The organism is Pseudomonas sp. LBUM1663 (assembly GCF_059695905.1).
Window position 1 is genome coordinate 1,086,944 of record NZ_CP166792.1, and the last position, 453,181, is coordinate 1,540,124.

Sequence of the window (453,181 nt, forward strand, 5' to 3'; positions counted from 1 at the left end):
ACATCGCGATGATCGCGTATCAGCGCGGGCTCACCGATTACCTCAACGTGCTCAATGCGCAGACCTTGCTGTTCAAACAGCAGCAGGTTCAGCAGCAGGTTCAGGCAGCGCGGCTAAGTGCCCATGCTGAACTGGTGACGGCTTTGGGCGGTGGACTCGGCGCGGGTGACGATGTGCCGGAAGACAGCCGGACAGCTGCACCGAAAACCCCGACGCTTCTCAAGTGAACACAAACCCTGTGGGAGCCAGCCTGCTGGCGATTGCGATGTGTCAGGTGACCTCAGCATTGACTGACACACCGCTATCGCCAGCAGGCTGGCTCCCACAGGTTCTCCACCTGACTGAATTAAAGTGAGCAGGATTCCATGACTCCCTTGCCCGCACCTCTGCGCTGGCTGTATTCCCTTGAGTGGCGCCGGGGGTTCTTCGACTGGGCACGCAGCGACGGCGTGACCTGGGTCTACATTTTCAAAGTGCTGTTCGCCGCGTTCCTGACCCTGTGGCTGGCAATGCGTCTGGAGTTGCCGCAACCGCGCACGGCGATGATCACGGTGTTCATCGTCATGCAACCGCAAAGCGGCCAGGTGTTCGCCAAGAGTTTTTACCGCTTCTTGGGCACGCTGACCGGGTCGGCGGTGATGGTGGCACTGATTGCCCTGTTCGCCCAAAACACCGAACTGTTCCTCGGCTCGCTGGCGATCTGGGTGGGCATTTGCTCGGCCGGTGCGGCGCGTTATCGCAACTTTCGCGCCTACGGTTTCGTGCTGGCAGGGTACACCGCCGCGATGGTCGGTTTGCCCGCGTTGGCCCACCCGGACGGCGCGTTCATGGCGGCGGTCTGGCGCGTATTGGAGATCTCCCTGGGGATTCTCTGCGCCACCGTGGTCAGCGCCGCGATCCTGCCGCAAACTGCCAGCGCGGCGATGCGCAACGCCTTGTATCAGCGCTTCGGCGTGTTCGCCTTGTTCGTCACTGATGGCTTGCGCGGTCGCAGCAAACGGGACGCTTTCGAAGCCAGTAACGTGCGCTTTATCGCCGAGGCCGTTGGGTTGGAAGGGCTGCGCAGCGTCACTGTGTTCGAAGACCCGCACATGCGCCGGCGCAACGGACGACTGAGTCGCTTGAACAGCGAATTCATGGGCATCACCACACGGTTCAACGCCTTACACCAATTGCTCGAACGCTTGCGCAGCAGCGGCGCTGACCACGTGGTGGCGGCAATAAAACCGGGGTTGCAGGACCTGGCGGAATTGCTCGACGGCTTCAGCGGTCGCGCCTTGACCAGCCCCGACGCCGCGTGCCTGGCCAGCGCATTGGCGACCTACAAGGAAAACCTGCCGGCGCGGGTTCGCAGCCTGCGGACGACCTTTCAGGAGAGTGATCCGAGCGACGCCGAGCAGCTCGATTTCCACACCGCCTACGAACTGCTCTATCGCTTCGTCGACGAGTTGCACAGTTATGCACAGACCCACGCTTCACTGGCCGATCACAGTCATGCGCGCGAGCAATGGGACGAGCCGTTCACCCCGCAAACCAACTGGATGGCCTCGGCGGCATCGGGGATTCGGGCGGCGTTCATTCTGCTGGTGCTGGGCAGTTATTGGGTGGCGACGGCGTGGCCGAGCGGGGCGACCATGACCTTGATCGCGGCGGCTACCGTCGGCCTTTCCGCCGCGACGCCGAACCCTAAGCGCATGGCCTTTCAGATGGCGTGCGGGACGTTCCTCGGGGCGCTGATCGGCTTCGTCGAGATGTTTTTCATCTTCCCGTGGATCGACGGTTTTCCGTTGCTGTGCGTGATGCTCGCACCGGTGATCGTCCTCGGTTCGTTCCTCACATCGCGGCCGCAATACGCCGGTGTCGGCCTCGGGCTGCTGATCTTTTTCAGCACCGGTTCGGTGCCGGACAACCTCACCGTCTACAACCCTTACGCCTTCATCAACGACTACATCGCCATGGTGCTCGGCATGCTGGTGTGCGCGGCGGCCGGGGCGATTATTCTGCCGCCGAACAGCCGCTGGTTGTGGCGCCGGCTCGAGCAGGATTTGCGCGGGCAAGTGGTGTACGCGATCAGCGGCAAGCTCAAGGGCCTGGCGTCGAGTTTCGAAAGCCGGACCCGGGACTTGCTGCATCAGGCTTACGGCCTCGCGGTGGGTCAGCCGCAGGTGCAACGGGACCTGCTGCGCTGGATGTTCGTGGTGCTGGAAGTTGGCCACGCGATCATCGAGTTGCGCAAGGAACAGGCGATTCTGCCGGTGCATCCGGCTTACGCCGAATCCCAGCCGTGGCGCCAGGCAATCCGCGTGATGGGCCGCTCGCTGGTGCGGCTGTTTCTGCAACCGAGCCCGAGCAATCTGGAGCGCGGCTTGATCGCGGTCGACCATGCGATCAGCCGCGTGCAGGCCACCGACGAACCGTTCGCGCCGCACTTCGACACCTCGGCTTTGCGCCGGGTGAAGAGCTACTTGCACTTCATCCGCACCTCGTTGCTCGACCCGCAATCACCGCTCAGCGCCTACGCAACAACCCTTCCGCAAGGACTTGAACATGCCTCGTGAAATCGCCTTCCACGGCGTGTACATGCCGACCATGACGCTGATGTTTTTCATCGCCGCGGCGCTGGCCTGGGCGCTGGACCGGTTTCTGTCCGGGTTCGACCTGTACCGCTTCTTCTGGCACCCGGCGCTGCTGCGCCTGAGTCTGTTTACCTGTCTGTTCGGCGCCCTGGCGTTGACTGTCTACCGTTGAGAACGCTCCTCATGAAAAAGCTTTTCAGCCTGCTCGCCACCCTGCTGGTGCTGGCCCTCGCGATATGGATCGGCCGGACCCTTTGGGTGCATTACATGGACACGCCGTGGACCCGCGACGGCCGGGTGCGCGCCGACATCATCAACGTCGCCGCCGACGTCACCGGCGAAGTGGTGGATGTGCCGGTGCGTGACAACCAACAAGTCAAGAAGGGCGATCTGCTGATGCGCATCGACCCCGAGCACTACCGCATCGCGGTCAAACAGGCGCAGGCCCTGGTGGCCTCGCGCAAGTCAACGTGGGAGATGCGCAAGGTCAACGCCCATCGCCGCGCCGACATGGATGCGTTGGTGATCTCCAAAGAAAACCGCGACGACGCCAGCAACATTGCCGACTCGGCCCTGGCCGATTACCAGCATGCCCAGGCGCAACTGGAAGCGGCCGAACTGAACCTCAAACGCACCGAGGTCCGCGCTGCGGTGGACGGCTACGTCACCAACCTGAATGTGCATCGCGGCGACTACGCGCGCATCGGCGAAGCGAAAATGGCCGTGGTCGATATGAACTCGTTCTGGGTCTATGGCTTCTTCGAGGAAACCAAACTGCCGCACGTGCGGGTGGGCGACAAGGCCGACATGCAGTTGATGAGCGGCGAGGTATTGAAGGGGCATGTGGAAAGCATTTCTCGCGGCATCTACGACCGGGACAACCCGGAAAGTCGCGAGTTGATCGCAGACGTGAACCCGACGTTCAACTGGGTGCGCCTGGCGCAGCGAGTGCCGGTGCGGATTCACATTGATGAAGTGCCGGAGGGGGTGCTGTTGGCGGCGGGGATTACCTGTACCGTCGTCGTTAAATTGGCTGGCGAGTAACCCTGTGGCGAGGGAGCTTGCTCCCGTTTGGGGGCCGCTTCGCTACCCAGCGTGAGCAAGCTCCCTCGCGACAAAGGCGACCGTTTCAGCCCTTGCAAAACGTCTCATGCAAATGCCGCCAGACCACCTTGCCACCGGTCTGTTTCTCAAACACCACCGTCGACCGGCGATCGGAGTGCAGGCCCGTCGCATCCGTCTGCTGCTCGCGATAACTCACCACCGCGCCACCGTCGTACAGCGCGATTCCCCGTAAATCGCTGAGCTCAATCCTGAAGCCGAGTTTCCTTCCGCCCGCCAGCAGGAACAACTCGTTTAACGCGGCGAAATCCAGCACCCGGCCCAACGGCGAGATCATGGAAAACTGTGGCGAAAAGCGTGTCAGCAGGCGTTCAAGTGCGGACTCGTCCTGATCCTCTGCCAGCCATTGCTCGATGGCGACATGGGCCTGGATCACTTCGTCGAAGTATTCGGTGTAGTCGGTCATGGTTGTTCCTGAAATTCTGCAGAGATAGTTCAGACGTCATCGCGGGTAGGCCCGCTCCCACATTTGGAAGGCATTTCCCTGTGGGAGCGAGCCTGCTCGCGATGGCGTCGACTCGGTCTTAGAGCTGCCCCTTCAACCCGAACCGCTTCATCAACCCCGCCTCCAGCAACCCTTTCGGCAACAACCCCGCCAACAACGGCAACGCCCGGCTGCCGTTGCCCAGGCGAATCAAACGCGGTGGTGTGCCCTGCTGCACAGCCTTGAGCAAACCAACGGCAAACTCTTTGGCCGGCGTCGGTTTGTCCTGTGAGGCCTTGGCCCGTGCACGAATGCCTTCGCGCAGTGGAAACCATGGCGATTGTTCAGTGATCAACTGCTCCGCCTCATGCCCGGCATTCTTGGCGAAGCTGGACTCGATCGCGCCTGGCTGCACTTCCATCACACGGATACCGAACGGCGCCAGCTCCATGCGCAACGCATCGCTCAACGCATGGACAGCGGCTTTCGAAGCGCAATACGCGCCGGCAAACGGCGTGACCAATACCCCGGAAACGCTGCCGATATTCACCACGATTCCTTTGGCCCGACGCAGCACCGGAAACAGTGCACGGGTCACACCGACAATCGCAAACACATTGGTTTCGAACTGCCGCTGCATCGCCGGCACACCGCCGTCCAGCAGCGGCCCCATGGCGCCGTAACCGGCGTTGTTGATCAGCACATCAAGGCCGCCATGTTGCTGGTTGATGCGCTCGCTCAACTGTTCAAGCGCCGCGCCGTCGTTGACGTCCAGCTGCACGGCCGTGAAACCGGCGGTGGCTAATGCGGCCACATCTTCAACCTTGCGGGCGCTGGCCCAGACTTCGTAGCCGGCGCCTTTGAACACATCGGCGAGGGCGCGGCCAATGCCGCTGGAGCAACCGGTAATCAACGCAACGGGCATGGCGCGGTCCTTGTGCAAAAAATAGAAGGGGGATCAGTCGGAGAAACTACCCTGCAAACGCTCGGCGCGAAACTCTAGGGTTTGCGGGCGATAGCCAGGGCGCAGCGGTGGCAGGGGCAAGCAGTCTTCCCAATTGGCGCCGGCTTGCAGTTCACCGGGGCCGCGATAACGCGGGGCGGCGTATTGATTGTCGGCCAGATTGACCGTATCGCCCGGCGCATACGCGGCGACACGCCAACGCAACTCGGTCAGCGGCACATCGTTGCCGTTGTTCATGGTCAGTTTCAACGGCCGGTCTGCCGGGCAGTGTTCCGGCGAGTAGGTGATGCGCAATTCCAGGCGCGCCAGTTGCTTGACCTCGCGGTTGTCCATCCAGATCACCCACGTGGCCACCAAACCCAGCCCGATGGCGGCCGCCACAGAGACGGGCAATGCCTTGGCCGGGTAGCGCAGCAATAGAATCAGCCAAGTGATGACCAGCAAGACGCCGATGAACATGACGCACAACCTCGGGAGGGGAGAAGGTCATCCTACCTAAGCGCAGGTGCGATTGGCGATGGGCTTTCGTTTCGCGGCGTCTGTTGGGGCCTCTTCTTGAGCAGGCTCGCTCCCACCGTGGGTCTGTGGCGTGCTCCAAAACCCTGTGGGAGCGGGCTTGCTCGCGAAGGGGCCAGCCGAGGCAGCAATCATTTCAGGCAAAAAAAGCCCCCGACCCACCCGCTGCGGATAGGGAAAACGCAGCGGACTGGACGGGGGCTTTTTGTTTTACTTAACGCTTACTGCGCGATGGTTTTCACCGACACGCCGCGTTCGATTGGGGTGGAGCGACCGTAGATATCTTCGAACCGCTCGATATCGTCTTCACCCAGGTAGCTGCCCGATTGCACTTCGATGATCTCGAGTGGAATCTTGCCCGGGTTGCGCAGACGGTGAACCGAAGCGATCGGGATGTAGGTCGACTGGTTTTCGCAGAGCAGGAACACGTTTTCGTCGCAGGTCACTTCGGCCGTGCCGCTGACCACGATCCAGTGTTCGGCACGGTGGTGGTGCATTTGCAGGGACAGGCACGCGCCCGGTTTGACCGAGATGTGCTTGACCTGGAAGCGGCCGCCCATGTCCACCGAGTCGTAGGAACCCCACGGACGATAGACTTCGCAGTGGTTCTGGGTTTCGCTGCGGCCCTGTTCGTTGAGGGTGTTGACCATCTGTTTCACGCCTTGGACCGAGTCCTTGTGGGCGATCATCATGGCGTCCTTGGTTTCGACGACCACGATGTTTTCCAGGCCGATCACCGACACCAGTTTGCCGTTGCCGTGGATCATGCAGTTTTTGCTGTCCTGGATGACCACGTCGCCTTTGGTGACGTTGCCGTTGAGGTCTTTTTCATTCACTTCCCACAGCGACGCCCAGCAACCGACATCACTCCAGCCGGCAGTCAGCGGTACGACGCAGGCGCGCTGGGTTTTTTCCATCACCGCGTAGTCGATGGAGTTGTCCGGGCAGCAGGCGAAGGTGGCTTCGTCGAAGGTGATGGTGTCGGCATCTTGCTCGCTGCGCTCAAGGGTCAGCAGGCAGGTGTCGTAGATGTCCGGATCGTGTTTTTTCAGCTCTTCCAGGAAGCGGCTGGCACGGAACAGGAACATGCCGCTGTTCCAGAAGTAACCGCCGGACTGGACGAACTCGGTGGCGCGTTTCACGTCCGGTTTTTCAACGAAGTGCGAGACACGGCTGACGCCTTCTGGCAGAAGCGAGTCGGCGGTCGATTTGATGTAGCCGTAACCGGTTTCCGGTTTGGTGGCCGGTACGCCGAACAACACCATTTCGCCGTTTTCCGCAGCGACGGTGGCCAGTGCCAGTGCGCGTTGCAAGGCTTTCTGGTCATCCAGCACGTGGTCGGCCGGCAGCACCAGCATCAATTCGTCACGACCTTCGTTGACCAGCATCATCGCGGTCAGGGCCACGGCCGGCGCCGTGTTGCGGCCGAACGGTTCCATCAGGATGCGCTGGGTTTCCAGTTTACGGTTGCTCAACTGCTCGTTGACGATGAAGCGGTGGTCCTTGTTGCAGACCACGATCGGGGTGTCCATGCCTTCAAACACCAGGCGTTCCAGGGTTTGCTGGAACAGCGTGTGTTCGCCGGTCAGGGCGAGGAACTGTTTAGGGAATTGCTTACGCGAAAGCGGCCAAAGACGTGAGCCACTACCACCTGACAAGATCACCGGAATCATGTTGTTACTCCTTGAAAATCGTATGGGTCAGAGCTACTGCGTTCTGTCGTTTCACTCTTGTTCTTATTCCGTAGCCAGGCCGTTTCACCGATCTGTGTAGCAGCTGCCGAGCCTGCGAGGCTGCGTTCGAGCGCGAAGCGGTCGTTACCCTGGCAACCCGGTCTCTCTGAAAGACCGAATGTGCCGGGTTTACGACTGCTGCGCAGCCGGACGCAGGTTTCGCCAGCTGCTACAGAGGGATCACCGTCCTGACAAAATTATTTAGCGCGTCGAAACCGGGCGTTTTACCCAGACTGGCGACAGGCTGCTGCCTTTACCGGTGACGTACAGCACGGCGGCTTCACCGCGTTCCAGGGCAACCGGTTTCACGTCGCCGACTTTGGTCGCGCCGTCGTACAGGGCCAGGCTGACTTTGACCGGGTTGATTTCACGTTCGCCACGGCCCTTGGCCGCCACGGACGGGACCACTTCGGTCTTGCCGTCAGCGGTTTTCAGGGTCAGCGCTTTGTCGCTGAGGTTCTGTACGCGAACCAGAGATTTCTGCTTGTTCTTGAACGGCGGCTCTTCGATCAGTTGCGGCGCGCCGCTGGCGTTGTTGACCAGGGTGTAATAGTGGTCGCCGGCCAGTTTCACCGGCAGGGTCTGGCTGCCGACCTTGGCGCTGTAGTCGCCGCCCGGCATGAAGCTGAAGTCGGTGCTGGACAGCGGCGCGACTTCGGCCAGGTTGGTGCTGCCGACGGTGGCGCTGACTTCAGCGTTACCGGCGTTATAGATACGCACGAAGCTCGAACCTTTTGGTGCAGTCGGGCCATAGAGTGCGGCGTCGCCAGCGAAGGCGGACATCGACAACACGCTCATGCCTGCAACGAGTGCGAAGGTCTTGGCGAGACGGCGAGGAGTAGTAGTGAAAGTCATGGTGTACCTCTCTTTCAGTTTTGCGCCCGGTCGGGCGTCTCGGATTTAGTGTTTGCGGCTACGTTTTGTTGGCGGGCGCCGGCTTCTTTGAGCTCTGCGACCCACTGCGGGTCGGCGTCGCCGATTTCGTTGTTCACAGGCAGATAACGTTCAGGAAACTCCCAGATCAGCACCTGTGGCGGGCTGTTCTTGAAAGCATCACTTTTCAGGTAGCTGAGCATCGGCAGAATCGGGCCGTGGCCGTCTTCGGCGTAATTGACCACGTCGCTTTGCAGCGCTTGTTTCAGCGCCCCGACGAAGTTCCAGTTAGGGTTGGCGCTGTAGCTGGTGCCGATCAGGGCCACCGGCACTTCGGTGTTGGCGAATAGCGCGTCATCACCGGCAGGCTGGTCTTGCGCCACCACGGTGTTGCGCTTTTGCAAAGGTTCAGTTTTCGGCATCAGGTTTTCGAACAGCGGGTCCAGCGGCAGGAACAACCGCAAGTCGCCCTTGTGCGTGACCTTCTCCGCAGGTTCGGTGACGAAGCGTTGCGGCTCGCCGCTGAGCGGAGTTTTCTCGGCAATGGTTTTGGCCAGGGTCTCGGCGGCGATTTGCGCGCCTTCCGGGGTCCAGTGGGTGTCGGTGCGCAGGAACACTTGCTGACCGTCCAGCTTGGCTTTCAGCATCGGACCGAACAGGTCGGGCGCGATGATCTTGTTGGCCGCCACACGAGCGTGGAAGTCTTCATAGAGGTTGGCGTGAATGCTCGAAGGCTTCACTTCGCCCAGGTGTTCCGGGTACAGGCGAGTCTTGGCTGGCACGATCGCCATTACCAGTTTCACGCCTTTGGCTTTGAGTTCCTGGCGCACGCCTTCTACGAGCGCGTAGTTGCCTTGCAGGTTCAACTCTTCGTTGACGATCGGGTTGAATTCTTCATCGCTGTACAACCATTGATCGCGACCGAGCACCACGCCCGGACGACCTTCGTTGAACAGTTTGAAATCCAGCGCGGCCCAAAGGTTGGTGCCCAGTCGCTTGATCGGGAACTCTTCGTCGTAATGGGTTTCCACGGCTTTGGCCCAGCGGCCATTGAGCACCGTCGCATCGGCGTTGGTGCTGAAGCCGAAGAAGCTGCGCGTCGACCACAGGCCCAGCACCAGCAGGGTCACCATGAACAGGGCGATGTAGAAGATACGTAATGAGCGGGTCATGGTCAGATCCCTCAGAACTGGAAGTAAAGGAACGGCGAGAAGCTTTGCGCCGAGAGTTTGAAAATCGAGGCGATGAACAGCACCAGTACTAGCGTGCGCATCACGTAACGCGACCAGTCCGCCGTCCAGTAAGCCGGTTGCACAGTCGCTTCAACGCCGACGGTGTAGCCAGGCTCGTGGATGCTGCCCGGGTTGTCGCCCGGTACGGCTTTGATCATTCCAGGTGTGGCAGCGGCCGGGCCATCGGCCTCGACGTTCACAACAGGCTTGGTCTTCTCAGGCGGCAGGTTGCTGTAGAAATCACGGATGCCGAAGAACGCCAGGGTCATGTAAGCCACCACCAGGGTTGCCACTTGCAGACCGGTGAGGCTGGCCGCGTTGAGTTCCGACAGTGACCATTCGCCGAAGCTGAACATCGCGCCGTACATGCGACCGGCGACGTGCAGGTTTTCCGAGCGGAAGATCACCCAGCCCATGACCACGAGCAGGAAAGTCAGGGCCCAGCGGATCGGGTTGATGCTGCGTGGCGAGGTGTTCAGGCCCAGGGCCTTTTCGATCGCCAGCCACATGCCGTGCCACGCACCCCAGATGATGTAGGTGATGTTCGCGCCGTGCCACAGACCACCGAGCAGCATGGTCAGGAACAGGTTGCGATACGTCATCAGCGTGCCTTTACGGTTGCCGCCGAGGGTGATGTACAAGTAGTCACGCAGCCAGGTCGACAGGCTGATGTGCCAGCGACGCCAGAACTCGGTGATCGACTGGCTGATGTACGGCTGCTTGAAGTTTTCCATGAAGCGGAAACCCATCATCAAGCCCAGGCCGATGGCCATGTCGCTGTAGCCGGAGAAGTCGAAATACAACTGCGCGGTGTAGGCGAGGGCGCCCAGCCAGGCATCGCCCGTGGTCGGGTTCTGCAAGGCGAAGCAATGGTCGGCCACCACCGCGAGGGTGTCGGCGATAAAGACCTTTTTGATGAAACCCTGCATGAACCGCGTGGCACCTTCGGAGAACTTGTCGAGGGTGTGGGTGCGGTTGTTGAACTGGTCGGCAAGGTCGCGAAAACGCAACACCGGGCCGGCGATCAAGTGCGGGAAGATCGCCACGAATGCGGCAAAGTCGATCAGGTTGCGCGTGGCCGGGGTGTCTCCCCGGTAGACGTCGATGATGTAGCTGATGGACTCGAAGATGTAGAACGAGATCCCGATCGGCAACAGCACGTGGGTCAGGATGAACGGCGACAGACCGACCGACGTCATCATCGCGTTGATGCTGTCGACGCCGAAGTTGGCGTACTTGAAGTAGCCGAGGATGCACAGGTCGACAGCCACGCCCAGGAGCAACCAGCGTTGTGCCGGTTTGGTCCGAACGCCTGCGGCTCCGACTTTGAGGCCGATCCAGTAGTTCCACAACGTGACGGCTGCGAACAGCGCTAGGAAGTCCACACGCCACCAGGCATAGAACACGTAGCTGGCGAGCAGCAGCAGCAGGTTGCGATAGCGTATTCCGCTCAAGTAGTACATGCCGAGAAAGATCGGCAGGAACAAAAACAGGAACACGTTGGATGAAAATACCATCCCGGTCTCTCCATGTTTAACCACAGTCAAGGGCCGCAGCCCCCCCAAACCCCCCACCGAAAACCGGGGGGCTAACTCACAAAACTCAAACTCGACACTGACCCTGGGGGAGCGGGCTTGCCCGCGATAGCGGTGGGGCAGTCGACATCATGTTGAATGTCAGATTGCAATCGCGGGCAAGCCCGCTCCCACAGGGTTTTGTATTGTTCCTAGGAGCCTTTTTTGCCTTTCTCGTTGGCCGGGTCGTAGACCTTGGTCAGGTCACCCCCGAGGCGGAAGGTCTTGAACGGCTGCATCTCGTGTTTTTTCTCGAGCACATCCGGCGAGCAGGTGTAGAGCGTGCAGAACGGTTCGAGCCAGGCGAATTTCGAGTCGACCTTGAGGTCGGTCATGTCCTGTTCCTTACCGTTCTTCTTCTCGAACTCGTCCGGGTCTTTGACGCCCGCGAGCACTCGATCACCCAGGCGTTTCAGCGCGCCGTTGTTTTCCTGACGCAAGTCCACACCGTTGACCTGAGCGAAACTGGCGATCATCGCCAGTGGCGGCAGGGCATAGTTGTGGTAGGCGAGGGCGCGTTGCTGGCGCTTCAGTTCGTTAGGCAGGAAACCCTGGGCGTCAATCTGATTGGCGCCGACTTTGAATTCCTTCACCGACCAGTCGAACAGATCACGGCGGTTGGTGGCGATGGACGTTGCCATCACCGACCAGGCAGACCAGTACGAGTGGTTGTTGGTTTTTTCCAGCGGCAGGTTGTCCCAATCGCTGACCACCTGATCCGCCATTTTGCTGAACCAGGCTTCGATCAATTGCGACTCTTGCTGATGGTTCGCCAACGGATGGGAGTCGGAGAACTTCAGGCGAATGTAGGACGAGGCCATGCTGCCCAACGCCCATTTGCGCATGGACTTGCCGGTGTGGTTGAAGTCCTTGGACATCAACGCATCGGCCTTGGCCCAGGCGGTCAACCAGCTCAACGTACATTCAAGCTGTTCCGGACGACCGTCACGCATGTACTGCATCACGCGCTTGCTGGTGCCGCGCTCAATCTTGGTGATGTCGGCGGTGGTGTCGCGGAAAGCTTTTTCCGAGGCTTCGTTCAGGGTCGAACGGGCCTTGTCGGAACCTTCGTATTTGCTGCGAAATTGCAGCGAGCCGGTGTATGGCGTCGGGACCGCGTCACAGCCTTCGCTCTTGTCGCCGGTTTTGACTTTTTCAATCGGCGCGAAGTAGCCCTGTGGCGGACGCAGTGGCGCGGCAGCCTGGGTGGCGCCGGCGAACATCGCCAACGTCAGCAGGGAGGGCGCGATTAACTTTTTCAAAGTTCGGGTTTGCATGCATGTCATAAGAGATTGCCTCACTGCCCGGCTTGAGCGGTACGTTGCCCAGCGCCAGGGAATACATTGCGTTTGCAGATCTTCGCTTCAACTTTCTGTGGCGTGGCACCCGCTTCAGGGCCCTGGATTTCGACGGCCAGCAGATTCTGCGAGGCCCAGTCTTCGTCCGTGCGCAACTCAAAGGCGAAACGCCCGTCGGTGTCGGAAGTTTCCGGTTTATCGATTTTGATGTCCTCGTGGCGACCGTTCATGTACCAGAGGGTGGCTTGCAGAGTTTTCACCGACGGATCGGCGAAGCGGATGTCGACCTGGTGACTGCTGTTTTGCAGGTTCAGGTTCTTGCTGTTGACCATCAATTCGTTCTTGCCCGGTTTCAACGTGGTGCTGCCGGTCATCTGTGCATCCTTTCCTTCGCAACCGTTGTCCAGCAGCGCCATCATCTGGCGGTAGATGGTTTCCTGGTCGAGGCGATAGAGCGGCGAGAATTCCCAGATCAGAATCTTCGGCGGCTTGGTCTGGAACTCTTCGCTGCCCAGGTACTGCAGCATCGAACCTTCCAGGCCACCGCCGGGGAACGCCACGTTGAGGATGTCGGCGCCGATGGCCTCTTCGAGGAAACCGGCGAAGTTGTAGTTCTTGCCACTGTGGCTGGTGCCGACCAGGGTGATCTCGGGATTGCCGGAGTCACTGAACAGGTCGCCGTCGGCCGCTTCGCCCTTTGGCTCGGTGGTGAACTGATCCATGTACTGGATCGCGTAGCTGGTGCCACAGAGTTGACCGGCCATGTTGTGTAATGTTCCGGTCTTGCCCATGCGGCCCGACTTATGGCTCTCGAATTCGCGCTTGGGAATGTCAGCGAACTCAGGCAATTGCTTGATTTTCTCGCCGACGATTTTCGCCGTGCGCTGGGCGCCATACGGCGTCCAGTGTTGGTCGCCGCGGAAGTAGAAATCGTGGGCCGGCAAGGTGTCGGGCAGCGATTCGTTGGTCAGCGGCGACAGGTCCGGAACTACGTAGCCCATGGCGGCGAAACGGCCAAGCATGGTCTTGTAGTTCTTCAGCGCCTTGTCGAAATCAAACTTGGCTTTGTCTTCCGGATTGAGCTTGCTGCGGTTCACCAGGCCACGGGTCGGCTGGTAAACGACGACCAGTTCTATGCCTTTGCTCTTGAACGCATCGTGCAGCTCTTTCATGCGTTTGTAGCCGGCGGGCGTGGTGTCGAATTCGGTGCGCAAGTCTTCCTGGGTACGGAACAACCAATCGCCCTGAGCCTGCACCAGCGTGGTGAAGTTCTGCTGATAGCGCGTGGTGTAGTTCTTCGCGTCATGGGCTTCGGGGCACAGGTTGCAGCACGGCTCGGCGCTGAAGCTCGGGGCTTTGACTTCATCGGCACGGACGCCGGCGCTGGCCGCGAGAATGCCGGCGGTCAGGGCCGACAGGCTGAGTAATTTGATCAAGTGTGGGTGCATAAAATTATCCTCAGTCCTGCATTTCGGTCTGGCGTTCGACAGGGTCGATCAGCACGGCTTTCTGCTGGCGCACCAGCAGGTCGAGAATTTCATCCTGGCGCTCGCCAAGAATCCCGCTGAAGCTGATGCCGCTGGATTTGGTCGGGGCGAGCATGGACACGCGGTACAACTCGACGCTCAGCGGCGAGTCGATGGACAGCGGTCCGCTGCCGTTGCCGGCCAGTTCGCCACCGACGATGATCAGTGAGACCTGGGCGTCGAACGGGTCGAGCTTGATGTCCCGGTCGGTGTCGCTCAGGTCCTTGATGTGGCCGTAGACGCCCGTCAGGCCGTTGGCCATGGCGAGGTTTTCGTAGAGGCGAATGTTCACGCTGTTACGAATACGGATGCCGTGGCGACGGTTGCTGATCACCTTGTTTCCGTAAATCAGATTGTCGCCACTCTCGTAGAGGGTGATGCCGTCGGTGTGGTTCTTGTAGATCTCGTTGTAGGCGATCAGGTTGTTCACGCTGTTACGGTCGATCACCAGGCCCGACAACTTGTTGTCGTAGCTGCGGTTGTTGAAGATGAAACTGTCGTTGACCTCACGGGAAATAATGATCCCGTGCTTCTTCTTGGTCCCGTACACCGTGTTGTCGGCAATGATCAGACCGTGGGAACGGTCATGCGGGTCAATGCCGTAGACGATGTTGTCTTTGTAGGTGTTGCCCTTGACCACGAAGTCGCGGGTTTCGTAGCAGTAGAAGCCGTACCACATGTCCGAGAACTCGGAGCCGACGATCCAGCCGGTCGGTTCAGGGCGCTTGAGCACCTTGGCCATGTTCGGCGTGTACTGGGAAATACTCACGCCGTAGGACTTACTGTTGGCGTAGCCGAAACTGGCGATCTTGCTGTTGGCGATGTAGGTCTCGGTGCCGCCCCAGGACAGCAGGAACGGACGGAATTCCTTGGCCGACTTGAAGGCCGCCGGGCCGTTTGCCTTCTCGCTCCAGCCAGTGATTTTGGTATCACGCACAAACAATTGGCCGTCGTTGACCAGGAACGAACCGGACTCTTGGGACAGGCGCAATTCCTGGGTCTGCTTGTCGATTTCCAGGATGCCTTTCTCACCCACCACGATCGGCAACTTCGCCAGGAACACGCCCGGCGAGGTTTCGCTGAAGTACTGCTTGGGTACTTTCTTGGCCAGGTCCTTGAGGTTCATGTAGCCGTCGTCGACGAAGATCGCCTGCGGGATGCCGTGCTGACGCACCACCCATTCAGCCATTTTGTTGTCGCCGCCGATGAAGTCCTTGAGGGCGTTTTCCTGCATCATCCGGCGCACGCTGATCTTGCCGGGCTTGGTGCGCACGACTTTCGCGGCGATGGCTTCGGCGGTGTAGCCGGAGGTGTCCGGCAGTTTCGGTTTTTCCAGTTCCAGCGGTGCGGTCGGTGCGCTGCTGACGGTGTAGGTCTTGGCCTGTTGCAACCCTTTGGCAATGGTCGCCGGTTGCCCTTTTTGAACGGGCGATGCCGGCTCAACTGTGGCGAAGGCTGCCGCGCTGGCCAGCAGCATCGCGCCGGCCAGTAAGGTTATCGAGCCTCTCTTCGGACTGTTCATGTCAGGAACTCCCTTAGCGGTTCGCATCAGAAGCGCCAGATCACGTCGATAAACGCGCGGTGCATGTACGAGTCAACGCCTTTGCCATACGCATCGCCTGGCTTGAACACACCGCCACGCAAACGCACGAGGGCCGAAGGCTCATCGATCGACTGACTGAGGGAGGCTGGCAGCAGGCCTTGCTTGAAGTACTTGGTGACGACTACGTCCATTTCCTGGCCGAGGTCCTTGCTACCGTCTTCCAGCGGCAGGGATGTGCTGGAAAGAATCGCTCCGGTGCCGTCGTCGGTATTGTTCTCGACGGCGTTGATGCCGTTGCTGCCGACCGGCTTGTTACCGTCGACACGCCAGAATTTGTGGTAGATCACGCTGGCGTCGTATTCGTCGTTGAGCATCCACGAACCGAACAACGTAGCGGTCTGCATGTTTTGCATTTCGCCACGGAAGGCTTCGCCGAAACGGTGAACCCGCGAGCGCGTACCGGTGTAGTTCGAGCGGTTACTTTCCAGGCCGTTCTGTTCGTAATCGGCGCTGGCGCGGGCATACGCTGCACCGACTTGCCATTGCGGATCGAGGCGCAGACGCACACCCAGGTCAGTGGCCCAGCCATCGACGTTGCCGCTGGTTTTGGCTTGTGCCGGCGCGGTGCCGTCGGCGTTCAGCGGGTTCACCTCGTCGCGGTCGCCACTCATGCCGGTGACGCTGCCCCAGTAGTTGACGGTGTTGGTGTTGCGCCAGTTGTAGGCATCGCTGTCGGCGGTCAGGCCGATCCAGCTGATATCGCCGTTCTGTTTCTTGTCCAGAGAATCGGCAGGAACACCCGGCTGCGCGTAGTCGAGTTTGCCGTCATCGTGGGTGTGATGACCGCGAATGCCGACCCAGTTGCCCGGCGTCCACTGATACGCCGCATCGGCGTAAGCGTGCAGGCGATCCTTGTCTTTCGGCGCCAGCTCGGTGAGGTCGGTGCGGTACTCGCTGAAGCGTTCGGCAACACCGGCGTTGGCGCGCAAAAGCGTGGTGTCGAAGGTCCAGTTCAAGGCTTCGATGTTGGTGTCGCGCCATTGGCCATCGTCATTGTGCAGGCGTTGGCGACCGAGCTTGAGCATCTCGCCGGGGTAGGGTGTGAGGCCGCGGTAACCGACCCAGAACTCACGCATCGCCAGGTAGTTTTTCTTGGTTTTGCGATCACCGTTATCGGTGGCCTGGGTGCCGTCGCTGTCGGACTGTTGCAGGGTGTCCGTCTCGATGATGTCGGTGGACGTCACGGCCTGACCCATGGCATAGGCGCTCCACGCGCCGCTCTCGCCATAGACCCATGGACGCAAGTCGAGGCCGACGCCGTTGACGTCGCCGCCGCTCGCGGTACCCAGGTCGGTATCGTCTTCGGACTGAGCGGTGATTTTCACGTCCAGGCCGTAGTTCTGGTTTTCAGTCAGGGCCGCCAGGGTCGGGCACGACCACAAGAGGGCGAATGAGAGGCCGATACCGGCCTTCACGAATGGATTCAACTTCATAGGGATTCCTCGCCGTCTTCTTCTTGCAGGGCATGCAGTTCCAGCGTGTTCTGGCTCAAGGCACCACGAACGTCCTGTTCTTGTTTCAACAGGCGTTTGGCCTCGGCGAGCTGGGCAGGCGGCAGTTGGGCTTCGAGTGTTTGCGCAAGCTCGGTGGCTTGCGGGGTGTTCTGCGCCTTGGCCAATTGGCTGAAGACGTAAGCGTTAAGCGGGTCGGGCCTGGTGCCCTTGCCTTGGGAAAACAGTTGGGCAATGGCGAAGTCGGCGCTGTTCTGGCCGTTGCGCGCAGCCTTGAGCAGGTGGTCCAGCGCTTTCTGCGAATAGACCTGGCCCAGGTAACCGCGACGGTAGATCTGGCCGAGGTAGTAATCGGCGGCCACCTCTCGGTCGACGGCTTTCTTGAAGTGTTCTTCGGCGGCCTTCGCGTCGGCGGGCACCATTTTGCCTTCGTAGTAGAGCTTGCCAAGCAACAGTTCGGCACGTGGCTGGTCGGCGGCGCGGCCGTTGTCCAGGTACTTCATCATCGTGTCGACATCACCCAGTTCCGGGAAGTCGTAGAGCAATTGCGCGAGGCTGACCCAGGAAGCGGGGTAGCCCGGAGCGATGCCTTCGAGCAGCGACTGAGCGGTTTTCTCGTCGGTCTTGCCCAGGCTCGCATCACCCAACACGCGAGCCACACTGTCCACACGTTGCGCCGTCACCGTGCCGCGAGCGTGAGCGGCTTGCATCTGCTTGATCAGTTCGGCCTGTTGCTCAGGCTTGGCCTGTTTCTGATAGACCGTGGCCAGTTCGACGTAGCAGATGTCGGTGGTGTTCAACGCGGCTTTGCAGATGGTTTCCACTTCGTCCAGGTGCTGGTCGTAAGTGCCCTGGGTGCGATAGAGCAGCACTTGAGCCAGGCCCGCTTCCGGTTTGCCCTCGGCGCGCCATTGGCTGATCTGCTGCTGGGCGTTGACGTTCGGGAAACTGTGCGGGTATTGCAGGTACAGCATCGCCAGCGGGATCAGGGTGTTGCCTTCACCAGCGGCCGAGGCTTTTTTCAACAGGCCTTCGGCTTCGTGCTGTTCGGCTTCGGTGGAACCCGGCTTGGCCACCAGCAGGCGACCGAGGCGAGCCTGGGCCCGCGGCGAAACGCTGGCCGCGGCGCGGTAAGTCGCCTCGGCCTGTTTGATTTGTGCCGGGTCACGGCTGTCGACCTGGATATCGGCCAGGCCAACCTGGGCTTCGCTGTAGCCCAGGTCTGCCAGTTGCTGATAGTTCTGCGCCGCCAGCGCGGTGTCGCCGCGCTTGAGGGCTTCGTTGGCCAGACGCTGGTCGGGCAGGCCGACGCACCCGGCCAGGCTCACGGCCAGGGCCAAAGCACACACCGTACCCATGTGGGAGCCAGCCTGCTGGCGATTCAAGCGGCTCGGTACATCAGACAAACCGCGGCGATCCCATCGCGAGCAGGCTCGCTCCCACAGGGACTGCGGCGTATTCGAGATTTTTGTGATGGTCACGGGCATGTCCTCTGCTTAAAGACCGGAAGCCATGGCTTTGTCGATCAGCCAGTTCAGGTTCGGACCACGGGTGGCGTTGACTTCAACCGGGCGACCGGCGAACTTGCTGTCCAGCGGCTCGTCCGGCTGGATCAGCACGCGGATGTCGGAGGAAAGGTCGGCGCTTTTCAGGCTGGTGCTGCTGACGATCTTGCCGCTGCGGGTGGTGTCTTCACCGGCGATCTGGAAGCTGACTGCGCTGCCTGGCAGCACATCACCGAACTGGCGATAGGTGAAGCGTGCTTCAACGTTGGCTTCGCTGTTACGCGGCACCAGTTGGAAGATCACGTCGCCCTTGCTGGCGTATTGACCGTTGGCGACCAGTTGCTGGGCCACGGTGCAATCGCATGGCGACGTCAGGGTGCCGGTCATTTGCTTGCCGAACAGCTCTTCAACCTTGGCCGGTTGCAGTTGATTGTCGTCAAGGTGGCCCTTGAGTACATCGAGCATGCTGGTGCTGAAGGTCGCAAGCGGAGCGCCTTTGGCGGCAACGCCGTCAGCCTTGATCAGGCTCTGCACGGTGCCGTCGCGCGGCATGGTGATGTTCATCCCCGGCACGCTGACCAGGCCAGCCTGGGCGTGGCTGACGAAGTACATGCCGTACACCGACTTGAAGATGAAACCGAACGCCGCCAGACCGACGAGGAAAATCGCCAGGCTGAAGGTCACTGCACGCAGACGACCGAACGCGGTCATGCCGTGGCCGCCGTCCTTCATCTTGCGCGCCTTGGTGAAGTTGTCGCGCTGCAGGGTCGCCAGCACTTCACCCATGCTGACGATGTCGCCGGCCAGGTGCGAGGTGATCAGGTGGCGCAGGGTCGAAATGTCTTGTGGTTCCAGGTTCTGGAACTGGCAACCGACACGACCGGTCGGGCGGTCGAAGGAGCGCACTTGCAGCTCCACGTCCATGGCCAGGCCGAGGTTATCGATGACAAATTGCAGGCGAGCCTTGTACACGTCGCCGATTTTCAGCGGCAGTTGACCGGCGTTGAAGGCCAGACCGCCAGCGGAGAGGTCGATCACTCGAGCTTCCATCGGGGTCCGGTCGGGACCGAAGAAGCGCAGCTTGGCCGGGATTTTTACTCGGGCGTGCTGGCGCTGGGCTTCTGACTCATGCACTACGTTGGCGTTGACGGCGGTATTCATATGGGCGATTTCCTAGTTAATTCAGGCGAGTTCGGTCAGACCATCATCAGCAGCACGGCAACAAAAATGCTGCCGGCGGAGAAGGTCATGGTCCGAGACGACCAAGTGTTGAACCAACCTTGAAAGCTGGCGAGATCACGGGTCAGGGAAGTGGGCTGGCGACTCCAGGACTGTCGGTCGAGGCGGAAGAACACGTAGATCTTCACCATCGCGCCGACGATCTGGTTGTAATAGAGAATCGCCGGGTAGGCCGGGCCGATCCGGTGACCGGACAACGACAGCAACACGGTCAGGATCAGGCGGGTAATGCCGATCCACAGCAGGTACACGAGGATGAACGCGGTGCCGTACTTGAAGCTGGCGATCAGCGCGACCGTCAAGCCCAGCAACGAGGTCCACATCGACACGCGCTGATCGAACAGCACCACCGAGGTGAACAGGCCGAGGCGTTTAACCCCCAGGCCCAGGGCGCGGGCGTTCTGGCGCAGGTTGTTGCCGTACCAGCGGAACATCAGTTTGCGACTGGCCTTGATGAAACTTTTTTCCGGCGGATGCTCCACGGTGTGGATCGCGGCGTCGGGCACGTAGAACGTGTCGTAGCCCAGTCGCATCAGGCTGAACCAGCTCGACTTGTCGTCACCGGTCAGGAACTTGAAGCGGCCCAGGCGCCAGTGTTGCAGCGAGTCGCTTTCCACGTCGGCGATGAAGTCCGGGTTGGTGACCACGGTGGCGCGGAACACCGACATCCGGCCGGTCATGGTCAGCACGCGCTTGGACAGGGCCATCGAGCACATGTTGATGTGGCGCTGGGCGAATCGCAGTTTGTGCCACTCGCTCATGATGTAACCGCCGCGCACTTCGCAGAACTCGTTGGTGGTCAGGCCGCCGACATTGCCGAACAGCTGGAACCACGGCACGGTCTTGAGCACGGTGCCCTCGGCGAGCACGGTGTCGCCATCGATCACTGCAACCACTGCGCGGTCGTCCGGCAGGTGGCGGGAGATGGCGCGGAAACCGTAGGCCAGGCCATCACGCTTGCCGGTGCCAGGAATGCGCACGAAGTCGAGCTTGACCCGATCCGGCGGATTCATCTTCGTCCAAAGGCTTTTCACCAGCTTCTCATCGGACATTTCCACGATGGAGCACACCATGGTGGTTGGCAGGCCGCAGTCGATGGCTTCGCGAATGACGGAGGCGTAGACCTGTGCGGTGGTCAGGGCATCGATACGGAAGCTGGTGACCATCAGAAATACGTGGGAGGGGTTTGCCGCTTCACCCAGCTTGCGCACTTTGCGCCGCAGGTGCGGGTAGACCACGTACAGGAACAGCATGCCGCGCAGAAAGTGCGTGGCACCCATCGAGTAGCGCCAGATCCCGATAAAACCAATCAGGAAAATGAAGTCCTTCGACTCGGAGTCGAACGTGGACGCAGGCAACGCCATGGCGATGCCCATCAAAATACTTAAGTAAAACAGCCAACCGGCGGCCTGAAGTAGGCCGTGCTTTAGCCTGTGCATAATCTGCATCCGTCTCTATCTCGGGCGAGCCTGTGGGGTGGCCCGATGGGGTTAAGGCAGGCGAAAAAGCCGGGAGGGTTGCGCGCTTTGTGAGCGCCGCAAACCCTCCCGATACCGCTTGTTACCAGCAGATGCCTTCGGTACGACCGCTGACGCTGGTGGCTTTGGACATGAAGCCAACCAGGTCGACGACTTGCTTGCCGTGTGGAGCGTTCTGCGCCAGGGCGCGGAATTTCTCGTCACGGTTGCCGAGGATGATCACGTCGGAGTTGGCGATCACGTCGTCAAAGTCGGCGTTGAGCAAGGATGAGACGTGAGGGATCTTCGACTCGATGTAATCCTTGTTCGCGCCGTGGACACGTGCGTATTCGACGTTGCTGTCGTAGATGCTCAGGTCGTAACCCTTGCCGATCAGCATTTCCGCCAGATCCACCAGCGGGCTTTCGCGCAGGTCATCGGTGCCGGCCTTGAAGCTCAGGCCCAGCAGGGCGACTTTGCGTTTGTCGTGGCTGGAAACGATGTCGAAGGCGTTCTGCACCTGAGACTCGTTACTGCGCATCAGCGAGTTCAGCAAAGGCGATTCCACGTCCAGGGCACCGGCGCGGTAGGTCAGGGCGCGCACGTCTTTCGGCAGGCAAGAGCCGCCGAACGCGAAGCCTGGGCGCATGTAGTACTGGGACAGGTTCAGTGTCTTGTCCTGGCAGACCACTTCCATCACTTCGCGACCATCGACGCCGCACGCCTTGGCAATGTTGCCGATCTCGTTGGCGAAGGTCACTTTGGTGGCGTGCCACACGTTGCAGGTGTACTTGATCATCTCGGCGACAGCGATGTCCTTGCGGATGATCGGTGCGTCGAGCTCTTCGTACAGCGATTGCAGAACGTCACCCGAGGCCTTGTCGAACTCGCCAATGACAGTCATTGGCGGCAGGTCGTAATCGGCGATCGCGGTGCTTTCACGCAGGAACTCAGGGTTCACTGCAACGCCGAAATCAACACCGGCTTTCTTGCCGGAGCAGTCTTCGAGGATCGGGATGACAACGTTTGCGACAGTGCCCGGCAAAACGGTGCTGCGAACCACGATGGTGTGGCGGGTGGTCTTGTCACGCAGGACAAAACCGATCTCGCGGCACACGGCTTCGATGTAGTTCAGTTCCAGGTCGCCGTTCTTCTTGCTCGGCGTACCGACGCAGATCATCGACAGGTCGGTGTCGCGAATCGCTTCGGCGAAGTTGGTCGTGCCGCGCAATTTGCCCGTCTCGATACCCTTCTTCAGAAGTTCGCCCAGACCCGGTTCAACGATCGGCGAACGGCCGGCGTTGATCATATCGATTTTGTCTTTGGCAACATCGACGCCAACGACGTCATGGCCCCGTGCAGACAGGCAACCGGCACATACTGCGCCGACGTAACCCAAACCAAATATGCTGATGCGCATCGCAATTACCTCTGTGTTTTATCAAGCCATTACATGGCCGGAGTTAATGGTGTTCAGCGGTATAGTGCACTCGCAAGTGCGGCCTTACAGGCGCCGCAGTGCCGCGTGCAGGCATACAAAGTTCCGAGTGTCTAAATAAGTGCACTCAAGATGTGCGCAACTAGGCCTTATTATTCTGATGTGCCCTGTTATGCAGCCGATCTTCTGATCAGAGGACCGTGTGCAAAGGTCTTGCGCGCTCAATGCCAGGCCAGAAGCCCGTAAATCAAGCGGTTGGGTGCTCAGATGAGCACGTTTATAGGGGCGCAGCCTTGGCCTTGAAGGGGATATTGATAAGCGTATCTCCTGTCCTTTATGTGTTGCCCAAATTAGAGGCCCAGTCTGCAGAAGTTAATATGACAACTTCGCTACGTGACACTCTTCTCTGCGTAAGTTATCTCGTACATGCATTGAGAAAATCGTTACCGGTGGTATGAGCTACGCATTTGGACATAGTTCCTGTCCGCCCATCGCGAATTCTGAAATTTCTTGAAATATTGAGAAAGATGGCACTGCTCTCATACTGATAGCACTTACCGTTTGGCCCTTTATATATAGGCTTATTATCGGCTCCGATAGTTTTGTGCCACTACCGATAAAAATTTTCAGTGCCACTACTGAAAAAAATCATCAAAGTCGAGTGAAACTAAAGTTAGAATATCGGGCGATGGATTTCTGGCGCCAATAAATCGGCGAATAAGGCGGGAAATTGTTGGACGATCAGACGGCGGCGCACGACGATTTTTTTACCGTCGTGCACCGATCCGGATCTTACTCGGGCGCGTGATCGCGCAGGAACACCAAATGGTCCGGTTTAGACTGCTCGGCGCTGTAGCGATAGCCTTGAACGTCAAATTTTTTGAGCTCTGCCGGGTCGTTGACGCGCTCTTCAATGACAAAACGACTCATCATTCCGCGCGCTTTTTTCGCGTAGAAGCTGATGATCTTGTATTGGCCGTTCTTCAGGTCCTTGAAGTCGGTATTAATGATGCGCGCGTTCAGGGCATTGCGTTTGACCGCCGAGAAGTACTCGTTGGAGGCCAGGTTCAGCAACACGTCGTCGCCCTGATCGGCCAAGGCTTCATTCAGCCATTCGCTGATCCGGGTGCCCCAGAACGCATACAGATCCTTGCCACGTGCATTTGCCAGTTTGGTGCCCATCTCCAGACGATACGGTTGCATCAAGTCCAGAGGGCGCAGCAGGCCGTACAGGCCTGAGAGCATGCGCAAGTGCTGTTGCGCGTAATCGAAATCGGCTTCGCTGAAAGTTTGTGCGTTGAGGCCGGTGTACACGTCACCCTTGAAGGCGAGCAACGCCTGCTTGGCGTTTTCCGGAGTGAACGCTGGCGTCCAGCTGCCGAAACGCGCGGCGTTGAGGCCGCCGATCTTGTCGGAGACGTGCATCAACTCACTGATCTGCGCGGGCGTCAGGTCGCGCAGCTGCATGATCAGCTCTTGGGAATGGTCGAGGTATTGCGGCTGGGTGAAGCGCTGGGTCGCCGGCGGTGTTTCGTAGTCGAGGGTCTTGGCGGGGGAAATCACCATCAGCATGAAGTCGTCTCCTTTAATCGTGGGGGCGATTCTAGGGGGTTGGGCCGGTTGACTCCAGCTATCAAGTCCATAGGTGATGATCGGTGGTGAACCAGATTCTCCTGGCAAATGGAGATCCCTGTGGCGAGGGGGCTTGCCCCCGTTCGAGCGCGAAGCGGTCGCAAGATTGCTGCGCAGGTTTCACCAGAAGGAATCAGATCGCAGGTTTGGGGCTGCTTCGCAGCCCAGCGGGAGCAAGCTCCCTCGCCACAATGGGTTCGGTGCTGCTGCGGGAATGTGGGCCGGATCAGCTATAGTGCCGCGCGGGTTTTGTTATGGAGACATCCCTTTGCGTATCGTTTTTCTATTATCGGCGTGGCTCTTGAGCTTCGGTGCCATGGCGGCGCCGGGCGATGTGGCGACGCTGGATCGCAGCACCTGGCCGGAACAGCTCAGCAGCCCGACGCTGTTCGACGTCGCATCACGCGCCGAAATCCTCATGTTCGCGCGGGTGTTGCTGGCCAGCGAATCGCTGGATGAGCCGGCCCTGGCCCAACGCCTGGGCCTGCGGAAAATCAATCTGGAGGCCGTCAACAACCTGCGCCAACGCCTGTGGCAGCGCCTGCTCACCAACTACAACTTCGCCCAGCAGAGCTGCGATCAGGATGCTTCTTTCTGTTTCCTCGTCGAGGACATGGACACCCTGCGCCAGCAAGCGGCCAAGTTTCAGGTCAGCGACGACAGCTACTACATCAAGTGGTCGGAGCCGAGTCGGTTGTTCCACGCCCAATATCTGGACGAGCAACTGCGCAAGGCGGCACTGTCCCCCCAGAGCAGCAGCGAAGTCGATCGTTTTGGCGACTATGAGCGCAACGGCGACGAGATGCATGACCGGCTGTTTTTGCTCACCTTCGACAGCGCCGCCAATGTCATGCCGGACAACACCGGCTGGGTCACGGAGTACCTGCGCAAGTCGAACATGAGCGGTACGTTCTTCGTGCTGGGCAAAGACATCCAGGCGCGCCTGGCCGAGCGCTCGGTGTCCAGTCTGCAAGCGACGTATTCAACGCAATGCATTGGTGTGCAAGGCTGGGAGTTTCGCTCCCACAGCCACTGGCAGGACTGGCAGGATTCGGTGCGCCGTAGCGTCGACCTGGTCAAAAGCAAACTGCCGGAGAATTACGTGCCGCTGTTCCGCCCGCCCGATGGTCAGCGTCGTTCGGATGCCGAAGGCTTCTTCAAGGCTCAGGGTTTGCAAGTAGCCTTGTGGGACATCGATGCCCAGGATGGCGCCGGCAAGCTCAAGGGCAACCCGAGCGCCCAGCGCGTGTTGACGCTGATGCTGTTATGGCGACATGGGGTGATCAACTTCAACGTGAAGCAGGATGCAGTCAAAACGGCGATGCCCTGGCTCATTACGCAAACGGCGCAAAGCGGGATCGGTTGGGAGGACTGTCAGGACGCATTTCGCTGAAACCGTAAAAAGCCCGGAATCATTGGGGAGGAGGGTACGTCGGGGTGATTTTCGAGCAGATTTCGATGCAGGCGGACTTCCGACTTTAACGGGGTGATGGCCATCCGCCTAGTGCTATTGGTCACTCTGAAAAATAAACTTCAAAAAAACGTCAAAGTACTTTTTTCTGTCATGGGTTTTGGAGTATTACGAAGACAGACCGCCGAAACCTGCAACACAGGTGGCGTCTCCCAAGACCCCGCTATGGATGCAGTTCACTTGAGTCCCCGCAGGTGAATTCGGTAGTCACTTCGAGGCGCAGCACCGCCAAGGTATTGCGTCGAATGGCTCCCACAAAGGTGACCGAGTATGGATGATCACGGACGTAGTTCTTCCTCCAACCAGCCAATCCTTTATGTACTCGATACCAACGTATTGATTCACGATCCAAACGCCCTGCTTAACTTCGAAGAACACCACGTTGCCATCCCGATGACCGTGCTTGAGGAGCTGGACAAGCTCAAGAGCGGGCATCACAGCGTGGCTGCGGAATGCCGTCAGGCGATTCGCCTGATCGACAAGACCCTGGGCGATGCCAGCCCCGAAGATGTCGAGCTTGGTGTACCGATCCAGCGTGGCAAAAGTGGGCCCAAGGGTTTGCTGTCAATTCTGATGAGCAAGCGTGCCGAGCCGAACATCATTCTTCCCGAACACCTGAACGACAACATCATCATCAACCAGTTGATCGACTTGCACGCGCGCGAACCCAAGCTGCCCGTGGTGCTGGTCACCAAAGACATCAACATGCGCCTCAAGGCCCGGGCGTGCGGGATCGCGGCCGAGGACTACAGCACCGACCAATTGGTCGATGACGTATCGCTGCTGCCCAACGGTTACCACAACATGACCGGCTCCTTCTGGGACCTCGTGAGCAAGGTCGAAACCCGTCAGGACCATGGCCGCACCTGGCACCAGGTGAAGCTGATCGATAACCTGCCGGCCGTGCACATCAACGAGTTCATCATCGACGAACAGGGCTTTGTCGGCTGGATCAAGGAGATCGAGGAAGACCGGCTGCTGATCCTTGACCTGCACCAGGAACCGCTGCTGCACCAGGAAGCCTGGGGCCTGAAACCGCGTGACATCTATCAGAGCCTGGCGCTGTACGCCTTACTTGACCCGGATATCCACCTGGTCAACCTGACCGGTGCTGCCGGTTCCGGTAAAACCATCCTGGCCTTGGCCGCAGCGATTGAGCAGACCATGGTCAGCAAGCGCTACCGGCGGATCATTGCGACGCGCAGCGTGCAGGGGCTGGACCAGGAAATCGGTTTCCTGCCCGGCACCGAAGCGGAAAAAATGGAGCCTTGGCTGGGCGCCATCACCGACAACCTCGAAGCCTTGCACATGGATGATGAAAACACCCATGGCAGCGTCGATTACATCCTCAGCAAAGTGCCGTTGCAGTTCAAATCCCTCAACTACATTCGAGGCCGCAGCTTCCAGCAGAGTCTGATCCTGATCGATGAATGCCAGAACCTGACACCGCACCAGATGAAAACCATCATCACCCGTGCCGGTGCCGGTTCCAAAGTGGTGTGCCTGGGCAACCTGGCGCAGATCGATACCCCTTACCTGTCCGCGACCAGCTCCGGATTGACGTACCTGACTGAGCGCTTCAAGGATTTCCCCAACGGTGTACACATCACCCTGCAAGGGGTGCCGCGTTCGATTCTGGCCGAATACGCCGAAACGCATTTGTAACTCCATCACCGGAACCGGAACCGGAACCGGGCGGCCCCAAAGGCCGCCCGTTTTTTTTATACCCAACACAAATCCCCTTGTGGGAGCGAGGCTTGCCCGCGAAGACGGCGGCACATTCAACATCAATCTGTCTGACACGCCGCCTTCGAGGGCAAGCCTCGCTCCTACAAGGGCTATCCATCAAATAATCAAACGTGCGGAAAATTGACCCGCAGGTTTACAATCGACGCTCCTGATCAGGAGTAAACCTGTGCTGACTCATCTCGATTCCCAAGGTCGCGCCAACATGGTCGACGTCACCGAAAAAGCCGTGACGTTCCGTGAAGCGACCGCTCAAGCGCTGGTGCGCATGCTCCCCGAAACCCTGCAGATGATCGTCAGTGGCGGTCACCCCAAGGGGGATGTGTTCGCCGTGGCGCGCATCGCCGGCATTCAGGCAGCGAAGAAAACCAGCGACCTGATTCCCCTGTGCCATCCGCTGATGCTCACCGGCGTCAAGGTCGAGCTGAGTGCCGAAGGCGATGACACCGTGCGCATTGTCGCGCGCTGCAAGTTGTCCGGGCAGACCGGCGTCGAGATGGAAGCGCTGACCGCTGCCAGTGTCGCCGCGCTGACGATCTACGACATGTGCAAGGCCGTGGACCGTGGCATGACCATCGAAAGCGTGCGGCTGCTGGAAAAACTCGGCGGCAAGAGCGGCCATTTCCAGGCAGATCAGCCATGAACGTCACCGTGAAGTTTTTTGCCCGCTACCGCGAAGCGCTCGGCGTGGACTCGATCAAGGTTGAAGGCGATTTCGCCACGGTCGACGATGTGCGTGCGCTGCTGGCTCAGCGTGACGGTGCCGAGGTGCTGAGTGAGCAGAACCTGATGTGCGCTCGCAACGAGGACCTCTGCCAGCTCGACGAACCGGTGACTGACGGTGACGAAGTGGCGTTCTTTCCGACCGTGACCGGGGGCTGACATGGCGATTCGCGTGCAGTCCACGGCGTTCGATCCGGGGGCGGAAGTCAATGCCATGCACGCCGCCAATGTCGGCGTTGGGGCGGTGGTGAGTTTTGTCGGCTACGTGCGCGACTTCAATGACGGGCTCGATGTGGCCGGGATGTTTCTCGAGCACTATCCGGGCATGACCGAAAAAGCCCTCGGCAAAATCGCCCTGGAAGCTGAACAGCGCTGGCCGCTGCTCAAGCTTGAAGTGCTGCACCGGATCGGCGCCCTGGAACCGGGTGAACCGATCGTCTTCGTCGGCGCCGCCAGCGCCCACCGCCAAGCGGCGTTCGACGCCTGCGCCTTTGTCATGGACTACCTGAAAACCCGTGCGCCGTTCTGGAAGAAGGAAAACACCAGCGACGGGCCGCGCTGGGTGGAAGGGCGTGACAGCGATCATGCGGCGGCGGATCGCTGGAAACAATAATTCCTGCGGTGTCTGCAAGTACGCCTTCGCGGGCAAGCCCGCTCCCACAGGTTTTGTGTCGTGCATAGATTATGTGAACAACGTAAAACCTGTGGGAGCGAGGCTTGCCAGCGAAGAGGCCATCAGCAACACCAAAAATCCCAATGACCCACCGCCCGACCACCGGCCGGCACATCTTCATTTTCCCCAATTGACGGTCTATACATAAAAGTCCAGTATGGAATTATAAGTACAAAAAAGGCGTTCCCCCGTTTCAGCTCTTTCTTCTGTCTTGCCAAACCAACAACAACCCGCGAGAGAACGAACATGAAGAAGCTCCCCCTCATCACCGGTCTGGCGCTGAGCCTGTTGGCGTGCAGCACGCTGTTCGCCGCCGACAAAACCCTGCGCATCGGCATCGAAGCCGCTTATCCACCCTTCGCGTCGAAAACCGACAAGGGCGAGATCGTTGGTTTCGACTACGACATCGGCAATGCCCTGTGCGCGCAGATGAAGGTCAAGTGCGTGTGGGTCGAAGGCGAATTCGACGGTCTGATTCCTTCCTTGAAAGTGAAGAAAATCGACATGGCGCTGTCGTCCATGACCATCAACGAAGACCGCAAGAAATCGGTGGATTTCTCCCACAAGTACTACTTCACTTCATCGCGTCTGGTGATGAAGGAAGGCGCGGCCGTGGATGACCAGTACGCCAGCCTCAAGGGCAAGACGGTCGGTGTGCAGCGCGCCACCACCACCGACCGTTACGCCACCGAGGTGTTTGAACCGAAGGGCATCAACGTCAAGCGCTACGGCAACAACGAAGAAATCTATATGGACCTGGCAGCCGGTCGTCTCGACGCCATTTTTGCCGACACCATCCCACTGAGTGACTTCCTGGCGATGCCGCGTGGCAAGGGCTATGCCTTTGTCGGGCCGGAGTTGAAGGATCCGAAATACGTGGGCGAGGGTGCCGGGATTGCGGTGCGCAAGGGTAATAGCGAGTTGGTTGCCGAGTTGAACACGGCCATTGATGGCATTCGTGCGAGTGGCGAGTATCAGAAGATTTCCGAGAAGTATTTCAAGTCCGACATCTACGGCGACTGATACATTGCCTTCGCGGGCAAGACTCGCTCCTACAGGGTTTCGCGTCGTTCATCCGTCGAATGAACAACACTGAAACTGTAGGAGCGAGGCTTGCCAGCGAAGAGGCCCGATCAAACAACACACCTCTCAGGCTCTAGCCTTTCAGTTCCTTCAAATGCTTGTAAACAGTCGCCCGCCCCATGTTCAGCACATTGGCCACATAGTTCGAAGCGCTTTTGCCCTTGAAGGCCCCTTCGGCGTGCAGCGCCAACACCAGTTCGCGTTTGTGGTCGCGCGTCAGCAGGTTCAGGCTCAACTGACGTTCGCGCAACCAGGCGTGCAGGAAAGTATTGATGCGCTCCTGCCAGTCATCGCGAAACAGAGAGTCCGGCTGCGGAATCAACTTGCTTGGCGACAGGAACAGGTCCAGCGCGGCCTTGGCATTTTCGAACAGCGAGATGTTCAGGTTGATGCACAGCACCGCCAGCGGGTGGCCGTCGCTGTCGCGCAAGACACTGCTCAGGCTACGAATCTTCTGGCCATCCCAATTGAGCTTTTCGTATGGCCCGATGTTCCGTTCGCTGACATCGTCGCTGAGCATGTCCTCCAGTGCCGCGTCATCGCCCACTTCGCGCTTGGACAGGTTATTGGCGATGTAATCGATTTTTTGCGTGCGCAGATCGTGCAGCACCACCTCGGCATGAGGGAAGAACAACGTAGCGATCGCATCGGCGATTGCCCGGTAGTTGTCCAAGGCCGGGTCTTTTTCAGGTGCGTTCATACAGTGGAGCTCCAGGCAGCTTAGCGCCCTGCAAAAAGGGCGCTGGAAGTGTGCCGCAATCGTGTCGACACGTCACCTGAGGACGAAAATCAGCCCAGGCGGGCAGGGGAAAGCATCTCGGCGTCCAGACCGAAACGGCTGAGCTGTTCGGGCAAGGCTTCACCGCGTACCAGCGCTGCGCTGGCCTGGCCCATGGCGGGTGATGTCTGGATGCCGTAGCCGCCTTGCGCCGCGACCCAGAACAGCCCTGGTACGTGCTGGTCGAAGCCGCAGATCAGATCTCCGTCCGTTACGAAGCTGCGCAGGCCGGCCCAGGTGCGGGTCGGACGGCGGATGGTCAGGGTGGTGGCTTCTTCGATCTGGTAGATGCCCATCGCGATGTCCAGCTCTTCGGGCTGCACATCGTGCGGCTCCACCGGGTCGGCGTTGGCGGGCGAGCCGAGGAACATTCCGGCGTCGGGTTTCATGTAGAACGATTCGTCGAGGCTGACCAGCATCGGCCAATGGTGGATGTCCACGCCCTCGGGGCCGGCGAAGATGAACGCCGCGCGCCGCTTCGGTTGCAGGCCCAACGGCTTGGCGCCGGCGAGCTCGCCGAGTTTGTCGGCCCACGCGCCTGCCGCGTTGATGATGATCGGTGCGCTGAAGGTCTGACCGTTGGTTTGGACCTGCCACAGGCCTTCGGTGTTTCGGGTCAGGCTCAGCACTTCGCTGTCGGTGTGGACTTCGCCTTTGTTGCGACGGATACCGCGCAGGTAACCCTGGTGCAGGGCATCGGTGTCGATGTCGCTGGCGCTGGGGTCGTAGATCGCGCCATGGACTTTTTCACGGCGCAGGATCGGCAGGCGCGCGCAGGCTTCGTCGGCAGTGAGCAGTTGCATCTCCGCCACCGTGGCCTTGGCGCTCAGGTATTGATTGTTCAGCTCGGTGGGGTCGCCAGTGAAATCCACGGTCATCTCGCCGCGCGGGGTCAGCAGCGGGTGTTCGCAGAAACCGGCTGGCGGTGCGTCGAAGAATTCGCGGCTGGCCTGGGTCAGCGCCCGAACCTGCGGTGTGCCATAGGCGGCGGTATACAGCGCGGCGGATCGTCCGGTGGAGTGATAAGCCGGGTGGGATTCGCGTTCGAGCACAATCACTCGGGCGTGCTGCGACAGCCAGAAACCGGTGGAAGCGCCAGCAATCCCGCCGCCGATGATGATGAAATCTGCCTGGCTCATGAACGTCTCCTGTCGAGCGCAAATGCCATGGTTATAGATAGCCCTGTGGGATCGTGGTGTTTATTGCTGTAGGCGGTAGATGGCGTTGGCCAGTGCGATGTCTTCAAGGCCCAGGCCGATCGAACGAAAGAACACATGACGGTCGTAGTCGGGACGCGGGACTTTTCCGCTGAGCAAATCGGGCAGGTCGCCGACAATCAAGCGCTTGTCCCAGCCATGTTGTTCTCCCGCAATCAGCATTTCACCCGCCGACCCGGGTGTGGTCAGGCGATAGTCGCAGAACACCAGCATGTCATTGAGGCTCTGTGGCGGGACTTCATGGGCACGCGGGGCGTTGGTGCTGATGGAGGTGATCAGCGCCGGTTTACTCAAGTTGGATGGATCGATCACCGGGCCGGCGGACGAGGTGCAGAGCATGATCACGTCGGCGTCCTGAATCGCCGCTTCGCGACTGTCGGCGATGGTCAGGCGTGGATCGAGGCGTTTGAGCTGTGCCAGCGTTTCAGGGTTTTTATCGCTCAGGCTCGGGGAATAGAGGCTGATGCTTTGCCAGTTACGCAGATCTTTAACGTAATGCAGATGTGCCTGAGCCACCTTGCCGCTGCCGATAATCGCCAGGCGCTGCGCCTTCAACGGAGCGAGGGCATCGACGGCGACGGCAGTGGTCGCGGCCGTGCGTGCGGTGGTCAATTCGCCGGCATCGCACAGCAGTAACGGTTGGCCGGTCTGCATCGACATCAACAATGTCCAGGCCGTCACCAGCGGACCTTGTTCGCGCACGATGTAAGGCGAAGTCTTGACCCCGTAGACGCCGTCTTCGGCCAGCACGCCCAAGTAGTTGATGAAGTCGCCGGCACCCTGAGGGAACTCCACCAGCTGTTGCGCCGGTTGCACCGCTTGCCCGGCCGCCAAGTCACGGAACAGTTTGCGCAGGATCTGCGGCACGTCGACCTGCACCAGCAGCTCACGGGCCTTGGGTTGGGTGATCACATAAGGCGTACTGGACATGGTCGGCTCCGGGCGCTGGAATTAAACTAATTTGTCCATTATGGACTTTTAGTTTTCTCGAGCAACATCGGGACGAAAAAAAAGCGCAGTCCGTTTCCGGCTGCGCCTCTTTCAGTAAGGGCCAGGGTTACGGGCGCTTACGCTCAACCGCCCGCAGTAGATGCGTCGGCGGCGTTTCACAGCTGATTTTCCGACCCAGCAACGCCTCGATGGACGGTAGCTGGTAGGAGTCATCTTCACCGGCGAAGCTGATCGACACGCCTTCTGCGCCAGCACGACCGGTACGGCCGATGCGGTGCACGTAATCGTCCGGGACTTCCGGCAGGGTGAAGTTGATCACGTGGCTGATGCCGTCGATGTGGATGCCGCGACCGGCCACATCGGTGGCGACCAGCACGCGGATCTTGCCTTCGCGGAAACCTTCCAGGGTCTTGATGCGCTTGTGCTGCGGCACGTCGCCGGACAGTTGCGCGGCGTTGACGCCGTCACGCACCAGGCGCTCTTCGATGCGCCGCACTTCATCCTTGCGGTTGGCAAACACCATCACCCGCTCCCAGCCGTTGTCGTTGACCAGGTTGTAGAGCAGTTTGTATTTGTCGGCACCGGCGACGGCGTAGATGTGTTGCTCGACGTTTTCGCTGGCCACGTTCTGCGATTCGATCTCGACGATCGACGGGTCGGTGGTCCATTGCTTGGCGAGGTTCATCACGTCTTCGGTGAAGGTCGCGGAGAACAGCAGGGTCTGACGTTCGTTCTTCGGCGGCGTCTGGCGAATGATCTGGCGCACTTGCGGGATGAAACCCATGTCGAGCATGCGGTCGGCTTCGTCCAGCACCATGACTTCGACCATGTCCAGATGCACGTCGCCGCGCTGGTTGAAGTCGAGCAGGCGGCCCGGGGTGGCCACGAGGATGTCGCAATGACGGGCTTCGAGGTGCTTGAGCTGCTTGTCGAAGTCCATGCCGCCGACAAACGTCATGACGTTGAGGCCGGTGTACTTGGTCAGGTCGGCGGCGTCTTTGGCGATCTGCACCACCAGTTCGCGGGTCGGTGCGATGATCAGCGCCCGCGGTTCACCCATGTAGCGTTCCTTGGGTGGCGGGGTTTCCAGCAGTTGCGTGATGATCGAAATCAGGAACGCAGCGGTTTTGCCGGTGCCGGTCTGGGCGCGGCCGATGGCGTCTTTGCCCGCGAGGGTGAAGCCCAGCACTTGCGCCTGGATTGGCGTGCAATACGGGAAGCCCAGGTCCTGGATGGCGTGCATCAGTTCCGGGGCGAGTTTGAAGTCGTGGAAACGGGTTTTGCCTTCCTGGGGTTCAACGGCGAAGTCTTCGAGTTTCCAGGGAATGACCGGCGCTTTCGGTTTCGGTTCGCGACGCGGTTTTGCCGGTTTCGGCGTTTCGCTGCGCGGTGGCTCGGCGGCGACAATCTCGACAGGTGGGGCGGCCGGTGTGGTCACAGGCTCGTGTTTCGGTGCCGCTACGGTTGCGGTCCGGCCAGGCTGATTACCGTCGGTGCGGTGGCTGGGGATATGAGACGGAGCGCTGTGAACTGGCGCGAGCTGCTCAGTCTCGCTTTTACCGAACATTTTTTTGAGTGCTTTGAGCACGGTCATCTCATCAATTGGTTAAGGAATATACGCCGGCCAGTGTAATGCAAGAATCGGGCGCGGCGTAGTGGGATGGATCAATGGGTAGCTTTTAGCGTAAACGCTCGGCCAGCCAGACGCCGATGTCGCGAATTTCTTCGGGTAACACTTCGTGCCCCATTGGGTATTCCTGCCATGTCACGGTGACACCATGCTGCTTTAAATACTCGTGAGCGGTGCGGCCCATGGCGTTTTGAACGACGTCATCGTACTGGCCATGCAACGACAGTACGGGAATGCGTTGCTGACTGGCCGAAAGCTCCATTTGATCGCTGAAGGTCGGTGCGTAAGTCGAGAGGGCAAGTACGCCACCCAGCGCCCCCTGCCACTTCAGGAAAGCGGTGTGTAACACCACGGCGCCGCCCTGGGAAAAACCTGCCAGAAAGATGCGCGAGGCGTCTATTCCGATGGCTCGCTGCACTTCGATCAAATTAACCACTCGCTGCGCCGACTCTTCCAGCTGCTCACGGTTGATCGCGCGCGCGGGGCTCATGGCCAATATGTCGTACCAGCTGGGCATCTCGTAGCCACCGTTGATGGTCACGGCGCAGGTCGGTGCCTGGGGGAGAACGAAGCGCGTAGTCAGCAGGGTTTCCTGCAACGCCTCGGCCACCGGCAGGAAGTCGTAGCGGTCGGCGCCCAGGCCGTGCAGCCATATAACGCAGGCGTCTGCGGGCTTTACGGGTTGAAGAATCAGGGGCTCGGTCATGGCTGCTCCAATTTTGTGCGTGCGCTCTCATTAAGTGCGTGACGAGAGTGCGCGTCAGGTTGATCCGTTAAGAAGATGTCGCAAGGCTACAACTTTTGCTATTGACCTGTCCCTTAACCGCATCGGCAAGCGGTCTGGTACGGGCTTTGCTATGTGAAAGCGGTGCAACCCATCTCGCGCCTTGCGGTAACACTATCAGTGTACTGCTGGCAGCGGGATAGCAAAGAATCCGGTGATGGATGTTCGCCAGTGGCCGCTACGGGCTTCGCGAACGTGAAAGGGCTACAGCCCGTTCGGCCGATTGGTGAGAAGTGAGTTGTCCATGATGTGGATTTTCTCTTACTAGACTCATAGCTAAGGTCTTTACGTCGGTTGACCCCAAAAAAAGCCAACACGGGTCGACTACGCCTCATAAGGGTGCGACTGGACTCACGCTCCGACACAACAAGAGCAAAACTGGAGGTTTGAATGAAGATGTTGAAATCCACCCTGGCCATCGTGACTGCAGCTGCAGTGCTCGGTGTCAGCGGGTTCGCTCAGGCGGGTGCAACCCTGGATGCAGTGCAGAAGAAAGGTTTCGTACAGTGCGGCGTCAGCGACGGCCTGCCGGGCTTCTCGGTTCCGGATTCCACCGGCAAGATCGTGGGTATCGATGCTGATTACTGCCGCGCTGTGGCGGCTGCCGTGTTCGGCGACGCGACCAAAGTCAAATTCAGCCAGCTGAACGCCAAAGAGCGCTTCACCGCGCTGCAGTCTGGCGAAATTGACATTCTGTCGCGCAACACCACCATGACCAGCTCCCGTGACGCGGGCATGGGCCTGAAGTTTCCAGGCTTCATCACCTACTACGACGGTATTGGCTTCCTGGTAAACAACAAGCTGGGCGTCAAGAGTGCCAAAGAGCTCGACGGTGCGACCATCTGCATCCAGGCCGGTACCACCACCGAGCTGAACGTTTCCGACTACTTCCGCGGCAACGGTCTGAAATACACCCCAATCACCTTCGACACCTCCGATGAAAGCGCCAAGTCGCTGGAATCCGGTCGTTGCGACGTGCTGACCTCCGACAAGTCCCAACTGTTCGCTCAGCGCAGCAAGCTGGCTTCGCCAAAAGACTACGTGGTTCTGCCGGAAACCATTTCCAAAGAACCACTGGGCCCGGTCGTGCGTAACGGCGACGACGAGTGGCTGGCCATTGTTCGTTGGGTAGGCTACGCCATGCTCAACGCTGAAGAGGCAGGCGTCTCGTCGAAGAACGTCGAAGCCGAAGCCAAGTCCACCAAGAACCCGGACGTTGCACGTCTGCTGGGTACTGACGGTGAATACGGCAAAGACCTGAAAGTGAAGAAGGACTGGGTCGTCCAGATCGTCAAGCAGGTTGGTAACTATGGCGAAGTGTTCGAGAAAAACCTCGGCAAAGGCACTCCGCTGGAAATCGACCGCGGGCTGAACGCCTTGTGGAACGCTGGCGGCATTCAATACGCACCACCAGTGCGCTGATGGTTCAATCACCCGGTGGGCCAACCACCGGGTGATGTTCTGTTCCATTACATCCGGGGCACTTCATGCAAAATTCAATCGGCGCACCAAAGCAGAGGCTCAGCCTCAGCGATCCTAAAGTGCGTGCGTGGCTATTTCAGATCATCACCATTGTGGCGGTGGTCTCCATGGGCTGGTATCTGTTCGATAACACCCAGACCAACTTGCAACACCGGGGCATTACCTCCGGCTTCAGCTTTCTGGAGCGCAGTGCCGGTTTCGGCATCGCTCAAACCCTGATCGACTACACCGAATCGGACAGCTATGCCCGGGTGTTTGTCATCGGCCTGCTCAACACGCTGCTGGTGACCGTTATCGGTGTCATCCTGGCGACCCTCCTTGGTTTCATCGTCGGCGTTTCACGGCTGTCGAAGAACTGGATCATTGCCAAGCTGGCGACTGTTTATGTGGAAGTCTTCCGCAACATTCCGCCGCTGCTGCAAATCCTGTTCTGGTACTTCGCGGTGTTCCTGACCATGCCGGGGCCACGCAACAGTCATAACTTCGGTGACACCTTCTTCGTCAGCAGCCGCGGCCTGAACATGCCGGCCGCGTTGGTGGCGGACGGTTTCTGGCCGTTCGTGGCGAGCGTCGTCGTGGCCATTGTCGCCATCGTGGTGATGAGCCGCTGGGCCAACAAGCGTTTCGAAGCGACCGGTGTGCCGTTCCACAAATTCTGGGTCGGCCTGGCGCTGTTCCTGGTGATCCCGGCGCTGTGCGCACTGATCTTCGGCGCGCCGGTGCACTGGGAAATGCCCAAGTTGCAAGGCTTCAACTTCGTCGGTGGCTGGGTGCTGATCCCGGAACTGCTGGCGCTGACCCTGGCCCTGACCGTGTACACCGCGGCGTTTATCGCCGAGATCGTGCGTTCGGGTATCAAGTCGGTCAGCCACGGCCAGACCGAAGCGGCGCACTCGTTGGGCCTGCGCAACGGTCCGACCCTGCGCAAGGTGATCATCCCGCAAGCCCTGCGCGTGATCATTCCACCGCTGACCAGCCAATACCTGAACCTGGCGAAGAACTCCTCGCTGGCGGCCGGTATCGGTTATCCGGAAATGGTGTCGTTGTTTGCCGGTACGGTGCTGAACCAGACCGGGCAGGCGATCGAGGTGATTGCCATCACCATGAGCGTGTACCTGGCGATCAGTATCAGCATTTCCCTGCTGATGAACTGGTACAACAAGCGCATTGCGCTGATCGAGCGGTAAGGAAAAGCGCATGAGTACTCATACTTTCAAACCCGACATGCCACCACCGAGCAAAGTCTTCGGGCCGGTGGCGTGGATGCGCGCGAACATGTTCTCCAGCTGGCTGAACACCGCGCTGACCCTGTTCGCGTTCTACCTGATTTACCTGGTGGTGCCGCCGATCCTGCATTGGGCGATCCTGGACGCCAACTGGGTCGGCACCACGCGCGCCGACTGCACCAAGGAGGGCGCCTGCTGGGTGTTCATCCAGCAGCGCTTCGGCCAGTTCATGTACGGCTACTACCCGCCGGAAATGCGCTGGCGCGTAGACCTGACCGTGTGGCTGGCGGTCATCGGCGTCGCTCCGTTGTTCATCTCGCGCTTTCACCGTAAAGCGGTGTATGGCCTTAGCTTTCTGGTGCTGTACCCGATCATTGCCTACTTCCTGCTGCATGGCGGCCTCTTCGGCCTGACCACCGTGGCGACCAGTCAATGGGGCGGCTTGATGCTGACCCTGGTGATCGCCACCGTCGGTATTGCCGGTGCGTTGCCGTTGGGTATTGTCCTGGCGCTGGGCCGTCGTTCGAACATGCCGGCGATTCGAGTGGTCTGCGTGACCTTCATCGAATTCTGGCGTGGCGTGCCGTTGATCACGGTGCTGTTCATGTCGTCGGTGATGCTGCCGTTGTTCCTGCCTGAAGGCATGAACTTCGACAAGCTGCTGCGGGCGCTGATTGGCGTGATCCTGTTCCAGTCGGCCTACGTCGCCGAAGTGGTGCGTGGCGGTCTGCAAGCGATTCCCAAAGGTCAGTACGAAGCGGCTGCAGCGATGGGCCTCGGTTACTGGCGCAGCATGGGCCTGGTGATTCTGCCGCAAGCCCTGAAGCTGGTGATCCCTGGCATCGTCAACACCTTCATTGCGCTGTTCAAGGACACCAGCCTGGTGATCATCATCGGCCTGTTCGACCTGCTCAACAGCGTCAAACAAGCCGCCGCCGACCCGAAATGGTTGGGCATGGCCACCGAAGGCTATGTGTTCGCGGCCCTGGTGTTCTGGATTTTCTGTTTCGGTATGTCGCGCTATTCCATGCATCTGGAACGCAAGCTCGACACTGGCCACAAGCGTTAGGAGTTCTGTAATGAGCGAAGCAATCAAAAAGCCTGTGAGCCCTGAAGGCATTATTCAGATGCAGGGCGTCAACAAGTGGTACGGCCAGTTCCACGTGCTGAAAGACATCAACCTGAACGTCAAGCAGGGCGAGCGAATCGTCCTGTGCGGTCCGTCGGGTTCCGGTAAGTCGACCACCATCCGCTGCCTCAACCGTCTGGAAGAACACCAGCAGGGCCGCATCGTGGTCGATGGCGTGGAATTGACCAACGACCTCAAGCAGATCGAAACGGTCCGCCGTGAAGTCGGCATGGTGTTTCAGCACTTCAACCTGTTCCCGCACCTGACCATCCTGCAGAACTGCACGCTGGCGCCGATGTGGGTGCGCAAGATGCCCAAGCGCCAGGCCGAAGAAATCGCCATGCATTACCTGGAGCGCGTCCGCATTCCGGAGCAGGCGCATAAATTCCCGGGGCAACTGTCCGGTGGTCAGCAACAGCGTGTGGCGATTGCCCGTGCCTTGTGCATGAAACCGAAAATCATGCTGTTCGACGAACCGACTTCGGCACTCGACCCGGAAATGGTGAAAGAGGTTCTGGACACCATGATCGGCCTGGCCGAAGACGGCATGACCATGCTCTGCGTGACCCACGAAATGGGCTTCGCCCGCACCGTGGCCAACCGCGTGATCTTCATGGACAAGGGTGAAATCGTCGAGCAGGCTGCGCCGAACGACTTCTTCGATAACCCACAGAATGAGCGGACGAAGATGTTCTTGAGCCAGATTCTGCATTGATCGACGCCAGGCAGTGAAATAAACCCGGACAGTGTTCCGGGTTTATTTTTGCCTGGGGTTTGGGGGTCAGGACGCAAGCGCGGATTGGCGCGACTGATCGAGGTTCTCCAGTAGTCGGCGCAAATCTGCACCTTCGCAAAGTGCTTGTACGTCACGCAGCAACTCTGGATGCCGATCAAGCAGTCGCATCAGCATAAACAGTGGCTGAGGTGGTGCCAGTTCCGCGCGCTCGTAACGGGAAAAAGCGTTGTGACCACCCCCCGAGAGCATTTTTACCGCTTCCTTCTGCGAAAGTTTCAACTTGCGACGGATTCGTTTCATCTCGTTGGCCATAATCTGGCGGCAATCGAGCAGCAATTGATCGCTCGCCTGGGAGTAACGCTCGGCGCTACCGTCATCGAATTCGATTTCACCACAGACTCGGCACTCGTAGCCCGAGATGTCGCTTATTTCGCGTGTCATCTTTTTGAAGTCGATGGTGAAGCTGCGAGCATCAAAAGGATGCAACCCATCATGAGTACCACAGCTGAAACATTGCTTTACTTTCATACGTCTTTCTCCTTGAAGGAGATTACCGGAGGCCCACCACCAGGGCGGTAGGTCACTTTGATGTAAATCTCCAGACCGTGAGTCTTCATGTAGTAAACGTCCTGCCAGATTCGGTGGTCGACAAAAGTTGTCATCGATTTCTGCAGCATCCTGTTTTCCAGCGAACAGACGATCTGCAACATCTGGGGAAGGCTGAAATCGAGCCTTCGTCCACCTTCCCGCGCGGTTCCGGTAAATGCCTTTGCCCCTAATCTGATGACCTCTGACTTGACCAAGGTCAGGTCGTAATGAGGTGTGTTCTTTTCCATAAGACATTTCAACCTTGAGATAAATTACCCTCAAAGGGTAGTTTTGACAATCGATAGTCCAACTTCCTGTCTCGCCCTTTAACCCTAGGCGGTTGTTCTCTCGGACGAAGCTGACTAACATGTCAGAAAATTCATCCTATGATTGGATGAAAGGGCTAATCCTATGTCAGACATTTCTCCACTCGTTAAACGATCCCTGGTCGATCAGGCCCTGGATCAACTGCGCCTACGCATCAATGCTGGCACTTGGCAGGTCGGCCAGCGTTTGCCCACCGAGCCAGAGCTGTGCGCCGAGTTGGGCATCAGTCGCAACACCGTGCGTGAAGCCATGCGCGTATTGGCGTTTTCCGGTTTGATCGAAATCCGTCAGGGCGACGGCAGTTACTTGCGGGCGGTGATCGATCCGCTCGACACCCTGAAAGCCTTGTCGCGCTGCTCCCACGAACAGGCCCGCGAGACCCGGCACATCCTTGAAGTCGAAGCCATCGGCCTCGCTGCCTTGCGCAGAACTGATGAGGACCTGGTGGCCTTGCGCGAAGCATTGGGCGTCAGCGGCAGCCACTACCACGGCGATCTCGACAGCTACATCGCCTGCGATCTGGTGTTCCACCGCCGTCTGGTGGACGCCGCGCACAACCCGACCCTCAGCGAGTTGTATCGCTACTTCTCCAGCATTGTCGGCGCGCAATTGCGCCAGACCCTGAACATCTCCCCCCGACGCCAAGAGGTGTTCGACCTTCATATCGAACTGCTTGATGCCGTCGAGCAACGCGACCCGGAACGGGCAAAAGCCCTGTCGAGGCAGTTGATCAATGAACCTTGAAACCGAGAATTCCATGTCGAGCAGCAACAGCCACATCACTCAACCCAAGCGCACAGCAGAACTCGAAGAGCTGCTGATCGACGCTGAGGCCGATGACGAAGAGGTCCAGCAGCGTCCTCCAATCCTGCGTCGTCCGTGGCTGTTGCTGCTGGGTTTGATTCTGGTCGCGCTGAACCTGCGGCCGGCGTTGTCGAGCATGGCGCCGATGCTCAGCGAAGTCTCGAAGACCCTCGGCTTGTCGGCGGCCCAGGCCGGGTTGCTGACGACGTTGCCGGTACTCTGTCTCGGCTTGTTCGCTCCGCTGGCGCCCTTGCTGGCGCGACGTTTTGGCGCCGAGCGGGTGGTGCTGGGCATTCTGCTGATGCTGGCCGGCGGGATCATCCTGCGCAGTTCGTTCGGTGAAATCGGCCTGTTTGCCGGCAGTGTGCTGGCCGGTGCGAGCATCGGTGTGATCGGCGTTTTGTTGCCGGGCATCGTCAAGCGCGATTTCCCGAAACAGGCCGGGACCATGACGGGCGTATACACCATGGCCCTGTGTCTGGGTGCGGCGATGGCAGCCGGCGCGACGGTGCCATTGAGCGAGCATTTCGACAAGAGTTGGGCCCTGGGCCTCGGTTTCTGGGTAGTGCCCGCACTGGTCGCGGCGGTTTTCTGGTTGCCGCAAGTCGGGCAGAAACACGGTGCACACAACGTCGCCTATCGGGTTCGCGGCCTGTTGCGTGATCCGCTGGCCTGGCAAGTCACGTTGTACATGGGCCTGCAATCATCCCTGGCGTACATCGTCTTTGGCTGGTTGCCATCGATCCTGATTGGTCGCGGCCTGACCCCGACCCAGGCCGGTCTGGTGCTGTCGGGTTCGGTGATCGTGCAGTTGGCCAGTTCTCTGGCGGCGCCCTGGCTGGCGACGCGCGGCAAGGATCAGCGACTGGCGATTGTGGTGGTCATGCTGCTGACCCTCGGCGGACTGTTCGGCTGTCTCTATGCACCGATCGAAGGCCTGTGGGGCTGGGCGATTCTGCTCGGCCTGGGACAAGGCGGTGCATTCAGTCTCGCGTTGACCCTGATCGTGCTGCGCTCGCGCGATTCCCATGTGGCGGCCAACCTGTCGAGCATGGCCCAGGGCTTCGGTTATACCCTGGCGTCGATGGGGCCGTTCGCGGTCGGTATCGTTCACGACTGGACGGGCGGCTGGACCGCGCTGGGCTGGATCTTCGGCGTGATCGGCCTCGGCGCCATCATTGCCGGCCTTGGTGCCGGACGTTCGTTGTACGTGCAGGTGGTCAGCGACAAGCTCTGATCTACAGGTAAACAACGTCCAGGGTCGCCGAGCCGTCGAGTTGCACCTCGGTGCTCAGGTCCAGCTCGGAGGTGGGCGCGATGACCGTTTCGACCGTCACCCGGCTGGTCAAAGTGCGAATGGCAATCGGGCCGGCGCTGCTGCCGGCGCTGTCGGTAAAGCCGAGATAGCTTCGGGAGCCGATCGGAATAGCCCGGCTGTTCGACGGGCTCCAGGCTTTGCCGCCCGTGGTCGAGTCGGTTCGATAGACCTGCGTCAGGTCGTCCACCACCGTGCTGGCCGGATCGAAATTCAGCGAATACAAGCCGATTTTATTGTGGCTGTGGTCGTGGTTCAGTCCGTAGTAAATCTCGCTGTTGACGATGGCCGAGCCGTCGCGGTTGTCGCGCATCAGCAGGGCAAAACGCGTGGGCGCATTGCACTGAATGCCGAGGTCGAGTGTCTGGTCGCGCAGTCGCGTGCGTTTGTCGACGCTGAGGTCCTGCCGGGAGATTTTTCCGTAGTCGACGAGGCCGCTGTTGGACAGCATTGGGGTGCAGGCGAGTGGGGTGATAAGGCCTGTGACCGTCAGGTCCGTCGACGAGGCGGCGAACGTGAGCGGCGACGTCAGGGCGATGAACGCCATCGCCACAGCCTGTGGAATTTTTTTCATGGGACAGGTTTCGCTGTGTGTGGTGAGCGGAATCAGTCCTTGCCCGAAGCAGGACCTCGGGCAAGGTGCACGGCTTACAGGTACTTCATTTCAAATGTGGCTGAACCGTCGATAGCAACATCGTCGGTTAAGGTGAGGCTGTCGGCGCGGGCAATGAGGGTTTGAATCGTCAGTTCCACCGTGAGGTCCTTCACGGCGATTGGAATGAGAGTGCCGACAGCGCTTGTCGATGTGAGGCTATTCTTAAGAATCTGAGCGATGCGGATCCAACTCGCACCGTTATCAATTGATTTGATCGATTGTGCAGGCTGTCCGTCCGCAAGAGCGCTTTTGATCAATGGCGTGAAGTAACCTATTTTTTCATTATTGCTGGTCAGGCCCAATCCGAAATAAGAGTCGGACGATGATGTCCCGGCTTTGTTATCTATAGCATTTATTGCAAATGGAGTTGGCGCATCACACGCTACCGTCAATTGCATCGGTTGTTCGCCGACTATTGTGTACCGTGTTGGATTGAGGTCTTTTACCTCCACCTTGCCGACGTCGACCAGTCCTCCGCCGGACAGAGAAGGTGTACAAGCTTTCGGCGTGATGACACCTGTGACAGTCAAATCGGTGCTCGAAGCCGCCAATGCATAAGGCGCAGCGCCAATCAGTGCGATGGCGGAGAGTGCTGCAAAGTATTTTTTAATCATTATTTACTCACTTCTAGGGTTGTGCCCTGACTGCCCCGAGACGCTCAAGTGCGTCCCGGATCCAGCAGGATCGGGTTGGGTGTTACAGGTAAATAATCTCGATCGTCCCCGCGCCATCGAGGTCGATGGCGCTGCTCAGGTCGAGGTTGTTGGTGGGGGCGATGACGGCGTCGACGGTCACCGTGGTGCTGAGGTTCTGGATCAGCACCGGGCCGGCGCCGCTGCCGGCGTTGTCGGTGAACGCCAGGTAACGGCTTTTGCCGATGGCGATCGGGCTGGCGCTGCCGGTGCTCCAGGCCGTGCCGGCGGTGCTGGAGTCGGTTCGATAGAGGCGGGCGAAGCCTTCGGCGTTGGCGTCGGCCGGGTCTACGCGCAGTGAAAAACGACCGATCCTGTTGCCGCGGCTGTCCTTGCCCAGGCCGTAGTCGATCTCGCTGTCGAGCGTCGCCGAGCCTGAGCGGTTGTCATGCATGATCAAGGCGAAGGACGCCGGCGCGTCGCAGCCGACCATCAGCGTCAACGACTTGGGCGGCAGGCGTGTGTCCTGGTCTGCGTGCAGGTCTTTTTTCGACAGGGTGCCGAAGTCGACCACACCGCCGTTGGACAGTACCGGTTCGCAGGCCGCCGGGGCGAAGCGGGCGCGCAAGGTCGCCTCGTGGGTGCGTCCGGCGGCGACGGCGTCGAACACCCCGAAGGCTTCCCAGGTCACCGCGTCACGCACCTGCATGCCTTGCTCTTGAACCCAGGCCGTCAGCTCAAGTTGCGCCGAGAAACGACGCCCCTGCACCGGGACGCCGGCCTGCACCGGGACGACCCCGTGCTCCGGCCGCCAGATCAGGCTCGACGCTGTTTCTGCAGGCGGCTGCCCGACCCCGGCAATCAACCCGATATCGACCGATTGGCCATCGAGCACGGCATCGCGAATACGCATCTGATAGCTGCCGCGTTCGGCGAAGTGAAAGCGTTCGGCGGTCGCGGCCATGGCCCTGTAGAACAGGCTCATGTCGATGGACTGCGCACAGCTCAAGGTCAGGCTGAGCTGACGTTCACCAAGGTTGCGCTCCGCTGCGGCATCAGGCCGTATTGCCCGGTTCATCAGCCCGTAATCGAGCACGGGCTGGCTCAGGTTGAACTGGCAGTCGGCCGTGGATGCCGAGGCCAGTGGCGTGAATCCGCTCAGTGCCAGGGGCGCCAAGGTCAGCAGCAGATAGCGTGACAGGTTCATGAAGTCATCCTCAGAGGGCTCGGCACTTGGCGGGGGCGGTTTCGTAGTACGCGTTGGCGTCGGCGTCGGTGGGCAGTTCGAAGCGCAGTTCGCAGCGCTCCAGCCCCGGCGCGCTGATCCACAACGCGCGGCGGTCGAGGACGTTGGGCAAAAACACCAGGCCGCCGTCCTGCACCAGGGTCACGAACTCGCCATCCGCGGTGTTCACGGAGGCACCGCGCGGCAGGGGCGCGCCGTTGGCGGTGGTGGCCTTGAGCAAGGCCCGACGGGTCATCGTGATGCCGAATTCGACGTTGTCGACGGCGCCGCGACCGGCCGAAATCACCGCCAGCCCGTTGTGAATGTCGGCGTTGCGCGGCAGGGTTTTGGTGTCGACTTCCACCGGGCTTTTGCCGTAAGCCGTCACTTGCGGGATCACCGCCTGACCTTGCCAGTCGGTCCACACCGGACCGCTGGGCGTCGACACTTTGATGGACCCCAGGTCACCGACCGACAGCAACCCAAAGGTGTCGCTCACCGGGTACGGCGACAGCGTCACGCCACCGTCGTGCAGCACGGCGCCACCGCGAGCGCTGGCCTGGTAGCTGGAGCGCTCGGTATCGGCGCGGGTGTAATTGAGATCGAGCTGGGTGTAGCGCGGCAGCAGCGAAACGCCGGCCGTGGATTGCACCTGTTTATCGCGCGTGTCGTGTTCGACGCCAACCCGGTAACCCAGTTGATCATTGACCCGTTCACTCAAGCCCACACCGCTGCGGTATTCGGCGGCGGAACGGCGTACCCAGCTGCGTGCCCGGCGGTTCTCGCCCAGCGGAATGCTGAGGTTCAGGTAGACGCTGTCATCGTTGCCGTTCGAACCGCTGAGCTGCCATTCGGCGGTCGCCGAGACGGATACGCCAGCGATGCTGGTGCCCCAGGACGCGAGCGCGCGGCTGCTGCTTTGGCCATCGAACGAACTGGACCGGCTGAAGCCGCTGCTAAAGGCGCCGAGCCATGGATGCGACCATGACAGGGCCGCGCTTTGCTGATCGCGGTAACGGGACTGGCTGTTGTCGGACGTGTTGGCGAACACCGCATCTTCCAGTTCCCGGTAGCCCGGGGTTCGGTAAGAACTGCCGGCATTGAGCGCCCACTGCTCGTTCAACCGATGCGAGACGCTCAGGTCAGCTTGAAGCCCCTGACTGGCTTGTCTGCCGCCGGCGTCCGCGCCGGTCAGCGTGGCTTGCAGCTGAGTGACAGGCGAAGGCAACAGGCCGACGCTGGCACCCGCCGCGCGATAGTCGGCGGCGCCGGTGAGGCCGGCGCTGAGCAACACTTGCGGGGTGAGCGCACCGCTCCAGCCGCCGCTGATGACCCAGGGATCGCCACCCTGCGCGCCACCGACATTGCGTACCTGACCGGCGCCCAGCGAATAACCGGGCGCTGGCAAGCCGACCCCCAACATCGCGGCCGGCACGGTAAATCGGCGCTCGCTGCCATCGGTCTCCCTGATCGTGACTTCCACGTCGGAGCGCGTGTTGAGCCGACGCACGTTGGTGAGTGCGAACGGCCCGGCCGGCACCACCGTGGAATGGATCAGCGAACCGTTCTGGCGGACCTCAACCTGGGCCTGACTGTTGGCGATCCCTTCAATGACCGCGCTTTGCCCTTCGACTTGCAGCGCTTGTTCATTCAGCACTTGCACGCCGGTGATCTGCGCACCGGCGAGCACCGGGTTGTAGAGGTTGATCTGACCCGCCTGCAGCACCGCTTCCTGGCTGGCGAAAGTACGCTGGGCGTAGGCCGCGATATGAGTCGTTGTGGACACGTCGTCCTGCCAGGTCTGCACCTGACGGCTGCGCACGATCCAGTCACCGGCATTGAAGCCGAGTTCGGTGTTGGCCGAGGCGTAGCGGCTGGTGCTGTCGCCGGAACGGCTGTGCAAACCGGTGACGTCGTAGTTGATCAAACCGGCGATACCACCGGTTTGATAGCCGGAAAAATCCCGGGCGGTGGGGCGTATCGCGTCGGTGGGCACGATCAACGACAGGGCAAGGCTGGCGGGGTCCGGTTCGATGACGGTCTGCGGCGCGCTGCCAAGAAAATCGTGGCATGGGCCATCGTCCAGCAAACGAGCGGGCACCGTCAGGTTCGCCGCATCGAGCAGCACGGGATCAAAGCACAACGCCCCTTCGCGATTGAACGTGACGTCGACCCGGCCATGACGCTGGCCGTTGACGGTGAGTGTCACCGGGTGACGGCCGGCCGTGAACTGCGGCGCCTGCATCAGCAGCGTCGCCAGCGCCGGATCGATACCGCGTTGCAGCAACGTGTCTTTGTCGAACGACGCTGGCATCGACACCTCACCGTAGGCGTCGAGCATCATCAGCGCGTTACTTAGCAGCAACGCCAATGTGGTTCGCTGCCATGGATGAGGGCGAGCGCCGTCCCGAAAAACGGGCACGGCTTCGCCATCACGGTAGTTCGATACTGTGTTCATCAGGATCACTTGGGTTATTGCGGCGTGCGGTCACAGGCCCGCCTGTGGCAACGGCCCTGTGGCCGTCGCCTTGAAACTTGGGCGCTCATCCTTCCTTGATGACGCCGTCAGGGTGGTTCAGGACTGGATGGGCGCCTCGTAATGCGGCACTGCAAAACCATAGACCGTCGCCGGTTGAAAACGCACCTGCGTGGCGGTGCCCTCGGCGACCTTGATGCTGATGTGCTCACCGGGTAGCACATAGGTTTTCGGCAGCATCGCGCTGCCCGCCGCCGGCAACAATTGCACTTCCTGGCCCAGGCGCACCACATAAGGCGTGTCGTTGCGCACGGTCAGTTGACCGTCCTTCAGCGACCATTGCAGGTCGGTCCACGGCGTGCGATTGGGCGCCAGGCCTTTGGGGTGCAGGATCACCGGCAAGTTCTGGCGCACCGTCACGCCGACACGGGCCTGACCTGCCTCAGCAGGCGCTTTGCCCTGGGGGATGCCTTCGAAGATCACCCGCTTCAAACGCTGAGTGAGCAGGGGCTTTTCCGATTGCAGAATGAACCGCACCAATTGAGTTTTACCCGCTTCGACACGCGCCAGGGGGGGCGTCACGAACACCAGAGACTCACGGTCTTCGGCAATGTCTTCGAGGGTGACGTGCATCAACGCCAGGTTGGCGTCGGTGTTGGTCACGGACACGGACGCTTCGCCGTCGGCCTCGTTGACGATGACCACCGAAGTGTTCGGCACCATGCCGTCGGCCTGGGCGTGTGCGGTCAGCAGCAGGGCGAATGCGCCGATGCCCGAATGGAACAGATGACGGGTGACACTGGAAAACATCGTCATGACGTGTCTCGTTGAATGTTCGAAAAAAATGGAGCCGGGAACACCGGTCGATCAGTAGTTCAGTTGCACGGTGACGTGCCCGTCGATGGGGATTTCGTCGGTCAGCGTCAGGTCGTTCGCGCGAACGATGGTGGTGAACGCCGTGAGCCGTGCGCGCAAATCCTTGATGGCGATCGGTGTGCCGAGGTCGTTCAACGCCGCGAACGCGGTCCGGCCGGCGTGCCCCAGGTAGGAGGACACTCGCCAGGAGGCACCGTCGTTGAGGGAAATGATGGTCTTCACCGCAACCCCATCGGCCACCGTATCGAACAGGCCCAGCGCAACACTGCCCAGGTTCTGGTCGTCGTTGACGACGCCCAGCCCGTGACTATTGGGGTGGAAGGCGGAAGAGCCTTCGCGATTGTCGATCGTCGTCAGGGTAAAGGGCGTGGCGGCATCGCAATTCACCTCCAGATACAGCGTGCCGTTTTCCAGGGCCGTGGGCTGGTCCGGTCTCAGGTCTTTCACCGTGACTTTGCCATGATCGACGATGCCGCCGCCGGACAGGCTGGGTGTGCAGGCGCTCGGGGTGATCAGGCCGGTGACGCTCAAGTCTGTACTGCTGGAGGCGAAGGCCATGGGGGCGCAGGCGATCAACAGTGGGGCCAATAGAGCGAAGGAGCATCGTTCCATGATGGGTCGTCCTTTGAGTGAGCGGGCAACGCTGTGTGCCGGGTGTTGCCCGATGATGACGTAGGGTTACAGGTACTTGATCTGGAGGGTTGCGGAGCCGTCGAGTGTGACTTCATCGGTCAGGGTCAGGCTGTTGGTGGGGGCGATACCGGTACGCACATAGAGATCAAGGCTCAAATCCTTCATCGCGATGGGAGCAATGTCGGCACCCAGAGCACCGACACTCCAGATGTTGTTGACCCCCCAGAATGCTGTCGACCCTTCCTTGAGCCAGGTCTCGCCGCCATCAGTGGAGAGAATGGCTTGAGCGTGGGTGGCGTCCGCCATCACATTGCGCGGAACAACGCGAAAGTTGCCCAGCTTTTCGTTGGTATTGATCAGCCCCAGACCAAAGTAATTGCCCGCAGTGCCTGTGCCTGCACGGTTATCAATCGGGTTTATGGCAAACGACGTCGCCGCATCGCAGCTCACTGTCATTTGCATGATTATTTCAGGCAAGTAAGTGTGTTTGTCGGGGTTGAGGTCTTGTACGGAAAACTTGCCGTGATCCGCGATGCCGCCACCAGCCAGTACGGGGGTGCATGCATTCGGAGTAATCAGACCTTTCACAGTCAGGTCCGTGCTGGAGGCGGCAAAAGCGGATGAGGCACCGGTCAGCAGCAAAGCAGCGGTCAGTAGGGATAAACGTTTGTTCATGTGCAGGCTCTTCCTTGATGAAAGATTGTTGGGGATTTGCCCTGTACGGACAGGGCGCAATCTATCGGTCGAGGTCGCCATGCGGAATGCAACTAATACGAAAACGGAGGTACTGGTGTAAGAAAGCGCGTTGCTGACTACAAATCGCTCTCCTGCGTCGCGTTGTCTGTAGTCCTTCTGTGCGGCCGATGTAGCTTGTAAATGTAGGGCGGTTCTTTTTGTTGCATAGGAGAAAGACCAAGCCCCCGATTACATTGGGTGAGGTGGTTTTAAGCTCGGGAAAGGGCGTTGTCGTAGGCCCCGGACAGCGCTATTTTTCGCGCATTCCGGTCACCAAACAGGATAAATCCGACAATGCGCGTAATCATTGCTGACGACCATCCGGTCGTTCGTATCGGCATGCGAATGCTCGTCGATCTGAACCGGACATGTGTGGTGGTAGGGGAGGCGGATGGTCCCGACAGTCTGTTGAGTCTGCTGTGCACGACGCCTTGTGATTTGTTGATCAGCGACTTTTGCATGCCGGGCAACTTGCAGGCCGATGGGCTGAAGATGCTGAGCCGGGTGCGACGTGGCTACCCGACGATACCGATCATTCTGGTCACGATGTTTGCCAGCGTCACCACGCTGAAGGCGGCGTTCGCGCTAGGCGTGGTGGCGATCATCGACAAAGGCGCGTCGGCAAAGGAACTGCCCCTGGCGATCAAATCGGTGGGTGAAGGGCGCCGTTATGTCTGCGAGTCGTTGCGCACCGCGCTGCTTCAGGCAGACGCGCGGGGTCAGTCGAACTCCGCCGTGCTTTCCGCAAAAGAGCACGAAGTGGTCAGAATGCTGGCCAGTGGCATGACCGTCAGTGAGATCGCTGGTCATTTCAAACGCAGCGTTTCGACCATCAGCAAACAGAAATGCATGGCGATGCAGCGTCTGGGCATTTCCACGGATGTCGACCTTTTTGCCTATGCCCGTGAGAGTGGGATGGTGCATTAAGTTCTCAATGCGCTCGGGCAGTCCCGATATTCCCGCCACGAATGCCCATGGTCTTCCCCGTGTTTGCAGACTATCGTGCAGGCAATCTTTTGAACGTCCGGAGCTTGTCCATGAGTGATGCCCATAACGCCTTGATCACCCGGTTCTACCAGGCCTTCCAGCGACTGGATGCCGAAGCCATGAGCGCCTGCTACACCGATGACGTGGTGTTCAGTGATCCGGCCTTCGGCGAACTGCGAGGCCGTGATGCCGGCGACATGTGGCGCATGCTCACGACTCGGGCGAAGGATTTTTCCCTGACGTTCGACAACGTTCGGGCCGACGAGCGCACCGGTGGCGCTCACTGGGTCGCGACGTATCTGTTCAGCCAGACCGGCAACACGGTGGTCAATGATATTCAGGCGCAGTTCGTGTTTCGTGACGGCAAGATTTGCGAGCACCATGACAGCTTCGATCTGTGGGCCTGGTCGCGCCAGGCGCTGGGTTTCAAGGGGCTGCTGCTGGGCTGGTCGCCAGCCGTGAGAAATGCCGTTCGCGCTCAAGCCTTGAAGGGGCTGAAGGCATTCCAGGCCAGTCGCTGATAAGATCGCGACTTGTTTCCTTTCAAGCCTTGATCGATACGTGACTACCCCCAGCGAGATCCCTGTCGACGCCGACACACCGGTGAGCAAACCCTGGTTCGTCTACCTCGTTCGCGCGGCCAACGGTTCGCTGTACTGCGGGATCAGCGACGATCCCGTGCGCCGCTTCGCTACCCACCAACGTGGCAAGGGCGCACGCTTCTTCCTCTCCAGCCCGGCCGTGGCCCTGGTCTACACGGAAGTCTGCCGCGACAAAAGCGAAGCACTGCGCCAGGAACGCTTGATCAAAAAACTCAGGAAAAGCGCCAAGGAATGCCTGGTCGCCAGCGCTGCCGCAGGCTTATCAACCTGACTGATAAGCGTCCATCAGGCAGATCTGTAGGCTGCCCCTGGATTGCGCGCTAAGCTGCGGGTTCCTTATCCGTGCGGCGGAGCCGAGCATGTCCGAGTTGATTCTTCATCATTACCCGACGTCCCCTTTCGCCGAAAAGGCCCGCTTGCTGCTGGGTTTCAAGGGGCTGTCCTGGCGCTCGGTTAAGATCGCGCCGATCATGCCAAAACCTGATCTGACCGCCCTGACCGGTGGCTATCGCAAGACGCCGGTATTGCAGATTGGCGCGGATATTTATTGCGACACGTCGCTGATTGCCCGTCGTCTGGAGCAGGAGAAAGCCTTGCCGGCGTTCTTCCCGGAAGGTCAGGAAATGATCGCCGCGACCTTCGCCGCCTGGGCCGATTCGGTGGTGTTCCAGCATGCCGTGAGCCTGGTATTTCAACCGGAATCGATCGCGGTGCGTTTCGCCAGCCTACCGCCGGAAGCGATCAAGGCGTTTCTGGCTGATCGCACCGGACTCTTCAGCGGGGGCAGCGCGACAAAGTTATCCACTGAGCAAGCCCGTCACCAATGGCCGACCCTCATGGCGCGCCTGGAGCAACAGCTTCAGCGCGAGCAGGGAGACTTTCTGTTCGGCGAGCCGTCGATTGCCGACTTTGCGCTGGCCCATCCGATGTGGTTCCTCAAGGCCACACCCGTGACGTCACCCTTGGTGGATGCTTATCCGGCGGTGTCGGCGTGGTTTGGACGGGTGATGGGATTCGGGCATGGCGCGTTCAGTGAGATGACGTCCGAGCAAGCGCTGGACGTTGCGCGACATGCCATACCGGCCGCGTTACCGGATGAGCAGTTCGATGAGCCGAACGGGTTTGAGGCTGGCCAGCAAGTGGTCATCGCGGCAACGGACTACGGCGTTGATCCGGTGGCGGGTGAGTTGCTGTTTGCGGGGCGAGAGGAATTGATTCTGCGTCGGGAAGACGAGCGGGGCGGTGTGGTGCATGTGCATTTTCCACGGTTTGGGTTCCGCATCGAAGCAAAGTAGCCTGCTTCACGAATGGTTGGACTGGCTTGAACCTGTGGCGAGGGAGCTTGCTCCCGTTGGGCTGCGTAGCAGACCCAAACTCTTCGCGATGCCTGTTTTGTGAGTGCTGAGCACTGAAGCGGGAGCAAGCTCCCTCGTCACAGGGGTAGAGAGAGGCAATGGGTTATTTCAGTGCAGCCAGAATGCTGTCGGGGTCGTAGCCACGAATCAACGTCCCGTTCACATCGATAATCGGAATCCCGCCGCCACCCAACGCCTCATAGGCCTTGCGCGCCTCGGCGTCTTTCTCGATATCGAATTCCTTGTACGGAATGCCTTTTTGATCGAGAAAGCGCCGGGTCAGTTTGCAGTAGCCACACCAATCGGTTGCGTAGAGCACGACGCTGGCCTTGGCCTGGGTCTGCTCGGACACCACTTGGCTCGGATTGAACACCCGCTCGATCTTGCCCCAGTTCTGGTAAACCACAACCACCAGCAGGATCAGCAGGAATTTCTTCAGAATGCCGTTCAGCATCAGTTGCGTCGCTTGAGCTGATCGGTCAGCTGCGTCGGCAGGCCCTTGATAATCAGTGTGCCGGCCTCTTCGTCGTATTCGATCTTCGAGCCCAGCAGGTGCGCTTCGAAGCTGATCGACAAGCCTTCGGCGCGGCCGGTGAAGCGGCGGAACTGGTTCAAGGTGCGCTTATCCGCCGGGATCTCCGGAGACAGGCCGTAATCCTTGTTGCGGATGTGATCGTAGAAGGCTTTCGGGCGTTCTTCGTCGATCAGTTCGGAGAGTTCTTCCAGGCCCATCGGTTCGCCGAGCTTGGCCTGGCTGCTGGCGTAGTCCACCAAGGTCTTGGTTTTCTCGCGGGCGGATTCTTCCGGCAAATCTTCGCTTTCAACGAAATCACTGAAGGCCTTGAGCAAGGTACGGGTTTCGCCCGGGCCGTCGACGCCTTCCTGGCAACCGATAAAGTCGCGGAAATACTCCGACACCTTTTTCCCGTTCTTGCCTTTGATGAATGAAATGTACTGCCTGGACTGCTTGTTGTTCTGCCACTCGGACACGTTGATCCGCGCGGCCAGGTGCAATTGGCCCAGATCGAGGTGTCGGGACGGGGTCACGTCCAGCTGATCGGTCACTGCAACGCCTTCACTGTGGTGCAGCAGCGCGATCGCCAGGTAATCGGTCATGCCCTGCTGGTAATGTGCGAACAGCACGTGGCCGCCCACTGAGAGGTTCGACTCTTCCATCAGTTTTTGCAGGTGTTCCACCGCCACCCGGCTGAACGCCGTGAAATCCTTGCCGCCCTCGAGGTATTCCTTCAGCCAGCCGCTGAATGGATGCGCCCCGGACTCGGCATGGAAGAAACCCCAGGCCTTGCCTTGTTTGGCGTTGTAGCTCTCGTTGAGGTCGGCAAGCATGTTCTCGATGGCGCTCGACTCGGCCAGTTCCGAGTCGCGGGCGTGGAGAACTGCGGGTGTGCCGTCGGGTTTTTTGTCGATCAGGTGGACGATGCAATGACGGATCGGCATGGGCTTCTCGGCTGTTTGAAGCGGGTGGTTGGAGAGAGCAGGGCAGGCTCCCGAAAAAGTGCCAAGTGTACCGCAACCACTGGTTTTGGCGCGGTTCGAAGGGTAATTCGCAGCCGTGCGACGGCCCTTATGCAGTTTTTTCCCGTTTTAGAGCAATAAAGCTGACCAAATGGGTAGCTAGAGGCGGATATTTCCCCGTCTCTGTGCTAGTTTTGCCCCGTCTTACGCGAAGTCACTGCGTTAAGCGTGCATTCAGCATTTGTCAGGTCGAACCAAACCCTGATTTCGGTATCTATAACCCCGATCCCGTGGTTATTGGCCGAGGGTGCCAGATCCAGAAGATCGGGCTCGATGGCTGACACTGCACTCTGCAATCCATATGAATTTGATAGGGAAGGAACACTACATGGCTCTTACTAAAGACCAACTGATCGCCGACATCGCTGAAGCTATCGACGCGCCAAAAACCACCGCGCGTAACGCTCTGGACCAACTGGGCCAAATCGTTGCCGATCAGCTGGAAAACGGCGGCGAAATCACTCTGCCAGGTATCGGCAAACTGAAAGTGACTGAGCGTCCAGCCCGTACCGGCCGTAACCCTTCGACTGGCGCTGCCATCGAAATCGCTGCCAAGAAAGTTATCAAGCTGGTTGTGGCCAAAGGCCTGACCGACGCTGTTAACAAGTAAGACGCAGTAAGAAAAGCCGTGCTCCGGAGCAATCCGGGCACGGCTTTTTTGTGTCTGTGATTTAGTGACTGACCTGAAAACACCGCTAAACCCATGTGGGAGCGAGCCTGCTCGCGATGGCTGCGTGCCAGTTAACAATGATGTCGACTGATGCACCGCCATCGCGAGCAGTTGATCTGCGGTGGTCAGTGACTCAGCTCTTGCGCACCCAGCGCTCGCGCCAGACCTGCTGCTCGGACTTGGTCTGGAAGGTCCACGCGACGAAGCGGCTTTGCTTCTGGCCCTGGGACATTTCCACGACCTGGCTTTCCAGAACACCGGCCTTTTTCAGCGCCGTCTGGATCGAAGGCAGGTTCGAAGCCTTCGACACCAGCGTGCTGAACCACAAGACCTTGTGCTGGAAGTGCGCACTCTCGGCGATCAACTGCGTCACAAAGCGTGCTTCGCCACCTTCACACCACAGTTCGGCCGATTGTCCGCCAAAGTTCAGCACCGGCAGTTTGCGTTTTGGATCGGCACGGCCCAAGGCGCGCCATTTGCGCTCACTGCCTTTGGTCGCTTCGTCCATCGAGGCATGGAACGGCGGGTTGCACATGGTCAGGTCAAAGCGTTCGCCGGGTTCGAGCAGGCCCAGCAGAATGTGCTTGGGATTGCTTTGCTGACGCAACTGGATGGCTTTGTTCAGCCCGTTGGATTGCACGATGGCTTTGGCCGCGGCCACCGCCGTCGGGTCGATTTCCGAACCGAGGAAGTGCCAGCGGTAGTCGCTGTAGCCGATCAACGGATAGACGCAGTTAGCGCCCATGCCGATATCGAGCACTTTGACCGGCGCGCCGCGCGGGATTTCTCCATCGTTGACGCTGGCCAGCAGGTCGGCCAGAAAGTGCACGTAATCGGCACGGCCCGGAACTGGTGGACAGAGGTAATCGGCCGGGATGTCCCAATGGGCGATGCCATAGAACGATTTGAGCAACGCCCGGTTGAACACCCGCACCGCATCCGGGCTGGCGAAGTCGATACTTTCCTTGCCATACGGGTTGATGATCACGAACTTCGCCAGTTCCGGCGTGGTTTTGATCAGCGCCGGGAAGTCGTAGCGACCCTGGTGGCGGTTGCGCGGGTGCAGGCTGGCCTTTTCACGCGGTTCAACGGCTTTGGCCGGGGTCGCGGATTCAGGCTTTTTGCGCGCAGGTCTTGGTGTGCGGGGGGCGTTCATGGGTGTGGTCGATTCGGGTATGGCTAAAAGTGGCGGGTATTGTCCCACATCCCGGCCTTGTGAACCCAATACCTGTGGGAGCGGGCTTGCTCGCGAATGCGGTGTGTCAGGCAGTATTGAAGTTGACTGACACTCCGCATTCGCGAGCAAGCCCGCTCCCACAGGGGTTTAGTGGTGTTTGAGAAAATGTGGCGGGCATAAAAAAGGGAGGCCGCTTGGCCTCCCTCTTTTATTGCGATTTGCCGTTACAAACTGGCAATCCGCGCATGCTGCTCCGCCAACTTGCCCAAAGCCTGTTCAGCTTCAGCCAGTTTGGCGCGTTCTTTCTCGATGACTTCGGCCGGAGCCTTGTCGACGAAACCGGCATTGGACAGCTTGCCGCCCACCCGCTGAACTTCGCCCTGCAGACGCAGGATTTCTTTGTCCAGGCGTGCCAGTTCGGCGTCCTTGTCGATCAGGCCAGCCATCGGCACCAGCACTTCCATCTCGCCCACCAGTGCGGTGGCGGACAGCGGTGCTTCTTCGCCGGCAGCCAACACCGTGATCGATTCGAGACGCGCCAGCTTCTTCAGCAGCGCTTCGTTCTCGGTGAGACGACGCTGATCTTCGGCGCTGACGTTCTTCAGGAACAGGTTCAGCGGCTTGCCCGGGCCAATGTTCATCTCGGCGCGAATGTTGCGCGTGCCGAGCATCAGCGTCTTCAGCCACTCAATGTCATCTTCGGCGCCCTGATCGATGCGCTCTTCGTTGGCCACTGGCCAAGGTTGCAGCATGATCGTCTTGCCTTCGATACCGGCCAGCGGCGCGACGCGCTGCCAGATTTCTTCGGTGATGAACGGCATGAACGGATGCGCCAGGCGCAGCGCGACTTCCAATACCCGAACCAGGGTGCGGCGGGTGCCACGCTGACGTTCAACCGGGGCGTTTTCGTCCCACAGCACAGGCTTGGACAGTTCCAGGTACCAGTCGCAATACTGGTTCCAGATGAACTCGTACAAGGCTTGTGCGGCCAGATCGAAGCGGAACTGATCGAGTTGACGGGTCACTTCGGCTTCGGTGCGTTGCAGCTGCGAGATGATCCAGCGATCCGCCAGGGACAACTCGTAAGCCTCGCCGTTCTGGCCGCAGTCTTCGCCCTTGTCCAGCACGTAGCGCGCGGCGTTCCAGATCTTGTTGCAGAAGTTGCGATAGCCTTCGACGCGGCCCATGTCGAACTTGATGTCGCGGCCGGTGGACGCCAGCGAGCAGAAAGTGAAGCGCAGGGCGTCGGTGCCGTAGCTGGCGATGCCGTCGGCGAACTCGTCGCGGGTCTGCTTCTCGATCTTCTTCGCCAGTTTCGGCTGCATCATGCCGGAGGTGCGTTTCTGCACCAGCTCTTCGAGCTCGATACCGTCGATGATGTCCAGCGGGTCCAGGACGTTGCCCTTGGACTTGGACATCTTCTGGCCCTGGCCGTCGCGGACCAGGCCGTGAACATAAACGGTCTTGAACGGAACCTGCGGCGTGCCGTCTTCGTTTTTCACCAGGTGCATGGTGAGCATGATCATCCGGGCAACCCAGAAGAAAATGATGTCGAAGCCAGTCACCAGCACGTCGGTGGAATGGAATTTCTTCAGGAATTCGGTCTGCTCAGGCCAGCCGAGTGTGGAGAACGTCCACAGGCCCGAACTGAACCAGGTGTCGAGAACGTCGTTGTCCTGTTGCAGCGCAACGTCCGGGCCGAGGTTGTTCTTGGCACGTACTTCGGCTTCGTCGCGGCCGACATAGACTTTGCCCGACTCGTCGTACCAGGCCGGAATCCGGTGGCCCCACCACAGCTGACGGCTGATGCACCAGTCCTGTATGTCGCGCATCCACGAGAAGTACATGTTTTCGTATTGTTTCGGCACGAAGGCGATGCGGCCGTCTTCAACGGCAGCGATGGCCGGCTCGGCCAACGGCTTGGTCGACACATACCACTGGTCGGTCAGCCACGGCTCGATAACGGTCCCGGAACGGTCGCCTTTCGGCACTTTCAGGTTGTGATCGTCAATGCTGACCAGCAAGCCGGCGGTATCGAAGGCCGCCACAATCTGCTTGCGCGCTTCGAAACGATCCAGGCCGGCGTATTCGGCCGGAAGCGTGCCGTCGATGCTTTCGTTAAGCGTGCCGTCGAGGTTGAACACCTGACAGGCTGGCAGTACGGCGGCGTTCTTGTCGAAGATGTTCAGCAGTGGCAGGTTGTGGCGCTTGCCGACTTCGTAGTCGTTGAAATCGTGGGCCGGGGTAATTTTCACGCAACCGGTGCCGAATTCAGGATCGCAGTAATCGTCGGCGATGATCGGGATGCGGCGGCCGACCAGCGGGAGCTCGACAAATTTGCCGATCAGGGCTTTGTAGCGTTCGTCGTTCGGGTTAACCGCGACGGCGGCGTCGCCGAGCATGGTTTCCGGGCGAGTGGTCGCGACGATCAGGTAATCGTTGCCGTCAGCGGTCTTGGCGCCGTCGGCCAGCGGGTACTTCAGGTTCCACAGGAAACCTTTCTCGTCGTGGTTCTCCACTTCGAGGTCGGAAATCGCCGTGTGCAGCTTGGTGTCCCAGTTGACCAGGCGCTTGCCGCGATAGATCAGGCCGTCTTCGTGCAAACGAACGAAGGCTTCTTTAACCGCTTCCGAGAGACCGTCGTCCATGGTGAAGCGCTCGCGGCTCCAGTCGACGGACGAGCCGAGGCGGCGGATCTGACGGCTGATGTTGCCGCCGGACTGATCCTTCCACTCCCAGACTTTCTCGAGGAATTTTTCCCGGCCCAGATCGTGACGATTCTGGCCCTGGGCTTCGAGTTGGCGCTCCACCAGCATTTGCGTGGCGATACCGGCGTGGTCGGTGCCCGGCTGCCACAGGGTGTTGCGACCCTGCATGCGGCGGAAACGGATCAGGGCGTCCATGATCGCGTTGTTGAAGCCGTGACCCATGTGCAGGCTGCCGGTGACGTTCGGCGGCGGGATCATGATGGTGTAGGACTCGCCCGCGCCTTGCGGGGCGAAGTAATTTTCTGACTCCCAGGTGTTGTACCAGGAAGTTTCAATGGCGTGCGGCTGGTAGGTCTTATCCATGCGCGGCGGGACCCTATTGGCATTTATTCAGGAAAAGCCGGCAAGTATAGCGGGGCATGGGGCAGAGGGCGAGCAGGGGCGGACCGGGCGCAGATCAAATGTGGAATGATCCTGTGGCGAGGGAGCTTGCTCCCGCTGGGGCGCGAAGCGGCCCCGACAACAGCAAGTCAGGTGTGTCAGGTACACCGTGTGTTCAGGTTTTGCGGTTGCTTCGCAACCGAGCGGGAGCAAGCTCCCTCGCCACAGAAGCCCGCTCGACTCAGTGCTATTCGTACTGGCTGAGCAGCCGTTCCATCCGCGCATCCAGCCGGCGCTTGATCTCGGTTTCGATATGCGGTGCGAAGTCGTCGATCACGTCTTGCATGATCAACTGCGCGGCAGCACGCAGTTCGCTGTCCAGATGCAGCAAGGCGTCGGGGCCTTTGCTGGCCGCGGTTGCCGGTTGCGCGGCAGGGGCGGTCGGTGTCGGTTCGACGGTCTGCGGCGCAGCGCTGACGGAGTCGAACAGCATGGGAATCTGTTCCTGGTCACCTTCAATGACCGTGTCGGTCAGCAAGGGCGGTTGCAGGTTGTCATCGCCGAGCAGTTGGCGGATCGACTCGAGGTCGTCCAGCAGATGCGCGGACTTTTGTTGCGGTTTTGGAGTGTCCATCGGAATGCTCAGAGTCGCTGTAAACGGTGATCTTGCAGAGGATAGCCCTGTTCGCGGTAGAAACGGAAACTCTCCCGCGCCGCTGCACGAATCGTCGGATCTTCCACCACCACTTCCGCTACGCGGGCGAACTTGTTGGCAAAGGCCGGGACTTTCAGGTCAAGGTTGACCAGCAGATCCTGATGCTGACCGCAGTCATCGCCAAGACCCAGGACAATCAAGCTATCCGGCTCACTTTCCGCAGGACCGTGAGGCACGAAGCTTTCGCCCTTGAAGGCCCACAAACGCGCGTCGAGATCCTCACGTTGGGCAGCATCGCTGCAATGCAGGTAAATGCGGTGGCCCATGCGCCAGGCTTTTTCGGTGAGCTTGCAGGCGAAATCCAGTCGTGCCGACGGATCGGCGCTGGGCAGGATATAGAAGTCGACTTTGGTCATTGCGGTTCCTGAGCCCGGGGCTGCGTCACTCGAAAGCAACGCAGCCCGAGGTCATCGGTTTCAGGCTTTGGCGCGGTCCAGCAGGTATTGGGTCAGCAACGGAACCGGACGGCCAGTGGCGCCCTTGTCCTTGCCGCCGCTGGTCCATGCGGTGCCGGCGATGTCCAGGTGCGCCCAGTTCAGGTTCTTGGTGAAGCGCGACAGGAAGCAGGCGGCGGTGATGGTGCCGGCTTTCGGGCCGCCAATGTTGGCGATGTCGGCGAACGGGCTGTCCAGCTGCTCTTGGTACTCATCGAACAGCGGCAGTTGCCAGGCGCGGTCGTCGGCAGCCTTGCCGGCGCTCAGCAGTTGGCCGATCAGCTCGTCGTTGTTGCCCAGCAGGCCGGAGGTGTGCGCGCCCAGTGCAACGACGCAAGCGCCGGTCAGGGTCGCGATGTCGATCACCGCTTGCGGCTTGAAACGCTCGGAGTAGGTCAGGGCATCGCACAGCACCAGACGGCCTTCGGCGTCGGTGTTGAGGATTTCCACGGTCTGGCCGCTCATGGTGGTGACGATGTCGCCCGGGCGCGAAGCATTGCCGCTCGGCATGTTCTCGGCGCACGCCAGGATGCACACCAGGTTGATCGGCAGTTTCAGCTCGAGCACGGCGCGCAGGGTGCCGAACACGCTGGCTGCGCCGCCCATGTCGTACTTCATTTCATCCATGCCGGCGCCCGGCTTCAGGCTGATGCCGCCGGTGTCGAAGGTGATGCCTTTGCCGACCAGTGCGTACGGTTTCTCGGATTTCTTGCCGCCGTTGTATTGCATGACGATCAGGCGCGGTGGCTGGGCGCTGCCCTGGCCCACGGCATAGAACGAGCCCATGCCCAGGTCCTTGATCTTCTTCTCATCAAGGACTTCGACTTTCAGGCTCTTGAATTCCTTGCCCAGGTTCTTGGCTTGTTCACCAAGGAAGGTCGGGTGGCAGATGTTCGGCGGCAAGTTGCCCAGGTTGCGGGTGAACGCCATGCCGTTGGCGATCGCAGTGGCGTGGGCCACGGCGCGCTCGACTTCGGCCTGTGCAGCCTTGATGGTCACCAGGGTGATTTTCTTCAGGGCGCGAGGTTCGGCTTTCTGGCTCTTGAACTGGTCGAAGGTGTATTCGCCATCCACCAGGGTTTCGGCCAGCAGACGAGTCTTGCCGTAGCTGTCACGGCCTTTGACCACGATTTCGTCCAGCGCCAGCACGGCGTCGGTGCCGCCCAGGCCTTTAAGGGTGCTGAGGACGCCGGCGATGATTTTGCGGAACGGGCGGTCGCCCAGCTCTTCGTCCTTGCCGACGCCGACCAGCAGAACGCGTTCGGCCTTGAGGTTCGGCAGGCTGTGCAGCAACAGGCTCTGGCCGACTTTGCCGGCCAGGTCGCCGCGCTTGAGTACAGCGCTGAGGGCGCCGCCGCTCAGTTCGTCGAGTTGTTTGGCAGCGGCGCCGAGCTTGCGGCCTTCGCCGACGGCGACCACCAGAGTGGCGGTCTTCAACGTTTCTGGGCTAACGCTTTTTACAACCAGTTCCATGTCCGGGTCCCTGAATGAATGGTCAACGTGCGCGGGCAAAACGGCGGCGCACAGACGCTTGCTTATAGATAGAAAGACGCAGGTCACGGCCCGCGACAAAGGCCGCAGTTTGAACCTCGCTCCCTGCGCCTGACAACCCTCGGTTGTACGATCTTCAACGCATTACCCGCCTGCTTGAGCATGCGCAGTGACAGGCGCACCCAATCACAGGATAATGCGCCAACTTTTTCGGCGGCTCTGCCCTGCGGGCTGTCTGATACGTTTGCTTGTTTGGCCGCCTTAGCCTGACAACCCTGGAGTGTCTGGTTTGATTGTCTTCCGTTATCTGTCCCGCGAAGTCCTGTTGACCTTGAGCGCCGTCAGCGCCGTGCTGCTGGTCATCATCATGAGCGGGCGCTTCATCAAATACCTTGCCCAGGCGGCCTCGGGCCTGCTGGATCCGGGCTCCCTGTTCCTGATCATGGGCTTTCGTCTGCCGGGTTTCCTGCAACTGATCCTGCCGTTGGGCCTGTTTCTCGGGATCCTGCTGGCCTACGGTCGCCTGTACCTTGAAAGCGAAATGACTGTGTTGTCGGCCACCGGCATGAGTCAGCAACGTCTTTTTGCCATTACGCTGTTTCCGGCCACGCTGGTTGCGCTGGTGGTGGCCTGGCTGAGTCTGAGCCTGGCGCCACAAGGTGCCAACCAGTTCCAGCTGCTGCTGAACAAGCAGGATGCGCTGACCGAGTTCGATACCCTGGAGCCGGGTCGCTTCCAGGCCCTGCGCGATGGCACCCGGGTGACCTACACCGAGCAGTTGTCGGATGACCGCATCAATCTGGGCGGTGTGTTCATTTCGCAAAAGAACATCAGTTCCGACAAGAAAGATCGCGGGATTTCCGTGCTGGTGGCCGAAAAGGGCCGTCAGGAAATCCGCCCTGACGGCAATCGTTACCTGATTCTCGACAACGGCTATCGCTACGACGGTAACCCGGGGCAGGCCGACTATCGGGCGATCAAGTACGAGGAATACGGCGTATTGCTGCCCAAGCCGGACGTCAGCGACGAAGTCACCGACCGCGATGCAATGACCACCCGTTCCTTGATCGGCAGCGATGACATTCGTTCGCGCACCGAACTGCAATGGCGCCTGTCCCTGCCGTTGCTGGTGTTCATCGTGACTTTGATGGCGGTGCCGCTGTCGCGGGTCAATCCACGCCAGGGACGTTTCCTCAAACTGCTGCCGGCGATTCTTCTTTATATGGCTTACCTGAGCATCCTGATTGCCGCGCGCGGCGCCCTCGAAAAAGGCAAGATCCCGCCGGCGCTGGGGTTGTGGTGGGTTCACGGGATTTTCCTGGCCATTGGCCTGGGCTTGCTCTATTGGGAGCCGTTGCGCTTGAAGATGGCGAGTCGCCGCAGTGCGCTGGAGGTGGCCCGTGGTTAAGCTCGATCGCTACATTGGTAGCAGCGTGTTCGTGGCCATCCTGGCGGTACTGGGGATTATCCTCGGCCTGGCGACCCTGTTTGCCTTCATCGATGAGATGAGTGAGGTCAGCGACACCTACACCTTGATGGACGTCTTGAGCTACGTCTTGCTGACCGCGCCCCGTCGTTTGTACGACATGTTGCCGATGGCGGCACTGATTGGTTGCCTGATCGGCCTTGGCAGCCTGGCCAGCCACAGCGAACTGACGATCATGCGCGCCGCTGGTGTGTCGGTCGGCCGGATCGTCTGGGCAGTCATGAAGCCGATGCTGGTATTGATGGTGGTGGGGGTGCTGATCGGCGAATACGTCGCGCCGGCCACCGAAGTCACCGCTCAGGCCAACCGTTCTCTGGCTCAGGGTGGCGGCGATGCACAGAGCGCCAAGCATGGTTTGTGGCATCGCCAGGGTGACGAATTCATTCACGTCAACTCTGTGCAACCGAACGGTCTGCTGTACGGCGTCACCCGTTATCGTTTCGACAATGAGCGTCATATGCTGTCGTCCAGCTTCGCCAAGCGGGCGAAGTTCGATCAGGATCACTGGCAGTTGAGCGACGTGACTACCACGCTGTTCCATGAAAAGAGCACCGAAGTGGTCACTACCCCGGTCGAGCGCTGGGATGTCGCCTTGAGTCCGCAACTGCTGAGCACGGTGGTGATGTCGCCTGACACGCTGTCGATCAGCGGTCTGTGGGGCTACATCCACTACCTGGCTGACCAGGGCCTGAGCAACGGCCGTTACTGGCTGGCATTTTGGGTCAAGGTGTTGCAGCCGCTGGTGACCGCCGCGCTGGTACTGATGGCGATTTCCTTCATCTTCGGGCCGTTGCGCTCGGTGACCCTTGGTCAGCGGGTCTTCACTGGCGTGCTGGTCGGCTTCACCTTCCGCATCGTCCAGGATTTGCTGGGGCCTTCGAGCCTGGTGTTCGGTTTCTCGCCGCTGTTTGCGGTGCTGGTTCCGGCGGGTGTCTGTGCCCTGGCCGGTGTCTGGCTGTTGCGCCGAGCCGGCTGATCAGGGGGTTTCCCGACCTCTGCGGTGATGAAAAACGCCCCTGTCGCAAGACCGGGGCGTTTTTGTAGGTGCCGTCTGACCTGCGAACGTGACGCTTGCGCCGTGGATCAGGTACAATTCCCGGCTATTTTTCGGCGGGCTATGCCTGCAGCCTTTTTGAGTGTTGATCCGTGAGTGATTTGAGTCATATCCGCAATTTCTCCATCATCGCCCACATTGACCATGGCAAGTCGACGCTGGCCGATCGCTTCATCCAGATGTGCGGCGGCCTTGCCGAGCGCGAAATGGAAGCCCAGGTGCTGGACTCCATGGACCTGGAACGTGAACGCGGGATCACCATCAAGGCCCACAGCGTCACCCTGTATTACACCGCTCGCGATGGCATCAAGTACCAGCTGAACTTCATTGACACCCCGGGCCACGTTGACTTCACCTACGAAGTCAGCCGGTCGCTGGCGGCCTGTGAAGGTGCGTTGCTGGTGGTCGATGCCGGTCAGGGCGTTGAAGCGCAGTCTGTTGCCAACTGCTACACGGCGATCGAGCAGGGCCTGGAAGTCATGCCGGTCCTGAACAAGATCGACCTGCCGCAGGCCGATCCGGACCGCGTCAAAGAAGAAATCGAAAAAATCATCGGCATCGATGCCACCGATGCGGTCGAGTGCAGTGCCAAGACCGGCCTGGGCGTCGACGAAGTACTCGAACGTCTGGTTCACACCATTCCTGCGCCGACCGGCAACTACGAAGATCCGCTGCAAGCGTTGATCATCGACTCCTGGTTCGACAACTACCTGGGTGTCGTTTCCCTGGTACGCGTGCGCCATGGTCGTGTGAGGAAGGGCGACAAGATCCTGGTCAAATCCACCGGCAAGATCCACCTGGTGGACAGCGTCGGTGTCTTCAACCCGAAGCACACCGCCACCGTTGACCTGAAAGCCGGCGAAGTGGGCTTTATCATTGCCGGCATCAAGGACATTCACGGTGCACCGGTCGGTGACACCCTGACCTTGAGCTCCACGCCAGACGTTGACGTGCTGCCGGGTTTCAAACGTATTCAGCCGCAGGTCTACGCCGGTCTGTTTCCGGTCAGCTCCGACGACTTCGAAGATTTCCGTGAAGCCCTGCAAAAGCTCACGCTCAACGACTCGTCCCTGCAGTACACCCCGGAAAGCTCCGACGCCCTGGGCTTCGGCTTCCGTTGCGGGTTCCTCGGCATGCTGCACATGGAAATCATCCAGGAGCGCCTGGAGCGCGAGTACGACCTGGACCTGATCACCACGGCGCCGACAGTAATTTTCGAGTTGTTGCTGAAAACCGGTGAAACGATTTACGTCGATAACCCGTCGAAGCTTCCAGACCTGTCCTCGATCGAAGACATGCGCGAACCGATCGTGCGGGCCAATATTCTTGTGCCGCAAGAGCACCTGGGCAACGTCATTACCCTGTGCATCGAAAAGCGTGGCGTGCAGCACGACATGCTGTTCCTCGGTACGCAGGTCCAGGTGACCTACGATTTGCCGATGAACGAAGTGGTCCTCGACTTCTTCGACCGTCTGAAATCCACCAGCCGCGGCTATGCTTCGCTGGATTACCATTTCGATCGTTATCAGTCGGCTAATCTGGTGAAACTGGATGTGCTGATCAACGGTGACAAGGTCGACGCCCTGGCGCTGATCGTGCACAAGGATAACGCGCACTACAAAGGTCGCCAGTTGACCGAGAAGATGAAAGAACTGATTCCGCGCCAGATGTTCGACGTCGCGATCCAGGCCGCCATTGGTGGGCAGATCATTGCGCGGACCTCCGTCAAGGCACTCAGAAAGAACGTATTGGCCAAATGCTACGGCGGTGACGTTAGCCGTAAGAAAAAACTGCTTGAAAAGCAAAAGGCCGGTAAAAAACGCATGAAGCAAGTCGGCAACGTGGAAATTCCACAAGAAGCCTTCCTTGCGGTGCTCAGGTTGGATAGTTAGGTCCTATGTCACTAAATTTCCCGCTGTTGCTGGTCATCGCCGTGTTCGTCTGCGGCCTGTTGGCGTTGCTCGATCTGCTGTTCCTGGCGCCTCGGCGCCGGGCTGCCATCAACTCCTATCAGGGGAGCGTCAGCCAGGCTGACATGGTAGTCGTCGAGAAACTGAACAAAGAGCCGCTGCTGGTCGAATACGGCAAGTCGTTCTTCCCGGTGTTGTTCATCGTGCTGGTGCTGCGTTCGTTCCTGGTGGAACCGTTCCAGATTCCTTCCGGCTCGATGAAACCGACCCTGGACGTCGGCGACTTCATTCTGGTGAGCAAGTTTTCTTACGGGATCCGCTTGCCGGTGATCGACAAGAAAGTCATCGAAGTCGGTGATCCGCAGCGCGGCGATGTGATGGTGTTCCGCTACCCGAGCGATCCGAACGTCAACTACATCAAGCGTGTGGTGGGCCTGCCGGGTGACCAGATTCGCTACACCGCCGACAAGCGTCTGTTCGTCAACGGCGAATCGATTGCCGAACAACTGGTCGGCTCCGAGCCGGGCACGCTGGGCAGTGCCGAGCTCTACAAGGAAAAACTCGGTGTCGCCGAGCACCTGATCCGCAAGGAAATGAGCCGCTATCGCGCATCGCCGGACCGTTCGTGGACCGTGCCGGCCGGGCACTACTTCATGATGGGCGACAACCGCGACAACTCCAACGACAGTCGCTACTGGGACGATCCGAGCATTCCCAAGGATCTGCTGGGCATGGTTCCCGACAAGAATATCGTCGGCAAGGCCTTCGCAGTCTGGATGAGCTGGCCGGAACCCAAACTCAGTCACCTGCCGAATTTCTCGCGGGTTGGCCTGATCAAGTAATCACACACGGCGCTGTTGAACACAGCGCCGAATGCATTTCTGGAGTCGACACAATCGGCGCCGAAAGCATGAAAACAATGATATTCAGGACGTAATTTTTGAACACAGCGTTAATTGTCCCAAGCCTGCGCCGCATCACGGCCATGGCGGTGGAATCCAGCCACGAACTCAGCGTGGGTAAACCGTGAGCGTCTCCTTAAGCCGTCTAGAGCGTCAGCTCGGCTACACCTTCAAGGATCAGGAACTGATGGTCCTGGCCCTGACTCACCGCAGCTTTGCCGGGCGCAACAACGAACGCCTGGAATTCCTCGGTGATGCCATCCTCAACTTCGTCGCTGGCGAGGCGCTGTTCGATCGCTTCCCGCTGGCTCGCGAAGGCCAGTTGTCGCGTTTGCGCGCACGTCTGGTGAAAGGTGAGACGCTGGCCGTACTGGCCCGCGGTTTCGATCTGGGCGAATACCTGCGACTGGGCTCCGGTGAGTTGAAAAGCGGCGGGTTCCGTCGCGAGTCGATTCTGGCCGATGCCCTCGAAGCGCTGATTGGTGCGATCTACCTGGACGCCGGCATGGACATGGCGCGCGAGCGCGTGCTGGCCTGGCTGGCCGGTGAGTTCGAAGGCCTGACGCTGGTCGACACCAACAAAGATCCAAAAACCCGTCTGCAGGAATTCCTGCAATCGCGTGGTTGCGAGCTGCCGCGTTACGAAGTGGTGGATATCCAGGGTGAGCCGCATTGCCGGACGTTCTTCGTCGAATGTGAAATCACCTTACTGAATGAAAAAAGCCGAGGTCAGGGTGTGAGTCGTCGTATTGCCGAACAGGTAGCGGCCGCCGCAGCACTGATTGCCCTGGGTGTGGAGAATGGCAATGACTGATTCAACTGCAACTCGCTGTGGCTATGTTGCCATCGTCGGCCGTCCCAACGTGGGCAAGTCCACGCTGCTGAACCACATCCTGGGTCAGAAACTGGCGATCACCTCGCGCAAGCCGCAAACCACCCGCCACAACATGCTGGGCATCAAGACCGAAGGCGCGATCCAGGCTGTCTACGTCGACACCCCGGGCATGCACAAGGGCGGCGAAAAGGCCCTGAACCGTTACATGAACAAGACCGCTTCGGCGGCGTTGAAAGACGTCGACGTGGTGATCTTCGTGGTGGATCGCACCAAGTGGACCGACGAAGACCAGATGGTCCTCGAGCGCGTCCAGTACGTGACCGGCCCGCTGATCGTGGCACTGAACAAGACCGACCGCATCGAAGACAAAGCCGAACTGATGCCGCACCTGAGCTGGCTGCAGGAGCAACTGCCGAACGCGCAGATCATGCCGATCTCGGCCCAGCACGGGCACAACCTTGAGGCGCTGGAACGGGTGATTGCCGGTTACCTGCCGGAAAACGATCACTTCTTCCCGGAAGACCAGATCACCGACCGCAGCAGCCGCTTCCTCGCCGCAGAACTGGTGCGCGAGAAAATCATGCGCCAGATGGGCGCCGAGCTGCCATACCAGATCACCGTCGAAATCGAAGAGTTCAAGCAGCAGGGTAAAACCCTGCACATCCATGCCTTGATCCTCGTCGAGCGTGACGGCCAGAAGAAAATCATCATTGGCGACAAGGGCGAGCGCATCAAGCGTATCGGCACCGAGGCGCGCAAGGATATGGAATTGCTGTTCGACTCCAAGATCATGCTTAACCTGTGGGTGAAAGTGAAAGGCGGCTGGTCCGACGACGAGCGCGCTCTGCGTTCGCTGGGTTACGGCGACCTGTAACACCGGATCCAGATACACCGAAGAACCCCTGTGGGAGCGAGCCTGCTCGCGATGAGGACCTGAAATTCAACATCACTGTTGACTGGCAGACCGCAATCGCGAGCAGGCTCGCTCCCACATTGGTTTCTGGTTGTTTATAAGATCGCGTTTCTTCATTGAGAACTCCATGTCCCAGCCCATTGGCCAACCCGCCTACGTCCTTCACTCCCGCGCCTACCGCGAAAGCAGCGCATTGGTGGACTTCCTCACGCCGCAAGGTCGGCTGCGGGCGGTTTTGCGCAGTGCGCGGGGCAAGGCGGGGACATTGGCGCGGCCATTCGTGCCGCTGGAAGTAGAGTTTCGGGGGCGGGGTGAGCTGAAGAACGTTGGGCGAATGGAAGCGGGCGGTGTTTCAACCTGGCTCAACGGTGAGGCCTTGTTCAGCGGCCTCTACCTCAACGAACTGCTGATCCGCCTGTTGCCCGCCGAAGACCCGCATCCTGGCGTGTTTGATCACTACGCCGCGACGTTGCTCGCGCTGGCCGAAGGTCGTCCGCTGGAGCCTTTGCTGCGCTCTTTCGAATGGCGCCTGCTCGACGACCTCGGTTACGGTTTCGCCCTGACCAGCGACATCCACGGCGAGCCCATCGCCCCGGACGGTCTGTACCGTTTGCAAGTGGATGCTGGCCTGGAGCAGGTCTATCTGCTGCAACCCGGTCTGTTCAACGGCACCGAGCTGTTGGCCATGTCTGAGGCTGACTGGACCGCGCCGGGTGCGTTGTCCGCCGCCAAGCGTCTGATGCGTCAGGCATTGGCTGTGCACCTGGGCGGTCGTCCGCTGGTCAGTCGCGAGCTGTTTCGCAAGCCGTAGTCTCCCCGTATGCTGTGCGCCGAATCTTTAAATTCAGGAGCGCTTCCGTGACCACCAGCAATCGCATTCTTCTTGGCGTAAACATCGACCACGTGGCCACCCTGCGCCAGGCCAGGGGCACTCGTTACCCGGATCCGGTCAAGGCAGCACTGGACGCGGAAGAGGCGGGCGCTGACGGCATCACTGTGCATTTGCGCGAAGACCGCCGGCACATCCAGGAACGCGACGTGCTGTTGCTCAAGGACGTGCTGCAAACCCGCATGAATTTCGAAATGGGCGTCACTGAAGAAATGATGGTGTTCGCCGAGCGCATCCGCCCGGCGCACATTTGCCTGGTCCCGGAAACCCGTCAGGAACTGACCACCGAAGGTGGTTTGGACGTTGCAGGGCAAGAAGCGCGGATCAAAGCCGCCGTGGATCGCTTGTCGAAGATCGGCTGCGAAGTGTCGCTGTTCATCGACGCTGATGAGCGGCAGATTGAAGCGTCCCGTCGCGTTGGCGCGCCGGCTATCGAACTGCACACCGGGCGTTACGCCGATGCAGAGACGCCGACTGACGTGGCTGAAGAACTCCAGCGCGTGGCCGATGGTGTTGCGTTTGGCCTGGCTCAGGGGCTGATCGTCAATGCCGGCCACGGTCTGCATTATCACAACGTTGAAGCGGTGGCCGCGATCAAGGGCATCAACGAACTGAACATCGGCCATGCGCTGGTAGCGCATGCGTTGTTTGTCGGGTTCAAGTCGGCGGTATCGGAGATGAAAGCATTGATCCTGGCCGCGGCGTTGAAGGGCTAAGACCGAGGCGCTGCCTTCGCAGGCAAGCCACGCTCCCACAGGACCGCGCCGAACACAAAGTTGTGGCTCAACTCGTACCTGTGGGAGCGTGGCTTGCCCGCGAAGGCGTCTTTGAAGGTAGCGAAGATTTAAAGCTGCGGGGTTTCCTGATTCGGCTTGGTCTTGTCGACCCCCGGCACATGCAGGTTGCCTTCCGCCACTTGATTGCCTTCAAGCTGCGGCTGCGTGACCCAGGTCAGAATGTCGTAGTAACGACGGATGTTCGCCACGAAGTGCACCGGCTCGCCGCCCCGGGCGTAGCCATAACGCGTCTTGCTGTACCACTTCTTCTCTGACAGGCGCGGCAGGATCTTCTTCACGTCCAGCCACTTGTCCGGGTTCAGGCCTTCTTTCGCCGCCAGTTTGCGCGCGTCGTCCAGGTGGCCGCTGCCGACGTTATAGGCCGCCAATGCAAACCAGGTGCGATCCGGCTCTTGGATCGACTCGTCCAGCTGATCTTTCATGTAGGCCAGGTATTTGGCGCCGCCCATGATGCTTTGCTTGGGGTCGAGGCGATTGGATACGCCCATGGCCTGCGCGGTGTTCTGGGTCAGCATCATCAGCCCGCGAACGCCGGTCTTGGACGTGACCGCCGCTTGCCATAACGACTCCTGATAACCGACGGCCGCCAGCAGGCGCCAATCGACTTTCTCTTTCTTGGCGTAGGCCTTGAAGTGTTGCTCGTACTTGGGCAGGCGTTGCTGCAAGTGTTGGGCGAAGGTGGTGGCGCCCATGTAACCCAGTACGTCGACGTGCCCGTAATAGCGGTCTTTGAGACGTTGCAAGGTGCCGTTTTTCTTCACCTTGTCGAGGTAGGCATTGATCTCGTTGAGCAGGCTGTTGTCGTCGCCAGCGGCCACCGCCCAACTCTGGTTGCTGGCATCACCGAGGTCGAAGGCCACTTGTATGTTGGGGAAGTAGACCTGGTTCATCGCGACTTCATTTGAATCGACCAGGGTCAGGTCGATCTGACCTTCATCGACCATCCGCAGCAAGTCGACGACTTCAACCGCGTCGGACTCTTCGTATTCAATGCCGGGATATTTCTTTTTCAGTTCCGCCAACTGTTCGGCGTGTGTGCTGCCCTTGAGCACCATGATCTTTTTGCCAACCAGGTCGCCCGCGTCGGTCGGCCGCGATTTGCCGTTGCGGTAGATGATCTGTGGCGTGACTTCGAGATAGGAGTGGGAAAACCGCACCTGCTGTTTGCGTTTCTCGCTGCTGACCAGACCGGCAGCAGCCAGCACCGGGCCGTTAGGCTTGCCCACCTGATTGAACAGGTCGTCGAGGTTGTCGGCGGTCTCGATCTTGAGTTCCACCCCCAGATCGTCGGCGAAGCGCTTCACCAGCTCGTATTCGAAGCCGGTTTCACCGTTGCGATCCTGAAAGTAGGTGGCGGGGCTGTTTCGGGTAACCACCCGCAGCACACCATCCTCCTTTACGCGCTCCAGCGTGTTGGGTTTATCAACACAGCCACTGAGCATCAGGAAGAGTCCGGTTGCGATCAGCCATTTGGCGTATCGCGGACGCAAAGCCGTTGGGGAAAACATCTGCGCAGTATACGCAAAGGACCACGACCGCCATATCTCGACAGCGAAGGGCTTGTCTGCTAGGGAGCGAAAAACCCGCTTGGAGCCCGCAGGAATGGGCCAAAACGGTAATTTGTGACATAAAAAATAACCCTCGGCGAGCCGCGGTATGAGGTCCAAATACCCGGCCCGACGTTCGGGTGCGGCCGCGCGCACCGTTTCGGGTGATGTCGCGGGCGGTTTAGGCTAGAATGCACGGCCTCAAAGCACACCCCTTCCCGAGGCTGTCCCGAAGATGTTGATCCTGCGCGGCGCTCCTGCCCTTTCTGCCTTTCGCCACAGCAAACTCCTTGAGCAACTGAGCCAGAAAGTCCCGGCTGTCAGCGGCTTGTATGCTGAATTCGCTCACTTCGCCGAAGTTACCGGCGTCCTGACCGGCGACGAACAGCAGGTGCTCGCGCGCCTTCTGAAGTACGGTCCTAGTGTTCCGGTACAAGAACCGACCGGTCGTCTGTTCCTGGTGTTGCCGCGTTTCGGCACCATCTCGCCGTGGTCCAGCAAGGCCAGCGACATCGCTCGCAACTGCGGCCTGAGCAAGATCCAGCGCCTGGAGCGCGGCATCGCGTTCTACGTCGCCGGCCAATTCAGCGACGCTGACGCGCAGCTGATCTCGGACGCCTTGCACGATCGCATGACCCAGATCGTCCTCGGCAACCTCGAACAAGCTGCCGGTCTGTTCAGCCACGCCGAGCCGAAACCGCTGACCGCGATTGACGTGCTGGGTGGCGGCCGCGCCGCGCTGGAAAAAGCCAACACCGAGCTGGGCCTGGCCCTGGCCGAAGACGAGATCGACTACCTGGTCAACGCCTTCGTCGGCTTGAAGCGCAACCCGCACGACATCGAACTGATGATGTTCGCCCAGGCGAACTCCGAGCACTGCCGTCACAAGATCTTCAACGCCAGTTGGGACATCGACGGTCAGAGCCAGGAAAAAAGCCTGTTCGGCATGATCAAGAACACCTACGTGATGCACAGCGAAGGCGTTCTGTCGGCTTATAAGGACAACGCTTCGGTGATCGTCGGCAACGTCGCCGGCCGTTTCTTCCCGGACCCTGAAACCCGCCAGTACGGCGCGGTGCAGGAACCGGTGCACATTCTGATGAAAGTCGAGACTCACAACCACCCAACCGCGATTGCCCCGTTCCCCGGCGCATCCACCGGTTCCGGTGGCGAGATCCGCGACGAAGGCGCTACCGGCCGTGGTGCCAAGCCAAAGGCTGGCCTGACCGGTTTCACCGTGTCCAACCTGCAGATCCCGGGCTTCGAACAGCCGTGGGAAGTGCCGTATGGCAAGCCTGAGCGCATCGTTACTGCTCTGGACATCATGATCGAAGGCCCACTGGGTGGCGCCGCGTTCAACAACGAATTCGGTCGTCCAGCCCTGACCGGTTATTTCCGTACCTTCGAACAATCGATCACCACCCCGCGTGGCGACGAAGTTCGCGGTTACCACAAGCCGATCATGCTGGCCGGCGGTATGGGTAACATCCGTGCCGAACACGTACAGAAAGGCGAGATCACCGTCGGCTCCAAGCTGATCGTGCTGGGCGGCCCGGCGATGTTGATCGGCCTGGGCGGCGGCGCCGCTTCCTCCATGGCCACCGGCACCAGCTCGGCAGACCTGGATTTTGCCTCCGTACAGCGCGAAAACCCGGAAATGGAACGTCGCTGCCAGGAAGTCATCGATCGTTGCTGGCAACTGGGCGACAAAAACCCGATCAGCTTCATCCACGACGTCGGCGCGGGCGGTCTGTCCAACGCCTTCCCGGAACTGGTCAACGACGGCAACCGTGGCGGTCGCTTCGAGCTGCGCAACATTCCAAACGACGAGCCGGGCATGGCCCCGCACGAAATCTGGAGTAACGAATCCCAGGAACGCTACGTTCTGGCTGTGGGACCTGCAGACTTCGAACGCTTCCAGGCGATCTGCGAGCGCGAGCGTTGCCCATTCGCCGTCGTCGGTGAAGCCACTGCTGAACCACAACTGACCGTTACCGACAGCCACTTCGGCAACAGCCCGGTGGACATGCCGCTCGAAGTGCTGCTGGGCAAAGCCCCGCGCATGCACCGTTCGGCCGTTCGTGAAAACGAAATGGGCGACGATTTCGATCCATCGACTCTGGAGATTGCAGACTGCGTCGAACGCGTTCTGCATCACCCTGCCGTGGCGAGCAAAAGCTTCCTGATCACCATCGGCGACCGCACCATCACCGGCCTCGTGGCCCGTGACCAAATGGTCGGCCCGTGGCAGGTTCCGGTAGCCGACGTTGCCGTCACCGCCACCAGTTTCGACGTGTACACCGGTGAAGCCATGGCCATGGGCGAGCGTACTCCGCTGGCTCTGCTGGATGCTCCGGCGTCGGGCCGCATGGCCATCGGCGAAACCCTGACCAACATCGCCGCTTCGCGCATCAACAAGATCTCCGACATCAAACTGTCGGCGAACTGGATGTCCGCCGCCGGTCACCCCGGCGAAGACGCGCGTCTGTACGACACCGTGAAAGCGGTCGGCATGGAACTGTGCCCGGAGCTGGGCATTACCATTCCGGTGGGCAAGGACTCTATGTCCATGGCCACGCGTTGGAACGACGAAGGCGTCGACAAGACCGTGACGTCGCCGATGTCCCTGATCGTGACCGGTTTCGCGCCAGTGGCTGACATCCGTCAGACCCTGACCCCGGAACTGCGCATGGACAAGGGCACCACCGACCTGATCCTGATCGATCTGGGCCGTGGCCAGAACCGCATGGGCGCCTCGATCCTGGCCCAGGTTCACGGCAAGCTCGGCTCGCAAGCGCCGGACGTCGACGATGCCGAAGACCTCAAAGCCTTCTTCGCCGTGATCCAGGGCCTCAACGCCGACGGTCACTTGCTGGCGTATCACGACCGTTCCGACGGTGGTCTGCTGACCAGCACCGTGGAAATGGCCTTCGCCGGCCACTGCGGTTTGAGCCTGAACCTCGACGGTCTGGCAGAAACCTCCGCCGACATCGCCGCGATCCTGTTCAACGAAGAACTGGGTGCTGTGATCCAGGTTCGCCAAGACGCCACGCCGGACATCCTCGCGCAGTTCAGTGCTGCCGGTCTGGGCGAGTGCGTGTCGGTGATCGGTCAGCCGATGAACAACGGCCAGATCAACATCACCTTCAACGGCGAAACCGTGTTCGAAGGTCAGCGTCGTCTGCTGCAACGTCAGTGGGCTGAAACCAGCTACCAGATCCAGCGTCTGCGTGACAACGCCGACTGCGCCGAACAAGAGTTCGACGTGCTGCTGGAAGAAGACAACCCGGGCCTGAGCGTCAAACTGAGCTACGACGTCAACCAGGACGTCGCCGCGGCTTACATCAAGAAAGGCATCCGCCCACAGGTTGCCGTGCTGCGTGAGCAGGGCGTCAACGGTCAGGTGGAAATGGCGGCTGCGTTCGACCGCGCCGGTTTCAACGCGATCGACGTGCACATGAGCGACATTCTGGCCGGTCGTGTCGACCTGAACGACTTCAAGGGCATGGTGGCTTGCGGCGGTTTCTCCTACGGCGACGTACTGGGTGCCGGTGAAGGCTGGGCCAAGTCCGCGCTGTTCAACAGCCGTGCTCGCGATGCGTTCCAGGGCTTCTTCGAGCGTACCGACAGCTTCACCCTCGGCGTGTGCAACGGTTGCCAGATGATGTCCAACCTGCACGAACTGATCCCGGGCAGCGAGTTCTGGCCGCACTTTGTGCGCAACCGTTCCGAGCAGTTCGAAGCGCGGGTGGCGATGGTTCAGGTTCAGGAATCGAACTCGATCTTCCTGCAGGGCATGGCTGGTTCGCGCATGCCGATCGCCATCGCTCACGGTGAAGGTCATGCCGAGTTCGCCAGCGAAGAAGCGTTGCTGGAAGCCGATCTGTCCGGTTGCGTGGCGATGCGTTTCGTCGACAACCACGGCAAGGTCACCGAAAACTACCCGGCCAACCCGAACGGCTCGCCGCGCGGGATCACCGGTTTGACCAGCCGCGACGGTCGCGTAACGATCATGATGCCGCACCCGGAACGCGTGTTCCGCGCCGTGCAGAACTCGTGGCGTTCGGAAGACTGGAACGAAGACGCGCCTTGGATGCGCATGTTCCGTAACGCGCGCGTCTGGGTGAACTAAGGGCTGTGTACAAGCTCAGCTTTTTTGTTCCGGCCAGTCATGTGGAACAGGTCAAAAGCGCCGTATTCGCCGCCGGTGGCGGGCGGATAGGTGCTTACGACCATTGCGCGTGGCAAGTACTCGGCCTCGGCCAGTTTCGCCCGTTGGACGGCAGTCAGCCGTTTATTGGTGAAGCGGGGCAGGTCGAGCAGGTCGAGGAATGGAAGGTTGAGCTGGTGGTGGCGGATGAGTTGATCGTGGCCGTGGTGGCCGCGCTGAAACTCAGCCATCCCTATGAGACACCGGCTTATGAAGTGTGGCGGTTGGAGGATTTCTGATCTTCCGGTCCGGAAATGAGAAACCCGCTGATGAAGATCAGCGGGTTTTTTGTTGTCCGGGATTTGTGGTGTTTGGGCGGGCCTCTTCGCGGGCAAGCCTCGCTCCTACAGGATCGCGTCTTGCCGAGATGACGTGAACGACGCAAAACCTGCAGGAGCGAGGCCTCGCTCCCACAATGGATCTAAATACACCGAACCATTGTGGCGAGGGAGCTTGCTCCCGTTGGGCTGCGAAGCGGCCCTGAATCAGCCACCTCGTTCTCTCAGGTAAACCTCATCAAGCCGGTTGGCGACTGCTTTTCAGTCGAGCGGGAGCAAGCTCCCTCGCCACAGGATTGTGTGAGTTTCAAACCTTGGCTCTCACCTCACTGCGATTAACCAACACCTCCAGCGCTCCACTTAAACTCGGCGCCTTGTCGCCAATCAGCAGGTGCCAGACACCGCCTTCAAGCTGACTGACCCCCTGGCAACCCAGCGCCTTCAAATCACCCTCCGACAACGCCTTGCCATCCGCCAGTTGCAACCGAATCCGCGTCATGGCCACGCAATCCATCTGCAACACGTTGTCTCCACCACCCAATGCCTTCAGCCATTGCTGCGCCTCCGATTTTGCTACAGCTGCCGGTACAGGCGCATCGACAACGGCAGGAGGGGAAGAAACAAGCGCACGCCCCAGTGCCGGCATCGCCAAGCGAATCTCATCGGCAATGCTGTCCGCCATCGGCCCAACCACCACTTGCAGGCTACCGCCCTTGCCAGGACGCACGACCGCCATCGCCCCCAGTGCTTTCAACTCGGCATCGTTGGCCTTGTTGCGATCCACCATGTCCAGCCGCAACCGCGTCGTACACGCGCCCACGGTAATCAGATTCTGCGCCCCACCCAGCGCCTTGATGTACGCCCCGGCGCGTTCATTCTCGGTGACCACAACCTTCTCACCCGTCGGCACGTCTTCACGCCCTGGCGTCTTGAGGTTGAAGCGGCGGATGCAGAAATCAAACACCGCGTAGTAGATCACCGCATACGCCAACCCCACCGGCACCACCCGCCAGCCGTTGGTGGATTCGCCCCAGCCGAGCACCATGTCGATGAAACCGCCGGAAAAGGTGAAACCCAGGTGGATGTTCAGCGCATTGGTGATCGCCATCGACAGACCCGTCAGCAGCGCATGGAGCAAAAACAGAAACGGTGCGAGGAACATGAACGCAAATTCGATGGGCTCGGTGACGCCGGTCAGGAAGGAAGTCAGCGCCATCGACAGGAAGATCCCGCCCATGACCTTACGGCGTTCCGGCAGGGCGTTGCGGTACATCGCCAGGCAGGCGGCGGGCAAGCCGAAGATCATCACCGGGAACATGCCGGTCATGAACTGGCCGCCCTTCGGGTCACCGGCGAAGTAGCGCGACAGGTCGCCGGTGACCATGGCACCCGTGGTCGGGTCGGTGAAGTTGCCGAAGACGAACCACGCCATGTTGTTGAGGATGTGGTGCAGGCCGGTGACGATCAGCAGGCGGTTGAACACGCCGAAGACGAAGGCGCCGACGCTGCCGCTTTCCATCATCAATGTGCCGAAGCCGTTGATGCCGTGCTGGATCGGTGGCCATATCAAACCGAAGATCACGCCAAGACCGACGGCGGCGAACCCGGTAACGATCGGCACGAAGCGCCGGCCACCGAAGAACGCCAGGTACTCCGGCAACTTGATGTCCTTGAAGCGGTTGTACAGCGCGCCGGCCATCAAGCCGCTGACGATCCCGGCGAGCATGCCCATGTTGATGCTCGCATCTAGCACCTTGAGCGTGGAGATCATCACCAAGTAGCCAATCACCCCGGCGAGGCCAGCGGTGCCGTTGTTATCCTTGGCGAAGCCGACCGCGATGCCGATGGCGAAGATCATTGCCAGGTTGGCGAAGATCACCTGGCCGGCGTCGTGGATGATCGCGATGTTCAGCAGGTCGGTGTCACCCAGACGCAGCAACAGGCCGGCAATCGGCAGGATCGCGATCGGCAGCATCAACGCGCGGCCGAGGCGTTGCAGGCCCTCGATGAAATATTGGTACATGGCGGTTCTCCCTGTGCTCTTTTTGTTTGAGAGTTGTAGTTGTTGTTCAGCTCAGAGGCCATTGCTGGTGACAGGCGTGACGCACCGCCCCGGCGCTGCTCAGCTTGAGCAGGTCGTGGCTGGTGCGTCGGCATTGCGCGGCGTCGAGGTGGCGCACGCGATCCTTGATTTCACCGATCTGCACCGGGCTGACCGACAGTTCGCTGACGCCCAGGCCGATCAGGACCGGCGTGGCCAGTGGGTCGGAGGCGAGTGCGCCGCAGACGCCGACCCAACGGTTATGCACTGCCGCACCGGCGCAGGTCTGGGCTATCAGCCGCAGCAGAGCCGGGTGCATGGCGTCGACGCGCGAGGCGAGGCCGGCGTGGTCGCGGTCCATCGCCAAGGTGTATTGCGACAAATCGTTGGTGCCGATGGACAGGAAGTCCGCATGCTCTGCAAGTTGCTCGGCCAGCAGCGCGGCGGCCGGGACTTCGATCATCACCCCCAGCTCCGGGCGTTCATTTACCCCGAGCTCAAGGCACAACGCATCGAGGCGCTGGCGAATGTGCAGCAACTCATCGACCTCAGTCACCATCGGCAACAGGATCCGGCAGCGTGACAGCGGGTTGACGTGCAACAACGCGCGCAGTTGCTGGTCGAGCAATTCCGGCCGCACCTGGGCCAGGCGAATGCCGCGCAAGCCGAGCACCGGATTGGCTTCGACCGGCAATGGCAGGTAGTCGAGTTGCTTGTCGCCGCCAACGTCGATGGTGCGGATGATCACCGACTTGTCGCCCATGGCGTCGAGCACGGCTTGATAGGCGAGGCGTTGCTCCTGTTCGTCCGGCGCGGTGTTGCGGTCGACAAACAGAAACTCGGTGCGCAGCAGGCCCACGCCATCGGCGCCATTGGCCAGCGCGTCTGCGGCTTCTGCGCTGGAGGCGACATTGGCGGCGACGTCGATGTAAACGCCATCGAGTGTCAGTGCCGGGGTATGAGCCTGCGATTGTTGAAGCGCACGGCGTTGCTGATGATCACGTTGTGCCTGTTGCACGTCGGCCAGGCGTTCGGCCGTCGGCGCCCATTCGAGACGACCGCCGTCGGCATCCAATACCACCGCCTGGCCTTGCGCCTGGTCCAGCAGCGCCGAACCCAACGCAACCAGGCAAGGCAAGCCTTTACCCCGCGCCAGAATCGCGACGTGGGACGTCGCGCCGCCCTCGGCCATGCACAACCCGGCGACCCCTTGCTCGCTCAGTTGCAGCAAGTCCGACGGCGTCAGTTCATGGGCGGCGACGATGGCGCCGGCCGGTACGTCGTAATGCCAGGCTTCGCCGAGCAAGGCGCGCAGCACCCGTTGCTTGAGGTCGCGCAGATCGTTGGCGCGTTCGGCCAGCAACGCGCTGCCGAGTTGTTGAAGGACGTCGCACTGCACGTCGATCGATTGGCTCCAGGCGTGCGTCGCGGCCATGCCTTGAACGATGCAGGCGTTGGCCGCGTCCAGCAGCGCCGGGTCTTCGAGCAAGGCGAGGTGCGCGGTGAAGATCGCTTCTTCGTCAGTGTTTTTGTGTTTCCTCGCCTGGGCCAGAGTGTGTTCGATTTCGCTGCGCACGACGGTCAGTGCGGTATCGAGGGCTTGCAACTGTTGCTCGGGATTGTGGCCGCCGTCATCTACCGGCAGGCTGATGGCATTCAAGCGAAACAACGGCCCACCGACCAGACCGGGCGCTGCGCAAACACCGTGCAGTACGCCGGCTTCGGTAGTCCGAGTGCGTCGGGTGATCGGCGCAGGCGCAGCGGCATGGCTTTCTTCGGCCAACGCGGTGGACAAAGCGATCAGCAATGCTTGCAACGCCGCTTCGGCATCCGGGCCCTGGCAGCTGACCTGAACTTCATCCTGCTCGCCGACGGCCAGGCTCATCAGCCCGATCAAGCTGTCACAGGTCGCCGATTTGCCGGCGAAATGCAGCTGAGATTTACTCTTGAACCCTTGCGCGGTCTGACGAATCAGTGCGGCCGGGCGAGCGTGCAAACCGCCACGATGAGCGATGCGCACGTGGCCGAAATGCGCTTCACCCGAAAGGTCCACCTCTGCCTGGGCGCCCGGCGCCGCCCGGCGAATGATGTGCAGCAGCGGGTCGCCGACCTTCACCGATTTCAGCGTGATGGGCCGCGCCTGAAACGCCTGGCTGTTGGTCAGGATCATCAGGCTGACCAGGCTTTTGCACTGCTGCGCGACCTTGTCCAGGTCGTAGCGCAACAGCGGTTGGCCATTGCTGACGCGGGCGCCTTCCTTGACCAGCATCGAGAAGCCTTCGCCCTGCAACTCGACGGTGTCGAGGCCCAGGTGCAGGAGCAATTCGGCACCGTTGTCGGCACGCAAGGTGACGGCGTGACCGCTGCGGGCCACGTGCACCACGACGCCGGCGCAGGGGGCGTGAAGGGTGTCGTTGAGTGGATCGATGGCGATCCCGTCGCCCATCGCGCCGCTGGCGAACACTGGGTCCGGGACTTTGGCGAGCGTGAGCACCGGACCGCTGAGCGGGGCGTTGAGGGTCAGCTCTTTATTGTTGTTATGCATGGCTCGGTCTCATCAGGAAAAAAACTACGGTCGGATCAACTCGCCTGTAGCAGCTGTCGAGTGAAACGAGGCTGCGATCTTTTGATTCTGCGTTGAAAAGATCGCAGCCTCGTTTCACTCGACAGCTGCTACAGGGTTCCTATTCAGCTCAGTGGGTTCGTGTGACTTTGCTGAGGTGCCGGGGCTGGTCCGGGTCCATGCCACGGGCCACGGCCAAACCGGCGGCCATGACGTAGAAACTCTGGATCGCCAGAATCGGATCAAGGGCCGGGTGTTCGGCGCGGGTCAGCGTGAGGTCGCGCTCGGCAACGTCATCCGGTGCTGCGAGCAATACGCGAGCACCGCGCTGGCGCATGTCGGCAGCAAGGCTCAGCAAACCGGCCTGCTCGGCACCCCGTGGCGCGAAGATCAGCAAGGGATAATTCTCGTCGATCAATGCCATCGGGCCATGACGGACTTCGGCGCTGCTGAAAGCTTCGGCCTGGATCGCCGAGGTTTCCTTGAACTTGAGGGCTGCTTCCTGAGCGATGGCGAACCCGGCGCCCCGACCGATCACCATCAAGCGTTGGCAATCGCGCAGGGCGTCGATGGCCAGGCTCCAATCCTGGTGCGCTGCCTCGCGCAGACCTTCCGGCAAGGCGTTTCCGGCTTCGAGCAATTCCACGTCTTCTTTCCAGTGGGCGATCAGACGGGCGCTGGCGCTGAGGGTGGCGATGAAACTCTTGGTGGCGGCGACGCTGGTTTCTGTACCCGCGCACAGGGGCAGGCTGAATTCGCACGCGGCTTCCAGCGGCGAACTTTCGGCGTTGACCATGGCAATGCTCAGGGCACCGCGTTTGCGCAATAGACGCAGGCTGTTCACCAGATCCGGACTTTGCCCCGACTGCGAGAACGCAAACGCCACTTGGCCGCTGACCTTCAACGGTGCTTGCAGCATGGTCACCACCGACATCGGCAGCGACGCCACCGGGAAGCCCAGTTGCTGCATGGTCAGGTAGGCGAAGTAACTGGCGGCGTGGTCTGAACTGCCGCGAGCGACGGTCATCACGACTTGCGGCGGCTGACGGCGCAGGCGCCCGGCGATCTCGATCATCTGCGGGTCGAGTTGCTGCAGTTGGGCTTGTACGGCCTCGAACGAGGACAGCGCCTCTTCAAGCATTTTTGAAGTCAATGTCTTCTCCTTCGACCATGACGGCGGTGAGTGTGAGTGATCGATCCAGCCGCACGCAGTCGGCCCAGCTGCCAGGTTGCAGGCGGCCGCGCTCGGTGAGGCCGAGGTAGTCGGCGGGAAATTGCGAAAGACGTTGCGACGCCTCGGCGATCGGCAAACCGATCTTCACCAGATTGCGCAGCGCCTGATCCATGGTCAGCGTGCTGCCGGCCAGGGTGCCGTCGGGCAAGCGCACGCCGCCCAGGCACTTGGTGACCGTGTGGCTGCCGAGCTTGTATTCACCGTCCGGCATGCCGGCAGCGGCGGTGGAATCGGTGACGCAATACAGGCACGGGATCGCGCGCAGGGCCACGCGCATGGCGCCGGGATGCACGTGCAGCAAGTCCGGGATCAGCTCGGCGTATTTGGCGTGGGCCAGCGCCGCACCGACGATGCCCGGCTCACGATGATGCAACGGGCTCATGGCGTTGTAGAGGTGAGTGAAACTGCTGGCACCGGCCGCCAGCGCAGCGACGCCTTCCTCATAGCTGCCTAGGGTGTGGCCGATCTGCATGCGGATGCCGCGCGAACTGAGGGTGCGGATCAAGGCATCGTGGCCGGCGATTTCCGGGGCGATGGTGATCACGCGGATCGGTGCCAGCGCCAGATAGTCCTCAACTTCGGCCATCAGCGCGGTGTGGGCGAAGTTCGGCTGGGCGCCGAGTTTGCCGGGGTTGATGTACGGGCCTTCCAGGTGCACGCCGAGCACCCGGGCGCAGCCTTTTGGCCGCTGCTCGCAGAACTCGCCGACGGCTTTGAGCACGCTGGAAATCTCCTCCGGCGGCGCTGTCATGGTGGTCGCCAACAGCGACGTGGTGCCGAAGCGCACGTGGGTCTTGCTGATGGTTTCGAAGGCGGTTGCGCCTTCCATGATGTCTTTGCCACCGCCGCCATGGACGTGCAGGTCGATGAAGCCAGGCAGCAGATAGGGCAAGTCGTTGTCCGCCGGGTTGCACGGCACGCCTTCGATGGACACGACCTTGCCGTGTTCGTGAATCAGCCGGCCGCGAACCCAGCCGTGGGCGGTGAGGATGTTGTCTTCGGACATGATCGGTTCTCGGTTTTAGCGGCGAAGCGGGTTATCGACGAAGCTCTGCAACAAAGTCGTAGTAGTCGTTGCGGCAGTAGGTGTCGGTGACTTCGATCGGTGTGTTGTCTTCCAGGTAGCCGACCCGGGTCATCAGCAGCATGGCGGTGCCGGGGGCGATGCCGACGAGGGCGGCGAATTCGTCCGAGGCGTTGATCGCCTGGATGTGTTGCAGCGCGCGGACGATCGGTTTGCCGATGCCGTCGAGGTATTCGTAGAGGGAGTCGCCCACCGCCTGCGGCTTGGGGATGATCGAGGCGGGCAGGGTGCTCATCTCGATCGCCATCACCGTGTCGTCGGCTTTGCGCAGGCGTTTGAGCCGAGCGACCTTGTCGTTGGGTGAGAGGCCGAGGCGGATCAGTTCTTCGTGGGTCGGCGGTGTGATCTCGCGTTCCAGCCATTGCGAGCCGGGAACGAAGCCCTTGAGGCGCAACATCTCGCTGAAACCCGAGAGGCGCGACAGCGGTTGTTCCAGGCGCGGCGTGATGAACGTACCGGAGCCTTGGTTGCGGCGGATCAGACCTTGTTCAAACAAGACTTCCAACGCCTTGCGGGCGGTGACGCGGGAGATGCCCAGCAGCTCGCTGAGGTTGCGCTCCGAGGGCATGGCCTGCTCGGCTTTCCATTGCCCGGCATGGATCGCCGTTTCCAGATTGCGCGCCAGTTGCAAGTACAGGGGCGTGGGCTGGGTGTCGTCAGGACGTAGGGCCTGGAGGTCATTCATGTCAGGGATGTCCGATGCGGATATTGGAGTGTTGTGTTCCGCGAATGGCTGAAAATTAATACCACTTGAATACCATGTCAATGCCAGTACTTTGCTGTTGGCGTCGTAAAGCCTGCCCTGTTGGAAGGTGGGATTGGGGTTTGGTTTTAAGTGGTATTAGAGGTAGGTGTTTTGAACGCAAAGATCGCAGCCTGCGGTAACGCTTGCCGGGAGGATTGGTATCTTCCCGGCAGGCGTTACCGCAGGCTGCGATCTTTTGAATTTATTTTTCGAGGAGCGACCGAAGGTAGCGCTAAGAAGAAGGAATCGGTGCTTTTGTGGCGAGGGAGCTTGCTCCCGTTGGGCTGCGAAGCAGCCCTGAAATCAGCGAATGCGGTGTCAGGTCATTTTTTGGGGCCGCTTCGCGCCCCAGCGGGAGCAAGCTCCCTCGCCACAGGTAACGGGGTTACGGGCGGATTTCAATCATCGTGCCATCCGGCACCAGGCCCCACACTTCGCGCATGTCCATGTTGCGCATGGCGATGCAGCCGTCGGTCCAGTCCAGGGTGTGGAACAGGTCTTCCGGGTTTTCTTCGGTGTCCGGGGTGCCGTGGATCATGATCATGCCGCCAGGCTCGACGCCTTCACGCCGGGCGCGGGCAGCGTCGCTGATGTTCGGGTAGGAGATGTGCATCGACAAATTGAATTTATCGCTGACCTTGCGCCAGTCCAGCCAATAGAAACCTTCAGGCGTGCGCTTGTCGCCTTCCATCAGTTTTTGGCCTTTCGGGTTTCTGCCCAGGGAAATGCGATAGGTCTTGAGCGGCTTGCCGTCATTGATCAATTGCAATTGGTGGGCGGATTTGAGCACCAGAACTTTTTCGATGACTTTGCCGTTCAGGGTTTCCGCAACGGAAGCCTGTGACAGGGTGACGAACGACAAGCAAAACACGGCAAGCAACCAGCGCATTGAAACGATATCCCTGAGAGGTGTCGCGACTATTTAGTTTATAGGTGATTCTGGAGCCAGGACTTTAGGTGATGGCAGGCTGAGCAAGCGGCGGGATCGACTCGGACCGCACGGGGTAGACCTCGGTCCGCCGGTCAGCGAAGAAGCATTCTAAGGTACGGCCCACCGTGCGGAAAGCCAACTCTGACCACGGGATGTCGGCTTCGTCGAAAAGCTGCACTTCCAGGCTCTCGGGGCCGGCGGAAAAATCCAGGTCTACCAGCTCCGCGCGAAAGAACACATGCACCTGACTGATGTGCGGAACGTCGATCAGCGTATAGATGCTCAGGTTGCGCACCTGCGCGCAGGCTTCTTCGGCAGTCTCGCGAATGGCCGCCTGCTCGATGGTTTCACCGTTTTCCATGAACCCGGCGGGCAGGGTCCAGTAACCCAGCCGAGGCTCGATGGCGCGACGGCACAGCAACACTTTTGAGCCCCAGGTCGCCACGCAGCCGGCGACGATGTTGGGGTTCTGGTAGTGAATCGCCTGACAGCTGTCACAGACGAAACGCAGGCGCGAATCGCCTTCGGGGATGCGTTGGGTGACCGGGTTGCCGCACTGGCTGCAAAATTTCATGCTGGGGTTCCTGAATGCTGCGCCTATCTTGGCGTGCGGCGGTGCCTGTCGGCAAGTTGTCGTTTAGCGACATGCAGTGGTTATGGGGTTGGGCGGCCGGTGTGATTGGTGCATGATGCAAGGTAGCGAATAAATCGAGAAGACTCATGCTGGACGAGCTACTTCACCGGGTAAGCAACCACACGCCGCGCACCCTGGAATCCGATCGACGTTTCCCCGAAGCCGCGGTGCTGGTGCCCATCACCCGCAGTGACGAACCGGAACTGGTTCTGACCCTGCGTGCCAGCGGGCTCTCGACCCATGGCGGCGAAGTCGCCTTCCCCGGCGGACGGCGTGACCCCGAAGACCCTGACCTGATTTTCACCGCGCTACGGGAGGCCGAAGAAGAAATCGGCTTGCCACCGGGGCTGGTCGAAGTGATCGGCCCGCTGAGCCCGCTGATTTCCCTGCACGGCATCAAGGTCACGCCTTATGTCGGGGTGATTCCGGATTTTGTCGAATACCTGGCCAACGATGCCGAGATCGCCGCGGTGTTCAGCGTGCCTCTGGAATTCTTCCGCGAGGATCCTCGGGAACACACCCACCGCATTGATTACCAGGGGCGCAGTTGGTACGTGCCGAGTTATCGTTACGGCGAGTACAAAATCTGGGGCCTGACAGCGATCATGATCGTCGAGTTGATCAATCTGCTCTATGACGCCGACATCAGCCTGCACCACCCGCCCAAAAGCTTTATCAATACTTGAAGCCATCGTTCGTATGGCGTGAAACGCGGCTGCCTGAGCCTTGAGGACAACAAGATGAAATATCGCCTGGGCGATGCCCGCGTCGACACCCATCCGCAGAGCTGGGTCGCACCCAATGCCGTGCTGGTGGGCAAGGTCAAACTGGAAGAGGGCGCCAACGTCTGGTTCAACGCCGTGTTGCGTGGCGACAACGAATTGATCCTGATCGGCAAGAACAGCAACGTCCAGGACGGCACGGTGATGCACACCGACATGGGCTACCCGCTGACCATCGGCACCGGCGTGACCATCGGCCACAACGCCATGCTTCACGGCTGCACCGTGGGCGATTACAGCCTGATCGGTATTAATGCCGTGATCCTCAACGGCGCGAAAATCGGCAAGAACTGCATCATCGGCGCCAACTCGCTGATTGGTGAGGGTAAGGAGATTCCCGACGGTTCGCTGGTCATGGGCTCGCCGGGCAAGGTGGTGCGTGAGCTGACCGAGCCGCAAAAGAAGATGCTGGAGGCCAGTGCTGCGCACTATGTGCACAACTCGCAGCGTTATGCCCGTGATCTGGTCGAGCAGGAAGAATGAACGCCACCGAACGACCGGTTTCATCGCCGTGCGTGAGCATTTGTGCGCTGGACGAGGATGATATCTGCACCGGGTGTCAGCGCACCGTGGAGGAGATAACGCGCTGGAGCCGCATGGACAACGAAGAACGCCGCAGGGTGTTGGGGTTGTGTCATGAGCGGGCGAAGTCGAGTGGGTTGATCTGGATGCTGCCTTCCAGATCCGATTCCTGAGTTTTGTGAGCTTTTGTGGCTAATGAGGTTTTTTGTGGCGAGGGAGCTTGCTCCCGCTGGTTTGCGAAGCAGCCCATAGCTGACAAACACATTCAACCTGACACACCGCGCCCCCTGATTTCAGGGCCGCTTCGCGCCCCAGCGGGAGCAAGCTCCCTCGCCACAGGGTTAATTGTGAGCCCGAGATAAAGTAATCTGTGCGCCAAATTGACAGGTATCCCGCCACCTCATGTTCTTCCTGATCGCCTACATCAGCAGCGTCGTGCTGATCAACTACGCCTTTTCCACCGCCCCGCACCTGGACGTCATCTGGTCAGCCTGGGGCGGGTTGGTGTTTGTCTTGCGCGATATGGTGCAAACCCGCTTCGGCCACGGCGCGATCGCGGCGATGCTTGCAGCGCTGGTCCTGTCGTATGTCACTTCCGATCCGTCCATCGCACTGGCCAGCGCCACAGCCTTCGCGGTGTCCGAATGCATCGACTGGCTGGTGTTCAGCATCACCAAACGCCCGTTGCATGATCGCCTGTGGATAAGTTCGGCCCTGAGCATTCCCCTCGACACCTTCATCTTCTTCGGCATGATCGATGCCTTCACCCCGGCGGTGATCCTTACCGCCATGGGCTCCAAGTTCGCCGGCGTGACGGTCGTGTGGCTGATCATGGCCTGGCGCTTGCGCAAACAGGCCGTCGCCAGCTGAAGCCAAACCCTGCGGTTCATGTAAAATGCCGCGCTTTCTCCCCATGGGAAGCGCGCCAGGCGCCGCGACCCTCGATGATCCGCTTCTTGAGGACCTGAGATGACCCGTATCGGAACTCCATTGTCGCCAACCGCGACCCGCGTATTGCTGTGTGGCTGTGGTGAGTTGGGCAAGGAAGTGGTGATCGAGCTGCAACGCCTGGGCGTTGAAGTGATTGCCGTCGACCGTTACGCCAACGCACCGGCCATGCAAGTCGCGCATCGCAGCCACGTGATCAACATGCTCGACGGCGCCGCCCTGCGTGCCGTGATCGAAGCCGAGAAGCCGCACTTCATCGTGCCGGAAATCGAAGCCATCGCCACCGCGACCCTCGTGGAGCTGGAAGCCGAAGGCTTCACCGTGATCCCGACCGCGCGCGCCGCGCAGCTGACCATGAACCGAGAAGGCATCCGTCGCCTGGCCGCCGAAGAGCTGGACCTGCCGACCTCGCCGTACCACTTCGCCGACACCTTCGAGGACTACAGCAAGGCCGTACAGGATCTGGGCTTCCCGTGCGTGGTCAAGCCAGTGATGAGTTCATCGGGCAAAGGCCAGAGCCTGCTGCGCAGCGCCGAAGACGTGAAAACCGCTTGGGATTACGCTCAGGAAGGCGGCCGTGCCGGTAAAGGTCGCGTGATCATCGAAGGCTTTATCGACTTCGACTACGAAATCACTCTGTTGACCGTGCGTCACGTCGGCGGCACGACCTTCTGCGCGCCAGTCGGCCACCGTCAGGAGAAGGGCGACTATCAGGAATCCTGGCAGCCACAAGCCATGAGCCCGATTGCCCTGGCCGAATCCGAGCGCGTTGCCAAAGCCGTGACCGAAGCCTTGGGCGGTCGTGGTCTGTTTGGCGTCGAATTGTTCATCAAAGGTGATCAGGTGTGGTTCAGCGAAGTGTCGCCGCGCCCGCATGACACCGGTCTGGTGACCCTGATTTCCCAGGACCTGTCGCAGTTTGCGCTGCACGCACGGGCGATCTTGGGCCTGCCGATTCCGTTGATCCGTCAGTTCGGGCCATCGGCTTCGGCGGTGATTCTGGTAGAAGGGCAGTCGACCCAGACCGCGTTCGCCAACCTCGGTGCTGCGTTGAGCGAACCGGATACGGCGCTGCGTCTGTTTGGCAAGCCAGAGGTCAATGGCCAGCGCCGGATGGGCGTGGCGTTGGCGCGGGATGAGTCGATTGAAGCGGCTCGTGCAAAAGCGACCCGCGCTTCCCAGGCTGTCGTAGTCGAGCTGTAACCGAGGCGCGGCAATCGCTAGCAGGCTAGCTCCCACAGGATTATTGGTTGGTCACAGATTTTGTGTACGCCCAATTCCCATGTGGGAGCCAGCCTGCTGGCGATGCTTCTGCTTCAGGTCACCCGATTCAAATCGTTGTTACGCGTCTCCTTCAGGCACAGCACCGCAATCAAACTCAGCACCGCCGCCCCCGACACATACCCGCCGACATAACTCAAACCGCCCATCGCCACCAGTTTCTGCGCGAAGAACGGCGCCGCCGAGGCCCCGACGATCCCGCCCAGGTTGTAGGCAGCCGACGCGCCGGTATAACGCACATGCGTTGGAAACAGCTCCGGCAGCAGCGCACCCATCGGTGCAAACGTCACGCCCATCAGAAACAGCTCGATGCACAGGAACAGCGCCACGCCCCAGGTCGAGCCGTGGGTCAGCAGCGGTTCCATCAAGAATCCCGACAGGATTGCCAGCACGCCCCCGATGATCAGCACCGGTTTACGCCCGTAATGGTCGCTGGCCCAGGCCGATAACGGCGTGGCAGCGGCCATGAACAGGACGGCGAAACACAGCAGCCCGAGGAAGGTTTCGCGGCTGTAGCCGAGAGTCGACACGCCGTAACTCAGCGAAAACACCGTCGAGATGTAGAACAGCGCATAGCACACCACCATCGACCCGGCGCCCAATAACATCGGCGCCCAGTACTGGCTGAAGAGCTCGACCAGCGGGATCTTCACTTGCTCCTGACGCGCCATGGCATTGGCAAACACCGGGGTTTCGTGGAGTTTGAGGCGCACATACAGACCCACCATCACCAGTACGGCGCTGAGCAGGAACGGAATCCGCCAGCCCCATGAGCGGAACTGCTCGTCGTTCAGGGTCATTGCCAGCGTCAGGAACAGGCCGTTAGCGGCCAGAAAGCCAATCGAGGGGCCGAGCTGCGGGAACATGCCGAACCAGGCGCGCTTGCCCTTGGGCGCATTCTCCGTCGCCAGCAGCGCCGCACCGCCCCATTCGCCACCCAGCCCAAGGCCCTGGCCGAACCGCAGCACGCAGAGCAGGATCGGCGCCCAGGCCCCGATGCTGTCATAACCCGGCAATACGCCGATCAGCGTGGTGCACACGCCCATCAATAGCAGCGAAGCGACCAATGTCGATTTGCGCCCGATGCGGTCACCGAAGTGCCCAAACAGCGCCGATCCCAAGGGGCGAGCCAGGAAGGCGATGCCGAAAGTAAGGAACGCCGATAACATCTGGGCGGTGCCGGAGGTCTGCGGAAAGAACACCGGACCGATCACCAGCGCGGCAGCGGTGGCATAGACGTAGAAGTCGTAAAACTCGATGGCGGTGCCGATAAAACTCGCCGTGGCCACGCGGGTCGCGGAGTTCGTCGGTTGGGTAGGCGCGTCGCTATAAGTCGTGCTGGTCGTCATGCGGTTATCCCTGACAGTCATGTGCCCCAGTGGAGCGAATTATTATGGTCGAACACCCAGGGATGTGGGAGTGAGGCGCGGCCGCTGCTCAAGGTAGGAACAGTCGTCGGTGTGGTGCGGATAATGCCGATGGTCTGGCCGGAACCTGCTGCGTGCGGGGTAAGCACGTGGTTCGGCGGGGGCTTGGGTAAGCGGATTCGATTATAGGAAGGTGGCTAACGATCAAACAAGTGGCTTGGGCTGAGTGATGGTTTTTGTGGCGAGGGGATTTATCCCCGTTGGGCTGCGAAGCGGCCCTGCACTTCAAAGTCATACCGCATGCGATTGGTTGACGACTGCTTCGCAGCCGAACGGGGATAAATCCCCTCGCCACAGATAAACCCCGCACCCCAGGGCAGGTGTCAGGGTTTAGACAACGGCTGGAACCGAGCTGGTATGCCAGATCAGCACGCGCGTAACGCGGTTGTCTTCCGTCTCCAGAATTTCCAGGCGATAACGCCCGATCTTCAGGCACACCGCACTGTCCGGAATGGTCTCCAGTGCCTCGGTCACCAAGCCGTTCAGGGTTTTCGGGCCGTCGCTGGGCAGGTGCCAGCCCAGGCTCTTGTTCAGTTCGCGAATCGACGCCGCACCTTCGATCATCAGTCGCCCATCGGCCTGCGGATGGATATGCGGGTTGTCCAGGCTGTGCTGACTTTCGAATTCGCCGACGATTTCTTCAAGAATGTCTTCCAGGGTCACGATGCCGAGCACTTCGCCGTACTCGTCGACCACCATGCCCAGGCGCCGCTGCTGTTTGTGGAAATTCAGCAGTTGCAACTGCAGTGGGGTGCTTTCCGGCACGAAGTACGGTTCGTGGCTGGCGGCCAGCAGCGCTTCGAGGGTTAGGCTGGCATCAGGTAGCAAGTGGCGGATCTGCCGAGTATTGAGCACCGCTTCGACCTGGTTGATGTCGCTGTGAAACACCGGCAGGCGTGTGCGCTTGTTGTTGCGCAGTTGCTCGATGATCTCTGCAAGGGAGTCGTCGAGGTTGATCCCGTCGACATCGCTGCGTGGCACCAGAATGTCGTTGACCGTGATGTTGTCGAGCGCGTGGATGCCCGCCAACGGGTGCGGGCGGCAGACGGCTTGATCGTGATCGTCCTTGCGCTCGCTGGGGCTCTCGTCTTCGCTCTGTTGCACCACTTTGACCTTGCGGGCAAACGGTCGCATCAGCAGCCGGGTGAAGCCATTGAGCAGCCAGGCGGCCGGGTAGATGATTTTCAGCGGCGCGCCGAGCAGCGTGTTGCCCAGGGCCAGGACTGCGTCGGGATAGCGCACGGCGAGGGAGCGCGGCAGGTAGTCGGCGAACACCAGAAGCGAGACTCCGGCACCCAGGCAGGCAATCCATGGACCGTTTTCCGCCCAGATGAAGATCGCCAGCAAGGTGCTGATGACCACTGCCAGTGCGCGGCACAAGGTATTGCAGAAAATCAGGCTGTTGAGCGGGAAGCTCAGTTTCGCGACCGGTTTGTCGCTGGAACGCGAGGCGGTGCGCTGGGCCAGCAAGTACTGTTGCGCTGTTTCGATGGCGGTAAACAGCCCCGACCATAAAATCAGCAGGGCCAATACCGCGAGCATCGGCCCTATGGGCAAGTCGTCCATTAATGCCGCCCGTCAGATGTGCAGGATGTATTCACGGACCAGCTTACTGCCGAAGTACGCCAGCATCAGCAGGCAGAAACCGGCGAGGGTCCAGCGAATGGCCTTGTGTCCGCGCCAGCCGAGGCGGTTACGGCCCCATAGCAGCACGCTGAAGACGATCCAGGCCAGGCAAGCCAGCAAGGTTTTGTGCACCAGGTGCTGGGCAAACAGGTTGTCGACGAACAGCCAGCCAGACAGCAGCGACAGCGACAGCAAGGTCCAGCCGGCCCAGAGGAAGCCGAACAACAGGCTTTCCATGGTTTGCAGCGGCGGGAAGTTCTTGATCAGGCCCGACGGGTGTTTGTGCTTGAGCTGATGGTCTTGCACCAGCAGCAGCAAGGCCTGAAACATCGCGATGGTGAACATGCCGTAAGCAAGGATCGACAGCAGGATGTGCGCGAGAATGCCCGGCTCTTCGTCGATGACCTGCACCGTGCCGGCGGGGGCGAACTGCGCCAGCAGCACCGTGGCAACGCCGAGCGGGAACAGCAATATAAGCAGGTTCTCCACCGGTATCCGCGAACAGGCCAGCAGGGTCAGGGCGATGACCGCCGCGGCAATCAGGCTGGCGGCGCTGAAAAAGTCCAGGCCCAGGCCGATCGGGGTCAGCAGGTGGGCGAGCAGGCTGGCGCTGTGAGCCAACACGGCGAGCACGCCGAGCGTGACCAGCAGGCGTTTGTTCGCCTTGGCGCCAGTGGCCAGACGAGTGCCTTGATAGATAGTCGCAGCGGCGTATAAGCAGGCGGCGGCGAGGGTAGTCAGCAAACTGGGTGACAAGGGGAGCATAAATCCTGTTAGGCAAGCCCGAAAGGCGCTGAGTTTGGCATAGAACCCCCGCAGCACGAAAGACCATGCAACCTGACGACGAGGTGTCCGCCAGACGCAGTCTTCGCTATAATCCGCGACCTGCCCACGCCGCAGGCTCGCCGAGCACATGTTTATTCCGGTCTGGGCCGCCATTATCCCGGTCTACACAGGGCCTGAAAGGATCGCGCAATGTTTGAAAACTTAACCGACCGTCTCTCGCAGACGCTGCGCCATGTCACCGGCAAGGCCAAGCTGACCGAGGACAACATCAAAGACACCCTGCGCGAAGTGCGCATGGCGTTGCTCGAAGCCGACGTCGCCTTGCCGGTGGTGAAAGACTTCGTCAATTCGGTCAAGGAGCGCGCCGTCGGTGCCGAGGTGTCTCGCAGCCTGACGCCGGGCCAGGCCTTCGTGAAGATCGTCCAGGCCGAACTCGAAAGCCTGATGGGCGCCGCCAACGAAGATCTGAACCTGAGCGCCGTTCCACCGGCCGTGGTCCTGATGGCCGGTTTGCAGGGTGCGGGTAAAACCACCACCGCCGGCAAACTCGCGCGCTTCCTTAAAGAGCGCAAGAAAAAGTCGGTCATGGTCGTGTCCGCGGACGTTTACCGTCCGGCGGCGATCAAGCAGCTGGAAATGCTCGCCGGTGAAGTCGGCGTCACCTTCTTCCCGTCCGACCTGAGCCAGAAGCCGGTCGACATCGCGCAAGCGGCTATTAAAGAAGCGAAACTGAAATTCATCGACGTGGTCATCGTCGATACCGCCGGTCGTCTGCACATCGACGAAGAGATGATGGGCGAGATCAAGGCATTGCACGCCGCGATCAACCCGGTCGAGACCCTGTTCGTGGTCGACGCCATGACCGGCCAGGACGCCGCCAACACGGCCAAGGCCTTCGGCGATGCATTGCCGCTGACCGGTGTGATCCTGACCAAGGTCGACGGCGACGCCCGTGGCGGTGCCGCGCTGTCGGTCCGCGCCATCACCGGCAAGCCGATCAAGTTCATCGGTATGGGCGAGAAGAGCGATGCGCTCGAACCGTTCCACCCTGAGCGTATTGCTTCGCGCATCCTCGGCATGGGCGATGTGCTCAGTCTGATCGAGCAGGCGGAAGCGACCCTCGACAAGGACAAGGCCGACAAACTGGCCAAGAAGCTGAAAAAGGGCAAGGGCTTCGACCTCGAAGACTTCCGCGATCAGCTGCAACAGATGAAGAACATGGGCGGCCTCGGCGGCCTCATGGACAAACTGCCGAACATTGGCGGCGTCAATCTGGCGCAAATGGGCAATGCCCAGGGCGCGGCAGAGAAACAGTTCAAGCAGATGGAAGCCATCATCAATTCCATGACCCCGGCCGAGCGCCGCGACCCTGAGCTGATCAGCGGTTCGCGCAAACGCCGGATCGCCATGGGTTCCGGCACCCAGGTGCAGGACATCGGTCGCTTGATCAAGCAGCACAAGCAGATGCAGAAAATGATGAAGAAATTCTCCGCGAAAGGCGGAATGGCCAAAATGATGCGCGGCATGGGCGGTATGTTGCCCGGCGGCGGCATGCCGAAAATGTAAAGAATCCGCGCCGGCAGTCATGTCGGCGCAGTACCACAGCAATGTGGGAACTCCAGCAAACCCGCACTTGGCGGGAGCTGACTGGCCGTTTTCAACGACGGCTCTATAGCAAATCTTGATGGCGACCGGAAGGCCGCCGGAAAAAGTCATTTGCAAAAGTCCGGATATTCCTTAGAATATGCGGCCTTTCGGGCACCTATGCCCGCTGTGCCTTTAGATTTGCAGCACCGACTACAGGAACGATGTTCACATGCTAACAATCCGTCTTGCCCTTGGCGGCTCCAAAAAGCGCCCGTTTTACCACTTGACCGTAACCGACAGCCGCAACCCGCGCGACGGTTCGCACAAGGAACAGGTTGGTTTCTTCAACCCTGTTGCTCGTGGTCAAGAAGTCCGCCTGTCCGTGAACCAAGAGCGCGTAGCCTACTGGCTGAGCGTTGGTGCACAACCTTCTGAGCGTGTTGCTCAGTTGTTGAAGGATGCATCTAAGGCTGCGGCCTGAGCAATATGAACGCGACGCCTGCCATTGCTGATGATTTGATCGTTATCGGCAAGATTTATTCTGTTCATGGCGTTCGCGGCGAAGTGAAGGTTTATTCCTTTACTGATCCGACTGAAAACCTGTTGCAGTACAAAACCTGGACGCTCAAGCGCGAAGGCAATGTGAAACAGGTCGAGCTGGTCAGCGGACGTGGGAACGACAAGTTCCTGGTCGCAAAGCTCAAGGGTCTTGATGATCGTGAAGAAGCTCGTCTTCTGGCCGGTTATGAGATCTGCGTGCCGCGCAACCTGTTCCCTGAATTGACCGACGGCGAGTACTACTGGTACCAGCTGGAAGGTCTGAAGGTTATTGATCAACTCGGGCAATTGCTCGGGAAAATCGATCATCTTCTGGAAACCGGCGCCAATGATGTAATGGTGGTCAAGCCTTGCGCTGGCAGCCTGGATGATCGCGAACGCCTGTTGCCCTATACGGAGCAATGCGTGTTGGCAGTCGACCTTGCCGCAGGCGAGATGAAGGTGGAATGGGATGCGGACTTCTAAGCGTGGCTAACTTGCGCGTAGAAGTGATCAGTTTGTTTCCCGAGATGTTTTCCGCCATCAGCGAGTACGGCATCACCAGTCGTGCGGTGAAACAGGGGCTGTTGCAGCTCACCTGTTGGAATCCGCGAGACTACACGACGGATCGACATCACACTGTGGACGATCGCCCATTTGGCGGTGGTCCGGGCATGGTGATGAAGATCAAGCCCCTGGAAGATGCTCTGGTTCAGGCCAAGGCAGCAGCCGGGGAGGCGGCGAAGGTGATTTACCTGTCCCCCCAAGGCCGTCAACTGACTCAGTCGGCGGTGCGCGAGTTGGCGAATCTGGATGCATTGATCCTGATTGCCGGCCGCTATGAAGGCATTGACGAGCGTTTTATTGAGGCTCATGTCGATGAAGAGTGGTCGATTGGCGACTATGTACTGTCTGGCGGCGAGCTGCCGGCGATGGTCCTGATCGATGCGGTTACACGACTGCTGCCTGGAGCTTTAGGGCATGCGGACTCCGCCGAGGAAGATTCCTTTACGGATGGTTTGCTGGATTGCCCGCACTACACCCGACCGGAGGTGTATGCGGATCAGCGTGTTCCCGACGTGTTGCTAAGTGGCAATCACGCGCATATCCGGCGTTGGCGTTTACAGCAGTCCCTTGGTAGGACCTTTGAACGACGCGCCGATCTTCTGGAAAGCCGCTCGCTTTCTGGAGAAGAGAAGAAGCTGCTCGAGGAATACATCCGCGAGCGGGACGATAGTTAACAACGTATCGATGGTAGATCCGACGATTTACCTTAGGAGCACAGCATGACTAACAAAATCATCCTTGCACTCGAAGCAGAGCAGATGACCAAAGAGATCCCTACCTTTGCCCCGGGCGACACCATTGTCGTTCAGGTGAAAGTGAAGGAAGGCGACCGTTCGCGTCTGCAAGCGTTCGAAGGTGTTGTTATCGCCAAGCGTAACCGCGGCGTAAACAGTGCTTTCACCGTTCGTAAAATCTCCAACGGTGTTGGCGTAGAGCGTACTTTCCAGACCTACAGCCCGCAAATCGACAGCATGGCCGTTAAACGTCGCGGTGACGTACGTAAAGCCAAGCTGTACTACCTGCGTGACCTGTCCGGTAAAGCAGCTCGCATCAAGGAAAAACTGGCTTAAGTCCAGCTTCCGATGCAGAAAAAAGCAGCCTACGGGCTGCTTTTTTGTTGCCTGCGATTTACCTGTGGGAGCGTGGCTTGCCCGCGAATCGATCTATCACACACCGCGTTTACATCAGGCTCTATAAAGCCTCAGCAGGCTATGAAAGACTTGCCGTCAGTTTTCCAGTGACCTGAGCCACTATGCCCGCCATCGATCATCCCCTGATAGACCAATTCCTCGACGCGCTCTGGCTGGAGAAAGGCCTGTCCGACAATACTCGCGATGCCTATCGCAGCGACCTGGCCCTGTTCAACGGCTGGCTGCAGGAAAAAGGGTTGGAGTTGATCAACGCCGGCCGCGAGTTGATCCTCGATCACCTGGCCTGGCGCCTGGAACAAAACTACAAACCCCGGTCCACCGCGCGATTTCTCTCCGGTGTGCGTGGCTTTTATCGTTATTTGCTGCGGGAAAAGCTGATTGCCGTCGATCCGACCTTGCGCGTCGATATGCCCCAACTGGGCAGGCCGCTGCCCAAGTCTCTGTCGGAAGCAGACGTGGAAGCGCTGCTGAAGGCGCCAGACTTGAGCGAAGCCATCGGTCAGCGTGACCGCGCCATGCTTGAAGTGCTTTACGCGTGCGGCTTGCGGGTGACGGAGCTGATCAGCCTGACACTGGAACAGGTCAACCTGCGTCAAGGCGTGCTGCGAGTGATGGGCAAGGGCAGCAAGGAGCGGCTGGTGCCAATGGGTGAGGAGGCGATTGTCTGGGTCGAGCGTTACATGCGTGATGGTCGCCAAGAATTGCTTGGCGGACGTCCCAGCGATGTCATGTTCCCCAGCCAGCGCGGCGAGCAGATGACCCGTCAGACCTTCTGGCACCGCATCAAGCATCAGGCCAAGGTTGCCGGGATCGGCAAGTCGCTGTCGCCGCACACCTTGCGTCACGCTTTCGCCACGCACCTGCTCAACCACGGCGCCGACTTGCGTGTGGTGCAAATGCTGCTCGGCCACAGCGACCTGTCGACCACCCAGATCTACACCCACGTCGCCCGCGCCCGACTGCAAGACCTGCACGCCAAACACCACCCGCGCGGCTGACAAAACCCGAGATGGATGGCAGTGGCCCATTGTGGCGAGGGAGCTTGCTCCCGCTGGGGCGCGCAGCGACCCCAAAACCATGGGCCACGGTTAATCAGGAAAATCGAAGTGCCTGTTTTACGACTGCTGCGCAGTCGAGCGGGAGCAAGCTCCCTCGCCACAATAAGTGTTATCAAATGCGCACCATTATGTGTGTTGCGTCAGCCGGAGTCGGCCACAGGGGCCTTATGTGGTAGGCTTTGCCGGTTTGCACGATGGGCGGTTATGACCCGGTGTTTCGGCACGGGCGTTCTGATCGTCCCATTTGTCCGCCTTCAGGAGTTCTCATGCGTCTGATCCAGATTTTCGCCGCCGCAGCCATTGCGTTGGTCAGTACCTTTGCCGTCGCCGATGACGCGGCCGACAAAGCCATTCGTAAAAGCCTGGAAAACCTCCAGCTGGAAGTACCGGTAGAAAGCATCTCCGCCAGTCCGTTGCCGGGCCTGTACGAAGTCAAACTGCAAGGCAGCCGCGTGCTCTACGCCAGCGCCGACGGCCAATACGTGGTGCAGGGCTACTTGTTCCAGCTCAAGGACGGCAAGCCGGTCAACCTGACCGAGAAGACCGAACGCCTGGGCGTGTCCAAACTGGTCAACGCCATCCCGGTTGCAGAAACCGTGGTCTACCCGGCGATCGGCGAAACCAAATCGCACATCACCGTGTTCACCGACACCACCTGCCCGTACTGCCACAAACTGCACGCCGAAGTGCCGGAGCTGAACAAGCGCGGCATCGAAGTGCGTTACGTCGCGTTCCCGCGCCAGGGCCTGGGCTCGCCGGGTGACGAACAGCTGCAAGCGGTCTGGTGCTCGAAAGACAAGAAAGCCGCCATGGACAAAATGGTCGACGGCAAGGAAATCAAGGCCGCCAAGTGCGATAACCCGGTTTCCAAGCAGTTTGCCCTGGGTCAGTCGATCGGTGTGAACGGCACACCGGCCATCGTTTTGGCTGACGGTCAGGTCATTCCGGGCTACCAGCCTGCGCCACAAGTCGCCAAACTGGCGCTGGGCGCGAAATAATTCGCATCGTTACGGCCAGCCTTTGACGATCATGGTCCGGCGGCACCATTTGCCGGGTCATTAATAGAGAGCCGCGAGTATGCGGCTGTTTTCACGGCCGGCCTTGAGTCGGCCGTTTTATGGGGAGTTCACAGTGAAACCGGTCAAAGTAGGCATCTGTGGGTTAGGGACCGTCGGTGGCGGTACCTTCAACGTACTTCAGCGCAACGCCGAGGAAATTGCTCGTCGTGCCGGGCGTGGAATCGAAGTGGCACAAATTGCCATGCGCACGCCAAAGCCTCAGTTCCAAACGACCGGTATTGCGATTACCACCGATGTCTTCGAAGTGGCCACGAACCCTGAGATCGACATCGTCATAGAGCTGATGGGCGGCTACACCGTTGCCCGCGAGCTGGTACTCAAGGCCATCGAGAATGGCAAGCATGTGGTCACCGCGAACAAGGCACTGATCGCCGTTCACGGTAATGAGATTTTCGCCAAGGCACGCGAGAAAGGCGTGATCGTGGCGTTCGAAGCGGCTGTGGCCGGTGGCATTCCGGTGATCAAGGCGATCCGCGAAGGCCTGTCCGCCAACCGCATCAACTGGGTTGCCGGGATCATCAACGGCACCGGCAACTTCATCCTTACCGAAATGCGCGAGAAGGGTCGCACCTTCGAAGACGTACTCGCCGAGGCGCAAGCCCTGGGTTACGCCGAAGCCGATCCGACCTTTGACGTTGAAGGCATCGACGCGGCCCACAAGCTGACGATCCTGGCCTCCATCGCCTTCGGCATCCCGCTGCAATTCGACAAGGCTTACACCGAAGGCATCACCAAGCTGACAACCGCTGACGTGAACTACGCCGAAGCGCTGGGCTATCGCATCAAGCACCTTGGCGTCGCTCGCAGCACCGCGTCCGGCATCGAGTTGCGCGTGCACCCGACGCTGATCCCGGCCGATCGCCTGATCGCCAACGTCAATGGCGTGATGAACGCGGTGATGGTCAACGGTGATGCGGCCGGTTCGACCCTGTTCTACGGCGCTGGCGCTGGCATGGAGCCGACCGCTTCGTCGGTGATCGCTGACCTGGTGGACGTGGTTCGCGCCATGACCTCCGACCCGGAGAACCGTGTGCCGCACCTGGCCTTCCAGCCGGATTCACTGTCGGCGCACCCGATCCTGCCAATCGAAGCGTGCGAAAGTGCCTACTACCTGCGCATTCAGGCGAAAGACCATCCGGGCGTACTGGCCCAGGTCGCGAGCATCCTGTCGGAGCGTGGCATCAACATCGAATCGATCATGCAGAAAGAAGTCGAAGAGCATGACGGCCTGGTGCCAATGATCCTGTTGACCCACCGTGTGCTGGAACAGCACATGAACGACGCGATCGCCGCGCTGGAGGCCTTGGCAGGCGTAGTCGGTCCGGTCGTTCGGATCCGCGTCGAGCACCTGAACTAAGCCGTTATCGTTCACCGGGCCTGCGTGCGGGCCCGGGTTTGCGAACACTGTCTATTGGAGCCAGTCATGCGTTATATCAGTACCCGCGGCCAGGCACCGGCCCTGAATTTCGAAGATGTCCTGCTGGCCGGTCTTGCCACCGACGGCGGTCTGTACGTCCCGGAAAACCTGCCACGTTTCACCCAGGAAGAAATCGCTTCCTGGGCCGGCCTGCCGTATCACGAGCTGGCCTTCCGGGTGATGCGCCCGTTCGTCACCGGCAGCATCCCTGATGCCGATTTCAAAAAGATCCTTGAAGAAACCTACGGTGTGTTCTCGCACAGCGCCGTGGCACCGTTGCGTCAGCTGAATGGCAATGAATGGGTGCTCGAGCTGTTCCACGGCCCGACCCTGGCGTTCAAGGACTTCGCCCTGCAACTGCTCGGTCGTCTGCTCGACTACGTGCTGGAAAAACGCGGCGAGCGCGTGGTCATCGTCGGCGCCACTTCCGGCGACACCGGTTCGGCCGCCATCGAAGGCTGCAAGCACTGCGAAAACGTCGACATCTTCATCCTGCACCCGCACAACCGCGTGTCCGAAGTGCAGCGTCGGCAGATGACCACCCTTTTCGGCGAGAACATCCACAACATCGCCATCGAAGGCAACTTCGATGACTGCCAGGAAATGGTCAAGGCGAGCTTCGCCGACCAGAGCTTCCTCAAGGGCACGCGTCTGGTGGCGGTGAACTCGATCAACTGGGCGCGGATCATGGCCCAGATCGTTTACTACTTCCACGCAGCCCTGCAGTTGGGCGGCCCGGCGCGCTCGGTGTCGTTCTCGGTGCCGACCGGCAACTTCGGCGACATCTTCGCCGGTTACCTGGCACGCAACATGGGCCTGCCGATCAACCAGTTGATCGTCGCCACCAACCGCAACGACATCCTGCACCGCTTCATGAGCGGCAATCAGTACGTCAAGGAAACCCTGCACGCCACGTTGTCGCCGTCGATGGACATCATGGTGTCGTCGAACTTCGAGCGTCTGCTGTTCGACCTGCACGGTCGCAACGGCGCAGCGATTGCCGGTTTGATGGACAGCTTCAAGCAGGGCGGCGGTTTCAGCGTCGAACAGGAACGCTGGACCGAAGCCCGCAAACTGTTCGATTCTCTGGCCGTGGATGACGCGCAAACCTGCGAAACCATCGCCGAAGTCTACGAGCAAACCGGCGAGCTGTTGGATCCGCACACCGCCATCGGCGTGAAGGCTGCGCGCGAATGCCGTCGTAGCCTGGATATTCCAATGGTGATCCTCGGCACGGCCCATCCGGTCAAATTCCCGGATGCAGTGGAGAAAGCCGGCGTAGGAAAAGCGCTTGAACTACCTGCACATCTTTCTGATTTGTTTGAGCGAGATGAGCGTTGCACCGTGTTGCCGAACGATTTGAAAGCCGTGCAGGCCTTTGTCAGTCAGCATGGCAACCGCGGCAAGCCTCTGTAACCGGTAAAAGCTGTCACATTTTGAAGCCCGTCTCCTGACGGGCTTTCTCATTTCTGCATGCCACACTTGTCGTGTTTTCGCCCCAGAAAGGATGGGCGAGTTGATTGCGAAGGAAGTGGTAATGCTGTTTTTCAGAGGGTTAAAGCCAGCCGTGTGCTGGATGTTTTTGATCGGCGTCCTGGGCTTGGCTCAAGCAGGGGCGGCCGCACAATTGGCGACGCCCGAGTCCAGGGGGGCGGGCGTCGGCGCAACCATCGAACTGGATGCTCAGGAATTGAGGTGGATTGCCGAGCACCCGCAAGTCATCGTCTCGTCAGTGCAATACCCGCTTTATCTGTTCAAGGATGAACACGGTCAGTGGAGCGGTCTGAACAACGATCTGCTCAATCGCATCAGTGCCATGACGGGCTTGCAGTTTGTTCACGAAGAGTCGTTTTCCACCGATCAACTGCTCGGGCGTCTGGAAAGTGGCGAGGCGGACATGAGCACAACGCTGGCAATGAATGACGAGCGTAAGGCGTTCCTGGATTTCAGTCATGCATTCGGTGGCGCTGGATGGGTGTTTGTCGGACGGGCAGGCGCACCGGTCGTGCACGATCTGGCGCAGTTGGCGAAAAGAGTACTGGTGTTGCCGGCCCGGCATGCACTCGAAGGCACAATTCGCCGCGACTACCCAGCGATCGAGTTGCGCACGGTCAAGACTTACGCTGAAGCCAGGGCGCTGGTTGAAAGTGGTGAAGCCTTTGCCACCATCGAAAATGAAATCGGAGCGCAGCTCTATCCGTTGGGGCAACTCAAGGTCGGGCGCGGCGTGGAGGGTAAATGGGAGGCTGATCACCTCGCGGTACGCAAAGGTCAGTCGCCGTTGCTGAGCATACTCAACAAGGCGCTTGAGGCCTTTCCTGCGGCCGACTTGCGCGCCATTCGCTTGAAATGGCTCAACGGTATCGCTCCCGTCGAGTCTCCTTCTCGCTGGCGGCAGATGACTCACTGGGTTTGCTGGGGCATGTTTATCGTCAGCCTGTTCGGACTGCTTTCCTTGCTCTGGAACCGCAGGCTCGCGGCGCTGATCAAGCAGCGCGTAGACGCTGAGAAGGGGCTCGGCGATCAGCTTGCTTTCCAGCATGCGTTGATCGACGCCATGCCCGATCCGATGTTTGTTCGTGATCTGCAAGGGCGTTTGATCATGTGCAACAAAAGTTATGAGGAGAGCCTCGGCACCCGTTTTGACCAGGTTCAGGGGCGACGGCTGGTTGAGCTCGATGTGCTGCCGGCGGAAACCGCAGCGCTGCTGCATGCTGAATTCATGGCGCAGATGGAGACCCGAAAGTCACGCTTCAGTGAACGTCAATTGCTGTTCAACAACGGTGTCCGGGACATCTACCAATGGACGGTGCCGTTCTACAGCGCCGACGGCCAATTGCGAGGGTTGCTGGGGGGATGGACTGATATCGGTCACCGGACAAGGCACCTGTGAACAGGCTGTTTTTTCCCTGTCATCTTTGCCGTGCATGCTCTATCGACCAGGGACGCCGACGCGTCTGCACCTGGAATCCAGAACTTTCTTCTCGGGCCGGTGGTCATTTACTGTGAACACGCCCCAGGCACTTTGTTTTCGGACTATTGAGTGGTGATCGAGATGGAAAGTATCAGTCTATTGCTCGGTGAGGCTCTGAGCCCGTATCAGGTCAAGCTGACCCCGTCGGGCGCCCATGGCGAATGCCTGGTGACACTGAAGAATGCGACCGGCGCAATCGTGGTCGAACGGGCGTTCAATCAAGCTCAGTTAACCGATTACCGTCTGCTGACGGATGTCGTCGACGGTTTGCACCGTGACGTGCTGATTGCCGAAGGACGGCTGGAACCCTGCGTCATCGCGGCGCTGCGCAATGCGGCCCAGGATAAGGTCCTGGCCAATCGAAATTGAATTGTTCTTTTGTGGGAACCTTCCTGCGCTCAGGTCGTCAGACCATGTAACAGCAGGATCAAGCATTGTGCTCCGGTGCTTGTAGCTTGCTGCCACTGGTCTTTATGTAGACCACGTTTAACCCCGAGTCGTCTCCCCACTTCTCGGGGTTTCTTTTGCCTGCGATTTGTCACGGCTGCGCCTGATGCTCGAAGAACACTCGGGATTCTTCGAGGTAAGCGTTGCGACTTTCCGGGTCGAGCCACGCGGCGTAGGCCTCGCTCAACTGGGCGCGGGGCAGTTTGCGCAGCAGCTGATTGATCTCGACGATCGCTTGCCGGCCTATGGGCGTGTCGGTACAGCCGATATAACCGGACAAGAATTTTTCCGCGCCACGAATCGGGTAAAACTGCAGCTCATCCTCCGCGATTCCCTGCTGCTGGGCCTGGTAACGGATTTCCGGGCGATAGCCCAGTAGCAGACGCAATCGTCCCAAACGTTGCATTTGCAGAAGGCTGCCCAAGGCATCGTTGCCGTAGTGCAGCGTCAGCGCGTCGGGTGGCGCTTGCTTGAGCAGTGCATCGAGGTACTCGCCATAGTTGCGCTCGGCGATGATGCCCAGTTTCTCGCGGCCACTGGCGAGCAGGGCGGCCAAGTCCAGTTCACCGTCCTGAATAAAGGGTGCCAGCACCTCACGATCCACGCGTCGAACCGCCACACCATTACTCATGGCCCGAAAAACCGGAATGGAAAACGCAATCCAGCGCTCGCGCTCCTTGCTTTTGTTCAGCGCCGCGTCGCACGTGAGGGAGGGGTCGTGGAGCATTTGCAAGCCGCGTGCGCGATTGACCCGCATCAGCGTGTGTTCGTATTGCGGCATGCCGGCAATCAACAGCGGCAACAGTTGATCGATAACGCCCTGGCCTTTTTTCGGTCCTTCGAAGATCGTCAATGGCGGCAAATCACGCATCAGCCAGATCAGCGTTTCTTTGGGTTGCGCCATCGCGGATGGGGCCAGCCCGGCGAGCAGGAGCGTAACCAGCAACGCGCGCACCACCCGCCCGCCATGCGTCAGGCAGAATCTGATGGACTGCGCTAGCCGGCGCCTCAGCTTAGATGGCTCCGTCTTTGCGCAGTTGTGCAATCTGCGACGCGTCATAGCCAAGTTCTTGGAGTACCTGTGCGTTGTGCTCACCCAGTTGTGGCCCGACCCATTCGCAATCGCCGGGTGTCTCAGAGAGTTTCGGCACAATCCCCGGCATCTTGAAGTCTTTACCGTCCGGCAGCTTGGCCTGCAGGAACATTTCCCGGGCCAGGTACTGCGGATCGCTGAACATGTCTTCGGCGCTGAAGATTCGGCTGACGGGCACGTCGGCCTGATTCAGCTGCGTGAGCACGGTGTCCAGCGGCTGCGAATTGACCCAGCGATCAATCACCCCGTAAATCTCGTCACGGCGGCTGTCGCGTCCATCGTTGCTGGCCAGCACCGGGTCGTTGGCCAGGTCTTCGCGACCGATGACCAGCATGAAGCGTTTGAAGATCGCATCGCCGTTGGCGCCGATCTGCACATGCTTGCCGTCGGCGCTGGTGTGGATCGAGGAAGGCGTGATGCCCGGCATGATGTTGCCGGTGCGCTCACGGATGAAACCGAACACGTCGAACTCCGGCACCATGCTTTCCATCATGGCGAAGATTGCTTCATACAGCGCCACGTCCACCACCTGGCCCTTGCCACCGTTGACCTCGCGGTGACGCAACGCCATCAGTGCGCCAATCACACCCCAGAGCGCGGCAATCGAGTCGCCGATGGAAATCCCGGTGCGCACCGGTGGCCGGTCTTCGAAGCCGGTGATGTAGCGCAGGCCGCCCATGGATTCACCGACGGCGCCAAAACCGGGTTGATCCTTCATCGGCCCGGTCTGGCCGAAGCCCGACAGCCGTACCATCACCAGTTTCGGGTTGAGGGCGTGCAAGACATCCCAGCCCAGGCCAAGTTTTTCCAACACGCCAGGGCGAAAATTCTCGATCAGGATGTCCGCTTCGCTCAGCAGTTTTTTCAGAATGGCCAGGCCGTCCGGGTGTTTCAGGTTCAGGGTCAGGGACTTTTTATTGCGGGCCTGGACGAACCACCACAGCGAGGTGCCTTCGTAGAGTTTTCGCCATTTGCGCAGCGGATCACCGCCGTCGGGGGATTCGATCTTGATCACTTCGGCGCCGAACTCAGCGCAAATGCGCGAGGCAAACGGCCCGGCGATCAAGGTGCCCAACTCGATGACTTTCAGACCTGAGAGCGGTTTGGCGGTGAACGGCATGCTGGATCCTGTAGGACAAAGGCTGAGCGGATATAGCCTTTTAACATAGCCCAACGTCAGACGACCAAGCTTCATCGCCTTCTATTCGTTGATTGCCTACTGCATCGGTTAGACTTGCCGCCTTTCCTCGTATCAAGAAGCCCGTTCATGGCCCAGCCGTCCACGACCTACAAGTTTGAACTGAACCTCACCGACCTCGACCGCAGCGTTTACGAGAGCGTGAAGCAGACCATCGCCCGTCACCCTTCGGAAACCGAAGAGCGCATGACCGTGCGGCTGCTGGCCTACGCCTTCTGGTACAACGAGCAACTGTCGTTCGGTCGCGGTCTGTCAGACGTGGATGAACCCGCCCTGTGGGAAAAGAGCCTGGACGACCGTGTCCTGCACTGGATCGAAGTCGGTCAGCCGGACGCCGATCGCTTGACCTGGTGCTCGCGCCGTACCGAGCGTACCAGCCTGTTGGCTTACGGCAGCCTGCGCGTCTGGGAAACCAAGGTTATCCCGGCGATCAAAAACCTGAAAAACGTGCACATCGCGGCCGTGCCTCAGGACATCCTGGAAACCCTGGCCAAAGATATGCCCCGCGTTATCAAGTGGGACGTGATGATCAGCGAAGGGACGATTTTCGTCACCGACGACCGGGGTCAGCATGAAGTCCAGTTGCAGTGGCTGAGTGGCGAACGCGGCTGATTTTTCGCCGTTCGTCCGCGTTATCCGGTTTTATCCTACGTATTCAAGAGAAGCACCTGTCACCCCATGCGCATCGAACCTCGCCTGTTGCCCGACACCCTGCCATTCCTCGGCGACCTGCCGCCGCTGCTGACGCGTCTTTACGCGGCGCGGGGCGTGCAATCGGAGGCGGAACTGGACAAGAGCCTGGCGCGGCTGATTCCGTTCCAGCAGCTCAAAGGTATCGATGCGGCGGTGGATTTGCTGGTCACGGCGCTCGAACAACGCCAGCGGATTCTGATTGTTGGTGACTTCGACGCCGATGGCGCGACCGCCAGTACCGTGGGCGTGCTGGGGTTGCGGCTGCTGGGCGCGGCCCATGTTGATTATCTGGTGCCGAACCGATTCGAGTATGGCTACGGCCTGACCCCGGAAATCGTTGAAGTGGCGCTGACGCGCACGCCTCAGTTGCTGATTACGGTGGACAACGGCATCTCCAGCGTCGAAGGCGTGGCGGCGGCGAAAAAGGCTGGCCTCAACGTGCTGGTCACCGACCACCACTTGCCCGGCGACGAACTGCCGTTGGCCGATGCCATCGTCAATCCGAACCAGCCCGGTTGCGAATTTCCGAGCAAGGCACTGGCCGGCGTCGGGGTAATTTTCTATGTGTTGATGGCCCTGCGCGCGCGGTTGCGCAGCCTCGGCTGGTACGCGAACACGCCGCAGCCGAACATCGGCGAATTGTTGGACCTGGTGGCACTAGGCAGTGTCGCCGACGTCGTGCCGCTGGATGCCAACAACCGGATTCTGGTGCACCAGGGCCTGGAGCGGATTCGCGCCGGCCGCGCCCGTCCGGGCATCAAGGCGATTCTCGAAGTCGCCAAGCGTGAACCGGCACGCATCACCTCGACCGACCTGGGCTTCATCGTCGGCCCGCGCCTGAATGCGGCGGGGCGCCTGGATGACATGAGTCTGGGCATCGAATGCCTGATCACCGATGACGCGGGGTTGGCGCGGGAAATGGCCGTGCAGCTCGACGGCATGAACCAGGACCGCAAGTCCATCGAGCAGGGCATGCAGCGTGAAGCGCTGGCTCAGCTCAAGGATTTGCCGGTCGAATCGATGCCGTTTGGCCTGTGCCTGTTTGATCCCGAGTGGCACCAAGGTGTCATCGGCATCCTCGCTTCGCGTATGAAAGAGCGCTATTTCCGTCCGACCATTGCCTTTGCCGATGCTGGCGATGGTTTGCTCAAGGGCTCGGGGCGTTCGGTTCAGGGCTTTCATATTCGTGACGCCTTGAGTGTGGTGGCCGCGCAGCATCCGAACCTGATCAGCAAGTACGGTGGCCACGCCATGGCGGCCGGTTTGACCTTGCCGGAAGCGAATTTTCCGCTGTTCGCCGAGGCCTTTGACGCAGAAGTGCGCCGGCAATTGCGCGAAGAAGACCTGACCGGGCGTCTGCTGTCGGACGGGGTTTTGGCCGTCGAAGAATTCCATCTTGAACTTGCTCGTGCCCTGCGCCATGCCGGACCTTGGGGGCAGCACTTCCCGGAGCCGTTGTTTCATGGCGTGTTTCAGTTGGTTGAACAGCGCGTCGTCGGCGAGCGGCACCTCAAAGTGGTGCTCAAAAGTGAATGTGGCTCGGTGAAGCTTGATGGCATCGCCTTCGGTATCGACCGCGACATCTGGCCGAATCCGACCATCAAATGGGTGGAACTGGCCTACAAACTCGACCTCAACGAGTTTCGCGGGAACGAGACCGTACAGCTGATGATTGCCCACATCGAACCGCGATAGTGGCTACCTGCTTTTGTGGCGAGGGGGCTTGCCCCCGTTGGGCTGCGCAGCAGCCCTGAAATCCGCGATTCATTTACGCCAGATCCACCGTATCGCATGATTTACGACTGCTACGCAGCCGAACGGGGACAAGCCCCCTCGCCACAGATACTGCTTTGATCTCTCATTTGGGGTGTTTCAATTCTTGAACCCTCCCTCATCCCCCGATGTCGACTAGGCTCTAAGCACTGCTTGATTATCCTTGTGACGTCTTGTCCAATTTTTGCCCGCGGGGGCGGGTGCTGCGCCTTTTTCCTGTCACTCGTCGACTATTCAAACAGAACCCTGGAGCCTGCCCACTGATTCGAGAGGTGCCCCATGAGTCTGCTGCTTGAACCCTATACCCTTCGTCAATTGACCCTGCTCAACCGCATTGCCGTGTCACCGATGTGCCAGTACTCCAGCGTCGATGGACTGGCCAATGACTGGCACCTGGTCCACCTCGGCAGCCGCGCCGTCGGTGGAGCCGGCCTGATTTTTACCGAAGCCACGGCGGTCACGGCCGACGGGCGCATCACCGCCGAGGATCTCGGCTTGTGGAATGACGAACAGATCGAACCCCTGCAACGCATCACGCGCTTCATCGCCGCCCAGGGCGCGGTGGCCGGCATTCAACTGGCCCACGCCGGGCGTAAGGCCAGCACCCATCGGCCGTGGATCGGCAAGCATGGCAGTGTCAAACCCGAAGATGGCGGCTGGGTGCCGGTGGGGCCGTCGCCGATTGCTTTCGACCCGCAGCACACCCATCCGAAGCCGCTGGATGAAAGCGAGATTGCAGCGGTGATTCAGGCCTTTGTCGCCTCAGCCAAGCGAGCGCTGACTGCCGGTTTCAAAGTGGTCGAAGTCCATGCCGCTCACGGTTACCTGCTGCATCAGTTTCTTTCGCCACTGAGCAATCAGCGACGCGATCAATATGGCGGCTCGTTCGAAAACCGCATTCGGCTGGTGCTGCAAGTCACCGAAGCTGTACGTGCGGTTTGGCCAGAGGAGCTGCCGGTATTTGTGCGAGTGTCGGCCACCGATTGGGTGGAAGACGGCTGGAACCCCGATGAAACAGTGGAATTGGCGCGGCGCCTGAAAGACCTGGGCGTGGACCTGATTGACGTCTCGTCGGGCGGTACCGCGGCCAACGCCGAAATTCCTACTGGTCCGGGCTACCAGACCCGCTTTGCCGAACGGGTGCGCAAGGAGTCAGACATCGCCACCGGCACGGTAGGAATGATTACCGAACCGGCCCAGGCCGAGCACATATTGCGCACCTGCCAGGCGGACATCATCTTCCTTGCGCGGGAGCTGTTGCGCGATCCGTACTGGCCACTGCATGCCGATGATGATCTGGGCGGACGCAAGGCGATCTGGCCGGCGCAGTATCAGCGGGCGACCCATCGGGATCAGCCGATTCATGAGTCTGATTTGCGGGACTGAATGCGGCTGTAAAAGCAAAAAGCCCCGATCGATGTGATCGGGGCTTTTGCGATTCTGGGCGGAAACATTTGTCGTCTGTCAGGCCGTCTTCGCGAGCATGCTCGCTCCCACATTGAGTCTTCATGAAATACAAATGTTGTATCCAACGAAGATCCCCTGTGGGAGCGAGCCTGCTCGCGAAGGGGCCGGCCCAGACAGCCTTTTACTATCAGGTGTACTTGCGCTTATCCGGTGCCGGCGGGAAATACTGGTACAACCAGGTCTCACTCAGCGTCCGGTCATTGGTGCGAATGAACAACCGCAGCTCAACCGGCGCCACGCTGTCATTGGTCGGGTACCAATCGAAGGTAATCCGATAGCCCTTGATGTCATCCAGCACCAGCACGTTGAAATCCTTCACCTCGCCGTTCGAGCAGGTCACCACGGGCTCGATCCCCGCACCTTCCGGCAAACGGTCCAGGCCGCCACCGGTGAAGTCCACGGCAAAGCGTCGTGCCCAGACTTCCGGGTAATGCTCGCCCGGTGCCCAGCCTTCGATAAAGCCGCCCATGCCCGAGCGGGTCGCATTGACCCGCGCCAGCGGCGTGCTCACCGGTGGCAGGGCGCTCCAGTAGAGCTTGTAGCCGTAGTTCAGGGAATCACCGGCCGCGACCGGTTTCTTAGGGGTCCAGAACGCAACGATGTTATCGAGGGTTTCGCCGGTTGTAGGAATTTCCAACAGGTCGATAGAGCCTTCGCCCCACGCGGTCGTAGGTTCTACCCACAGGCTTGGACGCTTGCTGTACCAGTCGACGGTGTCCTGATAATTGGCGAACTCGTGATCGGTCTGCACCAGGCCGAAACCTTTCGGGTCGGTGTCGGCGAAGGCGTTGAACTGCAGGGTCGCCGGGTTGTTCAGCGGGCGGCAGATCCACTCGCCGTTACCGCGCCACATGGCCAGTCGGTCGGAGTCGTGGATTTGCGGGTGAATGGTGTCGCACATGCGGCGCTCGTGCGTGCCGCAGCTGAACATGCTGGTCATCGGTGCGATGCCCAGTTGCTCAATGGCGGTGCGCGCGTTGATGTGAGCGTCAATCTCCATCACCACGCGTTCGGCCTGGCAATCGATGTCAAAGCGATAGGCGCCAGTGGCGCTCGGCGAATCCAGCAGCGCGTAGACCACAAAGCGGGTGCTGTCCTTGCCCGGGGTCTCGAACCAGAACTTGGTGAAGTCCGGGAACTCCTCACGCTTCTTCGCGTAGGTATCGACCGCCAGCCCGCGTGCCGACAGACCGTACTGGCCAGTGGCGTCTACTGCACGGAAATAACTGGCGCCGAGGAAGGACAACACGTCATGCCTGTCCAGTTCCGGCGCCTTGAACAGCTTGAACCCGGAAAACCCCAGGTCGCCGGTAAGCTGCTTGGTGTCGACCGTGGTTTTTTCATAGTTGAACAGGGAAGGGCGGAAATGCACTTCACGGGCCTGGCGGGTCTTGGGATCAACGCTGTACATGCGCACCGGCTGCTTGAACCCCATGCCGACGTGGAAAAACTGCACATCCAGCTGACCGTTCAAGTCTTTCCACAGCGAGTGGTTGCCGTCGTAGCGGATCGCGTTGAAATTCTGCGGCGTCATGGTCGCCAGGGTCGGCGGCAGCACCTGCTTGGTGTCCTGATAGCGATTGCCGGCGAGTTGCTTGGCTTGAATCTTCAGCGCCTCGAAATCGAACGCCTGCGCCTCGCCATCCGCGGTGCCGGTGCCCGCCCAGGCACGGGCGGCCAGCAGGCCAGTGGCCGACAAACCGGTGTAGGCAGCGATGGCCATGGACGCTTTGAGCAAATTCCTGCGATGCATAAGTACAACCTGTCGTGAACAATCCCGCGCCGTTCCTGGCACGTGCTGGATCAAAAATATCGGTTCGGACATGCCTTGGCCAAACGCAACGGACTAGGGGGGCGTTCTCAATTAGTTTCCCCTCCGCGCCGGGTCTGCTGTTGTGCAGGGCAAGGCGCGAGAAGCGAGGTTTGGTCATTCCAAATAAGCTTCGAGCAACGCAGCCCTGCACAACAGCAGGCCCGGCCCTTCGGGTTGTGCCTTAAAACGGGTCAGGCTGCGTTGCAGGCCTTGGAAAGGGAACAACCATTCCCAGAGGCCTGCGCCTTGCCTGGCCCGTTTTAAGGCGACAACGCGGAGGGGAAACTAATTGAGAACGCCCCCTACACAGATGCCAAATAGCTTAAACCGTTCGGTTGCAGAGAAAAAATGATTGGTAGCACTTTGATGATGCGGCAATGAAACAAGAAATGTCGGTTAAGTTTTCCGACAGCACTTTCTGATTTATAGGGCATTTCTGCTTTTTTTGACTAATTACTCTAAAAACCGCTTTTCAGCGCCGCGAATGTTCCTATTCTGTGTTCATGACCGGCTCTGTCCTTCAGGCTGGCGGCTAATGAAAAGGATAGGGCGATGCGGTTTTTGAAGTTTTCTCGGGCTTATAGAAGGACATCGTCCATGACGAAAGTACAAGGCATCACTGAAATGCTGGGAATCTTCCCTTGCCTGGCGACCGGGCGACGAAGGCATCGCCTCAGTTCGGACGAAATGAAGTTGCTGGAGCGGTATCGCGAGCTGTCGGAAAACGACCGGATTGCGATGCGGTATCTGGTGGATGCGATGCGGAGTGTTTCGCGGTTTTAAGGAGGTACGACGTTCAGCCGCGATAGTGTTGCGGCTGAATGTCGCCGATTACCAGTTCTGCGATCGCTCTGCCCGCTGGTGCAGAACACGCAGCACCTGTATCTGGCCATGCATCAATCGATAGGGTGCGATAAATGGATAACGACCGAATACCAGCTCTCGTACATCGGGTACTACTGAAGGCCTTCCTGATCCTGGAAATTGCTCCAGTTGACGGAAGGATTGCAGAAAAATCGCTATGACCTCCAATGCGGCATCAGCACCAAGGACGCCTTGGTAATACTCATGAATAGAATCGAGGTCACTTTCAGCTTTTTCAGTCAGTACTACGCTCGGCACGTTTTGCCCACTTAGCCTTCACGGCATCCAGATCGGTGAGTTTTCCTGCGTCGGCGTCTTTTATGCCGTCGCTTATGGCTTGTAGATGCCATGACTCGGCTTCTACATATCGAACCAATGCACGCTTGAGATGATACTGACGGTCTCGATCGGTAGCCGCTGCCAGATTATCCAGCTGTTGGGCCAGCGTTTCTTCAACTCGAAAAGACAAAACGGGCGAGGCCATGGTGGCTCTCCTAAAATGTATACGCTGTAAACGACGTAAACACCCTAGGTCTTACTGGCTTGTTCGTCAACCGATCGCCTTGCATTGGTTTGAAGAAACCTTAGCGGGCGAAAGAAGAACGGGAGGAAGGGATGTATTTCGAAATGCAATGAGTGCCCCGCTCCCGATGATGGTAGCGGGGCAAACTCGTTCACCGACTAACCTTCCAAACATCCCCGCAGGCTCACGCCTACACTGGGCTGCTTCCCCCAGCCTTCATCTACAGGTGCCCACGATCGTGAACGGCCGTTGCGCCTGCATCAGGTCAGGCATGTCCCGCCACTTGATCCATGCCTGATTCTGCCAATGCAACAGCGGCACCGAGATGCCTGCCCACTGCAATGAACTCAGGCTTGGAATGTTATCCACAGCCGCTTTCGACTCACGCAGCGTCGGGATGACTTCGTTGCTTAGCCACTGACGCAGGTTTCGGTTTTCCGGGATGAAATGATGGACCAGCAAGGCATACATTCCCGATTCGCTGACCATCAGCGATTCGACGATTTTGCCGTCCTTCAGCAACCAGACATATCGGCGTTGATCGGGATCGAGTTTCAGGGTGAGGCGTTGGTCCAGCGGACGGCCCATCAAGCGACCGAGGTCCTGGACGCAGAACCAGGCTTGGTTGTCCTGAATGAAGGCGTGGAGGAAGCGGTTGTGGCGGGTGAAGACAGCAGGGATGAAATGAGGATGGGTTTCAGACGGATTTAGCGTGTGCTTAAGCATTTTTTCGACTCCATGTTGAAAAAAGGAGCCGCCACTAATCCTTCGACAGATTTGGGTGGCGGACCGTGCGGCGTTCGAAGTCGGGACATTCTCGATCAACATGCAAGCCAAGAGGCCCGCGCCACACGGCCCACCATAAAGCGAAACTGAAGGCAAAAATTGCCCCAGTTCATATGGGGGCGCGGATGCGCCATGTTGATGATTTACCGGCTTCGACCCCGGGTCGCTGATTTGGCAGCGACGAGGTCAAGCCTATCGTTCAGGCGCTCGCGGCGCCAAGTCTACTCTGGCGCCGCGTGTTGTAGGAATTGGAGCTTCTAACGGAAGGCTCGGTCTGTAGGAATTTCCTGTTTTTGCATGAGAGTCAGCGCCACGCGGCGTTCGACTGGAATCTCTGTTTTTCATTGCCTATGGTCAAAAAGCGCCAAGGAAATTTCGGTGCTTAACGGACAGGCTGACAAATGGAGAATGCCTTGAAAGTATCCCTCAAACAGATAAATGGTCCTTGGGACCTGGGATGGGTGCTGGACAAGCACATGATAAGTAGTACCTTCCTAGGGGAAGATGAGCACGGAAACCCACGCTTCGATAACCACCGGACCGAGGTAGGACAGGCAACCTACCAGCTCAAATACCAGAAGGATTGGTCTCAGGTGGGCCCTCTTGCTCAAGCGGTCGCTGCGAATGTTTTACCTAAGCTTGCTCAAGTAGGGTTCGTCGTTCCTATGCCGGCTTCGAATGTACGTCCCCGACAACCCGTTACCGAGGTAGCCGTGGAGTTAGGACGAATAATAGGAAAGCCTGTATTCTCGGATTTACTCCGAAAGGCCGCTACGGGGCAATCGCTTAAGGATTTGCATTCCAAGGCTGAAAAGGTTGCTGCTATTGGAGCTAGTTTCAGCGTGAATGATCAAATCACCAGTTCAGGCTGTTGGAATGTGTTGGTCGTTGATGATTTGTTTGACAGTGGGGCGTCAATGGATGCTGCCTGTGCTGCTTTGCGTAAGTATCCAAAAGTAGGGAAGATTTACGTCGCGGCATTAACTTGGAAATGAACTAGATGACAACTGTATTTATTGCGGGCTCTATTAATATCAAACACCTTGATCCTAAGGTTAAAGAGCGTATCAATAATATCGTTGATTCAGAGTTCGATGTTGTGGTTGGCGACGCAGGCGGAGCCGACACATCTATCCAAGAGTATTTGTTGAGCCTGGCCAGATCAAAAACTACTATTTATTGCAGTGGCGTCGTCCCGAGAAACAATCTTGGAGAGTGGCCAGCTAGAACAGTGGAAACCCATCACTCCAAAGGGTCACGAGCTTTTTTTACGGCGAAAGATGTTGTCATGGCCGAAGCTGCGGATTACGGCTTGATGATTTGGGATGCAAAAAGTACTGGAACACTGAGTAATGTAATTGAGCTGTTGTCTCGAAAGAAGAAGTCGCTCGTTTTCGTTAATAAAGAAAAAATCTTTAAGGTGGTAGGGGATGTGAATCAGCTAGAGGAACTCGTTGCCTTTATGTCGGATTACGCTAAACAAAAGGCAGATGAAAAAATCAAGCTTTTCGATCGCATCTCTTTGCTGAAGCACGACCAGGCAGAACTGCTGCTTTAATGGTTTTATCTTAAGTCAATGGCTGTCATTAACTCCCCTTTCTCCAGCCGTGCGAGAAAGGGGATATTTCAGCGTCGGCACCAATAACGGTGCCGTGAGAGCCAAAAACTTACCGACTAACCCTCCACGCATCCCCCGCCGGCGCAGTCCCGTGGTCATACGGCTTGGCTAACCACATGTACAACAACCCCAGCCCAATAACGATCGCCGTACTCAACACCATCGCATAGTTGATGTACCACGCCGCATCCGGTGTACGCGGCCAGGCCATGTTGATGATCGCGCTGACACCGTAAACCAGCGCACCGATATTCACCGTCCAACCCCATCCGCCGAGGGTGAATTTGCCGCTCGGTTTCCAGCCTTTCAGGCGTGCGTAAAGCGCGGCGAGGACGATCATCTGGAACGCCAGGTAGATGCCGATCGCGGCGAAGCTGACGATGGTTGCGACGGCATCTTGCAGGAAGAAGCCGAGGATGATGATCAGCGCCGGCAGGACGCCGGACACGAACAGCGCGGCCACCGGCACTTGTGTCGTAGGAGAGATCTTCTTCAGCAGTGAGCTGCCGATGACCATTTCATCTCGGGCGTAGGAGTACAGCAGACGACTCGCCGCCGCTTGCAGGCTGATGACGCAGGAGATGAAGGAGATCATGACCACGCCCATCACCACTTTCGAACCGACCGGGCCGAAGGCGTTGTTGAGGATGGTGGTGACCGGGTCTTTGTCGGTCCCGTTGATCACGGCTTGCATGTCCGGCACGGCGAGGATCAGCGCCAGGCAGGCGAACATCGCCGCGATGCCGCCTATGTAGATGGTCATGCGCATGGCCACCGGGATTTGCTTGCTCGGGTTCGGGGTTTCTTCGGCGACATCGCCGCAGGCCTCGAAGCCGTAGTACAGAAACATCCCCGCCAGCGAGGCGGTGAGGAAGGCCGGCAGGTACGAGCCGTCGATGCTGATATCGAAGGTGTTGAACAACACGCTGATCGACTGGTGACGCTCGAAGATCAGCAGGTAGACGCCAACGATCACTGCGCCGACCAGCTCGCAGAGAAAACCGAACATGGCGATCCGCGCCAGCACCTTGGTGCCGCTGAGGTTGACCAAGGTAGCGAACAGCGTCAGGAACAGGGCGATGACGATGTTGGTGTTATTGCTCGGTTCAAAGCCCATCATCGCGGCCAGGTAAGGGCCGGCACCCACCGCAACAGCAGCGATGGTCACGCACAGGGCAATGGAGTAGATCCAGCCGACCATCCACGCCCAGCGTTTGCCCACCAAGCGGCGAGCCCACGGGTACACGCCGCCGGAAATCGGGAACTGCGAGACCACTTCACCGAAGATCAGGCACACCAGCAACTGGCCGCAACCGACCAGCAAATAGGCCCAGAACATCGGTGGCCCACCGGCGGCCAGGCACAGGCCGAAGAGGGTATACACCCCGACGACCGGGGAGAGGTAAGTGAAGCCCAGGGCGAAGTTTTCCCACAGGCTCATGCTGCGATTGAAGTTCGAGGTGTAACCCAGCTTGCGTAGCTGCTCGGCATCACTGTCGACAACGGATGGGGATAGTTCGGGTGTACTCATGGTGTGTCAGCTCCGGAAAATCGGCAGATTTCGGATGTCCGAAACCGTGGCGGGGCCGTAATGGCGCTGCCCGGATCGGTCGTTATTGTTTTGGTTTTCTGGCGTTGAACCCTGGTGGTGCGTGGTGCTGTTTCTCCTTGAAACCGAGGTGATGCCTTCGCGGGCAAGCCTCGCTCCTACAGGTACTGCGGTGAACCTGTAGGAGCGAGGCTTGCCCGCGAAGCTTTTAATGCTTGAACATCACATGCCGAACGACGGTGTAGTCCTCCAGCCCGTACATGGACATGTCCTTCCCGTAACCGGACAGTTTCTGACCGCCATGGGGCATTTCGCTGACCAGCATGAAGTGCGTATTCACCCAGGTGCAGCCGTACTGCAAGCGGGCAGACAAGCGATGTGCACGACCGACGTCCGAGGTCCAGACCGACGACGCCAGGCCGTAGTCCGAATCGTTGGCCCACCCCAGCACCTGGGCTTCATCGATGAACTTGGTCACTGACACCACAGGCCCGAACACTTCGCGGCGCACGATTTCGTCATCCTGCTGGGCATCCGCCAACACTGTCGGTTCGAAGAAGAACCCATTGCCTTCCACAGACTTGCCACCGGTGACCAGGCGAATATGCGGTTGCGCCACGGCACGCTCGACAAACCCGGCCACACGGTCACGGTGCTGCGCAGTGATCAACGGACCCAGTTCGGTCGACGGATCATCCTGCAACCCATACTTGATACTGCTGACCGCCTCGCCAAGTTTCTCGACGAATTTTTCGTAGATGCCGGCCTGCGCATAGATGCGGCAAGCGGCGGTGCAATCCTGCCCGGCGTTGTAGAAACCGAAGGTGCGAATGCCTTCCACGGCGGCGTCAATATCGGCGTCGTCGAAGATGATCACCGGGGCCTTGCCACCCAGTTCCATGTGCATGCGTTTGACGCTGTCGGCGGTGCTGGAAATGATGTTCGAACCGGTGGCGATCGAGCCGGTCAACGAGACCATGCGCACTTTCGGGTGCGTGACCAATGGGCTGCCAACGGTAGGACCACGGCCGAAGACGAGGTTGAGCACACCGGCCGGGAAGATTTCCGACGCCAGTTCAGCCAGACGCAACGCGGTCAGCGGGGTTTGTTCCGACGGTTTGAGCACCACGGTATTACCGGCGGCGAGGGCCGGGGCGATTTTCCAGGCGACCATCATCAGCGGGTAGTTCCACGGGGCGATGGAGGCGATCACGCCGACCGGGTCGCGGCGGATCATCGAGGTGTGGCCGGGCAAATATTCGCCGCCCGCCGAACCGCTCATGCAACGGCTGGCGCCGGCGAAGAAACGGAACACATCGGCAATCGCCGGGATCTCATCGTTCAGCGCGGCGCTGTAGGGTTTGCCGCAGTTGTCCGATTCCAGTTTGGCCAGCTCTTCGCCGTGGGCTTCGATGACGTCGGCGAGTTTGAGCAGCAGCAGCGAGCGTTCCTTCGGCGTGGTTTGCGACCAGCTTTCGAAGGCGCTGTCGGCGGCACGCACGGCAGCATCGACCTGGGCTTCGCTGGCTTCGTTGATTTCCACTAGCACACGACCGAGGGCCGGGTTGAACACCGGTTGGGCGGGGCCGTCTCCGTCGATCAGTTGGCCGTTGATCAAGAGTTTGGTTTGCATGGCATTGTCCTCTTCGAATCTATTTTTTTCTCTGGAGAAACCGGATCCTGTAGGAGCTGGCTGGCTGGCTTGCTAGCGATCACGGTGTGTCAGCCCACATCTATGTTGAACGTCAGTCAGTAATCGCTAGCAAGCCAGCTCCTACAGGATTGGGTTCGCACACTGGGATCTGTGTTGTTCGTTATTTCCCGCCGCTACCGGCCACGCTCTCACCGCCCCGGGTCAGGTAATAAGCACCGAGAATCGGCAGCATGGTCACCATCATCACCAGCATCGCGACGACGTTGGTCACCGGCACGTCCCGCGGGCGGCTGAGCTGGTTGAGGAGCCACAGCGGCAAGGTGCGTTCATGGCCGGCGGTGAAGGTGGTGACGATGATTTCGTCGAACGACAGCGCGAAGGCGAGCATGCCGCCGGCCAGCAGCGCCGAGCCGAGGTTCGGCAGGACGATGTAGCGGAAGGTCTGCCAGCCGTCGGCGCCGAGGTCCATCGACGCTTCAATCAAACTGTGCGAAGTGCGGCGCAACCGGGCGATCACGTTGTTGTAGACGATCACCACACAGAAGGTCGCGTGGCCGACGATGATGGTGAACATCCCCGGCTCGATCCCCAGCGTCTTGAACGTCGCCAGCAACGCGATCCCGGTGATGATCCCCGGCAAGGCAATTGGCAGGATCAGCATCAGCGAGATGCCTTGCTTGCCGAAGAAGTCCCGCCGGTACAACGCCGCCGACGCGAGGGTGCCGAGGACCATCGCGATCAGTGTCGCGATGGCGGCGATTTCGGCCGACAGCTTGATCGCTTCCAGTACATCGGGCCGCGAAAACGCCACGCTGAACCAATGCAGGGTGAAGCCCTTGGGTGGAAAGCTGAACGCGGCTTCTTCGGTGTTGAAGGCGTAAAGGAAGATGATCAGGATCGGGAAGTGCAAGAACACCAACCCGCCCCAGGCGGCGATTTTTAATCCGATAGAAGCCTGCCCCTGTGATGAAGAGTCAGAGTGCATCGAAGGCCCCCAGTCGTTTGACGATAGTCAGGTAAATGGCGATCAACACAATCGGTACCAACGTGAAGGCCGCCGCCATCGGCATGTTGCCGATGGCCCCCTGCTGCGCATACACCATGCTGCCGACGAAGTAGCCCGGCGGGCCCACCAGTTGCGGCACGATGAAGTCACCCAGGGTCAGCGAAAAAGTGAAGATCGAACCGGCGGCGATGCCTGGAATCGACAGCGGCAGAATCACCTGCATGAAGGTCTGGCGCGGCTTGGCGCCGAGGTCGGCCGAGGCTTGCAGCAGTGACGGCGGCAGGCGTTCCAGCGAGGCCTGGATCGGCAGGATCATGAACGGCAGCCAGATGTAGACGAACACCATGAAACGGCCCAGGTGCGAGGTCGATAAAGTGCTGCCGCCTACGCCGGGAATGCCCAGCACGAATTGCAAAACCGGCTCCAGCCCCAGGTGTTGAACGAACCACTGCGCGACGCCGCCCTTGGCCAGCAGCAAGGTCCAGGCATACGCCTTGACGATGTAACTGGCCCACATCGGCATCATCACCGCGATGTAGAAAAACGCCTTGGTTTTTCCGGTGGTGTAGCGCGCCATGTAGTAGGCAATCGGGAACGCGACGATAGCGCTGGCTAGCGATACGACGACGGCCATGCTCAGCGTGCGCAGGATGATGTCGAAGTTCGACGGCTGGAACAGCGCTGCAAAGTTCGCCAGGGTCAGGTCGGGGGTGACCGCCATGGTGAAATCATCGAACGTGTAGAAGCCTTGCCACAACAGCACCAGTAGCGAGCCGAGATAAATTGCACCGAACCACAGCAGCGGCGGCACCAGCAGCAGCGACAGGTAAAAATTCGGTCGGCGATACAGCAGGTTGGAAAACCTGCGCAGCGGCGAACCGCCGGCCGGGGTTTGAGGGATAGCCACGCTAGTCATCTCACACCCCGCCGACAACGTTGTCGTGCAGCGGGATCATCGCCTCGCGCGCCCAGCGTGCGCTGATGCGTTGTCCGGTCTGGTGCTGGGCGCTGACGTCCAGCCATTGCACGTTGGCCTGGCTGATGTTGAGGGTCTGGCCGTTTTCCAGTTTCAGTTCATAGCGCGTGGCGCTGCCCTGGTACTGAATGTCGTGGAGCAAGCCGCTGACTTCAATCTCATGGCTGGCCAGAGGGCCTTCAGCGAAACGCACGTGTTCCGGGCGAATTGAAAACGGCTGTGGATTGCCGCTCAACTGCTTCGCCAGATCACCGCGAATCACGTTGGAGGTGCCGACGAATTCAGCGACGAATGTGGTGGCCGGTTTCATGTAGAGGTTGCGCGGAGTGTCGACCTGCTCGATGCGTCCTTTGTTGAACACCGCCACGCGGTCGGACATCGACAGCGCTTCGGTCTGGTCGTGGGTGACGAAAATGAAGGTGATGCCGAGTTGGCGTTGCAGCTTCTTCAATTCGCTCTGCATTTGTTCGCGCAGCTTCAGATCGAGGGCGCCCAACGGCTCGTCGAGCAGCAGCACGCGAGGGCGATTGACCAGGGCGCGGGCCAGGGCCACACGCTGGCGCTGGCCGCCGGACAGTTGCACCGGTTTGCGCTCGCCGTAGCCGCCGAGGGCGACCATGTCGAGGGCTTCTTCGGCGCGTTTCTGCCGTTCGGCTTTACCGACGCCTTTGACTTTCAAGCCATAGGCAACGTTGTCGAGCACGTTCATGTGCGGGAACAGCGCGTAATCCTGAAACACCGTGTTGACGTCACGCTCATACGGCGGCAGCCCGGCGGCTTCTTCGCCATGAATTCGGATAGAGCCTGCGCTCGGTTGTTCGAAACCGGCGATCAGGCGCAAACAGGTGGTCTTACCCGAGCCGGAAGGGCCCAGCATGGAAAAGAACTCGCCGTCCTGGATATCGATGGAAACCCGGTCAACGGCCTTCACTTCGCCGAACTGACGGGAAACGTTGGTGAACTGGACTGCAAGCGTCATGGTGCGGTGCTCCAAAAAGGCGAGGGCCGTCACAGCGGCCCTGCCTGGACTTCTGAAAAATCTGGATCAACTTTCTGGCTGGAAAACTTATTGTGGCGAGGGAGCTTGCTCCCGCTGGAGTGCGCAGCACTCCCAAAAGGACTGATGCGGTCTCTCTGATTGACCGCATTGACTGGTTTTGGGGCGGCTTCGCCACCCAGCGGGAGCAAGCTCCCTCGCCACAGGGGACGGTGTGTTATCTGCCGCCCATGATCGCGATGTAGTCCTGGGTCCAGCGGCTATAAGGCACGAACTTGCCGCCTTCAGCCTGCGGGGTTTTCCAGAAGGCGATTTTCTCGAACTGGTCGAAACCGTTGGTCTTGCAACCTTCGGCGCCCAGCAATTCACTGCCGGTACAGGCCGCCGGAACCGCAGGCAGCGAACCAAACCACGCCGCCACATCACCCTGGACTTTCGGTTGCAACGACCAGTCCATCCATTTGTAGGCACAGTTCGGGTGCTTGGCTTCGGCGTGCAACATCGTGGTGTCGGCCCAACCGGTGGCGCCTTCTTTCGGGATGGTCGAGGCGATCGGTTGTTTCTCGTTGATCAGGCCGTTGACCTGATAGGGCCAGGCGCTGGACGCGACCACGCCTTCGTTTTTGAAGTCACTCATTTGCACGGTGGTGTCGTGCCAGTAGCGGTGGATCAACGGCTGCTGGGCGCGCAACAGATCGAGTACCGCCTTGTACTGCGCTTCGGTGAGTTGGTACGGGTCTTTGATGCCCAGTTCCGGCTTGGTGGTCTTCAGGTACAGCGCCGCGTCGGCGATGTAGATCGGGCCGTCGTAGGCCTGCACGCGGCCCTTGTTCGGTTTGCCGTCCGGCAGGTTTTCCGCATCGAACACCACGCCCCAGCTGGTCGGCGCGGTCTTGAATACATTGGTGTTGTACATCAACACGTTCGGGCCCCACTGATACGGGGTGCCGTAGGTCTGTTTGTTAACCACGTACCACGGCGCATCTTTCAGGCGAGGGTCGAGGCTTTTCCAGTTCGGGATCAACGCGGTGTTGATCGGTTGCACACGCTTGCCAACGATCAACCGCAGGGAAGCATCGCCCGACGCGGTCACCAGGTCATAACCACCCTTGGCCATCAGGCTAACCATCTCATCGGAAGTCGCTGCGGTTTTGACGTTCACCTTGCAGCCGGTTTCCTTCTCGAAACCAGTCACCCAGTCGTAGGCCTTGTCGCTTTCGCCACGTTCGATGTAGCCGGGCCACGCCACGATATCCAGCTGACCTTCGCCGGCACCGACCGCTTTCAGCGGTTCGGCGGCCTGGAGACTGGCGCTGGCCAGCAGCGCCGTGGTGATTGCACTGAGCAGTGCGGTCTTGTGCACGAACATGGGGATTCCCTCTTCTTTAATTATGGTCGGGGCAGTTGTGAACGTGGTGAAGCATGCCGTTAGCGGCTTGTTATTAGCGTAGTCAGAGATGCTGTCCGTGGCGCGCCATGATGTGCCGCACCACGCTGTAGTCCTGAAGCGAATCGCTGGATAAGTCTTTGCCATACCCGGACCGTTTAAGGCCGCCGTGGGGCATTTCGCTGACCAGCATGAAATGGCTGTTGATCCAGGTGCAGCCGTACTGCAAGCGCGCCGCAACCTGCATCGCCTTGTCGAGGTTCTGCGTCCAGACCGAGGAGGCGAGGCCGTATTCCGAATCGTTGGCCCAGTCCACGGCTTGTTCGAGCTGATCGAAGCGGGTCACGGTGACCACCGGCCCGAATACTTCGCGCTGGACGATCTCATCGCTCTGTTTGCAACCGGCCAGCAGCGTCGGCTGGTAATAGAAGCCGGCACCGGAATGCACCGCCGCGCCGGTCACCCGTTCGATGTGCGGCTGACCCAGGGCGCGTTCGACAAAACTGGCCACGCGGTCGCGCTGGCGGGTGCTGATCAGTGGGCCGATTTCGTTGTCGGCGTCGCGTTTGCCGGCAAAGCGCAGGCTGCTGACCGCTGCGCCGAGTTCAGCCACCAGGCGGTCGTGAATTCCGGCCTGTGCGTAAATTCGGCAAGCCGCGGTGCAATCCTGCCCAGCGTTGTAATAACCGTAAGTGCGCACGCCTTCGACCACGGCTTGAATGTCGGCATCGTTGCAGACGATCACCGGCGCTTTGCCGCCGAGTTCAAGGTGCGTGCGTTTCAGGGTTTTTGCTGCCGCTTGCAGGATTTTCTGCCCGGTGACGATATCGCCGGTCAGCGACACCATGCGCACTTTGGGATGGCTGACCAAGTGGCTGCCGACGCCTTCACCGCTGCCGCAGACGATGTTGATCACGCCGCGTGGAAGGATCTCGGCCAGCGCAGGCGCCAGGGCCAGAATCGACAGCGGCGTGTGTTCGGACGGTTTGAACACCAGCGTGTTGCCGGCGGCGAGGGCCGGGGCGATTTTCCACGCAGCCATCATGATCGGGTAGTTCCACGGCGCAATCGAGGCGACCACACCAATCGGATCGCGCCGGACCATGCTGGTGTAGCCCGGCAGGTATTCGCCGCTGAGCTGGCCGGTTTGGCAACGCACAGCGCCGGCGAAGAAGCGGAACACATCGACCGTCGCGCTCAAGTCGTCCTGACGGGCCAGGTGCAACGGTTTGCCGCAGTTCAGGGATTCGAGACGGGCGAGGAGGTCAGCCTGTTTTTCGATGGCGTTGGCGATGTCCAGCAACAGGTTCGAGCGTTGCTGCGGTGTGGTCCGCGACCAGCCGGCGAACGCTCGGTGGGCAGCGAGGATGGCGGCTTCGACTTGCTCGGTGCTGGCTTCGGCGATGTGGGTCAGCACTTCCCCGGTGGCCGGGTTGAGGATCGGTTCGACAAAACCCTGGCCCGCGACCAATTCGCCATCGATCAACAACGCGGTGAACAACGGGGTCTGCGCGCCAGCCATTTTTCGGGTTCTCTTTTCTTGTGTGGCCATGGTGCTCCCAGTGACTGGGTCCGGCCGTCTTATTGATAGAGCAAGACTAGTGCGCGGGCCCGAGGTCGACAAATTCTAAATACTGAAGGTGGCGTTCGATTAAATAGATGGCTTGCGCCCGCCGTGGGGTTGTTCGCGGGCAACGGTTAAAAACGGATCCACCAACGCCGGACGCGCGGTGCCACGACGCCAGGCCAGGCCGACGTCGAGGGTTTGGCTCAAGTCGGCAATTGGCCGCGCTTCGATGATGTCGCCCTCCAAGGACCAGGGCCGGTAGGTCATGTCGGGCTGGATCGATACGCCCAGACCTGCGGCCACCAGGCTTCGAACGGCTTCCGTCGACGCGGTTTTCAGGGTGATGCGCGGTTGCAGGCCGGCCCCGCACCACATGCGGTGGGCGTTGCGGTCCATTTCGTCGACGTTGAGCTGAATCAGCGGCTCGCGGGCCACATCGGCGAGGTTGATGCTGTCGTGTTCCAGCAACGGATGCTGGGCCGGCAACCACAACCGATGAGGCGAGTGGGTCAGCACTTCGGTCTGCAAGGCATGGCGGTCTTCGAGGTTGGACAGGATCAATACGCCGACATCGATCTCACCGCTGACCAGCAAATGCTCGATGTATGGGCGTTCGTCCTCCATCACTCGGATCTCGACATTAGGGTAGGCGCGCTGGAAACGGGTGAGCAAATCCGCGAGGTAGTAACCGGCCACCAGGCTGGTCACACCGATGATCAACTGGCCGGCGACCTGGTCGGTGCTGTGTTGCAGGCTGCGTTTGGCGTTGTCCACGGTCGCCAGAATCAGGTGCGCCTGGCGCAGGAATTGATGGCCCTGGTGGGTCAGGCTCATGCCCTTGGCGTGTCGGTTGAACAGGCCGACGCCAATCTCTTCTTCGAGTTGCTGGATCGCCAGGGTCAAGGTCGATTGGGAAATGAACGCGGTTTGCGCGGCGGCGGAGATCGATCCGGTCTCGGCCACGGCGATGAAGTGGCGAATCTGACGCAAGGTCATCATGGTGGATTACCCGGTGGGCGGTTTTTATAGATTCGCCTGAGTGTATATCGCTTTTATCGATGACCCTGTTTTTCCAGGCAACATCCAGAAGCACTCTCGTCCCCGGTTGCCGGGCACTTTCGTTCTAGGCTGGTGGCCTTATGTGTCCGGTTAACCCCTTTCGTGGAGGCGGCAAAATGAATACGCGTGGATTGCTCGATCAACTACTCAAGTCCGGTCAGGACCTGATGCAGAACAAGGCCGGCGGCGCTCAAAACAAAGTGTCCAGCGGTGGATTGGGCGGATTGCTCGGTGGCGGCGGTGGTTCGGGCGGCCTCGGCGGTTTGCTTTCCGGCGCAGGCGGTGGTGCCTTGGCGGCCGGCGCCATGGGTCTGTTGCTCGGCAGCAAAAAGGCCCGCAATGTCGGCGGCAAAGTCGCCATCTACGGTGGCCTCGCGGCACTCGGTGTCATTGCCTACAAGGCTTACGGCAACTGGCAGGCCCAGCAGGGCACGGCGCCGAAGACCGAGCCACAAACACTCGACCGCCTGCCGCCCGCGCAAGCCGAACTGCACAGCCAGGCGATCCTCAAAGCGTTGGTTGCAGCGGCCAAAGCCGATGGCCACGTTGATGAACGCGAGCGTGCATTGATCGAAGGCGAGTTCACCAAGCTCGACAACGATCAGGAGTTGCAGCAGTGGCTGCATGCCGAACTCAGCAAGCCGCTCGACCCGACAGAAGTCGCCCGCGCGGCGAGCACGCCGGAAATGGCTGCCGAGATGTACATCGCCAGTGTGATGCTGGTGGATGAGGAGAGCTTCATGGAGAAGTCCTACCTGGATGAACTGGCACGGCAGTTGAAGCTGGAGCCGGGGTTGAAGGCTGAGCTGGAGAAACAGGTGCGGCAGGCGTCCCTGTAAGGTTCAAGATCGCCTTCGCGGGCACGTCAGATCGCGAAGGCGTCTCAAGCCTCACCACCTCCCGAGGCCAATCTACGGCTCATTTCTTCCAACACGCCCCTGCGACCCGCCACCCGATCCACCGCAAAGCCCTGGCCCAGAGGCCTCCTGCCGTTTTCGCGCACAAGGCCGAGAACTGCCAAACCTTCGTCTTATAGATGAAACACCCTCAGCTATACTTCGCAGCATTTGAACCGCCCCGAGGACTGACTGTGAAGAACTGGACGTTGCGCCAACGCATCTTGGCGAGCTTTGCGGTGATTATTACCATCATGTTGCTGATGGTCGTCGTCTCGTATTCGCGGTTGTTGAAGATTGAAACCAGTGAAGCCAGTGTGCGAGACGACGCACTTCCCGGGGTCTATTACAGCTCGACGATTCGCGGCGCCTGGGTCGACAGCTTTCTCCAGATTCAGGAAATGCTGGGCCTGAAGGAAGGGCAGGGCATCAGTGCCGAAGACGCCGCTGACTTCAAAAGCTACGAAGCGCGTGTGCAGGAAGCGATGAGTAACTATCGCGCCACCGTTAAGACGGATGAAGACAAGGTCGAATTCGCGACCTTCGAAAAACTCCATGAGGAATACGGCAAACTTCTGGCCGCGGTGCTCGACCTGCACAAGCGCAATCAAGAGGCCGATGCCATCAAGTTGTTCAACGAACAACTGACCCCGGCCTGGACTGCGGGACGCACCAAGCTCAATGACATCCTCCGCGAAAACAAAGCGGTGGCCGATCAGGAAATCGCGAACATCGACGATGCCGTGATTACCGCGAAAGTCATCATGGGCATTTCCCTGTTGGTCGCGGTATTGGCTGCCGGCCTCTGCGGTTTGTTGTTGATGCGCGCGATCATGGCGCCGATGAACCGGATTGTGCAGATCCTCGAAATCATGCGTACCGGCGACCTCAGCGGCCGTCTGAATCTGGAACGCAAAGACGAATTCGGTGCCGTGGAAACGGGCTTCAACGACATGATGACCGAACTCACCTCGCTCGTGTCCCAGGCCCAACGCTCTTCCGTCCAGGTCACCACGTCGGTGACCGAGATCGCGGCCACCTCCAAGCAACAACAAGCCACCGCCACCGAAACCGCCGCCACCACCACCGAAATCGGCGCGACGTCCCGCGAAATCGCGGCCACCTCCCGTGATCTGGTGCGCACCATGACCGAAGTCTCCACCGCCGCCGATCAGGCTTCGGTAGCGGCCGGGTCCGGGCAGCAAGGCCTGGCGCGGATGGAGGAGACCATGCACTCGGTAATGGGCGCGGCCGATCTGGTCAACGCCAAACTGGCGATCCTCAACGAGAAGGCCGGCAACATCAATCAGGTGGTGGTGACCATCGTCAAAGTGGCCGACCAGACCAACCTGTTGTCGCTGAACGCGGCTATCGAAGCCGAAAAGGCTGGCGAATACGGTCGCGGGTTTGCCGTGGTCGCCACCGAAGTGCGGCGTCTGGCGGACCAGACTGCCGTCGCCACCTACGACATCGAGCAGATGGTCCGTGAGATCCAGTCGGCGGTATCGGCCGGGGTCATGGGCATGGACAAGTTCTCCGAAGAAGTGCGCCGCGGCATGTCCGAAGTGCAGCAGGTCGGCGAGCAGCTGTCGCAGATCATCCACCAGGTTCAGGCGCTGGCGCCGCGGGTGTTGATGGTCAACGAAGGCATGCAGGCGCAGGCCACCGGCGCCGAACAGATCAACCACGCGCTGGTGCAGTTGGGTGATGCCAGCAGCCAGACCGTCGAGTCCTTGCGCCAGGCCAGTTTTGCCATTGACGAGCTGAGCCAGGTGGCCGTAGGGCTGCGGGGCGGCGTCTCGCGATTCAAAGTCTGATGAGCGAGCTCGCGGCCAAACGCAGCGCGGTGATGCCGGTAAAGCAGGCGTTGTTTCTGCTGTTTCGCATCGGCAACGAGCGTTATGCCTTGCAGGCGCGCGAAGTGGCCGAGGTGCTGCCGCGTCTGCCATTGAAGCCGATTGCCAAGGCGCCGGACTGGGTCGCCGGGGTGTTTGCCTATCGCGGCGCGGTGGTGCCGGTGATTGACCTCAGCGCGCTGACCTTTGGTGAACCGGCGCAATCGCGCACCAGCACCCGGCTGGTGCTGGTGCACTATTGGCCGGATGAGCAGACGCCTTCACAGTTACTCGGGCTGATTCTGGAACAGGCCACCGACACCTTGCGCTGCAATCCGGCGGATTTTAAACCCTATGGCCTGGACAATCGCCAGGCGCCCTACCTGGGGCCGGTTCGTGAAGATGCCCAAGGTTTGCTGCAATGGGTGAGGGTGGCCGATCTGCTCGATGAGCAGGTGCGCGCGCTGCTGTTTCCTTCGCCACCGCTGGACCCTGCATCGCTTGAGGACCGGCCATGAGCAGCGATCAGCGGTTTTTCGATTTCCTCAAGGAACGCATCGGCCTCGACGTAACGTCGGTGGGGCCGGCGATCATCGAGCGTGCGGTGCGCCAGCGCAGCACGGCCTCCAGGGCGCTGACGGCCGATGAGTATTGGCACACGTTGCAAGGTTCGCGGGACGAACAGCAGGCGTTGATCGAAGCGGTGATCGTTCCCGAGACCTGGTTTTTCCGCTACCCGGAGTCCTTCGCCGCCTTGGCGAAACTGGCCAGTAAACGACTGGCTGAGATTAACAACATGCGCGCACTGCGGATCCTCAGCCTGCCGTGTTCGACGGGCGAGGAACCTTACTCTATTGCCATGGCCTTGCTCGATGCCGGACTCAAGCCGCATCAGTTCAAGGTCGAAGGCATGGACGTCAGCCCGCTGTCGGTGGAAAAAGCCAAGCGCGCGCTGTACGGCAAGAATTCGTTTCGTGGCCAGGACATCGAATTTCGCGAGCGGCATTTCACGGCCGAAGAAGACGGCTACCGCCTCAACGAGCGAGTGCTTGAACAGGTGCGTTTGCAGGTCGGCAATCTTCTGGATCCGGCGCTGCTGGCCAGCGAGCCACCTTATGATTTTGTGTTTTGCCGCAACCTGCTGATCTATTTCGATCTGCCCACCCAGCAGCAAGTCTTCGAAGTGCTCAAACGCCTGACCCATGTCGACGGCGTGCTGTTTATCGGCCCGGCCGAAGGCAGCTTGCTCGGTCGTTTCGGCATGCGCTCGATTGGCATCCCGCAATCTTTTGCCTTCAGTCGTCAGAGCGTGCCCGAACCTCTGCCAGTCTTTGTTCCGACACCGCTGCCGGTGCGCCAGCCGGTGCGCAGCGTGACGCCGCCGCCCGTGCGCAATCGTCCGTTCGCAACCCCCACGCCGCCGGCCGTCACGCCAAAAGCTTCGGACGCTGCCGCCTTGCTGGCCAACATCGCGGCCCTCGCCAACGAAGGCAAAAGTGCCGAAGCCCGCGCCGCCTGCGAAGGTTATTTGCGCAATCACGAACCGGTGGCCCAGGTGTTTTATTGGCTGGGTCTGCTCAGCGATGTCGCCGGCCGAGTCCTCGAAGCCCAGGGTTTTTATCGCAAGGCGTTGTACCTCGAGCCGCAACACCCCGACGCGTTGATGCACCTGGCCGCCTTGCTGCAATCCCAGGGCGACACGGCGGGTGCGAAAAGATTGCAGGACCGCGCCGCCCGCAGTGAGCGCACCGCCGACAGTGAGCGTAAACGATGAACGCCTCCGACACCTTGAGCCTCACCCATAAAGATGCCCAGGCCATCGACGACTGCTGGAACCGTATCGGGATCCACGGCGACAAGTCCTGCCCGCTGCTGATCGAGCACATTCATTGCCGTAATTGCGCGGTGTACTCCGCCGCGGCCACGCGCTTGCTCGACCGCTACGCCTTGCAACAGGACGATCGCGAGCAAGTCTCGGTAGCGGTCGAAGTCGACGTGAAAACCCGCTCGCTGCTGATGTTTCGGCTTGGCGAAGAATGGCTGGGCCTGGCCACTCGCAGCTTGGTCGAAGTGGCGCCGCTGCAAGCGATTCATTCATTGCCGCACCAGCGCTCCCGGGCCCTGCTCGGTGTGGCGAATGTGCGCGGTGCTTTAGTGGCGTGCCTGTCTTTGGTGGAACTGCTAGGTCTCGATGGCACCGCCAGCGTGGCGTCAGGCGCGCGCGTGATGCCGAGGATGCTGATCATTGCCGCCCACGGCGGGCCAGTGGTGGTGCCGGTGGACGAAGTGGACGGGATTCACGCCATCGACGAGCGCATTCTCGATGCCGCGTCGCAGTCCGGCACCCAGGCCAGCGCCAGATACACCCGGGGCGTGTTGCAATTCAAGGGTCGCAGCCTGCGTTGGCTGGATGAAGAACAGCTATTGTCCGCCGTGACCCGGAGCCTCACATGACCCCCGAGCAAATGCGCGACGCCTCGTTGCTGGAGCTGTTCAGCCTCGAAGCCGAAGCCCAGACCCAGGTGCTGAGCGCAGGGCTTCTGGCGCTTGAGCGCGATCCGACCCAGGCCGATCACCTCGAATCGTGCATGCGCGCGGCTCACTCGCTCAAAGGCGCGGCGCGGATAGTCGGGGTCGATGCCGGCGTCAGCGTCGCCCATGTGATGGAAGATTGCCTGGTCAGCGCGCAGGAAGGGCGCCTGTACCTGCGGCCCGAGCACATTGACGCGTTGCTGCAAGGCACTGATTTGCTGATGCGCATTGCGACGCCGAGTAACAATCCCGGAGCGGCGGATATCGAGGCCTATGTGGCGGTGATGGCGCGGTTGCTGGATCCGCTGGCGTTGGCCGCACCGATCAGCACGCCGATCGCACCGTTCATCACCGAGGCCGAGCCAGCGCCCGAAGCGCTCGCGCCAACGGTCGAAGCCCTGATTCCGCTCGCCGAACTGCCACCCGCAGAACCCGCGAAAAGGACCCGGCGCACCACCGATACTGGCGAACGGGTGCTGCGTGTCACAGCCGAACGCTTGAACAGCCTGCTCGACCTGTCGAGCAAATCCCTGGTCGAAACCCAGCGACTCAAGCCGCACCTGGCCAAGATGCAACGCCTCAAACGCATGCAGAACAATGGCCTGCGGGCGCTGGAAAACCTCAACGTGCATCTCAAGGAACATGCCTTGAGCCTGGAAGCTCAGGAAGCCCTGAACGATGCCCGGCGGCTGTTGGCGGAATCCCAGCAATTGCTGGTGGAAAAAAACGCTGAGCTGGATGAGTTTGCCTGGCAGGCCAGTCAACGGGCGCAGGTGTTGTACGACACCGCGCTGGCCTGTCGCATGCGGCCGTTTGCCGACGTGTTGAGCGGGCAAGTGCGCATGGTCCGCGACCTCGGTCGCAGCCTCGGTAAACAGGTGCGGCTGGAGATTGAGGGCGAGAAAACCCAGGTCGATCGCGACGTCCTGGAAAAGCTCGAAGCGCCGCTGACGCACTTGTTGCGCAACGCCGTCGATCACGGCATCGAGTCCCCCGAGCAACGCTTGCTGGCCGGCAAGCCTGAAGAAGGGCTGATTCGCCTGCGCGCCTCTCATCAAGCCGGTCTGCTAGTGCTGGAGTTGAGCGATGACGGTCACGGCGTCGATCTGGAAAAGGTCCGCCGCAGCATCATCGCGCGGCAGCTATCCCCCGCTGAAACCGCTGCCCGGTTGAGCGAAGAGGAGTTGCTGACCTTCTTGTTCCTGCCGGGTTTTAGCCTGCGCGACACGGTTACCGAAGTGTCCGGGCGCGGCGTCGGCCTGGACGCGGTTCAGCACATGGTCCGTCAGTTGCGCGGCGCGGTGGTGCTGGAGCAGACGGCAGGCGAGGGCAGCCGCTTTCACCTCGAAGTGCCGCTGACACTGTCGGTGGTGCGCAGTCTGGTGGTGGAAGTCGGAGACGAGGCGTATGCGTTTCCGCTGGCGCACATCGAGCGCATGTGCGATCTGGAGCCGGCGGACATCGTCCAGATCGAAGGGCGTCAGCACTTCTGGCACGAAGGTCGGCATGTCGGGCTGGTCGCCGCCAGTCAGCTGTTGCAGCGTCCGGCGAGTGCGAGCAGTCAGCAAACCCTGAAAGTCGTGGTGATCCGCGAGCGCGAGGCGATTTACGGCGTGGCGGTCGAGCGCTTTATCGGCGAGCGGACGCTGGTCGTTTTGCCGCTGGACGAGCGCCTGGGCAAGGTGCAGGACATTTCCGCCGGGGCCTTGCTCGATGACGGGTCGGTGGTGCTGATCGTCGACGTCGAAGACATGCTGCGCTCGGTGGACAAACTGCTCAATACCGGGCGTCTGGAGCGGATTGCCCGTCAGGGCAGCCAGGCGGTTGAAGCGACCCGTAAACGGATTCTGGTGGTCGACGATTCGTTGACCGTTCGCGAGTTGCAACGCAAGTTGCTGCTCAATCGCGGCTACGACGTGGCCGTGGCGGTCGATGGTATGGATGGCTGGAACGCCCTGCGTTCGGAGGATTTCGATCTGCTGATCACCGACATTGATATGCCGCGCATGGACGGCATCGAACTGGTGTCTTTACTGCGCCAGGACAATCGCCTGCAATCGCTGCCGGTTATGGTGGTTTCCTATAAAGATCGCGAAGAAGACCGTCGTCGTGGACTGGACGCCGGAGCCGACTATTATCTAGCCAAAGCCAGTTTTCATGACGACGCCCTGCTTGATGCAGTGGTTGAGCTCATCGGAGGAGCGCGGGCATGAAAATAGCGATCGTCAACGACATGCCGATGGCGGTGGAGGCCCTGCGCCGCGCCTTGGCATTCGAACCGGCGCATGAAGTGGTCTGGGTCGCCGCCAATGGCGCCGAGGCGGTGCAACGTTGCGCCGAACTCACCCCGGATCTGATCCTGATGGACCTGATCATGCCGGTGATGGACGGCGTCGAGGCCACCCGTCGGATCATGGCCGAGACCCCGTGCGCCATCGTCATCGTCACGGTCGACCGTCAGCAGAACGTGCACCGGGTGTTCGAGGCCATGGGCCACGGCGCGCTGGACGTGGTCGATACCCCGGCCATCGGTGCCGGCAATGCCCAGGAGGCCGCGGCGCCGTTGTTGCGCAAGATCATGAACATTGGCTGGCTGATTGGTGACAAGGGCAATAGCGAGCGATCGGCCCCCAGCCCGCTGCGCAGTTCGGCCTCGCGCCAGCGGTTGATTGCGATTGGCTCGTCGGCCGGCGGGCCGGCAGCGCTGGAAGTCCTGCTGAAAGGGCTGCCACGGGATTTTTCGGCCGCGATCGTGCTGGTGCAGCATGTTGACCAGGTGTTCGCCGCCGGCATGGCCGAGTGGCTCAGCAGCGCCAGCGGCCTGAAGGTGCGTCTGGCTCAGGAAGGCGAGCCTCCTTTGGCAGGCACAGTGTTGCTGGCGGGCACCAACCACCACATACGCCTGTTGAAAAACGGCACGCTGGCCTACACCGCCGAACCGGTCAACGAGATCTATCGGCCCTCGATCGATGTATTTTTCGAGAGCGTGGCCAGTTACTGGAACGGTGATGCGGTGGGGGTTCTGCTCACCGGCATGGGGCGCGACGGCGCGCAGGGGCTTAAACTCATGCGCCAACAGGGCTACCTGACCATCGCTCAGGACCAACAAAGCAGTGCTGTTTACGGAATGCCGAAAGCGGCAGCGGCCATCGACGCCGCCGTGGAAGTTCGCCCACTGGACAAGATAGCGCCACGATTGCTGGAGATTTTCCCAAAATGAAGACTTTTCACAGCAATCCTGGCCCAGGCAGCATTCAGGTGACCGCACATGACTGACTTACAGCTCGACGACTTCAAGACCGACGAAAACGCCGCCATGGTGTTGTTGGTGGACGATCAGGCGATGATCGGCGAGGCGGTACGCCGCGGGTTGTCGAACGAAGACAATATTGACTTCCACTTCTGCGCCGACCCACACCAGGCCATTGCGCAGGCGATCCGCATCAAGCCGACGGTGATCCTGCAGGACCTGGTGATGCCCGGGCTGGACGGCCTGAGCCTGGTGCGTGAATACCGCAACCATCCGGCGACCAAGAACATCCCGATCATTGTCCTCTCGACCAAGGAAGACCCGCTGATCAAGAGCGCGGCGTTCGCGGCCGGGGCTAATGATTACCTGGTCAAGCTGCCGGACAACATCGAACTGGTGGCGCGCATTCGCTATCACTCGCGGTCCTACATGACGATGTTGCAGCGCGATGCGGCCTACCGTGCGTTGCGGGTCAGCCAGCAGCAGTTGCTCGACACCAACCTGGTGTTGCAGCGGTTGATGAACTCCGACGGCTTGACCGGGCTGTCGAACCGCCGGCACTTCGACGAATACCTGGAGCTGGAATGGCGCCGTTCCCTGCGTGATCAGAGCCAGCTGTCGCTGCTGATGATCGATGTCGACTACTTCAAGTCCTACAACGACAGCTTTGGCCACCTCGAAGGCGATGAAGCCCTGCGCAAAGTCGCGACCGCGATCCGCGATGCCAGCGCCCGACCGTCGGACCTGCCCGCCCGTTACGGGGGGGAAGAGTTTGTCCTGGTGCTACCCAACACCACGCCGGGCGGCGCGCGGCTGGTGGCGGAAAAACTCCGTCTCACCGTGGAAGCGCTGAAGATTCCGCACATTTTCCCCAGCGAAGGCTCTAGCCTGACCATCAGCATCGGCCTGTCGACCATGATTCCGCAGCCGGGCAGTGACTGCCGGCAATTGATCTTGGCGGCGGACAAGGGGCTGTACCTGGCGAAGAACAATGGGCGCAATCAGGTGGGGATCGAATAACGTCATTCGGCGCCCTGTAGCAGCTGCCGAGCAGCGCGAGGCTGCGTTCGAGGACGGAGTCCTCGCCAATCCTGCCTACACGGTTTGCCTGAATGACCGCGTTGTCCGTGTTTACGACGGCTTCGCCGCCGAACGCAGCCTCGCGCTGCTCGACAGCTGCTACAAGTGTCTGCCAGCTCAGGTCCAAAACCATTCGCCCCTAAAGCCGCCGGGCGGGCTGCCGTGACAGCTTGATTACGTTATACTCGCCGGCTTTCAAAAGTTCGCCAACGAGTGCTGCCCGCCATGGAAATCAACCCGATCCTTAACAGTATCAAGGACCTGTCCGAGCGCTCCGAAACTATTCGGGGGTATCTTTGACTACGATCAAAAGCATGAGCGTCTGACTGAAGTCAATCGCGAGCTTGAAGATCCGTCTGTCTGGAACAACCCGTCTTACGCTCAGGAACTGGGCCGCGAGCGGTCGCTGCTGGCTCAGATCGTCGAAACCCTCGACGAAATGCACAGCGGTCTGGCCGACGCCAAAGATTTGCTGCTGATGTCCGCCGAAGAAGAAGACCAGGCCGCCGTCGATGACGTCGCTGCCGAAGTCGAGCGCCTGCGCGAGTCGCTGGAAAAACTCGAATTCCGTCGCATGTTCAGCGGTGAGATGGACGCCAACAACGCCTACCTGGACATCCAGGCCGGCTCCGGTGGCACCGAGGCCCAGGACTGGGCCAACATCCTGCTGCGCATGTACCTGCGCTGGGCTGACAAACGCGGTTTCGACGCGACCATCATGGAACTGTCGGCCGGTGAAGTCGCCGGGATCAAGGGCGCCACGGTCCACATCAAGGGCGAATACGCCTTTGGCTGGTTGCGTACCGAAATCGGCGTGCACCGTCTGGTGCGCAAGAGCCCGTTCGACTCCGGCAACCGTCGCCACACCTCGTTCTCGGCCGTGTTCGTGTCGCCGGAAATCGATGACAACATCGAAATTGACATCAACCCGTCGGACCTGCGCATCGACACCTACCGCTCCTCGGGTGCCGGTGGTCAGCACGTAAACACCACTGACTCGGCCGTGCGTATTACCCACGTACCGACCAACACCGTGGTCAGCTGCCAGAACGAACGCTCCCAGCACGCCAACAAAGACACCGCGATGAAAATGTTGCGGGCGCGCTTGTACGAGCAGGAAGTGCAGAAACGCAACGCCGCCTCCCAGGCCCTGGAAGACACCAAGTCGGACATTGGCTGGGGTCACCAGATTCGCTCTTACGTGCTCGACGCGTCGCGAATCAAGGATTTGCGCACTAACATCGAACGCAGTGACTGCGACAAGGTGCTCGACGGCGATATCGACGAATACCTGGTGGCAAGCCTGAAACAAGGGCTGTAAACCGTCAGTCAAGACCTTAAGTCCCCTGCCTTCGGTGGGGGCAACGAACCTGTGATGGAATTTTTAAAGACATGAGCGACCTACAACTCGACCAGGCCCTGCAACAGGAAGAAAACTCCCTGATCGCCCTGCGCAAGGAAAAGCTTGCTGCCGAGCGCGCCAAGGGCAATGCCTTCCCCAACGACTTCCGCCGCGACAACTACTGCGAAGACTTGCAGAAACAGTACGCGGACAAGACCAAGGAAGAGCTGGCAGAGGCTGCGATCCCGGTCAAGGTTGCCGGTCGCATCATGCTCAACCGTGGCTCGTTCATGGTGATCCAGGACATGACCGGGCGCATCCAGGTCTACGTCAACCGTAAGACCCTGTCCGAAGACACCCTGGCCGCGGTGAAAACCTGGGACATGGGCGACATCATTGCAGCCGTTGGCACCCTGGCCCGTTCCGGCAAGGGCGACCTGTACGTTGAAATGACCGAAGTGCGCCTACTGACCAAGTCGCTGCGCCCGCTGCCGGACAAGCACCACGGCCTGACCGACACCGAACAGCGCTACCGTCAGCGTTACGTTGACCTGATCGTCAACGAAGAGGTACGCCAGACTTTCCGCGTGCGTTCGCAAGTGATTGCGCACATCCGCAGCTTCCTGATGAAGCGCGACTTCCTCGAAGTCGAAACGCCGATGCTGCAAACCATCCCGGGCGGCGCGGCGGCCAAGCCATTCGAGACGCACCACAACGCGCTGGACATGGAAATGTTCCTGCGTATCGCGCCTGAGCTGTACTTGAAGCGCCTGGTGGTTGGCGGCTTCGAGAAAGTGTTCGAGATCAACCGCAACTTCCGTAACGAAGGGGTTTCGACTCGTCACAACCCTGAATTCACCATGTTGGAGTTCTACCAGGCGTACGCCGACTACGAAGACAACATGGACCTGACCGAAGAACTGTTCCGCGAACTGGCGCAGCTGGTTCTGGGCAGCACCGACGTGCCCTACGGCGACAAGGTGTTCCACTTTGGCGAACCGTTCGTGCGTCTGTCGGTGTTCGACTCGATCCTCAAGTACAACCCTGAGCTGACCGCTGACGATCTGACCGACATCGAGAAGGCTCGCGCCATCGCCAAGAAGGCCGGCGCGAAGGTGCTGGGCTTCGAAGGTCTGGGCAAGTTGCAGGTGATGATTTTCGAAGAGCTGGTCGAGCACAAGCTGGAACAGCCGCACTTCATTACCCAGTACCCGTTCGAAGTGTCGCCGCTGGCCCGTCGCAATGATGACAACCCGAACGTCACCGACCGTTTCGAACTGTTCATCGGTGGCCGCGAAATCGCCAACGCCTATTCCGAGTTGAACGACGCGGAAGACCAGGCCGAGCGCTTCATGGCTCAGGTGGCTGACAAGGACGCGGGCGACGACGAAGCCATGCACTACGACGCCGACTTCGTTCGCGCGCTGGAGTACGGCATGCCGCCAACAGCCGGTGAAGGCATCGGTATCGACCGTCTGGTGATGTTGTTGACCAACTCACCGTCGATCCGCGACGTGATCCTGTTCCCGCACATGCGGCCGCAAGCGTAAGTGTTTCAATTAAAAAGCCGCCTATAACAGGCGGCTTTTTATTGCCTGTCTGGTACAAACGTATCAAATGGTTACTTTTGAAATAAGAGAGGAAGACCTGTCGTGAACCGTGCAATGGCTCAAGAAGGTGCAGCGGGCGTCGCCACTGCGGTCGCTGAAAGCGTTCAGTACCAGGGCCGCAAGGCCAGCCGACAGGGCAGCGAGCAGCGTCGACAGGACATTCTCGATGCAGCGATGCGCATTGTCGTGCGCGATGGCGTGCGGGCCGTGCGTCACCGAGCGGTAGCGGCCGAGGCCGGTGTGCCGCTGTCGGCCACCACGTACTACTTCAAGGATATCGATGACTTGCTCACCGATACCTTCGCCCAATACGTGGAACGCAGCGCCGCCTTCATGGCCAAGTTGTGGGTCAATAACGAGGGCCTGCTGCGCGAGATGGTGGTCAGCGGCGACGGCAGCCCCGAGTCGCGCTCGCAACTGGCGGACGACATTGCGCGGTTGATGTCGGACTACGTTCACCGGCAACTGATCAACCGCCGCGAGCACTTGATGGCCGAACAGGCGTTCCGCCAGGAAGCGCTGCTGAACCCGCGTTTGGCGCTGTTGGTACGCTCACATCAGCAAATTCTGCTTCAGGGCACGTGCCAGCTTTTCCAGGTATTGGGTTCGCGCGAACCGCAACAAGATGCCAAAGTGTTGACGGCGATTATCGGACGGATGGAATATCAGGGCCTGCTCAACGACGCCGAGCCTGTCGCCGAAGCCGAAATGCTCGGCATCCTGACCCGCTACATGCATTTGGTATTGGCGTCGGTGTAACCAGAACACTCAACCCTGTGGGAGCGAGCCTGCTCGCGATTACGGTTTAACATTCGACATCCATGTCGTCTGACACACCGCTATCGCGAGCAGGCTCGCTCCCACAGGGGGCCGGTGGTCACTTGAGGTCTGCTTGTGTTCATAGGGAGTGTTGAATGAAAGCCTGGCGTGTCGTTGTGATCGCCTTGTCGTTCCTGCTGCTCAGTGGCTGTCTGGTGACCTTCAGGGATCCACTGCCCGCCAGCGACCCCGCGCCCAAAGGTCTGCTCGGCAAATGGACCAGCACCAACGCCTGGGGCGAGCCGATGAATCTGGAGCTGACCCGTCTGAGCGACAATCGCTACCAGGCGGTCAGCTACTTCAAGGCCAAACCCAAAGAGCGCGAGGCCTACCCCTTTACGGTGTCACGCCATGGCAGCCGCTGGTACCTGTCGGCGAAAGTGCCGGCGCAGTTCGGCGGGCATTTCATCATTGCCGGGTTTGAACTCACCGATAAGCACGAGTTGGTGGTCTACAACCTCGATCTTGAGCAGATCAATCAAGCCCTCGGACAAGAAGCCCTGAGCGGTGAAGGCTTCCAGACCGATGATGGCGACGGCGTCTTGATCAACAACAGCATGGACCAAGTCTTTGCTTACCTCGATGATCCGGCCAATTCCGATGTCTTCGTTGAGGCGGTGCGCTATCAGCGCCTGGCCAAAGCTAAAGTTAAATAAAGCCAGCACCTAACGGTTTTTCTACAGGAGTTTCGGGTGGACGATTACCAGCAGACGATACGCATTTTGTCCGATCGCATTGTGCTGGCGCAGACGCCGATTCGCGTCCTCGATGCGGTCAAGTGGGACGACAGCATCCGCAAGGGTTTCCTCAAGGCCAAGGGCAAGGAAATGCCGGCCGTGGACCGCGACTATTACCTCAATCGGCCGCTGTCGTTCGATTCCAGCAAAGTGAAGCTGGAATTCCAGAACATCGAGCGTGACATCACCCGTCAGCTCGGTCAGTTCAACCCGGTCGGTCAGATCATGCGGCGCATGTGCAAGGAATACCGGATGGTCGTGCGCATGCTCGAAGCGCGCGGCACCGAAGATTTCGGGCTGATTTCCCAGGAGTTGTACGGCGCTGCGTCCGACGCGTTCCATGCCGGTGACCCGACCCTGTCCGACCTGGGCCTGATGCTCTCCGATTACCTGAATAACATTGATGGCCGGGGTGACCTGAAGGACGAGCCGAAAATCCTCACCGCCAAGGATGCCGTGCATTTACTGCAAACCCGGCTGAGCAAAGTATTTGGCGAGGCTGAAGAAACCATTCGCGTGTTCGAGTCCGACGGCATTGTCGCCGATGCGGCGGCCGGCGCTGACTACATCAAGATTCGCACCGACGCGATGTTCAACGAACGTGACGTGCGCGCCCTCGAAGTTCATGAAGGGCTGGTCCACGTTGGCACCACGCTCAACGGGCTGAACCAGCCGATCTGCACCTTCCTGTCTAAAGGCCCGCCGTCGTCGACCGTGACTCAGGAAGGGCTGGCGATCCTGATGGAAATCATCACCTTCGCGTCCTACCCGAGCCGCTTGCGCAAACTGACCAACCGCACCCGGGCCATTCACATGGTGGAGGAGGGCGCGGACTTCTTGCAGGTCTTCGAGTTCTTCCGCGAGCAAGGTTTTGAAATGGCTGAAAGCTACGGCAACGCCAGTCGGGTGTTCCGTGGTTCGATACCGACCGGTCTGCCATTTACCAAAGACTTGTCCTACCTCAAGGGCTTTATCATGGTTTACAACTACATTCAGTTGGCCGTGCGTAAAGGCAAGCTAGAGCAGATTCCGCTGCTGTTTTGCGGCAAGACCACGCTGGAAGACATGCGCACCTTGCGTCAGTTGGTGGACGAAGGGCTGGTGGTGCCGCCGAAGTATTTGCCGGATCAGTTCCGCGACCTTAACGCATTGTCGGCATGGATGTGCTTCTCCAACTTCCTCAACCACCTGAGCCTGGACCGGATTGAAGCGGATTACTCCAACATCTTATAAGGCAGGCAAGGTCCCTGTGGGAGCGGGCTTGCCCGCGATTGCGGTTTAACATTCAACATTGATGTCGCCTGACACACCGCTATCGCGGGCAAGCCCGCTCCCACAGGTTTATTGTTTCTCCACCAGACCCTGTTCCAACCCATTTTCGCGAGGTTTCACCGGATGAGAATCCTCGGCATCCTTTGCCTTCTCCTGACCTTGAACGGTTGCAGCTCCCTGCTGTTCTACCCCGAACCCGGCCAGCTGTTCACTCCGGAAAAAGCCAAACTCGAATACCGCGAAGTGACCCTGACCACCGCCGATGGCCTCAGGCTGAACGCCTGGTGGCTGCCGGCGAAAAAAGGTGTCGAGGTCAAAGGCACCGTCCTGCATCTGCACGGCAACGGCGGCAATCTGCCGATGCATCTGGGCGGCAGTTGGTGGTTGCCAGAAGAAGGTTATCAAGTGCTGCTGATCGACTATCGCGGTTACGGGTTGTCCGAAGGCGAACCGAGTTTGCCGGCGATCTATCAGGACATCGACGCCGCGTTCAAGTGGCTCGATCAGGCGCCGGAAGTCAAAGGTAAACCGCTGATCCTGCTCGGCCAGAGCCTTGGCGGTTCAATGGCCGTGCATTACCTGGTCCAACATCCCGAACGGCAGAAACAACTCAAGGCTTTTGTCCTCGACGGCGTGCCCGCCAGTTATCGCAGCATCGGACAGTTTGCCCTGAGCAATTCCTGGCTGACCTGGGCGTTCCAAGTGCCGCTTTCGTGGTTGGTGCCGGACGGCGACAGCGCGATCAACTCAATGGCGCAGCTCAACGGCGTGCCGAAACTGATCTACCACAGCATCGACGATCCGATCGTGCCCCTTTCCAACGGCATCCGTCTGTATCAAGCTGCGCCGCCGCCGCGAGTGCTGCAATTGACCCGTGGTGGGCATGTGCAGACGTTCGCCGACCCGGTCTGGCGCAAGGTCATGCTGCGTTATCTCGATGACCCGCAGCATTTCAACGGCCTGCGTCGGTTGGGTGAAATCCCCAATTACCCGGCACCCCCGAATTCAGAAGATGAACCCTCAGAGAGTCCGCAATGAGTGAAGAACGTAACGCCATCCCGCTGATCATCACCGGTATCTGCAGCATCCTCGGCACAGTGGGTGCCCTGTGGTACTACGGCTACCTGCACTTCGCCAAACCCGAAGATGCGCTGCTGCTCAGCGACTTCACCATGATCAAGACCGTGCCGGGAGAGGACTACAAAGTTTCCCTGGAGCCTGCCTCGCAAGTGGCCCAGTGCATCGATGGCGTGCTGGTGATGTTCGACACCGAACAGAAAGGCCTGACGGGCGTCTTGGTCAACAACAAGAAAAAAGCCGTGCGCTGCATGGGCGAAGAGACTCCGCAGAAGCTGGAGCAGTAACAAACCCGGAATTCACCAACAATCCCCTGTGGGAGCGAGCCTGCTCGCGATAGCGGTGTGTCAGACAATAGAAGTGTTGAATGCTGAACCGCTATCGCGAGCAGGCTCGCTCCCACAGGGTTGAGTGATCGCTGAAAAACAAAAGCCCCGCCTGATCGACTCAGGCGGGGCTTTTGTGTTTCAGCGAGTGAAGCTTAGTTCGAGCTGATCGCCGAACGCGGAATCACCGGCTGGTTGTCGTTGGAAATGGTCACTTCCACACGACGGTTCATCGCACGACCCGAGTTGCTGGTGTTTTCAGCAACCGGGTATTCCTTGCCATAACCCTGCGAAACGATGCGTGCTGGATCAACGCCCATCTTCACCAGCGCCATGCGCACGGAACCGGCACGACGCTCGGACAGCGACTGGTTATGCGAAGCCGTACCGGTGCTGTCGGTGTAGCCTTCGACGATCACCTTGCGGTCCGGGTTTTCCTGAAGGAACTGCGCCAGTTTGTTGATGTTCACCAGACCGCTGGATTTCAGGTCAGCACGGTCGGTGGCGAACAGCACGTCACCGAAGGTCACCAGCGTACCGCGATCGGTCTGCTTGGCGTTGAGGCTGTCCTGCAACTGCTTGATCTGCTGATCGCGAGCATCGAGGCGCGCCTGGGCACGTTGCGCGGCAGCGTTTTTCAGATTGGCTTCAGCGGTGCGCAGGGCGATGGTCTGCTTCGCTACTTCAACACGCTGATTGGTCAGATAGGCCAGTTGATCGACCTCGTTCTGATCTTTCTTGTCCAGATAAGCCTTGTCGGCCTTGTCCAGGTAATCGCTGGCGTCTTTAGTTTCAAGTGCCGCCACTTTGCTGGCTTGCGGGTTGGCTTGCAGGCCGCTGTAGTTGGTGCGGGCCTGTTCCAGGTTCGCGTTAGGCGGGGTGGAGCAGGCAGCCAGTGCAACGCTTGCGGCCAGGAGAGCGGGGATCATCAATTGTTTACGCATAATAATTCGTCCTTTCTATCGATAAGAGCTTCAGAGGTCTGGATGCGCGCTTACTGCACGGTGCGCTGGCTTTCCTGACGCAGTTCCTGAACCCCTTTCTGAGAGTCCTTCACAGCTTGTTCGGCTTTCATCGCCTGGGCTTTGCGTTCGGCTACGCGAGCGTCCCACTCAGCCTGCTCGGCCAGCACTTTGGCCTCGGCATACTTTTTGTCGTGCATGGCGATTTCGGCTTGTTTGAGTTTGTCCTGTGCGGACTTCATTTCCACGGCGGCGAACTCGGTGCCGCCGGCGCTGACGGCGCCATTCACGGCCGATTGGGTCACCGCGAATTGCTCGGTTGGCGGATTGCCGGCACAACCGGCCAGTACGAAGCTGCTGCCGATTGCCAGGGCAGCCAGTTTCAAACCGCGCAGGTGATTGAACGAGGTCTTGGCAGTGCTGATCTTCATGGTCTTCAACTCCATTGGTATAACTCCTGAAAAACTTAAAATCCATGCTGGGCAAGGAGCCGTAACCGTCAATTTGCGGGGTGTTTTGAAACGGCCGTCCCAGGCGTGGTTAATGGCTGTGACCCGAGGGCTTTTTCAAAAGTTCAGAGAAGATGGCCTATCGCCCGAAAATACTTTGACCGAACGGACAAGGCTCTAAATCGGGAACTTTGGCGATGTGCAGCGGTATGCCCGACCTTTTCAAGGCTCGGGAACACGCCACTATCGAAGGGGTGCGCAGGCTAAATGTGGGAGCGAGCCTGCTCGCGATAGCGGTGTATCAGCTAACAGAAATGTTGAATGTTCAACCGCATTCGCGAGCAGGCTCGCTCCCACAGGGTTCGGCGGGGGAATCAGTGTTTCTGCTTATCGTCACCCGATGACAAATCGTGCAAGTGACGACGGGACAATGCGAGAAAACGCGGGGTCGGGCCGACGTCTTCGTACAGCGGATCACCTTCTTCATCGGTGGCGACCACGGTCGATCCTTTCACGTAGGGGAAGCTCTTTTCGAGCTCTTCCAGCGCCGCGCCGATCAGTTCGCCAAGCAGCTCTTCGGGTTGGCGTTTGGGGTACATCTCGGTAATCGCCGCTAGTCGTGCGGCCGCTTCCATGTCCAGATGAATCCTGTAACCGGTGTCGGTCAGGCGACCCTTGGCGTTTTCTTCCCAATGCAGGGCAAGTTCGCGGATTTTCATAAAAACCTCATTTCGCTCCTGCTCGTGGCAGGCGTGTGAGTGTCCGCCAGTGGCCGGCGGCAAGCCGTTGTACGGCTTACTCTTCAGACTAGCTCGAACCCATAAGGTTTACCGTCCCTTCGTCGTCTGCTTGTAAGAAGCGCTTTAGAGCGGCACTCTCTGTGGTCAGAGCATGGCATTCATAGACACCCGGATTTTCGCTGGAGAACTGCTGATGACCGATATTGATGCACGCTTGCGCGAGGACGTTCACCTATTGGGTGAGCTGTTGGGCAATACCATTCGTGAACAGTACGGGGACGGTTTTCTCGACAAGATCGAGCAGATCCGCAAGGGCGCCAAGGCTGACCGTCGCGGTTCGATGGATGCCGAGCTGAGCGCCAGCCTCAACCAATTGAGCGAAGAAGAGTTGCTGCCGGTGGCGCGGGCGTTCAACCAGTTTCTCAACCTGGCCAATATCGCCGAGCAGTATCAGTTGATTCACCGCCGCGAAGAGTCGCAACCGGCGCCGTTCGAAGCACGGGTGCTGCCGGAACTGCTCGCGCGCCTGCGTGCTGAAGGCCACAGCGCCGAATCCCTGGCCCGGCAACTGGGACGGCTGGAGATCGAACTGGTCCTCACCGCGCACCCGACCGAAGTGGCGCGCCGCACGCTGATCCAGAAATACGACGCCATCGCCGCGCAACTGGCCGCCCAGGACCATCGCGACCTGACCACAGCCGAACGCGAGCAGATCCAGGCGAAGTTGCAGCGTCTGATCGCCGAAGCCTGGCACACCGAAGAAATTCGCCGCACCCGGCCGACGCCCGTCGACGAAGCCAAATGGGGCTTTGCGGTGATCGAGCATTCGCTGTGGCAGGCGATTCCGAATTACATGCGCAAGGCCGATAAAGCCCTGCACGCCGCCACCGGCTTGCATTTACCGCTGGAAGGCGCGCCGATTCGCTTTGCCTCGTGGATGGGCGGCGACCGTGACGGCAACCCGAATGTGACGGCTGCCGTGACCCGTGAAGTGTTGCTGCTGGCGCGATGGATGGCCGCTGATTTGTACGTGCGCGACGTCGATCACCTCGCCGCTGAACTGTCGATGCAACAGGCCAGCGATGCGTTGAAAGCCAAGGCCGGGGACAGCGCCGAACCTTATCGCGCGGTGCTTAAACAGTTGCGTGAACGTCTGCGTGCAACGCGTAACTGGGCACATGCCTCTTTGACGGCCACCACCCCGGCAACCGCCGACGTGTTGCACAACAACCGCGACCTGCTGGATCCGCTGGAGTTGTGTTACCACTCCTTGCACGAGTGCGGCATGGGCGTGATCGCGGACGGTCCGTTGCTCGATTGCCTGCGCAGGGCGGTGACGTTCGGGCTGTTCCTGGTACGGCTCGATGTGCGTCAGGACTCGTCGCGGCATACCGCGGCCATGACTGAAATCACCGATTACCTGGGGCTGGGTCGCTACGAAGACTGGAGTGAGGAAGAGCGCATCGCCTTCCTGGTCCGTGAACAGAACAACCGCCGGCCGTTGCTGCCGGCGTACTTCAAACCGTCGGCCGACACCGCCGAAGTGCTGGCGACGTGCCGGGAAATTGCCGCCGCCCCGGGGGCTTCGCTCGGCTCGTATGTAATCTCCATGGCCGGCGCCGCTTCCGACGTGCTCGCCGTGCAACTGCTGCTCAAAGAGTCCGGCGTGTTGCGGCCAATGCGCGTGGTGCCGCTGTTCGAAACCCTCGCCGACCTCGACAACGCCGGCCCGGTGATAGAAAAGCTGTTGCTGCTGCCGGGCTATCGCTCGCGCCTGCAGGGGCCGCAGGAAGTGATGATCGGCTATTCCGACTCGGCCAAGGACGCTGGCACCACCGCCGCGGCTTGGGCTCAATACCGGGCGCAGGAGCGCTTGGTCGATATCTGCCGCGAGCAGCAAGTCGAGCTGCTGTTGTTCCACGGTCGCGGCGGCACCGTGGGGCGCGGCGGCGGTCCGGCACACGCGGCGATTCTGTCGCAGCCACCGGGTTCGGTGGCAGGGCGTTTCCGCACCACCGAGCAGGGGGAAATGATTCGTTTCAAATTCGGCCTACCAGACATCGCCGAGCAAAACCTCAATCTGTACCTGGCGGCCGTGCTGGAAGCGACCTTGCTGCCGCCGCCGCCACCGGAACCGGCCTGGCGCCACCTGATGGACGAATTGGCTGCCGATGGGGTCAAGGCTTACCGCGCTGTGGTGCGGGAAAATCCGCAGTTCGTCGAGTATTTCCGCCAATCCACCCCGGAGCAGGAGTTGGGCCGTTTGCCGTTGGGCAGCCGCCCGGCCAAGCGCCGCGCCGGCGGGATCGAAAGCCTGCGCGCCATTCCATGGATCTTCGGCTGGACCCAGACGCGCCTGATGTTGCCAGCCTGGCTCGGCTGGGAAGCGGCGCTGAGCAAGGCGCTGGAGCGTGGTGAAGGCGAGCTGTTGGGGCAGATGCGCGAACAGTGGCCGTTCTTCCGCACGCGCATCGATATGCTGGAAATGGTCCTGGCCAAAGCCGATGCTGACATCGCCCGATCCTACGATGAGCGCTTGGTCGAGCCGGATTTGCTCCCTTTGGGTGCGCATTTACGCGACCTATTGTCGCAGGCCTGCGCCGTGGTCCTTGGGCTGACCGGTCAGTCTCAGCTCCTGGCACATAGCCCAGACACCCTCGAATTCATCCGCTTGCGCAACACCTATCTCGACCCGCTTCATCTATTGCAGGCCGAACTGTTAGCCCGTTCGCGGCAACAGGAAGTGGCGCAGGGCAGCCCGGTAGAACAGGCGCTGCTGGTGTCTGTGGCGGGGATTGCTGCCGGTTTGCGAAATACCGGCTAAGGTTTTCGTCGTGGGGGATGGCGCCCGGCGCGAGCTTCGGGTGCCGGTGGGCGAGAGGCTGAAAAGGTCTGCCAGGCGACAGTTAATGATGGGGTTGCGACTTGGGGTACCCCATCGCAAGGTCACGCAAGGCGCGGGTTTCTCCGACTTTTGGCGGCTTGTGTGGTCCGGGCCTGCTGTGTATCTTGAGCAGCCTTTGGCCGTTTGGGCGGCCACGACCCTGTTTTTGAGATTGGCCCCACGAGGCGAATCCGTTGTTATCTATATAAAAATTGAGGAGCACATCGATGCGCGTCATTCTGCTGGGAGCTCCCGGGGCCGGTAAAGGTACTCAGGCTAAGTTCATCACCGAAAAGTTCGGCATCCCGCAAATCTCCACTGGCGACATGCTGCGTGCCGCGGTCAAGGCCGGCACCGAGCTGGGCCTGATCGCCAAGAGCGTCATGGACAGCGGTGGCCTGGTTTCCGATGACCTGATCATCAATCTGGTCAAGGAACGCATCAGCCAGGCGGATTGCGCCAACGGTTTCCTGTTCGACGGTTTCCCGCGCACCATTCCCCAGGCTGAAGCCCTGGTGAAAGCCGGCGTCGAGCTGGATCACGTGGTCGAGATCGACGTCAAGGACGAAGACATCGTCCAGCGTATTGCCGGTCGTCGCGTGCATGAGGCTTCAGGCCGCGTGTACCACATCGTCTACAACCCGCCGAAAATTGCCGGTAAAGACGACATCACCGGTGAAGAGCTGGTGCAGCGCAAAGACGATACCGAAGAAACCGTGCGTCATCGTCTCTCCGTCTACCACGCTCAGACCGAGCCTCTGGTGAAGTTTTACCAGGAGCTGTCCGTCGCTCAGGGCAAACCGAAGTACAGCCACATCGAAGGTGTTGGCTCGGTTGAAGCGATCACCGGCAAGGTGCTTGAAGCGCTGAACTGAAAAGTCTGAACTGCTTCATCTTCTACGGCCCGCTTGCGGGCCGTAGTTGTTTATACTGGCGCACTTTTTCTGACCTCTCTTACGGAAACATCGATGAGCACCTTGCTGGCCCTGGACACCGCGACTGAAGCTTGCTCCGTTGCCTTGCTGCATGACGGCAAGGTCTCGAGCCATTACGAGGTGATCCCGCGCCTGCATGCGCAGAAACTATTGCCGATGATCCAGCAATTGCTCGCCGACGCCGGGACCACCCTGCAAGCGGTCGATGCCATCGCCTTCGGTCGTGGACCGGGCGCATTCACTGGCGTGCGGATCGCCATCGGTGTGGTGCAAGGCCTTGCGTTTGCGCTGGATCGCCCGGTGTTGCCGGTCTCCAACCTGGCGGTACTGGCGCAACGGGCGTATCGCGAACACGGCGTCAGCCAGGTCGCGGCCGCTATCGATGCGCGGATGGATGAAGTGTATTGGGGTTGCTATCGCGAAACGGCGGGAGAGATGCGCCTGGTCGGCAATGAAGCGGTGCTGGCGCCGGAAGTGGCCGCATTGCCCGCTGATGCCTGCGGTGAATGGTTCGGCGCCGGCACGGGCTGGGGGTATGCCGAGCGCATCGCCGTCAATCTGAGCGGGCAGGACGCAGGCATGCTGCCGCACGCCGAAGACCTGCTGACGCTGGCGCGGTTTGCCTGGGCGCGCGGTGAGGCGATTGTGGCGGATGAGGCTCAGCCGGTGTATCTGCGCGACAAAGTGGCGACGCCGAAAGCGCGTTGATCCATGCGGTTTCTGTGGCGAGGGGACTTGTCCCCGTTCGGCTGCGCAGCAGTCGTAAAACCAGCCAGCACGGTGTGTCAGCCATATCAGGGTGCTGGAATTGGGGCCGCTTCGCAGCCCAACGGGGACAAGTCCCCTCGCCACAAAATAGTGTCAGCTTCAGCCAATCGTCAGTTTCTAACCGCCGTTTTTAAACCTTTTCGTATTTCTGTGTTCTAGTTATCACTCGGCGGTTTGCGAAGTGGAATAGGTGCCACTAAACTGCCATTACTGATACCGGACATGTACTCATGCGTATAGACGGCGTTTCCTCCCAGTCCTACCCCATCAAGCGCAAGCCTCGCAAAGGCCCTGTGGCGGATGACGACTACGTCGATATCGACGGCGAGCTGGAAATTCCGTCCGAAGAGCAAATGGCGGCCCGCGCCGCCAAAGCTTCCGCGCAACGCCTGAGCAATCTCCCGGCCCGTCAGCAAGACATGATCTACCACCGCGCCATGAGCAAAAGCGTCGCCACGGCACTCGCCAGCTACCTGAGCACCGCCGGTTTTGTCGATTGGGATACGGATGTAATGGGCCTCGACCTGTACATCTGATGCGGCTGCCTTACTACCTCGGCTGCCCGTCCTGGAGTGAAAACGCCTGGCGCGATTATCTGTATCCGCCGGACGCCAAACCCGCTGACTTCCTGAATCTCTATTCCCAAGTATTCAACGCCGTAGAAGGCAATACGACCTTCTACGCGAGCCCCGCTGCCAGCATCGTGCAGCGCTGGGCCGAAACCATGCCCGAACACTTTCGCTTCACCGCCAAGTTTCCCGGCGACATCAGCCACGGCGGTGACCTGCGCGAACAACTGACCGCCGCCGACACGTTCCTGCAATTGCTCAGCCCGCTCGGTGAACGGGTTTCGCCCCTGTGGCTGCAACTGTCGAAAAGCTTCACGCCGCACCGGTTGCCCGAATTGGCCGGCTTCATCGATGCGCTTGAACGCCCGCTGGCCGTTGAAGTGCGGCATGACGAGTTCTTCGCCAAAGGCGATAGCGAGCGCAGGCTCAATCGGCTGCTGCTGGATCGGGGCGTAGAACGCATCTGCCTTGATCCGCGAGCGCTGTTCAGCTGCACGTCGACCGATCCTTCGGTACTCCACGCCCAATCGAAAAAGCCCAGGGTGCCGCCGCGTCCGGCAGCGTTTACCCGGTTTCCGCAGGTGCGTTTCATCGGCCATGCACAGCTTGAGGCGAATGATCCGTTCCTGGAGCCGTGGGTCGAGAAAATCGCCGTGTGGATCGAAGAGGGTCGTACGCCCTACATCTTCCTGCACACCGCCGATAACCTGCTGGCCGCCAGACTGGCGCAACGTTTTCACGCAAAACTGATGCTGCGTTTGCCTGGCTTGCCGCCGTTGCCTGAGCTATACAGAGAGCCCGCCGCCGAGCAACTTGGCCTGCTCTGAGGCGGACTCGTCCCCTTTCAGGAGCCTGCCAATGGATGCGCAAACCCTTCGAGCCCAGGCGTTCAAAGCACTGCACGAACGCGAGGGCGCTTTTGTCATTCCCAATCCGTGGGACGCCGGCTCGGCGAAGATGCTCGCCAGCCTGGGTTTCGAGGCGCTGGCGACCACCAGCGCCGGTTATGCCTTTTCCAATGCGCGCCCCGATGGCGGGTTGACGCTGGACGATACGCTGGCGAACGTGCGGGCGATTGTCGCGGCAACCGAGCTGCCGGTGGCGGTGGACCTGGAAAACGGTTTCGCGGACGACCCGGCTGAATGTGCACAGAGTATTTTGCAGGCCGCAGCGGCCGGTGCGGTAGGGGGCTCGATCGAAGATGCCACCGGTCGAGAAGACGCGCCGATCTACTGTTTCGAACATGCCGTGGCGCGCATTGAGGCCGCCGTCGCAGCGGCTCGCAGCCTGCCTTTCCCTTTTATGCTGACCGCCCGTGCCGAGAATTTTCTGCACGGCAATCCTGACCTGGCCGATACCATTCGCCGTTTGCAGGCTTTCGCCGAAGCGGGCGCCGACGTGTTGTACGCGCCGGGTCTGCGTAGCGCTGAAGACGTGTTGGCGGTGGTCCGCGCCGTGGCGCCCAAACCGGTCAACGTGTTGATGTCCGGCGGGCTCAAACTGACGGTCGAGCAATTGAGCGAGATGGGCGTCAAACGCATCAGCGTCGGTTCGGCCCTGGCCTTGGCGGCCTACGGCGAGTTTTTCCGCGCGGCCGAAGAGATCAAGACGTCGGGCACCTTCGGGTTCACGTCACGGTCCATGCCATACGCCAAGGCCAATCAATTGTTCAAAGGCTGACGATGCGGTTTCGGTGGTGGCTGTTGTTGATGTTGTTGATGATCGGTGCTGCGGGCGTGAGCGTCTGGCGCGGCTGGATTTCGCTGCCACCCCAGTGGAACCCTTGGGCGCCGCTGGACGTGAAGGCCGAGCCGAACTTTCTGACGCGCTACAAACTGATGCGCCTGCGCGATGATCCGCAATTGTGTGATCAGGCCTTGAGCAGCTCCGGTTTACGCGTTGCGCATCAGGCCGACAGCCCCGGCGCGACGTGCCCATTGATCAACACCTTGCGAGTCCAAGGCGGCGATGTCGCGCTGAGTAGCAGCTTTCTCGCCAGTTGCCGTTTGGCGGTGTCGTTTGCCCTGTTCGAACACCACGCCCTGCAACCCGCCGCGCAAGCGGTGTATGGGCAGCCTGTTAGTCGTGTCGATCATCTCGGCAGCTTCGCCTGCCGCAATGTCTACGGTCGCGAAAACGGCAGGCGAAGCCAGCACGCCAGCGCCGATGCGCTGGACATCGCCGGTTTTCGCCTGGCGGATGGTCGCTCCATCAGCGTGCTCAAGGACTGGTCCAAGGATAATCAGGACGCACGGTTTCTACGTCAGGTCCGCGATGGCGCCTGTGGCTTGTTCAGTGTGGTGTTGAGCCCGGACTACAACGCCGCCCATCGCAATCACTTTCATGTCGATGTCGGGCCGTGGTGGGTGTGTCGCTGAGGTTTTTTTGTTGAAGGTCAGGCGGCGATGCGCAGGTTTTGCAGGACGATCGGGCGAGCCCAGCCGGTATCGAAATCGAAGTGTTTTTGTTGCTCGACCATTTCTTCAGGGGAGAACGGCGGGAACGGTTTGTCCAGCAGGTCCATTTCGAATTCGGCGATCGGCAAGTGCAGTGGACGCGGTTGTGGCGCCGGGCCGGCTTCTGGCACAGGCTGGCCGGCGGTGAGCACGATCGGCCGCACCCAGCCACTTTCGAAGTCTTGTTGCTTCTGCTGGGCGACGATTTCTTCAGCCGGGAAAGGCGGGAAAGGTTTGTCGGCCAAGTCCATTTCGAACTCGGCAATCGGCAGGAACAGCGGCTCGGGTGGTTTGACTTCGGTTTCTTTCACATCGCATTCGCGCTGGCTGACGATGTGCGCCAGCAGTTCGCTGCCGACGGTCGGCTCCACCGGGCTTTCGAGATCAACCGGAGGAAACGTGCCACACGCCGGCACCACATCGGTCGACTGTTCGGCCAGGGCCTGGGCAAAAAAATCCTGCCACAGGTGACTGACGCCGCTCAGTGCCTGGGAATTTCGCAGGCCATAATCGCCATGACGCGATATGTAGCCTACGGATGTGGATTGAATGCCTGACATTTTTCTCGGTCGACGCTCAGCTCTGGCAAAATGCTCGTTAGTTTTGTTATCGGCCGATTTTGCCGATCATTAATTTTTTGAGCGTGTTTTCCCATGATTGAGCAACCTGCGGCCTGCCGCATCCATGTCGAGGCCTCGGCCCCGGCGTTTCAGCCACAAGCCGAGCAGTGGGCCGAGCGCCTGGGCTTGCCTTTGCACGTGGATGACGGCGAGTTTGCCTTGCAGGTGGGCGAACAGGGTTTGCAGCTGCAACAGCTCGGGCCTGACGCACCGGGGCCGGTGCGGGTGGACTTTGTTGAAGGTGGCGCGGCGCATCGGCGGTTGTTCGGCGGTGGTACGGGGCAGATGATCGCCAAGGCGGTTGGCATCGCCCAAGGCGTGCGTCCGCGTGTGCTGGATGCCACGGCGGGGCTGGGCAAGGATGCGTTCGTGCTGGCGAGCCTGGGCTGCGAGATGAGCCTGATCGAGCGTCAGCCGCTGATTGGCGCGTTGCTCGAGGATGGACTGGCCCGTGGCGCAGAGGATTTCGATGTGGCACCGATTGTGGCGCGGATGAAGTTGCTCAAGGGCAACTCAATCGAGGTCATGCGCAACTGGGAAGGCGAGCCGCCACAAGTGATCTACCTCGACCCGATGTTTCCGCACCGTGAGAAAACGGCGTTGGTGAAGAAGGAAATGCGTCTGTTCCGGCCGTTGGTCGGCGATGATCCCGATGCGCCGGCACTGCTCGAAGCCGCATTGGCACTGGCCAGCCATCGGGTGGTGGTCAAGCGCCCGCGCAAGGCACCGTGTATTGCGGGGCCCAAGCCGAGTCATGCGCTGGACGGCAAATCCAGTCGGTATGACATTTATCCGAAGAAAGCGCTCAAGCCCTGAGACCGCGTCGCCTCCATCGCGGGCAAGCCCGCGATAGCGTCAGTTCAGCCACCCAGCATTCATCAGGCTGTCTCAGGCCTATAGGCCCGCATAAACAACTCCACCACTTCCCGTACATGTTCCTCGGCCGCATCGCCCGTTACCGGTTCGCCGCAGCCATACAGCAAACGGAAATTCCCCGCGCCCTTGAGCAGGCAGAAGAAATGCTCGGCGGCATTACGCGGTTTATCGATGCTCAACGCGCCGCTCTGATCAACCCTGGTCAGCAACCGCTCCATGCCATGCAACATGCGCTGCGGCCCGGCCTCGAAGAAGATCAGTGAGAGTTTCGGGTCCTGGCTGCCCAGGGCCATCATCAGCCGATGCAGGTTCACCGATTCGTCGCTGTTGATCAGTTGGTGAAAGCCGCGTGCGATGTTCAGCAGCACCGTTTGCACCGAAATGCCGTCCGGCAACTCGAAAAACAGCGTGGGCAACTGCTCTTCGCACTTGGCCATCACGGCAGCGGAGAACAGCGTCTCCTTGTCGTTGAAATGGCTGTAGACCGTCAGCTTCGACACGCCGGCTTCAGCCGCCACTGCATCCATGCTGGTGCTGGCGTAACCATTACTCAGAAACAGAATTTTCGCCGCATCGAGGATGGCCTGGCGCTTGGCCAGATCCTTGGGACGGCCCGGACCGTTGGGTGCTGAAAGATTGTTCGACATTCTTCGCTTTAATACTGGACTGGTGAGTTTGCTATTAATAACATACTCGCCAGTATAATTATTCAAAGCACCATTAGCGAAAGGTCCTTCACCATGTTCCGCTATGCCTTGCCCCTCGCGTTGCCAGTCAGTCTGGCGTTTTTATTGTCTGCGTGTGGCCACGAAGAGGCGCCGAAAGCCACTGTCCGTCCGGCCATGGTGGTGCAGCCAGAGCCTTCGGCACAGGCAATGGAAAGCTATCCGGGTGAAGTGCGGGCTCGTTATGAGCCGGACTTGGCGTTTCGCATCGGCGGCAAGGTCAGCCGACGACTGGTGGAAGAGGGGCAGCGGGTCAAGGCCGACCAACCACTGGCCGAACTCGATCCTCAGGACGTACGCCTGCAACTGGAAGCCACCCGCGCCCAGGTCGCCGCCGCCGAGGCCAATCTGAGCCTGGTGCGCGCCGAGCGTGATCGCTACAAGACCCTGATGGACCGTCAGATGGTCAGCCGTTCGCAGTACGACAATGCCGAAAACCTTTACCGATCCGGTGAAGCGCGCCTCAAGCAAATCAAAGCCGAATTCAACGTCTCGACCAATCAGGCCAGCTACGCGGTGCTGCGAGCGCCCCAGGATGGCGTGGTGGCCAAGCGCGCGGTGGAAGTCGGGCAAGTGGTGGCGGCCGGGCAAACCGTGTTTACCCTCGCCACCGATGGCGAGCGTGAGGTGTTGATCAGCCTGCCGGAGCAGAGTTTCGGCCGCTTCAAGGTCGGTCAGCCAGTCTCGGTCGAACTCTGGACCCAACCCGATCAGCGGTTCGCCGGGCGCATCCGTGAGCTGTCGCCCGCTGCCGATCCTAAGTCCCGCACCTTCGCTGCCCGAATTTCATTCACTGGCGGCAAGGTCCCCGCCGAACTCGGCCAGAGCGCCCGGGTGTTCGTCCAGACCGCTGACGTGATACCGCTGTCTGTGCCGCTGTCGGCACTGACGGCGGAAAACGGCGCCACCTACGTCTGGGTCGTCAGTGCCAACAACACCTTGAAGAAAACCCCGGTCCGGGTCGGTGCCTTCGGCGAAAAAACCGTTCCGGTACTCGAAGGCCTGAATGCCAGCGACTGGGTGGTGGCCGCTGGCGTCCATGTTTTGCTTGAAGGGCAGCAAGTGCGCCCGGTGGATCGCTCCAACCGCGTGGTCAATCTGGCGGACAAGGAGTAATCCCCGATGGGTTTCAATCTTTCCGAATGGGCGCTGCGCAATCGCCAGATCGTACTGTTCCTGATGCTCTTGCTGGCCGTCGTCGGCGCGCTTTCCTACACCAAGCTCGGCCAAAGCGAAGACCCGCCGTTCACCTTCAAGGCCATGGTGATCCGCACCAACTGGCCGGGCGCCACGGCGCAGGAAGTCTCGCGCCAGGTCACCGAACGCATTGAAAAGAAACTGATGGAAACCGGCGAATACGAACGCATCGTGTCGTTCTCGCGCCCCGGCGAATCCCAGGTGACGTTCATTGCCCGGGACTCCCTGCATTCGGTGCAAATACCGGACCTCTGGTACCAGGTTCGCAAAAAGGTCAGTGACATTCGGCACACCTTGCCTCCGGGTATCCAGGGGCCGTTTTTCAACGATGAATTCGGCACCACATTCGGCAACATCTACGCGCTCACCGGCGACGGTTTTGATTACGCGGTGCTCAAGGATTACGCCGACCGCATTCAGATCCAGCTGCAACGGGTGAAGGATGTGGGCAAGGTCGATCTGCTCGGGTTGCAAGACGAGAAGATCTGGATCGAACTCTCCAACGTCAAACTCGCCACGCTCGGTTTGCCCTTGGCCGCCGTGCAGCAAGCCCTTGAAGAGCAGAACGCAGTGTCCACGGCCGGGTTCTTCGAAACCACCAGCGAGCGATTGCAACTACGGGTTTCGGGGAATTTTCAGACAGTCGATGAGATCAAGAACTTCCCGATTCGCGTCGGTGATCGCACCTTCCGTATTTCCGATGTGGCGGACGTGCGTCGCGGCTTCAACGATCCGCCGGCGCCGCGCATGCGCTTCATGGCGGAAAACGCCATCGGTCTGGCCGTGGCGATGAAGGACGGCGGCGATATTCTGGTCTTGGGCAAGGCGCTGGAAGTCGAGTTTGACCGCATCCAGAAAAACCTCCCCGCGGGCATGCAACTGCGCAAGGTTTCCGATCAGCCCGCAGCGGTGAAAACCGGTGTCGGCGAGTTTGTCCAGGTGCTGGTCGAAGCCCTGGCGATTGTGTTGCTGGTGAGCTTTTTCTCCCTCGGCGTGCGCACTGGCATGGTGGTGGCGCTGGCGATCCCGCTGGTGTTGGCGATGACCTTCGCCTGCATGTATTACCTCGGCATCGGCCTGCACAAGATTTCCCTCGGCGCGTTGGTATTGGCCTTGGGCTTGTTGGTGGACGACGCGATCATCGCCGTGGAAATGATGGCGATCAAAATGGAGCAGGGCTTCGACCGCATCAAGGCCGCCAGTTATGCCTGGACCAGCACGGCGTTCCCGATGCTCACTGGCACCCTGATTACCGCCGCGGGTTTCCTGCCGATCGCCACTGCGCAATCGGGCACCGGCGAATACACCCGTTCGATCTTCCAGGTGGTGACCATCGCGTTGCTGGCTTCATGGATTGCGGCGGTGGTGTTTGTGCCGTACCTGGGGGAAAAACTCCTGCCGGACCTGGCGAAAATTCATGCCGCCAAACATGGCACGGGTCAGCCCGATCCTTATGGCACGCCGTTCTATCAGCGGGTCAGACGCTTGGTGGAGTGGTGCGTGCGCTGGCGTAAAACCGTCATCGTGCTGACCGTGGTGTTGTTCATCGGCTCGATCGTGCTGTTCCGCTTTGTGCCGCAACAATTCTTCCCGGCCTCGGGTCGACTCGAGTTGATGGTCGATCTGAAACTCGCGGAAGGCGCCTCCCTGAGCAACACTGCCGATGAGGTTAAACGTCTTGAAGCCTTGCTGAAGGATCACGCTGGTATCGACAACTACGTGGCCTACGTCGGTACCGGTTCGCCACGTTTCTACCTGCCGTTGGATCAGCAACTGCCGGCGGCGAGCTTTGCTCAATTTGTCGTCCTGGCCAAGACCATCGAGGAGCGTGAAATCCTGCGCACCTGGCTGATCGAAACCCTCAACGAACAATTCCCGGCCCTGCGCTCGCGGGTCACACGCCTTGAAAACGGGCCGCCAGTTGGATATCCGGTGCAGTTCCGGGTGACCGGTGAGCACATCGAGGAAGTCCGCGCATTGGCTCGGAAAGTGGCCGCCAAGGTTCGCGAGAACCCGCACGTGGTGAACGTCCACCTGGACTGGGAAGAACCGAGCAAAGTGGTTTACCTGAACGTCGATCAGGACCGCGCCCGGGCGCTGGGCGTGAGCACGGCGAACCTGTCGAAGTTCCTGCAAAGCTCGTTAACCGGGTCCAGTGTCAGCCAGTACCGCGAAGACAACGAGTTGATCGAGATCCTGCTGCGCGGCACGTTGCATGAGCGCACCGAACTGTCGTTGCTGCCGAGTCTGGCGGTGCCGACCGACAACGGCCGCAGTGTGGCGCTGTCGCAGATCGCGACGCTGGAATATGGCTTCGAGGAAGGCATCATCTGGCACCGTAATCGCCTGCCGAACGTGACGATCCGCGCTGACATCTACGGCAAGGAACAACCGGCGACGCTGGTGCAGCAAATCATGCCGACCCTCGACCCGATTCGCGCCGAACTGCCAGACGGCTACTTGCTGGACGTCGGCGGCACCGTTGAAGACTCGGCCCGTGGCCAGAACTCGGTGAAGGCCGGCGTGCCGCTGTTCATTGTGGTGGTGCTGACCTTGCTGATGCTGCAACTGCGCAGTTTCTCCCGCACGGTGATGGTGTTCCTGACCGCACCGCTGGGCTTGATTGGCGTGACGCTGTTCTTGATGGTGTTTCGTCAGCCGTTCGGTTTTGTCGCGATGCTCGGGACCATCGCGCTGTCCGGGATGATCATGCGTAACTCGGTGATTCTGGTGGACCAGATCGAGCAGGACATCGCCGCCGGGCTTAAACCGTGGCAAGCGATCATCGAAGCCACGGTGCGACGCTTCCGACCGATTGTGCTGACCGCACTCGCGGCGGTGCTGGCGATGATTCCGTTGTCGCGCAGCGTGTTCTTCGGGCCGATGGCCGTGGCGATCATGGGTGGGTTGATCGTGGCGACGGCGCTGACATTGCTGTTTTTGCCGGCGTTGTATGCGGCGTGGTTCAGGATCAAGAACGAGTCGGTGTAATCTCGGCGGCCTTCGGGCCGCCGCTCTCTCGCTGCCGATCACCGCTTAAAAACTGTAGGAGCGAGCCTGCTCGCGATGGCGTGGTGTCAGACGATACATTTTTCGCCTGGACGGCCGCTATCGCGAGCAGGCTCGCTCCCACAGTTGATCTTCATGTACTCAAACACCGTGTCCGACACAGAACCCTGTGGGAGCGGGCTTGCCCCGGGCGGCGTTCCGACGATGGCTATTTGGCAGGCGACTTTGTTTAAAGAGCCGTCAAACATCAGAACCTTCCCACGAGATTTTCAGGTTGTCTGTCGGAAGCGCGATCTCTAGGCTTTCGAGTGTCGCTGCAAAAAGCAGCGACCGGGTTTCGCAGCCCGGTTAAACTTCAGACGCACAGCGTCCACCATCCGAAAGCGGGCGCTTTTTTATGCCTGTGTTATGGCGGCTGTGCGCGGGAGATCTTCGGGTCTGCCGGGTTCCTGAAGTCCCGGTCTGCGAACCTGCGTACAGCTGCCACCTTATGTTCGTTTCGCAGCGAACGGTGACAGCTCCACTACTTCAGGAGCTACACGATGATTAAAGACAGCCCAAATCCTCCAGACACGGAAGTAAAACTGGAAGTAGAAACCGACCCGGTTTCCCCTTACGCCTTTCTCGATTCCAAAAAACTCCACGACGCGGCAATTCGCGCTCTTGATCACTATTTGGCGCCGCCACCCGAAAAAAAGGCTAAAGCCGAGCGTCGTCCTAGCTCGGTTTTCGTCATCGCCCCCAACGTCGATTCCGAAACCCTTTTGGCTCACGCCTGCGAAACCCTCGCTTCGGCAAATGTGATGGCCAGTGAGTTAGCCTTCGGTCTGAGCGGACCGACATGCAATCTTATGTTGGCGGTTCAACAGATGATTTCGCTGGCGGAGTTATCGGTAAATCGCGTTCTGGATCAGGTTGATCCGCACCAGTAGCGCAAACGGAAAAAGCCCACTGACCTGTAAAGACCAGTGGGCTTTTTTGCGAGTTTCAGTTGCCTGGAATTAAAGCGTACCGAAGACTTTCTTCGCCAGACTCGTCGCCGCCGCCGCAGGGTTCTTGCGAATGGTTTCTTCCTGTTTGCCAATCATCTCGAACAAACCGTTCAGCGCCTGCTCGGTCACGTAGCTTTCGATGTTGGCGTTCTTGGTATCCAGCACGCCCATGGTCGCTGCCTGGCCCGCGAAGGTGTTGTATTGCTTGGCCAGGCCGACCTGGTCGGTGGCTTGCTTGACGATCGGCAGGAACTTCAGGCGAATCTGTTCACGGCTGGTTTTGCTCAGGTACTGGGTTGCCGAGTCGTTACCGCCGCTGAGAATCCCTTTGGCATCTTCGACGCTCATCTTCTTCACGGCATCGACCAGGATCGGCTGGGCTTGGGTCACGGCGGTTTCGGCCGCTTTGTTCATGCTGGTTTCCAGCTCGGTGACCTGATCGCCCATGCCGAACTGTTTCATTTTGCTGGCAACTTTAGCCAGTTTGCCCGGTAGTTCGATTTTTACGTCCGGGTTGTTGCTGAAGCCGCCCGGCGTGCCGAGTTGTTTGACGGCCAGCTGCGCGCCTTGGGTCAGGGCATCCTTGAGGCCACCGGTGGCGTCTTTTTGCGACAGGTCATTGAGCGACAGCGCCAGTGCGCTGGCGGAGATCATCAAGCCTGCGCAGAGGCCGGCGAAACGAAGGGTAGGGCGGAACATGGCGGCTTCCTTGTACGAAAGAGGAGTTTAGCGAACGGCGTCGACGCGGATTTTCAGTGGCTGCGGATCGCTGCCATCAAGTTGTACGGCGTGGTGTTCGGTGGTGATGAACATCAGCTTGCCGTCGACCTCGATGCGCGCGCTGACGGAATAGCGATGGCCGGGTTTGACCTGGGCCGGATCGTAACTCAGATGAAACGGCAGCGGCACCTGGCCTTTGACCGGGCCTTTCTGTTCGTCGAGGATAACGGCGGGCGCATCCGCGAGGGAAACGTCCTGCAGGCTGACGCTCAAGGTGGCGCTCGGCGGCAGGGCGATGCGTTGCAGGTAGAAGACTTCGCCATCTAGGCTGGTTTTCGCGGCAGGTTGCAGGGTTTGGCAGGCACTGAGCAAAGCAGCCAGTCCCAGAAGCGAACGTTTTTTCATGAATTGAATCCGTGTCCTTGGCGCCCGAAGAAGACCGGCGCCAACGACAATTTAACGGATTTTTCTAGCGCAGGGCTTAGAAGGTACTGTCTGGTTCTGTTCGAACGTTGCGGACAATAACATCCTCGGGGCGCAGGTGGTCGACACCCAACTGCACGGCGTGATCTTCAGTGGTCGCGAAGATCACTTGTTCGGTGGTTTCGATCCGTGCCCGGATTGCATAGCGATGGTCAGGCAGGACATCGGCCATCTTGTACAGCAAGGTAAAGTCCAAACCCGTTGTTTCTGCGCAAGGAATAACTTGCTGGGCGAGTGCTTTGGCGGGGGGCTCTGCTGAGGTGACATCCAACAAACTCACGTGAAGTGTGGAGTCGGGTGGTAACTCGGTTCTCAGCAGATAGTGCACGATGCCGCTAATGCTTTTTTCGTATTCGTTGCTCACTTTGATGTCCTTATCAAATGCATCGTCGGAAATGACGAGTTGTCAGCATATCGTCGAGAACAACAAACGCTATGTAGGATGTTTCCTGACTTGTAGAGCGAATAGGCAGCGAGATAACGAAACGATGAAGATAAACAGGTTGAACGCCTCTCAGGCCTTGTTAAAGGGTTTCAATACAACCGATCCCGGATAGACCGCTATTGAATTTCGGTATTCGTTTTCAGTGGCGGTCAGGGTATAGCGCTTGCCGGGAACGACAGTGGCTGGATCGTATTCCAGATAAAACGCCTCCGCCATTTTTTCGCTGACATGGATTTGGGTGACGAGGGCGTGAGTGTCGTCATGCTCGTGGGCCGCAACGGTGACGGCATGTTCGGGTTCGACCGCTCGGGGTTTTTGCGTCTGGACGTAGAGACGGCCAACGGGGCTCAGATGCAGGGTCTGTCGGTGCGGCGCTCGATGGACAATCACGACGTAGTCCAAATCAATCAGCAAAGGAACTCCGTTTTGGGTCATGTTGATCGTCACGAGGTATTTGACGCTGACATCGGAATAGTTGTGTGCAAACGAAAAGTTCCAGCGTCCGCTGCGCAGCATCGGTTCTCGGAGTTGCGCTACGTTGAGGGGGGCAGAAGTGTTGGCAGTTTGAACGCTTATATAAGTTTCACCTTCGCCATCGCTGGGGGGCAGGAAGTCTTCAGGCAAACTAAACGTCAGGGTGATGTAGGAGGTGGTGTTATCTGATTGGCTCATCGCGATATCCGTATCGGGATTAAATGGGCCTCTATTTATCCATAATTGACAGATTATAAGAACATCCTTGTTCCTATAGTCATTGTCAGGAAGTTACCGCCGACTCCAACTAAGCCTGGTCCGCTGCATCTTCACTTCGATGCAACGCCACCTGACGGATCGACAAACGAATCTCCGCCGGCAACACCCGTTTGGCCGCGCCTTCTGCCAGTTCGCCCAGCAGTTCGTGATAACTCAGCTTGCCGGCTTCGTCGCGCTTGAGTACGTCGAGATCCAGCAGGGTCTGGATGAAGTGGCGGAACAGGCTCTTGTCGAAGAACTCCGGGGCATTCAGCCCGTGCAGGATCGACAGGCGCTGGGCCATGACAGTGCACAGGTCTTCAAGCTCTTCGGCGCTGATGCTGTTCTGGCCGCTGTTGAGCAGCAGGGACACGGTCATGTAGAAGCGTTGCAGTGTCTGGGCGATGCTCTTCGACAACAACGTCAGCAACACAAAGTGCCGCGAACTTGGGGCCGGGCGCAGGTAGACGTCGTTCTCGAATCGCAGCAGACCTTGTTCGACGAACGCTTCGAGCCATTGATCAATCACGCCATCCAGTTCGTCGAGCGTCCAGCGAATGAACAGTTCCGATTGCAGGTATGGATACAGCGCGCGGGTGTAGCGCAGGATCTGTTCGCGGCTCATGCGCGAGGCACTCTGGAAGAAACTCGCGAGCAGCGCCGGGAGGGCGAAGATGTGCAGCACGTTGTTGCGGTAGTAGGTCATCAGGACCGCGTTCTGCTCGTCCAGATACAGAATCTTGCCCAGTGCATCGCTCTGTTCGGACAGCAGGTCCATGTCCTTCACGTGCTCGATCAACACCCGGCCGTCACCGTCCGGCAACGTGGTGTGCGGCGAGTACGGAACCTTGCGCAGCAGCGCCAGATACAAATCAAGCACCCGCGCCATGGCGCGGTCGTCCAAAGCCAGTCGGGTGGTGGACAGTAGCGCCAAGGCTACCAGGTTGACCGGGTTGATCGCCGCCGCTTCGTTCAGGTGCTGCGCGACTTTCTCGCCGAGACGGTGGGTGGTTTCGTTGAGCCAGGCCGGTTTGAACTGCGGGCCGAGTTCCTGTTTGCGCCAGTCTGGCTGTTCGTTGTCGAGGAATTCCGCGAGTTTGATCGGTTCGCCGAAGTTCACCGCCACCTGGCCGAAACGCTGTTTGAGCGCGCCGATGACTTTGAAGATGTCGAAGATTGATTCTTTCTTCTTGCTCGCGCCACGCAGTTCGCCGAGGTAGGTGCGGCCTTCCAGCACGCGCTCGTAACCGATGTACACCGGAATGAACACGATGGGCATGCGCGATGAACGCAGGAAGCTGCGCAGGGTAATTGCCAGCATCCCGGTTTTCGGTTGCAGCATGCGCCCGGTGCGCGAGCGGCCGCCCTCGACGAAGTACTCGACCGGGAAACCTTTGGTGAACAGGGTGTGCAGGTATTCGTTGAACACCGAGGTGTACAGCGGATTGCCCTTGAACGTGCGGCGCATGAAGAACGCGCCGCCACGACGCAGCAAGCTACCGATCACCGGCATGTTGAGGTTGATCCCGGCGGCGATGTGCGGCGGGGTCAGGCCGTTACGGAACAGCAAGTAGGACAGCAGCAGGTAGTCGATGTGGCTGCGGTGGCACGGCACGTAAATCACCTCGTGGCCCTGGGCGACCTTCTGCACGCCTTCGATGTGGCTGACCTTGATCCCGTCGTAGATCTTGTTCCAGAACCAGCTCAGCACCACTTCCAGAAAACGGATCGCCGTGTAGGTGTAGTCCGAGGCGATCTCGTTGCCATAGCGCAGGGCCTGGGCCTTGGCTTTCTCCGGGGAGATGTTTTCACGTTCGGCTTCGTCGAGGATCGCTTGCTTGACCAGCGGCTGGTTGAGCAGGCCCTTGACCAGGTTGCGGCGGTGGGAGATGTCCGGGCCGATCACTGCGGCTTTCAGGTTGCGGAAGTGCACCCGCAGGATCCGCTGGGCCATGCGCACCGTACGCTCGTGGCCTTTGTTGTGGTCGATCAGCTCGCGCAAATGAATCGGCGCCGAGAACTGCACGCGGGTTTTGCGCCCCAGCACAATGATGCTCAGCAATCGACGCAGGCGTCCGGTCACTGCCCAACTGTCGGCGAAGAGCAATTTCCACGGGCTCGATTCGCTATCGGGCGATTGGCCCCAGAACACGCTGACCGGAATGATCTGCGCGTCTTCGGCGGCGTTCTGGCTCAGGGCGCTGACCAGGCGGGTCAGGGCGGGCGGCGCACCACGTTTGTCCTGACGGCCGAGCCAGTCGGGCTCCGGCGTCAGGTAGAAAAACGCAGCGGGCTCCACCAGATTACCCACCGACACAGGCAGCACAGGACGGGGCAGGCCAGCCTTGCTGCATTCGGTGTCGACCACGGCAAGGTCAGTCAGCGAAGGGTTTTGCAGGACGTAGAACACCGGACGACTGCGGTCGAGGTTGAGGGTGAACGACGACTGGTTAATCGTCTCCGAGCGAACCCAGAGATAGAGCAGTCGGCGCAGGGTGCCAAACACAAGACGGCGGAACGGGGAACGGGTCATACGGCTTCTGCGTGAGTGAGTAAAACCAAGCAATTGCTCGGGCGGCCGATAGTGTGCCGTATTCGTCGAAAATCGGCAAAAAAGCGCGTAAGTAAACTCCAGTTGAGAGTTTTAGCGCCTGACATATACTCGGCGTGCCCGCACTGGCCAGACAGTGGCACCTCTCAGTGCAAAGCAATGTTCCCGAGGCTTTCCTGCGAAGAGCCCGATCAATAATAAGAAAGGAGTATGAACAGATGGCAACACGTGAAACCGGCAATGTGAAGTGGTTCAACGACGCCAAGGGCTACGGCTTTATTCAGCGCGAGGACGGGGTGGACGTGTTCGTGCATTACCGCGCGATTCGCGGCGAGGGGCATCGTTCGCTGGCTGAAGGTCAGCAGGTTGAATACGGCGTGGTGACGGGGGAGAAAGGATTGCAGGCTGAGGATGTGGTGGGCCTGTAAACCCACCCATCAGTTCACCTAAAACCACTGTGGGAGCGAGCTTGCTCGCGATGACGGACTGACATTCAACATCGATGTTGGCTGACAGGGTCTCTTCGCGAGCAAGCTCGCTCCCACAGGTTTGGTGTTCTGGTTATTAAGCGGTTTTCCAGGTGATTTCTTCTTCACCGTCGGCACTGATGCGCATCCAGCGATCCGCTGTTTCTTCACCTTCTTCCTCGACCCATGTACCCGGTGCGCAACGCACTTCAACGTTCAGCGCGGCAAACGCGGCGCGGGCGCAGGCGATGTCGTCTTCCCACGGGGTCTGGTCGCTGTCCAGGAACAGGCTGTTCCATTTGCCGACCGCTTTTGGCAGCCAGGTGACAGGTACGTTGCCGGCCTTGCACTTGTAAGTCTGGCCCTTCTTGACCCATTCACTGCACTGGCCCAACGCCTCGCTAAGCCAGTCTGCGACGGCTTTGTAGTCGACGTCAGCGTCTTTAAGGTAAATCTCGATATCGGGTTGGCGCATGGATGTCCTCACTGCGGGTCTGAAAAATCCATTCGCGGATTTAGCCGGCCTCAAGCTGTTGCTCGAAACCAAAAATTATTGAAGTACGAAATAATCGTAGCGCATCGACACGGTGACCTCGAACGGCTCGGCCTGCTCGATGACCGCCGCTCGGCGTTCGGCACTGGCACGCCAGCCGTGTGGCGTCATGGCAAGCAGGTTGGCGCGATCCTGACCCTTTGAAAGCGTCAGTCTGAATTCCAGGGTTTCGCTGTGTTGCAGCGCCATGCCTTCCGGCACCAGTGCCAGATGCTTGTCGTCGGTGTACTCACGCACTTCGTCGTACAGCCGCTCGCGCAATTCCATCAGATGGCCGCTGGTCGGACCGACTTTCATCAAACCGCCACCAGGGCTGAGCAGGCGCTTGGCCTCTTCCCAATCCAGCGGACTGAAGACGCTGGCGAGAAACTGGCAGCTCCCCGAGGCCAACGGCACCCGGGCCATGCTGGCGATCAACCAGGTCAGCTGCGGGTTGCGCTTGCAGGCGCGTTTGACTGCTTCCCGGGAGATGTCCAGCGCGTAACCGTCAGCGTTCGGCAGGGCTTCGGCGATTTGCGCGGTGTAGTAACCCTCGCCACACCCGATGTCCAGCCAGCGCTGCGGTGCATATTCAGCAGCCAGTTCCGCCAGGCGCTTGGCCACCGGCGCGTAATGGCCGGCGTTCAGAAAGTCGCGACGGGCTTCGACCATGGCGAGGTTATCCCCAGGGTCGCGGCTGTTTTTGTGCTGCACTGGCAGCAGGTTCAGGTAACCCTGCCGCGCACGGTCGAAACGATGCCCGGCGGGGCAGGCCACGCCGTTGTCCACCGCGTTCAGCGGTTCGCTGCAGATCGGGCAGGCGAGCATCAGGCGAGCAACTTGATCAGGGTCTGGTAGTAGATTTCGGTCAGCACGTCGAGGTCGGCAGCCAGTACACGCTCGTTGACCTGGTGAATTGTCGCGTTGACCGGGCCCAGTTCAACCACTTGTGTGCCCATGGTCGCGATGAAGCGTCCGTCGGAGGTGCCGCCGCTGGTGGAGGCTTTGGTTTCGCGACCTGTGATGTCCTTGATGCTCGACGCCACGGCATCCAGCAATGCACCTGGTTCGGTGAGGAACGGCAAGCCGGACAGCGCCCAGTCGATGTGCCAGTCCAGGCCATGTTTGTCGAGTATGTCGGCGACGCGCTTTTGCAGGCCTTCAACGGTGGATTCGGTGGAGAAGCGGAAGTTGAACACCGCCACCAGATCGCCCGGAATCACGTTGGTCGCGCCGGTGCCGGAGTTGACGTTGGAGATCTGGAAGCTGGTCGGTGGGAAGAAATCGTTGCCGTGGTCCCAATGCTCGGCGGTCAGTTCGGCCAGGGCCGGGGCGGCGAGGTGGATCGGGTTTTTCGCAAGATGCGGATACGCCACGTGACCTTGCACACCGCGTACGGTCAGCTTGGCGCCAAGGGAGCCGCGACGGCCGTTCTTCACAACGTCGCCGACCAGCGTGGTGCTCGACGGTTCGCCGACGATGCACCAGTCCAGACGTTCCTTACGGGCGGCGAGGCGTTCAACCACAGCCTTGGTGCCGTGGTGCGCCGGGCCTTCTTCGTCGCTGGTGATCAGGAAAGCGACCTTGCCCTTGTGGTCCGGGTAGTCGGCGACAAAGCGCTCGGCGGCCACGGTCATGGAGGCGAGGCTGCCTTTCATGTCCGCCGCGCCGCGACCGCAGAGCATGCCGTGTTCGTCGATCAGCGCGTTGAACGGGTCGATCTGCCAGGCGGTCACCGGGCCGGTCGGCACCACGTCGGTGTGACCGGCGAAGCACAGCACCGGGCCGTCGTGTTTACCGTGGGTCGCCCAGAAGTTATCCACATCTTCGATGCGCATCGGTTCCAGGGTAAAACCGGCATCGCCCAGGCGCTGCATCATCTGCTTCTGGCAATCGGCGTCGACCGGCGTCACGGACGGACGGCGGATCAGGTCGATGGCGAGTTGAAGGGTCGGCGAAAGGTCGGCGTGGGCCGTCATGGAAAACTCCGGAGATCATGAATGTGGGCGCGGACTAAATGTGGGAGCCAGCCTGCTGGCGATGACGGTGTGTCAGTCAACTTAAACTGTGATTGTTACACCGCTATCGCGAGCAGGCTCGCTGCCACAGGGATTAGGAAGCGCCCCGCAAAATGGCGGTTATCTTAAAGCAAAACGGCGACCATTGGCCGCCGTTTAGTGCATCTGCGCAGATTTAGACTGCCGGTACCGTCTCGGCCTCAGGTGCCGGTTTCGGCAGCGAAGACAGGAACGCCATGATCAGCGCCGCCAGGTATGGCAGCGACTGCACCAGCAACATGGTCACCCAGAAGCGCATGTCGTTGCTCGGCATGCCGTTCACCAGGTAAATCCCCAGTGCCGCGCCCCATAACAACAGCATGATGAACACTTCTTCGCGCGCTTCCGAAATCGCCACCCAGAAGCCGTGGTTATCGGCGTTCTTCGGTGTGCGGAAAAACGGAATGCTGCTGGTGAAGAAGCCGTACAGCACCGCTTTGGCGATGGTGTGCGACAACGCCAGCCCGGCCAGCGCCGCGCAGAACGCATCCTTGAGGTTGACCCCCACCGCACGACGGTAGAGGAAGATGATCTTGCCCACCTTGAACACGAACAGCGCCAGCGGCGGGATCGCGAAAATCAACAACGGCGGATCGACCCGCTGCGGCACGATGATCATCGCCGCCGACCACAACAAGGCGCCCACGGTAAAGAAGATGTTCATGCCGTCCGCCACCCACGGCAACCAGCCCGCGATGAAGTGATAACGCTGGCCGCGGGTGAGTTCGGTGCCCTTGCCGCGCAACAGGCTGGTAGTGTGACGCTTGATGATCTGAATCGCGCCATAGGCCCAGCGGAACCGCTGTTTCTTGAAGTCGATAAAGGTATCGGGCATCAGGCCTTTGCCGTAGCTGGTGTGGTAATACGCCGCCGACAGGCCTTTTTCGAACACACGCAGACCCAACTCGGCGTCTTCACAGATGCACCAGTCGGCCCAGCCCAGTTCCTCGAGCACCGAACGCCGGGTCATGGTCATGGTGCCGTGCTGGATGATCGCGTCACGGTCGTTGCGGGTGACCATGCCGATGTGGAAGAAGCCTTTGTATTCCGCGTAGCAGAGCTTCTTGAAGGTGCTTTCGTTCTGGTCGCGATAATCCTGCGGTGACTGCACCACGGCGATTTTCGGGTCGGCGAAGTGCGGCACCATGTGCTTGAGCCAGTTCGGGTCGACGCAGTAGTCCGAGTCGATCACCGCAATCACTTCGGCATCCTTGGCGGTGTGCGGAATCAGGTAATTCAGCGCGCCGCCCTTGAAGCCGGCCAGCGGCGCGACGTGGAAGAACTTGAAGCGCGGGCCGAGGGTTTCGCAATAATCGCGCACCGGTTCCCAGACCGCCGGGTCCTTGGTGTTGTTGTCGATGATCAGGACTTCAAAGTCCGGATAGTCGAGGTTGGCCAGGGCGTTGAGGGTCTGTTTGACCATCTCCGGCGGCTCGTTGTAGCAAGGGACATGAATTGACACTTTTGGTCGGTAGTCCGATTCGCCGACCACCGGCAGGAATTCACGCCGACGCTTGTGGGTCCAGACCGCTTCGGCCAGTTCATGGGCCTCGGTCAGCAACACAATAAAGACCCCGAGTGCGCCAAGGGCAAGTAGGCCTCCGACCGTCAGGCTGAACCAGGTGCTGTATTGCAGGCTGTAGTCGTAACCGATCCACACCAGCACCGATCCGCAGAGGAAAGCGATAAAGGTCAGGAAAGTACGGCCGCGTTGACGCAGGGCCGAGCCGTCGATCATCAGCAGGGTCAGCGACAGCAGCGCCAGAACCACCGAGCCGACCGCCAGCACGCGCCATTGCGGGATCGCGACGACCGGGCCTTCGAAATTGAATTTCTGCTGGCGCGCGGCGTTGAAAACACCCCAGTAAGCGCCCACCGAACCTTCGTCGCTGGCCTTCCACGGTTGGTCAAACGCTTCGATCACGAAGTAGTTGAAACCCTGGCGGTTGAGCTTGTTGACCAGCGTGCGCAGGTAAATCGCCTGGTCTGCCGGCGACGCATCGGCGCCACCGCGCATACGGCCGTTGCTCGGCCAGCCGACTTCCGACAGTAACAGCGGCTTTTTCGGGAACATCTTTTTCAGATCGCGGGCGCGATCGAGTACGAACTGGCCGGCCTGCTCCATCGGCACATGTTCCCAGTACGGCAGGACGTGGGCAGCGATCAGGTCGACGTGCTTGGCCAGGCTCGGGTTTTCTTCCCAGACGTGCCATTGCTCGGACGTGGTCACCGGCACTTTCACCGCGGCGCGAACGCGATCCAGAATGATGCTGAGTTCCGCGGCGGTAATTTCCTTACGGAAGATCGCCTCGTTGCCTACCACCACACGAACCACACTGCGGGAGGTGTTGGCGAGTTCGATGGCGCGCAGGATCTCACGCTCGTTGCGTTCCTCGTCCGGGCTGATCCAGATACCGAGGGTGACCCGCAGACCGAATTCTTCCGCCAGCTTCGGAATGTCTTCCAGGGAGCCATCGACCGAGTAAGTGCGGATGTTGTCCGTCAGCTTGCTCATGATCTCCAGGTCGCGACGCATTTCATCGTCGGTCGGGTACTGCTCTTTTTGTGGGTACTGGCCTTGCTGGAACGGCGAGTACGAAAAGCCGGAGATCTGTTCGGGCCAGTTGGGAGCGGTAACCGGGCGATTGATCAGCGCCCAGAAGCCGGTAAACAAGGCAGCGATGGCAAGCACCACAACCAGGTTGAGTCCAAATTTACGCGATGACATAGCTATTTCAGGTTCCAAAGGCTGTGGAACGAAGGACCGGTCGGCGTGTGCCAAGGGGCGCGCATCCTACACCGGGCATTCCTAGAGCGTATAGCTGACAGGGAAATGCCTTACGTTTGGCAATCCCGTTTCGCATAAGTTCTTACACTTGTCGCGGGAACTTAGATCTTGTTGCTGTCTAGCCCTATAATGCGCGCCGGTTTTTGGGGTTAATGGTCATGAGTACAGAAGATCCGCGGTTTGCAGGCATCGCCCGTTTATATGGCATCGACGGCCTGGAGCGTCTGCGCGCAGCCCATGTGGCCATCGTCGGCGTCGGTGGCGTTGGTTCCTGGGCGGCGGAAGCCATCGCACGGTGTGGCGTGGGCGAGATTTCGCTGTTTGACCTGGATGACGTTTGCGTCAGCAACGCCAACCGTCAGCTGCACGCGCTAGACAGCACCGTCGGCAAGCCCAAGGTCGAGGTGATGGCCGAGCGTTTACGCGGGATCAACCCGGACTGCACGGTGCACGCGGTGGCGGATTTCGTGACGCGCGAGACCATGGCCGAGTACATCACGCCAAACATCGACTGCGTGATCGATTGCATCGACAGCGTGAATGCGAAAGCGGCGCTGATCGCCTGGTGCAAGCGCCGCAAGATCCAGATCATCACCACCGGCGGGGCGGGTGGGCAGATCGACCCGACGCTGATTCAGGTCTGCGACTTGAACCGGACCTTCAATGATCCGCTGGCGTCAAAAGTGCGCTCGACGCTGCGCCGGGATTATGGCTTTTCACGCACCGTGACCCGTCATTACAGCGTGCCATGCGTGTTTTCCACCGAACAACTGCGCTACCCGAAACCGGATGGCAGCATCTGTTTGCAGAAGAGTTTTGTCGGCGATGGCGTGAAGCTCGACTGCGCCGGCGGGTTCGGTGCGGTGATGATGGTGACGGCGACGTTTGGCATGGTCGCGGCGACCAAGGCTGTGGATAAGATTGTGGCGGGTGTTCGGCGGCCGGCGGATCGCATCAAGCCTGAGGTTTGAGTGGTGTGGCTGATGGCCTCATCGCGAGCAGGCTCGCTCCCACAGGAGAACGCATTCCAAGGTGGGAGCGAGCCTGCTCGCGATGGCGATTAACCAGCCAACTCATTCATCCGCTGAAGCACGGCATTGAGGCCATTGCTGCGCGACGGGGATAACTGTCTGCTAAGTCCCAACTGATTGAACCACTCAGGCAAATCCACCTGCCGTAACTCATCCGCCGACAACCCATTGACCCGCGCCAGCAGCAACGCTACCAACCCACGAATCAACCGCGCATCACTGCTCGCTGCAAACTGCCAATGGCCGTCATTCAACGAACCCACCAGCCACACCTGGCTTTCACAGCCATGCACGCGGTTGGCGTCGACTTTATCCACATCACTCAACGCCGGCAGTCGATCGCCCCATTGCATCAGCAACCGCGCCCGCTGTTCCCAGCCCGCAGCATTTTGAAAGGTTTCAAGTGCGATAACGGCGTCGGCCGGCAAGCTCATCGCAACAACTCCAGCGCCTGATCCAGCGCTTCAAAGAACCGCTCCAGGTCTTCGGAATCGTTGTACAGCGCCACCGACACCCTGATGGCCCCGGCCAGTTCGAAGCTTTTTAGCAACGGCATCGCACAGTGATGACCGGCGCGCACGGCGATGCCCTGTTCGGTCAGCAAGTGCGCCAGATCAGAGTTATGCACACCTTCGACGACAAAACTGGCCAAGGCCAGTTTCGGCTTGCCCAGCAGCCGAATGCCATTGCGCGCTTCAAGACCCTTCAACAAATAGTCATGCAGCGCCGCTTCATGGGCCGAGACCGCGTCCTGATCGAGGCCCGCGAGGTAATCCAGCGTCGCCCCAAGACCGATCACGCTGGAAATCGGCGGCGTTCCGGCCTCAAACCCCAGTGGCGCGGGGCGAAAGCGTGCGCTGTGGTAATCGGCATCCAGGACCATTTCGCCGCCGAACTGCCAATGGCGCAGCTGCGTGAGCGCTTCATGGCGTCCGAACAGCACGCCCAGACCGTCGGGGCCATAGAGCTTGTGGCTGGAAAATATGTAGAAATCACAACCCAGCGCCTGCACGTCATGGCGACCATGAACCACGCCTTGCGCGCCATCAACCACGGTTAACGCGTCGTGCGCCTGGGCCATCGCCAGCAAGGCGGGCAACGGCTGCCAGGCACCGAGCACGTTGGACAGCTGACTGACCGCCAGCAAACGGGTTCGTGGACCGATCAATTGCGCGGCAGCGTCGAGGTCGATCAAACCGTCAGCGTCCAGCGGCAGGATCACCAGTTTCAAGTCGCGACGTTGCGCCAGTTGCTGCCACGGCAGCAGGTTGGCGTGATGCTCCAGGGCGCTGATGACAATCTCATCGCCCGCAGTGAATAAATGCTCAAGGCCATAGGCCAAGAGGTTCAGCGCGGAGGTCGCGCCGTGGGTAAAGATGATCTGCCCGCATACGCCGGCATTCAGCCATTGCGCGACTTTGCTGCGGCTGGCCTCGAATGCCTGGGTGGCATGGGCGCCGGGCAAGTGTTGCGCCCGATGCACGTTGGCCGCGCCGTTGGCGTAGTAATGCGTCAAAGCATCCAGCAGGGCTTGAGGTTTTTGCGTGGTGGCGGCGTTGTCCAGATAGGTCTGGTCTTGCCGTTGCAGCGCGGCGATGGCCGGGAAGTCGGCGCGCCAGGGAGAGGGAATCATCATGCTATCGGGCCCTGGTCAACATGGGCGGGTGTACGCCTGACCTGATGGTCGGGTCTACGCCGAACCTGTAGGAGCGAAGCTTTCGGCGGCCTCAAGGGCCCCTTCGCGAGCAAGCTTCGCTCCTACAGGTGATCGTGTGACGCTGCTTAGTTGTGAGCGTGCAGCGCTTCGTTCAGTTCGATCGCCGATTTGTGGGTTTTGCATTCCACGGCACCGGTTTCCGAATTGCGGCGGAACAACAGGTCAGGCTGACCGGCCAGTTCACGGGCCTTCACGACTTTGACCAGCTGATTTTTTTCGTCCAGCAGCGCGACTTTGGTACCGGCGGTCACGTACAGGCCCGACTCGACGGTGTTGCGATCGCCCAATGGAATGCCGATACCGGCGTTTGCGCCGATCAGGCAGCCTTCGCCGACCTTGATCACGATGTTGCCGCCGCCCGACAGGGTGCCCATGGTCGAGCAACCGCCACCCAGGTCCGAACCCTTGCCGACGAAGACGCCAGCCGACACACGACCTTCGATCATGCCCGGGCCTTCGGTGCCGGCGTTGAAGTTGACGAAACCTTCGTGCATTACGGTGGTGCCTTCGCCGACGTAGGCGCCCAGACGAATACGTGCCGCGTCAGCGATACGCACACCGGCCGGCACCACGTAGTCGGTCATTTTCGGGAACTTGTCTACCGAGAACACTTCCAGCAACTCGCCGCGCAGACGGGCTTCCAGTTGGTGCTCGGCCAGTTCGGCCAGGTCGATGGCGCCCTGGCTGGTCCAGGCCACGTTCGGCAGCAGCGGGAACACGCCCGCCAGATTCAGGCCGTGCGGCTTGACCAGGCGATGGGACAGCAGGTGCAGTTTGAGGTAAGCCTCAGGCGTGGAAGTCAGTTGAGCGTCTTCGGCCAGGATGGTCGCGACCAGCGGCTTGTGGCTCTCGGCCAGACGGGTCAACAGTGCGGCTTGTGCAGCGTCGACGCCTTTCAGCGCTTCAGCCAGTTGCGAGGCCTGAGCGGTACTGAATGCGATGGCCTGATTGCCTTCGGTGTAGCCCAGAATCGGCGCGATGGCTGCGACCAGTTCGGCCGACGGGTTAAGCAGTGGCTGTGCGTAAAACACCTCCAGCCATGCGCCTTGACGGTTTTGAGTGCCGACACCAAAGGCCAGGCTGAACAGGGTAGTGGACATGTAAATACCTCTAACAAAATTGAACGGGCAGGCTTACTTGAGCGCCGCCGCGTAGATATCTGGCTTGAAGCCAATCAGGGTTCGGTCACCGAGATCGAGCACCGGGCGCTTGATCATCGAGGGTTGTGCGAGCATCAGTTCGATTGCTTTCGCTTGGTCGAGATCGGCTTTGCGTTCGTCATCGAGCTTGCGAAAGGTCGTGCCTGCACGGTTCAACACCACTTGCCAGCCGTGCTCGTCGCACCATTGGGTCAAGTGTTCACGGTCGATTCCGGCCGCCTTGTAATCATGGAAGTCATAGCTGACAGCGTGTTCATCGAGCCAGGTGCGTGCCTTTTTCATGGTGTCGCAGGCTTTGATGCCGAAAAGGTGCAACGTTTTGCTTGAAACGGTCAAGGAATTGCCCCCTTTGCAGGTGCTGGAAATAAAAGGTGAAGGATTATGCCATGACCGGACGGTTTCGCGTCGGCCACGGTCGTTAAGTCATCGCAACCCCTGTGTGAGCCAGTTCGCTCCCACAGGCGTTGTCAGGCAGTTCGCGATTGCATGCGACATTGGTGCAACGGTCAGCCCGCAGTCTAAGCGGCTAATATGGCACTTCAATGCTGTCGATTGCCTGGGAACCGCGCTTTATGCAAACCGCCTACACCGTCCTGATCCTGCTGATGCTGGTCGGCGTTTCACGCCTGATCGGACGGGTGATCCCGCTGCCGTTGCCATTGGTACAAATTGCCGCGGGTGCGGTGCTGGCCTGGCCGACCCTGGGGCTGCATGTGGCGCTGGATCCCGAATTGTTCCTCTTTCTGTTCCTGCCGCCGCTGCTGTTCTCCGACGGCTGGCGTATGCCAAAACGAGAACTGTGGCGCCTGCGCGGGCCGATCCTGACCCTGGCGGTGGGGCTGGTGTTGTTTACGGTGGTCGGCGCCGGCTATTTCATTCATTGGTTGTTGCCGAGCATTCCTCTGCCGGTGGCCTTTGCGCTGGCGGCCGTGCTGTCGCCGACGGATGCCGTAGCGGTCTCGGCGATTTCTCAGAACCGCTTGCCGACGCCGCTGATGCACATGCTGCAAGGCGAGGCGCTGATGAACGATGCCTCGGGCCTGGTGACGTTCAAGTTTGCGTTGGCCGCAGCGGTAACCGGCGTGTTTTCACTGGCCAACGCCAGTGTGACGTTCGTGTTGGTGGCGGTTGGCGGCCTGGCCGTGGGCGTGGCGCTGAGCTGGCTGGTCGGGCGTTTGAGGTCGTGGATGATCGCTCGTGGCTGGGATGATCCGGCGACCCACGTCGTTTTCATGTTGCTGCTGCCGTTTGCCGCCTACGTGCTGGCCGAGCGCCTTGGCGCCTCGGGCATTCTGTCGGCGGTAGCAGCGGGGATGATGCAGAGTTGGCTCGATCTGCTGCCGCGCCAGACGAGTACCCGGCTGCTCAACCGCAGTGTCTGGTCGTTGCTGGAGTTCGCGTTCAACGGCTTGATCTTCCTCCTGCTGGGCTTGCAGTTGCCGGACATCATCAAGGCGGTGGCCAGCCACGAGACCTCGCTGTGGCCGACCTTGCTTTACCGCTGCCTCGACGTGGTGGTGATTTTTCTGGTGCTGCTGGTGTTGCGCTTTGTCTGGGTGCAGAGCATCTGGCGTTTGTCGGTTCTGCTGCGGCGATTGCGCGGCAAAGGCGAAATGACTCAAGTGCCGACCGCGCGCTCCTGCTGGTTGCTGACGGTCGGCGGCGTGCGCGGAGCGGTGACACTGGCGGGCGTGCTCTCGGTGCCGCTGCTGATGGGGGGTGATGCGTTTCCCGAGCGGGATCTGCTGATCTTCATCGCCGCCGGGGTGATTCTGCTGTCCCTGATAGCCGCCTGCATCGCTTTGCCGCTGTTGCTGCGCGGCATCGAAAAAAGCCCTGACGACAAGCGGCGCAATGAAGTGCGTGAAGCCTGGCGAAAAACCGCAGAAGCGGCGATTCATGCGCTCGAAGCCGAAGAGGCCACTCCCCAGGACGCCGCTCAGTCCGCGTTGGCCGCCGAACTGAAGGCGCGGATCATGTCCGAGTATCGCCATCAACTGGACGTGTTCAATGATTCGGCGGAAGCCCAGGCACTGGCATTTCAGATGGACTTGCTGGAGCGGCGTTTGCGGTTGAAGGCGCTGCGAGCGCAGCGCCTGGAGTTGTACAAGCTCAGCCGTCATCACCAGATTGGCGATGACGTGTTGCGAGAAGTGTTGGGGGAGCTGGATTTGAGTGAGGCCAACCTGGGTCAAGTGAAGTCCTGAGCGAATGGGCGACCTGACGGTTTTCAGCGTGGGTAAACCGAGCTGATGAACTTGATGTCTTGCTCGGACAGTTGGTTGTTTTGAGGGACTTCGACCTTGTCCCACATGACACTCGCGGGAAAGGCGTAATGCATGATTGATTTCGGGTCATAAGGTGTTTGACGGATCTGGCGGTCATCAAATTTTTTCAGGACGTTCCGGTAAATCTCTTCTTCGGTCCAGCCGTGTTTTTTGAATTCGCGATAGAGGGCAGGTAGATTCCAGTCCAGCGGCGCATCGGGATGTTGATGCTCATGTTCAACCCCAAGGGCATGACCAAACTCATGCATAACGGCTACCGTGAAAAAAGGAGACAGGTAGTCGGTGCCCAGCACCATTGTGGGCAGATGCGGGAGAATGTTTTGTGCGTCTGTCCCAATGACAGAGCTGTCTGCACCATCGCTCAGGTGAGACAGTAATATTCGTATGTCGCCGTTATACAACTCGTCGTTATCGTCCAGTTCGATGAATTCAAAGTTCAGGTTTACGTGGGGCGCCCATTGGTTGATGGCGGCGACGACAGTCTGAAACATGGCTTCGTCATAGCGAGTGATAGCAATGCGCAGCGTTTGTCCGCTGGTCCAGAATTTGGTAGGCGCCGCGACGCTTCGTGCTGAGTGGGATAGGTAGTTGCCACTCGCCTCGTTATCGGGGGCTTCGGAAGCGTTAATAGTAGAGCCAGCATCGTTGAGGTCGTACATGCGACAGCAGGGTTTTGGAATATTCATTTGTTATCGCTACTTGTGGGTGTTAAATAGTTTTGATTTTTTAAGATGCAGGAACACTGCTCGCGTGGCAGTTTGAAGTGTTCCGCATCGGGTAGGTTGTAATCGATATAAAGTTAAGTGGCGAATGTTGTGGTGTTTCAGGATGTTTGTGGTATTGGCTCTTTCGCATTGCGTTGCACGTTGTGAATATTAAAAGTTCTCTATTTGGTTATATGTTTAAGAATGATTGGAGGTGGCTGTGTGGCTTCTTTATTGTGGGCGTGCGAAGGCGCTACTAAAGAGTTGGAAGGGCTCTCAAGTACTTTGGGTGTTTGCAGTGGGTTAAGTTCGGCTTTATAACAAAGTCCCGCGCCATGGGGTATGGCGCGGGTGGGGAGTGTTATTTATTGCGCGTAATAAAAGCGCGAATGCGTTCTGCGGCTTCTATGCATTCTGCCAGTGGCGCAACTAGCGCCAAGCGTATGCGACCTGCACCCGGGTTGAAGCCATCAACCGCACGGGACAAATATGAGCCCGGCACCACGGTCACGTGTTCTTCCACAAACAGATCACGGCAAAACGCCTCGTCGTCGCCTTCAACATTTGGCCACAAGTAAAAACCACCATCCGGACGCTGCACGTCCATCACCGGGCTGAGGATTGCCAGCACCGCATCGTACTTCTCGCGGTACAGCGCACGGTTGGCGCGGACATGCACTTCGTCATTCCACGCGGCGACGCTGGCCAATTGGGTTTGAACCGGCATGGCGCAGCCGTGGTAGGTGCGATAGAGCAGGAAGCCCTTGAGGATGTCGGCATCGCCGGCGACAAAACCTGAGCGCAGGCCCGGCAGGTTGGAGCGTTTAGACAGGCTGTGGAACACCACGCAGCGCTTGAAGTCCTTGCGGCCCAGCTCCACGCAAGCACTGAGCAGACCGGCCGGCGGGGTTTGTTCGTCGAAATACAGCTCGCTGTAGCATTCGTCCGCAGCGATCACGAAGTCGTATTCGTCAGCCAGTGCGATGAGTTTTTTCAGGGTGTCGACCGGAATCAGCGCGCCGGTCGGGTTGCCTGGCGAGCACAGGAACAGGATCTGGCAGCGTTTCCAGATGTCCGGCGAAACAGCGTCGAAATCCGGGTTGAAGCCGTTTTCGTCCAGGCATGGCAGATAGTGTGGCTTGGCCCCGGCGAGGAACGCCGCGCCTTCGTAGATCTGATAGAACGGGTTCGGGCTGACAACCAGTGCGTCTTCGCCACGGTTGACCACGGTCTGGGTGAAGGCAAACAGTGCCTCACGAGTGCCGTTGACTGGCAATACGTTGCGCGCGGGGTCGAGCCAGCCGTTCGGGACACTGAAGCGGCGTTCGCACCAGGCGGCGATGGCTTCGCGCAGGGCGGGGATGCCGAGGGTGGTCGGGTACACGGCCATCTGATCCAGATTGCTTGCCAGGGCTTCAGCGACAAAGCTTGGCGAGCGGTGCTTCGGCTCGCCGATGGACAGCGCGATGGCGCGCTTGTCCGGGTTTGGCGTGACGCTGCCGAGCAGGGCGCGGAGCTTCTCGAACGGGTAGGGCTGCAACTGGTTCAGAGCGTTGTTCATGGGGGCCTCTTTAAATCTGGGAAGAGAGGTTTTGTGGCGAGGGGGCTTGCCCCCGTTCTGCTGCGCAGCAGTCGTAAAACCATGATGTGCGGATTATCTGATACACCGCGCTTGCTGGTTTTGGGGCCGCTACGCAACCCAGCGGAGGCAAGCCCTCTCGCCACAGGAAATCTGCTCCCACAGGGGAAGATTTATTGATTCAGATGCTAATGCGCGACAGTTTGATATCCGGTTCATGGCTGACGCTCAGCTGTTCAACGATCGCATCCTGCAACCGGGTGCACAGCAGCGGGTCCGACAGCGGATGGTTGTTTGCGTCGGTGATAAAGAACACGTCTTCCACGCGTTCGCCGAGGGTCGCAATCTTGGCGTTCTGCAGCGACAAGTCGAACTCGAGGAAGATCGTGCCGATCCGTGCCAGCAGGCCCGGGCGATCCGGAGCGCTGAGCTCAAGCACCGTCACCGGACGCTGAGCGTCGTTGTGGATCGTCACCTGTGGCGCAAACGCGAAATGCTTGAGCTGGCGCGGCACGCGGCGCTGGATGATGGTCGGGTAGTCGTCCGGGTTGCGCAGGGCTTCGGTCAGACCGTCGCGGATCTGTTTGACCCGAGCCGGGTTATCGCCGATCGAGTCGCCGTCAGTGTCGAGCACGATGTAGGTGTCGAGGGTGAACTGGCTGCTGGACGTGATGACCCGGGCGTCGTGAATGTTCAGGTTGAGCTGGTCCATCGCGGCCACGGTCACGGCGAAGAAGTCATGTTGGTCAGGTGCGTAGATGAAGATCTGCGTGCCGCCCTCGAATTCGCGCTGGGTGGTTTCCTTGATCAGCACCAGCGGCCCGCCATCGGCCGGTTGCTGGAGGATCGCGTCACTGTGCCAGGCCACGTCGCCAGCGGTGTGACGCAGGAAGTAGTCATCGCCTAATTGCGACCACAGTTGTTCGACATCGTCTGGATCGGTGCCGCCGCGCACCAGGATGTCCAGGGCTGCGCTCTGGGTCTGGCGGATCTGCATTTCGCGGTCCACCGGATTCTCCAGGCCGCGGCGCAAGGCGCGCTTGGTCTCGGTGTAGAGCTGGCGCAAGAGGCTGGCACGCCAGGAGTTCCACAGGGTCGGGTTGGTGGCGTTGATATCGGCCACGGTCAGCACGTACAGATAGTCGAGACGGGTTTCGTCGGCCACGGCCTGGGCGAAATCGTGGATCACCTGCGGGTCGGACAAGTCCTTGCGCTGGGCGGTGGTCGACATCACCAGGTGGTTCTGCACCAGCCAGACGATCAGGCGGCTGTCCCACATCGGGAGTTGGTGGCGCTGGCAGAAGGCTTCGGCATCCACCGCGCCGATTTCCGAGTGGTCGCCATGCCGGCCCTTGCCGATGTCGTGGTACAAGCCAGCCAGGTAAATCAACTCGGGTTTGGGCAACTTGGCCATGAGCTTGCTGGCCAGCGGGAATTTTTCCGACACTTGGGTGTACTGCAACTTACGCAAGTGCTTGATCAGATTCAGGGTGTGGGCATCGACCGTATAAATATGAAACAGGTCGTGCTGCATCTGCCCGACAATGAAGCCGAACTCCGGCAGATAACGCCCGAGGATGCCGTAACGGTTCATGCGGCGCAGGTTGCGGTGGATGCCGATCTTGCACTTGAACAGCTCGATGAACAGGCTGGTATTGCGAATGTCGTTGCGGAAATCGTCGTCGATCAGGTGGCGGTGCTCGCGCAGCAGACGAATGGTATCGGCACGCACGCCTTTGATTTCCGGTTGCTGGGCCATCAGCACGAAGATCTCGAGCATTGCGAACGGCGTGCGACGGAACACATTGTCGTTGCGCGCTTCGATATAGCCATCGTGCAGCTGGAACCGCGAGTTGATCGGCTGCGGCGGCGCTTCGTCTTCCGGGGCGAGGATGACTTCTTCGAAGTGCTGAATGATCAGGTCGCTGAGCTGGGCAATGCTCATGACCACCCGGTAATACTGCTGCATGAAGTTTTCGATGGCTTGCTTGGCGTCATCGCCCTCGAAACCCAGCAGCCCGGCAATCGAGCGCTGGTGGTCGAACAGCAAGCGATCTTCGGAGCGACCGGCGAGCATGTGCAGCGCGTACCGGACCTTCCACAAAAACTCCTGGGACGAGGCGAGCAGGGCGTTTTCGCTTTCGACCAGGAAACCTTCGCCGGCCAGAGCTCGCAGGTTCAGAGTGCCGTATTCGCGACGGGCCACCCACAGAATCGTCTGAATGTCCCGCAGGCCGCCGGGCGAACCTTTGACGTTGGGTTCCAGGTTGTATTCGGTGTCGTTGTATTTGTGGTGACGGGCCTTTTGCTCGGCGCGCTTGGCCAGGAAGAAGTCCTTGCTCGGCCACATGTGCGCGGTGCTGGTGACGTCGAGCATGCGCTGGCGCAAGCGCTCGGGGCCGCAGATCGTGCGGCTTTCCATCAGGTTCGTGACAACCGTCAGGTCGGCGCGGGCTTCAATGGCGCATTCGTCCACCGAGCGAACGCTCTGGCCGACTTCCAGGCCGATGTCCCACAACAGCGTCAGAAAACGCTCGATGGAATCGCGGAAAACTTCGTGATCGGCGCTGTCCAGCAGGATCAGCAGGTCGATGTCGGAATAAGGGTGCAACTCGCCGCGACCGTAGCCGCCTACCGCGACCAGCGCGATGTCGGCGTCTTCGCTCCAGTTGAATTGCTCCCAGGCCTTTTGCAGGATGTTATCGACGAACCAGGCGCGATCCTCGATCAGCCGGCGAATGTCCCGGCCGCTGCGAAAGCGCTCGTCGAGCACCTCGCGGGCCTGGCGGATCGCCTTCTTGAAGGCCGCGATCGGGCTTGCCTTCAGGGCCAGTTCAGCCTGGAACTGGCCGCGATCGAAGAGTTCGGGATCCACCTGCGGCATCGATTGGCTTTCCTATCTATCTATAAGGCTGGGAGCTGCCTGGGGTCGGATCAGGCCGAAACGCGCGGGATGGTGTCATCGGCGCGCAAGGTGAAGATCTCGTAACCGGTCTCGGTCACCAGCAGGGTGTGCTCCCACTGGGCCGACAACTTGCGGTCCTTGGTGATTGCGGTCCAGCCGTCGCCCAAGACCTTGGTGTCGGCCTTGCCTTGGTTGATCATCGGCTCGATGGTGAACGTCATGCCCGCTTTCAGCTCCATGCCGGTACCGGCGCGGCCGTAATGCAGGATTTGCGGCTCTTCGTGAAACACCTTGCCGATGCCATGACCGCAGAACTCGCGAACCACCGAGAAACCGTTCTTTTCAGCGTGTTTCTGGATGATTTCACCGATGTCGCCCAGGCGGCAGCCGGGTTTGACGATTTCGATGGCCTTGTACATGCATTCCTGAGTCACCTGCGACAGGCGCTCGGCCCAGACCGGCACGCTGCCGACGTGGAACATGCGGCTGGTGTCGCCGTGGAAACCGTCCTTGATGACGGTGACGTCGATGTTCAAGGTGTCGCCATCCTTCAGCGGCTTCTCGTTCGGGATGCCGTGGCAGACCACGTGGTTGATCGAGGTGCAGATCGACTTCGGGTAGCCTTTATAGTTGAGCGGGGCAGGGATGGCTTTCTGCTCGTTGACGATGTAGTCGTGGCAGATGCGGTCCAGTTCTTCGGTGGTGATCCCCGGCTTGACATGTTCGGCAATCATTTCCAGCACATCGGCGGCCAGTTTGCCGGCGACGCGCATTTTTGCGATGTCCTCGGGGGTTTTGAGGGTGACGGTCATACAGGCTCTCTCTGCGCTCGATGGCGCTTGCTAAAACGAAATAGGCATTGCGCGATCGATCTTCGCGGCCCTGAAAAACGCGATTCTAACAGACGATCAGCGCAAATCTGAGCCTCTGTGCATCGCTTCTCTCTATAGATTGGCGCATTCTCGGGAGATTCCAAGTGCGCGGTTGAAGTCGCGCATCAGGAATTGAGAATCCGGGTTCCGTTTTTTGCAGCCCTGTGATATAAAATGCGCCGCTTTCCGGGGATACCCCGAAAGGCTTAAATCCACACACGTGTCGACACGATGACCTGGGTGCCTTCAGCTGATGCTGCTGGTTGGTCATTGGGATACGTGGAGGCCAAACCCGACTTATTAAGGAACTATCATGTCCCAAGTCAACATGCGCGATATGCTGAAGGCCGGTGTGCACTTCGGTCACCAGACCCGTTACTGGAACCCGAAAATGGGTAAGTACATTTTCGGCGCGCGTAACAAGATCCACATTATCAACCTTGAAAAAACCCTGCCAATGTTCAACGAAGCTCTGACTTTCGTAGAGCGTCTGGCCCAGGGCAAAAACAAGATTCTGTTCGTCGGCACCAAGCGTTCCGCTGGCAAGATCGTTGCTGAAGAAGCAGCACGTTGCGGTTCGCCGTACGTCGATCACCGCTGGTTGGGCGGCATGCTGACCAACTTCAAAACCATCCGTGCTTCCATCAAGCGTCTGCGTGACCTTGAAGTGCAAGCCGAAGACGGTACTTTCGCCAAGCTGACCAAGAAAGAAGCGCTGATGCGCACTCGCGATCTTGAGAAGCTTGATCGTTCCCTGGGTGGTATCAAGGACATGGGCGGTCTGCCAGACGCTCTGTTCGTTATCGACGTTGATCACGAGCGCATCGCGATCACCGAAGCCAACAAACTGGGCATCCCGGTTATCGGCGTAGTCGATACCAACAGCAGCCCGGAAGGCGTTGACTACATCATCCCAGGCAACGATGACGCAATCCGCGCTATCCAGTTGTACATGGGTTCGATGGCTGACGCAGTTATCCGCGGTCGCAACCACGTTGCTGGCGGCACCGAGCAGTTCGTTGAAGAAGCTCCGGCAGCTGCAGCTGAGTAATTGACGCCCTGGCGTTGACTCAGTAAGCAAAAAGGGGGCTTGGCCCCCTTTTTGCCACCTCGAAAACCGTTTGTGAGCAGCGCAGCTACAACCTTTGTAACGTGCAGCCGCTAACAAGTGGGGTCGGGAAGAATTGATCGCCCGTTCGATCGGGTGGAATGGTTGAAAACCTATCCAAGAGGAATTTTGAAATGGCAGAGATTACTGCAGCGTTGGTTAAAGAACTGCGTGAGCGTACTGGCGAAGGCATGATGGACTGCAAAAAGGCCTTGACCAAGGCCGGCGGCGACATCGAAAAAGCCATTGATGACATGCGTGCTTCCGGCGCCATCAAGGCTGCCAAGAAAGCAGGCAACGTAGCTGCTGAAGGCGCGATCGCTCTTAAAGAAGACGGTAAAACCGCCGTTCTGCTGGAAGTGAACTCGCAGACCGACTTCCTGGCCCTGCAAGACGACTTCAAGGCATTTGTTGCTTCCAGCGTTGAAAAAGCGTTCGCTGACAAGCTGACTGATGTTGCTCCGCTGATCGAAGCTCAAGAAGCTGATCGCCTGGTTCTGGTCGGCAAGGTTGGCGAAAACGTCAACATTCGTCGCCTGGCTCGCGTTGAAGGTGATGTTGTCGGTGGTTACCTGCACGGCAACAAGATCGGTGTTGCAGTTGTCCTCAAGGGCGGCAGCGTTGAGCTGGCCAAAGACATCGCTATGCACGTAGCGGCGACCAACCCTGAATTCCTGCTGCCATCGGAAGTTTCCGCTGAAGCGGTCGAGCGCGAAAAAGGCGTGTTCCTGACCCTCAACGCTGACAAGATCGCTGGCAAGCCAGAAAACATCGTTGAAAACATGGTTAAAGGCCGTATCAGCAAGTTCCTGGCTGAAGCAAGCCTGGTTGAGCAGGCGTTCGTCAAGAACCCTGAAATCAAGGTCGGCGAACTGGCCAAGAAAGCCGGTGCAGAAATCGTTTCTTTCACCTACTTCAAAGTAGGCGAAGGCATCGAGAAGCCGGTCGACAACTTCGCTGAAGAAGTTGCTGCCCAGCTGGCTGCCGCCAAGCAATAAGACAGTTTTTAACTGTCGCCCTGAAGAGGCTGCCCGCTCACGCGCGCAGCCTCTTTTCAGATGGGGTACCAATTTTTAATTGGTTTCCTTTTGGAACTGGCTTACAAAGCCATGTTCCGATGGCGCTGAAGCAGCGCCAAGCTAGAGTGAACGCCAGCTGTAAACAGCTCGCAAAGAATTTTTAAAATACGCCGCAGGAGAGATTCGCAATGGCTCAGCAGGGCAGTGGTTATCAGGCTCGCTATAAACGCATTCTACTCAAGCTTAGCGGCGAGGCCCTGATGGGCTCGGAAGAGTTCGGGATCGATCCGAAAGTTCTGGATCGCATGGCGCTTGAAGTCGGCCAACTGGTCGGCATCGGTGTTCAGGTCGGTCTGGTGATCGGCGGTGGCAACCTGTTCCGTGGTGCAGCGCTGAGCGCGGCCGGCATGGATCGGGTAACTGGCGACCACATGGGCATGCTGGCCACTGTGATGAACGCCCTGGCCATGCGCGATGCGCTGGAACGTGCCAATATCTCGGCCATCGTGATGTCGGCCATTTCCATGGTTGGCGTGACCGATCACTACGATCGTCGCAAAGCCATGCGTCACCTGAACGCCAAGGAAGTGGTGATCTTCGCGGCTGGTACCGGTAATCCGTTCTTCACCACGGATTCGGCAGCGTGCTTGCGCGCAATCGAAATCGATGCCGATGTCGTGCTCAAGGCAACCAAGGTCGATGGCGTCTACACCGCTGACCCATTCAAAGACCCGCATGCCGAGAAGTTCGATCATCTGACTTACGATGAAGTGCTGGATCGCAAGCTGGGCGTGATGGATCTGACGGCTATTTGCCTGTGCCGCGACCACAAGATGCCATTGCGTGTCTTTAACATGAACAAGCCCGGCGCCCTGCTGAATATCGTACATGGCGGCGCTGAAGGGACCCTGATCGAGGAAGGCCAACAATGATCAATGAAATCAAGAAAGACGCTCAAGAGCGCATGAAGAAATCCGTGGAATCGCTGGCGCACAACTTCGGCCGTATCCGTACCGGCCAGGCGCACCCAAGCATTCTTGAAGGCGTGATGGTGCCGTATTACGGTTCCGACACGCCGATCAAGCAGGTGGCGAACATCACGGTCAAAGACGCCCGTACCCTGCAAGTCGTTGCCTTCGAGCGCAACATGCTCGGTGCCGTCGACAAGGCCATTGGCAGTGCAGGTCTGAACCTCAACCCAACCAACCTGGGTGAGTTGCTGCTGATCTCCATGCCGGCCCTGACCGAAGAAACCCGCAAGGGCTTCACCAAGCAGGCTCGTGACGTCGCTGAAGATGCCCGTGTTGCCGTGCGCAACATCCGTCGCGATGCCAACAGCTCGCTGAAGGATCTGGTCAAGGAAAAAGAAATCAGCGAAGACGAAGAGCGTCGCGCCACTGGCGAGATCGACGATTTGACCAAGAAGTATGTGGCTGAAATCGACGCGAATCTGGCGCAGAAAGAAAAAGACCTGATGGCCGTATAAGGGTCGCGTTTTCATGGAAAAGACTAAGCAGACTGCGCCGTCCGCGGTGCCGCGCCATGTCGCGATCATCATGGATGGTAATAATCGCTGGGCGAAGAAGCGCTTTATGCCGGGTGTCGCCGGGCATAAAGCGGGCGTCGATGCGGTTCGCGCAGTGATTGAGGTGTGTGCCGAGTCCGGGGTCGAGGTATTGACCCTGTTCGCCTTCTCCAGTGAGAACTGGCAGCGTCCGGCCGATGAAGTCAGTGCCTTGATGGATCTGTTCTTCAAGGCGTTGCGTCGTGAGGCCAAGCGCCTCAATGACAACAACATCAGTCTGCGCATCATCGGTGATCGTTCGCGCTTTCATCCCGAGCTTCAGGCGGCCATGCGTGAAGCCGAGGCAATGACCGCCGGTGCCAACCGCTTTGTCTTGCAGATCGCCGCCAACTACGGCGGCCAGTGGGACATCGCGCAAGCCGCGCAGCGTCTGGCGCGCGAGGTTCAGGCCGGGCACCTGCGTCCGGAGGACATTACCCCGGAGCTGTTGCAGACCTGTCTGGCGACTGGCGATCTGCCGTTGCCGGACTTGTGCATCCGCACCGGTGGCGAACACCGCATCAGCAACTTCCTGCTCTGGCAACTGGCTTATGCCGAGTTGTACTTCTCCGACCTGTTCTGGCCGGACTTCAAACACGACGCCATGCGTAACGCGCTGGCCGATTTCGCTTCTCGCCAGCGCCGCTTCGGTAAAACGAGCGAGCAGGTCGAGTCTGGAGCCCGGGTTTAATGCTTAAACAACGAATCATCACCGCGCTGATCCTGCTGCCGATCGCCTTGTGCGGGTTTTTCCTGCTCGAAGGCACAGGCTTTGCGCTGTTCATTGGGCTGGTTGTGACCCTCGGTGCGTGGGAGTGGGCTCGCCTGGCAGGCTTCAATGCCCAGTCGATGCGCGTGGCCTACGCGGTTGTGGTCGCATTGATGCTGTTTGTCATGCACATCCTGCCGGGGCTCGCGCCCTGGGTATTGGGCGCTTCGGTGCTCTGGTGGGGCGTGGCGACGTATCTGGTGCTGACATACCCGCGTTCCAGCGAGCACTGGTCCAGCGCCGCCTGCAAGCTGGTGATCGGTTTACTGATCCTGCTGCCGGCCTGGCAGGGTCTGGTCCAGATCAAGCAGCAACCCTTGGGTAACTGGTTGATCATGGCGGTGATGGTGCTGGTCTGGGGGGCCGATATCGGCGCGTATTTTTCCGGCCGGGCCTTTGGCAAGCGCAAGCTGGCGCCGCAGGTCAGTCCTGGCAAGAGCTGGGAAGGCGTGTATGGCGGCTTGCTGCTGAGCCTGGTGATTACGGCGGTCGTCGGTATTGTGCGCGACTGGAGCTTCGTGCAGATGCTGATGGGCCTGATCGGTGCGGCAGTGATCGTCTTCATCTCAGTCGTGGGCGACCTCACCGAAAGCATGTTCAAGCGTCAATCGGGGATCAAGGACAGCAGTAATTTGCTGCCAGGGCATGGCGGTGTGCTGGATCGCATCGACAGCCTGACGGCCGCGATCCCGGTATTCGCCGTGTTGTTGTGGATGGCTGCACCGTGAGCCGCCCACAACAGATTACCGTTCTGGGGGCGACCGGCTCGATCGGTCTGAGCACCCTGGACGTGATCGCTCGCCATCCCGAGCGTTATCAAGTGTTCGCCTTGAGCGGTTTCACTCGCCTGAGTGAGTTGCTGGCCTTGTGCGTGCGCCACACGCCGAAGTTTGCCGTCGTGCCGGAAGCGGGCGCTGCCCGAACCTTGCAGGACGACTTGCGCGCCGCAGGCCTGTCGACCCGTGTGCTGGTTGGGGAAGAGGGGCTGTGTCAGGTGGCTTCCGACCCTGAGGTCGATGCGGTCATGGCGGCCATCGTTGGTGCGGCGGGCTTGCGTCCGACCCTGGCGGCGGTCGAGGCGGGCAAGAAGATTCTGCTGGCCAACAAAGAAGCGCTGGTCATGTCGGGTGCGCTGTTCATGCAGGCCGTGCGCAAAAGCGGGTCGGTGCTGCTGCCGATCGACAGCGAGCACAACGCGATTTTTCAGTGCATGCCACAGGATTTCGCTCGTGGGCTTGGTGCGGTGGGCGTGCGGCGGATTCTGCTGACAGCTTCTGGTGGTCCGTTCCGACAGACACCGATGGCCGAACTGGCGCACGTTTCCCCTGAGCAAGCGTGCGCTCATCCGAACTGGTCCATGGGTCGCAAGATTTCGGTCGATTCGGCCAGCATGATGAACAAAGGGCTCGAGTTGATCGAAGCCTGCTGGCTGTTCGACGCCAAGCCATCCCAGGTCGAAGTGGTGATTCACCCGCAGAGCGTGATTCATTCGCTGGTCGACTATATCGATGGTTCGGTGCTGGCGCAGTTAGGCAATCCTGACATGCGCACGCCGATCGCCAACGCCCTGGCCTGGCCAGAGCGTATCGATTCGGGGGTGGCGCCGCTGGATCTGTTTGCCATCGCGCGACTGGACTTCCAGGCGCCTGATGAAGAGCGTTTTCCTTGCCTGCGCCTTGCGCGTCAGGCCGCCGAAGCCGGCAATAGTGCGCCGGCCATGCTCAATGCGGCGAATGAAGTGGCTGTCGCGGCGTTTCTCGACGGGCGGGTTCGCTACCCGGAAATCGCGAGTATCATCGAGGAAGTGTTAAGCCTCGAGCCGGTCGTTGCGGTGGATGATCTCGAGGCGGTGTTTACGGCCGACGCGAAAGCGCGAGTACTCGCCGAACAATGGTTGAGCCGTCACGGGCGGTAAGTGCTGCAATACGTTGACCCATGCGGCACTGGACAGGATTGCGGAGAAAGTAGATGAGCGCGCTCTATATGATTGTCGGCACCCTGGTTGCACTGGGCGTGCTGGTCACCTTCCACGAGTTCGGCCATTTCTGGGTCGCACGTCGCTGTGGGGTCAAGGTACTGCGTTTCTCCGTGGGCTTCGGTATGCCGCTGCTGCGCTGGCACGACAAGAAAGGCACTGAGTTCGTCGTCGCCGCTATCCCGCTGGGCGGTTACGTGAAGATGCTCGACGAGCGCGAGGGCGAAGTGCCGGCCGATCAGGTCGATCAATCCTTCAATCGCAAATCGGTCCGTCAGCGCATTGCCATCGTGGCGGCCGGGCCGATTGCCAACTTTCTATTGGCAATGGTGTTTTTCTGGGTGTTGGCCATGCTCGGCAGCGAGCAGGTGCGGCCGGTCATCGGCGCGGTCGAGTCCGGCAGCATTGCCGCCAAGGCCGGTCTTGGCGCTGGTCAGGAAATTATTGCCATCGATGGCGAGCCAACGTCCGGCTGGGCCGTGGTGAATCTGCAACTGGTCCGTCGTCTTGGCGAGAGCGGTTCTCTTCAGTTGTTGGTGCGTGAGCAGGGCTCCACGGCGGATTCGCCCCGTGAGCTGATGCTGGATAAATGGCTCAAGGGTGCTGACGAACCGGATCCGATTCGTTCGCTGGGTATTCGCCCTTGGCGTCCGGCTTTGCCGCCTGTGTTGGCTGAACTTGATTCGAAAGGCCCGGCTCAGGCTGCCGGCCTGAAGACCGGTGACCGACTGTTGGCCCTGGATGGCAAGTCACTTGAAGACTGGCAGCAGGTGGTCGACACCGTTCGTATGCATCCAGATACCAAAATCATGCTGCGCGTTGAGCGTGATGGTGCTCAAATCGACGTCCCTGTGACCTTGGCCGCTCGCGGCGAGAGCAAGGCGCCCACCGGTTATCTGGGGGCAGGGGTGAAGGCGGTCGATTGGCCACCAGAGATGATTCGTGAGGTCAGTTATGGCCCGGTGGCCGCAATTGGCGAGGGTGCTCGACGCACCTGGACCATGAGCGTACTGACCCTCGATTCGCTCAAGAAAATGTTGTTCGGCGAGCTCTCGGTAAAAAACTTGAGTGGACCGATAACCATTGCTAAAGTGGCGGGCGCTTCTGCCCAGTCGGGTGTCGCTGATTTCCTGAATTTCCTTGCTTATCTGAGTATTAGCTTGGGGGTTCTGAATTTGTTGCCCATTCCTGTACTGGATGGGGGGCATTTGTTGTTTTATCTGATCGAGTGGGCGCGTGGTCGTCCCTTGTCAGATCGGGTGCAGGGTTGGGGGATACAGATCGGTATCAGTTTGGTGGTCGGGGTGATGTTGCTTGCTCTGGTCAATGATTTGGGCCGTCTGTAACACTTCGCTGAATTGCGAATCTGCCGCATTTTGCGGCAGTTTGTTTATTGCCAGTTGGAATAAGAAAGGACTTCATGAAACGTCTGCTGCTAACTGCGGTTCTCACCGTATTGATGATCGCCGAAGTTCACGCCGAGTCCTTCACTATCTCTGATATTCGCGTCAATGGCCTCCAGCGGGTCTCCGCGGGTAGCGTCTTTGGTGCTTTGCCGTTAAACGTCGGTGAACAGGCGGATGATCGTCGCCTGGTGGAATCCACTCGTGCGCTGTTCAAAACCGGGTTCTTTCAAGATATCCAGCTGGGCCGCGATGGCAACGTCCTGGTCATCACGGTAGTCGAGCGCCCGTCGGTCGCCAGTATCGAGATCGAAGGTAACAAGGCGATCTCTACTGAAGACCTGATGAAGGGCCTGAAACAATCCGGTCTGGCCGAAGGCGAGATCTTCCAGCGCGCCACCCTCGAAGGTGTGCGTAACGAACTGCAGCGCCAATATGTCGCCCAGGGTCGCTACTCGGCCACCGTCGACACCGAAGTGGTGCCGCAGCCGCGTAACCGCGTTGGCCTGAAGGTCAACATCAATGAAGGCACCGTTGCGGCTATCCAGCACATCAACGTGGTGGGTAACACGGTCTTCCCTGACGAAGACCTGATCGACCTGTTTGAATTGAAGACCACCAACTGGCTGTCGTTCTTCAAGAACGATGACAAGTACGCCCGTGAAAAACTGTCCGGTGACCTGGAGCGTCTGCGCTCCTACTACCTGGACCGTGGCTATATCAACATGGATATCGCTTCGACCCAGGTGTCCATTACCCCGGACAAGAAACACGTCTACATCACCGTCAACGTCAACGAAGGCGAGAAGTACACCGTTCGTGACGTCAAACTGAGCGGCGACCTGAAAGTCCCTGAAGACCAGGTCAAGTCCCTGCTGCTGGTTCAGAAAGGCCAGGTATTCTCGCGCAAGCTGATGACCACCACGTCCGAGCTGATCACCCGTCGCCTGGGTAACGAGGGTTACACCTTCGCCAACGTCAACGGCGTGCCTCAGCCGCACGATGAAGACCACACGGTGGACATCACTTTCGCTGTCGATCCGGGCAAGCGTGCTTACGTCAACCGCATCAACTTCCGTGGCAACACCAAGTCTGAAGACGAAGTGCTGCGTCGTGAAATGCGTCAGATGGAAGGCGGCTGGGCTTCGACCTACCTGATCGACCAATCCAAGACCCGTCTTGAACGTCTGGGTTTCTTCAAGGAAGTCAACGTCGAAACCCCGGCTGTACCGGGTGTCGATGACCAGGTTGACGTGAACTACAGCGTTGAAGAACAGGCTTCCGGTTCGATCACCGCCAGCGTCGGTTTCGCTCAGAGCGCCGGTCTGATCCTCGGTGGTTCGATCACCCAGAACAACTTCCTGGGTACGGGTAACAAGGTCAGCATCGGTTTGACCCGCAGTGAATACCAGAGCCGTTATAACTTCGGTTATGTCGACCCGTACTGGACTGCAGATGGCGTGAGCCTGGGTTACAACGCCTTCTATCGCACCACTGACTACAAAGACCTCGATGTCGACGTAGCCAGCTATGCCGTAGACAGCCTGGGTGCTGGTGTCAGCGTCGGTTACCCGATCAGCGAGACTTCGCGTCTGACCTTCGGCCTGACTGCACAACAGGACAAGATCAAGACCGGTCAATACACCGTTGACGAGATTTTCGATTTCGTGAACAAGGAAGGCGACAACTACCTGAACTTCAAGGCGTCGGCCGGCTGGTCCGAGTCCACCCTGAACAAAGGCGTGTTGGCGACCCGTGGTCATTCCCAGAGCCTGACACTGGAAACGACCACGCCAGGCAGCGACCTGTCGTTCTTCAAACTTGATTACCGTGGCCAGTTGTTCCAGCCATTGTCTGATAACTACACCGTGCGTCTGCACACCGAACTGGGTTATGGCGACGGCTACGGTTCAACCGATGGCTTGCCGTTCTATGAAAACTACTATGCTGGTGGTTTCAACTCGGTTCGTGGTTTCAAGGACAGCACCCTGGGCCCGCGTAGTACGCCTAGCCGTGGCACGAACCCGGGGACCGCGTTCGACCCGGACCAGGATCCACTGCCATTTGGTGGCAACGTCCTGATCCAGGGTGGTGCAGAGCTTCTGTTCCCTCTGCCGTTCGTCAAGGATCAACGCTCCCTGCGTACCTCGGTATTCTGGGATGTGGGTAACGTTTTTGACTCGCAGTGCAAAGACACCACCAATGCAAACGGTTCGGCGTCCAATACAAAGTGCAACGACATCAGCTTGAGCAACATGGCCAGCTCTGTCGGTGTGGGCGTGACCTGGGTTACCGCACTGGGTCCTCTGAGCTTCGCGTTGGCCATGCCGATCAAGAAACCGGATGACGCTGAGACTCAAGTGTTCCAATTCTCTCTCGGCCAGACGTTCTAAGCGTCTGCCCCAAAATAACGACAATGGATTTTGTAGGAGTGCATCGTGCGTAAGTTGACTCAATTGGTTCTCCTGGCGACCGTACTGGTAGCAGGTCCGGCTTTTGCCGACATGAAAATCGCCGTTCTGAACTATCAGATGGCCCTGCTGGAATCCGATGCAGCCAAGAAATACGCTGTGGATGCCGAGAAGAAGTTTGGCCCGCAACTGTCCAAGCTCAAGACTCTGGAAAGCAGCGCCAAGGGCATTCAGGACCGTCTGATGGCTGGCGGTGACAAGATGCAGCAAGGCGAGCGTGAACGCCTTGAGCTCGAATTCAAGCAAAAGGCCCGCGACTTCCAGTTCCAGTCCAAGGAATTGAACGAAGCCAAAGCCGTTGCCGACCGTGAAATGCTGAAGCAGCTCAAGCCGAAACTGGACAGCGCTGTGGAAGAAGTCATCAAGAAAGGTGCTTTTGACCTGGTCTTCGAGCGTGGCGCAGTGATTGATGTCAAACCTCAGTACGACATCACTCGCCAGGTGATCGAGCGCATGAATCAGCTGAAGTAATCCATGACAGCGACTATAAAACTCGGCCAGTTGGCCGAGTTCCTCGGCGCCACGCTACGTGGCGACCCGGAGAAAGAAATTACTGGGCTAGCCACTTTACAAGAGGCTGGCCCAGCTCAGTTGAGCTTTCTCGCAAACCCCCAATACCGTAAATACCTGGTGGACTGCCGGGCCGCAGCCCTGTTGCTGAAGGCCGCAGACGCTGAAGGTTTTGCCGGCGATGCCTTGGTGGTGCCTGATCCGTATCTGGCCTACGCGCGTATTTCCCATCTGTTCGATCCCAAGCCCAAGGCGCAGGCCGGTATTCACCCGACAGCGGTAGTGGCCGCGGACGCAGTGGTTGATCCGGCGGCGAGCATCGGTGCCTTTGCGGTGATCGAAAGCGGCGCGCGTATTGCTGCCGGTGTGACCGTGGGGGCGCATTGCTTCATCGGTGCCCGTAGCGAAATCGGCGAAGGCGGCTGGCTGGCCCCGCGGGTCACGCTTTACCACGACGTGCGCATCGGCAAGCGGGTAGTGATTCAGTCCGGTGCCGTGCTGGGTGGCGAAGGCTTCGGCTTTGCCAACGAGAAAGGTGTCTGGCAGAAAATCGCCCAGATCGGCGGTGTATTGGTCGGTGATGATGTGGAGATTGGCGTGAATACCGCTATCGATCGCGGTGCGCTGGCCGATACCGTACTGGGTAACGGTGTGAAGCTCGACAATCAGATTCAGATCGCCCACAACGTGCAGATCGGTGATCACACCGCCATGGCCGCGTGCGTGGGGATCTCCGGCAGCACCAAAATCGGGAAGCATTGCATGCTCGCTGGTGGCGTAGGGCTGGTGGGGCATATCGAAATCTGCGACAACGTATTTATCACCGGGATGACCATGGTGACCCACTCGATTACCGAAAAGGGTTCCTATTCTTCCGGTACGGCGATGCAACCAGCCGCCGAATGGCGCAAAAGCGCGGCCCGTATCCGTCAGCTCGATGACATCGCGCGACGTCTGCGACAGCTGGAAAAGCGTGTAGGGGACGTGACCCCTGACGGTAATGCTTCATCAGATGGCTGATACCATTTCCATATCAAGTGTGCACAGCCGCTAGACTGCCTCCTTGATTTGCTAGAGGGGCGCGCGTCAGTCGCGCGCTCCCAATCTTTACATAGGCTTCCCCCCGAAATGATGGACATCAACGAGATTCGCGAATACCTGCCTCACCGTTACCCGTTCCTGCTGGTGGACCGGGTCGTGGATCTGGATGTGGAAGGCAAGCGCATTCGCGCCTACAAGAATGTCAGCATCAACGAACCGTTCTTCAATGGTCACTTCCCTGCGCATCCAATCATGCCGGGCGTCCTGATCATCGAAGCGATGGCTCAGGCTGCCGGCATCCTTGGTTTCAAGATGCTGGACGTGAAACCGGCCGACGGCACCCTTTACTACTTCGTCGGCTCCGACAAGCTGCGCTTCCGCCAGCCCGTCACTCCAGGCGATCAATTGATCCTCGAAGCCCGTTTCATCAGCTGCAAGCGTCAGATCTGGAAGTTCGAGTGCCAGGCTTCGGTCGATGGCAAGCCAGTCTGCTCCGCTGAAATCATCTGCGCGGAACGCAAACTATGAGTTTGATTGACCCTCGCGCAATCATCGATCCGACGGCCGTTCTGGCCGAAGGTGTCGAGGTCGGCCCTTGGTCGATCGTCGGCGCAGGTGTGGAAATCGGCGAGGGGACAGTGATCGGGCCGCATGTGATTCTCAAAGGCCCGACCCGAATCGGAAAGCACAACCGCATCTACCAGTTTTCTTCGGTAGGCGAGGACACGCCCGATCTGAAATACAAAGGCGAAGAAACACGTCTGGTTATAGGTGACCACAACGTCATCCGTGAAGGCGTGACAATTCACCGTGGGACCGTTCAGGATCGTTCGGAAACGACCCTGGGCGATCACAACCTGATCATGGCCTATGCGCACATCGGCCACGACAGCGTAATCGGCAACCACTGCATTCTGGTCAACAACACCGCATTGGCTGGCCATGTGCACGTTGAAGACTGGGCGATTCTGTCCGGTTTTACCCTGGTTCACCAGTATTGCCACATCGGCGCCCACAGCTTTTCCGGCATGGGTACCGCCATTGGCAAGGACGTTCCAGCTTACGTCACGGTGTTCGGCAACCCTGCCGAAGCCCGTAGCATGAACTTTGAAGGCATGCGTCGCCGTGGTTTCAGCGAAGACGCGATCCACGCCCTGCGTCGTGCCTACAAGGTGGTTTACCGCCAGGGCCTGACGGTTGAGCAGGCACTCGCCGAGTTGGCCGAACCTTCGGACCAGTTCCCGGAAGTCGCGGTGTTCCGTGATTCCATCCAGTCTTCGACCCGCGGCATCACACGTTAATCATGGCTAATCTGCGTATTGCGCTGGTGGCGGGTGAGGCTTCCGGTGACATTCTGGGCGCGGGCCTCATGCGCGCCCTCAAGGCTCAGCATCCGGCAGTGGAATTCATCGGTGTCGGTGGTCCGCTGATGCAGGCCGAGGGCCTGACTTCGTATTTCCCGATGGAACGCCTTTCGGTCATGGGCCTGGTGGAAGTGCTGGGTCGATTGCGCGAGTTGATGGCGCGTCGCAAAAAGCTGATCGCCGACCTCATCGCCGAAAAGCCGGACGCGTTTATCGGCATCGATGCCCCGGATTTCAATCTCAATATTGAACTCAAGCTGCGTCAGGCCGGGATCAAGACTGTGCATTACGTCAGCCCGTCGGTGTGGGCGTGGCGCCAGAAGCGGGTGCTGAAGATTCGCGAAGGCTGCGATCTGATGCTGACGCTGTTCCCGTTCGAAGCGAAATTCTATGAAGAGAAGGGCGTGCCGGTGCGGTTTGTCGGGCATTCCTTGGCCGATGCGATCCCGCTGGAGGCCGATCGTGCCGCGGCGCGGGCTGAACTCGGCTTGCCCGACGGGCCGCTGGTTGCCCTGATGCCAGGCAGCCGTGGCGGCGAAGTCGGCCGTCTCGGTGCGTTGTTCCTCGATACCGCCCAACGCCTGCGGGCCTTGCGCCCCGGCGTACGGTTCGTCATGCCTTGCGCCAGCCCTGAACGCCGTGCGCAGCTTGAAGAGTTGCTGGCCGTCCGCGATCTGCCGCTGACCCTGCTCGATGGCAAATCCCATCTAGCCCTTGCCGCCTGCGACGCCGTGTTGATTGCCTCCGGCACGGCGACCCTTGAGGCGCTGCTGTACAAGCGGCCGATGGTGGTCGCTTATCGCCTGGCGCCGCTGACGTTCTGGATTCTCAAGCGCATGGTGAAAAGCCCCTACATCTCGTTGCCGAACCTGCTGGCCCAGCGTCTTTTGGTGCCTGAGTTGCTGCAGGACGACGCGACGGTCGAAGCCCTGGCCCAGACCTTGTCGCCGTTGATCGAGGGTGGCGAAGAACAGACCCGCGGCTTCGACGAAATCCACCGGACCTTGCGTCTGGATGCCTCCAACCAGGCGGCGGATGCCGTGCTGAAACTGATTGGCCCAGTACAATGAGTAAAACAAGCATGCAAATGGGGCTGGATTTCACCTTGGTCGCTGAAGTGGAAGATCTGGTTGCCGGTGTCGACGAAGTCGGTCGCGGCCCGCTCTGCGGCGCCGTGGTCACGGCTGCGGTGATTCTTGATCCCAATCGGCCGATCCTCGGCCTCAACGATTCGAAGAAGCTCACCGAAGCCCGCCGCGAAAAGCTCTACGACGAAATCTGCGAAAAAGCCTTGAGCTGGTGCATCGCCCGGGCCGAAGTCGAAGAAATCGACGAGCTGAATATTCTGCATGCCACCATGCTGGCCATGCAGCGCGCGATCGAAGGGCTGCACATCCAGCCGAAACTGGCGATGATCGACGGCAACCGCTGCCCGAAACTGTCCATGCGCGCCGAAGCGGTGGTACAGGGTGACGGCAAGGTGCCGGCCATCGCTGCGGCATCGATTCTGGCCAAGGTCAGCCGTGACCGTGAAATGGCCGCTTTCGAATTGATTTACCCGGGTTACGGCATTGGCGGCCACAAAGGCTACCCGACACCCGTTCATCTGGAAGCCCTGGCCCGATTGGGGCCAACGCCGATTCACCGTCGTTCTTTCGCCCCGGTGCGCCTGGCTTATGAGGCTCGCGAAAACCTGATCGAGAGTTAGTCGCGAGGCTGATGTTTTACTCAAGGCCCGGTACAATCCGGGCCTTGTTGTCTTCACGTTTCTAGACAGGATCACTATGCCGGCTTCATTCGTTCATCTACGCCTGCACACTGAATATTCCCTGGTCGACGGTCTGGTGCGGATCAAACCGCTGGTCAAGACCCTGGTCGGCATGAACATGCCTGCCGTCGCGGTCACCGACCAGAACAACATGTGTTCCCTGGTCAAATTCTATAAAGCCGCCATGGGCGCAGGCATCAAGCCGATCTGCGGCGCCGACCTGTGGTTGTCGAACAAGGACCCGGACAACGCCCTGAGCCGGATCAGCCTGCTGGCGATGAACGCTGTCGGCTATCGCAACCTCACCGAACTGATTTCCCGCGGCTTCATCGACGGCCAGCGCAATGGCTCGGTCATCATCGAGCGCGAGTGGGTGGCTGAAGCCAGTGAAGGCTTGATCATGCTGTCGGCGGCCAAAGAGGGCGAGATTGGCCTGGCCATGCTCAGTGGCAATCCGGCAGAAGCGGAAAACCTCGCGCGCGAATGGATGGCCGTGTTCCCGGATCGTTTCTACCTGGAGATCCAGCGCACCAACCGCCCCAACGACGAAGAGCAGTTGCACGGCGCCGTGGCCCTGGCCGAGAAAATCGGTGCGCCGCTGGTCGCCACCAACGACGTGCGTTTCATCAAGCAGGAAGACTTTGCCGCTCACGAAACCCGCGTCTGCATCGGTGAAGGCCGCGCCCTCGACGATCCGCGGCGTTCGAAGAACTACAGCGATCAGCAATACCTCAAAAGCGCCGAGGAAATGGCCGAGCTGTTCAGCGACATCCCCGAGGCGCTGGCCAACACCGTCGAGATCGCCAAGCGCTGCAACATCGAAGTGAAGCTGGGCACTCACTTCCTGCCCAACTTCCCGATCCCTGATGGCATGACCATCGACGAGTATTTCCGTAAGGTCTCGTTCGACGGTCTGGAAGAGCGCCTCAGCGTTCTGCTGCCCCGGGACACCACCGAAGATTACGAAACCAAGCGACAGGTCTACGTCGACCGGTTGAATTTCGAGCTGGATATCATCATCCAGATGGGCTTCCCCGGTTACTTCCTGATCGTGATGGACTTTATCCAGTGGGCCAAGAGCAACGGCGTGCCGGTGGGGCCTGGCCGGGGCTCGGGTGCCGGGTCGCTGGTGGCCTATGTGCAGAAGATCACCGACCTCGATCCGTTGGAATATGACCTGCTGTTTGAACGTTTCCTTAACCCGGAACGGGTCTCCATGCCCGACTTCGACGTCGACTTCTGCATGGACGGTCGTGACCGCGTGATCGACTACGTGGCCGAGAAATACGGCCGCAACGCGGTGAGCCAGATCATCACCTTCGGTTCCATGGCGGCCAAGGCTGTGGTCCGAGACGTGGCGCGGGTGCAGGGCAAGTCCTATGGTCTGGCGGATCGTCTGTCGAAGATGATTCCGTTCGAAGTCGGCATGACCCTGGAAAAAGCCTACGAGCAGGAAGAAATCCTCCGCGACTTCATCAAGGTCGATGAAGAAGCCGCGGAAATCTGGGAAATGGCGCGAAAGCTTGAGGGCGTGGTGCGTAACGTCGGCAAGCACGCCGGTGGTGTGGTGATCGCGCCGACCAAACTGACTGACTTCTCGCCGATTTATTGCGATGAGGCCGGTGACGGTCTGGTCACCCAGTTCGACAAGGACGACGTCGAGGCCGCCGGCCTGGTGAAGTTCGACTTCCTCGGTCTGCGGACCCTGACGGTCATCGACTGGGCACTGAAAACCATCAACCGCGACCGCGCCAAGGTCGATCAACCGCCGCTGGACATCGCGTTCATCCCGCTGGATGACAAGCCGACCTACCAGCTGCTGCAAAAAGCTGAAACCACCGCGGTGTTCCAGCTTGAGTCGCGCGGCATGAAAGAGCTGATCAAAAAGCTCAAGCCCGACTGCCTGGAAGACTTGATCGCCCTGGTGGCCCTGTTCCGTCCGGGCCCTTTGCAATCGGGCATGGTGGACGACTTTATCAACCGTAAGCACGGTCGCGCCGAACTCGCGTACCCGCACTCGGACTACCAGTACGAAGGCCTCAAGCCCGTATTGGCACCGACTTACGGCATCATCCTGTATCAGGAACAGGTGATGCAGATTGCCCAGGTCATGGCCGGTTACACCCTCGGCGGTGCGGACATGCTGCGTCGGGCCATGGGTAAGAAAAAACCTGAAGAAATGGCCAAGCAGCGCGGCGGTTTCATTGACGGTTGCAAGACCAACAATATCGACGCCGACCTGGCCGGTAACATTTTCGACCTGGTAGAAAAATTCGCCGGTTACGGCTTCAACAAATCCCACTCCGCCGCCTACGGCCTGGTGTCGTACCAGACCGCGTGGTTGAAGACGCACTACCCGGCGCCATTCATGGCCGCGGTACTGTCGGCGGATATGCACAACACCGACAAGGTCGTGACCTTGATCGAAGAAATTCGCACCATGAAGCTGCGTCTCGACGCGCCGGATGTGAATACTTCCGAGTTCAAGTTCACGGTGAATGATGAGGGCCGGATTATTTACGGCCTCGGTGCGATCAAGGGGGTGGGCGAAGGTCCGGTGGAAGCGATCACCGAGGCGCGTCGGGACGGTCCGTTCAAGGACCTGTTCGATTTCTGCGCCAGGGTCGACCTCAAGCGAATCAACAAGCGCACGCTGGACGGTCTGATCCGCAGCGGTGCACTGGATCGTCTGGGCCCTTGTTTTCATGACGAACCGAAAGCCTATCAAGCGAGCATCGACCAGAACCGCGCGATCTTGTTGACCGCGATGGAAGGGGCGATCAAGGCCGCCGAACAAACCGCCCGCACCCACGACAGCGGCCACGCCGACTTGTTTGGCGGGCTGTTCGTCGAGGCAGACGCCGACGTCTACGCCAATCACCGCAAGGCCAAGGAGCTGACCCTCAAGGAACGCCTGAAAGGGGAGAAAGACACCCTGGGCCTGTACCTGACCGGTCACCCGATCGACGAATACGAAGGTGAGATCCGCCGTTTCGCCCGTCAGCGTATCATCGACTTGAAACCGGCCCGCGATACGCAGACCGTCGCGGGCATGATCATCGCCCTGCGGGTGATGAAGAACAAAAAGGGCGACAAGATGGGTTTCATCACCCTCGACGATCGCTCCGGGCGGATCGAAGCCTCGCTGTTTGCCGAAGCGTTCCATTCGGCACAATCGCTGTTGCAGACTGACGCGATGGTGGTGGTCGAAGGCGAAGTCAGCAACGACGACTTCTCCGGTGGCTTGCGCCTACGGGTCAAGCGGGTGATGAGCATGGAAGATGCTCGCACCAACCTCGCCGAAAGCTTGCGCCTGAAGCTGCAGACCAAGGATTTGAAGGGCGATCAGCTGCGCTGGCTGGGTGAGTTGTTCAAGCGTCACCGCGGCGCGTGCCCGATCACCATGGAGTACACGAGCCCCGATGCTAAGGCCTTGCTACAGTTTGGCGAGACCTGGCGGATCGACCCGGCGGATGCGTTGATTCAAGCCTTGCGTGACCAGTTCGGGCGAGACAACGTCTTCCTCCAATACCGTTGACGGTCAGGGTCTGTTGTTGTGGCCCGATCTCGACCAGCATTTTTAATCTCGACCTGAACGCGCCTGTCCCTTAAGGTAGGGCGCGAATAGACAACCGGCCGGCCCAAGCTCTCTTGGATGTCGACCCAAGACGGACGCCTATGAACCCGAATTTTCTAGATTTCGAACAGCCGATCGCCGACCTGCAAGCCAAGATCGAAGAGTTGCGCTTGGTCGGTAACGACAATTCGCTGAATATCGGCGATGAGATCTCCCGCCTGCAGGACAAAAGCAGCACGCTGACCGAAGACATCTTCGGCAAGCTGACCAGCTGGCAGATCGCACGTCTCGCGCGTCACCCGAAACGTCCGTATACCCTGGACTACATCGAACACATCTTCACCGAGTTCGACGAACTGCACGGCGACCGTCACTTCTCCGATGACGCCGCGATCGTGGGCGGTATTGCCCGTCTGGACGATCAGCCGGTGATGATCATCGGTCACCAGAAAGGCCGTGAAGTGCGCGAGAAAGTTCGCCGCAACTTCGGCATGCCGCGCCCGGAAGGCTACCGCAAGGCGTGCCGCCTGATGGAAATGGCTGAACGTTTCAAAATGCCGATCCTGACCTTCATCGACACCCCGGGCGCCTACCCTGGCATCGACGCTGAAGAGCGCAACCAGAGCGAAGCGATTGCCTGGAACCTGCGCGTCATGGCCCGCCTGAAAACCCCAATCATCGCCACCGTGATCGGTGAAGGTGGTTCCGGTGGCGCTCTGGCGATCGGCGTTTGCGATCAGCTGAACATGCTGCAGTACTCGACCTACGCGGTGATCTCGCCGGAAGGTTGTGCCTCGATTCTGTGGAAAACCGCCGAGAAAGCCCCGGACGCTGCTGAAGCCATGGGTATCACCGCCGAGCGCCTTAAAGGCCTGGGCATCGTCGATAAAGTGATCGGCGAGCCATTGGGCGGCGCGCACCGCGATCCAGCGGCAGCGGCGGCTTCGATCCGTGCCGAGCTGAGCTCGCAACTGGCGATGCTGAAGAAGTTCGACAACGAGGCGCTGCTGGCCCGTCGTTACGAGCGTCTGATGAGCTACGGTCTCTAAGCCGAGCGCGCAATACCCATGTGGGAGCGAGCCTGCTCGCGATGAGGGTTTAACATTCAACGAATCAGTTGGCCGTTAAACCGCAATCGCGAGCAGGCTCGCTCCCACATTTGATTTGTGCAAAGGGATAGATATGGATCAGCCCTCCAATGATTTGCCTTCCCGGCTTCTGCTGAATCTAACCCCTTGGCGCACCGCCACAACCTGGCGCATCGCCTTCTCCGGCGGGCTCGATTCCACCGTCCTGCTGCACCTGCTCGCCCACCTCGCAAAAAACCAATCCCTGCCAGCGCTCAGCGCCCTCCATGTCCACCATGGTCTTCAGGCTGCGGCCGATGCGTGGCCGGCACATTGCCAATCCGTCTGTGATGCCTTGGGCGTGCCGCTACAGGTGGTTCACGTTCAGGTTCAGCCCGGCGCCAGCCTTGAGCGCGCCGCCCGGGATGCGCGCTATGGCGCGTTCATTGAGGTCACTCAAGCCAATGAACTGCTGCTGACCGCGCAGCACCGTGACGATCAGGTGGAAACCCTGCTGTTTCGGCTGTTGCGCGGGGCAGGGGTGAGGGGCTTGTCAGGCATGCCTCGCGAACGCGTCCTGGGTCGCGGGCATCTTCTGCGTCCGTTGCTCGATGTCACGCGCGCCGAGCTTGAGGCGTATGCGGCCGAGCATCAGTTGAGCTGGATCGAGGACCCGTCGAACCAGGACCGCCAATTCTCGCGCAATTACCTGCGCCATCAAGTGTTCCCGTTATTGACCGAGCGCTGGCCGCAAGCGATGGCGACCATGGCCCGCAGCGCCGCGCATCTGAGCGAAGCGCAGGGGTTGCTCGATGACCTGGCGCAAATCGATCTGGTCAGCGCCAGTACCGCCAATGAATTCGATTGGCTGGGTTTGCCGTCCCTGGAGCTGGCGCCGCTGGCAAAACTCTCCACCGCGCGCCAGCGCAACGCCGTGAGTCACTGGCTCACAGCGCTGACACGGCTGCCGGATAGCGACCATTGGTCGGGTTGGGATGATTTGCGCGATGCCACGGGTGATGCCCGCCCGATCTGGCGATTGGCGGAGGGCGAATTGCATCGGGCGAGAGGACGTATCTGGTGGCTGTCGGGCTGCTGGCTGCGCATTCCGCCCCCCGCCGGCGTCTGGGCCGATCCCACGACAGCGCTGGCGTTGCCGGGAAATGGTGTGCTGACACTCACCGGGCAAATCCCCGCTGGGCCGCTGCATATCCGCTATCGTGAAGGAGGCGAGGTCATGAATCTGCCTGATCGCGGCCACAGGGATCTCAAGCGTTTGCTCAACGAACGCGGTGTTCCAGGCTTCGTCCGTGGCAGATTGCCGCTGGTCTATCGCGCTGGACAATTGCTGGCGGTGGCCAGCGTGCGGGGCTTGAGTGGCAGTGAACAGCGTGGCTGGAATTTACACTGGCAGCCACCGGGCGAAGATCAAGGTTTGAGCTGAATGGGGCTTTCCGGTAGACTACGCTCCCTTCTTGATACAACTTCTGTGGATTCGCCTGAATTGCAGGAGTTGCCGATTACCAAGCAGTCTTTGCTGGGCGATTCCAAAAAATGTGTAGCGAGCAACGTACCGGTGTTCCATCTGCCGGTCTGTCCCAACGCGGCGGTTTTTTTGAAAGGTGCACTGTGATTAATGCAGGTGATCGGGGGCTTCGGCCTTCCTTCGCTTTCCCCGGCGGCTCGGACCGCTTTAACGCAGACTTCTAGGGTTTTTCATGACGCGCTACATATTCGTCACGGGCGGTGTTGTTTCTTCATTGGGGAAAGGCATCGCATCGGCTTCATTGGCGGCCATCCTGGAGGCGCGGGGACTTAAGGTCACCATGCTGAAGCTGGACCCGTACATCAACGTTGACCCGGGCACCATGAGCCCGTTCCAGCACGGTGAAGTGTTCGTCACCCACGACGGCGCCGAGACCGACCTGGACCTGGGCCACTACGAGCGGTTCATCCGCACGACCATGACCCAGAACAACAACTTCACCACCGGCCGTGTCTACGAACACGTCCTGCGCAAAGAGCGCCGTGGTGACTACCTGGGTGCAACCATCCAGGTGATCCCGCACATCACCGACGAAATCAAGCGCCGCATCATCAAGGGCGCCGGCGATGCCGACGTGGCCATGGTCGAGATCGGTGGCACCGTGGGTGACATCGAGTCGCAACCGTTCCTCGAAGCGATCCGCCAATTGCGTTTCGAAGTCGGCGCCAAGCGCGCGATGCTGATGCACCTGACACTGGTGCCGTACATCGCCACTGCCGGCGAAACCAAAACCAAGCCAACCCAGCACTCGGTCAAGGAACTGCGTTCCATCGGTCTGCAGCCAGATGTGCTGGTGTGCCGTTCCGATCACCCGATCGACATCTCGTCGCGTCGCAAGATCGCGCAGTTCACCAACGTTGAAGAGCGTGCGGTGATCGCGCTGGAAGACGCCGACACCATCTACAAGATCCCGGGCATCCTGCACTCCCAGGGCCTGGACGATTTCGTCGTCGAGCGTTTCGGCCTGCAATGCGGCAGCGCCGATCTGTCCGAGTGGGAAGCCGTGGTTGACGCCAAGCTGAACCCGGAACACGAAGTCACCATCGCGATGGTCGGCAAGTACATGGAACTGCTGGACGCCTACAAGTCGCTGATCGAAGCGATGAGTCACGCCGGCATCAGCAACCGCACCAAGGTCAACCTGCGCTACATCGATTCCGAAGACATCGAAAACCAGGGCACCGCGCTGCTGGAAGGTGTCGACGCGATCCTCGTACCGGGCGGCTTCGGTCTGCGCGGCGTGGAAGGCAAGATCACCGCCGTTCAATACGCTCGTGAAAACAAGGTTCCCTACCTCGGCATCTGCCTGGGCATGCAAGTGGCCGTGATCGAGTTCGCTCGTAACGTGCTGGGCTGGAAAGATGCCAACTCCACCGAGTTCGATCGTGCAAGCGGTCACCCGGTCGTGGGTCTGATCACCGAGTGGGAAGACGCTACTGGCGCGGTCGAAACCCGTACTGAATCGTCCGACCTGGGCGGCACCATGCGCCTCGGCGCTCAGGATTGCCTGCTGGAACCGGGTTCGCTGGTGCACGATTGCTATGCCAAGGACGTGATTGTCGAGCGTCACCGTCATCGCTACGAAGTGAACAACAACCTGCTGCCGCAAATCATGGAGGCAGGCCTGAAAATTTCCGGTCGTTCCGGTGATGGCGCGCTGGTCGAAGTGGTTGAAGCCCCGGATCATCCATGGTTCGTCGCTTGCCAGTTCCACCCTGAGTTCACCTCGACACCACGCGACGGTCACCCGTTGTTCAGCGGTTTCGTTAAAGCAGCTTTGGTTCAACACCAGAAGAAGGCGTAAATCCGATGGCGCAGAAGATCATCCGTGTAGGCGATATCGAGATTGCCAACGACAAGCCAATGGTGCTTTTCGGTGGCATGAACGTGCTGGAAAGCCGCGACATGGCGATGCAGGTCTGCGAAGAATACGTAAAGGTCACCGAGAAACTCGGTATCCCTTACGTGTTCAAGGCCAGCTTCGACAAGGCCAATCGTTCCTCCGTGACCTCTTACCGTGGCCCCGGCCTGGAAGAGGGCATGCGGATTTTCCAGGACATCAAGCAAGCCTTCGGCGTGCCGATCATCACCGACGTCCACGAGCCTGACCAGGCCGCGGTCGTCGCTGAAGTCTGCGACATCATCCAGCTGCCGGCCTTCCTGTCGCGCCAGACCGACCTCGTGGTCGCGATGGCCAAGACCGGCGCGGTGATCAACATCAAGAAAGCCCAGTTCCTCGCCCCGCATGAGATGAAACACATCCTGAGCAAGTGCGTGGAAGCGGGTAACGATCAGTTGATCCTCTGCGAACGCGGTTCGAGCTTTGGCTACAACAACCTGGTCGTCGACATGCTCGGCTTCGGCATCATGAAGCAGTTCGAATACCCGGTGTTCTTCGACGTGACCCACGCGCTGCAAATGCCCGGTGGTCGCTCCGATTCCGCCGGCGGTCGTCGCGCTCAGGTCACTGACCTGGCCAAGGCGGGCATGAGTCAGTCGCTGGCCGGTCTGTTCCTCGAAGCCCACCCGGACCCGGATAACGCCAAGTGCGACGGCCCTTGCGCCTTGCGCCTGGACAAACTGGAGCCATTCCTGGCCCAGCTCAAAGCCCTGGACGAACTGGTGAAGAGTTTTCCGACGGTAGAGACCGCGTAAACCTCATTTCTCCGGTAAAGTACCGCACGATTTGTTGCTCAGGCCCTCGGGCCTGAGCCTTATCGTCCGCAAGTCTGCCCGCTGCACACCACTTGCCGACGGTAAAAGATTTCCTCTAGCTGCGTCGTTTTCGTCAACTTTGGAGTGTTTACAACAATGGCAAAAATCGTCGACATCAAAGGTCGTGAAGTTCTCGACTCCCGTGGCAATCCCACCGTGGAAGCGGACGTGCTTCTCGATAACGGCATCATCGGCAGCGCTTGCGCGCCGTCCGGTGCTTCCACTGGCTCGCGTGAAGCGCTCGAGCTGCGTGATGGCGACAAGAGCCGTTACCTGGGCAAAGGCGTGCTCAAAGCCGTCGCCAACATCAACGGTCCGATCCGCGACCTGTTGAAAGGTACAGACCCAAGCGACCAGAAAGCGCTGGATCACGCGATGATCAAGCTCGACGGTACTGAAAACAAAGGTTCCCTGGGCGCCAACGCGATCCTCGCCGTTTCCCTGGCCGCGGCCAAGGCAGCAGCACAGGACCAGGACCTGCCGCTGTACGCTCACATCGCCAACCTGAACGGCACCCCGGGTGTTTACTCGATGCCGGTTCCGATGATGAACATCATCAACGGCGGCGAGCACGCCGATAATAACGTCGACATCCAGGAATTCATGGTTCAGCCGGTTGGCGCCAAGTCTTTCTCGGAAGGTTTGCGCATGGGCACCGAGATTTTCCATCACCTCAAAGCTGTGCTGAAGGCCCGTGGCCTGAGCACTGCCGTGGGTGACGAAGGTGGTTTCGCACCGAACCTGGCTTCCAACGAAGACGCGTTGAAAGTGATCTCCGAAGCCGTGGCCAACGCAGGTTACAAGCTGGGCACCGATGTGACGCTGGCACTGGACTGCGCGGCCAGCGAATTCTACGAAGACGGCAAATACAACCTGTCCGGCGAAGGCCAGGTCTTCACCGCCGAAGGTTTCGCCGACTACCTCAAAGGCCTGACCGAGCGTTATCCGATCATCTCGATCGAAGACGGTCTGGACGAGTCCGACTGGGCTGGCTGGAAAATCCTCACCGACAAGATCGGCGAGAAAGTCCAACTGGTAGGCGACGACCTGTTCGTGACCAATACCAAGATCCTGAAAGAAGGCATCGATAAAAAGATCGCCAACTCGATCCTGATCAAGTTCAACCAGATCGGTACCCTGACCGAAACCCTGGAAGCCATCCAGATGGCCAAGGCCGCTGGTTACACCGCCGTGATCTCGCACCGCTCCGGCGAAACCGAAGATTCGACCATTGCCGATCTGGCGGTGGGCACCTCGGCTGGCCAGATCAAGACCGGCTCCCTGTGCCGTTCGGACCGCGTGTCCAAGTACAACCAACTGCTGCGTATCGAAGAGCAGTTGAACGGCAAAGCCAAGTACAACGGTCGCAGCGAATTCCGCGGTTAATCGTTAACTGGTAAAAAGACACCGGATTGTGTCGGAAAAATCGCTACAGCGATGGATTTGCCACTAATCTGATGCCTTATAAGCACAAGCCTGGGTCTTCCAGGCTTCGTGCTATCAGAAGCTTCAAAGTTTTGGCATGGCTGTCTTTTTTCACTGGATACCTGATATTCGATGCGCAGTCCCAATTGGTTGTTCCTCGTCTTGCTCTTGCTGCTGGCTGGCCTGCAATACCGCCTGTGGGTGGGTAATGGCAGTCTGGCGCAAGTGGCCGAGTTGACTCAGCAGATCGCAGATCAACACGCTGAGAACGAAGGGTTGCTGGAACGCAATCGGGTCATGGACGCTGAAGTCAGTGAGTTGAAAAAAGGTATGGAGACCGTTGAAGAGCGGGCTCGCCATGAGTTGGGCATGGTCAAGGACGGTGAAACCCTTTACCAGTTGGCTCAATGAGTAACCCGTTACCGGCCTTCTGGGCCGTGATTCCTGCCGCGGGCGTCGGTGCCCGTATGGCTGCGGACCGTCCCAAGCAATACTTGCAACTGGGCGGGCGCACTATTCTCGAACACAGCCTTTGCTGTTTCCTTGATCATCCTGCCCTGAAGGGGTTGGTGGTCAGTCTTGCTGTGGATGATCCTTATTGGCCAAACCTGGCGTGTGCTGCCGATCCGCGTATTCAGCGGGTTGACGGTGGCGACGAGCGTTCCGGTTCGGTGCTCAATGCCTTGCTGCATTTGCATGCGCAGGGTGCTGACGATGAAGACTGGGTACTGGTTCACGACGCCGCACGACCGAATCTGAGTCGCGACGATCTGGACAAGTTGCTGACTGAACTGGCTGACGATCCGGTGGGTGGGCTGCTGGCAGTGCCGGCACGCGATACCCTGAAGCGGGTCGACAAGCACGGTCGGGTGGTTGAAACCGTGGATCGCAGCGTGATCTGGCAAGCCTATACGCCGCAGATGTTTCGCCTTGGCGCGTTGCATCGGGCCTTGGCGGACAGTCTGGTGGCGGATGCGTTGGTGACGGATGAAGCTTCGGCCATGGAGTGGGCCGGGTTGGCGCCGCGTCTGATTGAAGGGCGGTCCGATAATCTCAAGGTTACTCGCCCTGAAGACCTCGAATGGTTGCGTCAGCGCTGGGCTAACCGCTGCTGAGTTGTTCGTTGACTCTTCGATCGCTATCGCGAGCAAGCTCGCTCCCACAGTTTTTGCGTTGCTCACCTTTTCAGCGTTCACCAGAGATCCAATGTAGGTGCGAGCCTGCTCGCGATAGCGGTGATTCAGACAACAAATACGGCACTGATATACATCAGCTCCGGTACTCCGGCCTTTGCGCCAACCCTTCCTTCAAATAATCCACCAACTTGCGCACCTTCGGCGACAGATGCCGCTGCTGTGGATAAAGCGCCCAAACCGCCGTATTCGGTGGTTGGTGCGCCTCCAGCAGTGAAATCAATTCGCCGTTTTTCAGATGCTCCAGCACGTAATAGTCCGGCAGCTGACACAAACCCACCCCCTGTAGCGCCGCATCCAGAACCGCTTGCCCACTGTTGCAGCGCCAGTTTCCCTGCACTCGCTGGGAAAATTCCCGCCCATTCTGTTCCAGTTGCCACATGTCCGAACTGCCAATGAGGCAATTGTGGCGGCTGAGTTCCGACAAGCTGTGCGGGCGACCATACCGTTCCACGTAGGAAGGCGACGCGCACAAATACATGCGCCGTGGTGCCAGGCGTGTGGCGACCAATCGTGAATCCTGAAGACGTCCGAGGCGGATCGCCAGGTCCAGTCCTTCGTGCACCAGGTCGAGAGGGCGGTTGCTCAGTTCAATGTCGACGCGCAATTGTGGATAAAGGCCCATGAAACGGGTCACCAGCGGCACAATGAAGCGTTCGCCATACGCCACGGCGCAGGTCATGCGCAGCATGCCCTTGGGTTCGCTGGTCAGGTCGCCGACTGCGCGCAAGGCTTCTTCGCGACCGTCCTGCAAGCGCTGGCAATGTTGCAAAAAGGTTTGCCCGGCTTCGGTCAGCGTAACCCGGCGAGTGCTGCGGTAAAGCAGTCGCGTCTGAAGACGCTCTTCGAGGCGTGCGATTTGTCGACTGATGTGAGAGGAAGAAACCCCAAGGCGTTCCGCCGCCGCCGTGAATTGGCTGCACTCGGCTACGGCGACGAACTCGTCGATCCCTTCCCAGCGGTTTTCAGACATCAAGGATTATCCCTGTATGGCAATAATGTTTTGCTTTTGCCTGGATTATTCCTCGTAAGGCGCTGTATTACACTCCCTGTCTCGTTTTTATTCATTGGAGAACCCACATGATCAAGTCGCGCGCTGCCGTTGCCTTCGAGGCCAAGAAACCTCTCGAGATTGTCGAAGTCGATGTCGCCATGCCCAAGGCCGGTGAAGTTCTGTTGCGTGTGGTGGCCTCCGGCGTCTGTCATACCGATGCCTACACCCTGTCGGGCGCTGACCCGGAAGGCATCTTCCCGTCGATCCTCGGTCACGAAGGTGGCGCGGTGGTTGAAGCGATCGGCGAGGGCGTGACCTCCGTCGCGGTCGGCGACCACGTGATCCCGCTGTACACCCCGGAATGCCGCCAGTGCAAATTCTGCCTGTCGGGCAAAACCAACCTGTGCCAGGCGATTCGTGCGACTCAGGGCAAGGGTCTGATGCCGGATGGCACCTCGCGTTTTTCCTACAAGGGCCAGCCGATTTTCCACTACATGGGCACCTCGACCTTCTCCGAATACACCGTGCTGCCGGAAATCTCCGTCGCCAAGATTGCGAAAGAAGCCCCCCTGGAAAAAGTCTGCCTGCTGGGTTGCGGTGTCACCACCGGCATCGGCGCGGTGCTCAATACCGCGAAGGTAAAACCGGGTGACACCGTGGCCATTTTCGGTCTGGGCGGCATCGGTCTGTCGGCTGTGATCGGTGCGGTAAAAGCCAAGGCGGCGCGGATCATTGCCATCGACATCAACCCGGCCAAATTCGAAATTGCCAAGCAGTTGGGTGCAACCGATTGCGTGAACCCGAAAGATTTCGACCGTCCGATCCAGGAAGTCATCGTCGACATGACTGACGGCGGCGTCGACTTTTCCTTCGAGTGCATCGGCAATGTGCAATTGATGCGTGCGGCCCTTGAGTGCTGCCACAAGGGCTGGGGCGAGTCGGTGATTATCGGCGTGGCCGGTGCCGGCCAGGAAATCTCCACCCGTCCATTCCAACTGGTGACCGGGCGCGTCTGGCGTGGTTCGGCATTCGGCGGCGTGCGCGGTCGCACCGAGTTGCCAAGCTATGTCGAAATGGCCGAAACCGGCGAAATCCCGCTGGATACGTTCATCACCCACACCATGGGCCTGGAAGATATCAACAAGGCTTTCGACCTGATGCACGAAGGCAAAAGCATCCGTAGCGTCATCCATTTCTGAGGTCGGTCATGAGCCTGGAAAATATCTCCTGCCAGAAAAGCTTCGGCGGCTGGCACAAACGCTACAAGCACCGCTCCGATGTGCTCGGCTGCGACATGGTGTTCGCCGTGTACCTGCCGCCGCAAGCGGAGCAGGGCGGCAAGTTGCCGGTGCTGTATTGGTTGTCCGGCCTGACCTGCACCGACGAGAACTTCATGCACAAGGCCGGCGCGATGCGTATGGCCGCGGAGCTGGGAGTGATCATCGTCGCACCGGACACCAGCCCTCGCGGTCCCGATGTGCCGGGTGATCCGGACGGTGCGTGGGACTTCGGCCTCGGCGCCGGGTTTTATCTGAATGCCACGCAGGAACCGTGGTCGCGGCACTATCGGATGCATGACTATGTCGTGCAGGAATTGCCGGCATTGGTTGAGGCTCATTTCCCGGCGTCGGACAAGCGCGGTATCAGCGGTCACTCCATGGGCGGCCACGGTGCGTTGGTCTGTGCCTTGCGCAATCCGGGGCGATATCAGTCGGTGTCGGCGTTCTCGCCGATCAACAATCCAATGGATTGCCCGTGGGGCCAGAAAGCCTTTTCCCGTTACCTGGGCGAAGACCGTTCGAAGTGGCGCGAGTGGGATGCCTGCGCGTTGATCGCCGAAGCCGACGAGAAGCTGCCGCTGCTGGTCGACCAAGGGGATCGCGATGATTTCCTGGCCACTCAGCTCAAGCCAGAAGCCTTGCAACAGGCGGCCAAACTGGCCGGTCATCCGCTGACGTTGCGCCTGCAACCGGGTTACGACCACAGCTATTTCTTCATCGCCAGCTTCATCGACGACCACTTGCAACATCACGCGCGTGCTCTAAGCGCCTAATGTCCGACAAAGCAGGTAGAATCACGCCCTGACAAAAATCGGGGCGTTTTTTTATGCGTATTGGCCACGGCTATGATGTGCACCGTTTCGCTGAAGGCGATTTCATTACTCTGGGCGGTGTGCGGATTGCACACGGCTTCGGGCTGCTCGCTCACTCCGACGGTGACGTCCTGCTGCACGCCTTGAGCGACGCCTTGCTCGGCGCCTCCGCGCTGGGTGATATCGGCAAGCACTTCCCGGACACCGACCCGACATTCAAGGGCGCCGACAGCCGCGTGCTGTTGCGTCACGTCGTCGCACTGATCCACGCCAAAGGCTGGAAAGTCGGCAACGTCGATAACACCATCGTCGCCCAGGCGCCGAAAATGGCCCCGCATATCGAATCGATGCGCGCGCTGATTGCCGCGGATCTTCAAGTTGAGTTGGATCAAGTGAACGTGAAAGCTACCACCACCGAAAAGCTTGGCTTTGTCGGTCGCGAAGAAGGCATTGCCGTGCATTCCGTTGCCTTGTTGCTGCGCGCATGAACGAAGCGCAATTGCTCGGCCCGCGGGCCTATGGTGACGCCCTCGGTACGGCGGTTTTAAAAGCCACGGCGGAAGATTTTCAGGTCGATGAAGTGCTCGATATCCCCCTCAGTGGTGATGGCGAACACCTGTGGATCTGGGTGGAAAAGCGCGGCCTGAATACCGAAGAAGCGGCACGGCGCATTGCCAAGGCGGCGGGTGTGCCATTGCGCACCGTCAGTTATGCAGGCCTCAAGGATCGTCAGGCGCTGACTCGCCAGTGGTTCAGCGTGCAGCTGCCGGGCAAGGCTGATCCTGATTTGTCGGCGGCCGAAAACGACACGCTGAAAATCCTCAAGACCGGTCGACACAAGCGCAAGCTGCAACGCGGTGCCCATTCGGCGAATGGCTTCACCTTGCGCCTGACGCAATTCGCTGGCGACAAGGCAGCAATCGAAGCGCGGCTGCAGCTGATCGCCAAGCAAGGTATTCCGAATTATTTTGGTGCCCAGCGTTTCGGCTTTGATGGCGGTAACGTGGTCGATGCCCGTGCCTGGGCCGCGCGCAAGGCGTTGCCGGAGCAACGCAATGTCCGTTCGCGCCTGCTCTCCACCGCCCGCAGTTTTCTGTTTAATCAAGTGCTGGCGGCGCGTGTGGCGGATGGCACCTGGCAGAAAGCGCAGGTCGGCGATCTGCTGGCCTTCACTGACAGCCGCAGTTTTTTTCCGGCAGGTGAAGCCGAGTGCAGCGACCCGCGCCTGGCGATTCTCGACCTGCACCCGACCGGTCCCCAGTGGGGCGAAGGTGACTCGCCGGCGACCGGCGCTGTCCATGTACTGGAGCAGGCAATCGCCGCTCGCGAAGCGGATCTGCGCGATTGGTTGATTAACGCCGGAATGAGCCACGAACGTCGCATCCTGCGGCTGCCCATTGGTGGGTTGACGTGGCATTATCCCGAGCCTGACATTCTGCAACTGGAATTCGTCCTCCCGGCCGGATGCTTTGCCACCGTATTGGTGCGCGAGCTTGTTGATCTGGTGCCGGTGGGGCAGACGGACAGCCCATGCGTATTCTGATTTCTAACGACGATGGGGTAACCGCACCCGGTCTTGCCGCGCTTTATGCTGCGCTGGCGGATTACACCGAGTGCGTGGTTATCGCCCCGGACCAGGACAAAAGCGGCGCCAGCAGTTCGCTGACGCTCGACCGTCCGTTGCACCCGCAAACCCTGGCTAACGGCTTTATCAGCCTGAACGGCACACCCACCGATTGCGTGCACTTGGGCCTTAACGGCTTGCTGGAGCGCGAACCGGATATGGTGGTTTCCGGCATCAACCTGGGCGCCAACCTGGGCGACGACGTGCTGTATTCCGGCACCGTTGCGGCGGCACTCGAGGGGCGTTTCCTTGAGCGTCCTTCGTTCGCCTTTTCGTTGGTCTCACGTCAAGTGGAGAACCTTCCCACGGCCGCTTACTTTGCGCGCAAACTGGTCGAGGCCCACGCCGACCTCGACTTGCCACCACGCACGGTATTGAACGTGAACATTCCCAATTTGCCGCTGGACCACATTCGCGGCATTCAGCTGACCCGCCTCGGGCACCGCGCACGTGCTGCGGCACCGATGAAAGTGGTCGACCCGCGCGGCAAGTCCGGTTACTGGATCGCCGCCGCCGGGGATGCCGAAGATGGTGGCCCGGGGACCGATTTCCACGCGGTGATGCAGGGCTATGTGTCGATTACCCCGCTGCAACTGGATCGCACCTTCAATGATGCCTTCAGAAGTCTCGATGGCTGGTTGGAGGGGTTGCGCTAATGGCTCGTGAACAAGACGATATTCTGCGTCGCGGCATCGGGATGACCTCGCAACGAACCCGCGAGCGTCTGATTCAACGCCTGTATGAGGAAGGGGTTTCCAACGCCAAGGTGCTGGAAGTCATCCGTCGTACACCGCGTCACTTGTTCGTCGACGAAGCGCTGGCTCATCGTGCCTACGAAGACACGGCGCTGCCGATCGGACACAACCAGACCATCTCCCAGCCTTATATGGTGGCGCGCATGAGCGAGCTGCTGCTGGAAGCGGGTCCCTTGGACAAGGTGATGGAAATCGGCACCGGCTCGGGCTACCAGACGGCGGTACTGTCGCAGTTGGTTGAACGGGTGTTCTCCGTGGAGCGCATCAAGGTTTTGCAGGACCGGGCCAAGGAACGCCTGGTAGAGCTGAACCTGCGCAACGTGGTGTTTCGCTGGGGCGATGGCTGGGAAGGCTGGCCGGCACTGGCCCCGTACAACGGCATTATCGTCACTGCAGTGGCCACCGATGTCCCTCAAGCGCTGCTCGATCAGTTGGCGCCAGGTGGGCGACTGGTGATTCCTGTCGGCTCCGGTGAGGTGCAGCAACTGATGCTGATCATCCGCGAAGAACACGGCTTTTCACGTCGTGTTCTGGGGTCGGTTCGTTTCGTGCCACTACTCAACGGGCCGCTGGCCTGAGCATTTGTTCAGGCACGCTGAATTCTCCTCGATTGTCCGGGTCTTACAGCGGCATCGATGTGTTAAACGGGATTCATCGGCAGGCAGCAAACGTGTGCGCGAGGCGATTTCGCTTCATTAAAGGTAAAGCCTGTTCGGCCCGTTATACTTGCGACATTTCGTGCCGAAACACGGCAATCCACTATTTCAGCCACCACAAAGGGAGCGGCGGGTGAGTCTCACAGTCATTGCGCAGCGTATGGGTACAAAGAGCTTTCAGCGCCTGGTGACTGGCCTCGTCTTGAGCACCTTGCTGGTCGGTTGCTCCAGTTCCAAAACGAGTGACGTGCGTGTCGTCGATCGCAACAAAACCGTCGCCCAGCGCCCGGCGGTGACCACGGGTCAATACGTCGTTCGACCAAAAGATACGTTGTTCTCGATCGCTTTTCGCTACGGCTGGGACTACAAAGCCCTCGCCGCACGGAACAATATTCCTACGCCGTATACGATCCATCCGGGTCAGACAATTCGCTTCGACGGTCGCACCGGATCAACGTCGGCGCCGGTGGCCAGTGCTACCGATTCAACGCCTTCGTCGTCGCTGAAAACCACGGTAATCCGGCGTCAGCCGAATGGCGCAACGACCAGCACAGCGGTGGTTGCACCGTCCGTCGCCAGCAAGCCGACCCCCGCTCCGATGCCTCCTCCGGGCCCGGCCCCGACCGGCTGGGGATGGCCATCTAATGGCATTCTGATTGGAAAGTTCTCCTCAAACGGTAGTTTGAATAAAGGAATTGATATCGCCGGGGATTTGGGACAGCCTGTTTTAGCTGCGTCTGATGGGACGGTGGTATACGCCGGGAGTGGCTTAAGGGGCTACGGCGAATTAGTCATCATCAAACACAGCGACACCTACGTCAGTGCCTACGGACATAACCGCAGGCTGTTGGTTCGGGAGGGGCAGCAGGTCAAAGTCGGACAGACAATTGCCGAAATGGGGTCAACGGGTACAGACCGGGTGAAACTGCATTTTGAGATTCGCCGACAAGGTAAACCTGTAGATCCGCTGCAGTTCCTGCCACGTCGTTGATTTGTTACCAGCCTGTTCCGTCACGTAGAGGGGACAGGCTCCAGCGTTGCCAAGGATAAAGGCGCCGCTTGAGCTTGGGGTCGAACTCACCAAAGGACTATAACAATGGCTCTCAGTAAAGAAGTGCCGGAGTTTGACATCGACGATGAGGTTCTCCTTATGGAGACCGGCATCGCTACGGATTCGATGTCGAATGATGAAGGGGCTGCTCCACCTTCCGTTCGTGCCAAATCCAAACACTCCGCTTCGCTAAAGCAACACAAGTACATCGACTACACGCGGGCACTTGATGCCACGCAGCTTTACCTCAACGAAATCGGCTTTTCCCCGCTGCTCTCCCCGGAAGAAGAAGTTCATTTTGCGCGTCTGTCGCAAAGTGGCGATCCGGCCGGGCGTAAACGCATGATTGAAAGCAACCTGCGGCTGGTGGTGAAAATCGCCCGGCGTTACGTCAATCGTGGGCTGTCGCTGCTGGACCTGATCGAAGAGGGCAACCTCGGACTGATCCGGGCAGTGGAGAAATTCGATCCTGAGCGCGGCTTCCGCTTTTCGACTTACGCTACCTGGTGGATTCGTCAGACCATCGAGCGCGCAATCATGAATCAGACCCGGACCATCCGGTTGCCGATTCATGTGGTCAAAGAGCTTAACGTGTACCTGCGGGCTGCACGGGAGCTGACCCAAAAACTCGATCACGAACCCTCACCCGAAGAAATCGCCAACCTGCTGGAAAAACCAGTGGCAGAGGTCAAGCGCATGCTCGGCTTGAACGAGCGGGTTTCTTCGGTCGACGTCTCGCTGGGTCCGGATTCGGATAAAACCCTGCTGGACACCCTTACGGATGACCGACCAACCGATCCATGCGAACTGTTGCAGGACGACGACCTGTCCCAGAGCATCGATCAATGGCTTTCGGAACTGACCGACAAGCAACGTGAAGTGGTGGTACGCCGCTTCGGCCTGCGCGGCCACGAGAGCAGCACGCTTGAAGATGTGGGCCTGGAAATCGGCCTGACCCGGGAACGGGTCAGACAGATTCAGGTGGAAGGCCTGAAACGTCTTCGGGAGATTCTCGAGAAGAACGGCCTGTCGAGCGAGTCACTGTTTCAGTAAATAACGCGCTTGAGTGGCATTGGAAAACCCCGACTGGTTCGGGGTTTTTTAATGCCTGGGAGATGGCTGGCAAGCGCCTCAGGTTTGTAGTCTCGCGCTGTAAGTCTTTGCTTACTCTTTCGTAAGTGTTCGTTATTTTTACAGTGTGGCAGTCGCCCATCCGTTACATCTGTTCGAGTTATCTAATTGATTTATATGGTTATTAATAAATATTAAAAGCATATGACAGGCAGTTTTGCGGATTGGGGGCGATTGCTCTCGGTGAGGAACTCTCTAGTATCTGAACGGTGTCGACGGACAGACACACCCTTCAAGGATGAGGGGAATGGACATCGCAGGAAGCGATTCATCAGGACGATGAAAAGGAACACAGGGAATAGGGAAAAAATGTGGGCGGGTCAAACCGCCCCTTTTTTTGCCTGCAGAAAAGCAAAAAGGCCCGCTAGGGGCCTTTGGGGAACGCGGGGGAAATCAGCGTTCGAGGTCTTTGAGCTTGCTACCTACAGATTTGTTGATGACACGATCAAACTCTTCAGCATCGGGCATCGATTCTTTCTTCTCGGTGATGTTGGGCCAGATTTCGGCCAACTCAACGTTCAGCTGAATGAACTGCTGCATGTCTTCCGGGACTTCATCTTCAGAGAAGATGGCCACGGCAGGGCATTCTGGTTCGCACAGTGCGCAGTCGATGCACTCATCCGGGTGAATCACCAGGAAGTTCGGGCCTTCGTAAAAGCAGTCCACCGGACAGACTTCTACGCAGTCGGTGTACTTGCACTTGATGCAGTTGTCGGTGACGACGAAGGTCATTTCTAATTTTCTCCTCAGGCGGCGGCAGCGGAGCCCCTTCACGTTGGGGTCGCCAGGTTCGGGAGCGATAGTCTGCAGGCCAGGCTATTAGCCTGCAGCATCCCAAACCGCGCGAGATTCTAACAGCTTGCAGGCAAGTGCGTTAGATCCGTGTCTTTAGTGTATAGAGCATTTCTAGCGCGCGACGCGGTGTCATGTCGTCCAGATCAAGTTTGGCCAGTTCATCCAGCACAGGATGCGGCAGGCTGGCAAACATATCGCTCTGCTGCGGCGCGGCCGGTTTGCCTTTGGCGGGTTTGGGAACTTCATGGGGCAGGGCAGTCGCTTCCAGTCGGCCGAGGTGCTCGCGAGCACGCACGATCACTTCGCTCGGCACACCGGCCAACTGCGCAACCGCCAGACCGTAGCTCTGGCTGGCAGGCCCGGGCAGCACATGGTGCAGGAACACGATGCGTTCGTTGTGCTCGGTGGCGTTGAGGTGAACGTTGGCCACCAGCGGCTGGGCTTCCGGCAGCACGGTCAGCTCAAAGTAGTGGGTGGCAAACAGCGTGTATGCCCGCAGATGCGCCAGGCGTTCGGCGGCGGCCCAGGCCAGGGACAGACCATCGAAGGTGCTGGTGCCGCGACCGACTTCGTCCATCAGCACCAGGCTGCGTTCGGTAGCGTTGTGCAGAATGTTCGCGGTTTCGCTCATTTCCACCATGAAGGTCGAGCGCCCGCCAGCCAGGTCGTCGCTGGAACCGATTCGGGTGAAGATCCGGTCCACCAGCGACAATTCGCAACTGGCTGCCGGCACGAAACTGCCGATGTGCGCGAGCAGCACGATCAACGCGGTCTGACGCATGTAGGTGGATTTACCGCCCATGTTCGGACCGGTGATGACCAGCATGCGCGTATTGTCGTCGAGGCTCAGGTCGTTGGCCACGAACGGCGTGGTCAGCACTTGCTCGACCACCGGGTGGCGACCCTGTGTGATGCGCATGCACGGCTCGTCAACGAAACGCGGGCAGTTCAGGTCGAGGTTCAGTGCGCGTTCGGCCAGGTTGCTCAGCACGTCCAGTTCGGCCAGTGCGGCGGCGGTGTCTTGCAGCGGCGGCAATTGGGCGATCAAGTCTTCGAGCAGCGCTTCGTACAGCATCTTCTCGCGGGCGAGGGCGCGGCTCTTGGCCGACAGCGCCTTGTCCTCGAACGCTTTCAGTTCCGGCGTGATGAAGCGCTCGGCACCTTTGAGCGTCTGGCGGCGGATGTAGTCGGCCGGTGCCGATTCAGCCTGCTTGCTCGGCAACTCGATGAAGTAACCGTGAATGCGGTTGTAGCCGACCTTCAGGTGCGACAGGCCGGTGCGAGCCTTTTCGCGTGCTTCCAGATCGATCAGGAATTGCCCGGCGTTTTCGCTCAGTGACTGCAGGTCGTCGAGTTCGCTGTCGTAACCGGTCTTCAACACGCCACCGTCACGAATCACCGCCGGCGGGTTGTCGATGATGGCTTTTTCCAGCAGCGCCGCAAGTTCCGGGTAGGTGCTGGTGGTCTTCGCCAGTTGAATGATGTGCGGTGCTTCCAACTCCGTCATCGCCACTTGCAACTCAGGCAGTGCACCGAGCGCATCGCGCAGGCGAGCCAGGTCGCGAGGACGGGCATTGCGCAGGCCGATCCGCGCCAGAATCCGCTCGATATCACCGATTTCCTTGAGCTGCGGTTGCAGTTTTTCAAAACGGTAACCGTCGAGCAGGCAAGTGATCGAAGTCTGGCGCGCCAGCAATACGCTGAGATCGCGCAGCGGACGGTTCAGCCAGCGAGTCAACAGACGACTGCCCATGGCCGTCTGGCAGCGATCGACCACCGATTGCAACGTGTTGTCGCGTCCGCCCGCCAGGTTGGTGTCGAGTTCCAGGTTGCGACGGCTCGCGCCGTCCAGCACCACGGTGTCGTCCAGGCGTTCATGGCGCAGGCTGCGCAAGTGCGGCAGGGCAGTGCGCTGGGTTTCCTTGGCGTAACTGAGCAGGCAACCGGCGGCGCCGATGGCCAGGGTCAGGTTCTCGCAGCCGAAGCCTTTCAGGTCCTGGGTGGAGAATTGCTGGCAAAGACTTTTCAGCGCCGAGTCGCGCTCGAAATCCCACGGCGCACGGCGTCGAACCCCACGTCGTTTTTCCGCCGGCAGGTCCTTTGGCCAGTCATCTGGAATCATCAGCTCCACCGGATTGACCCGCTCCAGCTCCGCCAGCAGGTTTTCCCAGCCTTTGATCTCCAGCACGGTGAAGTTGCCGCTGGTGATGTCCAGTACCGCCAGACCGAACAGACGTTCGTCACCCAGCACCGCCGCGATCAGGTTGTCCCGACGCTCATCCAGCAGCGCTTCATCACTGACCGTACCCGGCGTGATGATCCGCACCACTTGCCGATCCACCGGCCCCTTGCTGGTCGCCGGATCGCCGACCTGTTCACAGATCACCACCGATTCGCCGAGCTTGACCAGTTTCGCCAGGTAACCTTCGGCGGCGTGGTAAGGAATCCCACACATCGGAATCGCCTGACCAGCCGACTGGCCACGGGCCGTCAGGGTGATGTCCAGCAACTTGGCGGCTTTCTTCGCGTCTTCGTAGAAGATCTCGTAGAAGTCACCCATGCGGTAGAACATCAGCTGGTCGGGGTGCTGGTTCTTCAGGCGCCAGTATTGCTGCATCATTGGCGTGTGAGAGGACAGATCGGAGAGTGCTTTATTCATCGGATATCAGGCAAATTCGTTGAAAGGTGTAGGGCAAAGGAGGGACATCGGCCCGGCTTTTCCGCGATGGGCGCAAGGTTAACATGAGCCGTCTGCCGGACGCAGGCATGAAAGCCCTGCTGCACATTTCTGTTGTTTATGCATGATCTATGCGAATCAGCATTTGTCTTCCGAAAAAAGTTCAAGCACTATGCCCGTTATGCAAAAACGCAATGTTTCTACCGTCTTAAGAGCGCTGCTCGATCAGCACGGGATCTCCCCCACGGAGCTTCACCGTCGCACCGGCGTGCCTCAATCCACTCTCTCGCGGATCCTCAGCGGGAAGATCGTCGATCCTTCGGATAAACACATTTCGAAGATCGCCGAGTACTTCGCCGTGAGCACCGATCAGTTGCGCGGACGCGTGGATGTCGCTGCCACCGCCGCCAATGCCGGGCGCGATAAATTGCATTCCGAACTCAAGGACATAAGTCTGTGGGACGACGACACACCCGTCGATGATGACGAGGTGTCGGTCCCCTTTCTTCGCGAGGTTGAATTGGCTGCTGGATCAGGAAGATTCGTCATCGAAGAAAGCGAGCGCTCTAGCCTGCGCTTCGGCAAGCGCAGCTTGCGTCACAACGGTGTGCAGTTCGATCAGGCCAAATGCGTGACGGTGCGCGGCAACAGCATGTTGCCGGTGTTGCGCGATGGCGCCACCGTTGGCGTGAATGCGGGCAAGTGCGGGATTGGCGACATCATTGATGGCGACCTGTACGCCATCAATCACAACGGCCAGTTGCGGGTGAAACAGCTTTATCGTTTGCCAACCGGTATTCGCCTGCGCAGCTTCAATCGCGATGAACACCCGGACGAGGACTACACCTTCCAGGAAGTCCAGGAAGAGCAAATTGTCATCCTTGGTCACGTCTTCTGGTGGGGCATGTACGCCCGTTAACCTCACCACGCTGCATTAGAACCCGCCCCTGCGGGTTTTTTTTCGCCTGCCCAAAACCGTCAGCGCCTTTGTTTGCGAGGCCTTAATGCGTCAATGCATTCAATACGCATAAATAAATGCATTTACGCATTGACTGTGTATGCATCCATGCATATTCTTTGTCTCAAGCCGCTCAACACAGCAGCTCGAAATGAAGCTCTTTAGTTCCACCACAAAAGGCAGCGATGAACCGGCCTCAACGGTTCAGAGGGTTGGCAACTGACCCGGGTGTGCAGCGTAAAGCACCAGAAGCAGTTATCCGGCGGGCAGGGACCGCGGTCGGAAAAACAATCTGAATGGATCCGTACCGCGCCAGTAGCGCCGAAAGATCAACGCGAAGGACCGCATTACTGAAAAGCCCGGCAAGCGCCGGGCTTTTTGGAATGCCTACCTACCGTCAGGCACCTCAAGAGACACCGTTTGAAAGAAACACACATCACTCATCAATCACCCCGGGAGGCGTGACATGACAAACGAGCAACAAGCGTTGCTGGACATGCCGATCTGGCTTGTCATCGTCCTCGCCCTGGTGGGCGGGGTGTCTGGCGAAATGTGGCGCGCCGACAAGGACGGCGCCCGCGGCTGGTCACTGTTGCGGCGACTGGCCTTGCGTTCCGGGGCCTGCGTGATCTGCGGGGTCTCGGCCATCATGCTGCTGTACGCCGCCGGCGTGTCCATATGGGCCGCTTGCGCATTTGGCTGCCTGACGGCGATGGCCGGGGCGGACGTGGCCATCGGTCTTTACGAGCGCTGGGCGGCCAAGCGGATTGGCGTTTGCGAAGTGCCGCCGCGCGACTCTCGCCCTGATCAACAGTGAGGCGATGCCGCCGACCCTCACATTGAAATCTGACAGGAGACACTTAATGCCGGTCGTCATCGAAAAACCTTCACAGCTGTTTACCGCGATTGCCGAGGCATTGCGCGGCGCCTTTCCCGGTTTGAATGTCGGGAGTCATCAAGATTTCGACAGTACAGGCAATCAGGCCTGGGTTCTGATTGCACTCGAACACGATGCGTCGGGAAGCCGCGCCCATGACGGGCGTATCGCTCATGTCATGACGGTTTCGTTGCAGGTCGTGTCGCCCATATCCGCGCTGACGGCCTGCGATCTGGGCAGCCAACTGAAAAACCTGATCACTGACAACCGCTGGAAACTGCCCGGCGATCAATGCGATTTACCGATGAACATCGATGGCATTGCATCCACATTCATCAGCGGTGCCCGGGAGTACGCCACCTGGACCGTTTCCTTCACCCAGACCTTGTACCTCGGCGCATTACTGCTGGACGACCCGTTGGGCACTCCGAAATTCGCCCGTACCTGGGAGGTGTCGGACATCGACGATCCAGGCCAGTACCAGCCACTCCAGGAGTAATCCATGTTCGACGCACTGTTCAACCAGCAACTGGGCCCGATCATCGAGCGTCTGGCCGAAATGGAAACCGAGATTGAAGACCTGAATCGACGTACCGACAGTCTCTGCCGCGTTGGCGTGTGCGAGGTAGTCGATGCGGCCAGCAACACGTGCAGGGTCCGCCACGGGGAGTTGTTGAGCCCTGCCATCAGGTTTTTCAACCCGAGTGCGGGGGCACAAAGCGAGTCGCGCATTCCCTCAGTCGGTGAACAGTGCGTGTTGCTGAACCACGGCGGCGGCGACAGCGGCGGTCAGTCCGTCGCGTTGTTCGGCCTCAATGGTGGCCAGTTTCCGCCGGTCTCAACGCAGGCTTCGCTGACGCGTCGCCGCTATCAGGACGGCACCGAAAGTGGCTACGACGACGCCAGTCACACCCTGCGCTGGCAAAACGGTCCTGCCACGTTCACCGGCACTCGCGAATCGCTCGAGCTGAGCATCGGCCCGGCCCGGTTGGTCATGACGCCTGAGTCGATCCAACTGCAACTGGGCGCGAGCGGCTTACTGCTCGACGCATCCGGTGTGCACCTGAGCGGCCCCTTGGTGGATCACCAGGGGCGAGTCATTAGCACTGCATAAAGAGTTTTCCATGATCGGAATCGATAGAAACACCGGCGTAACGGTCGACGACTGGCCGCAGTTTGTACAACGCGCGACCCGGGCGCTGACCACGCCATTGGGCACTCGTCAGAAGCGTCCCTTATATGGCTCGTTGATCCCGAATCTCTTGGGACAAAACCTCGGTGACGACCTGCTGATGCTTGCCCAGAGCCACGCGGCACAGGCGTTTTACAACGAGCAGAACGGCATTGGTGATTTCCAGCCTCAGGTGATTGTTGCCAGTCGACATGGGGCAGGGCTGCTGCTGCGTTTCGCGGGCCTCTGGAAAAACCGTAGTCAGACATTCGAGGTGGTGACATGAGCATGTTGATACCCGGCCAGAACCAGTTGGCCGAACCTTCGATCGTCACCGTCGAAGCGTTCGAGGACCTGCTCGCGGAGTTCAAGACGTTTGTCGTCGAGTACGTCGGCGCCCGTTCTCCCGAGCGCGCGGAAAAACTTAAGGTCAGCCTCGACAACGAAAGCGAGTTGCTGACCCTGGCCCTTGAAGCCTTTTGTGTGCGCTTGCAAATCCACGAACGCAAATACAACGCCCGCATCAAGCAGATGCTGGCTTGGTGGGCCACGGGCAGCAATCTTGATGCGCGACTGGCGGACATGGGCCTGGAAAGGCAGTTGCTGGACCCCGGCGACCTGGCTGCATTCCCACCAGTGGCCCCGGTTTATGAAAGTGACGATGACGCCCGGTTGCGTTACTACCTGGCGCCCCATGCACCGGCGGCCGGGTCGCGCATGCAATACCGCCGTGAGGTGTTCACCCTCGGTGAGCGACCCTCCGTGAAGGTGGAAACCACCGCCGCAGGCGTGGTGACGGTCACCTACACGTTCGACCCGGACGGTTACGCCGCTCAGGTCAAGGACGGCAACGGACGCCGCACTGCTCCCGGCGAGGTGATGGTCACCGTACTGGCCCGCGAGGGCGATGGCACGCCCTCCGAAGCGTTGCTTGATGGTGTTCGCCAGCATTTCGCCCGACCTGATGTGCGCCCCGAAACCGACCTTGTCACGGTGCAGGGGGCGCACATCAAGAACTACAAAATCCGGGTCGTGGCGAAGATCAACGCCGGGCCTGATTCCGGGTTGACCAAGGTGGCTGCGCAACAGCAGTTGCAGGCGTATGCCGACAGCTGCCATCGACTGGAAGGGCGGGTCGACCCGAGCTGGATCGACTACACGTTGCACAGTGCTGGCGCGGTTCAGTTGCAGATTCTCGAACCGCTGGCGCCAATCGTGACGACGGCGTTCCAGGCCCCGTATTGCACGGGTGTCGAGGTCGAGGTGGACACGTTATGAGTGACGACACGCCTCGTCCGAGCTTGCTGCCGGCCAACAGTTCGCCGCTGGAAAGGGCGCTTGATCTGGGGTTTGGTCGGTTGCTTGATCGGATTGCGCCGCCATTTCCGGAGTTGATGAATCCTGCTGAAACACCGCTGGCATTCCTGCCGTACCTCGGCGCGGATCGTGGTGTCAGCGAATGGAGCTCCACGGCTGGCGAAACCGAAAAGCGTTTGACGGTAGAACTCGCCTGGCCCACCGCTCGCCAGGCCGGGACACGCATGGCCTTGGAAAACGCTGCCAAGGGTTTGCAATTGCGACCCGACGTGCGCGCCTGGTACGAGCAAACACCGCCAGGTCCGCCTTACAGCTTTTCCGTCAGGGCCTTTATCGAACAGCCCTACAGCGAAGAAATCGATGCCCGTCTTGATCGACGTCTTGCGGATGCCAAAAGCGAACGCGACACCTTGACGGTCTCCGTCGGCTTGAGCGCCTTCGGCAACCACGTCATCGGCGCGACCACCGTGTGCGGCGAACTGACCACGGTGTATCCGATTGTCATCGAGGGGCTTGAAGCCTCGGGCAAGGCCTTTATCGCCGCCGGGCTCTACACCGTCGAAACCTCCACTATTTATCCTCAGGGGTCCTAAATGGCCGACTATTACACCCTGCTTACCAATGCGGGGATTGCCTACGAAACTGCCTGCAAGGCGGCGGGCTTGCCAATCAAACTGTCACAGATTTCCGTCGGCGACGGCGGTGGCGCCGTTTACAACCCGGCGGCAACCGACACCGCGCTCAAGCGCGAAGTCTGGCGCGGGCCGCTCAATGCGCTGTTCCAGGATGAGAAAAATCCGAGCTGGTTGCTGGCTGAAGTGACCATCCCGCCGGATGTTGGTGGTTGGTATGTTCGTGAGGCCGGGATCTGGACTGATACCGGCATTCTGTATGCCATCGTCAAATACCCGGAGTCGTTCAAACCGGTGCTGGCGACTTCGGGGTCGGGCAAAGAGTTTTACATTCGCTCGATTTTCGAAACCAGCAATGCGGCGTTGGTGACGTTGTTGATTGACGACACGGTGGTTAAAGCGACCCGTGCGTGGGTGACGTCCTATGTCGCTGACGAACTCGCCAAACTCGACAGCAAGCAATCGGTGCGCATAGCGACTACCGCCAACATCGCGCTGGCCGGGCCTCAAGTAATCGATGGCGTGGCCGTTGTCGCTGGCGATCGCGTCCTGGTTAAAAACCAGACGGCCGCGAAAGACAACGGCCTCTATATTGCCGCGGTTGCTGACTGGGTTCGGGCGAAAGACGCGGACGTCAGCACAGAGGTGACGTCGGGCTTGATCGTCTCCGTAGAACAGGGGGCGACGCTGGCCGATACTCGTTGGCAATTGGTCACTGACGGGGCGATTGTCCTGGGCTCCACGGCGCTGACGTTCCAGAACTTGACGCAAGGCTTTGCGCCGCTCAATTCGCCGGCGCTGATCAGCCCAACAGCAACTACGCCTGTGCTGTTCGACGACTCTAAAGCAATCGCCACGACGGAGTTTACCCGGCGCAGCCAAGGCAACTATCGCGGTGTGACCAGCGTGACCGGTGCCACCACGTTAACGACGACAGCAGCCGGCACCCTCGTGAGCATGATTGGAACGTTCTCGGTCATCTTACCGACTGCCGGCAGTCTGCCGTCTGGAGGGGCGATCAATTTCCGCAATATTGGCAGTGGCAACATTACAGTTGTTTGTGCTGGGGCTGACACGATCAACGCCGGCGCCGGCCAAACGTCGGCTACCAGTCTGGTAATGGTGCCAGGGGCTACTTTGGAGTTGGCCAGTGCTGGTGGCTCCGGCTGGTGGGCTTCGGGTTCCGCTCAGTTGCAATATGCTGCGGTACTCGGCAACACACCTCCCCGATTTGATAACACCAAAAAGCTTGCAACGACTGAATGGATCAAGGCCAGAGGGTTCGAACTGGGTGGTTTTTACTCGTTTGTTGCCCCGTTGACCGGTATCGCGGCGCACGTGGGCAGTATGGTTCACTGTTACGGTAGCGGGCCCGTTTCCTACAGTATTCCTGACTCGGTGGCTAATGGCATTCAGGCAGGCGCCACCATTCGATTGCAGAACTGGTCAATTGCAACCCTGATTCTGTCCACTCAGGGTGCGGACAAAATGCAGGAAAGTCTCTCTATTCCGCCTTCCGCTGCGAGCAGGTCGGTTCCACCAGATACCTATCTGGATATGATTTGCGTTGGCGACGGGGCCTGGGTTTTGCTGGGTACCGGTGCCGTTGGCAAGACTGCACCGTTTGGTGCACTTATGTCGGCGAACGGCTATCAGAAACTCCCTTCCGGTTTGATCATTCAGTGGATGACGGCGCTGTTTTCAAGCGCGGCGCTGAGCACTCCATTTAATTTGCCAATTGCTTTTCCGAGCAAGAACTTTGGCTGCAACGTTTCAATGACAGACAGCACTATTTACAGCTCCACCGGTTCCCCGTTTGTGGCGGGGATGGCCAACGGCTTGGGCCAGGTCGTTGTGCAGTCCAACTACACCGCCAGCCAATCGGCAGTCCGCGTACTTGCTTTCGGGATGTAAAGGGGAAATCAGATGATTTACAGCAGTAAGACAACCGGTCTTTTTCACGATTCAGATTTGGGTGGAGAGCTTCCAACGGACGCTGTCGAAATATCGCTCGAACTGCACGCCGAGCTTTTGAACGGTCAGTCGCAGTTGATCAAGATCAACTTTGATACGGATCCACCCTCTTTGATTGAGCGTCCGCCGATGCCTCCTGAGCAATTGGCTGACCTCGAGCGCACCTGGCGTGATGGGCTGTTGGCGAAAACCGATGGCATCGTGGCGCGTCAGCGCGACGAACTGGATGGTGGCGGCGCAACGACCCTTACAACCGAGCAATACGCTGAGCTGCAAGTCTACCGGCGCGAGTTACGCGACTGGCCACTTGGGGCGGAGTTTCCCCAGGCAGATCACCGCCCGGTTGTACCCACCTGGCTGTCTGGCCAGCTCAAATAAGCGCCCCGCACCGTCGGGGCGTTTTCTTATCCGCTAATCAACACCCAACAGCCCCTTCCTCAAACAAAGGGGCTTTTTCGCATCTGGAGAAACCCAAATGGCAGAACGCCAAACCTACACCGTCCTCGTCCCGTTCCCCGTTGGGCGCGGTCACTGGTCCACCGCCGGCCAGGAACTCGACCTGCTCGACGTCGAAGCCAACGCCCTGCTCAGCGCTGGTCGCCTGGAGCTGAAATCCACATTCACCAAGGCCGTGAAGGCCGCTGCCAAGAAGGCTGAATAACCATGGCTGAGGTTCTGAACTTCGAGCACAACGGCATTACCGTTAATGCGACCGAATCCCCCGAGGCCATGGGTGGCCTCGGTGACAACGTCATCGGTCTGATCGGCACTGCGCCGAAGGCCGATCCGCTGATTCCGCGCAATGCGCCGTTTCGCATCAACAGCTTCACCACCCAGGCGCTGCTCGATCCGACCGGCACTGAGTCGGGCACATTGTTCCACGCGGTGTTCCAGATCCTGAAAGTGGTCAAGGTGCCGGTCTACGTGGTCATCGTCGAAGAGGGCGCGACCCCGGCGGACACGGTGAATAACGTGATCGGCGGCGTTGAGCCTCTGACCGGCCGCAAGCTGGGCCTGGCCGCGTTGAGCGGCGTGCCGGAAGACCTGACCATCATCGGTGCACCAGGCTTCACCGGCACCAAAGCCGTGGCTAGCGAGTTCGCCTCGCTTGGCAAGCGCATCAAGGCGCGTGTGGTACTCGACGGCAAGGACGCCGCGGTGGCCGATCAAGTGACCTACAGCCAGGAACTGGGCGGCGCGGACCTCGGTTTCGACCGTTGCCTGGTCGTGCACAACATGCCGGCCGTTTACTCCAAAGCGGCGAAGAAGAACGTGTTCCTGTCGCCATCGAGCCTCGCCATCGCGGCCTTGGCCAAGGTCAAGCAATGGGAGAGCCCGGGCAACCAGGTGACCTATGCCGAGGACGTGTCGCGGGTTGTGGAATACAACATCCTCGACAAATCCACCGAAGGCGATCTGCTCAACCGCTACGGCATCAGTTATTACGCCCGGACCATCCTCGGCGGCTTCTCGCTGCTGGGTAACCGCTCCATCACCGGCAAGTTCATCAGCTACGTCGGACTCGAAGATGCGATCAGCCGCAAGCTGGTCAAGGCCGGCCAGAAAGCCATGGCCAAGAACCTGACCAAGTCGTTCATGGACCAGGAGGTCAAGCGCATCAACGACTGGCTGCAAACCCTGGTCGCCGACGAAACCATCCCGGGCGGCAGCGTGTACCTGCACCCGGAATTGAACAGCGTCGAGAAATACAAGAACGGCACCTGGTTCATCGTCATCGACTACGGCCGCTATGCACCGAACGAACACATGGTTTATCAACTCAATGCCCGCGATGAAATCATCGAGCAGTTCCTGGAGGATGTTCTCTAATGTTTACCAACCGCGTAAGACAGGCCATCGCGGCCACCCTGCAAGGCTTGCCGTTGTCGGCGACCGTCGAAAGTTTTACTCCGCCGAAGATTGAGTTCGGGATGGAAACCATGACGGGTGGGCGCTTTATCGGCGAGGAAATGATCAAGAACGGCACGGTGCTGACGGCTAATCTGGTCCTGCAAGGAATGGGGCCGGAAGTGATGCTGGCCTTGGGTGTGACGCTGGGGGATGACATTTTGCTGAACGTTCGCGAGGCTGGTCAGGATCAGGATGGCAACACTTGGTTTACCTACCACACCGTCGGCGGCAAGCTGAAGTCCTTGGTCGAAACAGCAATCAAAATGGGTGACAAACCGACCACCACGCTGGAGCTTTCCTGCCGCACCTACAACCGTCTCGAAAACGGCATCCCGGTGATCGACATCGACGTGCGCACGCAAAAGTTCGTGCTCAACGGCGTGGACATTCTCGGTGATGCCCGTCGCGCTGTTTTGATTCCGTAACTGCTCGCACTACCCCAATGCAACTCCGTTAAACGCAGTCCCTGTGGGATCGAGCCGGCTCCGGGCGGCGTTCCGATGAAAGCGGTGTGCCTGACACATTGATGTCGGGTTTGCCGCCGCCATCGCGAGCAGGCTCACTCCCACAGGTTGCACACCCAAGGAATTCACTTCATGTCCTGGACACCGCCTGTTCACGTTCTGTTGTCGCCGATCACCGCCGACGATCAATCGACACTCCAGCAGATTCAGCTCAAACCGTTGTTTTACGCCGCACAGAAAGAAGCCCTGGCCCGTGCCGGTGATGATGAAGACGATCAGTTCTTCGAGCTGGCGAAATTGGCTACCGGTCTGTCGGTCAAGGAACTCGACCAACTCAAACGCCCGGACTACGTGAGCATCGCGCAGTACGTGCATGAGATGTCGACCCGTCCGGCGTCGTATTTTTTGCAGCGCGACACCGAAGCGGACGCCGCATTGGACGATCCCGACCAAGTGCAACTGCTGCAACCGCTCAGCGCAGCGGGCCGCAGCCTGACCTCGCTCACCTTGGAAATGCCGGTACTGCGCGCCACCAAGGCGATGAAAAAACTGAAAACGGCCAAGGAGCGCGCCGAGTTCATCACCGCCCATTGCACCGGTTTAATGCTTCCCGATCTGGACCTGTTGACCGTGCCCGACTGGACACAACTTCAGGTACGCATCGACGATTTTTTAAACAAACCGGCGGACTTCTTTCGGAACGCGACATCGAAGTAATCCTCGATGTGGTGCCGCTCATTTACTCGGTAAGTGAGGCGGACATTCTGGAATGGGACGCCGGCAAGGCATTGCGCCGCTACGACATCGCGATCACTCGCCTTGGCGTGAAACAGGAGTAGAGCGGGATGGCGGACGATAGATATTCACTCAAATACGCAGCCATCGATAACGGTGGGTTGGCATTCGCAAATACCAGCCTGATTAACGCAGCCACAAGCGTTATGTCCGCACAAGGTACGGGCCCCTCCGCCAGGGATCAAATGCGTGGCCTCGGTCTGGCGCTGGAAAATGTCGGCATCAAGCTCGGTCTGCTGACGACGGCTATTGAGTCGTTGACCTTGAAACTTTCGTCGCAACGTATGTTGCCGCTGGCAACGGGAGCCGGTGAAACGTGTGCTTCGGCCTGCGAGCAGAAGAGTGCGGACAAGTGGGGTAGCAGTATCGAACCGCCGGACTTGCTTAAACCCGCGATAGCGATGGATTTGGCCAGGGCCGATCTGAAGCAGGCAGGCCAGTTTACCCCGCGCCAGAGCGAAGATATGGCGCAGTCAACCCAGCACATTGCCAGCGCTCCGCTGGTGGCGGCCGGAGGGACCAAAGCGGTTGATTTGGTGAGGATTGCAAGTCTTGCCGCCAAGGCAGGAATCGCGGGTGATTTGCCCAATGCTTCGGATCGACAGTTTGAGCTGCTGCGTTTCGCCAGTGACGCTGGCGTCGCCGCGTCGGCGTTCAAGATGCCGGCCATGGATGTCGCAGAGCTGATGCTCGGCTGGCGCACGTCCATGAAGCTCAATGGTGCTCAAGCCTTTGACCTGGCGGATGCAGTCAATCATCTGGGCAAGATACCCGGTGGTGCGAAAGCGGCTGACATCGGCGCCGTTTTGCAGCGTGATGGTAGTGCTGCTACAGCAGCAGGCCTGGCACCCGCGCAAGCCGCCGCGTTAACGACGGCATTGTTGAATACCGGTACGCAGAAGGCTGACGCCGGCGTAGCGCTGAAAGACATGGCCACTGCCATGGGCAAGGGGGATCAGGCCTCCAAAACCGAGCAAGCGGCCTGGAAGCAGCTGGGTCTGGAGCCGAAAGCGGTGGCGAGTGGCTTGCGTGACAAGGACGCGGCGCCCGGTACGGTGATGTCGGTACTTGCGGCCTTGAATGCGCAACCTGCCGAGAAGCGCTCGACGCTGGCCTCTACCCTATTTGGCGATGGCGATAAGGCGGCGATGCGCATGGCGCAAAACCTTGGTGATGTGAATCAAGCCTTCTGGCAGGTGAAAGATACAAGTCAGTACGCCACATCGGAGTTGGGGAACAAGGGCTCGGTGAGGCAAGACGCACTCGCGCAGTCGAAAACCCGGCAAGGCCAGTTAAACGTTATGAGTGCAAGGACTGATCGCTTGTTGGTGGCCACGGGCAACGCGCTGGCACTTGCGACGGATAGCTCGCTTAACTCGCTTGGTTCCGTGGTTGATAGCTTGAGCGAATCTGCTGAAGCCTCACCGAAAGCCACTGCTGCAATCGTGCTGGTTGCAGCAGCGATCAAACCGCTGGTGGAGGCGCTGTTCAAAGCCGTGATGGATGAGATGACCAGTCAGGCGGCCAAGCGGGTATTGGGCGGCGACGCTCCCCGTCTCCCCGGCAATGCTCTGAAAGGCATGAGTGCTTCAATGGGCGTATTCAAGCGTTTTTTACCTGGAGCATTTGCGTTAAAGGCCGCCCCCGATGTGATTGAAGGCACGATGAGCGGCGACCTCAAGATGCTCGGCACTGGCCTGGGTGCCGCGGGCGGCGGCTGGGCGGGGGCTTCGGCGGGTGCTTCCATGGGCGCTGCTGTGGGTACCTTGTTCGGTCCGCTCCTGGGCACCGCCATTGGCGGAACGGTAGGCGCGGTCGTCGGCGGGCTGGCAGGGAGCTGGATAGGTGGAGAGTCGGGCAGCTGGCTGGGCGAAAAACTCGCCGCACCGGCCGACCAACTCGCCGCTCCGGACCAAGTCAGCAAAGACCTGACCAGCGCCCAGACGAGCAATCAGCAAAACTCCATGACGGCGAACATCTACATCAATGGCCAGGATCAGGCCAGCGCCAGCCAGTTGGCGAACCTGGTTGTTCAACAGATTACCGGCCAATTCGGACTTATGACCCAGCCCAACTCACTCGCCATGCGCAGTGACGCGGCACTGACCGACGGAGGTACCTGATGCGTCAGCAAATGGTGTTGGGCAATTTCATTTTCGGCCTGTCCAGAGGCTTCGCTTACCACATCTTGTTGCGCGGAGCAGATGGTGGCTGGCAGAGCATCGACGTTGTCACCGGTAAACCCATCGCCAGTCAGACCGGCCAAGGTCTGCAAACGCTGAAGATAACGGGAAAATCGATGTACGCGACAGCCATGGACCGGCTTGATGAGTTGCGTGCCTTGCAGGCGCTGCGCGTCCCTGTGCCGTTGGTTGACGGCATCGGCCGCAATTGGGGTCTATGGCAGATCATCACGGTGTCGGAAACCCAGGGCTGCGTGCTAGATGACGGCACCGCGATGGTGGTCGAGTGGGTCATCGATTTATTGGAGTTCGCCAATGCGTAACGTTCGAAGTATTGCCGGCGATTCGGTGAATCTGCTGCTGTACCGGGCGCTTGAGCGTTGTGACGATGTCGCCGAGGAGGCGCTTTGGCGTCTCAATCCGGGGCTCGCCGAATATGGACCGGTATTGCCGGCAGGCGTGCGGGTGCTCCTGCCCGAGCTGGGTTCAAAACCGATTGCACCCAAGCCGGCTTCGGCTTGGGATTAAGGAGGCAACATGTCACTTGGTTTTACACCCTCGGTGGAAATTTACGGCGCGAACGCTGCACTGCTCAACGAGCGATTGATTTCGTGGCAGCACATCGATGCGGCCGGGATAGAGTCCGATCAACTGACGCTTGTCATTAATCTGGAAGGGCTTGAAGGATTGCCGAGTCTGGGCGGAAAAATCGGTTTGCGAGTGGGCTATGTGGAGTCGGGCCTGGTTGACAAGGGCGAATTCGTCGTTACACGGCGCACGCCGACGCTGTTTCCCCTGCGCATGACGCTGGTGGCCACGGCGGCGCCGTTCAGTGCCGCCGATGAGACCGGCTTCAAGCAACGCCGATCCGTCAGCCACGGTCCGACAACCGTGGGGGCGCTGTTCCGCCAGTTGACATCCAGGCATGGATTTTCACCGCGTGTGGCCCCGGATCTGGCGCAAATCAAGATTGAGCATATCGACCAGTCCAACGAGACGGACATGGGGTTTCTGACACGGCTTGCCTGTCTCCATGACGGGGTCGCCAAGCCGATCAACGATCTGTATGTGCTGGCACGACGTGGTCAGGCGAAGTCACTGTCGGGCAACGTGATGCCGGACATAAAACTCTCTGTGACGACCAACAATCGTCCGGGCGAACAGTCTTTTATCGCTGCAACACTCGAAGAAACCGCGCGGGCGAAGTACCAGGGCTGCAAGACCAGTTGGTGGGATGCAGCCGCCGGCAAGGTGCGGGTCGAGGAAAGCGGCATCGCGCCGTTTAAGACCCTTCGGCAACGCTATCAAAGCGCAGGCGATGCGCGGGCCGCCGGTGAGGGCGAGGTACGTCGGATGATGCGTGAAGCATTGAAGGTGAAGATCGAGTGCCCCGGCAATCCAGGATTGTCCGCCGAAGGCCTGGTGCTGCTGGACAGTACGTGGCCCGATTTCATGCGAGGACGTTGGTCAATCGACAAGGTTACGGCCAGCGGCAGTCGTCAAAACAGCTATCGCTGTTCGATCGAGGCGACCTGTCTGGATGCCCGGTCCTGAAGGACATATTTTGATTTCTGCCGGTAGCGGTCGAGTCACTTTTCCATCCTGTCTATGGGTATAACCATGACTGTTACGCAACAACTGCTGGAAACCATCATGCCCAACGCCCGCCTACAAGCGGGCGTTTTCATTTCCGCTCTCAACACCGCCATGCTTCGTTTCAGCATCAACACCCCGAAACGCGCCGCAGCGTTCCTGGCGCAAGTTGGCCATGAATCTGGACAACTACATTACGTGCGTGAACTCGGCAGCGATCAGTACTTGAGCAAGTACGACACCGGCACGTTGGCGGCCCGTTTGGGTAATACACCAGCGCTCGACGGCGACGGCCAAAAGTACCGGGGCCGGGGCCTGATCCAGATCACCGGTCGCGACAACTACCGTCAATGCAGCCTCGGCCTGTTCGGCGATGATCGCTTGGTGTTTATTCCGCAGCTGCTGGAAAAGCCTCAATGGGCTGCCGAATCAGCCGCCTGGTTCTGGCAACAGAACGGCCTCAACGAACTGGCCGATGGCGATCAGTTCAACAGCATCACCCGCCGCATCAACGGTGGGCTTAACGGCCTGCAGGATCGTCTGCAGCTGTGGGCGCGGGCGAGGGCGGTGTTATGCCAGTCTTCGGCCTGATGCCGATTTCTTACCGGGTGATCGGCCTTGTTGTGTTACTGGCGGTGTTGGCCGTCGGCGCTGCGGCGCTGGCCTGGCACTTTCAGGATTGGCGTTATGGCCGGCAAATGGCGGAACAGGCCAGGTTGCATGCCGAGGCACTGAATCAGCTGACGCTGGCCGCCGCAAGGCAGCAACAGGCCGAACAGGACAAGCGTCTGGCGCTGGAGCAGCGTCTGTCGGCCAGTGAGCAAACCCATTACCGAGCGCTTAGCGATGCCCAACGTGATCAAGGTCGCCTGCGCGATCGTCTTGCCACTGCTGATCTGCGCTTGTCAGTCCTCCTCGATGCTGCCTCAAGCCATTCAGTGCCAGCCTCCGCCAGCACCCGCAGCCTGGATAATGACGCCCCGCGAGCCCGACTTGACCCGGCGCATGCTCAACGAATTATCGCCATCACCGATGCCGGCGACAGCGGACTGATTGCCTTGCGGGCCTGCCAGGCCTATGTCAGAGCCGTCGCTCGCTAACATTTTGATCGATCCTGTGCCTTGCAAGCGCAATTCGCTCGTGTACGGTAGTGCTCATTCCGCTCGCTCAGGAGATGACCGTGAAAGAAATCACTCAACTGGCCGCTGAACTTGGCAGGCGCTTGCAGGTTCTCAATGCCCACGTCACCGCGGCCGAGTCCTGTACCGGCGGAGGGATCTCGGAAGCGATCACTCGCATTCCGGGGAGTTCGGCGTGGTTCGAGGCCGGTTATGTGACGTATTCCAACCGGCAGAAAACCGAGCAGTTGAATGTTTCTCCCGAACTGTTTCCTGCGGTAGGCGCGGTCAGTCGCGAGGTGGTCGAGGCGATGGTTCGCGGCGCGCAGGAAAAAAGCCAGGCGCATTTTGCCGTGGCGGTCAGCGGTGTGGCCGGCCCGGATGGCGGTTCGCCGAACAAACCGGTCGGCACGGTCTGGCTGGCCTGGGGTGTCGGTGAGCAGCTGTTCAGCGAGGTGCAACACTTCGCCGGTAACCGCGATGAGGTCCGCCGACAAACGGTTAAGGCCGCGCTAGAGGGGCTGCTGCGCCATGCCGCTGGAGAAATCTCAAATCAGGGGTAGGCGATCCTGAAACGCTGTGGAATAATACTGGCTACTTATACAGGTGTTGGCCGTCAGGCCTTATTGATTACGTGAGGACTTTAATGGACGACAACAAGAAGAAAGCCTTGGCTGCGGCCCTGGGTCAGATCGAACGTCAATTCGGCAAGGGTGCCGTAATGCGTATGGGCGATCAGGACCGTCAGGCGATCCCGGCTATCTCCACTGGCTCTCTGGGTCTGGACATCGCGCTCGGCATTGGCGGTCTGCCAAAAGGCCGTATCGTTGAAATCTACGGTCCTGAATCCTCCGGTAAAACCACGCTGACATTGTCCGTGATCGCTCAGGCTCAAAAAGCCGGCGCGACCTGCGCATTCGTCGACGCCGAACACGCCCTCGACCCTGAATACGCCGGCAAACTGGGCGTCAACGTCGACGACCTGCTGGTTTCCCAGCCGGACACCGGCGAGCAAGCCCTGGAAATCACCGACATGCTGGTGCGTTCCAACGCGGTTGACGTGATCATCGTCGACTCCGTGGCAGCGCTGGTTCCGAAGGCTGAAATCGAAGGCGAAATGGGTGACATGCACGTGGGCCTGCAAGCCCGTCTGATGTCCCAGGCGCTGCGTAAAATCACCGGTAACATCAAGAACGCCAACTGCCTGGTGATCTTCATCAACCAGATCCGTATGAAAATCGGCGTGATGTTCGGCAGCCCGGAAACCACCACCGGTGGTAACGCGTTGAAGTTCTACGCTTCGGTTCGTCTGGACATCCGTCGTACTGGCGCGGTGAAAGAAGGTGATGAAGTCGTCGGTAGCGAAACCCGCGTCAAAGTCGTTAAGAACAAGGTGGCTTCGCCGTTCCGTCAGGCCGAGTTCCAGATTCTTTACGGCAAGGGCATCTACCTCAACGGTGAGATGATCGACCTGGGCGTGCTGCACGGTTTTGTTGAGAAGTCCGGCGCCTGGTATGCCTATGAAGGCACCAAGATCGGTCAGGGCAAGGCCAACTCGGCCAAGTTCCTGGCAGACAATCCGGAAATCGCCGCCAAGCTCGAGAAGCAACTGCGTGACAAGTTGCTGACCCCGGCGCCGGACGTCAAAGCATCGCCAGTCAAAGAGACGGCTGATGACCTGGCTGACGCAGATATCTGATTGATCCGATGACCGCCGTACTCGATACACTCGTCGCGGTGCGGCGAACCGCAATGGACCTGCTCGCACGACGCGAGCACGGTCGAGTCGAGCTGACGCGTAAACTGCGTCAGCGCGGCGCTCTTCCTGAAATGATCGACACAGCACTCGACCGTTTGACGGAAGAGGGCCTGTTGTCCGAATCCCGCTACCTCGAAAGCTTCGTTTCCTACCGTGCTCGCTCCGGCTACGGCCCTTTGCGTATTCGCGAAGAACTGAGCCAGCGCGGCCTGCAACGTAACGACATCGAACTCGCCTTGCGCGAGAGCGGTATCAATTGGCAGGAGCAACTGGAAGAGACCTGGCGACGCAAATTTGCCGGGCATCTGCCGATAGACGTCCGGGAACGCGCCAAGCAAGGACGCTTCCTGAGTTATCGGGGATACTCCATGGAAATGATCGGCCGCTTGTTCAACGGTCGGGGAATGGATGATTGAATAAAAACGGCCCGCTATTTCGATAGCGGGCCGTTTTTTTTTGCCTCGATTTTGCCTCACGTCACCTTGGACGGCTCTCGCGTGCGCTGTTGCGCCTGGGGTTTGGAATGGGCCCAGTTTTCCGGCAGGTTGATGTAGTCCACCAACTCCCGCAGACGGCCATGATCCCTGGCGTTGAAGTTGAAGGCCAGTCGCGCCAGATGACTGAACTGCACGTCATCGTGTTCCTCGCCGCTATAGGCGTGTTGATGAAAGTGATCGCTCAGGCACAGGTCGGCGAACGCTTCCTGCATGTCTTCGAGCGCTTGGTCGCTGAGCTTGTGGTTCATGCGGATTACGAACTGATGCTTGAGCCAGCGACTGGAGTGGAAGTTGCCGTAGAACTGATTGATCTGCTCTACGGCTTCTTCGGCGCTGTAGACCAGGCTCACGAGCTTCATGTCGGTGGGCAGGATGTAGCGATTTTCCTCCAGTTGATGGTGAATGAAGTCCAGCGCGCCCTGCCAGAACTTGCCGCCCGGTGCGTCCAGCAGCACCACCGGCACAAGCGGGCTTTTGCCGGTCTGAATCAAGGTCAACACTTCGAGCGCTTCATCCAGGGTACCGAAACCGCCTGGGCACAGGACCAGCGCATCGGCTTCTTTGACGAAGAACAACTTGCGGGTAAAGAAGAAATGGAAGGGCAGCAGGTTGCCTGTGCCCTGGACGGTGGGATTGGCATGCTGCTCGAAGGGCAGGGTGATATTGAACCCCAGACTGTGTTCCAGGCCGGCACCTTCATGAGCCGCCGCCATGATGCCGCCACCGGCACCGGTGATGACCATCAGGTCCGAGCGCGCCAGCGCGGCGCCGAGTTCCCGGGCCAGGCCATACAGCGGGTGTTCGATCGGCGTGCGCGCCGAGCCGAAAACCGTGACCTTGCGTCGTCCCCTGAACTTCTCGAGCACGCGGAAGGCTTGCTCAAGTTCACGCAGGGCTTGAAGGGTGATCTTGGCGTTCCAGCGGTTGTGATCTTCCTGGGCCATGCGCAGCACGGTCAGGATCATGTCGCGGTAAATCGGGATGTTCGGGCTGTTGGGTGAAACCAGGTTGAGTTGCTCTTCGACCTTGCTGATGAGGTCGTGGCCGCTTTCTTCGAAATGACGGCTCAGGAGGTCATTCGGTTGGTAAGGCATTCAACTTCTCCTTCTGCACAGAACCCTTGGCACCGACAAAGCAGTCGTCAGCGCCGCGACACTTCATGTGTCGCTGTCTGCCCAAGCCCATGCCTGGGCGATCCACCCGACTCGGTTCGAGTCGTCCATACAGGCTCTGTTTTTCCCTTGGATGAAAGAAACGTTCTCACAACAAGACACGCGACGGGCAGCCCCTTTCCTGCCGTGAAAAGTGATCGTGAACACTCTGAATCTAGACCCTTGCAGAGATTCTCGCTGACTTGATCATTGCGCCGCAAAGTCTTTCCTGGCAACCGCTTATTGACGATTTGCAAGGTGAATTCACCGTTCGTCCGAACGCAAGCCGCAGGCCCGGCGCTCTGATTTACTAAGTTACAGGCGTGACACGACAACTTTGCGTCAAAGGCAGGACGCACAGTCCAAGCGGTTCAAGGATTTTTCGCTCAAACAGGGCGAGGTGCAGGGAGGCTGTAAACCATGGCCAGAGTCATTCTGGAAATCGATACGCAACTGTATCGATTGCTGAAGTCATCCGCCGAGACCAATCATTTGAGTCTTGAGGAGGAGTGTTGCCGGCGTCTGGAAGGCGCCGAGCGGCGTTCGCGTTATTTGCAGGCGTTGGTGGCAGAACTGCGCGCCGAGGATGAACAGCGGCGCGCCAATTCCCGATGATTACTTCTTCTTGGCCGGGGCCGCTTTCGGGCAATCCGATTCCTGATAGCTGGCGGAGCCGACAGAACGGTTGGTCTTCACTTCCGTAAAGTCGTAACGCATCACCGCGCCCTTGGCCATCAGTTTGCGGAACGATGGGTTGTTACACACAGAGGCGCCCAGCTGGAAATACACGGCTTTGGGGTCGGCGCGCATCTTGTTGGCGTGGCTGCTTTGTACGCTCAGGTGGTTGATCAGCGTATTGCCTTCGACGGTGTAGCCCTGATCAAGAATGTCTTCGTTGATCGCCCGTGGAGTACCGACACTGCTTTGTGTGGCGACGTTTTGCAGTTCTCTGTTGAGATTCTGCTCACTCAAGGACGCAGCCTGAGCGCTGAAGGACGACGCCAGCAAAATGGCAGCGGTGGGAACGATAAGGCGCAGCATGAAACTCTCCTGGTTCAGTGACTGGTGGTTCGACCCGTCACATGACTGTGCGTTCAGTGGCGGCGAATTATAGGGGACGGGGCCTGGACGGTACAGGCTTGCGCCGGCCGCTCTGATAAACTGCCGCCACTTTCTGACTTGCCGAGTGTTATTCGTGTCGATTTTCTTTCCCCTCCGGTGCTGCCTGCGATGAGCCCTGTAACCCCAGCCTTTGCAAACGCCGTCGCCCGCTTGCGCGACGAACGAGAGGAGGAGGGCATCAAGCCGATTCAGGCCCGTGGCTGGAGGGCGCCGCGTTGCCGTGCCTGCCGCGTGATCGAGAGTCATTGCCTATGCGCCTGGCGTCCGCAGGTCGAGGCCCGCTCCGGCGTGTGCCTGATCATGACCAACAAGGAAGTGTTCAAGCCGAGCAACACCGGTTGGCTGATCGCCGACGTGGTGCGTGACAACCATGCCTTTATCTGGTCACGCACGGAAACGGATCCGCAGTTGCTGGCGTTGCTGGCCGACCCGCAATGGCAACCGTATCTGGTCTTTCCGGGTGAGTACGTCGAGCCTGAGCGAGTGACGAATATCGTTGAAGCCGATAGCACCAAGCGGCCATTGTTTATTCTGCTCGATGCGACTTGGACCGAAGCCCGGAAGATTTTCCGCAAAAGCCCCTACTTTGATCGTCTTCCGATCCTGAGCCTGTTGCCCGAGAAGCTGTCGCGGTACCGGTTGCGCCGTTCGACCCGCAGCGAGCATTTGTGCACCGCCGAAGTGGCAGCACTGTGCCTGGACCTGGCGGGTGATACCGAGGCGGCCTCGGCGCTGGACGCTTATTTCGACGTGTTCAGCCAGCATTACCTTGATGCGAAACATCAGCTGGACATGAACGTGGCAACGCCGGCCCACACCGAGCTGATGCCTTTCGTGCAGAACGCGGCTCCGGTCATCTGCTGATTGTCGCCCATACTGCAAAGAACTGTACCGGCCATGCACCTTGACCACCCCGGTTTCGCTGGGCATGCTTGGCGCCGATTAGGGCGCGGCCAAAGTTTGATACGCCGTATTCTTTGCGTGATAGCCACGTAATTGGCGTTGAACGTGCCCTGCTGGTGCCGCTGTGTGGCTGTGCCTTGAGTTGTTTGAAAAACAGGATCATTAGAAAAATGGCCACATACGAAATCCTGATTGCCGATGACCACCCTCTTTTTCGTAGCGCCCTGCATCAAGCGTTGACCCTGGGCCTGGGTCCGGATGTCCGTCTGGTGGAAGTGGCAAGCATTGCCGAGCTGGAAACCCGACTGGACGAAAAGTCTGACTGGGACCTGGTGCTGCTCGACCTCAACATGCCGGGGGCCTACGGTTTCTCCGGGCTGGTGCTGCTGCGCGGTCAGTACCCGCAAATTCCGGTGGTCATGGTGTCGGCCCAGGAAGAGGCCTCGATCATGGTGAAATCCCGTGAATTTGGCGCCAGCGGCTTCATTCCCAAGTCCAGTGACCTGAGCGTCATCCAGAAAGCTGTGCGTGCGGTGCTCGATGGCGATGTGTTCTGGCCGCCTCAGGCGTTCGAAGCCGTGAGTGTTTCCGTTGAAGCCAAGGCCGCCAGTGAAGGCCTTGCCAGCCTGACACCTCAGCAGTTCCGGGTGCTGACCATGGTCTGTGAGGGTTTACTGAACAAACAGATCGCTTACGAGCTGAGCGTTTCCGAAGCGACGATTAAGGCGCACGTTACGGCTATATTTCGTAAGCTGAATGTGCGGACTCGCACCCAGGCTGCGTTGCTCTTGCAACAACTTGAGTCAATTTCGAGCCACTAAGAGTTGGCCTGTTCACGCTTTTTTGACTTTGGTTGATCTAGCTTTCCCACTCCTTTTTGGTCAGTTGCCTACTCTATGTCTCCTTTCAAAGGCCAAACCGGCCTCAAACGCATCCTTAACGCTTCCGGTTACTCGCTGGACGGCCTGCGCGCAGCCTTCACCGGCGAAGCGGCTTTTCGGCAGCTGGTGCTGCTCAACGTCATCCTGATCCCGCTTTCGTTCTTTCTGAACGTCAGCCGTGTCGAGCAGGCATTGCTGATCGCGGTCTGCCTGTTGGCATTGATCGTCGAGCTGCTGAATTCGGCAGTGGAAGCGGCCATCGACCGCATTTCCCTTGAGTTGCACCCGCTGTCCAAGAACGCCAAGGACATGGGCAGCGCCGCTCAATTCGTGGCGTTGAGCATGATCGCGCTGGTGTGGGCGGTAATTCTGTTTTAAGCGATGCTGGGCAACACGATCTCGTCGCTGCGCTGAACTCCGGCGGTGAATGCGCGGCACAGGTCTAGGAATTCGCGCATCGCCGACGTCTGATATTTCTGTTTGTGCCAAATGAAATAGAACTGCCGCGCCAGGTCCAGATCCGGTGTCTCCACCGGCACCAGACTGCCGCGGCGAAATGCATCGCGCAGCGCCAGGCGCGAAATGCAGCCAATCCCCAGGCCTGATTCCACCGCGCGCTTGATCGCTTCGGTGTGTTCCAGTTCCAGTCGGATATTCAGTGCGCTGCGATGATGACGCATAGCCTGGTCAAAGGTCAGTCGCGTGCCAGAGCCTTGTTCCCGCAGAATCCACGCTTCGTGACTCAGCTCTTCCATGGTCGCTATGCCACGCTTGGCCAGCGGATGCTGCGGCGCGCAGAACACCACCAGCTCATCCTCGACCCAGCTCTGCACCTCGATGTCTGGATGGCTGCAATCGCCTTCGATTAGACCCAGATCAATTTCATAGTGCGCAACTTGCTGCACGATGTTGGCAGTGTTCTGCACGTGCAGCTTCACCTGACTTTCGGGATGGCGCTGCATGAAGCTGCCGATCAGCAAGGTGGCCAGGTAATTGCCGATGGTCAGGGTCGCGCCGACCGCCAGGGAGCCGAAGCCGGACTTGCCGTTGAGCAGGTCTTCGATTTCCTTGGCCTGGTCGAGCAGCGCCACCGCTTGCGGCAATAATTGCTTGCCGAGGGCGTTGAGGCTCAGCCGTTTGCCGGCGCGGTCGAACAGCTGGCAGCTGCACTGACGCTCTAGCTCGGTGATCGAGGTGCTCGCCGCCGATTGCGAGAGGTTGAGCGTCAGGGCAGCACGGGATACGCTTTCCTGCTGGGCGACGGCGACGAATACTTGAAGTTGACGGAGAGTAAATCGCATATCTATATAACCGATAACCCTTATCTTAATAATCCATTTAACAGATATTGTCGCTGCCATTAGAATGCGATGCAATTGCGCACATCAGCGGCGCAGGCAAAATCTCCAGGAGTCCCACGTACATGAGCAACATGAACCACGAGCGTGTCCTCAGTGTTCATCACTGGAACGACACTCTGTTCAGCTTCAAGTGCACCCGTGATCCGGGCCTGCGCTTCGAGAACGGTCAGTTCGTGATGATCGGCCTGCAACAGCCCAACGGCCGGCCGCTCATGCGCGCGTACTCGATTGCCAGCCCGAACTGGGAAGAGCATCTCGAGTTCTTCAGCATCAAGGTGCCTGATGGCCCGCTGACTTCCCAGTTGCAGCATCTGAAGGAAGGCGACGAGATCATCATCAGCAAGAAGCCTACCGGCACCCTGGTGCTGGATGACTTGAAGCCTGGCAAACATTTGTACCTGCTCAGCACCGGTACCGGCCTGGCGCCGTTCATGAGCGTCATCCAGGACCCGGAAACCTACGAGCGTTTCGAAAAAGTGATCCTGTGCCACGGCGTGCGTTACGTCAACGAAGTCGCTTACCGCGAGTTCATCACCGAACACCTGCCGCAGAACGAGTTCTTCGGCGAGGCATTGCGTGACAAGTTGATTTACTACCCGACCGTGACCCGCGAGCCGTTCGAGAACGAAGGTCGTCTGACCGACCTGATGCGCAGCGGCAAGCTGTTCAGCGACATCGGCCTGCCACCGATCAACCCGCAGGACGACCGCGCCATGCTGTGCGGCAGCCCGAGTATGCTCGACGAGACCAGCGAAGTGTTGAACAGCTTCGGCCTGAAAGTTTCGCCGCGCATGCGCGAGCCGGGTGACTACCTGATCGAGCGTGCGTTCGTCGAGAAGTAAGCACAACGCCTGACGGCTTTGCTTTCCCTGTGGGAGCGAGCCTGCTCGCGATAGCGGTGTATCAGTCAGCATTATTGCCAACTGCCACACCGCTATCGCGAGCAGGCTCGCTCCCACAGTGGTTTCTGGCGTTCAGGTTTTTGCGGGAATGACTTCCAGGACGCGGATGACGCCCGCCTCGGGATAATGCCAGCGCACATCCAGATCCCAGAACTGCGCTCCATATTCCCGCTCAGGCGCAGGCGTCTGATACGCCGGACGTGGATCTTGTGCCAGGCATTGCTCGATCAGCTCGACCAAGGGCTCTTCAAGCCGCTGAGCATGGCCGTGAGCCTGTTGCAGCGCTGAATCCGTCCACTGCACGGGAATCAAATGCGGCGCGGCGCTGGCGATGCTGTTGGAGGCCGTGTTGACGATGTCCGCGTAAGGCACGTAGGGTTTGATGTCGAGAACCGGCGTGCCGTCGAGCAGGTCGATGCCCGATATCCACAGCCGATCAGCCTCGACCTTGTCCAGCTTCACCACGGATTGCCCGATGCCATTGGGCCTATGCGTGGCGCGGGTGGCGAACACGCCCATGGATTTGTTACCGCCCAGGCGAGGCGGGCGGACTTTCAGGCGTGGCTTTTCTTCCAGGGCGTGATGAAACAGGAACAGCAGCCAGACATGGCTGACCTGTTCCAGCCCTTGCACCGCATCCCCCTGATCGAACGGCGCCACCAGTTCCAGCACACCGCGAGCGGCCGGGGCCAGTTGCGGCTGGCGCGGGATGGCGAACTTTTCCTTGAAGCAGGAACGCACGAAGCCGATAGGGGAAACGCTGTAGGTCATGGTGTGGGGTCGAGGCGGGATGGGGGCGGGCATGATAACCCATGCGCACTTTGTGGCGAGGGAGCTTGCTCCCGCCGGGGTGCGAAGCGCCCCCAAACACCCTCACCGAGGTTTTCCAGTGGAAACTCGCTGGTGTAGGCGGTTGCTTCGCAACCGAGCGGGAGCAAGCTCCCTCGCCACAAAGCGGGTATCAGAGACTGAACCCGCCATCCAAAGGAATAATATTCCCAGTCATATACGCCCCAGCCGTACTCGCCAGGCTGATCGCCAACGCCGCCATCTCTTCCTCCCGCCCCCAGCGTTTCATCGGAATCAACGCCGTATCCTCCGCCAGCGCCTGCTCATCGTTACCAATGTGCTGCGTCATCTTGCTCGGGAAACGCCCCGGCGCGATCACGTTGACATTGATGTGCTGGCTCACCAACTCCCGCGCCAGAATCCGCGACAGCTGGTGCAAGGCCGCCTTGCTTGGCCCGTAGGCATACGCCTGTTCGCCAAAGGAAGAAATTCCCGCCACCGAACCGATGTTGATGATCCGCGCCGGACTTGCTTCTGAACCGGCCTTGCGCAGTAGTGGCAAAAACTGCTGGATGCAGTTGAACACCGAGGTCACGTTGAGCTGCATGACCTTCTCCCAGCCCTTGACCGGATAGCTTTCCAGCGGCGCGCCCCATGTGGTGCCGGCGTTATTCACCAGAATATCCAGATGAGTGATCTGTTCGCCCAGCCGTGTGGCGAGTTGCAGCACACCTTCTTCATTGGCCAGGTTGGCCGCCACACCATGGCACGTCCCGAAGGCACTCAATTCATCCGCCGTTTGCTGACACGCTTCGGCATCCCGGGCGCAGACGTACACGGTGGCGCCGGCCTCGACATAGGCCTTGGCGATCATTTTGCCGATACCACGGGTGCCACCGGTCACCAGAGCGGTGCGGCCTTGCAGGGAAAAGTACGGGTGCATGGCGAATCCTGAGAGCTGAGGGTCAATACACCCTAGTCGTCAGCCGCCGGAAGCGGAGCCACTATTTTTGCGAGGAATGAACATCTATACAGATTGGCCTGTGGCTGCCCTCTGTAGGAGCCGGCTTGCTGGCGATGGCGTTTCGAAGATCGCCTTCGCCAGCAAGCCGGCTCCTACAGGGCGTGCGGCGGGCTTACTGCGGGCGAATGCGCAGGGTCAGGCCCTTGAGGAAGTTGCGCAGTAACTGGTCGCCGCAGGTGCGGTAGTTGGTGTGGCCGAACTTGCGAAACAGTGCGCTCAGCTCAGGCTTGGACACCGGGAACTCGGACGCCTTGAGGATCGCGTGCATGTCGTCTTCTTTCAGTTCGAAGGCCACGCGCAGTTTCTTCAGGATGATGTTGTTGGTGACCGGCACTTCGATCGGCTGCGGCGGACGGCTTTCGTCCTTGCCGCGCTTGAAGATCACCAGGCCGTCGAGGAAGTGCGCCATGACTTCGTCAGGGCAGCGCACGAAGCCTTCCTCGTCTTCCTCTTTCTTGTCGAGGTAGGTCAGCAGGTCTTCCAGGGACACGTCCATGCCACCGATCTTGATGATCTCGATGACTTTCTTGTCGCTGATGTCGAGCATGTAGCGCACGCTGCGCAGTACGTCGTTATGAATCATGGTGTGCAATCCTGATATTCAGCAGTGGGCGCCGCGTAAACAGCGGCGCCAAAATGTGTGGCGGCGTGAAAAGTCTTAGAACTTCTCTTTGCCGGACAGGTAACGCCATTGCCCCAACGGCACTTTGCCGATGGAGACGCCGCCGATGCGGATGCGGCGGATGGCGACGACCTTCAGGCCAACGGCCTGGCAAAACAGGGCGATCACGCCCGGTTGCGGGTTCTTCATCGCAAAACGCAGGCGGTTTTCGTTCTGCCAGCTGGCCTTGACCGGTGGCAGTTCCTTACCTTTGTAGGTCAGGCCGTGGTTCAGGCGGTTGAGGCCGTGAGCCACCATGTCGCCTTCTACCTCGACGACATATTCTTGTTCGATCTTGGCGGAGTCGGCGGTGAGCTTGCGCAGGATCTTCCAGTCCTGGGTGAACACCAGAAGGCCGCTGGCATTGGCCTGCAAGTCGGTGCTGGCGGTCAGGCGCAGGAAGTGGCCCTTGAGCGGACGCTTGCTGAAGCGGTGTTCTTCGCTCAGGGTCTCGGCGCTGATGGTCGCCATCGCGGTTTCCGCGTCCATGCCCACGGGCACGTTCAGCAGGATGGTCACCGGCTCCGGTGCAGTGGCCTTGGCCTCTGGGTCGAGCTCGACTTTCTGGGTGTCGACCTTGAATTGCGGCTCGTCGATGACTTCGCCGTCCACGGTGACCCAGCCGCCCTCGATGAACAGCTCAGCCTCCCGACGGGAACAGCCGACGAGTTCGATGAGGCGTTTGGAGAGACGAATCGGGTCAGTCATGACAGGGCCGTAACAAAAAAGGGGTGGGCATTGTACCTGCTGGGCGCCGGTTAATCCCGGCTCCATTTGCTTTTGTAGGGGCCGGCTTGCTGGCGATGGCATCACTTCGGTGCAAATGACACACCGCGGTGATGCCATCGCCAGCAAGCCGGCTCCTACAGGTCAGCCATTGCGTGTCTTTTGTTGTGCTTGGCGCAAGCGCATGTGCAGCAGCGGATACGGCTGCCCCATGCCATCGACCTCCGAACGGCCAATCACCTCAAAACCCTGCTTGAAGTAAAACCCCAGCGCTTGCGGGTTCTGCTCGTTGACGTCCAGTTCATCCGCGTTCAAGTGTTCCATGGCATAACGCAGCAACTGTTTGCCCAGGCCCTGGCCGCGATGAGCCGGGTCGATGAAGAGCATTTCGATCTTGCCCGCCGCCACACCGGCAAACCCGGTGATGCGCTGGCGCGAGTTCTTGGTGCAGATCAGCATTACCGCGTCGAGGTAGCGGGTCAGCACCAGGTTCTTCAGCAACTCAATGTAGCTGTCCGGCAGAAAGTCATGGGTGGCACGCACTGAAGCTTCCCAGACGTGGGTGAGTTCTTCGTAGTCGCTCTGTTTCGGCGTGTGGATGACCGAATGTTGGCGCATGGCCGGATGCCCCTTTTTACCGTGGAGTGTGCGAGTCCTTTCTTCCACAAAACGATAGACCTAAAAAAGCCCCGCATCTCGTCAAGAGGGCGGGGCTTTGCGTATTTTTTGCGTTTAGATCTGTTCAGCCCACAGGTCGTATTCGTCGGCGTCGGTCACTTTGCACCAGACTTTGTCGCCCGGCTTCAGGTTGCTGCCGTTGTCGATGAACACGTTGCCGTCGATTTCCGGGGCGTCGAAGAAGCAGCGGCCAACGGCGCCTTGCTCGTCGACTTCGTCCACCAGCACTTCGATTTCACGGCCGACGCGCATTTGCAGGCGCGCCGAGCTGATGGCCTGCTGGTGCGCCATGAAGCGATCCCAACGGTCTTGCTTGACGTCGTCCGGCACGATGGCCGCGTCCAGCAGGTTGGCCGGTGCGCCTTCGACTGGCGAGTACTGGAAGCAGCCGACGCGGTCGAGTTGCGCTTCGGTCAGCCAGTTCAGCAGGTACTGGAAGTCTTCTTCGGTTTCGCCGGGGAAGCCAACGATGAAGGTCGAACGGATGATCAGGTCCGGGCAGATCTCGCGCCAGTTCTTGATGCGCGCCAGGGTCTTGTCTTCGAAGGCCGGGCGTTTCATGGCTTTCAGGACTTTCGGGCTGGCGTGCTGGAACGGGATGTCCAGGTACGGCAGGATTTTCCCGGCGGCCATCAGCGGGATCAGCTCGTCGACGTGCGGGTACGGGTAAACGTAGTGCAAGCGGACCCAGACGCCGAGGGTGCTCAGGGCTTCGCAGAGTTCGGTCATGCGGGTTTTCACCGGCGCGCCGTTCCAGAAACCGGTGCGGTATTTCACGTCGACACCGTAGGCGCTGGTGTCCTGGGAGATCACCAGCAGCTCCTTGACGCCGGCCTTGACCAGGCGCTGGGCTTCGTCGAGCACGTCACCGACCGGACGGCTGACCAGCTTGCCGCGCATCGACGGGATGATGCAGAAGCTGCAGCTGTGGTTGCAGCCTTCGGAAATCTTCAGGTACGCGTAGTGGCGCGGGGTCAGTTTGATGCCTTGCGGCGGCACCAGGTCGATCAGCGGGTTGTGATCCTGGCGCGGTGGCACGGCGTCGTGCACGGCGTTGACCACTTGCTCGTACTGCTGCGGACCGGTCACGGCCAGCACGCTCGGGTGCACCTTGCGGATGTTGCCTTCTTCGACACCCATGCAGCCGGTCACGATGACCTTGCCGTTTTCCTTGATGGCTTCGCCGATCACTTCCAAAGATTCAGCCTTGGCCGAGTCGATGAAACCGCAGGTGTTGACCACCACGACATCGGCGTCCTCGTAAGTGGACACGACGTCATAGCCTTCCATGCGCAGCTGGGTGAGGATGCGCTCGGAGTCGACCAGTGCTTTGGGGCAACCCAGGGATACGAAGCCAACCTTTGGATTGGCCGGCGCAGGAGTGGTGGACATGTCTAACCTCGGTATTTGGGACGCCTCCAGCCGAAGACGGCAAGGCGACAGACGGGCGCTATGTTGCGCCTCTGGTCAAAAAGTGCGCAATTCTAGCGATGAGACGCGCACTTGACCAGCTTTATGCAGGGAAATACGACGAGTGCTGCGCTATGCTTCGCGCCGTTACGCTTTACCGATTTTTTACAGTCAACAAAACGTCAGTAACGTCATGTAAAACAGCGCATGCTGCACGGCAAAGCATAGTGCTTCTTATAAGAAGTCCGGGTCTGAGTAGTAGGAGTTTTGGATGGGTCAGGCAAGTAGTCAGGCAGCGAGCGCCGGGCATTCGGTGGCGAAGCCGATCGGCATGCTGGTTGCGGCAGTCGGGGTGGTTTATGGCGATATCGGCACGAGCCCGCTGTACACCCTTAAAGAGGTGTTCTCCGGCCACTATGGGGTACCGGTCAATCATGACGGGGTCTTCGGGATTCTGGCGCTGATCTTTTGGTCGCTGATTTGGGTCGTTTCGATCAAGTACGTGCTCTTTATTTTGCGCGCGGATAACCAGGGCGAAGGCGGGATCATGGCGCTGACGGCCCTGGCTCGTCGTGCCTCTTCGCCTTATCCGAAGTTGCGTGCGGTGCTGGTGATTCTGGGGCTGATCGGCGCCGCGCTGTTCTATGGCGACAGTATGATCACCCCGGCAATTTCCGTACTGTCGGCAGTGGAAGGCCTGGAACTGGCGTTCGAGGGGCTGGAGCGCTGGGTCGTGCCACTGTCGCTGATCGTGCTGGTGGCGTTGTTCCTGATCCAGAAACACGGCACAGACCGCATCGGCAAACTGTTCGGTCCAGTGATGGTGTTGTGGTTTGTGGTGCTGGGTGTACTCGGCATCAACGGGATCATCAAGCATCCAGAAGTGCTCAATGCACTCAACCCGGTGTGGGGTGTGCGTTTCTTCATTGTGCACCCGGGCATGGGGGTGGCGATTCTCGGCGCGGTCGTGCTGGCATTGACGGGTGCCGAAGCCCTGTACGCGGACATGGGCCACTTCGGCCGTAAGCCGATCGCTCGTGCCTGGTTCGCGCTGGTGCTGCCGGCGTTGGTGCTGAACTACTTCGGTCAGGGCGCTTTGCTGCTGGAAAACCCGGAAGCTGCACGTAACCCGTTCTACCTGTTGGCGCCGAGCTGGGCGTTGATTCCGTTGGTGATTCTATCGACGCTGGCCACCGTAATCGCCTCGCAAGCGGTGATCTCTGGTGCGTTCTCGTTGACCCGCCAGGCGATTCAGTTGGGCTACATCCCGCGCATGCACATTCAGCACACCTCCAGTGCCGAACAGGGTCAGATTTACATTGGTGCGGTGAATTGGGCGCTGATGGTCGGTGTGATTCTGCTGGTGATCGGTTTCGAATCCTCTGGTGCGTTGGCCTCGGCCTACGGTGTGGCCGTGACCGGGACCATGTTGATTACCAGCATTCTGGTGTCGGCGGTGATGTTACTGCTGTGGAAATGGCCGCCCGTGCTGGCGGTGCCGATTTTGATCGGTTTTCTGCTGGTGGACGGGCTGTTCTTTGCGGCCAACGTGCCGAAAATCATTCAGGGCGGTGCCTTCCCGGTATTGGCGGGGATTGTGCTGTTTGTCCTGATGACCACCTGGAAGCGCGGTAAAGAGCTGCTCGTGGATCGCCTGGACGAGGGCGGGCTGCCGCTGCCGATCTTCATCAGCAGTATTCGCGTACAACCGCCGCATCGCGTCCAGGGCACTGCGGTGTTTCTCACTGCACGCCCGGACGCCGTGCCCCACGCGCTGTTGCACAACCTGCTGCATAACCAGGTGCTGCACGAGCAAGTGGTGCTGCTGACGGTGGTGTACGAAGACATCCCGCGGGTACCGCCCACACGGCGCTTTGAGGTCGATTCCTACGGAGAAGGTTTCTTCCGGGTGATCCTGCACTTTGGTTTCATTGACGAGCCGGACGTACCGCAAGCGTTGAAGTTGTGTCATCTCGATGACCTGGACTTCAGCCCGATGCGTACCACCTACTTCCTCAGCCGTGAGACGGTGATCGCCTCCAAACTCGAAGGCATGGCCCGTTGGCGCGAGGCGCTGTTCGCCTTCATGTTGAAGAATGCCAATGGCAATTTGCGCTTCTTCAACTTGCCGCTGAACCGCGTGATTGAGTTGGGTACGCAGGTCGAGATGTAAGCCCCAGCAAAAAGCCCCCGTTGCCGTGAAGGTAGCGGGGGCTTTTTTGTGCCCGCTGATCCGAGTTCACTGACAATCCCTGTGGGAGCTAGCCTGCTGGCGATAGCGGTCTGTCAGTCGACAACAAAGGTGGATATCAGTCCGCCATCGCGAGCAGGCTCGCTCCCACAGGTGATCTGCGGTGTTATTCGTTCTTGGGCAGTTCTTCTTCTGATTCGGTCTTTGTTCGAGCCGGTCGCGGCGTCAGCACCTTCACCACATCATCAATCACGGCCTTACCCATCGCCGTCAGATAGTGAGCGGCCCAGGCGTAGCGGTCGGTGTCTCTTGCGTAGGCGGCATCCTCGGCGAATGATTTGCCGAGGAACAGCAGATCGGAGGCTTGTGACAAGGCATCAACGATGGGGACGCCGGCGCGGACGTTGAACAGCGCCTGATCCGAGCAGTAGATGAGTGGGGTGTAGCCAATGGTTTTTAATTCTGAAATCGCGGAAGCATCTGTTTTGGTCATGGTCTTTCTCCAGGGTTCGAGGAGTCGCCACGTTCGTTTCCAATCGAATAGGTGGCGACTGTACGCAGGTTGGAAAACCGGGAACCAAGGAACCGGCACGCCCGAGGGCGTCCCACGCACAGCCGCCATAACTGAGGATCGCAGTCGTAAAACTACTGCGGCCACGATGGGCGCTGGTGCGCTTTGGTTCGACGGGTTTCCAAGCCCGATCGCTGAATGGTCAGCGACGTCCGGAGACTATCCCGTCGAAGAAACGCGCAACAAGGCGGCAAAGTGCCCAAACACGAGATTCGGAGTTTGCCTACAAGGTATGCGGGCGTCATCCGATATTGCGACACGTTAAGTTAAACGAAACTAAACGCGGTGAGGGATTCAAAAAGTCGCTGGAGTTTTCGCGTTGCTGCAAATATCGAAAGGTCTTGACGGCTCAATATTTCCAATGAGACAAGTGTCCACGTTTTATGGAATGTGGACACTTGGAGTTTCTAGCTTCATGAAGAGTCAAGACATTTTACTTTTGTTCAAAATGGTCAGCCTGCACGCCCAGGAAGAAAATCTCTTTGGGAAGATGGAGTCTGAGTCGAATTCGAACACGGTTGAGGAATTGTTGAAGCCTCAGCAGATAAATCGAATGAAGGCGGACGGGCAGCCGGGGCAGTCACTAGTCACCTACTCCGCTGATGGTGAAGAAACTGTATTCCACCGCCAGGAGTTCAACTCATCCTTGGGTGATGAGGACGGCTGGGAAGGGTGGTCGGAGTCTGTACCTTCTTCGTCGCTGGCAAGTTGGAGTGAAGGCTACTCGTTACGTGCGTTGTCTGCGTCTCTTGGGTTGAGCAAAAGCGAGGTTTCAAACGCTATAGCCAGATGTCGTGAGTCCGGATTGCTCACCAATGACTACGACACCGGGCTCCCGAAAGTTAGTCGGCGAGAGCTGCTGAAAATCACTGAGCACGCTCTGAAATACTTTTTCCCCGTGAAGCCGGGCGCGATGGTTCGCGGTATTCCAACAGGCTTCGCTGCCCCCGCGCTGTCCAAAAGCATCAAGAGCGCTGGTGGGTTGATTCCGGTTTGGCCTGATGCACTCGGAACTGAGCGTGGTCAGGCGATAGAGCCGCTCTACAAGACGGTGCCGGAAGCGGTAAAGAGGGACAGAACCCTTTATCACTATCTTGCGCTGGCTGATGCGATCCGTCTTGGTGGGCCGCGAGAGTGTGGTGTAGCAATTAACATTCTAAAAGCAGGAATGGGGCTGACATAACATGTCATCAAACGCTGATCACAACTACGAGCTCATAGAATTTGTTGCCGATGGCTTAGGGGAGGCGTTTCTCGCTGAGGTTGCGTTTGTCGGCGGTTGCACCACTGCCATGCTGGTCACTGATGCTTCTGTGCTGGACGACATTCGTTTCACCGATGACGTTGACTTGGTGATCGAGCTGGCAGGCATTAGCGCCTGGCAACACCTCACAGAGCGGCTGGCGGCCAAGAACTTCAAAATCACCGGTGAGGATGAAGTCAACTGTCGTTTCCGCTTCAACGACGTCGTCGTTGACGTGATGCCATCTGACCCCGCTGTACTCGGATATGCCAACCGTTGGTTCGTGGAGGGGCTGGCGAGGGCTGATAAATTTACGTTGCCTAGCGGTACCGCAATTCAGATATTTAAACCGACCTACTTTCTTGCGACGAAACTAGAGGCCTTTAGCGGTCGCGGTGAGGGCGATCCTTACCACAAAGATGTTGAAGACATCATCATCTTGATTGATGGTCGTACAGAGTTGTTGGAGGAGGTTCGCCAAGCCGAGTCCGAGCTCAAGGAATTCATTACGGCTGGAATTCGAGGACTCACGGCGCTCAGTGGGATCGAGTACGTGATTGAAAGCTCGGGCTCGGTGCAGGCTAATCCGGGTAGAGGGCGAATTATTCACAGGCGTATGAAGGATCTGGGCAACGCATGAGATTCGTTACCAGATCAGTAATGGGACGGACCAGGAAAGCCAATCATGACTGTGCTGGAGTTTTCTGCGAAGGCGACAGAGGGTTGTTCGTCATTACGGACGGTATGTCGAAGCCCGGCAGTGGCCAACTGGCTGAGAGCTTCGTAAAAGGTGTTTTGGCGGCCTACCCGAATCACATGGATCAGGGGGGCGATATCACCGAGTATGGTGCGGTTGAGTTGATGCTTGGTTCAGTGCTGGCCGAGCTTTACACCACTTTGTTTGCGGACCAGACAGGGACCACGTGTTACCTGATCGGTTTCGCTACTCGTGGGAAGCTCACGCTTGCGTATGAGGGTGACTGTTCGTGCGGTGTCGTGACACCGGCAGGTACGATCGAGTGGATTACGCCGCCCCACTGCAAGGCCAATTGGAGGCGCGACCGTTCGCACCGTGAACTGGCGCAAGATCCGGCTCGACACTGGGTAACCCGATGCCTGAAGGCTAATCGTGCCCCGGACCCTGACTTCGTTTTTCACCCATTGGCCGTTGGTGCGCGGCTGGTGTTCGTAACCGATGGCTTCTGGGCGGAGTTAACGGAGTCGCAGCAAAGCAGCTTGCTCGCAGCACCGGATAGCGACTTTATCGCTGTTGAAGATGACGTAACGTGGATAGATGTTCAGCTTTAGTCCGGGATGCCAGCACATCGACATAGAGTCCGGCCGCTGGTAGCGCTTCATGTTTGCAAATGTGAAAAAGCCCCCGTTACTGTGAGGTAACGGGGGCTTTTTCGTGGGCGGGCCTCAGATCACTCCTGAGCCGTCTCACCCTTGGCCTGGCGCTTCTCGATGATGTCCACCAAGCGCTTTGCCAGCGCCGGGTAGTTCTCGTCGAAGTGATGGCCGCCAGGCAGTTTCATCGCTTCGCCCACGGCGGTCTTGTCGGTGCAGCCGCTTTCGTCGACTTCTTCTTCACCGTAGATGCACACCACTTTCTCCGGTGGCAGCTTGGCCATTTCCGGGCCGGTGGCGGCTTCTTTGCCGGCGTTGCCGAGCCAGCCTTCGACTTCGATTTCGAAGCTGCCGGTGCGGGCGAAGGCGAGCAGGATGATGGCGTCGACGCGTTGCTGTTCGGCGGGTTCCAGGCGGTTGTAGATCGCCGGCAAGACGTCGGCGCCGAACGAGTAGCCGGTCAGGATGAAGCGCTTGGTGCCCCATTTCTGCCGGTAGTGCTGCATCAGTTCGGCCAGGTCCAGGGCGCTTTGCTCCGGGCTCTTGTGCTGCCAGTAGTAGCGCAGGGTGTCGATGCCGACCACCGGGTAGCCGATCTTGGCCATCTCACCCGCGACGTCGCGGTCCAGGTCACGCCAGCCGCCGTCGCCGGACAGGAACAGGGTCACGGTGTCCTTGGCTTGCCCGGCCGGGACTTCGACCACGGGGATTTGCAGGCCGCCAGCCGCTTTGTCGCCGCCGACCAGGATTTTGCGCAGTTCGTTGTTCAGCACTTGCGGCAGGTTGATGTCGTAGTCGCTGATGCTGGTTTCGGCGTTGGGTTGATCGCGCACGAAGCCGGCGCTGGTGTCGTCCGGGTTGTCGTTCCAGGCCACCAGCCAGTGGCCGTGAGCGGCACTTTTCGGCAGCAAGTGGGTGCAGCCGGGTTTTTCCAGGGCCAGGTCGACGGAGACGGCCTGGGCCTTGTCGCCCTTCTGCTCGGACAACCAGCGCCAGGCCAGCACCGCGCCGGGGCCGATACCGCTGACCAAGGTCGCCGGGCCTTTGAGTTCTCGCAGGCCCGATTGCAGGGCACGACTTTGCAGCAGGCAGTCTGTCGGCAGAATGACCTGAACGATCTGTGCCGAAGCGGTGCGGCTCAGGGTCATCAATTGTTTGTCACTGAGTTTCTGGTCTTCGTTGACCGCCACCAGCACCTGGGCGCGTGGCGTGTTGCCGGGAATGACGCGCGTCATCGCCGTGCCATCGGCCGGCTTCAGCTGTTCGAGGGTCGGTTCGGGGGCCGGGCGTTTCAGGTACCAGTAACCGCCACCGATAATCAGGGCCAACACGACCAGTGTGCCCAGTACGTACCGCAAGGAGCGTTGAATCATCAGCGTTTCACCAATCCAGTCAAGCCGCCTGCAATCAGGGCAGCAGTATCGGCCAGGGCAACCAGCGGATCGAGTCCGGCGGGCACGGCCATATAACGGGGTTCCCAGTCGGGCTGGAATTTGTCTTTGAAGCGGCGCAAGCCTTGGAAGTTGTAGAGCTGCTCACCACGGCGGAAAACCATCGAGCCCAGACGCTGGGTCAGCGGTGCGCCACGCCGGGGTTGCAACCCCGACAGCGGCACCATGCCCAGGCTGAAGCGCGCGTATCCATGATTTTTATAATGTTGAATCAGGCCGACCATCATGAACTCCATGGTCAGCTTGGGTGCTTCCGGGTGTGCACGCATCAGGTCGAGGCTGGCCAGGTCATGGCCGTAGGTCTCGAGCAGGTTGGCGAACGCCACCGGGCGTCCTTCGAAGCGGATCACCGCCACGCGGAAATGCTTGATGTAATCGTCGCTGAAACGCCCGAGCGAGAAGCCTTTCTCGCGCACGTTCTTGCCGGTCAGCCAGGCATCGGAAATCACCTTGAGCTCATCCATCGGCGCATGGCCCGGTTCAAAGATCTCCAGCGACAGGCCATCGCGGGTGCCGCGGTTCCATGTGTAGCGCAGGTCTTTCATCTCTTTGCCCTTGGCTTCGAGATCAAAGCGTTGCAGATCGACCCGGGCTTCTTCGCCGAGCTTGATCGCGGTCAGGCCGATGTCCATGTAATACGGCAGGTTCTCGGCGCGCACTTGATAGAACACGGGCCGGGCGTGGTGGATGTCGCAGAGGTCGCGGAACTGCCAGATCATTTCCGCCCGTTGCTGGGTCGGGCCGATCGGGTCATACAAGGCCACCAGGCTGCGGCCACGGCGGGCGTACATCAGGAACGCCTCGTCGTTGGGGTGAAACAGCAGCGCCTTGTCACCGGTCAGGGCGAGGCCACCGTCCGGTTGCGCGGAGGCCATCAGGATCTTTACCGCGCGATCCAGCTCGTCAGGCGTCGGCAGGTGAATCACCGGACGCGCGGTGCGCAGCAGCCAGGTCAGCGACACGACCACCAGCAGGACGGCGGCGCCCAGCAATGAGCGCAAGCCGCGCGGGGCGTCGGCGTCGAGGGTGAACTGCCACCAGAGTTGATGGCTGTAGGGAACGTCCTGGTACGCAAACAGCAGCAACCAGATCGAGGCGCCGAGTACGCACAGGCTGGAAACCAGATAGAGCGGTGAGAACGGCAGTTCGGTGAGGCGGCTCGGACGATAGAACGAGCGCCGGAAAACCCCCAGCAGGCTCGCCGTCAGGGTCATCAAGCAGGCTTCTTCCCAGTCAAAGCCCTTGAGCAAAGAGAGCAGGGCGCCGACCAGCAATAGAACGGTGGTCAGCATCCACGCGGCGGACAGCCGCCGACGCAGACCTTGAGCCAGCAGCAGGCACAGCACGCCGATCAGGCTGGCACCGAAGTGCGAGGCGTCGACCAGACGGTGCGGAATCAGAAAGCCGATGTGTTCCAGGCGGGTGTCGATTTCCGGGGTTACGCCAGAGAACAGCAGCACCACGCCGGACAGGAACACCAGCACTGCCAGAATCGGCGCCGCCAGACCGGAAGCGGCCCGCAGGGACTGGCGCGACTGAAACAGGCGCTGTCCTTCGTTGATCAGCAGGAACACACACGCCACCAGCAGCGGCAGCACGACGTAGATCAGGCGATAGAGCAGCAGCGCAGCGGCCAGTGGTGCGGCGCCGAGGGTGTCGGCGAAGGCGGCCAACAGAATGGCCTCAAATACGCCGACACCGCCGGGCACATGGCTGAGTACACCGGCGGCCAGGGCCAGCAGGTACACCAGCAGGAACGCACCGAAGGGCGGCGCTTCCGGCAGCAACAAATAGAGCACGGTCGCGGCGGCAGCCACGTCCAGGGCGGTGATGATCAGTTGCAGGAAGGTCAGGCGGCGGCCGGGGAGGCGCAAGGTACGGCGTCCGACCTTGACCAGCAAGTTGTGCGGGGAAGGTTGTTCCGGCAGGCGACGGCGGTAGATGCCGATGGCCAATACGCTGAACAGCAGCAAAACGGCCGCGGCAACGCCCCCCAGTAAACCTTCGGACAATCCCAGGGCCGCCGAGGCGGCAGGCAGGTTGCTGAGGGTCGCCAGGGCGGCCAGTGGTGGCAGGGCGCAGCCGAGCGAGAGACTGGCGAACAACGTCATGTGAGCGACTTCAGCAGCGCCCAGGCCGTGACGTGCATATAAACGGTAGCGGACCGAGCCCCCCGAGAGCATCGAAAGACCGATGGCGTTGCCGATGGCAAATGCCGTGAACCCGCCCAGCGCCAGGATGCGCGGCGCCAGTGTCACGCCCGCGTAGCGGCTGGCGGACCATTCGTACCCGAGCAGAATGATGAAACCGACCACGGTCGCAGCCAATGCGCCCAGCAATGCCGGTTTCGGTACCTCCAGGATCGAGTCATGCAAAGCGTACAGATCGAGTTCGCTCAGCAGATGACGACAGGCAATCAGCGCGATAGCGAACAACAGCAACGTCACCGCCAGGCCGATCGGCTGACGATATTTGCTGACCAGATCCAGCAAGCGCAAACGCTCGGCCTTGATCGGTTGTGTCGCTGTGACGGTGTCTTGTGGATCAGACGAGTTGGCGCGCATCAATCACCTCTTGGATTGTGCGCGACAGGATGGGGGTATCCAGCCAAGTTACCAATCCCTGTAGAAAAAAATAATCACAAATATTAACGCCTCTCACCGGGTAACGGCGATGGCATGTCATGGGTCGTAGAGGGTTCTGTCTGCGATTCAGCATAGTCTGAACTCACAGCCTGGGTGATCCCGAACGCTTCACTACACAGTGACAGGTCATTGTTGCGAAAGGACTTTTTCAACAGATACAAAAAAGGCCACTCTTTCGAGTAGCCTTTTTTGATGTTTGGTTGCGGGAGCCGGATTTGAACCGACGACCTTCGGGTTATGAGCCCGACGAGCTACCAGACTGCTCCATCCCGCGTCTGTGTGGCGGCATTCTATAGAGATACGCCTGTGTGTCAACCGTTAATCTGGAACCGGGTCAAATAAGCGTGAATAAGCGGCGAACGGTCGCAGGGCAGACTTAAGTTTCGGAATCAGAACGATTTCTCACTTCTGGTAAAAAGAGCGGTAAAAAACAGGCGCGCACAAAAAAGGCCACTCTTTCGAGTAGCCTTTTTTGATGTTTGGTTGCGGGAGCCGGATTTGAACCGACGACCTTCGGGTTATGAGCCCGACGAGCTACCAGACTGCTCCATCCCGCGTCTGTGTGTCGGCATTCTACAGAGGATCGCCGGGCTGTCAACCTTCAATCCGGATAAAACCTGTTCTGGTTCAATCGCTTAGCGGGAAAGTGGGGCAGGGTGATCGGCTGCGAGGCAGGTGTGGCAAGGCTTTCAGCTCTATTAGGCGACGCTTTTCGATTGAGAAAATAAATTCACCAGTTACTTTTCCTACCGGTGGGTAAGAAGATTCAGACTACTGGTGCTATATACAGGTGTCAGTGAGATACTGCCGATCCGGCACGCCAAGACTCCATTTCTTCACCATGAACACCGCTTCTATATGAGCCAGCGAAAAATCATCCACGTCGATTGCGACTGCTTCTACGCTGCCATCGAGATGCGTGACGACCCGCGCTTGGCAGGTAAACCTCTGGCGGTGGGTGGTTCGGCGGATCGGCGTGGGGTAATTGCCACCTGTAATTATGAGGCGCGTGCCTATGGCGTGCGTTCGGCGATGTCTTCCGGGCATGCGTTGAAGCTGTGCCCGGACCTGACCATCGTCAAGCCGCGCATGGACGCGTATAGAGAAGCATCGAAGGAAATTCATACGATCTTTCGCGATTACACCGACCTGATCGAGCCGCTTTCCCTCGACGAGGCTTACCTCGACGTGTCGGACTGTGCGCATTTCGGTGGCAGCGCCACGCGCATCGCCCAGGACATTCGCCGTCGAGTCTCCAATCAGTTGCACATCACGGTCTCGGCCGGCGTGGCGCCGAACAAGTTTCTGGCCAAGATTGCCAGTGACTGGAAGAAACCCAACGGCTTGTTTGTGATCACGCCGGATCAGGTCGAGGACTTTGTCAGTGGCTTGCCGGTGAGCAAGCTGCACGGCGTGGGCAAAGTAACCGCCGACAAACTGGGCAAGCTCGGCATTGTCGATTGCTCGCATTTACGCGAGTGGGACAAGTTGGCGCTGGTGCGTGAATTCGGCAGCTTCGGCGAGCGACTCTGGAGCCTGGCCCGTGGGATCGATGACAGGCTGGTGCACAACGACAGCCGTCGGCAGTCGATCAGTGTCGAAAACACCTACGATGTGGACCTGCCGGATCTGGTCAGTTGCCTGGATAAATTACCCGAGCTATTGGAAACCCTGGCGGGCCGCATGGCGCGGATCGACAGCAGCTATCGGCCGGGCAAGCCGTTCGTCAAAGTAAAATTCCACGACTTTACCCAAACAACGCTGGAACAGGCCGGGGCAGGGCGGGATTTGGGCAGTTATCAGTTGCTGCTGACCCAGGCGTTCAATCGCGGCGGGAAACCGGTGCGGTTGTTGGGGATTGGCGTGCGGCTGGAGGATTTGCGGGGCGGGTTTGAGCAGATGGAGTTGTTTGAGCGGTAGTGGCGGGGTTTTGATGCGGCGGTGAATGTCAGGCCGTCATCGCTAGCAGGCTAGCTCCCACATTGGATTTCCTGTGGACACATAAGGTGTGACCGCCTCAAATCCCCTGTGGGAGCTAGCCTGCTAGCGATGCTTTTCCAGCCTTAATTCGGGTTTGGATCCGCCACCAATCGCCCGGCATCCTTGGTCAACGACTTGAGGAATTCGGTCTGCAACTCAGGGTCATTGCGGGTCAGTTCGATCAGGCTCTGTTCCAGTTCGCTGGCTTCTTCTTCAAGACCCAGTTCCGACAGGCGTTTGACCCGGTGAACCCACTGGCTCACTTCGTCGTCTTCGAGGTCGTCATAAATCAGGCCGTGCGCTTCGAGCAGCTTGCCGCGCAAGCCACTGCTGACCGCCAGGGACGAATCGCTGTGCACATCGTCCTGACCGTCTTCGACGCTGATCAGCAGTCGGCTCAGATGATTGATGTCGTGTTCGGCGAACGGGCTGTCCAGCAGGTTCAGGCGCAGAACACCGTTTTTGTCGGTGCTCAGATCAAACGTTTCCTTACCGGCTTTCACCACTACCGGGCGCTCGCTCCAGGGCAGGCTCGAGTATTCGGTGCGCTTGTCGAGCTGGACCTCATCGATCCCGGCCAGGTTTTGTTGCGCCCGACCGTTGGACTGCACGTTCATGAGCGGGTTGAGCCCGGCAAAACCGTAGCTCAGCCAATCCTTGGTCACGCTGTCCGGCAGACTGCCGAGGGTGAATACGTTGACCACGTTCGCACCGACACCGCCCACCACCGCTACCGCGCCCAGCGGGATTTCGTAGACCTCCCGCCAGGGTTGGTAGGGCGTGTAGCGATCATAGTGACGCGTGACTTCGAATTCGGTGACCTCGAACGTTTTCTGCTCGTGGATTTTCACCCGACGTTGCGGGAGCTCAAGCACCTTGGGCTCGCCGACATCGATCTGCAGGCTGTGATCGAGCAATTTGCGCTCGACACGTTCCTCGTGCTCGCTGCGTTGCGACATGTGATTGGCACAGCCGCTGACCAGCAGGGTGCCGCACAGGGCAGCACCACCGAGGCCTAAGGTGTTTCGCTTGAACATGACTTCTCTATCTGGTGTCAGCGGCGGATACGGGCCTGGAGGAAAGACAGCACGTCAGCAACCGGCAGCGCTTGCGCTTCAGGTTCGGTACGGCTCTTGTATTCCAGATTGCCTTCGGCGAGGCCGCGGTCACTGACCACGATCCGGTGAGGAATGCCGATCAGCTCCATGTCCGCGAACTTGATGCCCGGGCTGGTTTTCTTGTCGCGATCGTCCAGCAGCACTTCGAAGCCGGCTGCAGTCAGTTCTGCATACAGTTTGTCGGTGGCTTCACGAACCTGTTCGGTTTCGTAGCGCAATGGCACCAAAGCGACCTGGAATGGAGCCAGTGTGTCGCTCCAGATGATCCCGTTGGCGTCGTTGTTCTGCTCGATGGCCGCAGCCACCACGCGAGAAACGCCGATGCCGTAGCAACCCATTTCCAGAGTGACCGGCTTGCCGTTCTCGCCCAGCACTTCGCACTTCATCGCCTTGCTGTACTTGTTGCCCAGCTGGAAGATGTGCCCGACTTCGATGCCGCGCTTGATTTCCAGGGTGCCCTTGCCATCCGGGCTTGGGTCGCCGGCGACAACGTTACGCAGGTCGGCAACGGTCGGAACCGGCAGATCACGCTCCCAGTTCACGCCGAAGTAGTGCTTGTCGTCGATGTTGGCGCCGATGCCGAAGTCGCTCATCAGCTCGACGGAACGGTCGATGATGATCGGCAGTGGCAGGTTCAACGGGCCGAGGGAACCGGCGCCGGCGCCAATGGCGTCGCGCAGTTCGCTTTCGGAAGCCATGACCAGCGGGCTGGCAACGCCTGGCTGGTTGCCGGCCTTGATTTCGTTCAGCTCATGGTCGCCACGGATGATCAGGGCAATCAGCTTGCCTGGCTCTTCAGCGTGAACCACGAGGGTCTTGATGGTTTTCTCGATCGGCAGGTTGAAGCCTTCGACCAGTTGCGCAATGGTCTTGGCGTTCGGTGTGTCGACCAGGCGCAGTTCTTCAGTCGGTGCGGCGCGGGAGGTTTCACGCGGCACGGCTTCGGCTTTCTCGATGTTCGCGGCGTAGTCGGACCCGTTGCTGAAGACGATATCGTCTTCGCCGGACTCGGCCAGTACATGGAACTCGTGGGAGCCGGCGCCGCCGATGGAGCCGTTGTCGGCTTCTACAGGACGGAACTTCAGGCCCAGACGGGTAAACACGTTGCAGTACGCCTGGTGCATACGGTCGTAGGTGATCTGCAGCGAAGGCTGATCAGCGTGGAACGAATAGGCGTCCTTCATGATGAACTCGCGGCCGCGCATCAAACCGAAGCGTGGGCGGATTTCGTCACGGAATTTGGTCTGGATCTGATACAGGTTGATCGGCAGCTGTTTGTAGCTGCTCAACTCGTTGCGCATCAGGTCGGTGATCACTTCTTCGTGGGTCGGGCCGGCGCAGAAGTCGCGACCGTGGCGATCCTTGAAGCGCAGCAATTCAGGGCCGTATTCTTCCCAGCGACCGGATTCCTGCCACAGCTCAGCCGGTTGGGTGCTCGGCATCAACACTTCGAGAGAGCCCGCGGCATTCATTTCTTCACGAACGACGGCTTCGACCTTGCGCATCACTCGCAAGCCCATCGGCAGCCAAGTGTAGAGGCCCGAGGCGAGTTTGCGGATCATGCCGGCGCGCAGCATCAGCTGATGGCTGATGACGACCGCGTCGGAAGGCGTTTCTTTCTGTGTGGCGAGCAAAAATTGACTGGTGCGCATGGTTGGCCGTTGTCGGTTGCTGATGACGAGAAATGACGGAGCATTGTACGGGCGAGATCCGCTGGCGTACAGGCGTGCGGTCGGCGGTGTGGCACGAGGGCGGGAATCGTCGCGCCCTCTGCGAAATGTCCTACGATTCTTCCGCGACCTGGGTCGGCACCGGTTCGGGTGTCGGCGTCGGGCCTGCGCGGCGGCTTTCCTGGAACCAGTGCAGGGCGATCAACAGCAGGGTCGGAACGCCCAGCAGCGCCGTGATCAGGAAGAAGTTGTGGTAACCGAATTTCTCCACCATGACCCCTGAATAGCCGCCGATCAGGCGCGGCAGCAGGAGCATGATCGAACTGAGCAAGGCGTACTGGGTGGCCGAGAATTTGAGGTTGGTCAGGCTCGACAGGTAAGCGACGAACGCCGACGTCGCCAGCCCTGAGCTGAAGTTGTCCAGGGAAATGGTCAGGATCAGCATGTTCAGGTTGGCGCCCATGTCGGCGAGCATCAGGAACAGCAGGTTGGTGCCGGCCGACGCAATGCCGCCGATCAGCAGAATCGGCAGGATGCCGAAACGCACGATCAGCAGGCCGCCCATGCCGGCGCCGACCAGGGTCATGATCAGGCCGAAGATTTTGCTGACACTGGCGATCTGGTCCTTGGTGAAGCCCTGGTCGATGTAGAACACGTTGGCCATCACGCCCATGACCGTATCGGACATACGGTAGGTGGCGATCAGCCCGAGCAGCAGGAACGCTTGCCAGCGGTAACGCAGAATGAAGTCGTTGATTGGCGTCAGCACCGGCGCCAAGCCACGGCGGCCCATGGCCGACAGGCACATAAACGTAAGCGTGGTGTAGAGGATGGCCCGCAGGAAGGCGCGGTCTTCGAGCAGCAGGTCGAGCAGGCTCACGCCTTCGAACAGCACGCTGGCGAAGTCGGTGTTGTAGAGTTGGGTGAACATGGCCGGCACGGACACCAGCAGCACGATCAGCACAAATACCGACACCAGTTGATGCATAAAGCTGTAGCGACCAGCCTGAAGTTGAGTGCGCAGGGGCACTGGCGGTTCGCGCATGAACAGGGTGGTCAGCAGCGCCGGGATCATTAGGGCGCCAAACAGCACGTAGGTGCCGGCCCAGGCCGAATGCTTGTAGTTGAAACCGGTGGAGCCGAAGCCTTCGGCGAAGAACAGCGCGCCGGCCGTCGCCAGCAATGCGGCGATCCGATAGCCAGACATATAGCTGGCGGCAAGCGCGGCCTGGCGAGTGTCGTCGGCGATTTCCAGGCGATAGGCGTCAACCGCAATGTCTTGCGTCGCCGAGGCAAAGGCGACGACCACGGCGATGGCGATCAGCCAGGACAAATGCTTTTGCGGGTCGCAGAAACCCATCCCGATCAGGCCGAGGATCACCAGTGCCTGGGATAGCACCAGCCAGGAGCGTCGACGACCGAGCTTGCCGAGGAATGGCAGGCGCCATTGGTCTAGCAGCGGGGACCAGACCCATTTAAAGGCATAGGCCAAGCCGATCAGGCTTGCATAACCGATGGTTTCGCGGGCCACACCGGCCTCACGCAGCCAGACGGAAAGCGTCGAAAACACCAGCATGTAGGGCAGGCCGGCGGCGAAACCAAGCAACAACAACACAAGCGTCGAGGGGCTGGCATAGGCGGCGAGCGCGGCGCGCCAGGTTTTACGGGGCATGGGCTGGAGTCTGCCTCAAGAAATACGGAAACAAAGCGCGCACTCTAACCGCTGTGCTCTACCGGGCGCCAGCCATGGCGCTGAATATCAACACGATTGTTCAGGATACTGACGCCTTCGGAGCGCAATCGCGCCCGCTGTTCATCCCCTGAAGGACTGCCCACGGGCAGGCTGATCCGACCGCCGGCACCCAGTACGCGGTGCCACGGCAGTTTGGTGTCTCCGGGCAGTTGGCTGAGAGTGCGTCCGACCCAGCGGGCGGCGCGCCCCAGTCCGGCCAGTTCGGCGAGTTGACCATAGCTCACCACTTTGCCCTCGGGCACCTGTGCGAGGGTCAAGTAGAGCGCCGTGCGTCGGATTTGCGCTGCACTTTCGGTTTCAGTGGTTGGGTCGGTCACGTCCGTGGTTCCTGAAAAAGTTCGCCTTACCGTCCGTAGAGTAAGTCCTGGATGCGCAATTGAGAAATGAACTCAATAGAAATAGTCGGGTCAGTCCTTGCTAGGGTCTTATTCTCAGGGATAATGCCGACTTTTTTTCGCAAACTTGAGCCTGTATCTGCTTATGGTGTCCAGAACCCTGCTGTGCCTTGCTGTCATGAGTGCCTCCACGCCGTTGCTCGCTGATACCGTCTGGTTGAAGAACGGTGACAAACTGAGCGGCAAGATCACGCTGTTCGATGGCGGTAAATTGCTGATCCAGACCGAATACGCTGGTGCGGTCCCGATCGACTGGAAACAGGTCAAGACCCTGGAAAGTGATCAGGAGTTGCTGGTCAAGCAGGATGCCTACACCGGCGAGAAGGCCAAGTCGCTGCATGCAGCAGACGACGGCAAGGTGACGCTGGAGAACGGCGAAGCGCCGAAGACGGTCGAGCTGGCGAGTATCCAGCAGATTCTCAAGCCCAAGCCGGTGGTTGAAGATCTGGTGTGGAAAGGCAATATCGACGCGGCGCTGGATTACCAGCGGGCGGAAAAAGACACCGATGACTACGACATCGACTTCAAGACCACGGCGCGCCATGGCAAATGGCGGCACACGGCGGAAGGCGAGTACAACCGCGAATTCCAGGATGACGTGGTTACTACGGACAACTGGCGGGGCGAATACTCGCTCGACCGCTTCCTGACCGAGAAGTGGTTCTGGCAAGGGCGCGCGGTCTATAAACGCGACAAGGTAGAAGACCTCTCCCGTCAACGCACTGTCGGTACCGGTCCGGGTTACCAGTTCTGGGATAACGAGCTCGGCGCATTCTCCCTGGGCTCGCTGGTCAACCGCACGGACTATCAGTTCTCCGACGGCAGCAAGGAAAACTTCTATTCCCTGGCGATGAAGTGGGACTACAACCGTTACCTGATCGGCAAGAAAGTGGAGTTCTTCACCAATGGCGAGGTGGGTAAGCCGTTGTCGGGCGTAGCGGATTACGCGCTCGATGCCGAAATGGGCTTGCGCTACAAGGTCACCGAGTGGGCGTCGCTTAACCTCAAGGCCGAGCGAGACATCATCAGCGGTACCGACGATGCTGATCTAGACAAGACGCGTTACACCGCAGGGTTTGGCGTAGCCTGGTAAGACGCAAAAAATCGCAGCCATGGGCTGCGATTTTTTTTGCCTGCAAAACACACAGGCACAAAAAAGCCCCGCTTTTGAGGGCGGGGCTTTTTACTAAAGCAAGTACAAGTTAGATAACTTGAACTTCTTCAGCTTGCATGCCTTTCTGACCGCGGGTAGCGATGAAAGAAACCTGTTGGCCTTCTTTCAGGCTTTTGAAGCCGTCGGATTGGATAGCTTTGAAGTGAACGAACAGGTCGTCACCGGATTGTGGAGTGATGAAGCCGAAGCCTTTTTCATCGTTGAACCACTTAACGGTACCAGTTTGGCGATTAGACATGGTGTAACTCCTTGAACAAAGATAACTGCGACGCAGGAAGAACCCTGGCCGAGACTGAGTGCAAAGAGCAGGAAAAATTCTTGTAGATGGTTGGATCGAAATTCAACATATCGTGTAGAGATTCTCAGTGACACAAGCAGCACAGTGGCGCCACCTTAACCCTTTTTCAGTAATGTGCCAATGCTTCCTGCGAAGGTTTCTCTGTTTTCATGACTGACGGTCTGATGGATTAAGGCGAAGGCCCAGCTATCACAGGGGATCGGCGAGAATTGTGCCCCGGACTTTGAACCCGGGGCGCGCGCCCGGTAAGATGCCGGACAGAATTTTTCCACCTCGCTATTCAGGACACCCGCCATGAGCATCAAATCGGACAAGTGGATTCGCCGCATGGCGCAAGAGCACGGCATGATCGAGCCGTTCGTCGAGCGCCAGGTGCGCGGTGAAGGCGCCGAGCGCGTGATTTCCTACGGTGTTTCGAGCTATGGCTACGACGTGCGCTGCGCCGATGAATTCAAGGTGTTCACCAACATCAATTCGGCGACCGTCGATCCGAAGAACTTCGACGAGAAGAGCTTTGTCGACGTCAAAAGTGATGTCTGCATCATCCCGCCCAACTCCTTCGCCCTGGCGCGCACCGTGGAATTCTTCCGCATTCCGCGCAACGTGCTGACCATCTGCCTGGGTAAAAGCACCTACGCCCGTTGCGGCATTATCGTCAACGTGACGCCGCTTGAGCCCGAGTGGGAAGGCCACGTGACCCTGGAGTTCTCCAACACCACCACCTTGCCGGCGAAGATCTACGCCAACGAAGGCGTGGCACAGATGCTGTTCTTCGAATCCGACGAAGAGTGCGAAGTCTCCTACAAGGACCGTGGCGGCAAGTACCAGGGCCAGCTCGGCGTCACCCTGCCGCGCACCTGAGCCATTCATCTGGCAGGTCGTGGGAATTCTTGAGCGGGTAGACACTCTATTGGGTGTACTGCCCGGTTCGCGTACAGCGGACGGGGCCATCGCTCAGGAGTGCTTTATGAAGATCGATCCGCGAATAAGTGCCGAACTGGCAAGGCTTGAGCCCAATCAGATTGGCGTCTTGGCCTGGTCCTTGTTGGCACATCCAGCCATCAGCATGGCAGGGGGCATCCCCGGCCAGCCTGATCCTGATACCCCAAACGAACAGCCTACCGAGCCCGGTGAACCCACCCTGCCGGATGAGCCGCCTCCCGCGCCTGTAGCCTGATCAGCGCAAAGATCTGTAGGAGCGAAGCTTGCTCGCGAAGGCGGTGTGTCAGCCAACATCATCCTTACCTGACACACCGCCTTCGCGAGCAAGCTTCGCTCCTACAGGCTGACGGGCCATATTTCGTTGTCGCCGATAACAAAGATCCTACAGCTGTCGTCCCGTTCGACCTGATAACCGCCGGTAAACGCGCCGAAGGCCGGTAGCAGACTGATGTCCTCTCCCAATCTGAAACACGCCAGGCGCAAACGTTGCCGACCTTTGCCGTTCAGCCGATAAACCGGATGCACATGCCCGGCGAGCACATGCCGGTGCGGATGTGGGTCGGGCTCATGCTGCAAGGCGAACGGCCCGAGCAACAACGGCTCGGGCACCACGCGTATGTTTAGCGCAGCCGGCGGGTCCCCGGCGCGTTTGTCGTGGTTGCCGCGGATCAGCGTCATCGGCAGATCCGGGTGCCTCGCTCGCCACTCAGCCAGGGCGCTTAACGTGCCGCAAGCATGGGAGCCAGGCCCGTGTAGAAAGTCCCCGAGGAAAATCAGCTGGCGACAGGGCAGGGCGGCCAACAACGTGTCCAGCACCGCGACATTGCTGGCGGTGGTGCCATGGGGCACCGGCTGGCCAAGGCTGCGATACGCTGCCGCTTTGCCAAAATGCACGTCGGCGATCAACAGGGCCTGTTGCGCTGGCCAGAAAATGGCTTTTTCCGGCAGCAGCCACAGCTCTTCACCGGCCAGTCGCACGGGATAGGGCGTACTCATCAGGTTTTCCCGGTTTCGGCGGTTTTCTCGAGGTCAGTGACCATGCGTCGGATACGGTCCGCGAGTTTTTCCGAGCTCATGCTTTCCCGCATGCGCTCAACCAACAGGGGAAACCCCAGCGGTGTAGGACGTTTGATCTGATGCAGGTCCAGTTTCAGTCGATTGATACGCGCCAACGTCTGTTCCAGCCGATGAATATCCAGTTCTTCCCGTAGGACTTCTTCCCCGGCCTGTGCCAGCAAAAGATTCCCCGCGTCGTACTGCTTGAATACCTCGAAGAACAGTCCGCTGGAGGCTTGGACCTGTCGTGTGCTTTTCGGTGCGCCGGGGTAGCCGGCGAACACCAGTCCGGCAATTCGTGCGATTTCCCGAAAGCGGCGGAGCGCGAGTTCGCCGGCATTCAAGCTGGCGAGGACATCGTTCAACAAGTGCTCGGGGCTCAACAGGCCAGGGTTCAACACCTGCGACCAATCCACAGAGGTGGCGCTGAGCAACTCAAGCCCGTAATCGTTGACCGCGATGGAAAACGTCACCGCCTGCTGCTGGCTGACCCGCCACGCCAGCAAACTCGCCAGGCCCAGATGCACCTGTCGCCCGGCAAAGGGGTAAAGGAACAGGTGCCAGCCTTCGCGGGATTTCAATGCTTCGGCCAGCAACGAATTCGAGGTCGGCAACCCGGACCAGCGTCGCTGCACTTCCAGCAGCGGCCGCAGAGCCCGCATCTCCGGGCCAATGAACTCGCCCTGCTCCGCCGCACTGAAACGCGCGACCACCGCCTGCGCCAGTTCGTTGGAAAGGGGCATCCGCCCGCCATTCCAGCGCGGCACAGCGGCTTTTTTTGCGGTGCTGCGTTTAACATAAGCGGTCATGTTTTCCACTCGTACCAACTCCAGCACGCGCCCCGCGAACAGGAAACCGTCGCCTGGTTTGAGTCGCGCAATAAAACCTTCCTCGACACTGCCCAACTGCTTGCCGCCGCCGCCCTTGCTCCAGAACTTCAGCTGAATGCTCGCATCGCTGACGATAGTGCCGATGCTCATGCGATGTCTTCGGGCCAGTCGCGCATCCGGTACGCGCCAGACGCCCTGCTCGTCAGGCTCGACCCGGCGATAATCCGGATAGGCTGTCAGGGAAAGTCCGCCATGGCGTACAAACGCCAGCGCCCAGGTCCAATCCGCCGCCGTAAGGTCTCGATAAGCCCAGGCGCCACGGACTTCTTCATACAACTCATCGGGCAGAAACCCACCACCCAGCGCCATGCTGACCAAGTGTTGAACCAGCACATCCAGCGGTTTGTGCGGCGACTCCCGGGGTTCGATGCGGTGTTGCGCCACGGCATCTTGAGCCGCCGCCGCTTCGATCAGCTCCAGGCTGTGGGTCGGCACCAGTGTCACCCGTGACACCCGCCCCGGCGCATGACCGGAGCGCCCGGCCCGCTGCATCAGGCGCGCCACGCCTTTGGCCGAACCGATTTGCAGTACCCGTTCCACCGGCAGGAAATCCACCCCAAGGTCTAGGCTTGAGGTGCAGACCACGGCTTTGAGTTGACCTTCTTTCAACGCTCGCTCGACCCAGTCGCGGGTGTCTCGCGACAGTGAGCTGTGATGCAAGGCGATCAACCCGGCCCAATCGGGGCGCGCCTCCAGCAAGGCCTGATACCAGATCTCGGATTGCGCGCGAGTATTGGTGAACACCAGGCTGCTGGGGCTGGAGTCTATTTCGGCGATGACTTGCGGCAACATCTTCAAGCCGATGTGCCCGGCCCAGGGAAATCGCTCGATGGCGGGCGGCAGCAGCGTGTCGACCCGCAGTTCCTTGGAGGTCTGGCCTTGAACGCTGATGCCGCCACCTTGCGGGATCAATACCTGTTCGGCGTGGGCCTGATTACCCAGCGTCGCGGAAACGCCCCACACGATCAGGTCCGGATTCCACCGGCGCAAACGGACGAGGGCCAGTTGCAATTGCACGCCACGCTTGTTGCCGAGCAGCTCGTGCCATTCATCGACCACCACCATGCGCAAGGTCGATAGCGCGGTTTGCGCATCGGCACGGGCGAGCATCAGGGTCAGGCTTTCGGGGGTGGTGATCAGCGTGGTGGGCAGGCGTCGGCTCTGCCGCGCACGTTCGCTGCTGCTCGTGTCGCCGGTGCGCAGGCCGACACTCCAGGGGATCTGCAGGTCGTGCAGCGGTGCTTCAAGGGCGCGAGCGGTGTCAGCGGCCAAGGCGCGCATGGGGGTTATCCACAGCACTGTCAGCGGCTCGGCCGGCGGTTTTCGTTTGCGAGGGTTTTCAACAGGGGCGGTGGACGTTGCGTAGCGATTGAGCGCAGCAAACCAGACTGCATAGGTTTTACCGGCACCCGTGCTGGCGTGCAGTAATCCAGACTCACCGCGCTTGACGGCCGTCCACACTTGCTTCTGAAAGGCGAACGGCTTCCAGTCGCGGGCGCTGAACCAGTGTTTTGCGTAGTCGGGGGAGGATCCCATGCCGGCGGTGTGCGCTCTGAAAGTGTTCTTTCAGTGACCGCGGCGCAAGGGCAAAGGTTTAATGAAGAAACGCGATCCTTTAGGCGCCGGCTTGCTGGCGATCGTGTGTCAGACACATTGTTGTCGACTGACACACCATCGCCAGCTAGCCGGCTCCTACAAAGGGGGCCGTGTTACTTGAGGTTGCCGCTCAGGAACTGCTTCAGCCGCTCGCTCTTCGGATTGCCCAGCACGTCTTCCGGCGCGCCTTCTTCCTCGACCAGGCCCTGATGCAGAAACAACACCTGGCTCGACACTTTTCGGGCAAAGCTCATTTCGTGAGTCACCATGATCATGGTCCGGCCTTCTTCAGCCAGGCCTTGAATCACTCGCAGCACCTCACCCACCAGCTCCGGGTCGAGTGCCGAGGTCGGTTCGTCGAACAGCATGACTTCCGGTTCCATGGCCAATGCCCGCGCAATCGCCACGCGTTGTTGCTGACCACCGGAAAGAAACGCCGGGTATTGATCCGCCACGCGCGCCGCCAGCCCGACCTTGTCGAGGTAACGTCGCGCGCGGTCTTCGGCTTCCTCTTTGCTGCAACCCAACACCCGGCGCGGGGCCATGGTGATGTTTTCCAGCACGGTCATGTGGCTCCACAGGTTGAAGTGCTGGAACACCATGGCCAGGCGCGTGCGGATTTTTTGCAGTTCATCGGGGTCGGCCACGTGCATGCCGTGGCGATCCTTGACCATGCGGATGTTCTGGCCGTCCAGGCTCATGGCGCCGTCGTTGGGTTGTTCGAGAAAGTTGATGCAGCGCAGAAAGGTACTTTTGCCCGAACCGCTGGCGCCGATCAGGCTGATGACGTCGCCGGTGTTGGCCTTGAGTGAAACGCCTTTGAGCACATGATGATCGCCATAGCTTTTATGCAGGCCTTCGATGGTCAGTTTGTACATGGGGCATGCATCCTCAAGGCGAAAGTAGGTAGCCGCTGCGATAGGCTTCGGTGCCCGCGACGTGCGCGATCACCATGCCGGCAGTGGCCATGCGCCGCAGCGAGCGGGCGTACATCAGGCCGGCGGCGGTGCAATGAACAGGGGTGACGCGATCGTTGATCGGGTCAATGATTTCGGCGATCAGTTGCCCGGCTTCGAGGTATTCCCCCGGCAGCGCGGTGAACACCAGCAGGCCGCCCACCGGTGTCGACACCGGCTCGACGCCGGCCAACGGGGTGGCGGGGTAGGGCAGTTCGGGCAATGGCGCCGGTTCGCCGGCAATGGCGCCGAAGTGAATCAGGTAATCGATCAGCGCCTGGCAGTCGAGGCTGGCCAACGGGTGATTGACGTCGCCCTGGCCGCGCAATTCGACGGTGACCGAGAGGCTGCCGAGCGGAATGTTGAACTGTTCGCCGAAGCGTTCTTTCAACTGCCACCACAGCAGGGTGAAGCATTCATCGAACGACTGACCGCCAGAATCGGTCGCCAGCAGGCTCGCTTCAGCGCCGATGTAGCGCGCCAACGGCTCGACCTGTGGCCAGGCTTCGGGCGTGGTGTAAAGGTGGGCGACTGCCTCGAAATCGCAATGCAGGTCCAGCACCACATCCGCATCGCAGGCCAGTCGTTGCAGGGTCAGGCGCTGGGATTGCAGTTGCGTGCTTGCGGTCTGCCTGGCGAGGGCGTTGCGCAGGCTTTCGCGGATCAGCGTGAGGTTGCGCTGCGGATCGTCGCCAAGCTGGCCTTCGATCTCGTTGCCGACCGCTTCGCTCAAGTCGACGAACCAGCGATTGAAGTTCTGCCCGCTTTCCAGCTCGTAGCGGCCCAGCGGCACGTCCATCAGCACCTGTTCCAGGCCGACCGGGTTGGCCACCGGCACCAGCACGATTTCGCTGCGCAGGCGGCCGGCGGCTTCAAGTTCCGCCAGGCGCTGCTTGAGGTGCCAGGCCACCAGCATGCCGGGCATTTCATCGGCGTGCAGGGACGACTGGATGTAAATCTTGCCTTTGGCCGACGTCGGGCCGAAGTGGAAGCTGTGAATCTGTCGAGCGGTCCCCGGCAGCGGGGCCAGCAAGTCATGTATCTGGTGGCGCATGTTCGTCTCTTTATTCCTGAAAGCGGGTCCTAGTGGGTCGGCCCGAGGAACGCCAGCCATCGGCGTTCGGCGAGGCGGAACAGGCCGACCAGCGCGAAGGTAACGGTCAGGTAGATCAGCGCAGCGATGCCGAACGACTGGAAGGTCAGGAAGGTCGCCGAGTTGGCGTCCCGCGCGACTTTCAGGATGTCCGGGATGGTCGCGGTGAACGCCACGGTGGTCGAATGCAGCATCAGGATCACTTCGTTGCTGTAATAAGGCAACGAGCGACGCAGGGCTGACGGCATGATCACGTAGGCATACAGCTTCCAGCCTGTCAGACCATAGGCTTTCGCCGCTTCGACTTCACCGTGGTTCATGCTGCGGATCGCCCCGGCGAAAATCTCCGTGGTGTAGGCGCAGGTGTTCAGGGCGAACGCCAGGATCGTGCAGTTCATCGCATCGCGAAAGAACGCATCCAGCACCGGTTGGGCACGTATGGCGGCCAGGCTGTAAATACCGGTGTAGCAAATCAGCAGCTGGATATACAACGGCGTGCCGCGGAACAGGTAGGTGTAGAACTGCACCGGCCAGCGGATATAGAAATGCGGCGACACTCGGGCGATGGACAGCGGGATCGACACCAGGAAACCGATGAAAATCGAGGCGCTGAGCAGCCACAGGGTCATGGCCAGGCCGGTGATGTTGTTGCCGTCGGTATAAAGGAAGGGTTTCCAGTATTCCTGCAAGAGTTCGATCATCGTACGGCCTCCCGGGAGCCGGCGGCGTAGCGGCGTTCGAGCCAGCGCAGGACGAAGTTGGAAGCGCTGGTGATGACCAGGTAGATCAGCGCGGCAAGCACCAGGAAATAAAACAGTTGATAGGTGCTTTTACCAGCGTCCTGCGCGGCTTTGACCAAATCGGCGAGGCCGATGATCGACACCAGCGCGGTGGCCTTGAGCATCACCATCCAGTTGTTACCGATACCCGGCAGGGCGAAACGCATCATTTGCGGGAACACCACGATTCGAAAACGCTGGCCGCGTTTAAGGCCATAAGCGGTAGCGGCTTCGACCTGGCCCCGAGGCACGGCGAGAATCGCCCCGCGGAAGGTTTCGGTGAAGTACGCGCCATAAATGAAGCCCAGGGTGATGACCCCGGCGCTGAACGGGTTGATCTCGATGTATTCCCATTCCATGAAATCGGTGAACGACGTCAACCAGGTTTGCAGGCTGTAGAAAATCAGCAGCATCAGCACCAGGTCCGGCACGCCGCGAATCAGCGTGGTGTAGATCTGGGCCGGAACCCGCACCATTTTGACTTTTGACAGCTTGGCGGTGGCGCCGAGCAGGCCGAGCAATACGGCCACCAGCAGCGACAACGCCGATAATTTGATGGTCATCCAGGTGCCTTCCATCAGCAACGGACCGAAGCCCTTGAGGCTGAAGGCTGAGAGCCCCAGGTTTTGTAATAGGTTTTCGAACATAAATCAGCAACCTGATCGGATGAAAAAAGCGCCCATCGCGAGATGGGCGCCGGGCATTATTTGCCGCTGTACAGATTCAGATCGCCAAAGTGTTTCTTTTGAATCTCGGCGTATTTGCCATCATCGTGTAACGCTTTGATACCTTTATCCAAAAGCGCTTTCAGCTCGGTGTTACCTTTCTTAATACCGACAGCCGTTTTGGCCGGCAGCAAAGCGTTGTCGACTGGCTTGCTGACATCGTAATCGGCACCCTGTGGCGACTTCAGGAAGCCCAGTTCGGCTTGCAGCATGTCCTGAATACCTGCGTCGAGACGACCGGAAGTCAAGTCGGCATAGACCTGATCCTGGTTGGCGTAGGCCTGGGTTTTAACGCCGGCCTTGTCCAGAACGGCTTTTGCATAGGCTTCCTGGATGGTGCCTTGTTCGTAGCCGACGGTCTTGCCCTTGAGCGAAGCGACGTCTGCGGTGACGCCAGAACCTTTCTTGAACACGTAGGCGGTCGGGCCGGAGAACAGCTCGCTGGAGAAGTCGATGACTTTTTCGCGGGCCTCGGTGACGGTCATCGAAGAGATAACACCGTCGAATTTATTGGCCTTGAGGCCCGGAATCATGCCGTCGAAATCGCTTTCGACCCATTTGCACTTGACCTTCAGCTCGGCGCAGATCGCGTTCCCCAGATCGATGTCAAAGCCCACCAGGCTGCCGTCAGCCGCTTTCGACTCGAATGGAGCATAGGAAGGGTCAACGCCAAAACGCAGTTCTTTGTATTCCTTTGCCATGGCGGAACCAGCAGCCATGCACAATGCCAGTGCAGAAAGGGTCAGCAATGCTTTTTTCATTATTCAATCCCTAAGAACCAATATGAGCGCTTGTGGCGCAGAATTATTGTTACTGGAAAGCGTAAGACCTAATGAAAGTAGCAATTTCCGAACCAGAGTCCCGAACAAGCGTTTTAAAAGGTGATTCAAGAAGTGGCAGCAGGGGATTTGTGCACGAAATCGGGCGTCGGAAAATAGCTGCACTAAAATAGGTCGAGCGGACGCAATCCTGTGGCGGGGGAGCTTGCTCCCGCTGGAGCGCGTAGCGGTCCCGCTGTAGAAAATCTGCGACTGCTTCGCAGCCGAACGGGAGCAAGCTCCCTCGCCACAAAGTTTTCTTTCAGCCCAATAAATCCTGCAGCGTTGCGAGGTTGTCTGCTTCTTCCACCGATTTGTCCTGCCGCCACCTCAACATCCGCGGAAACCGCACGGCAATACCGCTCTTGTGGCGTTTCGACAGGGCAATGCCCTCGAACCCCAGTTCGAACACTAGGCTCGGCCTGACACTGCTCACCGGGCCGAATTTCTCCACCGTGGTCTTGCGCACGATGCTGTCGACCTGGCGCATTTCTTCGTCGGTCAGCCCTGAATAAGCTTTGGCGAACGGCACCAGGTTCCGTTCGCTGGCGTCCGGCGGGCCGTCCCAGACCGCGAAGGTGTAATCACTGTAGAGACTCGCGCGGCGACCATGGCCGCGTTGCGCATAAATCAGCACCGCATCGACGCTGAAGGGGTCGACTTTCCATTTCCACCACACGCCCATGTCCTTGGTCCGGCCGACGCCATAAAGCGCATCCCGGGCCTTGAGCATCATGCCTTCGACGCCGAGGCTGCGGGACGCTTCGCGTTGCCGGGCGAGGTCGAACCAGTCTTCGCCGGTCAGCACCGGCGAGGCGAGTAACACCGGGTTGTTGCAGCTGCTGATGAGCTGATCCAATTGAGCGCGGCGCCTGGCCTGAGGTTGGCTGCGCCAGTCCTCGCCCTGCCATTCCAGCAAATCGTATGCGAGGACCACCACCGGCACTTCTTCGAGAATTTTCTTGTCCAGGGTTTTGCGGCCGATTCGCTGCTGCAACAGCGCGAACGGCAGCACCGCTGGAGCGGACGGCGATTGCGGGTTGAAAGCATCGTCAGTGGTGGGTCGAGTGGTCTTCCAGGCGACGATTTCACCATCGATCACCGTACCGTCAGGCAGTCCGTGCAGCAGGCTGTCGAGTTCGGGAAAACGCTCGGTCACCAGTTCTTCACCGCGCGACCAGATCCACAGTCGCCCTTCACGCTTGACCACTTGGGCGCGGATGCCGTCCCACTTCCATTCCACTTGCCATTGGCTCGCCGGGCCGAGCACGGCTTCGAATTGTTCGACCGGTTGTGACAGGGCATGGGCCAGGAAAAACGGGTAGGGCTGGCCTCCACGCTGGGCATGTTCGTCGGACGATTCGGCGGCGATCAATTTCAGGTAACTGGCGGCGTTCGGGCGATTGGACAGGTCGGTGTACCCGACCAGCCGCTGGGCCACGCGTTTGCTGTCGAGTCCGGCCATCGCCGCCAAGGCTCTCGTCACCAGCAGTTTGGAGACGCCGACGCGGAAACTGCCGGTAATCAGTTTGATGCAGAGCATCAGGCTTGAGCGGTCCAATTGTGCCCAGAGCGCGGGCAGTCGCTCTGCGAGAACTTCCGGGGACTCACCGCGCAGTGGCAACAGTTTGTCTTCAATCCACACCGCCATTCCGTCGCTGGAGCTGTGCAGGGTTTCAGGCAGGACCAGCGAAATGGTTTCCGCCAGATCGCCGACCGCCTGGTAACTTTCTTCGAACAGCCAGGGCTCAAGGCCGGAAAGCTCGACGGCCAGCTCACGTAGCATGCGCACTGGCACCAGTTGCCGAGGTCGCCCACCGGACAAAAAGTACACCGCCCACGCCGCATCTTCGGGCGCAGCCTGGGCGAAGTAGGTCTGCATCGCGGCCAGTTTGGCATTGCTTGACGTGGTGGCGTCGAGTTCGGCATACAGCTCGGCGAAGGCCTTCATGTCGCCACCTCGGCGTGCTCGGTTTCGACGGCCGCGTTGTCTTCCTCATCGTCGCCGTATTCGGTGCTGAAACCCATGGCATCAAGGCCCTGTTCGCGCAGATGCCGCACCAGCACCGCCACCGAACCGTGGGTGACCATCACCCGTTCAGCGCCGGTCTGTTCGATGGCCCAGAGCAGGCCGGGCCAGTCCGCGTGGTCGGACAATACAAAACCACGGTCGACACCGCGTCTGCGCCGCGTGCCGCGTAATCGCATCCAGCCGCTGGCGAAGCCGTCGCTGTAGTCGCCAAACCGGCGCATCCAGGTGCTGGCGCCAGCCGATGGCGGGGCGATGACCAGCGCCTTGCGCATCATCGGATCGCTCTTTTGCACGTCACCGGCATAGATCGTCGGCGGTATATAAACGCCGCTCTGGCGATACACCCGGTTCAACGGTTCCACAGCGCCATGCACCAGAATGGGGCCGAGGCTGGCGTCGATGCCATGGAGAATCCGCTGGGCCTTGCCGAAGGAATAGCAAAACAGCACGCTGGTTTTGTCGGCTTCGGCATTGGCCTGCCACCACTGATTGATCTCGTCAAAGACCTGCTTTTGGGGTTGCCAGCGATAAATCGGCAGGCCGAAGGTCGACTCAGTGATGAAGGTATGGCACTGCACTGGTTCGAATGGCGCACAGGTGCCGTCGGGCTCGATCTTGTAATCCCCCGAGGCCACCCAGACTTCGCCGCCGTATTCCAGGCGCACCTGCGCGGAGCCGAGGACATGGCCGGCGGGGTGAAAACTCAGGGTAACGCCGTGGTGCCGCAAACGCTCGCCGTAGGGCAGGGTTTGCAGGTTGATGTCCTGGCCCAATCGCGCACGCAAAATCCCTTCGCCTGGCGCGGCTGCCAGGTAATGCTGGTTGCCGGTGCGGGCATGGTCGCCGTGGGCGTGCGTGATGACCGAACGCTCGACCGGCCGCCAAGGGTCGATATAGAAATCGCCGGCGGTGCAGTACAAACCTTCGGGGCGCGCGATAACAAGATCCATGTTGTTACCAAAATGGGGGACTTGTTAGCTATGAGGTTTGCGCGAAGCCAGAAGTTCTATCAAATGTTCATCGCAGAGTGATATTCCCCTGTGGGAGCGAGCCTGCTCGCGATAACGGTGTGTCAGTCACTAAAAGCGGTGGCTGACATGGCCTAATCGCGAGCAGGCTCGCTCCCACATTGGTTAACCCACATTGGGTCGGTGTGACCTTACTTGCCAGGTGTCAGAGTCAATCTCGTCTTGCCGTATGCATTGTCAAAGTTCTGCGGTTGCATCGGCAGGCTCATGTATTGCCCCTTCAGCCATGGATCAATGCTGTCGAGGTAGTGCGGGCTGGCCGGGTTGCCGGACTGACCGGTGCTGTTCTGCCCCATCAGCGGTTCTGCCTGGCTGAAGTCCACGATAAAGCGCATGGCGGGCGCCAGCGTCGTATTGAAGTCCTGACCCCAAGTGAAGGCCGCCGTGTTCAGCGTCGTGTGATCGCCGCCGGCCGCGAGCGGACCGCGCACGGTCTGGCCGCTGGCATTCTTCCACTCATAGCGGTGCAATTTGCCCCACTGCCATGCTTTGTGATCGCCGCCCAATTGACTGTCACCGGCGCTGATCGCCGCCGCCAGGCTGCGAGCGAGGATCGCCGGCTTGTCTTCTTTTTGCGGCGTGCGTGCGTCATCCCAGAACGGACTGTCTTCACGGCCCAGCAAGTGATCGGCCTGCGCCGCGTAGGACAACTTGCCGTTGGCGATAAAGGCTTTCCATGCCGGGCTGCTTTCCGGGCCCAGTTCGTCGAGGAAGATCTGTTTGGTACTTTCCTGCAGGAACAGCTCGTAGATTGCCGCGTCCGCGGAGGTCGGGCTGAGTTTGCCGTCGAAGGCCATCAAGCGAGTGTAGGCCTCGCGAGCCTTGCCGCGATCGGCAACCGGCAGGGCTTCGATGGCTTGTTTGAGCGGCTGGGACATGCCCGGTGCTTCAAACATTTTCTTCAGTTTGGCGGCGAACGTCGTGGTCTGGTCGTATTGCATCGCGATCACGCTGCGCGTGTCGTGTTTGCCGACACTCGCCATTTCGGCCAAGCGTTCGCCACGCTCTGGAGCCGACCAGGAATTGGACAGCTGCATGCCATAACCATGGGGAATGACCCGCTGGTTGGCAGTGCCGAGCCAGCCTTGGGCCGGGTCCTGGTCATACGGATGGAGCATCGGGTCGGCGTAACCGTCCCAGTCGTAGCGACCTTCCCAGCCCGGCGACGGCAGCAGGCCTTCGCCTTCGCGACGGTTCGGGTAACGCCCGGTGACTTGCCAGCCGATGTTGCTGGCGTCGGCGAATACCAGGTTCAAGGCGATGGCGCGGATTTCACGGCTGGCGTCCGAGGCTTTCTCGACGGTCTGCGCCCGGGACAGGTCGAAAAACGCGTCCAGGGTTTTGTCGTCCGTGAAGTTCGGCGTCTGCAAGGCCAGGCCGTAACCATTGGCCAGCGTCGTACCTTGTGCACTATTGAGCAGCGAACCGTGGCGGGTTTCGTACACCACTTCGCGAATCGGCCGCTGGCCTTTGACGAAGTAGGTCTCGTTGCGCACGATCACCGGCTGCCATTTACCGCCGACGTCATACGTGAGGCCGTTGCCCTGGCGTTTGATTTTTTCCAGGAACAGGTCCTGGTTGTCGCCCATGACCGAGGTCATGCTCCACGCCACTTTGCCGTTGAAACCGCCAAGCACCATGGGCAAGCCGGCAATCGTCACGCCAGAGGCCTGGTACTTCGGTGCGCGAATCTGCACGTAGCTGAACAACGACGGCACACCCAAAGGCCCATGGCTGTCGCTGGCCAGCAGGCTTTTGCCACTGCGGCTGCGTTGCGGGCCGATGGCCCAGTTGTTCGACGAGGTGGCGCCCAGCAGATTCAGGTCGGACAGTTGTCCGGTGGCTTTGCTGATTTCAGTCAGGCCCGGGATGGCGCCATTGAGCTTGATGCCTTGAAGTTTTTCCGCTTCACCCAGCGGCAGTTTTTCGTCGGGGGCGGACGGCGTCAGCCAACCGAGTTTGTCCGTGGTGACGGTCTGGGCCAGCATCAGTGCGTTGATTTCTTCCGGCAGGTTGGCCGACTGACTGAAGTTCAGCAGGCAGAAAATCAGCGCCGAATCTTCCGGTTGCCAGTATTCAGGTTTGTAACCGCTGGCCGCGAGGTCGGCCGGCAGCTTGTCGCGGAAACGGAACAGGTAGGCGTTGACGCCGCGCGCATAGACTTCGAAGAAGCGTTTGAGGCGCGGCGATGAAGCCTTGTACAACTCGCCCGCGCTTTTCTTCAGGTTGACGGCACGCATGTATCGGTCGGCGTCCAGTAGGTCCGCCCCAGACATCTCCGACAAACGGCCCTGGGCCAGCAGGCGCAGAGTGACCATTTGCGTGATGCGGTCGCTGGCGTGGACGTAGCCGAGGGCGAACAGGGCGTCGTGGAAGCTGTTGCTTTCGATCAGCGGCATGCCCATGGCATTGCGGCGCACCGAAACGTTCTGCGCCAGACCCTTGAGTGGCTGTACGCCGGTGGTCGGCGGGAGGGTGTCCTGGGTGTTCCAGGTCTGACAACCGGTCAGGCTCAAAACACCGGCCACTGCTGCGGCAACGCCGAACCGGGGAAGAAAATGTGTAAGGGCTGGCGAGGCCATGGCAAAGCTCCTGCGGGGGGTAGCGTCATTAAAGGCGCTACGTTAGTGAGCAGGAGGAGGGCGCGCAAGCGGGGTGTCAGGTTATTTCAGGATTTGTCCGATAAACACAATCTCCCGGGCGATGCATTACCTGTGGCGAGGGGGCTTGCCCCCGTTAGGTCGCGAAGCGGCCCCGGCATTCTTTCAGACCAACCCCATTGTCAGGTTTTACGACTGCTTCGCAGCCGAACGGGGTGATGCGGCATTCCGACAAGTCCCCTCGCCACATTTAGTAAATCACCACAGGGGCTGCGTCGGGGTCAGGGTTTGGGTGGGTTGACCTTGGCCGCCAGCGCATAGGCCTTCACCGTCGCCGGGCGGTTCTGGATGTGGTTGAACCAGCGCAGCACGTTAGGGAAGTCTTCCAGGTTCTGGCTCTGCCACTTGTGGGAAACGATCCACGGGTAGATCGCCATGTCGGCAATGCTGTACTCGTTGCCAGCGACAAACTCATTGTTGGCCAGTTGCTTGTCCAATACCCCGTACAGGCGGGCGGTTTCATCAATGTAGCGCTTGATCGCGTAAGGAATTTTCTCCGGTGCAAACTGGCTGAAGTGATGATTTTGCCCGGCCATCGGCCCCAAGCCGCCCATCTGCCAGAACAACCACTGCAGCGCTTGTTGGCGACCGCGCAGGTCCTTGGGCAGGAACTGGCCGGTTTTTTCCGCCAGGTACAACAAAATCGCCCCGGACTCGAACACCGACAACGGTTCTCCACCATCGACGGGATCGTGATCGACGATGGCCGGGATTCTGTTGTTCGGGGAGATTTTCAGGAAGTGCGGCTGGAACTGCTCGTTCTGGCTGATGTTGATCGGGTGCACGTTGTAAGGCAGGCCGGTTTCTTCCAGGAAAATCGAGATTTTGTGGCCGTTGGGGGTGGTCCAGTAATACAGATCGATCATGCAGTACTCCACATCAAGAGACGTCTTAGGGTCGGACGGCGACCGCGGGCATCAGGTCGTCCTGTTTGCATTCGATGGCTTGCCTGTAAGAGGAGGTGATGCTGAAGTGCGTGAAATTCAATGACCTCGTGTGAGAAAAGTCGGCATGGAGCTCAAGACCAACGCAGCACTGATCATCATCGACCAGCAAAAAGGCATCCTGCACCCCAAGCTAGGTCGTCGAAATAATCCTCAGGCCGAGGAACGGATTCTCGATCTGCTGGCGTATTGGCGGCGAACCGGGCGCCCGGTGATCCATGTGCAGCACCTGTCCCGTTCACCGGAATCGGTGTTCTGGCCGCAGCAATCAGGCGTGGAATTTCAGGACCGCTTCATGCCACAGGCCAACGAGCAACTGATTCAGAAACAGGTACCGGATGCGTTCTGTGCAACGGGGCTGGAGGCGAGTTTGCGCGCCGCAGAGATCGGCCAGTTGATCATCGTTGGCGTTGCGACCCACAACTCGGTGGAGTCCACGGCGCGAACGGCCGGGAACCTGGGGTTTGACGCGTGGGTGGCGGAGGATGCGTGCTTTACGTTCGACAAGGCCGACTATTTTGGCAATGCGCACTCAGCCGAGGAAGTACACGCGATGTCGCTGGGGAATTTGCACGGGGAATATGCGACGGTCGTCAGTTCTGCACAGATTTTGAAGGCTGACTGAAACCCTGTAGGAGCGAGGCTTGCCCGCGAAAGCGGTCTTCGCGGGCAAGCCTCGCTCCTACAAGGTTTATGTCGTACACAGAACCCATGTGGGAGCGAGCCTGCTCGCGAAGGCGATTCAACTGGCGAAAAAACTATCCGCCCGAAGCATCAAGCGCCGTGGCACTTCTTGAATTTCTTGCCGTTGCCGCATGGGCAAGGGTCGTTGCGGCCGACGTCTTTCAGGGCGTTGCGCACCGGTTCCTGGTGGGCGTGGCCGCAGTTCGGGCCGTGGACATGGCCATGGTCGTGATCATGGTGGTCGTGATGGTCATGATCGTGGTTGCAGTCAGGGCCATGGACATGGGGTTGCTGGGTCATCGGTTTTGCTCCGGAATTAAATCGGCGGGGATTATCACGCCATTGCGCGCCAGGTGCACGTAGTGCGCGATGAATAAACCGGTTTCCATTTCACCTTCCAGACGATAGGGGATGGGCTGATCGGGTTTTTTCAGCATTTTCACCACGTCCCGTACCTTGGGCCACAGGTTGGTACGGATCGGCACCTTGAAATAGGCACTGCGTTTGGGGCCGACGGTGAACCAGTGTTCATGCTCGCCTTCGGCCAGCAGCAGGTCGCCCAGGTGAATGCGGTATTCGAGGCCGCGCACCGTCAGGTCGCTGTCATTGGGGTTGTCGACGCGAAAGTGCAGGATGAATTTCTGCTCCAACAACTTGGCCCGGACCACTTCCACCTTCACCAGATGCACTTGCGGATCCGGCAGATCGTCTCCGAACCAGGATGCGCAGCCGCCGAGCCCGAGAAACATCAGCAGGGTAAGCATCTGTAACACGCGCCGCTGGGTGGTCATGGTGACGTCTCCTTGTTGGAGCGAGGCTTGCCCGCGAAGAAGGCCCCCGATCCTTCCGGGACATCGCGTAATCGTTCTTCGCGGGCAAGCCTCGCTCCTACAGGTCGGGTAGGCTTCGCCAGCGGCTACAGGGTTTTCCTCAACTGCCGAAATACCCCGCGCAACACTTCTTGAATTTCTGCCCGCTGGCGCACGGGCAGGCATCGTTGCGTCCGGCCTTGAGTGGCACGGTGGGGTCGATGAAGTACCAGTGCCCGGCGTTCTGCACGAACGAGGAGCGCTCGCGGTGGCTGTGTTCACCACCACCGTCATGCCAGCGTGCGGTGAACGTGACGAATGCGTGTTCCGGTTGACCGCCCAATACCTCGGAGCTTTCCACCTCCAGACCCAGCCAGGTGCTTTGCGCGCTCCAGTCGCTGATGGACTGACGATCCACGCCGGCCTGTTGCGCGGGCAGGGTGGTCGCCACCAGATAGTCGATCAGCCCCAGCACATAGGCGCTGTAGCGCGAGCGCATCAAGGCTTCGGCACACGGCGCCGGATGCCCGGCATGGTAATGGCCGCAGCAGGCGTCGAGCAGGGTGCCGCTGCCGCAAGGGCAAATGGATGTACTCATTGCGTTACCACCAATATTTCCCGAAGTTTTCCGGATTGGCCCAGAACCGCGAGTTGAGCCAGTCGGGTACCTGTTTGTAGTCAAGCAGATCGTAGGTGAACAGCGTCAGCACTTGATCGTCGCGCTGGAAACGTTCACTGGCTTGCAAGGCCAGGGAAAAGAAATCAGTCTCCTGCCAGCCGCTGGCCGGCAAATCCGCCAGCACCGCAATGCGACTGGCGTTCAGATTACGGATCCCGCCTAACAGATTCAGACCGTCACGCTTTGGCAGGTGTTCAAGACAATCGACCACCAGCGCCAGATCAAAGCGGCGAGCCGCCAGTTCGGCCGGCAACGCACCCGGTGCCGCATGCGCTACGCAGCTGTCCGGGTGCGCAAGCTTGAACGCCTCAAGTGCGGGGAATTCGCTGGCGCCGATCAACAACAGGCGCGCGGGGGCGTATCGATCAAGCAAAGCGGCCAACGCCTGCTGGGGCGTGCGCGAAGAAATACCTGCAATCATCAGAGTTCCTCAAGAAGAGCACCAAGACTAGCCTGCCCAAACGTCCGGGCCTAGAGCGGGTTTGCGCCAAAATCGGCGAACGGCAGTGAACACGGGGCAAAACAGCAATGGCCTATTGCTGGCGGAGATTAAAACTCCGGTCTTTACTCCCTGAATCGGTTTCAAGCCGATCCCTCAGGAGAAAACTAGATGAGCATAGTTCGGACAGCATTACCCTTGGTTCTGCTAACCAGTGTGTTGACTGGTTGCGCAGGTTTGCAGAAAACCGACTGGCCGACCTGTGCGGCGGTCGGTGGTGTTGTGGGTGCAGGTCTCGGTGCGACCGAGAGCTCGGCGTGGGCGGGGTATGGCGCGCTGCTCGTTGGCGGCACGGCAGCGGCTTATTGCTGGGTTCACGGCGATGGCGACGAAGACGGCGATGGTGTGCCGGACAGTCGTGACAAGTGCCCGGGTACGCCTCGAGGCGTGAAGGTCGATGCCGACGGTTGCCCTCCACCAGTGCCTGCGCCAGTGGTCGAAGAGGTTGTGGTGGTCAAGGAAGAAGTCATTGTCATCCGTGATGTTCACTTCCAATTCGACAAGGCCACACTTACCCCTTCTGACAAAGAAGTACTCAACACAGTCGCTACTCGCCTGAAGCAGGAATCCAGCACCGCCCAGTTGACCGTGACCGGTCATACCGACAGCGTAGGCAGCGATGCCTATAACAAGAAACTGTCGGATCGTCGCGCCCACTCGGTGGTTGAATACCTCATCCAGCAAGGCGTACCTCGCAGCGAATTCGTGTCTGTGACCGGTGCCGGTGAAAGCCAGCCCGTTGCTGATAACAAAACCGCTGACGGCCGTGCATTGAACCGTCGCACGGAAATCAAAATTAACCGTTAAGTCCCTTCCGCTCCGCGGCTTGTGCAGTCGCGGATGCGGGTCTTTACTCCTGTGTAACCGGTATGGGCCGGTAACACAGGAGCTTTCACAATGAGCGTTCTCACAAGGACCGTCTTGCCGGTTCTGCTGCTTGGCAGCCTGTTGACCGGTTGCGCCACTCACAGCGATGGTACCGCCCCTCTCAATCAGCGTACCTGGCCGATCTGTAGCCTCATTGGCGGACTGGTCGGCGGAGGCCTGGGCGCGATTGAAAGTGCCGGCTGGGCAGGCGGTGGAGCAGCGCTCGGGATCTTGACGGGTGGCTTGATCTGTTACGCCCAGGATGGCGATGAGGACGAAGACGGCGTTTTCGACCGGCGTGATCGTTGCCCCGATACCCCGGCCAATACACCTGTCGAGCATCACGGTTGTCCGTTGCCGCAGTATCCGGCCAGCGTGAAACCTGCCGAACCTGTGCATTTGGAAGTCATTACCCTCAGTGATGCCGGTGACGTGCTGTTCGCGTTCAACAAATCCGACTTGACGCCCGCCGCGCGCAGTCAGCTGGATGCGCTGATGAGCAAACTGCAAAGTGCCGACGTGGTGAGCGTCAAGGTGATTGGTCATACCGACAGCGTGGGTTCGGATGCTTACAACCAGGCCCTGTCGGAACGCCGCGCCAGCAGCGTGGCGGCCTACCTGTTGAGCCAGGGCTTGGCGCCGAACAAACTCACCAGTGAAGGCAAGGGTGAGAGCCAGCCGGTGGCCGACAACGAAACGGATGAAGGACGCGCGAAAAACCGTCGGGTGGAGTTACACGTTAATCGCTAAGCCCCGAAATAGAGCCGTCGGACAACAATTGCTGTTGATTCGACGGCCATTCGGCGGCCTTCATGAAGAATTTTCTGTTGCCCTCTGGCTTATCCCTCGCGGATGCCGTTACTGTGCGCGCAAAGAATAATTCTCAACGGGGGGCGTATGAAGGTGTTTTGGGGGCTGGGGAAGTTGTTGACCCTGATGTTCTGGCTGGTGGTGCTGGTCAATCTGCTGATGCCGTTTGTCAATCCGCTGCACCTGCTGGTCAATCTGGCTGGCGGCGTGTTGGCGTCTCTTCATCTGCTTGAGGCGGTGTTCTGTTTTCGCAGCCTCCGGGGTCGCGCCCACCCTTGGCGTGATCGCTTGAAGATCCTGTTTTTCGGCGTATTCCACCTGCAAACCCTACCGGCTCCGACCGCATCGAAGGCTTCCCATGCGTAAACTCTGTCTGCTCGCCGCACTCATCAGCCCATTGGCCTGCGCTCAGGTGGTCAGTGTCGAAACCAATTCGTTGATGCGCCTGCCCAACACCGCCAGCACCTTGCAGCTTGAACGCCTGGAAGTCGCCGATTACGGCACCTTGTTGATTCCTTCGAACGTGACCGAAGTCACCGTCGGCGAATTGCATCTGGGGCGTGAGGCGCGGATCGCCATCGTGCCAAGTGAACAGGCACTGGAATTAAAAGTCAGCCGTGCCGAGTTGTCCGAAGGCAGCCAGATCACGGCTCGCGGGGCGCCGGGGACTTACCTCAAGGCCGCTCGCTCTGGACGCAACCTGAATGTACAGATCAAGTCACTGCATGCACCGCAGTTGTCGGTAGACGCTCGCGGTGGCGCGGGCGCGCCAGGTTTTGTCGGCCTCGACGGGGCCAACGGTCAGGCACCGGGTTGCACCTGGGGCCAAGCGGGTCGTGGTGCCGATGGCAGCAATGGCAGTGATGGTCTGCCGGGTGCGCCGGGTGCGCTGGTCAGGCTGGAAGTGCCGCGTGATTATCCGGTGGACCGGATCAAGGTTCAGGTGGCGGGCGGTGCCGGTGGCCTCGCAGGCCCCGGCGGTAAACCGGGCGTCGGCGGCAAGGCCAAGGGCTGCTTCGTGTACGAGGCCGATGGCGGCAAAAGCGGCCGCCCTGGCGTTGATGGCCAGCCGGGGCCTGCGGGCGCGGCGGGTTCTGTGACCGTTCAAAGGTTGTAAGAACGACCGAGATCCTGTGGCGAGGGAGCTTGCTCCCGCTGGACTGCGCAGCAGTCCTATTTTGGGGCCGCTTCGCAACCCAGCGGGAGCAAGCGCCCTCGCCACAGTTGTACTGTTTGCTTTAGAACATCGGTCTGGCCGCAGCAATCGCCACCAGCACCAGCCCGACGATCAAATTGATCCCCACCAATTTTCGAATCTTCCCCAGCGTCGCAGCCCCCGTCGGCCAATCCTGCGCTTCCACCGCTGTACGCAACTCCGGCAGCAGCAACGCCTGAATCCGGATAAACAGCGCGGTCATCACCACGTACAAGCCCATCATCACTTGCACATACCGCGGCGCGGCCTCAAACCCGGCGTATTGCAGATGAATCATGCCCACTCCGCTGATTGGCAAAAGCACCACCGCCACCCAGACCCAGCGGAAAAAACCTTGAAACACTTCCACCCACAGCTTCAACCGGGCAGGCCCCTCCAGCGCCTTCATCGCCGCGGGCCGCAAGACCATCCAGGCGAAAAACATGCCGCCCACCCACACTAGGGCGGACAGGACATGCAGGGTGTAAACGATGCCAAAAGGTGTCATTGAGGTACTCCGTTCTGCGCGGGATTAATTAGCGCGGTATGATAGCCGCCGAACCGAACCACTGAAAATTTATCCAGCGTTTTTTGCGCCCGACAATCATGATCAGCACTGAACTCAAAACCACGATCCAGGGCGCCTACTCGCGTTTTCTTGAAGCCAAGAGCCTCAAGCCGCGCTACGGCCAACGCCTGATGATCGCCGAAATTGCCAAAGTCCTCGGTGACATCGACACCGACGACGAAGGCCGGCGCAGTGGCGACCCCGCGATTGTCGCGGTGGAAGCCGGCACCGGTACCGGTAAAACCGTGGCCTACAGCCTGGCGGCGATTCCCACCGCCAAGGCCGCCGGCAAACGCTTGGTGATTGCCACGGCCACCGTGGCCCTGCAAGAGCAGATCGTCTACAAGGATTTGCCTGACCTGATGCGCAACAGCGGGCTGAATTTCAGCTTCGCCCTGGCCAAGGGCCGTGGGCGCTACATGTGCCTGTCCAAGCTCGACATGTTGCTCCAGGAAGGTCACGCGCAAACCGCCACGGCTCAGCTGTTCGAAGAAGAAGGTTTCAAGATCGAGGTCGATGAGGCCAGTCAGAAGCTGTTCACCAGCATGATCGAGAAACTCGCCGGCAATAAATGGGACGGTGACCGGGACAGTTGGTCCACCGCCCTCGAAGACGCCGATTGGGCGCGCCTGACCACCGATCACAGCCAGTGCACCAACCGTCATTGCCCGAACTTCGGCCAGTGCGCCTTCTACAAGGCCCGCGAAGGCATGGGCAAGGTTGACGTGATCGTCACCAACCATGACATGGTCCTGGCCGATCTGGCACTGGGGGGCGGGGCGGTGCTACCGGACCCGCGCGACACCATCTACGTGTTCGACGAAGGCCATCACTTGCCGGACAAGGCCATCGGCCATTTCGCCCACTACACGCGCCTGCGTTCCACCGCCGACTGGCTGGAAACCACCGCCAAGAACCTCACCAAACTGCTGGCCCAGCATCCGCTGCCGGGTGACCTGGGCAAGTTGATCGAGCAGGTGCCGGAACTGGCGCGCGAGATCAAGACCCAGCAGCAGTTCATGTTCACCGCGTGCGAGCAGGTCGCCGATTTCAAACCCGGCGAAGACGTCGAAGGCCGCGAGCGGCCGCGTCACCGTTTCGTCGGCGGGGTGATTCCCGAGCACATGCGCGAAATGGGCATCGAGTTGAAGAAGGGCTTCGCCCGGCTCACCGACCTGTTCACCAGACTCACCGAACTGCTCAAGGAAGGCATGGACGGCGAGGTCAACATCGGCATCGCCAGCAACCAGGCCGAAGAGTGGTATCCGCTGTTCGGCAGCCTGTTGTCCCGTTCTTCGGGCAACTGGGAATTGTGGGTCGCGTTCACCGCAGAAGACCCGGAAGACAACCCGCCCATGGCCCGTTGGCTGACCCTGGCCGAAAGCGGTTCGCTGTTCGACATCGAGGTCAACGCCAGCCCGATCCTGGCGGCGGAAATGCTTCGTCGCAATCTGTGGAACGTGGCTTACGGCGCTCTGGTGACCTCCGCAACCTTGACCGCGCTCGGGACCTTCGACCGTTTCCGTATGCGCGCCGGCCTGCCGAAAAAAGCCGTGACCGCCGTGGTCCCGAGCCCGTTCCATCACGCCGACGCTGGTGTGCTGCGGGTGCCGGACCTGAAAGCCGACCCGCGTGATGCACCGGCCCACACCGCAGCGATCATCCGTGATCTGCCGCAGCTGGTGGAAGGTTCGCGTGGCACGCTGGTGCTGTTCTCCTCGCGAAAACAAATGCAGGACGTATTCGACGGTCTGGACCGCGACTGGCGCAAGCAAGTGTTCATTCAAGGCAACCTGTCGAAACAGGAAACCCTGAACAAGCACAAGGCGCGGGTCGATGGCGGAGACTCCAGCGTGCTGTTCGGCCTGGCGAGTTTTGCCGAAGGGGTCGACTTGCCCGGTGCGTATTGCGAACACGTGGTGATCGCGAAGATTCCGTTCTCGGTGCCCGACGATCCGGTCGAAGCAGCCCTGGCTGAATGGATCGAAGCCCGTGGCGGCAATCCGTTCATGGAAATCTCCGTGCCCGACGCCTCGCTGAAACTGGTCCAAGCCTGCGGTCGCTTGCTGCGTACCGAAGAAGACCGCGGCACCATCACCCTGCTGGATCGACGTCTGGTCACCCAGCGTTATGGCAAAGCGATCCTCAACGCATTGCCGCCATTCCGTCGCGAAATTTCCTGAAACACGGGTGGGCAAATTTGCCCACCGCGTTGTCTATCTCTCTGCCATCGCTTTTCCACTGGCCCATTGAAGGTCGTTAGGGAGAATTTCGTTCTCATGATTCGCCGCTCGTTGCCTGCTGTTTTCGCCTTGATCTTCTCAGCCCCTTTGCTGGCAGCCCCTGCCAGCCAACAGACGCTGTTCAACTTTGTGCGCCCCGCCGATGTGGTCCAGGTGGCGACACAGGATGCCAGCCTGCCGCAATCCAATGCGGAGCAAACGGCCGAAGGCGAAGTGTTGCGACGGGTGACGTTCAACCCAGTGGCGCAACCGACCTTGCGTCTGACCCCGCAAACCGGGGCCTGGGACTGGTCGCAGTCGGGTGTCATGAGCTTGCGCATCCAGAGCGCGATGGACTGGGCCGTGACCCTGTACGTGAAAATCCAGAGCAACGATGGCAAGACGTTGATCAGTCGCGTCGACCTGCCGGCCGGGCCGGCGCAGACCCTGCTGGTGCCGCTGCAACCGAGTTCGCCGCTGAGCCAGGGCATGAAGGCCGGGCCGCCGATGCCGATGACGTTCGACGGTCAACGGGTATTGCTGGCCAGCAGCGCCGGTGAGCTGGATCGCAGCCAGGTGGTGTCGGTCACGTTGTCGATGGATCAGCCGAGAGTGGCCCAAAGTATCCTGCTTGAGCGCTTCGGCGTGCAGGATGGTGAAGCGGTGACGAAGGCGGCTTATGGCGGCCTGGTGGACGCTTACGGTCAATCGACCCGGGCCAAATGGCCGGAGAAAGTCGGTAGCGATGAGCAACTGAAAAGCGCCGCCGCCAAGGAACAGCAACAAACCAACACCTGGCTCGCCGAGCGCCAGAAGTTGTCCCTGGACAAGTACGGCGGCTGGAACAAAGGCCCCGCGTTCAAGGCCAGCGGCTTTTTCCGCACGGAAAAGCGCGACGGTCGCTGGTACCTGGTGACCCCGGAAGGGCATCCTTTCTATTCGCTGGGGGTCAACACCGTGACCCCGGACGTCAACCAGACCTACATCGCCGGTCGCGAGTGGATGTTTGAATCCCTGCCAAAACCGGAAGAACCCTTGGCCAGCCATTATGGCGAAGGTGACAACCGTGGCGGTAACGGCGCTGATCAGGGTCGTGGCTATAACGCCGGTCGTTGGTACGATTTTTATGGCGCCAATTTGCAGCGCCTTTACGGCGAACCGTGCGCGCTGGGCAGCGACACCAAGGCCGGCGTCGCCGAAGCGGCCAAGGCCGATGCGGTCGAGGCCACGGCGGACAAGGCCGCCGAGCAACCAGCCGCGCCTACGACTGCCGAATCCGGCGTTGCCGAAGCCGCCAGGACCGGCGCAGAGGAAGCGTCCGTCGCCAAAGCCGTTGAGCAAAAACCTGCCGAGCCCTGCAAAGCAGTGGTTGATGAAAAACGCTGGGCCAGCCATACCCTGGATCGCCTACAAGCCTGGGGTTTCAACACGGTTGGCAACTGGAGCGCTCCGGGTTTGGCCAATGCTGACCGTGTGCCGTACACCTTGCCGCTGTCGATCGTTGGCGATTACGCCAGCATCAGCACCGGCACCGATTGGTGGGGCGGCATGCCCGACCCGTTCGACCCACGCTTCGCCATGGCCACCGAACGCGCTGTGGCCATCGCCGCCCGTGACCATCGCGACGATCCCTGGCTGATCGGTTACTTCGCCGACAACGAACTGGCCTGGGCCGGCCCCGGCGATGATCCGAAAGCCCGTTACGCACTGGCCTACGGCACCTTGAAAATGACCACCGACGTACCGGCCAAACGTGCGTTCCTTAAGCAATTGCGCGACAAGTATCGCAATCAGGCCGGCCTTTCCAAGGCCTGGGGCATCGACTTGCCCGCCTGGGAGTTGATGGAAGACCCGGGATTCGTGCCGCCGCTGCCGAGCGACGAACACCCGGAAATCGAGGCCGATTTCAAATACTTCCAGAAGGTCTTCGCCGATACCTACTTCAAGACCCTTTCCGATTCGCTCAAGTGGCACGCGCCGAACCAATTGCTGCTGGGCGGTCGTTTTGCCCTCAGCACCCCGGAAGCCGTTGAGTCCTGCGCGCAGTATTGCGACGTGCTGAGCTTCAACCTGTACACCTTGAAACCGCAAGACGGCTACGACTTCGCCAAGTTGCGCAGCCTGGACAAACCGGTGCTGATCACCGAGTTCAACTTCGGCTCCGCCGATCGCGGTCCGTTCTGGGGCGGCGTGACGCAGTTGGCCAAGGAAGAAGACCGTGGCCCGGCTTATGCCAACTTCCTCAAACAGGCGCTGAGTGAACCGTCGATTGTCGGCGTGCACTGGTTCCAGTACCTCGATCAACCGGTGACCGGACGTCTGCTGGATGGCGAGAACGGTCACTTTGGCCTGGTGGGCATTACCGATCTGCCGTTCCAGGGCTTCGTCGACAGCGTGCGCAAGAGCAACCTGGCGACCGTCGATCAGTTGGGCAAGGAGGCCGAGAAGGCCAAGGCTGAAGCGGACAAAGCCAGCCATGAAGGCGAGGGTGGTAAAAAAGGTGATGCCGGCAAAGGCGCAGGGCAGGTAGCCGGCCATGCGGGTGGGCATTCGGCCAATGGTCATTAAAGCTTGAGACCCTGTGGCGAGGGGGCTTGCCTCCGTTGGGTCGCGGAGCGGCCCTGTAATCAGCAACCCCATTCCTACAGACACACCGCGCATGCAGGTTTTACGACTGCTGCGCAGCCGAACGGGGGCAAGCCCCCTCGCCACAAATGATCAATGTGAACCTACGGGCAACTGACCGCCCAGCCCGCACCTGTTCCCAAATCCCCCAAGGGCTGGAACAATGCGGACCACTTTGTAGATTTCGGGGAGTTGCGGGTGCAGATTCAGGGTCATTACGAGCTTAAGTTCGAAGCAGTACGCGAAGCGTTCGCGGCGCTGTTCGACGATCCTCAGGAACGTGGCGCGGCATTGTGCATCCGGGTCGGTGGCGAAACCGTCCTCGACCTCTGGGCCGGTACCGCCGACAAGGATGGCCTTGAAGCCTGGCACAGCGACACCATCGCCAATCTGTTCTCTTGCACCAAGACCTTCACCGCCGTCACCGCCCTGCAATTGGTGGCCGAAGGCAAGCTGCAACTGGATGCCCCGGTGGCGCGCTACTGGCCCGAATTTGCCGCCGCCGGCAAAGAATCCGTCACCTTGCGCCAGTTGCTCTGCCATCAGGCCGGTCTGCCGGCGCTGCGCGAGTTGCTGGCGCCCGAAGCGCTCTACGACTGGTACACCATGGTCGATGCCCTCGCGGCCGAAACGCCGTGGTGGACACCGGGCGAAGGCCACGGTTACGCGGCAATCACCTATGGCTGGCTGGTGGGCGAGTTGCTGCGGCGTGTCGATGGTCGTGGGCCGGGCTCATCGATTGTGGCGCGGGTCGCCAAGCCGTTGGGGCTGGATTTCCATGTGGGCCTGGCGGACGAAGAGTTTCACCGCGTGGCGCACATCGCCCGCGGCAAGGGCAACGTTGGCGATGCGGCGGCCCAGCGCTTGCTGCAAGTAACCATGCGCGAGCCGACCGCCATGACCACCCGGGCCTTCACCAACCCGCCGTCGATCATGACCAGCACCAACAAACCCGAATGGCGCCGGATGCAACAACCCGCCGCCAATGGCCACGGCAACGCCCGTAGCCTCGCTGGTTTCTACGCCGGCCTGCTTGATGGAAGCCTGCTGGAAAGCGAAATGCTCGAAGAACTGACCCGCCAACACAGCCTTGGCGAAGACAAGACTTTATTGACCCAGACCCGTTTTGGCCTGGGTTGCATGCTCGATCAACCGGACGTTCCCAATGCGACCTATGGCCTCGGCCCACGGGCATTCGGCCACCCGGGCGCTGGCGGCTCCATCGGTTTTGCTGACCCGGAACATGATGTGGCCTTCGGTTTTGTGACAAATACACTGGGGCCTTACGTCTTGATGGATCCGCGCGCGCAAAAGCTTGCGCGGGTACTGGCCACTTGTCTGTAAAACGCACTCTCGGGCTCCAGGGCCGGAACCCGAAGGCCTTTATGGTTTCCAAGCGTCTGTTTATCCGGTCACGCCGGCCTGATTTTTTATGATTTCATTTTTGTGGATATCCAATGTCATTCAATAAAACCACCCTTGCCTTGGCCCTTTGTGTCGCGATCACCGGTTGTGCACAGACCCCACAAAATGATTCGGATGGCAGCAGTTGGTGGCCATTCGGCTCCTCCGACAAAGTCGCGGCGAAAGAGCCGGCTCCGGCCCCGACTCCAGCCCCAGCCCCAGCTCCTTTGAAAACTGCTGCCGCTGCTCCAGTGACCAAAGCTGAAAGCTCCAACCCTTGGTACTGGCCGTTCGGCTCCGATGAAGTGCTCGACAAAAAGCCGGACGTAAAACCCGAAGCCAAGCCTGTCGAAGTCGCCAAGGCTGAAGCCGATGCCGGTGGCAAATGGTGGTGGCCGTTCGGTGGTAAGGATCAACCCACCGCCAAAGCCGTGCCGATGCCGGACCCTAAAATCACTCAAGCCTGGCTCGACGACTACGAGCCGCGCCTGCGCGAGGCCATCAAGGACAGCAACCTGCAACTCGAACGCCGTGAAAACGTGCTGGTGGTGACCGCTCCGGTAGAAGGCTCATTCAACCCGGACCGCCCGGCCATGTTGCTGCCGGTGACCCTCGGCCCGTTCACTCGCGTTGCGAAAATCCTTGAAGTCGATCCAAAGACCGCCGTTTTGGTCTTGGGTCACAGCGATACCTCGGGCGCCGCACCGGCCAACGTGAAACTGAGCCAGGAACGCGCACAGGCCGTGGCCGCGATCTTCCGTCTGAGTGGTTTGCAGCGTGATCGTCTGATGCTGCGCGGTATGGGCGGTGAAGCTCCGCGTGCTGCCAACGATAGCAACGAAGGTCGTGCCTTGAACCGTCGCGTGGAATTGCTGGTGACTCCGCAAAACACCATGGTCGCGCTGCTGAGCAAGTACAACATGCCGGCCCCGGCGCCAGTGCGCCTGGTCGCTGCCCAGGACGTCAAGCCAGTGGCCAAGCCGGCTACCCCTGCGCCAGCCGCGAAGAAAGCAGATGTACCTGCCGCGAAAAAAGCTCCGGCCAAGAAAGCCGCCAAGGCTCCAGCCAAGAAGACACCGGCTAAAACCGCAACCCCGGCGAAAAAGACAGCGCCAGCCAAAGCCGCTGCAGCTGACAAGAAAGTCGCAACCGCCGATGCGGTCAAAAAGTAATTCGTTAACCAAAAGGAATGCGCCATGACCCAGGGCCTGGCTGATATGCGTCGCGACTACACCCGTGATGGCCTGACCGAGGCGCAAGCCCCGGCCGAGCCGTTCGGACTGTTCCATCAGTGGTTTGCGGAGGCGGTGAAAACCGAGCAACCGCCGGTGGAGGCCAATGCCATGACCCTGGCCACCGTCGATCGGGACGGTCGGCCGCATTGTCGCATTCTGCTGCTCAAGGGCCTGGACGAAGAGGGCTTTACCTTCTTCACCAACTACGACAGCGCCAAAGGCCAGCATCTGGCGGCGAACCCGTTCGCTGCCATGACGTTTTTCTGGCCGACCCTGGAGCGCCAGGTGCGCATCGAAGGACGGGTGGTGAAGGTCACGGCTGAAGAGTCCGACGCCTATTTTCAGGTCCGCCCGCTGGGCAGTCGTCTTGGTGCCTGGGCTTCGCCCCAGAGCCGGGTGATTGCCGATCGCGCTGAACTGGAAGCGCTGCTCAAGAACACCGAGCAACGTTTCAGCGACACCCAACCACACTGCCCGGAACACTGGGGCGGTTATCGCTTGCTCCCCGAGCGCATCGAGTTCTGGCAAGGCCGTCCGAGCCGCCTGCACGATCGCCTTAACTACCGTCTGCAAGGCGCCGACTGGATTCTTGAACGTCTGGCACCTTAAGCAGTCTACCGATCGGGATAGCCCGCCGCAGCGGCTTCAAGCCACTGGGGCAGGTCCCGGCGCTTGATCTTCTGCGCCTGAGCGCTTGCCAGTTGCTCGAGCATGAAGGCTTTTTTCTGCTCGTCATTACCCGCCAGTGCCAACGCCAGATCGCGGTCCATCCAGCGCTTGATCCGCACGTACAGCCACCAGTGGAAGTACAAACCGGCGACCGTGGTGACGACAATGATGAAGTAATCCATGAAAATCCTTGGGTCAGTGGCGCAGATTTTTCAATTAGCCGCTACTGTGTGGTGAGTTCCGAGGCGCCTGTACCGGGCCTGAATGAAACCAATTTTATCCGGGCGATGCCGTGACAGGCGTCAAGCTGCGGAGTTTAATGAATACCTGTCCTTTGGAGTTGATGCTATGCGTAAGTCTGTTCTGCTGGTTGCTTCCTTTTCCACGATGGCGATGTTGCTCACCGGCTGCCAATCGAGCCTGACCGGTGACTCCTATTCCCGTGACGAAGCGCGTCGTGTGCAGACCGTTCGCATGGGCACCATCGAATCCTTGCGTCCGGTGAAAATCGAAGGCACCAAGACCCCGATCGGCGGCGCCGCTGGCGCAGTCGTTGGCGGCGTCGGCGGTAGCGCCATCGGCGGCGGTAAAGGCAGCATCGTCGCTGCGGTCATCGGCGCCGTCGCCGGCGGCCTGCTCGGTTCAGCCACAGAAGAAGGCCTGACCCGCACCCAGGGCGTGGAAATCACCGTTCGCGAAGACGACGGCAGCATGCGTGCCTATGTGCAGCAGGTTCAGGAGAATGAAGTGTTCCGCGTGGGCGAGCGGGTGCGGATTGCTACTGTTGATGGGACGAGCCGCGTTTCGCACTAAGTGAAAGCGAGCGGTAAAAGAAAACCCCGACCGGGTGACTGGTCGGGGTTTTTTGTGTCTGGGGCGAATCAATCGTTGTTACAAAGTCCCATGTAGTAGACCAAGTCTTCCCTAATGGGAGCACCCACTAAGCCCATGATTTCTCTGGATTGGTCGGGAGAAAGTTGGTGCTCACCCATGGGGACATCCCACAAAGTAGACCAGCCCATCACATTAAGCACTGCTGTCTCTAACGCTTGTGGCACATCCTTTTCGTATTGCAATGAATTGACGGGATTCGGTTCGGGGAAAAAACCAGTGAGTAAAATAAATATCATTTTTGTTCCTCATCATTACTTCGTGTAAGTTCGCCTTTCAGGTTTCGCATCATCGGTCTGTTCGCCCGTTTCGGCATTAAACTCTCCCAAGTGATCTCCCGCCCAGTTGTAGATTTCGACGGCGCCATGTTGGTAATCCCACTCATAAATCCGCTTTTTGCTTTCCCAGCGTTTTCGATTTCCTTTGGTCCGAACGGGAATGGCATCGGGGAATGCCGGCAAAGTTTTAGGCGGTGTGTGATAACGATGGTCAACGTTGAAAGGCTTTGCGACCACTATGTATAACGGTCTGATGCCAGAATTCGCCGGAAACACAAGAATGAAATCCTTGTACTCCGGCGGATACACCGGATTCACAATAATCCCGTCCGCCGCTTTCGTCGGCGGGTACACCCAGATATGCGGCGCTTGCGGAGCAGCCTCCAACGCTGGAATCCCAAGGATGTCCTTCCCATCAACAGCCGGCGTCCAGATCAGCTCAACCCCATCTCCCAGATCCGCCACCTGCTGGTTGCCACGCAACGTGAACTGCACAACATCAACCATTTCCCAATCACGGTTCTTACCGGTGTAGAACCCGTATCCTTTGAGACTGCCATCCGCCTGTTGCTCGACTTGCAGGCGAACGCGGGTTCTGGCCTGCTTCAAGGCGCGCAGTTGATCTTCGGTATAGAGCGCGCTATCGCCCAGGCTTGGTGTCCAGAACAGCGCGACCACTGTGGCTAATGCGGTGGCCCCGGCAGCGCCGATTGCCGCGACCGGAGCAGCGAGCGACGGAGCACTGAGTGCAAGTCGGCCAATGCCAAGCGAGACGGTATTGCCGCTGATGGTTTCAAGATTCAGCAGACCGGCATCGTCTGCTTCACGGGCACCTAGCCAGGCGACTTCCCCGTAATCCTTGAGGCTGTCGGTGGGCACCATGCCCGAAGGATTCGAGTAATCGATGATGGCGTCCGGCAGTTTGCAGGACTTGGCGAAGACGCATCCGGCACGAACGGATTGGTCCTTTTTGGCGACGACTTCACGACTGCGCTCGAAAGCGTCTTGCCGCGCGAGCATGGCGTCGTAGGCGTTTTGCCGGGCGTCCCGCTCGGCCAGTTCGGTGGCCGTCATGAAGCGGTGAGTGACGTGATGTCCATCGCCGGACGGTGGGTTTTTAACCCTGGGGATATCCTTGTTTCCAGCCATTGATCTTCCTTGCGTTCGCACATCGACAGCCCCGGACAAGGGGCTGTGCGACGTTAACGAACGAGGTCAAACGTGGCTGTAGGACGAATCCTGATTGTCGCTAAGAGGGTTCTCTTTCGCTCAGGATGGCAGCGCGGTGCGCTTGCGGCTCGCTGCCGCTGTCACCGCGTAACCGATCAATGCCGCCAGAATCGAACCGGTCAAAATACCCATCCGGTCCATCCCCGCGTATTCACTGACGCCTGGCTCGAAGGCCAGGGAGCCGACAAACAGGCTCATGGTAAAGCCAATCCCGCAGAGGATCGCGACACCCAGCACCTGGCCCCAGTTGGCGCCTTGGGGCAGGGCGGCGATGCCGATTTTCACGGCCAGCCAGGTCAGGCCGAACACACCGACGGTTTTGCCCAGCAGCAGGCCCACCGCAATGCCCATCGGCACGTGGTGCGTGAAGCTTTCCATGGTCACGCCGCTGAGCGACAGGCCGGCGTTGGCGAAGGCGAACAGCGGCAGAATGCCGTAGGCCACCCAGGGATGCAGGGCGTGTTCGAGGGTCAGCAGCGGTGACGGTTCGGCGTTTTTTGTGCGCAATGGAATGCAGAACGCCAGGGTCACACCGGCCAGTGTCGCGTGGACACCGCTCTTGAGCACGCAGACCCAAAGGATCAATCCGATGATCATGTACGGCCCGAGCTTGACCACACCGAGCCGGTTCATCGCGATCAAGGCGACGATGCACGACGCGGCCAATGCCAGCGAAAGCGTCGACAGCGTGCCAGAGTAGAAGATCGCAATGACGATAATGGCGCCGAGGTCGTCGATGATCGCGAGGGTCATCAGAAACAGTTTCAGCGACACCGGCACGCGTTTGCCCAGCAGGGCGAGGACGCCGAGGGCGAAGGCGATGTCGGTGGCCATCGGGATGGCCCAGCCACTCAGGGCGGCCGGGTTGTCACGATTGAGGAACCAATAGAACAGTGCCGGAACCACCATGCCGCCAATCGCTGCCGCGCCGGGCAGGACGATCTGTGAGGGTTTCGACAGCTGACCGTCGAGGACCTCGCGCTTAACTTCCAGGCCGATCAGCAGGAAGAACAAGGCCATCAGGCCATCGTTGATCCACAGCAGCGCCGGTTTGGCGATTTGCAGCGCACCGACCTGCGCCACCACCGGCGTCTCCAGGAAACTGCTGTACAGCCACGACAACGGGGAGTTGTTGATGATCAAAGCCAGGGCTGCCGCAGCGATCAATAACAGACCGCTGGCAGCTTCCAACTGAAAGAAACGCGTGAAAGTGCTACGCAGAGGCAAGGTCGCTCTCCATCGAATAATCAAAAAGGTGGCACACCCTAACCCGTACCGTTAGTTGTTAAAACAAAAGTTATATTCTTTTTTGTTATATGCCGTTACAGCGCGAAGGGTCGGCACGGATCTGAGCCTAGCAGTTGCCAGACGTATTGGGCCTCAGCTGTATCTGTGCGTAGCGTGGGATTTTTCCTAAGCTTGTTGGCTGAGCCTTGCGACAAGGCCGACTCTTGTCCGATTCAACGAGAAAACCATCATGAGCGACAACCGACAGTGGGCCCGCGAAGCCATCCGGATCATCGAAGCCGACTTCCAGCGCAGCGCCGACACCCACCTGATCCCTTTGCCGCTCCCGGGTTTTCCGGGCATCGAGCTGTACTTCAAGGATGAGTCCAGCCACCCCACCGGCAGCCTCAAGCACCGCTTGGCGCGCTCGTTGTTCCTCTACGCCTTGTGTAACGGCTGGCTCAAGCCCGGCGCGCCGGTGATTGAAGCGTCCAGCGGTTCGACGGCGATTTCCGAGGCTTACTTCGCCAGATTGCTGGGATTGCCGTTCATTGCGGTGATGCCGGCGACCACCTCCAAAGAGAAGATCGCGCAGATCGCGTTCTACGGCGGCAAGAGCCATCTGGTCGACGATCCGACGCAGATCTACGCCGAGTCCGAGCGCCTGGCTCGCGAACACGACGGGCATTTCATCGACCAGTTCACCTACGCCGAACGCGCCACCGACTGGCGGGCGAACAACAACATCGCCGAGTCGATCTTCCAGCAAATGCGATTCGAGCAGCACCCGGAACCGAGCTGGCTGATTTCCAGCCCTGGCACCGGTGGCACCACCGCGACGTTGGGCCGATACGTGCGTTATCGCCAGCATTGCACCCGCGTGTTGTGCGCCGATGCCGAACGTTCGGTGTTCTTCGATTACTACAAGACCGGTGATGCCAGCCTGCGACTGGACCACGGTTCGCGGATTGAAGGGATTGGCCGGCCACGGGTAGAAGCGTCGTTCCTGCCCAAGGTGATCGATGCGATGGTCAAGGTGCCGGACGCCTTGTCGCTGGCGGCCATGCATTACCTGGCGCAGCATTTGGGACGACGTGTCGGCGGCTCGAGCGGGACCAACCTGATCGGCGCCTTGATGGCGGCCGGGCAGATGGCGGCGGCGGGGGAGTCGGGATCGATCGTGGCGATTCTATGTGACGGCGGCGAGCGGTATGAGACCAGCTATTACGATCAGGACTGGCTCAAGGCCCAGGGGTATGAGTTGAGTGGGTTGATGGAGGTTGTCGCGGCGAGTGCCGAGCGCGGCGAGCCGCTTCCCGCCACCGTGCTGCGCGCCAATATCTGACACACCAAAAACCAATGTGGGAGCGAGCCTGCTCGCGATATCGGTAGATCAATCAACATCTCTGTTGAATGTTATTCCGTCATCGCGAGCAGGCTCGCTCCCACAGGGGATATGTATCAGGCTTCGAGGCCAAGGATGTCGCGGGCAACCGCTTCAGCAATCCGAATCCCGTCAACACCCGCCGAGAGAATCCCGCCCGCATAACCCGCGCCTTCGCCCGCCGGGAACAGGCCTTTCACGTTCAGGCTCTGCATCGACTCGTTACGGGTAATCCGCAGCGGCGACGAGGTGCGCGTCTCGATCCCGGTCAACACCGCGTCATGCAGCGAGTAACCGCGAATCTGCTTTTCGAACGCCGGCAAGGCTTCACGAATGGCTTCGATGGCAAACGCGGGCAGGGCCAGCGCCAGATCACCCAAGGCAACGCCCGGCTTGTAGGACGGCTCAACGCTGCCCAATTCGGTGGACGGCTTGCCCGCAATGAAATCGCCCACCAGTTGTGCCGGCGCTTCGTAGTTGCTGCCGCCCAGCACAAAGGCGTGGGATTCCAGGCGTTCCTGCAACTCGATGCCCGCCAGCGGGCCGCCTGGATAATCGACTTCCGGGGTGATCCCGACGACGATCCCGGAGTTGGCATTGCGCTCGTTACGCGAGTACTGGCTCATGCCATTGGTGACCACGCGACCCGGCTCGGACGTTGCCGCCACCACGGTGCCGCCCGGGCACATGCAGAAGCTGTAGACCGAACGACCGTTCTTGGCGTGGTGCACCAGTTTGTAGTCGGCCGCCCCGAGTTTCGGGTGGCCGGCGTATTTGCCCAGGCGTGCGCGGTCGATCAGCGACTGCGGGTGTTCTATGCGGAAACCCACCGAGAATGGCTTGGCTTCCATGAACACGCCACGACCGTGAAGCATGCGGAAGGTGTCCCGGGCGCTGTGGCCCAAGGCAATAATCACGTGTTTGGAGTGAATCTGCTCGCCGCCATTGAGCTCGACGCCGACCAGTTGGCCGTCCTCGATCAGCACGTCGGTAACCCGCTGCTGGAAGCGCACTTCGCCGCCCATTGCGCGAATCTGCTCGCGCATGTTCTCCACCACGCCGGTCAGGCGGAACGTGCCGATGTGCGGTTTGCTGACGTAGAGGATTTCTTCCGGCGCGCCTGCCTTGACGAACTCGTGCAGGACTTTGCGACCGATGAATTTCGGGTCCTTGATCTGGCTATAGAGCTTGCCGTCGGAGAACGTCCCCGCGCCGCCTTCACCAAACTGCACGTTGGATTCAGGGTTGAGCACGCTTTTTCGCCACAGGCCCCAGGTGTCTTTGGTGCGCTGGCGCACTTCGGTGCCACGCTCGAGGATGATCGGCTTGAAGCCCATTTGCGCGAGCAGCAGCCCGGCGAAAATCCCGCACGGACCAAAACCCACGACGACAGGACGTTGCTCAAGATCAGCCGGCGCCTGGCCGACCACTTTGTAGCTGACATCCGGCGCCACGTTGACGTTACGGTCATCGGCGAACGTGTGCAGCACCGCGGCCTCATCGCGAACGTTGAGGTCGATGGTGTAGATGAAGCACAGTTCAGAGGACTTTTTGCGCGCATCGTAGCTGCGCTTGAACAAGGTGAAATCGAGCAGGTCATCGCTGGCGATGCCCAGGCGCTGCACGATGGCAGGGCGCAGGTCTTCTTCGGGATGGTCGATCGGCAGCTTGAGTTCGGTGATTCGTAACATGACGGGATCCGGTTCGCGGGGCGCACAACTGCGCCAAGGCGTTTGAAGGCGGCGATTATAAGCCCCAAATGCCGGTCCCGTGAGGCAAAAACGATCAGTCGTTACGCGAGCCGCCGAAATACCCGCAGCCGCGTTGCACCTGGCCATCGATGCGCAGCTCGGCGCTCATGTGCTGGACGCTGCCGGTGGTGCTGTCGACGCAACGTTGCGGCGCGACCCACAGTTCGATGTGCTGGTTATTGGCTTCGGTGCTGAGATTGAAACGGCCATCGCCCAGCTGTTCTTCAACGTAGGGCACGGCCAGGGGCTGCTGGCCGGCGCGGTCGATGACCATGCCTTTGCCGCTGACCTTGACGTTCCACTCCGGCGAGTGACCGGCGGCGCGCAGGATCAACAGTTTGAAATTGGGATCGTCGCAGGCGGTACCCGAGCGTTCGACGCGGTACAGCTGTTCAAGATCAAGGCGGCTGTCGACGATTCGCCCACGCACGTCGGCGAACAGCTTGCCCTGGTCATCGGCGAGGGTCGCGGCCTCTTGCAGGACGCTGGTGCCGCCGCTGTCATTGACCACATAGCTGCGTTGTTCATTGCACGGCTGGAACAGCAACTTGCCGTCCGCCGCCGTCAGCTGGCCCTGCAGGCGGGTCTGGCCCACGTGGGAGGCATTTTCACGCGGGCCATCCAGCAAACTGCAGGCAGCGAACAACGGAAGCAGGGCAACAAGGACTAAGGAACGGGCAACACGCATCTTTGGCTCTCCAGACAAGTGCCGCCACGTTACGCAGCCTGACCGTTCATCACAAGGGCTTAGCCCACGTGAAAGGTCTGGCCTGTTTGCAAGCCTTCCACACTTTTGGCGTAGGCCAATGCCACATCCGCTGCGAGAACCGGCTTGTAGCCCCGGAAGTACGGCGCGTAACTGCCCATGGCTTCGAGCAGAACGGTCGGGCTGATCGAGTTCACTCGCAAGCCGCGGGGCAGTTCGATGGCTGCGGCACGAACGAAGCTGTCCAGCGCACCGTTGACCAATGCCGCCGAGGCGCCGCTGCGAATCGGGTCGTGGCTGAGCACGCCGGTGGTAAAGGTGAACGAGCCGCCGTCATTGGCGAATTCACGGCCGATCAGCAGCAGGTTGACCTGGCCCATCAGTTTGTCTTTCAGTCCCAGGGCAAAGCTTTCTTCGCTCATTTCATCCAGCGGTGCAAAGGTCACGTTCCCGGCAGCGCAGACCAGCGCATCGAATTTACCGGTTTGCTCGAAGAGTTTGCGGATCGAGGCGCTGTCGCTGATATCCACGTTGAAATCGCCGCTGTTACGACCGATGCGGATGATGTCGTGGCGCTGGGACAGTTCCTTGTCGACTGCTGAACCGATGGTGCCGCCTGCGCCTATCAAAAGAATTTTCATCGTGCTGCTCCTCGAAGTGGTTGAACGAGGTTGCAGTCTAGAGTGGTTTTTTTCGTTGATAAGCGCGCTAATAGGCAACCTTTGGTTTTCAAATGGAAACAATCCATGAGCGAGATGGATGATCTGGCGGCGTTTGCGGTGTTGATCGAAGCGGGCAGTTTCACCTTGGCGGCGCAGCAATTGGGCTGCAGCAAGGGGCAGTTGTCCAAGCGCATCAGCTTGCTGGAAAGTCGGTTCTCGGTGGTCCTGTTGCAACGCACCACCCGCCGTTTGAGTTTGACAGCGGCCGGCGCGGCGCTGTTGCCACAAGCTCAGGCGCTGGTCGTGCAAGTCGAGAAGGCGCGTCAGGCGTTGGCGCGGTTGAAGGACGACATGGCCGGGCCGGTGCGTATGACGGTGCCGGTGTCGCTGGGGGAAACCTTTTTCGATGGCTTGTTGCTGGAGTTTTCCGGCAAGTACCCCGAAGTGCAGATCGAGCTGGACCTGAGCAACAGCTACCGTGATCTGTCCCGCGACGGTTTTGATCTGGCGGTTCGCGCGGATGTCAGTAATGACGAACGCCTGGTTGCCCGACCGCTGCTGGCCTGGCACGAAATGACCTGCGCTAGCCCGGTCTATCTCGAACAGTACGGTGAGCCGCAGACGCCCCAGGCGTTGGCCGAGCATCGCTGTCTGCTCAACAGCCATTACAGCGGTCGCGAAGAATGGCTGTATCACCAACAGCACGAATTGCTGCGGGTGCGGGTTTCGGGCCCGTTTGCCAGCAATCACTACAGCCTGCTGAAAAAAGCAGCGCTGGCGGGTGCCGGGATTGCGCGGTTGCCTTCTTACCTGCTGCAAACGGAATTGGCTGACGGGCGATTGCGCTGGCTCCTGCGCGATTATCAGACGCGGAGCATGCCGATGTACCTGGTGCATCCGTATCAGGGCGGGCTGCCGAAACGCACGCAGGTGTTGGCGGACTATCTCATCGACTGGTTCAAACGCAGCGGCGAGGCGTTGGCGCGCCTCCAGCAATAGCCGCCCACCCCAACCTCTTGTAGGAGTGAGCCTGCTCGCGAAAGCGGAGTATCAGTCAACATCAATGCTGGATGTCACACCGCTATCGCGAGCAGGCTCACTCCTACAAAGGACGTCAACGTCTGGCGTTTTGGCGGGCGTAATGCCTGGCGATCAGGTGATCGATCGACAACTTGCCCGGCCCGGTCGCCATCAGGTACAGCAGCACCGCCGCCCAGGTGCCATGGGTCGGGTAGGCGTCGGGGTACACGAACAGTTGAATGGTCAGGGTCATGCCCAGCAAGGCCAGCGCCGAAAACCGTGTGGCGAAGCCGATCAGGATCAGCATCGGGAAGACATGCTCGGCGAAGGCAGCCAGGTGCGCCGCCAGTTCCGGGGACAGCAACGGCACGTGGTACTCGCTCTGGAACAGCGGGATGGTCGAGTCCGCCAGATGCGGCACGCCAAGCTGGAAGGAACCGTCAACCAGGTCGATGGCCAGGCCTTCGACCTTGGTTTGCCCGGACTTCCAGAACACCGCCGCAATCGAGAAGCGCGCGATAATCGCAATCAGACTGTGGGGGATCATCTCCAGTAACGCGATGGCGCGAACGATGGGGTTCTGTGATTCGGTCCGGATGTTCATGGCGATACCTTGTTGTCATGCAAGTGAGTGATGGCGTTGCGGCTGATTAGCAGCGCCAGGGTTTGGCTGAGGTCGAAGGCAGGGACTGCCTCCAGCGCCTGCATCAGTGACTGGCCGTTTTGCAGGTTCTGGATGAGCGCACTGGCACCTTGATCGATGGCGAACACTTCAACGTCCAGGCCATTGCGCAACACCATCGCGTGTTGTCCCTGGTTCAGGTCAATCCCCGCCAGCGTTGTTTCCTGTTGATGCGCCGCCCAGATCGCGACCACGGCGAAGGCAGAACTCAACAGGTTGAGGGAGGGATGAAGTTCGACGGTGAGCTCGCTGAGGGCTTGCGGGTCGGCAAGCGCTGCAGCGATCTGCTCGTGCCCCAGAGGTTGCGTATCGGCCGCGTGATAGGCAACAACTCGCAGTCGCTCCAATCGGGCGACATCGGCCAGATAGGGCACGCTGGCGGCGGGCGCAAAGCCTTCGATGAAGTCTGCGAAATCATCGCCATAGGCATTCATCAACGGGCTGCGGGGTGGGGCACCTTGCACATGAGTACCGGCCATGGCCCCGAAGAATTCGTCGCCGACCAATTGCACAACCACGGGGTAACTGTCCGCTAGCGCGTTGATCAGCGAGGCCTGCACATTGTTGCGATACACCGCAAAACGGCTGGCCGGATCGGCACCATTGACGCTGAATAATCCATCAGGGCAGGGTCGCTCCGGATCAAGCAGGGCAGCAGCGAAATCGGCGTGATTGCTCATGACCGGACCTCGGCGCACCGCAACAACTCATCGGCTTGACGCGCTTCGGCGTGTAACACGCTGAAGGCGGGCACCTGATTGTCGCGTTCGATCAGCGTTGCTATTGGCCCGATGCGCTCCAGCACTTGCACGTACAACGCCCAGACGGCGTTGTCGATGGGCGCGCCGTGATCGTCAATCAGCAGGCGGTCACCGAGGCTATCGGTGTCTTCGGCAAATCCGGCCAGATGAATCTCGCCGACGGCATGAAGGGGCAGGGCATCGATGTAGGCCAAAGGATCGCGTTGATGATTGATGCTCGACACGTAAACGTTGTTCACGTCCAGCAACAGCCCGCAGCCTGTGCGGCGAATGACGTCGCTGATGAAGTCGGCTTCATCGATCGTCGAGCGCTTGAACGCCAGGTACGTCGCCGGGTTCTCCAGCAGCATTGGGCGTTTGAGCGTGGTTTGCACCTGGTCGATGTGTTCGCAGACGCGGTTCAACGTTGCGTTGTCGTAGGCCAGTGGCAGCAGGTCATTGAGGAACACCGGGCCATGACTGGACCAGGCCAGGTGTTCGGAAAAGGAGTGGGGTTGGTAGCGTTCGATCAGCTCGGCAAGGCGTTGCAGGTGTTGAATGTCCAGCGGACCTTCGGCACCGATGGACAGGCCAACGCCATGCAGCGACAGCGGATACTGCTCGCGGATCAACCCCAGATAGTGATGAAAAGGGCCGCCGGCCACCATGTAGTTTTCGGCGTGGACTTCGAAGAAACCGATGTCCGGTTGTGAACCGAGCACTTCACGCAAGTGCCCGGTCTTGAGCCCCAGCCCGGCGCGGGGCGGAAGCCCGAACGGTGAATTGTTCATGGTCGACACTCAGGCTGGGAGGCGGATCAGGCTTTGGCTTTGAAGGCTTCCATCTGACCGAAACCGGTCGGCGAGGTTTTGCTTTCGGTGGTGGCGCAAGTGCCTTTCGGAACGAGTCTCCAGGCGTTTGCCTGGTGGTCCATCTTGGCGGTACCGGCGCAGGTGGTGCCTGCACCTGCGGCGCAATCGTTATGACCTTTCATGGCTACGCCGAAGCATTTTTCCATGTTGCTGTTGTCGGCGGCCTGGACGGTGGAGACAGCGGCCATGCTCAGCGCAGAACCAAGGGCCAGAACGAGGGCGGTGGCGGACAGGGTGCGGGTGGTAGCAGTCATGATGTTTCTCCGTTGTTTGAGTTTGGGTAAGCCGCGTTTGTGCTGGCTTACCCCTCTAGAGAGAGGTCATCGTGATGCGTTACAGCCCAGTGCAAAACTTTTTAAAAAAAACTCGAAACACCACCGATCCCTTGTGGGGGTGAGCCGGCTCGCGATAGCTGTTTCCCATTCAACAGTCTTGTTGACTGACACACCGCTATCGCGAGCAAGCTCGCTCCCACAGAGGATCTCCCACAGGGGATCTTTATGGTCGTGAGGGTTTATGTCGGGCACAAAAAAACGGCCCGAAGGCCGTTTTCTGTTTACCGCAAAGACTCAACCCCCCAGATACGCCTCGCGCACTTTCGGATCAGTCAGCAGTGCTTCCCCAGTGCCGGTCATCACCACCCGGCCGTTCTCCAGAACGTAGGCACGGTCGGCAATTTTCAACGCCTGGTTGGCGTTCTGCTCTACCAGGAACACGGTCACGCCATCCTTGCGCAGCTGTTCGATGATGTCGAAGATCTGCTGGATGATGATCGGTGCCAGGCCCAGCGACGGCTCGTCGAGCAGCAGCAGCTTGGGTTTGCTCATCAGCGCACGGCCGATGGCGAGCATTTGCTGTTCGCCGCCGGACATGGTGCCGCCGCGTTGGGCAAAGCGTTCTTTCAGGCGTGGGAAAAGTCCGAGAACCTTGTCCATCTGTTCCTGATAGTCGCCCTTGTTGGTAAAGAATCCGCCCATGGACAGGTTCTCTTCCACGGTCAGGCGGGCAAACACCCGACGACCTTCCGGCACGACCGCGATGCTTTTACGCATGATCTGCGACGAGTCCTGGCCGACGAGCTCTTCACCCATGTAGCGGATGCTGCCGCTGTGGGCTTGCGGCGAACCGCAGAGGGTCATCAGCAGGGTCGACTTGCCGGCACCGTTGGCGCCGATCAGGGTCACGATCTCGCCCTGGCGGACTTCGACGTTGACGCTGTGCAGCGCCTGGATCTTGCCGTAGAAGGTGGAAACGTTTTCGAATTGCAGCATTTACGCTTCCCCCAGGTAGGCTTTGATCACTTCAGGATTGTCGCGGATCTGTTCCGGCGTACCGTCGGCCAGAGGCGTGCCCTGGTTGATCACGACGATGTGGTCGGAAATGCTCATGACCAGTTTCATGTCGTGTTCGATCAGCAGCACGGTGACGTTGTGCTCTTCACGCAGCATGCTGATCAGCGCCTTCAGGTCCTCGGTTTCCTTCGGGTTCAGGCCGGCGGCCGGTTCGTCGAGCATGAGGATCCGCGGACGGGTCATCATGCAGCGAGCGATTTCCAGTCGACGTTGCTGACCGTAGGCGAGAGTGCCGGCGGGGCGGTTGGCGAACTGCGTGAGGTTGACCTTGTCCAGCCAGAACTCGGCGAATTCCATGGCCTCGCGTTCGCTTTTGCGGAACCCCGGGGTCTTGAACAGGCCGGACAGGAAGTTGGTGTTCAGGTGACGGTGCTGCGCGATCAAGAGGTTCTCGACCGCGGTCATGTCCTTGAACAACCGCACGTTCTGGAAGGTGCGCACCACACCTTTGAGGGCGATCTTGTGGCCCGGCAGGCCTTCGATCGCCTCGCCGTCCAGCAGGATGCTGCCACCACTCGGCTTATAGAAACCGGTCAGGCAGTTGAACACCGTGGTTTTACCGGCGCCGTTAGGGCCGATCAGTGCAACCACCTGTTTTTCTTTCACGGTCAGGGCCACGCCGTTGACCGCCAGCAAGCCGCCGAAGCGCATGCTCAGATTTTCGACTTTAAGGATCTCGCGGCTCATTTGCGCAGCTCCATGTGAGGACGTTGCATGGGCAGCAGGCCTTGAGGACGCCAGATCATCATCAGCACCATCAAGGCGCCGAACATCAACATGCGGTACTCACTGAACTCACGCATCATTTCCGGCAGCAGGATCATCACCACGGCCGCGAGGATCACGCCCAGCTGCGAGCCCATGCCACCCAATACGACGATGGCAAGAATGATCGCCGATTCGATGAAGGTGAACGACTCCGGTGTCACCAGGCCCTGACGGGCAGCGAAGAAGCTGCCGGCAAAACCGGCGAAGCTGGCGCCCAGGGTGAAGGCCGACAGCTTGATGACCGTCGGATTGAGACCCAGCGCACGGCAGGCGATTTCGTCTTCACGCAACGCTTCCCAGGCACGACCCAGCGGCATGCGCAGCAAACGGTTGATCACGAACAACGCACCGAGAGCCAGCAACAGCGCAACCAGGTACAGGAAAATCACCTTGTTGATCGAGTTGTATTCCAGGCCGAAGTACTCGTGGAACGTCTGCATGCCTTCGGCCGCTTTACGTTCGAAGGTCAGGCCGAAGAACGTTGGCTTCTCGATGTTGCTGATGCCGTTCGGGCCACCGGTGAGACCGGTCAGGTTACGCAGGAACAGACGGATGATTTCACCGAAGCCCAGGGTCACGATCGCCAGGTAGTCACCGCGCAGTCGCAATACCGGGAAGCCGAGCAAGAAGCCGAACGTGGCCGCCATCAGGCCGGCAATCGGCAGGCAGATCCAGAAGCTCAAACCGTAGTAATGCGACAGCAACGCATAACTATAGGCACCGACGGCGTAGAAACCGACGTAACCCAGGTCGAGCAGACCGGCCAGACCGACCACGATGTTCAGGCCCAGGCCCAACATCACGTAGATCAACACCAGGGTGGCGATATCCACCGCACCGCGAGAGCCGAAGAACGGCCAGACCAGGGCACCGGCGATCAACGCAATGATGATCCAGCGTTGGGTGGTCGGCAGGGTCAGGAAGTTACTGGCCTTGGCCGGAATCAGCGGCATGTTGGGCGAGGAACGCCAGGCCGAGCTGATCTGCTGATCGAACAGCACACGCAAGAACATCAGGACCGAGCAGACGGCGATGGTGATCAGCGTTGCAGTGCTGGTGCCATGGACTTCGAGGTTGATGCCGACGATGGTCAGCTTCAGACCCAGTACCGGGTAGGCAACCGCCCACACCAGCAAGGCGCTGAACAACGCCTGTTTAAGATTCCTAGTCATACTTTTTCAACCTCCGGACGGCCCAGCAGGCCGGTTGGCCGGAACAACAACACCAGAACCAATAAGCCGAACGCCACAACGTCCTTGTATTGGTCGCCGAAGATATCGGCACCGAACGCTTCCGCGACACCGAGCACCAGCCCGCCGAGCATGGCGCCGGGGATGCTGCCGATTCCGCCCAGTACCGCAGCGGTGAAGGCCTTGAGGCCGACGAGGAAACCGGCGTTCGGGTTGATCACGCCGTATTGCATGCTCAACAGCACGGCCGCGATGGCCGCCAGGGCGGCACCGATGACGAAGGTCAGGGCGATGATGTTGTTGGTGTTGATACCCAGCAGGTTGGCCATCTTGATGTCTTCGGCACAGGCGCGGCAGGCGCGACCCAGGCGAGAGCGAGAGATGAACAGCGTCAGGCCGAGCATGGCGAGCAACGTCACCACGAACACCACGATTTGCATGTAGGAAATCAGCACTTCATGTGCGCCACCTGGCCCGAAAGCAATGTTGCCCGGAATCAGGTTGGGGATGGATTTGTCCTTGGAGTCTTGCGCCAGCAGAACCGTGTTCTGCAGGAAGATCGACATGCCGATGGCGGAGATCAGCGGGATCAGACGGTTGCTGCCGCGCAGGGGGCGGTAGGCGATCCGTTCGATGCTGTAACCGTAGGCACTGGTCACGACGATGGTCGCGAGGAAAGCGGCGGTCATCAACAGCGGAACACTGTCGAGTCCCATCATGGTCAGCCCGGCGATGGCGATGAACGCCACGTAGGAACCGATCATGTACACCTCGCCGTGGGCGAAGTTGATCATTCCAATGATGCCGTAAACCATCGTATAGCCGATGGCGATCAGGGCATACGTACTGCCAATGGTCAGACCATTAACCAGCTGTTGGAAGAAGTGATAGATGTCAGGCATTACAGCGCTCCTAAAAACCTGATACGCATTTCACTGGTGGAGTCATTTTCCCGCTCGAGCCCCGTGGATCTGCATCCACTTCGAACGCGAGGTTTGCCAGCGAACCGCTGATGACGGTTTTGAGATTTTCAGGTGGGGAGACTGGCGGATCACGCCAGCGCGGCCCAATACATTCGTAAAACAAAGCCCACGGCACGCCGTGGGCTTTATTGGCAGTCAGTCAGGCAACGCCTTACTGAGGCTTGGCTTCAGTTTTTGGTTTGCCGAAGTGCCACTCGTAAACCACAAATTTGAAGTCTTTCAGGTCGCCCTTGGCGTCGAAGCTCAGGTCGCCAGTCGGGGTTTTGAAAGTGCCTGCGTGGATGGCTTCAGCCACTTTGGCAGCGTCTTCGGACTTGGCAGCCTTGATGCCGTCGGCAATCACAGTCACCGCCGAGTAGGCCGGGAACACGAACGGACCGCTCGGGTCTTCTTTCTTCGCTTTGAACGCGTCAGCCAGGGCGATGTTGGCCGGATCCTGGTCGAAGGATTTCGGCAGGGTTACCAGCAGACCTTCGGAAGCGTCTTTGGCGATCTGCGAAATGGAGTCGTTACCCACGCCTTCCGGACCCATGAACTTGGCTTTCAGGCCTTTTTCCTGTGCTTGACGCAGGATCAGACCCAGCTCTGGGTGGTAGCCGCCGTAGTAGACGAAGTCGACGTTGGCTTGCTTGAGCTTGGAGATCATCGAAGAGAAGTCTTTGTCGCCGGCGTTGATGCCTTCGAACACGGCAACCTTGACGCCTTTGCCTTCCAGGGTTTTCTTCACGGCGGTGGCGATGCCTTCACCGTATTGCTGTTTGTCGTGCAGGACAGCAACGATTTTCGGTTTTACGAAGTCGGCAATGTAGTTACCGGCGGCAGGGCCTTGGGCGCTGTCGAGACCGATGGTGCGGAACACCATTTTGTAACCACGGGCGGTGATGTCCGGGCTGGTGGCAGCCGGGGTGATCATGATCACGCCTTCGTCTTCGTAAATGTCCGAAGCCGGTTGAGTGGAGCTGGAGCACAGGTGACCGACCACGAACTTGACGCCGTCGTTGACGACTTTGTTCGCGACCGCTACCGCTTGTTTTGGATCACAGGCGTCATCGTATTCAACGGCGACCAGTTGCTTGCCGTCTACGCCGCCTTTGGCGTTGATCTGTTCGATGGCCATTTTGGCGCCACTGAACTGCATGTCGCCGTATTGGGCTACAGGGCCGGTTTTAGGGCCGGCGATGCCGATCTTGATGGTGTCAGCTGCGAACGAATGGCTGGCAACCCCGGCCAGAACCATAGCGGCAAACAGTTTGGAAATCTGCTTAGTAGCCTTAGTCATAGTGCTCCACTCTTACTGTTGTAGTTTTTATAGTCCTGGCGCCGTAGCAGCAGAACCGGGTCAGATATCTTCGATATCCTCCGGAAAATGCCCCCGGCAACTGTACCGGTACAGTGTAGAGCGCCAATTGTTAGCCTGGGAAGCTAGCGCCGGGGGGCAAAACCTGAGGGTGTCGCTTTATTGAAAGAAAAAGACAGAATGGCGGCGGGATGTTAGCTGGCTAATTGCTTGATTCAGCAGCATTCCCTGGCTTTCCTGCTCTTTTCATTCGGTGACTCAATTGCATCCGGGTTTTTCTGCCAGACCACCGACGTTATCATTCGCGTCGATTTCTTTTCCGGACAGCGCCCATGAATCAAGAACCTAGCACCCTCTATGCCAAGCTGCTTGGTGAAACCGCATCTATTACGTGGAAAGAGTTGGAGCCCTTCTTTGCCAGGGGTGCCCTATTGTGGGTCGACCCCGGCCTGGATTTGATCGCCGCGGCCGAAGCCGTTGCAACGGATGACGGCGAGAAAGTGGCTGCCTGGCTGGCTGCCGACAAGGTCGCCAAGCTCTCTGAAACGCGGGCGCTGGATCTTTTTGAACGCGACCCGCAGCTGTGGGCTGTGGTGGTTTCGCCGTGGATTCTGATCCAGGAAAGGGCGACGAGCTGACTGTTCGCACTTTATTGGTGCGCCTGGCAGGCGACTAAAAGTGTGTAGGTGAGTAGCGTGATGGCATGTTGCCGTAGAGAAAGGCCACAGAAGGGTCTTGGCGAGGGTGACGTAAACGTAACGGGAACAGTTTATTGAGCGGCCTTCGGGCTGCTTAATTGTTTCTGGATATTGGGATTTACAGTGAATGTGACGCCGCCATCGCGGGCAAGCCCGCTCCCACAGTGTCCGTGTCGTGCACAAAATTCATGAACGCCACTGAACCTGTGGGAGCGGGCTTGCCCGCGATGGGGTCGACGCAGATCAGAAGGTCTTGCCGGTATGGTTATTCAGCGAAATAACCTTGGTCTTGCCAATCCGGTGACGGTAGATCTCGCGCAGGTACTTGATCGCCTTCTTCACGCAATCACGCGACAGGCGAATGTCGTTGATCGAGACGAATTTGTCCTTGTCGTTGATCAGCTCGCGGTACTTCTTCTCGTACATCGGTTTGATCGCGTACCAGTTGGTATCGAGGATCTTCGCCGGGTTCTCGAACTCGTTCAGCAAGTCGTCGATCAGGTCTTCGTCGAAGTCTTCATTGATGATGAAGTCGAGAATCGAGTTATCCAGCGTGTCGTCGAAGCGGTACGGGTTCTTCGCGAAGCAGCGCTTGATGAAGGCCACGATCAGCGTCAGGAAATCGTCCGAGAGGCACGGGCTCTTGGCGATCAGGGTGGTCAGCGACAAGTTGGCCGAAGCACCGATCACCAGCGCATAACGCTTGAGCGTGGTGTTCGGGAACAAGCTGTTGAGGTGGGTTTTCAACCGGTTCAGGTCCATGTAGGACAGCTTGTAGTCTTTCGGCAGGGAGACAATCGACACCACCGATGAGCAGTTCTTGAAGAAGTGCAGGTCGTGCAACGCGGCCGCGTCGTAACCGGAATTCTTGTACTGCTCCAGCGAGGCACGATAGCGCTTGGACTCGATCGGCAACAGGCTGATGCCTTCGATCGCCTGGGTCACTTTGTTGAAGTGCGGCAGGTCGATCGAACGGAAGAACAGGTCGTCGATGTTCAGACGCTGTGGCTCTTTCTCGAACACCTTGAATTTGTCGCTGCTCGGCGGCGGGGTTTCCGGCACCACGGACTCGGCGTAGGCAATCGCGACCGGGCCGGCCAGGCTCATGAACAGGTCATTGGCGTCGAGGCGAATGGTTTCGCCGATGTCGATGCCGGCGCGACGGAAATAGTTCTGGTCGTAGTCAGTCGTGACCGCCTGCGCCGTCAGAATGTTGAAGATCTGCTGCGAGATATATTGGTTGGCGTGCTTTTCCATCGCGTTGACGTCGATGTTCTGAATGTTGCCGTCATCGCTTTCTTCGGCATACCGCATGATGTCATTGGAGATCAGCATCATGGCGTTCCATGGGCGGATACGGCCCATGACGCTGGCTTCGCTGCTGTCTTCGTTGGCGAAGTTGTAGGAGAAGTCCCACTCTTCCGACAGGTATTTACACAGCAGGCGACCGGCGTTGATGTGCAGCGCCTCGGACATTTCACTGCGGTGATCGGAAATGTTCGGCAGCACGCAGATGCCGCTGGTGAAGATCGGCTCGAAAACGAAGGAATGACCGCTTTTGCCGTCATGCTCGTCCATCGGCTTGGTGTCGAACGTTTTGTTCATGTACGAGTGCTGCTGGGCCAGGCCGAATTCCGAGGCCATGCCCGAACCGGTACCGCCACCGGCACTGAAGATCGAGAAGTACAGGCGCGACTGGTTGGCCTTGATCCCGCAGCTGTCGATCAGGTACGAGTGAATCATTTTCCAGTCAGGGCTGGAGAAACGCTGGGTGTCCTTGTTCAGGATGATCTTGGCCAGGTACTGACCGAGGATCGGCGCGTTACCGGCGCCACCGGCGTGGACTTCCGACAAGTCCATGATTTTCATTTTGCTGTAGTCGCGCAGGAAGCCGCTTTTTTCGCCCTTGCGCGAGAAACGGATGCGACCGGCGATGTCTTTGTCCAGGTCGCCGAGCATCACCAGCGGCTCGACCAGGAACACCGGTTTGGTGGCCTTGTTCGGCCCCAGGCGCAGGTTGTTGCGGATCCACTGCGCCGGGCTGTAACCCTTCTCGGCGTAGCGTTTGTCCGGCGACAGGCGGTCTTCGTTGTTGAATTCGTTGAGGTAGAACTTGCGGGCGTTGTACACCAGCTCCGCGACGTCGAGCGCGATGTTGGAACCGCAACGTCCCAGGCCGATCAGGCATACGGAGGGGAATTCCTGATCGTTGTGCTGTTCGTTGTCGCCTTCCAGGTGCGGTGGGCGCGGGAACACCATATCGCGCAGACCATCGAGGTTATCGAGGATGCGGTCGGTATTGGTTTCAGTGAAATACAGGTATTGCTGACTGGCCAGCGGACGTGACGGGATCAATGGCTTCGACGATGAGGGGCTGTTCGCCGCTGGGCTCAGTGTCAGGTCGGAAACCGTAGTGGCCGGATTATTTTTAGAAGTCATTGGGCGCCATGTACCTGGGCTGGTTAGCTCGGCGACACGGTGTCGTCGAACCTTCACGGAATAGGAACTCGCGACTTTTTTTAGCGCGTATTTTGCCCAAGCGTCAGGGACAAAGCCTGAGCGTCGCTCGGGGGAATCCTTTCCTTAGTCATGATGAATCGGCCAATATTCGGCGATCTTTAATCAAAAGGAGGCTAAATGATGTCAACCCTACCTTCGTTGAGTTTTGCCGGAATCGGCCTGATGGGCTTGCCCATGTGCCGCCGTCTGTTGGCGGCGGGGTATCCGCTGACGGTGTGGAATCGCAATCCGGCCAAATGCGCAGCGTTGGTCGAGGCCGGCGCCCGGCAGGTGGCAACGGCGGCTGAACTGGGTCAGCACGCCGATGTGGTGATGCTGTGCCTGGCGGACACGGCGGTGGTGCGCGAGGTGGTTTTCGGTCCGGCAGGGATTGCCGAGGGGGCGAAAAGTGGTCAGTTGCTGGTGGATTTTTCCAGTCTGGAACCGACGGCGACGCGGGACATGGCATTGGCGCTTGTCGGCCAATACGGCATGCGTTGGCTGGACGCGCCGGTGTCCGGTGGGGTCGTCGGCGCCGAAGCCGGCAGCCTGGCGATTATGGTCGGCGGCGAAGCGGCAGACCTTGAGCGAGTCAGGCCGGTGCTGCTGAACCTCGGTCAACGGGTGACTCACATGGGCGGTGTCGGCGCCGGGCAGGTGACCAAGGCCTGCAATCAGATGATCGTTGCCTGCAATGCACTAGTGATTGCTGAAGTGGTGGCACTGGCCGAGCGCTCGGGGGTCGACGCCAGCCTGATCGCCGAGGCGCTGGCGGGAGGGTTCGCCGATTCAAAGCCATTGCAGATCCTCGCCCCGCAAATGGCCGAAAGTCGTTTCGAGCCCGTGAAGTGGCACGTGCGCACGCTGCTCAAAGACCTCGACACAGCGGTGAAATTCTCCCGCGAACAGGGCTCGGCCACGCCGATCAGCGGATTGGCCGCACAACTGATGCGCCTGCATGGGGGCCAGGGCTTTTTGGAAAAGGATCCGTCGACGTTAGTGCAGTTGTACCGCAAGCCAGGCTCAGCGGACTGACACTGCGTGAATGTTTGCGCTGATTGATTTCAGCCAGCACCGCAGGCAGTTCGGCCAGCGGCACCGGACGGCTGAGTAGGTGGCCTTGAACCAGGTCGCAGCCCTGGCGTTCGAGAAAGTCATATTGTTCGAGCGTTTCGACGCCCTCGCTGACGACCTGTAAATGCAGGGTGTGGGCCATGATGATAATGGCGTGGACGATTTCCATGTCCTGGGTAGCCTTGGGGATGTCCTGAATGAACGAGCGGTCGATTTTCAGTGTGTTCAGCGGCAGGCGCTTGAGGTAGGCCAGGGATGAATAGCCGGTGCCGAAGTCGTCGATCGACAGCGAGACTCCGAGAGAGCGGATCTGCTTCAGCAACGCCAGGGTGTTGGCAAGGTTGCCCATCAGCGCGTTTTCGGTGACTTCGAGTTCCAGCCTTTGTGGTGACACCCCGGCGATGCGCAGGGCGTTTTCGATTTCATCGGCCAACTCTTCGCGGGCGAGGTTCAGCGGCGAGCAGTTCACGGCAATCTTGAGTTCTTCGCGCCCCTGGCGGGACAGCTCGCCAAGGTCCTCGCAGGCCTTGTGCAACACCCAGTTGTCCAGTTCATTGATCAGGCCGTTGGCTTCGGCAATGGCAATGAACCGATCCGGTGCCAGCAACCCGTGAACCGGGTGTTGCCAGCGAATCAGCGCTTCGAGTTTGGTGACCTGGCCGCTTTTCAGGTCGTAGATCGGTTGGTAATAAAGGATCAAACCGGCGTCGTTGCGCAGGGCGTACCGCAGTTCTTCTTCGAGTTGCAGCTCCAGCGTGGCACGGGTTTTCATGTGTGGGCTGAAAAAATGCAGCCCGTTGCGCCCGCTGCCCTTGGACTGGTACAGCGCAAGGTCAGCGTTTTTCAGCAGCTCTTCGCAGGTCGTCCCATCTTGCGGAAAAACGCTGATGCCGATGCTGGTGGTCATGACCATGCTGCGCCCGGCCAGCTCGATCGGGTCTTTCATTTTCAGCATGATGCGCTGGGCCATGTTCCGGGCTTCTTCAAGGTCATGCAGGCCGATAAGGATGCAGAACTCGTCTCCCCCAAAGCGCGCCACCACATCGTCGTGGCTGCGTACCGAATCCTTGATGTGGCTGGCCAGGACTTTGAGCAATTCGTCGCCGGCGTCATGGCCCAGGCTGTCGTTGATCCGTTTGAAGTGGTCGATGTCGAGGAACATCACCGCCAGCATCCCATCTTCGTTGGCAGTATCGAGCAGTTTTTCGGCGAAAATCTGGTTGAAACCACGGCGGTTGATCAGGTTGGTCAGCGCGTCGTAGTGCGCCACCTGTTGCAGCGACAGGCGCGCCTGATCCAGTTGGCCGAGCAGGGTGTTGACCCGCTGTAGATCGCATTCCTTGTGTTGCAGCTTCTTGTCGGCCAGTGCCGCGCTGATGCTACTGCCGATGATCAGCAACGTCATCATCGCCACCGTCAATCCCAGTTGCAGGTGGTTGTTGTCGCCGGGCAGCTGCTGGACGCTGTCGATGGGAAGCACCAGGTTGAGCGCCGCCATGCCGGTGAAATGCATGCTGACGATGCCGGCCCCGAGCACCAGGCTGGCGGTGTACTTGAGCAGTTGATGAGCCACGCCGCTGCCTTCGCGCAGGTGACGGGAAATCAACAGGGCGGCCAGGCTGGCGCCAATTGCGATCACGATGGAGAGGGCGAACAGGCCCGGATTGTAATAGGCCGTCGCATTCGAACGCATGGCGGCCATGCCCACGTAGTGCATGGTCGCGATGCCCAGGCCGATCCACACCGCGGCCCGCAGGGTTAGCCTGAAACTCGGATGAGGATGGCTGAGGGTGTGCATCGCCAGCCACGAGGCCGTCAACGCGAACAACAGTGAAATCAGGGTGATGGGCAACTGGTAGTGGATTTCGATCGGCGCCTGGAACGCCAGCATGCTGATGAAATGCATGGCCCAGATACCGCCCGCCAGACACCCGGCACCAACCCAGCGCCAGAGGCGTTGGGACGCGGCCTTTTCGGCATGGCCGACCCGTTCGGTGATGTCCAGTGTGGCGAAGCCGGTCGCACAGGCGACCACATAAGCCAGCAATACCAGGAAGGGGTTATGGGCGCAATTGAGTATGACCTGGCCGGTCTCTGGCAGTTGGGTCGTGAAATATAAAGCAGGCCACTCCATCGGACGCCCCGTATTTATCCAGCCGACACCATGAACCCTGGCGAATGTGTTGGAGTATAGAGGTCATCCAAAGAGTGCAAACGGTAGTGGCATATTGCTGTCGAACATTTTGCAATTACTGCCGCCAGTCATCAGGCGATCTGCTCATAAGGGAACTCGAATTCCGGTTGCAGGGCCGGCAATCCGAACGCTGCCCGTGCCGCATCGCAATCCACATTTGCCTCGCCGTTGGCCCAGGAGGCGTCGAACTCCCGGCAGGTGCTGGAACGCTGGTCGTAAATCGAGCATTGCACGGTGCTGCCGACTTCGCCGACCAGCCCGACGCAGCGAGTGGGTTTGCAGTCAGTGCCCAGCATGGCCACCCGGCTGGGGCTGATGGGCGCAACAAGCTCGTCAGGCACCGTTCCCCCGGCCGAGGTGCATTCACCCCAGAAAAAAGACACGCGAAAATGAGAACAGCAGGCACCGCAATTCAGACACGGACTGGCTTCGGACATGGGCGATAATCAAAGGAGGGATGGGGGACACGGTGGGGTGGACAAGGCCGCTATTCTAGGCTTCGCGTTGAACTTGGGAAGGGGGCGCAAAAGTATTTTTTCATGTGACCAATGGCGAGAAATACCTGCCTTGCAAAATCCCTTGTGGGAGCGAGCCTGCTCGCGAAAGCGGCGGATCAGTCACCCTCTGTATTGAATGTGCTGGCCTCTTCGCTAGCAGGCTAGCTCCCACAGGTTTGGGTTTGGTGTCATGGGCTGATATCAGCATTACGAATAATTACAGACAGCTCCGGCGGGCCTGTCTAGATTGGAGGTTCCGGGGACAGCGAAGCCCCAATAACAATAAAAGAGACGGACCCCATGCAGAACTCGACCCAAGCGGCGAATGCCTGGCGCATTCTGTTCCTGCTGTTCCTGGCCAATCTGTTCAACTTCTTCGATCGCACCATTCCAGCCATCATCATCGAACCGATCCGCATGGAATGGCACCTCAGCGACTTTCAGCTGGGGATCATCGGGACTGCATTCACCATCGTTTACGCCATTGCCGGCCTTCCCTTGGGGCGCATGGCCGATACCGGTTCGCGCAGCAAACTGATGGGTTGGGGCCTGGCGGCGTGGAGCGGCCTGACGGCGGTTAATGGGCTGGTAGGCAATTTCTGGGCGTTCCTGATCGTGCGCATGGGCGTCGGCATCGGCGAAGCCAGTTATGCGCCGGCCGCCAACTCGCTGATCGGCGACCTGTTCCCCGCTCACCGTCGCGCGCGGGCCATGGGCATTTTCATGCTTGGCCTGCCACTGGGCCTGCTGCTGGCCTTCTTCACCATTGGCGCAATGGTCAAAGCGTTCGATAGCTGGCGTGCTCCGTTCTTCATCGCCGCGGTGCCTGGGCTGATCCTCGCGATCTTCATGTTCTTCATCAAAGAGCCGAAGCGCGGCGCGGCGGAAACCGTGCAGGTCTCGCAAGAGAAAGTCGACAAGCCGATCCGGCGAATACTGGCGGTACCGACCTTTCTTTGGCTGGTCATGGCCGGGTTGTGCTTCAACTTCGCTACTTATGCCTGCAACTCGTTTCTAGTGCCGATGTTGCAGCGTTACTTCCTGATGCCGTTGCAGGAAGCGGCGGTGGCGACCGGGGTGATCGTCGGTGTGACCGGATTGTTCGGGTTGACGCTCGGTGGCTGGGTCGCCGACAAGATCCACCAGCGAGTGGCCAATGGGCGGCTGCTGTTTGCTGCGTTCAGCCTGATCATCTCGACGGTGTGTACCGCGTGGGCGCTGCATGCCGGGCGGATCGAGATCGGGGTGTTCGTGGCGGTGTTCAGTGTGGGTTGGCTGTTCGCTTACAACTTCTATACCTGCGTTTACACGGCGATTCAGGACGTGGTCGAACCGCGCTTGCGGGCCACGGCGATGGCGCTGTTCTTCGCCGGGTTGTACTTGCTGGGCGGTGGTTTGGGGCCGGTAGTGGTGGGCGGGTTGTCCGACCACTTCGCGCACACGGCGATGGCCGCGGCAGGCGCCGAGCAGATGACCGAGGCGTTCAAGGCGGTCGGCTTGCATGACGCGATGTACCTGATCCCGGTGGCGCTGTTTTTCACCATGGTGTTTTTGTTTCTGGCTTCGCGGTGTTTTGTTCGGGATGCAAAGCGGATGAAGGAAGGGTTGGTGGCAGTGGGTGAACCTTATGTTGCAGTGGCGACTGCATAATCGCTATCGCCAGCAGGCTGGCTCCCACATTGGATCTACAGCGTTAACAAATCCCCTGTGGGAGGTAGCCTGCTAGCGATGCGGCCATCAGCATCACTGCATCAAATTTCAGGTAATAAAAAAGGTCCGCATCGCTGCGGGCCTTTTTTAAGCAGTGCGGAGCGGGGGAATTAACCCGCCACCAACACCCGAATCGCTTCCAGCCGCAACGCAGCCTTGTCGAGCATGGCCAAACCTTGCTCGCGCTGTTTGCGCAGGGCAACCAGTTCGCTGTCGCGCACGGTCGGGTTGACCGCTTGCAGTGCGGTCAGGCGCGCCAGTTCTTCGTCGGTGTCGGCCGCCAGACGACGTTGCGCTTCGGCAACCCGTTCGGCGTGACGCGGGAAGATCTTCTCCTCGCCGGCGTTGATCCGTGGCGTCAGCTGATCGCGCTGAGCCTGGATGAACTTGTTGGCGCTGGCGCGGGGCACGCTTTCCAATTGATCGTTCAGAGTTTCGAACGACACCCGTGCCGACAGGTCGTTGCCATTGGCATCGAGCAGGCAGCGCAGGGCGGCCGGCGGCAGGTAACGGCCCAATTGCAGCGAGCGCGGGGCAACTACTTCGCTGACGTAGAGCAGTTCGAGCAACACGGTGCCCGGTTTCAGCGCCTTGTTCTTGATCAGCGCCACGGCGGTGTTGCCCATGGAACCGGACAAGACCAGGTCCATGCCGCCCTGAACCATCGGGTGCTCCCAGGTAATGAACTGCATGTCTTCGCGAGACAGCGCCTGGTTACGGTCGTAAGTGATGGTCACGCCTTCGTCGTCGCCCAGCGGGAAGCTGGCGTCGAGCATTTTTTCGCTCGGCTTGAGGATCAGGGCGTTTTCCGAATGGTCTTCGCTGTCGATGCCAAAGGCGTCGAACAGAGTTTCCATGTAGATCGGCAGGGCGAACTGGTCGTCTTGCTCAAGGATGTCCTCGACCAGCGCATCACCTTCGCCCGCGCCGCCGGAATTGAGCTCCAGCAAGCGGTCACGGCCGGTGTGCAGCTCGGCTTCCAGGCGCTCGCGCTCGGCGCGGGCTTCGTCGATCAGCGCTTGCCACTCGCCGTCGTCGGCATTTTCCAGCAGCGGCAGCAGGCGCGGGCCGAACTGATGCTGTAGGGCGTTGCCGGTCGGGCAGGTGTTGAGGAACGCGTTCAGCGCTTCGTTGTACCACTGGAACAGACGTTCTTGCGGGCTGGTTTCCAGGTATGGCACGTGCAGTTCGATGATGTGCTTCTGGCCGATCCGGTCCAGACGACCGATACGCTGCTCCAGCAGGTCCGGGTGCGACGGCAGATCGAACAGCACCAAGTGGTGCGAGAACTGGAAGTTGCGACCTTCACTGCCGATTTCCGAGCAGATCAGCACTTGCGCGCCAAATTCTTCGTCGGCGAAGTAGGCAGCGGCGCGGTCACGCTCAAGGATGTTCATGCCCTCGTGGAAGACCGTGGCCGGAATACCGGAACGCACGCGCAGGGCGTCTTCCAGGTCCATGGCGGTTTCGGCGTGGGCGCAGATCACCAGCACTTTGGTGCGTTTGAGCATCTTCAGCTGATCGATCAGCCATTCGACGCGCGGGTCGAATTTCCACCAGCGTTCTTCTTCGTTGGCGTCCGGTTGGGCCTGAAAGCTGACTTCCGGGTACAGCTCGGCGTGATCGCCCAGCGGCAGTTCGAGGTATTCGTCCGGGCATGGCAGCGGGTACGGATGCAGTTTGCGCTCCGGGAAACCCTGTACGGCGGCGCGGGTGTTGCGGAACAGCACGCGGCCGGTGCCGTGGCGGTCGAGCAGTTCGCGGACCAGGCGGGCGCTGGCTTCGATGTCGCCATCATTGACGGCAGCCAGCAGCGCTTCGCCTTCGTTGCCGAGGAAACCGTGAATGGTCTTGTGTGCTTCCGGCGACAGGCGCCCTTTGTCCAGCAGCTCCTGAACGGCTTCGGCCACCGGGCGATAGTTTTCGCTCTCGGCGCGGAAGGCGTGCAGGTCATGGAAACGGTTCGGGTCGAGCAGGCGCAGACGCGCAAAGTGGCTGTCCTGGCCGAGTTGTTCCGGGGTCGCAGTCAGCAGCAAAACGCCGGGAATGACTTCGGCCAGTTGCTCAACCAGCGAGTATTCCGGGCTGGCCTTGTCTTCGTGCCACACCAGGTGGTGCGCTTCGTCGACGACCATCATGTCCCAGCCGGCCGCAAACAGCGCGTCCTGGGCTTTCTCGTCTTCCACCAGCCACTCGAGTGCAACCAGCGCGAGCTGGGTGTCTTCGAACGGGTTGGCGGCATCGCTTTCGATGAAGCGTTCTTCGTCGAACAGCGCGACTTGCAGGTTGAAGCGGCGGCGCATCTCGACCAGCCACTGGTGCTGCAGGTTCTCCGGCACCAGGATCAGCACGCGGTTGGCGCGGCCCGAGAGCAGTTGGCGATGGATGATCAGGCCGGCTTCGATGGTTTTACCCAGGCCCACTTCGTCTGCCAGCAGAACCCGCGGCGCAATGCGGTCGGCGACTTCACGGGCGATGTGCAACTGGTGCGCGATCGGTTGCGCACGCACGCCACCGAGGCCCCAAAGCGCGGACTGCAACTGGCGGCTGGTGTGTTCCAGGGTGTTGTAGCGCAGGGAGAACCAGGCCAGCGGGTCGATCTGCCCGGCGAACAAACGGTCGCTGGCCAGACGGAACTGAATGAAGTTCGACAGCTGGGTTTCCGGCAGGGTGACCACTTCGTTCTGCGCGTTGAGGCCGTGGTAGACCAGCAGGCCATCGACGTCGTCGACTTCCTGGACGGTCAGTTTCCAGCCTTCGAAGTGAGTGATGGAGTCGCCCGGCGAAAATCGCACGCGGGTGAGGGGCGCATTCCGTAGCGCGTACTGGCGAGTCTCGCCAGTGGCCGGATAGAGCACGGTCAACAAGCGGCCGTCCTGTGCCAGAACGGTGCCTAAACCCAGCTCGGCTTCGCTGTCACTGATCCAGCGTTGCCCCGGTTGATACTGCTGCGCCATGCTGCCTGACTCCCACCTTGAAAAAGCGGGCTATCTTAACGGAATGAGGGCTTCAGGGCCAAAGGACTCTCATAAAAACTCGCACTCTTACGTTAGCCCAGGGACGCGATGCTTGCAGGTCGGGGCACCAATTGGTGCCAAACTGGTCACAGTTTGCGACCGATGGCTCAAGTCGCCATCCCCGCAGCCGACAGCCTGCTGACAGGAGACTAAATAATTATGCTGCCACCGATGCTCCCCTTGAGTGCCGTGCCGATCACGTCACAGCAGGACCCGATCCGCCAGCGCCCGGATATTCCGCCTGTTGTGCCGGTGCAGGAAAGCTCCAACGAAAGCACCATCGACCTGCAGCAGCGCGATCCCGAAGAAGCGGCTTTTCAGCTGCGCGAGGAACAGCGGCGCAAGCAGGAGCGGGAACGGCGTCGACGCGAGGCCGATGAGGATCCGGAGGAACATCTGGCGATTCCCGGTGATGAGCTCAATGCCGACAATACCGTGCCGGTGGCGCCGTTGATGGAAGATCAGCCGCGCCAGGGGTTGTGGGTCGATATCCAGATTTGAGGTTGTGGCTGGTCAGCGCTGCCGTGAGACCGCATTATTGTGACAACCCTGCCAAGTGATGTACCGAACACCATGAGCCAAGACGACAAGCTGATTGATCTCAACTCCGAACGCGCCAAGCGGGTTCATGACCTTAATGAAAAGCGTCTGAATGAAGTGCGGCAGGCGTTCGAGCAGGCGATGCCGCTGGGTAAAGCCAAGAAGAAGCCGAAGAACAAACCGAAAAAGCGTTGAAACACCCTGCATCGGTTGATGCAGGTCAGTTATTTCCCCTCCTTTACGCCCTGTCTTGGGCGACATTGATCCCGGTCAATTTTCTCTTCTGCCTGATTGGTTAACTTAGCCCTATCGCAACAGGGCAAGTGCAGGAGAGCCGTCATGTTTTTCGACAACGTGGTGATCGCCGGGGTGCTGACAGTCGGCCTCATGGTTCTGTTTTTCGCAGGGTTCGGATTTTTTATCTGGAAGGATTCGCATAAGCGTAAACCGTAGTTCTTTCTGGATGTAATGAGCACGCAAGGCATTTTGGGCAACTTCGGTTGCCCTTTTTTTTGCCCACGAAAATCTGACTGACAATAAGGAACCCTGTGGGAGTGGGCTTGCTCGCGAAGGCGGCCTGATAGCCGACCTATCTTTCTCTGGTGTACATATCCATTCCCGCGGTAACGGCCGCTTATGGTTTCGCCCTTACGGCGACTCACTATTTTTTTCAAACGCCAAAAAAAAGTAAGCAAAAAAAGGCTCGCCCCGAACGTCCGGCCCCTCGCCTGGGCTCGGCGTTCCTTCGCTCCGGCATTCATCTGGGGGCATCGCCTCCGGTCGGCTTCGCTTCGACCTCCTCTCGATGTGTGCGGCTTCGCCGCACGGCGCTACGCGCCCACCCCCCAGATGAATGCCTCCACTCAGCCTCCCGAAGGGGCGGGCAGATCAAGATCAAGAGCTGCAGGCGAGCTAACGCTCGGCCTGTTGAGTGGTGAGAAGCGAACGGTGCACGCCGATCCCCTGTGGGGGCGAGCCTGCTCGTGATGGCGGCCTGACAGCCGACCAGTTTCTTGCAGATGTGCCCAGTTCCCCTGTGGGAGCGGGCTTGCCCGCGAAGGCTTCCTCATGGGCAACCAACTCTTTTGACAACTACGAAGGCCGAATTTCAGGCAATAAAAAGGCGCGAACCTCACGGAACGCGCCTCTTTTGTCGCAGCGATGTATCAGCTGCCCAGTGCCTTCGACGCCAGCCAGAACAGGCCGGCCGACAGGGCCACTGTCGCGGGCAGGGTCAGGACCCAGGCCAGCAGGATGGTTCTCACTGTGCCGCCTTGCAGGCCACTTTTGTTGGCGACCATGGTGCCGGCAACGCCTGAGGACAGGACGTGGGTGGTGGAGACCGGCAGGCTGAAGATGTTGGCCATGCCGATCAAGCTCGCGGTAGTGATCTGTGCCGACATGCCTTGGGAGTAAGTCATGCCCTGCTTGCCGATCTTCTCGCCGATGGTCAGCACCACGCGTTTCCAGCCGACCATGGTACCCAGGCCGAGGGCCAGGGCGACCGCCAGAATCACCCAGAACGGGGCGTATTCGGTGGTGGTGGTCAGGTCTTTGCGCAGTTTGTCCAGGTCAGCCTTTTCACGGGCAGCGAGGCCAGGCAGCTTGCCGACTTTCTTCGCCGTGTCATCCAGGCAGAGCAGATAACGACGCACTTCGATACGGCTTTCCGGCGACAGCGAGTGGTAATCCGCCACACCTTTAAGGGTGCCGAGGAGGGCGGTGATGGTCGGTTCGGTCTGTTGCGGGTTGCAACGGAATTTCTCTGGCAGATCGCCTTCTACGCTTTTGCCCAGGGCCAGGTACTCGCCCAGGGTGTCGGCGTTGCGCTTGTAGAACTGGCTCAGGTGCAAGGTCGCATCGCGGGTCCGTTCGATCTGGTAGGTCGTGCTGCCCAGGTCGAGAACGAACTGCGCCGGCACGATACCGATCAGCACCAGCATGATCAGGCCGATACCTTTCTGACCATCGTTGGAACCGTGCACGAAGCTCACGGCCATGGCCGAGATCACCAGCACCAGGCGGTTCCAGAACGGCGGGTGTTTCTTGTCGTCGATCTTACGGCGCTGTTCCGGTGTCTTGTGCATCTTCGACAGGGGACGCCACCATTTAAGGCCGATCAATATGAGAGCTGCGACCAGGAAACCCGCCATCGGCGAGAACACCAGGGACGCACCGATATCGATCGCTTTCTGCCAGTTCACGCCATCGGCCAACGGAATGTCGTTGATCAACGCGTTGGCCAGGCCGACACCGAGGATCGAACCGATCAGCGTGTGGGAACTGGAGGCCGGGATACCGAAGTACCAGGTGCCCAGGTTCCAGGTGATGGCGGCGGCGAGCAGCGAGAACACCATGGCCAGCCCGTGACCGGTGTTCACATTGATCAGCAGCTCCACCGGCAGCAGGTGGACGATGGCATACGCCACACCGACACCGCCCAGCAGTACGCCGAGAAAGTTGAACACACCGGAAAAGAACACCGCCAGATGAGGCGGCATGGCTTTGGTGTAGATAACGGTGGCCACCGCGTTAGCGGTGTCATGAAAGCCGTTGATGAACTCGAAGGCGAGGACAAAGGCCAGGGCGAGCAAGAGGCTCACAAGCACCCAAGCATCCAGTCCGCTGAATAAATCGATCATGAAGGTTTTCTGACCCGGTCATAAGGGGGCGCGATTATGCCAGAAAAGACTGCTAATCGATGCACTAGGTGCTCATCGGTAACATTCTTCAACGAATTAGTTTGTGACGATAGCCTATCCCCGAGGTTTTTACCGGGTTTTGCAAGTCATTGAATTCAGATGAAAAGGCCGCAGCCACAAGGGTTTCTCTCGTGAGGCCGAGAGGCTTGAACACTTGTGTGAAATATCTGAGAGGAGGGTCAGGCAAGTGCCATTTGCCTCATCCGCAAGGTGAGGTGGCCGCTGCCCGCTTGTAGCGGGCGCGAAAGGCATCATCAGAACACCCCGCTTTTAACGGGTGCCGATGCAGACCCTGAAAGGATTCAGGCCGAGGTAATCAGGGTTCTTCGGCTTTGAGTTCCTTTTCCATCTTCTGCAATTCCTGGGTGAATGCCTGATCTTGAACGGTGGCGCGTTTACGCCAGGGTTTGCGTTCGGGTTCGGGCTGAGCGGCGTAGGTGGTGACTTCCCCGCCGTAAACTTCCTTGTAACGTTGTTCCTGGCGCTCAAGTTCCGCGCGCAGTTCGTCTTTCGTCACAGTGCTACCTGTATGAGTTGAGATAAATTCTGGTGAAACGCGCTGCATCGAATCTATTGACCACACTCGTCGAAAGGCCAATGCCCGATAAAGGCATCGTTTTTTTACGGCGTGCGAACAATACTTCCATGTTGCAGGCGGCCACGGCACCAGATAAAAACAGCTGACGTAGCATCAGTTACCTGTTTCAGCGAGCGCGTTGGCGGAACATATGAAATGAGCGTCAAGCGCTTGCCGTAGGCAGCGACGATAGAAAACCGGGCTGCCGGGTAGCGGAACCGGCACGTAAAAACCGCTTCGCCACTGAGGTGCATTATAGCGGTCGATCCGAAGAACACTATCTCTTGAGAGTTAAAAGTAGTTCTACCTGTGTGATTGTTTTGTTACTCACAACTTTCAGCGGTAACTAGGGTGTGGATGATGTCACATTGCGACGATGTCTTTCTGACGCCATAAAGTCGAACAAGTTAACCCCACTACATCAGCCCTTAATCAGCGAAGAATAAAAGCATGTAGCGGACACTGCGCAACTCAGCGCGGGGAAGGTGGCCATCGCCTGTAAGGCCGATTGCGATTATCGGTCGATGGTTCGATAATCGCCCAATCTTGCGGCCTGTGGCTTGTGTGCAGGACCCGAAGCCGCATGTAATAGCCGCTGATCCGTGTAGGAAAAGGACCTGATATGAACGATCAAATGCGCAATTCCTTTGCTTCAGTGGCGCCGCCGATCGTGGCCTCACCCGCCAAACGAATCCAGGCCCTGACCGGCGACCCGGATTTCATGACGTCGCTGGCCCGGGGATTGGCGGTGGTTCAAGCATTCCAGGAGCGCAAACGGCACCTGACCATTGCCCAGATCAGCCACCGCACGGAAATTCCCCGTGCCGCTGTGCGACGTTGCCTGCACACCCTGATCAAGCTCGGCTACGCCACCACCGACGGTCGCACCTATTCGCTGCTGCCCAAAGTGCTGACACTCGGCCATGCCTACTTGTCCTCGACGCCTTTGGCGGTGTCCGCCCAGCCGTATCTGGACCGCATGAGCGAGCAACTTCACGAGGCCTGCAACATGGCCACGCTGGAGGGCGACGACATTTTGTACATCGCTCGCTCGGCGACCACACAACGCCTGATTTCCGTCGACCTGTCGGTGGGTGGGCGGTTGCCGGCGTATTGCACGTCCATGGGCCGGATTCTTCTTGCGGCACTGGACGACACGTCGCTGCGCGAATACCTCGACCATGCGGAGTTCCAGGCCAAGACCAGCCGAACCTTGCACACCCCCGAGGCGTTGTTCGAATGCCTGCAGGAAGTGCGGCAACAAGGCTGGTGCATCGTCGATCAGGAACTGGAACAGGGTCTGCGTTCAATTGCCGTTCCGGTGTACGACGCTTCGGGCCAGGTAGTGGCCGCGCTCAACGTCAGTACCCACGCCGGGCGGGTCAGCCGCAACGAGCTGGAGCAGCGTTTCTTACCAGGCTTGTTAAGTGCCAGTCGTGACCTCAGCGCCCAGTTGTTTGCCTAAGCTGTTCGATAAACGCACAGAGTCGCGTTTATCGAATTGACGCTGTTTCCCCAAGATCACTAATGTCGCGGCAGCGCCAGCCTTGGCTGGCACCTGTCCGACTGCGTTCTTGCGTGGAATAAAAATAATGAACCAGCCTCAGTCTGCTGTAGGGAACTGCCTCGATGTGCAGTCCTTCATCAATGCTCAACCCATTTCGCGCTACCAGTGGCGAGTGGTGATCCTGTGTTTCCTGATTGTCTTCCTTGATGGCCTCGACACTGCGGCCATGGGCTTTATCGCGCCGGCCCTGTCCCAGGACTGGGGCATTGATCGCGCCAGCCTCGGCCCGGTAATGAGTGCCGCGTTGATCGGCATGGTCTTCGGCGCACTGGGCTCCGGTCCCTTGGCTGACCGCTTTGGGCGAAAAGTCGTACTGGTTGGCGCGGTATTGTTGTTCGGCGCTTTCAGCCTGGCCTCGGCGTACAGCACCAACGTCGATCAACTGCTGGTGCTGCGCTTCCTCACCGGCCTGGGCCTTGGCGCCGGGATGCCGAACGCCACCACGCTGTTGTCGGAATACACCCCGGAGCGCAAAAAATCCCTGCTGGTGACCAGCATGTTCTGCGGCTTCAACCTCGGCATGGCCGGTGGCGGGTTTATCTCGGCCAAGCTGATTCCGGCCTTCGGCTGGCACAGTCTGCTGCTGATCGGCGGGATTCTGCCGTTGATCCTCGCCGTCGTCTTGCTGTTCTGGCTGCCGGAATCGGCGCGTTATCTGGTCGTGCGCAACCGTGGCACCGACAAAGTGCGCAAGGCCCTCGCACCGATCGATCCGACCGTCGTCGCTCAGGCGTCGAGTTTCAGCGTGCCGGAACAGAAAACCGTCAAGGCGCGCAACGTGTTCGCGGTGATCTTCTCTGGCACCTACAGCACCGGCACCTTGCTGCTGTGGCTGACCTACTTCATGGGGCTGGTGATTGTTTACCTGCTGACCAGTTGGCTGCCGACGCTGATGCGTGACAGTGGCGCGAGCATGGAACAAGCCGCGTTCATTGGCGCGCTGTTCCAGTTTGGCGGGGTGCTGAGCGCCGTGGGCGTGGGCTGGGCGATGGACCGGTTCAATCCGCACAAGGTCATCGGCGTTTTCTACCTGCTGGCCGGGGTGTTTGCCTACGCGGTAGGGCAGAGCCTGGGCAATATCACGATTCTGGCGACATTGGTGCTGGTGGCCGGGATGTGCGTCAACGGTGCGCAATCGGCGATGCCGTCGCTGGCGGCGCGTTTTTATCCGACCCAAGGGCGCGCGACCGGGGTGTCGTGGATGCTGGGGATTGGCCGTTTCGGCGCGATTCTCGGGGCGTGGATGGGCGCTACGTTGCTGGGGTTGGGCTGGAATTTTGAACAGGTGCTGACGGCGCTGGTGATTCCGGCGGCGGTGGCGACCCTGGCGGTGGTGATCAAGGGCATGGTCAGTCATGCGGATGCGACCTGACAGCCTGATCCAGATACTTTGGCGCGTTTGAGGGCCTCTTCGTCGGATTGCCGCCCAGACCAAGCCCGCTCCCACAAGGATTGCGCATCAACCTGTGGGAGCGGGCTTGCCCGCGATGCTTTTGGGATCGGTAGCGAGACAACAATCTGTTCGATAAACGAACACTCAGTCGATTATCGGATTGTTTGGCGTTTTGCACAGGCTTAACCTGCAGTCATTCCGGCGCTGCGCATCGCGCCTTTTTCTACCACTGTCGGTTCATAACAAACGGGAGCCTGCCCCATGGCTGAAATCCTTTCGCTGCACGACGCGGTGAAGCAATTCGTCAACGACGGCGATACCGTCGCGCTCGAAGGCTTCACCCACCTGATCCCTACGGCGGCGGGTCACGAAATCATTCGCCAGGGCAAGAAGGATCTGACGCTGGTGCGGATGACGCCTGACCTGATCTACGACCAGTTGATCGGCGCCGGTTGTGCTCGCAAGCTGATTTTCTCCTGGGGCGGCAACCCGGGTGTCGGTTCGCTGCACCGTCTGCGTGACGCGGTCGAGAAGCAGTGGCCGCACGCGCTGGAAATCGAAGAACACAGCCACGCCGACCTGGCCAATGCCTACGTCGCCGGCGCCTCCGGCCTACCGTTCGCGGTACTGCGTGCCTACGCCGGTTCCGACTTGCCGAAGGTCAACCCGCTGATCAAAACCGTCACCTGTCCGTTCACCAGCGAAGTATTGGCCGCCGTGCCTTCGGTACGCCCGGACATCACCGTGATTCACGCGCAGAAAGCCGACCGAAAAGGCAACGTGCTGCTGTGGGGCATTCTCGGCGTGCAGAAAGAAGCCGCGCTGGCCGCCAAGCGTTGCATCGTCACCGTCGAGGAAATCGTCGACGACCTCAATGCTCCAATGAATTCCTGCGTGCTGCCGACCTGGGCCTTGAGTGCGGTTTGCCACGTCCCTGGCGGCGCGCATCCGTCCTACGCCCACGGTTACAACGAGCGCGACAACCGCTTCTACCAGGCTTGGGACCCAATTGCCCGCGACCGTGAAACCTTCACCGCGTGGATCAACGAATACATCCACGGCTGCGCTGATTTCAGCGAGTTCCAGGCCAAGCTGGCCGCTGCTTCGGAGGCCAAGTAATGACTTACACCACCAATGAAATGATGACCGTCGCCGCTGCCCGCCGCCTGAAGAATGGTTCGGTATGCTTCGTCGGCATCGGCCTGCCGTCGAAAGCCGCCAACCTGGCGCGTCTGACGTCTTCGCCGGATGTGGTCCTGATCTACGAATCAGGTCCGATCGGTGCCAAGCCAAGCGTACTGCCGCTGTCGATCGGTGACGGCGAACTGGCGGAAACCGCCGACACCGTCGTCCCGACCGGTGAGATCTTTCGCTACTGGTTGCAGGGCGGACGTATCGACGTCGGTTTTCTCGGCGCCGCGCAGGTCGACCGCTTCGGCAATATCAACACCACCGTGGTGGGCGACTATCACCAGCCGAAAGTGCGCCTGCCGGGTGCCGGTGGCGCGCCGGAGATTGCCGGTTCGGCCAAAAGCGTGCTGATCATCCTCAAGCAGTCGGCGCGTTCGTTTGTCGACAAACTCGACTTCATCACCTCGGTCGGCCACGGCGAGGGCGGTGATTCGCGCAAGCGTCTCGGCCTGCCGGGTGCCGGTCCGGTCGGCATCATCACCGACCTGTGCATCATGGAACCGGAAGCGGACACCCATGAATTCGTGGTCACCGCGCTGCATCCGGGCGTAACTCGCGAGCAAGTGATTGCCGCCACCGGTTGGGCGATTCGCTTTGCCGAGACGGTTGAACACACCGCCGAGCCCACCGACGTCGAGCTGAAGGCGCTCAGGGACCTGGAAGCCCGCACCGCCGCCGCCCACGGCCAGGCACCGGGAGAAGCGTGATGCGCGACGTTTATATCTGCGACGCGATTCGCACCCCCATCGGCCGTTTCGGCGGTGGTTTGTCAGCCGTTCGCGCCGACGACCTCGCCGCCGTGCCGATCAAGGCGCTGATGGAGCGCAACCCGTCGGTGGACTGGAACGCAGTGGACGAGGTGTTTCTCGGCTGCGCCAACCAGGCCGGCGAAGACAACCGCAACGTCGCCCGTATGGCGCTGTTGCTGGCGGGCCTGCCGGAAAGCATTCCCGGCGTTACCCTCAATCGCCTCTGCGCGTCGGGCATGGACGCCATCGGCACCGCGTTCCGCGCTATCGCGAGCGGTGAAATGGAGCTGACGATTGCCGGCGGTGTCGAGTCGATGTCCCGCGCGCCGTTCGTGATGGGTAAGGCCGATGCGGCGTTCTCGCGCAACATGAAACTGGAAGACACCACCATCGGCTGGCGTTTCATCAACCCGTTGATGAAAGCGCAATACGGCGTCGATGCGATGCCGCAGACCGCCGACAACGTCGCCGACGATTACGCTGTGTCCCGCGAGGATCAGGACGCTTTCGCCCTACGCAGCCAGCAGCGGACAGCCGCCGCGCAGGCTGCAGGATTTTTCGCTGAAGAAATCGTTGAAGTGCGGATTGCCCACAAGAAAGGGGAAACCGTCGTCAGCCAGGATGAGCATCCACGTGCCGACACCACGCTGGAAACCCTGGCGAAACTGAAGCCGGTCAACGGTCCCGATAAAACGGTCACTGCCGGTAACGCATCGGGTGTGAACGATGGTGCCGCGGCGTTGATCCTGGCCTCGGCCGAAGCAGTGAAGAGACACGGTCTGACTGCCCGCGCCAAAGTGCTGGGCATGGCAAGTGCCGGTGTAGCGCCTCGGGTCATGGGCATTGGCCCGGTCCCGGCGGTGCGCAAACTGACCGAACGCCTCGGTCTGGCCGTCAGCGATTTCGACGTGATCGAACTCAACGAAGCGTTCGCCAGCCAAGGCCTGGCGGTGCTGCGTGAATTGGGGCTGGCGGATGACGCGGCGCAGGTCAACCCGAACGGTGGCGCCATTGCCTTGGGCCATCCGTTGGGCATGAGCGGCGCGCGCCTGGTCCTGACCGCGTTGCATCAGCTTGAAAAAACGGGTGGCAAGAAAGGCCTGGCGACCATGTGCGTCGGCGTCGGCCAGGGCTTGGCCTTGGCCATCGAACGCGTCTGACGCCCGGCAGACTAATAAGAACAGAGGAAAGCGAAATGACTGACAAGCCTGGTTACCGTCGCCCGCAGGAAGGCACCCAGCCGGACTATCTGCACCCGACTTATCAATCCACCAACCGTCGCGCGCCGTCCAAGCCGTTGGTGTTTTTGCCGCATTCGTTGTCGGAAATTACCGGCCCGACCATCGGCGCCTCGCGTGTTAGCGAGAAGGACAACGACCTGACCGCTCAGCATCAGGGTGAACCGTTGGGCGAGCGCATCATCATCCACGGCCGCGTGCTGGATGAAGACGGCTTGCCGGTGCCGGGGATTCTGGTGGAGATCTGGCAGGCCAACGCCGCCGGTCGCTACAACCATGCCCGCGACCTGCACGACGCGCCGCTTGACCCGAACTTCACCGGCACCGGCCGCACCGTAACCGACGCCGATGGCTGGTATCAGTTCCAGACCATCAAGCCCGGCGCCTATCCGTGGGGCAACCACCACAATGCGTGGCGCCCGGCGCACATTCATTTCTCGCTGTTCGGGCCGAGCATCCTGACGCGGCTGGTCACGCAGATGTATTTCCCGGGCGATCCGTTGCTGGCGTATGACCCGATCTACAACTGCGTACCGGATACCCGCGCCAAGGAGCGTTTGATCGCCACGTTTGATCTGGAAAAAACCATCCCTTCCTATGCCCTCGGTTATCGCTGGGACATCGTCTTGCGCGGCCGCGAAGCCACGCCGATGGAGAAATAAGATGACGCTGAACGCGACCACGTCCCACACCGTCGGGCCGTATTACCACATCGGCCTGACCTGGCTGAACCGCGAAGACTTGACCGTCGAACACACCCTCGGCGAGCGCGTGGTGATCACCGGGCAAGTCGTCGATGGCAACGGCGATTTCGTTAACGACGCGATGCTGGAAGTCTGGCAGGCCAATGCCGCCGGCAAGTACGACCACCCCGAAGACGAACAGAACAAACCACTGGACCCGAACTTCGAAGGCTTCGGCCGGGTGCCGGTGGATGCGGAAGGGCGCTTTCGTTTCACCACGATCAAACCCGGAACGGTGGAAGGCCTGAAGGGCTCGACCCAGGCGCCACACCTGGTGGTGCTGGTGTTTGCTCGCGGGTTGGTGAAGCACTTGCTGACGCGGATTTACTTTGAGGGTGATGCGGCCAATGTGTCGGATCCGTTGCTGGAGTGTGTACCGGCCGAGCGTCGCAGTACGTTGCTGGCGAAGCAGGATGCGTCCGGCGTTTACCAGTGGAATGTGATCCTGCAAGGCACTGATGCCGAGACGGTGTTCTTCGACTACTGATCGAACACTGTCCCCCTGTGGGAGCGAGCCTGCTCGCGAAGAGGGCATTACATTCAACATCAATGTTGACTGTTACTCCGCTTTCGCGAGCAGGCTCGCTCCCACAAGGGGATTTATGTGACTGATCTATCTGGGGAACAGGACTGTTGCGAAGTGTGTCTAGACTCTCACTGTCCCCATTGAGTGAAAAACAATGACAACGACCAGCGCTTCAACAGAACACTACACCGGCGAAGAGCGCAGCAAGCGCATCTTCGCCATTGTCGGCGCCTCGTCCGGCAACCTCGTCGAATGGTTCGACTTCTACGTCTATGCCTTTTGTGCGATCTACTTCGCACCGGCCTTTTTCCCATCCGATAACCCCACCGTGCAGCTGGTCAACACCGCGGGCGTGTTCGCGGCCGGGTTCCTGATGCGACCGATTGGCGGCTGGATTTTTGGTCGAGTCGCGGACAAGCACGGGCGCAAGAATTCGATGCTGATTTCGATTCTGATGATGTGCTTCGGTTCGTTGCTCATCGCCTGCCTGCCGACCTACAAGGACATCGGCGTCTGGGCGCCGATCATGCTGCTGTTCGCCCGCTTGCTGCAGGGCCTGTCGGTGGGTGGGGAGTACGGCACTACCGCAACCTACATGAGCGAAGTCGCCCTCAAGGGCCAGCGCGGTTTCTTCGCCTCGTTCCAGTACGTGACGCTGATTGGTGGGCAATTGCTGGCGGTGTCGCTGGTGGTGATCCTGCAACAATTCCTCACTGAAGATGACCTGCGTGCCTACGGCTGGAGGATCCCGTTTGTGGTCGGCGCAGTGGCTGCATTGATCTCGCTGTTCCTGCGTCGTTCGCTAAAGGAAACCACCAGCAAGGAAATGCGCGAGAACAAGGACGCCGGCAGCATCCGCGCCTTGTTCCGCGACCATAAAGCGGCGTTCATTACCGTGCTCGGTTACACCGCCGGTGGCTCGCTGATTTTCTACACCTTCACCACGTACATGCAGAAATACCTGGTGAACACCGCCGGCATGCATGCCAAGACCGCCAGCTACATCATGACCGGCGCGCTGTTCCTTTATATGTGCATGCAGCCGCTGTTCGGCATGCTCGCGGACAAGATCGGCCGACGTAACTCGATGCTGTGGTTCGGTGCATTGGGTACGCTGTGCACCGTGCCGATCCTGCTGAGCCTGAAAAGTGTCAGCAGTCCGTTCCTGGCCTTCGTGCTGATTACCGTGGCGCTGGCCATCGTCAGTTTCTACACCTCAATCAGTGGTCTGGTAAAAGCCGAAATGTTCCCGCCGGAAGTGCGCGCACTGGGTGTCGGACTGGCGTATGCGGTGGCCAACGCAATCTTCGGTGGCTCGGCGGAATACGTGGCCCTTAGTCTCAAAGCCCAGGGCATGGAAAACTCCTTCTACTGGTACGTGACGGTGATGATGGCGGTGGCGTTCCTGTTCAGCCTGCGCCTGCCGAAACAGGCCAAGTATTTGCACCACGACCTTTGATCCATCCGCGTGGGCCCGACCGGCCCACGCCTTCAGGGACTGTTTATGAACCAGCGACCGGGCAATCAATTGTTCGATGCCTATTTCACTGCCCGCGACATGCGTGAGGTGTTCTGCGATCAGGGTCGGGTGCAGGCCATGCTCGATTTCGAAGCGGCATTGGCCCGGGCCGAGGCGCGGACGGGCTTGATTCCGCAGACGGCTGTCGCATCGATCGAAGCGGCATGTCGGGCCGAACATTACGACTTTTCCGCCCTCGGCGAGGCGATTGCCACGGCGGGCAATTCGGCGATTCCGCTGGTCAAGGCGCTGGGTAAACAGATCGCCGCCAACGATGCCGAAGCCGAGCGCTATGTACATCTGGGCGCGACCAGTCAGGACGTGATGGACACCGGTCTGGTGCTGCAACTGCGCCGCGCACTGGAGCTGATCGAAGGCGATCTGGCGCAACTGGGCGAAACGCTGGCGACCCAGGCGCTGCGCTTCGTCGCCACACCGCTGGCCGGTCGCACCTGGTTGCAGCACGCAACGCCGGTCACCCTTGGCATGAAAATCGCTGGTTGGATGGGCGCCATCACCCGCAGCCGACAACGTCTGCAAGAACTCAAGCCGCGCCTGCTGGTGCTGCAATTCGGCGGCGCCTCCGGGACCCTCGCGGCCCTCGGCGACCGGGCGATGCCGATTGCCCAAGCCTTGGCCAGTGAACTGCAACTGACGTTGCCGGATCAACCCTGGCACACCCAGCGTGATCGCTTGGTGGAGTTCGGTGCGGTACTTGGATTGATCGCCGGCAGCCTCGGCAAACTCGGCCGCGACATCAGCCTGTTGATGCAGACCGAAGCCGGCGAAGTGTTCGAGCCGTCGGCACCGGGCAAGGGCGGTTCCTCGACCATGCCGCACAAGCGCAACCCTGTGGGCGCCGCCGTGCTGATCGGTGCGGCGACTCGGGTTCCCGGTTTGCTCTCGACCCTGTTCAGCGCCATGCCTCAAGAACACGAGCGCAGCCTCGGCTTGTGGCATGCCGAGTGGGAAACCCTGCCGGAGATTTGCTGCTTGGTGTCCGGCAGCCTCAAGCAAGCGTTGCTGGTGGCGGACGGACTGGAAGTGGATGCCGAGCGCATGGCCCGCAACCTCGACCTGACCCAAGGCCTGGTGCTCGCCGAGGCGGTGAGCATCGTCCTCGCACAACGGGTCGGCCGCGACACCGCGCACCATCTGCTGGAGCAATGCTGCAAACATGCGGTGGCCGAACAGCGTCATCTGCGAGCGGTACTCGGCGACGAGCCGCAGGTGACCGCCGAGCTGTCTGCCCTTGAACTCGATCGTCTGCTGGACCCCGCCCATTACCTCGGCCAGGCCCGTACCTGGGTCGAGCGGGCGGTGGCTGAACATTCTGCGTTGACTGCCTGAAGGAGATTGCTGTGGCTTTCGTACAACTCGCCGAGGGCGAACTGCATTACCAATGTGATGGGCCGGACGATGCGCCGGTGCTGGTGCTGTCCAACTCGCTGGGCACCGACCTGCACATGTGGGACGCGCAAATCGCGGCGTTCTCCGAGCATTTCCGGGTGCTGCGTTTTGACACCCGTGGTCACGGCAAATCGCTGGTCACGCCGGGTCCGTACAGCATCGAGCAACTGGGCCACGACGTGTTGGCGCTGCTGGATGCGCTGCACATCGAGCGCGCTCATTTTTGCGGTCTGTCCATGGGCGGTTTGATCGGCCAGTGGTTGGGCATCAATGCCGGTGATCGATTGAACAAACTGGTGGTGTGCAACACCGCTGCGAAAATCGGTGATCCGTCGGTGTGGAACCCACGGATCGAAACTGTGCTGCGCGACGGTTCAGCCGCGATGGTCGCCTTGCGCGATGCGTCGATTGCGCGCTGGTTTACCCCTGACTTTGCCGAGGCCAACCCGGCTGCCGCGAAGCGGATTACCGACATGCTCGCGGCCACTTCGCCTGAGGGTTATGCCGCCAATTGCGCCGCCGTGCGCGATGCCGACTTCCGTGATCAGCTGTCCGCGATCAAGGTGCCGCTGCTGGTCGTCGCCGGTACCGAAGATGCGGTGACGCCGCCGTCCGGTGGGCACTTTATTCAAGAACACGTGCAGGGCGCCGAGTACGCCGAGTTCTACGCCGCGCACCTGTCCAACGTCCAGGCCGGCACCGCGTTCAGCGAGCGCGTGCTTGCGTTTCTGCTGGGTCATTGAGGAGATTTCCGTGGACGAAAAACAACGTTACGACGAAGGCCTGGAAGTCCGTCGCGCGGTGCTCGGTGACGCCCATGTCGACCGCAGCCTGAATGCCCTGACCGAGTTCAACTCGGAGTTCCAGGAAATGATCACCCGCCACGCGTGGGGTGACATCTGGACCCGTCCGGGCCTGCCGCGTCATACCCGCAGTCTGATTACCATCGCCATGCTGATCGGCATGAACCGCAACGAAGAACTCAAACTGCACCTGCGCGCCGCCGCCAACAACGGCGTGACCCGCGGCGAGATCAAGGAAGTGATCATGCAGAGCGCGATCTACTGCGGCATCCCGGCGGCCAATGCGACGTTTCATTTGGCGGAGTCGGTGTGGGATGAGTTGGGGGTTGAATCCCGGGAGTGATCTTCGGGTTTTGCTGACGCCATCGCGAGCAGGCTCGCTCCCACAGGGGATGTCCGGTGAATACATGATTTGTGTTCACACAGGACCATTGTGGGAGCGAGCCTGCTCGCGATAGCGGTGGGTCAGCTTGCATCGATGGTGAATGACACACCGCCATCGCGGGCAGGTCACTCGACCACAGGGTCAAACGGTGGCGACAATGAAAATCCGCTTGAACGGAAACAGCGTGCGTCCATCGCTCTCATGGGGGTAATGCGCATGCACCCGCATCATGAAGTGATAAATGAACCGCGCCTGTTCCTCATCCTTCAACCCTTGCATCACCGCCCGCAAGGCCGAAACCTTGATCCAGTCATAAATCGGCGACTTGCCGTCCACGACCTGCAACTGCTCGGTCTCCCAGATATCCAGCGTCCGGGTGATCGGTGCAAGCAACCGGTGGTAATTTTCCAGCGACAATAACGACCGCGCCGCCATCGTCTCGCGCAGTTGTGGGGAGCCGAGCGGTTTGCCGTTGGAGCCGCCATCGTTGAGCGTATCGAGCATCAGTCCATACCAGACCGAATCCCGCCAGTCAGGCATGTGCGCCGCCAGGCAACCGCCCGGATTGAGATAACCGAGCAAACGCGGCAGCAACTGTTCGTGACCGTCGATGAAGTGCAGCACGGCAGCGGCAAAGAGTAGGTCGGCGGGTTGCTCCGGTTGCCAGTTTTGCAGATCGCACTGCTTCCACTGCGCGTTGATCGGCAAACATCGGGCCTCCCGAAGCATCTGCTCCGAACTGTCGATGCCCATCAGGTGTGCGCGGGGCCAGCGTTTGGCCAAAACTTGCGTCGCGATGCCGGTGCCACATCCCAGGTCGTAGAGACGCTTTAGGTTTTTAATGTCGATACGGTCGAGTAGCTCGTTCACCGGTCGTTGTCGAAGCCGGGAGAATTGCTGGTAGGCCGTGGCGTCCCAGTCGTGGTTGACGGGAGCCGATTTGAGCGGAGTGATCATGAGGAGGTCCTCTGGTGATCAAGTGGAGTCTTCCGATGACAGCCTGGCTCAAGTCTTGCGGACCAACATCAACAGATAACGGAAGCGGGAAGGGTTGGGTTTCACCTGAGTCCGGTCAGGTTTTTTCACTGTAATGGACCGTTGGCAAACCGCCAGGCTAGCTGACAGGCGGCCGGCTAGATACCGCGAAGGCGTCCTTGAGACTTACAACAAACTGATCGGATAGCTGACGATCAACCGATTCTCATCGAACTCGTTATTGCTGAAGTCCCGGCGAATGGTCGAGTTGCGCCATTTGACATTGAGGTCCTTGAGCGCGCCGCTTTGCACGGTGTAGCCCAGTTCGCTTTCGCGGCCCCATTCCTTACCGTTGGTGATGGCGCCGGTGTGCACGTTGTCGCCGCTGATGTAGCGGTTCATCAGGGTCAGGCCGGGGATACCGAGGGCGACGAAGTTGTAGTCGTGGCGCAGTTGCCAGGATTTTTCCCGGGCGTTGTCATAACTGGCGTTGTAGCTGTCGTTGGCCAGGGTGCCGCCGCTGGTGCCGTTGACCCGCATCCAGGCGTTGTCGCCGGTGAGTTTTTGCAGGCCGACGTAAAAGGTATGGCCGCCGTATTTGGCCGAGAACAGGCCCGACCAGGTCTTGTTGTCCAGATCGCCAGCCCGGGCGCTGCCATCCTCCTGGCCATAGAAGAAACCGAGGTTGGCGCCCAGGGTCCAGTCGCCGATGGGCTGGCTGTGAATCAGATTCACGTACTGCTGGCTGTAGATGTCCTTGAGTTCGGCGTTCCACAGGCCGATCTGGGTACGCTTGTCGTTGAAGGCGTATTCGCCGCCCTGGAAGTTGAAGCGGTCGGAAGTGAAGGTCGGTTTTCCGGTCATCGACATATCGCTCATGCTGCTGTCGTCGCGCGGGCTGTTGGCGCGGAACTGGCCGCCATAGAGCGTCAGGCCGGCGATTTCTTTCGAGGTGATCTGGCCGCCACGGAAGGTTTGCGGCAGGGAGCGACCGTCGTCCGAGCGCAGGATCGGCAGCACCGGCATCCATTCGCCCATCTTGATTTCGGTCTGCGACAACCTGGCCTTGAACGCCACATTGGTGCGCCCGAAGTTGTCCGTCGGGCGACCGTCGTGATCCAGCGGCAGCAACTGCGTTCCGCCCGTGCCTTTCCCGCCGTCGAGCTTCACCGAGTACAGCCCCAGCACGTCCATTCCGAACCCCACGGTGCCCTGAGTGAAGCCGGACTTGGCGTCGAGAATGAAACTTTGCGTCCACTCTTCAGCCTTGCCCTGAGCCTTGGTCGGGTTGGTGAAGTTGCGGTTGATGTAGAAGTTGCGCAGGTTCAGGTTGACCTTGGCGCCTTCGACAAAACCCGACTCCTCTGCCATGGCGGGCAGGGCCGTGCAGGCCAGGGCGATGGCTATCAGGGTTGGGAAGTGGTACGGCGTGGTGGAAGGCTTCATGGGCTCGGGTCTCTCTAATTGTTAGGGATGAAACGGGGCGCTGCCGCAACGTCGGGGTTGCAGACAAGGGATTCAGTTTTGTGAAAAAACGGGGCGGGATCAGCCGGACAGGGCAGGGCGCGGGAGCATGGTGTCGAACCTGATGTTATTGGTCTTGTGCGACGAATGGTGCGGGGGATGGACGGGATGGTTCAATCGGCGAAAGCGGGTTTTGGGCGGTTATCGAACGTAAGATTGGCCGAGAGTTTTGTGGTGTCTGTGCCGGCTTTATCGCGGGCAAGCCCGCTCCCACAGTGTTCGTGTCGAACACAAGCTTTGTGAGCCTCGCTGAACCTGTGGGAGCGGGCTTGCCCGCGAAGAGGCCAGCCCTGACACCACTCCTTTTCCCGCAGCCAACAAAAAGCCCACCAAAAAGGTGGGCTTCAAGTTTTCACAGCGCTATCAGAACAACTTCATCTTCGGCGCTTCTTCTTTCAGCGGTTCGACTTTCGCCGTCTGCTCGTTCCAGCCGCCGCCCAGTGCCTTGTACAGATTGACCGCGCTGATCAGCTGCGCCAGACGATCAGTGATCAGCACCTGTTGGGCGCTGAACAGCTGACGCTGGGCGTCGAGGAAGGTCAGGTTGCTGTCGACACCAATGCGGTAGCGACGCTCGGCCAGACGGTAGTAGTCCTGGTTGGCGGTGACGAAATCACGCTGCGCCTGCAACTGATCGGTGTAGGTCTGGCGGGCAGCCAGGCCGTCGGCGACTTCCTGGAAGGCCGTTTGAATGGACTTCTCGTAGTTCGCCACGCCGATGTCTTTCTGGATTTTCGAGTAATCCAGGCTGGCGCGCAGGCTGCCGGCATTGAAGATCGGCAGGTTGATCTGCGGCGAGAACAACCAGGTGCCCGAACCGCCCTTGAACAGACCGGACAAGTCTGGGCTCAAGGTCCCGGCATTGGCCGTCAGGCTGATGCTCGGGAAGAACGCCGCCCGTGCCGCGCCGATGTTGGCATTGGCGGCTTTCAGGTTGTATTCGGCCTGGAGAATGTCCGGACGACGTTGCAGCAAGTCCGATGGCAGACCGGCCGGCACGTCGCTCAGCAGGTCGTCGGCCAACGGCTTGGCGGCTTGCAGATTGGCCGGGATGCCGGTGCCGAGCAGCAGCACCAGGCTGTTTTCATCCTGCGCGACCTGGCGGGTGTACTTGGCCAGTTGCGCCCGGGCGTTTTCTACCGAGGTACGCGACTGGGCCAGGTCCAGGGCCGAGGCCACACCGACTTCGTTGCTGCGCGCGGTGAGCTTGTAGCTCTCCTCGAACGCGCCGAGGGTGTCCTGGGTCAGTTTCAGCAGTTCCTTGTCGGCCTGCCAGGTCAGGTAGGCATTGGCCACGCTGGCCACCAGACTGATCTGCGTGCTGCGGCGGCCTTCTTCAGTGGCGAAGTACTTCTGCAGGGCTTCTTCGCTGAGGCTGCGAACCCGACCGAACAGGTCGAGTTCATAAGCGCTGATGCCAACGGTGGCCGAGTAGGAACTGGTGATGCCCGCTTCGCCAGTCTGCGACGCACGTGCCGGAAGGCGCTGACGGCTGCCGGTGCCATTGGCCGAAACAGCCGGGAACAGATCGGCACGCTGGATGCGGTATTGGGCCGCAAAGGCGTCGATGTTCAGGGCCGCGACACGCAGGTCACGGTTGTTTTCCAGCGACACCTGGATCAGCTGTTGCAGGGCTGGGTCATGGAAAAACTGCTTCCAGCCCTGTTCCGCAGCCGCCTGATTCGGCGCCTGGGCCGGCGAATACGCCGGACCTTGCGGGTATTGGCCCGCCACCGGTGCCTCAGGTTGCTGATAGTCGGGAATCAGCGAGCAGCCGCTCAGCACGAAGGCGGCAACTGCGATGGAGAGTAGCGACTTGCTCATTGGCCAGCCTCTTTAGAAGGTTCAATAGCGTCGTCCTGGTCGGCTTTTTTGCGCTGGCCAATGGACGACACGGTGACGAAGAACAGTGGGACCCAGAAGATCGCCAATACGGTGGCGGTGATCATACCGCCAATAACGCCCGTGCCGATTGCATGTTGGCTACCTGAACCGGCGCCCGTGGAAATCGCCAGCGGTACCACACCGAGCACGAAGGCCAGCGAGGTCATGATGATCGGTCGCAAACGCATCCGGCACGCTTCGATTGCCGCATCGCGCAGGCTACGCCCTTGCTCATGCAGTTCCTTGGCGAACTCGACGATCAGAATGGCGTTTTTCGCTGCCAGACCGATGGTTGTCAACAGACCCACCTGGAAGTAAACGTCGTTGGAGAGCCCCCGCAGACTGGTGGCCAACAATGCCCCGATGATCCCCAAAGGCACCACCAGCATCACCGCGATCGGAATCGACCAGCTTTCGTACAGCGCCGCCAGGCACAGGAACACCATCAGCAGCGACAACGCGTACAGCGCGGGCGCTTGTGAGCCGGACAGCCGTTCTTCGTACGACAGACCGGTCCAGGAAATACCGACACCGGCCGGCAGTTTCTTCGCCAGGGCTTCGACTTCCGCCATGGCTTCACCGGTGGAGTAGCCCGGCGCCGGGGCACCGAGGATTTCCATGGCTTCTACGCCGTTGTAACGCGAAAGCTTCGGCGCACCGTAGATCCACTTGCCCTTGGCGAAGGCGGAGAAGGGCACCATGGTGCCTGCGGCGTTACGCACATACCATTTCTTGATGTCTTCCGGGCTCATCCGCGAATTGGGTTGACCTTGCACGTAGACTTTCTTCACCCGACCACGGTCGATGAAGTCGTTGACGTAGCTACTGCCCAAGGCAATCGACAGGGTGCTGTTGATGTCGGTGAGGGTCAGGCCCAGCGCGCTGGCTTTCTCGTCATCGATTTCCAACTGGTATTGCGGCTCGTCGTTCAGGCCGTTCGGACGCACCTGATAAAGCACCTTGCTCTGTGCCGCCATGCCGAGGAACTGGTTGCGAGCTTCCATCAACTTGTCGTGACCGATACCGGCGCGGTCTTGCAGGAACACGTCGAAACCGGTGGCGTTACCCAACTCCAGTACCGCGGGTGGCGCGAAGGCGAACACCATCGCATCGCGGAAGGTGAAGAAGTGCTGCTGGGCGCGGGCGGCGAGTTTGAACACGCTGTTTTCCGCATCCCGCTGATCCCACGGCTTGAGCATGATGAACGCCAGGCCCGAGCTTTGGCCGCGACCGGCGAAGTTGAAGCCGTTGACGGTAAACACCGAAGCCACCGCGCTCGATTCCTTATCCAGCAGGTAGGAGCGCATCTCATCGATCACCACCTGCGTGCGCTCGGCGCTGGAGCCGGCCGGGGTCTGCACCTGGGCAAACAGAACGCCCTGGTCTTCTTCCGGCAGGAACGCCGTTGGAATGCGGGTGAACAGCCAGATCATGCCGACGACAATGATCAAGTAGGCCAGCAGGTACGGCGCCTTGTGCGTCAGCATGTTGCCCACGCCACGCTCGTAGCTTTTGACGCCACGGTCAAAGCTGCGGTTGAACCAGCCGAAGAAGCCGCGTTTGGGCGTGCCGTGCTCGCCTTTCGGAATTGCCTTGAGCATGGTGGCGCAGAGTGCCGGGGTGAAGATCAGCGCAACCAGTACCGACAGGGCCATGGCCGAGACGATGGTGATAGAGAACTGCTTGTAGATCACGCCCGTGGAGCCGCTGAAGAATGCCATCGGCAGCAGTACCGCCGACAGCACCAGGGCGATACCGACCAGTGCACCCTGGATCTGCCCCATGGATTTCTTGGTGGCTTCCTTGGGTGACAGGCCTTCTTCGCTCATGACCCGTTCGACGTTTTCCACCACGACAATGGCATCGTCCACCAGCAAGCCGATGGCCAGCACCATGCCGAACATGGTCAGGGTGTTGATGCTGAAACCGAACGCCGCGAGGATCCCGAATGTACCCAGCAATACCACCGGCACGGTCATCGTGGTGATGACGGTGGCGCGGAAGTTTTGCAGGAACAGGAACATCACCAGGAACACCAGCACGATCGCTTCGACCAGGGTTTCAACCACACCCTTGATCGACTCGGTCACCACCGGGGTGGTGTCGTACGGGAACACCACTTCCATGCCTTGCGGGAAGAACGGCTTGAGCGTGTTGATGGTGTTGCGCAACGCTTTCGCGGTGTCGAGGGCGTTGGCACCGTTGGCCAGTTTCACCGCCAGACCGGAAGCCGGTGCGCCGTTGAACTGAGCGTTGATGCTGTAGTTTTCACCGCCCAGGCCCACGTCGGCGACATCGGACAGGCGTACTTGCGAGCCGTCCTTGTTGACCTTGAGCAGGATCTTGTTGAACTGCTCGGCGGTCTGCAGACGGGTCTTGCCGATGATGGTGGCGTTCAACTGTTGGCCAGGCGCAGCAGGCAGGCCACCCAGTTGCCCGGAGGACACCTGGATGTTCTGCGCCGCGATGGCCGCTTTCACGTCCACTGGCGTCAGGTTGAAGTTGTTCAGCTTGGCCGGGTCGAGCCAGACACGCATCGCGTACTGGGAACCGAAGACCTGGAAGTCACCGACACCGGCGGTCCGCGAGATCGGGTCCTGCATGTTCGACACGATGTAGTTGGACAGGTCGTCCTTGGTCATGCTGCCGTCACGCGACACCACGCCGATCACCAAGAGGAAGTTCTTCACTGCCTTGGTCACGCGGATACCCTGTTGCTGCACTTCTTGCGGCAGCAGCGGGGTGGCCAGGTTCAGTTTGTTCTGGACCTGAACCTGCGCGGTATCGGAGTTGGTGCCCTGCTCGAAGGTCGCGGTAATGGTCATGCTGCCGTCGGAGTTACTTTCCGAGGAAACATAACGCAGGTTGTCGATACCGTTGAGCTGTTGTTCGATGACCTGCACCACGGTGTCCTGCACGGTTTGTGCGGACGCGCCTGGATAGGTCACCTGGATCGCAATGGCCGGAGGCGCAATGCTCGGGTATTGGTTGATCGGAAGTTTGAGAATCGATAGTGCCCCGACCAGCATGATCACCAGGGCAATTACCCAGGCGAAAATCGGACGGTCGATAAAAAATTTCGACATGGTTTACTCCCCTTTGCCGCTGGAAGCCTTGTCAGCTGCCTGTGCGGGGGCCGGGTTCTTTGCGCCAACGTTAGTCGCTTCACTGGCTTTGACTTCGATACCAGGTTTGACGAATTGCAGTCCTTCGGTGATCAGGCGATCGCCGGCTTTCAGGCCGTCTTCGATCAGCCATTGGCTGCCGACAGTGCGGCTGGCCTTGAGCTGACGCAGTTCAACCTTGTTGTCCGGACCGACGACCAGTGCGGTCGGCGTGCCTTTGAGGTCGCGGGTCACGCCTTGCTGTGGCGCCAGGATCGCTGCGCTGTTCACACCGGCCTGCAACTGGGCGTGAACGAACATGCCCGGCAGAAGTGTGTGATCAGGGTTCGGGAACACGGCACGCAGGGTCACGGAACCGGTGGTCTGGTCAACCGAGACTTCGGAGAACTCGAGCTTGCCTTCCTGTTTGTACTGGCTGCCGTCTTCCAGGGTCAGCTTGACCGCCGCTGCCGTGTCGCCAGCTTTTTGCAGGCGACCGCTTTCCAGTTCGCGGCGCAACTCAAGCAGCTCTACCGACGACTGAGTCACGTCTACATAGATCGGATCGAGTTGCTGGATCACCGCCATGGCATCGGCTTGGCCGCTGGTTACCAGTGCGCCTTCGGTCACGTTCGAACGGCCGATGCGGCCGGAAATCGGCGCGTAGACCTTGGTGTAGCGCACATTGATCTGAGCAGTTTGCAGCGCGGCTTCCGATTGCATGCGGTTGGCCACGGCCGTGTCGTATTCCTGACGGCTGACGGCCTGTTCGTTGACCAACTGCTTGTAGCGATCCGAGATCGACTTCGTCTGTTGCAGGTTGGCTTCGGCGCTTTTCAGCGTAGCTTCATAGACCGACGGATCGATCTGATACAGCTGCTGGCCGGCCTTGACGTCGCCGCCTTCCTTGAACAGACGTTTGAGAATGATGCCATTGACCTGTGGGCGAACTTCGGCGATGCGGAACGCACTGGTGCGCCCCGGCAGCTCGGACGTCAGGGTAAAGGCTTGAGGTTGCAGGGTGACCACGCCGACCTGAGGAGGCGGTGCGGCAGGTGCCGCTTCTTCCTTTTTGCATCCGCTGAGCAGTGATGCCAGGGCGACGGCGGCGACCAGAGCGGTAACAGCTGGCTTGAATTGCATGAAAATCCTCGGGTCAGGCGCGTAAGAAACGCACAAGAAATGTGGAAGGGTAAAAAATGAGTGCCGGGTGGATAAGTAGCTTGCTAAGGAATATACTTACGTTCATGGTTGTTTGTAAACACCTTGACTGCGTATCCACACCGTTACCAACGCCCGTCAAAGGTTCGAATTGTAAGCCGGGGACGAGACCCAAGAGCGCTCGCCCCACTTTTGTTCAGCGGCTGTTCAGGCATCGCTGAAGCATCCTGATTGAGGTTTTACTGCCATGGTCCGTCGTACCAAAGAGGAAGCTCAAGAAACCCGCAGCCAGATACTGGAAGCGGCAGAGAAAGCCTTTTATGAAAGGGGCGTGGCGCGCACTACGCTGGCGGACATCGCGACTCTGGCCGGCGTGACTCGCGGCGCCATCTACTGGCATTTCAGCAACAAGGCGGATCTGGTGCAGGCCATGCTCGATAGCTTGAAAGAGCCGCTGGATGAAATGGCCAGGGCCAGTGAAAGCGAAGATGAACTCGATCCGCTGGGCTGCATGCGCAAACTGCTGATTCATTTGTTTCATCAAGTTGCCCTGGACCCGAAGACCCGACGCATCAATGAGATTTTGTTTCATAAGTGCGAATTCACCGATGAAATGTGCGATCTGCGTCAGCAGCGTCGTGAAGTCAGTCTCGATTGCAATGTGCGAATCGCCCTGGCCCTGAGTAATGCGGTGAATCGGGGGCAAATGCCCGAGGACCTCGACACGGCCCGCGCGGCCATCAGCCTGCACGCCTACATCGATGGCATGCTGTACCAGTGGCTATTGGCCCCCGACAGTTTTCAACTGCACACCGAAGCCGAGCGTTGGGTCAATACAGGATTGGACATGCTGCGCCTGAGCCCCAGCCTGCGCAAATAAAACAAAATGCGTAATTGGATCCGGTTATGTCAACCATTAAAGCGAGCATTGATCCCTTCAATGTTCGCCTTGCTGCAATGGGATGCTTTTATATACGCACGCTCATCAGGTTGAAAGGTAGCGAACTACGTATTTTGTAGGGATTTTGTGTCGCGCGTGTGAATCCGTGTGAAGCCCTGTGATTAACCATGGCGCAATAAAAAGCCCCGGCTCTTTCGAGTCGGGGCTTTTGCATTTCAAGGGGGACGCTTACATCACGGGATAGTCGATGTAACCCACCGGGCCCTTGGCGTAGAACAGCTCGGGACGCGCTTCGTTAAGCGGCGCATCCGCCTTCAAGCGTGCCGGCAGATCCGGGTTGGCAATGAACGGCACGCCGAAGGCAACCGCATCCGCCTTGCCGCTGGCCAGCCAGGCGTTGGCGCTGTCCTTGGTGAAACGTTCGTTGACGATGTACGGGCCGCCGAACGCTTCTTTCAATTGTGGACCCAGGCTGTCGCCATCTTCTTTCTCACGGGAGCAGATGAAGGCGATGCCACGCTTGCCCAGTTCGCGAGCGACGTAGGTAAACGTTTCGGCCAGGTTGTCGTCGCCCATGTCATGGGAGTCGGCACGTGGAGACAAGTGCACACCGACGCGGCCAGCGCCCCAGACTTCGATCGCGGCGTCGGTCACTTCCAGCAACAGGCGTGCACGGTTTTCCAGGGAACCACCGTAGTGATCGGTGCGCTGGTTGGTGCTGCTTTGCAGGAACTGATCGAGCAGGTAACCGTTGGCGCCATGGATTTCCACGCCGTCAAAACCGGCAGCCTTGGCGTTCTCGGCACCGGTGCGGTAGGCGTCGACGATGTCGGCGATTTCAGCGGTTTCCAGTGCGCGTGGGGTTGGGTAGTCGGCCAATGGGCGAACCAGGCTGACGTGACCCTTCGGCTGGATGGCGCTCGGTGCGACTGGCGCTTCACCGTTCAGGTACGACTCGTGGGAAACCCGGCCGACGTGCCACAGTTGCAGGAAAATCTTGCCGCCAGCACCGTGGATCGCTTTGGTCACGTTAGCCCAACCACGCACCTGATCGTTGGACCAGATACCCGGGGTGTCCGGGTAGCCGACGCCCATTGGCGTGACCGACGTGGCCTCGCTGAGGATAAGGCCGGCCGAGGCGCGCTGTACGTAGTATTCGGCCATCAGCGCATTCGGCACGCGGCCTTCGTCGGCGCGGCAGCGAGTCAGTGGCGCCATGATGATGCGGTTGGCCAGCTCGATGTCGCCCAGTTTGATCGGATCGAAAATAGTCGTCATTTAAGTACAACCCTCGTGAGGTATCAGTTGGTAGCAGGGGCCAGTTCGGGATTACCGCGCTGACGGAAAGTAATCAGGGTCACCAGCAGGGCGAGTACCGCCAGTGCTGCTGCCGCGAGAGGCACGCTGGTCAGGCCGAAACCATGGGCGATGACGCTGCCGCCGACCCAGGCGCCCAAGGCGTTGCCGATGTTGAAAGCGCCGATGTTCAGGGTCGACACCAGGTTCGGCGCGGCCTTGCCGTAGGTCACCACGTTCACTTGCAGGGCGGGGACGGCGGCGAAGCACGCGGTGGCCCAGAGGAACAGGGTGATTTCGGCAGGGATCAGCGCGACGCTGGTCCAGGTGAGTACGGTCGAGATCACGGCCATCGAGATGAAGACGCCGATCAGCGTCGCGGCCATGCCTTTGTCAGCCAGCTTACCGCCGATGATGTTGCCGACCGTCAGGCCCAGGCCGATGAGCATCAGGGTCCAGGTCACGCCTTTGGGCGAGACGCCGGTGACATCACCGAGCAGCGGGGCGACATAGGTGAATAGGGTGAATACCGAAGCTGCGAACAACGCGGTCATGCTCAACGACAGCCAGATCCCGGCGCCTTTAAGGGCGCGCAGTTCGGCGCGCATGTCGAGTTTCTCTTCATCGCGTTTGGCCGGCAGGAAGCGGATCAGGCCGATCAAGGCGATCACACCAATCACGGTCACTGCCCAGAAGGTCGAGCGCCAGCCGGCTTCCTGGCCGAGCGCGGTGCCCAGCGGGACGCCGAGCACGTTGGCGAGGGTCAGGCCCGTGAACATCAAGGCCACGGCCGATGCACGCTTGTTCGCCGGAACGAGACCTGCCGCCACCACCGAACCGATACCGAAGAATGCACCGTGGCAGAGGGCCGTGACCACACGGGCAAACATCAGCACGTTGTAATCGGTCGCCATGGCACAGAGCAGGTTGCCGATGATGAAAATGCCCATCAACGCTACCAGTGCAGCCTTGCGCGGTAATCTGGAGGTGGCCAGTGCCATGAACGGCGCACCGATGGCCACGCCCAAGGCGTAACCGGTCACCAGCCAGCCAGCGCCCGGGATCGATACACCGAGATCAGCCGCCACGTCGGGCAGCAAGCCCATGATGACGAACTCGGTGGTGCCGATGGCGAAGGCGCTCAAGGCCAGAATGAGGAGCGAGAGAGGCATTGTTGATTCCTTATCGGCGTACTGACGTAAAGGGTCAGAGCTCTTTGCTGAAGGTCTTGAGGAATTCCTGAATGGTTTCCTCATTGCGTTTGAAAAAGTGCCACTGCCCGACTTTGCGGCTGCTGATCAGGCCGGCGCGTTGCAGGGTTGCCAGGTGTGCAGACACCGTGGACTGCGACAAACCGCAACGCTGATCGATCTGCCCGGCGCAGACGCCGTGCTCGTTGCTGTGGGACTGGTCGGGGAATTCGACGGTCGGGTCTTTGAGCCAGTGCAGGATGTCTCGCCGTACTGGGTGTGCCAGGGCTTTTATTATTTCGTCGAGATTAATAGTCATGGTATGGGCTCGTGATGAGTAAAACGCTATATCGCGATGTGGCGAACTTTAAATCGTTAGATCGCGATATACAAATATGTTTTTGCTCTGACGACCGCACAAATCGCTATATCGGGTTATAACGATACTTGGAGTGTCAACATTCGAAGGCGCAATGCTAAGCTGCGCCCATGAACTATCTCGCCCATCTTCACCTCGGTGGCCAGCGCCCCGGTCAATTGCTCGGCAGTCTGTATGGCGATTTCGTCAAGGGACGGCTGAAAGGGCAGTTCGACCCGGAGATCGAAGCGGCCATCCAGCTGCATCGCAGCATCGACGTGTTTACCGACCGCCATCCGTTGGTGGATGCCTCGCTGTCACGGTTTTCCATCACACGCCGGCGTTACGCCGGGATCGTGCTCGACGTGTTTTTCGACCACTGCCTGGCGCGGGACTGGACCCTCTACTCGGACCAGCCGCTGGAACGGTTCACCTCGGATGTGTATCGGGTGCTGTCGACGGAGCCACAATTGCCCGAGCGGTTGGCGAGGATTGCGCCGCACATGGTGGCGAATGACTGGTTGGGGTCTTATCAGGAGTTTGATGTGCTGGACCAAGTGCTGCGGGGGATTTCGCGGCGGTTGACCCGACCTGAGGAACTGGCGGGGGCGATGCAGGAATTGCGTCGGCTGTACGAACCGCTCAGTGAGGATTTTCGGTTGTTCTATCCGCAGTTGCAGAAGTTCGCTGCAACACCGCGAGTCTAATGTGGGAGCGGGCTTGCTCGCGAAAGCGGTGTGTCAGCCACCATCGATGTTGACTGACACACTGCTTTCGCGAGCAAGCCCGCTCCCACAATGGATCAATGTTTCTTCAGAAAATGCGTGTCAGGCCGCGATGGCGGGGCGCAGCGGTTCCGGTTGCGCCTGAGGGATCGCCCCAAACAACGCTTTCTGCACCGCCTGCTGTGCCTCGAACGCCAGCGCCGCACGCTCCCGGCCTTCGCAAGCGATCGGCTTGAGCACTTTGATTTCCACTTCCCCGCGATCATTGGCGAACAACCGCATCAAGTGCGACAGCAAATCATCATCGCCAATGAACGGCGCCAGCGAATCAAGTTCACCGTCACGCAGATAACGAATCGCCACCGGCTGCAGCTTCACTTCAGAATCAATCGCCGCTGACAGCAAGCGGCCATGAAAGGTACGCAACGAACGTCCATTGGTGGTGGTGCCTTCCGGGAACATCAGCAGCGGATGTGCCTGCGCCAGGTGGCGCGTCATCTGTTTGCGGATCAGTTGGCTGTCACCCGAGCCGCGACGGATAAACAGGCTGCCGGCCTTGGCCGCCAACCAACCGGCCACCGGCCAGGTGCGCACTTCGGCCTTGGACAGAAACGACATCGGCGTGAGCATGCCCAGCAACGGAATGTCGGTCCACGACACGTGATTGCTGACCCACAGCATCGGCTCTTTCGGCAGTTCACCGTGAACCGTCACGCGAAAGGGCAGGGCGTTGCTCAACCGCGCCATGAAAAATCGCGACCAGCGTTGGCGGCGGACCATCGAATGGGCGATCCCCAGGCGCTCGAACAGCCCGAACACGCTGGCCATGCTCAACCCCAGCGCGACCACCACCAGCACTCGCGCAATCCGCGCGTACACCCGTAACCGGCTCATCAGACCGCCGCCTTGAAATGCTTGGCATAACGCGGGCAGAGCTCGTCGCGCTTGAGCAAGATGAACACGTCGGCGACTTGGAAGTCTTCGTCCCAGCACGGCTCGCCGCAGATCTTCGCGCCCAGACGCATATAGGCCTTGAGCAGCGGTGGCATTTCGGCAATTACGTTGGACGGGAGGTCCAAAACCGGCAGCGGATTTTTCGGTTCGGCCCGCAGGTGTTCAGTGCACAGATAACGTTCCCGCAGACGCTGCATGATCGCGTGAGCCTGAATCCCGCCGTCCTGCATCGGAATGCTCGCGCACCCCATCAAATAGCTGTAGCCGCCCTGATTCAGCACTTCGGCCAGTTCACCCCAGAGCACCGCGATGGTGCCGCCGTTGCGATAAGCCGGATCGACACAGGTACGACCGATTTCCAGGATCGGGCCCTTCAAGTGGACCAGGCCGTGCAGGCTGAATTCCTCTTCGCTGTAGAACTTGCCCAAGCTGCTGGCGGCCGTGTGATCGAGCAAACGGGTGGTCGCCACCAGGCGCCCGGTGTTCAAGTCACGTACGCCGATGTGGGCGCAGTGAACATCATAGTCGTCCATGTCCAGACCCAGCTCCGCGCCTTTGAGCTTGGCGTTGAACTCGCCGCTGAAGACGTTGAAACGCAGGGCCTGGGCTTCCTGCAATGCCTCGGCGCCCACCAGGCGTTCGGCTTGCAGGCGGCGTTCATTGCCGGTGTCGCTGATGCGGGCGATCTGAGTCATTGGGAATCTCCGTGCGGGCTGGTCAACCCGTCTTGGGTTAGAGCCGATCGACTTTCTTTATGCAGCCGTGTTGTGCAAAGTCAGGCTATGTAGCCCCGGTGTCATCGCCATGAAGCTTTGGTGATGCTTATATGACAGCCCTCAAGGAGCCTCTTATGCCCTGGCAAAACCTGTTGAAACGCCGCGATCGCCTGCCCGCCAACCCGGACCTGGCGGAGGGTTTCGCGACCTTGTTGCAGACGTTGGGTACGGTCACGCCATTCGAGCTGGCGGTGGTCGGCGGGCGGTTGATGTCGACGCCGGGGCTGGCGTTTTTGGTGGGCTATCAGGCGGCGTTGCGCATGCTCTGGCCGAGCGCGCCGCTGAGCCTCGGTGCGTTGTGTGCCACCGAACAGCGCAGCCTGCGGGTGGCGGACATGCAGGCTCGCCTGAGCGATTTACGCGTGAGTGGGCGCAAGGATTTCGTCACCGCTGGCGATGCGGCCGACTGGCTGCTGATCGCCGCGCGCAGTGAGGAGACAGGCGAAGCCCCGCGCTTGAGTCTGGCAGTGGTCTATCCCGATGAACCGGGCGTGCGCCTGGAAAAACTCCCGGCTATCGCGCTGATGCCGGACATTAGCCACGGTCGGTTGTTTCTGGACAACGCTCAGTGCGAATTGCTCGCGGGGGATGGTTGGGATGCCTACGTCAAACCGTTCCGCACGCTGGAAGACATTTATGTACTGAGCGCGATGACGGCATGGCTGTACGGCGTCGGTCAGGACAGCGACTGGCCGCAGAATGTGCAACTGCGCTTGCTGGCGCTGCTGGCCGGGTGCGCGGAAGTCAGCCGGCAAGCGCCGAACAATCTGGCCGGGCATGTGGTGCTGGGGGGATTGTTTGCGCAGTTCGAGGGGCTCAAGGCTGAGGTCAATCAGGCACTGGCTGATGGCCCGCAGCACTGGGCGGCGATGTGGCAGCGTGATCAGAGCGTGATGGATTTGGCGGCGGGCGCGCGGGGGAAGCGGTTGGCTAAGGCACTCGCGGCATCTTCATTGAGTTGACTGGCCTCATCGCGTGCAAGCCCGCTCCCACAGGGGGCTGTGGTGTGACACCGATGGTGAGCAACACACAATCCCTGTGGGAGCGAGCCTGCTCGCGATGGCGGCATCACGGGCAACACAAATCCAAAACTGTCATCAAGATCAACTAGGCTCAGCAAGCCCACCCCGCCGAGCCCCCGCCATGTTCAAAGGCTTGCCCCTGATTTTCATGCTGCTGCTCAGCGTCACCGCCCACGCTGAAACCTGGCCCGCCGAGCAATGGTCCACAGGCCCGGAAGTCACCGGGTCAGCACTTCAAGCCTTGGAGACTTACGCCTTCCCACCTCGCGACGACACCACGCGAAAAGGCATCCGCACCGACGCCTTGCTGGTGATCCATGACGGCCAATTGATCTACGAACGCTACGCCGGCCCGACCACGGCCGACACCGTGCACCTGACCTGGTCCATCAGTAAAAGCCTGATGGCCACGGTCCTCGGTGTGGCCTATGGCGAGGGGCTTTTCAAACTTGAGGACCCGGCGGTACGGTTTTACCCGCCGCTGGCAAAACACCCGGCAATGACCCTGGCCGACCTGCTGCACTGGGCTTCTGGCCTGGACTGGCAGGAAGACTACGAATACGCCCCGTTGAAATCCTCGGTGGTGGCCATGCTCTACACCCGGGGTCATCACGACATGGCGGCGTTCACCGCCGACCACGACGGATACGCCAAACCAGGCCAGGCCTTTCTGTACTCCAGTGGCGACAGCAACCTGCTGGCCGCCGCGCTGAAAACCATCGTCGGTCCGGCCCGATACCCAGACTATCCATGGACAGCATTGTTCGAGCCGTTAGGGATTCGCCACGCCGTCTGGGAAACCGATGCCACGGGCACTTTCGTCGCGTCCTCCTATGCCTACCTCACCGCCCGGGACCTGGCGCGAGTCGGTCTGCTGATGGCGCGTGACGGTCGTTGGGGGGATCGGCAACTGCTGCCCAAAGACTGGGTCACTTTCAACCGCGAACCTTTCGCCCGCTATCAAGCCAATCAGGACGATGCAGTTCCTGGCGGTCATTGGTGGCTCAATCGCACGGTGGAGGGCGCTGCCCGACCCTGGCCGGATGCTCCGGCCGATACCTTTGCCGCTCTGGGCCATTGGGGCCAGGCGATGTACGTGATTCCCAGCGAAAACCTGGTGATCGTGCGCTACGGCGATGACCGCGACGACCTCTACCAGCACAACGAATTGCTCAAGCTCGCGCTCAAGGCCTTTGCCGGGAAGGTGCAGCCATGAACAACTTTATTCGTCGCCGACCGTTCAGCACGTTGTGGCTGGTATTGCTGGTCGCCTTGCTCGGCTGGATCTGGCAAGAGCGGGTGGCGTTGTGGGCGTTCCCCGACATCATCAGCGCCTACACCGCCAAGGAATATTGCTCGTGCCGGTACGTGATGAACCACCAGGCCGAGTACTGCCACACCTATGTCAAACAGTGGCTGCCCACCCGCGGTTTCACCGATGACCCCGCCAGCAAACGCGTGACCGTCAGCGGCATGGGCCGCAGCAACAGCGCGCAATGGATCGGCGAACGCCAGGGCTGCCGCCTGCAACTTTGACCGCGCCGAAACCCTGTGTGGCTGTAGCTTTTTTTGTGGCGAGGGAGCTTGCTCCCGCTGGAGTGCGAAGCGCTCCCAAAATCGGGCGATGGTTATCCAGGTAGATCATCTACGCACAATTTACGACTGCTGCGCAGCCGAGCGGGAGCAAGCTCCCTCGCCACAATGGCCCGGTGTCAGTGATGGACAGTTTGCATCTGGCTCTAGGGCGGTTAAGGTTCGTGCAGGTTTATTTGCCCCACGAGTCTCTATGTTCAAGCGGTCCCTTTCCAAAACCCTCGCCTTCCTGCTGATGGCCGGCACCACCCTGTCGGCCCAGGCCAATTGGTACCTCGACGGCGAGTCCTCGCGGCTGTCGTTCATCAGTACCAAAAACGCCAACATCTCCGAAGTGCAGCGCTTTCTGGTGCTGCACGGCAAGGTCAGTCCAAAAGGCCTGGCCGAGGTGGAAGTGGAGATGGAGTCGGTGAACAGCGGCATCCCCCTGCGTGACGAACGCATGCGCAAGGAACTGTTCGAGATCCAGACCTTCCCCGAAGCGCTGATCACCGCGCAGATCGATCTGCGCCCGATCAACGATCTCGCGCCCGGTGCCCAACTGGAGCTGCGCTTGCCGTTGACCGTCAACCTGCACGGTAAAACCCACGAATACAACGCCGAACTGCTGGCGACCCGTCTCGATGACCGGCGCTTCCAGGTGGTGACGCTCGAGCCGCTGATCATCAATGCCGAAGACTTCGATCTGGCTCCGGGGCTGGAAAGTTTGCGCAAGGTCGCTGGATTGTCGGCCATCAGTCTGTCGGTGCCGGTGGGTGCGGTACTGATTTTCACGGCGCGCTGACATGGCCGGTGCAATCTTTCCCTGGCGCGCAGGCAACCACTTCGAACTGCTGATCGACGGCCCGCAGTTCTTTCCGCGCATGTTGGTCGCGATAGCCCGCGCCGAAGAACAGGTCGAGTTGGAGCTGTACCTGGTCGAGGCGGGGGCCTGTGCCGAAGCGATGGTGCAGGCGTTGGTCCACGCCGCCGAACGCGGTGTGCGCGTGCGCTGCCTGTTCGATGACTACGGCAGCCTCGCGTTCACCCTGACCTTGCGTCAGCGCCTGATGGCGGCGGGTGTGGAGCTGCGTTTTTACAATCGCCTGAGCTGGCGGCGTTGGGTCGGTAACTTCTACCGCGATCACCGCAAGTTGTTATTGGTGGATCAAAGCCTGGCCGTGGTCGGCGGCACAGGCGTTACGGATGAGTTCTGGACGCCGGGCGAGGACACCAGCGAATGGCATGAGGTGATGGTGGAAATTTCCGGACCTCTGGTCATCGACTGGCAATTGCTGTTCGACCGGCAATGGATCGCCAACCGTCACCGCCGCGCCTGGAAACCCGCATCGCACTTCGGCCTGCCGCGTTTGCCCCGGGTGCCGCCCATGGGCGAGGGCATGGGTCGGGTGGCCTATGCCGACGCCCGCCAGCACCGCGACATCCTGCAATCGCTGATTCGTGCGCTGAACAGCGGCCAGCGACGGATCTGGCTGGCCACGCCGTATTTTTTGCCCACCTGGAAAGTCCGCCGCTCATTGCGCAGGGCCGCCAGCCGGGGCGTCGACGTGCGTCTGCTGCTGACCGGGCCGCGCACCGATCACCCGTCGGTGCGCTACGCCGGGCACCGCTATTACCCGCGACTGCTCAAGGCAGGGGTGAAAATCTTCGAATACCAGCCGTGTTTCCTACACCTGAAAATGGTGCTGATCGATGACTGGGTGAGCATCGGCTCGTGCAATTTCGATCACTGGAACCTGCGCTTTAATCTGGAAGCCAACCTTGAAGCGCTGGACCCGGGACTGACAGGTGCAGTGGTCGCGAGTTTCGAGAAGGACTTTGCGCAGAGCCAGGAGGTCAGCCTGGAGGAATGGCAACGCCGACCGCTGTGGCGGCGGGTCAAGCAAAGGGTGTGGGGATGGGTGGATCGGTTGGTGGTGAATCTGCTGGATCGCCGCGGTTAGTTGTCACACCAAAAACCAATGTGGGAGCGCGAAGGGGCCATGTCAGTCAACGATGATGTTGACTGACAGTCCGCTTTCGCGAGCAAGCCCGCTCCCACAGGTTTTTGCGGTGTTTGAATAATTACAGCAATTCAAAGCTCTGCTGCGTCACGTCCTGGGAATCCAGGCCGATCTGCACGTTGAACTTGCCGGGTTCCGCTGCGTACTTGAGCTGGGCGTTATAGAACTTCAAGTCGTCCTCGGTGATGGTGAAGTGCACGACTTTCTGTTCGCCGGCCTTCAGCGTGATTTTCTGGAAGTTCTTCAGTTCCTTGACGGGGCGGATCATCGAGCCGGTCACGTCCTGGATGTACAGCTGCACCACGGTTTCGCCGTCGCGCTTGCCGGTGTTTTTCACCATCACGCTGGCGTCGAGTCTGCCGGTCTTGTTCAGCGTGGTCGACGACAAGGCCATGTCGCTCAGGCTGAAATCGGTGTAGCTCAGGCCGAAACCGAACGGGAACAGCGGGCCGGTGGTGTCGTCGAAATACTGCGAGGTGTAATTGCCCGGTTTGCCCGGCGTGAACGGCCGGCCAATGCTCAGGTGGTTGTAGTAGGTCGGAATCTGGCCTACCGAGCGCGGGAAGGTGATCGGCAATTTGCCCGACGGGTTGTAGTCGCCGAACAGCACGTCGGCGATGGCGTTGCCGCCTTCGGTACCGCTGAACCAGGTTTCCAGAATCGCGTCAGCCTGTTCCTTCTCTTCAAGAATCGACAGCGGACGGCCGTTCATCAACACCAGCACCAGCGGTTTGCCGGTGGCTTTCAGGGCCTTGATCAGGTCGCGCTGGTTGGACGGAATGTTCAGGTCGGTACGGCTGGACGATTCGTGGGACATGCCACGGGATTCGCCGACCGCGGCAACGACAACATCCGCATCCTTGGCGGCCTTCACCGCTTCGTCGATCAGCACTTGGGCCGAACGCGGATCATCCACCACTTCCGGAGCATCGAAGTTGAGGAAGTTCAGGTAGTCGAGGACCTTCTTGTCGCTGGTGATGTTGGCGCCACGGGCGTAGATCAGCGTCGATTTGTCTGCCACGGCGGCGTTCATGCCGTCGAACAGCGTGACCGATTGCGCAGGTTTGCCGGCGGCTGCCCAGCTGCCCATCATGTCGATCGGCGCCTTGGCCAGCGGACCGACCAAGGCAATTTTTGCGGTTTTCTTCAGCGGCAGGGTTTCGCCCTGGTTCTTCAGCAACACCAGGCTGCGGCGCGCGACGTCACGGGCCTCGGCGCGGTGCAGACGGCTTTCGGCGTAGGTGTCGGCCGGATCATCTTCAGCCTTGCCGATGCGCAGGTACGGGTCCTTGAACAGGCCCATGTCGTACTTGGCGGCGAGCACTTCGCGCACGGCGTTATCGATGTCTTTCTGTTCGATCTCGCCGGCCTTCAACAGCCCCGGCAACTCTTTGCCGTACAGGGTGTCGTTCATGCTCATGTCGATGCCGGCCTTGATCGCCAGCTTCGCCGCTTCGCGACCGTCAGCGGCAACGCCGTGCTTGATCAGCTCGAAAATCGCCCCGTGGTCGCTGACCGCCAGACCCTTGAAGCCCCATTCCTTGCGCAACAGGTCATTCATCAGCCAGGTGTTGGCCGTGGCCGGCACGCCGTTGATCGAGTTCAGCGCGACCATCACACCCCCCGCGCCGGCGTCGATGGCGGCGCGGTACGGTGGCAGGTAGTCCTGGTACATTTTGACCGGGCTCATGTCGACGACGTTGTAGTCGCGACCGCCCTCGACCGCGCCGTACAAGGCAAAGTGCTTGACGCTGGCCATGATGCTGTCGGCCGCGTTCGCGCCGGTGCCCTGGAACGCCCGGACCATGACGCCGGCAATGCGCGACACCAGGTAAGTGTCTTCGCCGAAGCCTTCGGAGGTGCGGCCCCAACGCGGGTCACGGGAAATGTCGACCATCGGCGCGAAGGTGATGTCGAGGCTGTCCGCCGCGGCTTCCTTGGCGGCAATGCGCCCGGACAGGCCGATGGCGTCCATGTCCCAGCTCGAGGCCAGCGCAATCGGGATCGGGAAAATCGTGCGGTGACCGTGGATGACGTCATAGGCGAAGAACATCGGGATCTTCAACCGGCTGCGCATGGCCGCGTCCTGCATCGGACGGTTTTCCGGGCGGGTGATCGAGTTGAACGTGCCGCCGATGTTGCCGGCGGCGATTTCCTTGCGGATCAGCTCGCGAGGCATTTCCGGGCCGATGCTGATCAGGCGCAACTGGCCGATCTTTTCATCTAGGGTCATTTGCTTCATCAGGTTGCTGATGAACGCGTCCTTGTTTTCCAGAGGTGCGGGGGTCGTGGCGGCCAATACGGTATGACTGGCCAGGCTGACGAACAGTCCCAGCAAACACAGCTTCTTCATGAATAGTTTTCTCAAAAGCCTAAACGGCAGTGAATACGCGCCGGTCAGCCAAAATTTAGGGAGCGACTATTGTTGTTCAAGTAAATGCATGCACACTTGCGCAATGTTTTAGCGCAGGGGCATCTTTTAGCCCATTGGCCCGATGCAATCCAGTGGCGGCGGCAGATTATGCCCCAAGAGACCGGACAGAAGGCTGCGGGTTGTTTTTCAAACGGAATGTGCAAGGGAGCGTCAACCAGATGAATGTACGACACCACTATCGATCGAGCCTGCAGGTTGCGGCCTTGATGTTGCTCACCACGCTGCTGGCCGGCTGCGGCATCAACAACATTCCGACCCTCGACGAACAGGCCAAGGCCGCCTGGGGTCAGGTGCAGAACCAGTACCAGCGCCGCGCCGACCTGATCCCCAATCTGGTGGAAACCGTCAAGGGCTATGCCAAACACGAAGAAGAAACCCTGACCGCGGTGATCGAAGCCCGGGCCAAGGCGACCTCGATCCAGGTGGATGCCAGCACACTGGACAACCCGGAAAAACTCAAGCAGTTCCAGCAGGCGCAGGATCAGCTGACCGGTGCCTTGAGCCGTTTGATGGTGGTGTCCGAACGTTACCCGGACCTCAAGGCCAACCAGAATTTCCTTGCGTTGCAATCGCAGCTCGAAGGCACCGAGAACCGCATCGCCGTGGCGCGTCGCGACTTTATCCTCGCGGTGCAGAAGTACAACACCGAAATCCGCACCTTCCCGGGTCGCCTCTGGCACACGGTGATGTACAGCGATTTACCGATCCGCGAAACCTTCGAGGCCACCAGCCCCGGCGCCGAAAAAGCGCCTGAAGTGAAGTTCTGATCGGCTTGACGCATCACCACGGATGAGGTTGCCAATGCGCGTGTTGAAAGTGGGCCTGGTGCTGGTGCTGTGGGTGTTTGCCCTGACGGCCAAGGCCGAATTGACGTTTCCGCAGCTGACCGGCCGGGTGGTCGATAACGCCCAGATGATCGAGCCGTCGGTGCGCGAGCAGCTGACGCAACAACTCCAGGCCCATGAAAAAGCCACTGGCGAGCAATTGGTCGTGGTGACATTGCCGGACTTGCAGGGCACCGACATTGCCGATTTCGGCTATCAGCTAGGGCGCTACTGGGGCATTGGCCAGAAAGACAAGAACAACGGCGCGCTGCTGATCGTTGCGCGCGATGATCGTAAATTGCGCATCGAAGTCGGTTACGGCCTGGAAGATCGCCTGACCGATGCGCAGAGTTCGGTGATCATCAATCAGGTAATTACGCCAGCGTTCAAGGCCGGCAACTTCAGCAAAGGCATCAGCGACGGGGTCGCCGCGATGCTGGTGGTGCTGGGTGGCAGTCCGCTGGATGAGCCGTCGACGGTTTATCAGCCGCGCGGGGATGAGGGCGACGATTTCGTTTCGCGTCATCCGGGCGTGTTCGTGTTTCTGGTGATGCTGTTCATCCTGACGATTTTCGTCTGCCAGATGCTCGGAATCCTGCCCAGCGGTGGTGGCGGTGGCCGAGGCAGTTCGGGCGGCGGTTTCGGCGGTGGAGGTTTTGGCGGCGGCGGTGGAGGCGGGGGCTTCAGCGGGGGTGGCGGCAGTTTCGGGGGCGGCGGTTCGTCGGGCGGCTGGTGAGAATAATAATGAGCAGGCACTTTTAAACATGGCATTACTGACTGAACACGAACAACGCAAAGTCGCCGAGGCGATTGCCCGGGTCGAGCGCGACACCGACGCCGAACTGGTGACGGTGCTCGCGGCCCGCGCCGACGACTATGCGTACATCCCGCTGCTCTGGGCCAGCCTGCTGGCGCTGGTGGTGCCGGGTGTCGTGCATTACCTGACGGGCTGGCTGACCATGCACAGTTTGCTGCTGGTGCAATGGATCACGTTCATCGTGTTGTGCCTGGTGTTCCGGATTCCGAAAGTCACCACCCACCTGATCCCGCGGTCGGTACGGCATTGGCGCGCCTCGAACCTGGCGCGCCGACAGTTTCTGGAGCAGAACCTGCACCATACGGTGGGCAGCACCGGGATGCTGATTTTCGTCTGCGAGGCTGAGCGTTATGTAGAGATTCTGGTGGATGAAGGGATTTCCAAGCGGCTGGACAACAAGAACTGGGATGCGATCGTTGCGGCGTTTACTCAGCAGGTGAAGCAGGGCCAGACGTTGCAGGGGTTTGTAACGTGCGTCGAGGCGTGCGGCGAGTTGCTCAAGGTGCATGTGCCGGTGACGCATGTGCGCAATGAATTGCCGAATCGGTTGGTGGTGTTGGGCTGATGTCCTTTTCAGTCTGGAGACGGATGCGCTTCTGCAGCGAGGGAGCTTTTGTGGCGAGGGGACTTGTCGGAATGCCGCATCACCCCGTTCGGCTGCGAAGCAGTCGTAAAACCTGAGAACGCGGTCTGACTGGTGATCGAAGGGGGCCGCTTCGCGACCCAACGGGGACAAGTCCCCTCGCCACAGGGAACTCGACTTGCCTCACGATTCGCACCGTTCGGTAAATAACTGCGTGTCCCGGACGGCCATCCCCCCTAAAATACCCGCCATTCCCCGATCCGCTCCGCCCGAGGCCGTTTTTTCCATGTCTGTCACCGCCACTCCCGCCAGCCTCGCGCCGGATCACCACGCCCAGTTCATCGACCTGCTGCAAACCAGCCTCGACCAGAATGCCTTCATCAAACTGGTCCTGGCCAAGTACGTCGGCACCGAAGCCGATTTGCAGCGGCTGATCGTCAAGCAGCTGACGGTCAAGGATCAGCCCTGCCTGTCCTTCGTCTACCGCTACAAGACCCGCGACATCACCAAGAATCTGCCAATTGCCGAGGGCGTGGCGACCCTCGCCGCGCTGTTGCCAGCCTCGTTCAAAAATGCGCATTTACTGTCGCTGACAGACGAAGCCCAGCTCGAATACAGCAAAAAGGGCAAGTCTTCGCTGTTCAAGAGCAAACCTCAGCAATTGCGCGAAGTCCCGTCCGCCGAGCACAACCGCGAGAAGAACCGTTTCCTCGACCTGAGCCGGCCGTTCCTCGCCGACCTGGGCGTGACAAACAGCAAACACGAGCTGATCCCTGCGATGTCGCGCAAGTGGAAGCAGATCAACAAGTTCATCGAAGTCTTCAGCCATGCGCTGACCACCTCGCCCCTGGCGCTGGACAAACCGGTGCAGGTCGCGGATTTCGGCTCGGGCAAGGGTTACCTGACGTTTGCGATCCACGACTATCTGCGCAACACCTTGAAAGCCGAAGGCGTGGTGACGGGCGTCGAGTTACGCGAGGAGATGGTCAACCTGTGCAATGCCGCCGCCGCCAAGCTCGAGCATCCGGGGCTGGTGTTCAAGTGCGGTGACGTGCGCAGCGTGGCGCCGAGCGAGCTGGACGTGATGATCGCGCTGCACGCCTGCGACATCGCCACCGACTACGCAATCCACACCGGCATCCGCTCTGGCGCCTCGATCATCATGTGCTCGCCGTGCTGCCACAAGCAGATCCGCCTGCAAATCCAAAGCCCGGCGCTGCTCAAGCCGATGCTGCAATACGGTCTGCACCTGGGTCAGCAAGCGGAAATGGTCACCGACAGCTTGCGTGCGCTGTTCCTGGAAGCCTGTGGTTATGAAACCAAGGTGTTCGAGTTCATCTCACTGGACCACACCAACAAGAACAAGATGATTCTGGCGGTCAAACGCGCCGAGCCGGTGGACCCGGCGCAGCTGTTGGTGAAGATCCAGGAACTGAAGGATTTCTACCACATCACCGAACACTGCCTCGAAACCCTGCTACGGGCTGACGGCTACCTCTAAACCCCTGCGATTCCCTGTGGGAGCTAGCCTGCTAGCGATGGCGGCTCTACATTCAGCATAAATGTTGAATGTTACGGCCCCTTCGCCAGCAGGCTAGCTCCCACATGAGATTTGACTGCCGTTTTGCGTCCGAGCATCACCGTCACGATCACCCCGGCCGCAAACAGCCAGGTGATCGGCTCGATGTGTTCACCGAAGAACAACGCGGAAAACGCAATGGTGAAAAAGATCTGCAACAGCTGGATCTGACTGACCCGGGCAATGCCGCCCATCGCCAACCCGGCGTACCAGGCAAAGAACCCGATGAACTGCGAGAACAGCGAAACATAACCAAACGCCCACCAGGTCTTGGCGGAAATTTCCCCCTGGTGTTGAAGCGCCAAATAGACCACCGGTCCGATCAGCAGCGGCGTCGACAACACCAGCGCCCAGCAGATCACCTGCCAGCCGCCCATCTCCTTGGCCAACCGGCCGCCCTCGGCATAACCCAGGCCGCCCACGGCAATCGCCCCGAGCATCAGCAAATCACCGGCCTGAATACTGCCAGCCCCGCTGATTAATGCATAACCGAGCACCAGCGCACTGCCCAGCGCGGCGCAGGCCCAGAAGGCTTTCGACGGTCGTTCGTGAGACAACCACGCGGCGTACAGCGCGACGCACAGCGGTTGCAAACCGTTGACCAGCGCGCCGTGGGAGGCCGGCAAGGTTTGCATCGCCCAGGCCGACAACACCGGGAAGCCAAGGATCACGCCTGCGATCACCAGCGTCAGGCCTTTGACCTGTTTCCAGGTCGGCCATTTCTCCCGGCGCCACAGCAATAGCATCGCCGCCGGAACCGCCGCAAACAGCGCCCGGCCCAAGCCGTTGAGCAGCGGATGAAGTTCCTGCACGACGATCCGTGTGAAGGGCAGGGTGAGGCTGAAAATGACGACGCCGAGCAGGCCGAGGGCCATGCCGGTGTTTTCGCGCGAGGACATGATGGGGGACCAGAATCTAGAGTGATTGGATTCATCTAGCCATAAATCAATGGTTTTGGCGCTTACAGCTGGGAACAGAAATATCCGTACAGTTGAGCGCGATTCTTGTGGCGAGGGAGCTTGCTCCCGTTCGGCTGCGCAGCAGTCGTAAAACCTGGAGACCTGATTCTCCGGGAAGAATGCAGGGGGGCCGCTTCGCAGCCCAGCGGGAGCAAGCTCCCTCGCCACAAAGGCCGAACTCAAACCTACATTGTCAGTAGTAGGTGGTTATTACCCGACCTCGCGGATAAGGACTACCTTGAATACTCCTACGTATTTCCCAGAGGAGTCCTCCCCATGGCTGCCAAGAAAATTCTGATGCTGGTCGGCGATTACGTCGAAGACTACGAAGTGATGGTGCCTTTCCAGGCGCTGCTGATGGTCGGCCACACGGTGCACGCCGTTTGCCCGGACAAATCCGCCGGCCAGACCGTGCGCACGGCGATTCACGACTTCGAAGGCGACCAGACCTACAGCGAAAAACCCGGCCACCTGTTCGCCCTGAACTTCGATTTCGGCAAAGTCGCTGAAACCGACTACGACGCGCTGCTGATCCCGGGCGGTCGTGCGCCGGAATACCTGCGCCTGAACGAAAAAGTCCTGGAGCTGGTGCGCGCATTCGACAAGGCCGGCAAACCGATCGCCGCCGTGTGCCACGGAGCGCAACTGCTGGCGGCAGCGGGAGTTCTCGAAGGTCGCGAGTGCAGCGCTTATCCTGCCTGCGCGCCGGAAGTGCGTCTGGCGGGCGGTACGTTCATCGATATCCCGGTGACGGAAGGTCACGTACAAGGCAATCTGGCCACTGCGCCCGCCTGGCCGGCGCACCCGAGCTGGCTCGCCGGTTTCCTCGGGTTGCTGGGCACCAAAATCACGCTGTAACGAGGGACTTTTCCATGTGCGAGCTCTACGTCAAAGCCGATCCGATTCTCTACGAATCGCGCTCCCGCTCGCTGCGCATCTGCGGGGTGGTCACCACCCTGCGGCTGGAGAATCAGTTCTGGGACATCCTCAGCGAAATCGCCGGGGTCGACGGCATGACCACCAACCAGTTGATCGCCAAGCTGTATGAAGAGGTGATGGACTACCGTGGCGAGGTGGTGAATTTCGCCTCGTTCCTGCGAGTGAGTTGTACGCGGTATTTGAGTCAGCGGCGGTTGCAGGCGCCGGAGTTGTCGGTGGTGCGGGCGGGGGTGAAATAAGCAGTTTGTATCGACACAGCCAGCCCATCGCGGGCAGGCGACAGATAGGCCAGGCTGGTCTTTACTCTGAAGCGCGAAACCTCTCAATCGCCAAGGAGAAAGAGCATGTCTGGATGGTACGAAGTAAGCAAAAGCAGCAACGGTCAGTTCAAGTTTGTACTGAAGGCCGCCAACGCTGAAACCATTCTGACCAGCGAGCTGTACACCACTCGCGGTGCTGCCGATAACGGCATTGCTTCGGTGCAGAAGAACAGCCCGCTGGATGAACGCTACGAAAAGAAAACTACCAAGGATGGCCATCCTTACTTCAACCTAAAGGCGGGCAACCACGAGATCATCGGGAGTAGCGAGACTTACTCTTCCACTGGCGCGATGGATAAAGGCATCGCCAGCGTCAAGGCCAATGGACCGACTACCGTGATCAAGGACAAGACCTTGCCGGTGCTTTGAACACACCCTTCAAATCCAATACAAATCCCCTGTGGGAGCTAGCCTGCTAGCGATGGCTGCTTAACATTCGACGAAGATGTTGAATGTCAGGCCGCTATCGCTATCAGGCTAGCTCCCACATTTTGTTTTTTGTGTGGCTTGAGATCAGCGTAAGGCTTCCAACAAGTCTTGCAACTGGCTGATCCCGGCCTCACCGAGTGGAAACACCGGCAACCGCGGATCGCCCACTTCCAGCCCGGTTGCACGCAGCCCCGCCTTGATCGTCGCCGGCAAGCCACCCTTGAGGATGAAGTCCAGCACCGGCAACTGGCGATAGAACAGTTCACGCGCCTTGCCCAGGTCATTGGCCAATACCGCTTCATACAAATCCAGATTGAGCTGCGCAATCAGGTTCGGCGCCGCTGTACACCAACCTTTCGCACCCGCCGCAAACGCTTCCAGCGCCAACGGGTTGCAGCCGTTGTAGAACGGCACACGGCCTTCGCCGAGCAGTTGCAGCTTGTGCATGCGCTGGATGTCGCCGGTGCTCTCCTTGACCATGGTCACGTTCTCCACGGCATTGACGATCCGCAGGATCAGGTCCACCGACATGTCGGTGCCGCTGGTGGCCGGGTTGTTGTAGAGCATGATCGGCACGCCGATGCTGTCGCCGATGGCGCGGTAGTGGGCGAGGATTTCCGCTTCGCTGAGTTTCCAGTAGGACGTCGGCAGCACCATCACTACATCGGCGCCATGGGCTTCGGCGAAACGTGCGCGGCGCACGGCTTTGGCGGTGGTCAGGTCGGACACGCTGACGATGGTCGGCACGCGTTTGGCCACATGCTTGATGCTGAATTCGCTGACCTGATCCCACTCCGCGTCGCTCAGGTAAGCGCCTTCGCCGGTGCTGCCCAGTGGTGCGATAGCGTGGACGCCGCCGTCGATCAAACGGTCGATGGAACGCCCGAGCGCGTCGAGATCGACGCCTTCGCCATTGGCGGTGAACGGGGTGATGGTGTAGCCGATGATGCCGTGAATGGTGGGGGTCGACATGCTGTGTCTCCTTCAGAAAAAGATCGGGTTCAGTTCAGGCAATCGGCGTGTTGACGCAGGTTCTGCCGGGCGTAGTAGTTGAACGCAGCGCCGTGGCGCTTGGGTTTCGAAATCCAGTCATGGGCTTCGCGGCCCAGTTCCGGCAGGATCGGCTTGATCGTTCCGGCACTCATCGCCAGCAGTTGCAGCTTCGCCGCACGCTCGATCAGCTGAGCGATGACACAGGCTTCTTCGATGGTCGTGCCGGTGGACAACTGGCCGTGGTGCGACAGCAGGATGGCCCGTTTGTCGCCCAGTGCGCCGGCGATCAAATCACCTTCTTCGTTGCCCACCGGCACACCCGGCCAGCCTTCGAGAAACGCGCAATCGTCGTAGAGCGGGCAGAGGTCCATGTGGGAAATCTGCAGCGGCACTTCGAGCATCGACAGCGCCGCGACGTGGGTCGGGTGCGTGTGAATGATGCAGTTCACGTCGGGCCGGGCGCGGTACACCCAACTGTGGAACCGGTTGGCCGGGTTGGGCATGCCGTGGCCTTCGAGTACTTCCAGGTCTTCGTTGACCAGCAGCAAGTTGCTCGCGGTGATCTCGTCGAAACCCAGGCCCAGTTGTTGAGTGTAATAGGTGCCAGGCTGAGGGCCACGGGCGGTGATTTGCCCGGCCAGACCGGAGTCGTGACCATTCTCGAACAGAATCCGGCAGGTCAGGGCCAGCTTTTGCCGGTCGGTCCACGTATTATCCGCCAGGGTGTTTTGCATCTGGGTCAACGCTTGCTTGACCAGCTGCTCTTTGGGTAATGCTAAGGTCTTGGCCATATCGGTGTCCTTGGGTGGTTCATGCAAATGACACAGAAGAGGCTATATGACACTTTGTGTCATTAGCAAGGGCACATCGTCGCCTCCTTGATGGATTAATCGTTCTTCATGTCTATCCGTTTGAAATTACTGAGAAAAAAACTTGGCGTGACGCTGGAGGCCTTGGCCGAAAAATCCGGCATGACCAAGAGCTACCTGTCGAAAGTCGAGCGCGGGCTGAATACGCCGTCGATCGCGGCTGCCCTGAAGCTGGCCAAGGCGCTGAACGTGAAGGTTGAGGAGTTGTTCTCCGAAGACAACATCAGCCTCGACAGCTACAGCCTGGTGCGCAGCGACGAACGCCAGTCCCTGGCGGCCAACGATGAAAGCCCCGGCTACGCGGTGCTGGCCCACCAGGTCAGCGAGCGCAGCCTGCTGCCCTTCATGATTTATCCACCGACAGAATTCGCGGATAAAACCTTCAAGGAACACTTGGGGGAAGAGTTTCTGTTTGTCCACGAAGGGCAGGTGGAAGTGGACTTCATGAACGAGCGGGTGCTGCTCAATCGCGGGGATGCGCTGCACTTCAATGCGCAGAAACCGCACCGGATACGGTCAGTGGGGGAGGTTCAGGCACAGTTGCTGGTGGTGGTGCATAGCGCTGAGGAATGAAGTTGCGGTGCTGTTGTGGCGAGGGAGCTTGCTCCCGCTCGGCTGCGAAGCAGTCGTAAAACCTGACAATGCGTTTTCTCTGAAAGAATGCAGGGGGCCGCTTCGCAGCCCAGCGGGAGCAAGCGCCCTCGCCACAGGTTCGGTGTTCGCTTCAGACCTCGACGGGAACTGTGAGCTTCGGGCTGCCAAGTGCATGCGTCTTGGAATCAAAAAACCGCAGCTCAGACCCCGTCCCTTCAAACACCTTCGCGTAATGCCGCTTCTGATGCTGGATAAACGCCTTGCTGCGCGGGTAAATCGAGATCGCCACCACCTTCGGTTTCGCTTGGCGCAACGCATGGATGATGTGGCTGTCCTGCTCGCCCAGGGCATGCCCGAACAGGCACAACCCCTCGCCATGGCTCAGTAACTGGTCGTAGCAAAACGACAGATAATCCGAGCTGCGAATGGTCTTGAGCTTGTCCTGCGCCGGCCCTTCGTTGACGAACAGCGGCACATCGTCCAGCGTCTTGATGGTGTTGTTGATCGCAAAACTGCCCAGCAACGTGCCCTCGGTCGACATCAGTTTGCGCGCCGTGCCGTCCTGATTGCGCACCAGGTGCAGGCCACCGTGCAGGTACAGCAAACGGGTTTTATCGGTCGCCGTAGCGCTCAGGTCAAAACCCGGTTCGGCGCCTTGGAATAGATCGGTGATGGCATCCGGCTGATGCTGGATCGCCCAGTAGTTGAGCAAGTCGTAATTGGTGGTGAACACCGTTCGATAGCGGCCCAGTTCCTGACTGATAGCGGCCAGGGTCGACGGCACCACCAGGCGCCAAGGGATGTGCACCGCGTGAACCGTGTTGATCAGCGCTTCCTTGATCGCGTAATAACGATTACGCGGCGCGGCGGAGCTGACGGCCAGGGCCTTGTTGACGCGGCTGGTGGTTTTCAGCGCGCTCAGCACCTGCTCGAAGCTGCGGGTCTGCATGGCGTCGAACACGCTCAGCTCGGACTGGCTCAAGGGTTTTTCTTCGACGGTGCGTGCGTTTTCGAACAGCGAGTCGTAGCCGAAGTCGTCCCACACCGCCCGGCTGGCGCCGTTGCCCACCAGCAAGCCGCTGAACGAGGCGGTGGCGCGCAAGGCGTTCCAGTCTTCAAGTTGGGCATCAACATCCTGGAAATCGGTCATTGCGGTTCAAAGTCTCAAAGCAAGTGGTCTGATGGGCGGCGACTTTATCACGACGGAGACTTGAGCCAGATCAAGTTACTGCGTAACCGATAGGTCGATCCTGTGGGTACCCGCTGGATCGGCGCTGCCGATTCGGCCCAGCCAGGAGAGTCGTCCATGAGCAGCACGTTTTTCATCCCTTCCGTAAACATTATGGGCAACGGATGCCTCGACGAAGCCATGGCCGCCATTGGCAAATACGGCTTTCGCAAGGCGCTGATTGTCACCGACGCCGGGCTGGCCAAGGCCGGTGTGGCGAAGATGATTGCTGAAAAACTGGCGATGCAGGACATCGACTCGGTGATTTTCGACGGCGCCAAACCGAACCCGAGCATGGCCAACGTCGTGCACGGCCTGGGCCTGCTCAAAGAAAGTCGCTGTGATTTTGTGGTGTCGCTCGGCGGTGGCTCGCCCCATGACTGCGCCAAGGGCATCGCGTTGTGTGCGACCAACGGCGGGGAGATCCGCGACTACGAAGGCGTCGACCGATCGACCCAGCCGCAATTGCCGCTGATTGCGATCAACACCACCGCCGGCACCGCCAGCGAAATGACCCGTTTTTGCATCATCACCGACGAATCGCGTCACGTGAAAATGGCCATCGTCGACCGCAACGTCACGCCGCTGCTGTCGGTCAACGACCCGGCGCTGATGGTCGCCATGCCCAAGGGCCTGACCGCCGCCACGGGCATGGACGCGCTGACTCACGCCATCGAAGCCTATGTGTCCACCGCAGCCAATCCGATCACCGATGCCTGCGCACTGAAAGCCATCACCTTGATCAGCAGCAACCTGCGCCTGGCCGTGCGCGACGGCAGCGACATGGCCGCCCGGGAGAACATGGCCTACGCGCAGTTCCTCGCCGGCATGGCGTTCAATAACGCATCCCTGGGTTATGTCCATGCGATGGCTCACCAGTTGGGCGGTTTCTACGACTTGCCGCATGGCGTATGCAACGCGGTGTTGCTGCCCCACGTACAGAGTTTCAATGCGCTGGTGTGCGCCGCGCGCCTGATGGATGTGGCCCATGCGATGGGCGCCGATACCCGCGGCTTAAGTCCGGAAGAAGGCGCTCAAGCGGCGATCATGGCGATCCGCAGTCTGTCCCGCGACGTCGAGATTCCCGCCGGTTTGCGTGAGCTCGGGGCTAAGCTCAACGACATCCCGACGCTCGCCACCAATGCACTGAAAGACGCCTGCGGCCTGACCAATCCACGGGTGGCGGATCAGCGCCAGATCGAGGAGATTTTCCGCAACGCGTTCTAATCGGTTTGACGACCCCGCGCGAGCATCACGCAGAGCATCGCGCCCAAGGCCAGCAAGGTGCAAAACAGGGACAGTGGCCATGCTTGCTGGCTCGCGATCAGGCTGGCAATCGCGCCGATGATGGCGGCCATCAGTTGGTGAATGAAACCGCTCAACGCCATCGCATAAGCCCCACCGACCGGCGAGCCGTCGTTGGCCAGGGCCAGGCTGATCGGGTAGCTCAAAGACTGTCCGAACACCGCAAAGCAGTACGGCAACCAGAACAGCAGCGCGACGGAGGTGCCCGCGATGCTCCCCAGCAACATCACCGCGCTGCCGCCTAGTACCAGGCTCACGCCTGCAGTCATCAGCCTGCGTTGACCGGTGCGAAGCACGAAGGCATTGACCCCCAACGCCCCCAGAAAATACGCCGCGCTGATCGGCCAGCCCAACAGCCCGTATTCCACGGCCGACCAGTTGAAGGGGCCTTGCAGAATCAACGGCGCTGCGGTGTTGAACGCAATGATCACCCCATAACCGAGGCCACCGGCAAGGGCCGGCAGCAGGAAGGCTCGATCACGCAGAATGCGCCCGTAGCTCGGCCAGGCAGACGACTGAACAGGCTCCTCGTTCAGCGCCGTGAATGTGACCCGCGCCACCACCATCGCCATCAACAGACTCACGCCACCCAACAGATAAAAAATCGCCGGCCAGCCCAGCGCCACCTGAATGATCGACCCCAGGTACTGGCCGATCCCCAGCGCCACTACAAACGAAATCGAGATCCAGGACAGCGCCTTGGCCAGCAGGTCACCGCGGAAACTGTCGCGGATCAGTACCCGCGCCATGACCGAAATCCCGCTGGCACCAATCCCCTGAAGCAAGCGTAAAAACAGGAACGACTCAAGTGTCTGGCCCAACGGCAAGGCCAGGTTGCCCACGCCGTAAATGCCGAGTGCCGCGAGCAACACCGGTTTTCGGCCAATGCGCTGACCCAGGCTGCCCCAGAACAACATCGGCAATGCCATGCCGATCAGGTACACCGCCAAGCCCCAGGACACTTGCGAGGCATCGGCGGACAGATCCCGGGCAATGTCCGGCAGCGCCGGCAGGTAAATGCTCATGCCCAGTTGAGCGAGAAATACCGTGCTGCAGGTGACGAGGAGGGTGGTGCTGCTCTTCATTGAGTCTTCCTTGTGTTTCAGAAACCGACGTCCCCGACGTGGGTGCGTAAAGCTACATCAAGTGGCGCGACTTTTTCAGTAGGGCGATGCCATGTGATGGAGTGGGCCAAAACCGGGCTATCCTGCCGACTCAGCCGAACTGAAGTCACCGAGCCCTCCATGCTGCAAAAAAGCCTGATCCGCCGCCTCGACCTGATCACCCTCCAGCTGTTTGTCGCCGTCCACGAAGAAGGCACCCTGACCCGTGCCGCGAGCCGCGAAGCCATCGCGGTGTCGGCCGCCAGCAAACGGCTGATGGAGTTGGAGGAAGCGCTGGGCATCAGTCTGTTTGTGCGCCAGGCCAAAGGCATGACCCTGACGCCGGCTGGTGAAACCCTGTTGCACCATGCCCGGCAGATGTTGTTCAACGTCGAGAAAATGGGCCTCGAACTGGGCGAGCACAGCCACGGGGTGCGGGGCTATGTGCGGATGCTCGCCAACTTGTCGGCGATCATTCAGTTTTTGCCCGAAGACCTGCGGGACTTTTCCGAGCGTCATCCCCAGGTCAAGACCGACCTCGAAGAACGTCCCAGCAGCGGGGTGATTCAGGGCGTGCTAGATGGCGTGGCCGACCTTGGAATCTGCTCCAGTGACAGCGACGTCAAAGGCCTGCACAGCGTGTTTTATCACCAGGACAAACTGGTGGTTCTGATGCTGCCCGATCACCCGTTGGCGAGTCGTTCCAGCCTGGCCTTCGCCGATACGCTGGAGAGCGATTACGTCGGACTGCATTCCGCCAGTTCGATCAACATGCGCACCCACGCGGCCGCGCGCAAGGCTGGCAAGGTGCTGAGGTTGCGGATTCATGTGCCGGGGTTCGACGCGATGTGCCGGATGGTTCAGGCCAACATGGGCATCGGCATCCTGCCGCAGAAGGCCTATGAATTGTTTGGCCGGGCGTTGGGATTGCATGCGGTGCCGTTGACGGATGACTGGTCGGACCGGGCGCTCATTCTGGTGGTGCGTGATGAAGCGGCGCTGTCGCCGGTGAGCCGGATGTTGTTTGAGCAGTTGCGTGGGCAGGTCTGAAATTTTCGTTGATAGGGCCGGCCTCATCGCGGGCAAGCCCGCTCCCACAGTGTTCTGCGGCGTTCACAAATCCCCTGTGGGAGCGGGCTTGCCCGCGATGGCGGCCTCAAGGTCGCGGAAATTTCAGGGCGTTCGCGTTTCGCGAACGAACGTTGCCAACTGAAGGTTGGATTCATCGCCCCCAGGTCCTCTAGCCTTGGCTCATATTCCAAGAACAACATAGAGGTACCCCGCGATGACTGCCCCCTTGAGTGCAATCAAAGTGATTGAGATCGGCACGCTGATCGCCGCGCCGTTCGCCGCGCGCATGCTCGCCGAGTTCGGCGCCGAAGTGATCAAGATCGAAGCCATGGGCCAGGGCGACCCACTGCGCAAATGGCGCAAGCTGCATGAAGGCACCTCGCTCTGGTGGTACCTGCAATCGCGCAACAAGAAGTCCCTGGCGCTCAATCTGAAATCCGCCGAAGGCATCGAGCTGGTCAAGCAACTGGCGACCAGCGCCGACGTGCTGATCGAGAACCTGCGCCCCGGCGCCCTGGAAAAACTCGGCCTGGGCTGGGACGTGCTGCACGCCCTCAACCCCAACCTGACGCTGGTGCGCATTTCCGGTTACGGCCAGACCGGTCCGTACCGCGATCGTCCGGGTTTCGGCGCCATCGGCGAGGCCATGGGCGGGATCCGCTACACCACCGGCAATCCCGATTCGCCACCGGCCCGGGTCGGTGTCAGCCTCGGCGATTCGCTCGCATCGCTGCACGCGGTGATCGGTGCCTTGATGTCGTTGCTGCGGGTCAAGACCGGGCAGGGCGGCGGGCAAGTGGTCGATGTATCCCTGGCCGAAAGCGTGTTCAACGTCATGGAAAGCCTGGTGCCGGAATACGACATGCTTGGCCATGTGCGTGAGCGCAGCGGCGGCGCCTTGCCGGGCATCGCGCCGTCCAACACGTACCTGACGGCCGACGGCGCCTACGTGGTGATCGCCGGCAACAGTGACCCGATCTACAAGCGCCTGATGGAAGTGGTTGGTCGTCGCGATCTGGCCGACGCGCCGGAGTTTGCTCATAACGATGGTCGTGCATTGAAAAGTAACGTGCTCGATGCGGCGATCACTCACTGGACCAGCAGCTTGCCGATCGATGAAGTGTTGTCGGCGCTGGAAGCCGCTGAAGTGCCAGCCGGGCGCATCTATTCCGTCGCCGACATCGTCGCCGATCCGCACTATCAGGCGCGGGACATGCTGCTCAGCGCCGACCTGCCGGGCGGTGCCACGGTGAAGATGCCCGGCATCGTGCCGAAAATGTCCGAAACCCCCGGCGGCGTGAACTGGTCCGGGCCGAGTCTGGGCCAGCACACCGACGGCATTCTCGCGGGCCTGGGCCTGACGGCGCTGGACATCGAACGGCTGAAAGCTGAAGGGGTCGTGCAATGATCACTGATTTTTCCGAGACCCTGATTGTTCAGGAAGTCTCCCCTCGCGACGGCTTGCAGATCGAGCCGACCTGGGTCGAAACCGTCGACAAGATTGCCTTGATCGATCAACTCTCGCTGGCCGGTTTCAGCCGCATCGAAGCCGGCTCGCTCGTGTCGCCCAAGGCCATTCCGGCGCTGCGCGATGGTGAACTGGTGTTAAAGGGCATCGCCCGGCAACCGGGGGTAATCTACGTTGCGTTGATCCCCAATCTAAAGGGTGCGCAACGGGCGCTGGCTTGTAGCGCTGATGAACTGAACCTGGTGATGTCCGCCAGCCAGACCCACAACCTGGCCAACATGCGCATGCGTTGCGAAGCCTCGTTGGCGGCGTTCGGCGAGATTGTGCAATTCGTCGGTGGCGCGCAGGTGCGGCTGAACGGCAGCATCGCCACCACTTTCGGCTGCCCGTTCGAAGGCAGGATCGATGAAGATCGCGTGCTGCAAATCGTCGAGGCCTATCAGGAGCTCGGCATTCAGGGCATCACCCTGGCCGACACCACCGGCATGGCCAATCCGCGGCAGGTTGATCGGTTGGTGCGGCGGGTATTGCAAAGGGTTTCGCCGGCTGATCTGACCCTGCATTTCCACAACACCCGCGGCCTCGGTTTGTGCAATGTGCTGGCCGCTTACGAGGCCGGCGCCCGACGCTTCGACGCGGCCCTCGGCGGACTCGGTGGCTGCCCGTTCGCACCGGGTGCCTCGGGCAATATCTGCACCGAAGACCTGGTCAACCTGTGCGATGAAATCGGCATTCACACCGGCATCGATCTGCCGCTGTTGCTGCAATTGTCCCGAGGGTTGCCGGCGTTGCTGGGCCACGAAGTGCCCGGTCAACTGGCCAAGGCCGGTCGCAATTGTGATTTGCACCCCGTGCCTTCCTGACTCACCAAATAACCACTGTAGGAGCGAGGCTTGCCCGCGAAGGCGATCTGCCATTCAGCAGCGGTGAGAACTGACACACCGCCTTCGCGGGCAAGCCTCGCTCCTACAGAAAAAAGCATCTCAACCAGACAACAAAAACAATCGGACACCCAAGGGAAGTCCGCCTGGAGAAAGCACCATGAGCCTCAATGTACTGGAGGCGGGCGCGAGCCCGTCCGTTAACCACGACGAAGAAAAAGCCCTGGTCAGCAAGGTCGCCTGGCGCTTGATGCCGCTGATCATGGTCTGCTACCTGTTCGCCTTTTTCGACCGCATCAACATCAGCTTCGCCAAGTTCCAGCTGCAGACCGACCTGAGCCTGAGCGACACCGCTTACGGCCTCGGCGCGGGTTTGTTCGTGGTCGGTTACGTGATCTTCGAAGTACCGAGCAACATGATGCTGTACAAGGTCGGCGCGCGGCGCTGGATCGCCCGAATCATGATGTCCTGGGGCCTCGCCACCGCGGCCATGGTCTTCGTCAACAGCGAATGGCAGTTCTATGCGCTGCGCTTCGTGATCGGCGCGATGGAAGCCGGTTTTGCGCCGGGCGTGCTGTATTACCTGACGCTGTGGTTCCCGCAGCACTATCGCGGGCGCATCACTTCGATGCTGTTCCTGTCGTCGGCGTTTGCCGTGCTGGTCGGTGCACCGTTCTCCGGGCTGGTCTTGCAACACCTCGACGGCTTTATGGACATGCGCGGCTGGCACTGGCTGTTCCTGCTGGGCGGCGTGCCGTGCATCGGTCTCGGTTTGCTGGTGCTGACCTTGCTCAAGGACCGCATCGAAGACGCCCATTGGCTGACACCGTCGGAGAAAACCCTGCTGGCCAGCCGCATTGCGCACCATGAACCGCACAAGAGTGGCGGCTCGCTGCTCGCCGCGCTGCGGATCCCGGGTTTCCTGACCCTGGGGCTGATCTACTTCCTGATTCAGGTAGCGTCCTACGGTTTGAATTTCTGGGCGCCGCAACTGATCCGCAGTGCGGGCACCGAGAGCCCGGTGATGATCGGCTTGCTGACCGCCATTCCGTACATCTGCGGGGCGATCAGCATGGTGGTGATCGGGCGGCTGTCCGACTCGACCGGTGAGCGACGCAAGTTTGTCGCCGGTCTGGTCGCGGTGGGCGCGCTGGGGTTCTTCTGTGCGGGGATCTTCGCCAATCACACGACTTTCCTGATTGTCGCGCTGGGCTTGCTCGGTGCCGGGATCATCGCGTCCATCCCAAGCTTCTGGACCCTGCCGCCAAAACTGCTGGCCGGTGCCGGCGCCGGGGCGGCTGGCGGGATCGCGGTGATCAACACCCTCGGCCAGTTCGGCGGCATCGTCAGCCCGGTCATGGTCGGGCGGATCAAGGACCTGACCGGCAGCACCACCCCGGCGCTGTACGTCATTGCTGTCTGCGCGTTGATCGCCGTTGCTTTGCTGATGTGGGGGTTGCCGCAGAAGCTGCGCACTCTCGACAAGTACTAAAATCTGTCAAGGCCGCCTTCGCGAGCAAGCCCGCTCCCACACTCGATCTGTGCCACGCCGCCGATCAACTGTGGGAGCGGGCTTGCTCGCGAAGGCGGTCTGACAGTCAGCGTCTCACTGTCAGTCATCCATCAACCCGCCGCCACCAAACCCTTCCCTGGCGCAGCACCGAACTGAATCAACGCCACCCCCGCCATCAACAACACCGCCCCCAACACCCGCGACAACGTCATCTGCCGTTCCACCAACCCAAACAACCCAAAGTGATCCAGCACCAGCGAAGCCACCACCTGTCCCGCCAAGGCCAAAGCAATAAACCCCGACGCCCCAAGCTTGGGCAGCAGCATCAGCGCCAACGAGATAAAACACACCCCGAACGCACCACCGGCCCACATCCACAACGGCGCCTTGCTGATGAACGCCAGCGACGGCAGCGGTAAGCGCATCGCCAACATAATCGGCAACAACACCGCGATACTTCCATTGGCCGAAGCACTCGCCCAGGTGCAATCCCTGCTGGCACCGAACGCCTTCGATCCGGCCACCACCAAGCGCACGTTCCGTCTGGCGATGTCCGACTATGGCGCCGCCATCGTCCTGCCAGGGCTGATTCGCACGTTGCGCCGGGAAGCTCCGGGCATCGACCAGCAAATCAGCCACGCCAGCCGCGAAGGCATGCTCGACGCGGTCCTCAACGGCGACATCGACGTTGCGGCCGGGGTATTTCCGGAACTGCCCAACGAGCTGCGCAGCACGCCGCTGTTCGAAGAGCACTACGCCTGCCTGGTGGACCGCAACAGCTTGCCTGCCGATGGCGTGCTCGACCTGCCGACCTACCTAGCGCGGCCACACGTCCTGCTGGAAATGCGCGGCAGCGGCACCCCGGAAATCGAGCGAGCCCTGACGGCGTTGCGCGAACGCCGTCGCGTTGCGATCAGCCTGCCGCACTGGAGCGTCGCCCCGGAATTCATCAGTGGCACGGACCTGATCCTTACCGTTGCTTCACGTGGGTTGCGCGAGATTGATGAGCGCTCGCTGGTCGCGGTTGCGCCGCCGTTTCATATTCCGTCGTTTACGTTTGTGTTGGTCTGGCACAAGCGGCGGGGCGGGGATCATGCGCTGAACTGGTTGAATGGGCGGATTGGGGAGGGGATAAGGCACGGATGACGTTCTATCCAGTGCCCTGATTTTGTTGTGTTCACCAATTGGCAGGCGGAAGACGTCTGGTATGAAAGACCCTTAATACCTGGAGGCATCCTTGACGAACTCGGTAAGGGATCAGATAAGGTCGATCTGGCAAGACCCATTCGCGGGTACCGGGCAGGCGGCCTTCCCGACCGGTTGCCGGAAAGCGAGAAAGGTGATCGACGCTTGCGAGGATAGCTTGGACGAAGTCTGCCGCGGCTTTCGGGTTCTCTATTGCTATATAAGCGGCTTCGTCATCCAGATTTTTCAATGCAGTACGCAACCACTCAACGCGCATTGGCAGTCCACTTATCGGCGATTGCTTTTACTTCCTCGGGTGATGCGAAGTCTTCCGCGTCAGCTTCCTTCAGAGCCTTTTGAATTTCCTCTATTTGCCAGGCTTCCCGGGCGAGGTATTCACGCAGCGCATCCACAGCAAGAAATGACTTGCTACGGCCAGTGGCCTTGGAAAGATTGGCGAGGGTATCGGCGATTTCGTCTGGCAAGCGCAAAGACATGACGGACATGGCGGTCTCGATGTAGTGGTTTGTAATACAACATACTACATCGTCGCGTATGGGGGGATGCTAGCCCGTTCGTCTGGCATAACAACTGATTGAGCGAATACACCGAGCCGGGGATAGTGTGTGGCTGAGATCACCTCGCTATAAGTGCATAAGGAGCAGAGAAAATGACATTGATGTCTGGATTGATCGGTTGTGCTGTCGTGTGCAGTTTCGTGGTGACCACCGAAGCGCTGGCGAGATGTGAAAAGCCGCCGCTTTCGAGCGAGTTCGGATATTCGGTGTGCAAGGACTGGCCAGCCTATCCGGCACTGTCGATTACCGCTTTGTCACAACTTGAGCCCCAGCCTTCGTCTGACAGCTCGGGCCGCGCTGGGACCTACGATCTCAACCTTGCGCTGGTTTCTACTGACGGGTTGAAGCCGGTGGCGACGTATCATCGCGCATCCGTTTTTGAGTCGGATGCGATTGCGTTGGAAGACCTGCAACTCGACACGGCCCGATACAGACTCACTTCCGATTTGCGCGCCTTTGGTTTACGAGCCTTGTTCAAAGGCTCATCACGCATCAATCCATTCGATCAAACGTTGCTCTCGCTCTACGTGAAAGACGGTGAAATGGTGCGTCCGGTCATGGATAGGTTGGTTACCTATCAGTACAGCGGCGAGTGGGATGGCAATTGTGCCGGTGAGCGTTCTGAAGTCGTTCGAACTGTCGAAATCGGCACTACCAGCTCCCATGGTTACACAGACTTAATCATTAAATCGGTATCTACCACTACGGTTGGGGACGGTGAAGGCGAGGCATGTGAATCCAGATCTACGACAGCCAAACCCGTGATAACCACTCTCCGTTACGACGGAGAACAATACGTAGTACCCGAAGCTCTCAAAGGTTTATGACCCATGCTCACCGGCCTCAACCACCTGACCCTCGCCGTCACCGACCTGAACCGCGGCGTGGCGTTCTATCAAGACCTGCTGCAACTGCGCCTCGAAGCCTCATGGGACACCGGCGCCTATCTTTCACTGCCCGGTTTGTGGCTGTGCCTGTCCGTTGATCCGCTGCGCAGCTCGGAACCCACCGCCGATTACACCCATTACGCCTTCACCATCAGCGCAATGGATTTCCCTGTGTTCGTCGAACTCCTGCGATCCGCCAACGTACAAGAATGGCGCGACAACCGCAGCGAAGGCGCGTCCTTCTATTTCCTCGACCCGGACGGCCACAAGTTCGAAGCCCACGTCGGCGATCTGGCTTCTCGGCTGGCCGCCTGTCGCGAGCGGCCGTATGCGGGAATGAAGTTCTTCGACGATCAGTCAGTCGATATTCCCGGGACCTGATATAGACTTGCGCCCATTCACCAAATAGTTAAAAGGACTTCCAATGACCCCATCGCTGCTAATGGCCGTTCTCGCCTCGGGGTTTATCTATGGCATCACCCCGGGGCCGGGCGTATTGGCGGTGTTCGGGATTGGCGCGGCGCGGGGACGACGGGCTGGGGCGGGGTTTCTGTGCGGGCATTTGCTGGGGGACGTGGTCTGGTGCAGCACGGCGCTTATTGCGATTGTCGGTGCCCGGGAAATCGGCAGCACGGCGTTTGATGTGCTGGGCGTGCTCAGCGGGCTGTACCTGTTTTGGCTCGGGTTGCGCGCCATACGGGCGAAGCGCAGCAGCGCCGATGCGCCTCAAGGCCCGGCTCGTCAGCCCTTTTGGCACGGCATTCTGTTTGGCCTGACCAATCCGAAGGCTTACCCCGTGGCGGTTGCGACGTTCACGGCGCTGCTGTCGAGTCGCGCGGAATTGCTGCACTGGTCAATGCTGCCGTGGTTGATTGTCTTGAGCTTTGTCGGTGGCCTGATGGCCTACGCTATCCTCATTGGCATTGTCGGTGCCCGGCAGGTGCGCACCTTGTATCAACGCCATGAACTGGCGATCACCCGGTTGTGCGGGGTGATGTTTATTGGTTTCGCCATAAACGCCCTCGCTCATGCGCTGCCCGGGCTGGTGACGAACAAGGCTTGAAGGTTGAGCGCACGGATGCGTCAGCTGTACTGAACGGTCAGGGAGGGTTCTTTTTGCTGCATTGTCCGGAAACGCTCATCGCACCATGGCAACCAGAAATTCCGCACCGTTGGCGAGCTACATCGATCTCTTGCTGGACGCCGTCTGTGCGGTGGATAAACAAGGTCGCTTCGTATTTGTCAGCGCGGCCTGCGAGCGTATCTTCGGTTATACCCCTGACGAACTGATCGGCCAGGCGATGATCGACATGGTGCATCCCGCCGATCGCCAGCGCACCCTCGATGCGGCGCGCGAAATCATGGGCGGTGACCCCAAACTCAACTTCGAAAACCGCTATCTGCGCAAGGACGGCGCGGTGGTGCATATCCTGTGGTCGGCGCGCTGGTCTGAAGTCGATCAGTTGCGCATTGCCGTGGCCCGGGACATCACCGAGCGCAAGCAGGCCGAGTCCCGGCAAGCGGCGTTGTACGCGATCTCCGAGGCGGCCCACGCGGCGGAAGATTTGCTGGCGTTATTCAAGCGCGTCCATTTGATCATCGGCGAATGGCTGCCGGCGCTGAATTTCTCCGTGGCGCTGTATGACGAGCACTGTGCGCAGCTGAATTTCCCGTATCACGTCAACGACCATGAACTGCAACCCGAGCAGCCCGGAACCATCACCGGCCGCCTCTGCGCCGAGGTGATCCGCAGCGGCCTGCCGATTTTGCTGACGCCGGACCAGGACTCCCCGCCAGACGGGTTTGAGCTGCTGGTCGCCGGGCCGGATGCGCCTTGCTGGCTGGGTGTGCCGTTGAATTCGCAAAACGGCACCATCGGCGCGCTGATCGTCAAAAGCGTACCGGGTGGCGAGCGTTATACCGAACAAGACAAGGAATTGCTGCAATACGTCTGCGCCCAAGTCGCGACCGCGATCGAGCGCAAGCAATTGCATGCCCGTCTGCAACGCATGGCCCAATACGACCAACTGACTCAACTGCCCAACCGAGAGTTGTTGCGTGACCGGCTCAAAGACTCGCTGGCGCTGGCCCGCACGGATTGCGGACGAATGGCGCTGCTGTACGTCGACCTCGACCGCTTCAAGGAAGTCAACGACACCCACGGTCATGCGGTCGGCGACATGCTGTTGCAAGCGGTCGCCAATCGACTCAAGGGCTGCGTGCGTGAGACCGACACGGTGGCGCGCATCGGCGGCGATGAGTTCGTAGTGTTGTTGCACAGCATCCACGCGTCGAAAGACGCTGACCGCGTGGCGGGAAAAATCCTTCAGGTTCTTGCGCAGCCCCTGCGACTGGACGGGCACAGCGTGAACATCCAGCCGAGTATCGGCGTCGCGCATTACCCCGAGCACGGCACGGAAGAAAAGCAGCTATTCAGACATGCCGAGGAGGCCATGTACGCGGCCAAGCGCCGAAACCACCAGCGTCTCGGGGCCTGAAAAAAGGCCACCGTTCGTCGCGGCGATTTCAATTTTTCTAAACCTTTGTGGCGATCGAAATTCAGATTCTATGCGGGCTCCTGCTCGCCGCGATCATCACCAAGAGGTAGAGAATCATGCCTAACTCAAGAAACTCGAACTCGGGAAACTTCGCCAACGATCGAACGAAGGCGTCTGAAGCCGGTCGCAAAGGTGGGAAAACTACCACCACGACTGTCGATAAAGACCCTGCGAAACCCGATATGGGCCGCAAAGGCGGTCAGAAATCCAAGTAGTCGGTGAAGGTAGTTTTGATTGAGAGGCGGGGGCGAAAGCTCCCGCTTGAATTTTTTCAGAAGGAGGGCGCGACCATGAGCCGGATGGCCACCCGATTACGCACTGCCAGTTTTGTCACGTTGCTGGGCCTGTTTGCCAACAGTGCCTTTGCCCAGTCGCCCGCCGAATTCATCAACGATGCGTCGGCCAAAGGCATGGCCGACATCGAAGCCAGTCGCCTGGCGCACCAGAAAACCGAATCCAAAGAGGTCAAGGACTACACCATCGTGGTCATCAACGACCGTACGACCGCCAACCAGCACCTGGCGAAAATCGCCAAGCAGCTGGACTTGCCGGTGGCCCCTCGCGAAGTAGTGGTCGACAAGGCCAAAGCGTTGATGCCGCAAGTGAAGGACGACGCCACCTTCGACCAGGCCTACGCCGCCAGTCAGGTGAAAACCACTCAGGAAGCCATTGAGCAACTTCAGCAAACCGCACAGACCACCGACGTGCCGGAAATCAAAGCCTTCGCTGAAGAAACGCTGCCAAAATTGCAAAACCATCTGCAAATGGCCAGGGCGCTTCAAGCCGGTCGATAGCACCGCGTTTGACGATGTTCAAAGCAAACGGCGCGTGATTCTCATCACGCGCCGTTTTGTTTGTGCTCAGCACTCATTCAGATCCTGTTTGCGCTTGCTCGAGGCCGCCAGCCCCGCCAGGCCATGCACGTCTTTTTCGCCCATGGCGCGATAGTGTTTACGCAGTTCCTCCAGTTGCTGGAGGTCCAGTAATTCCAGCCCCAGCATCGCGTTCTGCGCTTCTTTGTTTACCCGCAGCAGCTCATCGATCTTCAGGTGCAGGATGTCGGTGTCGCGGTTTTGCGTGTTCTGGATCAGGAAGACCATCAGGAACGTGATGATGGTGGTTGAGGTGTTGATGATCAGTTGCCAAGTATCGTTGTAATTGAAAATCGGCCCGGTCAAACCCCACAGCGCAATCATGATCAAAGCCCCCATGAACGTCTTGGGACTGCCGGCCCACAGGGCGAGTTTCTGCGAGATTTTTGCGAATTTCATTGCCGTGTTCCTTATAGGGATGCGCCTGATTTTCAGACAGCGACGGCGGGTTGAAAATTCTACTTAAAAACCCCAATTCTGCGACGCCACGACCTCTGTAGGAGCTGTCGAGTGAAACGAGGCTGCGATCTTTTGATTTTGCTTTCAGGAACAAGATCAAAAGATCGCAGCCTCATTTCACTCGACAGCTCCTACAGAGCGCAGGCACCTACCGCTCAGGGTGTCAGCTTCACATCAACAGCCCAACGGAAGTACCCCAGTGCCTCGCAGCTTTTATCGATCAGCATGAAGCTCAGTTCACACGCCTCGACCCCCGTGGCCAATTGCGTGCACTGCCAATAATGATCATCGGCCGAATGGCTGCCCGGTACGGTCGGGTTTTCAGGGTCGGGTGCAGGTACGGTCAGGTCTTCTTTGACCACCAATTCAGGCGTCGAAAGTACGCCTGCATCGCCTGCTGACATCCCGTAAAACACCACGCTGTGCTCCGCGAGCAAGCTGACGGTTCTGCTGCGGATATGGAAAGTCGATCCGGTGCCGAGGGTTAGCGTAATGGAGCTGTCATTTATAGTACTTTGTGGTGTCGGAGATCCATTGATGGCGAAGATAAAACCATCGGCAATAGACGTCGGGTTTTCGGGTTCAAGGCTGGGATCTGGATAGCGTAAAAGCAGGGACTCAGCATCAACAACCAGCAACACATTGTGGGCCGTCGCAACGCTGGATGAAGGGGGTTTGATCGGTTCGGAAGTCATCATGGATTCCTTTCATGATGTTGACGCACAACGGCAGCCGCTTCGGTTCATGCAAGACATCCCGTTCCTGTCGAGGCGGCAACGAACTCGGCTGGCCCCTTGTCGCCAAGGGGCCAGACCATCGTCAGTTACGGATGGTAATGAACGGATCCCACGAACAGCAGCCGACAATCTTGCAGTCGCGATCCACGATCAGGAAGTGGAAGTGGTAGGTCACGCTGCCGCACGACAGGGTTTCGGAAGACCAGTAATGGTTATCGACTTTCTGGCAGCTCGGCACCGACGGGTTGCTGGTGTTAGGAACGGCGACGCAGGCTGTAGCCTTGCGCGGCGTGGGTGTGGAGATCAATTCGTTGCCGACGTTGCCAATGAATTTGTAGAAAATCACTGCCGTCTCGAAGCTCTGCGACAGGCTGGTTTCACGCCAGCGAATCAGGTCGCCCACCTGGGCCTTCAAGTTGAGTTCGCCACCGGCCTGGCCATTTATCACGTTGTCGCGGTTGGTCACCATGTACACATGGTTGACGTCGATCAGCGTCGGCGAAGCGGGATTTTTGCTGATGTTCGGGTAGTTTTTCAGAATGGTTTCAGTGTCGATAGAAACAAGCACATCCGTGACTCGAGACATAGTAAAGCTCCTTGTTCATAGTGAGCGCCTGGCATCTTTCCAGGCACAACAACGCTTGCTTGCCTTACGGCCGTTGCAAAAACACTACGGGCGGAACCCACCGATCCACGGGAGATAAATTGGCCTTGCTCCTGCGTGCAAACTGATAAGTCGGGTTCCTTCCGACAGGCCGCGATTAGGACTATAGATGCGAAACACAGGCTGTCAAAATTGATGGACTGATCGCTCGACGAACGGTCAGCATGGTTATGACTTCCTTTGATTTGGCGATAAAGAACCGCTCACTCAAAACCTCTTTGCTACGCCGGTGCCGAATGAGTTCAGGCAATTGACAGATATGACCTGTTACAAGATCAGTGAGCCAGGCAGGAGCATGGCTGGAAAAGGGGGCAGTTTTTTATTGTTTCACTCGATGTGGCGGGTCAACTGACCTCTTTCGCCATAGGTCGGATAGGGCGGTGCGCGCCGGTCGAGGTATCGTAGCGAACCGGTTGTGCGCCCCTGGCCACAACAACGCACCGACAGGAGAACGCAATGAGTTGGTCTGCCAGACAATACGTCGCTTTTGAAGATGAACGCACCCGCCCGGCCCGTGATTTGCTCGCGGCGGTCCCGCCCGTGGACGCGCGATCGGCCATCGACATCGGTTGCGGCCCCGGCAATTCGACCGAGTTGCTGGTGGAGCGCTTCGCCAATGCCACGGTGCGTGGGCTGGACAGTTCGACCGATATGATCGAGGCCGCCCGCAAGCGCTTGCCACAGCTGCAATTCGACACGGCTGACATCGATACCTGGAACGAGCCGGGGCCGTTCGATGTGATTTTCGCCAACGCGGTGTTGCAGTGGGTGCCCGACCACGCGACGTTACTGCCTTCGCTGGCCACCCGACTGACCGATGGCGGCAGCCTGGCTATTCAGATGCCCGATAACCTCAACGAGCCGTCCCATCGCCTGATGCGCGAAGTCGCTGCCGATGGGCCGTGGGCCGCCAAGTTGGCGGACGCCGCCGGGCAACGCACGGAAATGGCCAGTGCCAGCGATTACTACTCGATGTTGCGACCGCACTGTGCGCGAGTCGACGTGTGGCGCACCACTTACCATCACCCGCTCGCGGGCGGTGCGTCAGGCGTGGTCGAGTGGTTCAAGGGCAGCGGCTTGCGGCCGTTTCTCGAACCGTTGAATGACGCGGAGAAGACGCAATACCTCAAGCAGTACCAAGCCGCGATCGAGCAGGCGTATCCGGCGCTGAGCGATGGTTCGGTGCTGTTGCCGTTTCCGCGGTTGTTTATCGTCGCGACTCGCTAAGGGCAAAAAGGGACTGATAACGCTGAACGTTATCGGTCCCTTTGTCTGGCACTCAAGTATTCAAAAATAAACGAAGCAAAGCCGAACAACCCAATCATCGAAATGATCATGATCCCCAACTCTGAATTGTCCATGTTGATCTCTAGGTGGTAGGTGAGCCTGGAGCATAAAGTATCTGCGGACAGGCCCAACACAGCGCTACGGCTTCTTTACCGGCTTGCAGGCATCTATACGCAAACTATACGAGTACCGGGCACGACACTCAGCGCTGGGCACTGACCAGCATCATCATCGGTCGCTCCCGCTCTTCGGCCAGGGCCGGTTGTGCCGCCACCTCAGCATCGGTTGGCCCCCATTCGTTGACATGCCGGATGCTGAAACCTGCGCCAATCAGCGTATTGAGCAAAGTGCCGAGGGTGCGGTGCTGCTTGATCACGCCATCGGCCAGCCAGTTCGTCACCCGCTCACCTTCCCGCTGATAACTGTCCAGCGGCCAACGCTTGTTTCCTTCGCCATCAATCAGCCAGCCCGGATTGTGAGGGGCCATGAAGATCGGGTGTTCGATGGAAAATACGAAGCGCGAACCGGGTTTTAGGGCTGTGTGGATTTTGGCGAACAGACCCGGAAGATCCTTGATGTAGTGCAGCGCCAGGGAGCTGTAGGCGAGGTCGAAACTGGCCGCGGGCAGGTCGAGTTGTTCCAGATCGGCGCGGGCATATTGGATGTTGTCTGTTGACGTGGTTGTGCGCGCCAGCTCCAGCATTTTTTCCGAGACGTCCAGACCGAGCACGTTTTCGGCGCCGGATTCACTGGCCCAGCGGCAGAACCAGCCGTAACCGCAGCCGAGGTCTACGACCTTCAGGCCTTGCATAGATGGCAGCATTGCTTTGAGGGCAGGCCATTCCGGTGCGGCGTCGAGACCGCCAATGGAGCGGGCCATCTGGCTGTAGCCCTGGAAAAACTCCGGGTCGTCGTAGATGTTTTGAGTCATGTTTGGAAGGCTCTGTTGAGATCGTTCACGGGCGGCACCTGATGTGCGGCCAATTGGGTTCCCTCCAAGAGTGATGGCGCGTGTTCGTCGATGGCCGCGCAGGGGGGAGGGTGGTTGAAGATTGGGAAATGCTAGCGGGTTGGGCGAGGAGGGGAAACGGGTTGAGCGTTGGGGATTTGTAAGCGAGGTCCTCAGATAAAAAATGACAGTTCGGTTAATGCCGATTAGTTAATGAGCGACACAAACTGTAGCAGCTGGCGAAGCCTGCGTTCGGCTGCGAAGCAGTCGTGAAATCGGGCAATGTGGTATTTCAGAAGGACCTCGCGCTCAGGTTTTACGACTGCTGCGCAGCCGAACGCAGGCTTCGCCAGCTGCTACAAATTGAGGACACCCCGAAAGGCGCCCCCAAATCACGTCAAGACGGTTCTGCATCCATGCGTCGAGCAATGACGTCCAGCACATCGCAACCGTCGCGCAAGGGCACGCAGCAGAGCAATGCAAAGTCGCTGAGGATCACCGCGTCAGATGTGATGTCGCCTCGCATCGCGAGGTTTTCAAGAAGCTGCGTCACGGCCCGGATTCTGTAACTGGCGGTGCTGAGCAGCGAATGCAGCGGTTGGGTGGTGTTGACGTAGAGCGAGGGAAGGTCGTCGGCGTTGCTGGTTAAAGCCATGTATTCGTTCATGAGTGATTACCGTTAGTAGGTGAAACACCTACCACTCGATCGTCGCCAAACAATAGGGTGGCAGCTGTACGCAGGTTGGCGAACCGGACAACGGTGAAACCGGCAGACCCGAAGGTCTCCCACGCACAGCTACCAAAAAAAGCGCAGCAAAGTGCAGTCAGAAAAAACTCCGATAAGCTCGGAGTGAATCTGAATCGTTGTCATCGAGTCGCCAAACCCGATACGTCTTTTGGACGCGCTCGGACTATAGGCCTCGTGACAAAAACACTGCAATGCGCAAGTCTACGGACAATTCCCACCGTAGTGTAGGACCTTACCTTTTTGAAAGTCGGCTTCGCTCGAAGCCCCAAAAGATGGGCAATCGGGTACTGAATTTGGCCGCGATCAAGACCATTAATGGATTGAGAGAAAAAGATGCGAGAAAGCTTGAGGCAAAAGATGATCGAGGTCTGCGACAAGAAAATGGAGCAGAAGGGGCCGACTGTCGGGCTCTCTTTCTATGCTTTCTTTGCAAACAAAAATGATGATCCAGCGCTTTTAATGGAAGCCGCCCAATGGTGGATCGCTGAGCACAAGCTCGACCATTTTGAAAAGGCCGTAAAAATAAAGCAGATGGTAGAGCGGAAAGATTAGCTGGTTGTCGTACAGGCGCTCAAGGACATCAGGCAGAGCGTATTCGGGTGTAGGCATCGATTCGACTCCATTCGAAGGATTGAAAGCGTAGCAAGGAAAACTCCGAAGCGATCAGGCATCGAAAACAAAGAAAAGCCCGCGCTATTGGCGGGCTTTTCAATTGGCATTGCTACGTTATTGTGCGGGGGAGGCCCAGCCAATTTGCGTCCAGTACGTAGATTGGCCTATATCGGGTGCTTTCGAATACTCAGTCGCGCGCTTGAGTCCAATCTGCATTAGGTCATCACTCACTTGCATTACCGTCCACGAAATGTCCTGACTGAGATCCATCTGCGCAAAACAGTATTTGCGGGTGATCATCAGAGCCCATGTCGCATACTCGGCTTGGGTGTAGCTGGTATAGGCTCGATCAAAATCGCTAGGTGTAACGCAGCCAAAAGCCTCTGCATCGAGATGTACCAGATCCTCCGCCTTCGGCTTATAAACGACAGACCTTTGCTGCGTAGTATCCGCAGAGCTATCTGGGGTCATGCGGTAGGCAACCGCACCGATGGTGACGCAAACCAAGAGGGAGCACGGAAGTACGAATTTCCAATGATCGCCCAGACTTTTAGGAAGGCGTTCGACGGGAGTAGGCGCGAAAACTACATCACCTTCCATTGTCAGCTGGGGAACTTCAGCACCGCAGTGCTTGCACTTGATCGCAGCTCTTTTTATGGTCTCGGCGCACATTGGGCAGGGACGCGAGCTGCTTTCAACTGTCGCCGCAGCAGCTTTTGGTTTTCCGGAGAGTAGAATCATCAGCAGGCCTGCCAAGGCAATAATGCCGCCAAGGATGGTGTTAATTTGCATATCCGCCATAAGCCCCAAATCCTTTACTCTGCCGCCGGAACCCGTAGACACTGATACATCCTTATTCAGCGCGAACACTACCAAGCAGATCCCTACGAGCAATGCGACCTTGCCAAACCACTTCATTGGATCCTTCCCGTACTCCCGTAATTGAGTCCGAACTCTACCATTCGTGGCGCACAGCCACCACGCGATCAACCCAATCTTCGCAGTCGCTGAGGGGCTAGTGAGTGGGACGTAGTTGGGATACCAGGCGATCCAGTCAGTACCCCATGAGTGCCTACACCAAGCTCGCCGCCGCTTGGTGCTGGACGCAGGGCATTGCCTTTATGGACATGCAATACGCCGCCATGGGCGACCCCGCGAAGTACGCCAGCACCGGCCAAACCCCGCTTATCAGTGATGACGAGATCCATCCGGATCCGGCGAAGGGCACCCCAGTGATTTCTGAATTTTTCTACACCGCGCTGCGCTGAACGCAGTAAGGAGCCTCAATGTTTTCCCTCGTGATTAGCGCACCTGGTGTGTTGTCCAACCCGCTGCCCGATACGCCGACCATCCCTGACGTGCAGTCAAACATCATTTACGAGCTTGATGCCGCAAGCCTGGCCGCACTGGCCGACGATGCCGCCGTAGACACCTGGCTGGCAAACGGGCCGGCGCCGATCGTCAACCGCACCTTCAACTTTCAGTACACGGGCTGGGGGAAACCGAAGTTTTCGCTGACCGGTGGACCAGGGGGTAACCCAGCCGTTTTGTTTGACGGGACGCAGCAGATCGGCAACGGTCCGGGCACGGTCTCTGTTGCGCAGTCGATGACTTACGCGATGGTCGTGAAGGCGTCTGTCTTTGCGGCGAATCAGGCGCGTCTGATGGCGTCGGGTGCTCAGATTCTCGCACCAGGTGCGAATGGCTTCTACGAAAGTATCTCGGCAGCCAGTCGACTGGAAAGCGGTGATAAATCGACAGAGTGGACAGTCATCCTCGCCGTGTTCGACGGACCCACGTCAAAAATCAAAGTCGGGACCAGTCCTATCGTTGAAGGCGCGACCGGGGTGTCTCTCAGCGGACGGAGTATTTTGGGCGGGCAAGGATCGGCGCTGGCCACAGCTGGCCTGGTGGGTGGTTACGCGTTTATCAGGGCTTACGATCGAGCGATTAACAACTCCGATATTGAGGCCGCTTCAGTTGAGCTGCATCGAGCCTACGGCCTGATGTAAAAAGACCGGACAGAAAAAAGCCCGCCAATGGGCGGGCTGAACAACCGGTTATTCACCAGCTTCCGTAGGGTATGCCGTTCTTTTCGATATAACGCTTGGAATCTTCTTCCAAAGGGAAATAACTTCCTCCCGAGAGTCCTAAAGCAGGCCCCTTGGGTTCAATCGTGGCTTGGCCGCGTGCGACTTTAATTGGCCGTTGGCACTGATCTCGCACCCAGATCTGCACCACACCGCCAGGGGCAAGACCAAGCTGAACAGACCCTCCCGCACGCAAGTCCTTTACTTCCGGATATTCCAGGCAATCTTTTGTCACTGCATCGCGCAATATCTGCCGCGCACTTTCCGGAATGTCAAACCACCCTTGGTAGGTTTGCGGCTCGACAAGCGATTGCCAGCGCACATAGATGCGAACAGGAATTTTGGCCCCTACTACGGTTTTTTCGTTACCACCAATCCCCTTGCGCCAACCACGAGCGGCGTCTGCTTTACTGCTTTTTCCTCCCGCTGCTACGCCGCTCCCAACTCGACGATACAAGACGCCATCGATATCAACTACCGCACTGTCTTCTACCCAAACCCTCATAAAATTGGGTTCGGTAAAACCGAGTTCCCATGGTACTGCGTCTGGGTCCAGATGCTCTCCCGAAAGCTCTTTCGCTTGGCAGGCACCCACAAGCAAAGCCCCCAACAAGATCCATAGTGATCGCAAAATTTTGACTCCTAGTCGGGTACATGGGGATGTTGTACGCGAATCCCGTCCGTGGTTGGGGCATTAAAGTAGAGTAAACCCGCACTGGTCCGAGGTGTTGAACCTTGCAAGATTGTCGGTGGGTTCCAGCTGGCCGAGGTGTGAATGTACTTCAATTTGAGCAGTTGCTCCTCGGCGGGAGTTGTACTGTAGTCACCCGCGACGAAGCGGTCACACAGCGCCTGAAGCTCCGATGGGATGGTGTAAGTTGGATATTGCTTATCAAGGTGCTCAAACTTAACTCCCCGTTGCTTGGCCAACTCGTACATGACTCGCAGGTAAACCCGCGACAGCTCGCCTCGCACTGATTTCTTGAGCTGCAACGCCGCATAGACACGTTTGTAAGGGTTCAAACGATCCTGTTGAGATGGAGGTAAACCCCGAACATAGGGAGTCACGACCTCCAGCATTTCGGATGGCCAGCCTTTGGCTTCCCACTGCGCCTTCACCTGTTGCGCGTCGCGGTAGATCGAGGTGTATTTCACGTCTGTCGTGACGGGAACATCCAGCGCCTGCATCGAGCTGATCAGCAGGTTCTCTTCGGATTCAGGAAAGTACCCGCCGCCAAGATCCGAGTGGACACCGGGCAATGTGATTTCCAGGTGATCGGGTTTTACTCGATTCAAGGCGAAGTTGGCACGGATTTCATCCCGAGCAGCCAATTGGACGACATTGGGAAACAAACTGCGAGAGAGGTACAGTTTGAGCCCTGGTTGTGTTTGGCTACGTATATAGCCCAGATTGGCCAAGCCACCTACTGACGGCACAGTATCAAACAAGCCAATAAATCCCACGTTGATATCGTGTTGGTATTCACCACTGAAAGTTTCGTGAAAAGCTCGTCGAAACATCTTGATGGTTTGCCCCAAGGGGCCTTGCTGACCTAGCGCCACCTCATTGGCAAAGTGGCGTGCCGCGGCTGCGCCTCGGCTGAAACCAAAAACATCAAAAGTTAGGCTTACGATTTTAGAATCTGGGGAGGTCTGGAAAAGCCGGAAAATCCTTTTCCCAATTTCACGGAAAGCATCCTCTACTTTACCGCTTACGCCCGCTTTCCCGCGCCCCATGCTAGCGCCTAACATGCTGTCTGCTTGACCGGTCGACGTACCTATTCCGTCAACGTAAAGCATCTGGGACACGCTACCCTGGTGCGAGGACTCGTCAATCTCTTCACTTACATAATACAAATCGCTGAGTTTTTTTATGTTCGACGTATCGTTCGCGTAGCTGCTTTCCGGATCAGCCATATACGGTCTGCAACTGGCGTCCAGGTCCTCAGGCTTGATGGCGTGGGTTGCGCCACACAGCTGCCCCATCACGCTGTTATTCGCATTGTTCAATGTGCCATCAAAGAACACGCCAATGCGTAAAGTAATGCCCACCGGTTTTTCATCATCCAGCTCTTCTTCCTCTTCTTCCTCCTCTAAAACCGAGACATCAGCAGTTACGGCCGGCGGTAGGGTAGGCGCAGGTACAGTGACCGGGGGTTGGTAGCTGGAAGGCTCAATCAGATGCGCGAGCATCGGACCAACCGGCGAAACAGGTGCGGGTGTGAAGTTGTTGCCGATGATGATGCTCGATGACCCACCCGTAATGGTGTCGCCATGCGTTCCTTGTGAGCCGGTGACCAGTGCTGCCTGGCCATTGATCTGTACCGAGGACATGGCGGCCATGGTCAAAATACTGCCGCAGGTGGTGCAGTCAGTTACCCGGGCAGCGGGTAGACCATCAAAAAATACATTGGGTGATCCTGACTCGATGGCTGTTCCGCCACAGCGAGGACAGCTCACGGTATCGGTCTTGCGTGCAGCAGGCTTGCCAGTCATTTTTGACTTCCATATCAGATTTCATAGAGGCAGTACCTTGCCCACACTCATAAGTAGAAAAAAATCAGACGTTTCCCAAACTCGGCTACGAAAATAGCTCGTGTCCAGGTGTTGGAACACCAGCGTCTGAAAAATTCCCCGGTTCACAAAAAATCATCGGAAAAAAGCACTTATCCCCCTCCCGCCGACGGGCTTTGTGTCCTTTTTTTGTGCAAATCCCGAAGTGATGAAAACGATCCTACAAGCCAAGCCAGCCGCAGCGCTCACGGGAAAAAGGCCATTTCATTTTGTGAAACGTTTTGACGGGAAAGGAAAGGCGGTTGCGCAGCGGTTCTTCAGGGGGCAAGAAGGACAGGGCGCGATAGGCCTCGGTTTTGCAGGGCGAAAAGTTGGAAAACGCTTGTATGGGGCTGTTCTCGAAAGCAGGAACAGTAGCAACGGTGTGGATGGTGTAGCTTTGGCCGGGCGGGCGAGGAAAGGCGAAAGCTCCGCAGGCTAAGCCTTACAGCGTTGCGGAGCATTTATAGAGATTGCAAAAATTTAGTCGAAGCTTTTTCCTAATGGGACAAGTTGCCGGCTTCATTTTGCTGAGATTCATGGCTAGCTTTGCCAGTTATAGCTTCCGCAGCGGGGGAGGATTTACTGCCAGGTTTGGTAGCGGTTTTAGGCACACTAGGCTTTGCAGGGCTTTTAGCAGCAGGCTTTGTAGCGGGTTTAGGCGCACTAGGCTTTGCAGGGCTTTTAGCAGCAGGCTTTGCAGTCGGTTTAGGCACACTAGGCTTTGCAGGGCTTTTAGCAGCAGGCTTTGCAGTCGGTTTAGGCGCACTCGGCTTTATAGGGCTTTTAGCAGCAGGTTTTGCAGCGCTTTTAGCCGCAGCGGCCTTTGCAGCGACTTTCGCAGCAGGCTTTGCAGCCACAGGTGCAGCGAGGAGCTTCGCTCTTGGTTTTTTCACTAAGGTTAAATGGGTCGCTTCGATAGCCTTCGGCGTCTCAGCAGTTTTCCGCTTCCCAGATTCTAATGCGTTATTGGTCAATCTATTTACGGCATTTCCAAATCCCACTGAAGCCAAGAGTTCGGACATCCCATTCATAAGATGTGAAGCATTGCCACAACTTAGTTCTTGCCCATCAAATTTAAGTATGCAGGGATATCCGGTAACGCGTTGCTTCCACCCAGCCACGTCTTCAGTGAACGTCCCATTGCTTGTCTTAAGGTTTAGGATAATTCTATCGTGCTTGATGTATTCTGCCTCGACGCCAGAAAGACCGTCGGTGAATGAAGCGATTTGTGCAAGTGTAGATACCCTGCGTTCGAGTTTTAGTTCACCCGCTGTATATCTCTTCAAATCGGCATTAATCGTATCGAAAATTGTGTCGACTTCAGCGATGGCCGCTAGGGATTTATTGGATTTTTCAACGCCTTTATTAACAAAACTGAGGAAGTCCATTAAATAACCCTCTTCAAATTACAAGTAATAGGATAATGATCAGAGAGATCAGACCATTTCAAAGTACTGCCTGAGACGTTCAACGCACTCATGATTTCAACGCCGCTTCCTACGAAACTCCAGCCATCTTTCAGAAAACCTGAGGATAGAATGATTTGATCAAACGTCCTCCAGTTCGTCATGTGCTGAGCGTCAGTACTGACGCAGGTTCCCGCTGGCAAGTGGGTACCTGTTACCAGGTCGGTCATTCCGACTAATCGCCAGAAAGGATTAAATAGCGCATCGCTACGGGCCATCACGTAACTGATATCCCTGCTCGCTTTCAGTGCCATCTGAATTGATCTGCTGAACGGCTCGTCGTTGAAGTCGCCGCAAATGACAATCAACGCATTAGGATCGTCATCATATATGTCCCTAACATATCCTCTGAGCTCTGAGGCAATCTCAGTTCTGATGTGCGAGTCTTCAGAGTATGTGCGCAAGCTCTGCCAGTGGCATAAAATTACCCAAATATCTATAGTGCCTTCCAGCTTGAATCTCAATTTTCGGCCTACCTTGAGATGCTTTGCAGTTACATCCGATTTGGCGTTGAGATCCACGACTTCATTCGCTGAAGCTAGTTTGTCTTGCCTATAAACGATTCCATAGTCATCAATTCTATTTCCGTCTTTTGAATAGAGAGATCGGACAGTATAGGGCGCATATTTTGAATCTATTAATGCGGCGGCAAGGATCTGACGTTTTAGTTCAAGGCAGTTGTCTTCATTGACTTCGCAAAGGCAAAGAAGATCGACGCCAGAATCCAACATGCTGAGAATTACCGTAACGAAATCCGTCGTAACTTCGCCGGGTTTAGCTTGGGTTGCGGGTGCTGACAAATGGCAATTCCACCATGCGATTTTTAGATCCATGACCTTTTTATACTCCTATCCCCTTCAGACTATCTACCCACGGCCTTCAGAATCGTTGTGAATCAACCTATTGCCCCAAATCCTAAGATCTATGTTCTGCGCCGACTGTGTCGGAAGAGAAGACCTGTAGGGGATACTTTTCGCGCATGATCTTCTTCAGCTACTGCAGAGAATTTCGACTTAATATCCTTCAAGTTTGGCAACCCCGCGACCCCTAGCAATCCGGATGCCACTCCCAATGCGGGGCTACCGATCCAAGCTGCCGCTACGGCTACCCCACCAACAGCCAGGCATGCTGGAACATCAATACCATAAAATTTGAGTTTCTTCTGTTTCGCCTCAGATAGTGCTTTTTGGTGCTCTCGAAAAGCTCGCTCCAGATTTTCAACTACTTGGTCAGCTGTTCTAAAGTAGTTATGAGGGTTAATGCCGATCAGTTCTGAGATTCCGTTCCCAAGAATAGACCTTACCTCTTCGGCGAGCCCCTGTTTACGGATCGCTAATACAGTCTCTGGTGGAACATTTCCAAGCCATTCCAGATTTTTTCCCATCTCTGAGGTTAAAGCCCTGCTGACATGCATGGTTTGGCGCAGCTGAGGGTCGTCGACAACTGCCGCACCTTGGTATTCCAACATCCACGTGTAGTACAGCCAGGAGGTTTCTGCGCAGATCAACGGGGTACCGCCTACGCGTTGTGAATTTGCTTGCGTGGCAAAAGCTTGCGGCATTCGGCCAGTGCAAGCAGTAAAAACAGTATTTCCTGCCACGCCTTCATGAAGCATTTGATGCGCAGGAGACTTCATAGCTCGTTCTAATTGGATTCTTGGATTGCGCTCCCAATCACTATCAAAGATAAGGCGATCTTTACCCGTTAGCTCGGCAAGAACCTGATCAGTTGTTGTCAGTTCTCCGCAAAATTCGGCTAATTGATCCAATGATTCAAATGGGCGGCCAAACAGATATTCGGCGTGTCTGCAACTCAAGATCTCGCTTCCTTGCGTGAGGATGATCTTGTTTTCTTCGCCTAGATCCCTTGGATCTGGAGCAATAAGCACTAGCGGTGGGTCAATATCCGCGGTCGCCAAATCTCTGTAGGTCATGGCCGTAAGCACATGCTTTAACAGGATGGCGACCAGGTCGCGTGGATTCATTACCTTTTCAAGCGGTGCAATTCGAGAAAACGGGCAAGGTAGGACGATGGTGTCTACGTAAAGGCCTGCGGTGGAAACCGCATTTTCCCAATGGGCGGGGAAAATGTCTCCGGCAAATGCAGCTTTTAGTTGAGGACCGTCCTGAAGATGATAAGTCGCCGAGTCGGCGACAGAATTCCAAAACTCGTGAACGGTTCCAGTCAGCTCCGGGAACACATCTCTGAGGTGCTCGCAAAAGTCCGAATCTCGAGCCATTGCATTCGCGACCTGCGTGGGGTTGGCCTTAGCCTCAATCATTTTTTTGTAAAGAAAGCCGAAATGGGTGAACAAGAAATCAAAATATACAGTTTGAGTTTGCGCAAGGCTTACCGCCTTTTTAGCGTCTTCTCTCTGTTTCATCCCCATGATGGCCTGGGATGTTGCTCGTATTCGTCCATCTACAGTAGCGGGGTCAACACGTCCGTCCGGTCGGAGCCTGATTGCTTCCAGGCTGGCTCGGAAACCATCGACCAGGTGGGCTGCAATATGAAGCTTGCCCGCATCAAGCTTTTCTTTGATCAAAAAAACGCGGTCGGTCAGATCCTGAATTTCTTCTTCAGTATGATTTTTCACCCCGAACTCCCTGGCAGTCCTTTTTTTCAAGCTGACGTTAACGATATCCCGAGTGCGGGGAGAGTGTTAATCAATATCCAGCTTTAACTGGATGGCGAGCTTACGGCCAATCCATCATCGAATGGCGGTCGAGGCATCGAGTGTCCACATAGTGCCCACGGCGCTAGGCAATTTATTCAGAATAACGCTGAAAATATCACGGGATACCACGTAATAGCTGGGCTCGATTAGTAATCGTTGATTGGGTAGGTTGATAGGAAATCAACTCCGCATTACCTGATGCAGCTGGCTGGGCGAACTATTACCCCTCGTTTAATCGGTCTCGCGCCGATCTGGTGGGAATTGGCTCAGACGGGCCAAGCCTTGTTTGATATGACCTGCGTTTTCACCAATGGTGTAAAGCGCCCCCGTACGTTACCGCCCATCTCGACCGCATTTTGCTGCTCTGCCCACAGCGTCAGCTCCATCACTGCTGCTTCCGGGGCCAATTGATTCTGGCAAATACGTTCCAGAACATCCGCCAGTGAATATTCGCTTGCGATGGTTGCCGACTCCTTTCGAAAAAATTCAAGCATAGCAGCGACAGTGCGCGGGACTGGGAGCCGAGTCGGCGTCTGGGCGATGTGAAATCGGGGGCGTGTTTAAAATGGCTATTTTTCGCCACCCTGCGCGATACCGAGCAATAAATGCTCTGCAGCCCGCGTAGCACATGGCGTTGAGAGGTGGCGATCAGGCGGTCAGGTGGGCTATTTAAAAAGGTAACTAAATTCAAAACCCTTATAAATCAATTGCTTAAAAGGTTTCGGTAAATAGCTTTCCTGATAGCCCAAGAAATAGCTGGGGTGACCCGAAAAAGAGGATTGTTGAAAGCTCTGAAAGCCTTGTTCTGTCTGGGCTGTAGAAGAGAAAAGAAAATAAAATAGCTTTAATAGTCACTTCAAACCTCAACCGGAAAATCGATTCTATCCGGTAGGGGAGGCTATCTGACGGGCGAGGCTCTCACGCTCCTACCATGTGGCTGGTTCGCTAGCATGGGGGGCGGTGGATTCTTAGAAACTGTCACTGAAACTGTCACCAGGCGCGATTGGATGTCCGTGGACTGCGCTGGAGGCCTTGAAAGTAGTGGAGCGGGTGAAGGGAATCGAACCCTCGTTATCAGCTTGGGAAGCTGGAGTAATGCCATTATACGACACCCGCTCAGAGCGGCTGACTTTGTACCAGATGTGCGCGTGGAAATGAAGTTTTTCTTTGCGCTGGACAGCTTTAGCGCAGGTGAAGCAATACATCAGACCGCATGACGGTCATTCGCGGGCAAGCCTCGCGCTTACAGGAATGCGTTCAACACTGTAGGGCGAAGCTCGCTCGCGATGACTCAGTTTCAGATGGCCAATGCATGGTGGTCCTGGACGTAGTGGTAACGCGGTCGGCTGGCGTGTTGCGCCGGTTTCAGGAAGCCCAGCAGTGCGTCGCGGCTGTCTCGGCAGGCGGCTTTGTGCTCCATGTCGAGAAAGTGGCCGGTGGCCTGCAAGGTACTGAAGGTGGCGTTTTGCACGTGGTTGGCGAACAACCGGGCGCCATCGGCGGCGGTGTATTCGTCCCATTCGCCATTCATGAACAGCACCGGCACGTTGATTTTCTCCGCAGCCTTCAGGAAGCACTGGCGATCACTGTGCAGCAGGTCGCTGATGTGGAAGTGCATCTGCCCGTATTCATGCTCGGCCAGGGAGCTGACGTGGCGATAGTTGAAGCGCTTGAACAGCGTCGGCAGGTGTTTGCCGATGGTGCTGTTCACCAGGTTGCCGACCCGATCCCCATCCCGACTGCCGAGGTAATCAATGCCGCGCTCGAGGTAATCGAGCATGTGCGCGTTGATCTCCGGTGAGAACGAGCTGATCACGGCTTTTTCGATGCGCCGTGGCTGGTGGGCCAGGGCGACCAGGGTCGCGGCGCCACCCCAGGAAAACGACAGCACGTGTTCGGCGGCGAAGTGGTCGATCAGCTCCAGGAGGATCTGCCCTTCGACTTCCTTGGTCAGCAATTTCTCATGCAGGTTGTGCGCTTTTGACTTGCCCGCGTAGGGCTGGTCGTAGCAAACCACATTGAACTGCGGGTGAAGGTTTTTCACAGTTTGTGCAAACGACGCAGTCGTGGCCATCGAGCCGTTGACCAGGATGATGGTCTTCTCTGCGGCGTCTGCGCGATAGAACTCCGTGTAAACCCGATACTGACCCTGTATATCCAGCACAGCGATTTCTGGCCTCATGTCATCAGACTCCAAGCAAGCGGGTATGCGCGCAAATGAGATTGCACGAGCTTTGTGACAGGTAGGCATACGCCTTGAATTTGGAGGCCCATGTCGATCCAATGCAGTCCGGTCGACGGGTATTTTTATTGGCGGGCAGTCTGCCGATCTGAGGCGGAACCTGAGGGTTCTCTAACCGGCAAAAAGTTTCTTAGAAGTATGTTGTGACTCGTCGGTCACATTTCGGCCGACGTCCTGATTCAAGCAGGGGTCACGTCTTCGCGCAAGTGTCATTCGTAAATTGTTCGACAACTTCTGCTGAGCGGTAGGCTGCTTAGATCAAATGGATCTCTTCGGTGCGCAATGCTCGGTACTCGCCCGGTTTTAGCGCGTTATCGAGCACCAGCGGACCCATGCTTTCGCGGTGCAGGCGCAACACTTTGTTGTCGAAGTGGCCGAACATCCGCTTCACCTGGTGATACCGACCCTCGACGATGCTCAGCCGCGCCGCTTTCGGCCCGATCACGATCAGCTCGGCCGGTTGCGTGGTGAGGTCTTCGAACGCGAAGTACAGACCCTCGGCAAATTTCAATGCGTATTGCGGGCCAATCTCCTGCTCGGTCTCGACGTAATAGACCTTCGGCAGTTTGGTCTGCGGTTGGGTCAGGCGCCGCGACCAGCTGCCGTCGTTGGTGATCAGCATCAGGCCGGTGGTGTTGAAATCCAGGCGACCGGCGATGTGCAGGTCATCGCGGTCCGGCTCATGGATCAGGTCGAGCACGGTCGGGTGCTCCGGGTCGCGGGTGGCGCTGATGCAGCCGGGCGGTTTGTGCAGCATGAAGTAGCGAGCGGGCTTGCCGACTTGCAGGACTTCCTCGTCGACCTCGACGCGGCTGAACTCAAGCACTTCGGCATGCGGGTCGCTGACGATTTTTCCGTCGATCCGAACGCGCTTTTCCACCAGCAACAGGCGCACCTGCTTACGGTTGAAGCGCGGCAGGTTGCTGAGGAAACGGTCAACGCGCATGGCTGGGGTTCAGTGGAAAAGGGGCGGGTATGTTACGTGATCAGCCGGGCGGTTGCTTACAACTGCGCCTCGACTTCGGCACAACGCGGGCACAAGCAGGACTTGTCGCGCAGTTCGGCTGACAGCGCTTCAAGCACCGCCGGGTCGATACTGACGCCAAAGCACCAGCACGCCTGATCGACGGTGCGCGGGTCGGCCAGGGTGCAGTCGTTGGAGGCGCCGCAGGCGGGGCATTGGTCAGGCTTGTTCATGCAGGACTATTCATAACGGGAGTGAGGCATTTCCACGCAGGTTCGGTTACGGCCGGCCTGTTTGGCCCGGTACATTGCATGATCGGCCCGAGACAGCAGGGTGTGCAAGGTTTCATCGACCTGCAAGGTGGTAAGGCCGATGCTGACTGTCAGCTGCAGTTCCTTGCCGTCGTAGGCATAACGCTGCTGTTCGACATGTTGACGAATTTTCTCGGCGATCATCAGACCGGTCTCACCATCGGTGTCCTTGAGCAGCACGATGAACTCTTCACCACCCCAGCGGCAGACGATGTCGGAATGCCGCAGGCAACTCTCCAGATCCCGTGCGAAGCCGATCAGCACCTGATCGCCGGCCAGATGACCGTAGGTGTCGTTCAAGACCTTGAAGTGGTCCAGATCCAGCAACAACGCGGTCAGTGGCTTGGGCTCGCGCTCGGCTTCGAGCATGGCTTGCGCCGCCAACAGGTCGAAACCACGACGATTCGGCAGTTCGGTGAGGCTGTCGAGCGTCGCTTGCGCCTGGATCTTGCCCTGGTAGCGCTTGATCACGCGGTTGAGCAGGGCCAGCACGATCAGCGTGACGAGCAGGCAGATCAGCAGGTTGAGGTACAGCGACTGGCGGATTTCACTGAGGGCGCTGTCTTCGCGCTTGTCGACAAACAGGTACCAGTTCAGTTCGGGAATGAACCGCACGTTGAGGAAATGGCCCTGGCCCTGGACGGAATATTCGTAGCTGCCGCTGTGGGGTTTTGGCAGTTGGCTGACCAGGCCCTTCATGTTGTCGAGTTCGCCGAGCTTCTGGCCGATGTGCGCGCCTTGCGGGCCGCCCTCGGCGCCGGTCAGCACCAGGCGGCCGAAATTGTCGACGAAGTACACGCTGCGCTGGTAACGCTGCTGGTATTTGTCGATCAGCTTGATCACCGCATCGACCGTCAGGCCAACGCCGGCGGCGCCGATGAATCGGTTGTTGTAGTCGTAGACCTTGTAGTTGATGAAGAAGGTCAGGTTGTCCTTGTTGGCAAGATCCGGGTCGACATTGATCTCGTAGGGATCGGCCATGTCGCGGACGCGGAAATACCAGGCATCGCGCGGTTCCGTGGACTTGACCTGTTTGAGGACGCCTTTGGCGTGGTAGTAGGTGAGGCTGGTATTGGAGACAAAAAATGCCGTGTAGGCGCCGTAGTGGGTCATGACCTCGTTGAGGTAGCGGGTCATTTTCTCGGGGTCTTGCTCGCCGCTTACCACCCAGTCACGCATGAAGGTGTCGCGGGACATCATCGAGGAAATCAGGATCGGTCTGACGAGGTCTTTCTGTATTTCCGAGTAGACCGTGTCCGAGGTCAGCGGCAGTTCGGTATTGACGATGCTGTCACGGATGGAGGCTCGCGAAGCGTAGTAACTCAGGAAAGAGGTCGCGAGAAAGCCTGCGCCCAGCAACGCGATAAGCGTGAGGACCAACGAACGTTGCGAATACAGCGGCGAGCGAAGCGGCATGACGATTCCGTTGGCAGTGACCCAATGGCAGGCATTCTAATGGCACTGCGGGAAAATGACTCCTTCATGTTGATCGCGAATGATCGTTCCCACACTCCATGCAGGTTGCACCCGGACCTTGTGGGAGCGAGCCTGCTCGCGATGGCGGTCTAGCAGGCAAAACTATGTTGTCTGACAGTCCGCTATCGCGAGCAGGCTCGCTCCCAAAGGTTCTCGCCCTTAAGCCAGGGTTTTCAGATACGCACGCCATCCGCCGAGATGACTGATATTGGCGGCTCCCTCCAACCCATACCCCTCACAGATAAACCCGCTCTCCCAACGCCCGTCCGCCAGTTGCACCTTGCCCAACCCCAGCGGCGCCGGAATCCCGGTCAGGAACGAGCCCAACTCACTGCTCGGCAACTCCCACACCTCCACGGCAATCGCCACGCCACCATCCTTCACCCGCACCATCCCCGGACGAAACGGCGGCCCACCGGCCAATGCATACAGCTGATAATCCGGCGAGCTAAACGTCGTCTCCACCATCCGAGCCCCGCGTTTCTTCAGTTGCCAGTTCAACGCCAACCCATCCAGATGCGCGCCACACACCACCAGCCGCGCGCGATCATTACGGGCGATAGTCGTCAGCGCAGGCTCAGCCGAACGGCGCTGCAAAGCATCCGCCACACCCAACAAATACTGATCGGTAAACGCCCGACCAAACACCGTCACGCCCCAAGGCAAACCATTGCCCATAAATCCGCTCGGCACCGCGACGGCCGCGTAATCCAGCAGGTTCATGAAGTTGGTGTAGTAACCCAGTTCCGAATTACGCAGGACCGGTTCGGCATCCAGTTCCGCCGATGTGACGGGGCGGCCGATGGTAGGCGTAACGACACAATCAAGATTTTCCAGCGCCTTGTCGCACAGCGCTTTCAACGCTTGCAGTCGATATTGCGCACGGAAGGTCTGCACGCCGCTGACCGCCGGCGCCTTGGCCAGCACCGCGCGAATCACCGGCAACACCGCTTCGGGATTCTGCTCCATCAACTCGCCGGCCACACTGTAGCGCTCGGCCACCCACGGGCCTTCATAGAGCAAACGCGCCGCTTCGAGGAACGGCGACAGATCCAGTTCCACCGATTCACCGCCCAGCGCCTTGAGCCGATCGATGGCATCACCGAACAACAACGGGCCTTCAGGGCAGCCGAAGAATTGCAGGTCCTGCGCACGCGGTACGCCGAAACGGAAAGGACGCGGTGTACCGAACGCCGAGCCGTCATTCCACAACGGGTTGCTGCGGCTGTATTCATCTCGCGGGTCGAGGTGCGCGGTCAGCGCCAGCAACTGACTGGCCTCCCGGGCCGTCGCGGTGAATGTCGTCACGCAATCGAGCGTGCGACAGGCCGGCACCACACCGGCCGTGGAGATCAGCCCTTTGGTGGCTTTCAATCCGACCAGATTGTTCAGTGCCGCCGGCACCCGTCCCGATCCTGCCGTGTCCGTGCCCAACGAAAAACTCGTCACGCCCAGCGCCACCGCCAGCGAAGATCCAGCGCTGGAACCGCCCGACGGATACTCCGGCAATACGCTGTTCGGGCACGCGCCATAAGGCGAGCGGCTACCGTTCAGCCCGGTCGCGAACTGATCAAGATTGGTCTTGCCCAGCGGAATCGCGCCCAGCGCCAGCAACTGCTCGACGATGGTCGCCGAACGCTGCGGCACATAAGCAAAATCATGGCACGCCGCCGTGGTGGGAATGCCCGCCAGGTCGATGTTGTCCTTGATCGCAAACGGCACGCCGTACAACGGCAGGCTATCGAGGTCGCGGCCGTCGAGCGCGGCGAGGTACGGTTCCAGTTCTTCGACACTGAGCAAGTGGATGAACAGGTGATAGTCCGGGTTCAACGCCGCGGCTTTATCGCGCAAGCTCAGCAGCAGTTCACGGGGCGTGATGTTGCCGATGCGATAAGCGCTGCGCAGGGCGTCGAGTTGTAGATTGATGTTCATGGCACTAGTCCTTTTTCAAATGGGTTCAGTCGAGTTCCAGCACCACGACGCGCTGTCCGGCGCGCACCGCCGAACCCGGTTGCACGCGGACCTCGCGCACCACGCCGGCCATGGGCGCGAGCAGCGGAATTTCCATCTTCATCGACTCCAGAATCACCAGCACATCACCGGCGGCGACCCGGCGGCCGGTCTCAACCTGAACCTGCCAAAGGTTGCCGGCGATGTGGCTGTCGACGCTCATTTCATTGCTGGCGAGCGGTGCGTCTTCGGTGGCTTCGGGGGCCGGTTCCTCGCTGTCGAAATGCGCCTGGCCGCTGGCGATCCAGCGCTCGCGCTCGGCGTTGAATGCGCCTTTTTGCTGATCGCGAAACGCGTCGATGGTCTCGGCTTCTTTTGCCAGGAAGGCCTGGTAATCCGCGAGGTTCAACTGGCTGTGCTCGATATTCAGATCGAAGCGCCCGAGCGGGAAGTCCCGGCGGATGCGCAGCAGTTCCTCGGCGCTCACCGGGTAGAAACGAATCTGATCGAAAAAGCGTAGCAGCCACGGTTTGCCGCCGAACGCGGCGACCTCGCGATAACGGTTCCACATCTGCAACGTGCGACCGACAAACTGATAACCGCCAGGGCCTTCCATGCCGTACACGCACATGTAGGCGCCACCGATGCCCACCGAGTTTTCCGCCGTCCAGGTGCGCGCGGGGTTGTACTTGGTGGTGACCAGGCGATGGCGCGGATCGAGCGGGGTGGCGACGGGTGCGCCGAGGTAAACATCGCCAAGGCCCATCACCAGATAGCTTGCATCAAAGACCGTGCGCTGCACTTCGTCGAGGTTGGGCAGGTCATTGATGCGGCGGATGAACTCCAGATTGCTCGGGCACCACGGTGCGTCCTTGCGCACGGTGGTCATGTATTTCTCGATTGCCAACTGACAGGCCGGGTCGTCCCAGGACAGCGGCAAATGCACGATGCGTGAGGGCACTTGCAGGTCCTTGGCGGCGCACACGGCGTCCCATTCACCGGCGACAATGCCGAGCAGATCGGCCAGCGGCAGTTGCTCGGGCTGGTAGTGCACTTGCAGCGAGCGGATGCCGGGGGTGAGGTCGATGACGCCATGCAGGGTTTTGCTTTCCAGGGCTTGCATCAGGGCGTGTGCGCGGAAGCGCAGGACCAGGTCCAGTTCAGGTGCGCCAATCTCGAGGAGCAGGTGCGTATCCCCCGACAACCTGGCAACCAGCCGCGTATCTCCCTGACCCAAATCCAACACCACAGGCGACAAAAGACCCTGTAGGAGCTGGCCTGCCAGCGATGAAGTTGATGCGGTGTCTGGTTGGTCCCCATCGCTGGCAGGCCAGCTCCCACAAGGGGTATTCCATTTCAAGGCGAGATTTCGGGCGGTTTTTAGATCGACCGGGAGGAACTGGACTTTGTCGCCGGCCTTCAGCTGCCCAAGCTGCCAAAGATCCGCCTCGATCACCGTCACCGGGCAAACGAACCCGCCCAGACTCGGACCATCCGGCCCCAGGATCACCGGCATGTCCCCGGTGAAATCCACCGCGCCGATGGCATACGGATTGTCATGGATGTTCGACGGATGCAGCCCCGCTTCACCCCCATCGGCCCGCACCCATTCAGGCTTCGGCCCGATCAGTCGCACGCCCGTGCGGCTGGAGTTGAAGTGCACTTCCCACTGGGTCGCGAAGAAGGTGCCGATGTAGTTTTCGGTGAAATATTCCGGTGCACCGTGAGGGCCGTAGATCACCCGGATCTGCCGCACTGTGGGTAACCCGGTGACGTGGCTCAGTTGCTGACCGACGCTGCGGTCGATCAAGGCAGGCACATGCAACACATCACCCGCCCGCAATGCACGACCACCATGCCCACCAAACTGTCCAAGGGTGAACGTACTTTTGCTGCCCAGATAATCCGGCACCTGCAGGCCGCCGCGCAGGCTCAGATAGCTGCGAGCGCCGGCACCGCCAATCGTGCCGAGGCTTAACGTGGCGCCGGCTGGAATCAGCAACGCGGTGTTCATCGCTACGGTTTCACCGTTCAACGTCAGTGGAATGACGGCCCCGGTGACCGCCACCACGGCATCGCAATTGAAACGCAGCAACGGCCCGCTCATGGTGATTTCCAGTGCTGCGGCGCCTTCGTCATTACCCAGCAGAAGATTACCGAGCCGCAACGCTCGACTGTCCATCGGCCCTGACGGCGGCACGCCCACCGCCCAGTAACCGAGACGGCCGGGATAGTCCTGAACGCTGGTCTGAGTACCGGCGCTGAGCACTTCAAAGGTGTTGGCCTGATACACCAGGTCTTCCAGGCAACGGGTCCACGGCTGGCCGCTGGCGAACGGCGCATCGAGCAGAATTTGCCGCAGGTAATCGCGGTTGGTTTCCACGCCATACAGCAGGCTGTCGCCCAACGCCTGATGCAGATCCGCAGCGGCCTCTTCACGGGTCGCCGCCCAGCTGATGACCTTGGCGATCATCGGGTCGAAGTACGGCGGGATCTCGCAACCGGCTTCGACCCAGGTGTCGATACGCAATTGTTTGCCGTCGGCAACAGGGAAGTTCACGGCGGTCAGCAATCCCGGGCTCGGCTGAAAATCACGGCCCGGATCTTCGGCGTAGAGCCGTGCCTGAATCGCATGACCGTCGGCGTTCAAGCCATGACTCAAGTCGCTCAATGGCGGTAAATCACCGGCCGCCAGTTCCACCATCCAGCGCACCAGGTCCACGCCCCACACTTGTTCGGTGACGCCGTGCTCCACCTGCAAACGGGTGTTCACTTCGAGAAAGTAGAAGCGCTGAGCCTCGCTGTCGAAGACGAATTCCACGGTGCCGGCGCTGCGGTAATTCACCGCTTTCGCCAGTTTGATCGCCGCCGCGCAGAGCTCTTCGGCCATGCCGTCGGGCAGGTTCGGCGCCGGGGTTTCTTCGAGGACTTTCTGATTGCGGCGCTGCACCGAGCAGTCGCGAACGCCGAGGGCGATGACTTCGCCGCGACCGTCGCCGAACACCTGGACTTCCAGATGACGGGCGCGCTGGATGTACTTCTCGATGAACACGCCAGCGTCGCTGAAATTGTTCTGGCCGAGGCGTTTGACCGCTTCGAAGGATTCGCTCAACTCGGCCGCGCTGCGGCACACGCGCATGCCGATCCCGCCACCGCCCGCCGTGCTTTTGAGCATCACCGGGTAGCCGACCTGTTCACCGGCAATCAGCGCCGCGTCGAGGCTGTCGAGCAGTTCGGTGCCCTCGAGCATTGGCACGCCATGTTGCTTGGCCAGGGCGCGCGCGGTGTGCTTGAGGCCGAATACGCGCAGTTGCTCTGGCGTCGGGCCGATGAAGGCGATGTCGGCGGCTTCGCAGGCTTCGGCGAACGCAGCGTTTTCCGAGAGGAAACCGTAGCCGGGGTGAATCGCCGTGGCGCCGGTGGCTTTGGCGATGGCGAGGATTTTGTCGACCGCCAGATAGGTGCCGGCGGCTGCGCCTTCACCGAGGCTATGGGCTTCATCGGCTTGCAGGATGTGCAGGCTCGCGCCATCGGCTTCGGAGTAAACGGCAACGCCCTTGACCTGCACTTCACGCAGGGTACGCAGGATGCGGCAGGCAATGGCGCCACGGTTGGCAATCAGGACTTTTTCGAACATGGCATAACCCCGGAGGCGATAGCGCATCAGCCTCGACCTGGGATGCGGGCCGTCCCGCAGTTTTTCGAAATGCACCCGGGCCGTCCCGGATGAACAAAATTCACGCTTTTTGTGGCGAGGGAGCTTGCTCCCGCTCGGCTGCGCAGCAGTCGCAAAACCTGCTGCTGCGGTACGTCAGACATAGCGCGGTTGCAGGGTTTGGGGCCGCTTCGCGACCCAGCGGGAGCAAGCTCCCTCGCCACGAGGTTTAGCGATGCTCTTGCTCTTGCTGTTTGAGGCACTGGCCTGAACGCGCCTGGCACAAGGCGAACAACCATTTACGCAACCGCGCGAATTTCAGTTCCATACCAGCAGCTCCGCAGGGGTCGGGTTGTAGGCGTTGCACGGGTTGTTCAGTTGCGGGCAGTTGGAGATCAGCACGATCACGTCCATCTCGGCCCGCAGGTCGACGTATTTGCCCGGCGCCGAAATGCCGTCTTCAAACGTCAGCCCGCCGTCGGCAGTGACCGGTACGTTCATGAAGAAGTTGATGTTCGGTCCGATGTCGCCCTTGCCCAGTCGCCCGTCGTGGACGCAGGCGCGCAGGTAGTTGTCGCGGCAGCTGTGCATGTAGCGTTTCTCCAAGGCGTAGCGCACGGTGTTGCTCTCTTGCGCGCAGGCGCCGCCGAGGGTGTCGTGGCGGCCGCAGGTGTCGGCGACGATGGTCAGCATCGGTTTGCCGAGGTTGGAATAGAGCACGCTGCCGGTGCTGAGGTAGACGCTGTTCTGCCGGCGCAACGTGCGCTGCACGTCGTAACGCTCCTTGGGATTGGCGACGCTGTAGAACAAAGTGTCGACGGCCTGATTGCCTTCCAGGTCGAGGATGCGCAGGGTCTGGCCGGCCTTGACCTCCATCAGCCACGGTTCGCCGGCCGGGATGGTGGCGCGGTACACCGCGGCTTCTGGATGCAATTGAGCAGCAACGATTGCAAGTGACATGGCAGCGATCCTCAGGCGAACAGACGGTCGGTGTTGATGAAGCCGCGCTCGTTTTCCGGGCGCGAGGTGCGGCAGTGTTCGGCGACGCTGGCGTCGGCGTTCATCCAGCTGAGCTTCAGGGGTTTGGGCGCGTAGTCCGGCGACGGGTCCATCGGATGTTGCAGCGCGGTGAGCACCACCAGCGTGTCCATCGGCGCGTACAAGTCGATGTAGTCGCCAGCCTTTGAATGGCCTTCGACGAAGTGGAAACGCCCGGCCTCATCGACGTTCACGCGGCTGAACAAGTTGAGGGTCATCAGCAGGTCCGAGAGGCCCAAGCCCCACTTGCCCAATTCCACCAACAGGTTGTCGGTGCCGTTGCGGAAGAAGCCGTTGCGCAGTTCCTGATAACGGCCGGCGCCGTATTTTTCCGCGACTTCTTCAGCGCAGAGTACGCCACCGAGGCTGTCGCTCCAGCCGCAGGTGTCGGCGGTGATGGCGGCGAGCACACGGCCCATGTCCGAGTAGAGGCAATGGCCGCTGGTGAGCTTGGCGGTGTGTTGGCATTTAAGGCTGTCGGGCAGGTTCAGGCGTTCGGTTTTTTCATTGGCATTGAGCAGCGTCAGGCTGACGTTGGCGCCGCCGCGCAGGTCGGTCAGGCGCAGCAATTGGCCGCGTTTCAACACGAAGGAACGATGGCCTCCGCCGGGAAGCATTTCTTCGGCGAAGGGCGGGAACAGTTGAGTCGAATCAGTCATGGGCAAAATCCTCTTAAGCGGTGCGAAGCGTGCCTGCCAATTCAATCGGCAAGGCATCGACGGCGGCGCGAGTGGCGCGGCGGTCGCTGTTCAAAGGGATGTCGTAGGTGATGCGTGCGCCATAGGCACCGGGGGCGTGCGGGTCGACGCGGACCTTGTCGAACACCAACAAGCGCGTGCCGAGGCTGAAACCTTCGGACAGGTCATGGGTGACCATGAACACCGTCAGTTGCGTCTCGCGCCACAGCTCCAGCAGCAAGGCGTGCATGTCTTTGCGGATGCCCGGATCGAGCGCGCCGAACGGTTCGTCGAGCAGCAACACGCGGGGTTTCATGATCAGCGCCTGGGCGATGGCCAGCCGTTGTTGCATGCCGCCGGAGAGCTGCGCCGGGTACTTGTCCAGCGAGTGGCCGAGACCGACTTTGTGCAGCAGCCCCGAGGCCTGTTCGCGGGCTTCTTTTTTGGCGCTGCCGAACAGGCGCCCTAGCAATGGCGAGCGTGGCAGTTCCAGGCCTAGGGCCACGTTGTCCAGCACGGTCAGGTGCGCAAACACCGAGTAACGCTGGAACACCACGCCACGGCTTGAGTCCGGTTCGCCGGCCAGCGCCTGACCGTCCAGCAGAATCTCGCCGCGACTGGCGCGTTCCTGGCCGAGCAACAGACGCAGGAAGGTCGATTTGCCACAACCGGACGCGCCGACAAGCGTGCAGAACTCTCCTTCATTGACGTTTAGATTCAGCCCTTCGAGCACGACTTGATCGGCGTATTGCTGCCAGACGTTTTTGACGGTGATGAAACTCATGCGCGGGCCCCCTCATACCAGGGAAAGGCGCGTTGGGTCAGGCGTTTCAGGCCCCAATCCATCAGCCAGGCGAGCAGGGTGATCCACACCACGTAAGGCAGAATCACATCCATCGCCAGGTAACGGCGCACCAGGAAAATCCGGTAGCCGAGGCCGTCGGTAGAAGCGATGGCTTCGGCGGCGATCAGGAACAGCCACGCCGAACCGAGCATCAACCGCAGCGAGATCAGCAGGCGCGGCAACAATTGTGGCAGCACCACGCGCAGCATCAGCGTCCAGGTCGAAGCACCGAGGGTTTGAGCCTTGATCAGCAACTCGACCGGAATCTCCCTGGCGCGCTGTTCCAGATCACGGGCCAGACACGGGGTGATACCGATCACGATCAGCATCACTTTCGACAATTCCCCCAGCCCGAAGACGATGAACAGAATCGGCAGGATCGCCAGCGGCGGCACCATCGACAGCACCGTCAGCAACGGCGACAACGGCGCGCCGAACAGCGGCAAGGTGCCGGCGGCGATGCCCAGGCACAGCCCGGCCAGCGCACTGATGCCCAGACCGATGGCCAGGCGGCGCAGGCTTGATGCGGTGTCTTGCCACAACAGGTATTCACCGGTGCGGGTGTCGGCAGTGAACGCCAGGCGTTTCACCGCGTCGGTCATCTGCACGGCGCTCGGCAGCAGCTTGTCGTTGGGGTTGTCCATCAGCCGCTCGGCCGAGCCCATGAAGTAGGCGAACAGCACCAGGGCGAACGGCAGGATCACCAACAGCAGGCGACTCGGGCGATCCGGGTGGCGATTGATCAGGCGCATGGCCAGTCCTCCGGTTTACAGCTTGGCGTCAGCGGCCATCTGCACGTAGGTCGGGTCGAAGCGCAGCTTGAGGTTGGTCTTGTCGCCGCTGGTCACGCCATTGGCGAAGGCCATGCCGACGGCGCTGGTGTCTTTGGCGCCTTCACCCAGCAAGCCGTGTTGGAACGAAAACTCGGCGACCTTGCGCATGGTTTCCGGCAATTGTTTGCTGGTGGAGAAGTCCAGGGCTTCCTTCGGTGTTGCGAATAATTTGGTGGTGTCGAGTTGCGACTGGAAACCGGCCAGGTCGGTGCCCGAGGCTTTGGCCATGTGTTCGAGTGCGACCTTGCTGACGGCGTTTTTCGCGTTCATCAACTCGACCACTTCAAACCAGGCGCCAGTCAGCGCTTTGCCCAGGGCCGGGTTGTCTTTGAGGGTGGCGCTGTTGACCACCATCATGTCCATGATTTCGCCGGGGATCTGGCTGGAGTTGAAGACCTCGGTCACCGCAGGCTTGGCCTTGATGTCTGAAAGCATCGGGTTCCAGGTGGTGACGGCGTTGACCTGATCGGTGTTGAAGGCGGCCGAGATGTCGGCGTCGGAAGTGTTGACCACTTTCAGGTCTTTCTCGGTGAGGTCGACCGAATCCAGAGCGCGGGCCAGCAGGTAGTGGGACACCGACAGTTCGACCAGATTGACGTCCATGCCTTTGAGGTCGGTGACTTTCTTGCCTTCGCCCTTGAGCACGATGCCGTCGTTACCATTGGAGAAGTCGCTCACGATCAGCGCGGTGCTGTCGACGCCACCGGCCGCCGGAATGGTCAGCGCGTCCATGTTGGTCATGGTGCAGCCGTCGAACTGGCCGGCGGTGTACTGGTTGATGGATTCGACGTAATCGTTGAGCTGCACCACATCGATCTTGATGCCGTACTTCTTCGCCCATTTGTCGACGATGCCTTGGCTGCCGGCGTATTCCCAGGGCATCCAGCCGGCGTAGATGGTCCAGCAGACGCTGAAGTGGTCTTTTTGAGCGGCGTGGGACGGGAGGCTCACGAGGGCTGCGAAAGCAGCGGCGAGCAGGGCGGGTAAACGAAGCTTGAGCATGGGTGGTTCTCCAGTTGATCAAGGGCGGGCAGGAGTCAACGCGGCACCGCGAACGGTGGCTTGTCTCCCGGGCTTTTTTCCCGCCGTGTAACCTCAACTGGAGGTCGCCAACTCTCGGACCAGCCACTCGCCTTAGCGAGCCGGAACCCTAGTCAGCCATTGCAAATTGTGGTGCCGCGAACCTTGTGATGACTCCTGCACGGGTTTGCTAAAGCGAGAGCCGTGCCAAGTTGGCTTGAGGGCTCTAGGGTAGGGGATTGCGCGATGAGCGCTTGTGGCAGGCGAGGCGGTGTTGCCTTGTGATGGTGCGCAAGTGCACCGCTATGGGACGTCGTGGCCGCTGATCTGAGGGGTCCGCACCCTCGGCACTCGCCCCGGCAATGCCAGTCAAATGGAGGGTCAGTTGGCCTGTTCCGGCTGTGGGTCTTTCAGGAGGCCGCCATGTTTCGTCGACTGTTGTTCGCTGTTGTGCTCGGTCTGGGAGTGTCCGGCTGCTACTACTACGCCGGTGGCTACGACGTCTATCCCGCGCCTTATTACTACCCCGGCTATTCACCCTATTCCTACTATTACGGCCCGCGTTACTACTACGGCCCGCGCTTCTACGGTGGCTATCGCTACTACTATTGGGGCGGGCACGGGCCACGTCATTACGGCGGTGGATATCGCGGTGGCCACCATTAATCAGCGGGTGAATAGATGAAAAACCTTTCATCGGCCACTTGTTTCAATCTGTTTCAGGAACGCACCAGATTTGGAAAACGATGTCTGATCTTTCGACAGTCACCGAATAATTGACTGTCGCCTGCCAGCGTCGCTGGTATGGCTCACTCGCGGTCCAGGAGGCCGCCATGCTCTGTCGAAAACAGCTCCACCGAATTCTTCTGATTGCAGTAGTGGGATTGTCTCTTGGTGCGTGCGTGCCCTATTCCGATGGAGGAGGCAGCTACTACAGTTCCGAGGTCTATACCTCGCCAGCGCCCGTCTATTATTCCGGTGGCGGCCCTTATTATTCAGGTGGCGGGGGTTATTACACGCCGCCACGCCGTTACTACGCGCCACCGGCGCGGTACTACCAGCCAACGCCGCGGTATTACCATCAGCCGCGGGTTTATCAACCGGCACCTCGTTATTACCAGTCGCAACGGGGCGACTACCGGGCCCATGGTTGGGACGGGCGAAACCGCGGCGGTTGGAGCAATGACAACCGTGGCCATGGCGGACGAGGCGACCATAACGGTCGCGGTGATCACGATGGCCGAGGCGGCCGTCGGTAATTCTTGACGAAAACCTTTAGAAGGGCGGCGCATCATGCGCCGCTTTTGTTTTGTGGGTCGTGTATGGCGCCCAGGTCCGCGACGGGGCCGTCCGCAATCGTTCTTTACGCTGACGGGTAGCAGGCCGCTCCTGCTCGATTCGAAATAACCCTCCATGGCTACATGTCCTCGGGCGTTCTCGGAACCCTCCTACAGTTTTGTTTCTGCGCATTTGTTAGCGTTTGTGCATTCGTATTGATGTTGAAAAAACTTCAATGAAATGAGGGTGCGCAAGCAGAAAATCAGTTGAATCATGAACCTACTTATTATTCATCAAAACTTTCCTGGTCAATTCCGGCATGTTGCATTGGCGGCACTCAATCAGCCAGACGTTACAGTCGTTGCGATAGGGCGAGATACGGCTCCAGGCGTTCAGGGAATAAGGCTCTTCAGGTATCGACCTATAAGAAAAAAATCCCATTACACTCATTCGTACTTACATCAATATGAAGAGGCGGTTGTTGACGGGCAACAAGTACTTAGGTTGTTAAGACGGCTCAAGCAAGAAGGTTATCACCCTGATGTGATACTTGCACACCCTGGATGGGGCGAAGCACTGTTTGTTAAGGATGCATATCCTGACACTCCGCTGATTAGTTTTTGTGAATATTATTATCATTCAACAGGCGCGGATATGGGTTTTGATCCCGAGTTTCCGAGTGCCCCAGATTCATCTTCAAGAATTCGTCCGCTGAATTCGATGCATCTTTTGAACCTTGAGCAATGTGACATTGGAATTGCACCTACTTCATGGCAGCGCAGTCTGTTCCCTCCAGCGTATCACTCTAAAATTCAGGTGATTCATGAGGGCATTTCTCTAGAAGCAATTGAGCCCGCGCCGATAACCTCCGTAAAGCTACCCAGTGGGCAGGTGCTGGAAACCGGGCAGCCAATCGTGACGTATGTCGCGAGAAACCTCGAACCATATCGCGGATTTCATAGTTTCATGAGATCCATTCCTTATATCCAGGCCGTGCGCCCGGACGCCCAGATCGTAATCGTGGGAGGCGATGGCGTCAGTTATGGGCGTTTGCCGATAGGTTTTGAGAGTTGGCGCAGTAAGTTGCTGGCGGAGTTGGATATAGATCTTTCCAGAGTGCATTTTACGGGCAAGCTGCCTTATAAAGCGTATAGAGCAGTTTTACAGGTGTCAGAAGTGCATGTTTATTTGACGTATCCCTTCGTTATGTCTTGGTCGTTGTTAGAGGCAATGGCGTCTGAGTGTGTCGTGATAGGTTCCGATACCGCTCCGGTTCGGGAGGTGATTGTTGATGGCGTAAATGGATTGTTAGTGGATTTTTTTGACGCTGAGGAAATAGCTGGAAAAGTATGTAGGGTCTTAAAAAGTCCCAGTGATTTTAATTTGATTGGAAGGTCAGCGAAATCGACAGCCAGAAAGTTTGATGCAAGACATGGCGTGCGGGGCTATTTCGATATATTTGATCGAGTGATCCATTGCTCTTAATAAGCTGTTTTATCATTTTAAATGGAGTTTGGAATGTATAGGTCGTCTCGCAAGGATGCATATTGGTGGTGTAAGACCCTACTAAAGTATGGTCTGGTGGTGGTTTTTTGCTATTGGTTGAGGGGTTGTTACGTTGAATCGGAGCGCATGGACGAAGAGCGTGCTCGCAGTCGAGAAGAATCAAAAAAATGCAGTGAAAAACTTGCAGGTATGGAGCTTGTTCCAATATTGGGAGGGGGTCTTCTTGATATAAAGAAAATACCTGGATTTCATTTTGGTTCTACCACAAAAAATAGGGAGTGCATTGCAGAGCTTCTCGAAGGCTCTTTCTGGTGGACCGGTACTGAACTTCGTCCCACCTATCAGGAACTCGGGAAAGAGCCATCACCCAACCGGAAGCTTTTCAGTGTGAATGCGAGGTTGTACACAAGGACAGAATCTACCGAGCCAATTAACATGGGGCGTCAGACCAAGGAGTGGCCTGAAGAGCTTATTGTGAAACTCAAAAAGTATCCCGGTCTGGAGCTATGGCTCAACGCTCCTCCTCCGAGTGTTGAAAACAAGTTCGCAATAAGCGGTTTTATAATGCGCGAGTGGCGTCGGCGTGATGGAACTCCGCGAGTAATTGCGTGTGACGGTTTAGACTCTCCGTCTAGCGAAGTTATGGAAAGCGGGTTCTACACACCGGTTTTGTTAACGCTTAACAAATCACAACTGGGAAATCTGGATTTTGGCCGTTTCAATGCTTATTGCACTGTCGAATTGCATAGCTTCGATTTCGCAGGTGGAGATGCTCGTGTGTATCTAGGGACAGGTTCGCTACGTGCGGCTCCTACAGTGCTTAAGTTTATTAGTGATTATCTTTCTAGTTCCATAATTACAGGGAAGTAATGATGAGTTATGTTTTTAATGCTATCGAGAAAGAAAAAATTATCAATGCTGTCGGTATATGCGATGGAATGGAATTCAACTCGAAATTAGAAGAGTATAAGGCAATTGCGTTAGAGGGTAGAAATTGTGCGCCTTTCTATAAAATATTGTCCGAAATAATTGGTGAAAAGATTTCTGGCTCATTGGTTTTTGATGAGGGTGTCAAGAAGATTTTTAAAAGTGCCAAGCTGTGGCTTGATGTGGCAATTGATGCTAATGGAGGGGGCGGTGCTTACTCAGCTTTGATTCGTGCTTATACAAGACGGCAAGGACAACTGCGACGGGATAAGTTGTTTAGTGAAGAATTGATGCAGAAGTCGTCGAATCAGGTGGCAGTCAATTTCATGAATACTTTGATGTATGGGTCTCTTAAAGATAATTTGGCGCCGTGGACCGTGCCTTCAATAGACCAAATCGCTTCCATCGATGCAAGCGCCATCGGCAGAATACTGTTCCCAAAGGAAGTTGGCGAAGAAGATACCGCTTCAAGCCGTAACTCAGGATGGTCAGGGACGATCGGCTTTAGTCTCTTGGGTGGGGAGTACCCCTATGAAACGTGGAGATTAATCTCGGCGGGTGATCCTGAGTCGGAAATTAAAGGAAGGCATCAACTAGCAAAAATTAATAGGGTAGATGATTTTAAGAATATCTTGTTCGCCATAGATTCCTACAGCGTGGCTCTTGAAGCAGTGGTCAAGAATTTCGGCTGGAACTCATTTGAGAGCCTGTTTTCCGTTGTGCCTGAACAGATAAATATTGCACGTAGCAGTGGAAGCTATAATCCACTCATTCAGTCTGTTGTCAAAGGTACGCCTATTTCGCCCGCAGTGGACCTGATATTAAGGTACGGGGTGAATGCCTTTTTTGATATGTTCAGAAGAACATATGACGGTGACACTACTTTCGTGGTAACCACGGATGAGACATTTGTTGCTAACGCCTACACATTTTTTTCGGTAATTCCATCAAGTCAATCCCAAAGCATTGTCGCCAAGACAATTGGGGAATACGGCAGCGCTTCGGAGTGGGGAGTACAAGCCGCCGAGGATACGTCCATCGGGCAGGCATTACGTAACTCTCTCAAACACCTGAGTGAAATAGTTATAGAAAGAGGCGAAGGTTTTTCAGGCCGTGGGTTGGAACTCTATGATTCGAAAACCGGCGAAGGTGTCATTACGGAGCAATGGCTATTTGATCGCGCGGATATGTTAGGCCGCTTGATAGCCAGAACCCTCGGATCATTCGGTGAAAATACGGCTCAGAAGTTTTCTTACTCAGATCTTGCGTCTGGCAAACAGGCGCCCATGGCTACCGGGGTTTTAAATCCCTTGGTTATGTTTGGTGATGAAGGAGGGCGCTCGTTCAGCGGAGGGCAAAATGGCGACCATCTTCATGGTGGCGCAGGCAATGACTCGATCAACGGCGGCGAAGGAAATGATTATGTTGAAGGCGGTCATGGTAAAGACTCGTTAAGCGGCGGAGGTGGAAATGATGGGCTACACGGGATGGCCGGTGATGATGTCTTGGTGGGCGGCAAAGGTAACGATGTTCTGATTGGAGGCGCCGGCAATGATCGATATGAATTCACCAGTGGCGATGGAATCGATCAGATTTACGATATAAACGCCGATGGTCAGATACTTATAAATGGCCTTCCGATTTCGCTCCCAAAACGTGTTGGTCCTCAGAGCAATACCTGGAACACTGAAGATGGCGTCGTTACTTTAACCCTCGTCGAAGAACTCTCTGAAAAAATACTCAATATCAAATACGGCCAGAATGACCTGATTGTCATAAGACACTACACACCGGGAATGTTCGGCATCCAACTTCCAGGCTACGTAAGCCAGCGCCCTGCGAAGCCCCATCTCACCATCACCGGTGACCGAAAAGCTTAAGATGCCGATCCGGATGTTCCCGGTGAGCAGCTTTCCTACGATGAGCTGGGCAACGTTGTGGTAGCGCCGAAGGTAAAACAGAGCAACCGGGCAGACGTGCTGCACGGATCGCTTGGCCACGACATGCTCATTGGACTCGGTGGTTCTGATCGGTTATTCGGTAAAGCCGGAAATGATCGTTTGTTTGGAGATAAGCAGGCCACTATCGCAAAGGCGATGACTGGCGGAGCCGTTCGCGGACGAGCAAGTCGTGGCGATTGGCTTGATGGGGGGCTTGGCGACGATCTCCTGATCGGTAGTTCATCCCAAGACATGCTACTCGGAGGCACCGGAGGAGATACGCTTGTCGGCGGGGCGGGCGACGACAATCTATCGGGTGATGGTGTAACCGGTGGTTTGTTGGACAGTTGGGACTTCAAACGCGTTGAAGTTCCTTTTGGCAAAGATAGTAGTAGTTGGCATGTAGGCCTCTCCAATGCCTCCATTAGCACGGCCTTAGAATTTGGTAACGACATTCTTTATGGCCAGGGTGGTCACGATTTTATGACAGGCGGCGGGGGGGACGATTTACTCGATGGCGGCCCAGGGAATGATGTCATGGCCGGCGATCAAGGAAATGACACGCTTCTTGGTGGCAGTGATGACGACATTCTGTTGGGAGACAACCACGATTCCGCTGGCGGGCTCAAAAGCACAAACCATGGAAGCGATTTGCTGGATGGTGGAGATGGTAATGATGAACTGGCCGGTAATGGCGGCAGCGATGTGTTGTATGGGGGGGCCGGTAACGATGATCTAAAGGGCGATGATTTTGAGTTGCAGGGTATTGAGGGTGATGCTGCCCATTATTTCGGCAGCGACTTTCTGGATGGTGGTGCGGGTGACGACACCCTTCAAGGTGGCGGTGCTGATGATGCACTTTACGGCGGTGCAGGTAACGATAATCTCTCTGGCGATTACCTCACTCACCCCGTTCACTACCACGGTAATGATTTCCTTGACGGCGGCATCGGTGATGACACGCTTATAGGCATGGGTGGCTCGGATACGCTGATAGGGGGAGAAGGAAATGACGCCCTGGACGGAGACGAGCACAGCCTGCAACAGGGCGGAACTAATGATGATTACATTCAAGGAAATGCAGGAAACGACACGCTCTGGGGAGGCTTGGGCGCCGATACACTTTATGGCGGCGCTGATAACGACTTCCTGGTTGGTGATTATGAGCTAAGGCCCGAAACGGAACATGGCGCAGATTATCTTGATGGAGGTTCAGGTAACGACACGCTGCTAGGCGGTGGTGGAAACGACACATTATATGGCGGTGCAGGAGGGGACTACCTTCGCGGTGGTTCCGGTAATAATGTTTTTGGAGGAGGCAGCGGCAACGACTATCTGGATGGGCTAGACGGCGATGATACTTATCATTTCGGCGCCGGTGATGGTGTCGACGTTATCGCAGATACGGGCGGAAACAACATCATAAAATTCGGATCTGGATTGACTGCGAATAACTTAAAAGCTGGCATCGTTGTTGTTGATATTGGCCCAGTATTACGACTGTCGAATGGTTTGGGTGACGCAGTTAGGATTCGTGATTTTGACAAATGGCAAAACTCATCATTTAGTTTCAGTGATGGTGTCGTTTTAAGTTTTCAGGAGGTTATGAGCCTCGCTCAAGGCTCGGCAGACGTTCCGTCTTTGGCAGAAACACCTTCGGGAAGTCGCGCAGACGAAAGTGACGTCGGAGCTGCAGATAAAAATACGATCACGGAGCAATCCGGAGATGATGATAGTTCCGATGGGGCAGCGGATACCAATAGTAGTGCGGCCGATATCCCGCGAGTTGAAACTGATACCGATAAATTGTGGAGCGAAGAGTTTCTGGGTAATCTGAAAAAACGTCGCTCGGCATTTATACTAGCATCAGGGTTTGTGTTAAATGCTCAGGGAGCCTGGAGCAAAAATCAAATTACTGATAACGAATACATTTACCACGAAAAAACAAATTTAGTTGTTGAAAGCTACCAGTCAGGTTCATTGACAGAAACCCCAGAGCGGATGAGCCTTGTGTCTGGTAAAACAGTGGTCAGCGAGAGAGATTCAATCACGTCGTCCCATACTGAGTCACGGCCTACAGTGGTAGGCGGCATGAAATACAAACCAAAACAAGCGCCGCATTACTACCCCTCCGGTTCAAGCTATAGTGGTTTTTCTTTAAGTGCGGGTGAGGTTATCGTTGAGCATAAAAGCGCGACCGGTGTTATTCAAGGTTGGTATGTTTATCCTGCTGGAAGCTTTGAAGGTAGTGAAATAAGCTACAAACAGTTTAGCTGGGATGTCACGACTGAAACTATCAGGCACCAAATTGTTCAGGGCGACGATGAGGGCGGCCGAGTGAATTTCGAAGCCGGTAATATTTTTCATGGTGGAGTGGGCGACGACTTGGTGATTACTCATGAGGCTCCCAACGTTTATCATGGTGAGAATGAGGATAGAGTTTCCGGTGCGTTTCTTTCAGGCGGAGGAGGAAACGATACTTTGCTCGGATCGGAAGGTCAGGATTATTTAATAGGTGGCTCCGGGTATGATTGGCTATACGGTGGAAATGGTCCGGATACTTATATAATAGGCGCGCATGCTGGAGCGACTACTATTGTTGCGGACATATTAAGCCCTGTTTTTCTTCGTCCAGAAGTTGGGGTTGCAGGGTGGAAGGCTGAATTCGGGTTAGACGATAAGGATACCGTCAGGCTTCCTGATGGGATAACGCTTGAACACTTGCAATTAAGCTGGGGAGCCGTGTTAGTTGAAGCGGTCAATATTGAGTTGGCACCAAACCCGAAGCGCGGCACCTACCGCAATCCACCCCTTGGGCAGATGCTGTACTCAACCCTTGATATTTCTTGGGGTAAAGAGCAGCAAGTTCGTATTGTATTACCTAATGCAAGTGATCTTGAAGGTTCTGGTGTTGAAATTGTGAAATTCGCAGATGGGTCACACATCAGCTTGGAGGGCCTTATAGCCACTAGTAAATTGGGTCCAGCCCCTGATGCTTACCACCATGGTGTCCGGATCGATAATGCGGTTGAGGCTATCTCTTTTCGGGACGGTAAAAAGATCCCACTCGTTGGCGGTCAAGGTAATGACACTTTGAGTGGCTCTGGCGAAATACGAGGCATGCAGGGAAATGACTCGATTTCGGGCGCCCCGGGAGATGATGTTCTGTGGGGTGGGGCCGGTGACGACACTCTAGCCGGCGGCGCGGGTAATGATATTTACAAGTATGATGGCTTGGGGAGGGATTTAATTGTTAATGCGTCGGGCGGTGTGGATGGAATCGATTTTACAGATTTCGATGCATCAATCCATCAGCTGAAGTTTCACCGTGATAATAATGATCTCGTCGTCGTGGTGAATTATGGTGCATCTCCGAAGATACGAGTGGCCAATCATTTTTCGGGAGGCGATGCCTCGATAAGTTTTGTAAGAGTACAAGCCGTAGACAGGACGCCTCAAGACTACACTGCCAATCAGCTGGTTGAACTTTTACATCCTCTGCCCCCGCTAAGAGATATGGAAGATATATTTTTTCGTGATGACGAGGGTGTGGCAGAGGCGATTAAGGAAATAAATGAATTTTATGGGCTTCAGAGTTAGTTATGAAGACTATGCAAACGAACGGTGATTAGTTTTCCTTAGGAACGTTCCGGGTGGCTCGCCCACGATAGACCTTTTGTTGCAGCTATCGCGGGCAATACCCGGTTTTTAGTACTCGGAAAGATCCGCCAGCGGATGCCGGCCTTCCCAGACTTTGTGGAAGTGCGCTTCCACCACGGCATCCGGCACCGTGTTGACGTCCTGCCAGTGCCAATGAGGTTTCTGATCCTTGTCGATCAACCGCGCCCGCACCCCCTCGCTGAACTCCGGATGTCGGCAGCAGTTGAGGCTTATCGTGTATTCCATCTGGAAGACCTCGGCCAGCGACATGTGCCGGGCGCGGGCGATCTGTTCCCACACCAGATGCGCGGTCAGGGGCGAGCCTTCGGTCATGGTCTTCGCCGCTCGACTTAACAGCAGGTCCGTATGGTCGCGCAGATGATTGATGGCTTTCCAGGCGCAACGCACATCGCTGACATCCAGCAGCTCATCGATTTGCTGGCGTCGAGGCAGCCACTGCGCGGCGGGCATTTGCGCGACGGCCTCCTGCTGCAAGGCCTTGAGCAGACTGTTGAGCTGCATTGGCGTCTGTTCCTGCCAATTCAATTGCAGTAAGCCTTCGATCAGCTCTTCTTGCTGTTCATCGAGCAGGAAACGATCGGCCAGGTCCAGGTCGATCGCATCACGACCGTTCATGTGCGCGCCGGTCAGCCCCAGGAACAACCCGAGCTTGCCAGGCAGGCGTGACAGGAACCAACTGGCGCCGACATCCGGGTACAGACCGATACTGATCTCCGGCATCGCCAGGCGGCTGCTCGGCGTGACAATCCGGATGGTTGCGCCTTGCAGCAACCCCATGCCACCGCCCAGCACATAACCATGGCCCCAGCAGATCAGCGGTTTGGGGTAGGTGTGCAGATTGAAGTCCAGGCGATATTCCGCCGCAAAGAAGTGCGCGGCCAAGGGTGGCACTTCCCCCGGGTGAGCGCGACAGGCCTCCACCAGGCTGCGCACTTCGCCGCCGGCGCAAAAGGCCTTGGCGCCATTGCCACGCAACAGAACGCAGACAATTTGTGGATCCTTGGCCCACGCGTCCATCTGATCGCGCAGGGCGTTGATCATTGGCAGGGAAAGCGCGTTGAGCGACTTTTCGGCATCCAGGCTGGCGATGCCGATGCGCGCGCCGTCGATGCCGGTGAGTTCTTCGAAGTGCAGATTCATCGTGACCTCGATAGGGAATTTGAGCGTTCAGTATGATCGCTGTACAGGAAAGTGCCGGATCTGCGTCAGATCAATTGACAAGCGCGATGGGCTTTCCTAGGGTTCGCCCCATTGTTTTTGCCGGATGTAACCATGACTGCTGACGACCGTATCAAACTCGAACCGGGCTGGAAGGAGGCGCTACGTGCCGAATTCGACCAGCCCTACATGGCAGAGTTGCGTAATTTCCTGCAGCAGGAGCGTGCGGCGGGCAAGGAGATTTATCCTCCGGGCCCGATGATTTTCAACGCACTTAACTCCACGCCACTGGACAAGGTCAAGGTCGTCATCCTCGGCCAGGACCCGTATCACGGCCCGGGACAGGCTCATGGGTTGTGCTTCTCGGTGCAACCGGGCGTACCGGCGCCGCCGTCGCTGGTGAACATCTATAAAGAGTTGAAGCGCGACCTGAACATCGACATTCCCAATCATGGCTACCTGCAGAGTTGGGCGGATCAGGGCGTGTTGATGCTCAACACCACGATGACGGTGGAGCGGGCCAATGCCAATGCGCACAAGGACAAGGGCTGGCAGTTTTTCACGGATCGGATCATTGAAGTGGTCAGCCAGCAGCAACCGCATCTTGTGTTCATGCTGTGGGGCGCCCATGCACAGAGCAAACAGAAACTGATCGATGCGACCAAGCACCTGGTGCTGACGTCGGTGCATCCGTCACCGTTGTCCGCCTATCGCGGATTTCTGGGTTGCGGGCATTTCAGCCGGACCAACAAGTTTCTTGAGCAGAATGGCGAAACGCCGATTGAGTGGCGGTTGCCGCCAGTCTAAAACCATCGCGGGCTTTTGTGGCGAGGGGGCTTGCCCCCGTTGGGGCGTGAAGCGGCCCCCAGCTTCTTGGTTTGTCATACTCATCGCATTTGCAGTTTTACGACTGCTGCGCAGCCGAACGGGGGCAAGCCCCCTCGCCACAGGGATCGGGTCAGGGTTGTTCCGGCTCGCGATTCCAATACCTGAATAACGGCTCCGCCAGAAACAACACAAACAACAACCGCATCACCTGCATCGCCGTCACCAGCGGGACGGACAATTGCAGGGTCTCCGCCGTCAGGCTCATCTCTGCAATCCCGCCGGGCATCATGCCCAGGGTCAGCGAACGCAGATCCAGATGCGTCAGAGCACTCAAACCCAGCGCCGCGGCCGTAGCGATTAACATGGTCAAAATAGTGCCGATCAAGGTCCGTCCCATAAAGGACGGCGCCCGCCGGAAAAACTGTCGATTGAAGTGACAGCCCAAGCCGCTACCGATCAGCCATTGGCCTATCTGGCTGCCACCATTGGGCAATCCGATGTGCAAATCCCAACCAATGCTCACCGCTGCACTCACCAGCAACGGCCCGAACAGCCACGGATTGGGTTGACGAAGACGTTCCCAGAGCCAGGCCGCCAGCGCACCTGCCGGGAATAAAAGGGCCAGCCACCACCAATTCACAGTGCTTGGGTGCAGGACCGGTGCGCCGTAACCCAGCAAATATTTGAAGGCCGCTGGCACGCACAGCACCACCACCAACACCCGCAAACTTTGACCGGCCGCCACGCGACTGAGCACTGCGCCGTTGCGCGCGCCGAGGTTGACCATCTCCCCGGAACCCCCGGGCATGCTGGAAAAGAACGCGGTGGCGCGATCTTCCCCGGTGCGCCGCATCAACCAGACCCCGACCACGGCGGACAGGCTGGTGATCAATGCACCGAAGAAGATCAGACCGAAGTGACTCAACACCTGCTCCATCACTACCGGGGTGAAGTGCAGGCCGATGCCGATGCCGACCACCCACTGGCCGCACTTGCGGCCGCCAGGGATTTCCGCCAATTGCCAGGGTGTCAGGCAGCGCACCAGGATGATCGCCAGCAACGAGCCGACCATCCACGGCAGTGGCCAGCCGATCTGGCTGGCGAGGTAACCGCCCAGCAGACCGACCAGCGGCGTTCCCCACCAGGCTTTGAAGGGTGTTCGATCAGACATCGGCGATTGCGCGCCGGGCGACCGAACGTTTGCGCCAGATCCGCAGGATCGGCATCAGCAGCATGATCGCGGTCAGCACCCAGCAGCCGAAGGTGATCGGACTGGACCAGAGGATCTCCAGCGCACCGTTGGAGATCGACAGGGCGCGACGCAGGTTTTGCTCCATCAAACCGCCGAGGATGAAGCCCAGCAATACCGGCGACAACGGGAAGTCCAGCTTGCGCAGGATGTAACCGAAGATACCGATACCGATCATCAGGAACAGGTCGAAGGTGGTGGCATGCACCGCGTAAACGCCGATCCCGGTAATGATCGCGATCACCGGCACCAGAGCCCAGTTCGGCACAGCGAGGATGCGGGTGAAAATGCGGATCATCGGGATGTTGAGGATCACCAGCATGACGTTGGCGACGAACAACGAGGCGATCAGGCCCCAGACGATGTCAGGTTGTTGCTGGAACAACAGCGGGCCGGGGGTGATGTTGTACAGCGACAGCGCGCCGATCATCACCGCTGTGGTCCCCGAACCTGGAACGCCGAGGGTCAGCATTGGCACCAGCGCGCCGCAGGCCGCACCGCCGATGGCGGTTTCCGGTGCAGCGAGGCCGCGCATGTCACCTTGGCCGAACGTGCCTTTGGCGCCGGCGATGCGTTTTTCGGTCATGTAGGCCACGGCGCTGGCGAGGGTGGCGCCGGCGCCCGGCAACACGCCCATGATGAAGCCCAGCAAACCGCAACGGATGTTCACCACGAACACCGCCGAGGCTTCCTTGAAGTTGAACATCATGCGCCCGGTGGCTTTCACCGCTTCCTGACCGCGATGGGTCTTCTCCAGCAGCAGGAGGATTTCGCTGATGGAGAACAGACCCAGCACCAGCACCACGAACTGAATGCCGTCAGTCAGATGGATGTTGTCTCCAGTGAAACGGTAGACGCCACTATTGGCATCGATCCCCACGCTCGACAGGAACAGACCGATCAGCGCTGCGATAAAGGTCTTCAGCGGACGGTCCCCGGCCATGCCGCCAAGGCAGACAATCGCAAACACCATCAGCACGAAGTATTCCGCGGGTCCGAAGGCAATCGCCCATTTCGCCAGCAGCGGGGCGAACAGCACCATGCCGCAAGTCGCGATAAAAGCACCGATGAACGAGCTCCACGCCGACAATGACAGCGCTACACCGGCCAGACCCTTGCGAGCCATCGGGTAACCGTCGAGGGTGGTCATGACGGTGGAGGCTTCGCCCGGGATGTTCAGCAGGATCGAGCTGATCCGGCCGCCGTATTCGCAACCCAGATAGACCGCCGCCAACAGGATCAGGGCCGACTCCGGTGGCAGGCCCAGGGCGAACGCGATCGGGATCAACAACGCCACGCCATTGATCGGGCCCAGGCCGGGCAGCAGGCCGACAACGGTACCGATCAGTGTGCCGCAGAGCGCGGTCACCAGGTTGTACGGGGTCAGCGCGACGCCGAAGCCCTGACCCAAATAGCCAAGAGTATCCATATCAGTTCTCCAGAACGTCGAGTACGCCCAAGGGCAGTGGCACGTCCATCAACTTGTCGAACAGCAGGTAAAGACCGATGGCCATCAGGCTGATGATCACCGCGCTCGGTAGCCAGCGGCCGCCATACAGGCGAGCCATGGGGACGCCGATCAGGATGCTGGCGACGATGAAACCAAGGGGTTCGAAGGTGCCGGCGAACACCAGCAGCAACACCACACAGATGCCGATTTTGATCAGCGTTTCACGGTCCAGTTTTGGGTCGTCCTCGCTGTGGATGATCGGAGTCGGGCGAAACACCATGTACAGCAAGCCAAGACCCATCAGGCCGAGCATCAACAATGGAAAGGCGCGTGGCCCCACCGGTTCGTAGGAGAAAGCGGCCTGATACGGCCACGCCATCAGTGCCAGGCCAACACAGGCCAGCAACAGCGCCGAAGCAAAAATGCGTTGTAAGAGCATGGGGAACTCCTGTGCCACGGCCCCGCAAATCGGGGGCCGCAGCCGCTAGACAGAGGCGATCACTGGATCAGGCCGAACTCTTTGGCCAGCACTTTGTAGTCGGCAACCTGCTTCTTCACGTAGGTGTCCAGCTCCGGGCCGGTCATGGCAAACGGGAAGAGCTCACGCTGATCGCGCAGCTTGGCGAAGTCTTCGGACGCCAGCAGTTTGTCGAAGGCCTCTTTCCACCAGGCGTAGTCTTCGTCGCTGACCTTTGGCCCGAGGTAGAAACCGCGAACCACTGGCCAGACGATGTCGTAGCCTTGCTCTTTGGCGGTCGGGATGTCTTTCATTTCCGGCTCGTCCAGACGCTTCTCGGAGAACACGGCGAGCAAGCGCATGTCACCGCTCTGGATGTGCGGCATGGAGTCGGAGATGTCGGTGCTGCCGACCTGGATATGGCCGCCGAGCAGGGCGGTGGCGATTTCACCGCCGCCTTCAAGGGCGACGTAACGCAGGTCGCGCGGGTTGATACCGGCGGCCTTGGCGATCAGCGCGGTCTGCATCCAGTCCTGGCTGCCGACGGTGCCGCCGGAGCCGATCACTACTTTGCTTGGATCTTTCTTCAGTGCTTGCACGAGATCGTCGAGGGACTTGTAGGGCGAATCGCTTTTCACTGCGATGGCGCCATAGCTGGTGCCGACGGCGGCCAGCCAGCGAACGTTGGTTTCATCGAAACGACCGAACTTGCCCTGGGCCAGGTTCAGCAGCGAACCGCTGGACCACGCCACCAATGTGCCGGCATCGGCCGGACGTTGAGCAACCACAGCGTTGTACGCCACCGCGCCGACACCGCCTGGCATGTAGGTCACGCGCATTGGCTTGGTCAGCAGTTTTTCGTTCACCAGCGCGCTTTGCGCCAGTTTGCAGGTCAGGTCGAAACCGCCGCCTGGCGAGGCCGGGGCGATGCATTCAGGGCGTTTTGGTTCAGCCATCAGTTGGCCGGCGAACAGCATGCAGCTGGCGGCGAGGGCGAAACGGCGCAATGATCGATTCATTATTGTCTCCACGGGAGTTTTTGTTTTTGGGGATGTTTCAGGTGCGGCGGTTTCGCGTCGTGCAGCCGGTAGTGGCGCTGACAAGCGTGAACGAAGGGGATTGAAAAAACGGGTGGGACGGGCAAACCTGAAGCAGTCTGGCCAGCATGGTGAAGTACCTCGTTATTGTTCTTATTGGCGAAAACGCATCAAGGCGTTTTTCGGGAGCTACATTTCAAAGCACGATCGGCTGGTCTGCAGTCGAAACCATCCGTGGGCCGACTCTAACGGGCCAACCTTTCATCAACCTTTCAGTTGGCTTTCACAGTTTTCAGGCTTCACAGCGGCGGATGCGGCTGTAAACTCCGCGCCAAAGAATGGCGTCGACCATCCCTGAATGAGGTAAAGATCCATGCGTGTTCTGCTCGTCGAAGACCATCTGCAGCTCGCCGAAAGCGTCGCCCAGGCGCTCAAAAGCACCGGGCTGACCGTGGACGTGCTGCACGACGGCGTGGCGGCCGACCTAGCCTTGAGCAGCGAGGAGTACGCGGTGGCGATCCTCGATGTCGGCCTGCCGCGCATGGATGGTTTCGAAGTGCTGGCGCGCCTGCGGGCCCGGGGCAAAAACCTGCCGGTGCTGATGCTGACTGCGCGCAGCGACGTCAAGGACCGGGTGCACGGGCTCAACCTCGGCGCGGACGATTATCTGGCCAAACCTTTCGAACTGACCGAACTCGAAGCCCGGGTCAAAGCCTTGTTGCGGCGTAGTGTGCTGGGCGGTGAGCGTCAGCAGCGCTGCGGCGTGCTGGCCTATGACCTGGACACTCGGCGCTTCACCCTCGGTGAAGAATTACTGACCCTGACCTCCCGCGAACAGGCGGTCCTCGAAGCATTGATCGCCCGGCCAGGTCGGGTGATGAGCAAGGAACAACTGGCCGCTCAGGTGTTTGGCCTCGATGAAGAAGCCAGTCCGGATGCCATCGAAATCTACGTCCACCGCCTGCGCAAGAAACTCGACGGCCAACCGGTGGCCATCGTGACCTTTCGCGGCCTCGGCTATTTGTTGGAAAGCCGCGATGCATAAGCCCAGCAGCCTGCGCTGGCGGTTGCTGTGGAACCTCGCGCTGTTACTGGTGGTGTTAATGCTGGCCAGTGGTTTGAGCGCGTACTGGAATGGTCGCGAAGCTGCCGACACGGCCTATGACCGGACCCTGCTGGCGTCGGCGCGGACCATTGCCGCCGGCGTGTCCCAGCGCGATGGCAGCCTCAGCGCCGACGTGCCTTACGTGGCCCTCGATACGTTCGCCTACGATAGCGCCGGGCGTATTTTTTACCTGGTCAACGACATCAATCAGAAGCTGATTTCCGGTTACGAAAACCTCCCGCCGCCGCCTCCGGGAACGCCGCGGACCGATGACTATCCGGCCCTGGCACGCTTCTATAACGCCCAATACCGTGGGCAGAACGTGCGCGTGGTGAGCCTGCTCAAGCCGGTGAGCGAGCCGAACATGAACGGCATGGCGGAAATCCGCGTGGCAGAAACCGACGAGGCTCGGGTCGCGATGGCTCGCAGTCTGGCGGCGGACACGTTGCTGCGTTTGGGCATGTTGGCCATCGGCGCGTTGCTGATGGTGTGGTTTGCGGTCAGCGCGGCGTTGCGTCCGCTGGAGCGCTTGCGCACGGCGGTGGAAGAGCGTCAGTCGGATGATTTGCGGCCATTGCCACTGGTGGAAGTGCAACATGAGTTGTGGCCGCTGGTGCGCGCGCTCAATCACTTTACCGAGCGACTGCGCGGGCAGTTCGAGCGGCAGGCGCAGTTTATTGCCGATGCCGCCCATGAACTGCGCACGCCGTTGGCGGCGCTCAAGGCGCGACTTGAGCTAGGCCTGCGTTCAAACGAACCGCAAACCTGGCGCAGCACCCTGGAAACCGCTGCCCAAGGCACGGATCGCCTGACTCACCTGGCCAATCAATTGCTTTCACTGGCGCGGGTAGAGAACGGGGCCCGGGCGATTGCCGAGGGCGGCGCGCAGTTGTTGGACCTGAGTCAGTTGGCGCGCGAGCTGGGCATGGCCATGGCGCCGTTGGCCCATGCCCGCGGCGTCGCCCTGGCGCTGGAGGCGGATGAACCGGTGTGGCTGCGTGGCGAGCCGACGCTGTTGAATGAGCTGCTGAGCAATCTGGTGGACAACGCCCTCGCTCACACGCCGTCGGGGGGCAATGTGATTCTGCGGGTCACGGCGCCGGCGGTGCTGGAGGTCGAGGATGACGGGCCGGGGATTCCCATCGATGAGCGGGATCGGGTGTTCGAGCGCTTTTACCGGCGCAACCAGCAAGTGGCCGGGTCTGGGCTGGGGTTGGCGATTGTCGGTGAGATTTGTCGCGCGCACCTGGCGCAGATCAGCCTGCACGACGGTGAGTCGGCGGGGTTGAAAGTGCGGGTGAGTTTTATTGCGGGGGAGTGAATACTCTGCCTGGGGTGAGGGGGCTTGCTGTGGCGAGGGAGCTTGCTCCCGCTGGCTGCGAAGCAGCCCCGGAACCATGCACCACAGTCCTTCAGTCAAACCGCGTTGGCCGGGTTTACGACTGCTACGCAGCCGAGCGGGACGGTGCGGCGATCCGACAAGCTCCCTCGCCACAGTCGCTTGTGTTCACAATCAATAAAACATCGACCGCGATTCTTCCAGATCTCGGCACATCGCCTCATTCTCCGGATCGATCCCCAATTTCTTGAACGCCGGCACGCTGAACGCATCGATGCGGGCTAGGGGATGGTCGGTGTCCTTGTGGCAATACAGGCTGGCCACCTGAACCAGATCGACATAATCGACCCGCTCCGACTGGCGCTCGAAATCCAGGTACAACCCCGGTAACTGCACCAGCATTTCCGGAAATTCCCAGACCCTGAGCAGCTTGTCACCGATCAAGGGATGAATGCGGTCGATGACATGGTTGAGACTGACCGGGTCGGACAGCAGTTCATAGTGGTCTTCGGCATAGGTCAGAATCGGCAGCACGCCAATCTGATGAACCAGTCCGCCGAGGGCGGCCTGATCAGGCTTGAGTTGCGTGTAACTGCGGCACAGCGCATAGCTGACGCCAGCGATTTCCAGGCTTTTACGCCAGACATCGCGCATTTTCTGTGCCACCACCTCAGAGCGGGCGTGGAAAATCTGTTCCATCACCAGACCGATCGCCAGGTTGCTGCTGTAGTTGACGCCCAGCCGCGTGATCGCCGTGTGCAGGTCAGTCACTTCCTGAGTCGCGCGCAGCAGCGGGCTATTGACCACTTTGATCAGGCGCGCCGATAACGCCGTATCACGGCCGATTACTTTGCTCAGGGCGCTGACGCTGACTTCCGGATCTTCAGCGGCCTTGCGAATCTGCAGGGCCACTTCCGGTAACGTTGGCAGAACCAGGTCATCGTTATCGATGGCCTCAACCAAATCCTGTTGGACCTTATCCGCCAGCTCGCTCATTTCTTTTCTCTAGGGTGTTGCAACAAGTGCTGCGGTTAACGCTGGATTTCGCGATCGCGATCCAGTTGATAAGGCAGGTCTAGCAGGTGCAGGGCCGGCCCTTCGATAGCGCCCAGATGAATGTCGCCACCTTCTGCTGCTTCGGCTTGCAGTACGGCCAGGAGTTCAATGTTTTGCCCGGCGTTGGCCGCCAGCACCACTTCGCCGATCGAACTGCCATGGGACGGGGAAAACAGTTGCGTGCCGGGCTCGGGCAATTCGCTGGCATCCAGTGTCAGGCGATACAAGCGTCGCTTGAGTTTGCCCAGATACTGCATGCGCGCGACGATTTCCTGGCCGGTGTAGCAACCCTTTTTGAAACTAACACCGCCGACCGCTTGCAGGTTGAGCATCTGCGGGATGAACAGCTCACGGGTGCTCGGCATGACCTGGCCGATCCCTGCGCGGATCTGGCCCAGCAGCCATTGATTCAGAGTGCCTTCGGTCAACACGGCGGACAGCTTGCCTTTGGTGACGTCGGCCTGATCGGCAGCGACCCACAGTTCCGCGCGGTCGGGCGAGACGCGAATGGCGATCAAACCTTCATGACGCGCGACGCTGTCGGTGTCTGCCGGCAGCTCAAGACCCAGGCTGCTCAGTGCGGCATCGCCATGATCGAGGCCGAAGCGGACCCAGGCGGCGCTTTCATCGGTCAGTTTGGACTTGGAGAACACGGCGTACTTTTTCAGGTCCGCCAACTGTGGCTCAAGCAGTTCGGTGGCCATCGCCAGCAGGACGCCGTCGCCTTCCAGCAGGATGCGGAAACTCGACTGCATCCGGCCTTTCTGCGTGCAGCGGGCGCCGAGGCTGGCCTGGGTGTCGCTCAGGTAATTGAGGTTGCAGGTCAATTGGCCTTGCAGGAATTTGCTGGCGTCCGCGCCGCGGACTGCAAGAACGCCTTCATGGGACAGGGTGCAGAAAAAAGCAGAATCGGCCATGGGTCATCGCAGGGTAAAGAGTCTGGGGGACATCATAAGGGGGCGCTCTCGAAATGGGTAGTTCACAAAGGATCGATGGCGCTCGACCAAAGCCGAGTGTTCGACCGGGCTCGGGGCTGTATACTTGCCGCCTATTTGAGGAGCGCTCCATGGTCGAAGATGTTGAACTGAATCGCCTCTACTGGCACAGCCGCCGCGGCATGCTCGAGCTTGACGTATTGCTGGTGCCGTTCGTGAAGGAGGTCTACCCGCACCTCAATGATGTCGACCGCGATTGCTACCGTAAGCTGCTCGAATGCGAAGATCAGGACATGTTCGGCTGGTTCATGGAGCGCGCCGAATCGGAAGATCCGGAGCTTCAGCGCATGGTTCGCATGATCCTGGATCGTGTCCAGCCCAAGTAATGCGTTCGAATGCCGCTGGCATGCCTCGCGGCAGTTGCTGGCGGCGTATCTTGTGGCCCAGCTGTTCGCGCTGGGTTCGTTGTTTCTTCTCTCGATTCCAGTCTGGGCGCTTTTGCTCGGCATTACGCTGTGCGTGGTTCACGGCGTTTGGCTGCTGCCGCGACAAATTTTGCTGACGCATCCACAGGCATTCCGCGGCTTGCGTCGCGATGCCGATGGCTGGCAGTTGTGGAATCAGGCTTCAGGCTGGCAACCCGTGCAATTGCGTCCGGACAGTCTGGCGTTACCGTTGGTCGTGGTGCTGCGTTTTCGACTGCGAGGCGAGCGGCGAGTCAGATCAATCTGCGTTCCCCGGGATTCGCAGGCGGCGGATGTGCACCGACGCCTGCGCGTGAGGCTCACATTCAGTCGGCGTAGGTGGGCGGCACCAGAATAGTGTCCAGCGCGACCGGCAGCAGGTTCGGGTAGTCGAGGGTGTAATGCAGGCCGCGACTTTCCTTACGCTCCATGGCTGATTGAATCATCAGCTCCGCCACCTGGGCCAGGTTACGCAGCTCGATCAAATCCCGACTGACTTTATAGTTGCTGTAGAACTCGTCGATTTCGTCCAGCAGCAGCCGCACGCGGTGCTGCGCGCGCTGCAAGCGCTTGTTGGTGCGCACGATGCCGACGTAGTCCCACATGAATCGCCGCAGTTCATCCCAGTTGTGCGCAATGATCACGTCTTCGTCGGAGTCGGTCACCTGGCTCGCATCCCAGACGGGCAGGGCGATCGGAATTGAAACCTGCGGCAACTGTTCCAGAATGTCCGCCGCCGCCGAACGGGCGTAGACGAAGCACTCCAGCAGCGAGTTGCTGGCCATGCGGTTGGCGCCGTGCAGGCCGGTGAAACTGGTTTCGCCAATCGCATACAGCCCCGGCACGTCGGTGCGACCATTCTGATCGACCATCACCCCGCCGCAGGTATAGTGCGCCGCCGGAACCACCGGGATCGGTTGCTTGGTGATGTCGATGGAAAACTCGAGGCAGCGTTCATACACCGTCGGGAAGTGGGTCTTGATGAACGCTTCGGGTTTGTGGCTGATGTCCAGATAGACGCAGTCGACACCCAGGCGCTTCATCTCATGGTCGATGGCGCGGGCGACGATGTCCCGGGGCGCGAGTTCGGCGCGTGGGTCGAAGCGCTGCATGAAGCGTTCGCCGTTGGGCAGCTTCAGGTGTGCACCTTCGCCGCGCAGGGCTTCAGTGATCAGGAAACTCTTGGCTTGCGGGTGATACAGGCACGTCGGGTGGAACTGGTTGAATTCCAGATTCGCCACCCGGCAGCCCGAACGCCACGCCATGGCGATGCCGTCGCCGCAGGCGCCGTCGGGGTTGCTGGTATAGAGGTAGACCTTGGCTGCGCCGCCGGATGCGAGGATCACGAATCGTGCGCCGTAGGTGTCGACTTCACCGGTGCCGCGATTCAGCACGTAAGCGCCCAGGCAGCGATCGCCTTCCAGGCCCAGGCGTTTTTCGGTGATCAGGTCGATGGCGACCCGCTGCTCCAGCAGTTCGATGTTCGGTCTCAGTCTGGCCTGGGCGAGCAGTGTTCTGAAAATCGCCGCGCCCGTGGCATCGGCGGCATGAATGATGCGCCGATGACTGTGACCGCCTTCGCGGGTCAGGTGAAACTCGAATCCACCGTCTTCGGTGCCGGATTGTTCGTCGCGGGTAAACGGTACGCCTTGGTCGATCAGCCATTGGATCGCTTCTTTACTGTGCTCGACGGTAAAGCGCACGGCGTCCTCGTGGCAAAGGCCACCGCCGGCATTGAGGGTGTCGTCGACGTGGGATTCGACAGTATCGGTGTCATCCAGAACGGCAGCGACGCCGCCCTGGGCCCAGAACGTCGAGCCGTTGGCGAGGTCGCCTTTGCTCAGTACGGCGATGCGCAAATGTCCGGGCAAGGTCAGCGCAAGGCTCAAACCGGCAGCGCCGCTGCCAATGACCAGAACATCGTGTTGAAACTGTTGGCTCATTTCAGGATTCCGCTCAAAGCGACCCGGGTCGGGGTTGGCGCAAGACTCCTGGAACGGCGAGTCAAGGCAGCCACACAGCCCACTAGTATATAGAGGGGGGGAGCGGCACAATACCCGAGCGCATATGGCATTGTGAAACTACTGTGACGGAAAATACCTGACGCTTCGTCGGATGGTTTTTTGGCCGCTTCGGCGACAAGACCACTGTATCAACGATTTAACAGTCTTTTTCTATTCACGGTTGCACAATGTCGCTTTCACCCGGCTATAAATATTTTGGAACTTTTGCCAAAGGCCCAAGATCAATAGACGGTGCCTGAAAAAAAGGACAGTGTCGGTGTCAGGAAGGGGCTCGTGGTTTGGCCCTGGCCAGTGAATCCGACGACAAGATTATTCGCGCAGCCGGGTCATGCCGAGCTGCGCTTTTCGTGCGTGCCAAATCAGAGCCCGCAGGAAACTTGCTTGGAGGGGGAGAACTTTTGCGAAAAGCCCGAGTCTATGTTTGCAAGTCTGGTCGTTTAGTTATGCAAGCCTCCTCCGAGCTTATCGAGGAGTGTTCATGCTAACCCAGGAAGAGGATCAGCAGCTCGTCGAGCGCGTTCAACGCGGCGACAAGCGAGCTTTCGATCTGCTAGTGCTGAAATACCAGCACAAAATTCTCGGGTTGATCGTGCGTTTCGTGCACGACACCCATGAAGCCCAGGATGTGGCACAGGAAGCCTTTATCAAGGCCTACCGCGCACTTGGAAACTTTCGCGGAGATAGCGCGTTTTACACGTGGCTTTACCGCATCGCCATCAACACGGCGAAGAATTATCTGGTTTCACGCGGCCGCCGGCCGCCGGATAGCGATGTCAGTTCCGAAGATGCAGAGTTCTACGATGGCGATCATGGCCTCAAGGATCTCGAGTCGCCAGAGCGTGCATTGCTGCGGGATGAGATCGAAGGCACCGTCCATCGAACCATTCAGCAACTGCCAGAAGATTTGCGTACGGCGTTAACTTTACGTGAATTCGATGGTCTGAGTTACGAGGACATTGCGGCCGTCATGCAATGTCCGGTGGGTACCGTGCGCTCCCGGATTTTCCGCGCTCGGGAGGCCATCGATAAAGCCCTGCAGCCGTTGTTGCAGGAAAACTGAGACAGCGGCGATAGCCAAGAGAGGAACGCCATGAGTCGTGAAGCCCTGCAGGAATCGCTGTCCGCAGTGATGGATAACGAAGCGGACGAACTGGAATTGCGTCGGGTATTGAATGCCTTTGACGATGTTGAAACCCGTGAAACGTGGGCTCGTTATCAGATCGCTCGGGCAGTTATGCACAAGGATTTGCTGCTTCCACGTCTGGACATCGCCGCGGCAGTTTCTGCTGCTTTGGCTGACGAAGCCGTACCGGCAAAAGTCTCCCGTGGTCCATGGCGCAGCCTGGGTCGACTGGCTGTCGCTGCTTCGGTGACCGTTGCCGTACTGGCAGGTGTGCGTTTGTACAACCAGGACGAGATCGCGGGTGTCGAACTTGCTCAGCAATCCAGTCAACCGGGTCTTGCCGTTCCTCAGGTCAAGGGTCCAGCTGTATTGGCAGGCTACAATGAGAGTTCGGAAGCCACTGGCCCTATGGCCAACGGTGTATTGCAAGGTCAACCAGGCTGGCACGATCAGCGTCTGCCAGGCTACTTGCGCCAACATGCTCAACAGGCTGCACTGAAAGGTACTGAGAGCGCTCTGCCTTACGCTCGTGCAGCAAGCCTGGAAAACCGTTAAGGAGGATCATGCGCGCCATACCTCTACTTTCGCTTCTGCTCAGTGGCTGGTTCATTGTTCCAGCCCATGCCGATGAAGCCCAAGACTGGTTGACCCGTCTTGGTCAGGCCGAGCAACAGCAAAGCTTTAACGGCACATTCGTTTACGAGCGTAACGGTAGTTTTTCTACCCATAACATCTGGCACCGTGTCCAGGATGGTAAGGTCCGTGAGCGTTTACTCCAGCTCGACGGCTCAGCACAGGAAGTCGTGCGCATTGATGGGCATACTCAATGCGTCAGCGGCATCCTGATAGCAGGGCTCGGGGACTCACCCAGCTCCGCTGCTCGTGCACTCGACCCACAAAAGTTGAAGAATTGGTATGAGCTTGCCGTCATTGGCAAGTCGCGTGTGGCTGGGCGTGCGGCAGTGATTGTTTCATTGAAGCCACGTGATCAGCATCGCTACGGCTTTGAGCTTCACCTTGATAAGGAAACCGGCTTGCCGTTGAAGTCATTGCTACTGAATGACAAAGGGCAATTGCTGGAACGCTTCCAGTTCACCCAACTGGATACCGACAACGTTCCGTCTGACCGCGACTTGCAGGCAGGCGAGGATTGCAAGGCGGTCACCCTCGACAGTGACAAGGCCTCCGCCGTGAAGGCCACCCAAGTCTGGCATTCGGACTGGCTCCCGCCCGGTTTCGAGTTGACCAGCAGCAGCGCCCGCAAAGATCCAGAGACCAAAACCCAGGTCAACAGTCTGATGTACGACGATGGTCTGGCGCGGTTTTCGGTATTCCTTGAGCCATTGAACGGTGCCACCGTTACCGACACCCGCACCCAGTTAGGCCCAACCGTTGCTGTTTCTCGACGCTTGACGACCCCTCAAGGCGAGATGATGGTGACCGTGGTCGGTGAGATTCCGATAGGTACTGCTGAACGGATTGCGCTGTCCATGCGCTCCGATGCCACTGCAACCAAGTAGTGAGCTGATATAGAAATGTTTGGTGAGCATTTCAATTTGCAAACAAACCTGAATTTTTCTATAGGTCAGAGCCTCACGGCTCTGGCCTTGTTTTGTTATTCCCGGAACAAAAATACCGGCGTATCTTTCCCGGTGTTCCTTGCTCCATATCGCTTAACCATGCTCGTCGTAACGGGAGCCGTATGTCGATACCACGTTTGAAGTCTTATCTTTCCATTGTTGCCACCGTGCTGGTGCTCGGTCAGGCGGTCACTGCTCAAGCAGTCGAACTACCTGACTTCACCCAGCTGGTCGAGCAGGCCTCGCCCGCGGTGGTGAACATCAGTACCACGCAAAAGCTGCCGGACCGCAGAGTGTCCGACCAGATGCCCGACCTTGAAGGCTTGCCGCCAGCGCTGCGCGAGTTCTTCGAGCGGGGCATGCCGCAACCGCGCTCGCCTCGCGGTGATCGCCAGCGTGAAGCGCAGTCCCTGGGCTCGGGCTTTATCATCTCGCCCGACGGCTACATCCTGACCAACAATCACGTGATCGCCGATGCCGACGAAATTCTCGTTCGTCTCTCCGACCGCAGTGAGTTGAAAGCCAAGCTGGTAGGCACCGACCCACGTTCCGACGTGGCGCTGCTGAAAATCGAAGGCAAGGATCTGCCAGTCCTGAAACTGGGTAAATCCCAGGACCTGAAGGCCGGCCAATGGGTCGTAGCGATCGGCTCGCCGTTCGGCTTCGATCACACCGTGACGCAGGGCATCGTCAGCGCTGTCGGTCGTAGCCTGCCAAACGAAAACTATGTGCCGTTCATCCAGACCGACGTGCCCATCAACCCGGGTAACTCAGGTGGTCCACTGTTCAACCTGGCCGGTGAAGTGGTCGGGATCAACTCACAGATCTACACCCGTTCCGGCGGCTTCATGGGCGTGTCGTTCGCGATCCCTATCGATGTGGCAATGGACGTTTCCAATCAGCTGAAAAGTGGCGGCAAAGTCAGCCGTGGCTGGTTGGGTGTCGTGATCCAGGAGGTGAACAAGGATCTGGCCGAGTCGTTCGGTCTTGAGAAACCGGCCGGTGCGCTGGTAGCCCAGATCCAGGAAGATGGCCCGGCTGCCAAGGGTGATCTGCAAGTCGGCGACGTGATCCTGAGCATGAATGGTCAACCGATCGTCATGTCTGCTGATCTGCCGCACCTGGTGGGTGCGCTGAAAGAAGGCGCGAAGGCCAATCTTGAAGTGATTCGCGACGGCAAGCGCAAGAATGTCGAGCTGACGGTTGGTGCGATCCCTGACGAAGGTAAAGAGCTGGGTTCGAAACTCAAGTCTGGCGTTGAAACCAATAGCAATCGTCTGGGTGTTGCCGTCGCTGATCTGACCGCTGAGCAGAAGAAAACCTACGACCTCAAAGGTGGTGTGGTGATCAAGGAAGTTCAGGACGGTCCTGCATCGCTCATCGGCTTGCAGCCAAATGATGTGATCACTCACCTGAACAACCAGGCAATCAACGATAGCAAGGAGTTCGCTGAAATCGCCAAGGCACTGCCGAAGAATCGTTCGGTGTCCATGCGGGTTCTGCGTCAAGGTCGTGCCAGCTTCATCACCTTCAAACTGGCTGAATAAACCGGTTGTCGGCTGAATGAAAAACCGCCTCGAAAGAGGCGGTTTTTTTGTGTCTGCGTTTTATGTTCCTGCAGGTCAGCCCATCATGTCCTTGACCATACGTTCCTGCTCCATCAACTCACGTTGCCGGGCGTCGATACGCGACGACAACGGGAAGTTGGTGCCGGCCTTGCGCTTGGCGAAGTCCAGTTGCTGAATGGCCTGGCGATAGTCGCCCACCAGGGCGAAGTACTCCGCGCGAGCTTGATGCAGACCGATGATGTTGCCTGACAGGCCACGAGTCTCGGCCACCTGATACCACACGTCCGGATCGTCCGGGCGCGATTTGAGCAACCCTTCAAGCGCCTTTTCAGCATCGGCGGCGCGGTTTTGTTTCAGCAGCAGATCGACACGCACCTGGTTCAACGGATAGTTGCCAGGGTACTGAGTGAGCATCCGGTCAACCCGTGTTTGAGCATCTGGCAGGCGATTGTTGGTAATGTCCAGGTCGACCTGCGCCAGGTTGTAGATGATCTCGTTCGGTGATTTGGCCAGCAGCAGCTTGAGGTTCTCGCGAGCTTCATTCAACTGGCCACCCTTGATCTGGGCGATTGCCAAGCCATAACGGGCCACGTCGTTTTTCGGGTTCTCGTCGAGCTGCGCGCGGAAGCGCTTGGCCCCCAAGCCTGGGGTTTCTTCATAGACCAGCTGAACGCGTGCACGAATCAGCTGGTAGCGCATGGTGTCTTCGATACCACCCGCTTTGGCCTGTTCGGCGCGGTTGCGGGTGTCGGCGATCCGCGATTCGGTCACCGGGTGAGTCAGCAGGAATTCTGGCGGCTTGGCGTCAAAGCGGTATTGACGCATCAACCGCTCGAACATGGTCGGCATTGACCGCGGGTCATATCCGGCCTTTTCCAGATTGAGGATGCCGATGCGGTCGGCTTCCTGTTCGTTCTGGCGCGAGAAGCGTCGTTGTTCTTGAATCGCCGCCGCCTGAGTGCCCGCAATCGCCGCGATCCCGGCGTCACCGGCACCGGCAGCCGCAATGACGATACCGGCCAGCAGAGCCGCCATCATCGGCACTTGCATGCGCTGTTGGGCTTCCACGCCTCGGGCAAAGTGGCGTTGCGACAAGTGAGCCAGTTCGTGCGCCAGTACTGACGCGTATTCGCCCTCGGTCTGCGCATTGAGGAACAGACCGCCGTTGACCCCGACAATCCCACCCGGTGCCGCAAAGGCGTTGAGCTGCGGGCTGTTGATCAGGATGAACTCCAGGCGCCGGTCATTGACCTGGCTGGTTTCCACCAAGCGGTAAACGCTGGATTCGACGTAATCCTTGAGCTGCGGATCGTTGAGCTGTGAGACCTGGCTGCGCAACAGCGCCAGCCACGCACGGCCCAGTTGGTATTCCTGTTGCGGCGAGACAATGGCAGAACTGGCGTCGCCGAGTGACGGCAGGTCGTCGGCGAAGCCCGGTGAGGCGAGCAGGCAAGCGAGCGTCAGCAGGGTAGGGCGCAAAAAAGTCATGCACAAAGCCTTAGTCGACAAAGACCTTACTGTAGCCGGACACTTGGCTTGGGACCAGATATTCTAGGCAACTCCACCACCTGACCCGGAGCGATGTAATGACCGACGCTGTAGCCCATGACGCCGAACTGGACGCCAGTGGCCTGAATTGCCCCTTGCCGTTGCTCAAGGCCAAGCTGGAGCTGAATCGACTGGCCAGTGGCGCGGTGCTCAAGGTCATCGCCACCGATGCGGGTTCCCAGCGCGACTTCCGCACCTTTGCCCGATTGGCCGGTCATACGCTGCTTCGCGAAGAAGATGAGGCGGGTGTTTACCGCTACTGGTTGAAGAAAGCCTGAAACCTGCTGCGTTCATTTCTAAGGATTTTTGATGTTCAAGGTGTTACGCGACTGGATTCAGCGCTACTTTTCCGATGAAGAAGCCGTGGTGCTGGCCGTGCTGCTGTTTCTGGCCTTTACCGCCGTGCTTACGTTGGGCGGCATGCTCGCGCCGGTGCTGGCCGGGATGGTGCTGGCGTATCTGATGCAAGGCCTGGTCGTCACCCTCGAACGCCTGCGCATGCCCGGCGGGGTGGCGGTGGGGCTGGTCTTCGCCTTGTTCATGGGCGTTTTGCTGGTGTTCATTATTGTCGTGGTGCCGTTGCTCTGGCATCAGCTGATCACGCTGTTCAATGAACTACCCGGCATGCTCGCCAAGTGGCAATCGCTGCTGTTGCTGCTGCCCGAACGCTATCCGCATCTGGTATCGGACGAGCAGGTGCTGCAGGCCATCGAAGTGGCGCGGGGCGAGATCGGCAAGTTCGGTCAGTGGGCGCTGACGTTCTCGCTGTCGAGCCTGCCGTTGCTGGTGAACATCATGATTTACCTCGTCCTTGTGCCGATCTTGGTGTTCTTCTTTCTCAAGGACCGGGAAATGATCGGCCAGTGGGTGCGCGGCTATCTGCCGCGTGAACGGGCATTGATCACCCGTGTAGCCCATGAAATGAACCGACAGATTGCCAACTACATTCGCGGCAAGGTCATTGAGATTTTCATTTGCGGCGGTGTGACCTACATCGGTTTTGTCGTGCTGGGGCTCAACTACGCGGCGCTGCTGGCATTGCTGGTGGGGGTGTCGGTGGTGGTGCCTTACGTCGGCGCAGTGGTGGTGACGGTGCCGGTCATGCTGATTGCGCTGTTCCAATGGGGCTGGAGCGATCAGTTCATTTACCTGATGGCGGTCTACGGGATTATCCAGACGCTGGACGGGAATGTGCTGGTGCCGCTGCTGTTTTCGGAGGCGGTGAATTTGCATCCGGTGGCGATTATCTGCGCGGTGTTGTTGTTTGGCGGGTTGTGGGGATTCTGGGGGGTGTTCTTTGCGATACCGCTGGCGACGCTGTTCAAGGCTGTGCTTGATGCCTGGCCGCGGAAGGAGCCAGTGGTGGCGCCGCTGCTTTAACGGTCAGCCGGGATGAGGCGGTGGAGCAGATGGCCTCATCCCGAGCAGGCTCGGTCCCATATTGGACCGCGTCAGGCTGGCCAACTTGGTCAACTGTGGGAGCGAGCCTGCTCGCGATAGCGTCCGAACAGACGAGGATAAACTCAGACCTTGTTCAACGCCTGTGCAGCCGCCAACACCGCATCCACATGCCCCGGCACCTTCACACCGCGCCATTCCTGACGCAGCACTCCGTCCTTATCAATCAGGAACGTGCTGCGATCAACGCCCATGTATTCCTTGCCATACAGCTTCTTCAGCTTGATCACATCAAACAGCTGGCAGAGCGCTTCTTCCTTGTCGCTGATCAGCTCGAAGGTGAACGCTTGCTTTGCCTTGAAGTTCTCGTGGGATTTCAGGCTGTCGCGTGAAACGCCAAACACTTCAGTGTTAGCCGCTTTAAAGGCATCAAGCTGATCGCGAAAACCCTGGCCCTGAGTGGTGCAGCCCGGCGTGCTGTCCTTCGGATAGAAGTAGATCACCACTTGCTTGCCTTTAAGGCCCGCGAGGCTGACGGTCTGTCCATTGGTGGCGGGTGCTTCGAAGTCGGCAACCGGTTGGTCGATGGCAACGGCCATGAAAGCTTCCTTACATTGGGTTTTGTGGGCGCCACGGTTCGATCAGTGCATCCAGATTCAGCGCGTCGGCGAAATCCAGGAACTGATCACGCAACCAGCTGATCTGCACGCCGGCCGGCAAAGTCACGGTAAACGTGGCGTTGAGCATGGTGCCGCCGGTTTGCGGCGCCTGATACGTGTCGCAGGTCAGGTTTTCCAGTTCGACGTTGTGGTCCATGAAGAACTGGCACAGCTCGTTGATGATGTCCGAGCGATAAGCCGAGCTGACATAGGCGACGTAAGGCAAGGCCTGGGGACGATTCTCCAGCGCCGCGCTGCGCACCACATTAACGGTGAATGCGTGCTTCTTGGCGAGGCCCGACAGGCTGCCTTCCAGGCGGGCCAGCGCGTCCCAGCTACCGGAGATCTCGAGGATCAACGCGCTGCACTCGCCATGACGGGTCAGGCGGGAAGTGACCACGGCGCAGCGGTTTTCATGGCTGGCGCGGCACAGGACGTTAGTCAGCTCCATGGGGTTGGCGCCGAGGGCACTGATGACAAGGAATTGTTCGCGAACTGTGGGGGTGGACATGCAGCATTCCTAAAGCGATGAGCGGTCGATACTTTTACGGGCTTTTACTACCGGGGGCGAGCCTGCGGATGCGAATTCAGAAAACCCGGGCCGAAGGTTGCAACGTGCTCCATCAAGGCAGGAGCGAGGGGTGGCAACGCTGGATCGGGGCTTGTGATGCCGAAAATGGAGGCTGAAACCCGACGTGCGAGCTTATCAGTACCGATCAAAGTCTGAAGGGTAGCGAAAAGCAGCGCCAAGGGGAATGGCAGCAGCGCAGTACTTTGCTTGTACAAGCATCTTGGCGCCAGTACCATTACCGCTCTCTTTTTCCGGCAGGAGCGGTTGCATGATTGCGGGCAGTATGGTGGCACTGGTCACACCCATGGATGCACAAGGTCGTCTCGACTGGGACAGCCTGAGCAAACTGGTGGACTTTCACCTGCAGAACGGCACCCACGCGATCGTGGCCGTCGGCACTACAGGTGAATCGGCCACCCTTGACGTGAACGAGCACATCGAAGTGATTCGTTACGTGGTGAAGCAGGTGGCAGGGCGCATTCCGGTGATCGCCGGTACCGGCGCCAACTCGACGCGCGAAGCCATCGAGCTGACCACCAATGCGAAGACCGCCGGCGCCGATGCTTGCCTGCTGGTGACGCCGTACTACAACAAACCGACCCAGGAAGGCTTGTACCAGCACTTCAAGGCCATCGCCGAAGCCGTCGACATCCCGCAGATTCTTTACAACGTGCCGGGCCGTACCGCCTGCGACATGCTGACCGAAACCGTGATCCGCCTGTCGACCGTGAAAAACATCATCGGCATCAAGGAAGCCACCGGCGACCTGACCCGTGCCAAAGCCATCATCGATGGCGTCAGCAAAGACTTCCTGGTGCTTTCCGGTGACGACGCCACCGCAGTCGAGCTGATCCTGCTCGGTGGCAAAGGCAACATCTCGGTTACCGCCAACGTCGCCCCGCGCGACATGAGCGACCTGTGCAGCGCTGCCCTGAAAGGCGATGCCGTCACGGCCCGCGCGATTCACGAAAAGCTGATGCCGCTCAATAAAACCCTGTTTATCGAATCCAACCCTATCCCCGTGAAATGGGCGCTGCATGAAATGGGCTTGATGCCGGACGGTATCCGTCTGCCGCTCACCTGGCTCAGCGCTGCCTGTCACGAACCGCTGCGGCAGGCCATGCGCCAGTCCGGCGTACTGGTTTAATTGAGGAAGCACTACGCATGAAGCGATTGGCCGGACTTTCCGCACTTGCCTTGATTATCTCCAGCACCAGTGGCTGTGGATGGGTCTGGGGCCCGGAAGGTTATTTCCGTGACCGTGGTAGCGATTACCTGGAAGCGCAACAGACTGCACCTATGCAATTGCCAACGGATGTCAGCACCGCCAAGCGTCTGGATCCGCTGCTGCCGATCCCGCGCAACGTGGCTGATGACACCGCCAAAGGCGAATACATCGTGCCGCGTCCGCAGCCACTGTCGGCCTCGGCTGACGCCAGTGCCTACTCGCTGCAGAAGAGCGGTGATTCGCGTTCGATCCTGGCCCAGAATCCACCTGCCGAAGCCTGGCCAGTGGCTGTACAGTTCTTCCAGGACAACGGTTTCCGCCTGGACGAACAGAAGCCGCAAACCGGTGAATTCACCACCACCTGGCAGCGTTCCGACGAACTGTCGGCAGCGATGGCCAAGCGCCTGAGCGCCGCCGGCGTCAGCACCGACAGCGAAACCCGCGTTCGAGTGCGTATCGAGCCGGGCGTTCAGCGCAACACCAGCGAAATCTACGTGGTCAGCGCCGAGCGTCCTGCCGGCAGCACCGCCGACGTGGCCTTCACCAACCGTTCGGTCAACACTGGCCTGGACGCGGCACTGGTCGACGACATGCTCGCGAGCATGAGCCGCATCTCGGAGAAGGGCGGTTCGGTCTCCATGCTGGCTTCGCGTGACTTTGATACGCCGAGTCGTGTCAGCCTCAGCGAAGACGGTAGCGGCAACCCGGTTCTGAACGTCGGCAATGACCTGGATCGTGCCTGGTCGAGCGTCGGTCGTGCGCTGGAACAGGGCGAATGGCGCGTTGAAGACATCAACCGCAGCCTGGGCCTGTACTACATCAACCTCTCCGAAAAAGCCGAGAAGAAAGACGAGAAGCCTGGCTTCTTCAGCAGCCTGTTCGGCAGCGCGCCGAGCAAGGAAGAAGTTGAAGCCCGTGCCGAGCGTTATCAGGTTCGCCTGAGCAAGGTGGGCGACAACGTCCAGGTCACCGTCGAGAAAAACATCAACACCGTGGCGCCGGCAGAAGTGGCGCGCAAAGTGTTGAGCGTGATTCAGGACAACCTGGGCTGATCACATGCGTTTTGCCGTTCTCGGCAGCGGTAGCCAAGGGAACGGCACGCTGATAGCCAGCGCTGACACGTATGTGCTGGTGGATTGTGGTTTCTCCCTGCGGGAAACCGAAAAACGCCTGCTGCGCCTGGGTGTGAACCCTGCGCAGCTGAACGCGATACTCGTGACCCACGAACATGCCGACCACGTGCATGGCGTGGGTTTGCTGTCTCGGCGCTACAATCTGCCTGTCTACCTCAGTCGCGGGACCCTGCGCGGGATGCGCAAACCGATTGAACCCGCGGGCTTCCTGGCCGGCGGAGAGCAACTGCAAGTTGGCGCCCTGAACATCGAAGTCATTGCCGTGGCCCACGATGCACAGGAACCGACGCAATACGTTTTCAATGACGGTGAGCGGCGCTTCGGCCTGCTGACCGACCTGGGCTCGTATTGCAACAAGGTGCTGGACGGCTATCGGGACCTCGATGCGTTGATGATCGAGTCCAACCATTGCCGTGACATGCTGGCTCGCGGTCACTACCCGTACTTCCTGAAGCAGCGGGTGGGCGGTGAACTGGGACATTTGAACAACCACCAGGCGGCATTCCTGGTGTCTGAGTTGGGCTGGCAAGGCCTGCAACACCTGGTCCTGGCCCATCTGAGCAGCAAGAACAACCTGCCGCAGCTGGCCCGGCAATGTTTTGTCGACACCCTCGGGTGCGACCCGGACTGGCTGCAACTGGCCGATCAAGATTCAGGGCTCGACTGGCGACACATCGCCTAGCCCACCTACTTAGCAAGCGGAGCCCATCATGGAAAAACGTGAAGAACTCTACCGCGGCAAAGCCAAATCGGTTTTCAAGACCGACGACGCTGACCGCTTGATCCTGCTGTTTCGCAACGACACCTCGGCGTTCGATGGCAAGCGTATCGAGCAGCTCGACCGCAAAGGCATGGTGAACAACAAGTTCAACGCCTTCATCATGCAGAAACTCGAAGCCGCCGGCGTGCCGACCCAGTTCGACAAACTGCTGGGCGACAACGAATGCCTGGTGAAAAAACTCGACATGATCCCGGTCGAGTGCGTCGTGCGTAACTACGCCGCCGGCAGCCTGGTCAAGCGGCTGGGCGTAGAAGAAGGCATGAAGCTCAACCCTTACACCTTCGAACTGTTCCTGAAGGACGACGCCAAGGGCGACCCGTTCATCAACGAATCCCACGTCGTGGCCTTCGGTTGGGGCACCGCCGAGCAACTGGTTCGCATGAAAGAACTGTCGCTCAAGGTCAACGAAGTCCTGAGCAAACTGTTCGACGACGCCGGCCTGCTGCTGGTCGACTTCAAACTCGAATTCGGCGTGTTCTCCGACGGCTCCATCGTCCTGGGCGACGAATTCAGCCCGGACGGCTGCCGCCTGTGGGACAAGGCCACCGGCAAGAAAATGGACAAAGACCGCTTCCGCCAGGGCCTCGGTGACGTCATCGAAGCCTACGAAGAAGTCGCCAATCGTCTGGGTGTACCGCTTTAATCGACGCAAGCATCTGATAGCACGGAAAAATTTCGCTTAGGGGGTTCGCTTCCGGCGAAAGTGTTGTTATGATGCGCGCCGTTGGAGAGATGCCAGAGTGGCCGAATGGGACGGATTCGAAATCCGTTGTACCTTCACCGGTACCTAGGGTTCGAATCCCTATCTCTCCGCCATTATTTGAAAAGCCCCGCAGATCAAGGTCTGTGGGGCTTTTTCGTTTCTGGGTTGTACTACTCTGTTGTACTACTCAACCCCCGCTCTTTCTTGCGTAATCTGGGGGTGTCGCTGCAAGTCGTTCCTCGGAAGGTGGCAAGTGTTGTCGACAACTTTGCGGTCTTGCTCGACTTAGAGAGCTTAAATTGTGAGGTCGCGTTTTTGGCTCCCCTTGATTCGGCGATGCGTTATGTACGATTGCCTCAGCTCCAGTAAAAGTCTTGATTGTTTTTATCGTGCGTCTTCAGGGCGAGGTTCCTAGTTCGCCTCGCAGTGGTAGATGCTGCGGGCTTACAGTGCGCTGTAAGTGGTTTTCTGGTTTGGTCGATGTGGTGGGTGCGGGGTGGGGTCTTTTCTTTCTCTGAGGGGGATAGAGGAGTGTTAGAGGTGGCTTGAGAAAAGTTCAATATTTTTTAAGTCACTGTTGACATCATGAGTGGTGTATTCCTATTCTTAGCCCAGCAGGTGCTATTCACCTGTTCACGCTCTTTAAAGTCACATGTATTCAAGGAAATCGATGCCTTTACTTGGCGACCCTTTGGGGTCATGACCGGCGCCTCGGTAGCCTCCGTACGCATGAGGAGGGGTTGTTTGCTCTCCCCAAGCGGGGTTGCGACCGTTGTCTGGCGTAAAAGTTAAGAGTCCATTTGAGTCAATACAAATATTCCTTGATCTGCTAATCCAATTGGTCTGGCGAGAAGGTGGACTTCCCATCTTTGCGTGCAAGAGGATGTAGCTATGATTGTTTTTCAAATCGTAATAAATGTGACTGGTAAAAAAGAGAGCATTCCCAAGGTGCCTAGAGATAGTCCTTTGGGGAAAAGAATTGACTCAAATGCAGCTGTGAGAATGACCGTTATGGCTTTCTTTGGCTGGGTTGGCCGGAAATTGTTTTCCATGTTTTTTGGGGGCGACGAAAGCTAACTGATTCTTAATTTTTGCTTTTAATTCGAATAGGATTCAGTCGTGGCAAAGGACAAGCCGTATTATCCTCACGCACCCATTGGTTCTTTAGCTATGTTGGCAAAAACTTTGGGAGTTCATCCAAAGCTTCTTGTTGATCTGGCAGGTAAGGCCACAGATTCTTATACCCATTTTGTTATCGAGACAAAAGGGGGGAAAGAGCGAAATGTTTATGAGCCAAAGTACGAGCTCAAAAAACTTCAGAAAAGAATAAACTCGAGGCTGTTCGAGAAGGTCCAGTACCCTCATTACCTACAAGGTGGTGTTAAGGATGAGGAAGACCCTAGGGACTATATCGAAAATAGTAGAATGCACTCTGGTTCTAAATTTTTGATAAGTTTAGATATTAGGGATTTTTACGATAATATTCCTCTCGAAAGTGTGCGTTCTGTATTCAAGTATTTTTTTAAATTTCCCGATGAGGT

425 protein-coding genes, 4 tRNA genes, 2 pseudogenes and 1 riboswitch (2 of these 432 cut by a window edge) are annotated in these 453,181 nt (G+C 59.3%); of the genes and pseudogenes, 233 read left to right on the top strand and 198 right to left on the bottom strand.

Annotated features, from left to right (window positions below; all coding sequences use genetic code 11):
- The 4 genes from ACA075_RS04755 to ACA075_RS04770 form a co-directional block, all read left to right on the top strand.
- Window positions 1-227: the final stretch of an efflux transporter outer membrane subunit gene (locus ACA075_RS04755; RefSeq protein WP_497297493.1), read on the top strand. It extends 1,273 nt beyond the left edge of the window; only the last 227 of its 1,500 coding nucleotides appear in the window; the start codon falls outside the window, past its left edge; it ends in the stop codon at window positions 225-227.
- Window positions 228-365: 138 nt separating this feature from the next.
- Window positions 366-2,558: an FUSC family protein gene (locus ACA075_RS04760; RefSeq protein WP_497297494.1), complete on the top strand. Its 2,193-nt coding sequence runs from the start codon at window positions 366-368 to the stop codon at window positions 2,556-2,558.
- Complete coding sequence (locus ACA075_RS04765) at window positions 2,548-2,748, top strand: DUF1656 domain-containing protein (RefSeq protein ID WP_007896379.1); 201 nt, start codon at window positions 2,548-2,550, stop codon at window positions 2,746-2,748. The genes ACA075_RS04760 and ACA075_RS04765 overlap by 11 nt, the downstream gene beginning before the upstream one ends.
- Before the next feature lie 11 nt (window positions 2,749-2,759).
- Window positions 2,760-3,620 (top strand): efflux RND transporter periplasmic adaptor subunit, encoded by an 861-nt coding sequence (locus tag ACA075_RS04770; RefSeq protein ID WP_497297496.1) that lies wholly within the window; start codon window positions 2,760-2,762, stop codon window positions 3,618-3,620.
- An 85-nt stretch (window positions 3,621-3,705) separates the two neighbouring features.
- On the opposite strand, the gene ACA075_RS04775 is transcribed toward ACA075_RS04770, so the two are convergent.
- The 16 genes from ACA075_RS04775 to yaaA all read right to left on the bottom strand — a co-directional run bounded on the left by ACA075_RS04775 (window position 3,706) and on the right by yaaA (window position 24,103).
- Window positions 3,706-4,104, bottom strand: coding sequence for a DUF4440 domain-containing protein (locus ACA075_RS04775; RefSeq protein ID WP_497297498.1), 399 nt, complete (start codon window positions 4,102-4,104; stop codon window positions 3,706-3,708).
- 118 nt (window positions 4,105-4,222) lie between these two features.
- Window positions 4,223-5,047, bottom strand: coding sequence for an SDR family oxidoreductase (locus tag ACA075_RS04780; RefSeq protein WP_497297499.1), 825 nt, complete (start codon window positions 5,045-5,047; stop codon window positions 4,223-4,225).
- A gap of 33 nt (window positions 5,048-5,080) precedes the next feature.
- The gene (locus ACA075_RS04785) at window positions 5,081-5,545 is read right to left on the bottom strand and encodes a multidrug transporter (protein ID WP_497297500.1); all 465 of its coding nucleotides are present in this window, start codon (window positions 5,543-5,545) and stop codon (window positions 5,081-5,083) included.
- A gap of 278 nt (window positions 5,546-5,823) precedes the next feature.
- Entirely contained in the window at window positions 5,824-7,275 is a 1,452-nt protein-coding gene (locus tag ACA075_RS04790) for a mannose-1-phosphate guanylyltransferase/mannose-6-phosphate isomerase (RefSeq protein ID WP_497297501.1), read from the bottom strand.
- A gap of 261 nt (window positions 7,276-7,536) precedes the next feature.
- Window positions 7,537-8,190: an alginate O-acetyltransferase AlgF gene (locus tag ACA075_RS04795; protein ID WP_497297503.1), complete on the bottom strand. Its 654-nt coding sequence runs from the start codon at window positions 8,188-8,190 to the stop codon at window positions 7,537-7,539.
- A gap of 14 nt (window positions 8,191-8,204) precedes the next feature.
- Complete coding sequence (locus tag ACA075_RS04800; RefSeq protein ID WP_219095783.1) at window positions 8,205-9,380, bottom strand: alginate O-acetyltransferase; 1,176 nt, start codon at window positions 9,378-9,380, stop codon at window positions 8,205-8,207.
- A gap of 11 nt (window positions 9,381-9,391) precedes the next feature.
- A complete protein-coding gene (locus tag ACA075_RS04805) occupies window positions 9,392-10,957 on the bottom strand; it encodes an MBOAT family O-acyltransferase (RefSeq protein ID WP_497297505.1) in 1,566 nt (521 codons plus the stop codon).
- A 209-nt stretch (window positions 10,958-11,166) separates the two neighbouring features.
- On the bottom strand, window positions 11,167-12,300 hold the full coding sequence (locus tag ACA075_RS04810; protein ID WP_497297507.1) for a mannuronate-specific alginate lyase: 1,134 nt from the start codon (window positions 12,298-12,300) through the stop codon (window positions 11,167-11,169).
- 11 nt (window positions 12,301-12,311) lie between these two features.
- Window positions 12,312-13,760 carry an alginate O-acetyltransferase gene (locus ACA075_RS04815; RefSeq protein ID WP_497297508.1) on the bottom strand — a complete coding sequence of 483 codons (1,449 nt, stop codon included), beginning with the start codon at window positions 13,758-13,760 and terminating at the stop codon, window positions 12,312-12,314.
- A 10-nt stretch (window positions 13,761-13,770) separates the two neighbouring features.
- Window positions 13,771-15,360, bottom strand: coding sequence for a mannuronan 5-epimerase AlgG (gene algG / locus ACA075_RS04820; protein ID WP_497297510.1), 1,590 nt, complete (start codon window positions 15,358-15,360; stop codon window positions 13,771-13,773).
- A gap of 26 nt (window positions 15,361-15,386) precedes the next feature.
- Window positions 15,387-16,874: an alginate export family protein gene (locus ACA075_RS04825; RefSeq protein ID WP_497297511.1), complete on the bottom strand. Its 1,488-nt coding sequence runs from the start codon at window positions 16,872-16,874 to the stop codon at window positions 15,387-15,389.
- Window positions 16,871-18,250, bottom strand: a complete 1,380-nt coding sequence (algK, locus tag ACA075_RS04830) for an alginate biosynthesis TPR repeat lipoprotein AlgK (RefSeq protein WP_497299201.1) — start codon at window positions 18,248-18,250, stop codon at window positions 16,871-16,873. Before algK ends, ACA075_RS04825 begins: the two co-directional genes overlap by 4 nt.
- Window positions 18,251-18,388: 138 nt before the next feature.
- Entirely contained in the window at window positions 18,389-19,558 is a 1,170-nt protein-coding gene (locus ACA075_RS04835; RefSeq protein ID WP_497297512.1) for a PilZ domain-containing protein, read from the bottom strand.
- Between the two features lie 35 nt (window positions 19,559-19,593).
- Window positions 19,594-21,075, bottom strand: coding sequence for a mannuronan synthase (gene alg8, locus ACA075_RS04840; RefSeq protein ID WP_497297513.1), 1,482 nt, complete (start codon window positions 21,073-21,075; stop codon window positions 19,594-19,596).
- Between the two features lie 121 nt (window positions 21,076-21,196).
- A complete protein-coding gene (locus ACA075_RS04845) occupies window positions 21,197-22,513 on the bottom strand; it encodes a nucleotide sugar dehydrogenase (protein ID WP_219095791.1) in 1,317 nt (438 codons plus the stop codon).
- 810 nt (window positions 22,514-23,323) lie between these two features.
- On the bottom strand, window positions 23,324-24,103 hold the full coding sequence (gene yaaA / locus ACA075_RS04850; protein ID WP_497297514.1) for a peroxide stress protein YaaA: 780 nt from the start codon (window positions 24,101-24,103) through the stop codon (window positions 23,324-23,326).
- A 328-nt stretch (window positions 24,104-24,431) separates the two neighbouring features.
- Between yaaA and ACA075_RS04855 the strand changes: the two genes are divergently transcribed.
- The 6 genes from ACA075_RS04855 to ACA075_RS04880 all read left to right on the top strand — a co-directional run bounded on the left by ACA075_RS04855 (window position 24,432) and on the right by ACA075_RS04880 (window position 29,799).
- Window positions 24,432-25,556 carry a polysaccharide deacetylase family protein gene (locus ACA075_RS04855; RefSeq protein ID WP_497297515.1) on the top strand — a complete coding sequence of 375 codons (1,125 nt, stop codon included), beginning with the start codon at window positions 24,432-24,434 and terminating at the stop codon, window positions 25,554-25,556.
- Between the two features lie 348 nt (window positions 25,557-25,904).
- Window positions 25,905-27,299 (top strand): PhoH family protein, encoded by a 1,395-nt coding sequence (locus tag ACA075_RS04860; protein WP_131063347.1) that lies wholly within the window; start codon window positions 25,905-25,907, stop codon window positions 27,297-27,299.
- A gap of 250 nt (window positions 27,300-27,549) precedes the next feature.
- Window positions 27,550-28,023 carry a cyclic pyranopterin monophosphate synthase MoaC gene (moaC, locus tag ACA075_RS04865; protein ID WP_059406245.1) on the top strand — a complete coding sequence of 158 codons (474 nt, stop codon included), beginning with the start codon at window positions 27,550-27,552 and terminating at the stop codon, window positions 28,021-28,023.
- Complete coding sequence (gene moaD / locus ACA075_RS04870; protein ID WP_010463101.1) at window positions 28,020-28,262, top strand: molybdopterin converting factor subunit 1; 243 nt, start codon at window positions 28,020-28,022, stop codon at window positions 28,260-28,262. Before moaC ends, moaD begins: the two co-directional genes overlap by 4 nt.
- Before the next feature lies 1 nt (window position 28,263).
- Complete coding sequence (gene moaE, locus ACA075_RS04875) at window positions 28,264-28,716, top strand: molybdopterin synthase catalytic subunit MoaE (protein WP_219095795.1); 453 nt, start codon at window positions 28,264-28,266, stop codon at window positions 28,714-28,716.
- A 306-nt stretch (window positions 28,717-29,022) separates the two neighbouring features.
- On the top strand, window positions 29,023-29,799 hold the full coding sequence (locus ACA075_RS04880; RefSeq protein ID WP_497297516.1) for an ABC transporter substrate-binding protein: 777 nt from the start codon (window positions 29,023-29,025) through the stop codon (window positions 29,797-29,799).
- Window positions 29,800-29,932: 133 nt separating this feature from the next.
- On the opposite strand, the gene ACA075_RS04885 is transcribed toward ACA075_RS04880, so the two are convergent.
- The 5 genes from ACA075_RS04885 to ACA075_RS04905 form a co-directional block, all read right to left on the bottom strand.
- Window positions 29,933-30,559: a helix-turn-helix transcriptional regulator gene (locus ACA075_RS04885; protein ID WP_462025647.1), complete on the bottom strand. Its 627-nt coding sequence runs from the start codon at window positions 30,557-30,559 to the stop codon at window positions 29,933-29,935.
- An 89-nt stretch (window positions 30,560-30,648) separates the two neighbouring features.
- Complete coding sequence (locus ACA075_RS04890) at window positions 30,649-31,776, bottom strand: NAD(P)/FAD-dependent oxidoreductase (RefSeq protein ID WP_497297518.1); 1,128 nt, start codon at window positions 31,774-31,776, stop codon at window positions 30,649-30,651.
- Window positions 31,777-31,836: 60 nt separating this feature from the next.
- Complete coding sequence (locus ACA075_RS04895) at window positions 31,837-32,784, bottom strand: ornithine cyclodeaminase family protein (RefSeq protein WP_497297519.1); 948 nt, start codon at window positions 32,782-32,784, stop codon at window positions 31,837-31,839.
- Between the two features lie 127 nt (window positions 32,785-32,911).
- Window positions 32,912-34,399, bottom strand: a complete 1,488-nt coding sequence (rhlB, locus tag ACA075_RS04900; RefSeq protein ID WP_497297520.1) for an ATP-dependent RNA helicase RhlB — start codon at window positions 34,397-34,399, stop codon at window positions 32,912-32,914.
- A gap of 85 nt (window positions 34,400-34,484) precedes the next feature.
- Entirely contained in the window at window positions 34,485-35,141 is a 657-nt protein-coding gene (locus tag ACA075_RS04905) for an alpha/beta hydrolase (RefSeq protein ID WP_497297522.1), read from the bottom strand.
- A 468-nt stretch (window positions 35,142-35,609) separates the two neighbouring features.
- Here ACA075_RS04905 and ACA075_RS04910 point away from each other — a divergent pair, with 468 nt between their 5' ends.
- The 4 genes from ACA075_RS04910 to ACA075_RS04925 all read left to right on the top strand — a co-directional run bounded on the left by ACA075_RS04910 (window position 35,610) and on the right by ACA075_RS04925 (window position 39,771).
- Complete coding sequence (locus ACA075_RS04910; protein WP_219095802.1) at window positions 35,610-36,641, top strand: amino acid ABC transporter substrate-binding protein; 1,032 nt, start codon at window positions 35,610-35,612, stop codon at window positions 36,639-36,641.
- A gap of 65 nt (window positions 36,642-36,706) precedes the next feature.
- On the top strand, window positions 36,707-37,888 hold the full coding sequence (locus ACA075_RS04915; RefSeq protein ID WP_497297523.1) for an amino acid ABC transporter permease: 1,182 nt from the start codon (window positions 36,707-36,709) through the stop codon (window positions 37,886-37,888).
- 10 nt (window positions 37,889-37,898) lie between these two features.
- On the top strand, window positions 37,899-38,996 hold the full coding sequence (locus ACA075_RS04920; RefSeq protein ID WP_219095804.1) for an amino acid ABC transporter permease: 1,098 nt from the start codon (window positions 37,899-37,901) through the stop codon (window positions 38,994-38,996).
- Between the two features lie 10 nt (window positions 38,997-39,006).
- Window positions 39,007-39,771 carry an amino acid ABC transporter ATP-binding protein gene (locus tag ACA075_RS04925; RefSeq protein WP_219095805.1) on the top strand — a complete coding sequence of 255 codons (765 nt, stop codon included), beginning with the start codon at window positions 39,007-39,009 and terminating at the stop codon, window positions 39,769-39,771.
- Window positions 39,772-39,837: 66 nt separating this feature from the next.
- On the opposite strand, the gene ACA075_RS04930 is transcribed toward ACA075_RS04925, so the two are convergent.
- Together ACA075_RS04930 and ACA075_RS04935 are read right to left on the bottom strand one after the other, a co-directional pair.
- On the bottom strand, window positions 39,838-40,320 hold the full coding sequence (locus ACA075_RS04930; RefSeq protein ID WP_497297525.1) for a type II toxin-antitoxin system MqsA family antitoxin: 483 nt from the start codon (window positions 40,318-40,320) through the stop codon (window positions 39,838-39,840).
- Entirely contained in the window at window positions 40,317-40,628 is a 312-nt protein-coding gene (locus ACA075_RS04935) for a type II toxin-antitoxin system MqsR family toxin (RefSeq protein WP_497297527.1), read from the bottom strand. Before ACA075_RS04935 ends, ACA075_RS04930 begins: the two co-directional genes overlap by 4 nt.
- A gap of 163 nt (window positions 40,629-40,791) precedes the next feature.
- Between ACA075_RS04935 and ACA075_RS04940 the strand changes: the two genes are divergently transcribed.
- Both ACA075_RS04940 and ACA075_RS04945 read left to right on the top strand, forming a co-directional pair.
- Entirely contained in the window at window positions 40,792-41,451 is a 660-nt protein-coding gene (locus tag ACA075_RS04940) for a FadR/GntR family transcriptional regulator (RefSeq protein ID WP_497297528.1), read from the top strand.
- Complete coding sequence (locus tag ACA075_RS04945) at window positions 41,441-42,748, top strand: CynX/NimT family MFS transporter (RefSeq protein ID WP_497297529.1); 1,308 nt, start codon at window positions 41,441-41,443, stop codon at window positions 42,746-42,748. Before ACA075_RS04940 ends, ACA075_RS04945 begins: the two co-directional genes overlap by 11 nt.
- 1 nt (window position 42,749) lies before the next feature.
- Here the strand turns inward: ACA075_RS04945 and ACA075_RS04950 are convergent, their stop codons facing one another.
- The 7 genes from ACA075_RS04950 to ACA075_RS04980 all read right to left on the bottom strand — a co-directional run bounded on the left by ACA075_RS04950 (window position 42,750) and on the right by ACA075_RS04980 (window position 49,998).
- Entirely contained in the window at window positions 42,750-43,400 is a 651-nt protein-coding gene (locus tag ACA075_RS04950) for a DUF1120 domain-containing protein (RefSeq protein ID WP_497297530.1), read from the bottom strand.
- Between the two features lie 74 nt (window positions 43,401-43,474).
- The gene (locus ACA075_RS04955; protein ID WP_497297531.1) at window positions 43,475-44,095 is read right to left on the bottom strand and encodes a DUF1120 domain-containing protein; all 621 of its coding nucleotides are present in this window, start codon (window positions 44,093-44,095) and stop codon (window positions 43,475-43,477) included.
- A gap of 82 nt (window positions 44,096-44,177) precedes the next feature.
- A complete protein-coding gene (locus ACA075_RS04960; protein ID WP_497297532.1) occupies window positions 44,178-45,320 on the bottom strand; it encodes a DUF1120 domain-containing protein in 1,143 nt (380 codons plus the stop codon).
- A gap of 10 nt (window positions 45,321-45,330) precedes the next feature.
- Window positions 45,331-47,796 (bottom strand): fimbria/pilus outer membrane usher protein, encoded by a 2,466-nt coding sequence (locus ACA075_RS04965; RefSeq protein WP_497297533.1) that lies wholly within the window; start codon window positions 47,794-47,796, stop codon window positions 45,331-45,333.
- A gap of 117 nt (window positions 47,797-47,913) precedes the next feature.
- Window positions 47,914-48,630 (bottom strand): fimbria/pilus chaperone family protein, encoded by a 717-nt coding sequence (locus ACA075_RS04970; protein ID WP_497297534.1) that lies wholly within the window; start codon window positions 48,628-48,630, stop codon window positions 47,914-47,916.
- Window positions 48,631-48,681: 51 nt separating this feature from the next.
- Window positions 48,682-49,302, bottom strand: coding sequence for a DUF1120 domain-containing protein (locus ACA075_RS04975; protein WP_497297535.1), 621 nt, complete (start codon window positions 49,300-49,302; stop codon window positions 48,682-48,684).
- Window positions 49,303-49,368: 66 nt separating this feature from the next.
- Window positions 49,369-49,998 carry a DUF1120 domain-containing protein gene (locus ACA075_RS04980; RefSeq protein WP_497297536.1) on the bottom strand — a complete coding sequence of 210 codons (630 nt, stop codon included), beginning with the start codon at window positions 49,996-49,998 and terminating at the stop codon, window positions 49,369-49,371.
- A 354-nt stretch (window positions 49,999-50,352) separates the two neighbouring features.
- Here ACA075_RS04980 and ACA075_RS04985 point away from each other — a divergent pair, with 354 nt between their 5' ends.
- The 4 genes from ACA075_RS04985 to ACA075_RS05000 all read left to right on the top strand — a co-directional run bounded on the left by ACA075_RS04985 (window position 50,353) and on the right by ACA075_RS05000 (window position 52,942).
- Window positions 50,353-50,985, top strand: coding sequence for a response regulator (locus ACA075_RS04985; RefSeq protein WP_497297537.1), 633 nt, complete (start codon window positions 50,353-50,355; stop codon window positions 50,983-50,985).
- A gap of 110 nt (window positions 50,986-51,095) precedes the next feature.
- Window positions 51,096-51,566: a nuclear transport factor 2 family protein gene (locus ACA075_RS04990; protein WP_497297538.1), complete on the top strand. Its 471-nt coding sequence runs from the start codon at window positions 51,096-51,098 to the stop codon at window positions 51,564-51,566.
- A 40-nt stretch (window positions 51,567-51,606) separates the two neighbouring features.
- Window positions 51,607-51,918: a GIY-YIG nuclease family protein gene (locus ACA075_RS04995; RefSeq protein WP_497297539.1), complete on the top strand. Its 312-nt coding sequence runs from the start codon at window positions 51,607-51,609 to the stop codon at window positions 51,916-51,918.
- A gap of 88 nt (window positions 51,919-52,006) precedes the next feature.
- A complete protein-coding gene (locus ACA075_RS05000) occupies window positions 52,007-52,942 on the top strand; it encodes a glutathione S-transferase family protein (RefSeq protein WP_497297540.1) in 936 nt (311 codons plus the stop codon).
- 163 nt (window positions 52,943-53,105) lie between these two features.
- On the opposite strand, the gene ACA075_RS05005 is transcribed toward ACA075_RS05000, so the two are convergent.
- Both ACA075_RS05005 and yejK read right to left on the bottom strand, forming a co-directional pair.
- A complete protein-coding gene (locus ACA075_RS05005) occupies window positions 53,106-53,456 on the bottom strand; it encodes a glutaredoxin family protein (protein ID WP_497297541.1) in 351 nt (116 codons plus the stop codon).
- Window positions 53,456-54,460, bottom strand: coding sequence for a nucleoid-associated protein YejK (yejK, locus tag ACA075_RS05010; protein WP_219095810.1), 1,005 nt, complete (start codon window positions 54,458-54,460; stop codon window positions 53,456-53,458). The genes ACA075_RS05005 and yejK overlap by 1 nt, the downstream gene beginning before the upstream one ends.
- Before the next feature lie 406 nt (window positions 54,461-54,866).
- Here yejK and ACA075_RS05015 point away from each other — a divergent pair, with 406 nt between their 5' ends.
- The gene (locus ACA075_RS05015) at window positions 54,867-55,148 is read left to right on the top strand and encodes an HU family DNA-binding protein (RefSeq protein ID WP_007905514.1); all 282 of its coding nucleotides are present in this window, start codon (window positions 54,867-54,869) and stop codon (window positions 55,146-55,148) included.
- Window positions 55,149-55,341: 193 nt separating this feature from the next.
- On the opposite strand, the gene rlmF is transcribed toward ACA075_RS05015, so the two are convergent.
- From rlmF to ACA075_RS05040, 5 genes are all read right to left on the bottom strand, one after another.
- Window positions 55,342-56,364: a 23S rRNA (adenine(1618)-N(6))-methyltransferase RlmF gene (rlmF, locus tag ACA075_RS05020; protein ID WP_497297542.1), complete on the bottom strand. Its 1,023-nt coding sequence runs from the start codon at window positions 56,362-56,364 to the stop codon at window positions 55,342-55,344.
- A 245-nt stretch (window positions 56,365-56,609) separates the two neighbouring features.
- Window positions 56,610-59,456, bottom strand: a complete 2,847-nt coding sequence (locus ACA075_RS05025; RefSeq protein WP_497297543.1) for a valine--tRNA ligase — start codon at window positions 59,454-59,456, stop codon at window positions 56,610-56,612.
- A gap of 265 nt (window positions 59,457-59,721) precedes the next feature.
- The gene (locus ACA075_RS05030) at window positions 59,722-60,108 is read right to left on the bottom strand and encodes a DNA polymerase III subunit chi (RefSeq protein ID WP_497297544.1); all 387 of its coding nucleotides are present in this window, start codon (window positions 60,106-60,108) and stop codon (window positions 59,722-59,724) included.
- Window positions 60,109-60,116: 8 nt separating this feature from the next.
- Complete coding sequence (locus tag ACA075_RS05035; RefSeq protein ID WP_403028546.1) at window positions 60,117-60,545, bottom strand: DNA polymerase III subunit chi; 429 nt, start codon at window positions 60,543-60,545, stop codon at window positions 60,117-60,119.
- 60 nt (window positions 60,546-60,605) lie between these two features.
- Window positions 60,606-62,096, bottom strand: a complete 1,491-nt coding sequence (locus ACA075_RS05040; protein ID WP_497297546.1) for a leucyl aminopeptidase — start codon at window positions 62,094-62,096, stop codon at window positions 60,606-60,608.
- 307 nt (window positions 62,097-62,403) lie between these two features.
- Between ACA075_RS05040 and lptF (ACA075_RS05045) the strand changes: the two genes are divergently transcribed.
- The 8 genes from lptF (ACA075_RS05045) to pdxJ all read left to right on the top strand — a co-directional run bounded on the left by lptF (ACA075_RS05045) (window position 62,404) and on the right by pdxJ (window position 70,819).
- Complete coding sequence (gene lptF, locus ACA075_RS05045) at window positions 62,404-63,522, top strand: LPS export ABC transporter permease LptF (protein WP_497297547.1); 1,119 nt, start codon at window positions 62,404-62,406, stop codon at window positions 63,520-63,522.
- On the top strand, window positions 63,515-64,576 hold the full coding sequence (gene lptG, locus ACA075_RS05050) for an LPS export ABC transporter permease LptG (protein ID WP_497297548.1): 1,062 nt from the start codon (window positions 63,515-63,517) through the stop codon (window positions 64,574-64,576). Before lptF (ACA075_RS05045) ends, lptG begins: the two co-directional genes overlap by 8 nt.
- A 170-nt stretch (window positions 64,577-64,746) precedes the next feature.
- Window positions 64,747-66,546 (top strand): translation elongation factor 4, encoded by a 1,800-nt coding sequence (gene lepA / locus ACA075_RS05055; protein WP_219095818.1) that lies wholly within the window; start codon window positions 64,747-64,749, stop codon window positions 66,544-66,546.
- Window positions 66,547-66,551: 5 nt separating this feature from the next.
- Window positions 66,552-67,406, top strand: coding sequence for a signal peptidase I (gene lepB, locus ACA075_RS05060; protein ID WP_219095819.1), 855 nt, complete (start codon window positions 66,552-66,554; stop codon window positions 67,404-67,406).
- A 184-nt stretch (window positions 67,407-67,590) separates the two neighbouring features.
- Window positions 67,591-68,280 carry a ribonuclease III gene (rnc, locus tag ACA075_RS05065; RefSeq protein ID WP_010463056.1) on the top strand — a complete coding sequence of 230 codons (690 nt, stop codon included), beginning with the start codon at window positions 67,591-67,593 and terminating at the stop codon, window positions 68,278-68,280.
- Complete coding sequence (era, locus tag ACA075_RS05070) at window positions 68,273-69,175, top strand: GTPase Era (RefSeq protein WP_010463054.1); 903 nt, start codon at window positions 68,273-68,275, stop codon at window positions 69,173-69,175. The genes rnc and era overlap by 8 nt, the downstream gene beginning before the upstream one ends.
- Window positions 69,176-69,341: 166 nt before the next feature.
- Window positions 69,342-70,025 carry a DNA repair protein RecO gene (gene recO, locus ACA075_RS05075; RefSeq protein WP_497297549.1) on the top strand — a complete coding sequence of 228 codons (684 nt, stop codon included), beginning with the start codon at window positions 69,342-69,344 and terminating at the stop codon, window positions 70,023-70,025.
- A 47-nt stretch (window positions 70,026-70,072) separates the two neighbouring features.
- A complete protein-coding gene (gene pdxJ, locus ACA075_RS05080) occupies window positions 70,073-70,819 on the top strand; it encodes a pyridoxine 5'-phosphate synthase (protein WP_497297550.1) in 747 nt (248 codons plus the stop codon).
- Between the two features lie 128 nt (window positions 70,820-70,947).
- Here the strand turns inward: pdxJ and mltF are convergent, their stop codons facing one another.
- A complete protein-coding gene (gene mltF, locus ACA075_RS05085) occupies window positions 70,948-72,408 on the bottom strand; it encodes a membrane-bound lytic murein transglycosylase MltF (RefSeq protein WP_497297552.1) in 1,461 nt (486 codons plus the stop codon).
- Between the two features lie 274 nt (window positions 72,409-72,682).
- On the opposite strand from mltF, the gene purL reads away from it, so the two are divergent.
- Together purL and ACA075_RS05095 are read left to right on the top strand one after the other, a co-directional pair.
- Entirely contained in the window at window positions 72,683-76,579 is a 3,897-nt protein-coding gene (gene purL, locus ACA075_RS05090) for a phosphoribosylformylglycinamidine synthase (RefSeq protein ID WP_497297553.1), read from the top strand.
- Window positions 76,580-76,584: 5 nt separating this feature from the next.
- A complete protein-coding gene (locus ACA075_RS05095; RefSeq protein WP_109628126.1) occupies window positions 76,585-76,896 on the top strand; it encodes a YqfO family protein in 312 nt (103 codons plus the stop codon).
- Between the two features lie 346 nt (window positions 76,897-77,242).
- Here the strand turns inward: ACA075_RS05095 and nagE are convergent, their stop codons facing one another.
- From nagE to ACA075_RS05130, 7 genes are all read right to left on the bottom strand, one after another.
- Window positions 77,243-78,958, bottom strand: coding sequence for an N-acetylglucosamine-specific PTS transporter subunit IIBC (nagE, locus tag ACA075_RS05100; RefSeq protein WP_497297554.1), 1,716 nt, complete (start codon window positions 78,956-78,958; stop codon window positions 77,243-77,245).
- A 46-nt stretch (window positions 78,959-79,004) separates the two neighbouring features.
- Entirely contained in the window at window positions 79,005-81,521 is a 2,517-nt protein-coding gene (gene ptsP, locus ACA075_RS05105) for a phosphoenolpyruvate--protein phosphotransferase (protein ID WP_497297555.1), read from the bottom strand.
- A gap of 148 nt (window positions 81,522-81,669) precedes the next feature.
- Entirely contained in the window at window positions 81,670-82,680 is a 1,011-nt protein-coding gene (locus ACA075_RS05110; RefSeq protein WP_497299202.1) for an SIS domain-containing protein, read from the bottom strand.
- Complete coding sequence (gene nagA / locus ACA075_RS05115; protein ID WP_497297556.1) at window positions 82,673-83,779, bottom strand: N-acetylglucosamine-6-phosphate deacetylase; 1,107 nt, start codon at window positions 83,777-83,779, stop codon at window positions 82,673-82,675. The genes ACA075_RS05110 and nagA overlap by 8 nt, the downstream gene beginning before the upstream one ends.
- 31 nt (window positions 83,780-83,810) lie before the next feature.
- A complete protein-coding gene (locus tag ACA075_RS05120; RefSeq protein WP_497297557.1) occupies window positions 83,811-84,542 on the bottom strand; it encodes a GntR family transcriptional regulator in 732 nt (243 codons plus the stop codon).
- Between the two features lie 445 nt (window positions 84,543-84,987).
- The gene (locus tag ACA075_RS05125) at window positions 84,988-85,491 is read right to left on the bottom strand and encodes a L,D-transpeptidase family protein (RefSeq protein WP_497297558.1); all 504 of its coding nucleotides are present in this window, start codon (window positions 85,489-85,491) and stop codon (window positions 84,988-84,990) included.
- Window positions 85,492-85,555: 64 nt separating this feature from the next.
- On the bottom strand, window positions 85,556-86,107 hold the full coding sequence (locus ACA075_RS05130; RefSeq protein WP_497297559.1) for an NUDIX hydrolase: 552 nt from the start codon (window positions 86,105-86,107) through the stop codon (window positions 85,556-85,558).
- A 146-nt stretch (window positions 86,108-86,253) separates the two neighbouring features.
- Here ACA075_RS05130 and ACA075_RS05135 point away from each other — a divergent pair, with 146 nt between their 5' ends.
- The 5 genes from ACA075_RS05135 to purT all read left to right on the top strand — a co-directional run bounded on the left by ACA075_RS05135 (window position 86,254) and on the right by purT (window position 89,622).
- The gene (locus ACA075_RS05135) at window positions 86,254-86,853 is read left to right on the top strand and encodes a CoA pyrophosphatase (RefSeq protein ID WP_497297561.1); all 600 of its coding nucleotides are present in this window, start codon (window positions 86,254-86,256) and stop codon (window positions 86,851-86,853) included.
- Window positions 86,854-86,907: 54 nt separating this feature from the next.
- Window positions 86,908-87,432, top strand: coding sequence for a gamma carbonic anhydrase family protein (locus ACA075_RS05140; RefSeq protein ID WP_003221962.1), 525 nt, complete (start codon window positions 86,908-86,910; stop codon window positions 87,430-87,432).
- Window positions 87,429-87,644: a DUF1289 domain-containing protein gene (locus ACA075_RS05145; RefSeq protein ID WP_497297563.1), complete on the top strand. Its 216-nt coding sequence runs from the start codon at window positions 87,429-87,431 to the stop codon at window positions 87,642-87,644. The genes ACA075_RS05140 and ACA075_RS05145 overlap by 4 nt, the downstream gene beginning before the upstream one ends.
- A 229-nt stretch (window positions 87,645-87,873) precedes the next feature.
- Window positions 87,874-88,341, top strand: coding sequence for a preQ0 transporter (locus tag ACA075_RS05150; RefSeq protein WP_461979775.1), 468 nt, complete (start codon window positions 87,874-87,876; stop codon window positions 88,339-88,341).
- A gap of 99 nt (window positions 88,342-88,440) precedes the next feature.
- Window positions 88,441-89,622, top strand: a complete 1,182-nt coding sequence (gene purT, locus ACA075_RS05155; protein WP_219095831.1) for a formate-dependent phosphoribosylglycinamide formyltransferase — start codon at window positions 88,441-88,443, stop codon at window positions 89,620-89,622.
- Window positions 89,623-89,735: 113 nt separating this feature from the next.
- Here purT and ACA075_RS05160 read toward each other — a convergent pair whose 3' ends face one another.
- From ACA075_RS05160 to ACA075_RS05170, 3 genes are all read right to left on the bottom strand, one after another.
- Window positions 89,736-91,049 carry an MFS transporter gene (locus ACA075_RS05160; RefSeq protein ID WP_497297565.1) on the bottom strand — a complete coding sequence of 438 codons (1,314 nt, stop codon included), beginning with the start codon at window positions 91,047-91,049 and terminating at the stop codon, window positions 89,736-89,738.
- A 408-nt stretch (window positions 91,050-91,457) separates the two neighbouring features.
- Window positions 91,458-92,693 carry a transporter associated domain-containing protein gene (locus tag ACA075_RS05165; protein ID WP_497297567.1) on the bottom strand — a complete coding sequence of 412 codons (1,236 nt, stop codon included), beginning with the start codon at window positions 92,691-92,693 and terminating at the stop codon, window positions 91,458-91,460.
- 12 nt (window positions 92,694-92,705) lie between these two features.
- On the bottom strand, window positions 92,706-93,518 hold the full coding sequence (locus tag ACA075_RS05170; protein WP_497297568.1) for a cytochrome C assembly family protein: 813 nt from the start codon (window positions 93,516-93,518) through the stop codon (window positions 92,706-92,708).
- A gap of 210 nt (window positions 93,519-93,728) precedes the next feature.
- On the opposite strand from ACA075_RS05170, the gene ffh reads away from it, so the two are divergent.
- The 11 genes from ffh to ACA075_RS05225 all read left to right on the top strand — a co-directional run bounded on the left by ffh (window position 93,729) and on the right by ACA075_RS05225 (window position 104,278).
- Window positions 93,729-95,105, top strand: a complete 1,377-nt coding sequence (gene ffh / locus ACA075_RS05175; protein WP_462019411.1) for a signal recognition particle protein — start codon at window positions 93,729-93,731, stop codon at window positions 95,103-95,105.
- Between the two features lie 250 nt (window positions 95,106-95,355).
- The gene (gene rpsP, locus ACA075_RS05180) at window positions 95,356-95,607 is read left to right on the top strand and encodes a 30S ribosomal protein S16 (protein ID WP_010463010.1); all 252 of its coding nucleotides are present in this window, start codon (window positions 95,356-95,358) and stop codon (window positions 95,605-95,607) included.
- Window positions 95,608-95,612: 5 nt separating this feature from the next.
- Window positions 95,613-96,149 (top strand): ribosome maturation factor RimM, encoded by a 537-nt coding sequence (gene rimM / locus ACA075_RS05185; RefSeq protein ID WP_010463008.1) that lies wholly within the window; start codon window positions 95,613-95,615, stop codon window positions 96,147-96,149.
- Entirely contained in the window at window positions 96,131-96,904 is a 774-nt protein-coding gene (gene trmD, locus ACA075_RS05190) for a tRNA (guanosine(37)-N1)-methyltransferase TrmD (RefSeq protein ID WP_154503229.1), read from the top strand. Before rimM ends, trmD begins: the two co-directional genes overlap by 19 nt.
- Window positions 96,905-96,949: 45 nt before the next feature.
- Complete coding sequence (gene rplS / locus ACA075_RS05195; protein WP_003175895.1) at window positions 96,950-97,300, top strand: 50S ribosomal protein L19; 351 nt, start codon at window positions 96,950-96,952, stop codon at window positions 97,298-97,300.
- 182 nt (window positions 97,301-97,482) lie between these two features.
- The gene (gene xerD / locus ACA075_RS05200; protein ID WP_010462986.1) at window positions 97,483-98,379 is read left to right on the top strand and encodes a site-specific tyrosine recombinase XerD; all 897 of its coding nucleotides are present in this window, start codon (window positions 97,483-97,485) and stop codon (window positions 98,377-98,379) included.
- A 326-nt stretch (window positions 98,380-98,705) separates the two neighbouring features.
- On the top strand, window positions 98,706-99,437 hold the full coding sequence (dsbC, locus tag ACA075_RS05205) for a bifunctional protein-disulfide isomerase/oxidoreductase DsbC (protein WP_219095835.1): 732 nt from the start codon (window positions 98,706-98,708) through the stop codon (window positions 99,435-99,437).
- Between the two features lie 133 nt (window positions 99,438-99,570).
- Window positions 99,571-100,875, top strand: a complete 1,305-nt coding sequence (locus ACA075_RS05210) for a homoserine dehydrogenase (RefSeq protein WP_219095836.1) — start codon at window positions 99,571-99,573, stop codon at window positions 100,873-100,875.
- Between the two features lie 66 nt (window positions 100,876-100,941).
- The gene (gene thrC, locus ACA075_RS05215; protein WP_497297569.1) at window positions 100,942-102,351 is read left to right on the top strand and encodes a threonine synthase; all 1,410 of its coding nucleotides are present in this window, start codon (window positions 100,942-100,944) and stop codon (window positions 102,349-102,351) included.
- 121 nt (window positions 102,352-102,472) lie between these two features.
- Window positions 102,473-103,828 carry a transporter substrate-binding domain-containing protein gene (locus ACA075_RS05220; RefSeq protein ID WP_497297570.1) on the top strand — a complete coding sequence of 452 codons (1,356 nt, stop codon included), beginning with the start codon at window positions 102,473-102,475 and terminating at the stop codon, window positions 103,826-103,828.
- A gap of 162 nt (window positions 103,829-103,990) precedes the next feature.
- Window positions 103,991-104,278, top strand: coding sequence for a DUF3509 domain-containing protein (locus ACA075_RS05225; protein ID WP_497297571.1), 288 nt, complete (start codon window positions 103,991-103,993; stop codon window positions 104,276-104,278).
- Between the two features lie 169 nt (window positions 104,279-104,447).
- Here ACA075_RS05225 and ACA075_RS05230 read toward each other — a convergent pair whose 3' ends face one another.
- Complete coding sequence (locus tag ACA075_RS05230; RefSeq protein ID WP_497297572.1) at window positions 104,448-105,416, bottom strand: TIGR02285 family protein; 969 nt, start codon at window positions 105,414-105,416, stop codon at window positions 104,448-104,450.
- Window positions 105,370-106,569, bottom strand: coding sequence for a CaiB/BaiF CoA transferase family protein (locus ACA075_RS05235; RefSeq protein ID WP_497297573.1), 1,200 nt, complete (start codon window positions 106,567-106,569; stop codon window positions 105,370-105,372). Before ACA075_RS05235 ends, ACA075_RS05230 begins: the two co-directional genes overlap by 47 nt.
- Window positions 106,570-106,716: 147 nt before the next feature.
- Between ACA075_RS05235 and ACA075_RS05240 the strand changes: the two genes are divergently transcribed.
- From ACA075_RS05240 to ACA075_RS05250, 3 genes are all read left to right on the top strand, one after another.
- Window positions 106,717-107,259, top strand: a complete 543-nt coding sequence (locus ACA075_RS05240; RefSeq protein ID WP_010462971.1) for a YaeQ family protein — start codon at window positions 106,717-106,719, stop codon at window positions 107,257-107,259.
- A gap of 66 nt (window positions 107,260-107,325) precedes the next feature.
- Window positions 107,326-109,035 carry a single-stranded-DNA-specific exonuclease RecJ gene (gene recJ / locus ACA075_RS05245; RefSeq protein ID WP_497297574.1) on the top strand — a complete coding sequence of 570 codons (1,710 nt, stop codon included), beginning with the start codon at window positions 107,326-107,328 and terminating at the stop codon, window positions 109,033-109,035.
- Between the two features lie 357 nt (window positions 109,036-109,392).
- On the top strand, window positions 109,393-110,499 hold the full coding sequence (locus ACA075_RS05250) for an NADH:flavin oxidoreductase/NADH oxidase (protein ID WP_497297575.1): 1,107 nt from the start codon (window positions 109,393-109,395) through the stop codon (window positions 110,497-110,499).
- Between the two features lie 208 nt (window positions 110,500-110,707).
- Here the strand turns inward: ACA075_RS05250 and ACA075_RS05255 are convergent, their stop codons facing one another.
- Window positions 110,708-112,333 carry a glucan biosynthesis protein D gene (locus tag ACA075_RS05255; protein ID WP_497297576.1) on the bottom strand — a complete coding sequence of 542 codons (1,626 nt, stop codon included), beginning with the start codon at window positions 112,331-112,333 and terminating at the stop codon, window positions 110,708-110,710.
- 657 nt (window positions 112,334-112,990) lie between these two features.
- On the opposite strand from ACA075_RS05255, the gene ACA075_RS05260 reads away from it, so the two are divergent.
- Complete coding sequence (locus ACA075_RS05260) at window positions 112,991-113,176, top strand: hypothetical protein (protein ID WP_010462962.1); 186 nt, start codon at window positions 112,991-112,993, stop codon at window positions 113,174-113,176.
- A gap of 48 nt (window positions 113,177-113,224) precedes the next feature.
- Here ACA075_RS05260 and ACA075_RS05265 read toward each other — a convergent pair whose 3' ends face one another.
- From ACA075_RS05265 to ACA075_RS05275, 3 genes are all read right to left on the bottom strand, one after another.
- Window positions 113,225-113,515, bottom strand: coding sequence for a type II toxin-antitoxin system RelE/ParE family toxin (locus ACA075_RS05265; protein WP_497297577.1), 291 nt, complete (start codon window positions 113,513-113,515; stop codon window positions 113,225-113,227).
- Window positions 113,493-113,741 (bottom strand): CopG family ribbon-helix-helix protein, encoded by a 249-nt coding sequence (locus tag ACA075_RS05270; protein ID WP_134101860.1) that lies wholly within the window; start codon window positions 113,739-113,741, stop codon window positions 113,493-113,495. The genes ACA075_RS05265 and ACA075_RS05270 overlap by 23 nt, the downstream gene beginning before the upstream one ends.
- A gap of 255 nt (window positions 113,742-113,996) precedes the next feature.
- Window positions 113,997-114,506, bottom strand: a complete 510-nt coding sequence (locus tag ACA075_RS05275; protein ID WP_497297578.1) for a BRO-N domain-containing protein — start codon at window positions 114,504-114,506, stop codon at window positions 113,997-113,999.
- 473 nt (window positions 114,507-114,979) lie between these two features.
- Here ACA075_RS05275 and ACA075_RS05280 point away from each other — a divergent pair, with 473 nt between their 5' ends.
- Window positions 114,980-115,561, top strand: coding sequence for a ComF family protein (locus ACA075_RS05280; RefSeq protein WP_497297579.1), 582 nt, complete (start codon window positions 114,980-114,982; stop codon window positions 115,559-115,561).
- 5 nt (window positions 115,562-115,566) lie between these two features.
- On the top strand, window positions 115,567-116,124 hold the full coding sequence (locus tag ACA075_RS05285) for a hypothetical protein (RefSeq protein ID WP_497297580.1): 558 nt from the start codon (window positions 115,567-115,569) through the stop codon (window positions 116,122-116,124).
- Window positions 116,125-116,233: 109 nt separating this feature from the next.
- Here the strand turns inward: ACA075_RS05285 and ACA075_RS05290 are convergent, their stop codons facing one another.
- From ACA075_RS05290 to ACA075_RS05325, 8 genes are all read right to left on the bottom strand, one after another.
- Window positions 116,234-117,715, bottom strand: a complete 1,482-nt coding sequence (locus ACA075_RS05290) for an APC family permease (protein WP_497297581.1) — start codon at window positions 117,713-117,715, stop codon at window positions 116,234-116,236.
- A gap of 226 nt (window positions 117,716-117,941) precedes the next feature.
- Window positions 117,942-119,366 carry a gamma-aminobutyraldehyde dehydrogenase gene (locus tag ACA075_RS05295; RefSeq protein WP_497297582.1) on the bottom strand — a complete coding sequence of 475 codons (1,425 nt, stop codon included), beginning with the start codon at window positions 119,364-119,366 and terminating at the stop codon, window positions 117,942-117,944.
- A 181-nt stretch (window positions 119,367-119,547) separates the two neighbouring features.
- Window positions 119,548-120,372: an ABC transporter permease gene (locus ACA075_RS05300; RefSeq protein ID WP_042932340.1), complete on the bottom strand. Its 825-nt coding sequence runs from the start codon at window positions 120,370-120,372 to the stop codon at window positions 119,548-119,550.
- On the bottom strand, window positions 120,362-121,309 hold the full coding sequence (locus tag ACA075_RS05305) for an ABC transporter permease (protein WP_497297583.1): 948 nt from the start codon (window positions 121,307-121,309) through the stop codon (window positions 120,362-120,364). Before ACA075_RS05305 ends, ACA075_RS05300 begins: the two co-directional genes overlap by 11 nt.
- Before the next feature lies 1 nt (window position 121,310).
- A complete protein-coding gene (locus ACA075_RS05310; protein WP_094468952.1) occupies window positions 121,311-122,348 on the bottom strand; it encodes an ABC transporter ATP-binding protein in 1,038 nt (345 codons plus the stop codon).
- 235 nt (window positions 122,349-122,583) lie between these two features.
- Window positions 122,584-123,735, bottom strand: coding sequence for a putative ABC transporter substrate-binding protein YdcS (gene ydcS / locus ACA075_RS05315; protein ID WP_497297584.1), 1,152 nt, complete (start codon window positions 123,733-123,735; stop codon window positions 122,584-122,586).
- An 82-nt stretch (window positions 123,736-123,817) separates the two neighbouring features.
- Window positions 123,818-125,305, bottom strand: coding sequence for a gamma-aminobutyraldehyde dehydrogenase (locus tag ACA075_RS05320; RefSeq protein WP_497297586.1), 1,488 nt, complete (start codon window positions 125,303-125,305; stop codon window positions 123,818-123,820).
- Between the two features lie 99 nt (window positions 125,306-125,404).
- A complete protein-coding gene (locus ACA075_RS05325; RefSeq protein WP_497297588.1) occupies window positions 125,405-126,319 on the bottom strand; it encodes a LysR family transcriptional regulator in 915 nt (304 codons plus the stop codon).
- A gap of 176 nt (window positions 126,320-126,495) precedes the next feature.
- Here ACA075_RS05325 and ACA075_RS05330 point away from each other — a divergent pair, with 176 nt between their 5' ends.
- The 15 genes from ACA075_RS05330 to ACA075_RS05400 all read left to right on the top strand — a co-directional run bounded on the left by ACA075_RS05330 (window position 126,496) and on the right by ACA075_RS05400 (window position 143,116).
- The gene (locus ACA075_RS05330; RefSeq protein ID WP_497297589.1) at window positions 126,496-127,218 is read left to right on the top strand and encodes a tellurite resistance TerB family protein; all 723 of its coding nucleotides are present in this window, start codon (window positions 126,496-126,498) and stop codon (window positions 127,216-127,218) included.
- A 251-nt stretch (window positions 127,219-127,469) separates the two neighbouring features.
- Window positions 127,470-129,092, top strand: a complete 1,623-nt coding sequence (locus ACA075_RS05335; protein ID WP_497297590.1) for a methyl-accepting chemotaxis protein — start codon at window positions 127,470-127,472, stop codon at window positions 129,090-129,092.
- On the top strand, window positions 129,092-129,628 hold the full coding sequence (locus tag ACA075_RS05340) for a chemotaxis protein CheW (RefSeq protein WP_497297591.1): 537 nt from the start codon (window positions 129,092-129,094) through the stop codon (window positions 129,626-129,628). Before ACA075_RS05335 ends, ACA075_RS05340 begins: the two co-directional genes overlap by 1 nt.
- The gene (locus ACA075_RS05345; RefSeq protein WP_497297593.1) at window positions 129,625-130,884 is read left to right on the top strand and encodes a CheR family methyltransferase; all 1,260 of its coding nucleotides are present in this window, start codon (window positions 129,625-129,627) and stop codon (window positions 130,882-130,884) included. The genes ACA075_RS05340 and ACA075_RS05345 overlap by 4 nt, the downstream gene beginning before the upstream one ends.
- Window positions 130,881-131,564 carry a chemotaxis protein CheW gene (locus ACA075_RS05350; protein ID WP_497297595.1) on the top strand — a complete coding sequence of 228 codons (684 nt, stop codon included), beginning with the start codon at window positions 130,881-130,883 and terminating at the stop codon, window positions 131,562-131,564. The genes ACA075_RS05345 and ACA075_RS05350 overlap by 4 nt, the downstream gene beginning before the upstream one ends.
- Window positions 131,561-133,855 carry a hybrid sensor histidine kinase/response regulator gene (locus ACA075_RS05355; RefSeq protein ID WP_497297596.1) on the top strand — a complete coding sequence of 765 codons (2,295 nt, stop codon included), beginning with the start codon at window positions 131,561-131,563 and terminating at the stop codon, window positions 133,853-133,855. The genes ACA075_RS05350 and ACA075_RS05355 overlap by 4 nt, the downstream gene beginning before the upstream one ends.
- A complete protein-coding gene (locus ACA075_RS05360) occupies window positions 133,852-134,862 on the top strand; it encodes a chemotaxis response regulator protein-glutamate methylesterase (RefSeq protein ID WP_497297597.1) in 1,011 nt (336 codons plus the stop codon). Before ACA075_RS05355 ends, ACA075_RS05360 begins: the two co-directional genes overlap by 4 nt.
- 48 nt (window positions 134,863-134,910) lie before the next feature.
- Complete coding sequence (locus ACA075_RS05365; protein WP_497297598.1) at window positions 134,911-135,912, top strand: diguanylate cyclase domain-containing protein; 1,002 nt, start codon at window positions 134,911-134,913, stop codon at window positions 135,910-135,912.
- A 285-nt stretch (window positions 135,913-136,197) separates the two neighbouring features.
- Window positions 136,198-137,293 (top strand): peptide chain release factor 2 gene (gene prfB, locus ACA075_RS05370; protein ID WP_095920368.1). Its coding sequence is split into 2 segments (ribosomal slippage): window positions 136,198-136,269 and window positions 136,271-137,293, totalling 1,095 coding nucleotides; the frame shifts between segments, so codons are not numbered across the junction.
- Between the two features lie 71 nt (window positions 137,294-137,364).
- Window positions 137,365-138,864, top strand: a complete 1,500-nt coding sequence (gene lysS, locus ACA075_RS05375; RefSeq protein ID WP_497297599.1) for a lysine--tRNA ligase — start codon at window positions 137,365-137,367, stop codon at window positions 138,862-138,864.
- Between the two features lie 102 nt (window positions 138,865-138,966).
- Window positions 138,967-139,683, top strand: coding sequence for a TetR/AcrR family transcriptional regulator (locus ACA075_RS05380; RefSeq protein WP_497297600.1), 717 nt, complete (start codon window positions 138,967-138,969; stop codon window positions 139,681-139,683).
- A gap of 155 nt (window positions 139,684-139,838) precedes the next feature.
- A complete protein-coding gene (locus ACA075_RS05385) occupies window positions 139,839-140,399 on the top strand; it encodes a hypothetical protein (protein WP_094468911.1) in 561 nt (186 codons plus the stop codon).
- 36 nt (window positions 140,400-140,435) lie between these two features.
- On the top strand, window positions 140,436-141,713 hold the full coding sequence (locus ACA075_RS05390) for a flavohemoglobin expression-modulating QEGLA motif protein (RefSeq protein ID WP_010462909.1): 1,278 nt from the start codon (window positions 140,436-140,438) through the stop codon (window positions 141,711-141,713).
- A gap of 162 nt (window positions 141,714-141,875) precedes the next feature.
- The gene (locus ACA075_RS05395) at window positions 141,876-142,790 is read left to right on the top strand and encodes an alpha/beta hydrolase (protein ID WP_497297601.1); all 915 of its coding nucleotides are present in this window, start codon (window positions 141,876-141,878) and stop codon (window positions 142,788-142,790) included.
- On the top strand, window positions 142,787-143,116 hold the full coding sequence (locus tag ACA075_RS05400) for a PA3694 family proteiin (RefSeq protein WP_497297603.1): 330 nt from the start codon (window positions 142,787-142,789) through the stop codon (window positions 143,114-143,116). Before ACA075_RS05395 ends, ACA075_RS05400 begins: the two co-directional genes overlap by 4 nt.
- Before the next feature lie 194 nt (window positions 143,117-143,310).
- On the opposite strand, the gene lptF (ACA075_RS05405) is transcribed toward ACA075_RS05400, so the two are convergent.
- From lptF (ACA075_RS05405) to ACA075_RS05415, 3 genes are all read right to left on the bottom strand, one after another.
- Complete coding sequence (gene lptF / locus ACA075_RS05405; RefSeq protein ID WP_497297604.1) at window positions 143,311-144,099, bottom strand: lipotoxin F family OmpA-related lipoprotein LptF; 789 nt, start codon at window positions 144,097-144,099, stop codon at window positions 143,311-143,313.
- 50 nt (window positions 144,100-144,149) lie between these two features.
- Window positions 144,150-144,563 carry a DUF4398 domain-containing protein gene (locus tag ACA075_RS05410; protein WP_094468906.1) on the bottom strand — a complete coding sequence of 138 codons (414 nt, stop codon included), beginning with the start codon at window positions 144,561-144,563 and terminating at the stop codon, window positions 144,150-144,152.
- A 377-nt stretch (window positions 144,564-144,940) separates the two neighbouring features.
- Window positions 144,941-145,285, bottom strand: coding sequence for a pilin assembly protein (locus ACA075_RS05415; RefSeq protein WP_109628178.1), 345 nt, complete (start codon window positions 145,283-145,285; stop codon window positions 144,941-144,943).
- A gap of 214 nt (window positions 145,286-145,499) precedes the next feature.
- On the opposite strand from ACA075_RS05415, the gene ppc reads away from it, so the two are divergent.
- From ppc to ACA075_RS05450, 7 genes are all read left to right on the top strand, one after another.
- On the top strand, window positions 145,500-148,130 hold the full coding sequence (gene ppc / locus ACA075_RS05420; RefSeq protein WP_497297605.1) for a phosphoenolpyruvate carboxylase: 2,631 nt from the start codon (window positions 145,500-145,502) through the stop codon (window positions 148,128-148,130).
- Between the two features lie 287 nt (window positions 148,131-148,417).
- The gene (gene adk / locus ACA075_RS05425) at window positions 148,418-149,065 is read left to right on the top strand and encodes an adenylate kinase (protein ID WP_131063156.1); all 648 of its coding nucleotides are present in this window, start codon (window positions 148,418-148,420) and stop codon (window positions 149,063-149,065) included.
- Between the two features lie 93 nt (window positions 149,066-149,158).
- Window positions 149,159-149,833 (top strand): tRNA (adenosine(37)-N6)-threonylcarbamoyltransferase complex dimerization subunit type 1 TsaB, encoded by a 675-nt coding sequence (gene tsaB, locus ACA075_RS05430; protein WP_497297606.1) that lies wholly within the window; start codon window positions 149,159-149,161, stop codon window positions 149,831-149,833.
- 290 nt (window positions 149,834-150,123) lie between these two features.
- Window positions 150,124-150,429 (top strand): hypothetical protein, encoded by a 306-nt coding sequence (locus ACA075_RS05435; RefSeq protein ID WP_219097639.1) that lies wholly within the window; start codon window positions 150,124-150,126, stop codon window positions 150,427-150,429.
- Window positions 150,429-151,289, top strand: a complete 861-nt coding sequence (locus ACA075_RS05440) for a DUF72 domain-containing protein (protein ID WP_497297607.1) — start codon at window positions 150,429-150,431, stop codon at window positions 151,287-151,289. Before ACA075_RS05435 ends, ACA075_RS05440 begins: the two co-directional genes overlap by 1 nt.
- A 31-nt stretch (window positions 151,290-151,320) precedes the next feature.
- Window positions 151,321-152,142: an isocitrate lyase/PEP mutase family protein gene (locus ACA075_RS05445; RefSeq protein WP_219097637.1), complete on the top strand. Its 822-nt coding sequence runs from the start codon at window positions 151,321-151,323 to the stop codon at window positions 152,140-152,142.
- A gap of 2 nt (window positions 152,143-152,144) precedes the next feature.
- Window positions 152,145-152,840 carry an extensin-like domain-containing protein gene (locus tag ACA075_RS05450; RefSeq protein ID WP_497297608.1) on the top strand — a complete coding sequence of 232 codons (696 nt, stop codon included), beginning with the start codon at window positions 152,145-152,147 and terminating at the stop codon, window positions 152,838-152,840.
- A gap of 17 nt (window positions 152,841-152,857) precedes the next feature.
- Here ACA075_RS05450 and ACA075_RS05455 read toward each other — a convergent pair whose 3' ends face one another.
- Complete coding sequence (locus ACA075_RS05455) at window positions 152,858-153,478, bottom strand: energy transducer TonB (protein WP_497297609.1); 621 nt, start codon at window positions 153,476-153,478, stop codon at window positions 152,858-152,860.
- A 93-nt stretch (window positions 153,479-153,571) separates the two neighbouring features.
- Between ACA075_RS05455 and ACA075_RS05460 the strand changes: the two genes are divergently transcribed.
- A complete protein-coding gene (locus tag ACA075_RS05460; RefSeq protein ID WP_010462878.1) occupies window positions 153,572-154,354 on the top strand; it encodes a class I SAM-dependent methyltransferase in 783 nt (260 codons plus the stop codon).
- Window positions 154,355-154,416: 62 nt separating this feature from the next.
- Here ACA075_RS05460 and ACA075_RS05465 read toward each other — a convergent pair whose 3' ends face one another.
- Window positions 154,417-155,061, bottom strand: coding sequence for a TetR/AcrR family transcriptional regulator (locus ACA075_RS05465; RefSeq protein WP_497297610.1), 645 nt, complete (start codon window positions 155,059-155,061; stop codon window positions 154,417-154,419).
- A gap of 93 nt (window positions 155,062-155,154) precedes the next feature.
- Here ACA075_RS05465 and ACA075_RS05470 point away from each other — a divergent pair, with 93 nt between their 5' ends.
- The 3 genes from ACA075_RS05470 to ACA075_RS05480 all read left to right on the top strand — a co-directional run bounded on the left by ACA075_RS05470 (window position 155,155) and on the right by ACA075_RS05480 (window position 160,277).
- On the top strand, window positions 155,155-156,255 hold the full coding sequence (locus ACA075_RS05470; RefSeq protein WP_497297611.1) for an efflux RND transporter periplasmic adaptor subunit: 1,101 nt from the start codon (window positions 155,155-155,157) through the stop codon (window positions 156,253-156,255).
- Between the two features lie 6 nt (window positions 156,256-156,261).
- A complete protein-coding gene (locus ACA075_RS05475; protein WP_497297612.1) occupies window positions 156,262-159,327 on the top strand; it encodes an efflux RND transporter permease subunit in 3,066 nt (1,021 codons plus the stop codon).
- A gap of 560 nt (window positions 159,328-159,887) precedes the next feature.
- Window positions 159,888-160,277, top strand: coding sequence for a DUF6124 family protein (locus ACA075_RS05480; RefSeq protein ID WP_497297613.1), 390 nt, complete (start codon window positions 159,888-159,890; stop codon window positions 160,275-160,277).
- A 69-nt stretch (window positions 160,278-160,346) separates the two neighbouring features.
- On the opposite strand, the gene ACA075_RS05485 is transcribed toward ACA075_RS05480, so the two are convergent.
- The 5 genes from ACA075_RS05485 to plsB form a co-directional block, all read right to left on the bottom strand.
- Entirely contained in the window at window positions 160,347-161,036 is a 690-nt protein-coding gene (locus ACA075_RS05485) for a DUF4197 domain-containing protein (protein WP_497297614.1), read from the bottom strand.
- A 27-nt stretch (window positions 161,037-161,063) separates the two neighbouring features.
- Entirely contained in the window at window positions 161,064-161,462 is a 399-nt protein-coding gene (locus tag ACA075_RS05490; RefSeq protein WP_497297615.1) for a YbaY family lipoprotein, read from the bottom strand.
- Between the two features lie 76 nt (window positions 161,463-161,538).
- Window positions 161,539-161,904 (bottom strand): YbaY family lipoprotein, encoded by a 366-nt coding sequence (locus tag ACA075_RS05495; RefSeq protein WP_497297616.1) that lies wholly within the window; start codon window positions 161,902-161,904, stop codon window positions 161,539-161,541.
- Between the two features lie 150 nt (window positions 161,905-162,054).
- A complete protein-coding gene (locus tag ACA075_RS05500) occupies window positions 162,055-162,657 on the bottom strand; it encodes a hypothetical protein (RefSeq protein ID WP_497297617.1) in 603 nt (200 codons plus the stop codon).
- Between the two features lie 109 nt (window positions 162,658-162,766).
- Window positions 162,767-165,250: a glycerol-3-phosphate 1-O-acyltransferase PlsB gene (gene plsB / locus ACA075_RS05505; RefSeq protein WP_497297618.1), complete on the bottom strand. Its 2,484-nt coding sequence runs from the start codon at window positions 165,248-165,250 to the stop codon at window positions 162,767-162,769.
- Between the two features lie 236 nt (window positions 165,251-165,486).
- On the opposite strand from plsB, the gene ACA075_RS05510 reads away from it, so the two are divergent.
- Window positions 165,487-165,696, top strand: coding sequence for a cold-shock protein (locus ACA075_RS05510; protein WP_008146705.1), 210 nt, complete (start codon window positions 165,487-165,489; stop codon window positions 165,694-165,696).
- A 136-nt stretch (window positions 165,697-165,832) separates the two neighbouring features.
- On the opposite strand, the gene ACA075_RS05515 is transcribed toward ACA075_RS05510, so the two are convergent.
- The 4 genes from ACA075_RS05515 to ACA075_RS05530 all read right to left on the bottom strand — a co-directional run bounded on the left by ACA075_RS05515 (window position 165,833) and on the right by ACA075_RS05530 (window position 171,052).
- Window positions 165,833-166,210: a hypothetical protein gene (locus ACA075_RS05515; RefSeq protein ID WP_128872768.1), complete on the bottom strand. Its 378-nt coding sequence runs from the start codon at window positions 166,208-166,210 to the stop codon at window positions 165,833-165,835.
- A gap of 75 nt (window positions 166,211-166,285) precedes the next feature.
- Window positions 166,286-167,095, bottom strand: a complete 810-nt coding sequence (locus tag ACA075_RS05520; protein WP_497297619.1) for a putative RNA methyltransferase — start codon at window positions 167,093-167,095, stop codon at window positions 166,286-166,288.
- The gene (gene dapE / locus ACA075_RS05525) at window positions 167,095-168,246 is read right to left on the bottom strand and encodes a succinyl-diaminopimelate desuccinylase (RefSeq protein WP_497297620.1); all 1,152 of its coding nucleotides are present in this window, start codon (window positions 168,244-168,246) and stop codon (window positions 167,095-167,097) included. The genes ACA075_RS05520 and dapE overlap by 1 nt, the downstream gene beginning before the upstream one ends.
- A 214-nt stretch (window positions 168,247-168,460) precedes the next feature.
- The gene (locus tag ACA075_RS05530) at window positions 168,461-171,052 is read right to left on the bottom strand and encodes a glycosyltransferase (protein ID WP_497297622.1); all 2,592 of its coding nucleotides are present in this window, start codon (window positions 171,050-171,052) and stop codon (window positions 168,461-168,463) included.
- A 218-nt stretch (window positions 171,053-171,270) separates the two neighbouring features.
- Here ACA075_RS05530 and tcdA point away from each other — a divergent pair, with 218 nt between their 5' ends.
- The gene (gene tcdA / locus ACA075_RS05535) at window positions 171,271-172,083 is read left to right on the top strand and encodes a tRNA cyclic N6-threonylcarbamoyladenosine(37) synthase TcdA (RefSeq protein WP_497297623.1); all 813 of its coding nucleotides are present in this window, start codon (window positions 171,271-171,273) and stop codon (window positions 172,081-172,083) included.
- Between the two features lie 89 nt (window positions 172,084-172,172).
- Here the strand turns inward: tcdA and ACA075_RS05540 are convergent, their stop codons facing one another.
- The 4 genes from ACA075_RS05540 to ACA075_RS05555 all read right to left on the bottom strand — a co-directional run bounded on the left by ACA075_RS05540 (window position 172,173) and on the right by ACA075_RS05555 (window position 175,356).
- On the bottom strand, window positions 172,173-172,577 hold the full coding sequence (locus ACA075_RS05540; RefSeq protein WP_497297624.1) for a SufE family protein: 405 nt from the start codon (window positions 172,575-172,577) through the stop codon (window positions 172,173-172,175).
- Entirely contained in the window at window positions 172,574-173,779 is a 1,206-nt protein-coding gene (locus ACA075_RS05545) for an aminotransferase class V-fold PLP-dependent enzyme (protein ID WP_497297625.1), read from the bottom strand. Before ACA075_RS05545 ends, ACA075_RS05540 begins: the two co-directional genes overlap by 4 nt.
- A gap of 146 nt (window positions 173,780-173,925) precedes the next feature.
- Entirely contained in the window at window positions 173,926-174,960 is a 1,035-nt protein-coding gene (dapD, locus tag ACA075_RS05550) for a 2,3,4,5-tetrahydropyridine-2,6-dicarboxylate N-succinyltransferase (protein ID WP_219096741.1), read from the bottom strand.
- Between the two features lie 33 nt (window positions 174,961-174,993).
- A complete protein-coding gene (locus ACA075_RS05555; RefSeq protein ID WP_497297626.1) occupies window positions 174,994-175,356 on the bottom strand; it encodes an ArsC family reductase in 363 nt (120 codons plus the stop codon).
- Between the two features lie 236 nt (window positions 175,357-175,592).
- On the opposite strand from ACA075_RS05555, the gene ACA075_RS05560 reads away from it, so the two are divergent.
- Window positions 175,593-177,227 (top strand): Na+/H+ antiporter, encoded by a 1,635-nt coding sequence (locus ACA075_RS05560; RefSeq protein ID WP_497297627.1) that lies wholly within the window; start codon window positions 175,593-175,595, stop codon window positions 177,225-177,227.
- 23 nt (window positions 177,228-177,250) lie between these two features.
- Here ACA075_RS05560 and ACA075_RS05565 read toward each other — a convergent pair whose 3' ends face one another.
- From ACA075_RS05565 to map, 4 genes are all read right to left on the bottom strand, one after another.
- Window positions 177,251-177,994, bottom strand: coding sequence for a M12 family metallopeptidase (locus ACA075_RS05565; protein ID WP_497297628.1), 744 nt, complete (start codon window positions 177,992-177,994; stop codon window positions 177,251-177,253).
- A gap of 379 nt (window positions 177,995-178,373) precedes the next feature.
- The gene (gene dapC / locus ACA075_RS05570) at window positions 178,374-179,573 is read right to left on the bottom strand and encodes a succinyldiaminopimelate transaminase (protein WP_497297629.1); all 1,200 of its coding nucleotides are present in this window, start codon (window positions 179,571-179,573) and stop codon (window positions 178,374-178,376) included.
- Window positions 179,574-179,772: 199 nt separating this feature from the next.
- On the bottom strand, window positions 179,773-182,475 hold the full coding sequence (locus ACA075_RS05575; protein ID WP_497297630.1) for a [protein-PII] uridylyltransferase: 2,703 nt from the start codon (window positions 182,473-182,475) through the stop codon (window positions 179,773-179,775).
- A gap of 50 nt (window positions 182,476-182,525) precedes the next feature.
- Window positions 182,526-183,308 (bottom strand): type I methionyl aminopeptidase, encoded by a 783-nt coding sequence (gene map / locus ACA075_RS05580; protein WP_010462836.1) that lies wholly within the window; start codon window positions 183,306-183,308, stop codon window positions 182,526-182,528.
- A 373-nt stretch (window positions 183,309-183,681) separates the two neighbouring features.
- Between map and rpsB the strand changes: the two genes are divergently transcribed.
- The 23 genes from rpsB (at window position 183,682) to ispD (ending at window position 209,805) form a co-directional block, all read left to right on the top strand.
- Complete coding sequence (gene rpsB / locus ACA075_RS05585; RefSeq protein WP_007907989.1) at window positions 183,682-184,419, top strand: 30S ribosomal protein S2; 738 nt, start codon at window positions 183,682-183,684, stop codon at window positions 184,417-184,419.
- A 191-nt stretch (window positions 184,420-184,610) separates the two neighbouring features.
- Window positions 184,611-185,474, top strand: a complete 864-nt coding sequence (gene tsf / locus ACA075_RS05590; RefSeq protein WP_497297632.1) for a translation elongation factor Ts — start codon at window positions 184,611-184,613, stop codon at window positions 185,472-185,474.
- Between the two features lie 209 nt (window positions 185,475-185,683).
- The gene (gene pyrH, locus ACA075_RS05595) at window positions 185,684-186,427 is read left to right on the top strand and encodes a UMP kinase (protein ID WP_003172271.1); all 744 of its coding nucleotides are present in this window, start codon (window positions 185,684-185,686) and stop codon (window positions 186,425-186,427) included.
- The gene (gene frr / locus ACA075_RS05600; protein WP_403104918.1) at window positions 186,424-186,981 is read left to right on the top strand and encodes a ribosome recycling factor; all 558 of its coding nucleotides are present in this window, start codon (window positions 186,424-186,426) and stop codon (window positions 186,979-186,981) included. The genes pyrH and frr overlap by 4 nt, the downstream gene beginning before the upstream one ends.
- Window positions 186,982-186,994: 13 nt before the next feature.
- Window positions 186,995-187,750 (top strand): polyprenyl diphosphate synthase, encoded by a 756-nt coding sequence (gene uppS, locus ACA075_RS05605; RefSeq protein WP_438660654.1) that lies wholly within the window; start codon window positions 186,995-186,997, stop codon window positions 187,748-187,750.
- The gene (locus tag ACA075_RS05610) at window positions 187,750-188,556 is read left to right on the top strand and encodes a phosphatidate cytidylyltransferase (RefSeq protein WP_497297633.1); all 807 of its coding nucleotides are present in this window, start codon (window positions 187,750-187,752) and stop codon (window positions 188,554-188,556) included. The genes uppS and ACA075_RS05610 overlap by 1 nt, the downstream gene beginning before the upstream one ends.
- Window positions 188,553-189,743, top strand: a complete 1,191-nt coding sequence (gene ispC, locus ACA075_RS05615; protein ID WP_497297635.1) for a 1-deoxy-D-xylulose-5-phosphate reductoisomerase — start codon at window positions 188,553-188,555, stop codon at window positions 189,741-189,743. Before ACA075_RS05610 ends, ispC begins: the two co-directional genes overlap by 4 nt.
- Before the next feature lie 53 nt (window positions 189,744-189,796).
- Entirely contained in the window at window positions 189,797-191,149 is a 1,353-nt protein-coding gene (gene rseP, locus ACA075_RS05620) for a sigma E protease regulator RseP (RefSeq protein WP_497297637.1), read from the top strand.
- A gap of 74 nt (window positions 191,150-191,223) precedes the next feature.
- A complete protein-coding gene (gene bamA / locus ACA075_RS05625) occupies window positions 191,224-193,599 on the top strand; it encodes an outer membrane protein assembly factor BamA (RefSeq protein WP_497297638.1) in 2,376 nt (791 codons plus the stop codon).
- A gap of 45 nt (window positions 193,600-193,644) precedes the next feature.
- Window positions 193,645-194,148, top strand: a complete 504-nt coding sequence (locus ACA075_RS05630) for an OmpH/Skp family outer membrane protein (protein ID WP_010462812.1) — start codon at window positions 193,645-193,647, stop codon at window positions 194,146-194,148.
- 3 nt (window positions 194,149-194,151) lie between these two features.
- Window positions 194,152-195,207, top strand: a complete 1,056-nt coding sequence (lpxD, locus tag ACA075_RS05635; RefSeq protein WP_497297639.1) for a UDP-3-O-(3-hydroxymyristoyl)glucosamine N-acyltransferase — start codon at window positions 194,152-194,154, stop codon at window positions 195,205-195,207.
- 108 nt (window positions 195,208-195,315) lie between these two features.
- On the top strand, window positions 195,316-195,756 hold the full coding sequence (fabZ, locus tag ACA075_RS05640) for a 3-hydroxyacyl-ACP dehydratase FabZ (RefSeq protein WP_008154051.1): 441 nt from the start codon (window positions 195,316-195,318) through the stop codon (window positions 195,754-195,756).
- Window positions 195,753-196,529: an acyl-ACP--UDP-N-acetylglucosamine O-acyltransferase gene (gene lpxA / locus ACA075_RS05645; RefSeq protein ID WP_131059164.1), complete on the top strand. Its 777-nt coding sequence runs from the start codon at window positions 195,753-195,755 to the stop codon at window positions 196,527-196,529. Before fabZ ends, lpxA begins: the two co-directional genes overlap by 4 nt.
- Window positions 196,530-196,531: 2 nt before the next feature.
- On the top strand, window positions 196,532-197,662 hold the full coding sequence (gene lpxB / locus ACA075_RS05650; protein ID WP_497297641.1) for a lipid-A-disaccharide synthase: 1,131 nt from the start codon (window positions 196,532-196,534) through the stop codon (window positions 197,660-197,662).
- An 11-nt stretch (window positions 197,663-197,673) separates the two neighbouring features.
- Entirely contained in the window at window positions 197,674-198,300 is a 627-nt protein-coding gene (rnhB, locus tag ACA075_RS05655; protein WP_010462803.1) for a ribonuclease HII, read from the top strand.
- A gap of 76 nt (window positions 198,301-198,376) precedes the next feature.
- Complete coding sequence (gene dnaE, locus ACA075_RS05660; RefSeq protein WP_497297642.1) at window positions 198,377-201,898, top strand: DNA polymerase III subunit alpha; 3,522 nt, start codon at window positions 198,377-198,379, stop codon at window positions 201,896-201,898.
- Between the two features lie 140 nt (window positions 201,899-202,038).
- Window positions 202,039-202,986, top strand: coding sequence for an acetyl-CoA carboxylase carboxyltransferase subunit alpha (locus ACA075_RS05665; RefSeq protein ID WP_010462799.1), 948 nt, complete (start codon window positions 202,039-202,041; stop codon window positions 202,984-202,986).
- A gap of 133 nt (window positions 202,987-203,119) precedes the next feature.
- Window positions 203,120-204,448, top strand: a complete 1,329-nt coding sequence (tilS, locus tag ACA075_RS05670) for a tRNA lysidine(34) synthetase TilS (RefSeq protein WP_497297643.1) — start codon at window positions 203,120-203,122, stop codon at window positions 204,446-204,448.
- A gap of 274 nt (window positions 204,449-204,722) precedes the next feature.
- Window positions 204,723-206,354 (top strand): CTP synthase, encoded by a 1,632-nt coding sequence (gene pyrG / locus ACA075_RS05675; protein WP_010462795.1) that lies wholly within the window; start codon window positions 204,723-204,725, stop codon window positions 206,352-206,354.
- Between the two features lie 5 nt (window positions 206,355-206,359).
- Window positions 206,360-207,205: a 3-deoxy-8-phosphooctulonate synthase gene (gene kdsA / locus ACA075_RS05680; protein ID WP_007949350.1), complete on the top strand. Its 846-nt coding sequence runs from the start codon at window positions 206,360-206,362 to the stop codon at window positions 207,203-207,205.
- 156 nt (window positions 207,206-207,361) lie between these two features.
- A complete protein-coding gene (gene eno, locus ACA075_RS05685) occupies window positions 207,362-208,651 on the top strand; it encodes a phosphopyruvate hydratase (RefSeq protein WP_138964488.1) in 1,290 nt (429 codons plus the stop codon).
- A 171-nt stretch (window positions 208,652-208,822) separates the two neighbouring features.
- Window positions 208,823-209,101, top strand: a complete 279-nt coding sequence (gene ftsB, locus ACA075_RS05690; RefSeq protein WP_008028992.1) for a cell division protein FtsB — start codon at window positions 208,823-208,825, stop codon at window positions 209,099-209,101.
- Window positions 209,098-209,805, top strand: a complete 708-nt coding sequence (ispD, locus tag ACA075_RS05695) for a 2-C-methyl-D-erythritol 4-phosphate cytidylyltransferase (protein WP_497297646.1) — start codon at window positions 209,098-209,100, stop codon at window positions 209,803-209,805. The genes ftsB and ispD overlap by 4 nt, the downstream gene beginning before the upstream one ends.
- Window positions 209,806-209,959: 154 nt before the next feature.
- On the opposite strand, the gene ACA075_RS05700 is transcribed toward ispD, so the two are convergent.
- The gene (locus ACA075_RS05700) at window positions 209,960-210,856 is read right to left on the bottom strand and encodes a LysR substrate-binding domain-containing protein (protein ID WP_497297647.1); all 897 of its coding nucleotides are present in this window, start codon (window positions 210,854-210,856) and stop codon (window positions 209,960-209,962) included.
- Window positions 210,857-210,963: 107 nt separating this feature from the next.
- Between ACA075_RS05700 and ACA075_RS05705 the strand changes: the two genes are divergently transcribed.
- The 8 genes from ACA075_RS05705 (at window position 210,964) to rpoS (ending at window position 218,108) form a co-directional block, all read left to right on the top strand.
- A complete protein-coding gene (locus ACA075_RS05705; protein WP_027924991.1) occupies window positions 210,964-212,076 on the top strand; it encodes an S-(hydroxymethyl)glutathione dehydrogenase/class III alcohol dehydrogenase in 1,113 nt (370 codons plus the stop codon).
- An 8-nt stretch (window positions 212,077-212,084) separates the two neighbouring features.
- The gene (gene fghA / locus ACA075_RS05710) at window positions 212,085-212,930 is read left to right on the top strand and encodes an S-formylglutathione hydrolase (RefSeq protein ID WP_497297648.1); all 846 of its coding nucleotides are present in this window, start codon (window positions 212,085-212,087) and stop codon (window positions 212,928-212,930) included.
- A gap of 53 nt (window positions 212,931-212,983) precedes the next feature.
- Window positions 212,984-213,457 (top strand): 2-C-methyl-D-erythritol 2,4-cyclodiphosphate synthase, encoded by a 474-nt coding sequence (gene ispF, locus ACA075_RS05715; protein WP_497297649.1) that lies wholly within the window; start codon window positions 212,984-212,986, stop codon window positions 213,455-213,457.
- A complete protein-coding gene (gene truD / locus ACA075_RS05720; RefSeq protein ID WP_497297650.1) occupies window positions 213,454-214,512 on the top strand; it encodes a tRNA pseudouridine(13) synthase TruD in 1,059 nt (352 codons plus the stop codon). The genes ispF and truD overlap by 4 nt, the downstream gene beginning before the upstream one ends.
- Window positions 214,500-215,249 (top strand): 5'/3'-nucleotidase SurE, encoded by a 750-nt coding sequence (gene surE / locus ACA075_RS05725; protein WP_131059177.1) that lies wholly within the window; start codon window positions 214,500-214,502, stop codon window positions 215,247-215,249. The genes truD and surE overlap by 13 nt, the downstream gene beginning before the upstream one ends.
- 41 nt (window positions 215,250-215,290) lie before the next feature.
- Window positions 215,291-215,926: a protein-L-isoaspartate(D-aspartate) O-methyltransferase gene (locus ACA075_RS05730; RefSeq protein WP_170948756.1), complete on the top strand. Its 636-nt coding sequence runs from the start codon at window positions 215,291-215,293 to the stop codon at window positions 215,924-215,926.
- 211 nt (window positions 215,927-216,137) lie between these two features.
- On the top strand, window positions 216,138-216,995 hold the full coding sequence (locus ACA075_RS05735; RefSeq protein ID WP_497297651.1) for a peptidoglycan DD-metalloendopeptidase family protein: 858 nt from the start codon (window positions 216,138-216,140) through the stop codon (window positions 216,993-216,995).
- Between the two features lie 105 nt (window positions 216,996-217,100).
- Window positions 217,101-218,108 (top strand): RNA polymerase sigma factor RpoS, encoded by a 1,008-nt coding sequence (gene rpoS / locus ACA075_RS05740; RefSeq protein WP_010462770.1) that lies wholly within the window; start codon window positions 217,101-217,103, stop codon window positions 218,106-218,108.
- 471 nt (window positions 218,109-218,579) lie between these two features.
- Here rpoS and fdxA read toward each other — a convergent pair whose 3' ends face one another.
- Entirely contained in the window at window positions 218,580-218,918 is a 339-nt protein-coding gene (gene fdxA / locus ACA075_RS05745) for a ferredoxin FdxA (RefSeq protein WP_219096772.1), read from the bottom strand.
- Between the two features lie 142 nt (window positions 218,919-219,060).
- Complete coding sequence (gene mutS, locus ACA075_RS05750; RefSeq protein WP_497297652.1) at window positions 219,061-221,640, bottom strand: DNA mismatch repair protein MutS; 2,580 nt, start codon at window positions 221,638-221,640, stop codon at window positions 219,061-219,063.
- 199 nt (window positions 221,641-221,839) lie between these two features.
- Between mutS and ACA075_RS05755 the strand changes: the two genes are divergently transcribed.
- From ACA075_RS05755 to recX, 22 genes are all read left to right on the top strand, one after another.
- On the top strand, window positions 221,840-222,577 hold the full coding sequence (locus ACA075_RS05755) for a LexA family transcriptional regulator (protein ID WP_497299203.1): 738 nt from the start codon (window positions 221,840-221,842) through the stop codon (window positions 222,575-222,577).
- 505 nt (window positions 222,578-223,082) lie between these two features.
- Window positions 223,083-223,433, top strand: a complete 351-nt coding sequence (locus ACA075_RS05760) for a phage holin family protein (protein ID WP_102594277.1) — start codon at window positions 223,083-223,085, stop codon at window positions 223,431-223,433.
- A 46-nt stretch (window positions 223,434-223,479) separates the two neighbouring features.
- Entirely contained in the window at window positions 223,480-223,992 is a 513-nt protein-coding gene (locus tag ACA075_RS05765) for a hypothetical protein (RefSeq protein WP_497297653.1), read from the top strand.
- 3 nt (window positions 223,993-223,995) lie between these two features.
- On the top strand, window positions 223,996-224,607 hold the full coding sequence (locus ACA075_RS05770; protein ID WP_497297654.1) for a phage baseplate assembly protein V: 612 nt from the start codon (window positions 223,996-223,998) through the stop codon (window positions 224,605-224,607).
- Between the two features lie 10 nt (window positions 224,608-224,617).
- Complete coding sequence (locus ACA075_RS05775) at window positions 224,618-224,950, top strand: GPW/gp25 family protein (RefSeq protein ID WP_497297655.1); 333 nt, start codon at window positions 224,618-224,620, stop codon at window positions 224,948-224,950.
- Window positions 224,947-225,942 (top strand): baseplate J/gp47 family protein, encoded by a 996-nt coding sequence (locus tag ACA075_RS05780; protein ID WP_497297656.1) that lies wholly within the window; start codon window positions 224,947-224,949, stop codon window positions 225,940-225,942. The genes ACA075_RS05775 and ACA075_RS05780 overlap by 4 nt, the downstream gene beginning before the upstream one ends.
- Window positions 225,939-226,574: a phage tail protein I gene (locus ACA075_RS05785; protein WP_497297658.1), complete on the top strand. Its 636-nt coding sequence runs from the start codon at window positions 225,939-225,941 to the stop codon at window positions 226,572-226,574. Before ACA075_RS05780 ends, ACA075_RS05785 begins: the two co-directional genes overlap by 4 nt.
- The gene (locus ACA075_RS05790; RefSeq protein ID WP_497297659.1) at window positions 226,575-228,527 is read left to right on the top strand and encodes a phage tail protein; all 1,953 of its coding nucleotides are present in this window, start codon (window positions 226,575-226,577) and stop codon (window positions 228,525-228,527) included.
- 12 nt (window positions 228,528-228,539) lie between these two features.
- On the top strand, window positions 228,540-228,965 hold the full coding sequence (locus ACA075_RS05795; protein WP_497297660.1) for a tail fiber assembly protein: 426 nt from the start codon (window positions 228,540-228,542) through the stop codon (window positions 228,963-228,965).
- Window positions 228,966-229,062: 97 nt separating this feature from the next.
- Entirely contained in the window at window positions 229,063-229,248 is a 186-nt protein-coding gene (locus ACA075_RS05800) for a hypothetical protein (RefSeq protein ID WP_497297661.1), read from the top strand.
- A gap of 2 nt (window positions 229,249-229,250) precedes the next feature.
- Window positions 229,251-230,417, top strand: a complete 1,167-nt coding sequence (locus tag ACA075_RS05805; protein WP_497297662.1) for a phage tail sheath protein — start codon at window positions 229,251-229,253, stop codon at window positions 230,415-230,417.
- Window positions 230,417-230,923, top strand: a complete 507-nt coding sequence (locus tag ACA075_RS05810) for a phage major tail tube protein (RefSeq protein ID WP_497297663.1) — start codon at window positions 230,417-230,419, stop codon at window positions 230,921-230,923. Before ACA075_RS05805 ends, ACA075_RS05810 begins: the two co-directional genes overlap by 1 nt.
- Window positions 230,924-231,094: 171 nt before the next feature.
- Entirely contained in the window at window positions 231,095-231,679 is a 585-nt protein-coding gene (locus ACA075_RS05815) for a phage tail assembly protein (RefSeq protein ID WP_497297664.1), read from the top strand.
- Between the two features lie 263 nt (window positions 231,680-231,942).
- Window positions 231,943-233,880: a phage tail tape measure protein gene (locus tag ACA075_RS05820; protein ID WP_497297665.1), complete on the top strand. Its 1,938-nt coding sequence runs from the start codon at window positions 231,943-231,945 to the stop codon at window positions 233,878-233,880.
- The gene (locus tag ACA075_RS05825; RefSeq protein WP_497297666.1) at window positions 233,880-234,263 is read left to right on the top strand and encodes a phage tail protein; all 384 of its coding nucleotides are present in this window, start codon (window positions 233,880-233,882) and stop codon (window positions 234,261-234,263) included. The genes ACA075_RS05820 and ACA075_RS05825 overlap by 1 nt, the downstream gene beginning before the upstream one ends.
- The gene (locus ACA075_RS05830; RefSeq protein ID WP_461979954.1) at window positions 234,256-234,468 is read left to right on the top strand and encodes a tail protein X; all 213 of its coding nucleotides are present in this window, start codon (window positions 234,256-234,258) and stop codon (window positions 234,466-234,468) included. The genes ACA075_RS05825 and ACA075_RS05830 overlap by 8 nt, the downstream gene beginning before the upstream one ends.
- A 9-nt stretch (window positions 234,469-234,477) precedes the next feature.
- The gene (locus ACA075_RS05835) at window positions 234,478-235,494 is read left to right on the top strand and encodes a phage late control D family protein (protein ID WP_497297667.1); all 1,017 of its coding nucleotides are present in this window, start codon (window positions 234,478-234,480) and stop codon (window positions 235,492-235,494) included.
- Between the two features lie 66 nt (window positions 235,495-235,560).
- Window positions 235,561-236,124, top strand: coding sequence for a glycoside hydrolase family 19 protein (locus tag ACA075_RS05840; RefSeq protein ID WP_497297668.1), 564 nt, complete (start codon window positions 235,561-235,563; stop codon window positions 236,122-236,124).
- On the top strand, window positions 236,106-236,633 hold the full coding sequence (locus ACA075_RS05845; protein ID WP_497297669.1) for a lysis system spanin subunit: 528 nt from the start codon (window positions 236,106-236,108) through the stop codon (window positions 236,631-236,633). Before ACA075_RS05840 ends, ACA075_RS05845 begins: the two co-directional genes overlap by 19 nt.
- A gap of 80 nt (window positions 236,634-236,713) precedes the next feature.
- Window positions 236,714-237,214, top strand: coding sequence for a CinA family protein (locus ACA075_RS05850; RefSeq protein ID WP_497297670.1), 501 nt, complete (start codon window positions 236,714-236,716; stop codon window positions 237,212-237,214).
- 83 nt (window positions 237,215-237,297) lie between these two features.
- Entirely contained in the window at window positions 237,298-238,350 is a 1,053-nt protein-coding gene (gene recA, locus ACA075_RS05855) for a recombinase RecA (protein WP_007907270.1), read from the top strand.
- A gap of 8 nt (window positions 238,351-238,358) precedes the next feature.
- Window positions 238,359-238,826, top strand: a complete 468-nt coding sequence (gene recX, locus ACA075_RS05860; protein WP_497297671.1) for a recombination regulator RecX — start codon at window positions 238,359-238,361, stop codon at window positions 238,824-238,826.
- A 56-nt stretch (window positions 238,827-238,882) separates the two neighbouring features.
- Here recX and ACA075_RS05865 read toward each other — a convergent pair whose 3' ends face one another.
- Window positions 238,883-240,001 carry an LOG family protein gene (locus ACA075_RS05865; RefSeq protein ID WP_497297672.1) on the bottom strand — a complete coding sequence of 373 codons (1,119 nt, stop codon included), beginning with the start codon at window positions 239,999-240,001 and terminating at the stop codon, window positions 238,883-238,885.
- A 477-nt stretch (window positions 240,002-240,478) separates the two neighbouring features.
- Here ACA075_RS05865 and ACA075_RS05870 point away from each other — a divergent pair, with 477 nt between their 5' ends.
- Window positions 240,479-240,673, top strand: coding sequence for a hypothetical protein (locus ACA075_RS05870; protein ID WP_497297673.1), 195 nt, complete (start codon window positions 240,479-240,481; stop codon window positions 240,671-240,673).
- Here ACA075_RS05870 and ACA075_RS05875 read toward each other — a convergent pair whose 3' ends face one another.
- Window positions 240,674-241,099 (bottom strand): PA3611 family quorum-sensing-regulated virulence factor, encoded by a 426-nt coding sequence (locus tag ACA075_RS05875; protein ID WP_403142526.1) that lies wholly within the window; start codon window positions 241,097-241,099, stop codon window positions 240,674-240,676.
- 189 nt (window positions 241,100-241,288) lie between these two features.
- On the opposite strand from ACA075_RS05875, the gene ACA075_RS05880 reads away from it, so the two are divergent.
- The 3 genes from ACA075_RS05880 to ACA075_RS05890 all read left to right on the top strand — a co-directional run bounded on the left by ACA075_RS05880 (window position 241,289) and on the right by ACA075_RS05890 (window position 243,342).
- Window positions 241,289-242,044, top strand: a complete 756-nt coding sequence (locus ACA075_RS05880; RefSeq protein WP_497297674.1) for a tRNA-uridine aminocarboxypropyltransferase — start codon at window positions 241,289-241,291, stop codon at window positions 242,042-242,044.
- Window positions 242,045-242,253: 209 nt separating this feature from the next.
- On the top strand, window positions 242,254-242,904 hold the full coding sequence (gene erdR, locus ACA075_RS05885; RefSeq protein WP_497297675.1) for a response regulator transcription factor ErdR: 651 nt from the start codon (window positions 242,254-242,256) through the stop codon (window positions 242,902-242,904).
- Between the two features lie 75 nt (window positions 242,905-242,979).
- Window positions 242,980-243,342 (top strand): diacylglycerol kinase, encoded by a 363-nt coding sequence (locus tag ACA075_RS05890; RefSeq protein ID WP_494376485.1) that lies wholly within the window; start codon window positions 242,980-242,982, stop codon window positions 243,340-243,342.
- Here the strand turns inward: ACA075_RS05890 and ACA075_RS05895 are convergent.
- A complete protein-coding gene (locus ACA075_RS05895; protein ID WP_219096809.1) occupies window positions 243,339-244,265 on the bottom strand; it encodes a LysR family transcriptional regulator in 927 nt (308 codons plus the stop codon). The two genes, ACA075_RS05890 and ACA075_RS05895, sit on opposite strands and share 4 nt — an antisense overlap.
- Before the next feature lie 122 nt (window positions 244,266-244,387).
- Here ACA075_RS05895 and fpr point away from each other — a divergent pair, with 122 nt between their 5' ends.
- A complete protein-coding gene (gene fpr, locus ACA075_RS05900; protein WP_003443014.1) occupies window positions 244,388-245,167 on the top strand; it encodes a ferredoxin-NADP reductase in 780 nt (259 codons plus the stop codon).
- 132 nt (window positions 245,168-245,299) lie between these two features.
- Here fpr and tsaA read toward each other — a convergent pair whose 3' ends face one another.
- The 6 genes from tsaA to rimO all read right to left on the bottom strand — a co-directional run bounded on the left by tsaA (window position 245,300) and on the right by rimO (window position 250,497).
- On the bottom strand, window positions 245,300-245,998 hold the full coding sequence (gene tsaA, locus ACA075_RS05905) for a tRNA (N6-threonylcarbamoyladenosine(37)-N6)-methyltransferase TrmO (RefSeq protein WP_497297676.1): 699 nt from the start codon (window positions 245,996-245,998) through the stop codon (window positions 245,300-245,302).
- Between the two features lie 190 nt (window positions 245,999-246,188).
- On the bottom strand, window positions 246,189-246,959 hold the full coding sequence (locus ACA075_RS05910) for an SDR family oxidoreductase (RefSeq protein WP_497297677.1): 771 nt from the start codon (window positions 246,957-246,959) through the stop codon (window positions 246,189-246,191).
- A 193-nt stretch (window positions 246,960-247,152) separates the two neighbouring features.
- Window positions 247,153-247,623 (bottom strand): YehS family protein, encoded by a 471-nt coding sequence (locus ACA075_RS05915; protein WP_219096811.1) that lies wholly within the window; start codon window positions 247,621-247,623, stop codon window positions 247,153-247,155.
- Between the two features lie 75 nt (window positions 247,624-247,698).
- Window positions 247,699-248,409 (bottom strand): rRNA pseudouridine synthase, encoded by a 711-nt coding sequence (locus tag ACA075_RS05920; RefSeq protein ID WP_010462687.1) that lies wholly within the window; start codon window positions 248,407-248,409, stop codon window positions 247,699-247,701.
- 162 nt (window positions 248,410-248,571) lie between these two features.
- Entirely contained in the window at window positions 248,572-249,045 is a 474-nt protein-coding gene (locus tag ACA075_RS05925; RefSeq protein ID WP_497297678.1) for a GNAT family N-acetyltransferase, read from the bottom strand.
- A gap of 114 nt (window positions 249,046-249,159) precedes the next feature.
- Window positions 249,160-250,497, bottom strand: coding sequence for a 30S ribosomal protein S12 methylthiotransferase RimO (rimO, locus tag ACA075_RS05930; RefSeq protein WP_010462684.1), 1,338 nt, complete (start codon window positions 250,495-250,497; stop codon window positions 249,160-249,162).
- Window positions 250,498-250,786: 289 nt separating this feature from the next.
- On the opposite strand from rimO, the gene ACA075_RS05935 reads away from it, so the two are divergent.
- A complete protein-coding gene (locus ACA075_RS05935) occupies window positions 250,787-252,688 on the top strand; it encodes a potassium transporter Kup (protein ID WP_497297679.1) in 1,902 nt (633 codons plus the stop codon).
- Window positions 252,689-252,872: 184 nt separating this feature from the next.
- Here ACA075_RS05935 and ACA075_RS05940 read toward each other — a convergent pair whose 3' ends face one another.
- Window positions 252,873-253,199 (bottom strand): DUF3077 domain-containing protein, encoded by a 327-nt coding sequence (locus tag ACA075_RS05940; RefSeq protein WP_497297680.1) that lies wholly within the window; start codon window positions 253,197-253,199, stop codon window positions 252,873-252,875.
- Window positions 253,200-253,692: 493 nt separating this feature from the next.
- Here ACA075_RS05940 and ACA075_RS05945 point away from each other — a divergent pair, with 493 nt between their 5' ends.
- The 3 genes from ACA075_RS05945 (at window position 253,693) to ACA075_RS05955 (ending at window position 255,828) form a co-directional block, all read left to right on the top strand.
- Window positions 253,693-254,460, top strand: a complete 768-nt coding sequence (locus tag ACA075_RS05945) for a MarR family transcriptional regulator (protein WP_497297681.1) — start codon at window positions 253,693-253,695, stop codon at window positions 254,458-254,460.
- A 1-nt stretch (window position 254,461) separates the two neighbouring features.
- A complete protein-coding gene (locus ACA075_RS05950; RefSeq protein ID WP_497297682.1) occupies window positions 254,462-255,160 on the top strand; it encodes a hypothetical protein in 699 nt (232 codons plus the stop codon).
- Between the two features lie 83 nt (window positions 255,161-255,243).
- The gene (locus ACA075_RS05955; RefSeq protein ID WP_497297683.1) at window positions 255,244-255,828 is read left to right on the top strand and encodes a serine/threonine protein phosphatase; all 585 of its coding nucleotides are present in this window, start codon (window positions 255,244-255,246) and stop codon (window positions 255,826-255,828) included.
- Window positions 255,829-255,947: 119 nt separating this feature from the next.
- Here the strand turns inward: ACA075_RS05955 and ACA075_RS05960 are convergent, their stop codons facing one another.
- The 4 genes from ACA075_RS05960 to ACA075_RS05975 form a co-directional block, all read right to left on the bottom strand.
- Window positions 255,948-257,243 carry a virulence factor family protein gene (locus tag ACA075_RS05960; RefSeq protein ID WP_497297684.1) on the bottom strand — a complete coding sequence of 432 codons (1,296 nt, stop codon included), beginning with the start codon at window positions 257,241-257,243 and terminating at the stop codon, window positions 255,948-255,950.
- The gene (gene mprF, locus ACA075_RS05965; protein WP_497297686.1) at window positions 257,243-259,885 is read right to left on the bottom strand and encodes a bifunctional lysylphosphatidylglycerol flippase/synthetase MprF; all 2,643 of its coding nucleotides are present in this window, start codon (window positions 259,883-259,885) and stop codon (window positions 257,243-257,245) included. Before mprF ends, ACA075_RS05960 begins: the two co-directional genes overlap by 1 nt.
- Before the next feature lie 278 nt (window positions 259,886-260,163).
- Window positions 260,164-260,240, bottom strand: a tRNA-Met gene (locus tag ACA075_RS05970).
- Between the two features lie 206 nt (window positions 260,241-260,446).
- A tRNA-Met gene (locus tag ACA075_RS05975) sits at window positions 260,447-260,523 on the bottom strand.
- 301 nt (window positions 260,524-260,824) lie between these two features.
- On the opposite strand from ACA075_RS05975, the gene dinB reads away from it, so the two are divergent.
- Window positions 260,825-261,886 (top strand): DNA polymerase IV, encoded by a 1,062-nt coding sequence (gene dinB, locus ACA075_RS05980; protein WP_497297687.1) that lies wholly within the window; start codon window positions 260,825-260,827, stop codon window positions 261,884-261,886.
- Between the two features lie 143 nt (window positions 261,887-262,029).
- Here the strand turns inward: dinB and ACA075_RS05985 are convergent, their stop codons facing one another.
- From ACA075_RS05985 to ACA075_RS06000, 4 genes are all read right to left on the bottom strand, one after another.
- Complete coding sequence (locus ACA075_RS05985; RefSeq protein ID WP_497297688.1) at window positions 262,030-262,983, bottom strand: hypothetical protein; 954 nt, start codon at window positions 262,981-262,983, stop codon at window positions 262,030-262,032.
- 17 nt (window positions 262,984-263,000) lie between these two features.
- Window positions 263,001-264,716: a proline--tRNA ligase gene (locus ACA075_RS05990; RefSeq protein WP_497297689.1), complete on the bottom strand. Its 1,716-nt coding sequence runs from the start codon at window positions 264,714-264,716 to the stop codon at window positions 263,001-263,003.
- A 130-nt stretch (window positions 264,717-264,846) separates the two neighbouring features.
- Window positions 264,847-266,406, bottom strand: a complete 1,560-nt coding sequence (locus ACA075_RS05995; RefSeq protein ID WP_497297691.1) for an AmpG family muropeptide MFS transporter — start codon at window positions 266,404-266,406, stop codon at window positions 264,847-264,849.
- 44 nt (window positions 266,407-266,450) lie between these two features.
- The gene (locus ACA075_RS06000; protein ID WP_077750279.1) at window positions 266,451-266,804 is read right to left on the bottom strand and encodes an MGMT family protein; all 354 of its coding nucleotides are present in this window, start codon (window positions 266,802-266,804) and stop codon (window positions 266,451-266,453) included.
- A gap of 163 nt (window positions 266,805-266,967) precedes the next feature.
- On the opposite strand from ACA075_RS06000, the gene ACA075_RS06005 reads away from it, so the two are divergent.
- Complete coding sequence (locus tag ACA075_RS06005) at window positions 266,968-267,975, top strand: DUF481 domain-containing protein (protein WP_497297693.1); 1,008 nt, start codon at window positions 266,968-266,970, stop codon at window positions 267,973-267,975.
- A 109-nt stretch (window positions 267,976-268,084) separates the two neighbouring features.
- Here the strand turns inward: ACA075_RS06005 and ACA075_RS06010 are convergent, their stop codons facing one another.
- On the bottom strand, window positions 268,085-268,294 hold the full coding sequence (locus tag ACA075_RS06010) for a cold-shock protein (RefSeq protein WP_002554837.1): 210 nt from the start codon (window positions 268,292-268,294) through the stop codon (window positions 268,085-268,087).
- 354 nt (window positions 268,295-268,648) lie between these two features.
- On the opposite strand from ACA075_RS06010, the gene dcd reads away from it, so the two are divergent.
- Together dcd and ACA075_RS06020 are read left to right on the top strand one after the other, a co-directional pair.
- Window positions 268,649-269,215, top strand: a complete 567-nt coding sequence (gene dcd / locus ACA075_RS06015) for a dCTP deaminase (RefSeq protein WP_007947207.1) — start codon at window positions 268,649-268,651, stop codon at window positions 269,213-269,215.
- A 106-nt stretch (window positions 269,216-269,321) separates the two neighbouring features.
- Window positions 269,322-269,531, top strand: coding sequence for a hypothetical protein (locus ACA075_RS06020; protein WP_010462659.1), 210 nt, complete (start codon window positions 269,322-269,324; stop codon window positions 269,529-269,531).
- A 101-nt stretch (window positions 269,532-269,632) separates the two neighbouring features.
- On the opposite strand, the gene pdeM is transcribed toward ACA075_RS06020, so the two are convergent.
- The 11 genes from pdeM to ACA075_RS06075 all read right to left on the bottom strand — a co-directional run bounded on the left by pdeM (window position 269,633) and on the right by ACA075_RS06075 (window position 283,795).
- The gene (gene pdeM / locus ACA075_RS06025; protein ID WP_497297694.1) at window positions 269,633-270,292 is read right to left on the bottom strand and encodes a ligase-associated DNA damage response endonuclease PdeM; all 660 of its coding nucleotides are present in this window, start codon (window positions 270,290-270,292) and stop codon (window positions 269,633-269,635) included.
- A complete protein-coding gene (locus ACA075_RS06030; protein WP_497297695.1) occupies window positions 270,292-272,778 on the bottom strand; it encodes a ligase-associated DNA damage response DEXH box helicase in 2,487 nt (828 codons plus the stop codon). Before ACA075_RS06030 ends, pdeM begins: the two co-directional genes overlap by 1 nt.
- A gap of 173 nt (window positions 272,779-272,951) precedes the next feature.
- On the bottom strand, window positions 272,952-273,716 hold the full coding sequence (locus ACA075_RS06035; RefSeq protein WP_497297696.1) for an ABC transporter ATP-binding protein: 765 nt from the start codon (window positions 273,714-273,716) through the stop codon (window positions 272,952-272,954).
- Between the two features lie 13 nt (window positions 273,717-273,729).
- Window positions 273,730-274,848, bottom strand: coding sequence for a succinylglutamate desuccinylase/aspartoacylase family protein (locus ACA075_RS06040; protein WP_497297698.1), 1,119 nt, complete (start codon window positions 274,846-274,848; stop codon window positions 273,730-273,732).
- A 29-nt stretch (window positions 274,849-274,877) separates the two neighbouring features.
- Complete coding sequence (locus tag ACA075_RS06045) at window positions 274,878-275,588, bottom strand: ABC transporter permease (RefSeq protein WP_497297700.1); 711 nt, start codon at window positions 275,586-275,588, stop codon at window positions 274,878-274,880.
- Entirely contained in the window at window positions 275,585-276,313 is a 729-nt protein-coding gene (locus tag ACA075_RS06050; RefSeq protein ID WP_219096832.1) for an ABC transporter permease, read from the bottom strand. The genes ACA075_RS06045 and ACA075_RS06050 overlap by 4 nt, the downstream gene beginning before the upstream one ends.
- 56 nt (window positions 276,314-276,369) lie before the next feature.
- Complete coding sequence (locus ACA075_RS06055; RefSeq protein WP_219096833.1) at window positions 276,370-277,152, bottom strand: transporter substrate-binding domain-containing protein; 783 nt, start codon at window positions 277,150-277,152, stop codon at window positions 276,370-276,372.
- Between the two features lie 319 nt (window positions 277,153-277,471).
- Window positions 277,472-279,160 carry an ATP-dependent DNA ligase gene (locus ACA075_RS06060; RefSeq protein WP_497297703.1) on the bottom strand — a complete coding sequence of 563 codons (1,689 nt, stop codon included), beginning with the start codon at window positions 279,158-279,160 and terminating at the stop codon, window positions 277,472-277,474.
- Window positions 279,157-280,191, bottom strand: a complete 1,035-nt coding sequence (locus tag ACA075_RS06065) for a ligase-associated DNA damage response exonuclease (protein ID WP_497297704.1) — start codon at window positions 280,189-280,191, stop codon at window positions 279,157-279,159. Before ACA075_RS06065 ends, ACA075_RS06060 begins: the two co-directional genes overlap by 4 nt.
- Before the next feature lie 209 nt (window positions 280,192-280,400).
- Window positions 280,401-282,851 carry a penicillin acylase family protein gene (locus ACA075_RS06070; RefSeq protein WP_497297706.1) on the bottom strand — a complete coding sequence of 817 codons (2,451 nt, stop codon included), beginning with the start codon at window positions 282,849-282,851 and terminating at the stop codon, window positions 280,401-280,403.
- Window positions 282,852-283,150: 299 nt separating this feature from the next.
- A complete protein-coding gene (locus tag ACA075_RS06075) occupies window positions 283,151-283,795 on the bottom strand; it encodes a glutathione binding-like protein (RefSeq protein WP_497297708.1) in 645 nt (214 codons plus the stop codon).
- A gap of 145 nt (window positions 283,796-283,940) precedes the next feature.
- Here ACA075_RS06075 and ACA075_RS06080 point away from each other — a divergent pair, with 145 nt between their 5' ends.
- Complete coding sequence (locus ACA075_RS06080; protein WP_497297710.1) at window positions 283,941-284,498, top strand: cysteine hydrolase family protein; 558 nt, start codon at window positions 283,941-283,943, stop codon at window positions 284,496-284,498.
- A gap of 149 nt (window positions 284,499-284,647) precedes the next feature.
- Here the strand turns inward: ACA075_RS06080 and ACA075_RS06085 are convergent, their stop codons facing one another.
- From ACA075_RS06085 to ACA075_RS06100, 4 genes are all read right to left on the bottom strand, one after another.
- Window positions 284,648-284,857 carry an SEC-C metal-binding domain-containing protein gene (locus tag ACA075_RS06085; RefSeq protein ID WP_007906737.1) on the bottom strand — a complete coding sequence of 70 codons (210 nt, stop codon included), beginning with the start codon at window positions 284,855-284,857 and terminating at the stop codon, window positions 284,648-284,650.
- The gene (locus ACA075_RS06090; protein ID WP_497297712.1) at window positions 284,854-285,348 is read right to left on the bottom strand and encodes an LEA/WHy family protein; all 495 of its coding nucleotides are present in this window, start codon (window positions 285,346-285,348) and stop codon (window positions 284,854-284,856) included. Before ACA075_RS06090 ends, ACA075_RS06085 begins: the two co-directional genes overlap by 4 nt.
- Window positions 285,349-285,487: 139 nt before the next feature.
- Window positions 285,488-285,964: a YchJ family protein gene (locus ACA075_RS06095; RefSeq protein ID WP_497297713.1), complete on the bottom strand. Its 477-nt coding sequence runs from the start codon at window positions 285,962-285,964 to the stop codon at window positions 285,488-285,490.
- Between the two features lie 4 nt (window positions 285,965-285,968).
- The gene (locus ACA075_RS06100; protein ID WP_403098674.1) at window positions 285,969-286,466 is read right to left on the bottom strand and encodes a DUF6231 family protein; all 498 of its coding nucleotides are present in this window, start codon (window positions 286,464-286,466) and stop codon (window positions 285,969-285,971) included.
- A 189-nt stretch (window positions 286,467-286,655) separates the two neighbouring features.
- On the opposite strand from ACA075_RS06100, the gene ACA075_RS06105 reads away from it, so the two are divergent.
- The 4 genes from ACA075_RS06105 (at window position 286,656) to ACA075_RS06120 (ending at window position 289,338) form a co-directional block, all read left to right on the top strand.
- Window positions 286,656-287,351: a PA1041 family peptidoglycan-binding anchor lipoprotein gene (locus ACA075_RS06105; RefSeq protein WP_219096844.1), complete on the top strand. Its 696-nt coding sequence runs from the start codon at window positions 286,656-286,658 to the stop codon at window positions 287,349-287,351.
- Window positions 287,352-287,441: 90 nt separating this feature from the next.
- The gene (locus ACA075_RS06110; protein WP_497297714.1) at window positions 287,442-288,161 is read left to right on the top strand and encodes a PA1041 family peptidoglycan-binding anchor lipoprotein; all 720 of its coding nucleotides are present in this window, start codon (window positions 287,442-287,444) and stop codon (window positions 288,159-288,161) included.
- 147 nt (window positions 288,162-288,308) lie between these two features.
- Window positions 288,309-288,587, top strand: a complete 279-nt coding sequence (locus tag ACA075_RS06115; protein WP_497297715.1) for a DUF1145 domain-containing protein — start codon at window positions 288,309-288,311, stop codon at window positions 288,585-288,587.
- Window positions 288,580-289,338 carry a collagen-like protein gene (locus ACA075_RS06120; RefSeq protein ID WP_497297716.1) on the top strand — a complete coding sequence of 253 codons (759 nt, stop codon included), beginning with the start codon at window positions 288,580-288,582 and terminating at the stop codon, window positions 289,336-289,338. The genes ACA075_RS06115 and ACA075_RS06120 overlap by 8 nt, the downstream gene beginning before the upstream one ends.
- A 121-nt stretch (window positions 289,339-289,459) precedes the next feature.
- Here the strand turns inward: ACA075_RS06120 and ACA075_RS06125 are convergent, their stop codons facing one another.
- Window positions 289,460-289,924, bottom strand: coding sequence for a CopD family protein (locus ACA075_RS06125; RefSeq protein ID WP_497297717.1), 465 nt, complete (start codon window positions 289,922-289,924; stop codon window positions 289,460-289,462).
- Window positions 289,925-290,022: 98 nt separating this feature from the next.
- Between ACA075_RS06125 and dinG the strand changes: the two genes are divergently transcribed.
- The 5 genes from dinG to pdxH all read left to right on the top strand — a co-directional run bounded on the left by dinG (window position 290,023) and on the right by pdxH (window position 298,079).
- Window positions 290,023-292,167: an ATP-dependent DNA helicase DinG gene (gene dinG, locus ACA075_RS06130; protein ID WP_497297719.1), complete on the top strand. Its 2,145-nt coding sequence runs from the start codon at window positions 290,023-290,025 to the stop codon at window positions 292,165-292,167.
- Between the two features lie 96 nt (window positions 292,168-292,263).
- Window positions 292,264-294,774, top strand: coding sequence for a beta-agarase (locus ACA075_RS06135; RefSeq protein WP_497297720.1), 2,511 nt, complete (start codon window positions 292,264-292,266; stop codon window positions 294,772-294,774).
- A gap of 255 nt (window positions 294,775-295,029) precedes the next feature.
- Window positions 295,030-296,175, top strand: a complete 1,146-nt coding sequence (locus tag ACA075_RS06140) for a serine hydrolase domain-containing protein (RefSeq protein WP_497297721.1) — start codon at window positions 295,030-295,032, stop codon at window positions 296,173-296,175.
- A 113-nt stretch (window positions 296,176-296,288) separates the two neighbouring features.
- Window positions 296,289-297,407 (top strand): OmpA family protein, encoded by a 1,119-nt coding sequence (locus ACA075_RS06145; RefSeq protein WP_497297722.1) that lies wholly within the window; start codon window positions 296,289-296,291, stop codon window positions 297,405-297,407.
- Between the two features lie 24 nt (window positions 297,408-297,431).
- A complete protein-coding gene (gene pdxH / locus ACA075_RS06150; RefSeq protein ID WP_497297723.1) occupies window positions 297,432-298,079 on the top strand; it encodes a pyridoxamine 5'-phosphate oxidase in 648 nt (215 codons plus the stop codon).
- Between the two features lie 5 nt (window positions 298,080-298,084).
- On the opposite strand, the gene ACA075_RS06155 is transcribed toward pdxH, so the two are convergent.
- Window positions 298,085-298,321, bottom strand: coding sequence for a hypothetical protein (locus ACA075_RS06155; protein ID WP_461979994.1), 237 nt, complete (start codon window positions 298,319-298,321; stop codon window positions 298,085-298,087).
- A gap of 166 nt (window positions 298,322-298,487) precedes the next feature.
- Between ACA075_RS06155 and ACA075_RS06160 the strand changes: the two genes are divergently transcribed.
- Window positions 298,488-298,952 (top strand): outer membrane lipoprotein, encoded by a 465-nt coding sequence (locus ACA075_RS06160; RefSeq protein ID WP_084321772.1) that lies wholly within the window; start codon window positions 298,488-298,490, stop codon window positions 298,950-298,952.
- 68 nt (window positions 298,953-299,020) lie between these two features.
- On the opposite strand, the gene ACA075_RS06165 is transcribed toward ACA075_RS06160, so the two are convergent.
- The 3 genes from ACA075_RS06165 to nhaA all read right to left on the bottom strand — a co-directional run bounded on the left by ACA075_RS06165 (window position 299,021) and on the right by nhaA (window position 301,765).
- Window positions 299,021-299,269, bottom strand: coding sequence for a pyocin S6 family toxin immunity protein (locus tag ACA075_RS06165; RefSeq protein WP_497297724.1), 249 nt, complete (start codon window positions 299,267-299,269; stop codon window positions 299,021-299,023).
- Window positions 299,270-299,284: 15 nt separating this feature from the next.
- Complete coding sequence (locus ACA075_RS06170; protein WP_497297725.1) at window positions 299,285-300,457, bottom strand: S-type pyocin domain-containing protein; 1,173 nt, start codon at window positions 300,455-300,457, stop codon at window positions 299,285-299,287.
- 120 nt (window positions 300,458-300,577) lie between these two features.
- On the bottom strand, window positions 300,578-301,765 hold the full coding sequence (nhaA, locus tag ACA075_RS06175; protein ID WP_497297726.1) for a Na+/H+ antiporter NhaA: 1,188 nt from the start codon (window positions 301,763-301,765) through the stop codon (window positions 300,578-300,580).
- A gap of 247 nt (window positions 301,766-302,012) precedes the next feature.
- Here nhaA and ACA075_RS06180 point away from each other — a divergent pair, with 247 nt between their 5' ends.
- On the top strand, window positions 302,013-303,110 hold the full coding sequence (locus ACA075_RS06180) for a PLP-dependent cysteine synthase family protein (RefSeq protein WP_497299204.1): 1,098 nt from the start codon (window positions 302,013-302,015) through the stop codon (window positions 303,108-303,110).
- Window positions 303,111-303,226: 116 nt separating this feature from the next.
- On the opposite strand, the gene ACA075_RS06185 is transcribed toward ACA075_RS06180, so the two are convergent.
- From ACA075_RS06185 to ACA075_RS06195, 3 genes are all read right to left on the bottom strand, one after another.
- Entirely contained in the window at window positions 303,227-304,840 is a 1,614-nt protein-coding gene (locus ACA075_RS06185) for an NAD(P)/FAD-dependent oxidoreductase (RefSeq protein WP_497297727.1), read from the bottom strand.
- A gap of 94 nt (window positions 304,841-304,934) precedes the next feature.
- Entirely contained in the window at window positions 304,935-305,588 is a 654-nt protein-coding gene (locus ACA075_RS06190; RefSeq protein WP_497297728.1) for a COG3650 family protein, read from the bottom strand.
- Between the two features lie 59 nt (window positions 305,589-305,647).
- Entirely contained in the window at window positions 305,648-306,247 is a 600-nt protein-coding gene (locus ACA075_RS06195; RefSeq protein WP_497297729.1) for a short chain dehydrogenase, read from the bottom strand.
- Window positions 306,248-306,352: 105 nt separating this feature from the next.
- Here ACA075_RS06195 and ACA075_RS06200 point away from each other — a divergent pair, with 105 nt between their 5' ends.
- Window positions 306,353-307,267 (top strand): LysR family transcriptional regulator, encoded by a 915-nt coding sequence (locus tag ACA075_RS06200; protein WP_497297730.1) that lies wholly within the window; start codon window positions 306,353-306,355, stop codon window positions 307,265-307,267.
- 115 nt (window positions 307,268-307,382) lie between these two features.
- On the opposite strand, the gene ACA075_RS06205 is transcribed toward ACA075_RS06200, so the two are convergent.
- The 9 genes from ACA075_RS06205 to ACA075_RS06245 all read right to left on the bottom strand — a co-directional run bounded on the left by ACA075_RS06205 (window position 307,383) and on the right by ACA075_RS06245 (window position 315,154).
- On the bottom strand, window positions 307,383-307,892 hold the full coding sequence (locus ACA075_RS06205) for a DoxX family protein (protein WP_497297731.1): 510 nt from the start codon (window positions 307,890-307,892) through the stop codon (window positions 307,383-307,385).
- Complete coding sequence (locus tag ACA075_RS06210; RefSeq protein WP_497297732.1) at window positions 307,889-308,650, bottom strand: HvfC/BufC N-terminal domain-containing protein; 762 nt, start codon at window positions 308,648-308,650, stop codon at window positions 307,889-307,891. The genes ACA075_RS06205 and ACA075_RS06210 overlap by 4 nt, the downstream gene beginning before the upstream one ends.
- On the bottom strand, window positions 308,647-309,501 hold the full coding sequence (bufB, locus tag ACA075_RS06215; RefSeq protein WP_497297733.1) for an MNIO family bufferin maturase: 855 nt from the start codon (window positions 309,499-309,501) through the stop codon (window positions 308,647-308,649). The genes ACA075_RS06210 and bufB overlap by 4 nt, the downstream gene beginning before the upstream one ends.
- A 26-nt stretch (window positions 309,502-309,527) precedes the next feature.
- Window positions 309,528-309,836: a BufA1 family periplasmic bufferin-type metallophore gene (locus ACA075_RS06220; RefSeq protein WP_497297734.1), complete on the bottom strand. Its 309-nt coding sequence runs from the start codon at window positions 309,834-309,836 to the stop codon at window positions 309,528-309,530.
- A gap of 315 nt (window positions 309,837-310,151) precedes the next feature.
- Window positions 310,152-310,853, bottom strand: a complete 702-nt coding sequence (locus tag ACA075_RS06225) for an ABC transporter ATP-binding protein (RefSeq protein WP_083374874.1) — start codon at window positions 310,851-310,853, stop codon at window positions 310,152-310,154.
- Window positions 310,854-311,621 carry a high-affinity branched-chain amino acid ABC transporter ATP-binding protein LivG gene (gene livG / locus ACA075_RS06230; RefSeq protein WP_497297735.1) on the bottom strand — a complete coding sequence of 256 codons (768 nt, stop codon included), beginning with the start codon at window positions 311,619-311,621 and terminating at the stop codon, window positions 310,854-310,856.
- Window positions 311,618-312,874 carry a high-affinity branched-chain amino acid ABC transporter permease LivM gene (locus tag ACA075_RS06235; RefSeq protein WP_219096864.1) on the bottom strand — a complete coding sequence of 419 codons (1,257 nt, stop codon included), beginning with the start codon at window positions 312,872-312,874 and terminating at the stop codon, window positions 311,618-311,620. Before ACA075_RS06235 ends, livG begins: the two co-directional genes overlap by 4 nt.
- Window positions 312,871-313,794 carry a high-affinity branched-chain amino acid ABC transporter permease LivH gene (livH, locus tag ACA075_RS06240; protein WP_219096865.1) on the bottom strand — a complete coding sequence of 308 codons (924 nt, stop codon included), beginning with the start codon at window positions 313,792-313,794 and terminating at the stop codon, window positions 312,871-312,873. The genes ACA075_RS06235 and livH overlap by 4 nt, the downstream gene beginning before the upstream one ends.
- A 232-nt stretch (window positions 313,795-314,026) precedes the next feature.
- Window positions 314,027-315,154: a branched-chain amino acid ABC transporter substrate-binding protein gene (locus ACA075_RS06245; protein ID WP_497297736.1), complete on the bottom strand. Its 1,128-nt coding sequence runs from the start codon at window positions 315,152-315,154 to the stop codon at window positions 314,027-314,029.
- A 350-nt stretch (window positions 315,155-315,504) separates the two neighbouring features.
- On the opposite strand from ACA075_RS06245, the gene ACA075_RS06250 reads away from it, so the two are divergent.
- The gene (locus tag ACA075_RS06250) at window positions 315,505-315,810 is read left to right on the top strand and encodes a DUF2288 domain-containing protein (protein WP_497297737.1); all 306 of its coding nucleotides are present in this window, start codon (window positions 315,505-315,507) and stop codon (window positions 315,808-315,810) included.
- A gap of 303 nt (window positions 315,811-316,113) precedes the next feature.
- On the opposite strand, the gene ACA075_RS06255 is transcribed toward ACA075_RS06250, so the two are convergent.
- Window positions 316,114-318,309: a hypothetical protein gene (locus tag ACA075_RS06255; RefSeq protein ID WP_219096868.1), complete on the bottom strand. Its 2,196-nt coding sequence runs from the start codon at window positions 318,307-318,309 to the stop codon at window positions 316,114-316,116.
- Between the two features lie 198 nt (window positions 318,310-318,507).
- Here ACA075_RS06255 and ACA075_RS06260 point away from each other — a divergent pair, with 198 nt between their 5' ends.
- Window positions 318,508-319,404 (top strand): NAD(P)-dependent oxidoreductase, encoded by an 897-nt coding sequence (locus ACA075_RS06260; protein ID WP_497297738.1) that lies wholly within the window; start codon window positions 318,508-318,510, stop codon window positions 319,402-319,404.
- Here ACA075_RS06260 and ACA075_RS06265 read toward each other — a convergent pair.
- Both ACA075_RS06265 and ACA075_RS06270 read right to left on the bottom strand, forming a co-directional pair.
- The gene (locus ACA075_RS06265; protein ID WP_497297739.1) at window positions 319,295-321,577 is read right to left on the bottom strand and encodes a putative bifunctional diguanylate cyclase/phosphodiesterase; all 2,283 of its coding nucleotides are present in this window, start codon (window positions 321,575-321,577) and stop codon (window positions 319,295-319,297) included. The genes ACA075_RS06260 and ACA075_RS06265 overlap by 110 nt on opposite strands.
- A gap of 131 nt (window positions 321,578-321,708) precedes the next feature.
- The gene (locus ACA075_RS06270) at window positions 321,709-322,074 is read right to left on the bottom strand and encodes a YkgJ family cysteine cluster protein (protein WP_042932325.1); all 366 of its coding nucleotides are present in this window, start codon (window positions 322,072-322,074) and stop codon (window positions 321,709-321,711) included.
- 360 nt (window positions 322,075-322,434) lie between these two features.
- Here ACA075_RS06270 and ACA075_RS06275 point away from each other — a divergent pair, with 360 nt between their 5' ends.
- Window positions 322,435-323,784 (top strand): spinster family MFS transporter, encoded by a 1,350-nt coding sequence (locus ACA075_RS06275; protein ID WP_497297740.1) that lies wholly within the window; start codon window positions 322,435-322,437, stop codon window positions 323,782-323,784.
- A gap of 170 nt (window positions 323,785-323,954) precedes the next feature.
- On the opposite strand, the gene rapA is transcribed toward ACA075_RS06275, so the two are convergent.
- Window positions 323,955-326,801, bottom strand: coding sequence for an RNA polymerase-associated protein RapA (gene rapA / locus ACA075_RS06280; protein WP_497297741.1), 2,847 nt, complete (start codon window positions 326,799-326,801; stop codon window positions 323,955-323,957).
- 219 nt (window positions 326,802-327,020) lie between these two features.
- Here rapA and ACA075_RS06285 point away from each other — a divergent pair, with 219 nt between their 5' ends.
- From ACA075_RS06285 to ccoM, 3 genes are all read left to right on the top strand, one after another.
- Window positions 327,021-327,362 carry an aspartate-semialdehyde dehydrogenase gene (locus ACA075_RS06285; protein ID WP_219096872.1) on the top strand — a complete coding sequence of 114 codons (342 nt, stop codon included), beginning with the start codon at window positions 327,021-327,023 and terminating at the stop codon, window positions 327,360-327,362.
- A 72-nt stretch (window positions 327,363-327,434) separates the two neighbouring features.
- On the top strand, window positions 327,435-327,596 hold the full coding sequence (locus ACA075_RS06290) for a hypothetical protein (protein ID WP_007935839.1): 162 nt from the start codon (window positions 327,435-327,437) through the stop codon (window positions 327,594-327,596).
- Window positions 327,597-327,740: 144 nt separating this feature from the next.
- Window positions 327,741-327,854, top strand: coding sequence for a cytochrome c oxidase subunit CcoM (gene ccoM / locus ACA075_RS06295; RefSeq protein ID WP_010462558.1), 114 nt, complete (start codon window positions 327,741-327,743; stop codon window positions 327,852-327,854).
- 713 nt (window positions 327,855-328,567) lie between these two features.
- On the opposite strand, the gene ACA075_RS06300 is transcribed toward ccoM, so the two are convergent.
- Window positions 328,568-330,043: an inorganic phosphate transporter gene (locus ACA075_RS06300; protein ID WP_219095263.1), complete on the bottom strand. Its 1,476-nt coding sequence runs from the start codon at window positions 330,041-330,043 to the stop codon at window positions 328,568-328,570.
- Between the two features lie 376 nt (window positions 330,044-330,419).
- Complete coding sequence (locus ACA075_RS06305) at window positions 330,420-330,620, bottom strand: hypothetical protein (protein ID WP_007935837.1); 201 nt, start codon at window positions 330,618-330,620, stop codon at window positions 330,420-330,422.
- Window positions 330,621-331,302: 682 nt separating this feature from the next.
- On the opposite strand from ACA075_RS06305, the gene pcaR reads away from it, so the two are divergent.
- The 11 genes from pcaR to pcaC all read left to right on the top strand — a co-directional run bounded on the left by pcaR (window position 331,303) and on the right by pcaC (window position 342,162).
- The gene (gene pcaR / locus ACA075_RS06310; RefSeq protein ID WP_497297742.1) at window positions 331,303-332,145 is read left to right on the top strand and encodes a pca regulon transcriptional regulator PcaR; all 843 of its coding nucleotides are present in this window, start codon (window positions 331,303-331,305) and stop codon (window positions 332,143-332,145) included.
- A gap of 127 nt (window positions 332,146-332,272) precedes the next feature.
- Window positions 332,273-333,619, top strand: a complete 1,347-nt coding sequence (gene pcaK / locus ACA075_RS06315; RefSeq protein WP_497297743.1) for a 4-hydroxybenzoate transporter PcaK — start codon at window positions 332,273-332,275, stop codon at window positions 333,617-333,619.
- A 282-nt stretch (window positions 333,620-333,901) separates the two neighbouring features.
- Window positions 333,902-334,759, top strand: coding sequence for a CoA transferase subunit A (locus tag ACA075_RS06320; protein WP_497297744.1), 858 nt, complete (start codon window positions 333,902-333,904; stop codon window positions 334,757-334,759).
- Entirely contained in the window at window positions 334,759-335,538 is a 780-nt protein-coding gene (locus tag ACA075_RS06325) for a CoA-transferase subunit beta (RefSeq protein ID WP_497297745.1), read from the top strand. Before ACA075_RS06320 ends, ACA075_RS06325 begins: the two co-directional genes overlap by 1 nt.
- On the top strand, window positions 335,535-336,740 hold the full coding sequence (gene pcaF, locus ACA075_RS06330; RefSeq protein WP_497297746.1) for a 3-oxoadipyl-CoA thiolase: 1,206 nt from the start codon (window positions 335,535-335,537) through the stop codon (window positions 336,738-336,740). Before ACA075_RS06325 ends, pcaF begins: the two co-directional genes overlap by 4 nt.
- Before the next feature lie 35 nt (window positions 336,741-336,775).
- A complete protein-coding gene (gene pcaH / locus ACA075_RS06335) occupies window positions 336,776-337,480 on the top strand; it encodes a protocatechuate 3,4-dioxygenase subunit beta (RefSeq protein WP_497297747.1) in 705 nt (234 codons plus the stop codon).
- Window position 337,481: 1 nt separating this feature from the next.
- On the top strand, window positions 337,482-338,048 hold the full coding sequence (pcaG, locus tag ACA075_RS06340) for a protocatechuate 3,4-dioxygenase subunit alpha (protein ID WP_497297748.1): 567 nt from the start codon (window positions 337,482-337,484) through the stop codon (window positions 338,046-338,048).
- 193 nt (window positions 338,049-338,241) lie between these two features.
- Window positions 338,242-339,546 (top strand): MFS family transporter, encoded by a 1,305-nt coding sequence (locus tag ACA075_RS06345; protein WP_497297749.1) that lies wholly within the window; start codon window positions 338,242-338,244, stop codon window positions 339,544-339,546.
- A gap of 45 nt (window positions 339,547-339,591) precedes the next feature.
- Window positions 339,592-340,956: a 3-carboxy-cis,cis-muconate cycloisomerase gene (locus ACA075_RS06350; RefSeq protein WP_497297750.1), complete on the top strand. Its 1,365-nt coding sequence runs from the start codon at window positions 339,592-339,594 to the stop codon at window positions 340,954-340,956.
- 11 nt (window positions 340,957-340,967) lie between these two features.
- Window positions 340,968-341,759: a 3-oxoadipate enol-lactonase gene (pcaD, locus tag ACA075_RS06355; RefSeq protein WP_497297751.1), complete on the top strand. Its 792-nt coding sequence runs from the start codon at window positions 340,968-340,970 to the stop codon at window positions 341,757-341,759.
- A gap of 10 nt (window positions 341,760-341,769) precedes the next feature.
- Window positions 341,770-342,162, top strand: a complete 393-nt coding sequence (pcaC, locus tag ACA075_RS06360) for a 4-carboxymuconolactone decarboxylase (RefSeq protein WP_010462533.1) — start codon at window positions 341,770-341,772, stop codon at window positions 342,160-342,162.
- A gap of 183 nt (window positions 342,163-342,345) precedes the next feature.
- Here the strand turns inward: pcaC and ACA075_RS06365 are convergent, their stop codons facing one another.
- The 5 genes from ACA075_RS06365 to emhA all read right to left on the bottom strand — a co-directional run bounded on the left by ACA075_RS06365 (window position 342,346) and on the right by emhA (window position 350,834).
- Window positions 342,346-343,161, bottom strand: a complete 816-nt coding sequence (locus ACA075_RS06365) for a methyltransferase domain-containing protein (protein WP_497297753.1) — start codon at window positions 343,159-343,161, stop codon at window positions 342,346-342,348.
- A 204-nt stretch (window positions 343,162-343,365) separates the two neighbouring features.
- Complete coding sequence (locus ACA075_RS06370) at window positions 343,366-344,625, bottom strand: OprD family porin (protein ID WP_497297754.1); 1,260 nt, start codon at window positions 344,623-344,625, stop codon at window positions 343,366-343,368.
- Between the two features lie 441 nt (window positions 344,626-345,066).
- Window positions 345,067-346,527 carry an efflux RND transporter outer membrane subunit EmhC gene (gene emhC / locus ACA075_RS06375; protein WP_497297755.1) on the bottom strand — a complete coding sequence of 487 codons (1,461 nt, stop codon included), beginning with the start codon at window positions 346,525-346,527 and terminating at the stop codon, window positions 345,067-345,069.
- Window positions 346,524-349,673 (bottom strand): efflux RND transporter permease subunit EmhB, encoded by a 3,150-nt coding sequence (gene emhB / locus ACA075_RS06380; RefSeq protein ID WP_497297757.1) that lies wholly within the window; start codon window positions 349,671-349,673, stop codon window positions 346,524-346,526. The genes emhC and emhB overlap by 4 nt, the downstream gene beginning before the upstream one ends.
- Before the next feature lie 3 nt (window positions 349,674-349,676).
- A complete protein-coding gene (emhA, locus tag ACA075_RS06385) occupies window positions 349,677-350,834 on the bottom strand; it encodes an efflux RND transporter periplasmic adaptor subunit EmhA (RefSeq protein ID WP_497297758.1) in 1,158 nt (385 codons plus the stop codon).
- Between the two features lie 265 nt (window positions 350,835-351,099).
- On the opposite strand from emhA, the gene emhR reads away from it, so the two are divergent.
- Entirely contained in the window at window positions 351,100-351,732 is a 633-nt protein-coding gene (gene emhR / locus ACA075_RS06390; protein ID WP_083374862.1) for an efflux system transcriptional repressor EmhR, read from the top strand.
- 249 nt (window positions 351,733-351,981) lie between these two features.
- On the opposite strand, the gene ACA075_RS06395 is transcribed toward emhR, so the two are convergent.
- The 3 genes from ACA075_RS06395 to ACA075_RS06405 are packed head-to-tail and all read right to left on the bottom strand — an operon-like array spanning window position 351,982 to window position 354,558.
- A complete protein-coding gene (locus ACA075_RS06395) occupies window positions 351,982-353,031 on the bottom strand; it encodes an alkene reductase (RefSeq protein WP_497297759.1) in 1,050 nt (349 codons plus the stop codon).
- 23 nt (window positions 353,032-353,054) lie between these two features.
- Window positions 353,055-354,221, bottom strand: coding sequence for an MFS transporter (locus ACA075_RS06400; RefSeq protein WP_109628333.1), 1,167 nt, complete (start codon window positions 354,219-354,221; stop codon window positions 353,055-353,057).
- A gap of 34 nt (window positions 354,222-354,255) precedes the next feature.
- Window positions 354,256-354,558 carry an ArsR/SmtB family transcription factor gene (locus ACA075_RS06405; RefSeq protein WP_008019443.1) on the bottom strand — a complete coding sequence of 101 codons (303 nt, stop codon included), beginning with the start codon at window positions 354,556-354,558 and terminating at the stop codon, window positions 354,256-354,258.
- A gap of 170 nt (window positions 354,559-354,728) precedes the next feature.
- Between ACA075_RS06405 and ACA075_RS06410 the strand changes: the two genes are divergently transcribed.
- Window positions 354,729-355,304 carry an acyl carrier protein phosphodiesterase gene (locus tag ACA075_RS06410; RefSeq protein ID WP_497297760.1) on the top strand — a complete coding sequence of 192 codons (576 nt, stop codon included), beginning with the start codon at window positions 354,729-354,731 and terminating at the stop codon, window positions 355,302-355,304.
- Between the two features lie 120 nt (window positions 355,305-355,424).
- Here ACA075_RS06410 and ACA075_RS06415 read toward each other — a convergent pair whose 3' ends face one another.
- Together ACA075_RS06415 and olsB are read right to left on the bottom strand one after the other, a co-directional pair.
- Entirely contained in the window at window positions 355,425-356,216 is a 792-nt protein-coding gene (locus tag ACA075_RS06415; RefSeq protein WP_219095247.1) for a lysophospholipid acyltransferase family protein, read from the bottom strand.
- Complete coding sequence (olsB, locus tag ACA075_RS06420; protein WP_497297761.1) at window positions 356,216-356,971, bottom strand: L-ornithine N(alpha)-acyltransferase; 756 nt, start codon at window positions 356,969-356,971, stop codon at window positions 356,216-356,218. The genes ACA075_RS06415 and olsB overlap by 1 nt, the downstream gene beginning before the upstream one ends.
- 155 nt (window positions 356,972-357,126) lie before the next feature.
- On the opposite strand from olsB, the gene ACA075_RS06425 reads away from it, so the two are divergent.
- The 5 genes from ACA075_RS06425 (at window position 357,127) to ACA075_RS06445 (ending at window position 361,610) form a co-directional block, all read left to right on the top strand.
- Window positions 357,127-358,014, top strand: coding sequence for an acyl-CoA dehydrogenase middle domain-containing protein (locus tag ACA075_RS06425; protein WP_497297762.1), 888 nt, complete (start codon window positions 357,127-357,129; stop codon window positions 358,012-358,014).
- 181 nt (window positions 358,015-358,195) lie between these two features.
- A complete protein-coding gene (locus ACA075_RS06430) occupies window positions 358,196-359,290 on the top strand; it encodes a serine hydrolase domain-containing protein (RefSeq protein WP_497297763.1) in 1,095 nt (364 codons plus the stop codon).
- Window positions 359,287-359,610 (top strand): amidase, encoded by a 324-nt coding sequence (locus ACA075_RS06435; RefSeq protein WP_497297764.1) that lies wholly within the window; start codon window positions 359,287-359,289, stop codon window positions 359,608-359,610. Before ACA075_RS06430 ends, ACA075_RS06435 begins: the two co-directional genes overlap by 4 nt.
- 250 nt (window positions 359,611-359,860) lie before the next feature.
- Window positions 359,861-360,451, top strand: coding sequence for a YceI family protein (locus ACA075_RS06440; protein WP_497297765.1), 591 nt, complete (start codon window positions 359,861-359,863; stop codon window positions 360,449-360,451).
- Between the two features lies 1 nt (window position 360,452).
- Complete coding sequence (locus ACA075_RS06445) at window positions 360,453-361,610, top strand: phospholipase D-like domain-containing protein (RefSeq protein WP_497297766.1); 1,158 nt, start codon at window positions 360,453-360,455, stop codon at window positions 361,608-361,610.
- 121 nt (window positions 361,611-361,731) lie between these two features.
- On the opposite strand, the gene bglX is transcribed toward ACA075_RS06445, so the two are convergent.
- Entirely contained in the window at window positions 361,732-364,023 is a 2,292-nt protein-coding gene (gene bglX / locus ACA075_RS06450) for a beta-glucosidase BglX (RefSeq protein ID WP_497297767.1), read from the bottom strand.
- A gap of 239 nt (window positions 364,024-364,262) precedes the next feature.
- Between bglX and ACA075_RS06455 the strand changes: the two genes are divergently transcribed.
- The 4 genes from ACA075_RS06455 to ACA075_RS06470 all read left to right on the top strand — a co-directional run bounded on the left by ACA075_RS06455 (window position 364,263) and on the right by ACA075_RS06470 (window position 367,829).
- A complete protein-coding gene (locus ACA075_RS06455; protein WP_497297768.1) occupies window positions 364,263-364,871 on the top strand; it encodes a LemA family protein in 609 nt (202 codons plus the stop codon).
- 34 nt (window positions 364,872-364,905) lie between these two features.
- Window positions 364,906-365,664: a TPM domain-containing protein gene (locus tag ACA075_RS06460; protein WP_497297769.1), complete on the top strand. Its 759-nt coding sequence runs from the start codon at window positions 364,906-364,908 to the stop codon at window positions 365,662-365,664.
- Between the two features lie 28 nt (window positions 365,665-365,692).
- Entirely contained in the window at window positions 365,693-366,310 is a 618-nt protein-coding gene (locus ACA075_RS06465) for a TPM domain-containing protein (protein WP_497297770.1), read from the top strand.
- A gap of 304 nt (window positions 366,311-366,614) precedes the next feature.
- Entirely contained in the window at window positions 366,615-367,829 is a 1,215-nt protein-coding gene (locus ACA075_RS06470; protein ID WP_497297771.1) for a class I SAM-dependent methyltransferase, read from the top strand.
- A gap of 71 nt (window positions 367,830-367,900) precedes the next feature.
- On the opposite strand, the gene ACA075_RS06475 is transcribed toward ACA075_RS06470, so the two are convergent.
- Window positions 367,901-368,806: a DMT family transporter gene (locus ACA075_RS06475; RefSeq protein WP_438660618.1), complete on the bottom strand. Its 906-nt coding sequence runs from the start codon at window positions 368,804-368,806 to the stop codon at window positions 367,901-367,903.
- A 336-nt stretch (window positions 368,807-369,142) separates the two neighbouring features.
- Between ACA075_RS06475 and ACA075_RS06480 the strand changes: the two genes are divergently transcribed.
- From ACA075_RS06480 to ACA075_RS06490, 3 genes are all read left to right on the top strand, one after another.
- Entirely contained in the window at window positions 369,143-369,724 is a 582-nt protein-coding gene (locus ACA075_RS06480; protein WP_497297772.1) for a DJ-1/PfpI family protein, read from the top strand.
- Between the two features lie 14 nt (window positions 369,725-369,738).
- Entirely contained in the window at window positions 369,739-370,044 is a 306-nt protein-coding gene (locus ACA075_RS06485) for a ribbon-helix-helix domain-containing protein (RefSeq protein ID WP_497297773.1), read from the top strand.
- Window positions 370,045-370,149: 105 nt separating this feature from the next.
- Window positions 370,150-370,494 carry a YegP family protein gene (locus ACA075_RS06490; protein WP_403098842.1) on the top strand — a complete coding sequence of 115 codons (345 nt, stop codon included), beginning with the start codon at window positions 370,150-370,152 and terminating at the stop codon, window positions 370,492-370,494.
- Window positions 370,495-370,638: 144 nt separating this feature from the next.
- Here the strand turns inward: ACA075_RS06490 and ACA075_RS06495 are convergent, their stop codons facing one another.
- Together ACA075_RS06495 and ACA075_RS06500 are read right to left on the bottom strand one after the other, a co-directional pair.
- Complete coding sequence (locus tag ACA075_RS06495) at window positions 370,639-371,526, bottom strand: dihydrodipicolinate synthase family protein (RefSeq protein WP_497297774.1); 888 nt, start codon at window positions 371,524-371,526, stop codon at window positions 370,639-370,641.
- A 29-nt stretch (window positions 371,527-371,555) separates the two neighbouring features.
- On the bottom strand, window positions 371,556-372,338 hold the full coding sequence (locus ACA075_RS06500) for an aldolase (protein ID WP_109628350.1): 783 nt from the start codon (window positions 372,336-372,338) through the stop codon (window positions 371,556-371,558).
- 108 nt (window positions 372,339-372,446) lie between these two features.
- Here ACA075_RS06500 and ACA075_RS06505 point away from each other — a divergent pair, with 108 nt between their 5' ends.
- Window positions 372,447-372,989, top strand: a complete 543-nt coding sequence (locus ACA075_RS06505; RefSeq protein ID WP_219095235.1) for a helix-turn-helix domain-containing protein — start codon at window positions 372,447-372,449, stop codon at window positions 372,987-372,989.
- A gap of 151 nt (window positions 372,990-373,140) precedes the next feature.
- On the opposite strand, the gene ACA075_RS06510 is transcribed toward ACA075_RS06505, so the two are convergent.
- A complete protein-coding gene (locus tag ACA075_RS06510; RefSeq protein ID WP_497297775.1) occupies window positions 373,141-374,160 on the bottom strand; it encodes a DUF4917 family protein in 1,020 nt (339 codons plus the stop codon).
- 156 nt (window positions 374,161-374,316) lie between these two features.
- On the opposite strand from ACA075_RS06510, the gene yiaY reads away from it, so the two are divergent.
- Complete coding sequence (yiaY, locus tag ACA075_RS06515; RefSeq protein WP_497297776.1) at window positions 374,317-375,465, top strand: L-threonine dehydrogenase; 1,149 nt, start codon at window positions 374,317-374,319, stop codon at window positions 375,463-375,465.
- Here the strand turns inward: yiaY and ACA075_RS06520 are convergent.
- Window positions 375,462-376,628 (bottom strand): multidrug effflux MFS transporter, encoded by a 1,167-nt coding sequence (locus ACA075_RS06520; RefSeq protein ID WP_497297777.1) that lies wholly within the window; start codon window positions 376,626-376,628, stop codon window positions 375,462-375,464. The genes yiaY and ACA075_RS06520 overlap by 4 nt on opposite strands.
- Window positions 376,629-376,787: 159 nt before the next feature.
- Between ACA075_RS06520 and ACA075_RS06525 the strand changes: the two genes are divergently transcribed.
- From ACA075_RS06525 to ACA075_RS06540, 4 genes are all read left to right on the top strand, one after another.
- The gene (locus ACA075_RS06525; RefSeq protein WP_497297778.1) at window positions 376,788-377,696 is read left to right on the top strand and encodes a LysR family transcriptional regulator; all 909 of its coding nucleotides are present in this window, start codon (window positions 376,788-376,790) and stop codon (window positions 377,694-377,696) included.
- A 235-nt stretch (window positions 377,697-377,931) separates the two neighbouring features.
- Window positions 377,932-379,125: a CaiB/BaiF CoA transferase family protein gene (locus ACA075_RS06530; protein ID WP_109628357.1), complete on the top strand. Its 1,194-nt coding sequence runs from the start codon at window positions 377,932-377,934 to the stop codon at window positions 379,123-379,125.
- Window positions 379,122-380,048 (top strand): hydroxymethylglutaryl-CoA lyase, encoded by a 927-nt coding sequence (locus ACA075_RS06535; protein WP_497297779.1) that lies wholly within the window; start codon window positions 379,122-379,124, stop codon window positions 380,046-380,048. Before ACA075_RS06530 ends, ACA075_RS06535 begins: the two co-directional genes overlap by 4 nt.
- A 178-nt stretch (window positions 380,049-380,226) precedes the next feature.
- Window positions 380,227-381,558, top strand: coding sequence for an MFS transporter (locus ACA075_RS06540; protein ID WP_497297780.1), 1,332 nt, complete (start codon window positions 380,227-380,229; stop codon window positions 381,556-381,558).
- A gap of 131 nt (window positions 381,559-381,689) precedes the next feature.
- Here the strand turns inward: ACA075_RS06540 and ACA075_RS06545 are convergent.
- Window positions 381,690-382,061 (bottom strand): annotated as a pseudogene (locus tag ACA075_RS06545) (DMT family transporter); the annotation flags it as partial.
- Here ACA075_RS06545 and ACA075_RS06550 point away from each other — a divergent pair.
- Complete coding sequence (locus ACA075_RS06550; RefSeq protein ID WP_497297781.1) at window positions 381,973-382,725, top strand: LysR substrate-binding domain-containing protein; 753 nt, start codon at window positions 381,973-381,975, stop codon at window positions 382,723-382,725. The pseudogene ACA075_RS06545 and the gene ACA075_RS06550 sit on opposite strands and share 89 nt — an antisense overlap.
- Before the next feature lie 31 nt (window positions 382,726-382,756).
- On the opposite strand, the gene ACA075_RS06555 is transcribed toward ACA075_RS06550, so the two are convergent.
- Together ACA075_RS06555 and ACA075_RS06560 are read right to left on the bottom strand one after the other, a co-directional pair.
- A complete protein-coding gene (locus tag ACA075_RS06555) occupies window positions 382,757-383,041 on the bottom strand; it encodes a type II toxin-antitoxin system RelE/ParE family toxin (protein ID WP_497297783.1) in 285 nt (94 codons plus the stop codon).
- The gene (locus tag ACA075_RS06560) at window positions 383,031-383,270 is read right to left on the bottom strand and encodes a CopG family ribbon-helix-helix protein (protein WP_497297784.1); all 240 of its coding nucleotides are present in this window, start codon (window positions 383,268-383,270) and stop codon (window positions 383,031-383,033) included. Before ACA075_RS06560 ends, ACA075_RS06555 begins: the two co-directional genes overlap by 11 nt.
- 164 nt (window positions 383,271-383,434) lie before the next feature.
- On the opposite strand from ACA075_RS06560, the gene ACA075_RS06565 reads away from it, so the two are divergent.
- The 6 genes from ACA075_RS06565 to ACA075_RS06590 all read left to right on the top strand — a co-directional run bounded on the left by ACA075_RS06565 (window position 383,435) and on the right by ACA075_RS06590 (window position 387,581).
- Window positions 383,435-384,169, top strand: coding sequence for a PA3715 family protein (locus ACA075_RS06565; protein WP_497297785.1), 735 nt, complete (start codon window positions 383,435-383,437; stop codon window positions 384,167-384,169).
- A 3-nt stretch (window positions 384,170-384,172) separates the two neighbouring features.
- Entirely contained in the window at window positions 384,173-384,610 is a 438-nt protein-coding gene (fos, locus tag ACA075_RS06570; RefSeq protein WP_497297786.1) for a fosfomycin resistance glutathione transferase, read from the top strand.
- A 43-nt stretch (window positions 384,611-384,653) separates the two neighbouring features.
- A complete protein-coding gene (locus ACA075_RS06575; RefSeq protein ID WP_010462451.1) occupies window positions 384,654-385,292 on the top strand; it encodes a LysE family translocator in 639 nt (212 codons plus the stop codon).
- Between the two features lie 85 nt (window positions 385,293-385,377).
- Complete coding sequence (locus ACA075_RS06580; RefSeq protein ID WP_497297788.1) at window positions 385,378-386,727, top strand: sensor domain-containing protein; 1,350 nt, start codon at window positions 385,378-385,380, stop codon at window positions 386,725-386,727.
- 116 nt (window positions 386,728-386,843) lie between these two features.
- The gene (locus ACA075_RS06585; protein ID WP_010462447.1) at window positions 386,844-387,002 is read left to right on the top strand and encodes a KGG domain-containing protein; all 159 of its coding nucleotides are present in this window, start codon (window positions 386,844-386,846) and stop codon (window positions 387,000-387,002) included.
- A 75-nt stretch (window positions 387,003-387,077) separates the two neighbouring features.
- Complete coding sequence (locus ACA075_RS06590; RefSeq protein WP_497297789.1) at window positions 387,078-387,581, top strand: DUF4142 domain-containing protein; 504 nt, start codon at window positions 387,078-387,080, stop codon at window positions 387,579-387,581.
- A 66-nt stretch (window positions 387,582-387,647) separates the two neighbouring features.
- Here the strand turns inward: ACA075_RS06590 and ACA075_RS06595 are convergent, their stop codons facing one another.
- From ACA075_RS06595 to ACA075_RS06605, 3 genes are all read right to left on the bottom strand, one after another.
- The gene (locus tag ACA075_RS06595; protein WP_497297790.1) at window positions 387,648-388,058 is read right to left on the bottom strand and encodes a low affinity iron permease family protein; all 411 of its coding nucleotides are present in this window, start codon (window positions 388,056-388,058) and stop codon (window positions 387,648-387,650) included.
- Between the two features lie 215 nt (window positions 388,059-388,273).
- On the bottom strand, window positions 388,274-388,813 hold the full coding sequence (locus ACA075_RS06600) for an AidA/PixA family protein (RefSeq protein ID WP_497299205.1): 540 nt from the start codon (window positions 388,811-388,813) through the stop codon (window positions 388,274-388,276).
- A gap of 124 nt (window positions 388,814-388,937) precedes the next feature.
- Window positions 388,938-389,441 carry an inclusion body family protein gene (locus ACA075_RS06605; RefSeq protein WP_090181110.1) on the bottom strand — a complete coding sequence of 168 codons (504 nt, stop codon included), beginning with the start codon at window positions 389,439-389,441 and terminating at the stop codon, window positions 388,938-388,940.
- A 534-nt stretch (window positions 389,442-389,975) separates the two neighbouring features.
- Between ACA075_RS06605 and tam the strand changes: the two genes are divergently transcribed.
- Window positions 389,976-390,746, top strand: a complete 771-nt coding sequence (tam, locus tag ACA075_RS06610; protein WP_497297791.1) for a trans-aconitate 2-methyltransferase — start codon at window positions 389,976-389,978, stop codon at window positions 390,744-390,746.
- 262 nt (window positions 390,747-391,008) lie between these two features.
- Here the strand turns inward: tam and ACA075_RS06615 are convergent, their stop codons facing one another.
- Together ACA075_RS06615 and ACA075_RS06620 are read right to left on the bottom strand one after the other, a co-directional pair.
- The gene (locus tag ACA075_RS06615; RefSeq protein WP_497297792.1) at window positions 391,009-391,737 is read right to left on the bottom strand and encodes a class I SAM-dependent methyltransferase; all 729 of its coding nucleotides are present in this window, start codon (window positions 391,735-391,737) and stop codon (window positions 391,009-391,011) included.
- Between the two features lie 415 nt (window positions 391,738-392,152).
- Window positions 392,153-392,422, bottom strand: coding sequence for a short-chain dehydrogenase (locus ACA075_RS06620; RefSeq protein ID WP_497297794.1), 270 nt, complete (start codon window positions 392,420-392,422; stop codon window positions 392,153-392,155).
- A 438-nt stretch (window positions 392,423-392,860) separates the two neighbouring features.
- On the opposite strand from ACA075_RS06620, the gene ACA075_RS06625 reads away from it, so the two are divergent.
- A complete protein-coding gene (locus ACA075_RS06625; RefSeq protein ID WP_497297795.1) occupies window positions 392,861-393,055 on the top strand; it encodes a DUF6500 family protein in 195 nt (64 codons plus the stop codon).
- Window positions 393,056-393,229: 174 nt separating this feature from the next.
- On the opposite strand, the gene ACA075_RS06630 is transcribed toward ACA075_RS06625, so the two are convergent.
- Window positions 393,230-394,033 carry a hypothetical protein gene (locus tag ACA075_RS06630; protein WP_497297797.1) on the bottom strand — a complete coding sequence of 268 codons (804 nt, stop codon included), beginning with the start codon at window positions 394,031-394,033 and terminating at the stop codon, window positions 393,230-393,232.
- Window positions 394,034-394,179: 146 nt separating this feature from the next.
- Between ACA075_RS06630 and ACA075_RS06635 the strand changes: the two genes are divergently transcribed.
- Window positions 394,180-394,383 carry a hypothetical protein gene (locus ACA075_RS06635; protein ID WP_497297798.1) on the top strand — a complete coding sequence of 68 codons (204 nt, stop codon included), beginning with the start codon at window positions 394,180-394,182 and terminating at the stop codon, window positions 394,381-394,383.
- A gap of 18 nt (window positions 394,384-394,401) precedes the next feature.
- Window positions 394,402-395,127 (top strand): hypothetical protein, encoded by a 726-nt coding sequence (locus ACA075_RS06640; RefSeq protein ID WP_497297799.1) that lies wholly within the window; start codon window positions 394,402-394,404, stop codon window positions 395,125-395,127.
- A 52-nt stretch (window positions 395,128-395,179) separates the two neighbouring features.
- Here ACA075_RS06640 and ACA075_RS06645 read toward each other — a convergent pair whose 3' ends face one another.
- The 18 genes and pseudogenes from ACA075_RS06645 to ACA075_RS06730 form a co-directional block, all read right to left on the bottom strand.
- A complete protein-coding gene (locus tag ACA075_RS06645; RefSeq protein WP_497297800.1) occupies window positions 395,180-395,836 on the bottom strand; it encodes a DUF2931 family protein in 657 nt (218 codons plus the stop codon).
- Window positions 395,837-395,847: 11 nt separating this feature from the next.
- Window positions 395,848-397,701 (bottom strand): PAAR domain-containing protein, encoded by a 1,854-nt coding sequence (locus tag ACA075_RS06650; protein WP_497297801.1) that lies wholly within the window; start codon window positions 397,699-397,701, stop codon window positions 395,848-395,850.
- Between the two features lie 557 nt (window positions 397,702-398,258).
- On the bottom strand, window positions 398,259-399,149 hold the full coding sequence (locus ACA075_RS06655; RefSeq protein ID WP_497297803.1) for a hypothetical protein: 891 nt from the start codon (window positions 399,147-399,149) through the stop codon (window positions 398,259-398,261).
- Entirely contained in the window at window positions 399,149-400,060 is a 912-nt protein-coding gene (locus tag ACA075_RS06660; protein ID WP_497297804.1) for an endonuclease/exonuclease/phosphatase family protein, read from the bottom strand. The genes ACA075_RS06655 and ACA075_RS06660 overlap by 1 nt, the downstream gene beginning before the upstream one ends.
- A gap of 89 nt (window positions 400,061-400,149) precedes the next feature.
- Window positions 400,150-401,823, bottom strand: a complete 1,674-nt coding sequence (locus tag ACA075_RS06665; protein ID WP_497297806.1) for a hypothetical protein — start codon at window positions 401,821-401,823, stop codon at window positions 400,150-400,152.
- A gap of 312 nt (window positions 401,824-402,135) precedes the next feature.
- A pseudogene (locus ACA075_RS06670) lies at window positions 402,136-402,365 on the bottom strand (hypothetical protein).
- A gap of 581 nt (window positions 402,366-402,946) precedes the next feature.
- Window positions 402,947-403,020, bottom strand: a tRNA-Gly gene (locus ACA075_RS06675).
- 181 nt (window positions 403,021-403,201) lie between these two features.
- Window positions 403,202-404,086 (bottom strand): alpha/beta fold hydrolase, encoded by an 885-nt coding sequence (locus ACA075_RS06680; protein WP_497297807.1) that lies wholly within the window; start codon window positions 404,084-404,086, stop codon window positions 403,202-403,204.
- Window positions 404,087-404,399: 313 nt separating this feature from the next.
- Window positions 404,400-405,092, bottom strand: coding sequence for a pseudouridine synthase (locus ACA075_RS06685; protein WP_497297808.1), 693 nt, complete (start codon window positions 405,090-405,092; stop codon window positions 404,400-404,402).
- Between the two features lie 56 nt (window positions 405,093-405,148).
- The gene (locus ACA075_RS06690; RefSeq protein WP_497297809.1) at window positions 405,149-405,343 is read right to left on the bottom strand and encodes a cysteine-rich CWC family protein; all 195 of its coding nucleotides are present in this window, start codon (window positions 405,341-405,343) and stop codon (window positions 405,149-405,151) included.
- Window positions 405,344-405,349: 6 nt separating this feature from the next.
- Entirely contained in the window at window positions 405,350-406,837 is a 1,488-nt protein-coding gene (locus tag ACA075_RS06695; RefSeq protein ID WP_497297810.1) for a sensor domain-containing diguanylate cyclase, read from the bottom strand.
- A 219-nt stretch (window positions 406,838-407,056) separates the two neighbouring features.
- A complete protein-coding gene (gene atzF / locus ACA075_RS06700) occupies window positions 407,057-408,829 on the bottom strand; it encodes an allophanate hydrolase (RefSeq protein WP_497297811.1) in 1,773 nt (590 codons plus the stop codon).
- 25 nt (window positions 408,830-408,854) lie between these two features.
- Window positions 408,855-412,484, bottom strand: a complete 3,630-nt coding sequence (gene uca / locus ACA075_RS06705; protein ID WP_497299206.1) for an urea carboxylase — start codon at window positions 412,482-412,484, stop codon at window positions 408,855-408,857.
- 336 nt (window positions 412,485-412,820) lie between these two features.
- Window positions 412,821-413,462 carry an urea amidolyase associated protein UAAP2 gene (locus ACA075_RS06710; RefSeq protein ID WP_497297812.1) on the bottom strand — a complete coding sequence of 214 codons (642 nt, stop codon included), beginning with the start codon at window positions 413,460-413,462 and terminating at the stop codon, window positions 412,821-412,823.
- 11 nt (window positions 413,463-413,473) lie between these two features.
- Window positions 413,474-414,199 carry an urea amidolyase associated protein UAAP1 gene (locus ACA075_RS06715; RefSeq protein WP_497297813.1) on the bottom strand — a complete coding sequence of 242 codons (726 nt, stop codon included), beginning with the start codon at window positions 414,197-414,199 and terminating at the stop codon, window positions 413,474-413,476.
- Window positions 414,200-414,212: 13 nt separating this feature from the next.
- Window positions 414,213-415,001, bottom strand: a complete 789-nt coding sequence (locus ACA075_RS06720) for an ABC transporter ATP-binding protein (protein ID WP_497297814.1) — start codon at window positions 414,999-415,001, stop codon at window positions 414,213-414,215.
- Entirely contained in the window at window positions 414,998-415,813 is an 816-nt protein-coding gene (locus ACA075_RS06725) for an ABC transporter permease (RefSeq protein WP_497297815.1), read from the bottom strand. The genes ACA075_RS06720 and ACA075_RS06725 overlap by 4 nt, the downstream gene beginning before the upstream one ends.
- A gap of 15 nt (window positions 415,814-415,828) precedes the next feature.
- Window positions 415,829-416,896 carry a putative urea ABC transporter substrate-binding protein gene (locus ACA075_RS06730; RefSeq protein WP_497297816.1) on the bottom strand — a complete coding sequence of 356 codons (1,068 nt, stop codon included), beginning with the start codon at window positions 416,894-416,896 and terminating at the stop codon, window positions 415,829-415,831.
- Window positions 416,897-416,958: 62 nt separating this feature from the next.
- A riboswitch (guanidine-I (ykkC/yxkD leader) is annotated at window positions 416,959-417,059 on the bottom strand.
- A 278-nt stretch (window positions 417,060-417,337) separates the two neighbouring features.
- On the opposite strand from ACA075_RS06730, the gene ACA075_RS06735 reads away from it, so the two are divergent.
- From ACA075_RS06735 to ACA075_RS06760, 6 genes are all read left to right on the top strand, one after another.
- Window positions 417,338-417,580: a hypothetical protein gene (locus tag ACA075_RS06735; protein ID WP_497297818.1), complete on the top strand. Its 243-nt coding sequence runs from the start codon at window positions 417,338-417,340 to the stop codon at window positions 417,578-417,580.
- A gap of 167 nt (window positions 417,581-417,747) precedes the next feature.
- A complete protein-coding gene (locus ACA075_RS06740; protein WP_497297819.1) occupies window positions 417,748-418,173 on the top strand; it encodes a hypothetical protein in 426 nt (141 codons plus the stop codon).
- A gap of 292 nt (window positions 418,174-418,465) precedes the next feature.
- Window positions 418,466-419,677, top strand: coding sequence for a glycosyltransferase family 4 protein (locus tag ACA075_RS06745; RefSeq protein WP_497297821.1), 1,212 nt, complete (start codon window positions 418,466-418,468; stop codon window positions 419,675-419,677).
- 147 nt (window positions 419,678-419,824) lie between these two features.
- Window positions 419,825-420,568 carry a hypothetical protein gene (locus ACA075_RS06750; protein ID WP_497297822.1) on the top strand — a complete coding sequence of 248 codons (744 nt, stop codon included), beginning with the start codon at window positions 419,825-419,827 and terminating at the stop codon, window positions 420,566-420,568.
- On the top strand, window positions 420,568-422,505 hold the full coding sequence (locus ACA075_RS06755) for a calcium-binding protein (RefSeq protein ID WP_497297824.1): 1,938 nt from the start codon (window positions 420,568-420,570) through the stop codon (window positions 422,503-422,505). Before ACA075_RS06750 ends, ACA075_RS06755 begins: the two co-directional genes overlap by 1 nt.
- Before the next feature lie 57 nt (window positions 422,506-422,562).
- The gene (locus tag ACA075_RS06760) at window positions 422,563-426,165 is read left to right on the top strand and encodes a calcium-binding protein (protein ID WP_497297825.1); all 3,603 of its coding nucleotides are present in this window, start codon (window positions 422,563-422,565) and stop codon (window positions 426,163-426,165) included.
- A 108-nt stretch (window positions 426,166-426,273) separates the two neighbouring features.
- Here ACA075_RS06760 and dspII read toward each other — a convergent pair whose 3' ends face one another.
- Window positions 426,274-427,386, bottom strand: coding sequence for an enoyl-CoA hydratase/isomerase DspII (gene dspII / locus ACA075_RS06765; RefSeq protein WP_497297826.1), 1,113 nt, complete (start codon window positions 427,384-427,386; stop codon window positions 426,274-426,276).
- A gap of 132 nt (window positions 427,387-427,518) precedes the next feature.
- Here dspII and ung point away from each other — a divergent pair, with 132 nt between their 5' ends.
- The gene (gene ung / locus ACA075_RS06770) at window positions 427,519-428,211 is read left to right on the top strand and encodes a uracil-DNA glycosylase (protein WP_010462292.1); all 693 of its coding nucleotides are present in this window, start codon (window positions 427,519-427,521) and stop codon (window positions 428,209-428,211) included.
- 151 nt (window positions 428,212-428,362) lie between these two features.
- On the opposite strand, the gene ACA075_RS06775 is transcribed toward ung, so the two are convergent.
- The 4 genes from ACA075_RS06775 to ACA075_RS06790 are packed head-to-tail and all read right to left on the bottom strand — an operon-like array spanning window position 428,363 to window position 432,407.
- Entirely contained in the window at window positions 428,363-429,403 is a 1,041-nt protein-coding gene (locus tag ACA075_RS06775) for an AbrB family transcriptional regulator (RefSeq protein ID WP_497297827.1), read from the bottom strand.
- Window positions 429,396-430,910, bottom strand: a complete 1,515-nt coding sequence (locus ACA075_RS06780) for a tripartite tricarboxylate transporter permease (protein ID WP_497297828.1) — start codon at window positions 430,908-430,910, stop codon at window positions 429,396-429,398. The genes ACA075_RS06775 and ACA075_RS06780 overlap by 8 nt, the downstream gene beginning before the upstream one ends.
- Window position 430,911: 1 nt before the next feature.
- A complete protein-coding gene (locus ACA075_RS06785) occupies window positions 430,912-431,370 on the bottom strand; it encodes a tripartite tricarboxylate transporter TctB family protein (protein WP_497297829.1) in 459 nt (152 codons plus the stop codon).
- 59 nt (window positions 431,371-431,429) lie between these two features.
- Complete coding sequence (locus ACA075_RS06790) at window positions 431,430-432,407, bottom strand: Bug family tripartite tricarboxylate transporter substrate binding protein (RefSeq protein WP_109628390.1); 978 nt, start codon at window positions 432,405-432,407, stop codon at window positions 431,430-431,432.
- A gap of 391 nt (window positions 432,408-432,798) precedes the next feature.
- Here ACA075_RS06790 and ACA075_RS06795 point away from each other — a divergent pair, with 391 nt between their 5' ends.
- Complete coding sequence (locus tag ACA075_RS06795; protein WP_007898613.1) at window positions 432,799-433,470, top strand: response regulator; 672 nt, start codon at window positions 432,799-432,801, stop codon at window positions 433,468-433,470.
- Complete coding sequence (locus ACA075_RS06800; protein WP_497297830.1) at window positions 433,463-434,851, top strand: sensor histidine kinase; 1,389 nt, start codon at window positions 433,463-433,465, stop codon at window positions 434,849-434,851. The genes ACA075_RS06795 and ACA075_RS06800 overlap by 8 nt, the downstream gene beginning before the upstream one ends.
- 192 nt (window positions 434,852-435,043) lie before the next feature.
- Here the strand turns inward: ACA075_RS06800 and ACA075_RS06805 are convergent, their stop codons facing one another.
- Together ACA075_RS06805 and ygfZ are read right to left on the bottom strand one after the other, a co-directional pair.
- Window positions 435,044-435,865 (bottom strand): HDOD domain-containing protein, encoded by an 822-nt coding sequence (locus tag ACA075_RS06805; protein ID WP_497297831.1) that lies wholly within the window; start codon window positions 435,863-435,865, stop codon window positions 435,044-435,046.
- A gap of 35 nt (window positions 435,866-435,900) precedes the next feature.
- Window positions 435,901-436,842 (bottom strand): CAF17-like 4Fe-4S cluster assembly/insertion protein YgfZ, encoded by a 942-nt coding sequence (gene ygfZ / locus ACA075_RS06810; RefSeq protein ID WP_497297832.1) that lies wholly within the window; start codon window positions 436,840-436,842, stop codon window positions 435,901-435,903.
- 149 nt (window positions 436,843-436,991) lie between these two features.
- Here ygfZ and ACA075_RS06815 point away from each other — a divergent pair, with 149 nt between their 5' ends.
- Window positions 436,992-437,246, top strand: a complete 255-nt coding sequence (locus ACA075_RS06815) for an FAD assembly factor SdhE (protein WP_007944081.1) — start codon at window positions 436,992-436,994, stop codon at window positions 437,244-437,246.
- The gene (locus tag ACA075_RS06820; protein ID WP_497297833.1) at window positions 437,230-437,682 is read left to right on the top strand and encodes a protein YgfX; all 453 of its coding nucleotides are present in this window, start codon (window positions 437,230-437,232) and stop codon (window positions 437,680-437,682) included. Before ACA075_RS06815 ends, ACA075_RS06820 begins: the two co-directional genes overlap by 17 nt.
- On the opposite strand, the gene nadB is transcribed toward ACA075_RS06820, so the two are convergent.
- Entirely contained in the window at window positions 437,651-439,267 is a 1,617-nt protein-coding gene (nadB, locus tag ACA075_RS06825) for an L-aspartate oxidase (RefSeq protein WP_497297834.1), read from the bottom strand. The two genes, ACA075_RS06820 and nadB, sit on opposite strands and share 32 nt — an antisense overlap.
- 559 nt (window positions 439,268-439,826) lie before the next feature.
- On the opposite strand from nadB, the gene rpoE reads away from it, so the two are divergent.
- The 4 genes from rpoE to ACA075_RS06845 all read left to right on the top strand — a co-directional run bounded on the left by rpoE (window position 439,827) and on the right by ACA075_RS06845 (window position 443,598).
- Window positions 439,827-440,408 (top strand): RNA polymerase sigma factor RpoE/AlgU, encoded by a 582-nt coding sequence (gene rpoE, locus ACA075_RS06830; RefSeq protein WP_007944079.1) that lies wholly within the window; start codon window positions 439,827-439,829, stop codon window positions 440,406-440,408.
- 30 nt (window positions 440,409-440,438) lie between these two features.
- A complete protein-coding gene (locus ACA075_RS06835) occupies window positions 440,439-441,026 on the top strand; it encodes a sigma-E factor negative regulatory protein (protein WP_010462268.1) in 588 nt (195 codons plus the stop codon).
- An 8-nt stretch (window positions 441,027-441,034) separates the two neighbouring features.
- On the top strand, window positions 441,035-441,991 hold the full coding sequence (locus ACA075_RS06840) for a MucB/RseB C-terminal domain-containing protein (RefSeq protein ID WP_497297835.1): 957 nt from the start codon (window positions 441,035-441,037) through the stop codon (window positions 441,989-441,991).
- 182 nt (window positions 441,992-442,173) lie between these two features.
- Window positions 442,174-443,598 (top strand): DegQ family serine endoprotease, encoded by a 1,425-nt coding sequence (locus tag ACA075_RS06845; protein WP_497297836.1) that lies wholly within the window; start codon window positions 442,174-442,176, stop codon window positions 443,596-443,598.
- Between the two features lie 75 nt (window positions 443,599-443,673).
- On the opposite strand, the gene ACA075_RS06850 is transcribed toward ACA075_RS06845, so the two are convergent.
- A complete protein-coding gene (locus ACA075_RS06850) occupies window positions 443,674-445,107 on the bottom strand; it encodes a M48 family metalloprotease (protein WP_497297837.1) in 1,434 nt (477 codons plus the stop codon).
- A 98-nt stretch (window positions 445,108-445,205) separates the two neighbouring features.
- Here ACA075_RS06850 and ACA075_RS06855 point away from each other — a divergent pair, with 98 nt between their 5' ends.
- Window positions 445,206-445,445, top strand: a complete 240-nt coding sequence (locus ACA075_RS06855; protein ID WP_020300476.1) for a sulfurtransferase TusA family protein — start codon at window positions 445,206-445,208, stop codon at window positions 445,443-445,445.
- Window positions 445,446-445,476: 31 nt separating this feature from the next.
- On the top strand, window positions 445,477-446,547 hold the full coding sequence (locus ACA075_RS06860; protein WP_010462259.1) for an AI-2E family transporter: 1,071 nt from the start codon (window positions 445,477-445,479) through the stop codon (window positions 446,545-446,547).
- 143 nt (window positions 446,548-446,690) lie between these two features.
- Here ACA075_RS06860 and ACA075_RS06865 read toward each other — a convergent pair whose 3' ends face one another.
- Both ACA075_RS06865 and ACA075_RS06870 read right to left on the bottom strand, forming a co-directional pair.
- Window positions 446,691-447,164 carry a peroxiredoxin gene (locus tag ACA075_RS06865; protein WP_497297838.1) on the bottom strand — a complete coding sequence of 158 codons (474 nt, stop codon included), beginning with the start codon at window positions 447,162-447,164 and terminating at the stop codon, window positions 446,691-446,693.
- Between the two features lie 10 nt (window positions 447,165-447,174).
- On the bottom strand, window positions 447,175-447,735 hold the full coding sequence (locus tag ACA075_RS06870; RefSeq protein ID WP_109628402.1) for a glycine cleavage system transcriptional repressor: 561 nt from the start codon (window positions 447,733-447,735) through the stop codon (window positions 447,175-447,177).
- Between the two features lie 328 nt (window positions 447,736-448,063).
- On the opposite strand from ACA075_RS06870, the gene dapA reads away from it, so the two are divergent.
- From dapA to ACA075_RS06905, 7 genes are all read left to right on the top strand, one after another.
- Complete coding sequence (dapA, locus tag ACA075_RS06875) at window positions 448,064-448,942, top strand: 4-hydroxy-tetrahydrodipicolinate synthase (RefSeq protein WP_497297839.1); 879 nt, start codon at window positions 448,064-448,066, stop codon at window positions 448,940-448,942.
- A gap of 17 nt (window positions 448,943-448,959) precedes the next feature.
- Window positions 448,960-450,075, top strand: a complete 1,116-nt coding sequence (gene bamC, locus ACA075_RS06880) for an NlpB/DapX family lipoprotein (RefSeq protein ID WP_219095201.1) — start codon at window positions 448,960-448,962, stop codon at window positions 450,073-450,075.
- 4 nt (window positions 450,076-450,079) lie between these two features.
- The gene (locus ACA075_RS06885; RefSeq protein ID WP_497297840.1) at window positions 450,080-450,838 is read left to right on the top strand and encodes an MBL fold metallo-hydrolase; all 759 of its coding nucleotides are present in this window, start codon (window positions 450,080-450,082) and stop codon (window positions 450,836-450,838) included.
- A gap of 28 nt (window positions 450,839-450,866) precedes the next feature.
- Complete coding sequence (gene purC, locus ACA075_RS06890) at window positions 450,867-451,580, top strand: phosphoribosylaminoimidazolesuccinocarboxamide synthase (RefSeq protein ID WP_008034929.1); 714 nt, start codon at window positions 450,867-450,869, stop codon at window positions 451,578-451,580.
- A gap of 83 nt (window positions 451,581-451,663) precedes the next feature.
- Window positions 451,664-451,753, top strand: a tRNA-Ser gene (locus ACA075_RS06895).
- 778 nt (window positions 451,754-452,531) lie between these two features.
- The gene (locus ACA075_RS06900) at window positions 452,532-452,717 is read left to right on the top strand and encodes a hypothetical protein (protein ID WP_497297841.1); all 186 of its coding nucleotides are present in this window, start codon (window positions 452,532-452,534) and stop codon (window positions 452,715-452,717) included.
- Window positions 452,718-452,759: 42 nt separating this feature from the next.
- Window positions 452,760-453,181, top strand: partial view of a reverse transcriptase family protein gene (locus ACA075_RS06905; protein WP_497297842.1) — the 5' end (the start) only. The gene runs 760 nt beyond the window's last position; the window shows 422 of its 1,182 coding nt (coding positions 1-422); its start codon is at window positions 452,760-452,762; the stop codon falls past the right edge of the window.

Excerpts from the sequence above, each read along its gene's own strand:
- map (WP_010462836.1), bottom strand. The coding sequence starts at position 183,308 with ATGACCGTCACCCTCAAAACCCCCGAGGACATCGCAAAAATGCGCGTC.
- ACA075_RS05340 (WP_497297591.1), top strand. The coding sequence starts at position 129,092 with ATGAGCGAGCTCGCGGCCAAACGCAGCGCGGTGATGCCGGTAAAGCAG.
- ACA075_RS06070 (WP_497297706.1), bottom strand. The coding sequence starts at position 282,851 with ATGGCCTCGCCAGCCCTTACACATTTTCTTCCCCGGTTCGGCGTTGCC.
- ACA075_RS04795 (WP_497297503.1), bottom strand. The coding sequence starts at position 8,190 with ATGACTTTCACTACTACTCCTCGCCGTCTCGCCAAGACCTTCGCACTC.
- ACA075_RS05465 (WP_497297610.1), bottom strand. The coding sequence starts at position 155,061 with ATGTCGAACAATCTTTCAGCACCCAACGGTCCGGGCCGTCCCAAGGAT.
- ACA075_RS06595 (WP_497297790.1), bottom strand. The coding sequence starts at position 388,058 with ATGAAATTCGCAAAAATCTCGCAGAAACTCGCCCTGTGGGCCGGCAGT.
- ACA075_RS06105 (WP_219096844.1), top strand. The coding sequence starts at position 286,656 with ATGAGCATAGTTCGGACAGCATTACCCTTGGTTCTGCTAACCAGTGTG.
- ACA075_RS04800 (WP_219095783.1), bottom strand. The coding sequence starts at position 9,380 with ATGACCCGCTCATTACGTATCTTCTACATCGCCCTGTTCATGGTGACC.
- ACA075_RS06270 (WP_042932325.1), bottom strand. The coding sequence starts at position 322,074 with ATGTCCGAAGCCAGTCCGTGTCTGAATTGCGGTGCCTGCTGTTCTCAT.
- ACA075_RS04775 (WP_497297498.1), bottom strand. The coding sequence starts at position 4,104 with ATGACCGACTACACCGAATACTTCGACGAAGTGATCCAGGCCCATGTC.
- ACA075_RS05910 (WP_497297677.1), bottom strand. The coding sequence starts at position 246,959 with ATGCACCCGTACTTTTCCCTGCAAGGCCGCACCGCTCTGGTGACCGGT.
- ACA075_RS05545 (WP_497297625.1), bottom strand. The coding sequence starts at position 173,779 with ATGATGATTCCCTCTCCCTGGCGCGCCGACTTCCCGGCCATCGCCGCG.
- ACA075_RS05300 (WP_042932340.1), bottom strand. The coding sequence starts at position 120,372 with ATGCACTCTGACTCTTCATCACAGGGGCAGGCTTCTATCGGATTAAAA.
- rpsP (WP_010463010.1), top strand. The coding sequence starts at position 95,356 with ATGCTAACAATCCGTCTTGCCCTTGGCGGCTCCAAAAAGCGCCCGTTT.
- ACA075_RS05530 (WP_497297622.1), bottom strand. The coding sequence starts at position 171,052 with ATGTCATCGCGTAAATTTGGACTCAACCTGGTTGTGGTGCTTGCCATC.
- ACA075_RS05935 (WP_497297679.1), top strand. The coding sequence starts at position 250,787 with ATGGGTCAGGCAAGTAGTCAGGCAGCGAGCGCCGGGCATTCGGTGGCG.
- xerD (WP_010462986.1), top strand. The coding sequence starts at position 97,483 with ATGCCCGCCATCGATCATCCCCTGATAGACCAATTCCTCGACGCGCTC.
- ACA075_RS05540 (WP_497297624.1), bottom strand. The coding sequence starts at position 172,577 with ATGAGCTTGCCGGCCGACGCCGTTATCGCACTTGAAACCTTTCAAAAT.
- ACA075_RS06465 (WP_497297770.1), top strand. The coding sequence starts at position 365,693 with ATGGCATTACTGACTGAACACGAACAACGCAAAGTCGCCGAGGCGATT.
- ACA075_RS04890 (WP_497297518.1), bottom strand. The coding sequence starts at position 31,776 with ATGAGCCAGGCAGATTTCATCATCATCGGCGGCGGGATTGCTGGCGCT.
- thrC (WP_497297569.1), top strand. The coding sequence starts at position 100,942 with ATGCGTTATATCAGTACCCGCGGCCAGGCACCGGCCCTGAATTTCGAA.
- ACA075_RS06630 (WP_497297797.1), bottom strand. The coding sequence starts at position 394,033 with ATGAAGTGGTTTGGCAAGGTCGCATTGCTCGTAGGGATCTGCTTGGTA.
- ACA075_RS05755 (WP_497299203.1), top strand. The coding sequence starts at position 221,840 with ATGCAAAAACGCAATGTTTCTACCGTCTTAAGAGCGCTGCTCGATCAG.
- plsB (WP_497297618.1), bottom strand. The coding sequence starts at position 165,250 with ATGACCCGTTCCCCGTTCCGCCGTCTTGTGTTTGGCACCCTGCGCCGA.
- ACA075_RS05015 (WP_007905514.1), top strand. The coding sequence starts at position 54,867 with ATGGCTCTTACTAAAGACCAACTGATCGCCGACATCGCTGAAGCTATC.
- ACA075_RS04805 (WP_497297505.1), bottom strand. The coding sequence starts at position 10,957 with ATGGTATTTTCATCCAACGTGTTCCTGTTTTTGTTCCTGCCGATCTTT.
- ACA075_RS04925 (WP_219095805.1), top strand. The coding sequence starts at position 39,007 with ATGAGCGAAGCAATCAAAAAGCCTGTGAGCCCTGAAGGCATTATTCAG.
- ACA075_RS06255 (WP_219096868.1), bottom strand. The coding sequence starts at position 318,309 with ATGACTTCTAAAAATAATCCGGCCACTACGGTTTCCGACCTGACACTG.
- ACA075_RS04860 (WP_131063347.1), top strand. The coding sequence starts at position 25,905 with ATGGATGATCACGGACGTAGTTCTTCCTCCAACCAGCCAATCCTTTAT.
- ACA075_RS06555 (WP_497297783.1), bottom strand. The coding sequence starts at position 383,041 with ATGCGCGTTGAGTGGTTGCGTACTGCATTGAAAAATCTGGATGACGAA.
- ACA075_RS06640 (WP_497297799.1), top strand. The coding sequence starts at position 394,402 with ATGTTTTCCCTCGTGATTAGCGCACCTGGTGTGTTGTCCAACCCGCTG.
- ACA075_RS06655 (WP_497297803.1), bottom strand. The coding sequence starts at position 399,149 with ATGGACTTCCTCAGTTTTGTTAATAAAGGCGTTGAAAAATCCAATAAA.
- ACA075_RS05795 (WP_497297660.1), top strand. The coding sequence starts at position 228,540 with ATGATTTACAGCAGTAAGACAACCGGTCTTTTTCACGATTCAGATTTG.
- ACA075_RS05920 (WP_010462687.1), bottom strand. The coding sequence starts at position 248,409 with ATGACTGACCCGATTCGTCTCTCCAAACGCCTCATCGAACTCGTCGGC.
- ACA075_RS05945 (WP_497297681.1), top strand. The coding sequence starts at position 253,693 with ATGAAGAGTCAAGACATTTTACTTTTGTTCAAAATGGTCAGCCTGCAC.
- ACA075_RS05285 (WP_497297580.1), top strand. The coding sequence starts at position 115,567 with ATGACAACTGTATTTATTGCGGGCTCTATTAATATCAAACACCTTGAT.
- ACA075_RS05985 (WP_497297688.1), bottom strand. The coding sequence starts at position 262,983 with ATGTTCAAGCGAAACACCTTAGGCCTCGGTGGTGCTGCCCTGTGCGGC.
- bufB (WP_497297733.1), bottom strand. The coding sequence starts at position 309,501 with ATGAACAATTCACCGTTCGGGCTTCCGCCCCGCGCCGGGCTGGGGCTC.
- ACA075_RS04790 (WP_497297501.1), bottom strand. The coding sequence starts at position 7,275 with ATGATTCCGGTGATCTTGTCAGGTGGTAGTGGCTCACGTCTTTGGCCG.
- ccoM (WP_010462558.1), top strand. The coding sequence starts at position 327,741 with ATGTTTTTCGACAACGTGGTGATCGCCGGGGTGCTGACAGTCGGCCTC.
- purT (WP_219095831.1), top strand. The coding sequence starts at position 88,441 with ATGACCCGTATCGGAACTCCATTGTCGCCAACCGCGACCCGCGTATTG.
- ACA075_RS05385 (WP_094468911.1), top strand. The coding sequence starts at position 139,839 with ATGAAAGCCTGGCGTGTCGTTGTGATCGCCTTGTCGTTCCTGCTGCTC.
- ACA075_RS05780 (WP_497297656.1), top strand. The coding sequence starts at position 224,947 with ATGAGCATGTTGATACCCGGCCAGAACCAGTTGGCCGAACCTTCGATC.
- tsaB (WP_497297606.1), top strand. The coding sequence starts at position 149,159 with ATGAGCACCTTGCTGGCCCTGGACACCGCGACTGAAGCTTGCTCCGTT.
- kdsA (WP_007949350.1), top strand. The coding sequence starts at position 206,360 with ATGGCGCAGAAGATCATCCGTGTAGGCGATATCGAGATTGCCAACGAC.
- ispF (WP_497297649.1), top strand. The coding sequence starts at position 212,984 with ATGCGTATTGGCCACGGCTATGATGTGCACCGTTTCGCTGAAGGCGAT.
- ACA075_RS06225 (WP_083374874.1), bottom strand. The coding sequence starts at position 310,853 with ATGCTGCAATTCGAAAACGTTTCCACCTTCTACGGCAAGATCCAGGCG.
- dinB (WP_497297687.1), top strand. The coding sequence starts at position 260,825 with ATGAGCCAGCGAAAAATCATCCACGTCGATTGCGACTGCTTCTACGCT.
- livH (WP_219096865.1), bottom strand. The coding sequence starts at position 313,794 with ATGCCTGACATCTATCACTTCTTCCAACAGCTGGTTAATGGTCTGACC.
- yiaY (WP_497297776.1), top strand. The coding sequence starts at position 374,317 with ATGAGCAGCACGTTTTTCATCCCTTCCGTAAACATTATGGGCAACGGA.
- ACA075_RS04955 (WP_497297531.1), bottom strand. The coding sequence starts at position 44,095 with ATGATTAAAAAATACTTTGCAGCACTCTCCGCCATCGCACTGATTGGC.
- ACA075_RS05770 (WP_497297654.1), top strand. The coding sequence starts at position 223,996 with ATGTTCGACGCACTGTTCAACCAGCAACTGGGCCCGATCATCGAGCGT.
- ACA075_RS06010 (WP_002554837.1), bottom strand. The coding sequence starts at position 268,294 with ATGTCTAATCGCCAAACTGGTACCGTTAAGTGGTTCAACGATGAAAAA.
- recO (WP_497297549.1), top strand. The coding sequence starts at position 69,342 with ATGTCCCAGCCCATTGGCCAACCCGCCTACGTCCTTCACTCCCGCGCC.
- ACA075_RS04975 (WP_497297535.1), bottom strand. The coding sequence starts at position 49,302 with ATGGAACGATGCTCCTTCGCTCTATTGGCCCCACTGTTGATCGCCTGC.
- ACA075_RS05110 (WP_497299202.1), bottom strand. The coding sequence starts at position 82,680 with ATGCTTGAAGAGGCGCTGTCCTCGTTCGAGGCCGTACAAGCCCAACTG.
- ACA075_RS05000 (WP_497297540.1), top strand. The coding sequence starts at position 52,007 with ATGTCCGAGTTGATTCTTCATCATTACCCGACGTCCCCTTTCGCCGAA.
- ACA075_RS05160 (WP_497297565.1), bottom strand. The coding sequence starts at position 91,049 with ATGACGACCAGCACGACTTATAGCGACGCGCCTACCCAACCGACGAAC.
- ACA075_RS06775 (WP_497297827.1), bottom strand. The coding sequence starts at position 429,403 with ATGTCTGATCGAACACCCTTCAAAGCCTGGTGGGGAACGCCGCTGGTC.
- ACA075_RS06885 (WP_497297840.1), top strand. The coding sequence starts at position 450,080 with ATGCGTTTTGCCGTTCTCGGCAGCGGTAGCCAAGGGAACGGCACGCTG.
- ACA075_RS06635 (WP_497297798.1), top strand. The coding sequence starts at position 394,180 with ATGAGTGCCTACACCAAGCTCGCCGCCGCTTGGTGCTGGACGCAGGGC.
- ACA075_RS06685 (WP_497297808.1), bottom strand. The coding sequence starts at position 405,092 with ATGCGCGTTGACCGTTTCCTCAGCAACCTGCCGCGCTTCAACCGTAAG.
- ACA075_RS06320 (WP_497297744.1), top strand. The coding sequence starts at position 333,902 with ATGGCTGAAATCCTTTCGCTGCACGACGCGGTGAAGCAATTCGTCAAC.
- uppS (WP_438660654.1), top strand. The coding sequence starts at position 186,995 with ATGGAAAAGACTAAGCAGACTGCGCCGTCCGCGGTGCCGCGCCATGTC.
- mutS (WP_497297652.1), bottom strand. The coding sequence starts at position 221,640 with ATGAATAAAGCACTCTCCGATCTGTCCTCTCACACGCCAATGATGCAG.
- ACA075_RS06565 (WP_497297785.1), top strand. The coding sequence starts at position 383,435 with ATGACATTGATGTCTGGATTGATCGGTTGTGCTGTCGTGTGCAGTTTC.
- nagA (WP_497297556.1), bottom strand. The coding sequence starts at position 83,779 with ATGTCCGAAGACAACATCCTCACCGCCCACGGCTGGGTTCGCGGCCGG.
- ACA075_RS05960 (WP_497297684.1), bottom strand. The coding sequence starts at position 257,243 with ATGATTCAACGCTCCTTGCGGTACGTACTGGGCACACTGGTCGTGTTG.
- ACA075_RS05995 (WP_497297691.1), bottom strand. The coding sequence starts at position 266,406 with ATGCCCCGTAAAACCTGGCGCGCCGCGCTCGCCGCCTATGCCAGCCCC.
- ACA075_RS06205 (WP_497297731.1), bottom strand. The coding sequence starts at position 307,892 with ATGAACATCCGGACCGAATCACAGAACCCCATCGTTCGCGCCATCGCG.
- ACA075_RS05515 (WP_128872768.1), bottom strand. The coding sequence starts at position 166,210 with ATGCGCCAACCCGATATCGAGATTTACCTTAAAGACGCTGACGTCGAC.
- mltF (WP_497297552.1), bottom strand. The coding sequence starts at position 72,408 with ATGTTTTCCCCAACGGCTTTGCGTCCGCGATACGCCAAATGGCTGATC.
- yejK (WP_219095810.1), bottom strand. The coding sequence starts at position 54,460 with ATGCCGATCCGTCATTGCATCGTCCACCTGATCGACAAAAAACCCGAC.
- fghA (WP_497297648.1), top strand. The coding sequence starts at position 212,085 with ATGAGCCTGGAAAATATCTCCTGCCAGAAAAGCTTCGGCGGCTGGCAC.
- ACA075_RS06090 (WP_497297712.1), bottom strand. The coding sequence starts at position 285,348 with ATGACCACCCAGCGGCGCGTGTTACAGATGCTTACCCTGCTGATGTTT.
- ACA075_RS06660 (WP_497297804.1), bottom strand. The coding sequence starts at position 400,060 with ATGGATCTAAAAATCGCATGGTGGAATTGCCATTTGTCAGCACCCGCA.
- ACA075_RS04835 (WP_497297512.1), bottom strand. The coding sequence starts at position 19,558 with ATGAATACCGCCGTCAACGCCAACGTAGTGCATGAGTCAGAAGCCCAG.
- ACA075_RS06190 (WP_497297728.1), bottom strand. The coding sequence starts at position 305,588 with ATGCGTGTTGCCCGTTCCTTAGTCCTTGTTGCCCTGCTTCCGTTGTTC.
- ACA075_RS05760 (WP_102594277.1), top strand. The coding sequence starts at position 223,083 with ATGACAAACGAGCAACAAGCGTTGCTGGACATGCCGATCTGGCTTGTC.
- ACA075_RS06325 (WP_497297745.1), top strand. The coding sequence starts at position 334,759 with ATGACTTACACCACCAATGAAATGATGACCGTCGCCGCTGCCCGCCGC.
- ACA075_RS06200 (WP_497297730.1), top strand. The coding sequence starts at position 306,353 with ATGAGCGAGATGGATGATCTGGCGGCGTTTGCGGTGTTGATCGAAGCG.
- rpsB (WP_007907989.1), top strand. The coding sequence starts at position 183,682 with ATGTCCCAAGTCAACATGCGCGATATGCTGAAGGCCGGTGTGCACTTC.
- rplS (WP_003175895.1), top strand. The coding sequence starts at position 96,950 with ATGACTAACAAAATCATCCTTGCACTCGAAGCAGAGCAGATGACCAAA.
- ACA075_RS06345 (WP_497297749.1), top strand. The coding sequence starts at position 338,242 with ATGACAACGACCAGCGCTTCAACAGAACACTACACCGGCGAAGAGCGC.
- ACA075_RS05230 (WP_497297572.1), bottom strand. The coding sequence starts at position 105,416 with ATGACGCGTCGCAGATTGCACAACTGCGCAAAGACGGAGCCATCTAAG.
- ACA075_RS06195 (WP_497297729.1), bottom strand. The coding sequence starts at position 306,247 with ATGAAAATTCTTTTGATAGGCGCAGGCGGCACCATCGGTTCAGCAGTC.
- ACA075_RS04985 (WP_497297537.1), top strand. The coding sequence starts at position 50,353 with ATGCGCGTAATCATTGCTGACGACCATCCGGTCGTTCGTATCGGCATG.
- ACA075_RS04980 (WP_497297536.1), bottom strand. The coding sequence starts at position 49,998 with ATGAACAAACGTTTATCCCTACTGACCGCTGCTTTGCTGCTGACCGGT.
- ACA075_RS06615 (WP_497297792.1), bottom strand. The coding sequence starts at position 391,737 with ATGACTCAAAACATCTACGACGACCCGGAGTTTTTCCAGGGCTACAGC.
- ACA075_RS05270 (WP_134101860.1), bottom strand. The coding sequence starts at position 113,741 with ATGGCCTCGCCCGTTTTGTCTTTTCGAGTTGAAGAAACGCTGGCCCAA.
- ACA075_RS05350 (WP_497297595.1), top strand. The coding sequence starts at position 130,881 with ATGAACGCCTCCGACACCTTGAGCCTCACCCATAAAGATGCCCAGGCC.
- ACA075_RS06500 (WP_109628350.1), bottom strand. The coding sequence starts at position 372,338 with ATGGCCAAGACCTTAGCATTACCCAAAGAGCAGCTGGTCAAGCAAGCG.
- ACA075_RS05940 (WP_497297680.1), bottom strand. The coding sequence starts at position 253,199 with ATGACCAAAACAGATGCTTCCGCGATTTCAGAATTAAAAACCATTGGC.
- ACA075_RS05130 (WP_497297559.1), bottom strand. The coding sequence starts at position 86,107 with ATGAAATTTTGCAGCCAGTGCGGCAACCCGGTCACCCAACGCATCCCC.
- ACA075_RS05125 (WP_497297558.1), bottom strand. The coding sequence starts at position 85,491 with ATGCGCTGGTTGCTTGCCGTGTTTTGCTTGTCGTTCGTCACCCTGTCA.
- ACA075_RS06755 (WP_497297824.1), top strand. The coding sequence starts at position 420,568 with ATGATGAGTTATGTTTTTAATGCTATCGAGAAAGAAAAAATTATCAAT.
- ACA075_RS06185 (WP_497297727.1), bottom strand. The coding sequence starts at position 304,840 with ATGTTACGAATCACCGAACTCAAGCTGCCGATCGACCATCCCGAAGAA.
- ACA075_RS06125 (WP_497297717.1), bottom strand. The coding sequence starts at position 289,924 with ATGACACCTTTTGGCATCGTTTACACCCTGCATGTCCTGTCCGCCCTA.
- ACA075_RS04780 (WP_497297499.1), bottom strand. The coding sequence starts at position 5,047 with ATGCCCGTTGCGTTGATTACCGGTTGCTCCAGCGGCATTGGCCGCGCC.
- ACA075_RS06480 (WP_497297772.1), top strand. The coding sequence starts at position 369,143 with ATGGCTGCCAAGAAAATTCTGATGCTGGTCGGCGATTACGTCGAAGAC.
- ACA075_RS06250 (WP_497297737.1), top strand. The coding sequence starts at position 315,505 with ATGAATCAAGAACCTAGCACCCTCTATGCCAAGCTGCTTGGTGAAACC.
- ACA075_RS05990 (WP_497297689.1), bottom strand. The coding sequence starts at position 264,716 with ATGCGCACCAGTCAATTTTTGCTCGCCACACAGAAAGAAACGCCTTCC.
- ACA075_RS04880 (WP_497297516.1), top strand. The coding sequence starts at position 29,023 with ATGAAGAAGCTCCCCCTCATCACCGGTCTGGCGCTGAGCCTGTTGGCG.
- ACA075_RS06460 (WP_497297769.1), top strand. The coding sequence starts at position 364,906 with ATGCGCGTGTTGAAAGTGGGCCTGGTGCTGGTGCTGTGGGTGTTTGCC.
- ACA075_RS06730 (WP_497297816.1), bottom strand. The coding sequence starts at position 416,896 with ATGCTCAAGCTTCGTTTACCCGCCCTGCTCGCCGCTGCTTTCGCAGCC.
- pcaR (WP_497297742.1), top strand. The coding sequence starts at position 331,303 with ATGAACGATCAAATGCGCAATTCCTTTGCTTCAGTGGCGCCGCCGATC.
- ACA075_RS06365 (WP_497297753.1), bottom strand. The coding sequence starts at position 343,161 with ATGATCACTCCGCTCAAATCGGCTCCCGTCAACCACGACTGGGACGCC.
- ACA075_RS06210 (WP_497297732.1), bottom strand. The coding sequence starts at position 308,650 with ATGAGCAATCACGCCGATTTCGCTGCTGCCCTGCTTGATCCGGAGCGA.
- ACA075_RS06600 (WP_497299205.1), bottom strand. The coding sequence starts at position 388,813 with ATGACTTCCGAACCGATCAAACCCCCTTCATCCAGCGTTGCGACGGCC.
- ACA075_RS05815 (WP_497297664.1), top strand. The coding sequence starts at position 231,095 with ATGTCCTGGACACCGCCTGTTCACGTTCTGTTGTCGCCGATCACCGCC.
- rnhB (WP_010462803.1), top strand. The coding sequence starts at position 197,674 with ATGCAAATGGGGCTGGATTTCACCTTGGTCGCTGAAGTGGAAGATCTG.
- fabZ (WP_008154051.1), top strand. The coding sequence starts at position 195,316 with ATGATGGACATCAACGAGATTCGCGAATACCTGCCTCACCGTTACCCG.
- ACA075_RS05575 (WP_497297630.1), bottom strand. The coding sequence starts at position 182,475 with ATGCCGCAGGTGGATCCCGAACTCTTCGATCGCGGCCAGTTCCAGGCT.
- ACA075_RS06435 (WP_497297764.1), top strand. The coding sequence starts at position 359,287 with ATGAACAACTTTATTCGTCGCCGACCGTTCAGCACGTTGTGGCTGGTA.
- lepB (WP_219095819.1), top strand. The coding sequence starts at position 66,552 with ATGTCACTAAATTTCCCGCTGTTGCTGGTCATCGCCGTGTTCGTCTGC.
- ACA075_RS06580 (WP_497297788.1), top strand. The coding sequence starts at position 385,378 with ATGGCAACCAGAAATTCCGCACCGTTGGCGAGCTACATCGATCTCTTG.
- ACA075_RS06065 (WP_497297704.1), bottom strand. The coding sequence starts at position 280,191 with ATGGATCTTGTTATCGCGCGCCCCGAAGGTTTGTACTGCACCGCCGGC.
- recJ (WP_497297574.1), top strand. The coding sequence starts at position 107,326 with ATGCGCATCGAACCTCGCCTGTTGCCCGACACCCTGCCATTCCTCGGC.
- ACA075_RS05305 (WP_497297583.1), bottom strand. The coding sequence starts at position 121,309 with ATGACTAGCGTGGCTATCCCTCAAACCCCGGCCGGCGGTTCGCCGCTG.
- bamC (WP_219095201.1), top strand. The coding sequence starts at position 448,960 with ATGAAGCGATTGGCCGGACTTTCCGCACTTGCCTTGATTATCTCCAGC.
- dapE (WP_497297620.1), bottom strand. The coding sequence starts at position 168,246 with ATGACGGCCCACGCCGACCTTTCGCCGACCCTTCAACTCGCCATCGAC.
- ACA075_RS04970 (WP_497297534.1), bottom strand. The coding sequence starts at position 48,630 with ATGACGATGTTTTCCAGTGTCACCCGTCATCTGTTCCATTCGGGCATC.
- ACA075_RS05480 (WP_497297613.1), top strand. The coding sequence starts at position 159,888 with ATGATTAAAGACAGCCCAAATCCTCCAGACACGGAAGTAAAACTGGAA.
- ACA075_RS06510 (WP_497297775.1), bottom strand. The coding sequence starts at position 374,160 with ATGACCGATTTCCAGGATGTTGATGCCCAACTTGAAGACTGGAACGCC.
- fpr (WP_003443014.1), top strand. The coding sequence starts at position 244,388 with ATGAGCAACATGAACCACGAGCGTGTCCTCAGTGTTCATCACTGGAAC.
- surE (WP_131059177.1), top strand. The coding sequence starts at position 214,500 with ATGCGTATTCTGATTTCTAACGACGATGGGGTAACCGCACCCGGTCTT.
- pyrH (WP_003172271.1), top strand. The coding sequence starts at position 185,684 with ATGGCTCAGCAGGGCAGTGGTTATCAGGCTCGCTATAAACGCATTCTA.
- ACA075_RS05450 (WP_497297608.1), top strand. The coding sequence starts at position 152,145 with ATGCGGTTTCGGTGGTGGCTGTTGTTGATGTTGTTGATGATCGGTGCT.
- ACA075_RS06585 (WP_010462447.1), top strand. The coding sequence starts at position 386,844 with ATGCCTAACTCAAGAAACTCGAACTCGGGAAACTTCGCCAACGATCGA.
- ACA075_RS05260 (WP_010462962.1), top strand. The coding sequence starts at position 112,991 with ATGACGAAAGTACAAGGCATCACTGAAATGCTGGGAATCTTCCCTTGC.
- ACA075_RS04765 (WP_007896379.1), top strand. The coding sequence starts at position 2,548 with ATGCCTCGTGAAATCGCCTTCCACGGCGTGTACATGCCGACCATGACG.
- ACA075_RS05250 (WP_497297575.1), top strand. The coding sequence starts at position 109,393 with ATGAGTCTGCTGCTTGAACCCTATACCCTTCGTCAATTGACCCTGCTC.
- ACA075_RS05365 (WP_497297598.1), top strand. The coding sequence starts at position 134,911 with ATGACTGACTTACAGCTCGACGACTTCAAGACCGACGAAAACGCCGCC.
- ACA075_RS04905 (WP_497297522.1), bottom strand. The coding sequence starts at position 35,141 with ATGACCGAGCCCCTGATTCTTCAACCCGTAAAGCCCGCAGACGCCTGC.
- ACA075_RS06815 (WP_007944081.1), top strand. The coding sequence starts at position 436,992 with ATGGTCGAAGATGTTGAACTGAATCGCCTCTACTGGCACAGCCGCCGC.
- ACA075_RS06275 (WP_497297740.1), top strand. The coding sequence starts at position 322,435 with ATGCAGAACTCGACCCAAGCGGCGAATGCCTGGCGCATTCTGTTCCTG.
- livG (WP_497297735.1), bottom strand. The coding sequence starts at position 311,621 with ATGAGCCGCGAGATCCTTAAAGTCGAAAATCTGAGCATGCGCTTCGGC.
- ACA075_RS05890 (WP_494376485.1), top strand. The coding sequence starts at position 242,980 with ATGTCTCCTTTCAAAGGCCAAACCGGCCTCAAACGCATCCTTAACGCT.
- pdeM (WP_497297694.1), bottom strand. The coding sequence starts at position 270,292 with ATGAGTACGCCCTATCCCGTGCGACTGGCCGGTGAAGAGCTGTGGCTG.
- ACA075_RS05435 (WP_219097639.1), top strand. The coding sequence starts at position 150,124 with ATGCGTATAGACGGCGTTTCCTCCCAGTCCTACCCCATCAAGCGCAAG.
- ACA075_RS05925 (WP_497297678.1), bottom strand. The coding sequence starts at position 249,045 with ATGCGCCAACATTCGGTCATCCACACGCCGAAACAGAGCGACTACGAA.
- ACA075_RS06030 (WP_497297695.1), bottom strand. The coding sequence starts at position 272,778 with ATGGGATCCTCCCCCGACTACGCAAAACACTGGTTCAGCGCCCGCGAC.
- ACA075_RS06430 (WP_497297763.1), top strand. The coding sequence starts at position 358,196 with ATGTTCAAAGGCTTGCCCCTGATTTTCATGCTGCTGCTCAGCGTCACC.
- tsaA (WP_497297676.1), bottom strand. The coding sequence starts at position 245,998 with ATGACCTACAGCGTTTCCCCTATCGGCTTCGTGCGTTCCTGCTTCAAG.
- ACA075_RS06235 (WP_219096864.1), bottom strand. The coding sequence starts at position 312,874 with ATGACTAGGAATCTTAAACAGGCGTTGTTCAGCGCCTTGCTGGTGTGG.
- ACA075_RS05395 (WP_497297601.1), top strand. The coding sequence starts at position 141,876 with ATGAGAATCCTCGGCATCCTTTGCCTTCTCCTGACCTTGAACGGTTGC.
- lptF (WP_497297604.1), bottom strand. The coding sequence starts at position 144,099 with ATGCGTAAACAATTGATGATCCCCGCTCTCCTGGCCGCAAGCGTTGCA.
- ACA075_RS06720 (WP_497297814.1), bottom strand. The coding sequence starts at position 415,001 with ATGAGTTTCATCACCGTCAAAAACGTCTGGCAGCAATACGCCGATCAA.
- ACA075_RS04895 (WP_497297519.1), bottom strand. The coding sequence starts at position 32,784 with ATGTCCAGTACGCCTTATGTGATCACCCAACCCAAGGCCCGTGAGCTG.
- moaD (WP_010463101.1), top strand. The coding sequence starts at position 28,020 with ATGAACGTCACCGTGAAGTTTTTTGCCCGCTACCGCGAAGCGCTCGGC.
- ACA075_RS05610 (WP_497297633.1), top strand. The coding sequence starts at position 187,750 with ATGCTTAAACAACGAATCATCACCGCGCTGATCCTGCTGCCGATCGCC.
- ACA075_RS06560 (WP_497297784.1), bottom strand. The coding sequence starts at position 383,270 with ATGTCCGTCATGTCTTTGCGCTTGCCAGACGAAATCGCCGATACCCTC.
- dinG (WP_497297719.1), top strand. The coding sequence starts at position 290,023 with ATGATCAGCACTGAACTCAAAACCACGATCCAGGGCGCCTACTCGCGT.
- ACA075_RS06780 (WP_497297828.1), bottom strand. The coding sequence starts at position 430,910 with ATGGATACTCTTGGCTATTTGGGTCAGGGCTTCGGCGTCGCGCTGACC.
- ACA075_RS05220 (WP_497297570.1), top strand. The coding sequence starts at position 102,473 with ATGCTGTTTTTCAGAGGGTTAAAGCCAGCCGTGTGCTGGATGTTTTTG.
- ACA075_RS06835 (WP_010462268.1), top strand. The coding sequence starts at position 440,439 with ATGAGTCGTGAAGCCCTGCAGGAATCGCTGTCCGCAGTGATGGATAAC.
- ACA075_RS06785 (WP_497297829.1), bottom strand. The coding sequence starts at position 431,370 with ATGCTCTTACAACGCATTTTTGCTTCGGCGCTGTTGCTGGCCTGTGTT.
- pcaH (WP_497297747.1), top strand. The coding sequence starts at position 336,776 with ATGACTGACAAGCCTGGTTACCGTCGCCCGCAGGAAGGCACCCAGCCG.
- trmD (WP_154503229.1), top strand. The coding sequence starts at position 96,131 with ATGGGATGCGGACTTCTAAGCGTGGCTAACTTGCGCGTAGAAGTGATC.
- ACA075_RS05150 (WP_461979775.1), top strand. The coding sequence starts at position 87,874 with ATGTTCTTCCTGATCGCCTACATCAGCAGCGTCGTGCTGATCAACTAC.
- ACA075_RS05170 (WP_497297568.1), bottom strand. The coding sequence starts at position 93,518 with ATGCTCCCCTTGTCACCCAGTTTGCTGACTACCCTCGCCGCCGCCTGC.
- ACA075_RS05805 (WP_497297662.1), top strand. The coding sequence starts at position 229,251 with ATGGCTGAGGTTCTGAACTTCGAGCACAACGGCATTACCGTTAATGCG.
- fdxA (WP_219096772.1), bottom strand. The coding sequence starts at position 218,918 with ATGACCTTCGTCGTCACCGACAACTGCATCAAGTGCAAGTACACCGAC.
- ACA075_RS04815 (WP_497297508.1), bottom strand. The coding sequence starts at position 13,760 with ATGCACCCACACTTGATCAAATTACTCAGCCTGTCGGCCCTGACCGCC.
- dnaE (WP_497297642.1), top strand. The coding sequence starts at position 198,377 with ATGCCGGCTTCATTCGTTCATCTACGCCTGCACACTGAATATTCCCTG.
- ACA075_RS06145 (WP_497297722.1), top strand. The coding sequence starts at position 296,289 with ATGTCATTCAATAAAACCACCCTTGCCTTGGCCCTTTGTGTCGCGATC.
- ACA075_RS06870 (WP_109628402.1), bottom strand. The coding sequence starts at position 447,735 with ATGTCCACCCCCACAGTTCGCGAACAATTCCTTGTCATCAGTGCCCTC.
- ACA075_RS06735 (WP_497297818.1), top strand. The coding sequence starts at position 417,338 with ATGTTTCGTCGACTGTTGTTCGCTGTTGTGCTCGGTCTGGGAGTGTCC.
- dapA (WP_497297839.1), top strand. The coding sequence starts at position 448,064 with ATGATTGCGGGCAGTATGGTGGCACTGGTCACACCCATGGATGCACAA.
- ACA075_RS04965 (WP_497297533.1), bottom strand. The coding sequence starts at position 47,796 with ATGAACACAGTATCGAACTACCGTGATGGCGAAGCCGTGCCCGTTTTT.
- ACA075_RS05475 (WP_497297612.1), top strand. The coding sequence starts at position 156,262 with ATGGGTTTCAATCTTTCCGAATGGGCGCTGCGCAATCGCCAGATCGTA.
- pdxH (WP_497297723.1), top strand. The coding sequence starts at position 297,432 with ATGACCCAGGGCCTGGCTGATATGCGTCGCGACTACACCCGTGATGGC.
- ACA075_RS06800 (WP_497297830.1), top strand. The coding sequence starts at position 433,463 with ATGCATAAGCCCAGCAGCCTGCGCTGGCGGTTGCTGTGGAACCTCGCG.
- dcd (WP_007947207.1), top strand. The coding sequence starts at position 268,649 with ATGAGCATCAAATCGGACAAGTGGATTCGCCGCATGGCGCAAGAGCAC.
- ispD (WP_497297646.1), top strand. The coding sequence starts at position 209,098 with ATGAGTAACCCGTTACCGGCCTTCTGGGCCGTGATTCCTGCCGCGGGC.
- ACA075_RS05790 (WP_497297659.1), top strand. The coding sequence starts at position 226,575 with ATGGCCGACTATTACACCCTGCTTACCAATGCGGGGATTGCCTACGAA.
- ptsP (WP_497297555.1), bottom strand. The coding sequence starts at position 81,521 with ATGCATAACAACAATAAAGAGCTGACCCTCAACGCCCCGCTCAGCGGT.
- ACA075_RS06710 (WP_497297812.1), bottom strand. The coding sequence starts at position 413,462 with ATGTCACTTGCAATCGTTGCTGCTCAATTGCATCCAGAAGCCGCGGTG.
- rapA (WP_497297741.1), bottom strand. The coding sequence starts at position 326,801 with ATGGCGCAGCAGTATCAACCGGGGCAACGCTGGATCAGTGACAGCGAA.
- ACA075_RS06350 (WP_497297750.1), top strand. The coding sequence starts at position 339,592 with ATGAACCAGCGACCGGGCAATCAATTGTTCGATGCCTATTTCACTGCC.
- ACA075_RS05140 (WP_003221962.1), top strand. The coding sequence starts at position 86,908 with ATGAAATATCGCCTGGGCGATGCCCGCGTCGACACCCATCCGCAGAGC.
- ACA075_RS06490 (WP_403098842.1), top strand. The coding sequence starts at position 370,150 with ATGTCTGGATGGTACGAAGTAAGCAAAAGCAGCAACGGTCAGTTCAAG.
- ACA075_RS05865 (WP_497297672.1), bottom strand. The coding sequence starts at position 240,001 with ATGCCTTACCAACCGAATGACCTCCTGAGCCGTCATTTCGAAGAAAGC.
- purC (WP_008034929.1), top strand. The coding sequence starts at position 450,867 with ATGGAAAAACGTGAAGAACTCTACCGCGGCAAAGCCAAATCGGTTTTC.
- ACA075_RS05030 (WP_497297544.1), bottom strand. The coding sequence starts at position 60,108 with ATGGACACTCCAAAACCGCAACAAAAGTCCGCGCATCTGCTGGACGAC.
- rimO (WP_010462684.1), bottom strand. The coding sequence starts at position 250,497 with ATGTCCACCACTCCTGCGCCGGCCAATCCAAAGGTTGGCTTCGTATCC.
- ACA075_RS05785 (WP_497297658.1), top strand. The coding sequence starts at position 225,939 with ATGAGTGACGACACGCCTCGTCCGAGCTTGCTGCCGGCCAACAGTTCG.
- ACA075_RS06100 (WP_403098674.1), bottom strand. The coding sequence starts at position 286,466 with ATGATTGCAGGTATTTCTTCGCGCACGCCCCAGCAGGCGTTGGCCGCT.
- ACA075_RS06060 (WP_497297703.1), bottom strand. The coding sequence starts at position 279,160 with ATGAAGGCCTTCGCCGAGCTGTATGCCGAACTCGACGCCACCACGTCA.
- truD (WP_497297650.1), top strand. The coding sequence starts at position 213,454 with ATGAACGAAGCGCAATTGCTCGGCCCGCGGGCCTATGGTGACGCCCTC.
- ACA075_RS06300 (WP_219095263.1), bottom strand. The coding sequence starts at position 330,043 with ATGATCGATTTATTCAGCGGACTGGATGCTTGGGTGCTTGTGAGCCTC.
- lysS (WP_497297599.1), top strand. The coding sequence starts at position 137,365 with ATGAGCGACCTACAACTCGACCAGGCCCTGCAACAGGAAGAAAACTCC.
- emhA (WP_497297758.1), bottom strand. The coding sequence starts at position 350,834 with ATGCAATTCAAGCCAGCTGTTACCGCTCTGGTCGCCGCCGTCGCCCTG.
- ACA075_RS05240 (WP_010462971.1), top strand. The coding sequence starts at position 106,717 with ATGGCCCAGCCGTCCACGACCTACAAGTTTGAACTGAACCTCACCGAC.
- ACA075_RS06220 (WP_497297734.1), bottom strand. The coding sequence starts at position 309,836 with ATGACTGCTACCACCCGCACCCTGTCCGCCACCGCCCTCGTTCTGGCC.
- ACA075_RS04885 (WP_462025647.1), bottom strand. The coding sequence starts at position 30,559 with ATGAACGCACCTGAAAAAGACCCGGCCTTGGACAACTACCGGGCAATC.
- uca (WP_497299206.1), bottom strand. The coding sequence starts at position 412,484 with ATGTTCGAAAAAGTCCTGATTGCCAACCGTGGCGCCATTGCCTGCCGC.
- ACA075_RS06470 (WP_497297771.1), top strand. The coding sequence starts at position 366,615 with ATGTCTGTCACCGCCACTCCCGCCAGCCTCGCGCCGGATCACCACGCC.
- ACA075_RS06505 (WP_219095235.1), top strand. The coding sequence starts at position 372,447 with ATGTCTATCCGTTTGAAATTACTGAGAAAAAAACTTGGCGTGACGCTG.
- ACA075_RS06535 (WP_497297779.1), top strand. The coding sequence starts at position 379,122 with ATGATCACTGATTTTTCCGAGACCCTGATTGTTCAGGAAGTCTCCCCT.
- ACA075_RS05490 (WP_497297615.1), bottom strand. The coding sequence starts at position 161,462 with ATGAAAAAACGTTCGCTTCTGGGACTGGCTGCTTTGCTCAGTGCCTGC.
- ACA075_RS05275 (WP_497297578.1), bottom strand. The coding sequence starts at position 114,506 with ATGCTTAAGCACACGCTAAATCCGTCTGAAACCCATCCTCATTTCATC.
- pcaG (WP_497297748.1), top strand. The coding sequence starts at position 337,482 with ATGACGCTGAACGCGACCACGTCCCACACCGTCGGGCCGTATTACCAC.
- pcaK (WP_497297743.1), top strand. The coding sequence starts at position 332,273 with ATGAACCAGCCTCAGTCTGCTGTAGGGAACTGCCTCGATGTGCAGTCC.
- ACA075_RS06415 (WP_219095247.1), bottom strand. The coding sequence starts at position 356,216 with ATGAGCCGGTTACGGGTGTACGCGCGGATTGCGCGAGTGCTGGTGGTG.
- bglX (WP_497297767.1), bottom strand. The coding sequence starts at position 364,023 with ATGAAGAAGCTGTGTTTGCTGGGACTGTTCGTCAGCCTGGCCAGTCAT.
- ACA075_RS05005 (WP_497297541.1), bottom strand. The coding sequence starts at position 53,456 with ATGCTGAACGGCATTCTGAAGAAATTCCTGCTGATCCTGCTGGTGGTT.
- rpoE (WP_007944079.1), top strand. The coding sequence starts at position 439,827 with ATGCTAACCCAGGAAGAGGATCAGCAGCTCGTCGAGCGCGTTCAACGC.
- ACA075_RS05665 (WP_010462799.1), top strand. The coding sequence starts at position 202,039 with ATGAACCCGAATTTTCTAGATTTCGAACAGCCGATCGCCGACCTGCAA.
- ACA075_RS06525 (WP_497297778.1), top strand. The coding sequence starts at position 376,788 with ATGCTGCAAAAAAGCCTGATCCGCCGCCTCGACCTGATCACCCTCCAG.
- ACA075_RS06625 (WP_497297795.1), top strand. The coding sequence starts at position 392,861 with ATGATCGAGGTCTGCGACAAGAAAATGGAGCAGAAGGGGCCGACTGTC.
- ACA075_RS04930 (WP_497297525.1), bottom strand. The coding sequence starts at position 40,320 with ATGAAAGTAAAGCAATGTTTCAGCTGTGGTACTCATGATGGGTTGCAT.
- ACA075_RS05415 (WP_109628178.1), bottom strand. The coding sequence starts at position 145,285 with ATGAAAATCCGCGAACTTGCCCTGCATTGGGAAGAAAACGCCAAGGGT.
- ACA075_RS06135 (WP_497297720.1), top strand. The coding sequence starts at position 292,264 with ATGATTCGCCGCTCGTTGCCTGCTGTTTTCGCCTTGATCTTCTCAGCC.
- lpxB (WP_497297641.1), top strand. The coding sequence starts at position 196,532 with ATGGCTAATCTGCGTATTGCGCTGGTGGCGGGTGAGGCTTCCGGTGAC.
- ACA075_RS06265 (WP_497297739.1), bottom strand. The coding sequence starts at position 321,577 with ATGGAGTGGCCTGCTTTATATTTCACGACCCAACTGCCAGAGACCGGC.
- ACA075_RS06005 (WP_497297693.1), top strand. The coding sequence starts at position 266,968 with ATGGTGTCCAGAACCCTGCTGTGCCTTGCTGTCATGAGTGCCTCCACG.
- ACA075_RS04915 (WP_497297523.1), top strand. The coding sequence starts at position 36,707 with ATGCAAAATTCAATCGGCGCACCAAAGCAGAGGCTCAGCCTCAGCGAT.
- ACA075_RS06795 (WP_007898613.1), top strand. The coding sequence starts at position 432,799 with ATGCGTGTTCTGCTCGTCGAAGACCATCTGCAGCTCGCCGAAAGCGTC.
- ACA075_RS05820 (WP_497297665.1), top strand. The coding sequence starts at position 231,943 with ATGCGTGGCCTCGGTCTGGCGCTGGAAAATGTCGGCATCAAGCTCGGT.
- ACA075_RS05400 (WP_497297603.1), top strand. The coding sequence starts at position 142,787 with ATGAGTGAAGAACGTAACGCCATCCCGCTGATCATCACCGGTATCTGC.
- rhlB (WP_497297520.1), bottom strand. The coding sequence starts at position 34,399 with ATGACCGTGCTCAAAGCACTCAAAAAAATGTTCGGTAAAAGCGAGACT.
- ACA075_RS06055 (WP_219096833.1), bottom strand. The coding sequence starts at position 277,152 with ATGAAAAAAGCATTGCTGACCCTTTCTGCACTGGCATTGTGCATGGCT.
- ACA075_RS05915 (WP_219096811.1), bottom strand. The coding sequence starts at position 247,623 with ATGATTCATAACGACGTACTGCGCAGCGTGCGCTACATGCTCGACATC.
- olsB (WP_497297761.1), bottom strand. The coding sequence starts at position 356,971 with ATGACTCAGATCGCCCGCATCAGCGACACCGGCAATGAACGCCGCCTG.
- ACA075_RS06530 (WP_109628357.1), top strand. The coding sequence starts at position 377,932 with ATGACTGCCCCCTTGAGTGCAATCAAAGTGATTGAGATCGGCACGCTG.
- ACA075_RS06845 (WP_497297836.1), top strand. The coding sequence starts at position 442,174 with ATGTCGATACCACGTTTGAAGTCTTATCTTTCCATTGTTGCCACCGTG.
- dspII (WP_497297826.1), bottom strand. The coding sequence starts at position 427,386 with ATGAATCTGCACTTCGAAGAACTCACCGGCATCGACGGCGCGCGCATC.
- ACA075_RS05845 (WP_497297669.1), top strand. The coding sequence starts at position 236,106 with ATGCCAGTCTTCGGCCTGATGCCGATTTCTTACCGGGTGATCGGCCTT.
- ACA075_RS04935 (WP_497297527.1), bottom strand. The coding sequence starts at position 40,628 with ATGGAAAAGAACACACCTCATTACGACCTGACCTTGGTCAAGTCAGAG.
- ACA075_RS06790 (WP_109628390.1), bottom strand. The coding sequence starts at position 432,407 with ATGAATCGATCATTGCGCCGTTTCGCCCTCGCCGCCAGCTGCATGCTG.
- pyrG (WP_010462795.1), top strand. The coding sequence starts at position 204,723 with ATGACGCGCTACATATTCGTCACGGGCGGTGTTGTTTCTTCATTGGGG.
- ACA075_RS05165 (WP_497297567.1), bottom strand. The coding sequence starts at position 92,693 with ATGGACGACTTGCCCATAGGGCCGATGCTCGCGGTATTGGCCCTGCTG.
- emhR (WP_083374862.1), top strand. The coding sequence starts at position 351,100 with ATGGTCCGTCGTACCAAAGAGGAAGCTCAAGAAACCCGCAGCCAGATA.
- rpoS (WP_010462770.1), top strand. The coding sequence starts at position 217,101 with ATGGCTCTCAGTAAAGAAGTGCCGGAGTTTGACATCGACGATGAGGTT.
- ACA075_RS04910 (WP_219095802.1), top strand. The coding sequence starts at position 35,610 with ATGAAGATGTTGAAATCCACCCTGGCCATCGTGACTGCAGCTGCAGTG.
- ACA075_RS06400 (WP_109628333.1), bottom strand. The coding sequence starts at position 354,221 with ATGCCTCTCTCGCTCCTCATTCTGGCCTTGAGCGCCTTCGCCATCGGC.
- ACA075_RS06750 (WP_497297822.1), top strand. The coding sequence starts at position 419,825 with ATGGACGAAGAGCGTGCTCGCAGTCGAGAAGAATCAAAAAAATGCAGT.
- ACA075_RS06050 (WP_219096832.1), bottom strand. The coding sequence starts at position 276,313 with ATGTTCGAAAACCTATTACAAAACCTGGGGCTCTCAGCCTTCAGCCTC.
- ydcS (WP_497297584.1), bottom strand. The coding sequence starts at position 123,735 with ATGTTCGTGCACAAGACCGCACTGCTCAGTGCAATCACCACGGCGCTG.
- ACA075_RS06715 (WP_497297813.1), bottom strand. The coding sequence starts at position 414,199 with ATGACTGATTCGACTCAACTGTTCCCGCCCTTCGCCGAAGAAATGCTT.
- ACA075_RS06455 (WP_497297768.1), top strand. The coding sequence starts at position 364,263 with ATGAATGTACGACACCACTATCGATCGAGCCTGCAGGTTGCGGCCTTG.
- nagE (WP_497297554.1), bottom strand. The coding sequence starts at position 78,958 with ATGTACCAATATTTCATCGAGGGCCTGCAACGCCTCGGCCGCGCGTTG.
- tcdA (WP_497297623.1), top strand. The coding sequence starts at position 171,271 with ATGAGTACAGAAGATCCGCGGTTTGCAGGCATCGCCCGTTTATATGGC.
- ACA075_RS06075 (WP_497297708.1), bottom strand. The coding sequence starts at position 283,795 with ATGATCGATCTGTATTACTGGACCACCCCCAACGGCCACAAAATCTCG.
- rimM (WP_010463008.1), top strand. The coding sequence starts at position 95,613 with ATGAACGCGACGCCTGCCATTGCTGATGATTTGATCGTTATCGGCAAG.
- ACA075_RS06245 (WP_497297736.1), bottom strand. The coding sequence starts at position 315,154 with ATGACTAAGGCTACTAAGCAGATTTCCAAACTGTTTGCCGCTATGGTT.
- ACA075_RS06695 (WP_497297810.1), bottom strand. The coding sequence starts at position 406,837 with ATGCCGCTTCGCTCGCCGCTGTATTCGCAACGTTCGTTGGTCCTCACG.
- ACA075_RS06550 (WP_497297781.1), top strand. The coding sequence starts at position 381,973 with ATGAACGCCAGCGACGGCAGCGGTAAGCGCATCGCCAACATAATCGGC.
- ACA075_RS06170 (WP_497297725.1), bottom strand. The coding sequence starts at position 300,457 with ATGGCTGGAAACAAGGATATCCCCAGGGTTAAAAACCCACCGTCCGGC.
- dsbC (WP_219095835.1), top strand. The coding sequence starts at position 98,706 with ATGCGTCTGATCCAGATTTTCGCCGCCGCAGCCATTGCGTTGGTCAGT.
- ACA075_RS05025 (WP_497297543.1), bottom strand. The coding sequence starts at position 59,456 with ATGGATAAGACCTACCAGCCGCACGCCATTGAAACTTCCTGGTACAAC.
- ACA075_RS06115 (WP_497297715.1), top strand. The coding sequence starts at position 288,309 with ATGAAGGTGTTTTGGGGGCTGGGGAAGTTGTTGACCCTGATGTTCTGG.
- ACA075_RS05830 (WP_461979954.1), top strand. The coding sequence starts at position 234,256 with ATGCGTAACGTTCGAAGTATTGCCGGCGATTCGGTGAATCTGCTGCTG.
- ACA075_RS04920 (WP_219095804.1), top strand. The coding sequence starts at position 37,899 with ATGAGTACTCATACTTTCAAACCCGACATGCCACCACCGAGCAAAGTC.
- ACA075_RS06690 (WP_497297809.1), bottom strand. The coding sequence starts at position 405,343 with ATGAACAAGCCTGACCAATGCCCCGCCTGCGGCGCCTCCAACGACTGC.
- ACA075_RS06520 (WP_497297777.1), bottom strand. The coding sequence starts at position 376,628 with ATGAAGAGCAGCACCACCCTCCTCGTCACCTGCAGCACGGTATTTCTC.
- ACA075_RS05520 (WP_497297619.1), bottom strand. The coding sequence starts at position 167,095 with ATGCTCGCCTGCCCGATCTGCAGCGAACCGCTGAACGCGGTGGACAAC.
- ACA075_RS06260 (WP_497297738.1), top strand. The coding sequence starts at position 318,508 with ATGATGTCAACCCTACCTTCGTTGAGTTTTGCCGGAATCGGCCTGATG.
- ACA075_RS04960 (WP_497297532.1), bottom strand. The coding sequence starts at position 45,320 with ATGAACCTGTCACGCTATCTGCTGCTGACCTTGGCGCCCCTGGCACTG.
- ACA075_RS05840 (WP_497297668.1), top strand. The coding sequence starts at position 235,561 with ATGACTGTTACGCAACAACTGCTGGAAACCATCATGCCCAACGCCCGC.
- ACA075_RS06850 (WP_497297837.1), bottom strand. The coding sequence starts at position 445,107 with ATGACTTTTTTGCGCCCTACCCTGCTGACGCTCGCTTGCCTGCTCGCC.
- ACA075_RS04810 (WP_497297507.1), bottom strand. The coding sequence starts at position 12,300 with ATGACATGCATGCAAACCCGAACTTTGAAAAAGTTAATCGCGCCCTCC.
- rlmF (WP_497297542.1), bottom strand. The coding sequence starts at position 56,364 with ATGAACGCCCCCCGCACACCAAGACCTGCGCGCAAAAAGCCTGAATCC.
- ACA075_RS06410 (WP_497297760.1), top strand. The coding sequence starts at position 354,729 with ATGAACTATCTCGCCCATCTTCACCTCGGTGGCCAGCGCCCCGGTCAA.
- era (WP_010463054.1), top strand. The coding sequence starts at position 68,273 with ATGACTGATTCAACTGCAACTCGCTGTGGCTATGTTGCCATCGTCGGC.
- ACA075_RS05330 (WP_497297589.1), top strand. The coding sequence starts at position 126,496 with ATGAATACGCGTGGATTGCTCGATCAACTACTCAAGTCCGGTCAGGAC.
- ACA075_RS05560 (WP_497297627.1), top strand. The coding sequence starts at position 175,593 with ATGCAAACCGCCTACACCGTCCTGATCCTGCTGATGCTGGTCGGCGTT.
- rseP (WP_497297637.1), top strand. The coding sequence starts at position 189,797 with ATGAGCGCGCTCTATATGATTGTCGGCACCCTGGTTGCACTGGGCGTG.
- ACA075_RS05950 (WP_497297682.1), top strand. The coding sequence starts at position 254,462 with ATGTCATCAAACGCTGATCACAACTACGAGCTCATAGAATTTGTTGCC.
- ACA075_RS06085 (WP_007906737.1), bottom strand. The coding sequence starts at position 284,857 with ATGACCCAGCAACCCCATGTCCATGGCCCTGACTGCAACCACGATCAT.
- ACA075_RS06900 (WP_497297841.1), top strand. The coding sequence starts at position 452,532 with ATGATTGTTTTTCAAATCGTAATAAATGTGACTGGTAAAAAAGAGAGC.
- ACA075_RS06745 (WP_497297821.1), top strand. The coding sequence starts at position 418,466 with ATGAACCTACTTATTATTCATCAAAACTTTCCTGGTCAATTCCGGCAT.
- ACA075_RS05120 (WP_497297557.1), bottom strand. The coding sequence starts at position 84,542 with ATGAATGACCTCCAGGCCCTACGTCCTGACGACACCCAGCCCACGCCC.
- recA (WP_007907270.1), top strand. The coding sequence starts at position 237,298 with ATGGACGACAACAAGAAGAAAGCCTTGGCTGCGGCCCTGGGTCAGATC.
- ACA075_RS06040 (WP_497297698.1), bottom strand. The coding sequence starts at position 274,848 with ATGCGCCACCAGATACATGACTTGCTGGCCCCGCTGCCGGGGACCGCT.
- ACA075_RS05510 (WP_008146705.1), top strand. The coding sequence starts at position 165,487 with ATGGCAACACGTGAAACCGGCAATGTGAAGTGGTTCAACGACGCCAAG.
- ACA075_RS05870 (WP_497297673.1), top strand. The coding sequence starts at position 240,479 with ATGGCCAGAGTCATTCTGGAAATCGATACGCAACTGTATCGATTGCTG.
- ACA075_RS06155 (WP_461979994.1), bottom strand. The coding sequence starts at position 298,321 with ATGGATTACTTCATCATTGTCGTCACCACGGTCGCCGGTTTGTACTTC.
- ACA075_RS05295 (WP_497297582.1), bottom strand. The coding sequence starts at position 119,366 with ATGCAAACCAAACTCTTGATCAACGGCCAACTGATCGACGGAGACGGC.
- ACA075_RS05455 (WP_497297609.1), bottom strand. The coding sequence starts at position 153,478 with ATGTCAGGCATTCAATCCACATCCGTAGGCTACATATCGCGTCATGGC.
- ACA075_RS06605 (WP_090181110.1), bottom strand. The coding sequence starts at position 389,441 with ATGTCTCGAGTCACGGATGTGCTTGTTTCTATCGACACTGAAACCATT.
- ACA075_RS05255 (WP_497297576.1), bottom strand. The coding sequence starts at position 112,333 with ATGCATCGCAGGAATTTGCTCAAAGCGTCCATGGCCATCGCTGCCTAC.
- ACA075_RS05765 (WP_497297653.1), top strand. The coding sequence starts at position 223,480 with ATGCCGGTCGTCATCGAAAAACCTTCACAGCTGTTTACCGCGATTGCC.
- emhC (WP_497297755.1), bottom strand. The coding sequence starts at position 346,527 with ATGAGCAAGTCGCTACTCTCCATCGCAGTTGCCGCCTTCGTGCTGAGC.
- ACA075_RS05040 (WP_497297546.1), bottom strand. The coding sequence starts at position 62,096 with ATGGAACTGGTTGTAAAAAGCGTTAGCCCAGAAACGTTGAAGACCGCC.
- ACA075_RS06865 (WP_497297838.1), bottom strand. The coding sequence starts at position 447,164 with ATGGCCGTTGCCATCGACCAACCGGTTGCCGACTTCGAAGCACCCGCC.
- ACA075_RS06370 (WP_497297754.1), bottom strand. The coding sequence starts at position 344,625 with ATGAAGCCTTCCACCACGCCGTACCACTTCCCAACCCTGATAGCCATC.
- ACA075_RS06805 (WP_497297831.1), bottom strand. The coding sequence starts at position 435,865 with ATGAGCGAGCTGGCGGATAAGGTCCAACAGGATTTGGTTGAGGCCATC.
- ACA075_RS05470 (WP_497297611.1), top strand. The coding sequence starts at position 155,155 with ATGTTCCGCTATGCCTTGCCCCTCGCGTTGCCAGTCAGTCTGGCGTTT.
- ACA075_RS06495 (WP_497297774.1), bottom strand. The coding sequence starts at position 371,526 with ATGTCGACCCCCACCATTCACGGCATCATCGGCTACACCATCACCCCG.
- erdR (WP_497297675.1), top strand. The coding sequence starts at position 242,254 with ATGGCCACATACGAAATCCTGATTGCCGATGACCACCCTCTTTTTCGT.
- ACA075_RS05800 (WP_497297661.1), top strand. The coding sequence starts at position 229,063 with ATGGCAGAACGCCAAACCTACACCGTCCTCGTCCCGTTCCCCGTTGGG.
- ACA075_RS05875 (WP_403142526.1), bottom strand. The coding sequence starts at position 241,099 with ATGCTGCGCCTTATCGTTCCCACCGCTGCCATTTTGCTGGCGTCGTCC.
- ACA075_RS06650 (WP_497297801.1), bottom strand. The coding sequence starts at position 397,701 with ATGACTGGCAAGCCTGCTGCACGCAAGACCGATACCGTGAGCTGTCCT.
- ACA075_RS06045 (WP_497297700.1), bottom strand. The coding sequence starts at position 275,588 with ATGATCGAACTCTTGCAGGAATACTGGAAACCCTTCCTTTATACCGAC.
- tsf (WP_497297632.1), top strand. The coding sequence starts at position 184,611 with ATGGCAGAGATTACTGCAGCGTTGGTTAAAGAACTGCGTGAGCGTACT.
- ffh (WP_462019411.1), top strand. The coding sequence starts at position 93,729 with ATGTTTGAAAACTTAACCGACCGTCTCTCGCAGACGCTGCGCCATGTC.
- ACA075_RS04785 (WP_497297500.1), bottom strand. The coding sequence starts at position 5,545 with ATGTTCATCGGCGTCTTGCTGGTCATCACTTGGCTGATTCTATTGCTG.
- ACA075_RS04770 (WP_497297496.1), top strand. The coding sequence starts at position 2,760 with ATGAAAAAGCTTTTCAGCCTGCTCGCCACCCTGCTGGTGCTGGCCCTC.
- ACA075_RS05445 (WP_219097637.1), top strand. The coding sequence starts at position 151,321 with ATGGATGCGCAAACCCTTCGAGCCCAGGCGTTCAAAGCACTGCACGAA.
- ACA075_RS04940 (WP_497297528.1), top strand. The coding sequence starts at position 40,792 with ATGTCAGACATTTCTCCACTCGTTAAACGATCCCTGGTCGATCAGGCC.
- ACA075_RS05290 (WP_497297581.1), bottom strand. The coding sequence starts at position 117,715 with ATGAGTACACCCGAACTATCCCCATCCGTTGTCGACAGTGATGCCGAG.
- ACA075_RS06725 (WP_497297815.1), bottom strand. The coding sequence starts at position 415,813 with ATGCGCCTGATCAATCGCCACCCGGATCGCCCGAGTCGCCTGCTGTTG.
- lpxD (WP_497297639.1), top strand. The coding sequence starts at position 194,152 with ATGACAGCGACTATAAAACTCGGCCAGTTGGCCGAGTTCCTCGGCGCC.
- ACA075_RS06575 (WP_010462451.1), top strand. The coding sequence starts at position 384,654 with ATGACCCCATCGCTGCTAATGGCCGTTCTCGCCTCGGGGTTTATCTAT.
- ACA075_RS05310 (WP_094468952.1), bottom strand. The coding sequence starts at position 122,348 with ATGACGCTTGCAGTCCAGTTCACCAACGTTTCCCGTCAGTTCGGCGAA.
- eno (WP_138964488.1), top strand. The coding sequence starts at position 207,362 with ATGGCAAAAATCGTCGACATCAAAGGTCGTGAAGTTCTCGACTCCCGT.
- ACA075_RS06425 (WP_497297762.1), top strand. The coding sequence starts at position 357,127 with ATGCCCTGGCAAAACCTGTTGAAACGCCGCGATCGCCTGCCCGCCAAC.
- ACA075_RS06540 (WP_497297780.1), top strand. The coding sequence starts at position 380,227 with ATGAGCCTCAATGTACTGGAGGCGGGCGCGAGCCCGTCCGTTAACCAC.
- ACA075_RS05880 (WP_497297674.1), top strand. The coding sequence starts at position 241,289 with ATGAGCCCTGTAACCCCAGCCTTTGCAAACGCCGTCGCCCGCTTGCGC.
- ACA075_RS05235 (WP_497297573.1), bottom strand. The coding sequence starts at position 106,569 with ATGCCGTTCACCGCCAAACCGCTCTCAGGTCTGAAAGTCATCGAGTTG.
- frr (WP_403104918.1), top strand. The coding sequence starts at position 186,424 with ATGATCAATGAAATCAAGAAAGACGCTCAAGAGCGCATGAAGAAATCC.
- ACA075_RS04990 (WP_497297538.1), top strand. The coding sequence starts at position 51,096 with ATGAGTGATGCCCATAACGCCTTGATCACCCGGTTCTACCAGGCCTTC.
- ACA075_RS06485 (WP_497297773.1), top strand. The coding sequence starts at position 369,739 with ATGTGCGAGCTCTACGTCAAAGCCGATCCGATTCTCTACGAATCGCGC.
- ACA075_RS05895 (WP_219096809.1), bottom strand. The coding sequence starts at position 244,265 with ATGCGATTTACTCTCCGTCAACTTCAAGTATTCGTCGCCGTCGCCCAG.
- moaE (WP_219095795.1), top strand. The coding sequence starts at position 28,264 with ATGGCGATTCGCGTGCAGTCCACGGCGTTCGATCCGGGGGCGGAAGTC.
- alg8 (WP_497297513.1), bottom strand. The coding sequence starts at position 21,075 with ATGCACAGGCTAAAGCACGGCCTACTTCAGGCCGCCGGTTGGCTGTTT.
- yaaA (WP_497297514.1), bottom strand. The coding sequence starts at position 24,103 with ATGCTGATGGTGATTTCCCCCGCCAAGACCCTCGACTACGAAACACCG.
- lpxA (WP_131059164.1), top strand. The coding sequence starts at position 195,753 with ATGAGTTTGATTGACCCTCGCGCAATCATCGATCCGACGGCCGTTCTG.
- ACA075_RS05320 (WP_497297586.1), bottom strand. The coding sequence starts at position 125,305 with ATGGCCACACAAGAAAAGAGAACCCGAAAAATGGCTGGCGCGCAGACC.
- ACA075_RS06855 (WP_020300476.1), top strand. The coding sequence starts at position 445,206 with ATGACCGACGCTGTAGCCCATGACGCCGAACTGGACGCCAGTGGCCTG.
- ACA075_RS06020 (WP_010462659.1), top strand. The coding sequence starts at position 269,322 with ATGAAGATCGATCCGCGAATAAGTGCCGAACTGGCAAGGCTTGAGCCC.
- ACA075_RS06620 (WP_497297794.1), bottom strand. The coding sequence starts at position 392,422 with ATGAACGAATACATGGCTTTAACCAGCAACGCCGACGACCTTCCCTCG.
- ACA075_RS06740 (WP_497297819.1), top strand. The coding sequence starts at position 417,748 with ATGCTCTGTCGAAAACAGCTCCACCGAATTCTTCTGATTGCAGTAGTG.
- ACA075_RS05225 (WP_497297571.1), top strand. The coding sequence starts at position 103,991 with ATGGAAAGTATCAGTCTATTGCTCGGTGAGGCTCTGAGCCCGTATCAG.
- tam (WP_497297791.1), top strand. The coding sequence starts at position 389,976 with ATGAGTTGGTCTGCCAGACAATACGTCGCTTTTGAAGATGAACGCACC.
- ACA075_RS05360 (WP_497297597.1), top strand. The coding sequence starts at position 133,852 with ATGAAAATAGCGATCGTCAACGACATGCCGATGGCGGTGGAGGCCCTG.
- ACA075_RS06860 (WP_010462259.1), top strand. The coding sequence starts at position 445,477 with ATGTTCAAGGTGTTACGCGACTGGATTCAGCGCTACTTTTCCGATGAA.
- ACA075_RS06475 (WP_438660618.1), bottom strand. The coding sequence starts at position 368,806 with ATGTCCTCGCGCGAAAACACCGGCATGGCCCTCGGCCTGCTCGGCGTC.
- ACA075_RS05775 (WP_497297655.1), top strand. The coding sequence starts at position 224,618 with ATGATCGGAATCGATAGAAACACCGGCGTAACGGTCGACGACTGGCCG.
- ACA075_RS04845 (WP_219095791.1), bottom strand. The coding sequence starts at position 22,513 with ATGCGCATCAGCATATTTGGTTTGGGTTACGTCGGCGCAGTATGTGCC.
- ACA075_RS05460 (WP_010462878.1), top strand. The coding sequence starts at position 153,572 with ATGATTGAGCAACCTGCGGCCTGCCGCATCCATGTCGAGGCCTCGGCC.
- ppc (WP_497297605.1), top strand. The coding sequence starts at position 145,500 with ATGACCGATATTGATGCACGCTTGCGCGAGGACGTTCACCTATTGGGT.
- ACA075_RS05705 (WP_027924991.1), top strand. The coding sequence starts at position 210,964 with ATGATCAAGTCGCGCGCTGCCGTTGCCTTCGAGGCCAAGAAACCTCTC.
- ACA075_RS06110 (WP_497297714.1), top strand. The coding sequence starts at position 287,442 with ATGAGCGTTCTCACAAGGACCGTCTTGCCGGTTCTGCTGCTTGGCAGC.
- ACA075_RS04950 (WP_497297530.1), bottom strand. The coding sequence starts at position 43,400 with ATGAAAAAAATTCCACAGGCTGTGGCGATGGCGTTCATCGCCCTGACG.
- fos (WP_497297786.1), top strand. The coding sequence starts at position 384,173 with ATGCTCACCGGCCTCAACCACCTGACCCTCGCCGTCACCGACCTGAAC.
- ACA075_RS06095 (WP_497297713.1), bottom strand. The coding sequence starts at position 285,964 with ATGAGTACATCCATTTGCCCTTGCGGCAGCGGCACCCTGCTCGACGCC.
- nadB (WP_497297834.1), bottom strand. The coding sequence starts at position 439,267 with ATGAGCCAACAGTTTCAACACGATGTTCTGGTCATTGGCAGCGGCGCT.
- ACA075_RS05810 (WP_497297663.1), top strand. The coding sequence starts at position 230,417 with ATGTTTACCAACCGCGTAAGACAGGCCATCGCGGCCACCCTGCAAGGC.
- ACA075_RS06590 (WP_497297789.1), top strand. The coding sequence starts at position 387,078 with ATGAGCCGGATGGCCACCCGATTACGCACTGCCAGTTTTGTCACGTTG.
- ACA075_RS05440 (WP_497297607.1), top strand. The coding sequence starts at position 150,429 with ATGCGGCTGCCTTACTACCTCGGCTGCCCGTCCTGGAGTGAAAACGCC.
- algK (WP_497299201.1), bottom strand. The coding sequence starts at position 18,250 with ATGGGTACGGTGTGTGCTTTGGCCCTGGCCGTGAGCCTGGCCGGGTGC.
- ACA075_RS04825 (WP_497297511.1), bottom strand. The coding sequence starts at position 16,874 with ATGAAGTTGAATCCATTCGTGAAGGCCGGTATCGGCCTCTCATTCGCC.
- ACA075_RS05825 (WP_497297666.1), top strand. The coding sequence starts at position 233,880 with ATGCGTCAGCAAATGGTGTTGGGCAATTTCATTTTCGGCCTGTCCAGA.
- ACA075_RS05145 (WP_497297563.1), top strand. The coding sequence starts at position 87,429 with ATGAACGCCACCGAACGACCGGTTTCATCGCCGTGCGTGAGCATTTGT.
- ACA075_RS05565 (WP_497297628.1), bottom strand. The coding sequence starts at position 177,994 with ATGAATATTCCAAAACCCTGCTGTCGCATGTACGACCTCAACGATGCT.
- ftsB (WP_008028992.1), top strand. The coding sequence starts at position 208,823 with ATGCGCAGTCCCAATTGGTTGTTCCTCGTCTTGCTCTTGCTGCTGGCT.
- emhB (WP_497297757.1), bottom strand. The coding sequence starts at position 349,673 with ATGTCGAAATTTTTTATCGACCGTCCGATTTTCGCCTGGGTAATTGCC.
- ACA075_RS06285 (WP_219096872.1), top strand. The coding sequence starts at position 327,021 with ATGCTGCCACCGATGCTCCCCTTGAGTGCCGTGCCGATCACGTCACAG.
- ACA075_RS05345 (WP_497297593.1), top strand. The coding sequence starts at position 129,625 with ATGAGCAGCGATCAGCGGTTTTTCGATTTCCTCAAGGAACGCATCGGC.
- adk (WP_131063156.1), top strand. The coding sequence starts at position 148,418 with ATGCGCGTCATTCTGCTGGGAGCTCCCGGGGCCGGTAAAGGTACTCAG.
- ACA075_RS05730 (WP_170948756.1), top strand. The coding sequence starts at position 215,291 with ATGACCTCGCAACGAACCCGCGAGCGTCTGATTCAACGCCTGTATGAG.
- ACA075_RS06035 (WP_497297696.1), bottom strand. The coding sequence starts at position 273,716 with ATGTACAAACTGACCATCGAAGGCCTGCATAAAAGCTATGGCGATCAT.
- dapD (WP_219096741.1), bottom strand. The coding sequence starts at position 174,960 with ATGTCCACTACCCTGTTCAGCCTGGCCTTTGGTGTCGGCACTCAAAAC.
- ygfZ (WP_497297832.1), bottom strand. The coding sequence starts at position 436,842 with ATGGCCGATTCTGCTTTTTTCTGCACCCTGTCCCATGAAGGCGTTCTT.
- atzF (WP_497297811.1), bottom strand. The coding sequence starts at position 408,829 with ATGAACATCAATCTACAACTCGACGCCCTGCGCAGCGCTTATCGCATC.
- dapC (WP_497297629.1), bottom strand. The coding sequence starts at position 179,573 with ATGAACAACGCTCTGAACCAGTTGCAGCCCTACCCGTTCGAGAAGCTC.
- ACA075_RS05135 (WP_497297561.1), top strand. The coding sequence starts at position 86,254 with ATGCTGGACGAGCTACTTCACCGGGTAAGCAACCACACGCCGCGCACC.
- ACA075_RS06165 (WP_497297724.1), bottom strand. The coding sequence starts at position 299,269 with ATGATATTTATTTTACTCACTGGTTTTTTCCCCGAACCGAATCCCGTC.
- ACA075_RS05500 (WP_497297617.1), bottom strand. The coding sequence starts at position 162,657 with ATGAGCCAATCAGATAACACCACCTCCTACATCACCCTGACGTTTAGT.
- ACA075_RS05355 (WP_497297596.1), top strand. The coding sequence starts at position 131,561 with ATGACCCCCGAGCAAATGCGCGACGCCTCGTTGCTGGAGCTGTTCAGC.
- ACA075_RS06120 (WP_497297716.1), top strand. The coding sequence starts at position 288,580 with ATGCGTAAACTCTGTCTGCTCGCCGCACTCATCAGCCCATTGGCCTGC.
- ACA075_RS05835 (WP_497297667.1), top strand. The coding sequence starts at position 234,478 with ATGTCACTTGGTTTTACACCCTCGGTGGAAATTTACGGCGCGAACGCT.
- ACA075_RS06440 (WP_497297765.1), top strand. The coding sequence starts at position 359,861 with ATGTTCAAGCGGTCCCTTTCCAAAACCCTCGCCTTCCTGCTGATGGCC.
- ACA075_RS05410 (WP_094468906.1), bottom strand. The coding sequence starts at position 144,563 with ATGGAGTTGAAGACCATGAAGATCAGCACTGCCAAGACCTCGTTCAAT.
- ACA075_RS06840 (WP_497297835.1), top strand. The coding sequence starts at position 441,035 with ATGCGCGCCATACCTCTACTTTCGCTTCTGCTCAGTGGCTGGTTCATT.
- tilS (WP_497297643.1), top strand. The coding sequence starts at position 203,120 with ATGGATCAGCCCTCCAATGATTTGCCTTCCCGGCTTCTGCTGAATCTA.
- ACA075_RS06290 (WP_007935839.1), top strand. The coding sequence starts at position 327,435 with ATGAGCCAAGACGACAAGCTGATTGATCTCAACTCCGAACGCGCCAAG.
- mprF (WP_497297686.1), bottom strand. The coding sequence starts at position 259,885 with ATGCGCGCCAACTCGTCTGATCCACAAGACACCGTCACAGCGACACAA.
- ACA075_RS06405 (WP_008019443.1), bottom strand. The coding sequence starts at position 354,558 with ATGACTATTAATCTCGACGAAATAATAAAAGCCCTGGCACACCCAGTA.
- algG (WP_497297510.1), bottom strand. The coding sequence starts at position 15,360 with ATGAACAGTCCGAAGAGAGGCTCGATAACCTTACTGGCCGGCGCGATG.
- ACA075_RS06395 (WP_497297759.1), bottom strand. The coding sequence starts at position 353,031 with ATGACGACTATTTTCGATCCGATCAAACTGGGCGACATCGAGCTGGCC.
- ACA075_RS05325 (WP_497297588.1), bottom strand. The coding sequence starts at position 126,319 with ATGATGACCTTGCGTCAGATTCGCCACTTCATCGCCGTGGCCGAGACC.
- ACA075_RS06080 (WP_497297710.1), top strand. The coding sequence starts at position 283,941 with ATGGAGCTCAAGACCAACGCAGCACTGATCATCATCGACCAGCAAAAA.
- recX (WP_497297671.1), top strand. The coding sequence starts at position 238,359 with ATGACCGCCGTACTCGATACACTCGTCGCGGTGCGGCGAACCGCAATG.
- ung (WP_010462292.1), top strand. The coding sequence starts at position 427,519 with ATGACTGCTGACGACCGTATCAAACTCGAACCGGGCTGGAAGGAGGCG.
- ACA075_RS06445 (WP_497297766.1), top strand. The coding sequence starts at position 360,453 with ATGGCCGGTGCAATCTTTCCCTGGCGCGCAGGCAACCACTTCGAACTG.
- ACA075_RS04945 (WP_497297529.1), top strand. The coding sequence starts at position 41,441 with ATGAACCTTGAAACCGAGAATTCCATGTCGAGCAGCAACAGCCACATC.
- ACA075_RS04760 (WP_497297494.1), top strand. The coding sequence starts at position 366 with ATGACTCCCTTGCCCGCACCTCTGCGCTGGCTGTATTCCCTTGAGTGG.
- ACA075_RS06160 (WP_084321772.1), top strand. The coding sequence starts at position 298,488 with ATGCGTAAGTCTGTTCTGCTGGTTGCTTCCTTTTCCACGATGGCGATG.
- ACA075_RS05035 (WP_403028546.1), bottom strand. The coding sequence starts at position 60,545 with ATGACCAAAGTCGACTTCTATATCCTGCCCAGCGCCGATCCGTCGGCA.
- bamA (WP_497297638.1), top strand. The coding sequence starts at position 191,224 with ATGAAACGTCTGCTGCTAACTGCGGTTCTCACCGTATTGATGATCGCC.
- ACA075_RS05485 (WP_497297614.1), bottom strand. The coding sequence starts at position 161,036 with ATGTTCCGCCCTACCCTTCGTTTCGCCGGCCTCTGCGCAGGCTTGATG.
- ACA075_RS05700 (WP_497297647.1), bottom strand. The coding sequence starts at position 210,856 with ATGTCTGAAAACCGCTGGGAAGGGATCGACGAGTTCGTCGCCGTAGCC.
- purL (WP_497297553.1), top strand. The coding sequence starts at position 72,683 with ATGTTGATCCTGCGCGGCGCTCCTGCCCTTTCTGCCTTTCGCCACAGC.
- ACA075_RS06680 (WP_497297807.1), bottom strand. The coding sequence starts at position 404,086 with ATGAGGCCAGAAATCGCTGTGCTGGATATACAGGGTCAGTATCGGGTT.